This is a genomic window from Cyclobacterium xiamenense, from assembly GCF_042140265.1.
GTDB lineage: Bacteria > Bacteroidota > Bacteroidia > Cytophagales > Cyclobacteriaceae > Cyclobacterium > Cyclobacterium xiamenense_A.
This window is the reverse complement of record NZ_CP159481.1, coordinates 4593055-4990000: the sequence shown is the minus strand read 5'-3', so window position 1 is coordinate 4990000 and position 396946 is coordinate 4593055. Positions and strand designations below refer to the sequence as shown.

Annotated in this window: 312 protein-coding genes, 4 tRNA genes, 4 pseudogenes and 1 riboswitch (1 of these 321 cut by a window edge); of the genes and pseudogenes, 197 read left to right on the top strand and 123 right to left on the bottom strand. The window is 48.4% G+C overall.

The annotated features are described in order from the left end of the window. Positions 1–222 precede the first annotated feature (222 nt). From ABWH99_RS20320 to ABWH99_RS20305, 4 genes are all read right to left on the bottom strand, one after another. Positions 223–870 (bottom strand): hypothetical protein, encoded by a 648-nt coding sequence (locus ABWH99_RS20320; protein ID WP_375583631.1) that lies wholly within the window; start codon positions 868–870, stop codon positions 223–225. A 75-nt stretch (positions 871–945) separates the two neighbouring features. Continuing rightward, positions 946–2091, bottom strand: a complete 1146-nt coding sequence (dprA, locus tag ABWH99_RS20315; protein WP_375583630.1) for a DNA-processing protein DprA — start codon at positions 2089–2091, stop codon at positions 946–948. Further along, positions 2048–2404 carry a MerR family transcriptional regulator gene (locus ABWH99_RS20310; RefSeq protein WP_375583629.1) on the bottom strand — a complete coding sequence of 119 codons (357 nt, stop codon included), beginning with the start codon at positions 2402–2404 and terminating at the stop codon, positions 2048–2050. Before ABWH99_RS20310 ends, dprA begins: the two co-directional genes overlap by 44 nt. Before the next feature lie 155 nt (positions 2405–2559). Further along, positions 2560–3537, bottom strand: a complete 978-nt coding sequence (locus ABWH99_RS20305) for a M23 family metallopeptidase (protein WP_375583628.1) — start codon at positions 3535–3537, stop codon at positions 2560–2562. A gap of 136 nt (positions 3538–3673) precedes the next feature. On the opposite strand from ABWH99_RS20305, the gene alaS reads away from it, so the two are divergent. The 7 genes from alaS to ABWH99_RS20270 all read left to right on the top strand — a co-directional run bounded on the left by alaS (position 3674) and on the right by ABWH99_RS20270 (position 13682). Next, positions 3674–6310, top strand: a complete 2637-nt coding sequence (gene alaS, locus ABWH99_RS20300) for an alanine--tRNA ligase (RefSeq protein ID WP_375583627.1) — start codon at positions 3674–3676, stop codon at positions 6308–6310. A 73-nt stretch (positions 6311–6383) separates the two neighbouring features. Next, positions 6384–7865 carry an Asp-tRNA(Asn)/Glu-tRNA(Gln) amidotransferase subunit GatB gene (gene gatB, locus ABWH99_RS20295; RefSeq protein ID WP_375583626.1) on the top strand — a complete coding sequence of 494 codons (1482 nt, stop codon included), beginning with the start codon at positions 6384–6386 and terminating at the stop codon, positions 7863–7865. 2 nt (positions 7866–7867) lie between these two features. Beyond that, positions 7868–8983 carry a redoxin domain-containing protein gene (locus ABWH99_RS20290; RefSeq protein WP_375583625.1) on the top strand — a complete coding sequence of 372 codons (1116 nt, stop codon included), beginning with the start codon at positions 7868–7870 and terminating at the stop codon, positions 8981–8983. 348 nt (positions 8984–9331) lie between these two features. Beyond that, the gene (locus tag ABWH99_RS20285; RefSeq protein WP_375583624.1) at positions 9332–9802 is read left to right on the top strand and encodes a nucleoid-structuring protein H-NS; all 471 of its coding nucleotides are present in this window, start codon (positions 9332–9334) and stop codon (positions 9800–9802) included. Positions 9803–9830: 28 nt separating this feature from the next. Then, complete coding sequence (locus ABWH99_RS20280; RefSeq protein ID WP_092174978.1) at positions 9831–10409, top strand: hypothetical protein; 579 nt, start codon at positions 9831–9833, stop codon at positions 10407–10409. Further along, positions 10406–11248: a hypothetical protein gene (locus tag ABWH99_RS20275; protein ID WP_375583623.1), complete on the top strand. Its 843-nt coding sequence runs from the start codon at positions 10406–10408 to the stop codon at positions 11246–11248. Before ABWH99_RS20280 ends, ABWH99_RS20275 begins: the two co-directional genes overlap by 4 nt. Next, positions 11235–13682 carry a leucine-rich repeat domain-containing protein gene (locus tag ABWH99_RS20270; protein ID WP_375583622.1) on the top strand — a complete coding sequence of 816 codons (2448 nt, stop codon included), beginning with the start codon at positions 11235–11237 and terminating at the stop codon, positions 13680–13682. The genes ABWH99_RS20275 and ABWH99_RS20270 overlap by 14 nt, the downstream gene beginning before the upstream one ends. Before the next feature lie 306 nt (positions 13683–13988). Here the strand turns inward: ABWH99_RS20270 and ABWH99_RS20265 are convergent, their stop codons facing one another. The 6 genes from ABWH99_RS20265 to ABWH99_RS20240 all read right to left on the bottom strand — a co-directional run bounded on the left by ABWH99_RS20265 (position 13989) and on the right by ABWH99_RS20240 (position 17826). Next, positions 13989–14483 (bottom strand): Dps family protein, encoded by a 495-nt coding sequence (locus tag ABWH99_RS20265; protein WP_375583621.1) that lies wholly within the window; start codon positions 14481–14483, stop codon positions 13989–13991. Between the two features lie 178 nt (positions 14484–14661). Beyond that, the gene (locus ABWH99_RS20260; protein ID WP_375583620.1) at positions 14662–15684 is read right to left on the bottom strand and encodes a hypothetical protein; all 1023 of its coding nucleotides are present in this window, start codon (positions 15682–15684) and stop codon (positions 14662–14664) included. A 12-nt stretch (positions 15685–15696) separates the two neighbouring features. Then, positions 15697–16023: a DUF3817 domain-containing protein gene (locus ABWH99_RS20255; protein ID WP_375583619.1), complete on the bottom strand. Its 327-nt coding sequence runs from the start codon at positions 16021–16023 to the stop codon at positions 15697–15699. Positions 16024–16030: 7 nt separating this feature from the next. Further along, the gene (locus ABWH99_RS20250; RefSeq protein ID WP_375583618.1) at positions 16031–16588 is read right to left on the bottom strand and encodes a hypothetical protein; all 558 of its coding nucleotides are present in this window, start codon (positions 16586–16588) and stop codon (positions 16031–16033) included. Between the two features lie 29 nt (positions 16589–16617). After that, on the bottom strand, positions 16618–17157 hold the full coding sequence (locus ABWH99_RS20245; protein WP_375583617.1) for an acyl-CoA thioesterase: 540 nt from the start codon (positions 17155–17157) through the stop codon (positions 16618–16620). A gap of 12 nt (positions 17158–17169) precedes the next feature. Beyond that, positions 17170–17826: a protein-L-isoaspartate(D-aspartate) O-methyltransferase gene (locus ABWH99_RS20240; protein ID WP_375583616.1), complete on the bottom strand. Its 657-nt coding sequence runs from the start codon at positions 17824–17826 to the stop codon at positions 17170–17172. A gap of 122 nt (positions 17827–17948) precedes the next feature. On the opposite strand from ABWH99_RS20240, the gene ABWH99_RS20235 reads away from it, so the two are divergent. Next, on the top strand, positions 17949–18536 hold the full coding sequence (locus ABWH99_RS20235; protein WP_375583615.1) for a riboflavin synthase: 588 nt from the start codon (positions 17949–17951) through the stop codon (positions 18534–18536). On the opposite strand, the gene ABWH99_RS20230 is transcribed toward ABWH99_RS20235, so the two are convergent. The 3 genes from ABWH99_RS20230 to ABWH99_RS20220 are packed head-to-tail and all read right to left on the bottom strand — an operon-like array spanning position 18523 to position 22348. Then, complete coding sequence (locus ABWH99_RS20230; RefSeq protein ID WP_375583614.1) at positions 18523–19116, bottom strand: phosphatase PAP2 family protein; 594 nt, start codon at positions 19114–19116, stop codon at positions 18523–18525. The two genes, ABWH99_RS20235 and ABWH99_RS20230, sit on opposite strands and share 14 nt — an antisense overlap. Next, positions 19113–20024 (bottom strand): oxygen-dependent coproporphyrinogen oxidase, encoded by a 912-nt coding sequence (gene hemF / locus ABWH99_RS20225; protein ID WP_375583613.1) that lies wholly within the window; start codon positions 20022–20024, stop codon positions 19113–19115. Before hemF ends, ABWH99_RS20230 begins: the two co-directional genes overlap by 4 nt. Positions 20025–20038: 14 nt before the next feature. Continuing rightward, positions 20039–22348 carry a BamA/TamA family outer membrane protein gene (locus ABWH99_RS20220; protein ID WP_375586607.1) on the bottom strand — a complete coding sequence of 770 codons (2310 nt, stop codon included), beginning with the start codon at positions 22346–22348 and terminating at the stop codon, positions 20039–20041. A 125-nt stretch (positions 22349–22473) separates the two neighbouring features. Between ABWH99_RS20220 and ABWH99_RS20215 the strand changes: the two genes are divergently transcribed. The 3 genes from ABWH99_RS20215 to ABWH99_RS20205 all read left to right on the top strand — a co-directional run bounded on the left by ABWH99_RS20215 (position 22474) and on the right by ABWH99_RS20205 (position 25189). Then, entirely contained in the window at positions 22474–23229 is a 756-nt protein-coding gene (locus tag ABWH99_RS20215) for a TrmH family RNA methyltransferase (protein WP_375583612.1), read from the top strand. A 358-nt stretch (positions 23230–23587) separates the two neighbouring features. Continuing rightward, the gene (locus ABWH99_RS20210; RefSeq protein WP_375583611.1) at positions 23588–24031 is read left to right on the top strand and encodes an SRPBCC domain-containing protein; all 444 of its coding nucleotides are present in this window, start codon (positions 23588–23590) and stop codon (positions 24029–24031) included. Positions 24032–24202: 171 nt separating this feature from the next. Next, positions 24203–25189: a bile acid:sodium symporter family protein gene (locus ABWH99_RS20205; RefSeq protein WP_375583610.1), complete on the top strand. Its 987-nt coding sequence runs from the start codon at positions 24203–24205 to the stop codon at positions 25187–25189. Here the strand turns inward: ABWH99_RS20205 and ABWH99_RS20200 are convergent. From ABWH99_RS20200 to ABWH99_RS20180, 5 genes are all read right to left on the bottom strand, one after another. Then, positions 25182–25982 (bottom strand): queuosine precursor transporter, encoded by an 801-nt coding sequence (locus ABWH99_RS20200; protein ID WP_375583609.1) that lies wholly within the window; start codon positions 25980–25982, stop codon positions 25182–25184. The two genes, ABWH99_RS20205 and ABWH99_RS20200, sit on opposite strands and share 8 nt — an antisense overlap. Positions 25983–25984: 2 nt before the next feature. Continuing rightward, positions 25985–26899, bottom strand: coding sequence for a ribonuclease Z (locus tag ABWH99_RS20195; protein ID WP_375583608.1), 915 nt, complete (start codon positions 26897–26899; stop codon positions 25985–25987). Between the two features lie 12 nt (positions 26900–26911). After that, a complete protein-coding gene (locus ABWH99_RS20190) occupies positions 26912–27292 on the bottom strand; it encodes an STAS domain-containing protein (RefSeq protein WP_375583607.1) in 381 nt (126 codons plus the stop codon). A gap of 108 nt (positions 27293–27400) precedes the next feature. Beyond that, the gene (locus ABWH99_RS20185; RefSeq protein WP_375586606.1) at positions 27401–28336 is read right to left on the bottom strand and encodes a phosphoribosylaminoimidazolesuccinocarboxamide synthase; all 936 of its coding nucleotides are present in this window, start codon (positions 28334–28336) and stop codon (positions 27401–27403) included. A 117-nt stretch (positions 28337–28453) separates the two neighbouring features. Continuing rightward, the gene (locus ABWH99_RS20180; RefSeq protein WP_375583606.1) at positions 28454–28639 is read right to left on the bottom strand and encodes a toxin-antitoxin system YwqK family antitoxin; all 186 of its coding nucleotides are present in this window, start codon (positions 28637–28639) and stop codon (positions 28454–28456) included. A gap of 81 nt (positions 28640–28720) precedes the next feature. Between ABWH99_RS20180 and ABWH99_RS20175 the strand changes: the two genes are divergently transcribed. Further along, positions 28721–29791: an IS110 family transposase gene (locus tag ABWH99_RS20175; protein ID WP_375582227.1), complete on the top strand. Its 1071-nt coding sequence runs from the start codon at positions 28721–28723 to the stop codon at positions 29789–29791. 371 nt (positions 29792–30162) lie between these two features. Here ABWH99_RS20175 and ABWH99_RS20170 read toward each other — a convergent pair whose 3' ends face one another. From ABWH99_RS20170 to ABWH99_RS20150, 5 genes are read right to left on the bottom strand one after another with little or no spacing between them, the layout of a single operon-like run. Beyond that, positions 30163–30819, bottom strand: a complete 657-nt coding sequence (locus tag ABWH99_RS20170; RefSeq protein WP_375583605.1) for a toxin-antitoxin system YwqK family antitoxin — start codon at positions 30817–30819, stop codon at positions 30163–30165. Between the two features lie 38 nt (positions 30820–30857). Further along, positions 30858–31487 carry a hypothetical protein gene (locus ABWH99_RS20165; RefSeq protein ID WP_375583604.1) on the bottom strand — a complete coding sequence of 210 codons (630 nt, stop codon included), beginning with the start codon at positions 31485–31487 and terminating at the stop codon, positions 30858–30860. Further along, positions 31465–32124, bottom strand: a complete 660-nt coding sequence (locus ABWH99_RS20160; protein WP_375583603.1) for a hypothetical protein — start codon at positions 32122–32124, stop codon at positions 31465–31467. The genes ABWH99_RS20165 and ABWH99_RS20160 overlap by 23 nt, the downstream gene beginning before the upstream one ends. Before the next feature lie 15 nt (positions 32125–32139). Continuing rightward, positions 32140–33105, bottom strand: coding sequence for a VWA domain-containing protein (locus tag ABWH99_RS20155; protein WP_375583602.1), 966 nt, complete (start codon positions 33103–33105; stop codon positions 32140–32142). Between the two features lie 16 nt (positions 33106–33121). Next, positions 33122–33382: a hypothetical protein gene (locus ABWH99_RS20150; protein WP_375583601.1), complete on the bottom strand. Its 261-nt coding sequence runs from the start codon at positions 33380–33382 to the stop codon at positions 33122–33124. A gap of 34 nt (positions 33383–33416) precedes the next feature. Here ABWH99_RS20150 and ABWH99_RS20145 point away from each other — a divergent pair, with 34 nt between their 5' ends. Both ABWH99_RS20145 and ABWH99_RS20140 read left to right on the top strand, forming a co-directional pair. Further along, entirely contained in the window at positions 33417–35714 is a 2298-nt protein-coding gene (locus ABWH99_RS20145; RefSeq protein ID WP_375583600.1) for a TonB-dependent receptor domain-containing protein, read from the top strand. Between the two features lie 4 nt (positions 35715–35718). Continuing rightward, complete coding sequence (locus ABWH99_RS20140) at positions 35719–36543, top strand: DUF4249 family protein (RefSeq protein WP_375583599.1); 825 nt, start codon at positions 35719–35721, stop codon at positions 36541–36543. Here ABWH99_RS20140 and ABWH99_RS20135 read toward each other — a convergent pair. Continuing rightward, on the bottom strand, positions 36525–37382 hold the full coding sequence (locus tag ABWH99_RS20135; RefSeq protein ID WP_375583598.1) for an SDR family NAD(P)-dependent oxidoreductase: 858 nt from the start codon (positions 37380–37382) through the stop codon (positions 36525–36527). The two genes, ABWH99_RS20140 and ABWH99_RS20135, sit on opposite strands and share 19 nt — an antisense overlap. Before the next feature lie 305 nt (positions 37383–37687). Here ABWH99_RS20135 and ABWH99_RS20130 point away from each other — a divergent pair, with 305 nt between their 5' ends. From ABWH99_RS20130 to fucP, 4 genes are read left to right on the top strand one after another with little or no spacing between them, the layout of a single operon-like run. Then, a complete protein-coding gene (locus tag ABWH99_RS20130; protein ID WP_375583597.1) occupies positions 37688–38509 on the top strand; it encodes a 1-acyl-sn-glycerol-3-phosphate acyltransferase in 822 nt (273 codons plus the stop codon). Between the two features lie 5 nt (positions 38510–38514). Next, entirely contained in the window at positions 38515–39468 is a 954-nt protein-coding gene (locus tag ABWH99_RS20125; RefSeq protein WP_375583596.1) for a GNAT family N-acetyltransferase, read from the top strand. Between the two features lie 29 nt (positions 39469–39497). Then, entirely contained in the window at positions 39498–40541 is a 1044-nt protein-coding gene (locus ABWH99_RS20120) for an aldo/keto reductase (protein WP_375583595.1), read from the top strand. Positions 40542–40557: 16 nt separating this feature from the next. Next, entirely contained in the window at positions 40558–41859 is a 1302-nt protein-coding gene (gene fucP / locus ABWH99_RS20115) for an L-fucose:H+ symporter permease (RefSeq protein WP_375583594.1), read from the top strand. A 78-nt stretch (positions 41860–41937) separates the two neighbouring features. On the opposite strand, the gene uxaC is transcribed toward fucP, so the two are convergent. Then, complete coding sequence (gene uxaC / locus ABWH99_RS20110) at positions 41938–43374, bottom strand: glucuronate isomerase (protein WP_375583593.1); 1437 nt, start codon at positions 43372–43374, stop codon at positions 41938–41940. Positions 43375–43629: 255 nt separating this feature from the next. Here uxaC and ABWH99_RS20105 point away from each other — a divergent pair, with 255 nt between their 5' ends. Further along, the gene (locus ABWH99_RS20105) at positions 43630–44517 is read left to right on the top strand and encodes a sugar phosphate isomerase/epimerase family protein (RefSeq protein WP_375583592.1); all 888 of its coding nucleotides are present in this window, start codon (positions 43630–43632) and stop codon (positions 44515–44517) included. Positions 44518–44590: 73 nt separating this feature from the next. On the opposite strand, the gene ABWH99_RS20100 is transcribed toward ABWH99_RS20105, so the two are convergent. Then, positions 44591–45976: a DUF1080 domain-containing protein gene (locus ABWH99_RS20100; RefSeq protein WP_375583591.1), complete on the bottom strand. Its 1386-nt coding sequence runs from the start codon at positions 45974–45976 to the stop codon at positions 44591–44593. 327 nt (positions 45977–46303) lie between these two features. On the opposite strand from ABWH99_RS20100, the gene ABWH99_RS20095 reads away from it, so the two are divergent. The 7 genes from ABWH99_RS20095 (at position 46304) to ABWH99_RS20065 (ending at position 56007) form a co-directional block, all read left to right on the top strand. Continuing rightward, positions 46304–47950 carry a Na/Pi cotransporter family protein gene (locus ABWH99_RS20095; RefSeq protein WP_375583590.1) on the top strand — a complete coding sequence of 549 codons (1647 nt, stop codon included), beginning with the start codon at positions 46304–46306 and terminating at the stop codon, positions 47948–47950. Positions 47951–48107: 157 nt separating this feature from the next. After that, positions 48108–48593 carry a hypothetical protein gene (locus tag ABWH99_RS20090; protein ID WP_375583589.1) on the top strand — a complete coding sequence of 162 codons (486 nt, stop codon included), beginning with the start codon at positions 48108–48110 and terminating at the stop codon, positions 48591–48593. Positions 48594–49083: 490 nt separating this feature from the next. After that, positions 49084–49653 carry a RidA family protein gene (locus tag ABWH99_RS20085; protein WP_375583588.1) on the top strand — a complete coding sequence of 190 codons (570 nt, stop codon included), beginning with the start codon at positions 49084–49086 and terminating at the stop codon, positions 49651–49653. 25 nt (positions 49654–49678) lie between these two features. After that, the gene (locus ABWH99_RS20080; RefSeq protein WP_375583587.1) at positions 49679–50836 is read left to right on the top strand and encodes a bile acid:sodium symporter family protein; all 1158 of its coding nucleotides are present in this window, start codon (positions 49679–49681) and stop codon (positions 50834–50836) included. 89 nt (positions 50837–50925) lie between these two features. After that, entirely contained in the window at positions 50926–52725 is a 1800-nt protein-coding gene (gene ggt, locus ABWH99_RS20075) for a gamma-glutamyltransferase (RefSeq protein WP_375583586.1), read from the top strand. A gap of 158 nt (positions 52726–52883) precedes the next feature. Continuing rightward, positions 52884–54257: a hypothetical protein gene (locus tag ABWH99_RS20070; RefSeq protein WP_375583585.1), complete on the top strand. Its 1374-nt coding sequence runs from the start codon at positions 52884–52886 to the stop codon at positions 54255–54257. Between the two features lie 298 nt (positions 54258–54555). After that, the gene (locus ABWH99_RS20065; RefSeq protein WP_375583584.1) at positions 54556–56007 is read left to right on the top strand and encodes a sulfatase; all 1452 of its coding nucleotides are present in this window, start codon (positions 54556–54558) and stop codon (positions 56005–56007) included. A 225-nt stretch (positions 56008–56232) separates the two neighbouring features. Here the strand turns inward: ABWH99_RS20065 and ABWH99_RS20060 are convergent, their stop codons facing one another. The 3 genes from ABWH99_RS20060 to ABWH99_RS20050 all read right to left on the bottom strand — a co-directional run bounded on the left by ABWH99_RS20060 (position 56233) and on the right by ABWH99_RS20050 (position 58899). Continuing rightward, positions 56233–57087, bottom strand: coding sequence for a mechanosensitive ion channel family protein (locus tag ABWH99_RS20060; protein WP_375583583.1), 855 nt, complete (start codon positions 57085–57087; stop codon positions 56233–56235). Between the two features lie 31 nt (positions 57088–57118). Continuing rightward, positions 57119–57988: an alpha/beta hydrolase gene (locus ABWH99_RS20055; RefSeq protein WP_375583582.1), complete on the bottom strand. Its 870-nt coding sequence runs from the start codon at positions 57986–57988 to the stop codon at positions 57119–57121. Positions 57989–58485: 497 nt separating this feature from the next. After that, entirely contained in the window at positions 58486–58899 is a 414-nt protein-coding gene (locus ABWH99_RS20050; RefSeq protein WP_375583581.1) for a hypothetical protein, read from the bottom strand. A 209-nt stretch (positions 58900–59108) separates the two neighbouring features. On the opposite strand from ABWH99_RS20050, the gene ABWH99_RS20045 reads away from it, so the two are divergent. The 4 genes from ABWH99_RS20045 to ABWH99_RS20030 all read left to right on the top strand — a co-directional run bounded on the left by ABWH99_RS20045 (position 59109) and on the right by ABWH99_RS20030 (position 62135). Further along, complete coding sequence (locus tag ABWH99_RS20045) at positions 59109–59651, top strand: RNA polymerase sigma factor (RefSeq protein ID WP_375583580.1); 543 nt, start codon at positions 59109–59111, stop codon at positions 59649–59651. Positions 59652–59667: 16 nt separating this feature from the next. Next, positions 59668–60291, top strand: coding sequence for a hypothetical protein (locus ABWH99_RS20040; protein WP_375583579.1), 624 nt, complete (start codon positions 59668–59670; stop codon positions 60289–60291). A 20-nt stretch (positions 60292–60311) separates the two neighbouring features. Next, positions 60312–61289, top strand: a complete 978-nt coding sequence (locus ABWH99_RS20035; RefSeq protein ID WP_375583578.1) for a hypothetical protein — start codon at positions 60312–60314, stop codon at positions 61287–61289. Between the two features lie 651 nt (positions 61290–61940). Then, a complete protein-coding gene (locus tag ABWH99_RS20030) occupies positions 61941–62135 on the top strand; it encodes a hypothetical protein (RefSeq protein ID WP_375583577.1) in 195 nt (64 codons plus the stop codon). Here ABWH99_RS20030 and ABWH99_RS20025 read toward each other — a convergent pair. Continuing rightward, on the bottom strand, positions 62119–63573 hold the full coding sequence (locus ABWH99_RS20025) for a sodium:solute symporter (RefSeq protein ID WP_375583576.1): 1455 nt from the start codon (positions 63571–63573) through the stop codon (positions 62119–62121). The genes ABWH99_RS20030 and ABWH99_RS20025 overlap by 17 nt on opposite strands. A 109-nt stretch (positions 63574–63682) precedes the next feature. Between ABWH99_RS20025 and ABWH99_RS20020 the strand changes: the two genes are divergently transcribed. Then, positions 63683–66688, top strand: coding sequence for a glycoside hydrolase family 3 N-terminal domain-containing protein (locus ABWH99_RS20020; RefSeq protein ID WP_375583575.1), 3006 nt, complete (start codon positions 63683–63685; stop codon positions 66686–66688). A 66-nt stretch (positions 66689–66754) separates the two neighbouring features. Here the strand turns inward: ABWH99_RS20020 and ABWH99_RS20015 are convergent, their stop codons facing one another. Further along, positions 66755–67156: a response regulator gene (locus ABWH99_RS20015; protein ID WP_375583574.1), complete on the bottom strand. Its 402-nt coding sequence runs from the start codon at positions 67154–67156 to the stop codon at positions 66755–66757. A 404-nt stretch (positions 67157–67560) separates the two neighbouring features. On the opposite strand from ABWH99_RS20015, the gene ABWH99_RS20010 reads away from it, so the two are divergent. Next, the gene (locus ABWH99_RS20010) at positions 67561–67887 is read left to right on the top strand and encodes a Dabb family protein (protein ID WP_375586605.1); all 327 of its coding nucleotides are present in this window, start codon (positions 67561–67563) and stop codon (positions 67885–67887) included. 21 nt (positions 67888–67908) lie between these two features. On the opposite strand, the gene ABWH99_RS20005 is transcribed toward ABWH99_RS20010, so the two are convergent. The 7 genes from ABWH99_RS20005 to ABWH99_RS19975 form a co-directional block, all read right to left on the bottom strand. Beyond that, positions 67909–69639 (bottom strand): capsule assembly Wzi family protein, encoded by a 1731-nt coding sequence (locus ABWH99_RS20005; RefSeq protein WP_375583573.1) that lies wholly within the window; start codon positions 69637–69639, stop codon positions 67909–67911. Between the two features lie 9 nt (positions 69640–69648). Further along, entirely contained in the window at positions 69649–69939 is a 291-nt protein-coding gene (locus ABWH99_RS20000; RefSeq protein WP_375583572.1) for an MTH1187 family thiamine-binding protein, read from the bottom strand. A gap of 3 nt (positions 69940–69942) precedes the next feature. Beyond that, positions 69943–70503: an aminoacyl-tRNA hydrolase gene (pth, locus tag ABWH99_RS19995; RefSeq protein ID WP_375583571.1), complete on the bottom strand. Its 561-nt coding sequence runs from the start codon at positions 70501–70503 to the stop codon at positions 69943–69945. Between the two features lie 314 nt (positions 70504–70817). Further along, positions 70818–71405, bottom strand: a complete 588-nt coding sequence (locus ABWH99_RS19990; RefSeq protein ID WP_375583570.1) for a 50S ribosomal protein L25/general stress protein Ctc — start codon at positions 71403–71405, stop codon at positions 70818–70820. A 26-nt stretch (positions 71406–71431) separates the two neighbouring features. Further along, positions 71432–72358 carry a ribose-phosphate pyrophosphokinase gene (locus ABWH99_RS19985; protein WP_375583569.1) on the bottom strand — a complete coding sequence of 309 codons (927 nt, stop codon included), beginning with the start codon at positions 72356–72358 and terminating at the stop codon, positions 71432–71434. Between the two features lie 129 nt (positions 72359–72487). Beyond that, the gene (locus ABWH99_RS19980; RefSeq protein ID WP_375583568.1) at positions 72488–76498 is read right to left on the bottom strand and encodes a response regulator; all 4011 of its coding nucleotides are present in this window, start codon (positions 76496–76498) and stop codon (positions 72488–72490) included. Positions 76499–76680: 182 nt separating this feature from the next. Next, positions 76681–77040 carry a n-acetylglutamate synthase gene (locus ABWH99_RS19975; RefSeq protein ID WP_375583567.1) on the bottom strand — a complete coding sequence of 120 codons (360 nt, stop codon included), beginning with the start codon at positions 77038–77040 and terminating at the stop codon, positions 76681–76683. An 89-nt stretch (positions 77041–77129) separates the two neighbouring features. Here ABWH99_RS19975 and ABWH99_RS19970 point away from each other — a divergent pair, with 89 nt between their 5' ends. From ABWH99_RS19970 to ABWH99_RS19930, 9 genes and pseudogenes are all read left to right on the top strand, one after another. Next, positions 77130–77939, top strand: coding sequence for an endonuclease/exonuclease/phosphatase family protein (locus ABWH99_RS19970; protein WP_375583566.1), 810 nt, complete (start codon positions 77130–77132; stop codon positions 77937–77939). A gap of 185 nt (positions 77940–78124) precedes the next feature. Next, positions 78125–79115: pseudogene (locus ABWH99_RS19965) on the top strand (glycoside hydrolase family 43 protein). A 14-nt stretch (positions 79116–79129) separates the two neighbouring features. Next, positions 79130–80098 carry a glycosyl hydrolase family 18 protein gene (locus tag ABWH99_RS19960; RefSeq protein ID WP_375583565.1) on the top strand — a complete coding sequence of 323 codons (969 nt, stop codon included), beginning with the start codon at positions 79130–79132 and terminating at the stop codon, positions 80096–80098. 43 nt (positions 80099–80141) lie between these two features. After that, positions 80142–81113 (top strand): nitrilase family protein, encoded by a 972-nt coding sequence (locus ABWH99_RS19955; RefSeq protein ID WP_375583564.1) that lies wholly within the window; start codon positions 80142–80144, stop codon positions 81111–81113. Position 81114: 1 nt separating this feature from the next. Then, a complete protein-coding gene (locus tag ABWH99_RS19950; RefSeq protein ID WP_375583563.1) occupies positions 81115–81531 on the top strand; it encodes an NUDIX hydrolase in 417 nt (138 codons plus the stop codon). Positions 81532–82346: 815 nt separating this feature from the next. Then, entirely contained in the window at positions 82347–83681 is a 1335-nt protein-coding gene (locus ABWH99_RS19945; protein ID WP_375583562.1) for an aminotransferase class V-fold PLP-dependent enzyme, read from the top strand. Then, entirely contained in the window at positions 83681–83944 is a 264-nt protein-coding gene (locus ABWH99_RS19940) for an FAD-dependent oxidoreductase (RefSeq protein WP_375583561.1), read from the top strand. The genes ABWH99_RS19945 and ABWH99_RS19940 overlap by 1 nt, the downstream gene beginning before the upstream one ends. Before the next feature lie 36 nt (positions 83945–83980). Beyond that, entirely contained in the window at positions 83981–85102 is a 1122-nt protein-coding gene (locus ABWH99_RS19935) for a phytoene desaturase family protein (RefSeq protein ID WP_375583560.1), read from the top strand. 129 nt (positions 85103–85231) lie between these two features. Next, complete coding sequence (locus ABWH99_RS19930) at positions 85232–87130, top strand: ATP-binding protein (protein WP_375583559.1); 1899 nt, start codon at positions 85232–85234, stop codon at positions 87128–87130. Positions 87131–87168: 38 nt separating this feature from the next. Here the strand turns inward: ABWH99_RS19930 and ABWH99_RS19925 are convergent, their stop codons facing one another. Genes ABWH99_RS19925 through ABWH99_RS19915 form a run of 3 tightly spaced genes read right to left on the bottom strand, consistent with a single transcriptional unit; the run spans position 87169 to position 92193 of the window. Continuing rightward, positions 87169–88470, bottom strand: a complete 1302-nt coding sequence (locus ABWH99_RS19925) for an acetyl-CoA hydrolase/transferase family protein (protein ID WP_375583558.1) — start codon at positions 88468–88470, stop codon at positions 87169–87171. Next, a complete protein-coding gene (locus ABWH99_RS19920) occupies positions 88439–91117 on the bottom strand; it encodes a cation-translocating P-type ATPase (RefSeq protein WP_375583557.1) in 2679 nt (892 codons plus the stop codon). The genes ABWH99_RS19925 and ABWH99_RS19920 overlap by 32 nt, the downstream gene beginning before the upstream one ends. After that, positions 91114–92193, bottom strand: coding sequence for a site-2 protease family protein (locus ABWH99_RS19915; protein ID WP_375583556.1), 1080 nt, complete (start codon positions 92191–92193; stop codon positions 91114–91116). The genes ABWH99_RS19920 and ABWH99_RS19915 overlap by 4 nt, the downstream gene beginning before the upstream one ends. A gap of 241 nt (positions 92194–92434) precedes the next feature. On the opposite strand from ABWH99_RS19915, the gene ABWH99_RS19910 reads away from it, so the two are divergent. The 4 genes from ABWH99_RS19910 to ABWH99_RS19895 are packed head-to-tail and all read left to right on the top strand — an operon-like array spanning position 92435 to position 97014. Continuing rightward, positions 92435–92851 carry an OsmC family protein gene (locus ABWH99_RS19910; protein ID WP_375583555.1) on the top strand — a complete coding sequence of 139 codons (417 nt, stop codon included), beginning with the start codon at positions 92435–92437 and terminating at the stop codon, positions 92849–92851. After that, complete coding sequence (locus tag ABWH99_RS19905) at positions 92848–93087, top strand: hypothetical protein (protein WP_375583554.1); 240 nt, start codon at positions 92848–92850, stop codon at positions 93085–93087. The genes ABWH99_RS19910 and ABWH99_RS19905 overlap by 4 nt, the downstream gene beginning before the upstream one ends. Positions 93088–93113: 26 nt before the next feature. Beyond that, the gene (locus tag ABWH99_RS19900; RefSeq protein WP_375583553.1) at positions 93114–94115 is read left to right on the top strand and encodes a cache domain-containing protein; all 1002 of its coding nucleotides are present in this window, start codon (positions 93114–93116) and stop codon (positions 94113–94115) included. Beyond that, positions 94108–97014: an ATP-binding protein gene (locus tag ABWH99_RS19895; RefSeq protein ID WP_375583552.1), complete on the top strand. Its 2907-nt coding sequence runs from the start codon at positions 94108–94110 to the stop codon at positions 97012–97014. Before ABWH99_RS19900 ends, ABWH99_RS19895 begins: the two co-directional genes overlap by 8 nt. On the opposite strand, the gene ABWH99_RS19890 is transcribed toward ABWH99_RS19895, so the two are convergent. The 7 genes from ABWH99_RS19890 to serA form a co-directional block, all read right to left on the bottom strand. Then, positions 97007–98317, bottom strand: a complete 1311-nt coding sequence (locus ABWH99_RS19890) for a dihydrolipoamide acetyltransferase family protein (RefSeq protein WP_375583551.1) — start codon at positions 98315–98317, stop codon at positions 97007–97009. The genes ABWH99_RS19895 and ABWH99_RS19890 overlap by 8 nt on opposite strands. An 87-nt stretch (positions 98318–98404) precedes the next feature. Beyond that, a complete protein-coding gene (locus tag ABWH99_RS19885) occupies positions 98405–99664 on the bottom strand; it encodes a competence/damage-inducible protein A (RefSeq protein WP_375583550.1) in 1260 nt (419 codons plus the stop codon). Between the two features lie 107 nt (positions 99665–99771). Beyond that, positions 99772–100266 carry a dihydrofolate reductase gene (locus tag ABWH99_RS19880; RefSeq protein WP_375583549.1) on the bottom strand — a complete coding sequence of 165 codons (495 nt, stop codon included), beginning with the start codon at positions 100264–100266 and terminating at the stop codon, positions 99772–99774. A gap of 8 nt (positions 100267–100274) precedes the next feature. Continuing rightward, a complete protein-coding gene (locus ABWH99_RS19875) occupies positions 100275–101225 on the bottom strand; it encodes a DUF4412 domain-containing protein (RefSeq protein ID WP_375583548.1) in 951 nt (316 codons plus the stop codon). Positions 101226–101311: 86 nt separating this feature from the next. Then, complete coding sequence (locus tag ABWH99_RS19870) at positions 101312–102235, bottom strand: universal stress protein (protein WP_375583547.1); 924 nt, start codon at positions 102233–102235, stop codon at positions 101312–101314. A 666-nt stretch (positions 102236–102901) separates the two neighbouring features. Beyond that, entirely contained in the window at positions 102902–104086 is a 1185-nt protein-coding gene (locus ABWH99_RS19865; protein ID WP_375583546.1) for a hypothetical protein, read from the bottom strand. Positions 104087–104271: 185 nt separating this feature from the next. Beyond that, positions 104272–106164 (bottom strand): phosphoglycerate dehydrogenase, encoded by a 1893-nt coding sequence (serA, locus tag ABWH99_RS19860; protein ID WP_375583545.1) that lies wholly within the window; start codon positions 106162–106164, stop codon positions 104272–104274. Positions 106165–106290: 126 nt separating this feature from the next. Here serA and ABWH99_RS19855 point away from each other — a divergent pair, with 126 nt between their 5' ends. The 16 genes from ABWH99_RS19855 (at position 106291) to ABWH99_RS19780 (ending at position 128215) form a co-directional block, all read left to right on the top strand. Further along, complete coding sequence (locus ABWH99_RS19855; protein ID WP_375583544.1) at positions 106291–106797, top strand: DUF4920 domain-containing protein; 507 nt, start codon at positions 106291–106293, stop codon at positions 106795–106797. A 45-nt stretch (positions 106798–106842) separates the two neighbouring features. Beyond that, positions 106843–107046, top strand: coding sequence for a hypothetical protein (locus ABWH99_RS19850; RefSeq protein ID WP_375583543.1), 204 nt, complete (start codon positions 106843–106845; stop codon positions 107044–107046). A gap of 12 nt (positions 107047–107058) precedes the next feature. Then, entirely contained in the window at positions 107059–107439 is a 381-nt protein-coding gene (locus tag ABWH99_RS19845; protein WP_375583542.1) for a DUF983 domain-containing protein, read from the top strand. A gap of 137 nt (positions 107440–107576) precedes the next feature. Continuing rightward, positions 107577–108254 (top strand): TetR/AcrR family transcriptional regulator, encoded by a 678-nt coding sequence (locus tag ABWH99_RS19840; RefSeq protein ID WP_375583541.1) that lies wholly within the window; start codon positions 107577–107579, stop codon positions 108252–108254. Then, positions 108247–109959: a peptidase domain-containing ABC transporter gene (locus tag ABWH99_RS19835; RefSeq protein ID WP_375583540.1), complete on the top strand. Its 1713-nt coding sequence runs from the start codon at positions 108247–108249 to the stop codon at positions 109957–109959. The genes ABWH99_RS19840 and ABWH99_RS19835 overlap by 8 nt, the downstream gene beginning before the upstream one ends. Positions 109960–109964: 5 nt before the next feature. Next, positions 109965–111320 (top strand): HlyD family secretion protein, encoded by a 1356-nt coding sequence (locus ABWH99_RS19830; protein ID WP_375583539.1) that lies wholly within the window; start codon positions 109965–109967, stop codon positions 111318–111320. Further along, the gene (locus ABWH99_RS19825) at positions 111317–112717 is read left to right on the top strand and encodes a TolC family protein (RefSeq protein ID WP_375583538.1); all 1401 of its coding nucleotides are present in this window, start codon (positions 111317–111319) and stop codon (positions 112715–112717) included. The genes ABWH99_RS19830 and ABWH99_RS19825 overlap by 4 nt, the downstream gene beginning before the upstream one ends. Continuing rightward, positions 112714–113754, top strand: a complete 1041-nt coding sequence (locus ABWH99_RS19820; protein WP_375583537.1) for a phosphatase domain-containing protein — start codon at positions 112714–112716, stop codon at positions 113752–113754. Before ABWH99_RS19825 ends, ABWH99_RS19820 begins: the two co-directional genes overlap by 4 nt. Positions 113755–113821: 67 nt before the next feature. Further along, positions 113822–114697 carry a diacylglycerol/lipid kinase family protein gene (locus ABWH99_RS19815; RefSeq protein ID WP_375583536.1) on the top strand — a complete coding sequence of 292 codons (876 nt, stop codon included), beginning with the start codon at positions 113822–113824 and terminating at the stop codon, positions 114695–114697. A 137-nt stretch (positions 114698–114834) separates the two neighbouring features. Next, a complete protein-coding gene (locus ABWH99_RS19810; protein WP_375583535.1) occupies positions 114835–115434 on the top strand; it encodes an RNA polymerase sigma factor in 600 nt (199 codons plus the stop codon). A 128-nt stretch (positions 115435–115562) separates the two neighbouring features. Continuing rightward, positions 115563–116588 carry a FecR family protein gene (locus ABWH99_RS19805; RefSeq protein WP_375583534.1) on the top strand — a complete coding sequence of 342 codons (1026 nt, stop codon included), beginning with the start codon at positions 115563–115565 and terminating at the stop codon, positions 116586–116588. A gap of 143 nt (positions 116589–116731) precedes the next feature. Next, positions 116732–120226, top strand: a complete 3495-nt coding sequence (locus tag ABWH99_RS19800) for a SusC/RagA family TonB-linked outer membrane protein (RefSeq protein ID WP_375583533.1) — start codon at positions 116732–116734, stop codon at positions 120224–120226. A 19-nt stretch (positions 120227–120245) separates the two neighbouring features. Beyond that, positions 120246–121700, top strand: coding sequence for a RagB/SusD family nutrient uptake outer membrane protein (locus tag ABWH99_RS19795; protein WP_375583532.1), 1455 nt, complete (start codon positions 120246–120248; stop codon positions 121698–121700). A 95-nt stretch (positions 121701–121795) separates the two neighbouring features. Continuing rightward, complete coding sequence (locus ABWH99_RS19790) at positions 121796–123952, top strand: hypothetical protein (RefSeq protein WP_375583531.1); 2157 nt, start codon at positions 121796–121798, stop codon at positions 123950–123952. After that, positions 123933–125861: a hypothetical protein gene (locus tag ABWH99_RS19785; protein WP_375583530.1), complete on the top strand. Its 1929-nt coding sequence runs from the start codon at positions 123933–123935 to the stop codon at positions 125859–125861. Before ABWH99_RS19790 ends, ABWH99_RS19785 begins: the two co-directional genes overlap by 20 nt. 140 nt (positions 125862–126001) lie before the next feature. Beyond that, positions 126002–128215, top strand: a complete 2214-nt coding sequence (locus ABWH99_RS19780) for a beta-galactosidase trimerization domain-containing protein (protein ID WP_375583529.1) — start codon at positions 126002–126004, stop codon at positions 128213–128215. Positions 128216–128262: 47 nt separating this feature from the next. On the opposite strand, the gene ABWH99_RS19775 is transcribed toward ABWH99_RS19780, so the two are convergent. The 3 genes from ABWH99_RS19775 to groES all read right to left on the bottom strand — a co-directional run bounded on the left by ABWH99_RS19775 (position 128263) and on the right by groES (position 130804). Beyond that, positions 128263–128637, bottom strand: a complete 375-nt coding sequence (locus ABWH99_RS19775; protein ID WP_375583528.1) for a response regulator — start codon at positions 128635–128637, stop codon at positions 128263–128265. 210 nt (positions 128638–128847) lie between these two features. Continuing rightward, a complete protein-coding gene (gene groL, locus ABWH99_RS19770) occupies positions 128848–130476 on the bottom strand; it encodes a chaperonin GroEL (protein ID WP_375583527.1) in 1629 nt (542 codons plus the stop codon). Between the two features lie 49 nt (positions 130477–130525). Next, positions 130526–130804 (bottom strand): co-chaperone GroES, encoded by a 279-nt coding sequence (gene groES, locus ABWH99_RS19765; protein ID WP_073095107.1) that lies wholly within the window; start codon positions 130802–130804, stop codon positions 130526–130528. 230 nt (positions 130805–131034) lie between these two features. On the opposite strand from groES, the gene ABWH99_RS19760 reads away from it, so the two are divergent. After that, positions 131035–131745, top strand: a complete 711-nt coding sequence (locus tag ABWH99_RS19760) for a hypothetical protein (protein ID WP_375583526.1) — start codon at positions 131035–131037, stop codon at positions 131743–131745. A gap of 143 nt (positions 131746–131888) precedes the next feature. Here ABWH99_RS19760 and ABWH99_RS19755 read toward each other — a convergent pair whose 3' ends face one another. The 7 genes from ABWH99_RS19755 to miaB form a co-directional block, all read right to left on the bottom strand. Beyond that, complete coding sequence (locus tag ABWH99_RS19755) at positions 131889–132860, bottom strand: sterol desaturase family protein (protein WP_375583525.1); 972 nt, start codon at positions 132858–132860, stop codon at positions 131889–131891. A gap of 150 nt (positions 132861–133010) precedes the next feature. Further along, a complete protein-coding gene (secG, locus tag ABWH99_RS19750; RefSeq protein ID WP_375583524.1) occupies positions 133011–133382 on the bottom strand; it encodes a preprotein translocase subunit SecG in 372 nt (123 codons plus the stop codon). A gap of 3 nt (positions 133383–133385) precedes the next feature. After that, positions 133386–133787 (bottom strand): hypothetical protein, encoded by a 402-nt coding sequence (locus tag ABWH99_RS19745; RefSeq protein WP_375583523.1) that lies wholly within the window; start codon positions 133785–133787, stop codon positions 133386–133388. Beyond that, positions 133735–134235: a hypothetical protein gene (locus ABWH99_RS19740; RefSeq protein ID WP_375583522.1), complete on the bottom strand. Its 501-nt coding sequence runs from the start codon at positions 134233–134235 to the stop codon at positions 133735–133737. Before ABWH99_RS19740 ends, ABWH99_RS19745 begins: the two co-directional genes overlap by 53 nt. Before the next feature lie 41 nt (positions 134236–134276). Beyond that, positions 134277–134813: an LptE family protein gene (locus tag ABWH99_RS19735; protein WP_375583521.1), complete on the bottom strand. Its 537-nt coding sequence runs from the start codon at positions 134811–134813 to the stop codon at positions 134277–134279. Further along, positions 134800–136113 (bottom strand): sigma-54 interaction domain-containing protein, encoded by a 1314-nt coding sequence (locus tag ABWH99_RS19730; protein ID WP_375583520.1) that lies wholly within the window; start codon positions 136111–136113, stop codon positions 134800–134802. Before ABWH99_RS19730 ends, ABWH99_RS19735 begins: the two co-directional genes overlap by 14 nt. Before the next feature lie 16 nt (positions 136114–136129). Then, positions 136130–137590, bottom strand: a complete 1461-nt coding sequence (gene miaB, locus ABWH99_RS19725) for a tRNA (N6-isopentenyl adenosine(37)-C2)-methylthiotransferase MiaB (RefSeq protein WP_375583519.1) — start codon at positions 137588–137590, stop codon at positions 136130–136132. Positions 137591–137827: 237 nt separating this feature from the next. Between miaB and ABWH99_RS19720 the strand changes: the two genes are divergently transcribed. From ABWH99_RS19720 to rplT, 26 genes and pseudogenes are all read left to right on the top strand, one after another. Next, positions 137828–142786 (top strand): translocation/assembly module TamB domain-containing protein, encoded by a 4959-nt coding sequence (locus ABWH99_RS19720; protein ID WP_375583518.1) that lies wholly within the window; start codon positions 137828–137830, stop codon positions 142784–142786. 71 nt (positions 142787–142857) lie between these two features. Continuing rightward, on the top strand, positions 142858–145173 hold the full coding sequence (locus ABWH99_RS19715; protein WP_375583517.1) for a BamA/TamA family outer membrane protein: 2316 nt from the start codon (positions 142858–142860) through the stop codon (positions 145171–145173). Between the two features lie 371 nt (positions 145174–145544). Then, complete coding sequence (locus ABWH99_RS19710; protein WP_375583516.1) at positions 145545–146798, top strand: dihydroorotase; 1254 nt, start codon at positions 145545–145547, stop codon at positions 146796–146798. Further along, complete coding sequence (locus tag ABWH99_RS19705) at positions 146791–147309, top strand: DUF4199 domain-containing protein (protein ID WP_375583515.1); 519 nt, start codon at positions 146791–146793, stop codon at positions 147307–147309. Before ABWH99_RS19710 ends, ABWH99_RS19705 begins: the two co-directional genes overlap by 8 nt. 11 nt (positions 147310–147320) lie before the next feature. Further along, positions 147321–147878, top strand: a complete 558-nt coding sequence (locus ABWH99_RS19700) for a DUF4199 domain-containing protein (RefSeq protein WP_375583514.1) — start codon at positions 147321–147323, stop codon at positions 147876–147878. A gap of 6 nt (positions 147879–147884) precedes the next feature. Beyond that, entirely contained in the window at positions 147885–148847 is a 963-nt protein-coding gene (locus ABWH99_RS19695; protein WP_375583513.1) for a glycosyltransferase family 2 protein, read from the top strand. Beyond that, positions 148847–149812 carry a glycosyltransferase gene (locus ABWH99_RS19690; protein ID WP_375583512.1) on the top strand — a complete coding sequence of 322 codons (966 nt, stop codon included), beginning with the start codon at positions 148847–148849 and terminating at the stop codon, positions 149810–149812. The genes ABWH99_RS19695 and ABWH99_RS19690 overlap by 1 nt, the downstream gene beginning before the upstream one ends. Positions 149813–150206: 394 nt before the next feature. Next, positions 150207–151613, top strand: coding sequence for an anthranilate synthase component I family protein (locus ABWH99_RS19685; RefSeq protein ID WP_375583511.1), 1407 nt, complete (start codon positions 150207–150209; stop codon positions 151611–151613). A 23-nt stretch (positions 151614–151636) separates the two neighbouring features. Beyond that, positions 151637–152200, top strand: coding sequence for an anthranilate synthase component II (locus ABWH99_RS19680; RefSeq protein WP_375583510.1), 564 nt, complete (start codon positions 151637–151639; stop codon positions 152198–152200). Between the two features lie 11 nt (positions 152201–152211). Next, entirely contained in the window at positions 152212–153222 is a 1011-nt protein-coding gene (trpD, locus tag ABWH99_RS19675; protein ID WP_375583509.1) for an anthranilate phosphoribosyltransferase, read from the top strand. 1 nt (position 153223) lies between these two features. Next, positions 153224–154046: pseudogene (trpC, locus tag ABWH99_RS19670) on the top strand (indole-3-glycerol phosphate synthase TrpC). Positions 154047–154063: 17 nt separating this feature from the next. Then, a complete protein-coding gene (locus ABWH99_RS19665) occupies positions 154064–154696 on the top strand; it encodes a phosphoribosylanthranilate isomerase (RefSeq protein WP_375583508.1) in 633 nt (210 codons plus the stop codon). A gap of 12 nt (positions 154697–154708) precedes the next feature. Beyond that, a complete protein-coding gene (trpB, locus tag ABWH99_RS19660) occupies positions 154709–155887 on the top strand; it encodes a tryptophan synthase subunit beta (protein ID WP_375586604.1) in 1179 nt (392 codons plus the stop codon). Between the two features lie 5 nt (positions 155888–155892). Then, positions 155893–156666, top strand: coding sequence for a tryptophan synthase subunit alpha (trpA, locus tag ABWH99_RS19655; RefSeq protein ID WP_375583507.1), 774 nt, complete (start codon positions 155893–155895; stop codon positions 156664–156666). Next, positions 156663–157682 (top strand): 3-deoxy-7-phosphoheptulonate synthase, encoded by a 1020-nt coding sequence (aroF, locus tag ABWH99_RS19650; RefSeq protein WP_375583506.1) that lies wholly within the window; start codon positions 156663–156665, stop codon positions 157680–157682. The genes trpA and aroF overlap by 4 nt, the downstream gene beginning before the upstream one ends. Positions 157683–157845: 163 nt before the next feature. Then, positions 157846–158622: a phenylalanine-4-hydroxylase gene (locus ABWH99_RS19645; protein WP_375583505.1), complete on the top strand. Its 777-nt coding sequence runs from the start codon at positions 157846–157848 to the stop codon at positions 158620–158622. A gap of 66 nt (positions 158623–158688) precedes the next feature. Beyond that, entirely contained in the window at positions 158689–160287 is a 1599-nt protein-coding gene (locus tag ABWH99_RS19640; RefSeq protein ID WP_375583504.1) for a sialate O-acetylesterase, read from the top strand. Between the two features lie 96 nt (positions 160288–160383). Then, a complete protein-coding gene (locus ABWH99_RS19635; RefSeq protein ID WP_375583503.1) occupies positions 160384–160887 on the top strand; it encodes a DNA topoisomerase IV in 504 nt (167 codons plus the stop codon). A gap of 13 nt (positions 160888–160900) precedes the next feature. Further along, entirely contained in the window at positions 160901–162799 is a 1899-nt protein-coding gene (locus tag ABWH99_RS19630) for a DNA topoisomerase IV subunit B (RefSeq protein ID WP_375583502.1), read from the top strand. Between the two features lie 113 nt (positions 162800–162912). Next, positions 162913–163536, top strand: coding sequence for a SatD family protein (locus ABWH99_RS19625; RefSeq protein WP_375583501.1), 624 nt, complete (start codon positions 162913–162915; stop codon positions 163534–163536). Positions 163537–163859: 323 nt separating this feature from the next. Next, positions 163860–166475, top strand: coding sequence for a DNA gyrase/topoisomerase IV subunit A (locus ABWH99_RS19620; RefSeq protein WP_375583500.1), 2616 nt, complete (start codon positions 163860–163862; stop codon positions 166473–166475). A gap of 17 nt (positions 166476–166492) precedes the next feature. Then, positions 166493–167170 carry a TrmH family RNA methyltransferase gene (locus tag ABWH99_RS19615; protein ID WP_375583499.1) on the top strand — a complete coding sequence of 226 codons (678 nt, stop codon included), beginning with the start codon at positions 166493–166495 and terminating at the stop codon, positions 167168–167170. Between the two features lie 449 nt (positions 167171–167619). Next, on the top strand, positions 167620–169575 hold the full coding sequence (gene thrS, locus ABWH99_RS19610) for a threonine--tRNA ligase (protein ID WP_375583498.1): 1956 nt from the start codon (positions 167620–167622) through the stop codon (positions 169573–169575). 85 nt (positions 169576–169660) lie between these two features. Next, a complete protein-coding gene (gene infC / locus ABWH99_RS19605) occupies positions 169661–170212 on the top strand; it encodes a translation initiation factor IF-3 (RefSeq protein ID WP_375583497.1) in 552 nt (183 codons plus the stop codon). A 22-nt stretch (positions 170213–170234) separates the two neighbouring features. Continuing rightward, the gene (gene rpmI / locus ABWH99_RS19600; RefSeq protein ID WP_092175295.1) at positions 170235–170429 is read left to right on the top strand and encodes a 50S ribosomal protein L35; all 195 of its coding nucleotides are present in this window, start codon (positions 170235–170237) and stop codon (positions 170427–170429) included. A gap of 99 nt (positions 170430–170528) precedes the next feature. Further along, a complete protein-coding gene (rplT, locus tag ABWH99_RS19595) occupies positions 170529–170873 on the top strand; it encodes a 50S ribosomal protein L20 (RefSeq protein ID WP_375583496.1) in 345 nt (114 codons plus the stop codon). A gap of 313 nt (positions 170874–171186) precedes the next feature. Here rplT and ABWH99_RS19590 read toward each other — a convergent pair. Next, positions 171187–171260: transfer RNA gene (locus ABWH99_RS19590), tRNA-Met, on the bottom strand. Between the two features lie 90 nt (positions 171261–171350). Between ABWH99_RS19590 and ABWH99_RS19585 the strand changes: the two genes are divergently transcribed. The 8 genes from ABWH99_RS19585 to bshB1 all read left to right on the top strand — a co-directional run bounded on the left by ABWH99_RS19585 (position 171351) and on the right by bshB1 (position 180106). Further along, complete coding sequence (locus ABWH99_RS19585) at positions 171351–171752, top strand: START-like domain-containing protein (RefSeq protein WP_375583495.1); 402 nt, start codon at positions 171351–171353, stop codon at positions 171750–171752. A 72-nt stretch (positions 171753–171824) separates the two neighbouring features. Then, complete coding sequence (locus ABWH99_RS19580) at positions 171825–173681, top strand: LptF/LptG family permease (RefSeq protein ID WP_375583494.1); 1857 nt, start codon at positions 171825–171827, stop codon at positions 173679–173681. A gap of 63 nt (positions 173682–173744) precedes the next feature. After that, positions 173745–174020 (top strand): 30S ribosomal protein S15, encoded by a 276-nt coding sequence (gene rpsO, locus ABWH99_RS19575; RefSeq protein ID WP_092175303.1) that lies wholly within the window; start codon positions 173745–173747, stop codon positions 174018–174020. A gap of 101 nt (positions 174021–174121) precedes the next feature. Continuing rightward, on the top strand, positions 174122–176254 hold the full coding sequence (gene pnp, locus ABWH99_RS19570; protein WP_375583493.1) for a polyribonucleotide nucleotidyltransferase: 2133 nt from the start codon (positions 174122–174124) through the stop codon (positions 176252–176254). A gap of 103 nt (positions 176255–176357) precedes the next feature. Beyond that, positions 176358–177221, top strand: a complete 864-nt coding sequence (locus ABWH99_RS19565; RefSeq protein ID WP_010853621.1) for an RNA polymerase sigma factor RpoD/SigA — start codon at positions 176358–176360, stop codon at positions 177219–177221. Positions 177222–177377: 156 nt separating this feature from the next. After that, positions 177378–178316, top strand: a complete 939-nt coding sequence (gene trxB, locus ABWH99_RS19560) for a thioredoxin-disulfide reductase (protein ID WP_375583492.1) — start codon at positions 177378–177380, stop codon at positions 178314–178316. An 87-nt stretch (positions 178317–178403) separates the two neighbouring features. After that, complete coding sequence (locus ABWH99_RS19555) at positions 178404–179360, top strand: peptidoglycan DD-metalloendopeptidase family protein (protein ID WP_375583491.1); 957 nt, start codon at positions 178404–178406, stop codon at positions 179358–179360. 29 nt (positions 179361–179389) lie between these two features. Further along, positions 179390–180106: a bacillithiol biosynthesis deacetylase BshB1 gene (bshB1, locus tag ABWH99_RS19550; protein WP_375583490.1), complete on the top strand. Its 717-nt coding sequence runs from the start codon at positions 179390–179392 to the stop codon at positions 180104–180106. A 156-nt stretch (positions 180107–180262) separates the two neighbouring features. On the opposite strand, the gene pdxH is transcribed toward bshB1, so the two are convergent. Next, positions 180263–180895, bottom strand: coding sequence for a pyridoxamine 5'-phosphate oxidase (gene pdxH / locus ABWH99_RS19545; protein WP_375583489.1), 633 nt, complete (start codon positions 180893–180895; stop codon positions 180263–180265). Between the two features lie 97 nt (positions 180896–180992). On the opposite strand from pdxH, the gene ABWH99_RS19540 reads away from it, so the two are divergent. From ABWH99_RS19540 to ABWH99_RS19530, 3 genes are all read left to right on the top strand, one after another. Beyond that, entirely contained in the window at positions 180993–181562 is a 570-nt protein-coding gene (locus ABWH99_RS19540) for a YqgE/AlgH family protein (protein WP_375583488.1), read from the top strand. A 58-nt stretch (positions 181563–181620) separates the two neighbouring features. Next, positions 181621–183774 carry a DUF349 domain-containing protein gene (locus tag ABWH99_RS19535; protein WP_375583487.1) on the top strand — a complete coding sequence of 718 codons (2154 nt, stop codon included), beginning with the start codon at positions 181621–181623 and terminating at the stop codon, positions 183772–183774. Between the two features lie 147 nt (positions 183775–183921). Next, positions 183922–183994: transfer RNA gene (locus tag ABWH99_RS19530), tRNA-Thr, on the top strand. Positions 183995–184148: 154 nt separating this feature from the next. Here ABWH99_RS19530 and ABWH99_RS19525 read toward each other — a convergent pair. Beyond that, positions 184149–184853 carry a TVP38/TMEM64 family protein gene (locus tag ABWH99_RS19525; RefSeq protein WP_375583486.1) on the bottom strand — a complete coding sequence of 235 codons (705 nt, stop codon included), beginning with the start codon at positions 184851–184853 and terminating at the stop codon, positions 184149–184151. A 368-nt stretch (positions 184854–185221) separates the two neighbouring features. Between ABWH99_RS19525 and ABWH99_RS19520 the strand changes: the two genes are divergently transcribed. The 13 genes and pseudogenes from ABWH99_RS19520 to ABWH99_RS19460 all read left to right on the top strand — a co-directional run bounded on the left by ABWH99_RS19520 (position 185222) and on the right by ABWH99_RS19460 (position 201513). Then, positions 185222–186466, top strand: coding sequence for a hypothetical protein (locus ABWH99_RS19520; RefSeq protein ID WP_375583485.1), 1245 nt, complete (start codon positions 185222–185224; stop codon positions 186464–186466). A gap of 122 nt (positions 186467–186588) precedes the next feature. Further along, positions 186589–187962 carry an amidohydrolase family protein gene (locus tag ABWH99_RS19515; protein WP_375583484.1) on the top strand — a complete coding sequence of 458 codons (1374 nt, stop codon included), beginning with the start codon at positions 186589–186591 and terminating at the stop codon, positions 187960–187962. A gap of 229 nt (positions 187963–188191) precedes the next feature. After that, a complete protein-coding gene (locus ABWH99_RS19510) occupies positions 188192–189175 on the top strand; it encodes an ABC transporter substrate-binding protein (protein WP_375583483.1) in 984 nt (327 codons plus the stop codon). 491 nt (positions 189176–189666) lie between these two features. Beyond that, the gene (gene ggt, locus ABWH99_RS19505; RefSeq protein WP_375586603.1) at positions 189667–191331 is read left to right on the top strand and encodes a gamma-glutamyltransferase; all 1665 of its coding nucleotides are present in this window, start codon (positions 189667–189669) and stop codon (positions 191329–191331) included. Positions 191332–191958: 627 nt separating this feature from the next. Further along, positions 191959–192951 (top strand): hypothetical protein, encoded by a 993-nt coding sequence (locus ABWH99_RS19500; RefSeq protein WP_375583482.1) that lies wholly within the window; start codon positions 191959–191961, stop codon positions 192949–192951. Positions 192952–193210: 259 nt separating this feature from the next. Continuing rightward, positions 193211–193495 (top strand): hypothetical protein, encoded by a 285-nt coding sequence (locus tag ABWH99_RS19495; protein ID WP_375583481.1) that lies wholly within the window; start codon positions 193211–193213, stop codon positions 193493–193495. Positions 193496–193576: 81 nt separating this feature from the next. Beyond that, positions 193577–194218 (top strand): DUF4468 domain-containing protein, encoded by a 642-nt coding sequence (locus tag ABWH99_RS19490; RefSeq protein ID WP_375583480.1) that lies wholly within the window; start codon positions 193577–193579, stop codon positions 194216–194218. Between the two features lie 853 nt (positions 194219–195071). After that, positions 195072–196727, top strand: coding sequence for a tetratricopeptide repeat protein (locus ABWH99_RS19485; RefSeq protein ID WP_375583479.1), 1656 nt, complete (start codon positions 195072–195074; stop codon positions 196725–196727). A gap of 752 nt (positions 196728–197479) precedes the next feature. After that, positions 197480–198304: an SDR family oxidoreductase gene (locus tag ABWH99_RS19480; protein ID WP_375583478.1), complete on the top strand. Its 825-nt coding sequence runs from the start codon at positions 197480–197482 to the stop codon at positions 198302–198304. Between the two features lie 59 nt (positions 198305–198363). After that, on the top strand, positions 198364–199278 hold the full coding sequence (locus ABWH99_RS19475) for a helix-turn-helix domain-containing protein (protein WP_375583477.1): 915 nt from the start codon (positions 198364–198366) through the stop codon (positions 199276–199278). Positions 199279–199708: 430 nt separating this feature from the next. Continuing rightward, on the top strand, positions 199709–199927 hold the full coding sequence (locus ABWH99_RS19470) for a hypothetical protein (protein ID WP_375583476.1): 219 nt from the start codon (positions 199709–199711) through the stop codon (positions 199925–199927). A gap of 261 nt (positions 199928–200188) precedes the next feature. Then, positions 200189–200582: pseudogene (locus ABWH99_RS19465) on the top strand (helix-turn-helix domain-containing protein); the annotation flags it as partial. Between the two features lie 139 nt (positions 200583–200721). Continuing rightward, positions 200722–201513: a hypothetical protein gene (locus ABWH99_RS19460; protein WP_375583475.1), complete on the top strand. Its 792-nt coding sequence runs from the start codon at positions 200722–200724 to the stop codon at positions 201511–201513. Positions 201514–201939: 426 nt separating this feature from the next. On the opposite strand, the gene ABWH99_RS19455 is transcribed toward ABWH99_RS19460, so the two are convergent. Next, positions 201940–202012, bottom strand: a tRNA-Gln gene (locus ABWH99_RS19455). A 360-nt stretch (positions 202013–202372) separates the two neighbouring features. Here ABWH99_RS19455 and ABWH99_RS19450 point away from each other — a divergent pair. Further along, positions 202373–205126: an outer membrane beta-barrel protein gene (locus tag ABWH99_RS19450; protein WP_375583474.1), complete on the top strand. Its 2754-nt coding sequence runs from the start codon at positions 202373–202375 to the stop codon at positions 205124–205126. Between the two features lie 58 nt (positions 205127–205184). On the opposite strand, the gene ABWH99_RS19445 is transcribed toward ABWH99_RS19450, so the two are convergent. After that, positions 205185–206360 (bottom strand): hypothetical protein, encoded by a 1176-nt coding sequence (locus tag ABWH99_RS19445; protein WP_375583473.1) that lies wholly within the window; start codon positions 206358–206360, stop codon positions 205185–205187. Between the two features lie 134 nt (positions 206361–206494). Here ABWH99_RS19445 and ABWH99_RS19440 point away from each other — a divergent pair, with 134 nt between their 5' ends. From ABWH99_RS19440 to ABWH99_RS19430, 3 genes are all read left to right on the top strand, one after another. Beyond that, on the top strand, positions 206495–207082 hold the full coding sequence (locus tag ABWH99_RS19440; RefSeq protein WP_375583472.1) for a uracil-DNA glycosylase family protein: 588 nt from the start codon (positions 206495–206497) through the stop codon (positions 207080–207082). A gap of 151 nt (positions 207083–207233) precedes the next feature. Then, positions 207234–208601 carry a Gfo/Idh/MocA family protein gene (locus ABWH99_RS19435; protein ID WP_375583471.1) on the top strand — a complete coding sequence of 456 codons (1368 nt, stop codon included), beginning with the start codon at positions 207234–207236 and terminating at the stop codon, positions 208599–208601. Positions 208602–208762: 161 nt separating this feature from the next. Then, positions 208763–210532, top strand: coding sequence for a hypothetical protein (locus tag ABWH99_RS19430; RefSeq protein ID WP_375583470.1), 1770 nt, complete (start codon positions 208763–208765; stop codon positions 210530–210532). 156 nt (positions 210533–210688) lie between these two features. Here the strand turns inward: ABWH99_RS19430 and ABWH99_RS19425 are convergent, their stop codons facing one another. Beyond that, the gene (locus ABWH99_RS19425) at positions 210689–211807 is read right to left on the bottom strand and encodes an alkene reductase (protein ID WP_375583469.1); all 1119 of its coding nucleotides are present in this window, start codon (positions 211805–211807) and stop codon (positions 210689–210691) included. A 659-nt stretch (positions 211808–212466) separates the two neighbouring features. Between ABWH99_RS19425 and ABWH99_RS19420 the strand changes: the two genes are divergently transcribed. The 4 genes from ABWH99_RS19420 to ABWH99_RS19405 all read left to right on the top strand — a co-directional run bounded on the left by ABWH99_RS19420 (position 212467) and on the right by ABWH99_RS19405 (position 216176). Continuing rightward, on the top strand, positions 212467–214722 hold the full coding sequence (locus ABWH99_RS19420; RefSeq protein WP_375583468.1) for a TonB-dependent receptor domain-containing protein: 2256 nt from the start codon (positions 212467–212469) through the stop codon (positions 214720–214722). A 90-nt stretch (positions 214723–214812) separates the two neighbouring features. Next, on the top strand, positions 214813–215301 hold the full coding sequence (locus ABWH99_RS19415; protein ID WP_375583467.1) for a hemerythrin domain-containing protein: 489 nt from the start codon (positions 214813–214815) through the stop codon (positions 215299–215301). A gap of 10 nt (positions 215302–215311) precedes the next feature. Further along, positions 215312–215755 carry an RrF2 family transcriptional regulator gene (locus tag ABWH99_RS19410; RefSeq protein WP_375583466.1) on the top strand — a complete coding sequence of 148 codons (444 nt, stop codon included), beginning with the start codon at positions 215312–215314 and terminating at the stop codon, positions 215753–215755. Between the two features lie 31 nt (positions 215756–215786). After that, entirely contained in the window at positions 215787–216176 is a 390-nt protein-coding gene (locus tag ABWH99_RS19405; RefSeq protein ID WP_375583465.1) for a group III truncated hemoglobin, read from the top strand. Here the strand turns inward: ABWH99_RS19405 and ABWH99_RS19400 are convergent. From ABWH99_RS19400 to ABWH99_RS19390, 3 genes are all read right to left on the bottom strand, one after another. Beyond that, complete coding sequence (locus ABWH99_RS19400) at positions 216161–216328, bottom strand: hypothetical protein (protein WP_375583464.1); 168 nt, start codon at positions 216326–216328, stop codon at positions 216161–216163. The genes ABWH99_RS19405 and ABWH99_RS19400 overlap by 16 nt on opposite strands. 989 nt (positions 216329–217317) lie before the next feature. Further along, the gene (gene tnpA / locus ABWH99_RS19395; protein WP_375583463.1) at positions 217318–217770 is read right to left on the bottom strand and encodes an IS200/IS605 family transposase; all 453 of its coding nucleotides are present in this window, start codon (positions 217768–217770) and stop codon (positions 217318–217320) included. A gap of 473 nt (positions 217771–218243) precedes the next feature. Beyond that, a complete protein-coding gene (locus tag ABWH99_RS19390; RefSeq protein WP_375586602.1) occupies positions 218244–218906 on the bottom strand; it encodes a hypothetical protein in 663 nt (220 codons plus the stop codon). Between the two features lie 525 nt (positions 218907–219431). On the opposite strand from ABWH99_RS19390, the gene ABWH99_RS19385 reads away from it, so the two are divergent. The 3 genes from ABWH99_RS19385 (at position 219432) to ABWH99_RS19375 (ending at position 222886) form a co-directional block, all read left to right on the top strand. Further along, the gene (locus tag ABWH99_RS19385) at positions 219432–220598 is read left to right on the top strand and encodes a hypothetical protein (protein ID WP_375583462.1); all 1167 of its coding nucleotides are present in this window, start codon (positions 219432–219434) and stop codon (positions 220596–220598) included. Positions 220599–220632: 34 nt separating this feature from the next. Beyond that, positions 220633–221703 (top strand): IS110 family transposase, encoded by a 1071-nt coding sequence (locus ABWH99_RS19380; protein ID WP_375582227.1) that lies wholly within the window; start codon positions 220633–220635, stop codon positions 221701–221703. Between the two features lie 550 nt (positions 221704–222253). Then, the gene (locus ABWH99_RS19375; RefSeq protein ID WP_375583461.1) at positions 222254–222886 is read left to right on the top strand and encodes a porin family protein; all 633 of its coding nucleotides are present in this window, start codon (positions 222254–222256) and stop codon (positions 222884–222886) included. A gap of 126 nt (positions 222887–223012) precedes the next feature. Here the strand turns inward: ABWH99_RS19375 and ABWH99_RS19370 are convergent, their stop codons facing one another. Then, positions 223013–223576 (bottom strand): hypothetical protein, encoded by a 564-nt coding sequence (locus tag ABWH99_RS19370; RefSeq protein ID WP_375583460.1) that lies wholly within the window; start codon positions 223574–223576, stop codon positions 223013–223015. Between the two features lie 743 nt (positions 223577–224319). On the opposite strand from ABWH99_RS19370, the gene ABWH99_RS19365 reads away from it, so the two are divergent. After that, a complete protein-coding gene (locus ABWH99_RS19365) occupies positions 224320–224952 on the top strand; it encodes a hypothetical protein (protein ID WP_375583459.1) in 633 nt (210 codons plus the stop codon). Between the two features lie 781 nt (positions 224953–225733). Here the strand turns inward: ABWH99_RS19365 and chrA are convergent. Both chrA and ABWH99_RS19355 read right to left on the bottom strand, forming a co-directional pair. Continuing rightward, the gene (chrA, locus tag ABWH99_RS19360; RefSeq protein WP_375586601.1) at positions 225734–226942 is read right to left on the bottom strand and encodes a chromate efflux transporter; all 1209 of its coding nucleotides are present in this window, start codon (positions 226940–226942) and stop codon (positions 225734–225736) included. 9 nt (positions 226943–226951) lie between these two features. Continuing rightward, complete coding sequence (locus ABWH99_RS19355) at positions 226952–227932, bottom strand: isopenicillin N synthase family dioxygenase (RefSeq protein ID WP_375583458.1); 981 nt, start codon at positions 227930–227932, stop codon at positions 226952–226954. 77 nt (positions 227933–228009) lie between these two features. On the opposite strand from ABWH99_RS19355, the gene ABWH99_RS19350 reads away from it, so the two are divergent. Further along, positions 228010–228768: a hypothetical protein gene (locus tag ABWH99_RS19350; protein WP_375583457.1), complete on the top strand. Its 759-nt coding sequence runs from the start codon at positions 228010–228012 to the stop codon at positions 228766–228768. A gap of 10 nt (positions 228769–228778) precedes the next feature. Here ABWH99_RS19350 and recO read toward each other — a convergent pair whose 3' ends face one another. Next, entirely contained in the window at positions 228779–229465 is a 687-nt protein-coding gene (gene recO / locus ABWH99_RS19345; RefSeq protein WP_375583456.1) for a DNA repair protein RecO, read from the bottom strand. Positions 229466–229469: 4 nt separating this feature from the next. Then, entirely contained in the window at positions 229470–230054 is a 585-nt protein-coding gene (locus tag ABWH99_RS19340; protein ID WP_375583455.1) for a thymidine kinase, read from the bottom strand. A 221-nt stretch (positions 230055–230275) separates the two neighbouring features. On the opposite strand from ABWH99_RS19340, the gene ABWH99_RS19335 reads away from it, so the two are divergent. Together ABWH99_RS19335 and ABWH99_RS19330 are read left to right on the top strand one after the other, a co-directional pair. Then, positions 230276–231325, top strand: a complete 1050-nt coding sequence (locus ABWH99_RS19335) for a hypothetical protein (RefSeq protein WP_375583454.1) — start codon at positions 230276–230278, stop codon at positions 231323–231325. Between the two features lie 12 nt (positions 231326–231337). Further along, a complete protein-coding gene (locus ABWH99_RS19330; RefSeq protein WP_375583453.1) occupies positions 231338–232072 on the top strand; it encodes a 2'-5' RNA ligase family protein in 735 nt (244 codons plus the stop codon). Here the strand turns inward: ABWH99_RS19330 and ABWH99_RS19325 are convergent. Together ABWH99_RS19325 and ABWH99_RS19320 are read right to left on the bottom strand one after the other, a co-directional pair. Beyond that, positions 232044–233906, bottom strand: coding sequence for a hypothetical protein (locus ABWH99_RS19325; protein WP_375583452.1), 1863 nt, complete (start codon positions 233904–233906; stop codon positions 232044–232046). The genes ABWH99_RS19330 and ABWH99_RS19325 overlap by 29 nt on opposite strands. Before the next feature lie 4 nt (positions 233907–233910). Continuing rightward, positions 233911–235002 (bottom strand): acyltransferase family protein, encoded by a 1092-nt coding sequence (locus tag ABWH99_RS19320; RefSeq protein ID WP_375583451.1) that lies wholly within the window; start codon positions 235000–235002, stop codon positions 233911–233913. Positions 235003–235080: 78 nt separating this feature from the next. Here ABWH99_RS19320 and ABWH99_RS19315 point away from each other — a divergent pair, with 78 nt between their 5' ends. After that, positions 235081–237738: a family 20 glycosylhydrolase gene (locus ABWH99_RS19315; protein ID WP_375583450.1), complete on the top strand. Its 2658-nt coding sequence runs from the start codon at positions 235081–235083 to the stop codon at positions 237736–237738. Between the two features lie 408 nt (positions 237739–238146). On the opposite strand, the gene ABWH99_RS19310 is transcribed toward ABWH99_RS19315, so the two are convergent. Then, positions 238147–238497, bottom strand: coding sequence for a hypothetical protein (locus ABWH99_RS19310; protein WP_375583449.1), 351 nt, complete (start codon positions 238495–238497; stop codon positions 238147–238149). 594 nt (positions 238498–239091) lie between these two features. Between ABWH99_RS19310 and ABWH99_RS19305 the strand changes: the two genes are divergently transcribed. The 8 genes from ABWH99_RS19305 to ABWH99_RS19270 all read left to right on the top strand — a co-directional run bounded on the left by ABWH99_RS19305 (position 239092) and on the right by ABWH99_RS19270 (position 250974). Beyond that, positions 239092–239619 carry an RNA polymerase sigma factor gene (locus ABWH99_RS19305; RefSeq protein WP_375583448.1) on the top strand — a complete coding sequence of 176 codons (528 nt, stop codon included), beginning with the start codon at positions 239092–239094 and terminating at the stop codon, positions 239617–239619. Between the two features lie 485 nt (positions 239620–240104). Then, positions 240105–241109 (top strand): hypothetical protein, encoded by a 1005-nt coding sequence (locus ABWH99_RS19300; RefSeq protein ID WP_375583447.1) that lies wholly within the window; start codon positions 240105–240107, stop codon positions 241107–241109. A gap of 28 nt (positions 241110–241137) precedes the next feature. Next, positions 241138–242613 carry a hypothetical protein gene (locus tag ABWH99_RS19295; RefSeq protein WP_375583446.1) on the top strand — a complete coding sequence of 492 codons (1476 nt, stop codon included), beginning with the start codon at positions 241138–241140 and terminating at the stop codon, positions 242611–242613. A gap of 43 nt (positions 242614–242656) precedes the next feature. Continuing rightward, positions 242657–243832, top strand: a complete 1176-nt coding sequence (locus tag ABWH99_RS19290; RefSeq protein WP_375583445.1) for a sialidase family protein — start codon at positions 242657–242659, stop codon at positions 243830–243832. A gap of 400 nt (positions 243833–244232) precedes the next feature. After that, positions 244233–244976 (top strand): phytanoyl-CoA dioxygenase family protein, encoded by a 744-nt coding sequence (locus ABWH99_RS19285; protein ID WP_375583444.1) that lies wholly within the window; start codon positions 244233–244235, stop codon positions 244974–244976. Then, entirely contained in the window at positions 244973–247492 is a 2520-nt protein-coding gene (locus tag ABWH99_RS19280) for a sodium/solute symporter (RefSeq protein WP_375583443.1), read from the top strand. The genes ABWH99_RS19285 and ABWH99_RS19280 overlap by 4 nt, the downstream gene beginning before the upstream one ends. A 14-nt stretch (positions 247493–247506) precedes the next feature. Continuing rightward, positions 247507–248634 carry a sialidase family protein gene (locus ABWH99_RS19275; RefSeq protein ID WP_375583442.1) on the top strand — a complete coding sequence of 376 codons (1128 nt, stop codon included), beginning with the start codon at positions 247507–247509 and terminating at the stop codon, positions 248632–248634. 18 nt (positions 248635–248652) lie between these two features. Beyond that, complete coding sequence (locus ABWH99_RS19270; protein ID WP_375583441.1) at positions 248653–250974, top strand: aminotransferase class III-fold pyridoxal phosphate-dependent enzyme; 2322 nt, start codon at positions 248653–248655, stop codon at positions 250972–250974. A 253-nt stretch (positions 250975–251227) separates the two neighbouring features. Here ABWH99_RS19270 and ABWH99_RS19265 read toward each other — a convergent pair whose 3' ends face one another. After that, positions 251228–251368, bottom strand: a complete 141-nt coding sequence (locus tag ABWH99_RS19265) for a LytTR family transcriptional regulator DNA-binding domain-containing protein (protein ID WP_375583440.1) — start codon at positions 251366–251368, stop codon at positions 251228–251230. 181 nt (positions 251369–251549) lie between these two features. Between ABWH99_RS19265 and ABWH99_RS19260 the strand changes: the two genes are divergently transcribed. After that, positions 251550–254210: a histidine kinase N-terminal 7TM domain-containing protein gene (locus tag ABWH99_RS19260; protein ID WP_375583439.1), complete on the top strand. Its 2661-nt coding sequence runs from the start codon at positions 251550–251552 to the stop codon at positions 254208–254210. A 35-nt stretch (positions 254211–254245) separates the two neighbouring features. Here the strand turns inward: ABWH99_RS19260 and ABWH99_RS19255 are convergent, their stop codons facing one another. The 3 genes from ABWH99_RS19255 to ABWH99_RS19245 all read right to left on the bottom strand — a co-directional run bounded on the left by ABWH99_RS19255 (position 254246) and on the right by ABWH99_RS19245 (position 256118). Next, the gene (locus ABWH99_RS19255; RefSeq protein WP_375583438.1) at positions 254246–254566 is read right to left on the bottom strand and encodes a 2Fe-2S iron-sulfur cluster-binding protein; all 321 of its coding nucleotides are present in this window, start codon (positions 254564–254566) and stop codon (positions 254246–254248) included. Positions 254567–254581: 15 nt separating this feature from the next. Further along, the gene (locus ABWH99_RS19250; RefSeq protein WP_375583437.1) at positions 254582–255586 is read right to left on the bottom strand and encodes an NAD(P)/FAD-dependent oxidoreductase; all 1005 of its coding nucleotides are present in this window, start codon (positions 255584–255586) and stop codon (positions 254582–254584) included. A 97-nt stretch (positions 255587–255683) separates the two neighbouring features. Then, positions 255684–256118, bottom strand: coding sequence for a MarR family winged helix-turn-helix transcriptional regulator (locus tag ABWH99_RS19245; RefSeq protein ID WP_375583436.1), 435 nt, complete (start codon positions 256116–256118; stop codon positions 255684–255686). Between the two features lie 172 nt (positions 256119–256290). Between ABWH99_RS19245 and ABWH99_RS19240 the strand changes: the two genes are divergently transcribed. Continuing rightward, positions 256291–257076: an SDR family oxidoreductase gene (locus ABWH99_RS19240; RefSeq protein WP_375583435.1), complete on the top strand. Its 786-nt coding sequence runs from the start codon at positions 256291–256293 to the stop codon at positions 257074–257076. A gap of 585 nt (positions 257077–257661) precedes the next feature. On the opposite strand, the gene ABWH99_RS19235 is transcribed toward ABWH99_RS19240, so the two are convergent. From ABWH99_RS19235 to ABWH99_RS19225, 3 genes are read right to left on the bottom strand one after another with little or no spacing between them, the layout of a single operon-like run. Next, the gene (locus tag ABWH99_RS19235) at positions 257662–258693 is read right to left on the bottom strand and encodes an ABC transporter ATP-binding protein (RefSeq protein ID WP_375583434.1); all 1032 of its coding nucleotides are present in this window, start codon (positions 258691–258693) and stop codon (positions 257662–257664) included. A gap of 10 nt (positions 258694–258703) precedes the next feature. After that, a complete protein-coding gene (locus ABWH99_RS19230) occupies positions 258704–259708 on the bottom strand; it encodes an iron chelate uptake ABC transporter family permease subunit (protein WP_375586600.1) in 1005 nt (334 codons plus the stop codon). 15 nt (positions 259709–259723) lie between these two features. Further along, on the bottom strand, positions 259724–260887 hold the full coding sequence (locus tag ABWH99_RS19225; RefSeq protein WP_375583433.1) for an ABC transporter substrate-binding protein: 1164 nt from the start codon (positions 260885–260887) through the stop codon (positions 259724–259726). 95 nt (positions 260888–260982) lie between these two features. After that, positions 260983–261202, top strand: a riboswitch (cobalamin riboswitch). 168 nt (positions 261203–261370) lie between these two features. Here ABWH99_RS19225 and ABWH99_RS19220 point away from each other — a divergent pair. From ABWH99_RS19220 to ABWH99_RS19200, 5 genes are all read left to right on the top strand, one after another. Further along, complete coding sequence (locus ABWH99_RS19220) at positions 261371–263266, top strand: TonB-dependent receptor plug domain-containing protein (RefSeq protein ID WP_375583432.1); 1896 nt, start codon at positions 261371–261373, stop codon at positions 263264–263266. Then, positions 263263–264309 carry a YncE family protein gene (locus tag ABWH99_RS19215; RefSeq protein ID WP_375583431.1) on the top strand — a complete coding sequence of 349 codons (1047 nt, stop codon included), beginning with the start codon at positions 263263–263265 and terminating at the stop codon, positions 264307–264309. Before ABWH99_RS19220 ends, ABWH99_RS19215 begins: the two co-directional genes overlap by 4 nt. Before the next feature lie 492 nt (positions 264310–264801). Continuing rightward, on the top strand, positions 264802–265662 hold the full coding sequence (locus ABWH99_RS19210) for an NEW3 domain-containing protein (RefSeq protein WP_375583430.1): 861 nt from the start codon (positions 264802–264804) through the stop codon (positions 265660–265662). 7 nt (positions 265663–265669) lie between these two features. Further along, positions 265670–266623: an ABC transporter ATP-binding protein gene (locus tag ABWH99_RS19205; RefSeq protein ID WP_375583429.1), complete on the top strand. Its 954-nt coding sequence runs from the start codon at positions 265670–265672 to the stop codon at positions 266621–266623. A 10-nt stretch (positions 266624–266633) separates the two neighbouring features. Continuing rightward, a complete protein-coding gene (locus tag ABWH99_RS19200) occupies positions 266634–267626 on the top strand; it encodes an ABC transporter permease (RefSeq protein ID WP_375583428.1) in 993 nt (330 codons plus the stop codon). A gap of 514 nt (positions 267627–268140) precedes the next feature. On the opposite strand, the gene ABWH99_RS19195 is transcribed toward ABWH99_RS19200, so the two are convergent. The 4 genes from ABWH99_RS19195 to ruvC form a co-directional block, all read right to left on the bottom strand. Beyond that, a complete protein-coding gene (locus tag ABWH99_RS19195; protein WP_375583427.1) occupies positions 268141–268737 on the bottom strand; it encodes a hypothetical protein in 597 nt (198 codons plus the stop codon). Further along, the gene (locus tag ABWH99_RS19190; RefSeq protein ID WP_375583426.1) at positions 268738–270027 is read right to left on the bottom strand and encodes an LVIVD repeat-containing protein; all 1290 of its coding nucleotides are present in this window, start codon (positions 270025–270027) and stop codon (positions 268738–268740) included. It abuts the gene before it with no gap. Between the two features lie 119 nt (positions 270028–270146). After that, on the bottom strand, positions 270147–270563 hold the full coding sequence (locus ABWH99_RS19185; protein WP_375583425.1) for a nucleotidyltransferase substrate binding protein: 417 nt from the start codon (positions 270561–270563) through the stop codon (positions 270147–270149). A 68-nt stretch (positions 270564–270631) separates the two neighbouring features. Then, positions 270632–271207: a crossover junction endodeoxyribonuclease RuvC gene (gene ruvC, locus ABWH99_RS19180; protein ID WP_375583424.1), complete on the bottom strand. Its 576-nt coding sequence runs from the start codon at positions 271205–271207 to the stop codon at positions 270632–270634. A 35-nt stretch (positions 271208–271242) separates the two neighbouring features. Between ruvC and ABWH99_RS19175 the strand changes: the two genes are divergently transcribed. From ABWH99_RS19175 to ABWH99_RS19100, 16 genes are all read left to right on the top strand, one after another. Beyond that, positions 271243–272364 carry a glycosyltransferase gene (locus ABWH99_RS19175; RefSeq protein WP_375583423.1) on the top strand — a complete coding sequence of 374 codons (1122 nt, stop codon included), beginning with the start codon at positions 271243–271245 and terminating at the stop codon, positions 272362–272364. A 46-nt stretch (positions 272365–272410) separates the two neighbouring features. Further along, positions 272411–272662, top strand: a complete 252-nt coding sequence (locus ABWH99_RS19170) for a hypothetical protein (protein ID WP_375583422.1) — start codon at positions 272411–272413, stop codon at positions 272660–272662. 1 nt (position 272663) lies between these two features. Continuing rightward, complete coding sequence (locus ABWH99_RS19165; protein ID WP_375583421.1) at positions 272664–273896, top strand: SpoIIE family protein phosphatase; 1233 nt, start codon at positions 272664–272666, stop codon at positions 273894–273896. Beyond that, the gene (locus ABWH99_RS19160; RefSeq protein ID WP_375583420.1) at positions 273883–274509 is read left to right on the top strand and encodes a polysaccharide deacetylase family protein; all 627 of its coding nucleotides are present in this window, start codon (positions 273883–273885) and stop codon (positions 274507–274509) included. The genes ABWH99_RS19165 and ABWH99_RS19160 overlap by 14 nt, the downstream gene beginning before the upstream one ends. A 120-nt stretch (positions 274510–274629) precedes the next feature. Further along, complete coding sequence (locus ABWH99_RS19155; RefSeq protein ID WP_375583419.1) at positions 274630–275616, top strand: glycosyltransferase; 987 nt, start codon at positions 274630–274632, stop codon at positions 275614–275616. Beyond that, positions 275613–276395 (top strand): TatD family hydrolase, encoded by a 783-nt coding sequence (locus ABWH99_RS19150; protein ID WP_375583418.1) that lies wholly within the window; start codon positions 275613–275615, stop codon positions 276393–276395. Before ABWH99_RS19155 ends, ABWH99_RS19150 begins: the two co-directional genes overlap by 4 nt. Further along, the gene (locus ABWH99_RS19145) at positions 276385–277461 is read left to right on the top strand and encodes an asparaginase (protein WP_375583417.1); all 1077 of its coding nucleotides are present in this window, start codon (positions 276385–276387) and stop codon (positions 277459–277461) included. Before ABWH99_RS19150 ends, ABWH99_RS19145 begins: the two co-directional genes overlap by 11 nt. A gap of 167 nt (positions 277462–277628) precedes the next feature. Continuing rightward, positions 277629–277716, top strand: a tRNA-Ser gene (locus tag ABWH99_RS19140). 309 nt (positions 277717–278025) lie between these two features. Further along, the gene (locus tag ABWH99_RS19135; protein WP_375583416.1) at positions 278026–278838 is read left to right on the top strand and encodes a MotA/TolQ/ExbB proton channel family protein; all 813 of its coding nucleotides are present in this window, start codon (positions 278026–278028) and stop codon (positions 278836–278838) included. Positions 278839–278894: 56 nt separating this feature from the next. Then, positions 278895–279224 (top strand): hypothetical protein, encoded by a 330-nt coding sequence (locus tag ABWH99_RS19130; RefSeq protein WP_375583415.1) that lies wholly within the window; start codon positions 278895–278897, stop codon positions 279222–279224. A 2-nt stretch (positions 279225–279226) separates the two neighbouring features. After that, positions 279227–279865 carry an ExbD/TolR family protein gene (locus ABWH99_RS19125; protein ID WP_375583414.1) on the top strand — a complete coding sequence of 213 codons (639 nt, stop codon included), beginning with the start codon at positions 279227–279229 and terminating at the stop codon, positions 279863–279865. A 2-nt stretch (positions 279866–279867) separates the two neighbouring features. Then, positions 279868–280332, top strand: coding sequence for a biopolymer transporter ExbD (locus tag ABWH99_RS19120; RefSeq protein WP_092175497.1), 465 nt, complete (start codon positions 279868–279870; stop codon positions 280330–280332). Positions 280333–280469: 137 nt separating this feature from the next. Continuing rightward, the gene (locus ABWH99_RS19115) at positions 280470–280796 is read left to right on the top strand and encodes a rhodanese-like domain-containing protein (protein ID WP_375583413.1); all 327 of its coding nucleotides are present in this window, start codon (positions 280470–280472) and stop codon (positions 280794–280796) included. Between the two features lie 80 nt (positions 280797–280876). Then, positions 280877–282298, top strand: a complete 1422-nt coding sequence (locus ABWH99_RS19110; protein ID WP_375583412.1) for a rhodanese-like domain-containing protein — start codon at positions 280877–280879, stop codon at positions 282296–282298. Positions 282299–282818: 520 nt separating this feature from the next. After that, positions 282819–283400: a YeeE/YedE family protein gene (locus ABWH99_RS19105; RefSeq protein ID WP_375583411.1), complete on the top strand. Its 582-nt coding sequence runs from the start codon at positions 282819–282821 to the stop codon at positions 283398–283400. A 42-nt stretch (positions 283401–283442) separates the two neighbouring features. Continuing rightward, positions 283443–283931, top strand: coding sequence for a DUF6691 family protein (locus ABWH99_RS19100; RefSeq protein WP_375583410.1), 489 nt, complete (start codon positions 283443–283445; stop codon positions 283929–283931). Positions 283932–283991: 60 nt separating this feature from the next. On the opposite strand, the gene smc is transcribed toward ABWH99_RS19100, so the two are convergent. Both smc and ABWH99_RS19090 read right to left on the bottom strand, forming a co-directional pair. Continuing rightward, entirely contained in the window at positions 283992–287555 is a 3564-nt protein-coding gene (gene smc / locus ABWH99_RS19095; RefSeq protein ID WP_375583409.1) for a chromosome segregation protein SMC, read from the bottom strand. 135 nt (positions 287556–287690) lie between these two features. Beyond that, positions 287691–288119: a response regulator gene (locus ABWH99_RS19090; RefSeq protein ID WP_375583408.1), complete on the bottom strand. Its 429-nt coding sequence runs from the start codon at positions 288117–288119 to the stop codon at positions 287691–287693. A 693-nt stretch (positions 288120–288812) separates the two neighbouring features. Between ABWH99_RS19090 and ABWH99_RS19085 the strand changes: the two genes are divergently transcribed. After that, positions 288813–289250, top strand: a complete 438-nt coding sequence (locus ABWH99_RS19085; protein WP_375583407.1) for a polymer-forming cytoskeletal protein — start codon at positions 288813–288815, stop codon at positions 289248–289250. A gap of 34 nt (positions 289251–289284) precedes the next feature. On the opposite strand, the gene ABWH99_RS19080 is transcribed toward ABWH99_RS19085, so the two are convergent. Then, on the bottom strand, positions 289285–289824 hold the full coding sequence (locus tag ABWH99_RS19080; protein WP_375583406.1) for a redoxin domain-containing protein: 540 nt from the start codon (positions 289822–289824) through the stop codon (positions 289285–289287). A gap of 299 nt (positions 289825–290123) precedes the next feature. Here ABWH99_RS19080 and ABWH99_RS19075 point away from each other — a divergent pair, with 299 nt between their 5' ends. The 4 genes and pseudogenes from ABWH99_RS19075 to ABWH99_RS19060 all read left to right on the top strand — a co-directional run bounded on the left by ABWH99_RS19075 (position 290124) and on the right by ABWH99_RS19060 (position 294067). Then, positions 290124–290633, top strand: coding sequence for a hypothetical protein (locus ABWH99_RS19075; RefSeq protein ID WP_375583405.1), 510 nt, complete (start codon positions 290124–290126; stop codon positions 290631–290633). Positions 290634–290687: 54 nt separating this feature from the next. Continuing rightward, positions 290688–291883 (top strand): annotated as a pseudogene (locus ABWH99_RS19070) (Nramp family divalent metal transporter). A 92-nt stretch (positions 291884–291975) separates the two neighbouring features. Then, the gene (locus ABWH99_RS19065; protein ID WP_375583404.1) at positions 291976–292992 is read left to right on the top strand and encodes an NAD-dependent epimerase/dehydratase family protein; all 1017 of its coding nucleotides are present in this window, start codon (positions 291976–291978) and stop codon (positions 292990–292992) included. Positions 292993–293008: 16 nt separating this feature from the next. Then, complete coding sequence (locus ABWH99_RS19060) at positions 293009–294067, top strand: dihydrodipicolinate synthase family protein (protein ID WP_375583403.1); 1059 nt, start codon at positions 293009–293011, stop codon at positions 294065–294067. Here ABWH99_RS19060 and ABWH99_RS19055 read toward each other — a convergent pair. Further along, positions 294064–295872, bottom strand: a complete 1809-nt coding sequence (locus ABWH99_RS19055) for a GDSL-type esterase/lipase family protein (protein WP_375583402.1) — start codon at positions 295870–295872, stop codon at positions 294064–294066. The genes ABWH99_RS19060 and ABWH99_RS19055 overlap by 4 nt on opposite strands. A 212-nt stretch (positions 295873–296084) precedes the next feature. On the opposite strand from ABWH99_RS19055, the gene ABWH99_RS19050 reads away from it, so the two are divergent. After that, a complete protein-coding gene (locus tag ABWH99_RS19050; RefSeq protein WP_375583401.1) occupies positions 296085–298220 on the top strand; it encodes a hypothetical protein in 2136 nt (711 codons plus the stop codon). A 151-nt stretch (positions 298221–298371) separates the two neighbouring features. Here the strand turns inward: ABWH99_RS19050 and ABWH99_RS19045 are convergent, their stop codons facing one another. From ABWH99_RS19045 to mtaB, 4 genes are all read right to left on the bottom strand, one after another. After that, complete coding sequence (locus ABWH99_RS19045; protein ID WP_375583400.1) at positions 298372–299076, bottom strand: DUF1080 domain-containing protein; 705 nt, start codon at positions 299074–299076, stop codon at positions 298372–298374. A gap of 19 nt (positions 299077–299095) precedes the next feature. Then, positions 299096–300496 (bottom strand): neutral/alkaline non-lysosomal ceramidase N-terminal domain-containing protein, encoded by a 1401-nt coding sequence (locus ABWH99_RS19040; RefSeq protein ID WP_375583399.1) that lies wholly within the window; start codon positions 300494–300496, stop codon positions 299096–299098. Positions 300497–300523: 27 nt separating this feature from the next. Further along, positions 300524–302599, bottom strand: coding sequence for a BNR-4 repeat-containing protein (locus ABWH99_RS19035; protein WP_375583398.1), 2076 nt, complete (start codon positions 302597–302599; stop codon positions 300524–300526). Positions 302600–302713: 114 nt separating this feature from the next. Continuing rightward, positions 302714–304036, bottom strand: a complete 1323-nt coding sequence (gene mtaB / locus ABWH99_RS19030) for a tRNA (N(6)-L-threonylcarbamoyladenosine(37)-C(2))-methylthiotransferase MtaB (RefSeq protein WP_375583397.1) — start codon at positions 304034–304036, stop codon at positions 302714–302716. 234 nt (positions 304037–304270) lie between these two features. Here mtaB and ABWH99_RS19025 point away from each other — a divergent pair, with 234 nt between their 5' ends. Continuing rightward, complete coding sequence (locus tag ABWH99_RS19025; protein WP_375583396.1) at positions 304271–306433, top strand: glutamine synthetase III; 2163 nt, start codon at positions 304271–304273, stop codon at positions 306431–306433. 88 nt (positions 306434–306521) lie between these two features. Here the strand turns inward: ABWH99_RS19025 and ABWH99_RS19020 are convergent, their stop codons facing one another. Further along, positions 306522–307019, bottom strand: coding sequence for a hypothetical protein (locus ABWH99_RS19020; protein ID WP_375583395.1), 498 nt, complete (start codon positions 307017–307019; stop codon positions 306522–306524). A gap of 55 nt (positions 307020–307074) precedes the next feature. After that, entirely contained in the window at positions 307075–308169 is a 1095-nt protein-coding gene (locus ABWH99_RS19015; RefSeq protein ID WP_375583394.1) for a zinc-binding alcohol dehydrogenase family protein, read from the bottom strand. Positions 308170–308273: 104 nt separating this feature from the next. Here ABWH99_RS19015 and yiaK point away from each other — a divergent pair, with 104 nt between their 5' ends. Genes yiaK through ABWH99_RS19000 form a run of 3 tightly spaced genes read left to right on the top strand, consistent with a single transcriptional unit; the run spans position 308274 to position 310814 of the window. Further along, positions 308274–309308, top strand: a complete 1035-nt coding sequence (gene yiaK / locus ABWH99_RS19010) for a 3-dehydro-L-gulonate 2-dehydrogenase (protein WP_375583393.1) — start codon at positions 308274–308276, stop codon at positions 309306–309308. Positions 309309–309340: 32 nt separating this feature from the next. Continuing rightward, entirely contained in the window at positions 309341–309844 is a 504-nt protein-coding gene (locus ABWH99_RS19005; protein WP_375583392.1) for an AAA family ATPase, read from the top strand. Next, a complete protein-coding gene (locus tag ABWH99_RS19000; RefSeq protein WP_375583391.1) occupies positions 309834–310814 on the top strand; it encodes a phosphotransferase in 981 nt (326 codons plus the stop codon). The genes ABWH99_RS19005 and ABWH99_RS19000 overlap by 11 nt, the downstream gene beginning before the upstream one ends. A 31-nt stretch (positions 310815–310845) precedes the next feature. Here the strand turns inward: ABWH99_RS19000 and ABWH99_RS18995 are convergent, their stop codons facing one another. From ABWH99_RS18995 to ABWH99_RS18985, 3 genes are all read right to left on the bottom strand, one after another. Continuing rightward, complete coding sequence (locus tag ABWH99_RS18995) at positions 310846–313707, bottom strand: family 78 glycoside hydrolase catalytic domain (RefSeq protein ID WP_375583390.1); 2862 nt, start codon at positions 313705–313707, stop codon at positions 310846–310848. Between the two features lie 144 nt (positions 313708–313851). Beyond that, a complete protein-coding gene (locus ABWH99_RS18990) occupies positions 313852–314724 on the bottom strand; it encodes a pyruvate kinase (protein ID WP_375586599.1) in 873 nt (290 codons plus the stop codon). After that, the gene (locus tag ABWH99_RS18985; RefSeq protein ID WP_375583389.1) at positions 314609–315319 is read right to left on the bottom strand and encodes a pyruvate kinase; all 711 of its coding nucleotides are present in this window, start codon (positions 315317–315319) and stop codon (positions 314609–314611) included. The genes ABWH99_RS18990 and ABWH99_RS18985 overlap by 116 nt, the downstream gene beginning before the upstream one ends. A 487-nt stretch (positions 315320–315806) precedes the next feature. Between ABWH99_RS18985 and ABWH99_RS18980 the strand changes: the two genes are divergently transcribed. The 4 genes from ABWH99_RS18980 to ABWH99_RS18965 all read left to right on the top strand — a co-directional run bounded on the left by ABWH99_RS18980 (position 315807) and on the right by ABWH99_RS18965 (position 317762). Further along, positions 315807–316256 (top strand): hypothetical protein, encoded by a 450-nt coding sequence (locus ABWH99_RS18980; protein WP_375583388.1) that lies wholly within the window; start codon positions 315807–315809, stop codon positions 316254–316256. A 12-nt stretch (positions 316257–316268) separates the two neighbouring features. After that, on the top strand, positions 316269–316760 hold the full coding sequence (locus ABWH99_RS18975) for an RNA polymerase sigma factor (RefSeq protein ID WP_375583387.1): 492 nt from the start codon (positions 316269–316271) through the stop codon (positions 316758–316760). Beyond that, a complete protein-coding gene (locus tag ABWH99_RS18970) occupies positions 316744–317409 on the top strand; it encodes a hypothetical protein (RefSeq protein WP_375583386.1) in 666 nt (221 codons plus the stop codon). Before ABWH99_RS18975 ends, ABWH99_RS18970 begins: the two co-directional genes overlap by 17 nt. A 149-nt stretch (positions 317410–317558) precedes the next feature. Then, complete coding sequence (locus tag ABWH99_RS18965) at positions 317559–317762, top strand: hypothetical protein (protein ID WP_375583385.1); 204 nt, start codon at positions 317559–317561, stop codon at positions 317760–317762. A gap of 662 nt (positions 317763–318424) precedes the next feature. Here the strand turns inward: ABWH99_RS18965 and ABWH99_RS18960 are convergent. After that, the gene (locus ABWH99_RS18960) at positions 318425–318826 is read right to left on the bottom strand and encodes a hypothetical protein (protein WP_375583384.1); all 402 of its coding nucleotides are present in this window, start codon (positions 318824–318826) and stop codon (positions 318425–318427) included. A 53-nt stretch (positions 318827–318879) separates the two neighbouring features. Next, a complete protein-coding gene (locus ABWH99_RS18955) occupies positions 318880–319272 on the bottom strand; it encodes a hypothetical protein (protein WP_375583383.1) in 393 nt (130 codons plus the stop codon). Positions 319273–319784: 512 nt separating this feature from the next. On the opposite strand from ABWH99_RS18955, the gene ABWH99_RS18950 reads away from it, so the two are divergent. Beyond that, on the top strand, positions 319785–321821 hold the full coding sequence (locus ABWH99_RS18950; protein ID WP_375583382.1) for a penicillin acylase family protein: 2037 nt from the start codon (positions 319785–319787) through the stop codon (positions 321819–321821). A 113-nt stretch (positions 321822–321934) separates the two neighbouring features. Here ABWH99_RS18950 and ABWH99_RS18945 read toward each other — a convergent pair whose 3' ends face one another. Then, positions 321935–323335, bottom strand: coding sequence for a rhodanese-like domain-containing protein (locus tag ABWH99_RS18945; protein ID WP_375583381.1), 1401 nt, complete (start codon positions 323333–323335; stop codon positions 321935–321937). Positions 323336–323633: 298 nt separating this feature from the next. Between ABWH99_RS18945 and ABWH99_RS18940 the strand changes: the two genes are divergently transcribed. The 4 genes from ABWH99_RS18940 (at position 323634) to ABWH99_RS18925 (ending at position 326944) form a co-directional block, all read left to right on the top strand. After that, positions 323634–323855 (top strand): ferrous iron transport protein A, encoded by a 222-nt coding sequence (locus ABWH99_RS18940; RefSeq protein ID WP_375583380.1) that lies wholly within the window; start codon positions 323634–323636, stop codon positions 323853–323855. Positions 323856–323858: 3 nt separating this feature from the next. Next, positions 323859–325970: a ferrous iron transport protein B gene (feoB, locus tag ABWH99_RS18935; RefSeq protein ID WP_375583379.1), complete on the top strand. Its 2112-nt coding sequence runs from the start codon at positions 323859–323861 to the stop codon at positions 325968–325970. Positions 325971–325973: 3 nt separating this feature from the next. Next, on the top strand, positions 325974–326096 hold the full coding sequence (locus ABWH99_RS18930) for a FeoB-associated Cys-rich membrane protein (RefSeq protein WP_375583378.1): 123 nt from the start codon (positions 325974–325976) through the stop codon (positions 326094–326096). Positions 326097–326314: 218 nt separating this feature from the next. Then, positions 326315–326944, top strand: coding sequence for a hypothetical protein (locus ABWH99_RS18925; RefSeq protein WP_375583377.1), 630 nt, complete (start codon positions 326315–326317; stop codon positions 326942–326944). A 475-nt stretch (positions 326945–327419) separates the two neighbouring features. Here the strand turns inward: ABWH99_RS18925 and purL are convergent, their stop codons facing one another. After that, positions 327420–331118 carry a phosphoribosylformylglycinamidine synthase gene (gene purL, locus ABWH99_RS18920; protein ID WP_375583376.1) on the bottom strand — a complete coding sequence of 1233 codons (3699 nt, stop codon included), beginning with the start codon at positions 331116–331118 and terminating at the stop codon, positions 327420–327422. 360 nt (positions 331119–331478) lie between these two features. On the opposite strand from purL, the gene ABWH99_RS18915 reads away from it, so the two are divergent. The 4 genes from ABWH99_RS18915 to ABWH99_RS18900 are packed head-to-tail and all read left to right on the top strand — an operon-like array spanning position 331479 to position 338005. Next, on the top strand, positions 331479–332087 hold the full coding sequence (locus ABWH99_RS18915) for a TetR/AcrR family transcriptional regulator (RefSeq protein WP_375583375.1): 609 nt from the start codon (positions 331479–331481) through the stop codon (positions 332085–332087). Between the two features lie 4 nt (positions 332088–332091). Further along, a complete protein-coding gene (locus ABWH99_RS18910; protein WP_375583374.1) occupies positions 332092–333435 on the top strand; it encodes a TolC family protein in 1344 nt (447 codons plus the stop codon). A 21-nt stretch (positions 333436–333456) separates the two neighbouring features. Continuing rightward, positions 333457–334587: an efflux RND transporter periplasmic adaptor subunit gene (locus ABWH99_RS18905; RefSeq protein ID WP_375583373.1), complete on the top strand. Its 1131-nt coding sequence runs from the start codon at positions 333457–333459 to the stop codon at positions 334585–334587. Between the two features lie 7 nt (positions 334588–334594). Next, the gene (locus ABWH99_RS18900; protein ID WP_375583372.1) at positions 334595–338005 is read left to right on the top strand and encodes an efflux RND transporter permease subunit; all 3411 of its coding nucleotides are present in this window, start codon (positions 334595–334597) and stop codon (positions 338003–338005) included. Positions 338006–338088: 83 nt separating this feature from the next. On the opposite strand, the gene ABWH99_RS18895 is transcribed toward ABWH99_RS18900, so the two are convergent. Further along, the gene (locus ABWH99_RS18895) at positions 338089–338796 is read right to left on the bottom strand and encodes an L-ribulose-5-phosphate 4-epimerase (protein WP_375583371.1); all 708 of its coding nucleotides are present in this window, start codon (positions 338794–338796) and stop codon (positions 338089–338091) included. Between the two features lie 219 nt (positions 338797–339015). On the opposite strand from ABWH99_RS18895, the gene araA reads away from it, so the two are divergent. Further along, positions 339016–340494, top strand: a complete 1479-nt coding sequence (gene araA / locus ABWH99_RS18890; protein ID WP_375583370.1) for an L-arabinose isomerase — start codon at positions 339016–339018, stop codon at positions 340492–340494. Positions 340495–340546: 52 nt separating this feature from the next. Here the strand turns inward: araA and ABWH99_RS18885 are convergent, their stop codons facing one another. The 7 genes from ABWH99_RS18885 to ABWH99_RS18855 form a co-directional block, all read right to left on the bottom strand. Then, positions 340547–341368, bottom strand: coding sequence for a hypothetical protein (locus tag ABWH99_RS18885; RefSeq protein WP_375583369.1), 822 nt, complete (start codon positions 341366–341368; stop codon positions 340547–340549). Between the two features lie 94 nt (positions 341369–341462). After that, a complete protein-coding gene (locus tag ABWH99_RS18880) occupies positions 341463–341669 on the bottom strand; it encodes a hypothetical protein (protein WP_375583368.1) in 207 nt (68 codons plus the stop codon). Positions 341670–341751: 82 nt separating this feature from the next. Beyond that, positions 341752–342075 carry a high-potential iron-sulfur protein gene (locus ABWH99_RS18875; RefSeq protein WP_375583367.1) on the bottom strand — a complete coding sequence of 108 codons (324 nt, stop codon included), beginning with the start codon at positions 342073–342075 and terminating at the stop codon, positions 341752–341754. A 12-nt stretch (positions 342076–342087) separates the two neighbouring features. Then, a complete protein-coding gene (locus ABWH99_RS18870) occupies positions 342088–344202 on the bottom strand; it encodes a PVC-type heme-binding CxxCH protein (RefSeq protein WP_375583366.1) in 2115 nt (704 codons plus the stop codon). A 125-nt stretch (positions 344203–344327) separates the two neighbouring features. Continuing rightward, positions 344328–346745 carry an alpha/beta hydrolase family protein gene (locus ABWH99_RS18865; protein ID WP_375583365.1) on the bottom strand — a complete coding sequence of 806 codons (2418 nt, stop codon included), beginning with the start codon at positions 346743–346745 and terminating at the stop codon, positions 344328–344330. A gap of 12 nt (positions 346746–346757) precedes the next feature. After that, on the bottom strand, positions 346758–348539 hold the full coding sequence (locus ABWH99_RS18860) for an alpha/beta fold hydrolase (RefSeq protein ID WP_375583364.1): 1782 nt from the start codon (positions 348537–348539) through the stop codon (positions 346758–346760). Positions 348540–348586: 47 nt separating this feature from the next. Further along, entirely contained in the window at positions 348587–349114 is a 528-nt protein-coding gene (locus tag ABWH99_RS18855; protein ID WP_375583363.1) for a hypothetical protein, read from the bottom strand. A gap of 318 nt (positions 349115–349432) precedes the next feature. Here ABWH99_RS18855 and ABWH99_RS18850 point away from each other — a divergent pair, with 318 nt between their 5' ends. Further along, positions 349433–351655, top strand: coding sequence for a sodium-translocating pyrophosphatase (locus tag ABWH99_RS18850; protein ID WP_375583362.1), 2223 nt, complete (start codon positions 349433–349435; stop codon positions 351653–351655). Between the two features lie 217 nt (positions 351656–351872). Here ABWH99_RS18850 and ABWH99_RS18845 read toward each other — a convergent pair whose 3' ends face one another. Next, the gene (locus ABWH99_RS18845) at positions 351873–352298 is read right to left on the bottom strand and encodes a hypothetical protein (protein WP_375583361.1); all 426 of its coding nucleotides are present in this window, start codon (positions 352296–352298) and stop codon (positions 351873–351875) included. Positions 352299–352406: 108 nt separating this feature from the next. On the opposite strand from ABWH99_RS18845, the gene ABWH99_RS18840 reads away from it, so the two are divergent. The 4 genes from ABWH99_RS18840 to ABWH99_RS18825 all read left to right on the top strand — a co-directional run bounded on the left by ABWH99_RS18840 (position 352407) and on the right by ABWH99_RS18825 (position 375793). Then, a complete protein-coding gene (locus ABWH99_RS18840; protein WP_375583360.1) occupies positions 352407–352979 on the top strand; it encodes a TlpA family protein disulfide reductase in 573 nt (190 codons plus the stop codon). A 632-nt stretch (positions 352980–353611) separates the two neighbouring features. Continuing rightward, entirely contained in the window at positions 353612–356905 is a 3294-nt protein-coding gene (locus ABWH99_RS18835) for a malectin domain-containing carbohydrate-binding protein (protein WP_375583359.1), read from the top strand. Continuing rightward, positions 356814–374066, top strand: a complete 17253-nt coding sequence (locus tag ABWH99_RS18830; protein WP_375583358.1) for a malectin domain-containing carbohydrate-binding protein — start codon at positions 356814–356816, stop codon at positions 374064–374066. The genes ABWH99_RS18835 and ABWH99_RS18830 overlap by 92 nt, the downstream gene beginning before the upstream one ends. A 329-nt stretch (positions 374067–374395) precedes the next feature. Next, positions 374396–375793, top strand: coding sequence for a UDP-glucose 6-dehydrogenase (locus ABWH99_RS18825; RefSeq protein WP_375583357.1), 1398 nt, complete (start codon positions 374396–374398; stop codon positions 375791–375793). Between the two features lie 69 nt (positions 375794–375862). Here the strand turns inward: ABWH99_RS18825 and ABWH99_RS18820 are convergent, their stop codons facing one another. The 6 genes from ABWH99_RS18820 to ABWH99_RS18795 form a co-directional block, all read right to left on the bottom strand. Further along, positions 375863–376231: a BlaI/MecI/CopY family transcriptional regulator gene (locus ABWH99_RS18820; RefSeq protein ID WP_375583356.1), complete on the bottom strand. Its 369-nt coding sequence runs from the start codon at positions 376229–376231 to the stop codon at positions 375863–375865. Positions 376232–376432: 201 nt separating this feature from the next. Further along, positions 376433–377185: an acyl-CoA desaturase gene (locus tag ABWH99_RS18815; protein ID WP_375583355.1), complete on the bottom strand. Its 753-nt coding sequence runs from the start codon at positions 377183–377185 to the stop codon at positions 376433–376435. A gap of 91 nt (positions 377186–377276) precedes the next feature. Continuing rightward, on the bottom strand, positions 377277–378194 hold the full coding sequence (locus ABWH99_RS18810; protein WP_375583354.1) for a serine hydrolase: 918 nt from the start codon (positions 378192–378194) through the stop codon (positions 377277–377279). Between the two features lie 55 nt (positions 378195–378249). After that, entirely contained in the window at positions 378250–378660 is a 411-nt protein-coding gene (locus ABWH99_RS18805) for a hypothetical protein (RefSeq protein ID WP_375583353.1), read from the bottom strand. Further along, positions 378650–379279 carry an alkaline phosphatase D family protein gene (locus tag ABWH99_RS18800; protein WP_375583352.1) on the bottom strand — a complete coding sequence of 210 codons (630 nt, stop codon included), beginning with the start codon at positions 379277–379279 and terminating at the stop codon, positions 378650–378652. Before ABWH99_RS18800 ends, ABWH99_RS18805 begins: the two co-directional genes overlap by 11 nt. 65 nt (positions 379280–379344) lie before the next feature. Next, positions 379345–380673, bottom strand: coding sequence for a S41 family peptidase (locus ABWH99_RS18795; RefSeq protein WP_375583351.1), 1329 nt, complete (start codon positions 380671–380673; stop codon positions 379345–379347). Between the two features lie 192 nt (positions 380674–380865). On the opposite strand from ABWH99_RS18795, the gene ABWH99_RS18790 reads away from it, so the two are divergent. After that, entirely contained in the window at positions 380866–381522 is a 657-nt protein-coding gene (locus ABWH99_RS18790) for a TetR/AcrR family transcriptional regulator (protein ID WP_375583350.1), read from the top strand. 2 nt (positions 381523–381524) lie between these two features. Continuing rightward, positions 381525–382844, top strand: coding sequence for an ABC1 kinase family protein (locus tag ABWH99_RS18785; protein WP_375583349.1), 1320 nt, complete (start codon positions 381525–381527; stop codon positions 382842–382844). A 24-nt stretch (positions 382845–382868) separates the two neighbouring features. Here the strand turns inward: ABWH99_RS18785 and ABWH99_RS18780 are convergent, their stop codons facing one another. Then, positions 382869–383933: a serine hydrolase domain-containing protein gene (locus ABWH99_RS18780; RefSeq protein ID WP_375583348.1), complete on the bottom strand. Its 1065-nt coding sequence runs from the start codon at positions 383931–383933 to the stop codon at positions 382869–382871. A 460-nt stretch (positions 383934–384393) separates the two neighbouring features. Here ABWH99_RS18780 and ABWH99_RS18775 point away from each other — a divergent pair, with 460 nt between their 5' ends. The 3 genes from ABWH99_RS18775 to ABWH99_RS18765 all read left to right on the top strand — a co-directional run bounded on the left by ABWH99_RS18775 (position 384394) and on the right by ABWH99_RS18765 (position 387587). Continuing rightward, positions 384394–385950, top strand: a complete 1557-nt coding sequence (locus ABWH99_RS18775; RefSeq protein WP_375586598.1) for a M81 family metallopeptidase — start codon at positions 384394–384396, stop codon at positions 385948–385950. 354 nt (positions 385951–386304) lie between these two features. Beyond that, positions 386305–386901, top strand: coding sequence for a hypothetical protein (locus tag ABWH99_RS18770; RefSeq protein WP_375583347.1), 597 nt, complete (start codon positions 386305–386307; stop codon positions 386899–386901). Next, positions 386901–387587 (top strand): DUF2490 domain-containing protein, encoded by a 687-nt coding sequence (locus ABWH99_RS18765; RefSeq protein WP_375583346.1) that lies wholly within the window; start codon positions 386901–386903, stop codon positions 387585–387587. The genes ABWH99_RS18770 and ABWH99_RS18765 overlap by 1 nt, the downstream gene beginning before the upstream one ends. 36 nt (positions 387588–387623) lie before the next feature. On the opposite strand, the gene ABWH99_RS18760 is transcribed toward ABWH99_RS18765, so the two are convergent. Further along, positions 387624–388085 carry a hypothetical protein gene (locus ABWH99_RS18760; protein ID WP_375583345.1) on the bottom strand — a complete coding sequence of 154 codons (462 nt, stop codon included), beginning with the start codon at positions 388083–388085 and terminating at the stop codon, positions 387624–387626. Positions 388086–388280: 195 nt separating this feature from the next. Between ABWH99_RS18760 and ABWH99_RS18755 the strand changes: the two genes are divergently transcribed. After that, a complete protein-coding gene (locus ABWH99_RS18755; protein ID WP_375583344.1) occupies positions 388281–388478 on the top strand; it encodes a hypothetical protein in 198 nt (65 codons plus the stop codon). A 143-nt stretch (positions 388479–388621) separates the two neighbouring features. On the opposite strand, the gene ABWH99_RS18750 is transcribed toward ABWH99_RS18755, so the two are convergent. Further along, positions 388622–390022: a transglutaminase family protein gene (locus ABWH99_RS18750; RefSeq protein WP_375583343.1), complete on the bottom strand. Its 1401-nt coding sequence runs from the start codon at positions 390020–390022 to the stop codon at positions 388622–388624. A 265-nt stretch (positions 390023–390287) separates the two neighbouring features. On the opposite strand from ABWH99_RS18750, the gene ABWH99_RS18745 reads away from it, so the two are divergent. From ABWH99_RS18745 to xylA, 3 genes are read left to right on the top strand one after another with little or no spacing between them, the layout of a single operon-like run. After that, entirely contained in the window at positions 390288–391931 is a 1644-nt protein-coding gene (locus ABWH99_RS18745) for a sodium/sugar symporter (RefSeq protein WP_375583342.1), read from the top strand. A gap of 22 nt (positions 391932–391953) precedes the next feature. Next, positions 391954–393447 carry a xylulokinase gene (locus tag ABWH99_RS18740; RefSeq protein WP_375583341.1) on the top strand — a complete coding sequence of 498 codons (1494 nt, stop codon included), beginning with the start codon at positions 391954–391956 and terminating at the stop codon, positions 393445–393447. Between the two features lie 41 nt (positions 393448–393488). Continuing rightward, the gene (xylA, locus tag ABWH99_RS18735) at positions 393489–394802 is read left to right on the top strand and encodes a xylose isomerase (protein WP_375583340.1); all 1314 of its coding nucleotides are present in this window, start codon (positions 393489–393491) and stop codon (positions 394800–394802) included. A 59-nt stretch (positions 394803–394861) separates the two neighbouring features. On the opposite strand, the gene ABWH99_RS18730 is transcribed toward xylA, so the two are convergent. After that, positions 394862–396271, bottom strand: a complete 1410-nt coding sequence (locus tag ABWH99_RS18730) for a tagaturonate reductase (RefSeq protein WP_375583339.1) — start codon at positions 396269–396271, stop codon at positions 394862–394864. 27 nt (positions 396272–396298) lie between these two features. Continuing rightward, positions 396299–396946, bottom strand: partial view of a LacI family DNA-binding transcriptional regulator gene (locus ABWH99_RS18725; RefSeq protein WP_375583338.1) — the 3' portion only. It continues 393 nt past the right edge of the window; the window shows 648 of its 1041 coding nt (coding positions 394–1041); its start codon lies beyond the right edge, outside the window; it ends in the stop codon at positions 396299–396301.

The window sequence follows — 396946 nt, the reverse complement described above, 5'->3', positions numbered from 1 at the left end:
CACTCTTTCTTAGTATAGCCACAGGTACTTCAGTACGAAGCAAAACATTCGCAAGGGGCTAACGCTTCCTTAACAGAAGGAAATGCTAGCTGGCTAAAAAAGCCTCATGACTAACCACCCTACCGTGTCTCTACAATCGTCCGTAGGAACTACCCAATCAAACGCTCAAACTTGGGAAGTTCTGAACTGAGGCGCAGGATTCTTGAAATTTCCGGAAGGAAGTTATTTGTTTTCCACGGCAACGTTCGTAAACCAAATGATCTTTTCTCCGTTTTCCAGTTTATGGTCAAGGGCGATTTTTATACCGTCGAAGTCCTGAACATTCTCCCAGGTAAATGCCCTTCCTTCCGGCCCATCACCCCGACGGAAAACCCATTCTTTGATCATGTAATCCTTATCCACGTAAAGGTCGTACGCGTCCCCAGGTGTGTAGCCGTCGGTATCGTTGTACCGAACGATCACTTTAATGGTATTCTCTCCATGAATGGGAGAAGATGCGTTTTCTATGATTTCGGCATCATAGCCATCATCCCATGCCAGTTGAAATGGAAAGAGCAGCCAGTATTTGTCGTTAATAAATCGCTGATCCACTGCTTCAATTTCGGGTGATTTGTTTGCAAGCTGATACGTAGCAGTGGTATCCGGACCTTTGTAATACACTTCTCCGTTTTCTCTATCCCAGGACCAGTCTCGTACAAGAACCGTTGCGCTGTCCCTGCGGACATTCCAAGTGTAACTAATGGAGCTCACTTTATCCAGGTGGTCGAAGCCGTAGGCCTTGGCGATTTTCATCGGGATACCCTCTTCTTTTGGGGCGCAGGAAGCAATCACCAAAAGGGAGGCATATAGGAAAATAGCAATGTTTTTCATGAATCTATCGGTTGTGGTTACTGATACTAATGTAATCATTTTAAGCCATTTAGCCGGTCAAAATGCGGAAGGATCTTAGCTTTTATTTGTCCACTGGTATTTTTTTCCGGGGATTGCCTTTACAAAACCCAAAAACTCCAGGTTTAACAACTTGATCGCGAGCTCGGAGATGGGAATTCCCATATCCCGGCTCAGCCAATCAATGTCAGCTTCTTGTTTTTCAAGCAGTCGCTCCAAAATCTTTATTTCTGTTGGATCCAAATGGGAGGTGTCCGGCAATTTCGCCGGTGCGTCTACCGGGCTTTCTCGATTCCAGGACAACGATTCTTCGAGTTCATTCACGCCCATGTAGATTCCTGCCTTCATACGCCGAATCAGGTTATTGCAGCCTTCACTGTATTTCGATTGCAGATTTCCAGGTACGGCAAAAACCTCCCTGTTGTAACTGTAGGCTATTTCTGCAGTGATAAGTGCGCCGCCCTTTTTGGCAGCTTCGACCACGATAAGCGCATCCGAAAGTCCCGCAATGATCCGGTTGCGTTGTGGAAAGTTCGTAGGTTTCATCGGGGTGCCTAGTTTGAATTCAGAAAGTAGTCCCCCGTTTTCCATCATCTTTTCTGCGGTGAATTTGTGGGCGGCAGGATAAATGGTTTCAAGATCTGAACCCAAAATGCCTATGGTCGGCAAGCCAAAATTAAGCGCGGCCCGGTGGGCTTCCACGTCAATTCCATAGGCCAATCCACTAACAATGGTCGGATGAAACCGAGCGAGTTCTTCCGTGATTTTTTGGGTGATATTCTTTCCGTAGTTGCTGGCATTTCGGGTCCCAACGATCCCTACTGAACGTTTGGGGTTTAAATTGATATTCCCTTTGGAAAAAAGAATGGGAGGGGCGTCAGGAAGGGTCCTCAGTCGGTTTGGAAAAGAGGAATCCGGATAGCAATGTACCTGAATGTTTTTTTTATAAGCCGCTTCCAACAAGGATTCTGCCTCTTTCAGATAAGTTGCTTTTGATTTTCTGTGGGCCAGGAGTTTCGGCCCGATGCCCGGGATTTTTTCCACTCTTCCCTGTGGAAGCGTAAAAAAACCTTCCGCTGATCCGCAATAACTTACGATGGTTTTAAAAATTGTCGGGCCTAGTTTGGGGATAAAAGCGAGGGCCACGTTATGCAATGCTTCATTGCTCGGTTGGCTGTTCATCCAGATTATTCCTGATTTCAATCAAAAAACGTTTGATTTCGTGTAGCTGGTGAATCATCGCAGCAGTATCCTGAATTTTATGCAGGTCTTTTTTGATGATTTCCTGAGCACCGGTGAGCGTGTATCCCTTTTCTTTTACCAAGTGGTAAATGAGCTGTATTTTTTCAATATCATCCTTGGTAAACCGCCGATTTCCCTTCTTGTCTTTTTTGGGACGGATGATATCAAATTCGCCTTCCCAATACCGAATAAGTGACGTAGCCACTTTGAATTGGTCAGCAACTTCCCCGATGGAGTAGTATTTTTTCTCTATTTCTTTTTCTTTGTAAGGCAATTTGTAATTTTTTTTCAGCAAAAATATACAACATATTCCAAAAATAACATAGCAGTCTTTCGAAGAATTTATGCAAAAAATGGATACATGAAGACCAATAAAAAGCCTTTCCGCGATTTGGCGGAAAGGCTTCGAAATGAATTTGCATGATCGGCTTAGGAAAGCGACTGATTTTCTCTGGATGCGAGTTCCAATATTTTGTCAAATTCCGTAGGCTCCAGATCTTTAAAGAAGTAATTCACCGGATTTACGTATTTATCGTCTTTCATTACCTCGTAATGCACATGAGGTGCCGTGGATGAACCTGTGTTGCCAACGGTACCAATCTTATCCCCACGTTTCACTTTATCCCCTACTCGTACATCGAAATCGTTCATGTGGGCGTACCGCGTCTTAAAACCAAATCCGTGGTCGATCACAATGGACTTTCCGTAACCTCCGAATTCCGTACGTACCTGTTGCACCACTCCGTCTCCCGTAGAGTAAATAGGCGTTCCTTTAGGGGCGGAAAAGTCCACGCCGGTATGCATCTTTCTTACCTTAAGGATCGGATGCAGCCGCACTCCGTAGCCGGAGGCCAGCCGATTCAATTCTTCGTTGTGTATTGGTTGTATGGCAGGAATAGATGCCCAATATTCCTCTTTATTCATGGCTGTTTCTGACAATTCGTCGTAGGATTGCCACTGGATAAACAGCTGGCGTTTGAGGGTCTCTACTTTGTTAGAAACTGAGATAATCATCTTTTCCTGGTTCAACCCTTTCTCCTTGATCTCCCTAAAACGGTCTGACCCGCCAAATCCTGCCTTTCTGATGGATGAAGGGATAGGTTCCGACTCAAAAATTACCCGGTAAAGATTGTCGTCTCTTTCCTGCAAATCGGCCATCATGGTATTTAATTGCCCCACCTCTTGTTCCAGAAGTTCGTAGTACAGTTTTAACTCCCTGTTTTCCTTTTTCAGCATTAACTCTTTCGGGCTGTCGAAATAATAGTGAAACACCAAAAGAATTCCCACCGCCAGAATGGACGATAGGGATAAAAAACCAAGTAGGTTCAAGGTCACATCCCATTTGCTACGAACGTACCGTTCGTACTTGCAGGTTTTGGGATCGTAATAATATTTTATTCTACTCATTTAACAAATAGTACGTTAAAACTGCTAATTTTGTAATCCGAAAAAAACCGGGTGACTTGTTTGCTTGGGTGTCTGGGTACAAAGATACTCCAAAATCCTTATAATATCCAAGTATTTCATTCTAAGCTAACTAAACATGAATTCAAAACAAATAAGAAGCCAATTCATTGAATTTTTTCAATCTAAGAAGCATCAATTTGTTCCTTCCGCACCCATCGTGGTAAAGAATGATCCCAGTTTGATGTTTACGAACGCAGGAATGAATCAATTTAAGGATTTTTTTCTCGGAAACGAAGTTTCGGAACACTCCCGCATTACCAACAGCCAAAAGTGTCTTAGGGTTTCGGGAAAGCACAATGATTTGGAAGAGGTGGGTGTAGACACCTATCACCATACCATGTTTGAGATGCTAGGCAACTGGTCTTTTGGAGATTATTTTAAAAAAGAGGCAATCGGTTGGGCCTGGGAGTTGCTTACAGAGGTGTACAAACTGCCCGAGGAGCGCATGTACGTAACAGTTTTTGGCGGAGATAGTGAAGATGGTCTGGAAGAAGACAAGGAAGCCTTTTCTTATTGGGAGGAATGGGTTCCCGGGGAGCGGATTCTTTTCGGCTCAAAGAAGGACAATTTCTGGGAAATGGGCGAGACAGGACCCTGTGGACCATGCTCTGAAATCCACTTCGATATGCGTAGCCCGGAGGAAATCGCGAAGGTGCCTGGGAAGGAGCTGGTCAACGCTGACCATCCCCAGGTAATCGAAATATGGAACCTGGTTTTTATTCAGTTTAATCGGTTTTCGGACGGACGGCTAAAGGAGCTCCCATCCAGCCACGTGGATACGGGAATGGGACTGGAGCGCCTCGTCCGGGTGATTCAGAACAAATCATCCAACTACGATACGGATTTGTTTGCTCCGTTTATTGAAAAGGTTGCGCAAGTATCGGGGTACCACTACGGGCAATCCGAAAAAACGGACATCGCTTTTCGGGTTATCGTGGACCACATTCGCGCCATTTCTTTTACCATTGCCGACGGACAGTTGCCATCGAACAATAAGGCTGGCTATGTAATCCGTCGTATTTTGCGCCGGGCAGTACGGTATGGCTACACCTTTCTGGATTTAAAATCTCCCTTTCTTTACTTGCTGGTGCCGGTTTTGGCAGAGAAGTTTGGTGAGTTTTTTCCGGAAGTAAAGTCACAGCAGGATTTTATCGCCAAGGTCATTCATGAGGAGGAATTGGCATTTTTGCGCACGCTGGACAAAGGGTTGAAAAATCTGGAAACCATCCAGGAGATGCTGGAAGCTAAAAACGAACAGGTCATTCCAGGAACTGTGGTCTTCGAACTGTACGATACCTATGGGTTTCCTTTGGATCTGACTTCCCTCATCGCCCGGGAAAACGGCCTAATCGTGGATGAAAAGGGCTTTGCAGAGGCCATGCGTGTACAAAAAGAGCGATCCCGCTCGGCTGCCCAGCTGGAAACCGGAGACTGGGTCATCGTGTACGAAGCAGAAAGCGAAGGGTTTGTGGGCTACGATTCGTTAGAGGCACGTGCCAGAATCATAAAATTTCGAAAAATAACAGATAAAAAGCAGGACCGTTTCCAGGTAGTTTTGACGAAGACACCCTTCTATGCGGAAAGTGGGGGACAAGTCGGAGATACAGGGACCTTGAGTACCGCCAATGAAACCCTCCGAGTGTTGGACACCACCAAGGAAAATGACCTGATTATCCATTGGGTGAATGCAGTGCCGCAGGGAATCGAAGATGAGTTTACTTGTCGAGTCGACGCCGAAAAACGGGCAAACATAAAACACAACCATACGGCGACCCATTTGCTCCAAGCTGCCCTGAAGCAAGTCCTCGGTCACCATGTACAACAGAAAGGCTCTCTGGTTAATGAGCAGATGCTGCGGTTTGATTTCTCCCATTTTGCAAAAATGACTCCCGAAGAAATGGAACGGACCGAAGCGATCGTAAATGCCCGAATCCGCGAAAATATTCCTCTGAACGAAAGGCGGGAAGTACCCATAGCGGAGGCCAAAGCGATGGGAGCTACCGCCCTGTTTGGGGAAAAATACGGTGAACTGGTTCGGGTCATTACCTTTGATCCGGAATTTTCTGTAGAGCTATGCGGAGGCACACACGTGCAGGCCACGGGAGAAATTGGTTTCTTCAAATTGGTTTCGGAAAGTTCTACCGCCGCTGGTGTCCGAAGAGTGGAAGCAGTAACAGCCGAAGCAGCGGAAGCGTTCGTAAATCAACGGTTCCAACTCATTCGGGAAGTACAGGAGGTGTTAAAAAACCCGAAGGACATGTTGGGGGCCATTGAGTCATTAATCGAGGAAAGGGCCAGCTTGCGCAAGGAAATTGAAGGATTGCATTTGAAAGCCACCGATGAAATCAAAGAAAGTCTGAAAAACCAGGCAAAATCCTTGAACGGTTACCATTTGGTGTTAGGTTTGATTAAATTGCCTAACGGAGACGCATTGAAAAAACTATCCTTCGAGTTAAAAAACGAGATGGAAAATTTAGTAGCAGTGTTGGCCGCTGACATTGGTGGTAAACCGCAGGTAGCGATTGTGATTAGTGAAAATATCGTCGAAGAAAAAGGACTTCATGCAGGCAGACTTGTGAAAGAACTTGCCAAAGAAATAGGTGGAGGGGGAGGCGGCCAGCCCTTTTTCGCCACCGCAGGAGGAAAGGAGTCCGCGGGATTACCCAAGTTGCTGGCAAAGGCGGAATCCATCCTCACACTCTCCTTGAAATAATTTTGCTGTTTTAAGATTTGGTTTTGGGGGAAATCCCTGCCATTTTTGGAACGATAAATGTAATAATTTAAAGATGATAGAAGAGAAATCCATTTCCTTAACTGAAGATATTCGGAAAAAGTATGAGTTGGTTATTGGTTTGGAAGTTCATGCCCAACTGCTCACCCATAGCAAGATGTACACTTCGGATGCAACCACTTATGGGAACATGCCCAATACGAACATATCTGTCATTACCCTGGGCCACCCAGGCACCTTGCCCAAAGTGAATAAGCGAGCGGTAGAATTTGCCATAAAGATGGGGTTGGCGTGTAACTCTTCCATCACCCGGAAAAACGTATTCGCTCGTAAAAATTATTTTTATCCAGATTTGCCAAAGGGATACCAGCTCACTCAGGATAAAGATCCTATTTGTGTCGGGGGATATGTTCCGATTGTTTTGGCGAGCGGTGAAAAGAAAAATATTGCCCTCACCCGCATACATATGGAAGAAGATGCGGGCAAATCCATTCACCTGGCGGGTGAAGTAGACACATTGGTTGATTTCAACAGAGCGGGCGTGCCGCTGATAGAGATTGTGACCGAGCCAGACATGCGTTCTTCCGAAGAAGCGTACAACCTGCTCGTGGAAATCAAAAAACTGGTAAAATACCTGGAAATTTGCGATGGAAATATGGAAGAAGGTTCGCTGCGCTGCGATGCCAACGTTTCCGTGCGGCTTCGGGGAGAGAAAGCACTCGGTAAGAAAGTAGAAGTTAAAAATATGAACTCCTTCCGGAACGTGGCCCGGGCCATTGAACATGAGTTTGAGCGGCAGGTACAGTTACTCGAAGAGAACAAAGATATTGTTTCGGAAACCAGAACTTTCGACGCCACAACCGGCCTCACGGGGAGTATGCGGACCAAGGAAGACCTGAACGATTACCGGTATTTCCCAGAGCCTGATTTGAGTCCGGTCGTCATTTCCGAAGAGTGGTTACAGTCGGTAAAGGAAGAAATGCCGGTGTTACCCGGGGCGCTTTTCACTAAATTTGTCGATATCTACGGCCTGCCGGAATACGATGCACGGGTTTTGACGGACCAGAAGGAGATCGCCCTGTGGTTTGAAACCCTCTGTAGCCATACGCAAAATTACAAGAGCGCCTCCAATTGGCTCATGGGGCCGGTTAAATCCTATTTGAACGAATTGACACTAGGAATAGAAGATTTTCCTGTGGGTCCGGATAAGTTGGCTTTACTAATTGGATTAATCGACGAGGGGAAAGTCAGTTATACCGTCGCTTCTCAAAAAATCTACCCCGAACTGTTGCAACGTCCGGAACGATCTCCTCTGGAGATTGCCCAGGAATTGAACTTGATTCAGGACAGCGACGAAAGCTCGATCAAACCCCTAATCGAAGCAGTATTGGCTGAAAACGAAATCAAAGTGCGGGAATATCGGTCAGGAAAAAAAGGCCTGATGGGAATGTTCATGGGGCAGGTGATGAAAAAGTCAAAAGGAAAGGCAGACCCAAAACTAGCAAGTAAGATTTTAACCGAATTATTGGACCAGTAATTATGAGAAAATTGATTCAGCATGCGTTCGTGATGGGGTGGGCAGCCCTGCTCATCCTTTCCTGCGGGAATAAAGAAGAAGCGTTTGATGGCTCGGTATCGCTAAGCGGAAAGCTCAGCAATCAGCCCGAAGGACAGGTAGTACTTTCCCGGTACGATAACGACCGGATCCAGGCAGTAGATACCCTTTCCGTCGGTGATAGCGGGGAGTTTTCTTACGTGTTGGAATTGGAAGGCCCAAATTTTTACGAGTTGGATTTGTATGGGGAAAAGACCGTTCGTCTGGCGCTTTTTGAGGAGGATGTTTTTGTAACTTATGATTTTGAAACCGATCAACTGGATGTCGCTGGCTCCAAAGACAGTCAATTGATGCTAGCCATTGACGAACTCACGGCGGCCTACCAGGAAGCGGGAAATGAACTAAATAGCGAGTTTTATGAAGCCATGGCGGACAAAAACCAAGCGAGAATTCAGGAGATTCAGGAGCAAGCCATGGAATTGGAATTGGATCATGCGGAAAAAATAAAAGGCGTCATCGCCGAATCCGGCGGTAGCTTTGCCGCCCTTGCAGGTCTTGGGATGTTGAATCCTCGCACGGACTTCAACTACCTTGATAGTGTAATCGTAGCTCTTGGAGACCGCTATCCTGAGATGAAGCTTATCGCATCCTGGAAGCAGGAGCTGGACGAATTGCGAGCACTCTCTATCGGGCAGCCTGCCCCGGAGATTTCCCTGCCAAATCCAAAGGGAGAGGTGGTCAACCTATCCGATTTACGGGGTAAATACGTACTGATAGACTTTTGGGCTGGCTGGTGCAAGCCCTGCAGGGATGAAAATCCCAACGTGGTTCGGCTGTACAACCAATACAAAGACCAGGGGTTTGAGGTATTTGGTGTATCGCTTGACCGAACCCGGGATATGTGGATCAGGGCCATCGAGGAGGATGGTCTGGAATGGACTCAGGTTTCAGATTTGAAGTATTTTAATTCGGAGGCTGCAGCTACGTACCAGATCAATGCCATTCCGGCCACCTACATGGTCGACCCGGATGGAAACATTTTAGCAAAAGACTTACGCGGGAAGTCGCTGGAGCGAAAGTTGCAGGAGTTGTTCGATTAAACAACGATTCGACCGTTGGTATAAGCTTTTCCAGAAATTGAAGACGAGCGAGACAGTAGTAGATTGGTTTCACAGCGATCAATTCGGTAGGGAACGTGTATTTCAAAAAATTATTCCCTATAATTGGGTACGTTTTCGTGAGGATGCTTTGAATAACGTATCGTTTGTATCGAAAAAATTGTGTCTATTAATTTGTCACCCAACACCAAATTTATGTAATATAGATAATAAAAAAGTAACTAACGCGTAAACAATTTCTCCAATCACCGATGTAAATTCCGAGCAAAGCAGGTAGTACCAACGAGCGTGCACTGGGTTTGCATTAAACTTAAAAACCATTCAATTCTTATGAAAAAAAGAAACCTAACATTTCCCTTGACACGGTCGCTGACCGTTATGCTATTCGTCCTGTTAGCCATGGGAGCCTGTAAAAGTAAAAAGGCGGTCGTTGAGGCTGAGCCTGAGCCAGTGCCGGTAGAAGAACCTGCACCTGAGCCTGCACCAGAACCAGAACAGCCTTCCGCTGAAGAAGTAGCTGTGGGTAAGTTGGAAAACTACTTCAACGCAATCGCTACGGCCAACAGTCTGCAAAGTGCCAACAATACGATTAGAGAAGCCTTAGGTATGTTTTCCAATCCGAATACCCCGGTTTTAATTGTCATTCACGAAGAAAGTGGCGTAAAAGACTATGACGAGCCCACCACGATTGAAAGGTACCTGAACTACTTGAAAGACACCAAAAAGAACCTGAATTTTATCAGCGACATCAGAATGGATGGATCCGGAAAGGTAACCGAATTAGAACTTAGAAGAAGATAATTTTACAAAAAAAAGAAAGTACGAAATTATGAAAAAATATATTCCATCCCTTTTGATCTTTTTCCTGGCAACCTCTATTTCGGTATTTGCACAGGATGAAAGCATTAGTCCGCAGAGAAAGCAGGCCATCGATTCCCTTGCTTTGGAGAAAGTAAAGGACCTGAGTAAGTACATCAGCATTATTGGCAGCAAGGAAACGCAATTTTCTGAGGCTACTCGTGTCATGGATCGAGCGGAAGAGTTATTTGCCCCTGACGCAGAGATGGGCGTTTCCTCCATCAATACCAATGAAATCGCCTATTACAAAATCAGAAGGTATTTTGAGCGGCTGATGGCATTGAATTACGATCGGGTGAATATCAGCTGGTACGATATCCATTACATCAGTGATCTTGAAAGGCAGCCGGATGGCAGGTACGTAGGAGTAATCACTATTTATCAGCGATTCGAAGGTACGTCTCAGGAAGCTGGATTAAACTACAGGGATACCACCAAGAAAGACATTACCATATACGTGGAGAAGAAACAAACCCAGATTTCCGGTCGAACCATTGAGTTTTGGGACGTATTGTTGGGTGACGTGAGAGTGACGGAAACATCAGCATGAGAATAACACCCTTCATTACATTAATTACCATATTTCTATCTATTCATACCGCACCGGGGCAAACGTTCAATAGCTCCGGGCGGGTGATAGATGACGGCAGGTTTGCTGCCGCTACCAAACAGGTCAACCAATTTTTCAGAAGATTTAATGCAGAGGAAAGCAAAGAGGGCGACATTCGTTATCGCCCGGGAGATGAAAATTATCGAGACGTTGATCTAAGAAAATCCTTCATTAATATTCTTTTCGACAACGAAACATCCGGTATCAGCAACGAGCTAAAACGGGAGTTTATCAGCTATGTCGTTTCCGATACCTATCCGCAATACCTAAATTTTCATGGAGGGGAATGGTTTGCTGAGGTAAACACCGTTTTTACTTACAATGGGCAACGGCAAGAAGTGGTACTGTTTTTGAAGCTGCAACCTCAGGGCCTTGGCTACGAGTGGGTCATAGAGAATGTGAACTTCCAGCCGTTTGCAGATGCGTTCGATAAACCTACCGGAGACGATAAAAAATTTCTCCACCCATTAAGCCATGAACTGGGGTTTATGAATTTACGAAAGGCCATCGTTGAAAATTCCAGACCGGAATCCTATACACCGGATGGATTCGAACCGGACTTTCTGACGTTATTTCTCTTCGAAATAAAGAGCGACCGAATGAAATTTGAGACAGTAAAAGACACCAGGTTTCATTTTTTTCAAATTGATAAATGGTATTTCGAGCTGGCTCAGTTCAATCGCCCCGGATTCAATACGGGTTGGCTCATAGCCAATTTGATGAAACTGGAGGAAGGAGATAAGGAAATTATATTGGATTATATATATGACAGGAATTAGATCGATTAGCTTTCTCCTGATGCTTTTTTTTTATACCCAGGTTGCGTTAACGCAGGATTTGGGGGAATATAGTAAACAGGAAATCAAAGATTTTAGCCAACAGGCCGAAGATCAGGTTCGTTTTTTGCAGTACTTTCTCAATACGGTAGGTAGCAGCGAAACCTCCGCCAGGGACAAGGACGTGATTATCCGGGAAAGCTACAAAAAGATTTTTAGGGACGAGCAGGTACAGGTAGAGGACGATTTGCTAACCGATAGAAAAGTTATTACCAATAAGAACATCGTTTCGTATCTCAAAGACATCGAGTTTTTTTTCAAGGATGCCGCATTTGAGTTTAAAGTAAAAGAAATCAAACCCAAACTCAACGATCAGGAGGAATTGTTTTTCGAGGTATCCCTCGACAGAACCTTGACGGCTCTGGGCTTGGATGATGAAAAAATTGAGAATACACAGTCGCGCTACATTGAAATCAATCTTGACCGGGATTCCAATGAATTAAAGATCGCCAGCATGTATACCACCAAACTCTCCCGTGACGAGGAGTTGCTGGAATGGTGGAGTACTCTTTCCTTGGAATGGGAAACCCTTTTACGCGAAAAGTTTGGGTTTCTGGATGATTCGGTCACGGTGGAGCAGCTGTATAAAATTTCTTCGTTGGATACGCTGGACTTATCCGGAAACCGCTTGCTTGTAGACCTTTCTCCCATACAGGTGTTCCGCGATCTCAAATACGTTGATATTAGCCATACCCGTATTGAAGAGTTGGCTCCGATCAGCAACGTTACCTTCCTTTCCTACCTCAATATCGCGCATACACCAACTTCAGACATTCAATTTATCAAGTACTCCGATAAGCTGACCCATCTGGACATATCGGGTACATCGGTAAATAACATCGATGAATTAAGCAGTCTTAAAAGCCTTACTTTTTTTAATGCTGCCCAAACTCCATTGACGGGCTTCGCCGTGCTCGAGAATTTCACAGCCTTGCAACACCTCAATCTGGAGGAAAGTGGATTTAATAACATTGAAAACATTCAGTCGCTTACAGGCCTAAAAACTCTGAACTTAAAAGGAAACTATCTGATTAATTTTGGATTTCTATCCGAATTGAAAAGCCTGGAAGAAATCAACCTGGAGGAAACAAATATTCTGGACTTGTCACCGCTTTCGGATCTGCCCGCTCTTTGGCGCGTGAACATCAACGGTACGGAGGTAAGCCAGCTGACGCCATTAAATGGATCCAGGTCTGTCAAACGAATTTATGCAGACCGGACGAGTATTTCAGAAAGTGCAGCTGAGGAGTTTAGCAGGTCCAATCGGGGTATCTTGTTGATACACAATGTAGAAAACCTGCAAACCTGGTGGGAAACGTTGCCAAACGGCTGGAACCAGGTGTTCATACAGAAGTTTCCACATTTGGGACGGGGCAAGCCGTCCGTTGAAGAATTAACCGTGCTTGTGAATATCGATTCGCTTATCCTGGATGAAAGTTCGATTGTCAACCTGCGACCGGCGCTTAAGTTTAAGAATGCCGCTTTTATTTCCTTCCAACATACTCAGGTAGAAGATTTGTCTCCACTGGCAGAAATGAAAAGCCTTCTGCAAATTCAGGGGAACCATAGTGGCGTCCGTAACCTCCGGGCACTGCAGGAATTGCGTGGGCTCCAAAAGATTTCTTTTGAGTCGACTCAGGTCACATCCATCGAACCATTGAAGCAGCTGCAATCGTTGGAGTTTATCAATCTGGACAATACCGAAGTTGCCGACTGGGAAATCCAGGAACTGGCCCGATTGCTGCCTCAATGCACCATTGTTTTCCGAACGGAAGCCTTGAATCGTTGGTGGAAGGAGCTTGACGAGGAATGGATGGAGTTACTCATTTCTTATTTTGATCTCTCGGCCGATCCCTCTACCAGTGAATTGCACCGCATGACGGCCGCTGCTTCCTTTTCGATAGAGGATGCCAGAATCTCTCAATTGGAGCCTTTATTGGTGTTCTTTAACCTAAAAAGCCTTCGAGTAAAAGGCGTCCCCTTGCAAGATCCGTCAGCCGTTTCCCGTCTGGAGCTTCTCGAGCAGCTAGAATTGGTGGAGACACCGTTTCGCGAGTTGTCCTTTTTGGAACCGCTTGCCTACCTGGAGGAGTTGGATCTTTCCAATACAGCAGTCGAAGACCTGGAGCCCTTGTCCAACTTAAGTAGGCTCAAACGATTGAACCTATCTGGAACCAATATCCGTAGCCTGAAGGGCCTGGAAATGCTTTACGATCTGCGTTACCTGGATATCGCTAGCACGGGAGTAAAGAGCCTTAATCCGATCAGCCACATGATCAATCTTGAAAATCTTGTTTGCTACAATACTCGAATTAGTAGTAGAACTATCGAAAAATTTCAGGAGGAGTTGCCAAACTGCGAAGTGAGGTATTACTAGCCTACCTCCGCCTGGAAAAAGGCGGACTTTCTCCCGGCGGGCTATTTCTCTTTGGTGTCAATTTGTCAGGTAAGCCTGCCTGCAAAAAGCAAAATGGATACGTTTTCGGAAGCCTGTCCGCTAGCTCTTGAGACGGGTTTTTTCCGCACGGGTGCCATTGGAATGACCGATGGAGAAACCGGCGAATTTTCTGGGAGCCACTAAATCCTGTTACGTTTTTTTGAAGGCTCCATGGCTTCGGCTTTGGAGCGGGAATGAAAAAAAGCCGCCGTTGAGGCAGCTTTTTTATTTCAAACGGTGAAGTTTCTATTCTTTGATGAAAGATGTAAGCATCCAATGGTGCAATTCCAAACTTTTAATGAAAGCTATTAACATGTCCTCGGTAGCGGTATCACCCAGGTCGGCGACTTTTACCGCACATTCGTTCATGTTATCAACCAGGATTTGAAAGTCTCTTAAAACTTCCTCCACCATTTCTTTCGAGCTGAGATCAGTGCCTACTTCTTCGATGTCCGCATGTTCCAGGTATTCCCTCATCAGGCTGTAGGGCGTCATACCAAACACCCGAATACGCTCTGCAATCAAGTCAATGTTTGCAAAGGATTCGTCATACAGTTCCTCAAACTTCTCGTGCAGATCGAAGAAATCACTACCGGTGACGTTCCAGTGGAAATTTCTTAGTTTTTGGTAGTGCACGTGGTAATTCGCCAGAAGCTTGTTTAGGGATGCAACGATTTTTTCTGACTCGTTTTTGTTATATCCAAGTTTTTTGAAAACCCTTTTTTCTGCTGTAATGCTCATACTGATCAATTTAAATTTTACGTTTATTCACTGACTTATTCTGATAAGTAGTCAACACAAATGATGCCAATCCTGTATTTATCGAATCATTAAAGCCAATTTTAAATTGGTTTTATTTGGTTTTCTGGTGATTTGGTCTGCAATTCAGTAGAATAATCTGCGGGATAAAGGATGCTCCCTAGCGATGCAAAACCTGGTTTAGACTCATTCGCAGGATTTCACCCATATTGGTGCAGCGTAAAAACGCAGGATTTTTGTAATGCCTGGCCAGTTCGTGTTTGAGGGTGTAGGTGTTTTCTTCCTTTGAAAGCGTATCCTTTTCCATGCTGTTAAGGATGTCTGTAATTTCTTTGGGAGAGCTTTTGAGCCGGGTGGCGATTAGAGCCCGTTCCTCTTTCTGGTATTGGGCCATTGACTCAGGGGTGATGTGCCGGATACCCAACTGTATCAGTGCGTTATTTTGTTTGAAGTATTGTGGGAGGTAAATTGATTTTTTTCCTTCGTACGATTGCTGATCAAAGTCAATGGAGCGAATTCGGTAGTGTGTTTCTTCAAAATCGGGGGTAACGTCAATCACAAAATTGGACGAGTGCATGTCTCCGAGGAGTCGTACAAAACACCTTTCGTTAAATTTCACAAACTCTTTGGAAAGCCGGATGGGATTTAATAGGGGGTCATTTATCTGTTGTTTCATGAACTGCTCACCTGGGATACCGGCAATGTGCTCTTCTATGAGAGAGTCACGGTACACCAGGTAGCCGATTCGGTTGGGAGAAAGTAAATGTTCTAATTCCAGCCCATAAACCCTTGAAGCATCCGCATTTTTGATATAAAAGTAGTCAAAGTTATCGTTAATACGGTTCACGATCCGAACCCGAAAAGGCTGCGTGTTACCGTAGGTACAGAGATCTATGCGATCCACATAGAGGTGTTGCATCACCGACATGTCACCGTCGGCTTTTAGTAGCGCATAAATCTTTTTTACTTTAAAATGGATTTCATTGCGGTCGGATTCGTCATAGAAAACCGTTTCCCATAAGGTATCGCTGCCCTTAAAATCGTAGAGGGCGATGGAATTGCTGTAACGAAGTAGTTCTTTGTAGTGGATGGGGATATCCACTTCCCGACCGTATTTGATCAGGTATTGCCTTAAGTTTTCGCTGATCGGATAGATGATCTTCTTTTTGCTAATGACCGCCATCGCATCAAATGCTTAGGGTTGTTGGTCCTCTAACAATCTTTCCTGTTTCCGTAGTTTCCTGTCAAACAAAAAAGGGCCGAAAGGCAGGACAGCAGCGATAAGTGCGAACATGGCATTTTGGAAGCGCCAACGCAATTTGCGGGATGTGGGGAAGAGAACCAATATATAGAGTATGAATAGAATCCCATGGATCCAGCCCACATAGGTGACCATATCGGGCAAATCGAAGATCCATTTCAAGGGCATCGCTATAAATACGAGCACCACCATGGAAACACCCTCGGTGAGGCTTATCATGCGGAAGCGTTTTACGATGGACAATCTTTCTTCATTCGTCATGTTCGTGTTATTTTACGTTGAAAAATACCTGTAGGGTATCCCATAATTTTCGCTTTAGGGCGACGTTTTTTTCCAATTCTTCCAGCTCGTCCGCAAAGAAATATTCGAGCGGTTCCTGCATGATGCGGTAGTTTTCTTTTCTTAACTTCATCAAGGGATGATGCAGGGTTCCAAAAAGCACCATTTTTGACGGGTTGAGCTGCGAAAGCGGATCTTCGTTGCTTTCTTTCAGGGATTTTTCAGAAACCAGTGCAAGGTCCTTCAGCGAAAGGTGGACTGCCCTGAAAATCTTCAGCAAAAATTCCCGGCTACCAGGCTGTAGCTCCTCACCCTGGTAGACCACCAGAATGGATTTCTGGAATTCACCTTCGAAGGGAATCGGCTCCGGATCGGAAGCGACTGTAGCTGCAGGACTTGATTCCGGTTCTCTGAGTACCTGCGCATCTGGCGCTTCGTCCAATTCCAATCGTGATGCCAACTGCGCCGCAGTTATCTTCTCCCGCTCTTCGTCTTTCAAGACAAAGATATCCTCGGTAATAAACAGACCTAATTCATGGAGTCTCATAGTAGCCTCGTGCTTTTCCCTTTTGCAATTTATTGCTTTTGACTGACGCCATCCAAATCAAACAGGGATTTTAATTCCGTTGCATCCTGTGGATCCATTCGGTTTGCGAGAATTAACCGCAACTGTCGACGACGCAAAGCACCGGCAAACAGTTCTTTTTCCATCTGGGATACGGGTTCCAGCGAAGGGACCTTTACCGGTCGGCCCCGATCGTCCACAGCGACAAAGGTGAAAAATGCTTTGTGGGTGGCGTATTTACGGTTGGCTGGAATGTCTTCTGCAAATACTTCGATAAAGACTTCCATGGAGGTGGAAAACGCCCGGGTCACCTGTGCTTTCAAGGTCACTACATTTCCCAGGGCAATGGGATTTTTGAACGAAATATTATCTACCGAGGCGGTTACTACGATGGAATTGGAATGCCGTTGGGCAGAAATCGCCGCGACTACATCCATCCAATGCATCAACTTGCCCCCCATTAAATTGTTTAGGGTGTTCGTGTCGTTCGGAAGCACCATTTCTGTCTTGATTACCTCTGAGTCCGCTACGTATTTCTTCGAAATTTTCATGATTTTCCTATATTATTCCCAGCCTTCGTCACCAAGTAAGGGGACAAAGGAAAAGTTATCGAAGTTTTCGCGAAGGATTTTCTTGTCCGTTTGCCGGGTGAGTCGTAACATTTGTTGGGTTTTGCGGTCACCCACCGGAATTACCATCCTTCCACCTATACTCAGCTGCGCCAGCAGCGCCTTTGGTACCAGTGGCGCCCCAGCTGTAACGATGATTTTATCAAACGGAGCCTTTTCCGGCAAACCCAAACTCCCGTCTCCCCAATAGTGCTGCACCTGGACCCCGATTTTTGGCAAAAAACGCCGCGTGCGTTCGTAAAGAACCTTGTTGTATTCGATGGTGTGTACTTTTGCTCCCATGCAGTACAAAATTCCTGCCTGATATCCCGATCCGGTGCCGATTTCCAAAACCTGGTCTCCTGGTTGTATCTCCAGCAGGCTGGTTTGAAAAGCTACCGTGTAGGGCTGAGAAATGGTTTGCCCCTCGCCGATCGGAAAGGCTTTGTCTTCATAGGCATGGCTGAGTAAGGCGGAGTCGAAGAAAAAATGCCGTGGAATTTGGTTGATGGCATCCAAAACGACCTCATCGCGAATGCCTTTCTCGCGTAAGGTACGGATCAATCCCCTTCGTTGTCCTTTGTGCAAATAACTGTCTTCGAGTCTCAACATGGCTTGGATGATATCTTATCCCGATTGAAGTGCTAAGTTAATGCTAAAAATGCCTTAATTTGCCACCAAAAGAGAATTATATCCATCCGGTTCACTTCCGGTAGAAATGAAACGCCAATATAATGTTTACAGGAATTATCGAATCCCTTGGGACCGTCAGACGCGTCACACAGGCAGGGAATAACATTCATTTTGATATCGAAAGTAGCCTTGTACCCGAGTTGAAAATCGATCAATCGGTCAGTCATAATGGAGTATGCCTCACGGTAGTGGACCTGGATCGGGATACCTATCGGGTGACAGCCATTAGCGAAACCCTCCAGAAGACCAACCTGGGTGATTTGAAACCCGGGCATTTGGTCAATCTGGAACGCTGTATGCCCGCAAACGGTAGGTTTGATGGGCACATTGTGCAGGGGCATGTAGACCAGACGGGGATTTTAACCGAAATGCATTCCGATCATGGAAGCTGGATCGCCGATTTTGAGTACGATGGCAGCCGGGGAAACCTTACGGTAGAAAAAGGATCGATCTGCATTAACGGAATCAGCCTCACCTGTTTCCGCTCTGGCGAAGGACGCTTCCGGGTGGCCATTATCCCATATACCTATGCACATACCACCTTTCACGTTCTACAGGCTGGAGACCGTGTAAACCTGGAATTTGATGTCATTGGGAAGTACGTTCAACGAATTCTCAAGGGGTATTGATTCGTTCGTTTCGCAATCTGGATTGCCAGGCCTTGACTCCGGATAGGGTAGCCCACCACAGCAGCCATGCCAGTAGTATGCCCAATACCGCTCCAACCAGCACGTCCAGGGGATAGTGGACGCCGAGGTAAATTCGGGTATAGGAAACCAGTGCTGCCCAGCCGAATAGCCAACCCATTCTCCGCATGCCGTTTTTTCCGGCTTTCTGCATGAATGCCGCCAGGGCGAAGGTATTGGCAGCATGGGAAGAGGCAAATCCATACCGCCCCCCGCAACCTGCATAGTTCCGTATCAATTCATCCCATCGGGGATCGTGGCAGGGGCGAAGCCTTTCAAAAAACGGTTTCATGATCCCAGAGGTAAGTTGATCCGCCAGTGTTACGGTAAGTACAAGACCTACCACATATCCGATCCATACCTGTGGATACCGCCGGATGATCAGGTACAGGAGGTACAGATAGAGGGGAATCCAGATGTACTTGCCCGTGAGCGCCAGCATGATGGGGTCCAGCCATGGTGCATGCTGCCCGTTCAGAAACAGAAAAAAAGCTTCGTCCCATTGCTGTATTCGGTGCATCATTCGTCTGCCTTTAGCCAGTTAATATTCTTTTTCAATCCTTCCAGAGTTTGCGCCTCAGGGGAACCAGCGGCCGGTTTTTGATTGTATTCCCAGTGCGCGACTGGCGGCATGCTCATCAAAATGCTTTCGGTGCGACCGTTGGTATCCAGTCCAAACTTGGTGCCCGCATCCCATACCAGATTAAACTCCACATACCGGCCCCTTCGCAAGGCTTGCCAGGCCAATTCCCGATCGCCATAGGGTAAACTTGCGTTTTTGGCCATAAAATACCGGTAAAGTTTCGGAAAGAGGTATCCCACGTCTGTAACGAAGGAAAAAAGCCTGGGGAAGGAGAGCGTTTTATCGGCCACCAGGCGGTCGAAAAAAATACCACCCACGCCCCGCGTTTCTTCCCGGTGGGGCAAATAAAAATAGTCGTCGGCCCATTTTTTAAATCGAGGGTAAAAGTCTGGATCGTAGGAATCGCAAAGACGTTTCAAATTTCGATGGAAATAGCCGGCGTCTCCCAGGTCGAGGTAATGAGGCGTTAAGTCGATGCCTCCTCCGAACCAGTACCTGCCGTTGCTCATTTCAAAATACCGGATATTCATGTGAATGATCGGGACCATGGGGCTGACGGGGTGGATAACAATGGACACGCCGGTAGCGAAAAAATCGGCCTGTTCCAGCTTTAGTTTCTTCAGAATTTTATCCGGTGTGGGTCCGTGCACCGCTGAAAAAGCCACCCCACCCTTTGCGATGATCTTGCCGTTTTTCAGTACGCGGGTGGTGCCGCCGCCCCCTTCTTTCCGGGTCCAGTGGTCACTTTCAAAACTTCCTTCCCCATCTTCTGCCTGAAGCTCCTCACAGATATGGGCCTGAATTTCTTGAAATTTTTCTGCAATTTGTTCTTTACTTATTTTTTCCATGTGATTAGGTGCGATTAAAAGGGATACCCGATTCCAATATTGAATACCTGTTGGCCTCGTTCTCCCAAGGGTTGCTTGAGTGAAAGATTGTCTAAAATAAAGCGCTCCCCCTCCGGACGGGCAGGGTCATAGGCTTTGATACCCATGTCTAGCCGAAGCACCAGAAAATCGAAATCCATTCGAAGGCCTAAACCGGTTCCCACGGCCAATTCTTTATAAAACCGGTCTACACGAAAGTCCGTTCCTTCCCGTGCAGGGTCCACGGCAAAGGTCCAGGTATTTCCTGCATCAATGAAAAACGCGCCATCGAAATACCCGAAAAGTTTTCGTCGGAATTCAAACATGGCTTCAAAGAGGATTTCACCCGGCTGTTCGAACCGGTAGTCAAAGGTGCCGTCTTCCCGGATTTGTGGAGTGAAGCTTCCCGGCCCCAGTCGCCTGGGTTGCCAGGCCCGTATACTGGTACTTCCTCCTGCAAAAAAGTACTTCTCATAGGGCAAAACCCCACCGCTAATGCCGTATGGTTTGGCCAGACCCAGATTCAGCCGGTAGGCAAAGGTACTTTTACTACTTAACGGAATGTAGCGCCGGAAATCGGACTGAAACTTGAGAAACTGAAAATAAGTCAAACTTCGGTCGGCCAGGCTTTCTGGATTAATAAAATTAAAGGTAGTGCCCCCGCTTTCCAAAAATAGGCGCCAGAGGGATGCCTGCTTTTTTTGGTACAGCCCATATTGGTTGAAATTGATGATCACCTGTCCCGAAATGCTACTCACGTAGGAGGGAAGAAAGGAGTTGATCAGGTTGTTGCCCTGCTCCTGCAGCTCCTCCAAACGCGACTGAAAAAGGGAATCCAGTGAGGAACGGATCAAATTGGCATCCAACAGGTTTACCGAAAACTGATGGCGCAGGTTCCGTGTAGCCCAGGTATACGCCAGAATGGTATTCAGTGCGTCCCGTACGTATTCAGGCCGATTTACGTAACTGTATCCCAGGAGTGTCCGCGTGCGGGGGTTGTAACGGCCAAATTTTTCCAGGGTACCGAAATTAAAGGGTACCAGAAATTGCGGAAAAATAATGGATGCGGAAGTGGATAGTTCCCGGCTTCGGTATACTCCGCCCTCAGTGGTAGCCGAGGCCACTCCCTCCAGGCCGGCCCGAAAATTAAATTCAAAAATTTCCAAACCCCGAAAAAGGTTGCGGTTTCGTAGCGAATGGCTGAAAAACGGACCGGGGAGCTGTTCGGTGACACTGGCTCCAAGTTGGTTCGTGATTTGAAACTTCTGATTCGGTCGGGTATATATCTTTGTTCGGATGGTATTCCCGAGCGTATCAAAGGAAATGTTTACAAACCGAAAAACATCCAGGTTTGCCAATTGCCGCTGGGTCTCAATCACGGCATTTTTGCTGTAAACGTCTCCCTTTTTCTGAAAGATGCGGGAACCGATGATTTTCTCAGCGTACCGATCCTGGTACATGATGTACCGGATACCGTTCCATTCCGTAGAAATGGCTTCGTCAGGGATCACATCGTTGGGGCTGGCGATTGTGAAAACGATCGAATCGATGGTATACCGCCGATGACTTTCTCCCTGTTCCGGCGTTCGTATCAACTGCTCAATGACTACGTTTTTCTTCACAGTATCCTTGTAGACATTGTATTCGATAAATGATTTGGAAAAGGTATAATAGCCATTGTCTTTAAGCAAGTCCTCCACGCGCTGCCTTTCGTTGGTAAGATCTGCTTGCCGGTAGGTCTGCCCTGTCGCCAAAGGGCTGTATTTTTGGTTTTTTTCCAAGAGGCGGTACAGCTGCGCATCCTCAGAACGGGTGAAAATACTGTCGATGCGGTAGGGAACGTTTTCTTCAATTCGGTAGCGCAGGCGGGCCTTTTTTCCGGAAGTATCCGTCAGGGTGCGCACCGATGCATCAAAGAATCCGTTGTTTTGCAGGTAGAGAAGCATCTGTTGACGGGAAATCGCCGTTTCTGAGCTATCCAGCAGGACACGGGCATTACCTGTTCGCATGAACCAGTTACCGTATTCCAATTTGCGTTCCAGGGCACTTGCCTGGCTATTTACCTTTCGGTACCGTTTTTCTGTTTTTCGGTACGAATTGCCCTGACTGATCAGCTCGGAAAGTGCATCTGCTTCCTGTTGGCTGTCTCGGAGTTTTTTGGCAACGCGGGCGCTGTCATAGAAGCCCTGTCCTACGGAATGAAGCAGGACCCCCGGAGAGAGATTCAATAGGGGAATACGGGTATTGGGCTTTTGGCGAATCAGGTTTCGCAGATCCTCTGCATTGCTTTCCCGGATCCCTTCCATATCCACTTCGTAGAGCAGAAGCTCGTCGGGGGGCAACCCGCGGGTAAGGCTGCAGCTCCAGAGCGAAAGGATCAAAAAGAGAAAGTTTATATCTTTGGAATTCTTCACCACAACAGTCTCGACAAATGCTAAGCAAAAATACGGTTAAGTTTATTAAATCCTTGCACCAGAAAAAATTCCGTAAGCAAGAAAAGGCCTTTTTCGTAGAAGGGGCTAAAAATGTAACGGAATTGCTACGGTCAGATTATACCTGCACGCATTTGCTGTATACCGATAAATTTGCGGCGACCTGGCCGGACCTGGTAGCGGGATTTTCCGGAGAAAAAGTACAGGTTCTTCCCTCGGTACTCAAATCCCTGGGTACCTTTTCCAGCAACGATCAAGCCCTGGCCCTGGCTACCTGCAAACCCAACCTTCGGGTAGAGGTGGTTCCCGGCGAACTGGTACTTGCCCTGGACGATATCCGGGATCCTGGCAACCTGGGGACCATTATCCGCATCGCCGACTGGTACGGCATTAAAAAAATGTTGCTTTCTCCGGAAACTGCCGACTTTTACAATCCCAAGGTACTACATGCCAGCATGGGTTCATTTACGCGGGTAAATTTTGAATATGTGCCCTTAATCGAAAAACTACAGGAGGTGGGGGTACCGGTATTTGGCGCGTTCCTGCAAGGCTTGTCCATTCATGTGCACCAGGGTAAGGCAGATGGGATTCTACTGATGGGCAACGAATCCCATGGGGTCTCTCCTGACTTGGAAGCCTTGGTAAGTCAAAGGCTGACCATTCCGGCCTTTGGTGGTGCCGAATCCCTGAATGTGGCGGTAGCCACAGCGGTGCTATGCGATCACCTGCGTAGGCTGGGCGGAGCGGATGGATAGTTGGCCCGCCGTATGGACATTGTTGCCTGGGTAGGATAGAGGGGAACACCATCCGGCTTTGGCTGCGTACGAAAGGTCGCACTCGTGTTGACAGACCAGTCGCTAGACTCCGGCGTTTCCCATCCCCCGGTTGGACGACCCAGGTACCATGGCGTATACCGCATATTTAACCATAAAATCCGTAAAAAATGAAATGAAATACTAAATAATGTAAACGTATCGTTATCCTTACAAAGGAAACGGGGACAAAGAATCGGTAGTCCCGGATAGCTCCTTCCGGGTTTTGGAAACGGACTGTAAGGCGATACCGGGAGGGCCATTGCCTCCCTACTGAAGAACCAACGAATACATTTCTATCATGAACGATCAGGTAGCAAACTCCCAAAAAATTACCGTGAATACGGTTCTGGCCGCCGAGCGAAAAAAGGTGTGGGAATACTACACCCAGCCAATCCACATGACCCAGTGGAACGTGCCCTCGCGGCAATGGGAATGCCTCCGGGTTGAAAATGACCCTAGGAAAGGAGGAAAGCTTTTTGTCCGAATGGAGGCCAGGGACCACAGTTTTGGTTTCGACTTTGAGGCGGTGTACGAAACGGTGCAGACGGAGCAATTTCTGAGTTATACGCTGACTGATGGGAGGAATGTACAGGTATGGTTTGAAGATTTGGGACTGCAAACAAAAGTAAGCGTTCGTTTAGATACCGAACCGAAGAATTGTCCGAAAATGCAACAACAGGACCGGCAAGCCATATTGGAGCGGTTCAAGCGATACGTAGAAACCAAGGAATCTACCCAATAGTAAACCCAGGTCCGACCGAATGCCTGTCGTGCCTACACCGGGCCGGCTGGAGCTATTCATCCAAACAGTTGAAGCCTGTGTGGGCCGGAGTCCGGGGATAACGCAGAGGCACCAATTAAAAATTGCCATATTTTCGTTATTTTGCCGGGCACTACGAACAAACTTTTCTCTATGGTATCCCTTCGGAAACACCTGGCAAAAGCCGGGATAAATGGTTTTTTCTTCTTGCTATTGCTGACCATCGCGTTGGCCTACTGGTTTCCGGAATGGGGAGCGGGAGCGGGAGAACGTCTCATCGACGAGTTGACCTATTACGGGGTATCGCTGATCTTCTTTTTTTATGGGGTAAAGATAAGCCCCGCTACCTTAAAGCTGGGTTTGTCGAATTGGCGACTGCACCTCTGGATCCAAAGTACCACCTTTTTGGTTTTTCCGGCCATTATTCTGGGCTGTTATGGCCTTTTTGGGGAAGCGAGCAGCCTTTTTTGGTTGGGCACCTTCTATCTGGCAGCCTTGCCCTCTACGGTATCATCTTCGGTGGTGATGGTCTCCATCGCTGGAGGTAATTTGCCTGCGGCTATTTTCAATGCCAGTATTTCCAGTCTTCTGGGGGTTTTTATTACCCCGTTGTGGATGGATTTTTTTCTGAGTGCTTCGCAGGCGGATTTTGCACTTTGGGAAACGGTAGGCAAACTGGTACTTCAGATTTTCCTTCCAGTGGGTTTGGGTTTTTTAGCGCACCGGTACCTGGGGTCCTGGGTGCAGCGACAAAGTCGGCCGCTGAAATATTTCGACCAGACGGTTATTTTATTGATTGTGTTTTCTGCCTTTTCCCAATCCTTTGGTCAGGACATGTTTGCGGGGCAGAATGTTCTGGGGCTTGGGTTTTGGATGCTGATCTTATTTCTTGTGATGCTGGGTGTCATGTTTGGCGTAGGCAAGTGGCTTGGGTTTAGCCGCGGGGATCGAATTACCGTGGTTTTTTGCGGATCCAAGAAATCCCTGGTTCAGGGAGCGGTAATGGGCAAGGTACTGTTTCCCGATCCGGTGGTATTCGGCGTGGTCCTGCTGCCCATCATGGTCTACCATACCTTGCAGCTCCTGCTTGGCAGCGCGCTGGCCGAGCGACTCGGTGCCCTCCAAACCGATGCTAGATAAACGAAGTGTCCTGAGCTGCTTCTTCGGCCATTTGTTCCGCCAGGGGCTTTCCGAGATACCGGTCAATCAGTCCGTGTCCCAAATACAACAAAGGAGTAAGCAGAATGGCTACCGAAAACTTATAAATATAATTGATGATGCCGACCGCGATGATTTGTTGCAAAGACCAGTTGCCGAAAATATAAAAGGCAATTCCCAATACCACGAAGGAATCGATGAACTGAGACACCAGCGTAGATCCCGTCGCCCGTAGCCAGATCATTTTGGGTCCGGTGAGGGTTCTCAGTTTTTGGAACACAAATACGTCGAGTAGTTGCCCAAGGAGGAAAGCGATCAATGAGCCGATAATGATCCCCAATCCCTGCCGAAAAATAGTATTAAAGGCATAGTCGATATTAAATGGGTTTCCCAATGCGTCGCTTGCGTTGACCTCCAGCCAGAAAGCCGCCGGGGGAAGCTGGGTGACCATGCTGATGACGATAAACGCATACACGATCAGACCGGCGGTAATAAAACTGATCTTACGGACCCCTTTTTTACCAAAATACTCATTGATAATATCGGTGGTAATGAATACCACCGGCCAGATTACGGCTCCTGCGGTCAGGTTAAAATCCAACACATAGGTTCCAAAAAACGTCCAACCGGCGGGTTTCAGCCCCAGGGTTTCTTCTCCGGAAAAGATTTTAACCCCAATGATTTCTGCGAGGATGGCATTGGTAAGAAATATTCCTCCCAGAATGATGAATAAATTGGTTTTTTTTGACTGATATGTTTTTTCTTGATCGACCATGGTCAGGAAATGCGATAGATGGAGCCTTCTTCACTTAAGAAGCTGTTTGGAAAAACTTCGCGTGCCTCTTCCAGCAAGGGTTGTAAGTTGCTGTACCGTACGGAATAGTGACCCAGTAGAAGTCGTTTTACCGCAGCCTCTTTCGCGATTTCCGCGGCTTCTTTACCGGTACTGTGTTTGGTTTGTTTGGCCCGGTCTTTTTCGGCTTCCATGAAGGTGGATTCGTGATAGAGCAGGTCCGCTCCGTGTATATAAGGAATGATTCCGGGATCGTAAACGGTATCTGAGCAGAAGGCATATTTCCTCGGCGGCGTTATCTGGCAGAAATCCGATGCCCTGTAAAGCACTCGACCGGTCCTATCACGGACGTCTTTCGCTTTCAGCAGGGTATGGATGGCTTCCAGATCCGGTTGGTGTTGGCGTATCGGCTCTTTTCGGAGTCGTACCCGGCCATTCTTTTCTTCAAAACTAAACCCCGTGCAGGGTATGCGGTGTTGTAAAGGAAAGGCATGGACTTCCAAGTCATCCAACTCCAGCAAACGGGTTTTTTCACGAACAGAGACCGAATGAAACACCAAAGGAAACTTTAGCAGGGTTCCCGAATATTTTAGCTGAACGGTGATGATATCATCCAGCCCCTTCGGTCCATACACGTGCAGGGCCTCTTTCCGGTTGTTCAGGTGATAGGTGCCAATCAGCCCCATCAAGCCCAGGTAGTGGTCTCCGTGCAGGTGCGAAATAAAGACCTGGTTGATTTTAAAGTATTTGACCTTAAACCTTCTAAGCTGATGCTGAGTGGATTCCCCGCAATCCAACAAGAAACTATGGCTTCCCCAGGTTACTACCTGAGAAGTCTGGTTTCTGCCATGGGCGGGGGCAGCCGAGTTGGAACCTAGAATGGTGATTGAAAAGTCCAAGCGGATAGGAAGCTACTCTTCTTCGTCTTTTTCTGCACCTTGCTCGATTTCATGGATAAACACGGCCTCAGCGGCGGCTTCGTTGTCTTCCACTACCTTGAACACCTTGTCGAGCATGGAAATCCGCATCAATTTCAATACATGTTCCTGCAAAGAGGAAAGTACAAAAACGCCACCTTCTTCTCCAAAGGCCCTGTTGCCCACCAGAAGGGCACTGAGCCCGCTGGAGTCTGCATATTTTACCCGGGCCATGTCCAAAATCAGGTTTTTATACCCTTCGGCATGCACGGTAAGTAATTCCGATTTGAGTTGAGGAGAAAGGGTGGAGTCAAGTTTTTCCTCCAGTAAGGTGAAAAGCACAAATTGTTCTTTTTTATCTACGGCGTATTTCATTTGTTTATGTAGGTTTACCTGTCGGTGCGTTCGGTCAAAATCTACCTGTAGGAAAATTTTGAGTTAAAATTAGTCTAAAATAACGTGGTGCCAAAATGATAGGTTCAATTAAATGTGTTCCAGAATGGCCCGTTCGATTCGTGATTCCATATTCGAACTATCCGCAGGCACAAAGGTTTTGCCCGTGATGTGTTCAAACAATTCGATGTACCGTTCGGAAATGGAAGCAACGATCTCCGGATTCATCTCAGGTACGGTTTGACCGACTTTTCCCTGAAAGCCATTTTCGATCAGCCATTGCCGGACAAATTCCTTGGAAAGTTGCTTTTGTGGCGCGCCCTGGGCTTGTCTTTCTTCGTATCCATCCAAATAAAAATATCGGGAGGAATCCGGCGTGTGAATCTCATCAATCAGCAGAATTTCACCGTCAAAGGTTCCGAATTCGTATTTGGTATCGACCAGTATCAATCCTTTTTCCCGTGCCATTTCGGTGCCCAGACGAAACAAGGTTCGGGTATACGCTTCCAACTGCAGGTAGTCTTTCTCCGAAACGATACCGTTTTTCAGAATGGCATCCCTTGAAATATCTTCATCGTGCCCCTCGGAGGCTTTGGTAGTAGGGGTGATGATGGGTTCAGGCAGTGGATCGTTTTCCTTTAGCCCGTCAGGAAGGGGAACGCCGCACAATTCACGTTTCCCTGCCCGGTATTCTCGCCAGGCATGCCCCGCCAGGTAGCCCCGGATCACCATTTCTACCTTGAAGGGGGAGCAACGCTTACCCATTGTTACATTCGGGTCGGGAGACAGACAGACCCAGTTGGGGACAGTAGCTGCCGTGGCAGACAGAAAATGGTAGGCTATTTGGTTCAACACCTGTCCTTTAAAGGGAATGGGCTCCGGAAGAACTACATCGAATGCCGAGATCCGATCGGTGGCCACCACAGCAATTGTTTTTTCGAAAATATAGACGTCTCTTACTTTTCCTCGATAAAAATCGATCTGACCCGGAAAATGGAAACTGGTACGTTTGATGCCTTGACTCATGTGGATTACTATTACCCTGCAAAAATAGGAATAATTCCGGACTTCCGGATGTTCCATTGCAAGCAAGTGAAGCGACCAAAACATGCGGCATTCCTTTTGCCCGTAAGGATCAGTATATCAGGGGGAAATGCCTTTTTTATACATTGTTTCCCGCACCAGGTTTCCATTTTCGTCGTAGATAGTAAACCGGCCATGAAGCAGTCCTTTTTGGTAATTCCCTTTGCTTGCTACCTGGCCATTTTCGTGATAGGCAATGAATGGTCCATGTCTGACTCCATTTTTGTATTGGACTTCGAAGGCCATATGTTTGCAAGAGCAATAGCATAAGTTTCAGGAAATCATTAGATTAAGTTTTCTAGAACCATGCTATAACCTCCGAAACTTATGCAAACACAAGTTAACAAAAACGATTTTTCCGGCCAAAACATTTATGTGGGTATTGATGCCCACCTCAAAAGCTGGAAAGTTACAGTGATGATGGATAATCTTCATAAACGCACGTTTTCACAGGATCCCTGTGCAGAGACTTTGTACAATTATCTTGTCCGGAACTATCCGGGTGCTACCTACTTCAGTGCCTATGAGGCTGGATTCTCGGGATACTGGACTCATTACAAGCTTTGCGCTCTTGGGTTCAATTCCATTGTGGTCAATCCTGCTGATATTCCGACAACCGGCAAGGAAAAAGTACAGAAAGAGGATGCCAGGGACAGCCAAAAAATTGCCCGGTCCCTAAGAAACGGGGAACTGGTCCCTATCTACATACCCTCTTTGGCCTCTCTTGGTGACAGGGGGCTTATGAGGTTAAGAAAAACTGTCGTCAATGATACCACCAGGATCAAAAACAGGATCAAGGCCAGCCTCCATTTTAACGGCATAAGTATTCCCGGGGAAATAAACAGCCCAAAATGGAACAAAAAGCTTCTTAGATGGCTGGATGGACTTGAACTCGGTATGGTGGAAAAACAAATAATGGACAGTCATCTGTCCATTTTGTACCATATGCGGAAAACCACCCTAAATGTCACCAACCAAATACGAACCCTTTCCAAAACAGAAAAGTATGAGCAGGAAATCAAGTTATTGATGACCATTCCAGGAATCGGGCTCCTGACGGCAATGACCCTATTGACCGAGCTGGAAAGGCTGGACAGGTTCAACTCCCTCGACAAACTATGCTCTTTTATCGGCCTTGTACCGTCAACCAACTCATCCGGGGATACCGAAAGAACGGGTAATATCACCCCCAGGGGGCATAAGGTGCTGAGAGCTGCTCTAATAGAATGTGCCTGGGTCGCTGCAAGGACTGATCCGGCATTGGCAAAAAGCTATAACCAATATTGCAAAAGGATGAAAGCCAATCAAGCCATAACCAGAATAGCAAAGAAACTTTTAAGCAGGATCAGATACGTATTGAAAAACAAACAGCCCTATGTGCTTGGAGTCGTCAAATAAAACCGCACAAACATATTATTCTGTAAAACAATCCCCAACCTTTATTGGGACCGTTAAAAAACCTTGCAGCAACTAAGTTGACTGTTATCTCGAAGGCTACGGCCCAATATCCAATAAATTAAAATGTGGCAATGCAGCTCATTGAGTCTGTTAATAGAAGGTTGTTTTATGGAGTAAGTTGCTGTTTTTGATAGTAGTAAAACGAGTTTTTTAAGCTATCAAAAGACAAAGAATTCAAAGATAAAAAAAGCCCCTAACTAAAGGGGCCTGGGAGTATATTCTCCGTCATGAACCCTATTGCTGGTGGGTTGCTCTCCAGCAGAGCCCACTTCCTCTTCAGATTCATGTTTTAAAGATAAAATGTATCTTTCTCAAGAAAAAATATCCCCGCAAATTAGGAAAGCAACATAGAAGGCTTTCTGTTCGTTTGCGTGAAATTCGATAGCCAAGCCCTCGAGCTGTCCTTCTCGGAAGGTTTTTTCGAGCAATAGTTGGCCATCTTCCGAATACTTTTGGTACAGGCCCTCCGGTACTCCCTGATCAAACGTGGTTCGCTCCTGCACCTGCCCGTTGGAATAAAAGGTTTCCTGGATCCCGTGCGGTTTTCCTTCCCGAAAATCCACGCGGCCCTTTATTTCTCCAGAGGGAAAGAACGACTCCAGCACTCCTTGTAGAAGGCCGTTTTGGAAGAAGGCTCGCTGGGCTATCTGACCGCTCGGGTAAAACGATACCACCTCGCCCTGAACCTGATCGGCCAGGTAGGGAGTAATTTTCAAGGTGTCTCCGGACTGCGGATGCAATTCCACAAACAGGCCGGTTTTTTCGCCGTCCAAAAACTGCCCCACCTGAGTAAGATTGCCAAAAGGATCGTAGCGCTGGTAGCGACCGTGGGGCAGTCCATCCTGTGTTTCGTACCGCTCTTTTACTTGATTGTTCTCGGCATCGTAATAGCTAACCTCTACCTGTGCCAAAGCGGGCATCGGTACCCAACCTACCTGTAGAATGGCCAACCCGAAAAACAATTTCATGACATATTTCTTGGTGAATCCTAAGCGACTGATGCGGCTCAATAGTCAGGCAAGCCCCTTTTAGGTTGCTCTGTAGGCTTCTTCCGGTTTTGTTGAATGTATCGCAATTCATTGCTGTTCATCGCATCCAGGATTTGCTCTGCCTGTTCCGGTGTGATGTTCATTTCTTCAAGTCGCTGACGCAATTCCTCCATGGCCTTTTCCCGATCACTGAGATCGCTTTCCATATCGCTACTATCCTCCGATTCCTGATTTTCTTCGGTTTGCTCTCCTCGAGGCTCCTCCATTTCATCGGACTCATCTGCTCCATCCTCCTGGGTTTCTTCCTCTCCCTCTCCACTTTCCTGATCCTGGCTCTCCTGGTCCTGCTGCTCCTGATCTTCCGATTCTTCCTGCTCTTGTTGCTCCTGGTTATTCTGATCCTTTTTTTCTTGCTCTTCCTGCTGTTTTTGAAGTTTTTCCCAAAGTGCATTAAGTTTCGGATCCTCCGGGTATTTCTCCAACCCTTCGGCCAAAAGCTGGCTGGTAGCACGAATGTCTTCGTTGACATATTGCCTGGCCGCCTGATTAAAATACTCCGTTTCGGACTGGGCCACAAGGCTCAGGGGACCGATCCACGCAAGGACTGCAGCCAGAAGCAGCCGGCTATTGGATTTCATTGATTTCATTGATCTCGTTTAGGTGATCCATAAACTTTTGGTAGTGAGCCACTGTTTCATCAATTTCCAGCGCTCGTTCCATGATTTGTGCAGCCTCTCCAAACTGAAAACGATTGACCATTTCGTCTGCCTGCGCTTTCATGCGCTTGGCGTAATTGGAAGGTTGTATCTGGTCTTCATCTTCTCTGTTCTCTTCGTTTTCCTGATTTTCTTCATTCCCTTCCAGCCAGCGACTTAGAAGTTCGTAATTGTAACGTGCGTGTTCGTTGCCGGGTTCCTTAAGCAATGCCGTTTTGAAGTAGGAAAGTGCTTCCTGGTACTTTTGTTCGTTTCCGAGTAGGACTCCTTGTTGGTTGGCCGCAAACGAAGGTATTGTGTGGCCAGGCGCAGACACCAATGGCTCATAGGTTTTTTTTGCGTCTTCTTCCTGGCCGTTGTTTTGGTAACTTAGTGCCAGATTAAACCGTATCTCCGGCTGTTCGAGTCCGTGTTCCTCTACCAGAGCCAGGTGGTTTCGGACCGCGTTTTCGTAATCGGCCTCTTTAAAGGATCGTTCCGCTTTTGCCAACGCTTCATTGGTCAGGGCAATTTTCTTCCAGTCTGCAGGAATCAGTAGCAAAATCCAAAGTAGGTACCGGTACATCATGGTAGAAATCGTTGGTTAGATGGATAAAGTCCTGACGGGCATTAGCGCATCCAATACCGCCAACACCAATGCCGCAAGCAGAAAATAGAAATATTTATTCGACGAAGCTTCCACCGTACGACTGGCCATTACCGTTCCCTCCAGATTGGCGATGGCGTCAATAAGCTGTGGAATTTCCTGCAGGTCCTCACTCAACTCGAAATAGTCGCCGTCGGTCTGACCCGCAATTTGCTTCAGGTTTTCGGAACTAAGGCGGGAGATGGCCGGTCGGTTGGTGGACTGGTCGATCACCACTCCACTTCCTCTTGGGATTGTACTGCCTGCACGCGTTCCGATTCCCATACTGAATACCTTTATGCCGGAGTCGCGGAGTTTTTCCAGGGTACCCTCCAGCTCCCCACCAAAATCCTCCCCATCGCTGATCAGGATGATGGCTTTTGACTTTGGCTCCTGGCTTTCGTCGTTCATAAACTTATCATAGGCCATCAGTAAAGGCGCGGCAATATCGGTGCCGGAGTTGGGAACCAAACCGGTGTTCAAGCCATCCAGATGCAATTGAATTACGTTCTGATCGAAGGTAAGAGGACACTGGATAAATGCTTCTGAAGAAAAAATAATGATTCCGACCCGATCTGAACTAAAATTTTTAACTAGATTTTTCAACTCAAATTTGATACGCTGCAGGCGACTGGGCTGGATGTCTTCGGCATTCATGGAACGGGACAAGTCGATAGCCAGAAAGAGGTCTTTTCCTTCCTGTTTGATTTCTTTCATGGCATTTCCAATGGAAGGTCCGGCCATAGCAAGCAAAAACAGAGCAAAATACACGCTGCGCAATAGCATCTTCCAGACCAACCGACGTTTTTTGACATTGATCTTTTGATTTATTTTCCAGAAACGGTACAAATAGATCCCGTACAGCAAAACGAAAACGATAGCCAGGATGAGTAATAAGGTGGTATCAGGATATGCCCAAATCATGGCTTGAAATTAATCATTAATACGTAAAACGAAATGGTAAAGTCCGAATTATTACCGAATCGGAAAAATTACCCATTTGCTGCCGGAATAATGGTTGGATTCCATAACCATTTTTACCCGATGCCGTTATCTCTTTTGATGCATCAGAGGCAATCTTTCTTTTACCTTTATCGGTTTCATTCCATCGTTCACTAGTTATGTTTGTTTTTTCAAAAAAACATTTTTGGGTACCGTTATCCATTTGTTTTGCCTTCATTTCGATTTCAATTCCATCCATAGCGCAGGAGCTTTCCGAAATACAGGGGCAGGTAATGGACAAAACCTCCGGCGACCCCTTACCGGGAGCTGCCGTGTATTTCGAGGGAAATGAAGACGAGGGTACCGTGACGGACGGGGAAGGTCGCTTTTCCATCTACCTTCCCGGGACAGAGGGGACGCTGGTGGTTCGTTTTTTGGGCTTTCAATCAATTTCCAGGCCCATAAAGAAGGGTTCGAAAATGGATGGTCTTCAGTTTTTCTTAAGTCCGGAGGAGTGGATGCTTGAGGAAGTGGTGGTTTCCGAAAGAAGCCAGGATCACCACGTGGTAAGCACCGAAATGGGTAAAAATGTGATTTCCGGGCAGGAACTTAAACGGATACCGGCTTTATTTGGGGAAGTGGATTTGCTCCGCGGAATTCAGCTGCTCCCCGGGGTGACCACCGCAGGGGAGGGCACTACCGGATTGTTTGTCAGAGGGGGATCTGCCGATCAGAACTTGATTCAGATCGACGGAGCACCCATATACAATCCTTCGCACTTCTTCGGCTTTTTCTCCGTTTTCAATCCTGATGCGCTAAGCGACGTGGCCTTGTACAAAGGCAATATTCCTGCCGAGTACGGCGGGAGGGTATCCTCATTGGTCGATATTTCTCTCCGAGAGGGGAATACAAAAAAAATTCAGGGCGAAGGCGGGATTGGCAGTATCAGCTCTCGGCTTACCGTAGACGGCCCGCTGTTTTCGGAAAATGCTTCCTTCGTGGTTTCTGGTCGCCGGACCTATGCTGACGTGTTTTTGCCCCTTTCTCCCAACGAAGACATTCACGACAATCAGCTGTATTTTTACGACTTGAGTGGAAAGCTCATGTGGAGGAACGGCCCAAAAAATAAATTCACGTTTTCCACCTATTACGGAAGTGATTTTTTGGGCCTGGACGGCCAGTTTGGCTTGGGTTGGAACAACTGGATCAATTCGTTTAATTGGGACCGGCAGGTCAATGATCGCAACTACCTGGACCTGTCAGCCTACTACAGCCGATACGAATACCTGATCAGCCTTCGAGACGAGGAAAATGGATTCGATTGGTCCAATCATTTTTCGGAAACTGGCCTGAAAGCGTCCTGGACGTTGATCCCAGGTGAGAAGTCAGAAGTAAAAGCGGGGGTACACGGACAGCTGTACCATTTTGCGCCGGTAGACCTGCGGGGAACTCCTGAGAGTGGTATCGAACCCTTGGATTCCAATCCCAGAACAGGCCTTCAGTTCAATTTTTTTCTGTCCGGAACTACCGAAATCAGCCCGCGCCTAAGTGTCGAAGGGGGGCTGCGCTTTGGGAATTACCAGCAGATAGGTAACGGGGTGAATTACCTGTACGACAGCAACGATCCGGGAGGTACAGGATTGGTCACGGACACCCTTGAATACCGTTTGGGCGAAAGGATGCAACAGTATCAGGGTTGGGAACCGCGGTTTGGTGCCCGGTACCGCATTGGGGAAGGTACCTCGATCAAGGGAGGCTTCAACCGAAATTACCAATACATTCAGGTGGCTTCCAATAATTCCGCCGGGTTGCCGATCGACCGCTGGGTGCCGGCTGGAAGGTACATTTTGCCCATACGCGGAGATCAGGTTTCCGCCGGCTTGTTTCAAAACCTAAACGATAATCGATGGGAAGTTTCTCTGGAGGCCTATTACCGGGATTTTCGGAACATAGTGGATTTAAAACAGGGGGCTACTGTTCTCTTTACAGACAATATTGAAACGGAACTTCTTACCGGAAATGGCTGGTCCTACGGTCTGGAGTTTTTGTTGCGAAAAAACGTGGGTAAAACCACCGGCTGGCTCAGTTATACCTGGTCCCGCGTGTTTAGGGAAATTCCAGGTATCAATAATGGGCGGCCCTATCCACCGCGATTCGACAGACCGCATGACCTTAGCCTGGTACTTTCCCACCAGTTAAGTGAGCGCTTGTCGTTCTCCGGTACATTCATCTATACCACGGGCATTGCTGTTACCTTTCCGGCGGGCTCCTACCTGGTGGACAACCAGCGGGTACCGCTATATAGTGAACAGCGAAACAGCGATCGCTTCCCGGATTACCATCGGATGGACCTCTCGGTAACATTAAAAAATAAAGATAAAGGTCGCTGGTGGCAGGGAAGCTGGAATTTCAGTGTTTACAATGCCTATGGGCGCAAAAACCCCTTTTCTTACGATTTTAGGACCATTTACAACGACGACATTACCTTTGAGCCGGGTCCGGGGGAAGCGGCTACCAGCGCCAGACCCGGAGTAGTGATGACGTATTTGTTTGGTATTCTTCCGTCAGTAACATACAATTTTAAGTTTTAAATCCATGCGACTAGTTGCAATAGCCGGCCTGATAATAGTGTTTGCCTCCTGCCAGGAAGAGGTGGAAATGTCATTGGGAGCCGTCGAACGAATTCCCGTCATCGAAGCGGTATGGACGGACGATCCTTCCGAAAATTTCGTATCGGTGGCTTATTCCCGGGATTATTTCGATACCCTGGAAAATGAACGAATAACGGACGCCCTGGTCGAAATCGAGGACCTGAACAGCGGAAGGATGGTTGAATTTCGCTACGTAGAGGAGCTGGGACATTACCTTGCGGTAAATCAACAGGCCGCGGAGATAGGGCACGAGTACCGGTTACGGGTACTACTGGATGCGGGTGAATTTGGGGCTACCGGGACCACCTTGGAGCCGCCCATTTTGGATAGCATCACCTATGCATTCAAAGAAGAGCGTTTTTTTGCGGACGAGGGGTACTACCTTACCTTGTATGGAGACATTCCCTTTCCGAACAATAATTTTTACCGCCTGATTCTTACCCGGAACGACACGCTCCTGAACAGACGGTCTGACTATTTTCTATTTGATGATACGTTTGGAAGTACCATTTTGAACAATGGATTTGAGTTAACGGGATTTACGTTTGAGAAAGACGACAAAGTAAAACTGCAAATGCTGCGCTTGAACCGAAGTGCCTACGATTATCTCAACCAAATGGTTTCTCTTTTATTCAATGATGGGGGATTGTTTAGTCCTCCACCAGCAAATCCCATCAGTAATATCAGCGGTACTTCGGCAGTAATGGGGTATTTTATGACCGCTCCCGTGCTTACCGAAACAATTCTGATTCAGGAAGACGAGGAATGAGCGGGGAGGTATGCATGCACTTGCTCCATGCTGTATTCCCACAGGCGATCCCGTAATTTTTTGGAGCGGGCTTTTGAGGAAACGGAGGCGGTTTTAGACTTTTTGAAGTAGGCACCGTTTTTACCCGGGACCTTTGCTGTCGTCGCTAAAAAAACGCTCGTTTCCGCCCCCTTGGCAGGTCCGATCATCAAGGGCTTAAACAGGGATAATAGGATTTTAAAGATGCCTTTGCTTTCGCTGCCGAATCCGGTATTGACTACTCCTGGATGCACGGCATAGGCTTCCAGATGTTGATCGGCATACTTTTCTGCCAGGGATTTGGTAAATAGGATGTTGTACAATTTGGCATTGGCATAAGCCTTGAACGAGCTGTACGTTTGAGTCAGCTCCAAATCATCCGGATCAATACCAGCACCTTTATGCGCTTCGGAGCTCACGTTGATGACCTGGCCGCCTGTTCCATGCGTAAGCAGTGGAAGTAGCAAGACGGTAAGCAGAAAGTGCCCCAGGTGATTGGCGGAAAACGTGCGTTCGTGACCGTCGCCGGTCAGTTTCTTTTTTGGAAAAATGCCTCCGGCGTTATTGATCAATAGATCAAGCGTATCCGTGGCCTCAGTCAGGGTATTGGCTGCCCGGGCTACTGAATGCAGGTCGGTAAGGTCACAAGGGACGATCGTGAATTTTTTCTGCGTTCCCAGGGGGTCCAGCCGTTGCACCAGCTCGCGTGCTTTTTCTACATTTCTGACGAGTAAGAAAATTTGGCTACATTTTGGTGCCAGCGCTTTTGCTGTTTCCGCGCCAATGCCTGAGGTGGCACCTGTAATTGCTAGTTGCATCATGTTTGGTTTTATTCACCGGTAAAACATGGTAGATAGGATAAATGTTCGTGCGGTGTTCCTGCGATTCTCTCTGTCCGATCATCAGATCAAATGGGGAAGGGGCCGCATAGGCAGACAAAAGATTCAAAACGGATGGCCGGAGGAAGTTAATTCCGTAAAGATATTTTACCTATTTTTGCCTGGAAGAATCTTACTGAAAAGTTAGTTGCATCGGATTGTCCTTACAGGTCTCCCCGGTATTCATCCGGGGTCCTTTCCTTGGTAGCAGTGCAACCAATTCACTCGTCAAACAGATCAGCGTTTTCGTGGAAAAAAAGAAATTCATCGATATCAAACAGGTTATTGCAACCAAAAATCCGGGCCTATTGAAATGGCTTCCCGGTTTTGTCCTTCGATACATCAAACGAATCGTGCACGAAGAGGAAATAAACGGCATCATGGTCCGCCACGGTGACCGAACAGAACTGGACTTTGTGGATGCGCTTATTCAGGAATTCGGAGTGGACGTAGAGGTGCGGGGGGCGGAACACATTCCATTGGATCGAAGCGTTATTTTTGCATCCAATCATCCTCTCGGTGGGTTGGATGGGATCGTATTGATGCACGTGCTTGGAAAATACCGGAGTGACCTGCGTTTTTTAGTCAACGACTTATTGATGAATATTCCTCATTTTGGAAAACTCTTCGTGCCGGTAAACAAGCACGGTAGTAATGGCAAGCGGGGAGCGGAGCTGATTGAAGAGACGTATGCTTCGGACAATGGGATTCTGGTTTTTCCGGCCGGGTTGGTTTCCAGAAAGCAGGAGCAGGGTATTCGGGATTTGGAATGGAAAAAAAGCTTTGTAAACAAAGCTCGTAAATACAAAAAAGACGTTGTTCCCGTATACATAGAAGGACGGAATTCCTCCTTTTTTTATAATTTGGCAAACCTGAGAAAAAAAATAGGAGTTAAGGCCAATATTGAGATGTTTTATTTGGCGGACGAGATGTTTGGGCAAAAAAACAAAAAAATTGTTGTCCATATAGGAAAACCAATTTCTTACAAGTATTTTGACGACTCCAAAATGGATAAATACTGGGCAGAAGAGGTCAAAGAAATAGTATACAACATTGTCCAAGACAAGTAGGATTTATGCAAGACATTATCAACCCGATCGACCGGGAGGTTATACAACGTGAACTGACGCCCGAGCGCTTTTTGAGATATGTAAACAATGGGGAGAATGAAATTTATCTGGTCAATCAGCACAATGCTCCCCAGGTTCTCAAGGAAATTGGCAGGTTGCGTGAGGTCTCGTTTCGTGCTGCGGGTGGAGGTACCGGTTTGCCCCTGGATATTGATGAAAATGATACTTGTGAAAATTGTTACGATCAGCTCATCGCCTGGAATCCGGAGGATAAAGAGATCATTGCCGGTTACCGCCTGATCAAATGCGCCGATGCTGGATTCACATCCAAGGGGGATGTAAATTTGTCCACGGCACACTTGTTTGACTTTTCGGAGGCCTTTGTTAAGGACTACCTGCCCTATACCATTGAACTTGGGCGCTCCTTTGTGCAGCCCAATTATCAGCCGAGCGTGGACAACCGGAAGGGGATTTTTTCCCTGGACAACCTGTGGGACGGACTCGGAGCCGTAGTGATGATCAATCCGGACATAAAATATTTATTTGGAAAGGTGACCATGTATCCGCACTACAATGCCAACGCCCGGGATTTACTGCTCTATTTTATGAATCATTATTTTCCAGATAAAGATAGGTTGATCCGGCCCATTGCGCCCCTGGGTTACAAAACCGATCCGGTACAATACGAAGGGATTTTTGACGGGCTGAGTTACAAAGAGGGGTACAAATTACTCAACTCGAACATAAGGGCGTTGGGAGAAAACATACCCCCCTTGATCAATACGTACATGAACTTGTCGTCCACAATGAAGACCTTTGGCACGGCAATGAACTACGAATTTGGTGCCGTAGAGGAGACGGGTATCCTCATCACTATCGCCGATATCTACGAGTCCAAAAAACACCGGCATCTGGAAACCTTTGAAAGGGACCGGACCTTTGGTAAACGAAAGAAATAAACCATGCAGTTTCGCCAACTTCCCGAACAATGATCGTACGTCCCTTAGGAAAGACCGGTTTGCAGGTACCCCCTCTGGTTTTTGGGAGTAGTTCCCTCGGCAATCTTTTTCAGGAATACCCGAAAGAAGACAAATTTGCCATATTGAGGGAAATAATGGATGCCACGGCACCCCATACCGTTTTCGACACAGCCGGAAAATACGGTGCCGGACTGGCCTTGGAGGTATTGGGAGAGTTTTTATCCAATTCGGGTGCCCCCGAAAATAAGGTAATTATCAGCAACAAATTGGGTTGGGTACGGGTGCCACTAGAAGCAGCAGAGCCTACGTTTGAGCCGGGCATTTGGAAAGGGATTACACACGATGCGGTGCAAAAAATAGGCTATGCCGGCATTTTAGAGTGTTTTGAGAAAGACACCGCTCTTCTGAAGGGGTATGCGCCACAACTTATTTCGGTACACGATCCGGACGAGTACCTGATGACCGCTGCAGATGAGCGGGAAAAATCCCAGCGATGGAAGCAAATCCTGGAAGCTTACCGGGCACTGGCTGAATTGAAGCAGGCCGGAAAGGTCCAGGGCATAGGAGTAGGCGCTAAGGATTGGAAAGTGATTCGAAGGATCTATCAGGAGGTTCCTCTGGACTACGTCATGCTGGCAAACAGTTTGTCTATTTTTTCCCATCCGGAGGACTTGATGGAATTTGTAGCCAGGCTCAAAAAAGCAGACGTAGGAATCATTAATGCGGCGATTTTCCATTCGGGTTTTTTGGTCGGAGAAGATTACTTTGATTATCGTAGATTGGATCCCCAAAGCGAAGAAGGAAAAGAAAAGCTAGCGTGGAGACAGGCGTTTTTTGAAATCTGCAGGCAGCACAGAATTGCTCCTTTTCACGCCTGCATTCAATTTGCACTGTCTGTCCCGGGTATTTCCAGTGTTGCACTGAGTATCAATCGTCCGGAACTGGTGCGAAAAAATATCCAAGCAGCCGAAGACCGATTGCCTGCGGCATTTTGGCAAGAATTAATTGATCGTTCGTTGATTTCAGATTTCTCCTTTCTATTTTCAGATTAATTCAAAAACTATACCCATGAGTTCACAAATAACCTCTGCAAAAACCGAGCTGATTTCCAAAAAAAACTTTTGGCCCTTCCTTTTGCTCACCACCCTTTTTATGCTCTGGGGTGTTGCACATAACATGACCGACACCTTATTGGCTGCATTCAAACGGATCATGAGCATGAGCGATTTTCAGACTTCCTGGATACAATTGGCTTTTTACGGATCCTACTTCTGTCTGGCTTTGCCGGCCGCGGTATTTATACGAAAATATACCTATAAATCAGGTATCTTATTGGGTTTAGGGTTATTCGCTATTGGATCGTTGCTATTTTACCCGGCCGGAATGATGATGTCTTATGGGTTTTTTCTGCTCGCCTTGTACGTGCTTGCAGGGGGGCTGTCCATTTTGGAAACAGCCGCCAATCCCTACATTTTGGTAATCGGTCCCACGGAGACGGCCACCCAGCGGCTGAATCTAGCCCAATCTTTTAATCCTATCGGGTCGGTAATCGGCGTTTTCCTGAGTAAGGTTTTTATATTATCCCAGTTAAACACGGCCGAGGCAGCAGACCGAACTTCCATGGATGCGGCAACCTTGAAGGCCATTCAGGCAGAAGAGCTTGCCGGAGTGGTCAGTACCTACGTAGGGGTAGCAATTTTTTTGGTGTTAGTATGGTTTGTGATCCGGGCCGTGCGCATGCCGGTGGCTTCTGAAACCATCGAAAGAGACGGAATCATCGCTGGGTTTAGGCGCCTTTCCAGAAATAAAAACTATGTTCGGGGGGTGATGGCCCAGTTCTTTTACGTGGGCGCCCAAATTGGCGTGTGGTCTTTCACCATTCGCTACGTCATGGCAGAACTAGACGTGATGGAAAGTGGGGCCTCCGATTATTACCTGGTGTCACTGATTTTATTTGCAGCCAGCCGTTTTTTGTTTACCGCCCTGATGAAATTTTTCAAGCCATCCATCTTGTTGGCGATTTCCTCCTTATTAGCCATCGTGCTGAGTTTGGTGGTGATATACGGGACCGGTATGACTGCCGTTGTGGCGCTGGTGCTGATCTCGGTCTGTATGTCGCTTATGTTTCCTACGATTTATGGACTTTCGGCAGAAGGCCTGGGAAATGATACCAAATTGGGTGGATCGGGATTGATTATGGCTATTTTAGGAGGAGCGTTGATCACCGCTGCGCAGGGACAGGTCTCAGACATTACCGGAAGCATTCACCTTTCGTACTACGTACCGTTGGTTTGCTTTGTAGTAGTGATGTATTTTGGTATCGCTCACTATTTCCACAAGCCTGCGCCCAAACCCGTAGAGTTCATGTAAAAAAAACAATGAGGTCAAAAAAAAACACAAGCACGATTCGATGCTTGTGTTTTTTCTATATTTCAATCGACCCAGGTATCAGTCGGTTTCGTAAAAGCCAAAATACTCCCGGGCGTTATAGTAGCAGATATTTTCTACCATTTGTCCCAGCCATTTTTCGTCCGCGGGGAGTTCTCCATTTACCACATCTTGTCCGATCAGGTTGCAAAGAATCCTACGAAAATACTCGTGGCGAGGAAACGACAAGAAACTTCGGTTATCGGTGAGCATGCCCACAAAACAACTCAGAATCCCCATGTTTGACAGGGTGTTCATTTGTTTTTCCATACCGTCTTTCTGGTCCAGGTACCACCACCCTGAGCCAAATTGAACTTTACCTTTAATGGACCCATCATTAAAATTGCCCACCATGGTGGCCATTACTTCGTTGTCCGCCGGATTGAGGTTGTAGAGAATGGTTTTTGCCAGTTGGTCGGTGCTATCCAGCTTATTCAGGTATCGTGCAAGCGCGACACTTTGCGGGAAGTCTCCAATGGAATCAAATCCTGTGTCGGGTCCCAGGATTCGCGCCATTCGCTCGTTGGTATTTCGTAAAGCACCCAGATGATATTGTTGGGTCCAACCTTTGGCATGGTACATCTTGCTGAGTGCGGAAAGGGTTTTAAATTTAAAAAAGCGGATTTCCTCGGGATGTAGGATTTTACCTTTGCAAACGTCTGCGAAAAGATCGTCTATTCCATGATCGTTTTCATCAAAGAAATAGAGTTGTTCGAGCCCATGATCGGCCAATCGTCCGCCATTTTCGTGAAAATAGGCCACGCGATTTTCGAGGGCAGCCAGCAAGTCTTCGTAGGAGTGAATGGGCAGACCGCTGACCTCGGAAAGCTTGTCCAGGTATTCCAGGTAGGTTTTGGGGTTCTCCACTGCATAGGCTTTATCGGGTCGGAATGCAGGTAAAAGCTTGATACCGATATTCTCGGCTTTTGCCTGCTGATGGTAGCTCAGGCTATCGATGGGATCATCGGTGGTACAGACCACTTCCACGTTCATTTTGGCAAGTAGGCCGCGGGTTTGAAAATCTTTCTGCTGGAGCATATCCGTCGTTTCTTCGTAAATCTGATCGGCAGAATCTTCGTTGAGTAACTGATCGATTCCAAAATAACGGAGGAGTTCGAGATGAGTCCAGTGGTACAGGGGATTTCGCATGGTATGCGGTACCGATTTGGCCCAATTGTAAAACTTTTCTTTGTCGGAAGAGTCCCCGGTAATGAATTTTTCCGATACTCCCAAGGTCCGCATGGCCCGCCATTTGTAATGGTCTCCTTCCAGCCAGATACTACTCATGTTTTTAAACTTCCGGTTGGTCGCAATATCGTGAGGAGAAAGGTGACAATGGTAGTCGATGATCGGCATTTTTTTGGCATGATCGTGGTATAAGGCCTTGGCAAAATCACTCTTTAACAGGAAATCATCCGTTAAAAAGGTGCTTTGGGTGGCGTTTATCGTATGCTCCATTTTTTTGGTTTTTTTTAAATCGCAGTAAGTATAAAAATTATTTCGCTTTTTTTCCAGTGAATGTCCGGATTTAGGCAATCGATTGCACAAATTAAATTAAAATTTTATAAAATCCCATCGGAAACGCGGTTTATTACCGAAATCCGGGGTTTGACTGGGTTATTGTATTTGGAAAATGCCCCTATGGTTTTTTTTTAACTATTTTCACAGTATCTTCCTGCTAACGTCCGAGTTACCAATACAGGTTTGCACACAATGAAACGAAGAAATTTCCTAAAAAAGGGCCTTCAGGTGGCCTCTCTACCAGCTTTGGCCATGCATTACCCCTCCCGCACGTTGGCGGGTAGCAACAGTAATTTAAAACTAAGCTTAAATGCGTTTTCATTTAACGCCGCTTTGAGAGACGGCTCTGTGGGGATCGAAACCCTGTTTGATTTTTGTGCAGGGCAGGGTTTTGCAGCTGTAGATCTGACCGCCTACTACATTCCGGGGTACCCGGAGGTGCCTTCGGACGAGGTTCTGTTTGGCATCAAAAAACTGGCACACCACCGGGGCCTGCACATCAGCGGTACCGGCGTCCGGAATAATTTTACCGAATCAGATCCGGTGATTAGAAAGGGGGAAATTGATTTGGTGAAGCGATGGGTGGTGGCTGCTGCAAAACTGGGAGCCCCGGTCCTAAGGGTATTTGCCGGGCCCCGCCTTCAGGAGGGAATGGTATGGGAGGAAAAGGCAGCGTTGGTTGTGGAGGCTTGCCGGGAATGCGCAGCATTTGCTGCCAACCATGGCGTCATTCTCGCCATGCAAAATCATAATGAATTTATCCAAAGTGCAGCGCAGGTAGAACAGATCATGAGGGAAGTAGATGAGGAATGGTTTGGACTGGTACTGGACATTGGCAGTTATTCCCAGGCCGACCCATACGAGGAGATTCAGAAAAATATCCGCTATGCGGTCAACTGGCAACTTAAGGAGAATGTCAATCATTTCGGCATACAGAAGCCGGTAGATTTGGCGAAGTTGATGCCATTGATTCGCGACAGTGATTACCAGGGCTATTTGCCCATCGAGACCTTGGGACCCGGTGACCCGTTTGAAAAGGTAACCCGGTTTCTGGCCCGGGTCAGGGCTGAAATGGGGTAACCCGGCGTTGGAATCCGAATAAAAAAAAGCAAGCCCTGCGGACTTGCTTTTTATTGAATGCGGGAAATGGGCCTTATTCCAGCTCCCGGATTTTTATGTTTTTGTAGTGAACCTCGTCACCGTGGTCCTGCAAGAGGATATGTCCTTCCTCCGCTTCTCCAAAATTATCCCATTTTTTGTACTTGCTTTCCGCGACCAACTCCCGATACGCATCGGACCCGCGGGTATAGGTCAGCACCTTTAGTCCGTTGATGTAGTGCTCGACGGTATTGTCCGGGTGAACCACCACGCGGCCTTTGTTCCACTCGCCAATAGGTCGCACAAATCGGGACTGCTTGTCTGCTTTAATCAAGTCATAAAGTGAAGCCAGGGTACGATTCCCGTCTTTTCCCTGCTTGGCATCCGGATGTCTTTCGTCGTCCAGTATCTGGTATTCCAGTCCAATGGCCGATCCGGTATTGTTTTCATTTAGGGTTACGAAATATTTTACACCGCTATTGGCTCCCTCGGTCAGTTTGAAGTCGAAGGCCAGATCAAACGCGCTGTATTTGTCTACCGTAACGATGTCCCCGGCATTCGCTGACTCCCGTCCGTCGCTGGCTTCAATGGTAAGGACGCCATCGTTGATGGTCCAACCCCCTTCTGGAAAGCTTTCGCCACGGGCGCTTCTCCATCCTTCGCTCGTTTTTCCATCGAAAAGTAGTTTCCAGCCAATCTCTTCCTCATAAGGAGTAAGTTCATTATTCAATGTACTGACGACAAAGACATCGTTTTCGAAGGGTGTGGGGGTTAGGTTTTCCGTTTTGATGCGGATGTTTCGGAAATAGGTTTTTTTCCCAGCATTTTCGGGGTTATTGCCAATGCCGTGTACTTGAAGGCCGATAAACCCGGAACGATCCATATCGTCTACGAGGTAGGCTACTTCCTGCCCATTGACCCAGGTTTTTAGGGTATTACCGATAAACTCGATACGGTAGGTATTGAATTCCCCCAGCTTAAATGCGCTTCGTGCATCCGGATTGTAGGTGAGGGGGTACAACCAGCCCCGACGTGCTTCGTCGTAAATTCCTCCCGACCAGGCGCGTTCTTTCGGGTCGCACTCCACCTGATAGCCAAAAACCCTTCCTTTGCCATCGTTGGCATCTGGATTGTGCTGGCCCCGGGCCATTACGCCGGAATTGCTCGACTCATCGTCTACGCGAATTTCCAATTCGAGAATAAAATCTTCGTAGGTCTGATCGGTTACCAAAAAGGTATTGGGTGTATTGGCAACGGCGGACCCTACGATTACGCCATCTTCTACGGTGAATTCGGCGGCTCCATCTAATTGATGCCATCCATCCAGTGTTTCCCCGTCAAATAAATTGGTCCAGCCCTCTTTCGTCTCGACCGTGGGCTTTCCACAGGCTGCAAGAAGAATAAACGCCAGGGCAAAAAGGCTTAGGTGTTGTTTGTTCATGATATCGGTTATTTTTTACGAATGTGTTAATGATTCATCCATCTTTGGAGTAGATGCAACCACGTGCAACGGGTAAAGATAAACATTATCTGATGAATTTTTTTAAAAATACGCAATCGATTGCACAGGATCGGTAAAACTTGCTAAGATTTTTCGTCTGGCCAACGACAGAAAATCCGTTCGGTTCGCCCCTACTTGCACGAAAAGTTTGTTAAATTTAGGGGAACTTCACGAACGAGTCCTGAATTCCTCTTTCCTGGTCGCTGGAAAGAAGAAGCCTGCCTGGGATGTTCGGAAGGCACGGATTTTTATTCTAGTTACAAACTCATGCAAGGAGTATTTGATTATTGGGAGTTCCTGGCCGGAATTGGCTTATTCCTCTGGGGAATGAGCCAGGTAGAGCAAGGACTCAAAGGATTGGCAGGGAACTCGTTCAAAAATCTGTTGCATCGGTACACGGACAGAGCCTGGAAGGGAATCCTGGTCGGGACACTTGTAACGGCAATCCTACAGAGTAGTTCTTTGGTCACCCTGATGGTACTGGCCTTTTTAGGAGGGGGAATGATTCACCTCAAAAATGCCCTGGGAGTGGTTCTTGGGGCCAATATGGGAACCACCTTCACAGCTTGGATTGTCGCGACCTTTGGGTTCAAAATAAGCGTTGCCGATTTTGCCTTTCCCTTTCTGGCCATTGGTGTACTGACGTATTTGTTTACGAATAGCCGGCCGTTTTTAAAGAATGCAGGGATTTTTTTATTGGGATTTGGGCTGCTGTTTTTGGGCTTGGACTTTATGAAAGTATCCATCGATACCTACGCTGCAGCCGTGGACCTTAGCACTTTCGATGAACATGGTCGCTGGTGGTTCCTGGTTTTAGGCATCTTAATTACCGCCATGATCCAATCCAGCTCAGCCCTGATCGTTATCGTATTGAGTGCCATCAACGCCGGACTTATCGGTTCGGACCATGCCCTTGCCATGATTATTGGCGCAAATATCGGAACGACCTTCACCCTGATCCTGGGTGCGGCCGGGGGGACCGCCGATAAGAAAAGGTTGGCGCTGGCTAATTTTAGTTTTAATTTTATTGCCGGTATTCTGTGTTTTTTTTGGATCGATGCATTGATTCTGCTGAGTATACAGGTTTTTCACCTAACGGATCCGCTGATGGAGCTGGTGGCCCTAAATTCTCTGATAAATGGGCTGATGATCCTGGGTTTTTATCCTTTTTTATCGCCCCTTGAGCGTTGGTTGAAAGGACGGTTTCGCTCTGATGTTCCCAAGGGAAGGTCTCGTTTTGTCAAAAATATCAGTGTGGAACTTCCTTCCGTGGCCCTGATGGCGTTGGAGAAAGAAATGGACGGCGTTCTTGAAGATACATTGAAATTGGTGTGGAAAATTGTGCACAAACACAAAGGTCCAAAAAAAGAAGCCTCTGTTTGGCGAAAAATAACCTATCAGTCCAAGGATTTACTCCTGGATTACCAGCAACTGAAAAATCTCGAGGAGGAGCTGTTTGCGTTTGCGTTGCGCCTGCAAGCAGAAAACCTGAGTCCAGAGGAAGCAAACCGTTTATCGGATTTGTCCCAGACCCTGCGCTTATTGGTGGTCGGTGCCAAGGAGTTTAAAGACATTGTCCATAACCTGAAGGAAATGGAGGACGCCACCGAGCCCTTCGTTGCCGAGGTATTGGCGGACCTGCAGCAGCAGGTAAAGGATTTTTTGACGGTATTCGAAGAATACCAGGCACTTCATGAATCAGATGCAGCTACTTTGGTCACAGTAGAAGAGAAACTCAAGGCCAGCTATTCCGAAACGATGCATGCTCTTTACAGTCAGCTACGTACCAAAAAGACCGACGTGCCGGTGTCCACGCTGGCCAATGTGCTTCAACAGGTTTTTTCTGGTCTCGGATTGATATGGAAAGGCATTGGCTCCTTGCGGAAGGAATTGCCCGCCAAGATGGATCTATAGAAAATGATTTACCGGCTTCTGCGCATAAAAAAAAACCGGAAGTAGGGAACGACCTTCCTCGGGCTATTGCCAAATTCATCTAAAAAAAAACGCCTGAAAGTCAGCTGTTTTGCTCGATTTTACGTATACTTAGCAATCAACAAAAATCCCCTGACCCATGATTAGATCTGCAATGTTCGTTTTCGTTTTTGTGTTTGCTTCTGTGGCTACATTCGGACAATCGCCCTGGGAGGTCAAATCCCTTCCCTATTCATTGAATGGTGCGAAAAACTGGTCCGCGGGTGCGGATTTCGGATTACCGACAAGCAAGAGTCTTGAGAATGGCTTTTTGAGTACAAACAGCCTTTCAGGGTCTAATGATCAAAATCCTTTTGGATTGAACGATTTCCGCAAAAGCACCAGAGTGGTCTTGCCCGTGAAAGTGGCCCGGGGTCCTTGGAAGATGCCCATTGCCGACTTGTCAACAGGATACACCTCCAATTTACCGATAAAGCGATCTTTAGGCGATTTTTCTTCCCCCATGCCGATGGTTCGCGAGAAACCAACGTTACCGGAATCCGGCTCAAGGTATTCATTTGAAGGTAATCCCCAGTTATTTCCAGGTGGTTCCGAGGGGGCGTCTGTCCTTAGCCCGGGAAAGTGACCGCCCCAGGCGGCATTACTGCCCCCAGGAAGTAGGGTTGAAAAGACGGTTGCGGTAATTTCAAGTCGCTAGCTATCAATACCCGTCAATTAATCCAGCAACCGATCTCCCCGGAAGGATTGCCTTTGCTGGCAAGGGGGACGGATAAGCCGGCCCGCTCCTCAGGGCACTCGCAGCCTTAGGCATTTCCGGGCTGTATTATCGCGTAAACCTTCACACGGTATCGATAATATTGCTTCGCGATTCGTCGTTCCAAAAGAGCGATTATTTTTTGTTTCAGGCTCGCCGGTTAGCCGCATCCCGGAATTCACTCGTTTTCGAGGGTTTTTTCTTTCGGTTAATTCCCAAGTTTATATCTTTTTCACGAACTTACACTCCCGGGATGTTTCAACGATCCCTGATTTACCTGCCGGTCATCCGTAAGTAGTGTATACTCATCGGCAAGAACGCCCAAATTACCAGTATTTTATCCATAAAATCCCTAATCGAAATGAAATGTAATCACCTCACGACAGTAAAATTTCATCATACGTTTGCGTTAACGCTTGCTGTTCTGTTGGCTTCGGCCGGGATCTTGCTGGTGCAAGCCCAGACAAATGACCCGGAAACGCGACTTGCCGAAATGGGTATAACCCTGGCCGAACCGGCGGCACCTACCGCCAATTTCGTTTTGGCTGTGCAGACCGGCAACCTGGTTTTCCTCTCGGGCCATGGTCCCATGCAGGAAAATGGCGAATACATGAGCGGAAAGGTAGGCGACGAACTGAACCTGGCCCAGGCTGCAGATGCAGCAAGGCTTACGGGAATATCCCTGCTCACATCGTTGAAAGCACAGATAGGCTCACTAAATCGGGTGAAGCGGATCGTAAAAGTCCTGGGAATGGTAAACGCGGTGCCTGACTTTACCCAGCAGCCACAGGTGATGAACGGTTTTTCTGACTTTATGGTGGAGGTTTTCGGTGAAAAAGGCAAGCATGCCCGGTCTGCTGTGGGAATGGGTTCCTTGCCCTTTAATATACCGGTGGAAATCGAAATGATTGTCGAACTGTACGAGGAATAACGGCGCGGACCTTTACGGATAGAGAATGAACCTTAAAGGAAAAGGAAGATGCACCTACCTGCTTGCCGGAGCGCTGTTGTTGTTTGTTGTAGCGCTGTTGATGCTGGCTATGCGCAACACCTCGCACCTTGGTCCGGTGTTGATCGCATGCTTTCTTTGTGCTTCCTTGGGTGTTAGAGGATTTCAGGCGACGAAAGGCCTTTCATTCACCCTATTAATTTTGGCGGTGGTGGCTACTGCCTTGAATTACCCGGCGTATTTTCTTGAAATGAATGGCTTTGAATTGGCGGAGCTGATTACACCGTTGATACAATTGATCATGTTTGGGATGGGTACGTCGATGGGCGTAAGGGATTTTATCGCCCTCGCAAAGGCTCCCAAATCCGTACTGGTGGGGGTGGTTGCGCAGTTTTCACTGATGCCAACGATTGCTTTTTTTTTGGCGTCGGTAAATGGTTTTTCTTCCGAGATTTCAGCAGGACTGATTTTGCTAGGCTGCGCACCGGTATCGGTGGCGTCACCGGTAATGGCTTATCTGGCCAAAGCCAATGTGGCGCTTTGCATCACCATCGTATCGGTTACTACCCTTCTGGCTCCTCTGGTGATACCGCTGCTTATGAAGCTATATGCGGGTGGATTTATTCCCATAGCTGTTTTTGACATGATGTGGGGCATCGTCAAAATGGTGCTGTTACCAATCGGCGCCGGGCTGCTATTCAATAAATTTCTGCACGGACGGGCCCGATGGTTAGATGTTTCCATGCCGCTGGTATCCATGGCGGGTATTGCATTCATCGTCGCGATCATCATGGCAGCAGGAAGAGAGAGCCTGTTAAACATGGGCTTGCTACTGGTAGGAGCAGTTTTGCTGTTAAACCTTGCAGGGTACCTGGCGGCCTATTGGATGGCCCGGCTTTTCCGATTGAAGGAGCAAGACTGTCGGACCATCTCGATTACTACGGGAATGCAGAATGCAGGTCTTGTTTCCGGGATTGCCAAGGAAATGGGAAAAATCGCAACGGTGGGACTGGCCTCGGCCGTCTGCGGGCCCCTGATGGGGTTTACCTCCTCGGTATTGGCTTCCTATTGGAGTGGGAAGAAAAACAAACGCCTGCCTGCAGATGCAGCGACGGCAAATAAATCCACCTCTTTATCGATGGAACGGGCGGACCAGCAGGACTGAGGATTTGAAGCAGGTGCGGACTTCGCAAATATACACCGCCTTTAGCGGATAGGGCCTTGCATGGTCGCGATAAAAAAATGATATAACCGATGAAAAATTTTGATGAACTATTAATTCTATTCCGAAAAACACTTTCTGCATTGCTGGTATTGCTTACGCTAGTAAGTTTTCATTCCCAGGCCCAGGTGGCCAAGGAAAACCTTCGCCCGGCAGCAGTAGGGAAAATGGGAATGGTGGCTTCGGCCAACCCATTGGCCAGCCTTGCCGGCCAGAAGATTTTGGCAAAGGGAGGCAACGCAATAGATGCCATCGTGGCTACCGCGGCAGCCCTGAATGCCGTGGAGCCGTACATGTCCGGTACAGCCGGTGTGGGATACATGCTTTTTTATTCCGCTGCCGAAGACCGGGTTCGCTCGCTCGTTTTCGGCGGTTGGGTACCCAAGACCTTCGATGCCGGATCGTTGGCGGCAGCAGCGAAGGCAGCAGACGGGGCAGGTCACGAGGCAATCGAAACCGTCGGGCCGAAAATCGTGGCCATACCCGGTAACCTGGCGGGCTGGAACCGGGCATTGGAAGATTACGGCACCCTGTCTTTGGAAACCGTATTTGAATCCGCTATTAGCTATTTGGAAAATGGAGTGCCCATTACCGAGTTTGACGAAGCGATGTGGAAAGGAACGGTGGAGCGGGTAAAGCCACACAAGGAATCGGTAGCGCTACTTTTTAAAGACGGACAATACCCGTACGAGATCGGCGATTTCTTTACGAACAAACCCCTGGCGGCGACGATGAGACGCATCGCAAAAGAGGGAATTGATGTTTTCTACAAGGGCGAGATTGCCCAACAAATAGCCGAGGCTTTTAAACAAGACGGTGGTTTTATTACCGTGGAAGATCTGGCAATGGTTCCCGACCGGGTCCAATGGACCGAGCCGATTTCGATCGACTACAGAGGATACAAGGTTTACAACAATCCCCCTCCGGGCATGGGCTTGCAGCAACTGCAAACGCTAAAAATTATGGAGGGGTTTGATGTAAAACGCATGGGGCACAATAGTGCCGAATACCTGGCCCACCTGATGGAGGCCATCTATCTGAGCAGGTTAGATACGGATGCCTATATAGGAGATCCGGACTACGTGGATGTTCCAGTGGACCGGCTGCTTTCTGAAACCTATCTGGATGAACAACGAAAAAAGGTAGTCGCACGCGTGAAGAATAGAAAAAAATCAGCGGCCAGCTACCCAGAGGACACCATGCAGGAGATCCCCGATTTGCAAAGGGGAACAGTAGATCCGACCTATCAGTACGCTACCACCAGCCTTTCGGCCATGGACCAGTGGGGCAACGCAGTGGTGATTATCCAGACGCATGGGGGTGGTTTTGGTTCCGGTTATGTAGCTGGCAAAACCGGTCTGATCTTCAACAGTGCCATTGATTGGATGGAAAAGGCGCCTGGGAAAGCGAACAGCGTGGAACCCTGGAAGGGTGTGGGTTGGTGTATCGGAGGGATGATGCAATTTCACAAAGCAGGCAAACCTGAACTAATTGTCGGTTCCCCCGGCAGTTTTGGGATTTTGCAATCCGTTCCCCAGGTTGCCATGAATTATATTGATTTTGGTATGAATATACAGGATGCCATCAGTGCACCGAGGTTTCGCTGGAAAGACGAATTGGGTTCGGTACCTGCCAAAGAAATTATCATAGAGCAACGGATAGCGCCCGAAGTACTCAGCGAATTGCGGCAAATGGGCTACCAGCTGGATACGAGTTTAGGCGATTGGTCCATGACCGTGGGCGGTGCCCAGGGTGTTTCCATTGATCGTGAAAGTGGCTGGATGATGGGTGGGGCAGATCCGAGGCGAAATGGCTATGCGGTAGGCTGGTAACCAACACCGGCTTCTCGGGAATCGGGCTCCCAACCAGGCAACGAAGGTAGCGGTGGTTCCGAATAAACCGGTACAAAGGGCTATTGAAATTCCGGAGGACTTCGATGCCAGACAAGTAAGGATACTGCTAGTATTGAATAAAAAACAAGTACCTACCAATGAAAAGGACTATGGAGACAAACAAGGAAAATCCAAGAAGGGAATTTATAAAAAAATCAATTTTAGCCGGTTCATTCTTCCATCTAGGGGCTGGTTTGGGTGGGGCTCAGGCGGAAGCCATGGCCCGGATAATTGGAGAGAGTAGCAAGAAGTCCCCCGCAGCACAGAAAACGGTGGCCCTTATCGCCAACATTTACCGTAACAGTGCCCATGCAGATGTGATTGGGACGAAGCTTTTCGCGGGTATTCCCACGGACGAAGGGATGGTTGCGCCGCAGGTGAAGATTGTCTCTGTATGGATTGACCAGATTGGAGCCAACGATACCGGGGTTAGAATCGCCAAAATGAACGGGGCAACAGTCTATGGCACGATCGCGGAGGCACTTACGCTGGGCGGGGACAAGCTGGCAGTAGATGCAGTGATATACATTGGCGAACACGGGGAGTATCCTTATAGTCGCTACGGCATAAAAATGTATCCGCGCATGAACTATCTGGAGCAGATTTTCCGTGTGTTTGATGCCTCGAACAAGTCAGTTCCGCTATTTACGGACAAGCACCTGGCTTACAGTTGGTTGGATAGCAAATGGATTTATGACCGATCAAAGGAACTGGAGGTGCCCATGATGGCGGGCTCTTCCCTGCCATTCTGCTGGAGAGACCGGCCTTTGGAGCATCCTATTGGCCTGGGTATTTCAGAAGCAGTGGCGATCGGCTACGCCTCACTGGATGCCTATGGCTTTCACGTGGCGGAGATTTTGCAATGCATGGTAGAGCGAAGGGCAGGAGGTGAAACAGGGGTGGCAAGTGTGCTGGGACTAAAAGGGGAGGACGTTTGGAAAGCCATGGATGATGGACGCATCAACATGGATTTAGTCACCGCCGCCTGTAATTCGATCAAAGGAAGGAAGCAAGGAGACATGCGGAAGTTGGTGGAAGCGCCCCATGCCATTCTGGTTTCGTACAACGATGGCACCAAAGGCGCGATCGTCATGCTTACCGGGTACGTGAACCAGGGTTGGGCCTATGCTGCCAATACCTCGCAGGGGCAAGTAGCCACAGAGTTTGTTCTGGACCACAGCATGAGCTATTCCCATTTTAGCTACCTGACGCTTAACATTCAGGAGTTTATCCGTACCGGTAAACCCACGGCCCCGGTGGAGCGTACGTTGCTTACCAGTGGTATTACCGATATGGGTATCCGCTCGCTGGTGGACGGAGAAACAAAACAAACGCCTTTTTTAAACCTGAGCTACTCTGCGGAGGGATATGCACCCATCCGGCCCACTGCTCCCCGGCCGGAAGGACAGAGTATCGGGCCCTGGCCACCTGAAGGCTACGAATTTATCATTCCCGATAGATTCAAAGAGTAGCTCTTGAATTCTTCCTATCCTGAGGTGTCAGGCGGCTGTAGCTTTGTCCCGTAGGGACTCCGGCCCGGAGTCCCACGCCCCGGGCAGGATTATCAGCCCGGAAGGAATGGGAGGACGGTTACTTGTGCCGAAGCGAGCAAACCCCTTCCCGCATTTATCTTTTTGGTATTCCCCATGCCAATGGAATGGCGGAATCCGAGGGGATTTTTTCAAAAAGTTTGTTAGCTTTAGTCCAGAAAAATCACCTGTTCCATCCAATGTACCGAAAGGGTGCAATGGCTATAAACCCATCCAACCCATGAATAACCGATCGATCACGCTCGTTTTTCTTTCCCTGCTTTTGTGCGCATTTTCCGCGCAGGCCCAGGACCGTCCCAATATCGTTTTGATCATGGCCGATGATCTTGGCGGAAGGGATTTGCCTGCCTATGGCAACCGGTTTAACGAAACACCCCATATAGACAAATTGACCCGTCAGGGAATGCTCTTCCGACACGCGTATGCGGCGCCCGTTTGTTCCCCCACCCGAGCCAGTATTCAAGCCGGACAGTACCCGGCCCGGGTAGGTATTTTTGACTTTATTCCCGGGCATTGGCGCCCCTACGAGGAGGTCGTTGTACCTCATCACCGGGTGCAACACCTACCGGATAAAATTGAAACACTGGGTAATTCCATGCAGGCCGCAGGGTACAAAACCGGGTATTTTGGCAAGTGGCACCTGGGAAATAGTCCGGAACACCTGCCGCAAAGCAGGGGCTATGATCGGGCCTATACGTATGCTGGTGGAGGCTTTTATCAGCCGAGATTCATTCCGGAATACACCGGAGGGAAAAATCGGAGGCTCAGCGAAATCCTCACGGATATGAGTGTGGATTTTATGAAGGAAAATCAAGCGGAACCCTTCTTCCTGTTTCTATCGCATTACGATGTACACGTGCAATTGGATGCAGACCGATCGCTGATCGATAGGTTCCTCAACAAGCCCAAAGACCCGAGTTACGCCAGCAATGCCGTTTATGCAGCCATGATCTCGCATGTGGATGCCAGCGTGGGGGCATTGATGGAAGCACTCGAAGACCTGGGCCTCGCGGACAATACGGTGGTGATTTTCTATTCAGACAATGGGGGTGTAGATAACCGGTTTGACAACATTCCTCTATTGGGAGGGGACAGCAAAGATGTCTACCCGGAAGGGCACCCCCTCCGCTATATCGCTACATCCAATGCGCCGCTGCGGGCGGGCAAAGGGACGGTATACGAAGGGGGAATCCGCGTTCCCCTGATTGTCCGCTGGCCTGGAAGGGTAGAACCGGGCAGTACTTCCGAGGCCATAGTATCCAGCGTGGATTTTTACCCTACCTTTCTGGAACTGGGAAAGGGAGAAGCCCCGATGCAGCAGGTGCTTGACGGGCATTCCATGGTGCCGGGCCTATTGGGAAAGGGCGTGGATCCAGAGCGGGAAGTTTTTACCCACTACCCGGTTTACCACCACGAAGTCCCTATGTCTGCGCTTAGAAAAGGCGACTGGAAGCTGATAGAAAACCTGGTATCGGGCGAGTTTGACTTGTACAACCTCAGGTACGACATCAACGAAATGACCGACCTCAAATTTAGCTTTCCGGAAAAGCTAGCCGAGATGAAGGCAGCCCTGAAAAAATGGCAAACCGACACCGGCGCCCAATACCCGGTACCCAATCCTGATTTCAATCCGGCTCGCCGGTACGAATGGGGAACCAATCCCTTTCGATAGCCCAAAAGGCCTGTGCTGACCCGGATAGATTGACATTTTTCGTTGGATACCGTCGGTAACCGGTGTGTATAAAAAGCAAGAAACGCCGGGTATCCTGTTTTTGGGAACAAGGCTCTTAGCCAATGGATTGCTCGGTCATTAGGCCCCCTGTGTATACCCTTTTGCATGGGCGTACGATGGCACCAATACCTCAAAAGGCTGAAGCGCGAATGATGGTGCTTGGTTTCAGGGCTGATTCTGCTCCCCGGGAATTGTGCCTTTGAGTTCGATGATCCGGCCGGGAAGCGGGTAGTTGGCTCCTTCCAGGGCTTCCAACACGGCCAGTATGGCCGCTGCACGTACAACGTGGTCCGCATGTTTCTTGTCATAGGTATTGACCCAGTAACTTACGCGAATCAAGAGGGCACTATCGCCGATTTCGTTCACCAACGCCATCGGTCCCTTTTTTCCCGATAAGACGCCCGGTACCTGATTTAGTGTCTGCGTAATTAATGCCAGAGCCTTTTGGTAATCGCAGCCGTACCCCAGGCCTAACATAAAGTTGTAACTAAGGTATCCATCGATGGTGAAATTGATTAAGGGACTTTTTATGATGGAGGCGTTTGGAAGGAAAACGTCTTTCCCATCCAGGGTTTTGATTTGGGTGTCGCGAAGGTTTAGCGCCCGTACCTTTCCACTGATACCCTGAATTTCCACCAAATCTCCTATTTTAAAAGGCCTTTTGAAAGCCAGAAGTATTCCGGCCAGGAAATTTTCACCGATATCCTTGAGCGCAAAACCGATGATAAAGGCGGTGATACCAGCTCCGGCCAATATACTGCTGACGACCCCGGTGAGACCTAGAAAACGAAGAATCAGGGTAATACCGAAAAGCAGAACGATAAACCGAATGCTCGTGGCAATAAAATCTGCCAGCAAGGAATCTTCGGTTCGTTTACCAAGTCGGATACGTGCGATTTTTTTTATCCAGCGGGATAGGTAAACAAAAAATACCAAAAGCAGGATGCCGATGAGCAAGGCTACCAACAATTGCCGCAGGTCTGCCAGGTCGTCTGTAACAAGGGATGCTAATTTTTTCAAGGATTCACTCACATTCATCGGAATCGTTTTTTTATGGCATCAAGGGTTCATGGTTGGTCAAAACGAGTTGGCGAAGCCATTTTTCTGCCAGGTCCGGCCAGGTTTCCGCGGCATCGTTGCCGTTGCGCATCCCGTATCCGTGCCCACCTTTCGAAAGGAAATGTAGGGTCACGGGAATTTTCTGGTCCCGAAGCGCCCCTGCCATCACCAGGGCACTGTTCCCATACCGATCATCTGCGGTACCAAAAAGAAACTGCGGAGGAGTGCGGTCACTCAGGCCAAGCTCTGGTGTCAGGCTCCGATTCTCCCCTTCGTCCAGATACGCTGGATAGATCAGCAGGGCAAAATCAGGGCGTGCCGAGAGGCTGTCCGCCGCATCGACAGGCGCATAGGTCCGCTCGTCAAAACGGGTGCTTGCCCGGGCGGCCAGGCTGCCGCCGGCAGAAAAGCCAATTACTCCCAACCGCTTAGCGTCCACATTCCAGTCGCTGGCTCTTGCCCGGACCATTCGAAAGGCCCGCTGCAGGTCGTAAAGTGCAGGTTCCCGCTTGTCCGGAACACGGTATTGGAGCACAAATGCTGTAAAGCCCAATTGACTAAACCATTCTGCTACCTCGTACCCCTCCTTGTCAATGGCGAGGATATTGTACCCCCCTCCCGGACAGACGATGATGCCGGCGCCATTGGAAGGTGCTTTCGGCTCGAATACCACCAGTGCCGGGTCGGTTACATCGGTAAGCCGGATAACATTTCCGCTGGTATTGGGCGTTTGAACCGGAGGGTGTTTGGCCATCGTTTCACCGGGGACCGTACCCGGCCATAGGTAAAGGGTGTCGGTGCCTTGTGCATTGCCAATGGCCGAAAAAATCAATAAAACGAAACAGGTGAAGCAGGTTTTCATTCGGAATGGGTTTTGATACTTGGTAGGACAAGGTTTTTTTCATCGGACGTAAAGAGTATGTCAAGTTAGTAGATTTCCTCGAAAACCTGCGGGTTCTACTTGGAATTTAGCGGCTTTCACTCCTCAAAAGCAACAACAAAAACGCATGTAAAAAAAATATGATGCAGGTACAAGCAATAAATACCCAAATAAGGTCTTTTTTGCCGGTAATCTGCTATGGTTTTAGTTAGGTTGTGTTTGGATTGGTTGGTGCTTAGCTGTCCCAAAAGAAATTTCGAGTAATGGGCAAACCATTGAATTAAACTTTTCGTAGAAACGCATGTGGATTTTGAATAAGCAAGGCTATACCAAACAAGTACGACATTCAATACGATTCTCTTCGATGAAACACTTTCTGCTACCGCTTATTTTTGTTTCCGGATTTTCCAATGCTTTAGCCCCATTTAACCGGGGCAATGGGTTGGGGTCGGGAATTCCGACTTCCCTACAAATTGCACTTACTCCTCAGTAATCCACTCGCTGCTTATTTGCTCAAGTAAAAGAGTGGAGGTCGTTTCGTCAACAATCCTTAGTTCCTGAATCTGTGTTCCCCCCCAAAAGCCTGCTTCCAGTCTGATTGTTTGTCCGTTTCTTTCCCAGTTTCCCTCGTAGTCATCGGTCAGGATGGGAGGGGTGCCGCACCAACTGCTGTTGGCCCGATGTAGTAATTTTCCATTGCTAAAAAAACGATACCCTTCTGTATTTTCCTGCAGTTTGTTTACCTTCTCCATCACAAAGCCATTTTCCTTGTATTCCAGATTGCTCCAATTGCCGATTGGAACGGGTCCGGATTGCAGGGTAGAAAGATTTTCCTCTTCCATACAGGAAAGAAGCAATAAGCCGGATACAAAGACAAAGACGATTTTTTTCATCGAAACGAGTTTTTAATTTCAATGTCAGGACGCAGAATCTCCGCAGTGTGTTGAGGTAATGACGGTTTTAACGTTTTTTCATTTCCCCACGCCACTAGTTGTTTTTTCGCCTTAACATTTTTTCACAAAGTAAAATTTCACTGCAGGCAACGTATGCCTAACTTATCGGGTTCCTACCTTTACATACACAATAAAACATTTTGAAAGAGTTGGAAATCTTATCAGGTTGTCTGAAAAACGACCCCGTTGCGCAAAGAATGCTCTTTGACACCTATTACCGGCAGACGTTTCGAACGGCCATGCGGTACCTGGCCAATCACCACGATGTGGAAGATGTGGTGTCCGTCGCCTATTCCAAGGTGTTCAGCCGTATCCACCAGTTCGAATACAGAGGAGAGGGCAGTCTTGGCAAATGGATCTTCACCATTGTGATTCATGAATCGATTCGCTTTTTGAAAACAAAAAAGGAGATGGTTTTTCATGAGGATGAAGCGTTGATGGCAAAAAGCATCTCCCAACCTCCACCGGCTGGCTACCTGGACATGGAAGAAGTCGCTGAGATTCTGGATGACATGCCGAAAGGATATCGCACGGTTTTCAATCTCTACGCCATCGAGGGCTATTCTCATAAGGAAGTTGCGGAAATGCTTCAGATCAATGAAAACACTTCCAAATCGCAGCTAAGCAAGGCCAGAAATTACATCATACAGCAACTAAGGATAAATAATCATGCCGTACCAAGAAATAGATGAAGGTATCCGGAACGGATTGCTTCATACCCGGAAAAGGGACGAAATCTATGCCAGTGAGGCCAAACAAAGAATATGGGCAACCATTGAAATCAAAAAACGCACCCTTTCCTGGGGCATGCTTTCCGCCATGGCTGCTTGTGTGCTGTTGCTGCTCGTTTGCGGGGTCCTCTTTCTTAAACTTGACCAGCAAGCCGAAAAGCTGGACGAGATGACCGCCCTTATTCATGTTTTGAAACAGAATAAGCCAGCCTACTCACCAGATTCTTTGGGGGCACAAAGACCAAAGCCGGATACGAAAGTGAAGCCGCTAGTCTTAAAGGCGAAGCCCCTTGCTTTCCGGCCCGAAGAAAGTGATAGACATTCGTCTCGGCGAGAATTTCACCAATCAATAGGTGGGTCCAAACCAATTTCGCGCCCGGCCCTGTCGCTGCCAGGTATAGAAATCGCCATTCCCGAAATAACGACGGCAGGGCTGGCTCAAACGAAAGCCATACCCGAAAAATCAACTCCACAAAAACTACCCTACGCGTCTTTGCAGGAGCCGGGATCAAAGAATAACCAAAAATTTAGGATCAGGTGGGGCAGCATTGGGCATTTCCCGGATAAAAACCAGTCGCTGGCACTACAGATTAAATTATAAACTACTAAAACACACCTACCATGAAAACGCGCGATTGTTACTTACTGACTTTTCTTTTTGTACTTCTTTTTCAAGCCGTGTCGGCACAGCATGCGGAAGTGTTGAGAGATACCATACGTTTTGAAGAACACGCCCACCTGGACCTGTTGATTCTTGCGGAAGATTACCACGAACTGAAGAAAAGCGGGGGCCTTAAAGAGGTATTCGAATCGTTTCAAGTCGATCTGAACGAAATTCAGGAGGACCTTCCGGAAGATATTCCTTACCTGGTCGAATACTGGCATCAGGATAACGTGCATATCCAACCAAATCCTATCCTAAAAAGCTATCGGTTTTCAGGGGAGCGGGAACTGCTCGAAAATTTCCGGAATCGGATTATTATATACGATGTAGCAAATAAGATGGAAGCCATTATTACCTTCAATGATGTGGCGGCGCTGTTGGATGTTGATTTTCCATTGCTGGCAGAAGAAATCAGCAACCAATTGCCCGAGCGGCACCGGTTTTTGCGAAGCCTTGAATACCGGCAAGACCCTTCCAATCAGGGGCTAATCCTTAGCCAGGACCGCTTTACAGGGTACATGGACATGCTGAGCATCCGTGCAGGAGTAGGGGCTAATGTGTATCAAAATAGTTTTTTGACAGATATTTCCGGGGAGATTGGTATTCATCTAAATCAAAAAGGGCTGTTAAAAGATCAGTTCTATATTTCCAACAACCTCTTGTTTTCCTTCAGCGAGAACGGTGGAATAATTACCAACAATTTCACCAATCTGGGATACCGTAGAAACTTTTCCGACGACCGGCTAAAACCCAATTGGCTGGGAGTGGAATTTGGTCTGGTAACAAAGCGAAGCGGAGCGCTTTTCAAATCGAACACCATGCGGCTGGGCGTGAACTGGGAAATCGTAAAAAACATCAGCGTAGCCCCTCAACTCTATTTTAACGGTTTTTTCAAACAAGTCAGTCCGGGCTTTCGAATCGGGATTGGATTATAGACGGAAGAAATATGGTGAGGTCTACTAGATAGGCTTCTCCTTTTTTAACGGCCTCAAATCGTAGGAATAGCCACTTATTGATCAACTAATTCCCTCGGGTCGAAACAAGAATCATGCAGGCAGGAAAAGGCCACCAATCTCCAAAAGTGAAAAGTTCAGAAAGGACAAATCGCTCTTCCCGAAGCGTACCCATTGGCAGTGTTGGGTCTACCGGATGGATGATCGACTATTGGCAGACACGATTTTCTTCATGCCTTTTGGCATTTTCTTGTATGTTATATTTGTTGCCCTCGGGTTATTGACGATTCCTTTGATAAGCGCTACCGTTCGCTTTTTACTTTCCAAAAATGTTGCCATGCTTGGGAATAGCTATCGGGGGCCGAGAGGAGTGCTTTTATTCGGTAGTATGATTCATTGGATACGTAGTGCCTTTTACTCTTGCTGACCGGTTAGGGTTTAAAGGAAAGCCTCTTTGGATGCGGGTATAAAAGGAATCCAAATCGTCATTTTTCCGGACAGTTTATTGATCGATAGCGAACAGGTAACGGTGTGGGTAACAAGGTAAATCCCGTTGAAAGTATCGATTCGCGTGTTTTGGAAAATAGGCACGGCATTGGATGTGGAAGGGAAAAACCATTGAATCAAGTCACCATGAGACTATTTACCGGACTGGTCCTTTGGGCCATTCTCTTCGTGCTGTGCTGGCCCATAGCCTTGTTATTGCTGTTACTTTATCCGCTTATCTGGCTGCTACTACTGCCGTTTCGGCTATTGGGTTTCGGGGTGACATTGACCCTAACCATGATTTTTGCCTTGTTTATGCTGCCGTTTAGCCTGATGCGGTAGGTGTTTTCCTGGCAGTGAGTAGCAGGCCTAGATAAGTGATGGCGGCGTTGACCAAAAGGATTTCAAAACCAAACTGAAAACCATCAAACCATTGGGCGGAATTCCAATCCAAAACGAAGGAAAGAGCCGGACTCAGAAGGCAAATAGCCGGGACCAATCGATCCCGCACTGCGAGCGGATTGGTAAGACCAAAGGCAAACAGTCCAAGTAAAGGACCATAGGTAAATCCGGCGGCTTTAAATACCGCGCTTACGACGCTTCGGTCGTTCAATTCGTTGAAAACGACAATGGTCAAAAAAACCAGAAAAGTAAAGCCTATATGGATCCACCGGCGGGTCTGATCCTGGTTGAGCTTCTTTTGGGCCGGTAAATCGATTATGTCGATACAAAAGGAGGTGGTAAGCGCGGTCAGGGCTGAGTCTGCGCTGGAAAATGCTGCCGCCGTGACGCCCAACAAGAACACGACTCCAGCCAATGTGCCGAAATGGTTTAGGGCCAGGCTGGGAAAGAGTTCGTCCGTGGCTCCAGGCAGGGACAGCCCATTGACGGCGGCATACTGGTAGAGCAGTACCCCAAGGGCAAGAAAAAGGAGATTGGAGAAAAAGAAGGTAATGGCAAACCAAAAGATGTTTTTTTGGGCGTCGTTTTGGTTGCGGCAGGTCAGGTTTTTTTGCATAACGTTTTGATCCAATCCGTTCATTGCAATGGTGATGAACACCCCTCCGGCAAACATCTTGAAGAAGTTTTGGCTGGTATTTCCCTCCCAGACAAAGATATTGGAGAGTTCGCTTTCCCGGACAATTGCCAGCATTTCCCCTGCACTTTTACCCATTTGCCCCGCAATCACGACGATGGTGATGATCACGGCCAGCAAAAGAAAACTGGTTTGCAGGGTATCGGTCCAAACGATGGTCTTGATCCCACTTTTGTAGGTATACAACCAAATCAGCACCATGGTAGCAAAGACAGAGGCGTAAAAAGGAACACCAAAAGCATCAAAAAAAGCGATTTGAAGCACCGTGGCGGCCAGGAAGAGGCGGAAAGAAGCGCCTATCGTCTGGGAAATAAGGAAAATGGTGGCCCCGGTGAGGTAGGTGCTTCTACCAAACCGGCTTTTTAGGTATTCGTAGATGGATATTAAATTGAGCCGATAAAACAGGGGGATCAGTACCAGCGCGATGACCGCATAGCCGACGATATTCCCCATTACAAATTGCAGGTAAGCCCATTGCGTATTGCCTACCTCGCCGGGGACCGAGATAAAGGTCACTCCCGACAGCGAAGCACCGACCATACCAAAAGCGACCAGAAACCAGGGGGACTCCCGATTGCCCGTGTAAAAGGTGAGGCTATCGGACTTCAGGGAGGTAAGGTAACTGATCACCAATAACAGCGTAAAATAGCCGGCGATTACGCCAAAAACGAGTAGTGGACTCATGGCTTCTGGATTAAATGGGGAATATTCTTCCCAATGATAGGTATTTTTTTAGATCCGTTTCAAGCAGAAGCCACAAAATTGGTATCTTTCCGGATAAATAGAAGAAAGAATGCAAAAATTCAAAATAGATCGGATGGAAAGCGGACGGGGTTTTCTTAGGGATTGGGTGAAAGGTCCGGTAACGCACCTCCTGCTGGTGTTGGCATGTTTTTTTACCGGGTATTTTCCTCTTTACGGGCAAGTGCAGCGGCCTCCTTTTTTGGACGAGCGCTTTACTCCCTGGGCAGATTCGGTGTTGGCAACCATGAGCCAGGAAGAAAAGATCGCCCAATTGATCATGATCCCCGCGTACTCCAATAAGGATCAAGCCCACGTGGATTCGATTTCAAATTTGGTCAAGAAATATGGAGTAGGAGGGATTATCTTTTTTCAGGGCGGTCCGGTTCGGCAGGCTCACATGATCAATAGGTTTCAAGCCGAATCAAAAATTCCCCTGATGATCAGTCTCGACGGGGAGTGGGGCCTGCGCATGCGTCTGGACAGCACGGTGAGGTATCCCTATCAAATGGCTCTGGGCGGTATTGGAGACGAGCAACTCCTCTATGCCATGGGCGCAGAGGTAGCCCGGCAAGCACGGCGCTCCGGCATTCACGTGAATTTTGCACCGGTGGTGGATGTCAATAACAATCCGGGAAATCCGGTCATCGGCTTTCGCTCCTTTGGAGAAGAGAAGGAAAATGTGGCCCGAAAGTCCCTCGCCTACATGAAAGGCATGCAAGACCAAGGCATCCTGGCTTCTGCAAAGCATTTTCCGGGTCATGGTGACACCGACGTAGACTCTCACTACGGACTCCCGGTGCTGCATTTTTCAAAAAGGCGCCTGGAAGAAATCGAACTCTATCCGTTCCGGGAGCTGATGGATCAGGGTCTGGGTAGCATAATGGTGGCCCACATGCAGATCCCTGTTTTGGACGATACGCCTAATCTGGCTTCCACGCTTTCCAAGCCGATCGTGACGGGACTATTAAAAGAAGAAATGGGGTTTGAAGGCCTGATATTTACCGATGCGCTAAACATGCAGGGCGTGGCCAAGTACTATCCGCCCGGAGTGGTGGATGCCAAAGCGCTGTTGGCGGGCAACGACATGATGCTCAACACCATGAATGTCCCTGCGACGATTCGTGAGGTGAAGAAACTTTTGGAGCAGGGTGAGATCAGCAAAGAAGAAATCGATCAACGGGTGCTGAAAGTATTGAAAGCAAAAGCCTGGCTGGGCCTGGATAATTTTCGACCGGTGGAAACCAACCATCTCATCGCAGACCTGAACAGTCCCGAGGCTGAATTTCTAAGCCGAAAACTAACCGAAAGCTCGCTAACCCTACTGCGGAATTCGGAGGCCATTTTACCGATCAAGGGATTCCAAAATGTAAAAATGGCGTCCCTTTCCTTGGGAACCTCCCGGACCACTGATTTTCAAAAGGGATTGGAGCGCTACGCGCCCATGCCGCATTTTACCTTTCCAAAAGAGGGTAATCTGGGGGATGTGGAGCAGCTCAGACGACAACTAGCCGATTACTCCCTTATTCTAATTGGATTGCATGGCCTGGGAATTCGGGAGGGCACCAACCAATACGGCATCAGTCCGGAAATGGTTGTGTTGATTCGGGCGTTGATGGAGGAGCATGCAGTGGTAGTCAGTGTGTTTGGCAATGTTTACAGTCTGGGAAAAATTCCCGGACTGGAAAACGCAGAGGGACTGATCGCCGCTTATCAGGAAACACCGCTGACTCAGGATCTTGCCAGCCAATTGATTTTCGGAGGGATTGGCGCCAGGGGTACTTTGCCGGTTGCCATCAATTCGCATTTTGGATTGGGCGATGGGATCAAGCTAAGTGGAGGTTTTCGGCTGGCTTATACCCAGCCTGAGGCCTTGGGAATCAATACCGAGCAGTTACAAGGTATCGATTCCCTGATGCACCTTGCTATCCGGGAGAAGGCGATTCCCGGAGCACAAGTGCTGATTGCCAAAGAAGGTAAGGTGTTTTATCACAAAGCATTCGGCCACCATACCTATGATTCCCTGCAACAGGTGCGCATAGACGACCTGTACGATTTGGCCTCCATCACAAAAATCAGCACCTCCCTTGCCGCATTCATGCACCTGAAGGGCTTGGGAAAATTTGACGAGAACCAAACCCTGGGAACCTACCTGCCGGCAGCCCGTGGCACCAACAAAGAGGATTTGCGGTACCGGGACATCCTGACACATCAGGCCCGACTGCGTGCCTGGATCCCTTTTTGGATGAGTACGGTTCGGAAGAACGGCTCGTTTAAATGGTTTACGATGAAAGCAGACTCTTCCAGAAGATTTCCGATACGAGTGGCCGATGATCTGTACATCCACCGCAATTACCATCGGAAGATTTACAAAGAAATTCTTGCGTCTCCCCTAAACGAAAAGCCAGGTTATGTGTACAGCGACCTGTCATTCATATTGGCTCCTCGGGTAATTGAAGCCATTACCGGAGAAAAGTTCTACGACTACCTAAAGCAAAACCTCTACGAGCCATTGGGTGCGGGGACGCTTACCTTCAACCCCTACCAAGCCTATCCACTGGACCGAATTGTGCCCACAGAGGTAGATACGGCTTTCCGTAAGCAATTGCTGCACGGGACGGTGCACGACGAGGGAGCAGCCATGTTGGGCGGAGTCAGCGGCCACGCAGGCCTGTTTGGTACCTCAAATGATTTGGCCAAATTGATGCATTTGTATCTTTACGATGGGAATTATGCCAAACAGCAACTGATTGCCCCCGGGGTCGTCAGCGCTTATTCGAAGTGCGTTTTTTGCGAAGAGGGCAATTACCGGGGCATGGGATTTGATCGCCCAAATCGACCCGGCGATCCCAGCGGTAATGCAGCGGCTAGTGCACCGGCCAGTAGTTTTGGACACTCGGGCTTTACAGGCACGTATACCTGGATTGACCCGGAAAACGAACTGGTGTACGTATTTCTGTCAAATCGGGTCTATCCCAGCCGCGAAAACCGGAACATTTATCGCCTCAATGTACGGACATCCGTGTTGGAACAGGTATATCAGGCACTTAAGAAGTAATGGTATCAAAATCCAGGTACCGCTGACACGTAGACGATTGCAGGAAAACGAAGCAAGCCTGCAGCACTATTCGCCCAGGATTCGGGATTTTAGCGCTTTAACCTTTTCCAGGGTGAGTGGCTTTACAATGTATTCCGCTACCAGCGGATAGCTTTTCGCGCGATCTATTTCGTCCTGATTGATGGAGGAGGAAACCATAAAAATTTTTGTAGGGTGTGAGAAATCCGCTTTGGACACGTTTTCGAGAAATTCCCAGCCGTTCATGATGGGCATGTTAATGTCCAAAAGGATAATATCCGGTAAGGGGTCTCCATCCAGAATGCGCTTGGTAAAGTCTTTCAACGCGTCCTCTCCATTCAGAAAATAGGAAACCTTTTCGGAAAAGGAAGTGAATTCCAGTATTTTTTTGGTTCCGAAATTGTAAAGCGGATCATCGTCCACAATGTAGGTAAATCCTATTCTATCCATAAAAACTGCGATTGGCTTTTACCATTTTCATTTCTCTGCGACCGGACTGCTTTTTCTTTAACAAATAAATGTAAGTCATTTTTATCATTTTTTTGGTAGCATTTTGATAAATTTTAGAAACAGAAACCCAAAGAGGCGAAACTTATTTCTGTCGGTCGGTACTCCCGGAAGCATTCGCGCCCGCAAATCAGGCAATGGGGCCAGTCCCTCCCTAAATAAAACTCACTCGTTTTACGCGATATTGACTTATTTTCCTTTATTTTACCGTTCTATATTGATTCAATGACCAACCCCTAAAACCGAAAAAAATGAAAGTATTGCTTTCCAGCCTGATGATTCTTATAGCGGCTTTTGGCTGTCAGTCCAATGAAACATCTACCCAAAACGAAGAAACACCCGTAAAAATGGAAGAATCTACTGCCTCAAAACCTCTGCTGCGGCACGTGGTTTTATTCTCTTTTAAGGATGAATCCAGTCCAGAGGATATCAAAAAAGTCGAAGATGCCTTCGTTGCCCTTCAAGGTAAAATACCCCAAATCAGAGATTTTGAATGGGGAGTAAACAATAGCCCGGAGGGCCTCAACAAAGGGTTGACACATTGCTTTTTTGTCACTTTTGAAAGCGAGGAAGACCGGGATATGTATCTGCCCCACCCCGATCACCAGGCCTTTGTGGAGGTGTTGGGTCCCCATTTGAAAGACGTGACGGTCGTGGATTATTGGACAAAATAGTTCCTGTCTACTAGCGCAACCTTAAAAAAGATAGGCGAGTTTTAGCCGGGAATGAAAATTGGTTTTTGTATATCCCGTGCTTCCAAGGCTGTTTGTTTGCTTGATGGCATAGTTGTAATTGTGGGAACGTATCAGGCGGGCATTGGCGGCCACCAACAGGCGGCTGTAGCGTTGTTCCCAATGTGCTCCCAAGCTAAGGTCTACCCAGCGTAACAGGTCCAAACCATTGGCGAGGTTGTAGTTATAAAAATTGTTGTCCCTGCTAAGCCGTTCTAGTGATAGCCCGTATTGGGTAAGACCCCGCACCTTACTTAGCGTGATTCGGGCGCTATTGCCGCTATGTCCCAGTCCGGAACCGATGATTTGTCCCCGCTGGGTAAGCCCATGGATTACCTGAAAATTCTCGTACAACCCCAGCCCTCCGTGGTTTAGGTTCAGGTTGCCACCTTCGTATTTTACCAGGTTATTGATGCTGTTTTCCGTTTGGGTCATTTCCAGTTGAAGGTAAAGTTGTTCCCCCTTTTTGATCGGGATCAACTTACTGAACCCGAGGGTGTAGCCACGTGAGTGTTCAGGATTTAATAGTAATTCGCGCCAGTTAAGTGCGTGATCGGTTCGCATGTATTCTCCGTATACTTCCATCCGGGCGGCTGGAATTACCCAGCGCGAAAAAATCGTGAAGTGCTGGTCGGTTTCCCGTGCGCGGGAAGCATCCAATCCAACTTGTTCTTTTTGTAAGCCTTCAAAAATCGGAAACCATGCCTGCCACCCATCTTCTTCCAGTTTTTGGTGATACATCATAAAGGTCCGACCCAGGCCTATCGATAAGCCTTCGATCCAGGTAGGGGAATAGGAAACGGTAATACCGGTAAAATACCGCCAGTCGTCCCGGTAGTTGCGGTACCGGTCAAAACTACCATCGCTGTAATAGGGGAAGTCGGAATTATCGAGCCGGCCAAGAAAATATTGTCCTTCAAAATGGCCAATACGGGTTTTGACAGGTTTTCGACTGTGGATGGTTGCGTGCAAAAAGCCTTCCGCATTGTCACTGATCAACAAGGCCTGCTGTTTTCCTGGTCCCCACCAAAGGTTTTCCGTGGAGATTCCCGCGGCGAATGCGCCGACGTGCACTTTCAGGTGGGAGTTGCCCGGAAGGAGGCGTCGTATCCTATCTTTGCCCGGCCGTACCGGAATGTCCAGTCTGCTTGTGAAGGTGGCGATGCGTTTAAAAAATAGCTCCGGCAGCTCCGGGTTGTATTCCTGGAAAGGAACGTTTTGTGCCGTATGTACCTGTGGGTACACTTGTAAATGAACCGGTCCAAGTCGAGTATGGATACCAAATTCGATTACGTGTTGAAAGCCGCGGGCCGATAGCAGGGGACCATTGCCCCAGCCGTAGGGATGGGTTGCATTGTAGTTTTGGCTCAACTGCACCGGCATAAGATGGAACTGCAGCTTTTTTCCTTCTTCGAGCAACGATTTTCCAAAAAAATCCATTTCCAGACTATCGGTATCAACGTATTCGCCGGCAATGTCGGTCCAGGTGAGAGGATACTGCTGAAAAGAATACGTGAGGGGAAACCTTCCCATGAGCTGCTCCCGTCGGAGTTGATCGGTGAGCAGGGGGAAATTGACCGGTAGGCTTTGGGCGAGTACCGGTGTAGCAATCGAAAGGCAAACGAAAGATAGGAGGCCGGCGAACATCGTCCGGTAATGAGTCATGCTTTTCCTATAGGGTATGCGCTTGCTCATCGGGCGTGGTTACCGGTGGGGACCGGTCTTTTCCTCCATGCGTACATCTTGTCCCGGGCGAATCTGCATGCGGTAGTATACAAGAATCTCTTCCCCTCCGGCATCAATTACTGCTTGCTGCGCCTTTTTTGCGACGGCCATCAGTTGCTCTTCGGGTCCCTCCATGACGGTTTCAAAGGGATTCACTTCGTATTTCACACCCGAAGCAGCGATCACGGCAATGGCCTCATCTACGAGCTTGTAGCTGTCCATTGTCGTACTTTTTGGGACAATTTGTATTCCAAGATTGATGGTTCCCATTTGTTATCGGTTGAATTGATTCATGGTTTGCTCCAAACCAATGGTGCAAAAGGACGTAATCATGTCTATTGCTTTGTCCATTGGGTCCGGTAAGGCCTCTATTTCCTGTCGGGTCCACCTGCCGAGTACGTAGTCTATTTGCCGGCCTTTGGGGAAATTATCCCCTATACCGAAGCGTAAACGGGCATAGTCTTGTCCGCCCGTCAGTTCTTCGATGTTCTTCAAACCGTTATGTCCGGCAGCGGAACCTTTGGCTTTCAGACGTAATTTACCAAAAGGAAGCGCAATATCATCCACCACCACCAATACTTTTTCCTTGGGAACGTTTAAATTTTTCATCCAGTAATTCATTGCTTTCCCACTGAGGTTCATGTAGGTGGTTGGTTTGATCAGGTGGATTTGTCTGCCTTTGTACGAGAAATCTGTCCGGAAGGCTAGCCGATCGCTTTTCCAGGGGAGGTTTTTGTTGTCTGCCAGTCGGTCCAAAATCAAAAAGCCCACATTATGTCGGGTAAGTTCGTATTCCGGGCCTATATTTCCCAAGCCTACTATCAGGTATTTCATGTAATTATACGTGTTTTTGAGTTGCTATAACCTGGCCATTGAAGGGATGGCCGGAATGGCCGCTGCCGAACTTTTTTCGGAAACTTCCGCATGCTTGACCGTCACTTCCTGGTTTGCCTGTGTCACTTGCCCGTACTACCTGACCGCGCCAGACAGGCTCGGTTTAATCTGCTTTTTCACTTCATTTTCATGTGACGCGCTTTGCATTGCCGCCCGGTTGGATGTGTAGACTCTTAAAGGAATAGTAAGAAAAAAAATCCTGCTCCGTAACACCACAGAACAGGATTTTATCCAGCATGAATAGCAGAATGAGCTTAGGCTTCTTCCTCTTCTCCGGCTTTTTTACCTCTCAGTGCTCTTGGAATACCAACTGTGGCGATGGTAACATTTTCACTGTTCAACAGCTCAAAATTGGATACACTCAGATCTCCTACCTTTACGGATTTGCCCAGTTCCAGGGTGGAAATGTCCACTGGGATTTCGTCCGGAAGATCCTTTGCCAACCCTTTTACGAGCAGGGTTCTTGTTTTGATTTCCAATTTACCACCTTTGATGATACCTGGTGAAGAACCGAAAGGTTTGATGGGGATTTCCATCTTAATAGCTTTGTCATCGCTGAAAGCCAAAAAGTCGGCATGGAGCAATACCTCGCTTACCGGGTGAAACTGTGCTTCCCGCAAGATGGCTTTGATTTTGGTGCCTTCGATATTCAAATCGACCATGTGCACTTCAGGCGTATATATCAAATCCCTGAATAGGATTGCCGGTGCATGGAAATGGATTTGCTCTTTGATCCCGGGACCGTATACCACGCAAGGCACATTTCCTTCTTCTCGAAGAAGATCGAGGGATTTTTTGTCGAGATTTGCTCTTTTAAACCCTATAATCTCAATTGATTTCATACGTATAGTTTGTTAAATTAAAATTCTTACACGAAAAGTGAGCTGATGGAGGTGTTTCCCGTTACGGCATGAATGGCCTTGGCAAATAGATCCGCTACTGTCAGCACTTTGATTTTTGAAGAGTCCTGCTTAATGGGGATGGTATCGGTAATAACCAACTCGGAAAGCACGGATTTTTCGATATTTTGGTAGGCTTTGCCGGAAAGTACGCCGTGCGTTGCAATGGCTCTCACCGATTTCGCTCCATTTTCCAATATGATAGTAGCCGCTTTACACAAAGTGCCCGCAGTATCCACCAGGTCATCTACCAAAACCACGTCTTTCCCCTCCACATCACCGATCAATTGCATGGAAGCCACTTCATTGGCTCGTTTTCTGTGCTTATCACAGACCACCATGTCCACTTCGAAATGCTTGGCATAGGACCTGGTTCTTCCCACACCCCCAACGTCCGGGGAGGCGAATATCAGGTTGCCCAAATCCAGGCTTCTCAAATAGGGCACAAAGATAGCTGAACCATTCAAATGATCCAAAGGAATGTCAAAAAATCCTTGTATCTGACCGGCATGCAAGTCGCAGGTCATGATTCTGTCGGCGCCGGCGGAGGTAAGCATGTTGGCAATCAACTTGGAAGCGATGCTGACCCTTGGCCGGTCTTTTCTATCTTGTCGTGCATACCCAAAGTAGGGGATGACTGCGCAGACCTTGTAGGCACTGGCACGCTTGGCAGCGTCTATCATCAGGCATAGTTCCAATAAATTGTCGGCAGATGGATTGGTTGATTGTATAAGAAACACGTTGCAACCTCGGATCGATTCGTTATAGCTCGGGGACATTTCCCCATCGCTGAACTTTGCCAGCGTGAGGTTCCCAAGCGCCTGGCCATAGGATTTTGCAATACTTTCAGCCAATTGAGGAGTATTTGAACCTGAGAAAATTTTTGTCTCGGGCATGGTTGGATGTTTGTTTAGGTGGAATGAATTCAACGGAAAAACAAAGGTAATAAAATTTACCGGTTCTGTTTTTCCCAAAAAATCCCGCATCGGGTAATTTATCTCATTCCTGGGCAGAGGTACGCAACACTATAATTTGAACTGAGAAAAGTTTTTTAGAAGGTAGTCCAATTCTTCCTGAATCTCGGCGCCGATGTCGAAGAGGAGTGACGGTTCGTCAACGTCCGCATGGCGCTCCAACTGGTCTGTGAGGGGAAGCAATACAAAAAATCCCGCGGTGGCAGCTGAACCCTTTAGTTTATGACCCAGTTCCAAAAGGGCGGTTTTGTTTTCTGTTTCCATTGCGGATTGGAGGCGGGTCCGGCTTTCCTCCAGGGTGGTTTTTGCTATTTTTAGCAATTCTTTTCCCAGGGATTTGTCTCCGTCAAAAAGGCTCAGTAGGTGGATTTTGTCGAAATGTTTTTTTGTGAGCTGGGGATTCTCCGGGGCCTTGCTATCCTGACCTTCGGTACGATGGGCGGGCAAAAGCCATTTGACAATGGTTTGCGTAAGGCTCTCCTGCACCAAAGGTTTGCTCATGTAATCGTTCATGCCAGATTCGAGGCAGCGTTCCCGTTCCCCCTTGACCGTTCCGGCAGTTAAGGCAATGATCGGCAAGTCTTTTCCATTTTCAATAGAGCGGATGGCTTTGGATGTTTCGTAGCCATTCATAATGGGCATTTGCACGTCCATCAAGATCAGATCGGGCTTGTTTCTAAGCACGTATTCGTAGGCTTTCAAGCCATTATCCGCCTCCACGATTTGAATGGTAGGGCTAATTTTGGAAAGGATTATTTTTGATAATTTCATGTTGATCGGGTTGTCTTCCGCGATCAAAACCGTGTAGGTACTGTTTGCCAGGATATTTTTTTCTTCAGAAATTGGCGGCTGTATTTCATTCGCTGCCACTTCATCCGGATGTGTGATCTTTTGGATGACCTGTGCCAGTTGATGGACTTTTATCGGTTTCAATATCCGATGGTTTATCTGTAGCTCATGCATTCTTCGCTTATCCAGTACATCGTCATTGGAACTGCTCAATAAGACCACCGGCACCTGGGCGAAGGCAGGTTCGCTCAGATTTCTAATTTTATGGGTAGTTTCAAGACCGTCCAGAAACGGCATGCGAAGATCCATAAACACTAAATCAATCCCTCCCGTTTCTTCCAGCAGCTTCAGGGCTTCCATTCCATTAGACGCTTGAAGGCATTCAATCTTTTTGGCGGTCAGGATTTCCTGCACCAGATTGCGGTTGGTTTCGTTATCGTCTACAACCAGCGCGCGTCGAATACCGTGGTCTTGTGGCCACTGATCTTCCGCGCCTTGTTCCGCCATCAGCTCTATATCAAAATAAAAGGTGCTTCCTTTTCCAGGATCACTCTGCAGTTGCAAGCCACTACCCATGAGTCCCAGCAGTTTGTTAGAAATAGCCAGACCCAGGCCGGTACCGCCAAATTTACGGGTAGTACTGGCGTCTTCTTGAGAGAAGGCATCGAATATTTTCTGCTGCTTTTCTTTGGGAATGCCAATTCCAGTATCCTTAACCGAAAAACGAAACAGTACCGGAGCCCCCTCTTTCATGCCCTCGTCCCGCTTTTCTACCTTTAGCTCCACCTCCCCTTTGTCGGTAAACTTGATTGCATTTGTCAACAAGTTTACCAGAATTTGGCGTAGCCGAACGTCGTCCGCATGGATGAATCGGGGCAGGTTCGGAGAAAGGTTCAAGAGCAGTTCCAGTCCCTTCGAATGGGCTTGGTATTTGGTAATGTCAGCAACTTGGGTGCCTAATTCAAAAATGTCGGACTTTTCAATGGAAAGATCCATCTTGTTGGCTTCGATTTTCGAAAAATCAAGAATATCATTGATCAAGTCCAGCAAGGAGTGAGCAGATTGGTACACCGTTTTCATGTACTGCAACTGGGTTTCCGAGAGCGGTGTTTTCATCAGCAAATCTGAAAACCCGATCACACCGTTCAGGGGGGTGCGGATTTCATGGCTCATGTTTGCCAGAAATTCTGATTTTGCCTGATTGGCGCCCTCCGCCGCTTCTTTTGCTTCTTTCAGTTGGTTTTCGATTCCTTTACGCTCGCTAATATCCTGATGCGTACCGTACATGATTTCGGGCTCTCCGGATGCGGCGTTATAAAATACCTTGCCCCTGTCCTGTATCCAGACATAGTACCCTTCTTTGTGCCTTAGTCGGATTTCACAGGCATAAAAATCAGTTTTTCCCTCAAAGTGCTTTTTTAATAGATGATTGCGGTGCAGCAAGTCTTCCGGATGGCAAAGAGCGTTCCACTGACCCGCGGTGAACTCCGCCATTTCATCTAGCTGGTACCCCAACATTTCGGCAAAACGCTCGTTGGTATGTATTTTTTCGCTTTGGATTTCCCACTCCCAGGTTCCCGCGTTGGTTCCGCGGATGATGGCATCCAGGCGATTGCCTTTTTCCAGCAAGGCAAGTTCGGCTTTTTTCCGATCGCTTATGTCGTTAGTGATTCCCACCATACCAGTAATGTCGCCGGCAGCATCGCTAAGCGGGATCTTGGATATCAAGCAGTACCGCTTGCGTCCATTTTTGTGGGTTTGCACTACCTCCTTGTTGATAATTACCTGCCCCTCCAGAATCACGGATTGATCCTCTTTCCTGGCTTCACGCGCAGTTTCCTCATCAAAGAGCGTCTCGTCGGTTTTACCCAACGCTTCTTCCTCGTTCGGTATTCCCAGGTAATTTAGCTCGGCCTGATTTACCAGCGTCTTTTCGAATCGACTGTTTTTGGCATATACGTTTATAGGAATGTTGTCGATGATTGTTTTCAGTAAGGTCCGTTCTTCGTTGATTGACGCCACTGCAGTTTCCAGCTCATCATGTGCAGTAAGCGACTCGGTCATATCCATTCCATTTCCCAAAATAAAGGATTCACCCAGTTCGGATTCAAAGAGTACGTTGTTAAAATGGAAGGTGACTGTTCTACCGGATCGGGAGACCAACCTTCCGGTACCTTTGAACACACGGTCTCTTAGGATCGTTTTCAGGTACTGTTCGAACATCTTTTCATCGAGCGCAAGGGATCTCAGGTTGATACCGAGGAGTTGTTCTTGCTCGTACTCAAGAATTTTGGCTCCGTCGCGGTTGATATGGATGATGTTTCCCTCCAAATCGTGCCGAATCATGAGCCCGTGAACGTTTTCAAAAAAATCCCTGAATTCCTTTTCCTGTTCTTTAATCTTTAACTCTTTCTTTTTCCGTTGGCTGATTTGATTGATAATGCAAAGAATCTCCGGTGGTTCCGAAGAAATCTTTTCTGCACTCATTTCAAACCATTCTTTTTTGCCGCGTAGGGAAAGGCTGTATTCCGTGTTTTTCTTAACTCCGGATCGGGAAACCTCTGAAATGATCGATTCAAAATGAGCCCGTAGCTCGTCAGAAAAACCAATCTCGGTAATCTTTTTATGTAGAAAATCCTGAGGAGAGACAAAGAGTTGTTGCTCTTTAGTGGTGAAATAATCATGGATCACCAGTTTTTTGTCCACCAGGAAGACCAGATCTCCCAGCTTCTTTAAGGTGTTGTCGATGCGCCGATTGGCCTGGTTCAGCTTTAATTTTTCCGCCTGAAGCTGAATCAGGTTTTCCACTTCTTTCGAAAGGATGTACAATGCCCGTCGTTGCTTGGGATTGAGTTGTTTCGGCGTATGGTCCATTACACAAAATGTGCCGAGCGGATGCCCTTGTTCGGTATGTATCGCATGTCCGGCATAAAACCTGATCCTTTTGGAACCGTCGATAGGAGGTATTTTTTCAAACCGTGGGTCTTTGCTTGCGTCAGGTACCTCCATCAATTCCTCCGAAAGAATGGTGTATTGGCAAAACGAATCTTCTTTGCGGGTTTCTTGAAAATCAATCCCAACTTTTGATTTAAACCACTGCCGATTGCCGTCCAGCACCGTAACCAACGCAATTGGAGTTTGGCAGATTTCCGCAGCAAGTTCGGTGAGGTGATCAAAGGAAGCCTCAGGAGCAGAATCCAAGAGGCTACTGGCAAGGACTGCTTTCAAGCGCTCTTCTTCGTTTTCTGGTAATGCTATTTCCCTCGGTTCCATCGTAAGGTGTTGATTCCTTTTTCGCTGTGATTTTACTTAAAAATCCAAGCATATCCTAAAAATCAACATGCAATTTTCTGAGCAAAAGCTTTAAAAAATCCATTTAAATATGTTAAAAACAAAAACAAAGATGCAATCAGCATTTTTGAGTTAGTAAAACTAATATGCAAAGTCTCTCTAAATTACCATTCCTCCAATACCGATTCCCCCATACTCCGGTCGCCCGAGGTCCACTGCCATTTTTCATAAAGTCTGATTTTTCCATCGGGAAGTATTTCAGGGCTGGATTGGCAGGTACCGGTCATGATTTTCCCGGATAGGTCTACCTGGTGGTAGCTCATGGAAATGGTGCCGTTGCTAGCAACGGTTCCGATCAAATGTCCCAAAAGAATGGATTCGCTACGATACCTGCACCACAGCAGGTGGTCTTTTTGTTGGTAATGAAAAACAATGTCTTCGGATAAGGCACCGTTGCTCGTGGTTTGGACCAATTTAAATTTTTTATCGTGGTAATTGATCATTGTCAAGGCTACCTGTTGCATGAAACCGGCCGGCGAAAAAGCCGGTCGGTAAAAATAAGGGGAATTTTCTATCTTTGAAAAACCTGTTCCAAAAAAGAACCCCTTTCATCATGAATCCATTTTCTTCCCCGCGCCTTTTGTCGGTTTTCCTTTCCGTTTCTTTTTTCGTTTTTGGAGCATTCGCTATTCCGCTGCACGGGCAGCAGCCAACGCAAATCCAGGTACTTTCCTACAATATCCATCATGCCAACCCCCCTTCCAAGCCAGATTCGATTGATCTGCCTGCTATTGCCCGTGTGATTCGTCAAAGTAGTGCCGATCTGGTTGCCTTGCAAGAGGTAGATGTACACACAGAGCGATCGGGAAAAACAGTGCATCAAGCCGAATCCCTGGCCGAGTTGACGGGAATGTATGCGTACTTTTCCTCTTCTATCCCTTTTCAGGGGGGCGAATATGGAAACGCCATTCTATCCCGGTACCCCATCCAAGCCTCGGAGAAAATTTTTCTTTCTACGACAGAAGGTACCGAGCCCCGGGCATTATTGCTTGCCACGATTGGCCTTCCGAACGGAGAAAAAGTCCTGTTTGCAGCTACCCACCTGGATTTTAGTAACCCCGATATTACTGCCCGACAGGCGAGGGATATTATCGAAAAATTAAAAAATCAGCCCATTCCAGTTATCCTTGCAGGCGATTTTAATGCTACTCCCGGGACCGAAGCCATCAATGAGCTGGACCGTCACTTCGAACGGACCTGTTGGGAAGATTGCCCGCCGACCATACCTGTACTTCTTCCGAAAAGGACCATCGATTTTATTTTTTTTAACCGGGAGAAAAACGTCAGGGTGCTCCATCATGAGGTGATTGAGGAGACTTATGCTTCCGATCATTTGCCGGTAAAGGCCGTGCTCGCCTGGTAGGGAACAGACGGAATTTGCTTTTTTTTTCTGTTTTGAGAGGCAAGGCTGCGATTCGTTTGGGGAACTTTTTTTTTACCGGTAAATTCACGCCATCTTTGCAGGTATCGAAAGCGGCAGTTTCGCCGTGCCGTTACGCCAGAGTATCAGTAGATATGCAACGAATATTACAATAGCCACCCCATTTCATGAAAAGCTACTTTGTCCTGCTCGGCTTTTATAGCCTTTCATTCTTATTTTCATGCAGCTCCCGCGGGCCGGTGGAACCCACTTTTTCTGGGAATCCGGTCATCACTGGCTGGTATGCAGACCCTGAAGTAATTGTCTATGGGGATCGCTACTGGATTTATCCAACGTATTCCGACGAGTTTGACCGGCAGGTATTTATGGATGCATTTTCCTCCCCGGATTTGATCGAATGGACCAAGCACGAGCGAATTCTGGATACGGCTGAGGTCAGCTGGGCCAAATATGCCATGTGGGCTCCAGGCGTTATTCAAAAAGGAGATCAATATTTTCTTTTCTTTTCGGCAAATGACGTACACGAAGGGGAGATCGGCGGCATTGGGGTAGCGGTAGCAGACCGCCCGGAGGGCCCATTTAAGGAGATGCTCGGCAAGCCACTGATCAATGAAATCGTAAACGAGGCCCAGCCGATTGATCAATACATCTTCAGGGATACCGATGGGGAGTACTACATGTATTACGGCGGTTGGGGTAGGTGTAACGTAGTCCGTCTCAATGAGGATTTTTCAGGGCTGGTACCTTTCGAGGACGGATCGCTTTTCAAGGAAGTGACCCCGGATGGATACGTTGAGGGTCCCTTCATGTTTATCCGCAATGAAAAATATTATTTTATGTGGTCGGAAGGTAATTGGACGGGTCCTGATTACCGGGTTGCCTATGCGATTTCGGACAGTCCTTTTGGGCCATTTCGAAAAAAAAGGAGTTATTTTACAGCAGGACGAAACCGTGGCCCGGGGAGCGGGGCATCATTCGGTACTTAAAATTCCCGGAGAAGAAACCTATTATATGGTCTATCATCGGCGTCCCCTGGGGGAAACGGACCCCAATCACCGGGTGACCTGCATCGATCGCATGGAATTTGGTCCGGATGGGGAAATAGTACCGGTAACCCTGACCGAAGAGGGAGTCAAACCGCACCCGATAAATCCTTAAATCACCTATCGCTGATGATGCGTTTTCTGTTAGTAGTATTCCCGCTTCTTTTTGCCTGTTCGTTGGGGATAGGCGAAGGAAAAAAAGATCCCGAGCCGGCATTTCGGGTGGTAGGCTACCTCTTTAGCCCCTCAGACTGGAAGGCCGGACTTGAGGCCATTGACTGGAGTTTGTATACGGATGTTTGCCTGGCATTTATCCAACCCGACGAGAACGGGGACTTTGCTCCGAATCCCGTTTACAAAGAAATAGTGAACGCGGCTCATCAACGGGGGGCAAGGGTTTTCGTTTCCATCGGAGGAGGAGAGCCTCCCGAGTACCTGCCAAGCCTGATGCGGGCAGAGAAAAGAGAATACTGGGTGGAGCAACTGGCAGCATTGGTAAGTCGCTATGGGTTTGACGGTGTGGACGTAGACCTTGAAAACGCCCTGATCAACGAAGACTATGCGCCTTTTGTGAAGGTGCTTTCCCATCGGTTGAAGCAAGCCGGAAAACGGATGACAGCGGCCTTGGCCGCATGGAATGGGGATGCCATCCCGGATGAGGTACTTGCCCTCTACGATTGGGTCAATCTCATGTCTTACGACGATACGGGTCCCTGGAACCTCGAGAAGCCGGGCCAACATGCTCCCTTTGAAATGGCTGTTTCGGACATTCGGTATTACCGGGATCAACGGAGAGTACCGGTAGATAAAATAATCCTGGGACTTCCCTTTTACGGATATGGGTTTGGGCCGGGGGCTCCGCCAAACCTTAGGTACCGGCATATTCTGGAGCGGTTTCCCAGCGCATACCTACAAGATAGCCTGGTCATGCCCGAAGGAGGCGTGTTGTATTACAATTCCCCCGCTCTAATCCGTAAAAAGACGCAATTGGCAAAGGAATTGGGTTTAGGGGGCGTGATGGTCTGGCACATACAGGCAGATTCCAACGGAGAAAACTCCCTGAGAAATGCCATCCGTAGCGAACTGGATCAGGAATAGGAAGCAAGCGCTTGCAAACGTTTCTAGAAAACTAGCAGAGAAAATGGAGCGAAAAAGAGATTTAAAAATTGCCGCCGCCCAATTTGAAAACGCGAGCGGGGACAAGGAAAAAAACCTCCAGACCATTGAAAAGCTAAGTCGACAGGCAGCGGCTGCTGGAGCCGATGTGATCGCTTTTCACGAATGTTCAGTCACCGGTTATACCTTTGCCCGAAAACTAGACAAAAAACAGATGTTGGATCTGGCCGAATTTGTCCCGGAGGGTCCCAGTACGAAGAGACTGATCGAAATCGCCGGAAAATATGGCATTACCATCCTGGCAGGGCTATTTGAAAAAGACGGAACGGGGTCGATTTTTAAATGTTACGTTTGTGTGGATGGGGGTGGACTTCGCGCCCGGTATCACAAGCTCCATCCTTTTATCAACCCCCACATCACGCCAGGGTCCTCTTATTGTGTCTTTGAGCTTCATGGCTGGAAATGCGGGATCCTGATTTGCTACGACAACAATATCGTGGAAAATGTGCGGGCAACCAGTCTTTTGGGAGCGGAGGTGATTTTTATGCCGCATGTCACCATGTGCACGCCCTCGACGCGGCCCGGTGCAGGTTTTGTAGACCCCGCTTTGTGGCGCAACCGACACAAAGACCCAACCTCCCTGCGGATAGAGTTTGACGGAATGAAGGGAAGGCAATGGCTGATGAAATGGCTTCCCGCCAGGGCATACGATAACGGTATTTTTGCGGTCTTTTCCAATCCGATCGGGATGGACGACGACCAGCTAAAAAATGGCTGCTCCATGATTCTGGATCCCTTTGGGGACGTCATTGCCGAATGCCGCAAGTTGGACGATGATTTCTGCATTGCCAGCCTTGATCCGGAAAAGCTACATCAGGCAGGTGGCTTTCGGTACAAAAATGCCCGGCGGCCCGATTTGTACCGTGACATCATTGGGAGGGAGCATGCTTCCAAACAAAAAGTGGCCTGGCTTAACGAACACAAAAACGAACAATAAGGTGAAAAATCAGGGTGTACCGGAATGCTTTTACCGGGTGAGTGTAAAGGCATTGGTGCTGGATGCTTCCCAGCGCTTCCTTTTGGTTCAGGAAGACAACGATTGGTGGGAATTACCCGGTGGAGGGCTGGATTTCGGAGAAAGTCCCCAGGAAGGAATACGTAGGGAAATCTGGGAGGAAATGCGCCTGGAAGTGACGCACATCGCTGAGAAGCCCCGGTATTTTTTTACGGTAAAAAACCACAACGAGGTGTTTATCGCCAATGCAGTCTACGAAACAAGGTTGGCTCATCTGGATTTCGTCCCTTCCCCCGAATGCAAAAATGTGCGATTTTTTTCGCCACAGGAGGTGCTGGAGGCGACAAACATGTATCCGAATGTACGTGTTTTCGCTTCCATCTTCGAAAACAATCCTTGAAATGCAAAATCGCGCTCGGCTAAAAATGCGTGATTAGGGAACGGGTGGTGCATGCCAAAACCGCAAACGCCTTTTCTCCCTATGTTCTTTATTTCCCCCCCAAAAGTAACGGTACCCCTAAAAGGATCGTTATTTTTTGGTTCAGATGATCCCTTCCCAGACAGCTAGCCGGGGACATTTCCCGGGTGTTTACGGATGGGGTGGTATAGGAGGAAAGCAAATCGACACGCGCATCCATCCCGATTACTCCAGGCTGCTTTTTCTTAGGGGCAGCCTTTGTACCGACGAGGATACCCCTGGCTGTGGGGGGGCTCTTGCAGGCGAGATTGGAAATTTTCGTTGGGTTCGGAGGGACTTGGTGGTTTCGATGGCTTGTTGAAAGACGTTACAGACGCGATCGATCTAGTTGGCAAAGGGAGGGCGAGAGGTTCGACACCCCTAGCTAGTGGCATCTTCCACATCAACGGGATCAAATCGGGTAAAGACATCGGAATTTTTTATCCAGGCCAACGACCTTGAGTACATCGATGTCCATGCTTGACCTTGGTGTTCACCGGCCAGTTCCGATCGTACGCCCACCAATTAGATGTCTCTCGGTCGGGTCTCGCCAGGTTTTGCCCATCATTAACTTAAATCAAAGAAGGATACCATGTATCGATTTCCCAAGAACGTGCCACCCGCTTATGGAAGGGCAGGTATGAAACCAAAAATTTTTGATTATTTTGCGTACGCTGAAGTACTGGGCACTTCGTCGGCTACCAAAAGGCTTTCAGAAGGGCTGGCATCAAAGAAACCACTAACTAAAATTTATTCAAATGAAATCAACAACCAACAGAAGGAGCTTTTTTAAAAAAGCGGCTGTACTGGCAGGAGCCTTTTCATCCAACAGCCTTTTTGAACAGTTGCATGCCGCCGATATCGAAGCGAAAAACAGGCAATATGCAGGCATGTCTCCGCAAAAAATGGCCGAGAATGAAGATTTTTGGACCACCATTCAGCAGGGATACCCGGCGAGTTCCTCTCCCGTATTGAATCTCAACAACGGGGGCGTTTCACCCAGTCCCCTATTGGTCTTGCAAGCAGTAGATCGCTACAGCCAACTTTCCAATCAGGCTCCTTCTTACTATATGTGGCGTATTTTGGATCAGGGGAGGGAGCCCCTTCGACAAAAGTTGGCGCTTTTAGGGGGCTGTGATCCGGATGAACTCGCGATTAACCGCAATGCTACCGAGGCCTTGAACACCATAATTTACGGACTGGATTTGCAAAAAGGGGACGAGGTGATCGGTTGCAAACAGGATTATCCAAACATGATGCACGCCTGGAAGCAGCGAGAGCAGCGGGAGGGGATTCGATACACCCAGCTGTCCTTTGATTTCCCCATCGAAGACGATGATACCATCGTTGAGGCTTACCGGCGGGCCATCGGCCCTAAAACCAAAATCATACATGTCACGCATGTGATCAACTGGGTGGGGCAAATTATGCCAGTGCGTAAAATATGCCGCATGGCCCACGAAAATGGTCTCGAGGTAATCGTAGACGGGGCACATTCGTTTGGATTACTTAATTTTCGTATTCCGGACTTAGAAGCGGATTATTTTGGCACCAGTTTGCACAAATACCTGTCTGCTCCTATTGGCACGGGTATGATGTGGATCAAGAAAGAGAAGATTTCGAAGGTATGGCCGCTTTTATGCAGTGGAAATCCAAAAAGTGAAGACATCCGAAAATTTGAAAGCCTGGGTACCCGAAGTTTTCCTCTGGAGCAGGGAATAGGGGAGGCAGTTAATTTCCATAATGGTATTGGCGCGGAGCGAAAGGAGGCCCGGGTTCGCTTTCTCAAAAATTACTGGGCGGAACAGGCCTTGGGTATTCCGGGTGTCAACATCCACACGTCTCTTAAACCGGCTTACAGTTGCGCCATCGCAGGGGTCTCCGTCGAGGGGCTTAGCCCGCAGGAACTGGAGCGGCAACTTTTGGGAAAGTACAAGATTCATACCACGCCCATTAGCTACGAAAATATTCAATGTGTTCGGGTATCGCCCCATGTGTATACCCGGCGTCCCGATTTGGATCGGCTGGTAGCGGCGCTTGCCGAACTTGCTGCCGCGCACGGCAGTCAACCATTGGAACAAAAAGGAACCTGATGCCGTCAAAAGAGTACGATGCGATCGTTGTAGGATCTGGCCCCAATGGATTGGCGGCAGCCATCACCCTGCTTGAGCAAGGCCTGCGGGTGCTGCTTATTGAAGGGAAGGAGCAGGTAGGAGGGGGCATGCGGACGCAGGAACTTACCTTACCAGGTTACCGGCACGACGTGTGTTCGGCCATACATCCTTTGGCTGTGTCTGCTCCTTTTTTCCGGCGGCTTCCGTTGGAACAATATGGTCTGCGCCTGGCGCATCCCTAGGTACTTGCGGCCCATCCGCTGGCGGACGGTACGTCGGTGAGCCTGTACCGATCCCTGATTGACACCGCGGCACAGCTGGAAGAAGACGAACAGCAGTACCTGGATTTGATGCAACCCATAGTAGATAATTGGGAGTCTTTGTCACTGGATTTTTTAGGACCGCTGAAATTCCCCAAAAAACCCGTACAATTGGCCTTATTTGGACTCAAGGCCCTGCAACCGGCAACCCGGCTGGCTCGCTCGTTCAAATCCGATCGTACAGCGGCCCTGTTTGCTGGAATGGCCGCGCACGGCATTCAGCCACTTACCAACTGGGCCACATCGGCCATAGCCTTGGTTTTAATGGGCGCCGGCCATGTAGGAGGTTGGCCCGTGATCCAGGGGGGCTCGCAAGGACTGGCGGATGCCTTGTTGGCCTATTTTTTAGACAAAGGAGGCGTTTTTAAAGCCGGTTGGATGGTGGCGGATTTACGGGAACTCCCGGGAGCAAAAGCCGTGCTGTTCGATACCAGCCCTCGGCAGTTGCTGAAAATTGCCGGCAAGGTGTTTTCTCCGCTATATACCTGGCAATTGAACCGGTACCGCTACGGGATGGGCGTGTTTAAGGTTGATTTTGCCCTGGACGGCCCGGTCCCCTGGATTTCAGATTCCGCCAGAATGGCGGGCACCGTGCATTTGGGGGGGACGTTGCCGGAAATCGCCGCGTCCGAAGCGGGCCTTTGGAAGGGCAGGTATTCGGAAAATCCTTACGTTCTGGTGGCCCAACAATCTCTGGCAGACCCGCTCAGGGCTCCCCGGGGAAAGCATACCCTCTGGGCCTACTGCCACGTACCCTCCGGGGGAAATGTGGATATTACTGAGGTCATCATCCGGCAAATTGAAAAGCAGGCGCCCGGATTCAGCAAATTGATCCTCGCAAAAAGATCGATGAACGCCAGCGATTACGAATCCTATAACCCCAATTATATCGGAGGAGATATCAATGTAGGAGTGCAGGATATTTATCAATTGTTCTCGCGACCGGCCCTTCGATTTTCTCCATACCGCAGTTCGGCGAAAGGGATTTACCTCTGTTCCTCGGCTACGCCTCCGGGTGGCGGAGTGCATGGAATGTGTGGCTATCATGCCGCAAACCGGGCGATACGTGATTTATTTTAAATACAAAAAACTGAAATCAAAATACATTTTATTTCCTTAAAAATCATTTTTTAAAATTATATTTGCATAAAATTGTTTTTTTATTACTTTTGGTAAGGAACCATAAGCGCTTTTTGAACGATGCAGGTGATGCATAAAACAATTATCCTGGTATTTTTTGTGTTGCTATTTTCTTCGGCAGCCAGGTCAGGTCATCTTCCTTCCAACGCCTCAATAGAGGTATTGATGGAACAGGTAAAGGCCCTGCAGTACGACAATACAAAAATGGCTTTTTCCCTGCTTTCGGAAGCCAGGGAACGTGCGGGAGTTGATCCCGGCCCACTACTGCTCGCAAAACTGGGCAACCGTGAAGCTACATTGCATTACATTTCTGGTAATTACGATTTGGCGCTGAATCAGTTTATCCTCGCCCGCGAGCACGGAGAGAGAGCGAAGGCACAATCCGAAATTGTCTATGCCTTAAACGGTAGAGCGTTGATCCAAATGGTGGACAAGGAATACCTGGAGGCCCTTCGCTTGCTTCGGGAATGCGTAGAGATCAATTCGGAATTGCAGGATAGTCTGTCACTGGCAAAAAATTTTTTCAATATGGGGATTGCTCATGATGAGATGGGACAATCGGATCAATCATTGGGTCACTTGAAGCAGGCCCAGGCCTATCTGAGCGCCGATAGCCTTACCGTATTACACCTAATGGTCAAAAACAGAATGGCCAAGGTATACCATAAAACCGGCAAAAGGCAACAAGCAGCTGCTCTCTACCGCGAAGTACTGGCGACAAAATCCATACTTACCAACTGGGAGAAGTCATTCGCTCTTGCTGGCCTGGCCGAACTCAAACTGGAACAGGGAGAGGTAGCGGATGCACTGAATTTTGGTAACCAAGCACTGGCCCATGCGGAAATTCACGGAGCTCAGTGGGATTTGCAGCAAATCACCGGGCTACTGAGCCGAATTTACCAGCAACTGGGGAAGCATGAACTGGCTTTTTTTCATTTAAAGGCGCACAAGGCCTACAGCGATAGCCTGTATAACGACGCGAGAAACAGGCAAATGGCCCGCATGGAATTAGCGGTGGCAAAGGCGGACAACGAACGTTTGCGGGTAGAAAAGGAACGGGATCAGGCCTTGATACAGCATCATTATAAATGGATGGGGTTTTTGGTGCTGATTGTCGTTTTTTTAGGCGGAATTCTTTACTTTTTTCATAAAAATTTGCGCTTAAAAAACAAATTCACCCGCTTTTTAGCCAAAAAGAATAAAGCAATCCTGGAGCAGAAAGAGATCATTTCACGTCAAAACCGGGCATTAATGGAGGTCAATGGTACACGCACAAAGATCCTATCGATTATTTCCCATGATCTGAGATCTCCGATCAATGGACTGAAGCAACTACTGGACATTCGTAAGAAAAAACTATTGACAGTAGAGGAAGAAGAAGAGGTGGTGTCCTTGCTATCGCATCAGATCCAGCAGACCGAATCGTTTCTTAACGATTTGTTGCAATGGGCCAATACTCAAATGGATGGCATGGTTGCCCAACCGGGAAACGTGAACGTCGTCGAGGTGGTAAATACGGTGCTGGAACATCTGGACTACCAGCTCAAATCAAAATTTCTGGTCGTCAAACACGTTTGGGGACCGACGAACCAACATTTTGCCTGGGTAGATACTCACCACCTTAAAATCATCCTGCAGAACCTCCTGGGAAACGCCATCAAATTCACGCCTGAATACGGGAAAATACGTGTTTTCTATACGCTGACGCCTACCAATATCGCCTGCCACATTGAAGATTCCGGTACTGGCATCAACGAAGCCCAGCAGGAACTGATCAACGGGCAAGAGGATGCACGGATCCCGTCCATGGTGGGCACAAGCAATGAGAAAGGCACTGGCCTGGGCCTACTTTTGGTGAAGCAATTTCTGGCGTTAAATGGGGCCAAAATGGATGTGGCCAGCATTCCGGGCCTGGGCACCCGGTTTACCCTTCATTTTCAGCGAAAACCGGAGGAAAAGCAAGGCTAAAACCAGCCGGGGGAAGGGCAGTACATCCCGTATGCCTTTTATCGGAGCGGATAAACAAAACTGCCAAAACGCTGGTAAATGGCTTTTTCCAATTCCTCCTGATGCTCTGGAGCAGCAATTTTCTTCAGCTCGTGCGCCCGTTGCCGCAGATTTTTTCCATAGAGGTAAGCAGCGCCGAATTCGGTCACAACGTAATGCACGTGGGCCCGGGTGGTAACTACCCCTGCCCCTTCTTTCAGGAAAGGAACGATTTTGGATTTCCCTTTTTTCGTACTTGCCCGTAAGGCCATGATGGGTTTGCCGTCATTGGATAAAGCGGCTCCTCTCATAAAGTCCATCTGGCCCCCCACGCCCGAATACTGGTAGCTACCGATGGAGTCGGCACAAACTTGCCCCGTCAGGTCGATTTCAACACAGGAGTTGATGGAGACCACCTTGGGGTTTTTTCGTATCACCGAGGTATCGTTAACATACGCCGCCTCGTGAAACGAAAAGGCCGGATTGTCGTGAATGCTGTCGTACAGTTTTTGGGTACCAATCACGAAGGAGGACACGACCTTCCCTGGGTGTTTTTTCTTAAATTTATTCGTGATCACCCCTTTATCAAACAGATCGATGACGCCGTCGGAAAACATTTCGGTGTGGATACCGAGGTCTTTGTGGTTGCCCAGGGACTGCAGTACGGCATCCGGAATACCTCCGATACCTAGCTGCAGGGTAGCGCCGTCGTCAATCATTTCCGCAATGTACTTACCGATTTTATAGTCGGCTTCGTCGAGTTTGGCGGCATAGTTGACCTGTGGTAGGGGCTCATCTACCGCAATGACCCGGTCGATCTTGCTGATGTGAATTTGCCCGTCGCCCAGGGTCCGGGGCATTTGTTGATTGATTTGGGCAATGATGTATCTGGCTGTATCGACTGCCGGGCGGGCGACGTCCACCGAAGTGCCCAGGGAGCAATACCCGTGCCGGTCTGGAGGAGAGACCTGCACCATTGCCACGTCTATCGGAAGGATGTTTTTTCGAAATAGTCTCCCTATTTCGCTCAAAAAAATGGGTACGTAGCCGCCTTGTTCGCTGTTCACGGCCTGTCGTACAGTTTCTGAGACGAAAAGCGAATTGATATAAAAACTCCCTTTGCAGGATGGTTCGGCCAGAGGCATGTCGCCCAGCGTGGTGATGGAAACAATTTCTACGTTTTCCAACTCCTCCTTTCTATTTGCAAGGGCATGAACGAGCACCGAGGGTGTCGCGGCACTGCCGTGGACAAATACACGCTGGTGACTCTTGACTAATTGGACTGCCTCCTCAGGACTTACTACTTGAAAATCCGGTTTCATACGATGTAGCGATTAGTTTATACATTTCAGTCACCCAAAATACCAGGGAAGAAATAGCTGCCCAGCCGAAAAATTCCCACACAGATAGGGGTTGAAATTTAAACAAGCCGGCCAGCGCAGGAACTTCAATGATGAGCACCTGAATGGTGATGGATACAACCAGGGCGTAATTTACCCACTTATTGCTGAACAGACCAACCTTAAAAGCAGAACCTTTTAGGTTTCGCATGTTGAAAACATTAAATAGCTGCGAAAAGCCCATGACGATGAAGACAACGGTACGCGCTTTTTCGATACCAGCGGGCAGGTAGTGGTGGAAAGCCACTAGTGCCATGGATGTCATCAAAATGGTGTTCAATAGCAAAAACGGGACGATTTCCCGGTTGATGATGTTTTCCTTAGCGGATGCAGGGGCGACATGCAACTCGTTACCTCTCCCCCTTTCAGTAGCCAGTGCTTTGTCGCAAAACCCGTCTGTAATCAAGTTAATCCATAGGATTTGCGTCGCTGTTAGTGGCATGGCGTATCCCATACCGATGGCCACAATGAGGGTAATGATTTCCGCAAAATTCGTGGTGACGAGAAAAAAACTGGTTCTTCTGGCATTATTGAACACGATTCTTCCCTGTTCTACTGCCCGTACGATGCTGGCAAAGTTGTCGTCTGCAAGTACCACCAGTGAGGCTTCTCTGGCCACGTCGGTGCCCATCATTCCCATGGAAATGCCCACATTGGCCTGCCGCAAGGCAGGGGCATCGTTCACCCCATCTCCCGTCATGGCCACCAACTCGCCCTTCGCCTGCAGGGATTCAGCGATTCGGACTTTCATCATGGGACTTAATCTGGAAAAGACATCCACTTCCTGAATTGCCCGGTCGAATTCCTCTGCGCTTAATTGCTGCAGCTCAGCGTCTGTGAGCACCCGTTCCCGGCCAGGAAGCACGATTCCGACTTGTTTGCCGATGGCGAGGGCAGTTTGCGAATGGTCTCCAGTGGCCATGATTACCCGAATTCCGGCCTGATGGCAACCTTTTACCGCATGGTACACTTCCGGTCGGGGTGGATCGACCATGGCCGCCAATCCACAAAAGACCCAGTCCTGGTCTGAAAAGTCTTTGGCAGCCTTCGCATCCGTAGTTTGTAAAGCCAGGGCTAATACGCGAAAACTACCTTTTGACCATTGATCCAGTTTTTTTTTCACACGAATCCGTTGATTTTCCGAAAAATCGAAAACACCATCCTTGGCCTGAAAACGGCTGGATTTCTCCAATAGTTTTTCCGGCGCACCGATTATAAACCGGACGTGTTTTCCCGATTTTTCGACCAGGGTAGAGCGGAATTTCTCCACAGTGCTAAACGGTTCTTCCTCTAAAACGGGGAGGTTTTTTTCAAATCCAGCTTTTCCGGCGAGAACAGCAAAGGCCGCCTCGGTAGGATCTCCACTTACTTGTAGCTGGCCTTTTTCGTCCAGCGAAAGTGATGCCTGCTGGCAATGTGCCGCAATCTCCAATAGGGGAGGCAATGCAGCTATGTCGGCCTCATCTCCGGAAAACTCTCCGGTTCTATCCCAACCGTCTCCACTGACTTCTACCTCCGACCCACCTACCTGCCAAAGTTTTTTGATGGTCATGGTATTTTGGGTAAGGGTGCCTGTTTTGTCCGTGACAATCGTGCTGACGGATCCCAGGCTTTCGGTGGCGGCGATTTCCCGAATGATGGCATTTTTTTTCGACATTCGGTAAGAGCCAATCGCCAACACGATGGACAATACCGCAGGTAATCCTTCGGGAATCGCCGAAACAAGGGCAGCCAGGGAGATTAGCAGGAGTTCATCTATCGGGATTTTTTGGAAGAAGTACCCCACCAAGAAGAGTAAAAGCGCACTGCCAATGGATAAGAGTGCCATCTGCCGGGCGAGTTTATTGGATTTATTCTGGAAATTTGATGCCTTCTTTGGGATGGATTTCAAGCTGTTTGCGATCTTTCCAAGCTGGGTCGAAGCGCCGGTAGCTACTACCCAGGCCAATGCGCTCCCCCCCGATACAAAGGTGCCTTTCCATACCATATTGGTTCGGTCTCCAATCGGACTGTTTTCGGGACATGGTTCAGTGGTTTTTTCGATCGGTACCGACTCGCCGGTCAGGGATGCTTCCATGGTTCGGGCATTGTGGTTCTGAAACAGGTAACCGTCTGCAGGGATCAGGTCCCCCTCACTGAGGCGCATGACATCCCCAGGAACCAGATCTTTGGAGGAGATTGTGATAAGTTTGCCTTCCCGAATGACCGTGCATTGGGGTCGCAGCAGTCCTTTCAGGGCGCGAACGGCATTCTCAGCCTTGTATTCCTGAACAAATCCAATGGTGATGTTTAGTACCACGATGGCCAGAATTACATATACATCCACCCGATGTCCGGTCAGAAAAGAGATAAGTGCCGCAAGCAGCAGAATGTACACCATGAGGTTGTGTACCTGTCGTAAGAGGATGTACCAAAAGGATCTTTCTTTTGTATCGGGGATTTCGTTTTTTCCAAAAACCCGTCGTAATTCTTCAACTTGCTTTGGGTTTAAACCGGATTCGGTCGTTTGGAGGATTTCTTTGATTTCCTCGGGCGCAAATTGGTGAGGGCTTTCAGGGATTTGGATCATTGATTCATGGCATTTTTTACCATGATAAACTCTGATATGTTTTCCTGATCCACGATTCCGAGAAAATGCTGTGCTTCGTAAACCAAGGCTACTTTTTTGCCAGAAGAGGCCATTTTTTTGAATGCCTCCTGCAGGGCTAGCGAGGTTTCCAGCTTTAACGGATCGGTGTCAAAAACCGATTCTATGCTGCTGCCTGGACTTCCCTGCTGCAAGCCACGAACAATCCCCTCCCGGCTAAGTGTGCCTATGGGGCTATCCTCCTTTACCACCACAAAATGGGTAGCCTGTCCATCCAGGAGTTTATCGATCGCTTTCTGCAAGGGAGCATCGAAAGCCAGTAGGGGGAACTTTCGCATGAGCACATCAGCCACCGTATAGCCCTCCAGAAATGACTGTTGTTTGGTTTGGTTTACTTCCGCCTGGGCGCCCAGAAAAATAAATATTCCGATCAGCACCAACACCGGATTATTGAAAAGTCCGAAGAAAACAAATGCGATGGCCATTACCTGACCAATGCCTCCGGCAATCTCCGTAGCTTTAATTCGCGGCATCCGGGTGGACAACAAGGCCCGTAATACACGTCCCCCATCCATCGGAAAGGCAGGCAAAAGATTAAATAAGGCCAGAAAAAGGTTGGCAGATGCTAAAAAAAGCCAGATACTGTTTCCATCCAGCCGTGGCTCTTCCAACAGATTTACATCAAAGCCAGTGAAGGAAATCAGAACAGCCAGCAAGAAAAACAATGCGATGTTGACCATTGGTCCGGCAATTGCCACTTTCAATTCTTGCCGCGGCTCCTCGGGTAATTTTTCCAGTCTTGCCAAACCGCCAATCGGAAGCAAGATGATATCCCGGGTTTGAATACCGTATCGTTGCGCGGTAAGCGCGTGCCCAAATTCATGCAAAATCACACAGACAAAAATCAGTACCACGAAAAGAAGGGTCCACCAGGTATCGGCCCAGGGAATTCCGGAGCGCATGTTGGAAAGAATGATCCACACCAAAAGCAGCGAGAACGTCCAATGAATGAATACCTTGATGCCACTGTACTTTCCTAAATAGAGCGAGAATTTCATGGTGCTGCGGGGAATTTGGGAATTGCCAATACTTCGAATTTGCCTGGTGTAAAAATAGGGCTTTGGTGGTACTTTGCAAATGCTCTTGGGTAAAGAAATGGGAAAAGAATCTCCGCAGACCTGAAAAAAGGCAGCAAAAAATGTATCCGGACGCATGCGTATTTTCCGTGCTTCGCCGAACCATTTACCGTAAAGCTAAGTTATTGTCAATTAACCAAATTTTATTATTTTCGGTCCAAACATGAGTAAAAAGCAGATTACCCTTCGAATGATTGCTGATCACGAATACGAATCAGTAAATGCAACCGGAAACAAGCTTCGGATTGATATGTACGATGGAAGTGAAAAAAAGCACCAATCCCCGATGGAGCTGTTGCTTTCCGGATTGGCAGGTTGCTCCGCCGTTGATGCGGTGCAGATGATGAAAAAAAAGCGGAGAGAGGTAAGGGATTTTAAAATAGAAGCAGAGGGTACCCGTAGCGACGGCATTCCTTCGTTTTATACATCCATACACCTGCATTTTGTTTTGACCTCTCCCGACGCTACCCAAAAAGAGTTTGAAAAGGTGGTTAAGCTGGCTGTAGATAAGTATTGCTCGGTAGCGTCGTCCCTCAAATCTGAAATTCACCATACCGCGGAGGTAATCCGTCCGACATGAGAGTTATCAGCAATGCGACAAAAGATGGGATCAATATCACCCTTTTTGATTGGAATAATAAGTATTTGCTAAAATTTGAAGTCGGCGGCATGGAGCAGACGTTCAAGATAGCGGCATTGGATATTACCGAGGAGAGTGATTTGGACGAATTGATGAAAGGGATTTTTTTCGATCAGGTAAAAGAAAGATTCCATGATATGAATCAGGCCCTTCTAAATGCGATGGAAAATTTCTAACTTTGTATATATTTAATTATTCAAAGATGAAATATCTATTTTTTATAGTCTTTTCCATTTTATTGTTTTCAGTTGCCTGTCAATCGGATTCTGGTAGCGAGGAATTGTATCATTTACAGATGTTGGATTCGGTGATTCGAAAGGTTGAGGCAGATTTATTACCCCTGGAGGCCGATATTTTTGCCCTGGCACGTTTTTCTTCTTCTCTTTTTCAGAAATCGGACAGCTTGATTTCCAAGGTAGACAAAAGCAAGTTTTTCACCGATGAGAATGGTTTTTTCTACAACCCGAATGAGTCCGGGATGGAAAGTACGGTTTTTATTTCCTTAACTTCGGAAGACAAAGAACGCGCCAGGAGGGAGGTATTCACGACGGAGCCCATGGACGAGGCTTTTCGGGGAATTGTAGCGCAGCGTGAGATGGTCTGTCAGGTGTATTTTAATGCAGCCAGTAATTTCAGCAGGTTGTATCCCCCCTATGACCTGCTGAATTCCATCGACCCCGCACTGGATGTGACAGCGTTTAATTTTTACTACCAGGCCGATCAGGAGCGCAACCCCAGCAAAGACGCTGTTTGGCTGGAAGAGGTATACATTGACCCGGTAGGCAGGGGCTGGATACTCTCGCTGGTTCATCCGGTATATTTCGGCGACGAGTTGAAGGGGGTTTTAGGGTTTGATATTACTTTGTCGGATTTGATGAACGCGTTTTTGGAAAAATCCAATAAGAAACTGATGCTGGTGGACAGTCAGGGGACCATCGTGGCAGGAAAGGCGGAGGCCATTGAGGCATTGAGTATGCCTCCGTTAAAAAACCATGCTTATTTGCAGACCATCCATTCGGACAACTTCCGAAAGGAGGACTTTAATCTATTTAAGAGTAAAAGCAAGGAGGTGCGTAGGATGGGTTCCAAATTTCTATTGGAAAAGGAAAACTACCATAGTTTCGAGTTGGGAGGTCGGTTGTTTGAAGCCTATTGCAAGCGGATGAATCTAATGGGTTGGTATTTATTGGATATTCATGACTAAGAAGCACGCAAATAAAGTGGGTAAAAACAGAAGGGAAGCGAAGCGGTTTTGGTGGCTTATAGGTTTGAGTATCGGTGCCATTTTATTTACCGTCAGCCTGGCATTTTTGTTTTATCGGTCCTTATCGGAAAACCTTGTTGAAAACCGGAAGGTATTTTTAAACAAACAAGTAGAATTGGCAGCAAACGAGGCGCAACGGAACCTGAACAACCTGTACGAAGATTTGATTTTTTATGCCAATACTCAGGAAAGATCCGGGAATAACCTCGATCTGCCGCCGGAACCCATCCTGGATGAAGCCAGGATACGGCGATTATTGAATAACTATATCAACCTGATCGATACACTGATCGTCGAAAAGGGCGAGTTAAGAAAAGCGTATCGTGTTTCAGAAGCCAACTATTTCTCGATTACAGAGCCCGGCAGGTCGATTGATTCGGATTCCTGCCGGTTTTGCTTTCGGGTAAAATCGGACAAGGGTAACGTAGCGCTGCTGGCCAAACTAAACCTGGGGCGGTATTTTTCCAGGCATTTGGTGAATTATTACCTGGGGCCGAATACGACGAAACTGGTGTATTTTGAAGAGAACTTTTTCCAATTGGTGGACGACGCCATGCAAAAGCCGGTCTCCCTGGAACCCAGGCTGCGCGAAACCGTAGAGCGTGAAGTAAGGGGAGGGTTGCGCGGGCAATACGAAGGCTTATTGGAAGTTTCGGGAGAGCTTGGAAGCCAGGAAAGTCTTCTGATTCAGTACCCGTTCACGCTGTTTCGCCTGGACTTAAAAAGCCCCATCGCTTTTGTATTTACCCAGGATAAATCTACGGTCGTATCGGGTCTGTTTGCGAATTACTTTTATCTATTTCTTTCACTTTTCGCCCTGCTGTTATTGGTGGTTTTTTTCCTGTCAAAGTATTTCAGAGTCACCAGCGAAAACAACCAGTTGTTGGAAAAAAAATCACGGGACCTGGATCAGTTATTAAAGCAGCAGACCATGTTGTTGCAGCAGTCCAGGGGTTTTATCTATTACCAAAACGAACACCTGAGCCTGTATCAGGTTAGCGATAACGTGACAGAAGTATTGGGCTATTCTCCGAAAGAGTTTCTATCCCTATCGGTGGAGGAATGGATGTCTGAGGATACCGGCGCTTTCCTGGCGACAAAAAAAGACGCCATCGCTGCAAAGGAGGATTTCTACTATTACGAATCCAATTCCAACCAAAAGCAAGGGAACCCCATTCGGGTCAAAATATTCGAAAAGCTCATCTACGATGCTGAAGGTGGATTTTCCGGTGCGGTTGGAATTTGTACCGATATCAACGACAAATACATCGCCGATCAGGAATTGATACGAAGCGAGAACCGCTTGCGCTCGGTGCTGAATAGTTTACCGGACACGATTTTTATTTACAATAACAAGGGTGATTTTTTGGACTATTACGTGCATAACGACGAACTCCTACTCGAGCCTCCGCAAAATGCACTGGGAAAAAACCTTAGCGAGATGCTGACGGGGGAGTCCGGAGAGCGGGCAATGCGTGCCTTCAAACGGTCAGTAATGACCGGTAAAATGCAAACCGAAGAATTGGATTTGTTGCTGGAAGTTGGAAGAAGGTATTTTGAGGTACGGTTTTTTAAATTGGATGACAAACGGATGATGTCTGTCGCCCGGGATATCACCGGCCCCAAACTTTGGGAAAAGGGCTTGCGGGAAGCGAAAGAGGCTGCCGAAATCGCCAATAAAGAAAAGTCGAACTTCCTGGCCAATATGAGCCATGAAATCAGAACACCACTAAATGGCCTTCTTGGCATTACCGGGTTGCTAAACAAGACCTCACTGACCGAGGAACAGCACGAATTACTGTCGATTATTGGTGATTCGGGAGAATCACTCCTTCATATCGTGAACGACATTCTGGATTACTCGAAGATTGAAGCAGGCAAGATGGAGCTGAATCCGATGCTATTTAAATTAAAGCCGGAAATGGAGCGCATCATCAATGTTTTTTCGGGGATGGCCCAAGAGAAATCTTTATCCATCCGCCTGCACATCGACGAATCACTGCCGGAGGTAGTCGTTTTGGATAAGGAGAAATTGACGCAGATATTTTTTAATATCATCGGAAATGCTGTCAAATACTCCAAAAAGAACGGCGAGATCTCAGTTTTCCTGAAAGGCGAAAAATTATTCTCGAATAACCTGATTCTCCACTGTGCGGTGGAAGATAACGGGGTAGGCATCGACCAGGACAAACTGCCAGAATTGTTAAAACCCTTTACCCAGGCCGGCGCCGCATCCAACGGAGAATACAAAGGTACGGGTTTGGGTCTGGCAATTGCCAACAAGCTTATCGAATTGATGGGTGGTGTATTGCAGGTCGAAAGCGAACTGGGCGTGGGGTCCACCTTCTCGTTTACCTTGATCTCCTACATCAATGGGAAAGAGATCGAGACGGATTCCGTAGCCCCGGCCGGTGTCAAGGAAACCCTGAGATTTGAAAACATTAGCGCAGATTATCCACTGGATCTCTTGATCGTCGAAGATAACGAAATCAACCTTAAGTTCATGGGGATGCTTTTGGGACAAATGGGCTATGAACCCGATGTGGCCTTGAACGGAATAGAGGCCATTGCTTGCGTGGAGCAGAAGAAATACGACCTGATTTTTATGGACAATCAAATGCCGGGAATGAACGGCATGGATGCGACCAAAGCCATACGAACCATGCCTAACGGCAAGTCAGTAACCATCGTGGGACTATCGGCCAGTGTATTCAAAGAGGATGTGGAGCACGCCCTTTCCATAGGAATGAACGAGTACCTTACAAAGCCCGTCAAAATTCAACAAATCGTCAATACGATTAAATCCTGCGCCTTGATGACCACCAAGGCCACTAGATAGTGGTGTCCATATCAAAGTCCTCCAGGTAATCCGCTACTCGTTTTACAAACATTCCGCCCAAGGCGCCGTCGATAACCCGGTGGTCGTAGGAATGGGACAATATCATTTTGTGCCGGATGGCGATCATGTCTCCGGTGGGAGTTTCCACCACGGCGGGTTTCTTGGTGATCGTGCCTACAGCCAGGATGGCTACCTGGGGTTGTACGATGATCGGGGTACCCATGATGTTTCCAAAAGAACCGATATTGGAAAGGGTATAGGTGCCACCTTTAAGCTCCTCCGCATTCAGTTTGTTTTCCCGCGCCCGCTTTGCCAGGTCATTGATTTTTTTGGATAGTTCAGTCAGCGTGAACCGGTCCGCCTGGCGGATTACCGGCACGATCAGATTCCCGTTCGCAAGGGCTACTGCGATCCCGATGTTGATGTTCTTCTTTTTTATGATCCGATCCCCTTCCACCGATATATTAATCATCGGAAAATCCTTTAACGCTTTCGCTATCGCCATTACGAAGAAAGGGGTATACGTAAGGGATTCGCCTTCCTTTTTTCGAAACCTATCTTTGACATTGTTTCGAAAGAGCACGACTCCGGTGAGGTCAGCTTCTACAAACGAGGTGACGTGTGCCGAAATATTTTTAGAGTCCAGCATGCGTTGAGAAATCATTTTACGCATCCGGTCCATTTCAATGATTTCATCGTCCGCATCGCTAATTGGAATAGGATCGTCGATCGCTGACGTCTTCGGCTCATCCATTTTCCTCTTTGCCACATACGCCAGGATGTCGTCTTTGGTCACTCGCCCATCCTTTCCGGTTCCTGGCAGGCTAGCCAATTCTGCGGAACCGATGTTTTCCGTTTTGGCGATACTTAGCACCAAGGGAGAATAAAACTTTTTCCCTGTGATTTTTTCCCGTTCTTTTTTCGAAACTGCTCCCAGAATAAGGGAAGTGTAGGCAGGAATCTCCGGAATCGTTTCGGTTTTTTCGAGCGCAGATTGGCGGTCACGCGTCGTAGCAGCTGCGGTCGAAGTGGCCTCGGTAGGCTCCTCAGTGAGGTCGCTACTAACAGTTTCGATCAGCGCAATTGGCTTTCCCACCTCCACGACCTCGCCTTCCCGGGCCAGGATGGATTTAAGGATGCCGGCATGGGTGGCAGGGACTTCCGTATCCACTTTGTCCGTGGCTACCTCCAGAACGGACTCGTCCTGTTCGATTAGGTCCCCTTCTTTTTTTAACCAGGAAAGGATTGTGCCCTCCATTATGCTTTCCCCCATCTTGGGCATCACCATTTCTACCGTTGCCATACTGCTTCTCTAAAATCTTTTTTAATTTGCCTTTGAATATAAAACTAAAATTTAGGAACTGCTTTGCAAAAGGAAAGCCTTTAAATTTTATTCGGCTTCCTTTAAAATGGTCTGCCTTAACAGATTTAGCGCAGCGATTGCCGTTAGGTGAATGTTTACCGTTCGGTCCTGGGTGAGTTGCAGTTTTCTCGTAACGTAGCGGCTTCCATCGTGACAGGCAATCCATACCAAACCTACCGGTTTTTCGGCGGTACCGCCTCCCGGACCCGCGATGCCACTAGAGGACAGGCCATAGCTGGCCGAGAATTTCTCTCGGACCTGCCTTGCCATTTCGATAACCGTTGCTTCGCTCACGGCGCCCTCACGGGCCAAAACCTCTCCGGAAACGCCCAAAACCTCCTCTTTGTAGGCATTGTGATAGGGAATCATTCCACCGTTGAAGTAGTTGCTGGAGCCTGCAATCCCTGTTATGAGGTGAGAAATATAGCCTCCGGTACAGCTTTCGGCAAGTGCAAGCGTTTCCTTACGTTGGGTCAACAAATGCCCGATTGCTACGGGCAGTGTTTCCTGATTGTACCCATAAATGTATTGGGGAATAAGCGGTTTCAGCCGCTCAATTTGCTCCTCTACTTCTCTGACAATGCGATCCTGTTCGGTACCAAACCCGGTGAGTCGAAGTTTTACTTCTCCCAGGGAAGGCAGATAGGCCAGTCGGATGTGGTCAGGAAGCTTATCTGCCCAGTCCGAAATCTTATCGGAAAGCCAGCTTTCGCCGATGCCAACAGTTCGGATCAATTTGTGGTAAATCACGGGCAACTGATAGGCTTTTTTCAGCCGGGGGATAACTTCATGCTCCATCAGGTATTTCATCTCATGGGGCACGCCCGGCATGGACATCCAGATTTTACCAGCTTCTTCAAACCACATGCCTGGAGCGGTTCCCACGGCATTGCGGATGTAGGTGCAGTTGGAGGGCAGGTAAGCCTGTCCCCGATTGGTGACAGTTAATTCCCTTCCCCTGCTTTGAAATAGCTTACGGACATCTTCCAGGGCGTCCGGGAATAGGATCAGGTCGCTTTTAAAGTACTTGGCAAGGAGCTGTTTGGTTAAGTCATCCTTGGTCGGGCCCAAGCCGCCAGTCATCAGGATAATGTCTGCCCTGCGAGAGGCGGCATTAAACGCCTCCAGCAAGGATTTTTCCTCGTCACCTACGGTGGTCCTACGGACCACCCGGATGCCTATTTTATCCATTTCTTCACTGAGCCACTTGCTGTTGGTATCCATTATTTGCCCATAAAGTAGTTCGTCACCTATGGAAATAATTTCTGCATTTACAGATTGATGCATAAGGAGGGGGTATCGTTTATGGGCCAAAAATAAAAAGTTTCCGCATAGGGATATGGATTTGTTTTCAAAATTTATTCCCGGCCAGGTTTATCGGGACTGCTAAGGCACTATTTTCGTTTGTAGGTAACGAAGGTATGGGTGTAGGGGTTTTTTTCGCTTTTCTCTACCCTGATTTTATCTACGACCTTCCAGTCTTCCGGATCAAATGTAGGAAAAAAAGTGTCGGCTTCTGGTTGGGTTTCTATTTCTGTAATGATCATTTCGTCTGCCTGGGGGAGGGCTTCCCGGTAAATCTCTGCACCACCCAACACAAATACCCGTTTCACACCCTCCGAGTCGGCTATGGATAATGCCTCGTCCAGGTTGTGGGCAACGAAGTGCCCGTCAGGTACCTCAAACTCAGGGTTTCGGGTCACCACGATGTGCGTTCTTCCGGGAAGGGGTTTTCCCAGGGAAACAAAGGTCTTTCGCCCCATGATGACGTGGTGGCCGGAGGTGGTACGTTTAAAATGACTAAGATCCGAAGGCAGGTGCCAGGGCAAATCTCCGTCAATCCCTATCGCGTTATTGGCAGCCCTGGCTACAATAATTGAAACAACCATTCAAAAAATTAATTTTCGCTTCTCATGACATTGGGATAATCCGCCAATTCAAAACGATTGGGTTGCTTCGTATCAATTTCAATCATTTTCATTTGCGAACTGCTTTTATCTTCCGTGCTGGAAAAATCCATTTCAAGGATATTTCCTTTCGGTAGATTATTAAAATACTCCCGGTTTTCTTCTTTCATTTTTTTGGTGATCAAGGGGCTGTTTTTGCTCCAAAAGGACTCCAATCCCGCAATCGGTTCCTGGCTGATCCAGTAGGTGCCCTCGGAATCTTCACTGGCGACCCGGTATTCTTCACAGGTGTAACCCAGTATGTCCTTCGTGTTTCCGGTTTTCTCAAACGTGATATTCGAAGCATCAAACGATTCCATTTCAGTGCTGGGATCGGATTCCACTGCTTCCATCATGCCTCCCCAGTCGATGGAAAATGCCATGCTGGATTTTTCTTCGTCGTTTTCCATGAGCATGACCGTTGCTTTGTTTTTATGGTCCATGATGATCACGGATTTTTCAGTGGATTTTTTGTTTTCGTTGTCGATGTACTCCATTCCAAAGTAGTCTGGATTTTCAGAAAGAAGCGAATTGAAGACGATGGGTTCGTTGGTTTTTCCATTTTCGTCGGTGCTTTGTATCTCCATGACGGCAACCCCGGAAAATTCGTAAGCACTTTCCGTTTCCACGTTCATGTTGATCGAACGCATGATTTTGCTGTAATCGTACGTTTCTCCCGGAGCACCCCCTTCCACTTCCCCCAGATCGCCGTAAAGATTGCTAAATGCTTTCTCCAATTGCCGCTGAGTGGCTTTCGCTACTTCTTTTTCAACCGTTCGCTCAACCGCGCGGGCTACGCCCTCGGAAGCTGCATTTTTCAACCTTTTCAGAAGCTGAGCCTGGACATTCAGGCCGATTAGTGAAAGGATCAGAAACAATGAAAAAGAGACTAGGAATTTCATAATTGAAAGTGATTTTGATTACGAGATTAAAGTTATGAAATATATTTTTAAAGTCCTAAACAATGTTTTTCTGTATGTGAAAGGGACTATATCTCTAAAATGTACTCAAGGATACCTGCATTTTTTCCTTTGGGACGGGTTACGAGTAGGGGTACTTTGTCGTTCATCTGAATCAGGCGTTCGGCCAGACTGCCGATAAAAAGAGCCGTTGCGGCCGTTCTGCCTTTGGCCCCAATGATGATGATGTCCGCTTTTATTTCCAACGCCTTTTGGATGATGTCCTCTACCGGATCATCGTCCTGATCTTTGGTATAAAGCGGTTTGATTTTTATGGACTTGGTGTCGATTTTCCGGATAAATTTTTTGTAATTTATTTCTGCATTTTCCAACATGATCTGGCTAAACTCCTCGTAGGATTTCCCTGTAAAATGATAACCTGACGGTACCGCATACACGTTTTGACAAACGATCTCTAATTTTCGCTCGCTTTTTTCGGCAATTTCGATTGCTTCTTCCAGCGCGTCTTTTGAGTAATCCGAGAAATCACTGGGTACCAGGATTTTTTTGATTTTAGGCTGGCAATTTTCGGGAACGATCAATAGGGAACAAGAGGCCCGTCTTGCCAGGCGCTGGGATACCACCCCCGATCCGGGGATAGAAGTTTTTCTTCCAACGAGAATCATGTCTGCCGATTTTTCATTGGCAAGCTTTAATATTTTTTTCGACAGCTGCCCTTCCTTGACAATATAGGAGCTGCTCAACGAAAGATCCGGGTCGAAATGTTCCGATACAACCCGTTTCATTTCGTCCTTTCTTTCTTCTACCATGTTGCTAATTAGATTGGGAAACTCGGCGAGGATATCCTTCGGAATTGACAGGTTTCGAATCACATTGGTGAAGTAAATCTTTTTCGATTGGTTGGCCCTAGCGATAAATGCGGCAAATTTCACCAGAGTTTTGTCCATCTCGGTTTGGTCCAGACAAACAATGATTTTTTTGATTTGATACATTCCTTTTGGTTAACTAAATGAATTCCTTCGGATTAAGCCGTTACAGTCACGCTCCTGGTTTTTTAAAAAAACCATAAGGTTTAAATTAGTAAAATAAAATGTCAAAACAATCTAAATTTCGTTGATTTTGATCGCAATTTACATGAAATTTTTCCAAAAGGTTGTTTTCGGGAAGTTCGTTGTTTATGCGAGAGCTGCTATTCCGAGACGAATTTGAGGTTTGTTGGAATAGGTTGTATATTTGTCCCAAGGTTCGGTTCAGCGACATGTTCGAACTTCACAAGTTGATTAAAATGCCGAGTGAAGCACTGCTTCAAAACCAGGCCTCATCTTTCCTTGTGAAAGACCTCGTGTTCCTCTGGAATGCAGGTTAACAGTGGAAGGTTGCGAAGAAGGTGCAGCTCAAATCCTGTCATATCGGAGGTTTGTAACACTCCTGGAACCGGACCGTATTAAAGGGAGACCGCTTTGCGGCCTCCCTTTTGTCATTGTACCGGGATACTTTTGGGAATGAGACGTTTTTTAGCCAGGCGCCCATCGATCGGAACCGAAAGCCAGGTTTCCGGCCTGCAGGCCTATCTGCTTTTTTTCATTCCTCCCGGCTGTTCGTGTTAAAAATGCGCACCTTCCCAATTAGTTCCTTCGTTTTCATAAAACGCGCATCCCTTAAGGAATCCATTGCAAATTTAAACCCGCGGAAAATAAGAAATTGTTTTCGCCGATTGGTGGACGGTGGGAAAAGTCTTTTCTAATTGCATTTAGAATTCGACCGGTAACAAAATTCACTTCGGTATTGAACGGGAACTGTCCCTCACTCCACCGGTACAGCGGTAGCCTCACACCGTATCCCCAGGTAAAGCCGGATTTGTCTGTAGAAACCCAAGCCCCTCCCTCCGGTCGGGTGCCTTTGGGTCGCTTTTCGAAATAATATCCCATCCGTAATCCTATGGTGTTAAAAAACCAGGCCTCTGTGCCCGCTCCAAAAGCACTGGTATACCCCTGGGTATTATAAGGATCTTTTCCCGGTAGTTCGTCCCGGAATTGCAGGTGTAGGCCGAGGTCTAGCTGCTGGGAGCTTTGATCAAAAAATTTCTTTCCCTCTACAAGTCGGCTTGCCAGGGGAAGCGAAAAATGATAAAAAGCACCGGCCGATAAAAAGATGATCATGGAACGGAAATTTAACAAGTCCTCGTATGTCTGCTCGGTTCGGTTATTCATGGCCGCATTGACCAGGCTGCTCGCTACCCTGAATTTTTGATTGGTCAGGTTTCCGACCTTGATCCATTCTACGTTTTTTTCGTAGAGTGCGCCTACATTGACGATAAAGTCATTCGACGTAATGTGTCCCGGTACGCCCTCCTCGTAGAGATAGACGCCGGATGCCCCCAGGTACAGGTCCTCAATGACCTCGTAGGCACCGGTTACCGATACCATGTTTTGTTCCCGCTTGTCCACAGAAATGGAACTCCCACTAATATCGGTAGTCCAGATTGTTTGGTTGTCGATCCATTTGAATCCGCTGAACCCAAGGTTTAACTTCTCATTGATACGGTAGGTAAGGCCAAGGAATGGGAAGTGTGAATTGATGCGGGTTTGTCCCCCGTTTGCATAGTTGAGGTGGCTACTAATTTTGGGGTTGGTAAGCCCAATACTTGCCGGGTTGTTAAAGGCATGATCAATGCCATCCAGGGTAAGGTAAGTGAGCCCCATTCCGGAGGCCCTGGCAGAAGTCGTTTCCAGCGAGAAAAGACCGAGATAATGGGTGGGTGTGTAGTAACTGAGTCGCCCCTGAGAATGTACACCTTGACACAGAAAAAGGAGTAATAGTGATGAAAGTAGCGTTTTTTTCATGACGATAGATCTTGTTTTTGAATACATCGGAAAAAAACCGATACGTCATCAAGAAAAAAAACGATCTACCGGACCGAGCCCTTCCTTCTTCACTACGAGACAGGTGCATGGAAGTCCCTCACTACCCGAAGCAGACGAAAAAAAGAGGCCGCAGCGGCGGCCTCCGGAAAGAATGACTGCTAGGATTAGTACAATACCCGGAACCGGATGGTCCCTTCAAGCGCTTTGAGTTCGTCGATTACTTTGGAGCTGTACGCTTTGTCTATGTCCGTGATCACATAGCCAATTTTTTCGTTGGTTTTCAAATATTGACCAACGATATTGATCGAACAATCCGCAAGAACCCGGTTGATTCGGGCCATGATACCGGGTTCGTTTAAATGAATGTGGATCAATCGATGCGCATCCTGGAGGAAGGGCAACTGGATATTTGGAAAGTTTACGCTATTAAAAGTGTTTCCCGTGTTGATGTATTCGATGATTTTTCCGGGAACAAAGCGTGCGATGTTTTCCTGCGCTTCCAGGGTACTGCCCCCAATATGCGGTGTTAGAAGGGTATTGGGGAGTCCGATAAGTTCCGATACAAAGGGCTCGGAATTGTTTTTGGGCTCGGTTGGAAAAACGTCAATACTTGCTCCTGCGAGATGCTTTTTTTCCAATGCTTCTTTCAACGCAGGCACATCCACCACGTGGCCCCGGCTAAGGTTGATGAGGTAGGAGCCTCTTTTCATCAGCGCCAGTTTCTCCCGATCTATGAGCATGGCGTTTTCTTTCCGACCGTCCACATGCAAGCTAATCACGTCGCAGGTCCGCAGTAATTCTTCCAGCGAGTCAATTTTTGTTGCATTTCCAAGTGCAAGCCGCTCGATCACATCGTAATAATACACATCGAGTCCCATGTTTTCTGCCAATACAGAAAGCTGAGAGCCGATGTTGCCATAGCCAATAATGCCCAGTTTTTTACCCCGGATTTCGAAACTACCCGTGGCGCTCTTGTCCCATTTTCCCTGATGCATGCTGCTGATTTTATCGGTGAGACCCCGCATGAGGAAAATGATCTCGGCAATGGCTAACTCTACTACCGAACGAGTATTGCTAAACGGAGCATTGAATACCGCGATGCCCTTCTCCTGACAAGTTTCCAAATCGATCTGGTTGGTCCCGATGCAAAAGGCTCCGATAGCTATCAGCCGATGGGCATTTTCCAACACTTTGGCAGTAACCTGCGTTTTGGATCGGATACCTAATATGGATACTTTTTTTATCTTCTCTGCCAGCTCTTCTTCGGAAAGGGCAGAACTGATCACTTCTACATTGTACCCCTCTTGCTTCATCAATTCGATGCCGATCGGATGCACGTTTTCCAAAAGCAAAACATTTATCCTGCTCTTTGGGTAAGAGAATTTTTTATTCATTTTGTTAACATATAAAATCTCATCCAAACTCGGCGCAATATGGTCGGCTTTCGAAGAAACTGACGGTCGATGTACGTTTTCTGTAAATGCGTAAAATTTGTTGGCCACACCTGAGGCTTTTATTTCGTAATCGGTGTAGCCGTCTCCAATCACGTAGATGTCGCCCTCCAGTTTCAGGCTGCGAATGGTTTCCGGTTTTCCATTGTTTTTCGAAAGCGGGTTTTCCTCGTTAAAGCCGGAGATCTTTCCCGATTCATCGTAAACAAACTCGTTGGCAAAGACATTTTCCGGCTTGATGCCGTAGTCCGTAACAATCGGAACTACAAAATCTTTGAATCCATTGGAAATGATAAAAATATCATCGGCATTTTCTTTCAGGAATTCCTTATTTCTTTGAAAAGAATCGGAAACTTTTTTCTTTAAAGCGGTGATCAACGCGCTAATTTGCTCTTTATTTGCATCAAGGATGTCCAACCGCTGAACCAGGCTCTCCCGAAACGTAAGCTTTCCCTCCATGCCTTGATCCGTGATATCTTTGATTGCCTGTAATTTCTTGGCTTTATCAGGGTCATCTTTCAGGCTTATTTCTCCCAAAATATCCAGGGCTTCCACCTTTGTAAACGTACTGTCAAAATCAATTATGAATTTTTTTGTGACGGTCATTTTTCAGCAAAATTTTTATGAGTTGCAAAATTAATAGATTATCAGGGAATTTGCAGGTAATCCTCTAAAATAACTTTCGGGATCAGAAACTGGTAAAAAATCGGGAATGCGTATACCTTTGTATCCATGGATCGTGCAATTCTCCAACCGATAAAGTCATTCGTTCGTACTTATGCCTTGGTATTGTCTCTACTTGCGGCTTGTACCAGTACCTCGCAAAATAACCGGGCCGAGACGGCCCCTACAGGTAGCTACGGGGAGGAGTTTTCGGATCGTTTGACCACGTCGCTCAGTGAAATGCAGCAAGAGGTGCGCGAGCAGGGACAGTTTCACGGGCTTGTGACCGGCAGGGTATTGGAAGTATGCGCGAACAAGGGCTGTTGGATGACGATGGAATTGCCCAATAAGGACATCCTGAGGGTGACCTTCAAGGAATATTCGTTTTTTGTTCCGGGCGAATTGGCGGGAAAAGAGGTACTGTTAAAGGGAAATGCGAGGAGTCAGCGCGTAGGAATAGAACAACAACGCCATTATGCCAGGGATGCCGGTCAAAGCGATTCCGATATATCCGCGATTCAAACAGAAAAAGAACAAATTTTCTTCGAAGCTGTTGGAGTAAAGACGGTAAACTAGCAAAAAAAATACCTTTCAAAAACCAACCCACAACACGAACGATCCATGCCACTTGCAATTGATAACATCCGTGTAGGCCGTGTTTATCGGCTGGTCAACTACGGAGAGGTTCGGTTCCTCGAAATCATGGAGCGAACCGGCAGGGAGAATTTTCGGGTAAAAGACCTGGATACCCTGGAATACTACGAGTTGGAAGAGTTGTTGCGATGGGGCAAAGGAAAGGATTATGACCTGGATGAAATCCGATAATACAAGCAACCAATGGAAAAAGAAACGAGTCTCACGAAAGCAATTTTTACCGCAAAATGCCCCAGATGCAGAAAGGGATCCATTTTTCCCGTGTCCCTGTACAGTTTTAGAAAGCTGACCGAAGTAAACCAGAACTGTCCGCATTGTGGGGTGGAGTTAGTTCCCGAGCCGGATTTCTATTACGGGGCCATGTATGTCAGCTACGCGCTATCGGTTGCATTGTTTATTTCCGTGATGGTCGCCCTCAATGTCCTCTTTGATGATCCGGAGCTAATGGCCTATATTTTATCGGTGCTGTTTTTCAACATTCTTTTGCTACCGATCATGCTTCGGATTTCTAAGGTACTGTACCTGTACGGGGTAGGTAAAATCAGCTACGAACCCCAGAAATAGCCTTGTCAACGTTTGTCTACTCGTTGCATCTACCGGCGGTTCAGCAGTCCCGGATTTTTTTAAAATTTTTGCAAGTAAGTAAAACTTACTTTTTGTTGGTTCGTATAAGGTTTCATATAGTAATACTTTACATCTAAATGGAGCAAATTTTAACACAAATTGTTGTTCCGGTCAATCAAGAAATTTACCTTAAAGACCCGTTGAGTTCGGATTTGGGGAAGCGAATCATCCAAGAGGGGACCGAATTGATCGAGACCCTGGGAATGGAAGGATTTAATTTTAAGAAGCTATCGGAAAAGGTAGGTAGCACCGAGGCAGCTATTTACCGGTATTTTGAAAATAAACACAAACTATTGCTGTACCTTACGAATTGGTACTGGGGATGGTTGGAGCACAACCTTGTGTTTGTTACCGCGAACTTACACGACCCCAGGGACAAAATGAGGGTCGCCATTCAGTTGTTGGTCGAAGGGCCGGTATACAAGGAAAATGTGTACATAGACATACAGAAACTCCGGGTACTGGTCACTGAGGAATCGTACAAGGCCTTTTTGACAAAAGAGATTGACGCGGAGAATAGCAACGGCTTGTTTACGCAATTTTACCGGTTGACCGACCGAATCGCACAGATAATCAAAGAGATAAACCCAAGGTATTCCTATCCCAAAACCCTGGTCACCACACTGGTAGAATCGACGCTATTACATGCCTTTTTTCTCAGGCACATGCCTAAAATGACCGAATCCGGGCTCAAGTCCGATCAAAAAATGGGTTTTTACTTCGATCTGGTATTTAAAACATTAAAAGATGAATGAAGATTTAATCAATACCCCCCTTAAACGATTCTTTAGTTTGTTAAGGGAAGAAAAAAAGGAGATATATGCAATCTATTTTTATGCGGTCCTCAACGGGTTGGTTTCCCTTTCCCTACCCCTGGGGATACAGGCCATCCTTAATTTTATCCTGGGGGGCCGGCTGACGACCTCTTGGGTGCTACTTGTGGTGATAGTGGCCTTGGGGGTGATCTTTGGAGGCTACCTTCAAATCAGCCAATTGTACCTTTCGGAGAAATTGCAGCAGCGGGTTTTTGGTAAATCGTCCATGGAATTTGCCTACCGGCTGCCTCGCATTAAGACCGAAGCACTTCGTGGGAAATTTGCCCCCGAATTGGTAAACCGTTTTTTTGATACCATTAACTTACAAAAAGGGCTATCCAAATTGCTGATCGATTTCAGTACGGCATCTCTTCAGGTCTTTTTTGGCCTGATTTTGTTGGCGATTTACCATCCGTTCTTTATCGTTTTTTCAGTCATGTTGGTGCTTATTTTATATCTTATATTCAGGTATACCAGTCCCAAAGGCATGGCTACCAGCCTGAAGGAGTCTTCCGCGAAATACGAAGTGGCCTACTGGCTGGAGGAAATTGCGCGTACCTTGGGCACTTTTAAGCTTTCTGGTTTCTCGCCCCTGCCCTTTAAGCGGGTGGATAAGTTGATCGGGAAATACCTGGAATTCAGAAACTCGCATTTTGCTGTTCTGATTTTCCAATACAAAATCATGATTGGTTTCAAGGTATTGATCATCGTGACCTTGCTGGTGGCCGGTAGTTTATTACTGATGAACAATGAAATTAGTATCGGCCAGTTTGTGGCCGCGGAGATCATCATTGTATTGATCATTAATTCGGTAGAGAAACTTATCCTGAGTCTGGAAACTGTCTACGACACGCTTACCGCCACGGAAAAGCTTGGGTTGGTAATGGATCTGGACCTGGAGCGATCAGAGGGGATAGACAAGGCATTCGGTGAATCGAATCCCGGATTGACCTACGAATTTAAGGACCTGACATTCCACCCTCTGGATAAAAAATTCCCTAACCTCCAGGACATTAATGTGCGCATAAAGGCTGGAGAGAAAGTAGTCGTTACGGGAGAGAGCGGCTCGGGAAAAAGTTCTTTCCTGCAGTTAATGGCTGGCTTGATCGAGGATTACAAGGGCAATATTATCATCAACAAACTCCCCCTCGAGACCCTGGCTTTGGAAAAGCTCCGCTCCATGATTGGGGACAGTCTTTCCCGCCAGTCCATTTTTCATGGCAGCATTCGTGAGAACATCACGGTTGGGAACGAAGCTGTATCGGAAACAAAAATCCGTGAGGTTTTGCAAGTGGTAGGACTCAGCGATTACATTTACGCACTCAAGGACGATTTGGAAACCCAACTTTTGCCGGAAGGAAAGCACCTGAGTAATGCCACCATCAGTAAACTAATTCTAGCCCGAAGTTTGTGTTTCGACCCGAAACTCCTGCTTTTGGAGCAGGAGTTGAATTACCTCAACGATCGAGAGGCAGGTACCGTTCTGGATTATATTTTTTCGGGTCCCTGGACGCTGGTGGCGGTCTCTACGGACGAGGCCCTGCTCCGAAGAGCGGACAAAATTCTGGTGCTGGATGGAGGAAAAATCGTACTTGAGGGCAATTTTGAATCCTTTGAACAGTATAGAAAAAATAAAAAATACTAACAGCCATGCTTAATATTTCAAAAAACTCCGTAAAAGGATACATCAATCCTTTTCTATTCGATAGTTATCGGATGACCATACCCAATGACCACAGTCGCAAACGGGTGCGTGTGCTTTTGTACTTGCTCTTGGCGGGGTTCGTATTTTTGTTTCTTCCCTGGACACAGAATTTTCGGTCGCAAGGAATGGTGACGGCCCTGAAACCGGAACACCGGCCGCAAACCGTACACTCGGTAATCCCGGGTAGGATCGAGCGTTGGTACGTGCAAGAAGGGGATTTTGTGCAAAAAGGAGATACCATCTTGTTTCTTTCAGAGGTGAAGGATAAATACATGGACCCGGAACTCGTAGACAGGACCCGAATGCAGGTGGGGGCCAAAGAGCTTTCCGTGAAGTCCTATGAAGAAAAAATCAAGGCGCAAGAAAATCAGTTGCAGGCATTGGCACAAAACAACCGACTACGGAAGGAACAGGCCCAAAACAAGCTGCAGCAGGCCCAATTAAGTGTGCTCTCGGATAGCATCATGCTCGAAGCGGAAAAGGTAAACCTGATAGTGGCTGAGCGGCAGTACGAGCGTATGGAGAAACTTTACGAAGAAGGCTTGAAATCGCTGACCGACCTTGAAGCCCGAAGGATCAAGCTTCAGGAGTCTCAGGCCAAAAAAATAAGCGCTGAAAACAAGCTACTGAGTAGTAGAAATGGAGTCATTATGGCTACCATCGAGCTCAACGCCATCGACAATGATTTCCGGGACAAACTGGCAAAAGTCAATGCAGAGCGGTATACCGCGTTGTCCAATCAATACGATGCGGAGGCCACGGTGACCAAACTGAGGAATGAATTGTCCAACTATACCGTTCGATCGGGCATGTACTACGTCTTGGCTCCCCAATCGGGCTACATCACCCAAGCCATTCAGGTGGGCTTGGGCGAGACGATCAAAGAGGGGGCGGAAATCGTCAGCATCATGCCGGAGAATTATTCACTGGCCGTCGAAATGTACATCGACCCCATTGATTTGCCACTGATCAAGGTCGGAAACAAGATCCGTTTTATTTTTGATGGTTGGCCCGCGATTGTCTTTTCTGGATGGCCCCAACTTTCCAATGGAACCTTTGGGGGCCGGGTTTATGCCATCGATAATTTCACCAGTGCAAACAATCAATACCGCTTACTGGTAGTGCCTGACCCCGACGAGGAACCCTGGCCAGAGGCATTGCGGATCGGCTCGGGAGCGGACGGGATTGCCTTGCTCAACGACGTTCCCGTCTGGTACGAAATATGGCGACAGATGAATGGATTCCCACCGGATTATTACACATTAAAAGAAGTGAGGGAAATGAAAAGTCAGACGAAATGATGTTTCGATTGCTGTTGTTAGGTAATGTATTGCTGGGGCTCTGTATTCCGGCGAAGGCTCAGGAAATCCTTTCCTATACCGATTTTATGGTTTGGGTCAGAGACTACCACCCGGTGGCCAGACAAGCGGACTTAACGTTGGACCTGGGTCGGCAGGAACTCCGGGCGGCCAGAGGCGCTTTCGATCCCCTGGTCTTTGGAAACATGGACCAAAAGCAGTTCAAGAATACCGAGTATTACAATAACCAGGAAGCGGGGCTTTTACTACCTACACTCGGTGGGGTGGAGCTACAGGGTGTCGTAGAGCGGAATACCGGCGAATACTTAAATTCAGAGAACGTCGTCCCTGAAAGCGGACTTTTCGCGATAGGTGCAGCCGTCAACCTGGGCAAGGGACTTTTTATTGACGAGCGTAGAGCAAGTCTGCAACAAGCAAAGATCTTTGCCTTATCCACGGAGATGGAGCGCATGCAGGTATTGAATGACTTGTACCTGGAGGCGGTCAAGGCTTATTGGAAATGGGCTGGCAGCTATGCCGATCTGGAAGTTCGCAGGGAGGGCTTGAAATTGGCCTCTATCCGCTTCGAAGCCATCAAATCCAGCTTTGAACAGGGGGATCTCCCGGCCATAGATACCGTTGAAGCGTATACGCAGGTATTGAGCCGGACCATCCGGTTACAAAAAGCCGAAAACAGTTTCTTCGCCAGTACACAGGATCTGAACGTATTTCTGTGGGACATGGAACAGAACCCAATTTACCTGGAACCCGGTGTCATTCCGCAGGAACTGGAGGAATATTATCCGGCGGGTATAGACAGGGAGGTGTTTCGGGAGTTGGTTGTGCGTCACCCGGAGTTGCGCCTGTTGGATTACGACCTGGATCACCTGGAGATCGAACGCCGCTACAAGGCTGAGCAATTGAAACCCACGGTCAAGTTAAAATACAATTTCCTGACAGAAAACCTGGGCGGGATGGAAGGCGTAGGATTTATGCAGAACGACTATAAATTTGGGGTTGAAATAGCCACGCCACTTTTTTTGCGAAAAGCAAGAGGGGGCCTGGGACTCACCAAAACCAAAATCTCCATGGTTGGCAACAAGCGGGATTTGAAATCCCAACAGCTTCGTGCAAAACTGGAACAGGGGTTCAACGATTACCAGGTTTTGAATCAGCAAATCGCTACGTTTCGGGATAATATCACCGGCTTGGAAAGGCTTTTGGAAGGAGAACGCGTTAAATTTGAGCTGGGAGAAAGCTCGTTGTTTTTAATCAACGCCCGTGAAACCAGCCTTTTCGATGCCTTGTTGGTCAACAATTCACTCTTTGTGGACAAAAATATCGCTTTTTCCAAGGTTAGAACTGCTGCTGGCCTGGGATTTGAAGGGGTCAACCCATGAAACACGTCTTGGTATTCAGATGGTTGTCGAGTCCTTTTCGCTATGCATTCGCTAAACTCAAAAGAAAACTCGGGAAATTGAACCGGCTGAGACTGGAGATTTTCCTCGTTATCGGGAATAAAACGTCGGTGTTTATAAAAGGCCGGGTAGTAGAGGGCTATCGTCAAAGTCGCCCCTCAGATAAAAAAACAGCCCTGCAAAACCTATTGGCTACGCTGCGACGGTATGCCGGCAGTAGTGTGCCGGACGCGACCGTTTGTCTCGCATACGGAAACCATCAGAGGGAATTGACCACCGATTCGGAAGGCCTGTTCGAAACGATGCTGCGGTTTACCGATGCAGAGAAGCGAGACATCCAATCGGTTCGCTTCTCGCTGCTTCCTGAACGCGGGCTTGTGCCGGAAACGAACTGGGTAGAAAAAAGAATACATTGGATTTGCAAGGTATGCCCCCGGGCGGTAATATCCGATATCGATGATACGGTAATCATTTCAAAGGCGACAAATATCGGCGAAAAGCTGTGGTTGTCGGTGTCCAAAAATGCCTACACACGCCGGCCTTTTCCCGGAGTAAGTGAGTTTTACCGCTTGCTTACGGCAAACGGGGAATATCCTGTATTCTACGTTTCCAGCAGCGATTGGAATCTATTCGACCTCATCCAGGACTTTCTATCTTACCGAGATATTCCCGTCGGCCCAATTTTGCTCAAAGATGGGCACATAAATCTGAAAAACATTTGGAAATCGGGCGGAGGGAACCACGCGCATAAATTGGAAAAAATCCAATTCCTGTTAGAGTTTTTTCCGGAGCAACAAGTCCTACTGATTGGAGATAGCGGGCAGCATGATCCCGAATTGTACGCAGAGATTATTCGCCGCTTTCCGCACAGAGTTGAGGCAGTCTACATTCGAGAGGTCCGAAAGGGGGATGCAGCGCGCGAACAAAAATTGAATCAACTGCTCCCGCCGCATAGAGTTGCCTGGGTGAAAACTACCCGCGAAGCCATGATTCATGCGCGGGAGCATTTGGCTGTCTAATGCATTCAAGCGTTCCGAGTCCACCTGATATGGCCTCCTGTACCCGTCCTATTTACCTAACCGAACCATGAAGCACTCGGCACTATTTGTTGTGAATCCATTTTCCGGGGACCTGCCCCATAAAGATGAGATCGTCCGGTCCATATGCGATCAATTGCCGTCCTACGACATTAGGATCTGGAAGACTACCGGCGAACAGGATAAAGAAAAACTCTCCAAGGTACTGGGCGAGGTAAGCTGGGAGTTGATCCTGGTTGGCGGTGGAGACGGAACTATAAAAATGGTAGCCGAGGCGATGGAAGGAAAAGATTGTTGCCTGGTTCCTGTACCCTTTGGTTCGGCCAATGGCCTGGCGACCTGCCTGGGTATTGAAAGTTGGGAGGACAGTTTGAAGAGTCTGGCGTCCGGAACCCGCAAACCGATGGACCTGCTGGAGGTGAACGGACAGGTTTGCCTGCACCTGTGCGATTTTGGGTTTAACGCGGACCTGATACGTAAATTCGAGGAAGGGCACGAGCGGGGAATGCCGGCCTATTTAAAGAATTCCCTGGCTAGTTTTTTTGAACTCAAACCCTACCGATTTGAGGTAAATACCGGAGCAAAAAAGGAGTGGGTTTCGGCCAAAATGCTGGTAATTGCAAATGGCACCAAATACGGCACCGGGGCGACCATCAATCCGCATGGGCGCATGGACGATGGTTTATTTGAGATCATCGCACTCAATCCCGAAGGCATGCAGGAATGGGTGGAACTGACCTATGGATTGGTAAAAAAAGAACTGGACGGCCTGGATTTCGTACAAACATGGAGTCGCTCTTCGGTACGTCTGCTCAACGCAGACGATGCACCCTTTCACATTGATGGAGAGCCGGTAGCAGGTGCCGAATCGGTAGAGATTCGCATAGGAAAGCGGAAAATATGCCTGTATTATCTGGATTCCTGACGAACCTGAAAAACCGGCTATTGCACGAGTTTGTTCAAATATAGTTAAGGCAGGGAACTTTTCGTACGGATAGCAGGAATTTGCAATTGGCAGATAATCTAGTAGCTTTGAGAGCTATTTTCAAAAAATAAACCCAAATGGATAAGCGGCAAGTGGACGTGAAAGATGAGCGCTTTATTCTGGAGTTGCGTGCCGGAAGCAGCAAGGCATTTGCCCTGCTTTTTGATCGGTATGCTGGCCAAATATACCGGTTTGCCAGCAAATTTGGTCTTGGTCATGAAGATGCTGAAGGGATCATACAGGACGTATTTTTAAAGCTTTGGGAAAAGAAGGAAACGTTGGATTATCAGCGAAACCTAAATGCCTATCTCTACAAGATCGCAAAGTCTTATTGCATCAAACAAAAGAAAAAACTACTGCTGGAAAAAGTATTTGTCCTGCTGGAAACGGAAGGCTCTGCGCTGGCAGATCCCTTGGAGTTGGAAAATGGGTTGATAGTTCAGGATTTCATTGCCCTGATCTACCGATGGTCCGCAAGGCTTCCAAAAGGTCAACGTGAGGTATTTGAACTGAGAAACAAAGAGCAGTTAACCATAGACGAGATTGCAGTGCGGTTAAAAATACCCAAAAGAAAGGTAGAGAATCGCATGTACCAGGCAAATAAGACACTTCGATCCAAACTGGCTACTGATAAACTACTGGTATGGACAGGAATCAGTTTCATTGATTTTTTATAAATTGATTCGTTTTTTTTCGATATCGATTACCATGAGGCGGTCTAATTGAAAAAAATGTAATTTTCACTTTTTTTTAAGCATTTCCTTACGGTCCAGGCTACTATAGAGTAAAGGAATTGCCTGGATTTATGTTCCAATCGTTACTCAAAAAACTTCAAGAAGGCCGACTGTCGCGGCAGGAAGCAAAAAAATTGGCCAAATGGCTGAAAAGCAAACGTTCGGACCGCTATTTCGCTGATCTGTACGATCGGGAGGTGAAGCGCAGTGATTCTGCGGAATTGCCGGCCCTTTCCCCGCAACAGCATGCCGCACTGAAACGTACGGTTATGCAGCGCTTGGAATTTGGGTCCAAAGTCCAACAAAGACCGAAAAAATTGGCTTCTCCAAAAGCGTTTGCGCTGCGGAAGTGGGTAGCTGCGGCATCCTTGCTACTTTTGCTGGGTCTGGGACTTTACCTATATGTGCCCCGGCCGATGCCGATTTCGCCTGTTGTTCAGGTGCCCGCCTTGGAATGGGTGGTCAGAAGCAATCCTGCTGGCAAAAAGACGCTCATTCATCTTCCGGACGGTTCCAGGGTTTACCTGAATTCAGAAAGCACCCTAAAGTATGCAAAAGGGTTCGCTACCAATCGGCAGGTTCATTTGGAGGGGGAGGCCTATTTCGAAGTAGCCGAAGATAGCCTTCATGCCTTTACCGTACATGCCGATTCCCTGCGCACCCGGGTACTGGGCACGGCTTTCAACCTACGTTCTTTCCCCGAGGAAGATCTCGTTTCGGTGGCATTGGTCAGTGGTCGGATAGAAGCCGGTATCAATGGATCGGAAGCAACCGAAATATTGGTACCCGGAGAGGGGCTTGCGCTAACCAGGGGAGCAGAGCCTGGTATATCTAAGTTTGATGCGGACCTCACCGCTGTGCAGTATTGGAAAGAAGGAATCCTACATTTTGAGCAGGTGTCCTTTCTGAAGCTGATCCGTATTTTGGAAAGGTGGTACGGCGTTACCATCGAACTGCGGGGAACGATACCAAAGGACAGTGGTTTTACGGGTACCTTTAAAAATCACGAAAACTTAATCAATGTATTGGATGCAATCCAGTTTTCCGAACCCTTTACCTATCAGTCCAAGGGTAAAGAAGTAATCATCACCTTTTAATTGATTGCCTATGAGAAAAAAATCCGGCGAGGTACTGGCATACCCCACCGGACTGAAGACCAAACAATTTCGAGGCAGCGCAGATGAGCCGCGCACCTGCCTCAAAACTTGAAGAAATTATGTTTAATCTAACGTTCTAAATTATGAAAAATTTATTACGCATACTACTTATGTCAGTCAAATTTGTACTGTATGGATATGCTTGTTTGGTGGTGACCATGACTTCAGTGGTTGCTCATTCCGTGAATGGACAGGTAAAAAGCATCGAGGAGATCCGTGTGGCCCTAACTAACCAAAACCTTACAATAAAGCAAGTATTTGAGACCATCGAAGCGGAAAGTGACCTTCGTTTTTTTTATTTTGAAAAGAATGTTGATTTGAATCAGAAGGTAACCCTGATTCCCGATCGCCGTTGGGTAGCAGATATTCTGGCGGAGCTTTCTTCCAAAACTGACTTGAAATTCAAGCAAATCAACACAACGATAGCCGTGAATAAGCGCCGGACTCGCTCGTCTACCAAGGCGGCAGCGGTGCAGGAATTCAAGACTGTCAGTGGCATTGTGAGGGATTCCGAAGGGGAGCCGTTACCCGGGGTAACCGTTTTTGTAGAAGGGGCATCATCAGGTACCGTGACCGATCTGGATGGACGATTTTCGCTGGAGACCCCGGAAGAGGGCTACCTGATCATATCCTTTATTGGGTTCAAAAGAGCACGTGTGAATCTCTCCAACGGAGGCACTTTTGACATTACCTTGCAGCCAGACAATACCACGCTCGAAGAAGTAGTGGTTACGGGCTACGGTAGCCAACTCAAGCGGGAGGTCACGGGTGCCATTTCCTCCGTCAAGGGAGAAGAGTTGGCACGCGTACAGGTGCCTTCATTTGATGCGGCCCTGCAGGGAAAAGCGGCAGGTGTGCAGGTGAACCAGGGTAGTGGTGTACCAGGCTCGCCGTCCAGGATTCTTATACGGGGTACATCTTCTATCTCAGCAGGATCCGAACCCCTTATTGTAGTAGATGGCTTTCCTTTGACACAAGAACTCACCGGTCAGGGGGGAATCAATTCGTTTATGTCCATCAACCCTTCCGACATCGAGGACATTCAAGTCCTAAAAGATGCAGCTGCTACGGCCATTTACGGTTCCAGGGGAGCCAATGGGGTGATTTTGGTCACCACCAGGTCGGGAAAGAAGGGTCAGAGTAGCATTAACTTCAACTACAGCTACGGCGTGCAAGAGCCGGCCAACATGGTGGAAATGGCAGACGGCGCTCAATGGCTCCGGATGGTAGATAGCTCGTTCGCAAACGATGGGTTTGACCGCCCATGGGACCCGGTTGTAGACGGTGGATTGGTGAGTTCGTTTATCGATGCTCCCAATGAATACCTCACCCGGCAAATGGTGGAGCAGGTGGCAGCCGCAGGGGGAACGGATTGGCTTTCCCCTATTTGGCGACAGGGATCCATTGAGGACGTGAACGTGTCCGCAACGAGGGGTACCGAACGGTCCTCCTACTTCATTTCCTTGCGGTACCAGGACCACAAAGGATTGATGAATGCGCAGCGGTTGCAAACCTATGGATTACGCGCGAATCTGGATTTCACCATTTCGGATAAGCTCAAAACAGGAATCAAAACCAACTTTAATTATTTTGAAAATCAACGGGGTCAGTTGGGCGGAACCAACGAAGCCAACCCCAATGGGGGTAGACCGGACCGTGGAAACCGGGGCGGGTATGGCGCAGCTATCGGCGGAGCGGTACCGGTGTTGCCTGTATTTTTGGAAGGCGGCAGTTATTTCGACCCTTTTGGTGGGCGAAATCCTATCGTGGCAAACCTTCCTTCCAACTTTCTGGATAAAGCAGAAAATTACCGAAACATCAGCAATGTTTTTGTGGAATACACACCCCTGGAGGGGCTGAGTCTACGGGCCGAGGGGGGAATCGATACCTGGTATACCAAATCCACCTATCACGTCAGCGATGCGGTACGTATCTCCCGGTACGGAGAAGTAGGAAATACCTTGCGCAATAACCTCAATATCAACGCCTATGCTACCTATACAAAGAAAATGAATGCACATTCCTTTACCCTGGTGGCAGGTGCGGAACGGCAACGCAGGAATTTCTTCCGAACGGACGCTCGGGCTGAAAATCTGGTCTCTTCTGATTTCAATATTGGAGAGACAGCCGGAGACAATGTCATTTCTCTCGTAACCGGAACCTTCCCGGAATTTCGGATACAGAGTTATTTTGGAAGACTGAATTATACCTATAAGGACAAGTATTATGCCATGGCGAGTTTTAGACGGGACGGGGCTTCCGTATTTGGCAGAGACAACCGATACGGGCAATTTCCAGCCCTGTCTGCGGGCTGGATACTCAGTGAAGAAGATTTTGCCAGTAGCCTGGGCCCGGTGAACTTTTTAAAACTACGTGCGAGCTTTGGGCGAACCGGAAATGCCGATATACCCAATGTATTGGAAAACCAATACGTGACCTGGCCAGCCTACTCCTTCGGATCGGGAATCATTCAAAGCGTTATCGGCGTGCCGGATATCCAATGGGAAGAAATCAACACCTTTGACGCTTCCCTTGACTTCGAGGCCTATGAAGCGCGGGTCAGCGGTTCTGTTGGGTTTTACCAACAGGATGTGAAAAACATGCTATTACTGAATCCCATCCCTCCGTCTCAGGGCATTTTGCTGGGAAGTTCGGCCATTTGGACCAACATTGGCGATTTGAGAAATCGAGGGGTTGAACTATCCCTCAATAGCGTCAACATCGATCGTCCGGGAGGGTTTAGTTGGCGAACGGATTTTAACCTGACGCTGATACGTGACAGGGTCATGCGCCTGGTCCCCCGACTGGATGAAAACAACCTGGGAATCGTTCAGGGAGCCACCATTACCCGATCGGGAGGCCGATTGGGCACCTACTTCATGGCAGAGCATGCCTTTATTGATCCCGCTACCGGCTACGAGTACATTTACGAAATCAACCAAGACCTGTTTGCCGAAACCGGGATCATCGAAAAAACAGGTGAAACAATATTGGCGACTCCTGCCAATGCCCAGCAAAACCGGGTAGAATTGGAAGGAAAGAGCGGCCTGCCCACCTATTTTGGGGGCTTTCAAAATACCTTTGGCTACAAAGGACTTGAACTGACTGTGTTTCTATCTTTCCAGGGCGGGAATTACCTCTACGATGGAAATCGGGTAGAAGTCTCCGGTAGCTCAAACTTCCGGGCAGACCTGGAGGAGCGTGTTTGGACGGAAGACAATCCCAACGCAGAACTGCCCAGACAGAGCAACTTGAAGCGGACGCGGGAAAACGAACCCCTGGCCCGACCGGGATCCACTTCCCTCTACCTGCAGGATGGCTCTTTTGTGCGCCTGCGAAATGTACAACTGAGCTATGACCTACCCCAAACCTGGCTTTCGAAAGCAAATATCAAGAATGGGCGGGTATATGTCAATGCCACCAACCTGCTGACCTTTACCGGATACGATGGCTTTGATCCGGAGGTGGCTAATTTTGATTCCAACCGCCAAAACCGGAACCTGACGCAGGGTTTTGTGGGCGGCAGCCCTTTTCCCCAACTGCGTACCATTACCGGGGGTGTTTCATTTACTTTTTAACAACTAACCTAAAAAGAACATGAAAAAGACAACAACGATCAATACATACGTTTGCCTGCTCCTGTTTTTGGCAGCGGGATTATTCAGTTCCTGCGAAGACCAGTGGCTGGAAGATATCGGTACTGTTTCCAATGGATTTTCGCAACCCAGAAACACCCAGGATTTGGAACAACTGGTCAATGGTGCGCTTTGGGTAGCAGGTGGTAGCGGAGGTTTTCGTGGCATCCATGGCAACCAGGCCATTTATTCCGCCACCATCTCCGATGTGGGAAAACTAATGGATGACCTGGGAGTGGTGGGTCAGGATGCGGTCGATTGGTACAACCGTGATTTTTCCAACAATTCGCATTCCCAACCTACGCGCAACTGGGAGGCTGGGTATGCAGTCCTGCTTGCTGCCAATGCGGTAATCGATTGGGTGGACCAAAACGGTGCCTTTGACGATGCACAGTCGCATTGGACCCCCCGTATTTTGGGGGAGGCTTACTGGTTGCGTGCCTGGGTTAATTTTCACCTGGTGCGCATTTTTGCACCACCCTATGGTTCCGACAATAGTGCTCCAGCGGTAATTATCAAAAACAGGATGCCCAACTCTGCTTTTGACAATCCTGAATTGAGTACCGTTCAGGAAGTGTACGATCAAATTTTGGCAGATTTGGAACAGGCCATTGAATTGCTGCCGGAGCAATACGACGCGGACAGAGATCCTCCCGCCTACGTGGATCGGCAAGACCGTATGGCGGCTCATTTCCTGGCCATGCGCGTCAATTTCCAAATGAGAAATTGGGAGCAAGCCGAGGAACATGCGGATGCGGTCCTGAATTCAGGACGGTATCCGCTTGATCAGGATCCCATTGAAGCCTGGAACAAAGACCAATTTGGTGACAAAGGCAACGAGGTGGTGTTTCAGTACGTAACCTCTGGTTCGCAAACCCGGTGGAAACCACCTGTGATTTCCCGGTGGTTGGGATACTCCGATCCCAATGGGAGATGGAACCTTACGAACCGGTTTAATAACAACCAGATCATGTCGTTGAGCGAACACTTTAAATCAATCACCGGCTGGGACAACCACGAGGAAGCGATGAACGATAAGCGGTACCAGCAATTGTTTATCTCGTTTGGACCGAACGAAGACCCCAGACCAGCCTACCAGGGTTTGGCTAGCCGGGAGGTGTGGGGGCATAAATGGTACCGAGCAGGAGAGGCTGAAGCATCGAATCGCGTTTCCAGCCTCCCGCTGATGCGGGCGGCCGAAGCCCATCTTACCCGGTCCTACCTGCGTTTTTCCCGTGGAAACGAAGACGGTGCCCGATCCGACCTGAATGTCGTTCGGAACAGGGCTGGGCTGGAAGCCTATTCGGGTCCCATGTCTGCCGAAGTCATCGAAATCGAACGGATGAAAGAGTTGGTTTTTGAGAACGATAGGCTGTACTACCCTGCAAGCCCTGCAGCGGGAGATTCCCAATGGTGACCGTGGACCGGGCGGCATCGACTGGACAGCCAGAACCTGGCAGCCTGTTCCGCAAAACGAACTGGATTTAAACCCAAACATTGACCGCTAAACCTATGGAGTGTTTTTTTTCAAAGGAAAAGCCTTTTACCGGGCTTTTCCTTTGTATTCTCCTGGGAGGCTTTGCCCTTGCTTTCCCCACCGAAGTCCATTCCCAGCAATATTGGTCCATTGAGAGCTATCCGGATGAGCAGGGATTTCAGGACAGATCCGCCGGACTGTTGGAAAGACTGGCGGCTCAGGAGATTGCAAAAAGGTCTCAGGGCACGGCCATTTGTCCGGACACCGGACGTTCCTTTAAGACCTGGGCAGTGGAAGGAGAATACGTGTTTTCTCCTTATACCGGAAGAAAAATCCGACAGGGCCCGACAGGATATTTTGGACCCAAAGAAAGGGGAGAAGACGGACAGATCATTCGGTTTGGCGGAGATGCCTTAAAAAAGGACCTCATTCCTGCCACAGCAAAGTTACTACAGAACTCCTCGGATTCATTGACCCGTGCCTTTTTGTCAATACCGGGAAATTTAGCCCAGCAATACCACTTTGCTGCCAAGAACTGGGCCCGGTTTTACCCCCTTCTCGCCGAGGAAATGGGTCCCCGCTGGAGAAAACAATTTCAGCAGGCTGTGGCAGAGTATTCGGCATTGTCCAGACCTTCGGATGGATACCGGACCTATGCGCCCCTTTCTATCCCTCATGATCTGGTGGGAGAGCCGGGGGAATTGCTGGGCGGGAATAAGAAAGACGGAGGCACCGAAAATCACAAAATCATGTGGCGAACGGCAGCCATGGTGTATGCCGGCTACTTTCCGGACAGTGCCCGAATTTCCGGCTGGCCCGTCCATCAGGCAGAGTCCCTGGTGAATGGGTATTTATCTGATTTTTTAGAAAGGCTATTGACCACGGGAAACGGAGAATACGATTCCGAGATTTATTATCCTCATAGCATCGAATCCTTGTTAAACGTTTACGATTTTGCCCGGTCTGCAGGAGTAAGGGATGTAACGAAGGCCATTTTAGACTATTTCCTCATCACCCTGGCCGTAAAATCGTACGATGGCGTCCTGGCTGGTGCACAGAAACGCGGTCCCGCTCAGTTGAATCGGGGAGGCGAGCTAAGTAGCCTGTTTCATACCTGGTTTGGTTCTCCCGTGTTGGACGACAAGCCCGGTTCCTTACATCAGGCGACCAGCGGATACCGACCGAATGCACTGATATGGAAGCTTTTTCACAAAGACTTTGACATGCCGCTGGAGTTAACCGTCGCCAGGCCTACCTACGCTATGGATCAACCAAACGATGCGCAGGAATATTTCTACGGAAGCAGGAATTTCGGAATGGGAAGCGTTTACCTAAACCGATTGGATAATCCCAACCAACAGGTTCAGTGGTCCCTCGTGTTTCGAACGGATCAGGGACCTCAAACCATGGGGGGAGGGCAGCCCTTTCATGGGAGCCCGGGGGGACACAGTCCCTACACCCAGACCTTTCAGTACCGGCAAACCCTCATCGTTGCTGCTGCGGAAACCGATAGCATGGGAAAGAAGAAGGACCCGGCCCAGCCCATGCGAAACAAGCTGGGCAAAGAAGCGTTGGTGAAATTGGACAAACCCCCTGCGGTGGACAGCCCGGGCTTTATTGACTGGTTGAAAAAGGCCAGGTACCAGCAAGCCTGCTGGCTATTTGTCCCGAAAAATGGCGCTGAAATCACGGAAATAAATGGAAAGCTATTTCTCCGATCGGACCGGGTATACATAGGAATTACACCGTTCTCCAAAGACTATTACTGGATCGATTCTCCTGCAAGGGACGGATGGTCCGGAAAGCGGGATCTTTTTCTGGATTATTCTATATTAGTGGTGCCTGGGCCTTTCTCTGGGTATGTGTTGGAAGTACACGAGAGCGAATCTTTTGCAAATTTTGAGGAATTCATGGGGCAGATGCAGGCTGAATCCGCCCTGAGACTTAGCCATGGTTCAAAGATAGCAAGGTACCGATCCAGTACCGGTGATTCCCTGGAAATGGCGTATCGGGGGGATGCATTGCATGCCACCGGTAGGATAAATAAAAAAGAAGTAAACTTCGCCGATTGGAGCCCGGAAGGGGTGTATACATCGGAGGTGTTAACGGTTGGAAAGGGTGTCCTTCGGTTAAAGCTGGACGGTAAGGTTCAAACGATGAAATGGACAAAAAATGGCATTGAAAGACACTAACGGGAATAGAGGACAGGCCTCGCTGTTGGGGATACTGACTCTGGGGTTGCTGCTGCTTGGGCAGGTATCCACTACAATGGCACAAAAAAATGCTTTGGATTGGCTGATAGATATGCCGGATTTGGACAGCACGGTTGCGGTGGGGATGCATCCAAGAGGTCTGCTGTTGCCGGAGGAAGTGCCAGTTCTTCGGAAGAAATTGGCAGAGGAGCGGTACGCCGGTGTCATTCCTGCCTGCAGAGAAAAGGCGGAACAATTGGCAAAGGACCTGCAGGAAGGGAATCCCGATGCCCGGCAACTCGCTGAATCGGCCGAAATGTTCGCCCTTTTGCATTTGTTTTCCGGCGAAACCGGATTTGCCAACCGGGCATTTTCTCAGTTGGAGCGTTTGTTTGAGGACCGGGTAATTGTGAACAATCCCATATCCAGAGGGCTCACACGGGCAGCCGTCCTCCGCTCGCTGGCGATGACATACGATCTGTGTTATACCGGATGGTCTCCCGGGCAAAGAAACCTGGTAAACCGGCAATTGTACAAACTCACCTATACCACTCAGGCAAACATGGGTGCCGAAGCCAACTACAGCCTGGTAAGTAATTGGATGGGAGTACGCTGGGGGGCGGCCCTCTTTGCGGGAATGGTCTGGGACAATCCCTTTCCGGAAGAACCTTCCCTCATGGATCCGCTGGTATGGGACGCCACCAAGCGACTGATGGATCATGTCAGGGAAAACATCTATCCACAAGGCTGGAACGCGGAAAGTATCGGTTACCACTTGTACAATTGGTCGTTTATCGGCCCGGCCCTCATCGCATTCCAAAACAGAGGGGGCCAGGGAAACAGCCGGTCTGCGCTGGAAATGCTCGCTCCTACCGCCAGTGAGGCCGTCGAAGCCATGGCACCAACCATGGTCAATATCTTTGCCAGGGAAGGACTCACGGGAATGAAGCCCGATCTATCCGATGACAACCTAAATCTTGGCACGGGACTTTTCGGACTGGCTTTTCGCCTGTATCCGCGGTCCCAACTTCCCCAAATCAAATGGATGCACGACTATTTGGGCGACAGCTCCCTTTATAGCCTGCTCTATTATCCGGAGGAGGTGCGTAGTAAAAATCCAGCCGAAAGCGGCTGGTTAAACCACGCCGATACCACGCAGGGGGTGGTCGTTTTTAGAAACCGATTCGCCAACGACAAAGACATAGTGGCTGTTTTTAATACCTCCTCCAGACGCATCTCCGGGCACAAAGGGCCGGATGTCAATACATTCCGCATCATCGGTGGGGGTGTTCCCCTGGTTATCGGAGCTGGCAGAACCGGAAAAATCGCTGGTCAAACCAACGTATTTCCCCAGGTCCCGGATACAGACCAAAAGGGGAAAATGGACGCGGGTATACTGCTGGATTTTGGCTTCGACGGCTCCGGTTCCGGTTTTGCAGTAGGACAGGGAAGCAATACGGGGGTGCAGGAGCACCGGCGTAAATTTACCGTTTGTTACGACAAAGCATCCGCCGCAGAAGCTGTATTCCTGGTTGAAGACCGATCCGAAAACGGACGAATCTGGAGAATGGCTACTCCCGAATTCAATGAGGTTTCCCTTTCTGAAAATGGGTTTACAATTCATACACCCACCGGTTATACCCTACGTGTCATTGCGCTGGGCAGCCTCGGGAGGCAGGTTGTAAAGGAAGGTAAGGTTCCTTACGGCGGCAGGCTTTCCCGGGTGAACCCCGGAATCGTCTGGAACGGCCGGTCGTATACCCAAAGCAAGGTAATCGACCTGGAAATGGAGGGAAACCTGAAGGTAGTGATGGTGTTGAAGGCACCGGGTCAGCCGGAACCCGAAGTACGAATCTCTGACGACGCCGAACGTGTATTTGTAGGGAATTTGACGATAGCATTGGAATAAACGCGCCCCTCCGATCAAATGGGGCAAGACCGCGGCTACCTATTTGGGGACGCTCCGTTCGCGGGAAAGAAACCAAGGTCTCCAACATCCCTGCGGGGTAAAAAAGGACCGTAATACCTTTAATATAAATGTAGTATCAGATGAAAAAAGAATCCCTTATCGGCTGCCTGTTGCTTGGATTTCTGCTTCCATCATGCCTGGAAGCCCGGCAGGAGCACGATTTTCTACACGATTTATACGATAGCAGGCATCATTCTGCAGCCCAACAGCGTTACCGGGACCTGGCTCCGGTACCAGCAGGAGTGGTATACATTCAGCGACCGGGAGAGGGTGAAGCAGAGATTCGCTGGCACTTCCGGACGATGAAAGAGTTGGGCTTTACAAATCTCAAACAAATCATGCCATTGCCGGATTGGTCGCTGGAGGACATCCAACGGATTGCGTTGGAGGAAGGGCTCATTCCCTGGTGGTATGCCGAGGGAGGCTGGGATCCGATTGGTCCAGAGTTGCTTCAGAAACTCGGCCTCCCAACCGGCATGGAATTGAGCGAAGTTCGGCGGCATCCAAAAATGATTGCCTACCAAACCGAGTTTTTGAAAAAGCGGGTACAAAGGTATGCCGAGGAGGTGCGTCGTACCGGGCACCGGGAACGCATCCGTGGTTCCAGCAGTGCCTATGACCCAATTGTCGGCAAAAGGGGGTTGGATTTGAGCGATAGGGGCAAGGAATTATTTGTAACATGGGCGAAGGAGCAGTATCAAACCATTGAGCAGCTTAATTTTGCACACAATCAACACCACCACGGTCTGGCAACGGGGGGAAAGCCCTACACTTCCTGGGAGGATTTTGAGAAAAGGTGGCCTACGTACAATCACCGGGAACTGCGTATCGTCCGGGATATCCTCCGCTTCAAAGCGGATTATGGGATTTCGGCTCTGGAAGAAAAAGTAAAGTCTTTCCGGGAAATTGACCCTGACGCACCCTACCGGGCAGGGGGAGAACTCGGTTTGTTTCGTCCACATGCCTATTTTGGCGTGAACTTTCCTGGAATTGCCGAAGCGATGAAAGATGTCGGTTCCTTTTACCCGTCGATTCATTTCACCTGGCATTTTGACCAGGTTCGGGACGAGCTGGGTCCTACGGTGTACATGCAAGCCAGTTACATTCAGGACATGTTCAAAGGAGGCTGGAGTGGTGGCTGGGAAACCACTGGAGGCCCTCAGCAGTTTGGCGGAGAAAAATTCGGGCAAAACAACAAGGGGTTTACGGTAGATGCTCCGGAAATGGAGCAATTTGTACTAAGCATGCTTGCCGCCGGATTCAAGGGCTGGGGCCTTTGGAGTTGGTCGGTGCGGACAGCTGGGGCGGAAGTCGGTGAATATGCCCTCCTGGATCATCAGAATAACGTCACCGAACGGGCCATAGCCGTGGGAAAGATCGCCAAAGCCATGCAAAAATACAGGGAAGAGATCTGGTCCATGCACAAAGAACCGCAGGTCGGTGTTTTCTTCGACTGGGACAACGAAGCCATGTGGACAGCCCTATCGCTGAAGGGGCAGGACAGCCTGAGGTACCGACCCATGGAGGCTCGTGTTGGGCTGACGCGTGCGTTGATCAATTCCGATATTCCATTTGAATTTGTAAATAAACAGGATTTGGAAGCGGGCCTGGCCCAACGCTATCCCGTCATTTACCTACCGGCAATACTGGCCCTGGACGCATCCATCGTTTCGATATTGACCGAATATGTTTCAAGGGGCGGGCGGTTGGTGATGGACATGCCAGGGGCTTGGATGGATACCTATTCGGCCCTTTTTCCCAGGGGTAGCGACAGTGACTTTGCGGACCTGTTTGGTGTAATCTTGAGAGAATACCAGTTCTCAGGTATAAACCGGAATTGGTCCGTGCAGGGAGCAGCACTGAAAGGTTCCATAGGTGATATTCAACCTGTTTCTGCGCAGGTGGTTCAACGATTCGACAACGGGAAGGCGGCGATTACTTCACAGAAAAAAGGAAAGGGAGAGGCCATTCTTATCGGCTACGAGGCTGCCAGAGCTTGTTTTAGGCCCCATCAGGATTTTGCTGAAAAGCGTCTGTTGCACGCAATCCTACCCGATGGAATCAAAGCTCCGGTAAGCAGCGAACAAGCGATTGTATACCGCCTGGCAGGTCCGGAAAGTGACCATTATTTTTTATTGAACGAACAAGCCGAACCGATAGATGCAAGCCTGGCTATCGAAACTCCGACCTATGTCGAGATGGAAGATGCTGTCAGCGGCGAGAAAATCCCGCTTCATGCACCGGTCCGAATTAAGGCGCACGGGGCCAGGTGGTTACGCATGCAAAAAAAATAGCCGGTTTGTAGTGAAATAGGGTAGGGAGGCAGGAGGGAAGCGGTAGGCTAGATGAGTGTTTCGAGCTTTTCGTGAGTTAAGGGTTTTTCTATGAACCCGCTAACAAAAGGAAACTCTTTGGATTTCTGCCGGTCCTGGAAGTCTATCGAACTCGATAGCATGATGATCCGATCATTTCGTTCATTTTCAAGTTCCACATAGTGGCTTAGAAAATCCCAACCGTTCATTACCGGCATGTTGATATCTACCAAAATCAATACCTTTTTATCCAATCCTGGAGTTTTTAAGTAGTCCAGTGCCCGTTCTGCTTCTAAAAATTCGATGGTTTTGGGTGAAAGGTTTAATTTGTTGATTAACCGTTTATTGATTAAGTTATTAATGGGGTCATCATCAATTAAAACAATTAAATCGAATGGATACATTGATTTTTAAAATAACATTTCTCTCGCTCGATCTCTATTTTCTGAAATTTAACACTATAATCTCAGTATTAAAATATTCTTCACATTTTTTGTTGCCTATGCATCGACGGGGTGCCAGTGGGCCAAGGACCGACACTTTGATTGAGATTGGGACAAAAAAAGAGGGGAAGCTGTAGGCTTCCCCTTTTTCTTATTCCCGGACGCGATGCATTACATCATACCGCCCATTCCTCCGCCTCCCATTGGAGGTCCAGCTGGAGCTTCTTCCTTGATGTCCGCTACCACACATTCGGTAGTCAGCAGAAGTGCCGCGATTGAGGCAGCATTTTCCAGCGCCAAACGGGTAACTTTGGTAGGATCGATTACACCCGCTTTGAACAGATCTTCAAACTTATCTGTTCTCGCGTTGTATCCGTAATCGCCCTTGGAATCTCTGATCTTGTTGATGACCACAGAACCTTCTCCACCGGAATTGGAAACAATGGTTCTCAATGGAGACTCCACTGCTTGTTTGATGATGTTGATACCGGTGTCTTCGTCTTCGTTTGCTCCTTTTAGTTTATCCAAGGCGGCAGAAGCGCGAATCAGAGCAACTCCACCCCCAACGACTACACCTTCCTGTACAGCGGCGCGTGTAGCGTGCAGGGCATCGTCGACGCGGTCTTTTTTCTCTTTCATTTCTACTTCAGTGGCTGCACCAATGTACAGGATGGCGACGCCTCCGGAAAGCTTGGCAAGCCTCTCCTGAAGTTTTTCCCGATCGTAGTCCGAAGTGGTTTTTTCGATCTGACTCTTGATCTCGTTGATTCTACCTTCGATCGCTGCTTTTTCACCAGCACCATTTACGATGGTTGTGTTGTCTTTGTCAATATTGATTTTTTCGGCGGTACCCAGGTAGTCGATCGTAACGTTCTCCAGTTTGTACCCTCTTTCTTCAGAAATCACGGTACCTCCGGTAAGTGTTGCGATGTCTTCCAACATGGCTTTTCTACGATCGCCAAAACCTGGTGCTTTCACCGCAGCAACTTTCAATGCGCCTCGGATTTTATTCACTACCAGGGTAGCAAGCGCTTCTCCATCCACGTCTTCGGCAATGATCAAAAGTGGTCGACCAGACTGAGCTACGGGTTCCAATACAGGAAGTAACTCCTTCATGGCGGAGATTTTCTTATCGTAGATCAAGATGTAAGGGTTCTCCAATTCGGCTTCCATTTTCTCCGTATTGGTGGTGAAATAAGGAGAGAGGTATCCTCGGTCGAACTGCATCCCTTCAACGGTCTTCACTTCAGTTTCGGTTCCTTTGGCTTCTTCGACGGTAATCACCCCGTCTTTGCCTACCTTTTCCATCGCATCTGCAATCATTTTACCGATTTCGTCATCGTTGTTTGCAGAAATGGTCCCAACCTGAGCAATTTCTTTCGAAGTGGAAATTTGCTTGGATGCTTTTCTTAATTCTTCTACTACAGAGCTTACCGCTTTGTCGATACCTCGCTTTAGGTCCATGGGATTGGCGCCTGCCGCTACGTTTTTGATACCTACTGAAAAAATCGACTGTGTCAAAACGGTAGCGGTAGTGGTACCGTCTCCGGCATCATCTGCCGTTTTTGAGGCGACTTCTTTCACCAACTGGGCCCCCATGTTTTCGATAGCGTCTTCCAGTTCAATTTCCTTGGCAACGGTTACCCCATCTTTGGTGATGGTTGGGGCACCAAATTTTTTGTCCAAAATCACGTTTCTGCCCTTGGGACCTAACGTTACCTTTACTGCGTCTGCAAGCGCATCTACACCTTTTTTCAGACGATCTCTCGCATCCGTGTTGAAAAATAATTCCTTAGCCATTTTTACTCTTTTTTTTCGTTAGAATTAATTAAACTTGATTAAAGGATCCTTACAGGATAGCGAATATGTCCGCTTCTCTCATGATCAGATAATCTGCACCTTCCACGGAAAGTTCGGTACCGGCGTACTTGCCATAGAGGACGGTGTCTCCGACCTTGACAGTCAACGGCTCGTCTTTCTTGCCGTTTCCTATCGCGACGACGGTGCCTTTTTGTGGTTTTTCTTTGGCAGTGTCAGGAATGTAAAGACCTGAAGCTGTTTTTTCTTCAGCAGCAGCGGGTTCTACCAAAACCCTGTCTGCTAGAGGTTGGATGTTAACTTTAGACATTGTGATTGAGTTATTTTTAAAGTTTAATTTCTACAATACATTTTCCCATTGTACACTTTCTGTGCCAATCCTAAAGGAATACTTTTTCCTGACATAAAGTCTTATTTAATCCGTCACTCCCTGACAGCCGTCTGAAAAGCTATTTTTTGATCTGTCATTTTTTCTGTATGGCATTGCATGGCAGGTCCGATTTTCGTATTTTTTGTGACATGAATTAACAACGTTTACCTATGGACAAATTATCTGAAAACTGGATCTCGGAAGGTTGGATTGATTTCGAGTACAAAAAGTATCTTTTACTGGCTTACCTAAAGGAAGTAAACGAAAAATTTCAGGCGGTAAAGCTGTATCCGGCCCTAAGTGATTTGATTGCGCACCACGAAAAACTTTCGCTTTTGGATCAAAACCGAAATCAGTTGAAACTTGCGTTGCCGAAAGAAATGGAAGGTATCGATCTGCAGAAAATGAAGATCAGGTACAAAAACAAAATGCAGGAGGATGATGTCATGAAAGAGCTAGGCGACATCATTTCCTTCTCCCTGCCCAAAATCAAGCAGCATATCGAAGAAGGAAAATCCATCTACGACTTTATCGAAAGCCACCTGGAAATAGAACCGGTAGGCTTGACACCGATCTATCAACGGGAAGGCTATGCCTTGTTATCTTACCAGCATTCCCGGGATGTTTTTATTTACCGGTACCAGATAAACCTTTTTCAAAATAGCGTGGACCGCTTTAGGGGAATCGCCCTGCGGTTTATCGCCGCAGTTAAAAGGAGTTTGACAGTGACCTACGAACGTATAAAAATGGATCTGGTCAAAAAGTTTACCGACTTGCCCAATCCGTCCACCTGGAAAATCCATTCTGCGCAACAGGTTCCTTTGGAGGAAAGCTTGCTGCCGGTCAGTAAACGTTTGTTGTTAAAAAACGTGACGCCCTAAGCCGGGTACAGCAAGCCAGGGGTAAAATAAGGGACATTGCATCGGCCGTACGGCGGACTGATACCTGCCGTTTCCTTTGCAAAAAAAAGAGGCCGTCTTCCCAGGGAAAGACAGCCTCTTTGTGAACCCGTTCAGTTCATTCGTTATTCTTCTTTTTTCAACAGCGAATTTTCATTGCTTACGAGAATAGGGCGCGGGGCTTCGTGAGCCCTGGCCTTATTTTTTTCCTCGGCTTCTTTTTCCCGCAGTTCCCGGGTTTTGATCACCTCATCACCCGGTTTACCAAAGAGGATACGGAATGCTTCTTTCCCATTTTTTGCCTTCCGAAGGTCCCTAACGATATCTGCCCACTCGTGAAAATTTAAATAAATCGGATTATAGGAAGTGACCGGTTTGGTAATGCCGTAATTGGGTCGTTCCCCTTCCGGCATAAATGTGCCGAATATTCGGTCCCAAATAATAAAGGTCGAACCGTAATTCTTATCAAGGTAATGCGCATCGCTGGCATGATGGACCCGGTGGTGCGACGGCGTGGTAAAGAAAAACTCGATAGGCCGGGGAAGCTTCGTTATGTACTCGGTATGGATCCAGAATTGGTACAAAACGGCTATTTGGTGGCAAATGAAGAACACAAAGGGATCAAATCCCATAAGCATCACCGGTACGAAGAAGATAATTTTTATGTGTTGGGTCCATCCCAATCGAAAGGAGACCGAAAAATTATACTTGGATGAATTGTGATGGGTAATGTGGGTAGCCCACCAAAAGCGCTGCTCGTGAGCCACGCGGTGCGCCCAGTAGCGAGCAAAATCAATGGCAAAAAAGCAAACAATGAACGACCACCAGGTAGCCGGTATTTTCCAAGGTACCAGGTTCCAGCAAAACAATGCGATTCCAAAGGTAAAGACTTTGAGCAGGGCACTGATGCCGACATTTACCAGGCCAATCGTCGTGGCGGCCATGAAATCCTTGCTGTCGTACGTGTCTTTTTTCTGATACAAGCTGATTCCCCACTCGATGAATACCAATAAAAACATCACGGGAGCGGCCCACAGGATGATATTGGGCCACTTATCGGCACCCAAGTCTTCCATTGTTAAATGATTTTCAAACATAAATCGTGTTTTTGGTCGGTTTTGTATGGTTGTTAAAACGTTAAATTAGTCATATTCCCGCTTTTCGTCAATATTTTCGGTGATTTGTTGAAAAATAAAAAAAGGCCTGTTTTTATAAACAGGCCCGGAATATCTCGTATAAACCGATCGTTATTCAATGGAATCAGCCGCGCTTTCCGACTCAAGAGGCTCTATCTCCTGGCCTTGAGTGGGGAGTAAGGACTCCTCATCGAAAGAAGGTGTGAGTATTTGTTTTTGCGCATTTTCTACGTTGGGAGAGCTAAATCCGGAGGGAGCGCTGGTTCGGTGAAAAGCAGAAGATCCAAGTGAAAGCACCAAAATGGCAATGGCCAAAACCCAGGTTGCCCGCTCCAGAATGTTACCGGTTTTGGTTACACCCATAATTTGCGAAGCACTTCCGCCAAACGCGGCTCCCACTCCTCCTTTTGAGTTCTGGCCAAGAATGACCAAAATCAACAACACGGCCAATACAATAATGATACTGATCAGTACTACAAACATGTTTTATGCTTTTAATTTTTCAATTTGATCTGCAAAGTAAGTCTTTTTCTTTGGGAATTTCAATATTAATTTTCTATATATTTCGATGGCTTCTTGCTTTTTGTTTTGCTTCACCAATAGCTTGGCAAAAGACTCGGAAAACATGGAATCGTTCAGATGGGTGCTTTTTTCAGACAGATCCGGTAAGTCCGGCTGTACCTCCATTTGCTCCCGCGGCAGGCGAATGGGCTTTTCCTCAAACGAATCAATCAGGTCCATTTGTTCTTTTTTCCGCTCATCTGTTACCAGCCGCTCTTCCTTTTCGGCAATGCTATCGATCAGGTCACCGGCGGACGCGTCCGGAGCTACCCCCTTAATTTGCTCCTTTTTTTTCTGACTCCTCTTCCGAAGATGGACTGCCACCATTTTTTTTGATTTTTTTTAGGTTTTCTTCCAACCTGCGCAGAATCTCGTCCCGATTAGGTCGGGAAGATGGGGTGTGGGGCGGTTCTGGAGGAGGTGCCGTCGCTTCTGACGCGGAAGATTCAGGAACAGATGCAGGTAGAGAAGCATCGCTTTCTTTTTTTTCTTCCGTTTCCGCTGCGGAAGGCTGATCCGGAAAAAGGGTTTGCCTCAGTGACAGACTCCCCGTGAGCAATCCCTTCAGTCGTTTTCTGTCGGGACTAAGCACCGCCGCGGCATGCAACAACTCGTTGGAAGGGTCCGGCGATTGATCCCATCCGTATTTCGCTCCAAGAATCTTAGGTAACAGGAAGTAGGGAAACTCCTCCTGTAAGGAAAGCGCTTCCTTAAAATCTTCAGGGCTCAAATGCTCTATTTTTTGAAGCAGGGCGAGAAATTCTTGAGAGTTCACAGCTTTTCGGTTTATGTATCTTCCCTTAAGTTACTTAATTTTTACCAATTAGCCACGGTTGATGTAAAAACATCCTGGATGATGTTTTCAAATATTACTTCTACGAGTTCTGTTTCTACTTGCAGGAGGGAGGTAGTCCGGGGATCGTAGTCCTGAAAAAATGAAAAGGTTTTCTTGCCATTTTCTTCTTCGTTGGCAAGATTCACAAAATCCACTTCCACACCGATGGTGATACGCATTTGTCCCGCCCGGTCCGGTTGGTTGCTGTTGGGATTGGCAACGGTTGCCTGCGGGCTGATGGTGTATCGGGTGATGGCTCCGGATAGCTGCAGATCTCCACTGTTTTGTATCAATTCGAGTTGTGTGTTTCGCTGGAAATAGTCCTTTAGCTCCTCTGTAAATAGTTGCCCCATATTGGCCGGTCCCCCGCCGGAGTCGTTAAAGAAGTTTGCCACCGAAAAGGTCTTGGTCACGTTGTAATCCAGGGTAGTTCCGGTAAAGCTGTATTCTACCTTACAGGCCTGTATCCAGCAGGAAGCCAGGCAGATGAGAAGCAATGAACAGTTACTCGATGTCATATTGCTTGATTTTTCGGTACAGGGTTCTCTCCGAAATACCCAGGTCCTGGGCTGCGTATTTGCGTTTGTTGTGGTGCTTTTTTAATGCCCGGGTGATTAATTCCTTTTCTTTCTTTTCCAAGGACAGGGAATGGTCGTCCTCTTCGTGTAAAATATCTTCGATAATGTCCTCTTCGTACGGGTTTCTCGCCACTTCCTTCTCCTCGGTATGTGCCTTTTTGTCGCTCAATGATTCCAAAACCAGCGGGAGATTTTTGGACGGTTGCGGACTATCTTCGTAGGGAGTTTCCGTATCCATGTCGTCAAAAAGGGTCTGGTGTTTTTTCATGATCGTTTGGTCCAAGCCGCCCGAGCGATAGGATTCAAGGATCAGCTTTTTCAACTCGGTCATGTCTTTTTTCATGTCAAACAAGACTTTGTATAAGATTTCTCTTTCAGAAAAGTCCGAGAAGGTGTCTTGTTGTCCCTTATTCCCGGGAAGGGAGGCAGGCAGGGTGCTGCTTTCGTTGGGCAGGTAGCGCGCCAGGGTATCGGCATCTACTTCCCGTTCCTGTTCTAATAGCGAAATTTGCTCTGCCAGATTTTTGAGCTGGCGAATATTACCCGGAAATGGAAACTTGGTCAATAGGATTTTTGCCTCATCGGTCAAAACGATGGGTTTCACCTGGTATTTTTCCGAAAAATCCGTGGTGAATTTCCGAAAGAGTAAGACCATGTCCTCTCCCCGCTGCCGCAAGGGAGGGACAAAGATCGGAACGGTATTCAGGCGGTAGTACAAGTCTTCCCTGAACTTGCCCTTTTCTACCGCCTTAAGCAGGTTTACATTCGTGGCAGCGATTACCCGTACGTCCGTCTTCAGGACTTTGGAGGATCCCACTTTGATAAACTCTCCGTTTTCGAGCACGCGCAAAAGCCGGGCCTGGGTCCCAAGGGGCATCTCACCGATTTCGTCCAGAAAAATAGACCCTCCATCGGTCACTTCAAAGTATCCTTTTCGGGCCTCATGTGCTCCTGTAAACGACCCTTTTTCGTGACCAAAGAGCTCGGAATCAATTGTGCCCTCCGGTATAGCGCCGCAGTTAATGGCAATGAATTTACCGTGCTTCCGCTTGCTGAGCGCATGGATGATCTTCGAAAAAGACTCCTTTCCACTCCCACTTTCTCCGGTAATAAGTACCGTCATCTCTGTGGGAGACGCTTGCATGGCTACCTGAATGGCATGGTTTAGCAAGGGGCTGTTACCTATGATACCAAACCGTTGTTTGACACTGAGAATTTCTGATTCGCTGATTGGGACCATACGCTTTTCCTGATTATCAGTCGGTGACTTCTCCAAATAACGTGGCTGAGGAGCAATCCGTAATCCGTACCTGTACGTAATCGCCAATTTGTAACCCTCCCGCAGCAACAATCACCACCTTATTCGCTGAATTTCTTCCTTTCAATTGTTCGGCGGAGCGTTTGGACTGACCTTCGATTAAAATTTCCTGCACGGTGCCAATGTCTCGTTGGTTACGCATCAAGGAAAGTTGATTTTGTTTTTCAATGATTTCCTGCAGTCGCCGTTTTTTCGTTTCCAGAGGCACATCGTCCGCTAGCTTTTTGGCGGCAAGGGTTCCGGGTCGTTCCGAGTAGTAAAACATGTAGGAGAAATCGTACTGGACCAGGTCCATCATGCTCAACGTATCCTGGTGTTCCGATTCCGTTTCCGAACAAAAACCCGCAATCATGTCCGAGGAGATGCCACAATCTTCTCCCAGAATTTCACGAATTTTCCGTACCCGATCCAGATACCATTCCCGGTCGTAGGTACGGTTCATCAGCGCCAATATACGCGAATTACCACTTTGAACCGGCAAATGAATGTACTTGCAAATATTGTCGTACCGTTTCATCGTCAGCAGTACCTCGTCCGTGATATCCTTGGGGTGAGAGGTGGAAAAACGTACCCGTAGTCGGGGATCAATACGGGCAACCATTTCCAGTAAATCTGAAAAATGAATCACTTCGGACAGTACTGTCTCTTTTTTGTTCAAACGGGCCTTGTTATTTTCTTCTGCCGACCATTTGTAACTGTCGACATTTTGCCCCAAAAGCGTGACCTCCTTGTATCCTCGTTGAAACAGTTCTCGGGCTTCGTTCACGATGGAATGAGGGTCCCGGCTTCTTTCGCGACCCCGGGTAAAGGGAACCACGCAGAAAGAACACATGTTGTCGCAGCCCCTCATGATGGAAATAAAAGCCGAGACTCCGTTGGAATTCAGCCGAACCGGAGAAATATCCGCGTAGGTTTCTTCTCTTGATAAAAAGGTATTTACTCCTTTGCTTCCTTCTTCTGCCTGTCCCACCAGATTGGGCAGGTCCCGGTAGGCATCCGGCCCTACCACAAGGTCGACCAGTTTTTCCTCCTCGAGTAATTTTTCCTTCAGCCGTTCGGCCATACATCCCAATACCCCGATGGTAAGTTCCGGCTTTTCGGACTTTACCTGATTGAATTGGCTGAGGCGCTTTCGTACCGTCTGCTCGGCTTTTTCCCGTATCGAACAGGTATTTAAGAAAATCACATCCGCAGTCCTGAAATCAGATGTGGTATCAAACCCATTGTCCTTCATAATGGAAGCGACGATTTCGCTGTCCGAAAAATTCATCTGACAACCGTAACTTTCTATATACAATTTTTTTGTTCCTCCGGTACTTTCTTCCGCAGTGATTGCTACGTCACAGCTTTTGTCCTCCTCCTCCCGGATGATATCGATGTCTTTAATTATGTTTTCCATGGGATTACTTTCTTTCGGACTGCAAATTTAATAAAATACAGACAGATTGTCAGGATTACCTCTTATTATTATGAGGTAAATCTGCAAATGGGATATTCATTTGGTGCGTGTTGAGATTCCCCTGGATTTTTTGTAAATTTTTGGTGTAGTCTTTGATACGAATGTTCTGAAGAATAAATTTTATGTAACACGAGAGTGGGTCGGTTATCCACTCTTTTTTTACCCATATTTGTAGTCTTGAGTAAGAAAAAAACCATAGTGGGCCAGATTTTAAAAGTAGCCGGCTGGATTTCCCTGATCCTGCTGCTGCTCCTTACCAGTCTGTTGCTGTTTATAAGAAGCCCATTTGGTCAGCGAATAATCGTCGGTAAAGCGACAAGGTACCTTACTGAAAAAGCGAATACCCGATGTTCGATCGACCGCTTGTTTGTGACCTTTCGGGGAGACGTGTTTTTGGAAGGGCTTTACCTTGAAGACCAGCGTGGGGATACCCTGATTTATTCGCAATACCTGGAAACAGGAGTGGCACTACTTCCTTTTTTTAGAGAAAACGAACTTGTTATTTCCCGTTTGCAATGGGAAGGGCTGCGGGCAAACGTTCGCCGGGATAAAGCGGGCACCTTTAATTTTGATTTCCTTGTAGACGCATTTGCGGGATCTGCTTCGGACAGCACGCCCGTTTCGGAAGACGCGGAACAAAGCCAGGCCTTTTCGGACATTTCTTCAGGCCCGATAATCCTTCAACACTGGAAAATCCGCTATGCCGATGATTTTTCGGGTACATCGGCTGCTTTGGACCTTGGCGAACTGAACCTAACACTTGAGATGACTTCTCTCGAAAGCATGGAATTTCATGTCAGCAATCTTCACTGGGAAAACAGCGAACTTCGGTACACACAGCAGGAACCACTTCCCGAAGAAACCGATGGAGCGGATTCGGGCCTTGAGCTGCCGCTGCTTATCCTGGATCGGTTTTCCCTGAGCAATATTCAGGCGCGGTACCAATCTGTACCGGATGGCATGGATCTGAAAGCCAGTATTGGGGCCTTTCTCCTGGAATTGCCGGAGGCCAACTTGCCGGAAAAGCGCATCCGTATCAAAAGGGTGCAGCTCGAAAATAGCCAGATCGCCTACAGCAGTGAATCGGGAGAGTATCGTACAGATCTTCCCCCAGCAGATTCCCCAGTGGAGGATTTATCCTGGCCTGACTGGGATGTAGCGCTAGCTTCGCTGGATTTGACCCAAAACCAATTGCGCTATCGGGTGAATGGAAAGCAGGCAATACGGGGAGCATTCGATCCGGAAAACGTCGAGCTTACGGATCTTACGTTGAAGTCCAACCACCTTTTTCTAAATGCTCGCGGCGCCGGAGCCTCCCTAAAGCAATTGGCGTTTCGAGAACGTTCAGGCTTTGCCCTGAAGGATTTCCGAATGGACCTTCAATTGGATACAACCGCCTTGCGGCTGGAGGAAGTGCGCGTAGCTACGGGTTCAAGTAGTCTGGCCGCTAGCATGCAGGTTGCATTCGAATCCCTTGACGATTTTATCGCTCGCCCGGAGGCCTCCCGTTTTTCTCTACAGCTGCCCCAGATGGGGCTGGGATTAACGGACGCCTACTATTTTTCTCCGGAGTTACGGGACGACCCGTACCTGCAAGTTCTGGAACAGAAATCCATATCCGGCGAAATCATGGCTTCGGGCACCATGCAATCTCTCGTACTGGAGAACGTCGAAGGCCGTTGGGGGAGCCGTACGGCGATGCGTTTACAGGGCCAAATTGGCTCACCAATGGATCCCGATGAATTTTCCTGGCGCTTGGATTCGCTTTCCTTTCGCAGTGTTGGGGAAGATTTAGACCGGCTTTATCCGCAAGATAGCCTGGGTATCGCTTATCCTAACGAACTGGAACTTATGCTTCGCAGCGAAGGCTCCCTGGAAAATTTTTCGCTTTACTCCCAACTGGCTGCCTACGAAAGTCGCATGGATCTGGAGGTTACCGTAGCTGAGGCCGAAGGTGGATACGACTATGTACTCCGGTCTGATCTAACTGGCTTTCCCCTGGGAAACCTGTTGCAGAATCCCCAATTTGGCGACCTGGGTTTTGCCTTGACGGCGAAAGGAAACACCGGGCCTCCCGAAGCCTTAGACTTGCTGCTCGACACGCAAATCCGTCAATTCGAGGTTTTTGGTCACGACTACGCCGGTCTTCGACTTCAGGCAGACATTTCGGAGGGGCGGGGGGATCTGGAAATTGCCCAGAAAGAAGAATTTCTGGACATGCGCTTGACGGCAGGTGTGGACCTGAATCCAGCGGATTATCGACTTCAGTTGGACATCAATCTGGTCGGCGCCGACTTGTATGGCTTACACCTGAGTCCAAGAATGCTTCGTCTGGGCATGGATTTGAGCGCAATTGCGCAGGGCTCCGGCGAAAGCTACGAGTTGCAAACAGAGCTCAGGAATGGTACCGTGGTATTGGACGAGCAGCCGTTGCCGATGGGAGATTGGGACCTTTCGCTTGGTGTCAGTCCGGATACGACGGATTTCAAACTATCGAGCAATTTGCTAGAGGGCACTTTTCACGCAAACGCCGATCCGCTCCGCACCGTTGATGGCTTGGTAAGGCATGTGGGCAGGTATTTTTCGGATAGTGTTTCTCGTCCGCATGCGCAGGATTCTACCGCGGTACTGGCGGATTTGGCCTTAAAAGTTCGCTCGACCCTGTTGCTCAACCAGGTGGTATTGCCCGGGCTGGAACGGTTGGACGAGGGATCGGTTAGAGTCACGTTTGACGAGGCAAATGCCGCCCTGGACGGCACCGTTTTTTTTCCCTACCTTTCCTATTCCGGGTTGGTTATGGATAGCCTGGGCATGCGGATTCAAAGCGATCCAGAGAACGTTGATTTTAATTTTGGTTTAGTGGCATTGGAGTCAGGACCGCTTTCACTGGGCCGAACGTATTTTACCGGTAGGGTTCTGCAAAAGATGCTTTACCTGGATTTCAATGCCTGGGACCAAGATACCTTACTTACCCATCTCGCATTCGATGTGAGTCCCATGCAGGATAGTGTTCGGGTACATGTAAATCCGGACCGTCTGATTTTCAATAGAAAGCAGTGGTTGATTCCCCCTGATAATGAGGTGGTGCTGGGGTCTTCATTGCTTGGTTTTCGCGAATTTGTCTTCAGCCGGGAAGGGCAGGAGCTCTCCGTTTCCAACCGTACAGAGGAAGCCATTTCGGTGAATTTCAAGGATTTCCGCATGTCCACCTTCACCAGTCTGCTAAATGCAGACGAGATGGTCGCTTCGGGATTGGTTAATGGAGAGGTAATCGTCAAAAATCCATTCGGTGCCACCGGTCTACTGGCCGATCTATCGGTTCGCGATTTGCACGTGTTGGAAGTACCGGTTGGTAATCTGAGCCTGAATGCAGCCACCAGGGGCGATAACAACTACGATTTCGATTTGGGGCTTGCAGGCAAGGGTATTGAACTGCAGCTTTCGGGTGGCTACATTGCCGATACGGAAGGCGCTCAATTGGACCTTGCCGTGAATCTGGAGCGTTTGGAGATGGAGGTTCTGGCAGGACTCTCCGCAGGGGCTATCCGTGACGGTTCGGGCTACCTGTCGGGTTCGTTCGAGGTAGCGGGAACCACCAACTCCCCCAGGTACGCAGGCAGACTTCGCTTTCAGGATACCGAGTTTAAAGTGTCCGCGTTAAATACCGTTTTTGCGCTGGACAAGCAAGAGATCGAACTGGACGAGAGCGGGGTTTTCCTGAATCAATTGACCATTCGGGATGCCCAGGAAAACGAATTTAAGATGGATGGGAAAATTTCGACGGAAAGCCTCGGCAATCCGCGGTTTGATTTGACGCTGCAAACCCAAAATTTCCGCGTACTCAACGCTTCGGTAGAGGATAACGATTTATTTTACGGAGACGCAATCATTGGGGCAGCGGTCACCATTCAGGGAGATTTGAATTTACCGATCGTGGACGCCGAATTAACCGTTGAAGACGGTACCAATTTGAGTTTTGTGGTTCCCGAGAGCCAGCTCGATGTGGTCGAACGAGAAGGGGTGGTATTATTTGTGAACCGAGCCGATCCGGAGGATGTACTCACCAAGCGACTCAACGAAAACGTCAATGCAGGTTTTTCCGGGTATCAAATCTCTGCCTTGCTCAAGGTGTCCCGCTCTGCCATTTTTAATCTGGTGATCGATCAGCGGTCGGGAGACAATTTGCTTTTGGAAGGGGCAGCGGATCTGCGCTTAAATATTGATCCCAATGGCCGTATCAATCTGACTGGGATGTATGAGCTCAGCAGAGGACACTACGAGCTCAGCCTGTACAATCTGGTCAACCGGAAATTCGATATTCAGGAAGGAAGTTCCATCACCTGGGCCGGGGACCCCATGGATGCAGACCTGGACATAACGGCCATTTACCGCATTCGAACATCCGCTGCAGGGCTGATGACCGCGGCTGCTGCGGGCGGGAGCCGCGAAAACATGGCACAATACCGGCAAGAACTTCCCTTTCTGGTGTATTTGATAATCAACGGAGAGCTGCTAAGTCCGCTCATTTCCTTTCGCATGGACATGCCCGAAGACCAACGGGGCGCCGCCGGGGGGAGTGTGTATGCACAAGTACAACAATTGAACAACCGGGAGGGAGAACTGAATAGGCAGGTTTTCTCCCTGATGGTACTGAACCGGTTTTTTCCCGATGGCGATAATGCGGGTGGAGGCAGTACAGCGGCAATGGCCCGGTCCAGCGTCAGTCAGTTGCTTTCGGGGCAACTAAAAAGCCTGACAGATAATGTATTGGGAAACAGTGGCGTGGAGCTGGATGTGGATTTGGATAGTTTTCAGGATTACCAACAAGGATCGCTACAAACCCGTACCCAACTCAATCTGAATGCCAGAAAACGGTTTTTGGACGACCGGTTAGTGGTACAGGTAGGTAGCCAGATCGATATAGAGGGTAGCTCCCTAAACCGTGGAAGCGAAAATGCCCTTCTTGGAAACGTCAGCATCGAATACCTGCTTACCGAAAACGGGAGGTACCGGCTGCGAGGATTTCGGAAAAACCAATTTGAAAGCTTTATCGAACGGGCAGTTGGTAGTCACCGGTATTTCGGCCATTTTCAATCGCGAGTTCAACTATTTTCAGGAGTTGTGGAAAGGCATTGATACCCGGAGAAACGGAAGCAATCTCATGACTTCGCCGACGGAAAACGTGGAAAAAAACCCAGAAAACTAAGATGAGTACCAACCGTTTTTTGCATTTCTATCGCATTCCGATGTTTGGGCTTCTCGCGCTCTCGTGGCTAGTCGCTGCCTGCAATGTCAGCAAACACCTGCCGGAAGGCGAATTGCTCTACACGGGAGCCGATTTGGAGATTGTGCAGGAAGAACCCGTGAAAAAAATAAAAGCAGTGCGGGAAGAACTCCAGGGATTGCTTCGTCCGAAGCCCAACAACAAGATTTTGGGGCAGTACCTCGGATTGTGGGCCTATTTTAACATGCAAAAGGATCATCCTGGCTTCATCAACCGCTTCATTTACAAAAAACTGGGAGAAGAGCCGGTATATTTCAGCCAGGTACAGCCAGAAAAAACGAAAGAACTACTGCTAAACAGGTTGGATAATAACGGTTTTTTTTATGCAGAGGTGGTGTCGACAAGTTCAAGGACTAACAAGAAAGCAGACATAAGCTATCGGGTCACCCTTCCCGCTCCGTATATCCTTCGAGATTACCATTACGAGCGGGACAGTTTGCCCATTGATAAACACCTTAAGGAACTGCTGCCTGGTTCGAAGATTGAGAAGGGTGATCGATTTTCATTGGATGAAATGAAAGCGGAACGGGAGCGATTGAATACGGCATTAAAAAACCGGGGCTTTTATAACTTTAATCCCGACTACCTGATTTTTGAAGCGGACACCAATCAGTACCAGGGGCGTGAATTTGATTTGTATTTGCGTCTGAAGGAGACCGTACCGGAAGAAGGGATCCTTCCTTACCAAATTCGCTCCATACGTGTTTTTCCCAATTACTCACTTGACGAATACGGTCCGGGTACGGATACCACACGGGTAGAGGGGGTGGAATTTATTCAGGAACAATTTTCCTTTAAGCCAGAGTTGCTGCGGCAGTATTTATTGATTGAAAAGGGTGGGCTATTTGATTCGCAACAGTCCCGGCTTACCAGTAATCGCCTTTCGGGGATTGGCAATTATCGTTTTGTAAATATCCGGTACACAGAGGTAGCCGGAGAAAAAGAAGGAGAAAACGGTCTTTTGGATGCCAAGGTTTACCTTTCTCCCCTGGATAAGCGTTCGATCAGGGCCGAATTACAAGGAATCTCCAAGTCCAACAACTTTGCAGGCCCGGCCTTGCTTTTGAACTACCGTAACAGAAACCTCTTCTACGGAGGAGAGACGTTTAATCTGACGGGGAAGATTGCCTATGAAAGCCAGATCGCATCCGGAGCACGGGAGGGACTGAATGCATTTGAATTTGGGCTCAAGGGAGACTTGATTTTTCCCCGGGTGGTATTTCCTATTCCAATCAAAGAGCGCTTTGCTTATTCCGTGCCCAAGACAAAGATCAGTCTGGGCTCGGAATACCAGGACCGCAGGGATCTTTATCGTTTGAACAGTATCTCTGCCTCCTACGGTTATTTTTGGAACGCCAATCGGTTTGTGTACCATGAGATCACCCCCATTAGCCTGAATTTTGTGAATCTATCCAACACCTCTGCGGAGTTTGAGGAAATACTGGACAACAACCCGTTTTTGCGGCAAAGTTTCGAGCAACAGTTTATTGCCGGCATTACCTACAATTACGCCTTCAATAAGCTGATGGATAAATACAGAACTCACAGCGTATACGTGGGCGTGAACATGGATCTTGCTGGATTTGGTCTTCGTTTTGCGAACAACGTTTTCAACGGGTCAGACCCCAATACCTTCCTCGGATTTACCTTTGCCCAATACAACAAAGGTGACGTCGATTTCAGGTACTACCTCCGGTTTACAGAAGAAAAGCTCCTGGCCCTTCGTTTGTTTGGAGGTGCCGGGCTTCCTTACGGAAATTCGGTTTCGCTTCCGTTTGTGAAACAGTATTTTTCCGGAGGCCCCAACAGCGTACGGGCATTCCGCATTCGATCGTTGGGACCGGGATCATTTCGGCCCGACAGCGAATCTACGGCCAACTTTTTTGATCAGGCAGGAGATGTGCGCCTGGAAGGGAACCTGGAATTTCGTTTTCCGATTTTTTCCTATTTAAAAGGAGCTGTTTTTGCCGATGCCGGGAACGTTTGGCTAATCAATGAAAACGAAGCACTCCCTGGGGGTAAATTAGGGAAAGACTGGTACCGGGAGTTGGGAATCGGGGCAGGTCTTGGATTGCGGATCGACATTGAGTTTTTTGTCCTACGATTTGACCTGGCCACACCTTTGCGAAGACCCTACCGGGAAGAGGGGCAGCGATGGGAGCGAGATTTTCGGCTTGGAGATAGCGACTGGAGAAAGGAAAATTTCATTTTTAATTTTGCAATTGGCTATCCGTTCTGACCCAGTGTAGCCTCGCTGAAAACGGAGGATCATTGCCCTGATGCTTCCCGGACTGACAATTTTCACGTTTTTTGGATGTTATCGCGGACCTGGCAGGCTGGAACAGTAGCTTCATTGGGTGTGGTGTCAGGCAAGCCTTTGGAAAAGGGGATAACCTTACGGGCGAAACAATCAAAGCCCCTCGCCCTTGTCATTTACCTTTCTGAACAATTACACCACTCCAGCCGACCGACGTATTTCTCCCCTGCAGCCTGGCGGTACCTGACCCGTGCCGTTCCCGGTCTTTTCCTTGCGGCTTATTGGGGCTTTCCTTTTCATATATTTCCATTTTAAGGAATAAAATTGCAGTTTTGCAAAAATACCTACCGCACATGACCGTACGCTTTCAGTCCCTTAGAATCATTACTGAAAAGGAAATTCTTCCTCCAGCTGATTATATTTTTGATGGCAATACATTGACGAAAGCCGGCTGGGCGGCCGCCGGAGACCCGGAAGAGGAAGTCAAGGTCGATTGTACCGGATTACTTGGTTCCAGAGGATGGACAGACCTCAGATGTTTTTCAGGCGAGCCCGGTTTGGAACACCGCGAAACGCTGGAGAGCCTGGCCCGGGCGTTGATGCAGGGAGGCATGACCGAAGCGGTGCTGCTTCCAAATACGCAGCCGCCCCTGCAGTCCAAGAATGAAGTGGCCTATGTACAGAGTAGGACAGCAGGATTGTTCCCCACCTTTCACATACAGGCAGCCGTAACAAAAAACTTTATCGGAGAAGAATTGACCGAAATGCTGGACCTGCACCATCACGGCGTGCGGATATTTGGTGAGGGCCTGGAGCCCTTGTCCCACTCAGACCGCATGATGAAAGCGCTTCAGTACCTGCAAAAGTTTGATGGGATTCTTTTTGACCAGAGTTTGGACCCAATGTTGGCTCTTTTTGGCCACATGCACGAGGGCCTGGCCTCTACCCGATTGGGACTGAAAGGCATCCCGGACCTGGCGGAGGAAGTAGCCGTTCAAAAAAATCTGGAGATTCTCCGGTACACCGGCGGAAGACTTCACTTTCAGACCGTTAGTACGCGAGGGGCATTGGAGCAGATTAGGAAGGCGAAGGGCGAGGGGTTGGCAGTTACCGCAGATGTGTCCATCTACCAGTTACTTTTTTTTGACAAAGACCTGTGGGAGTTTGATACCCGTTTGAAAGTGATGCCGCCCTTCCGGGGAGTCTCCCAACGGGAAGCATTGATAGAAGGACTAAAGGACGGAACCATCGACGCCCTGGTATCCAATCACGTTCCACAGGATGGGGATGCCAAAAACAGGGAATTTGATCTGGCGCCCTTTGGTATGTCCGGCTTGCCAGCTTTTGTGCCCGCACTCGTAACCTTATCGGAAGAATTGGGCTACCCTTTGCTGATCAGCAAACTCACCAGGGGACCACAGCAGGTGTTGGGACAAGCCGGGGAAGATTGGACCAGCCTTACCGTTTTTGATCCGGATGAAGCCTGGGAATTGAACGAGGTGACAAACGCCTCCATGGCGGAGAATAATCCCTATTGGGGTCAGTCAGTAAAAGGCCGGGTGAAATACCTGGTCAATAATGGAAAAATGGAGGGGCTTCATGAATAGGTACTGGAGAGCGGCTTACCCATTTGGCCTGTCGGGGGCTGGCTTGTGCCTGCTGGGAATGCTGGTAATGTACCTGCTACAGGTTGAGCCCGTCAGCATGAACCTTATCCTTGGGTATATTTTTACGCCAATTTTCGTGTTTTTTGGCATCAAAGGCTTTCGGGATGGCTATAATAACGGAGACTTGTTTTTTAGCCAGGGAATGACGGTGGGTTTCCTTGTCTACACACTAATGGCCCTGCTTTCCGGATTGTATGTGTTTGTTTTCCTTCAGGTGGAAGTTCAGGCTTTTGAAACGTTCCGGCAGGTTAATCTGGACCTGATGTCCGACAATCAGGAGGTATTGAAAGAACAGCTGACTGAGCAGGCCTACAACGACACCTACACCAGCGTGTCGGAGATGAGCCGCGCAGATGTCGCTGTCAATGATTTTCTCAGAAAAATCTTCCCGGGTTTGTTCTTTACCATTATAATTTCCATAATTTTAAAAAGGACTAGTCACAACCAATAACCTGCTATATCATGGAAACACAACCTCAACCTTCAAATTCCCCCGCGAGTAGCGCACTGAAATCCGGGCTGATTATCGGCCTTGTCATGCTCAGTATCAATTTTATCGTCTATTTCATCGACTACAGTTACCTGGTAGCAGGCTGGTACGGATTTTTTGTGCTGGTACTTTTTTTCGGGCAGGTGATTTATTTTGGCAAGCAATACCGAAAAGAGATTGGCGGGTTTATGGATTTTGGTACGGCTTTTCAGTTTTCCATTGTTACGCTCATCGTATCGGGTTTGATCAGCACCCTAGGAAACATGCTTCTTTATTTTGTGATTCATCCCGGACTTCCCGAATTGCTTGTTGAGACCCAATTGGAGAATATGGTGGCCATGCTGGATAGCTTTGGGGCAGGAGACAGCCTTTCAGGCGATCAGATCGACGAAATGCGAGAAGAAATGGCTTCTAATTTTACCCCGGCCGGACAATTCAAGGCCTTTGGCATTTCCTTGATCATTTATGCCATCCTTTCCCTGATTTTGGGCGCCATCTTAAAAAAGAAAGACAAATCGAACGACCGGTAAACCTGCATGCCCGAACTATCCATTCTCATACCCGTATTCAACGAAGAAGAGTCCCTTCCCGAACTCCAGGATTGGATCGTCAGGGTAATGGATGATGCCGGGCTGGATGTGGAGTTGTTATACATTGACGATGGGTCAACCGACGGGTCATGGCAGGTAATTCAAGCCCTATCCAAAAAGGATCCCCGCGTAAAAGCGGTTCGATTTATTCGCAATTACGGAAAATCTGCTGCCCTGGATGTGGGCTTTTCTAGAGCTTCCGGCGCAGTGGTGGTGACCATGGATGCGGACCTTCAGGACAGCCCCGAAGAAATTCCTGAGCTCTATCGCATGGTTCGGGAAGAGGGCTACGATTTAGTGAGTGGCTGGAAAAGAAAGCGGTACGATCCCCTTTCCAAAACACTACCTTCCCGCTTTTTTAACGGCGTCACCCGGCTTCTTTCAGGAATCAGGCTGCACGATTTTAATTGCGGCCTGAAAGCCTACCAGCAACGGGTGGTGAAAAACATACACATCTACGGAGAGATGCACCGGTACATTCCTCTGATTGCCAAATGGAATGGGTTTGGCAACATTGGCGAAAAAGAGGTAGCCCACCGGCCCCGAAAATACGGAACGACTAAATTCGGATTGGAGCGGTTTGTTCATGGTTTTCTGGATCTTATTTCGGTATCCTTTGTCAATCGTTACCGTAAAAACCCCATGCATTTTTTTGGTGCTTTCGGCACGCTTTCTTTTTTGTCAGGTTTTGTGATTACCCTTTGGCTGGCCCTGGAAAAGATTCAAGGATTACGTAGGGGGATTTCCGTGCGTGAAATTACAGATCAACCGCTGTTTTTCCTTGCCCTCGTCGCCTTGATAATTGGAGTGCAATTATTCCTTACCGGGTTTCTAGCCGAAATGATGACTTCCAATAATTCCGGAAAGGCCGATTACAACATAGCTGAGGAAATCAAGGAGAAGAGCTGATGCGTTTTTCTGTCATTGTCCCGGTATATAATCGTCCCGAGGAGATCGGAGATTTATTGGAGAGCCTTTGCCGGCAGACCTATACGGACTTTGAAGTGATTATTGTGGAGGACGGATCGTCTCGGACTTGCGAGGCTGTAGTAAGAGACTACAGCGAAAAGCTGGATTTGCGGTACCATTACCAAGCCAATGCCGGACAGGGTTTCGCGCGAAACAAAGGGATGGAATTGGCCGGGGGAGAGTATTTTGTGTTTTTTGACTCGGATTGTATCCTCCCGCCGGAGTACCTGGATGAGCTCTTGCAGGCGATTCAAGCCCGGGGCCTGCAGGCCCATGGGGGACCGGACGATGCCGATGACACCTTCTCTGCCTGGCAAAAGGCGATGAACTTCAGCATGACCTCCCTCTTGACCACCGGAGGGATTCGCGGCAAAATGAAAAATCCCGCGAAGTACCAGGCGAGGGGCTATAACATGGGGTTTTCCCGGCAAATTTATGAGTGTTTGGGGGGATTTGTTCATCCAAACATGGCGGAAGATATCGAAATAAGCTTACGAATAAAAAAGGCCGGTTTTCGCCTCGAGTTGGTCGAAAATGCCCGGGTATATCACCGCCGCAAAAGCACGTTGAGGTCCTTTCTCCGGCAGAGTTATCAGTTCGGCAGAAACAGGGTGTTCATTCGCAGGTTCCATCCGGAGGCAGTGAAGGCTGTTCATTTGTTGCCGGTTTTTTTTCTTTTAGGGATCCTTTCCTTGCCGCTGTTTGCGCTGTTCTTGCCAGCGCTAGCGCTGCTGATGGGGCTGGGATTTCTGGTGTGGACGCTGCTTGTTTTCGTTTTCGCCTTCGAAAACTTCCGGGTAGCTTCCTTTGCCGTGGTTACTTCTTACGGACAGTTGATGGGCTATGGCCTGGGCATTCTTCGTGAATTTTTATTTCCGAAAAAGGAGCATCGGGCGGTTTTTTAGACCTTTGGTACCTTTGAGTTCATTTGCGACGAGGCTGGTTTTTGCACTTCGGAGGCCTGGATGCACTCCGGTGGGACCGCACTTTCCCTGCCAGTCACCGGGCAGATTGCCTGGGGTGGGAGGCCCTGCCAAAATGCCCTTTGCTGTCCGGTGATTTCATGGGGGTAGCGGTATCCTGTGATTTAGTTTTAAAATAAATCCCATTTACTTTTGAAAATGAGCCCCCTTTTCTATATTTGCCCAACCTTATGAAACAAACGAATCAAATTTGGTGGTGGCTTTCTTACTTCTTTTAAAGGGAGAACAGCTATCCATTGCGCAAATTTGTTAGTGTAACGATACCATGGCTTGCTGGACTCCCGGCAAGCCTTTTTTTATTTTAAAAACACAGCAAATGAAACCAATTCGCATCAAAACCCGGTACAAGAAATTGCTGGCAGACACCATCACTCCGGTGAGTATCTACCTTCAAATTCGGGATAGGTACCACAATACCATCCTATTGGAGAGCTCGGATTATCATGGAAACGAAAACAGTTATTCCTACATCTGTTGCGAGCCTATCGCCTCCTTTTCGCTGATTAATACCAAAGTCAGACAGTCCTTTCCCAATGGCCAAAGTACCCTCCGGGAGCTGGCACCCGGAGAAAAGGTGATGGATGTTTTGCGGGCCTTTTCCAACACTTTCCAGGAGGAAAAACTTGATTTCAAATTTATCACCAATGGCTTATTTGGCTACATTCAATACGATTCAGTAAACCACTTCGAAGACATTCACTTACAGAATACAGGGTCTTCTGAGACGCCTCTGATTCACTATGCGGTTTATAAGAACATGATCGTGGTGGATCACTTTAAAAACGAATTGCACATTTTTGAGCATTATCTGGAAGATGAGCCGGGGGAATCGGGTATTGCCAAAATCGAAATGATCCTTAACAATAAGAACATTCCGAGTTATGATTTTAAATTGGAGGGGGAAGAACATTCCAACTACACCGACGCGGAATTTTTGGAAATTCTTGCCAAAGGGAGAGAGCATTGCTTTAGGGGAGATGTTTTCCAAATTGTTTTATCGCGCGCATTTTCCACCGGATTCAAGGGAGATGAATTCAACGTGTACCGGGCTCTTCGTTCCATAAATCCATCTCCTTATTTGTTCTATTTTGATTACGGGTCGTACAAGGTCTTCGGCAGTAGCCCCGAAGCGCAAATCGTGGTAAAGGGCAATAAAGCCACCATTTATCCGATTGCGGGGACGTTCAAGCGTACTGGAAACGATGCGGCCGATGCAAAACTAGCGGTCAAACTATACGACGATCCAAAAGAGAATTCGGAGCACGTCATGCTGGTAGACCTTGCCCGAAATGACCTCAGCCGCTCCTCGGAAAAAGTCAACGTCGACGTATTTAAAGAAATTCAGTACTATTCACATGTGATTCACCTGGTTTCCAAAGTCACCGGCAAGTTGCCTCCAGGAGCCAATCCACTACAATTGGTGGCAGATACGTTTCCTGCAGGCACCCTGTCGGGAGCACCCAAATATCGGGCGATGGAATTGATCGATTCCCTTGAAAACAAAGCCCGGAGGTTTTACGGGGGAGCCATCGGCTTTCTGGGTTTCAACGGCGATTTCAACCATGCCATCCTGATTCGTTCTTTTATCTCGGAAAATAACCAGTTGCGCTTTCAGGCGGGGGCAGGTGTGGTGGCCAAATCCTCTATCGAGAGTGAGCTCCAGGAAGTTAGTAACAAATTGGAAGCCCTGCGGGTGGCGCTGAAGTCTGCCGAGGCCATTTAACTTTTATCACAAAACAATAGAAAATGAAAATACTGGTACTGGATAATTACGATTCCTTCACCTATAATCTGGTCTACATTCTCCGGGAATTGGGATGCACGTTGGACATCTACAGAAACGACAAAATCAGTCTGGAAGCGGTGAATCAGTACGATAAAATCCTTCTATCACCCGGACCGGGCATCCCTTCGGAAGCCGGCATCATGCCCAAACTGATTAAAAAATATGCGCCTACCAAGGACATACTGGGGGTATGCCTCGGTCACCAGGCCATTGGAGAAGCTTTTGGTGGAGGGCTGATTAACCTCAGCGAAGTAGTACATGGTGTAGCCTCTAAAGTACGCATTCAACCGGACTCGTTATTCAAGGGACTCCCTGAATTTTTTACCGTTGGCCGGTACCACAGCTGGGTCATTGACGAAACGGTGCTACCACCGGAACTGGAAGTAATTGCCAAGACGCCTGACGGACAAATCATGGCGGTACGGCATAACCGCTACCGGGTCAAGGGGCTACAGTTTCATCCGGAAAGCATCCTTACCGAACATGGAGTAGAGATAATGAAAAACTGGATCGACGGAAATTAAACCATTGGACAATGAAAGAAATTCTGAATCACCTGATTGAACACAAAACCCTGAACAAGGAACAAGCGAAAGGGGTTCTGAAAGAAATGACCTCAGGAGAGGTCAATCAAAGCCAGATGGCTGCCTTTTTGACCATATTCATGATGCGTAGTGTTCGTGTAGAGGAACTCATGGGGTTTCGAGAGGCCATGCTGGAGCGGTGCATACCGGTAGATATTCCCGAATACAATGCCATTGATCTTTGTGGAACAGGCGGTGACGGCAAGGACACGTTTAATATTTCCACGCTGGCCTCCTTTATCGTTGCCGGTGCGGGGCAGCCGGTCGCGAAACATGGAAACGTGGGGGTGTCTTCGGTTTGTGGTTCTTCCAATCTTCTGGCCCATTTCGGATACGAGTTTACCAATGACCTCGATAAGATAAAAAGCAGTTTGGACCGGGCAGGAATTTGCTTTCTGCATGCGCCTTTGTTCCATCCTGCCATGAAATACGTGGGACCCGTGCGCAAGGAATTGGGCGTAAAGACCTTTTTTAACATGCTCGGACCCATGGTCAACCCCAGCTTTCCAAAAAAGCAACTGGTAGGGGTTTTTAGCTTGGAACTTGCGCGCTTATACGGGTACCTCTACCAAAACAACGAGGTACAGTTTAGCATCTTGCACGCGCTTGACGGCTACGATGAAATATCCCTCACCGGTGACCTGAAATGGATTTCCAACACGGGAGAGCGGGTAGTCAGCCCGGGGGAACTCGGGTTTGAAACCCTCTCTCCAGACTCCATCGTGGGAGGTAATACCGTGGAAGAATCAGCGGCTATCTTCCTCTCCATACTGCAAGGGAAAGGTACCTCAGCCCAGGAAGCCGTGGTGATCGCCAATGCTGCCGCCGCCTTGCTGACTGCCAAACCCGAATGGACCTTCCAAAAAGCAAAGGAAATAGCGACCGAAACGCTTAAAAACGGCACGGCTTTTACCGTGTTCAAGAAACTAATTGATCCCCAAACCTCCATTGCAGCGAGCTGATATGAATATTCTGGATACGATTATTGCCCGAAAGAAAGAAGAAGTAGCAGAGAAAAAAGCACTTTATCCCGAAAAATTGCTTGAAAAAAGCCTGTTCTTTGAAAGCCCGGTGGTCTCTATGAAAAAATACGTGAGAGACCCTGAAAAAACCGGAATCATCGCCGAATTCAAGCGCAAATCTCCCTCTAAAGGATGGATCAATCCCACGGCGTCCATCGAGAAAACCACCATTGGGTACATGCAGGCCGGCGCTTCCGCCCTGTCGGTGTTGACCGATAGCTCCTTTTTCGGAGGGTCGGAAGAGGACCTGAAAACAGGCCAGAAAATTCAACTATTGCCCCATCCTCCGAAAGGATTTTATGGTCGACGAATACCAATTAATTGAATCCAGGTCGCTGGGTGCAGACTGTATTTTATTGATAGCAGCCGCTTTACCGGCCGGGGAGCTTCGGAAACTGGCGTCTTTTGCAAAGGAATTAGGGATGGAAGTGTTGCTCGAAGTCCACAATCGGGAGGAACTGGACGATTCTCTGAACGAACACGTGGATCTGGTGGGGGTAAATAACCGGAACCTAAAAACCTTTGAGGTTAACGTAGAAACTTCTCTGGAGCTGGTTTCGCTTATCCCCGAAACCCATGTACGTATTTCGGAAAGCGGGCTGTCTGAGCCGGCTACCCTGGTACAGTTGAAACAGGCGGGGTTTGACGGATTTCTCATCGGAGAAAACTTCATGAAAACCATCCGACCCCATCAGGCGGCTTATAATTTTATGAATCATTACAGGAAATTAGTAAAATCACTTGCTGAAGAAAATAACCCGTGATCATTAAAGTGTGTGGAATGGCCGAGCCCACTAACATTCAGGGACTGGTGGACCTGCAGCTGGTGGACTGGATGGGCATGATATTCTATCCGCCCTCCCGGCGTTACCTGCCCGGATTCCAGGTAGATCCCGAATTTTACCGGGATATTGTCCTACCGAAAGTGGGGGTGTTTGTCAATGCCGGTGTTGAAGACATTTGTTGGGCGGCGACGACCTATGGCCTGGATCGGATTCAGCTTCACGGCGACGAAAGCCCGGAGCAGGTCCGGGAAGTCAAGCAGCAAACGGGGCTCCCGGTAATCAAAGTATTGCGGATCGGGGAGGATTGGGATTGGAAAGGTTTGGAAGCCTACGAAGCCCAGGTAGACCATTTTCTTTTGGATACCGATGGCCCTTCCTACGGAGGCACCGGGCACCGATTTAATTGGGAAATAGGTAAACAATATCCCTTCCACAAACCGTTTCTACTCAGTGGTGGCATCCAGGCAGATCAGGTGGAGGAACTGCTGGACATGTATCGTTCCTGTCCGCAGATGGTGGGGATAGATATCAATTCAAAATTTGAGCAGCAGCCGGGAGTAAAAAACCTGGACCTTATCCGGATATTTGCCAGCCAAATCAGACAACAACTTGAAAAAACGAACGAATAAATGGAAAGAACGATGATAAAAGTAGACGAAAATGGATTTTATGGGCAATTTGGCGGTGCCTTTATTCCGGAGATGTTGTATCCCAACATCGAGGAGCTACGGGAGAATTACGAAAAAATCATGGCCACGCCTTCGTTTCGCGAGGAATTTGATTCGCTTCTGAAAGACTACGTGGGCCGTCCGACCCCCTTGTTCCTTGCACAACGTTTGTCTGAAAAGTACGGCGCAAAGATCTACCTTAAACGAGAGGACCTTTGCCACACGGGTGCCCACAAGATTAATAATACCGTGGGGCAGATCATTCTGGCCAAAAAACTTAACAAAAAACGTATCATTGCGGAAACTGGAGCCGGGCAGCATGGAGTAGCCACGGCTACGGTCTGCGCCTTGATGGGAATGGAGTGCACCGTCTACATGGGAGCGGTGGACATGGAGCGGCAAAAGCCGAATGTCGAACGCATGCGCATACTGGGAGCCACCGTGGTGCCCGCCAATTCGGGAAGCAAAACCCTGAAAGATGCCACAAACGAGGCGATGCGTCAATGGATCAACAATCCGGTAGATACGCATTACATCATTGGCTCCGTGGTCGGCCCGCACCCTTATCCGGAGATGGTTGCCCGGTTTCAATCCGTGATTTCGGAGGAAATGAAATGGCAACTCAAGGAAAAGGAAGGCCGGGAAAACCCCGATCTGGTGATTGCCTGCGTGGGAGGAGGAAGCAACGCAGCCGGTTCCTTTTATCATTACTACAACGAACCTTCGGTACGCCTGATTGCCGTAGAAGCTGCCGGGCTAGGCATCACCTCGGGCAGGTCGGCAGCTACTACCACACTCGGTAAACCAGGTATTTTGCACGGTAGTAAAACGCTGCTGATGCAAACCGATGATGGCCAGGTAGTCGAACCGCACAGTATTTCGGCAGGATTGGATTATCCCGGTATTGGACCGGTACACGCTCATTTGTTTGCCTCGGGTAGGGGCGAATTTGTGGCGGTAGAAGACGAGCACGCCATGCAGGCAGGAATCGAAGTAAGTCGTTTGGAAGGGATCATTCCGGCTATCGAATCGGCCCACGCTTTTTACGCCCTGAATCAAATCGACTACAAGGCCTCCGATGTGATCGTCATCAACCTCTCGGGCAGGGGGGACAAGGATTTGGAAACCTATATTAAATGGGGAAATTATTAGCAGTTATGAATCGAATAGATAAATTATTTAAGCAAAAAAAGGAGCGCATTTTATCCATCTATTTTACCGCAGGATTTCCGCAACTTGGGGATACAGTGGCGATCATGGAGGCCATAGCGGCAGCTGGTGCCGACATCATTGAGATAGGGGTGCCCTATTCCGATCCCATAGCAGACGGACCCACCATACAGGAGAGTAATAACCAGGCCTTGAAAAATGGCATGACACTCAAGGTTCTATTTGAACAGCTAAAAGGATTCCGGGAAACCGTACACATCCCGGTGATCCTCATGGGATACCTCAACCCCGTCGTGCAATACGGGATGGAGGCCTTTTGCAAAACCTGCAAGGAAGTGGGCATAGACGGGCTAATTTTACCGGATCTGCCCATGCAACAATACCTGACGGAATACAAGCATACATTCGATGCCTACGACTTGCGCAATACTTTTCTGATTTCACCCCAGACCTCGGAAGCCAGAATACGCGAAATAGACCAGCAAACGGATGGTTTTATTTACATGGTTTCCTCGGCCAGCATCACCGGGGCTAAAAAAGAGGTGAGCCCGGAGCAGATTGCCTATTTCGAGCGGGTAAAGGCCATGAACCTGAAAAATCCCCGCTTGATTGGCTTTGGTATCTCGGACAGGTATTCCTTTCAAACGGCTGCGGCCCATTCGCATGGTGCCATCATCGGTAGTGCCTTTATAAACGTGCTGCGGGAGTCAACGAATTTAAAAGAGGATATTCAGGAATACATTCAAGGAATTTTATCATGATCATTCAACTCAAACAAGATATCCCCTCCGGTCAAAAAGAAACCCTGATAGAGAAAGTAAATGGGTTGGGCTACACCGTCACGGAGGTAAAGACGCAGGTGGGGGCTTACCTGATCGGCATCGGAAAGAAAGCATTTGATATCCGGAAGATAGGCGCACTCGATGGCATTCAGGACATTCATATCGTTTCGGACGAATACAAACTGGTTTCGAAAAAATGGAAAGTCAAGCCCACCAGCATTGATCTGGGCGATGGCATTGCGATCAAAGACGGCGACATGGCTATCATTACCGGGCCCTGCTCCATAGAGTCAGAAGAGCAGATCGTTAAGGTGATCGAACACATGAAAGAAAACAATCTTTCCATGATGCGGGGTGGGGTATTCAAGCCCAGAAGCAGTCCCTATGCCTTTAGAGGATTGGGCATGGAAGGGCTCAAACTGTGGCATAGGCTGGCAAAAGAGGCCGGAATCAAGATCGTGACGGAAGTCATGCAGGTTTCCCAAATTGAACAAATGTATGACTACGTGGATGTATTTCAAGTGGGGGCGCGAAACACACAGAATTTCAATTTGCTGGATGAATTGGGTAAGGTGGACAAGGCCGTTCTGATAAAAAGGGGGATTTCCGGTACCATTGAGGAATTGCTGCAATCCGCCGAATACGTTTTTTCCGGGGGAAACGAAAAATTGATCCTCTGTGAACGTGGCATCCGTACCTATGAAAAAGCCAGTAGAAACACCTTGGATTTGAACGCTGTTCCCATCCTTAAGTCAAAATCCCACCTGCCGGTGGTGGTCGACCCCTCTCACGGCATCGGTATCCGTGAGTTTGTGCCGCAAATGGCGCTGGCGGGCGTCATGGCAGGTGCCGATGGGATCATTTACGAGTCGCACGAAAATCCCGACAAGGCCTATTCTGACGGACAGCAGACGCTGAATTTTGCGCAGAGTTCATTATTGGCCGACCAAATACGAAAAATATTTGCGATGAGAAAAACCTTTGACCTGCTGTAGTGGATGCGAACAGCTTTGCGCGGCCCCGAAACCTAAAAAGGAAGGTATAAAGGAAACAGATTGAAGCGATTTGCGTTAGGTTAAGGAGATAGCGTGTGCCTTCCAGCGAGAAAATGTGCAATTAGCCGGAAATTGGCGCTTTTGACTAACCCGGACGACAAATATGACCGATTCACTGAACCCGACCAATTTTTCCGATCCGCGATTGAAACCCCTGTACCAAGATTACTCGGCCTATACATCCGAGGATTTCCAGGTGTGGAAAATTCTTTTTGAACGGCAATACAAAAACCTCCCGGGTGCAGCTTCCCGTAAATTTCTTCAGGGGCTGGAAATCATTGGTTTTTCTTCCGAGCGCATTGCCGATTTTTCGACGGCAAACGAGCGGCTGAGAGCCGCTACGGGATGGAGCATTCAGGTAGTGCCGGGGTTGATCGATGACGATCTGTTTTTTGGGTTGCTCTATCACCGCCGTTTTCCTGCCTCTACCTGGCTACGTTCGATGCAGGAGTTGGATTATTTGCAAGAACCGGACATGTTCCACGATGCCTTTGCCCACCTGCCCCTGTTGACCGACCTGGCGTACACAGGGTTTTTAAAAAATTTAGCCGGGATTGCCCTGAAGCACCTGGATAACCCACTGGCTATCGATTTGCTTTCCCGGATTTATTGGTATACCATTGAGTTTGGACTCATACGGGAAGATGGACAGTTGAAGGTGTATGGCGCGGGCATCCTTAGTTCGGCGGGAGAGACGCAGTTTTCGCTATCGGAAGAGCCACGGCACCTGGCTTACGACGTAGAAAAAATTTTGAATACTCCCTATTGGAAGAATAAATATCAGGAAAGGTATTTTGTCATCAATAGTTTTGAAGACCTCTATGCCTCCATTCCCTTGATTGAAGAAAAATTGGGCGAACTTCTTGAAAAAGCTGAGTAAATTACGAAAGATTTTCAGTATTCTTGGTTTGAAAATTGAAAGTAAGTACACCTGAAAATCCATTGTATGCGCCTGTCGATTAAACTACTATTGCTAATTTTTGCTACCTGTCAGCCAGTGGGGTTGCTCTCCGCGCAGCCAGCCCCGGAGAAGGATCTTGATATTTACCTGGCGATTGGGCAGTCCAATATGGCGGGTAGGGCCGTGGTTCCACCTGACCTTTCGGCACCGCTTGATGGGGTCTTTTTGTTTACCGGTGAGAATTGGGTTGCCGCCAGAAACCCACTCAATATCTACTCCAGCATCCGAAAAGACAGCGGAATGCAACGACTCAGCCCCAGCTACGGGTTTGCCAGAAAGATGGCAACGCTTCAGAAAAGCAAAAATCTGGGACTGGTCGTCAATGCCAAAGGTGGGAGTGCCATTGAGGAATGGATGCCCGGCACCCCTTTTTTCGAAGACATGCTGCTTCGTGTACGGCAGGCAACGAAGGATGGGACACTCCGTGGCGTGATTTGGCACCAGGGCGAGTCCAATGCGGGCAAACCTGAGGTGTACCTGAATCAGCTGGGGCATTTCATCACCGCCTTGCGGGATTCCCTGTCAATGCCTCATTTGCCTTTCGTCGCGGGTCAGCTTTCAGTGGACAAGGAACTGCGAAAGCCCTTTAACGAACAATTGCTTCAACTCCCGGAAAGGGTTCCGCACACTGCGGTGGTTCTTTCCTATGGCACAGCTACCTTTGATAGCACCCATTTTGACAGTCCCAGTCAGGTTTTGCTGGGGGAACGATACGCCGAAAAAATGAACCTACTTCTGCAAGAAAATCAGCACCAGCAAAGCTTCACGTTCGGGCTTATTGCTGACGTACAATACGCCGATGCAGCGACGGCAGGAAAACGCAACTACCGCGGTACGTTGAAGACACTGGAGCGGACCATTCCGTTTCTAAATGCATTCGAACCGGAATTTGTCCTAACACTTGGGGACCTGATCGATCGGGATTTTGAAAGTTTCGACGCCCCACTTGGTATCCTGGAAGGCGTCCATGCTCCCCTGCATCACGTTTGGGGCAATCACGACTTTTCTGTAGCCGATAACCTCAAAGCGAAGGTAGGCGAGAAGCTGGGAAATTCCACCGGTTACTATTCCTTCGAAAGAGGGAATTTGGTTTTTTTGGTAGTCAACGGAATGGACATTAGTCTGGAGGGGCACCCGGAGGGCAGCGAAAATTATCAAAAAGCCAGCGATTGGATGGCCCGGCTGGAATCATCGGGGGCCAACAACGCCAAACCCTGGAACGGAGGCATTGGCGAAGAGCAACTCGCATGGTTGGTTTCGAAAGTGAGTGAAGCCGAGAATTCCGGAAAAAAAGTATTGGTATTTTGCCACTACCCCTTGCTTCCTGAAAATGGACTTCACCTCCTGAACAGCCGGGAGGTATTGAGTAAAATTGGACGGTCACCTGCCTTGGTGGCCTGGTTTTCCGGACATCACCACGAGGGTAATTACGTACAGGATGCACAAGGCCTGCATCACCTCACGCTCCGCGGAATGGTGGAAGCCCAATCGCCGGTCCTCGGGGCCGCGGTTCGGGTCTACCCGGATAAAATGGTAATTCATGGCATAGGCGATGAAATGGACCGTGTGCTGGAATTCAGGTGATTACCCCGTGTAGGTAGCCATTTTCAGAAATGGATCTTGAAGTTTCCAAATTTCGTACTGGATAAATTTTTATATTAGCGATTTAAATAAAAAACCATGTACACCCGTTTTGCCAAAGTGTTTTATTTTCTTTCCCTGGGTTTGTTTCTGTTCCTACTTCTTTATGTCTATGCTTCGCTGCCCGACTTTGCGACCTATGCCGTAAATGACGCAGGCATGCCACTAAAGCAGGTCAGCAGAGACAGTTTCTTCTATGCCTCCATTGGGGTGTTTTTGGTCGTGAACCTGGCGTTGATCGTACCGGCGAAACTGATGGAAATGAAATTGAGCAATTCATTGAATCGCCTGTTTCCCGTCGGAGATGTTTACCGGGACAAGATGCTGGCCTGGCTGTTCTCCTTTATTGCCGTCGCGAACCTTGCCACAGCGGTATTGGTTTTTTATATTCATAGCATCAGCAATCAAAATGTGATCAGTAGTTCGGAGTACAACTTCTTTTTTTACCTGGCGCCGCTCTTGATGCTGGTGTGGGTAGTCTTTCTTTTTTACCTGATTGCCGGGAAAATAAAACAGGTGAAATCAGGAAACATCCTAAGTTGAAAAAAGGTACTTTATGGCAGCAAACGCAAATTACACGGAAGAAAGCATCAAATCCCTGGATTGGAAGGAGCACATTCGCCTGCGACCCGGGATGTATATCGGAAAATTGGGCGATGGCAGCGCGCAGGATGACGGAATATACGTATTGGTAAAGGAAATTCTGGACAATAGCATTGACGAACACATGATGGGGCATGGGCGCTCCATTGAGGTAAAGATCAGCGAACACAAGGTGGAAATCCGAGACTATGGCCGCGGCATTCCACTCGGGAAGGTGATCGATTGCGTATCGAAGATCAATACCGGGGGGAAATACGACTCCGGCGCCTTTCAAAAATCGGTGGGCCTGAACGGGGTGGGTACCAAAGCGGTAAATGCCCTATCGGAAAATTTCATGGTGCAGTCCTACCGGGAAGGGGAGTGCAAAGTGGCGAGGTTTCAAAAGGGGGAATTGATCGAGGATCGGAAAATCGAAAAAACCTCCGAGCGAAATGGTACCCGGATCGTGTTTTCGCCGGACGCAAGCATATTTAAAAATTACCATTTCATCCCCGAGTATCTTGAAAACCAGATTTGGAATTATGCCTTTCTCAACTCTGGGTTGACCATCAACTTCAATGGGGTGAAATATTTTTCCCAAAACGGCTTACTGGACCTACTGGACAGGAAAGTGGACGACGATAGCCGCAGGTACCCCATCATCCACCTGAAAGGAAACGATATCGAAATCGCCATTACTCACTCGAATCAATACGGTGAGGAATATTACTCCTTTGTCAACGGACAGTTTACCACACAGGGGGGCACCCACCTGGCTGCCTTTAGGGAGTCGATCGTAAAGTCGGTTAGGGATTTTTTCAAGAAAGACTACGATGCCGCCGATATCCGGCAGAGCGTGGTGGCAGCCATAGCCGTCCGGGTGCAGGAGCCAGTCTTTGAATCACAGACCAAGACCAAACTGGGTTCTCAGAGCGTGGGGCCGGACGGGCCAACGCTACGGACCTTTGTCAACGATTTTGTGAAGGTAGAACTGGACAATTATTTGCACCAGCATCCCGACACAGCCAATGCCTTGCTGAAGCGCATCCTTCAGTCAGAACGGGAGCGTAAGGAAATATCCGGCATAAAGAAACTGGCCAATGAACGGGCCAAAAAAGCAAACCTGCACAACAAAAAGCTACGGGACTGTCGCGTGCACTACGACGACCCGAAAGCAGATCCCGAGGTAAAAGACGGGACCATGCTCTTTATCACCGAGGGTGATTCCGCTTCGGGATCCATCACCAAATCCCGCAATGTACAGACCCAGGCGGTTTTTTCCCTGCGGGGCAAGCCTTTGAATTGCTACGCGATGACCAAAAAGGTGGTGTACGAAAACGAAGAGTTCAACCTGCTGCAGCATGCCTTGAATATCGAAGACGGCATCGAAAGCCTGCGGTACCGAAAGATCGTAATTGCCACAGACGCCGATGTAGACGGCATGCATATACGGCTATTGATCATGACGTATTTTCTTCAGTTTTTTCCCGATTTGGTTAAAAACGGTCATTTATACATCCTGGACACCCCACTTTTTCGCGTACGAAACAAAAAGGAAACCATTTACTGCTATACCGACGAGGAGCGGCAGCGGGCCATCCACAAGTTGGGGAAAGCCGCCGAAATCACACGTTTCAAAGGCTTGGGCGAAATATCACCCGAAGAATTCGGAACGTTTATCGGGGAGGATATTCGTCTGGAACCCATCATTCTCAACAAGGAAACCAAAATCGCGGACCTGTTAAGTTTTTATATGGGAAAAAACACCCCGAACAGGCAAACCTTTATCATTGATAATCTGAAGATTGAAAAGGACATAGTTTTCGATGACCCTGCGGTAAAGGCTGCTGAAGAAGAGACCGAAACGGTTTGAAGCTTGGGTATTTTTTAATGGGATACCACTTATTTATTTCATATTTTGTGAAATAAATTGATCTATTTCATATTTTGTGAAATAAAGTTTATTTTTGTCAAAAATGAAGTGATATGAACTATGTCCTGATGGCAGATATTATCGGGAGCGGTGAGTCTTCTGACCTATCTAAATTAGCCAGGTCTTTTGCGGATTTAGTGGAAAAATGTAATACAGCTAACCAAAAGGAATTGATCTCTCCACTGACCATTACATTGGGAGACGAATTTCAGGGAATTGCAAGAAGTGAGTGTTCGATTTACAAAATAATCACATGGATAGAAGAAAATAAGTGGAGGGTGGATGTGGAGATACCCTTAAGGTACACGGTTGAACTGGGGGTAATTGAAACAGAGATAAATACGGAAATAGCTTATGGTATGATGGGGCCTGCTTTGACTGAAGCGAGAGAAAGTATGATAACGTTGAAGGATAAGGGTGAATTTCTTGCTCTTGGTGGAGATATTGAGGATAAGGAGTTGAAACAAATTCAATTTAACCTATACCTGTCCTATGTAAGAAATTGGCATTGGAGAGATAAAGTTTTAATTTCCAACTTATTGGAGTTGAAAGATTATAAATTGGTAGCAGAAAGGATAAAAAAGACCAGGTCGTTGGTTTGGAAAAGAAATAAAACGTTGGGGATGGATAATTATTTTAAATTAAAAAGGTCTTTGGAAATCCTGTTATGTCGGTAAAATTTCTTTGTATTCTATTAGCCACCTATTTTTTCCTCGGAATTCGTGGCGTTTTGGATATTTCTGATGCTCAGGAAGAAATTTATACAAAAGGGGTTTTCTCTGAGGCCAATGATATTAGGAGTTTTAGAACGATTATTTCTTTATGTAGGTCTAATCCAGGGTGTTGAACAATCCCTTATTTTATTTGGAGCTTTAAAAATTGGTACAAGGATTAAAAATGAAGAAGATAAGATTTCTAACGATTATTTTCTGGTTGGGAATATTGTCTCGGTTTTATTGGTGTTTACTACCATAGCTATTTGGAATTGTTTGAATAAATTATGAGTGATAACGATACGAACCCCGAAAACGGGGACAAGAGCTTACACGATTCGATTCCGGTTACCGGAATGTACAAGGACTGGTTTTTAGATTACGCTTCCTACGTGATTTTGGAACGAGCCGTCCCAGCCATCGAAGACGGGTTTAAGCCCGTGCAGCGGCGGATTCTTCATGCCATGAAGGAAATGGACGATGGAAGGTTCAACAAAGTAGCCAATATCATCGGCCAATCCATGCAGTACCATCCGCACGGAGATGCCTCCATTGGCGATGCCATCGTCAACCTGGGCCAAAAGGATTTGCTGATCGAAACACAGGGCAACTGGGGAGACGTGCGCACCGGCGATGGAGCTGCTGCGGCACGGTACATTGAGGCCCGGCTATCCAAGTTTGCGCTGGAGGTGGTGTTTAATCCACAAACCACCGAATGGCAACTGTCCTACGACGGTAGGAAAAAAGAGCCGGTCACCTTACCGGTGAAGTTTCCCTTGCTATTGGCGCAGGGAGTGGAGGGGATTGCCGTGGGCTTGAGCACCAAAATACTTCCCCACAATTTTTGCGAGTTGATCGAAGGGTCCATTCAAATCCTGAAAGGGAAGAAAACCAACCTACTTCCCGATTTTAATACCGGGGGGCTGGCGGATTTCTCCGAATACAACGAAGGACTCCGCGGAGGACGCATTAAGGTACGGGCAAGGATCGAAGAGGAGGACAATAAAACCCTCCTGATCAAAGACATCCCATACGGAACCACCACTAACTCCGTGATCGAATCCATCATCAAAGCCAACGATAAAGGGAAGATCAAAATCAAGAAAGTGGTGGACAACACCGCCAAAGACGTGGAAATTCAGGTGCAATTGGCACCTGGGCAGTCTCCCAACATGACCATCGATGCCCTGTATGCCTTCACCGACTGTGAGGTCAGCATTTCTCCCAATGCCTGTGTGATCATTGATGAGAAGCCTGTTTTCCTGACCGTAAACCAGATTTTGGCGTACAATACCCGGCAAACCAAGGCCTTGCTAAACCGCGAGCTGGAAATCCGAAAGGGGGAGTTGATGGAAAAGTTGCTGTTTTCTTCCCTGGAAAAGATATTTATAGAAAATCGAATTTATCGGGATATCGAGGAATGCGAGACCTGGGAAGCGGTTATTGCCACCATCGATCGGGGATTAGACCCCTTCAAACCGGACTTTTACCGGGAAATCACCCGGGACGATATTGTCCGCCTCACGGAAATCAAGATCAAGCGTATTTCAAAATTTGACACCTTCAAGGCGGATGAATTGATGCGAAAGCTTCAAGAGGAGCTGGAGGAAGTAAACCATCACCTCGAAAACCTCACCGATTACGCCATTCAGTATTACAAGAACCTGCTGAGCAAATACGGGAAGGGCAGAGAACGAAAGACCGAAATACGGACCTTTGATACCATTTCCGCGAACGTGGTGGCCGCAAACAACGCCAAATTGTGCATCAATCGGGCCGATGGATTTATAGGATACGGGTTGAAAAAAGATGAGTTCATCTGCGATTGCTCCGACTTGGACGACATCATTGTCTTCCGCAAAGACGGGATTTGCCTGGTCACGAAAATTCAAGACAAAGTGTTTGTCGGTAAGGATATCATCCATGCGGCCGTTTTCCGAAAAGGGGACGAACGGATGGTATATAACCTGGTCTACCTGGAGGGAGCTTCCGGACGGGCCATGATCAAGCGCTTTCAGGTATTGAGCGTGACCCGCGATCGGGAATACGTGCTTACCAAAGGCACGAAAGGCTCCCGCGTATTGTATTTTACGGCCAATGCCAACGGCGAAGCCGAAATCATCACCGTCTATCTGACCGCAGGCAGCAAGGCACGCGTTAAGGTATTTGATTTCGACTTCAAGGACATTGAGATCAAGGGTCGGGGCGCCCAGGGAAACATTCTAACCAAGTATCCTGTCCGGAAGATCCAGCTAAAGATGGAAGGCGTGTCCACCTTGGGGGGCCTGGACATCTACTACGATCCGGCCGTGGGTCGGCTCAATACCGATGAGCGGGGCAAATGGGTAGGCAATTTTCTGGGAGAAGACAAGATCGTTGCTTTTTTCAAGGATGGCAGCTATGAGTTGACCAATTTTGAACTGACCAACCGATACGATCAGGAAAACTTGCAACACATCGAAAAATTTGATCCGGAAAAAGTAGTCTCGGCGATCTATTTCGATGGCGTTAGTAAAAACCATTACGTCAAGCGTTTTTTGATTGAAACGTCCACCTTGAACAAGAAATTTAATTTCATCTCTGACCACAAGAAGTCCCGCCTGACGGTGGTCACCACGGAGGAACAACCGCAAGTCAAGGTGAAACTCCAGAAAGGCAAGGAAGTCGAGGAAAACGTGTACGACATGGACATACTGATCGATGTGAAAGGCTGGCGGGCTGTCGGTAACCGGCTGAGTACCCATACGGTAAAAGCCGTAGAATTGGTGGCATCACCGAAAAAGAAACGGGACAGTCCCGAAAACAACTTGTCCGTAGGATCCACCGTCAAATTTGATCTGAAAAAAAAGGGTGAGGGGGACGATGGCGAGGATGAGGACAAAGAACAATTGGGTTTGTTTTAGGCTGGAATGGCAAATCGATGGACCTGAAAGCAGAGGATTTGGCTTTTTTTCATTACCTGAAGAAATTCATCACCCCTCATAAGCAAGCGGTAATTGAAAGGGTTTTGTGCAAACGAACCCGTTTTTTCTCCCTTGTCCTGGAAAATATCTACAAACCACACAACGCCTCCGCTGTAGTGCGCACGGCGGATTGCTTTGGTATTCAGGACCTGCACGTCATTGAAAAAGAGCCGGGTTATAAAATTAATCCTTACGTCAGCCGGGGGGCGGGGCAGTGGGTGGATATCCACCGGCACCTGGCTACCGACCGTGCGGGTGTGGAAGCATGCTTCGACTTACTCCGAAAAAAAGGCTACACAATCTTTGTTACCAGCCCGCAGCAGGCTGGTAGCATTCCGCTAGCGGATCTGCATCCCAACCAGCCTATTGCCCTGGTTTTCGGAAACGAGCATGAGGGCGTCAGCGAGGCCGCAAAAAAAGCTGCAGATGGATTGGTGCACATTCCCATGAGTGGCTTTACTGAAAGTTTTAATATTTCTGTCAGTGCGGCCATTTGCCTGTATGCGTTGCAGCAGAAATTACCCGGGCAGCAAGCTCCTGAACTTGACGAATCGGAAAAAATGGAAATACGGTACCGCTGGTACCAGCAGCTGGTAAAAAATATCGAAGCCCATCGAAGGGAGTTTTTTCGTTAGTCACCCGCTTGTTCGTTCGGTTGCACAGGCCGAAATACCGGACTTATGACCGGATCGGGTGTACGGGCTGACGCAAAACCTGGGCTCAACCACAGGCATAACCCGTATAGGGGTAGGTTTGGCAAAGGGGGCAGGCACATCTTCATGCCTTCCCGGGCTGGGTTGGCTGGTTGGTTTTCCAGCTACCCTGCGGGAGGAAAGTGCTAGGGAAGTTCCTTTATCCGGTAAACGAAATCAGGCCAGGAGATTTCCTTCGTATCCGCTTTTGTCGTTCGCATCGGGTCTGTCGCGTAGCAGATCTGTTGTAAATCAGACCACCTTTTGCGGCTTTCGTTCCTTTCCGGGGATAAGCCCGGTTTCTCCTTTTTTTTACCCTTACGAATGTGCATATTTGCAGTCCGTTACAAGACACCTGTTTGTAAAGGTGAAAACAAATCGAAAGCGCGCGCATGTCACAAATTGAAAATGAAATCAATGTAACCTTTCCCGATCGCTCGGTCCGGGTTTTTGAAAAAGGGGTCACCAGTCTGGATATTGCCTTGAGCATCAGTGAAGGGCTGGCCCGAAACGTCCTGGCTGCAAAGGTCGACGGGGAAATCTGGGACGCCACCCGCCCCATACACAAGGACGTCAGTATTGCCCTTCTTACCTGGAACGACAAGGAGGGGAAATCTACGTTTTGGCATTCCTCTGCTCACCTGCTGGCCGAGGCTCTGGAGGCACTGTACCCCGGAATCAAGTTTGGTATTGGGCCGCCAATCGAGCAGGGCTTTTATTACGACGTGGATTTTGGAGAGCGAACGCTGGAGGGGGCAGAACTGGAAAAAATTGAAGCCAAAATGGTGGAACTTGCCCGTCAGAAAAATGCCTACATCCGTAGTGAGATTTCCAAGCAGGACGCCGTGGAATATTACCAAAAGAAGGGGGATGAATACAAGTTGGATCTACTTGAGCGACTGGAGGATGGCAGCATCACGTTTTACAAGCAGGGGGAGTTTACCGATCTTTGCCGCGGGCCCCATATCCCGCACACTGGGTTTGTAAAGGCCGTCAAGTTGCTAAACATTGCCGGGGCGTACTGGCGAGGGGACGAGCAAAACAAAATGCTGACCCGTATTTACGGCATTACCTTTCCCAAAGCCAAGGAGCTGAAGGAATACCTGGAAATGCTGGAGGAAGCCAAAAAGAGAGACCACAGAAAGCTGGGAAGGGAATTGGAGTTATTTACTTTTTCGGAAAAGGTAGGGATGGGCCTGCCCCTATGGTTGCCTAAGGGAACGCTGCTTCGGGAACGCCTCGTTAGCTTTTTAAAAAAAGAGCAGGACCATTCGGGCTATCAGCAGGTGATCACCCCGCATATCGGTCACAAAGCCCTGTACGAAACTTCCGGCCATTACGAAAAATACGGCAAAGATTCCTTTCAGCCCATTACTACACCACACGAGGGAGAGGAATTTTTACTCAAGCCGATGAATTGTCCCCACCATTGCGAGATATACAAAAGCAAACCCCGGTCCTACAAGGACTTACCGGTGCGGTATGCCGAATTTGGCACCGTATACCGGTACGAGCAAAGTGGGGAGCTGCATGGATTGACTCGCGTACGCGGATTTACACAGGACGACGCGCATATCTTTTGCAGGCAGGATCAGGTGAAGGAAGAGTTTATCAAAGTCATAGATTTGGTCCTGTACGTATTTAAGGCCTTGGGATTCGAAAACTATACGGCACAGATTTCGCTGCGTGATCCGGAGAATGGCGAAAAGTACATCGGTGAGGAAGCCGCATGGAACAAGGCCGAGGCCGCGATCATAGAAGCTGCCGGGGAGAAAGGGCTACAGACCGTCACCGAGCTGGGAGAGGCCGCTTTTTATGGGCCAAAATTGGACTTTATGGTTCGCGATGCACTGGGAAGAAGCTGGCAATTAGGTACCATTCAGGTGGATTACCAGTTGCCCGAACGTTTTGAGTTGGAGTACACCGGCTCTGACAACCAAAAACATCGCCCGGTGATGATCCACCGGGCACCTTTTGGCTCCCTGGAACGTTTCGTGGCGGTATTGATTGAGCATTGTGCGGGCAACTTTCCCTTGTGGCTAGCCCCCGAGCAGTTGGTCATTCTTCCCATTTCCGAGAAATTTGCTGATTACGCCGAACAGGTGAAACTGTTGTTGGCCGATCAGGGGATTACCGGCGAAGTCGATCACCGGGACGAAAAGATCGGGCGAAAGATCCGGGATGCTGAGGTCAAGAAAATCCCGTTTATGGTGATTGTCGGAGAGAAAGAACAGGAAGAAAACCGGATTTCCCTGCGCAAACACGGGGAGGGAGACAAAGGCAGTTTTAAGCTGGAAGCCTTTGTGGAGTACTTCCAGGGAATCATTCAGGAATCATTGAATAAATAACGGTATAATAATTTGCTGATTTTTAATATTTAAAAAATTATTAGATATTTGCAGATTGAAACTTTAAACGACAACCATAACTATTTTGAGAGGAAAAAGAACGTATACTCCGAGACAAGAGGAGCCATATAGGGTAAATTCAAAAATCAGGGCCCGAGAAGTGAGGGTTGTGGGGGATTTTGTAGAAGGTGGAAACGCCGTCATGCCGACGGACAAAGCCATCGCACTTGCCCAGGATAATGGTCTTGATCTCGTGGAAATTTCTCCTTCCGCTGCTCCACCCGTTTGTAAGGTGATTGATTATGCCAAGTTCAAATACGAACAAAAGAAAAAGCAGAAAGAAATCAAATCCAATGCAGCAAAAACAGTAGTTAAGGAAATACGGTTCGGTCCCAATACGGACGACCATGATTTTGATTTTAAACTAAAACACGCCATTAATTTTCTCAAGGATGGCGCGAAAGTCAAAGCCTACGTACATTTTGTGGGACGAACCATAGTGTTTAAAGAGCGCGGAGAAATGTTGCTGTTGAAATTTGCCCAGGCCCTTGAGGATTACGGGCAGGTGGAGCAGCTCCCCAAGATGGAGGGAAAGCGGATGAATATCTTCGTATCTCCCAAGGCAGGAAAGAAATAAATTAACTAATAGATAGAGGGTAATGCCAAAAGTAAAAACCAAATCAAGTGCAAAGAAAAGGTTCAAGCTTTCTGCCACCGGAAAAATCCGAAGAAAGCATGCATTTAAAAGCCACATTCTGACCAAAAAGTCTACAAAACGGAAACGAAACCTTACCAAGTGGGGGGTCGTTCACGAAACGGACGAGGGACGAGTAAAAGCAATGCTACGAATCTAATCCATTCCATTCAGGTTATTTAATTCAAACCAGGCCTTTGGTTGAGCAAGACTTGCCAGCAAAAGCAGCAAGCGCCAACGGCCAAAATCGAAAACAATCATGCCAAGATCGGTAAATGCAGTGGCTTCCAGAGCCAGAAGAAAAAAAGTTTTAAAAGCGACCAAAGGCTATTTTGGACGAGGAAAAAATGTCTGGACGGTAGCTAAAAACAAGTACGAAAAAGGCCTTCAGTATGCCTACAGGGACAGAAAAGTTAAGAAAAGGGAATTCCGCGCTCTGTGGATTCAACGTATCAATGCGGGTGCCCGACAGTACGGAATCAGCTATTCCCAGTTCATGGGTATGCTTAAAAAATCCAGCATTGACTTAAATCGAAAAGTACTGGCCGATTTGGCCATGAATCACCCGGATGCTTTCAAAGCAGTGGTGGAAAAAGTAAAATAAATCCGATGGTAACCGGATACAAAGAAACCCTCGCACGAGGGTTTTTTTGTATCCGGTAATTGCTTACAAGCTTTACTTTTTTGAAAATTTCAGTATATTACTTTTCGATAGGTCGAACGGATACGGGTATCCGTAGGAAGAGTGGTAGTGGAGTCAAAAATAGCCATGTTCAGTGAAGGAACAGGGAAAGGCCAATTGGCTGAAATTGAAATCCGGGAAATTTTGTAAAAAGGGATAGTAGCAACCATCCTACCGGCCTCTTGCAAATCCGGCGGGCTAAAAAAAAGGTCTCATGTGTGAGACCTCTTGCCTGTAGCGAGGAGGGGAGTTGAACCCCTGACCTCAGGGTTATGAATCCTGCGCTCTAACCATCTGAGCTACCTCGCCGAATGGGAATGCAAATATGTGAGGATAATCCTTGAATTGCAAATTGAATACCTAAAAAAAATACTTTTTACAACCAGAAACAGAATGGCCATGCAGAAAATTAAGTTTGTTTCAGACTACCAGATCAATACATCGAAAAAGATAATTTATCCCTATCTAAGTACTGCCAGCGGGCTGGCCCAGTGGTTTGCAGACGATGTGGTCATCAACGAAGACAAGGTATACAACTTTATTTACGATGGAGAAAACCATTACGCACGTCCGGTGATCATGCGTACCAATCACCATGTAAAATTTGAATTTTTTGATCCTTCGGATGAGGACGAAGCGGATACCGATAACCCCTTTATTGAGTTCAAGCTGGACGAAAACGAACTTACACAGACCTTCTACCTACGGGTCATCGAATACGGAGACGCGTACGACGAACAGGAACAGCGGTCGATCTGGGAAGGTCTGATCAATGGCTTGAAGGAAATAATCGGCGGATAAGCGGGAAAAATATTCCAATTTGTGACATAATATGCTCAATTTTGTTTCGTCTTTAAAGAAGAAAGACGTTTCATGAAAAAATTAGATAAACTCATCCTGGGGTCTTTTCTGGGTCCCTTTCTCCTGACATTCATCGTCGTAGATTTTATTCTGCTGACGGTAAACATGCTCAAGTATTTTGACGAAATATTTGGGAAGGATCTGCCCTTTGCGGTATACATGGAGTTGATTGGGTATTTCGTGATCAGCATTTCTCCCATGGCACTTCCTTTGGCGGTCCTTCTTTCCTCCCTGATGACCTTCGGTAATCTGGGGGAGCATTTTGAATTGACGGCTATCAAAAGCAGTGGCATATCCCTGCTTCGTGCCCTGCTTCCCATTGGCGTTTTTGTGGTATTTTTGTCGGTTTTTGCTTATTTATCGAACAACTACCTGGTACCGCGGGTAAACCTGAAAACCTTTAGCTTACTGTACGACATTCGCAAAAAATCACCCGCATTGGATATCAAGGAGGGGGTCTTTTACAACGGCATCCCCAATTACAGCATCAAGGTAAACCGAAAGTTGGACGAGGTGCGCCTGGAAGACGTATTGATTTACGACCATACCCGGGGGCAGGGAAACCTTCACCTCATCACGGCTGATTCGGGCCGGATGGAACCCTTTTTTAATGAACGCTACATGATGCTTACCCTGTACCATGGCAATAGCTACCAGGAAGGGCAAAGTCAGCGCGGCATCAAGGACAAACCAGTGGCTTTTAGCAGAACCCAGTTTGAGACCAACCAAATGGTCTTCAGCCTGGATGCGTTTGATATGAAAAGGACTCCGGAAAACCTCTGGTCCAATAGTAAATCCATCAAAAATATCGGTGAAATCCGGGTGGATCTGGACTCCATGGACCGGGAGCTGAATCACTGGTACTTTTTTAATTTTGCAAATACGGAAGCCTCGTACAATTACTTTGGCAGGAATCGGGAGTTGGATCCGCCACAGGCAATCGTGGATAAGAAAAACGAATCCGATTCGCTTCGGAATTTAAAATACAAGGAGGAGAATGAAAACGCTGAAAACGGTCTTCCGATCACGGGGACCGGGACTAACGGCGATACCACTTCAAGTTCACCGGCATTGGGCAGGCCCGGAGTAGATTCATCCCTGGTAGAGAGGAGCTCGCAAAGGAATGACAATGCATCGAACGGGCAGCAAGGTAATTCACCGGATACAGCCGCTACCCAAAACCGGGGGCGAGCGGCCCGTTCCGGCGAGGTGGATAGCGTTCGAACCGGTACCTTGGCTGCTGAAAAACCGGGGAGGTCCGGCCCCGATCTGCGGCGCATCAATCAAAACGCTGCTGCAAATATACCGGAAAAGCCTGCACCGGTACTCAGCCTTAGCCCAGCCCAGCAAAAAACCTTGGATTCGCTGCGCAACACGCCTCGTTACCAAACGTCGCAAGCTACGGTAGGGCTGACCGCTGCCCGGAACATCAAAAATAATTTTACCACTAACAAGGCCCGTATTGAAGAGGTGGAGCGAAATTATCGGGTGTTTAAAGTTGCCTGGTACCAGAAGTATACCCAGTCGTTGGCGTGTTTTGTCTTGTTTATGATCGGTGCTCCCTTAGGCGCCATTATTAAGAAAGGTGGTTTGGGCATGCCGGTGCTTCTGTCCATTATCTTCTTCATCATGTATTACATGCTGACCATCACGGGAGAAAAGTGGGCGAAAGAAGGGATGTCGGATACCCTGTTTGGTACGTTCTTCTCTAATTTGGCCTTGATTCCCTTCGGCTTGTTCTTTCTGCGGCAGGCCAGAAAAGACGCCCGGTTGTTTGAACCGGATTTTTATCAGGGGATTTGGGATAAAGTGGTAAAGGTAGCCGGGCGGTTTCGGCCCCAAAAAAAGTTAAAAGAAGATATTTTATAAATTGGAATAAAACAGCTACCTTTGTCTCTGTTTTAAAAAAATTACCATCATATTTGACTAAGCATGTATTTAGCGAAAGAAGAGAAAGTAGAACTATTCAAGAATCATGGTCGGTTGAAGTCAGAGGTGGATACGGGCTCTCCCGAATCACAAATTGCCCTGTTTACCTACAGGATCAAGCACCTGACCGAACATTTGAAGACCAACAAAAAAGATCATTCATCCCGAAAAGGGCTTTTGAAATTGGTAGGTAAGCGAAGGCGTCTGCTGAATTACCTGGTGAAGATCGACATCGAGCGCTACAGGGCTGTGATTGCAGACCTGGGTATCCGTAAATAACAACACGTGGGGTTCCCTGTAGTAGGGAACCTTACTTTTTTACTACCTCCTAGTATTAAGCCTTACTTTTACAACTATACACGTTACAGAATCAAAAATTTATGTTACCAAATGTAATTTCAAAAACCATCACCCTGGAAGACGGCAGGGAGATCATCCTGGAAACGGGTGCCCTGGCCAAGCAGGCCGATGGAGCCGTGGTGGTTCGAATGGGGAAAGCCATTTTATTGGCTACCGTAGTTACCAAAAAAGAAGCCGGAGAGGGTGTGGATTTTCTGCCCATGTCCGTAGATTATCAGGAAAAATTTGCCGCCTCCGGTAAGATTCCGGGCGGATTTCTGAAAAGAGAAGGAAGGCTGTCGGATTATGAAATCCTGATTAGCCGAATGGTAGACCGTGCGATTCGCCCCATTTTTCCGGACGACTACCATGCCGATACCAATATCAGCATCACCCTCATGTCTTCGGATGAAGATATTCTTCCGGATTGCCTTGCAGGATTGGCCGCATCGGCTGCCCTGGCGGTGTCCGATATTCCATTTAATGGTCCCATATCGGAGGTTCGTGTGGCGAAAATTGAGGGCAAGCTCTGCATCAATCCCAAGCCTTCCGATCTGGAAAAAGCCAGCATGGAACTGATCGTAGCCGGTTCGGAGGAGTTTATCCTGATGGTGGAGGGCGAAGGCGACGAAATTTCAGAAGACGAAATGGTGGAAGCGCTTCAATTTGCTCACGAGGAGTTGAAGCGGCATTGCCAGGTGCAGAAGGAGCTTACCAAGGCGGTCGGAAAAGAGCAAAAGCGCGCGTACAGTCACGAAGTAAACGACGAGGCACTTTTCGAAAAAATGAAGGCCGAGTTGTACGACAAATTGTACGAAGTCGTGAGCCGTCAGATTGCCAACAAACAGGAGCGTTCCGACCTGACCAAGGCCATCAAGGAAGCGTTTGTGGAGAGTTTGGGCGAGGAGCACGAATACGACGAATCACTCATTGGACGGTATTTTGGAAAAATCCACAAGGAGGCCGCCAGGAATTTCACCTTGAACGAGAAGAAGCGTCTGGATGGAAGAAATCCGGATGAAGTTCGACCCATCTGGTCGGTGGTGGATTACCTGCCCTCTGCCCACGGATCGGCCATTTTTACCCGGGGTGAAACCCAGTCCATCACTACCTGTACGCTGGGTACCAAACTGGACGAACAAATGGTCGATGGTGCGGTATTGTCTGGCTTCAATAAGTTTTATTTACACTATAATTTCCCTGGATTTTCCACGGGCGAAGTAAAGATCAATCGTGGTCCGGGCAGACGGGAAGTAGGGCACGGAAACCTGGCAATGCGGGCGCTGAAAAAAGTGTTGCCCCCCGAGGCCGAAAACCCCTACACCATCCGTATCGTATCGGATATTCTGGAATCCAACGGATCCTCTTCCATGGCAACGGTTTGCGCCGGTTCGCTGGCGTTGATGGATGCAGGGATTTCCATCAAAGCGCCCGTGACAGGTATTGCCATGGGGATGATTTCCGATGCCAAAACCGGTAATTATACGATTCTTTCCGATATATTGGGAGACGAAGATCACTTGGGCGACATGGACTTCAAAGTGACCGGTACCGCCAAAGGTATCACCGCATGCCAAATGGACCTGAAAGTAGAAGGACTCGATTACGAGGTTTTGAAGGAAGCCCTGTATCAGGCGAGAAAGGGCAGGCTGCACATTCTGGATGAGATCAATAAGACACTGGAGGCGCCAAGGCCGGAATTCAAGCCGCATGCACCGAGATCGTTTAACATGCAGATACCGAAGGAGCTGATAGGAGCGGTCATTGGTCCCGGAGGGAAAGTGATTCAGGAAATTCAAAAAGACACGGGTGCCACCATCATTATCGAAGAAGTTGATAACGTGGGCAAAATCAACGTGTTCTCCAATAATCAGGATTCCATGGATGGAGCCATTGCTCGCATTAAAGCCATTGTAGCTCAGCCTGAAATCGGTGAGGTATACACCGGGAAAGTGAAAAACATCATGCCATTTGGTGCCTTTGTTGAGTTTATGCCAGGCAAAGACGGTCTCTTGCACATCTCCGAAATTAAATGGGAGCGACTGGAATCCATGGATGGCGTATTGGAATCCGGCGAAGAAATCGCTGTAAAACTAATCGATGTCGACAAAAAAACAGGGAAATACAAGCTTTCCCGCAAAGCCTTGTTGCCCAAACCGGAAAGAAAAGGATAAAAGGCTGAAAGTTTCCTGAGAATGTAGAACAATTTCTTATAATTGAACTTATTTTCAGGGAACTTCTGTTATGATTGCAGAAAAAAATAATAGACAAAATTGAATGAGGCAGCTTAAAATCAGTAAACAGATTACCAACCGGGAGAGTCAGTCTCTCGATAAATACCTTCAGGAGATAGGTAAGGTAGATCTATTGACAGCAGACGAAGAGGTGGTTTTGGCCAAAAGAATTCGTGAAGGGGACCAACTGGCCCTGGAAAAATTAACCAAAGCCAATCTCCGTTTTGTTGTCTCTGTTGCCAAACAATACCAAAACCAGGGCTTGTCTTTGGGAGATCTGATCAATGAAGGAAACCTGGGGTTGATCAAAGCTGCGCAGCGTTTCGATGAGACCAGGGGATTTAAATTTATTTCCTATGCGGTTTGGTGGATCCGGCAGTCCATTCTGCAGGCATTGGCCGAGCAATCCCGGATCGTCCGCTTGCCTCTCAACCGGGTAGGCTCGTTGAATAAAATCAGCAAGACCTTTTCGGAGTTGGAGCAAAAATTTGAGCGAGAACCGTCACCGGAAGAACTGGCAGAGGTACTTGAGGTCACCGCCGGAGAGGTGGTAGATACCATGAAAATCTCCGGAAGACACGTGTCCATGGATGCACCTTTCGTGCAGGGAGAGGAAAACAGTCTGCTCGATGTACTGGAAAACGACGGTGAGACCAAGCCGGACGATGGATTGATGAACGATTCTCTTCGTAAAGAAGTACAGCGAGCATTGTCCACGCTAACCCAACGGGAAGCCGATGTGATCACCTTGTATTTTGGCCTGAACGGGGAGCATGCGATGACATTGGAAGAAATCGGCGAGAAATTCAACCTGACCCGCGAACGGGTTCGGCAGATCAAGGAAAAAGCCATTCGAAGATTGAGACATACCAGCAGGAGCAAAACGCTGAAGCCCTACCTGGGATAATCAGGCTCCGCTGTAGAATGAAAGTAAAAAGGGCTATTTGCCCTTTTTTTATGTAATGGTAAAATATTATAAGGAAAATTAAACTTTTTTGTTTTTATATTTTGTTACCAACCCAGAATAGGCAGTGCCTAGGATATAGTTAAAAACCATTGAACCATGAATCAGGAGATTGAACGTGTAAAAGTGCTCATTATCGGATCCGGTCCTGCCGGTTATACAGCGGCGATCTACGCTTCCAGAGCAGGCTTATCACCGGTATTGTACACCGGAGCCCAGCCCGGGGGCCAACTTACTATCACCAATGATGTAGAAAACTATCCCGGTTATCCGGATGGAGTCGTGGGGCCGCAGATGATGGAGGATTTCCGGAAGCAGGCCGAGCGCTTTGGCACACAGGTACGGTACGGGGTGGTGACAGCCGTTGACTTGGGTACGAGACCTTTTAGGGCTACCGTAGACGATAGCAAATCCCTAATTGCCGATACCATCATCATCTCTACCGGTGCCTCTGCCAAATGGCTGGGGATTGAAAGCGAAACACGCCTGAATGGAAAAGGGGTGTCTGCTTGCGCCGTGTGCGACGGGTTCTTTTTTCGCGGAAAGGAAGTAGCCATTGTAGGAGGAGGAGATACCGCCTGTGAGGAGGCCAGCTACCTGGCGAATATCTGTAAAAAGGTATACATGCTCGTGCGCAGAGATGAACTGCGCGCCTCACAGATCATGCAAAAGCGGGTGATGAATAATCCAAAGATCGAGATCTTGTGGAACCACGAAACGGAGGAAATTCTCGGTGAAGAAGAGGTAACCGGGGTGCGCGTAAAAAGTAATCGATCAGGCGAGGAAAAGGTACTGGCAGTCGAGGCATTTTTCGTAGCCATTGGTCACCAGCCCAATACCTCCATTTTTGAAGGCCTGGTGGACATGGATGCGAATGGATACATACAAACGGTTCCGGGCACTACCCGAACCAATATTCCTGGCGTTTTCGCTTGCGGTGATGCGCAAGACCACGAATACCGACAGGCGGTCACTGCAGCGGGAACAGGCTGCATGGCAGCTCTGGATGCGGAAAGGTTTTTATCGGCAGAAGAATAGTCTGGGTTCTCCATGTGGCAACCCGAACGATGGATTCCTTTGGCGGTTTTGTGTTTCTTGTCGTTTTTACAGGCAGCAGCTCAGGAAATGAAACGATCAGACCAGGAGCCGAATCGGGTAGAGCGGAAAATTATTCCCCCGGAGGCATTGCAAATTTTTGATGCCGACCGGTACCGGGAAGCGCTTTCGGACATTACCAATACCCTTATCTTTCCGGCGGAGCTTGACTTAAGAAAGAGGTTTTCCCTGGTTAGTGAAGAGCTTTCCTATCCCCTTTGGGTACCCACAAATCGCCTGGTGGAAGTAGCAGAGGAAGTACTGGTAGACAGCATTTGGATTACTGCCCATGAGTATTACGGGCTTTGGGATAGCAAAAAGGTAGATAGCTACGACTTCGATCCCAGGGAGTTTGACGATACGCTGCAGGTGATCCTGTACGATCCCTATTTTGGATCCAATTGGAGTGTTCCGGTGGAGAATACGGAAATCAATTCCCCATTCGGTAGGAGGTGGTACCGCTGGCATCACGGTGCGGATTTGAAACTTTCCGTCGGTGATCCGGTCAAAGCAGCATTTGACGGCATTGTTCGCGTCCGCTCGTACGAAAGGCAGGGCTATGGTCATTACCTGGTCTTGCGCCATCGAAATGGGCTCGAGACGCTTTACGGTCACCTTTCCAGGGTGCAGGTGGCCGTAGGGCAGGAAATCCGGGCCGGGGATGTGTTGGGCGAGGGTGGAAATACAGGTAGAAGCACCGGGCCGCACCTGCATTTCGAAGTGCGGTATCGAGGGCTTTCCATCGATCCCACCGAGATTTTCGACTTTGAAATTGGTCGGATCCGCTCGCAGGTTTTTCAGCTTACCGCCAACAGTTTTGAGCACGAGATTCGGATGCGCGAGTCCATTTACCACCGGGTGAGGTCCGGGGAAAATCTTTCCCTGATTGCCCGCAGGTATGGCGTTCGAATGAGCCAGATTACCCGACTGAACGGCATTAGCACCCGTGCAGTTTTGCAGATCGGACAGCGGTTACAGATACAATAAAAAACATAACGTTTACGAAACGGATAGCTATGAAACTGGATATCTTGGCCATTGCGGCACACCCCGATGACGTGGAACTTTCCTGTAGCGGTACCTTGGCTGCACAGGTCGCGAAAGGATATAAGGTGGGTATTTTGGATCTTACCCGCGGTGAAATGGGTACCCGGGGCACTCCCGAACTTCGACTCCACGAAGCAAAGAAATCGGGGGAGCTATTAAAGGTTAGCGTGCGGGAGAATTTGGGATTTCAGGACGTGTACTTTGCAGACGATAAAGCCCATCAGGTTGCGATCGCCAGGGTATTGCGTGAATATCGTCCGGAAATTGTGCTGGCCAATGCGGTCAGTGACCGACATCCGGATCACGGCAAAGGAGGCAGTCTCGCTTCCCATGCCTGCTTTGTGAGCGGGTTGCGGAAATTGGAAACCGAAAAAGACGGGAAACTTCAGGAAGCCTGGCGTCCCAAATTCGTGTACCACTACATTCAGAACAACTATATCGAGCCGGACCTGGTCGTAGATATCTCCGATCATTGGGAAACCAAAATAAACAGCATCCTGGCTTTCCAATCACAGTTTTACAATCCGGATTCCAGGGAGCCCGAAAGTTTTATATCGCGACCGGATTTCCTCGATTTTATCGAGGCGAGGAGTCGGGAAATGGGCCACAAAATCAACGTGAAGTACGGAGAGGGATTTACTGCAGAACGCGTCCCGGGGGTTCGTGATTTATTTGACTTGGTGTAAAGCGAAAAGCTTGCGTTTCTTGCCGGATGGATGGCAACTCCCTTTGGACTTGAATACCCGTGTTTTCGATTCGCCACCACAGCCGGTAGGCAATCGGTAATTTGTTTCGGATGCGCCGCAAGAAGGCAAGGCTCCGGATAAGGCCGCTCCGGAAGCTTAGGGTGCCAGCCGATCCATCTTCCACGTTCTTTCGAATAGCTGGTAGCGAATCCGGTCGTGCAGTCGCGCGGGCCGGCCTTGCCAGAATTCCAGGGATTCCGGAACGAGCCGGAAACCGCCCCAATGGTTGGGTCGTTTGAGGGGTTCTTCTTTAAATCGCTTGACGGCTTCCGCTAATTTTTCTTCCAGATACGCCCGGTCCGGAATGACCTGGCTTTGTGGGCTGACCCAGGCTCCCACCTGGCTCTCCCGGGGTCGGCTCAGATAGTATTCGTCGGATTCGGCCCCACCGACCCTTTCCACCCTGCCCGCAATACGTACTTGCCGTTCCAGTTCCGGCCAAAAAAAAGTCAGGGAAGCAACTGGATGCTTTTCGAGCTGTTTGCCTTTGGTACTGCTGTAGTTGGTAAAAAAGACGAATCCTTCCTCTACCCCCTTTAACAACACGATCCTCCCATCGGGCTTCATGTCGGCATCTACCGTACTCAAGTGCATGGCCGTAGGTTCGTTTGCCTGAGCAGTGATGGCTTCTGAAAGCCATAACTTGAATTGTTCCAATGGATCGGTTTTCATCCCTTTAATATCTAAAGTTTTAGAGGAATATTCCTTTCTAATGTCCGCGAGTTTCATCTTTTCAATTTTTGCGAGGAAAATCAATTAAAGATTGCAAATATATTGTAATTAAAAATTTTTACTTTAAATTAAACCCTCGTTGTCATTATTTTTCATGCAACCACTACCTAACATATCGCCTCAATCCGGGAGTCTGTTGATTTCAGAGCCATTTCTTCAGGACGAAAATTTCGTTCGTTCCGTGGTATTGCTATGTGAAAACAACGAATTAGGGTCCTTTGGTTTGGTACTAAACAAGCTTTCCATCTTCAAACTGGACGAACTGCTCGATGGCTGTGAGCTACGGGACAAAGAAGTGTACGTAGGCGGTCCTGTGGAACAAAATACGCTTCACTTTATCTATCAGGGGGAGCAATTGCTGGCTGACAGTATTTCCGTGGGTAAAAACCTGTGGTGGGGCGGCGATTTTGCTGAGTTAATGGAAAAACACCGGTTGGGGATGATCAATACGGCAGACTTTCGGTTTTTTATTGGATATTCCGGCTGGGAACAAGGACAGCTGAAGGAAGAGCTTACCGAGAATACCTGGATCGTCTGTGACAATGCCTATGCCCCAAATATTTTTTTATCGGAACCGGACGATCTTTGGCGGGTAATATTGAAAAACATGGGCGGCGATTTCCAGGTTTTGGCAAATTATCCCATAGACCCGAGACTTAATTAGCCCAAAATTGCTATTTTTGTTTCGTATGGATTGATTTACTCAAGAATACAACACTATTATGGATAAGGATAAAGAAATGTCCGAAGAATCGGATAAGGTTACTGAAAATTTGGCGGATAGCCAAAAATCAGGTTTGGATGCATCGAAAGGGGAAACGGAAGAAACGGCAGAGAAGTCGCAGGCAGAGGCACTACCCGACGCAAGCGCAGAACAGCCAGATACAGCAGAAGTGCCAGGAGAAGCGGAAGAGGTAAACCAGGCGGAAATGAACTCGGAATCCAGCGAGGAAGCCCCTGAAGCCGGGCAAAGCCCGGCACAGCCGGAGGCTTCGGAGCGTTCAGAGCTTCAGGCAGACCTGCCCTCCGCGCAGGAGACGCAGGAAATACCTGAAACGACCGTGGACGGGCCAATTAAGGAAGCCGCTGTAAATGCAGCGGAAAAAGCCGAACCAGAGGCAGTAGAGGAGGACACGGAGGAACAGCAGGAGGAGGAGCACGAAGAACAAGTGGATTTTAGCCAGTATAGCAAAACCCAATTGCTCAAAGCCCTGAAAGATTTTGCCGCGGAGCAGGACTTTATCAAGCGGGATGCCCTTGTCCAGGAAATAAAGAATCATTACGAGGAATATTACGCAAAGGAAAAGGAGCAGGCGCTTGAGGAGTTTATCCGGGATGGAGGAGAGGAAGAGGGTTTTGAGTTTCGCGGAACGGATGAGGATCGGGAGTTTTTTGCTACCTACCAGCAGTTTAAAGATAAAAAACACCAACAAGTAAAAGAGATTGAGCGCTCCAAAGAGAAGAATGCAGAGGAGAAGAATACCATTTTGGATCGGTTGAGGCACCTGGTAGATGGCGAGGAGACCACCCATAGCATCGAGACGATCAAAAAGATACAAGACGAGTGGAAAAAGATTGGCCCCGTCCCTCATAGCCAGAACAAAAACCTTTGGGCATCCTATAATGCGCTAATGGACCGGTTCTATGACAACCGAAGCATTTACTTTGAGTTGAAGGAGTTGGACCGCAAAAAAAACCTCGAGAGCAAGTTGGAGCTTTGCGAAAAGGCAGAGGCATTGGCGGAAATGGAAGATATCAAGGAGGCCATCCGCATATTGAATGACCTGCACGAGGAGTTCAAGCACATCGGCCCCGTACCCAGGGAAGAGCAGGAAGGCCTTTGGACCCGATTTAAAACCGCCTCCGACGGGGTGTATAACAAACGAAAGGCCTACTACGAAAGTCAGAAGGAAGTGTTTAAGGCCAATCAGGAATTGAAAGAAAAGCTGATTGAGAAATTAACCGCTTTTAGCACCTTCAAGGGAGAAAAAATCAGGGATTGGAACAGCAAGACCAAGGAGATTTTGCTCCTTCAGAAGGAATGGGAAAGCATCGGTCCGGTGCCGCGGGAATCCGGAAAAGAAATCAACAAAGGTTTCTGGGGATTATTCAAGCAATTCTTTCATCACAAAAATCAGTTTTTTAAGGAATTGGATGAGATTCGGAACGAAAACAAGGAAAAAGCAGAGGCGCTGATTACCGAAGCCGAATCCCACATGGAAAGTACCGACTGGAAAACTACCTCCAATCACTTGATCCAATTGCAGAAACAATGGAAAGAACTGGGGCCCCTTCCGGAAAAGTTCCGCGATAATTTGTATTCCCGTTTCAAAAAAGCCTGCGATACGTTTTTCAACAATCGGCGGGATTCGAACAAGGAGACCAACAAGGCTTTTGAAGAGAACCTTGCAGCCAAAGAGGAGGTTTGCAAGCGCATTCTGGCAGCGGTATCCACCCCGGGAGAGACCAGTCCCGAAGCGCTGGAGGCCCTGATCCAGGAATTCAACGACATAGGATTTGTTCCCCGAAAGAGCATGAAAGATATTCAGTCCAAATTCAACGAGGCAGTTAACAGCTACCTGGGTACCTTGGAATTGGAAGGGGCGAGCAAGGAGGATTTTATGTTTCGGCTCAACCTCAATAAGTTACAATCCGACCCGAATAGCAACCGGGTATTGAACAAGAAGGAGCACGGAATACGTAAACAGATTTCCGATCTGGAAAATAACATCACGCTGTGGCGAAACAACCTGGAGTTCTTTGCAGCCTCCAAGACTGCCGACAAGTTGAAAGATCAATTTGAGGAAAAAATCGACAAGGCCGAACAGGAAGTGGATAAGTTAAAGAAAAAACTATCCATCATTCGGGAATTTTAACGGGCTCAATTTGAGTGGACTAGGTATTTTTATGTAAAAATACCTTCTGAAATTTTGATTTACCAGGCGTATAAAATTATATTTGCCCTCTCATTTGGCGATTGCCTTTTGGGTCTTTCGTCATCAGCGAGAAATACGTTAACAAAAGCCTCCTTAGCTCAGCTGGTAGAGCAACTGACTTGTAATCAGTAGGTCGCTGGTTCGATCCCGGCAGGGGGCTCAAAAAATGCCACTCATGAAGGCTCCTTCGTGGTGGCTTTTTTCTTTGGTAGGTGTAACGTTTCTTTTTAGCCAACGCAGACGGAGGTTGGTTTGGGATAGCCCGATTCAATTTTAGCCTGCCTTTTCGGTACCAGGCGCTGCTGCGAGGCCTTTTACCTATTGGTTGAGTTGCTGCGTTTTTTCCCCGTTCGATCCCACCAAACATAGCCGATAAAGCCCAGGAGACTGGCGATGCCGATCCAGACCAGGCCGGTTTTTAGGCGCTCGGTATTTTCTCCCAAAAATGCCGTCAACAGGGTTAGCGGAGCGATTCCCAGCAGGGTGCTGCCAATAAATCGCCAGTAGCCCATCCGCAGCATGCCGGCAATGATGCTGATGGCGTCGTTCGATAAAAAGGGAGAAATCCGGGTTACAATGACGGCCCAGAAGCCGTAGTTTTCCAGGAAAACCGATACCTTTTTTTCTGTGTTTTTACCCAGCATTCGGTCCGTAACCGGCGTGCCAAATCTAAAACCAAGCCCATACCCAATGGTAGAGGCCGTAAAAATCGCCAGGAAAATAATACCGGACCCGGCCCAGGGTCCGTAAGCCAGGACCGTAACCACCATCAAAAGAAACGAGGGGATCACCACTAAAAACATCTGCAGGGTCATCGCTGTTACGATGACCAACGGGCCCCAGTAATCAAATTGATCCACCCAATTGGAAATTTTCTTTTCGTCGTTGCTGCGTAAGACCTGCCAGGCTTCAGAAAAAAAGTTTTGAACGGAGTCATTGAGAAAATACAGGGCAACGAGGCTCCCGATAACCATAGCAGATACTACATAAGGCCAGACGGCCCGCTTTTTTTCGGACATAAGGATCGCTGTAAAGTCGGGTAATTGCACCGCATAGATCGTACCGAAAGTACCAATTTTTAGCAAAATAATGAAGATGTCTGTGGGAAAACCCTCATTTCTTAATTCCTTCGTTTTTTTTCCTTCGTTTGGACCCCCTTCGCAGGAATGCGGTTATTCCCGTCCTAAAGTTGTTGATTTTTTTTATCCGCCAAAGTTGGTTAATTTTCCGTTACCCGATAAGGCAGCTGCTTTATGGTCATCCAATGTTGCTCGGTCTTTATTCGCGGTATGCCTGAAGGGATTCAGGCTGATTTTTGTCTAAAAATAACCCTATGTTGAAGCCTAACTGTTTTCTGTGGGTAGTTTGTTGCTACGTCCTTGCGTGCATGACCACTTTCCAGAGCGTTGCTGTGGGTAGGGGAGAATCCTGGAAATATCAACCGGTAAACCCAAATTCTTTCGACGGCACGGATACCGAACGCATTATCCAGGCCATAGAAATTGCCAAAACAAGCAGCCAGGTAGTGCGAATTCCAAAGGAAAATACCAACGGAACCAACATTTGGATGATCGATAGCGCCTTATTGTTGCCAGGAAATATCACGCTGATTCTGGACAATTGCACCTTGCAACTTTCCGATAAAAGCAGAGACAATCTGTTCCGTTCGGACAATGTAGGAGCCGGCATTACCCACCCGAGATGGAACGAAAACATACGAATTTATGGGGTTGGAAATGCGGTGCTCAGAGGGGCAACTAATCCCCGGGCTACTGGTGACGGTGCCAGAAAGCTCAGCCTGAATCCACAGCGGGAGCAGGAAAAGGGGAATTGGCGGGTCAGCTACGGAAGCGATGCCGGAAAGCCTGGGTTGAAACAAACGGGTGACTGGAGGAATATCATGGTATTGATAGGGTATGTCCGGGGCTTTAGCCTTAAAAATGTTCGCTTTGAAAATGCGCATGGCTGGACCATCAGTTTTGAGCGAACCGTGGGAATCGATGTATCCGATGTGACCATTTTCAACCAGGAGTTTGTGACTGTGGGTGGCCAGCAATTGATGACGGCCAATAAGGACGGGATTAACCTGAGACAGGGATGTAAAAACGTTCGGATCGATAACATCTCGGGTATAACGGGCGATGATTTTATAGCGCTTTCTAATCTGGATACCGCTCCTGATATTCCCAAAAAGCATGGTGAGATTGACCGGAGTATGGTCTCGGCCAGTCGCTGGTACGGACCGGAAGATGACATCGAACAAGTGGTGATTACGAATATATCTTGCGAAAACCGGTACCGGGCGGTCGCGATCCGAGCCAGCGATAGGGCAGGAATCCATCATGTCTTCCTTAATGGAGTTATTTTTAGAGCCAGAGAGGATCGGTATGAAGCCCTACTGATTGGAGGCAGGGGATATGGAAAAGAATCGTTACCAGGTAAAATACATAGCATTCAGGCCATGAACATCATGGGAAACGGTCAATCTTTGCTAAGAATTCAGGCGAAAATAGCGAACTGTCACTTTATGAATGGCATGTACACGGGGCCAAATGAACACGCAACCTTATATGAGATTGATCTAGCGGAGACCAGCAATGTGACCGAAAATGCCTGGCTAAAGGTCAGGTGAATGGTGATTATCCCCTTGTTTCGAACCCTTGAAATCACGAAGGAGACCGATGAATACATACCTGAATCGAACCGTCCGGCCCGTCTGAACCCCACGTACCCTCCTTGTATTATTCGAAAAGGATGGATACATTTAGAAGATACATACGAAACGGGTACCGAATGAATGTGCAATCCATGAATAAGGTGAAATTAGTGAACTCCATCGTTTTTTTGCTGGGCCTCGGGTTTTTAAGCCTGACGAATCTGGCTTTTGCCCAAAATTCCTCGCTGCTGGAAGTAAATCCACCGGACGGCCCGTCAAATGATCGGCTCAGCGCGATTGTAAATGTGCGCCTTATCGATGGGCTGGGAGGGCCTCCTCTGGAAAATGCCGTCGTGTTGATCCAGGGTAACCGCATCTTGCAAGCAGGTCCGGCCAATCAGGTAAGCGTACCGGAGGGAACAGAAATCACCGATGGCAGTGGCATGAGCCTGCTTCCGGGGCTGATAGATGCGCATTTGCACAATGTAAACAACAACAAGGCCCTGCATGCCATACTCACCAACGGTGTAACGACCATCAGGGATCCCGGACATCCCTTTCGTTTTTACCAGTCCCTGCATTTTGCGCAGACAAAATTACCTCGGGTATACCTGACCGGGGCGCACCTGGATGGGTATCCGGGGGTCTATTTGGATCAGGCGTCGCTGGTGAGGAGTACCGATCATGTTCGAACACTGATTCGGGACTATGTTACACAGGGTGGCTCAGGGATTAAAATATATTTTCGTCTTCCCTTGAAATATTTCGAGACAGTGATCCAAACGGCCGAGTTTTACCATATCCCGGTAGTGGCCCATTTGGAGCTAGTGGATGCGGACGATGCGATTCTGGCAGGGTTACATGGGGTAGAGCACGTTACTTCTTTTGGCACCGCCCTGGCTCGTCCGGAGGATGCCAGGGAATTTCGGGAGGGGGTTCAGGCAGACAATAACTACCGAAGAGATGGCAGGTACCTGCTTTGGTCAAAAATAGATTTGTCCGCTGACCGGGTGAAAGAGGTGCTCGCCCTCGCCGTGCAAAACAACGTAGTACTGTCACCCACCCTGACCACTTTCGAAAGGCAATTCGGGGACGAAGAGGTGGAGGAGTATCAGGCAAAAGGCTTTAAAAACATGCTCGATTTTGTAGGGATGGCCCATCAAGCCGGAGTTACGGTGGTAACCGGCTCCCACAATTCCGGCAAATATGCCCAACGCGGACTGGCGTACCAACGAGAGATGGAGTTATTGGTAGCAGCCGGAATGAGTCCCCTGGAGGTCATTTCCAGCAGTACCCTTCATAATGCGCGTTATTTCCGGACTCAGGACCGACTGGGCAGTATTGAATCCGGCAAACTGGCTGATCTGATTCTGGTGGAAGGGGATCCATCCGTGGATATCAAAGCCATGTACGCCATCAAAAAAGTCATGCTCAACGGAGAATGGGTAGATGCTGCCGCTATGGTCGAGTAAATGTTCCGACTGCCTGAATGAATTCCCGGTTTCGGCGACCGGGTATCCGTTCAGGTGGTGCAGGCATCGCCCGGGGTCCGCAGTCCGTTACCTGGTTCCGCGGAAAGGAAAAAGGATGGCCACCCGATTGGTAGCGGTCGAGTGCCGATCAACTCCTATTTGTGCGGTACTTTCTAGTTGTCAGCAAAACCTCAACGATTCGTTTTATCAACCCAGCAAAACATAGCTTATGTCTGTAGTTTCCCGCGGTTTTCTCTTGGTTTTGATTTTTCTCAACGCATCCCTTTTTCATGCCTGCCTGTCAAAGAAGGAAAAGAAAGTGATTTCCTATGTCAACTCGTTTCACCGGGGACACCCATCGAGCGACGAGATCATGGATGGCATACTGACACATTTTCCGGCCGACAGTTTTGAAGTAGCTACCTATTTTATGGATACCAAACGGGAGCCCGATTCCCTGAAAATCAAGCAGAAAGCGGCGGAGGTATTCGAATCCATTGTCAGAGATGCTCCCGATATTTTGCTCGTTTCGGACGATAACGCGGTAAAATATCTGGTACAACCTCACCTGGACGAGTTAAACATGCCAATTATTTTCTGTGGGGTAAACTGGACAGATGCGGAATACGAGCTTCCTCCGGACAAGGTAACCGGGATGCTGGAAATACTTCCGGTTGCCAATATGGTAGTCACCATGCAATCCTACTTTCCGTCCATGGAAAAATTACTTTTCCTTTCCGAAAATACCACTACCTCCCGAAAAGAAGAGCTCTTGCTGGATACGCTTTTTACCCGGACAGGGCTGATGGCTACCTACCGGCTGGTCGATGATTATACCGAATGGAAGGCTGCATTTAAAGCGGGGAATCGGGACTACGACATCATTTATTTGCCCACCAATGGAGCGATCAAAGGGTGGGATCGGGACGATGCGATTCAGTTTATCCATCGGCACCTACAGGTTCCGGTCGTAACCACGGAGGACTTTATGATGCCTTATGCTGTTTTTGGATTAACAAAAGTGGCCAGGGAACAGGGGGAATGGGTGGCAATTACCGCGAAAAAAATTCTCAACGGAGCCCGGATTATTGATTTTCCGGTGACAACAAACAAGAAATCAGCGTACTGGATCAACGCCTCGCTTGCCGGGCAGAGTGGCTTTGAACCGGATAGTGCACTACTTGGCAAGTCCACTATTGTTCGGCACAGGTGATTTTTTCCCGGCCCGGTTTCTTAGGGAAAACAGGTTGACCCCGAGGGTTTTTTGTCAAAATTCCAGGCCTGGGCTTTTGGCTCAGAGTGGTTTGTGGACAGGCTTTTTTCCCGGTCGAATCGATTTCAGGCCGGAAAAGAAATCGTATCGGTCTGGAAACCGGGAAAAGCCTGCCGTTTTCCGGTTGCGTTTCTGCTGTTGGGCTTGCTGCAGACTTTTTGTTGGGTTTCGATGACGATATGGTTTTTTTTTCTTAGCTTACTAACGGGAGTCCGGTTGCCTGTTCGGGTCCGCGCTACCTGGCTATGGGAGTGGGTACGGCAAGCCCACTGCTTCGGATGCAGCCGTTTCGGTCCTCAGCAAAAACCTTCTGTCAGGACCTGAACAACAAAGGAATGGGTTTCGGACTTTCAAATCTCTTAGCAGAGACTACCAATGCCGGGTTTATTTTTACCCGGATCGTATACACCTTTCAGTTAAAAAATACAGAAATGAACCTGCGCTGTTTACTACTTATTCTATGCCTTGGAGGCACGCACCTGGGAATTGCCCAGGACCGGCTATCGGGAAAGTCTTTTGCCACCCGGTCCGAAGTACTTGCCGTACATGGCATGGCGGCCACCAACCATCCGCTCGCCACACAAATTGCTATTGACATATTGAAACGTGGAGGAAATGCCGTGGATGCGGCCATTGCGGCGAACGCTTTCTTGGGATTTGCCGATCCGGGAAACAATGGCATTGGGGGTGATTTGTTTGCCATTGTCTGGGACGCGAAAACCCAGGACCTGTATGGAATCAACGCCAGTGGAAAATCCCCCGCCAGCTTATCGCTAGCCGAATTCAAGGCTGAAATAGCTGCCGGTAACACCTACAAGACCGGGCCGCTTTCCGTAACAACGCCGGGCGCGGTGGGCGGCTGGTTTGCCTTACACGAGCGATTTGGAGCAATGGAATTAAGTGATTTATTGGCGCCTACCATTCGGTATGCCAGGGAAGGTGTTCCGGTTTCGTCTGAAGTGTCGGATAATTTTTCAACCGTCAATCTGGGTTCCGGCAATCCATCGTTTGAGGCAACCTATTTTACGGGTGAAGGCAGGCTTCCGCACTTAGGAGAGCTATTTTCAAACCCAGACCTGGCGAATACCCTGGAAATCATCGCCAAAGAAGGTAGAGACGGATTTTATACGGGAAAAGTCGCGCGCGCCATTGTTGATCAGGTGCAGCGCGAAGGGGGCTACCTCAGCATGGATGACCTGGCAAACAATCGGCCCGAATGGGTGGAGCCGGTATCGATCAACTACCGCGGCTACGATGTCTGGGAAATGCCCCCCAATGGACAGGGCATGGCGGCGCTACAGATGTTGAATATCCTCAAAGGATTTGACCTGGCGGCTATGGGCTATGGCAGTGCAGCCCATATTCATACCTTTCTGGAGGCAAAGAAGTTGGCCTATGCGGACATGACTACCTACTATGGCGATCCCAACTTTGGTACCATTCCTATTGATGGGTTGCTGTCCGAAGATTATGCCGTGGAGCGGAGAAAATTGATCGATCCCGATCGGGCGGGAAGTTTTACAAAAGGGCTGACCTCCGGTGATCACACGATATACCTGACAGTAGCGGACGATGCCGGCACGATGGTTTCGTTGATCCAAAGCAATTCTGCACTTTTTGGATCCCGGGTGGTACCGGCTGGCCTGGGCTTCGTGCTGCAAAATCGAGGTGCTGGGTTTGTTCTTGAAGAGGGGCATATCAACCAATACGCACCTGGCAAGCGGCCTTTTCATACCATCATTCCGGCGTTTGTTACAAAAGATGGCGAGCCGTTCATGAGTTTCGGTCTGATGGGTGGGGACATGCAAACCCAGGGACATGTGCAGATCATTACGAATATTATTGATTTTAACATGAACCTGCAGGAAGCCGGGGACGCACCGCGAATCTATCACCGGGATGAGAACCTCGCCAGTGGCGGCACCTATCTGGAATCCGGCTTTGACTACGAAGTAATCCGAAGCCTGATGGACAAAGGGCATACCTTGCGAATGGGAAAGGGTATTTTTGGAGGCTATCAGGCCATTATGCGTAAAAACGGGGTGTATTACGGGGCTTCGGAATCGAGGAAAGACGGACAAGCGGCGGGGTATTAAGCAGGTTGTCGATTACTGGGCTTATAAATGGGCGGAATGGCCTGGACAAGCCATAACTTGGTGTGACGAAAAACGGTCGGTAAAGTGGCGGGTCACTCCGATGAGCTACCTCCCACCGAACAACCCCACACCCCAGCCAAACTGGATGTGCACATCCAAAAAAGTTGACGAGATTGAATGAAGCGGGCTGAGCGTCTTCGCTATCGCTCAGACGGTGATTGAAAGAAAAAGATTGAAGAGTCTGATCGCTGGACATCAATCCCCCTCCATCTATTTCAATCTCCTTTACTACAGCCTTGGGAACACCTGGTCTTAAAAAATAAACGTTTCACCCGGTTTTGTTTTTTCCAATGCTTCCGCATCTTTTGGAAACAGGGATTGCTCATATTGAACCTGCTCTGCAGACTTACTATACATCCGCTTCCCTTAATAGCTCCCATTCCGTCCAAACCACCTAAATTCCCGCATCAATCGCAATCAATCCCCCCAACATCTAATTCTTCCCAAGCGGATAACCCCACAAAACTTTTCCCCAATAAAGGCCAAATTTTACCTACCTTGTCAAAAAGTGTATAGTTGGAGCTTGATCAGGACATTAAGGATTCGATGCGTTGGCTAAAATGGAGGATGAACAGTCTTCTGGCGATCGCTATATTTCTAGACCTGGCTGCTGTTTCGTTTTACCTGTTATCGGTGATCAAACCCATGACGGTGCAGCGTTTTTTCCCCCAAAGTATGCCCGAATATGTCAATGGAGTATCCGTGGTACTGGCTTCTCTTTCCGGCGTATTGTTTGTCTATGTGGCCTTTCTGGGGCAGCGCTGGCAGATGCTTTTTCAGCAGCAAGAGATTCGCGACAATCGGAAAGAAATACGGTTTTCGTCCCGGGAACTGCGAGGCAGGATCGAACTACTTGCCGGTCAAGTGGTCCAGGTGGATGGGGACCTTATCTGCCAGACATTTTTTAAGACGCTGAATGACTGGTGCCTGGCACGGGAGGCCATTCGTTATACTCCTCGCTTCCACAGGCCCGATCGGCAGAACGGCACAAATGCTGGAAAGAACTATGTAGCTACCAGAGAACATGCATTTGCATGCTTTTTGAAAGACCTGATCTACTGGGTCGATGATGAGGAAAGGGGCTGGAAGCGACCGATGGACCTCCCGAAACAAAAGCAGTTTTTCCTTGAAAAGGGCTATGCCTGGCAGGTGCCGCCTTCCGGCCCGGGACCCATCGGGGATGTAGCGAACCTGCGCTTGCAAACCGGCAGGGATTCCCGCAGCCAACTAACCAAAGGCGAGCTGACGTTTCTCATCCAGGCAGTACACGACGGGACGGCGTTTGATACCTACCTGCGATCGGGTTTTCACTTGTTTTTCTTTATTATGGATAAAAACCTTGCTCAATACCTGCCAATGGTTGAGGGAGGTATGGGCAGGCACGAGCGCAGGTTTTGGTTTTATCAGCTTGCCACACAATTTGAGGGAAAGGAACGTATAAAAACCAAGGAGTGGTTGCAACACTACGGGTTTCTTGCCGGGATTTCCAAGAAAGAACTCCTGTCTCCGGAGCACGCAAGCTTCTTCGGTCCACCGGCAGTAGTGGCGGGGGCAAAATAATGGGCGGCTACACGAGTATCCGATAAGGGATAAAAATCAGGCCGCTGTTCGCAGCTCTAAAACTAAAAATCAGGTAGGGTTTCCTGCCTGGCTTTCCTGACAGCAGCTCCATTGACCCTCTATCCCTCCCTCTCGCTGTAATTTCAGGGATTCTACAGGTCTCCTGGTCCTTTCCAGGCACCTAGCCGATACGCGGTGAATTGCTGCAAGTTGGGTTTGGGTTCGGGCTGCTCCCAACCCCTTTTTTTGCAGGTGAATTTTGTTTGAAGACGTTGGTTTTTTCTTCAATTATTCCATTTCAATAGCGAGGTATCAATCTACGGAAACCGTTCGTTTCGGTCAAAGCGGCACCGACAGCAAGCTGGACCGCATGCCCACCCGCCTCAAAGCCTACCTGGTAGACAGCGAATGGCAGGAGTTTCGGGAGCAAAGGGATGCGCTGGAGGAACAGTGTATGGGCTATGAAATACGTGCAGATGCTTTACTATTCGGTGAATACTTTTGTAAGTGCGATGCGATTTTTTCTACTTACAAGAGGGGTTGACTCTGAAGAGGATATAAGATTCCGGCATTGTGTATAGCAAACCTGGGTGCACCAAAAGGAGTTACAGAAAAAAATAGTTTGATGATGTTACGCGGGATTGTTTCCGAGTGGATGATTACACTTAACCGTAGACAAAGCATGATCGCCATGGGGCGAACGTATCTTTTATTTTTGCTTCCGATTATTAGCCTGTCGGCACAGACAGAATACGAGTACCAGTACGAAGACTTGTACCTTCCCAGGGATGCCAGCGGAAACATTGTTTACACTGACGCGGTGGCGGTACCGGGTGTATCCGGAGACGAGATTTTTACCAATGCCCGGCATTGGTTGTACAATAACTTCAAATTTTTTAGGGAAAGGATTCAATATGAAGATCCGGAGTCCGGAGTTATCGGAGGTGGCGGTATAATGATGGTGCGAAATAGGTTTTTATGGTATTTATTCGAGACGCCGGTTTTGTTTTCTTTGAGGATTGAAACAAAAGACGAAGAATTCCGGTACTTTATTTCTGATTTGGTAATCGTTCACGCCGACCCTCGATTTATAGACCAACCTATTGAACAAGCTTTTAGTCAAGAAAACCTGTACAAAACGAGTGGAAAGCCAAGAAAGCGCCTGTTTTATTTTTATTGGATGTTTGACGAAATGATCGTCGGACTCGAGCACCGAATCAAATTTGAACTACCCCCTCCTCCGTTAGGACTTGGGGAAGATTGGTAAAGAGAATAGCTTGAAAAAACGGCAAGAGTTCCGCGAGCAGCGTTGGAGCAGCGGTATTGAACTTGAAAGGTTGACTTACTCTTGTGCTTTTTATTGATTCAGCCGTATTGGATCTGCTACATTTCATTGGACAACAATTTAAGCCCCGTTGACGTGGAGGCAATAAAGAAAAGGAAAATCCTTCGAATAAGTCTTTAAACTGATGGTGATTTAGAACCATAAGTGTGGAAAAATCTTTGGAGAAATTGGGCGAGAGCTTGATATTCCATCAGGTATGGTGCGCGGATAGAGTAGGGAACATTCAGCTACCGGGGAGGCAAGTTTTGCCGGCAATGGAAAAGCGCCTTTGACTCCTGAGTAGAAGGAAATCGACCAATTAAAAAAAAATCGTTGAAAGAGGCTGAGAACGAACCTGGCACCCTAAAAAAGGCCGTCTGCACCTTCTGTTAGGCCGAACTTTATTCGAAGGTTTCATCATGCGCCCCACCCAATGGGTACGTCCAGCTGCAAGGAGTTTCATCGCCCTGCATCAAAGGGTTTTATTTCCGGCTGACCAGCGAATACCTTAGGGAGTAAAGGTTCGCATGTCCTATGTTTTAGAAATAGGAATAAGCGTCTGACGTTTTATTTACAAAAAAACGCACGAAATGTGTCCGACACTGTTTGCTTATTTATTTTTTCGTACTTTATTTTGGCAAAATGTTTGTCAGGTGTATCCCAGTTAGCCCATAACGCCTTCTGATAATATAAATGCGTTTAGCGCTCTACAGTATATATTCCATTGACTAAATACGCGGGCTTCATCGTCTGAAAGCATATTAACTAAGTTTTTAAATTTTTCTTTTTTTATTGTATGTTGGTTCCTAGAGTTGGTCTATCCCAATTGGTAGTATATACCATTATTTTCATGTTGAGTGGTGTGCTTTCCTATGCGGTCGCGAAAAAGCCTGACTCGCATGCTTCGTTAATCGAGGGACCTTATTACGCATTGCTTGACTCTTCCCGTGCCTTTTTAAACAACGATTTAAGGAAATCACTTTATTTTGCCAATCAGGCCAGGGGCTATGCAGATTCTTTGGACCAACCCGACTTATTTGTCAAATTGTACAATCAGTATGGGAGAATTTATTTTACCGGGGGATTGTCGGATGTTTCTTCGGAATATTATCTGAAAAGTTATGAAATTATAAAAACTGCAGGGGATCTTCCTACATCCGATCGTATCAGCACCCTTTTGGGTATGGGTATCAATTACCTTTTCATAAGGAATTACGATAGAGCCGAAGATTATTTTCTTCAGATACAGGAGTTATTCGAAACCCTTCCCGAACCTGACTATAAGATTCTTTCAGCGGTTATCAATAACCTTGGCGTTATCTACAGAGAAAGAAATGACCTGGTACAAGCCTATAATTGTCTGGACCAGGGAATCGAAAAAATCCGAAAATTCGATCCCCAAAATCAAAACCTTGGTTCCCTATACAACAATCTCGGTTTAGTCTATGCTCAAATGAAGAATTATGAAGCTGCCCTGGAAACGTTTGCTTTTGGTGGAGAGGAAGCGCTCCGGAAGGACAATATTCACGTGTTAGCCACTAACTACAGCTACATAGCAGAAACATACAGGGAAATGGGCGATGCAACCCTGGCGATCAGGTACGGAAGACGAGGTAACCAACTAGCAGCAAAGGGCGAAATATTGGCAATACAGCATAACAGTAGTGAGTTATTGGCCGACTTGTACAAGGAAATGCGGATGCCCGATTCTGCCCTGTTTTTTTTTGAGGAGAAACAGCGTTTGTTCAGGAAGATTAACCAAAGCAAGGCTGAACAAAACCTGCTGACCCAAAGCCTCAAGGAAATGCATTCGCTGGAAAGGGAAAAGCTGGTGGCGCAATCAATAAATAGTAATAAGAAGCTCATTTCATTCTTACTGTTTAGCTTTCTGATTTTGGCAGCACTTATTTTATTTTATGTCACTATCCGGAGAAAATACCATCGTGTACGTTTGGAAAGGAAGAAGTTACTGCTTGAATCCCAGCAAAGAGAGCGCGAAAGAGAACTCTTGCAGGCAAAGCTCCAGGAAAGAAGCAAACAGCTTACGACCCAAATGCTCTATGAAACCAAAAGGCAACGTATTATCAAAGATACGGTAGATAAACTGGTCGGAAATAGAAATGAATTCTCAAAACAAGGAAAGAAAATTGTCAGCGGCGTCATTGGCGAACTGAGTCAGTTTGATCAGGATAAAATTCTTTCGGAGTTTGAGGTTTCCTTTTTGGACCTGCACACGGATTTTTATAAAAACCTTTTGGATTCCTTTCCAAACCTTAGCCCTAACGAAAGGCGACTTTGCGCCTTTATCAGACTGAATCTAAACAGCAGTGAAATTTCGGCACTTACCGGGCAGAGTAAAAGCACCCTCAATATGGCGAAAACCAGGCTGAGGAAGAAACTGGGCGTTACCCATGGTAATGTGGATCTGTACGACTTTTTGTCCAGGTTTTGATTTTCAATTAGTGTATTAGTTACTGATAAAATAAACTTTTTTGCGCGCATAAGATGGCATTGCCAACACCCTACATATTGGATTATCGGATAGCTCCCGACTCATTTTGGATCGGTTGAATCTGTCGACGTATTCGTTGATATAGATTTATTACGGAATGGTAGGCGCCTGTAGGACGAGCTTTGAACACCATTACTATAGTACACGATGGATCTCGACCAAGTTTTCATACTTCTTGCCTCAGTTTTCATGGGCCTTGTTGGGAAAATGAGTTTCTATCCCCTTACAACCACTCCAATAATCGGGATTAATTACCTGTGTAAATTTTCTTAAATCCTTCGTCTGAAGTACATTTGGGAGTAGTTAATTTGACCTACGCTCGCTCAAATTAGTTAATATAAATCACTGATATTTAGTTAGTAATGAATTTGTGTTACGAAAATGTTATTGCGTTTTTAACCGTGTAATGCACTTGTATCTACCCCTTTTTGTTTTTTTTGCGGTGAACGCGTTTTATTTGTGACTTAAATAATCAGTCAGGGGGCACCGAAGTAATCGGCCAATCCCGATGAGTTTTCGTTTTCGGTAGATTCTTAGCGATTTCAGCGTAATAGATGCATGAAACGTTAGGCACAAGGCAGAAAACGAATACGCAAAAAGTATTCAATAATCAGTAATTTGAATACATTCACACTTTATAGATGCTCTAATTTTGCTTCAGAATTAATTGTAAATCTTTAAAAAAAGAAAAAATGAGCAAAACAATTTTAATAACAGGAGCATCATCAGGAATTGGAAAAGCAACAGCCAAAAAATTTCAAGCAAAAGGATGGAATGTAATTGCAACAATGCGTAATCCTGAAAAAGAGAATGAGCTAACCTCTCTAGAAAATGTTTTCATTACCAAACTAGATGTTCAAGATTTAACTAGTATCACAAGTGCCATTGAAGAAGGAATTGATAAGTTTGGAAAAATCGATGTCGTCCTTAACAATGCTGGGTACGGTATATTGGGTACTTTTGAATCTGTAGCTAGAGAAAATGTTTCGAGACAGTTTGATGTCAATGTCTTGGGTCTTTTTGATGTAACAAGAGCCGTATTGCCGCATTTTAGAGCAAATAAAAGCGGAATGTTCATCAATATATCATCGGTTGGTGGTAAAACAACCTTTCCAATGATGCAACTTTACCATGCCACAAAATTTGCGGTGGAAGGTTTTTCAGAATCTTTACAATACGAATTAGAACCTATTGGCGCAAAAATAAAAATAGTGGAACCAGGTAGCATAAAAACAGATTTTTCAGGTCGTTCGATGGATTTTCAACACAATGATGAATTAACAGAATACAACGAATTTGCATCAGGGGTTATGAATATTTTTGAACAATTAATGAGTTCTGAAAAAAGGAACAGTCCAAACTTGGTAGCAGATGTGATTTATAATGCCGCAACCGACGGAACCAATACGCTTAGATATGTAGCGGGTCCAGATGCTGAACATTTATTAAAGGCCAGAAAAACGATGAATGATGCTGAGTTCCTTAGTATGATGAAAAATAACCTAAACATTAAATAAGAAATAGAAAAGCATACTTTAGGGATGAAAGTGTGCTTTTCTGTACAAAACTTAGCACATTGAAAGATTTTATAAAAATAGAAACCATATCGGAATTTCATCAGGTTTTAGGTTTAGCAAAGCCAAAACATCCACTCATATCTGTATTACGATTAGGTTATGCTCGAAAAAAATTAGAAGTTGATAACCTAAAGTATTTACTAGGCTTGTACAAGATCAGTTTAAAGGATAATTGTCCTTATAGCATTGTCAATTACGGTAGAAATTCATATGACTTTCAAGAGGGTACAATGATTTTTACAGCACCAAACCAAGTGATGGAATATAAAAAAGCTGAAACAGCCGAAACTGACAAAGGCTGGATTTTAGCTTTTCATCCGGATTTGATTCGGAAAGCAACATTGGGTCAACGCATAGAAGATTATTCATTCTTTTCCTATGATTCAAACGAAGCCTTACATCTATCCGAAGAGGAAAGAAAAACGGTCACAGATACCATTGAGAAAATCGAGAAAGAAATCAGCAACAATATTGACGCACACAGTCAAACTTTGATTATTTCAAATATGGAATTGTTATTGAATTACTGTATTCGTTTTTATGATCGACAATTTTATACTAGAACCAATCTAAATCAAGACATTGCCAGTCAATTCGAGCAACTATTAAAAGACTATTACAAGCAAGAAAAGCAGTTGGAGTTGGGAATCCCCACCGTTCAATATTGCGGAGACGCACTTAATATGTCGCCTAAATATTTAAGCGATTTGCTACGAAAAGAAACCGGACGAAGCACACAAGACCATATTCATCTATACATCATTGAAAAAGCAAAAAACAGACTCCTAAATTCCAACGAAAGTGCAAGCGAAATAGCTTATGCTCTGGGGTTTGAGTATCCACAATATTTTAGTAAAATCTTTAAAAAGAAGACAGCGATGAGCCCAAGCGAATTTAGGAGAAATCTGAATTAAGGAAGCCCAGTGCCTAACACAAGCTATACGTCCATGCTCCTAACGTCGCACGGCGCATAGCCAAACCGTTAGCCGGATTGGATGCAGCTATTGGTAGATCAGTGGATAAATCGACGCAGGTTTCTGTCACCGAATAAGAACGGATTTGTCTAACTAAATTTCAAATGAAGTAGCGTATGTTTGGCTACCCTCAGTGAGTTGACTGGTAAGCCAGGCGGGACTTCGAGGGACCGGCGAATAAATTATTTGTGAAATCAAAAAGATATAAACTACATAGTTAAACTATTTTCATCACAACAGGTGAAACAGCGTCTTTTGGTCATTCTAGCTCGTTTAAGGAGAACTTGAGGTGTTGACATTGAATTCTGTTTTGATTGAGAGTAGCGACTAATTTATCCGTTAAAAATTTAAATTACTAAGTAAATAATTTATGAAAACAGTGAAATTCTACTGGGATCGCTTCGAAGAAAATCTATACAAAGACCTTCCCTTGCAGGTATTCAGTGCAAATGAACCACAAATGGTTAGGAATCTGGTCTGTAGGGATACCCGGAACTACCGGGCGGCGCGGGCGATCTGCAATTTATCGAAAAATGGGCTGGGTCAGCCTAAGGAGTTAGTAAAAGGGGAGGGGGTGTCTGATGGATAATCGTGTGCATCTACGGATCTCAGGTAAAAACCCGGAAGGAAAGAAACGGATATTTGAGATCATCAGGGAAGCCCTTGACTCGAATGGGTACCGTACGATAAACTTGCAAGCATCGCCTTGGGCAACTGACCGCTTGATGGCTTATAATGCAGCACATGATGTAGATTTGGAGTCGATAGATGAAAAACCTACGATGAAATCTGACAGTTAGGGATTAAATTTAGGTGTTGAATCTAATCACGAATTCCTAAAAACTGTTAGATGAATACAGAGACAAAAGTAACAAAAACCAAGGTAGGTTTAGCATAAGTAGCAGAACAATTAGGCAATGTTTCCCAGGCTAGCAAAGTTTTCGGTAACAGCAGAGATAGCTTTTACCGGTTCAAAGAACGCTACGGGCAGTGAGGAGAGCGAGCATTAAGCAAAAGGATACCAAATCTCAAGAACCGCAAAGAGGCAGAGATTGAAGAAGCAGTAGTCAAGTTTGCTTTCGACAATCCTGCGATGGGCCAGTTGCGTGTATCCAACGAACTTAAGAAAAAAGGTCTTTTTTATTTCTCCCGCAGGGGTAAGATGCGTATGGTTGCGTCATGATCTGGAAATCTTTAAAAAACGGTTGAAGGCATTGGAAGCCAAAGTAGCCCAGGATAGCCTACCTGGTAGACAGCGAATGGCAGGAGTTCCGGGAGCAAAGGGATGCGCTGGAGGAACGGTATAGGAGTTGATAATCAACGGCATCGTTTTTTAGTTGATGAATTTTTATACTTTGACTACTTATCAACAGAAACGTCATCATGTCCACTTTTGAACTGATACTAAGCATCCTTGCCTTAGTTGTAATCGGATTTTTGATAAATTCAGTTAGAAAGCGTAAACAGAACGCCACCAAAGTCCCTGGCCCGAAACCGGCCGAAAAATCTAAGACCACAGAACAAATTGTTATTGAAAAAATCGAAGAATCGTTTCCAGAAGCCGAACCTGAAGATGTCCGGCATACGATAGTCGTCGCACTTGCTGTAGATGGCAAGCCAGATGACTACGACGCACCGCCTACGGATACCGACAATTGGCCGGAACTATTATCCTTATCTTATTTCATTTTCGACAAGGAAGGGTACCTTATAAAGGACAAGGATTTGATTTTCAAAAATAGTACGCCACCCCCGGAAAATACACTAGAGGAATACTGCATTTCCATGGACCATTTGCAAGAAATGGCTATCCCACCGAATCAAGCGCTAAGAGAATTTATTAAAGATGCACAGGGGTGCAAAAAATTGGTCGCTCACAACGCCAGTTACGTTAACAATGTACTGCATTCCAATTTTCTCCGAAATAAGGAAAAATACCCTTTTTCAAGAACAAAAAAGGTTTGTACAATGAAAAAGACCAGACAGTTTTTAATGATACCATCTTACTATTCAGATGATTACAAATACCCGAAACTGGAGGAACTGGCTGCTGCTTGTTTTTCATCGGGAAAGGACCCAGAAGGTTTTGAAATAAATATAGCAAAGAGCTCCTATTGGAAAGCCAGGGCCACCGCAAAATGTTTTTGGTTTCTACATGATATCGGAGAATTATGAAATTTGTCAGCAAAACTATATTTTACAATTATATACTGGAAAATCGGTTTTTAGCCACACTACCTCCAAAACACCTCCTTGAACCTACTCATTTCGCATGGTTAGCTCCCAGCTATACCTGATTTTATTCGGTAAACTACGATTCTTTTTTTTCCACTCAATCTCCGTCAATCTCCCATCAATCCCACTGTCCCCTCCATATCCCACTAATCCCGACCTTGTCACTTAGCCCACAGTGAAACCATGAACGGAAAAGAAGACGGGTACGGTATTTTGTGATTTTTTGCGGTGGAATCAGCCTCAGATCGCTTGATCCCTAAGAAAAGTCCCGAACAAAACCCTTCACCGGTTAGTGAAGTGCCGTCGCCTACGCATAAAAAAAAACGGCCCAACGAAGGATTTTTCCTACATTGGGCCGGTAAATCGTTGGCCGACCAGGGCTCGAACCTGGACTCTTCTGAACCAAAATCAGACGTGTTGCCAGTTACACCATCGGCCAAAAAATACAGGGCTTCGAGCGCCCTTTTTTAAGTGTCACAAATGTAGCCGAACTTTCTTTTTAATGCAAATCCCTCTCTTAGGAATTTTTGTTTTTTCCTGGTAATCCACTTACGATCAGAAAGAAAGATTCCCTATCCGGTGGTATGCCCCGGCATTGGCCTCCACGATCGCCAAAATACAACGCAGCTAGCCGCTCCTTTTCCTTCCATTTTCCCCTTTACAATTAAATCGATAATTTACCTTATACATTAGCCCTGCCTGCCTTGACATAATAGAATTTGGCTGGCTGAAGGATTGTGGCGAATTTTCGGTCTAATATTTCGAAGCGATTCCATCTAGTTTGATAATTTACCATTCCATGCCCTTTCGATTGTCCTTTTTCGTTCTGCTTGCCTTTGTCTCCACTTCCCTTTCGCTTTTTGGCCAGCAAAAATATACCGGGACCATTGTTGACAGCGATAGTAAGGAACCGCTTTTCGGAGCTTACGTTTTCTTGAAAGACAGTGACGGGGAAACGCTTAGCTCTTCCTACACTGATTTTGATGGGGTGTTTCAAATCAACAAACCCGGGAAAAATAGCTTTTTGGTGGAGGTGTCGTTTATCGGTTACCAAACCTTGCAAAAAAACGTAAATGCCCCTACAGGGAACGATCTGGGTACCTTCGAGCTGCAGAGCGACGGGCAGGAAATGGAAGCTTTTGAGCTTTCTGCCGATGCACTCACCGGGGAAGTTCGCGGGGACACGGTGGCCTTCAACGCCAATGCCTTCAAAACCCGTCCCCAGGCCGATGCGGACGAATTGGTTCGGAAAATGCCCGGTGTGGTCATTCAAAACGGGGTGATCGAAGTGCAGGGCGAAGAAGTTAAGGAAGTGTTGGTCGATGGAAGGCCATTTTTCGGGGATAATCCGGCGGCGGCACTTAAGAACCTGCCCGCCCAGGTTGTATTGAAAATTGAATTTCTGGACCAACGTAGTGACGAAGCCCGCCTGACTGGCTTTGATGATGGGGAAACCACCAAAACGATCAATATCATCACCAAGCCGGGCATGCGTGCCGGCAGGTTTGGTAAATTTTACGGAGGCTATGGCACGGATAACAACTACATCGCCGGCGGCAACATGAACTTTTTTAATGGCGCCCGCCGGCTTTCTATCCTGGGATTGACGAACAACATCAACCAGCAGAATTTTGGGGAAGACGATCTGGGAAATCTTAATAGCGACGATAGCCGCCGGGGGGGCAACGAACTGGCGGTGGGAGAGTTGCCGGGCATCACCACCACCAATGCGGTTGGTGTCAATTTTTCCGACGAGTACCTGGACGAAAAATTAAAGGTAACGGGTAATTACCTGTTCAACGATCGGGACAACGTACTTACCCGGAGTTCTTCCCGGGAATACATCTTGCCCAACGATAGCTTGCAGCTCTACAACGAAGACCGAAACAACCAAACCCGTACCCAGAGTCACCGGATGAGTGCGCGCATCGATTACGAAATCGACGAACGGCAGGCGCTGATTCTGCGGCCAAGAATTGGTCTGGATTACCGCAAATCCACCACCATTCGGGACGCCTACAATCTCTTTGATGCAGCTACCCCGATCAGCCGCAATCAAAACACCACCCTCTCGGAAAGGCAGTCCATGAATTTCAGGAACTCGCTGATTTACCGGTACAATTTTGCGAAGGAAGGTAGGACCTTGTCTACCTATGTGTATACCAGCACCTACGATAGCGATAGCCAATCGGACCTGGTCGCTGCCAACCAAAATTTCCAAACAACCAACGTCGATTCCCTCATCCAGTTCCGGAACAGCCTGTATTCCAGCCTGTATTACAGCACCGGTGTCAGTTATTTTGAACCGTTGGGGGAGCGTTCCCGATTGCGCCTGGAATACCGGCTTTCCAACAATGCCTCCGACACGGACCAGACAGTAGAAATTCAGGAGCCGGAAACGGACCTCATTCGCCTGGACACCGCGTTGACCAACCGCTTTGAAAACCAATACATGACCCAACGTGGCCGTATCGGTTACAGCTATAACTCGGAAAAATTGTCCCTGTACAGCACGATCAGCTACGAATCTGCTTCCCTGGACAGTGACCGCTTATTCCCTGGTTTTGAAAATACGCAGCGCACTTTTTCGAACGTGCTCCCCAGATTAGTGGTTAATTATCAGATGGGAGAGTTCAGCAGCCTGCGCGTGGACTACAATACCGATACCGATGCCCCTTCCATCCGGCAGCTGCAGGACGTCATCAGCAATTCCAACCCCATGCAGATTTCCAATGGGAATCCGGATCTGAAACAGGAATACAGTCACCGACTTTTTACGCGCTTTCGTAAGATCAATCCGGAGACCAATCGCTCCCTGATGTTTTTTCTTTATGGAAACATCCGGCAGGATTATATCGGAAACGAGACCTTTATCGCACCAAAGGATACCCTGATCCAGAACGAGGTATTGCTGAATCAAGGCGGGCAATACACCCGGCCTGTAAACCTGAATAATTATTACGTGGCGCGCTTGTACGGAAGCTACGGGTTCCCATTGAAATTCATGAAAAGTAATCTTAACATCAACTCGTCCTTCACGGTGCGTAACCGGCCAGGGATCATCAATGGCCAGGAAAATTTCAATACCAATACCACATTCACGCAAGGGATCAACCTGAGCAGCAATATCAACGACCGGGTGGATTTCAATATCTCTTCTCGTGGGAGTTTTAATACCGTCCGAAGTAGCTTGCAAGAAGATTTAGACAATAATTTTTATACCCAACGGACGCGCGCAGACCTATTTTGGAATTTTGTAGGTGGAATCTTTGTAGGCAGCAGTGTCAATCACCAGGTGTACACCGGATTGGGCGAAGGGTTTGATCGAAGCATTTTTCTGGTCAACCTGGATCTGGGTTACCGCATCCCGCCCAGTAACAAAACGGAGATCAAGCTTACGGTTTTTGACCTGATGAATCAAAACGTAAGCATTGACCGAAATGTAACCGACGTGTTCGTCGAGGACGTTCGTACACAAGTTTTGCGTCAATTTTTTATGCTGACGGTAACGTACAACCTGCGGCGATTTGGTGGCTACGACATGGCTCTCTGATCGGTAATATACCGGTCTCCGGTGCGGGCTTTTTTGCCGGCAAATCGGTCAGCCGGTCTCAGTTCGTTCGATCCTTTTCGGCGATTTCCACCTGGTAAATCGTGACAAAATCCTCTTCTACTTCCGAATTGAATCGGGAAAGCCACCAGAGTTCTCCGCCCCGCACCAGAAATTGGCGGTGGTCCAGTGATTTAGGTAGGTCGAGTTGCTGAATGCCCTGGCCCTGATGGTCCATAAGGAAAAGGGCAGATGGATATTTATCTACGATGCTTTCCCTGAAGGCACGGTAATCGTCCGGATTGTCGATGGTCAGGTACCGTTCCCGATCGGCAAAATTGTATCCGGGATTGAAGGAGCTGATCAGGAAGTTTTTATACACTTTAAGCGTATGCGTCCGGCCAGCGGATGCATCGGAGGTAATGGATTTGGGGTCGGCTTTGGCCCGTTCGATTCCCTGGCCAGCGTTGTACTCGGGATAGGCAATGGATTTCCGAAACAGCAGCCGATGCGGTGGCTGGATGGTATAGGCATTGAGGTGGGGATCCGTGCCCGCGACGACCAGAAGTTTATCCTCCAGGATGGTAAAACTCGGGCTCATTTCGGGAATTTCAAAGGCCATCCCACTACTGCGAAAAGGGCTTTCTTCTTCCAGATGGACGATTCGTTCGGCAGACCCGTTTTCGGGGTCAAATCTGACCAATAGTTGGAATTGCTCGTAGTATTCCTCATCCGTTTTGTTGTACTCGCCCCGGGCTACCAGGCCTTTTTGAAAAAAAATCCCTTCGTGTTCCAACAATTCGGAGTCGGCCGCTGCCCTTCCACCGAAAAATGGAACGGCTTCTTCAAAAGGCCTGAACCTGGCCAGATTTCCCTCCGAATCGAAGGTAAAAAAACCTTTGTGGGAGATCAGGAAAATACCCCCGCCGGTTTCTATCCGAGCCGGGCTCCACAAATACTGCCCGTAACTCCCCTTGTCATCCCCCTGCTTGTTTAGGTCTAGTAGCCGATTCCCCTCAAAATCGGTCAGCAAGATGGTTCCACGCTGACGGTCGTAAAGGAGTATCCGCTTCTGGACGGGATCCACATCCATCAGGTCCAGTAGTCCCGGGTAGTCTACCCGAATGCTATCCCGGATTTCCAGTGCAAAGGAGACGCTTGCTTCCTCTTCCTCTGGGCCACAGGCTATAGCTAACAGTGCGCCACAGGCCAGAGCCAGCGATTGTGTTCGTATCATGGGATTTTTTTAACTAAAATAATAAGCAAAAAGATGCAATGCAAGCAAAGCGCTGATTATTGGCGATTTATGGTTCCACTGCGTCAGAGCATTGTTCCGTGGTTGTTAGCGAAGATATCCTTACCTTTGCGCCGATGAAAGACCTTTTGCAGCGCATCAAAGGGTGTACCCACTGTTCGGCCCATCTTCCATTGGGCCCCAATCCGGTACTTGCTGCCAGCGAGCGCAGCAAGATTCTGGTCATTGGTCAGGCTCCCGGAACCAGAGTGCATGCCAGCGGTATTCCCTGGAACGATGCCAGCGGCAAGGAATTGAGACGCTGGCTGGGAGTGTCTCCGGACCTGTTTTACGATCCGACTGTTTTTGGGATCATACCTATGGGTTTTTGCTATCCCGGTAGGGGAAAGGGGGGCGATTTACCACCGCGCCCGGAATGTGCTCCTTTGTGGCACGGAGAATTGCTGCCAAGGATGCCGGACATTCAGCTGACCTTACTGATCGGGCAATATGCCCAGCAGTACTACCTGGGAAAAAGTCGCAAGAAGAACTTAACGGAAACGGTCCGCCATTATGCCGATTACCTTCCAGAATTTTTTCCCCTGGTGCATCCTTCTCCCCGTAACAAATTGTGGCAAAAACGAAACCCCTGGTTTGAAGAAGAAGTGCTCCCTGTCCTTCGCTTTCGTATCCAGACAATTCTACAGGCATCGCAGCGTCGGTAGTTGTCGAAACGGACCCATCTTTTTGATACGAAGGGAAGCAAACGGCAGTTTGTTCGGGGAAGGGCTTACCTATCCGATACAGAAGGCGGAAGGACATGGTTTTTGCCAGGATTTTTTTTGTTTCCACGGCCAAATACCCGTATTTTCCGGAATGAAAAATTCGAGACGCTCTTTTTTAAAAAAGGCGGCCCTTGCTACCGGGACCGTTTTCGGAATTCCCCAGTACATTCCAGCAGCTGCCCTGGGAAGAGACGGGTTTGTGCCTCCTTCGGACCGCATCACCCTCGCATTCATTGGTGCCGGTAATCAGGCAGGGAATGACGTGCGGGGCTTTTTACCGGACAAGCGGGTACAGGTTACCGCCATTTGCGACGTGAACAAAAAAAGCCCCGGGTATTGGAACGGGAAGGTGGCCGGCAGGGAATACATTCAGCAGGTCGTCAACGACTATTATTCCGAAAAGCAAGGAAAATCGTACCGTTCTGCCGCAGGCTATACCGATTTCCGGGAAGTGCTGCAAAACGAATCCATCGATGCGGTGGAGGTGGTTACTCCCGATCATTGGCATGCCATTCCGGTGATGATGGCGGCAGCGGCGGGTAAACACATCTATTGCCAGAAACCGCTGTCCCTGACCGTGGAGGAAGGCCGGGCCATGAGCGATGCCGTCAAAAAGTACGGGGTTACCTTTCAGACAGGCAGTCAGCAGCGTTCCAGCCATCATTTTCGGCGAGTGTGCGAACTGGCAAGAAACGGCAGGTTGGGAGAGCTTCATACCGTTACCTGCGGACTTCCCGGCGGGACACCGGATTTCGGGAAAACCGGCCATTTGACGGAAACGGTTCCCGTACCTTCGGATTTTGATTACGACCTTTGGCTGGGTCCGGCGCCGGAAGCGCCGTACAGTCCCTGCCGTACCCACGTCAATTACCGATGGGTCATGGACTACTCCGGTGGAAACGTGACCGACTGGGGCGGGCATCACCCGGATATCGCCCAATGGGGTATGGGTACGGATCATACGGGACCGGTAAAAATCCAGAATGCCCAGGCCGTATGGTCCGATCATCCCGTATGGAATACCGCGACCCGCTTTTACTTTGAATGCATCTATGCAGATGGAGTCAAACTAATCATCCAAAGTGACAAAGACTTCGGAGTGACCTTTCATGGGACGGAAGGTTCGGCATGGGCCACCCGCGGCGACCACAAAACCACGCCGGAAACATTGATGGATACTGTCATCGGGCCTAACGAGACCTCGCTCTACCGCAGCGATAACCACTATGAAAATTTTATCGACTGCATTCTCTCGGGGGAAGAAACGGTGGCTCCCGCTGAAGTGGGACATCGGTCCATCACCCTTGCGCATTTGGGGAATATCGCCATGATGCTTGGCCAAGACCTGGATTGGGACCCTGTGAAGGAAGAGTTTATTGGGAATTTTGCAGCGAATCAGCTGCTGGCTAGGAAAATGCGAGAGCCCTGGGCTTCGCTTTACCGTAGTTTACAGGTGTAGCACAGCTCCAGGTCGGAAAGGCTTCGGGTACTTTTCCTGACGAAAGTCAGTTCCGAGGCTGAGGGTTTTTAGGTTTTTTGGGAGGTCAGGTCGGTAGCTTTGTGGTGCAACGCTTTCGAATGGTCAAAAAGCGTACCTGTTACCGTAACAAATCACCGTTTATGTCAAAAATGCATAGTTTTCACATCCCAGTCATGGGATTGGGATTTACCGTTGATAGCCCCCTGAAAGTTGCCCGCTTTGGAATTGATTCTGTGGTTTCCATCATGGATGATCAATTGCTGGAAGAGATGCGGCGCATATACTCCGGAAAGTTGGGAATTCCCTATGTACCCATCGAAGAAAAAGCAGCAGACGCCCGAGCCAGAAGGGTCCGGGAGTACCTGAATTTTTTACAAGCTACCGTGACCGGGCAGATCAGGGAACTAAAACAACAGGCCTTTGGCGAAGACAAAGAAATAGATACGTATTTTACCCTATTGCCCGAAACCCATCCCCTTTACCAGGTATATCGTCGCATGCAGCAAGCAACGGGTGCCGAACGAGGAGCCTTGGAGGACGAATTACGAAAGGCAATCGTACCGGGGAGCATTGATGTAAACATCATGACCAAGGTCGATAAAATCAATTACGACAAGGAGGGGCATGCCTTACCCCGAGAGTATTCCGATGCCCTGGCCGCGTTGCGGGGCTTCGCCCAGAGTGAGGTCAAGGGTGGTGTGGTCTTTTCTGCCGGAATGAATCCTGCACTATACAGCTATCTGGGTGAATTTTCTGATTTCTTTCCGGATCGGAAGGGAAGGCTTAAAAAGTCCATAATTCTAAAGGTTTCGGACTATCGGTCGGCTTTGATTCAGGGGAAGTTTTTGGCAAAAAAAGGGCTTTGGGTCTCGGAATTCCGTATTGAGTCGGGAATGAACTGCGGCGGCCATGCCTTTGCGACGGACGGTTTTTTGGCGGGACCGATTTTAGCGTCATTTAAAGAGAATAAAGAAACCCTGCGTCAGGAGTTGCTCACGCTTTGCCAGCAATCCTTGGAGGAAAAAAAGCTGCAACGCTTACCTGAGAGTATCCGTCCGAAAATAACCTACCAGGGAGGAATCGGGACTGCGGAAGAAAACCAACTGCTGCTCCATACTTACGACTTGGACGGAACCGGATGGGGCAGTCCTTTTTTGTTGGTTCCCGAGGCAACGAGTGTGGATCCGGATACGCTGGATCGGCTATTGGCAGCGAAAAAGTCGGACTTTTACCTGAGTCGCGCCTCTCCCTTGGGTATTCCTTTCAACAACCTCCGAACCAGTAGCGGAGAGGAGCAGCGGAAAGCGCGCATCGATCGGGAGCGTCCGGGAAGCCCCTGCTACAAGAAGTTTTTATCCACCAATACGGAATTTACGGAGAAACCTATCTGTACAGCCTCCCGGCAATATCAGCTCTTAAAAATCAAGCAAAAGGCGGCTGGAGAAATTTCCGAGGCAGCTCTGGAAGAAATTCTGGACAAGGATTGTTTGTGCGAAGGCCTGTCCGCACCGGCCATTCTTGCCGGTGGGGAAACACCCCGAAGAAACCTGAAAGCAGTGACCATATGTCCCGGCCCAAACCTGGCGTATTTTAAAGGGACATTTAGCCTAAAGGAAATGGTGGACCACATCTACGGTAAGATGCCGTTCCATCTGAACGCCGATCGGCCTCATGTCTTTCTGAAAGAATTGCAACTGTACGTGGAACACCTGAAGAATGAAATAGAGACAGCCGTACCCGAAAATGCCAGGAAATTCGAAAATTACGTAGAGAAGTTTCGAAAAAACCTGGCAGAGGGAATAAGCTACTACCAGGAATTGACTTCCCTTTGGTCGGCCGAGAACGAAACGCTGCTAGCGAAATTAAAAGAACAGGTTTCCGGATTGACCTGGGAGCTGGAACAGGTTTGACTAACTTTCCTCAATAAAAACGCGTCGTACCGTAAGACATTGGATTTTCCGGCTACCGTCAACTGATTTTTTGGGAATATCGATCGAATATCTAAAAAAAAAGCCAGCCCGAGCTCATTTTTGCCTAGGGCTGGCTTTTCTGGCCTCCTGTCGGATTTAACGGGAAGTTTGTGCTTTTTCCGCCTCTAAGGAGCTGGGATAATCCGTGTACCCCTTGGCTCCAGGTGTATAAAAGGTTGCCTGGTCCCATTCCGTAAGGGGTAGATTTTTTTCGATGCGGCTCACCAGGTCCGGATTGGAAACAAAGGGTTTGCCGAAAGATACGGCGTCTGCCAGCCCTTCTTCCAGAAATCGATTACCCTTATCCCGGTCAAACCCACCGTTGATGATCAGGTTTCCCTGGTATTTTGGTCGGTATCTTTTGGCGATTTGCGTTTCTGCATGGGGCAGCTGGGACACGTCTGTAAACGGCTCGGAAAGGTGCAGGTAAGCCAGATCGTAGTCATTGAGTTTTTCCACGATGTAGTCAAAAGTAGGAATGGTTTCTTCGTCCAGGGTCATGCCAAACAAACCGTGCAGCGAGGGATTCAAGCGCACACCGATGCGGTTTTCGGGGAGAACCTCCTTGATTGCGTCAATGATTTCGAAGAGAATTCTTGCCCGGTTCGCGATACTCCCGCCATAGGCGTCGCTGCGGACGTTTGAGGTTCGACTGAAAAACTGGTGTAGCAAATAGCCGTTGGATGCGTGGATTTCTACTCCGTCAACCCCAGCCTTGAACGCGTTTTCGGCACCGTTGCGAAAATCCAGAACGGTTTGCCGAATCTCCTCCAGGCTCATTGCCTTGGGAGTGACGGTCTCTTTGAATCCCTCCGGTGTAAAGGATTTAGCTTCCGGATTGATTGCAGAAGGAGCCAGTGGCAGCTCGCCTCCGTGAAAATCCGGATGGGAAATCCTTCCCACATGCCAAAGTTGAATAAAAATACGTCCGCCTTCCTCGTGTACCGCCTGGGTGACTTTTCTCCACCCTTCCACCTGAGCCGGTGTATGGATTCCTGGGGTGTTGATGTAGCCGACTGCCCTGGGGGAGATTTGTGAGCCTTCGGTAATGATGAGTCCGGCGGTTGCGCGTTGCCGGTAGTAGGCTGCATGCAGCTCCGTGGGAGCCTTTTCCGGATTATCCGCCCGACTACGGGTCATGGGTGCCATTAAGATCCGGTTCCTTAGATGCAGGTCTGCCATGCTCCATGCGGTCAATAACGAAATGGGTTTCATAGATTCTAGTTGGTTTAGCTACGTTGTTTTCTTTTTCATTGCTACCAATCGCTCGACCGAAGTACCAGAGGGATTGATAGAATGTTTGTACAACATGTGTAGCTACACAAAAAGTTCTCTGTTGCGGAAGCACATTGCCAGGAACCGGAATAAATACATCAGGGCCTCGCGAAACAGCAATCCATTTCGAGTCTAGACCAAGGAGAAAGCGGTTCGTTGGGGGCGCTACCTTCTTTAGCAAGACCCGCCTCAGTCGAGGGTGCTTTTTTCCAGCCAACCCCTAAGGGCTGCTGTCTTTTATTCCATCTCCCGGCGCTATTGGTAGTAGGCAGGCTGCCTGTCTCATTTTCCATCCTTTGCGGTCACCCCTTCCAGGGAGTATTGCTCGTGGATCGTTCGGGGCATAGCGCAGGTTTTGGTGGTCTGCATTTTGTAAACGGTATTTTGGCATCCCATTTTTGCATGAACGGCTGGTCTCGGATTACCCGGATGTGCCCTCCATTCGCTGATTTCAAGAGCGGTGGGGAGTACTACAGTGACAAAAGCTACCGGGGTTGAAAAAATCACTACCTAATTTAGCAAAAAGGGCAAGGTGCCAGGCAATCGGTGCTATGTTTCACGCTTTTCCCCATTTTGGGAAATCCAGAAATTCAAAATTGATGAAAACGATTTTTACCTATTTGTTACAGACCGTCCTACTGATGGCTCCATTTACTATCGTCCATGCCCAGGAAGGCAAACCCCTTCGCTTTTTTGACAGTGAGGATGGGGTGCCCATCTCTGGGATTACTTACCGGTACGGTTCACAGGTGGGGAGCAGCGACTCATCCGGTACGATTTACTTACGTAGGGACCGGGCTAGTCGGCTGCAGTTGCACCACCTTCGGTACGGGAGCAGGGAACTCTCCGAATCGGCGTTTGACCGGCTATGGGAAACCGGAAGCGGTACCCTACAGCCGGAGTGGTTGGAGCTGCTGCCGGTTTCGGTCATTTCCATAGGCAGCCGGCAGGAGAAGGATCAGCAAATTTACTTTTCGGCGCGGGAAAAACTCCACCACGATGCAGGGGCGCTACTAAATGAGAATCCCATGATTTCTTCCATCCGCAAAAGTGGTGCCTTTGGCTTTGATCCGGTGATGCGAGGGTTTAAATACGATCAGATCAACGTGGTGGTAGATGGATTGCAATCGGCCACTGCTGCCTGCCCCAATCGGATGGATCCGCCCACTTCGCAAATAGCACTGGGCCGCATGCAAAAAGTAGAATTACTCAAAGGACCCCATGCACTTCGCTACGGAATAGGTCTGGGAGGAACGGTAAACTTTGTAAGTGAAGCGCCGATTTTTGTCGAAAATCCGGAGACTTACGGGAGGTTTTCCAGCATGTGGGAGCAAAACGGGCAGGTGCTGCGAAACGAAGGGAAACTGGGTTGGCGAACAAAGCAGGCGGATATGGGGCTCATCGGTTCCTGGTCCAGGGGTTCGGATTACCGGGACGGTGAGGGCAATACCGTACCCGCCTCCTTTATGCGCGCTTCCGTCGGCTTTTATGGGGATTTTGCTACGGGCGAGAGGGAAAACCTGTCGGTGAATCTCAACCGGAATTTTGCCCGTGACGTGGCCTTCCCCACCTTGCCAATGGATCTTCGAAAGGACGATACCTGGATGGGTAATGCCAGGTTTACGAAGTCTTTCCTGGGGCGGCAGCTCAAATCCATCACACAGTCGGTATACCTCAGTCAGGTGGACCATTTGATGGATAACGGATTGAGAGAACTGAATCCCCGGATGATGGATGCCCGAACTCCGGCAAAAACAACCAATGCAGGGGGAAGGGTAGAGGCAGAATGGCGGCCGGGCGCCGGTAGGCTGTTTGCAGGCCTGGATTTCCGGAGCGAAAAGGCCCAAGGAATCCGGGAACGCACCTTTCTGATGGGGCCGAACGAAGGCAAAACCATGCTGGACAATGCCTGGCAAGAGGCGTTGATTCAAAAGTTCGGTGTTTTTACTGCATATTCCGTTCCCTTGGCCACAGGTATGCTTAGCATCTCCGGTAGGCTGGACATGAACCGGGCTCAGGCTCTGGACCCTAGCGCCGAATTCAGCCAGCAGTTCGAGGAAATTTCTGCGGTTCAAGCCAACCCCGGCTTATCGCTGGGTTGGCAAAATGACCTGAACGAGACCTGGCAGTTCGGTATCTGGCTTGCCCGGGTAAGCAGAAGTGGCAGCCTTACCGAGCGGTACATCAATTATTTTCCGGTAGGATTGGATCCGTACGAACTTTTGGGAAATCCACAACTGAACCCCGAGACCAACAATCAGGTGGATCTTAACCTGCAGCATCGGACCGAACAGTTTTCGCTGTCGGTTAGCCTGTTTGGGGCCTATTTGAATGATTACATTACGGGAGTACGGACCGAACTTACGCCTCGCTTGCCCCAAAGTCCCGGAGTCAGGCAGTTTGTCAATGTGGAGGAGGCGTTTAAATCCGGGATGGAATGGGCCATTGAGCATCGGATAGGGGCTAACTGGTCCCAATCCTTTATGGCCGCGTATACCTACGGTCAAGATCTGGCAAATCAAGAGCCGCTCCCGGAAATTGCTCCCCTGGACCTCCGCTATACCTTGCAGGCCAGGCATCTGGACGGAAGACTGACCACGTTGCTTCGCTTGCGGGCGGTTGCTGCGCAGCAACGGGTCTCTGCTCGCTTTGGTGAATCCACCACCCCCGGGTTTCGATTGGTGGACCTGGAGGGCGCGTATCGGGTGCTGCCTACTTTAACGCTCCGGGCGGCGGTGCACAATTTGCTGGATCAACGCTATTACGAGCATCTGAACCGACCCATTCGAAGTCAGGAAGGCCCGTTGTTTGCGCCAGGCCGGAATTTTCGGCTAATGCTGAGCGTGGATTTCTAAAAAAAGATAATTAAGTATTTTATTTGCAGGGGAATCTGATTATCTTTGATTTCTTTTAGAAAGAAAGCAAAGCAACTGAAACAACGATCCATGCATAGACCATTGAAGCGGCACAAAGCATTGGTACCCTTGTCCCGGGACCATCATTTCGGTCTGCTTTTGGTATGGAAGATTCGGCAAGGACTTTCTTTTAAGGTAAATCTTTTGCGGATTCGCGATTACCTGGTCTATTACGTTGACCAGCATATTTCCCCTCATTTTCTATTGGAAGAAGCAGCTGTATTTCCCTTTTTAGAGGCGAAGGATCCGCTGCGGCAACAAGCCGAAGCGCAGCACGAGGCGATCCGATCGACTTTTGAAGGGATCAGGGGTGGAGAGCCGGAAGCGATGTCCCAATCTTTGGAGGAATTTGCCGGAAGTCTGGAAGCGCATATTCGGTTTGAGGAACGATCTCTGTTTGAGCACATGCAGGCAGTACTTTCGCCGGAAAAGCTGACAAAGCTGGGCGAAAAAATAGCGGAAAGCCATCGGCTTTCGGACGAAATCTGGGAAGATGAATTTTGGAAAAAAGATAACTAACTATTAGCGCATGTTTTCTAAAGCTTGTGAATACGGGATCAGAGCAGTGATCTACATTTGGTCCCAAAACAAACGGGGGATCAAGCTCGGAGTAAAGGATATTTGCAAGGAAATTGATGCCCCGGAATATTTCACGGCAAAGATTTTACAATCGCTCGCCAGGCAAAACCTGGTGAGCTCAACCAAGGGTCCGAACGGGGGATTTTACATCGATACGGACCAGGAAAAGATGCGTTTATTGGATCTGGTAATTGCCATTGACGGTGATTCCCTGTTCAAAGGGTGTGGCTTGGGGTTGAAGCATTGTTCGGAACAGCATCCTTGTCCCATTCATGATGAATACAAGACCATTCGGGAAGGACTCACACGTCTGCTTTCTGACAAAAGTTTAAAGGAATTGGCAGAGGAGGTGGCCGCTGGAAAAGCGACACTCTCCACGGCAACGAGTACATGATGTAGGAGTTAACCAGGGAAAGGAGAAAGAGATGAAGAAGGAAATTGGCGGGCCTGAAGAGATTCGCGAATTGGTGGATCTGTTTTACGGCAAAGTGAGAAAGGATGACTTATTGGGTCCCCTATTCGACGAGCGCATCGGGGAAGAATGGGACCTGCATCTGGATAAAATGTACCGGTTTTGGCAAACCGTTTTGCTTCAGGAGCACAGCTACCTGGGAAGCCCGTTTACGCCGCATGCAAGCATGCCCATCGGTGAGGCGCATTTTCGTCGCTGGCTGCTGTTATTTGAACAAACCCTGGAGGAAAACTTCACGGGAGAAAAGGCGGAAGAGGCCCGGTGGCGGGCCGCGAAAATGGCGGAAATGTTTCAGCTTAAAATAGCCCATTACCGAGACCACTCCATTCACCCAATCGGGTAATTTTTCGGGGATACCTGTAGAATTTGCGCGATGATTTCGTCGTTTTGCAGACCCAAGCCTTCTTTCTGGTAGGTAAGAACTCCCTCCGTATCGAAAACGCTGAGAATGTTCGAATGGGAAAAATCGATCGGGTCGATTCGCTTGTATTTCATGGAACGTACGTCGGCAAATTCCCCTACCAACAGCAGTGCAGGAATCTATCCCGCCCCTACAGGGCTACCACACCAATCGATGCTTTGCTACGATGGGCTTCACCCATCGCTGGGATCTGCCGCCCCTTCAGGGCTAGTAGCAGGCAATACAAGTTGAGAGCCAGAATCAATCAATAATAGAATACCTGGCCTTTGCTGAATAACGAATACCTGCTTTATAAAAAACCTCAGCGATGAAAGGGCGGCCTACCCAAGCACAGGGTGCAGCCCTGTGAAAAATTAATCGATACGGGAATCTCAAGCTCCGTAGGGGCGAAACAGGTTTGTCAATCCCCATACCGCCGTGCAGGAATCTATCCCGCCCCTACAGGGCTACCAAACCGATCGATGCTTTGCTACGATGGGCTTCACCCATCGCTGGGATCTGCCGCCCTTTCAGGGCTAGTAGCAGGCAATACAAGTTGAGAGCCAGAATCAATCAATAATAGAATACCTGGCCTTTGCCGAGTAACGAATACCTGCTTTATAAAAACCCCCAGCGCTGACGGCGGGAGCTACCCAAGCACAGGGTGCAGCCCTGTGAAAAATTAATCGATACGGGAATCTCAAGCTCCGTAGGGGCGAAACAGGTTTGTAAATCCCCATACCGCCGTGCAGGAATCTATCCCGCCCCTACAGGGCTACCACACCAATCGATGCTTTGGTACGATGGGCTGCTCCCATCGCTGGGAGATGGCGCCCTTTCAGGGCTGGTAGCAGGCAATACAAGTTGAGAGCCAGAATCAATCAATAATAGAATACCTGGCCTTTGCCGAGTAACGAATACCAGCTTTGCAGAAAAACCCAAGCGCTGAAAGTGCGAGCTACCCAAGCACAGGGTGCAGCCCTGTGATAAAATGGATGAACGGGTTCCAAGCCCTGTAGGGGCGAAATATTTCCGTCATTCCACCCGGTTCCGTAAAAACCCGGTCCATGACAAACGATTACTGCTAGTCCCAAACATATCTCTCATCGTACTCAACATTATACTTTTTTAAAAACGCACGGTGCTCTTCCTGGAATGTCCTTTTGTCATGGTGAGCATGTTGGTTGGAAATGTATTGAATTACGGTGTCCACCTCAGTGGGATTTACCGAAAAAGCACCGTAACCGTTTTGCCAATAAAAGTTTTCCAATCCTGCTGCTTGTGTCTTCACCCATTTTGAGGAATGGGATTTTAAGTCCTCCAGTAATTCTACCAATGCCCTCTTTTTTGATAGCAAGCAGAGAATATGAACATGATCGGTGTACCCACCTATTTTTATAACCGGGCATTCCATGTTGTTGCAAATCCCTCCCAGATAACGATGAAGCGCATCTTCTACCGTATTACTAATCAATGGCATTCGGTTTTTTGTACTAAAAATAATATGAATATAATTTCTAACGTGAGACTGTCCCATAATGCGTATATTAGTAGCCCCCATTTGAAGAGGAATGTGTAAATATCTGATTAACTAACCCTTATAAAAATATTTTATTTTCGGTTTATTCGCAAATTTGGTTGTAAAGGAACAATTAATTTTTAACGAGGTTGTGGAAAGCGAAAGGGGTAAAATATCTCGCCCTTTCAGGGCTGGAATATAAACCTGGCTTCTTTTACGATGGGCTTCACCCATCGCTAGGATATCCCGCCCCTTCAGGGCTAGTAGCAGGCAATACAAGTTGAGAGCCAGAATCAATCAATAATAGAATACCTGGCCTTTGCCGAGTAACGAATACCTGCTTTATAAAAACCCCCAGCGCTGACGGCGGGAGCTACCCAAGCACAGGGTGCAGCCCTGTGAAAAATTAATCGACACGGGAATTCCAAGCTCCGTAGGGGCGAAACAGGTTTGTCAATTCCCATACCGCCGTGCAGGAATCTATCCCGCCCCTACAGGGCTACCAAACCGATCGATGCTTTGCTACGATGGGCTTCACCCATCGCTGGGATCTGCCGCCCCTTCAGGGCTAGTAGCAGGCCTTTGTCTTCCGCGAAAAAGATAAACAGAAAGCGGTCCAGCAGCTTTTGGCTTTTTTTATAGAGTTCCAGTTCGTCTGGCCCTGGATTCTTGGCCACCATGTCTTGCCAGAGTTGCTGCTTGAAGGAGGAATAGTCGGCATAGAGTTGTTTCGTGATGTGTTCCTCCACGAGCAGGGATTCCTCCTTGAGATTTTTGGGTAGATCGCTGAGCAGGTTGTCTTTTTGGAGGAGCAGCCAGAAGCGTTTGAAGGCTTCGGGTTGCATGTCAAACAGGTTGAACTCTACGAAATCGATGGCATTGTCGATGTAGAAGCGCAGCTTTTCGAAGTTGCTGGTGACGACGTAGCGGCATTCCGGCTGGTTGTTTTTGTAAGCGAAGGCCTGGTCCCGGATTTTTTCCAGGTCTTTGGTATCGGTTCCCTTGAGTTCGATGACGGCCAGGGCTTTTCCCTCCCTGAGGATGGCGCCATCGGTTTTTTTAGCATCTTTTACATTTTTAAGCTCGGTGGTGAGGTTGTAATCCGGATTGGGATTGATGGTATAGCCCAGGATGTTTACGAAGAGTTCCCGCAGGAAGCCTTCCTGAAACTGCTCTTCCTTTGCTGCGCGGATGTTGGCCTGGATTTGTGGATGGTGAAAATACCTGCGGTAGGCCTAAAAAGCCTCCAGAATGGGCCGCTGGGTCTGGGCGGCCAGGTATTTTTTGATTACGGAATTTTGGAATAGGGCCATTCAAACTAGCGGATAGTCGGATCGCTCCGGGGAAACATTTTTCTAAAAATAAAAAGAATGATGGTTTTAGGTAAACCAATGGCAAAAATTATTGAAATTTTTAACAGGAAAGCGACTGAAATTAACAGAATGGAAGGGAAGGCACCAAAAATATAATTGTTGGTTCAAGAAAATACTGAAACCTTTCAGTATACCCCAAGTTAATCGATTTTGTGATATCGGGATTTATTTATTTAGGTAACGAAATTAAACTAATCTATATTTATTTTGACTAAAAATTTATTAAAATATATATTTTGATTGAGTATTTTATTTAAACTTGCTAATTTTAAATAAAATAGTATTTTTTATTTAATAATTTATCCCGTGGGAAAATCTTTCTACTTCGCAATTATACCTTTGTTTTTGCTTACAAACAGTGTATTTGCCACTAAACCTCCAAGTGTTGACCCGGTTCCTCCGAGGGTTAATGTAGATGGCACCTGGTACAACGATGGTGACACAGCATACATCGAATGCAGTAAAACAAGTACTACAATATTAATAGATCCGGTTTTTACGGGTTCGGGGGTATTGAGAATATCGGTAGAAACTACCGCCAATTTCAGTAGTAGCGATACACCTTCTTCCTTGCAAAAAACACTAAATTTGGATCCTAACAGCCAAAATGGACATGTTGATGTAGGTTATCAATTTGTTGTTGGTGACAAAATGAGAGTGTACATCCAACAAAAGCCTCCTGAACCAATTATTACAGCAGGATCCAATGTTTGTGCGGGAAATTCGGGTAGTTTTACGGCTATCAGTAATTATGATTTTCAAAGCACAAAACCAATAAACCTGGTTTGGCAGACAACTGGTGGGGTCACCGTAAATGGGAGTAATAGCTATACGGAACAGCCTGGAGTATCCAGTACAGTCACTATCGCGAATGGTTCTACGGGATCCTTTTCTGTCAAAGCTGTAATTGCCGGTTGTAGCAGTTTAGAAAGTACCCCGAAAACCGAAAATATCGGTACCCCTGTCGTAACAAATCCTAATTATTGGTTATTTGATTCCTATTCCAATATGTGGCAATTCAGCCAAAGTGTAACCGGGCCTGGAATAACCTATACCTTTTATGTTTCCTCTGGTTCTGCCCAGCTAAATCAACAGCTTCAGGACTGTTACATCACCACGACAGAAGGAGCTACAGTCTGTGTAACCGGAACAAATTCATGTGGAACAGGAACACCTTATTGTTTTTACATTCCTCCGGCCAGTGGACTTCTTCGAACAATATATCCAAACCCTGTTACCAACCTACTGACTTTAGAATTCAACACCAGTAAATCATCCTATTCCATTCCTTTTGAGGTGATTCTTTATTCTGAAAAATCTATGAAAACAGTTAAGCACTTAACTCAAGAAGATGTCAATTCACTAGAATCTTTTAAAGCAAATCACCGTATTGAGATGGATGTAGCAGATTTACCCCGAAGGCCATATGTTTGCAAGAGCAATAGCATAAGTTTCAGGAAATCATTAGATTAAGTTTTCTAGAACCATGCTATAACCTCCGAAACTTATGCAAACACAAGTTAACAAAAACGATTTTTCCGGCCAAAACATTTATGTGGGTATTGATGCCCACCTCAAAAGCTGGAAAGTTACAGTGATGATGGATAATCTTCATAAACGCACGTTTTCACAGGATCCCTGTGCAGAGACTTTGTACAATTATCTTGTCCGGAACTATCCGGGTGCTACCTACTTCAGTGCCTATGAGGCTGGATTCTCGGGATACTGGACTCATTACAAGCTTTGCGCTCTTGGGTTCAATTCCATTGTGGTCAATCCTGCTGATATTCCGACAACCGGCAAGGAAAAAGTACAGAAAGAGGATGCCAGGGACAGCCAAAAAATTGCCCGGTCCCTAAGAAACGGGGAACTGGTCCCTATCTACATACCCTCTTTGGCCTCTCTTGGTGACAGGGGGCTTATGAGGTTAAGAAAAACTGTCGTCAATGATACCACCAGGATCAAAAACAGGATCAAGGCCAGCCTCCATTTTAACGGCATAAGTATTCCCGGGGAAATAAACAGCCCAAAATGGAACAAAAAGCTTCTTAGATGGCTGGATGGACTTGAACTCGGTATGGTGGAAAAACAAATAATGGACAGTCATCTGTCCATTTTGTACCATATGCGGAAAACCACCCTAAATGTCACCAACCAAATACGAACCCTTTCCAAAACAGAAAAGTATGAGCAGGAAATCAAGTTATTGATGACCATTCCAGGAATCGGGCTCTTGACGGCAATGACCCTATTGACCGAGCTGGAAAGGCTGGACAGGTTCAACTCCCTCGACAAACTATGCTCTTTTATCGGCCTTGTACCGTCAACCAACTCATCCGGGGATACCGAAAGAACGGGTAATATCACCCCCAGGGGGCATAAGGTGCTGAGAGCTGCTCTAATAGAATGTGCCTGGGTCGCTGCAAGGACTGATCCGGCATTGGCAAAAAGCTATAACCAATATTGCAAAAGGATGAAAGCCAATCAAGCCATAACCAGAATAGCAAAGAAACTTTTAAGCAGGATCAGATACGTATTGAAAAACAAACAGCCCTATGTGCTTGGAGTCGTCAAATAAAACCGCACAAACATATTATTCTGTAAAACAATCCCCAACCTTTATTGGGACCGTTAAAAAACCTTGCAGCAACTAAGTTGACTGTTATCTCGAAGGCTACGGCCCAATATCCAATAAATTAAAATGTGGCAATGCAGCTCATTGAGTCTGTTAATAGAAGGTTGTTTTATGGAGTAAGTTGCTGTTTTTGATAGTAGTAAAACGAGTTTTTTAAGCTATCAAAAGACAAAGAATTCAAAGATAAAAAAAGCCCCTAACTAAAGGGGCCTGGGAGTATATTCTCCGTCATGAACCCTATTGCTGGTGGGTTGCTCTCCAGCAGAGCCCACTTCCTCTTCAGATTCATGTTTTAAAGATAAAATGTATCTTTCTCAAGAAAAAATATCCCCGCAAATTAGGAAAGCAACATAGAGGGGTTTATTATCTTCATACAATACCTAGTAAAAAATCAAAGCTTGCTAGTCAAAAAGCAAAAATCATTTTAGAATAAAAAATCGTTATTAATACGAGCAAAAAAATAATGACATTTTTATCATAAACTACTCTCATTATGAAATACAGAAACAGGATGGTTGCCCTTTTTGGCCTTGTACTTTTTTCGAGTGCTTTCTGGGACGGGTACGGACAGACCGGTATCCGGATAGGAATTACGGGTGGGGTTAATGCCGGTCAGCTAAAAAACAGTATTAACCTGACAGATAGGTTATGGAAGTACAATGTAGGGCTTGCATTTGCTAAACCGCTTTCAGGGAAGTTTTCCCTGGCAAGCGAACTGGTCTACAGCAAACAGGGTAGCAGCATAGACGGGTCTCAATCGAACAAATTACTTACCCATTTTGACTACATTGCGCTTCCTGTCATGGTTCGTTTCAGACCAGCTGGGAAAAATATTTTCCTTCAGACAGGTGGCAAGTTTGGGTATCTGCTAAAAGGTGAAAGGTTAAATACCAACAGTAGTTCTCCAAATGACATACCGCATCTCCGCCATTGGGATGCAGGAGCTTTAGCAGGTCTGGGATATCGATTGGGAACCCATATGGTGTTAGATGTCCGCTATTATCATGGACTGGCACCTTTGATTAAAGACCATTGGATATTGGATGGGGATTTAAATCCAATTTTTTATGGGGCCGACCGATTGGTTCACCGGGTGTGGTCGATGAATCTGACCTATTATCTCTGAGTACAAAATATCCCGCCCCTACAGGGCTAGCAAACCAATAGTGACTTTTCCACTTAGGTAGTTTTTGCTGCGCAAACGATTGGAGCTGTCAGCTGGGTTTCTGGCCCCATTATCAAATCCAACGATTTAGGAGCTACTTGTTTCACCACTATTCTCAACGTTGGTTTCAGCGTCTTTTAGTTTTCCAGTGGCTTTTGCCGCTGGAGAAGTAGCCGGTATTTCTCCGGGTTGATGGACGGTTATTTTTCGTAAAAGTGCTTTTCTTCTGCTCAAGGTGGCAACCACTACCAGCGCTAAAATTAGTACGAGAAAATACGTATCGGCTACTATCTTGAATAACTCCGGCTGTTTTGCCTTTGCGTAATCCATCACGATCAGCAGCACAGTTAATAGGGCTAAACTAAAAAATCCCACAAATTCCGCGTATGCTTTAGAAACCAGTTTCGCCTTTTTCCTTTTTATCCTGTCCGAGAATAAGTTGATCAAACCACTTGATAACGGTTGTATCAGGTGCCCGAGCAAATACCCGGAAAAAAGTAACACCAACCCGTTCTCCCTAACGCTATTCATGGGTATATCGTTTGTAATCAGGTAAAAGGAAATAGCAAGGCAGCCGGGTAGCAATCGGGCATACCAGTCAAACCAAATATCCGGAATTTTTTCCGTTAATTTCTCGATTGCTTCCTTCATGGGTTATGACTGTATGGTACAAATTTATCTGTGATATCTAGTGGAGTTTACTCAACATCTGCTTCGTATGCGTGGCGCTTCAAGCGTTACTTTAGTCCGTTTGCAGCTTACGCAACTTGTGGTGGAAATATTCCGTCCCAGTACATGCAAGCCATTCCGTTTGCAGCCCTTGTGCTCGTTACGCATATCGGTATACCATTCGAATATACTGAAATATCCAGATATTTAGTATCGGATTATCAATAAGCCGCTGGTTCACAACGCCCCTCACTACCAAATCTCTCGCGGAATGCGTAAACCCCATGATGGTATTAAACCCTTGCCTCCTAAAAACGTATTTCCTCACACATCTCAAAATGCTACGTAGGTCGACAGAGACATCGGTTGCCGGTAAATAGGAAATGGATTCGTAGTTTCACCTTGCCTCGATGGTAGGTCATTCATCCATTTCTACACGGCAAAAACGTATCGTGCTTTTCATCCGGAACGGCCGTTAGGCCCTGGAAGACTGCGTTCAACGCCCAACCTATTTGTGAAATTCGGTTGTTTAATCCCCGTGCGTACAACGGAGATCGGTTTGGATACGCACCGATCCGGTTGCCCCGGTGGCCCGCCGCCCTTTTTTGAAAACGGCGTGCATTGGTTTTTCCGATAGGTTCGTCCGTATTGCGCTTTTTGGTTTCTTTGCGTTGGCATATCCGAAAAGATTGGTGATATTTCGAAAAATAAAAAACGCCATCTCCATGCTACTACATCTGTACTACCTTTTTCTTTATGTGGTGCCGGCCATCACCGGCGCGCTGGTTGAGGAACAAAGCCCAGGGTTGATTTTTCGGGAGGATTGGAAGGAAATTCCCGCCGAAACGCCCGTTACCCCTGCGCACCTGACCCATCCGAATCTGGAACTTCACCTCTACGGGGCGGCAAAGGAGCAGCTGAAGAAAAGTAACCACCCGGAAATCCCCAACGACCCCTTTTACATCTGGTCAGGGACCTGCGAGGGAAACTGGGCAATGGCCCTTGCCTTGAAAAATGGTTCGGCCATGGACCTGACCGAAAACGGCAAGGTAATTTGGAAAAGCCGGCAGTCTGGTTTCCGGCAGTTGCGGGTGTTGGTACAACTCAAAGACGGCTCCTGGCTGGTAAGCGAGGAAGGCAGTGGTGAAAGTGCCGATTGGCGGGTGTCCACCTTCCATCTGGATGAAATTGGCTGGCGAAAATTGAACATGGAGCGGATTACGGAAGGCGCAAAAGTGACCGATCCGGATCTGAGCGCGGTACAAAAAATTGGACTGAGCGACCTGAGGACCGGTGGAGGAAGCCCGGCATCTTCCCGAGTGGATTGGCTGGAGGTGCACGGTGCCATCAGACAATGACTGCATTTTTTTTCCTATCGTTTCTCCCTTTTGCTGGTCTAAAAATACTTGTTTGTTCCAAAACCTTATTTCCTAATCGCGACACCAAGCCAATAGGTAAACCCATCCCTGCATCCGTTTATGTATTTTTTCCAATCCATTCTAGGTAAGGGCAGGATTCAAAGGGGACAAGACCATGTAGGTACCGGGGGGTATACTATTTCGTTTAGGTTCACAAGGTCGCAACTGGTTGCTATGCAATCAGTTAGTGGTATTTTTTGTGGAAAATACAGGGAGTAGTAACATTTAATTAAAAAAAATTTTATCTGTTTTTTTTGCTTTCAGCTGTGTTTTTATTATGTTTAAAAGAATTTGAACGTTTGGAAATCATCAATTCGACCAAATTTCAAAACATTATAGCTGTTAGTCAGTTTAAAATAAACCCAACTTGAAGGATCTTTACACGGTCCTTCTTTTTTTTGGTTAAAATTTAAACCTGATTTTGATAAAAAAATATAAAAAAGAGAAAAATTGGTTTAATTTTTAACCAGCGTACGTCAAAATGGGTAGTTTCGGGGAAAAAAGATTTTATTTGACCGGATCGCTGGCTTTTTACCGGCATTACCAGGAATTGGGTTCATTTGGAGGGGGGGGAAGAAAAAATTCACCGAATAATGGGTTGTATGTGCCTGTCCTGCAAGTGCCGAAATGTCTTTTCGGTCAATTTCGTAGCGGAAAAGGTTTTGGAAGCAAGGGAGGTTTGGTTTTTTTGTGTTTGAAGGGATGTCTTTGACCGGGCATGTCAACCCAAGCCATTTGTGATCCATTGGTACGAAATACCCGCAGCCACTCCAAGTACAACGATTAAAGGGGAGGGGATTTTCGTGAATTGAAGCAAGGCATAGGTGCCGATAATCGCGACAATGTTGAAAAGGTTGCTCTCCAGAGGCTCGAATAACAAGTAGGCTGCGGCAATCAACATGCCGCAACTCACAGCATTGATTCCCTCCAGGGCAGCCCGTACCCGGCGGTATTTTTTGAGGGCATCCCAGAACCGAATGACAAAAAATATCAGGAAGGTGCCTGGTAGAAAGATACCCGCGGCAGCGATCAGCCCACCCGTCACCAAACCGGGCACGCCCCATTCCCGCATGGAAAGGGCACCTATGTAGGAACTGATGCTAAATGTAGGACCGGGGATGCTTTGCGATATGGCATAGCCGGTCAGAAATTCTTCCGAACTTAAGTAGCTTTTGAATTCCACAAACTCGGTATACAGGTAAGGAACAAGGACCTGTCCTCCACCAAAAATCAGGCTGCCGTTTCGATAGAAGTTTTCAAAAAGCCTGACGGGCAACAGCCGGGTATAATGCCCCAAAACGGCAGCAGTCACCAGGACGGCCGCCCACAAGACAAAGTTACTCCAGGAGATGTTGAACGTCGACTCTTCCTCAATGACCGGCTGCTTGTTGTAATTATGTGTGGTAATCAGGCCGCCGATGACGAGCATGATTGGAAAAATAAAAGGTGAATTGTAGAAAAACGCTACAAAGGCTGCCATCATCATGAGGACGGCGGCTTCCACCGAATGAATCATTTTCTTTATCGTGATCTGGGCGGCGTACAGGATATAGCCAATGGCCATGGGCTGGATAAATTTCGCAAAACCCAACGCACCGTCGGTGTTGGCTTGCAAATGATCGATCAGCAGGGCCGTACCGATCATCAGACAAGTGGCTGGAAAAATCCAAACAAGTAGCGATAAATAGGCCAGGGAAGGCCCGCCGACCCGGAATCCAATTGCCGAAATCGTTTGTGTAGACGTCGGACCGGGAAGCACCAGGCAAAGGGCGTTTAATTCCAGCAGGTCTTTTTCCGAGAGGTAGCCTCGTTTGCGGACCATGGTATCAATCACCATGGCCAGGAAAACCTGAGGGCCACCGAACGCCGTTAAGGAAAGCACCAGTACATCCTTTAAAAAAATGTAAAAGCGTACCCTCCGTATGGTCATCATGGCCCGTTATTTTTTTAACCCCAATTCCTTTAAACGTTCTTCCAAAAATTCTCCGGCGGTACAGTCTTCAAATGCTTTCGGATGCGCATCGTCCACGCAATTATCCAGGCAGCTAAGGTTCATGCCGGACCGTGGATGCATGAAAAACGGAATGGAGTACCTGCTGCTATTCATTTTTTCCCGGGGAGGATTCACTACTCTATGAATCGTAGACTTTAGTTTTTTATTCGTTAGCCGTTCCAGCATGTCGCCTACATTGACTACCAACTGGTCCGGCAGGGCAGTGATGGGGATCCATTTCCCATCTCGCCGGAGTACTTGCAATCCATCGGCACTGGCGCCCATAAGCAGCGTTATAAGATTGATATCCCCGTGTTCGGCTGCTCTGACCGCATCGGCAGGTACTTCCTCCGGATTGGGTATGGGGAAGTAATGAATGGACCGAAGAATGGAATTGCCGTGACGTACCTTGTCGTCAAAATAGGATTCTTTCAATCCCAGGCTCAGTGCAATCGCTCGCAGCATCTGCCTGCCAGCTTCCTCGATTGCCTGGAATACCTGCAGCGAAACCTCTTTGAACGCAGGAACCTCTTTTGGCCAAACGTTTGCCGGATAATCCGCCTTTATGGGGTCGTCATTTGAGATCCAGTCCAGTTCCTGACCGACATGGTAAAACTCTTTTAAATCTCCGATATTTCTTCCTTTAGCGTGTTCTTTTCCTTTTCCGGTGTACCCTCGCTGAAATCCAATCTGAGGCCGTTCGTAGGCTGCTTTGACCTCCTCCGGTAAAGCAAAAAAGGCCTGAATGGCCCGGTAAAGTTCCTCCTGAAGAGAAGCATGCAAGCCATGATTTTTAATGGCTACAAAGCCAATGTTTTGGTAGGCCTCACTCAGCTTTTTCACAAACGCCTCCTTTTTTTTCGCATTTCCGGAAGTGAAATCGGCCAAATCCAAAGAAGGCACCTCGTCAAATAATAGTTCGCGCATTCGTCCGTAAGTTTGTTGCAAGGTAATTTTTTTTGGGTTAAAATTAAATACCTTTGTTTCCTTTTAAATCCGTTTCGATGACGCTTGTATCTCGTATTTCTATCGCCTTCTGCTGTCTGCTCCTGACGGTGTCCTGTGATTCTTCCGAAACAAAAAATGAATCCATCGTTCATTCGGAAACAACGGATAGCCTGACGGTTGAAAAACCGAATTGGAAATGGGAAGAAATCACCACCTCCGGTATGCCGGATGCGCTGCTAGACATGTATGCTCCCGCTGGAAACGAGAATTTTGATGAAGGGAAGGTCTCGTTTGCTTTCAACATACGCAATTATCCCCTTGGAAAGGGTCGGCCGCTGATGTTCGCTGTAAATGGCGCAACGGCCACAGCGCACGGTGTCCCCTCCTTTGGTATGCAGTTGGAAAAAGGGGCTTACCAGGTGGTTGCTTTCCTCTTGGATGAACGGGGGTTTGCATTGAAAGAATACGGTAACTTTTCAGAACGGTATTTTACGGTAGGGGGCGTAGAAGCCTTTTCGGAGAACAACCACCCTGCCCTCTACCTGCATTTGCCGGCAGATGAGCAGCGATTTGAAAGCGGAGAGCCGGTATACGTAGACTTTATCTACCTGGGGGGTGACCCGGTACTGGACGGTGTTTCCATTCAGGTAGAAATCGGAGCTTTCCGGCGAACGACCCAACAGGTTGCGGCCTTCGCCATTTCAGGCCTTCCAAAAGGAACCTTTGACTTGCAGGTGAGCCTGGTGGCAACGGATACCGGCAAGGCGATCCCTGGTAGATTTTCTTCCGTTTCCAGAAAAATCCAGGTGGATTGACAGGGGTCTGTTACCCTACCAAGGTCCGAAGGACCGCTAAAGATTTGATGTCGCCAAATCCATCGATATGAATCTTGTAAAAGAGAATCCAGTCGTCGGTCAGCCTTCGCTTGAGATGGCCTGGGAGCGAAGCGGCCACCGATTCGCTGTCTTCTAACAGTCGATTCAGGAACTGGGTTTTCTCCCCTTGCCACCGACTATCCGGGTCGACCGGTAGCTGCAGGTAAAACTCTCCGGCATCTTCGGGTTCAAACCCCAGGTAGCGGGAAGTACGAATGAGAAAGCGGAGGATAAAAAGTCCCGGTTGGAACGTGGGACCGTCAAGTTCCAGAATGCTCTCGAAGAAATAGTCAAAAAGCTGCTCGTTCTGGTAATTATCGACCACCACCTTCCCCAAAATCTCACCCATAAACATGCCGATACCGGAACGGTAAAAGTCAAAGGGGATGCGTTGAAAGGCCCGTGCCAGTTTTGCTTCCGAAATCCGGTTGATCGAGGCGGTTTCTCTATCGTAGACGACCAGATCCAGCAGCGTTAATGGCTGAAAATGCGCCATTTTTGTTTTTGAACGCGCACTTCGGACGCCGTTTACCAAATACGTCTTCAGGCCCATGTCCCGGGTGAAAATCCTTACGATGATGGACGTTTCCCGGTATTTGATATAACTGATGACAATACCGCTTGTTTTTCGGAGCATAGCGCTAGTGTTTGTCTTCGTAAAAGCAGCGACGACAACGGGCTTCGTAGCTTTCTTTCTGTCCCAACATTACCTTTGATGTTTCTCCAGACAGTCGGTAACTGAATGCCGCCAGGTCTCCGCATTTCATGCAGATGGCATGCACCTTGGTGACGTATTCGGCGATGGCCATTAACTGAGGCATGGGTTCGAATGGTTTGCCCTCAAAATCCATATCCAGGCCCGCTACAATCACCCGTATGCCTGAGGCGGCCAGCTTTTCGGCGACGACGACAATTTGGCTGTCAAAAAATTGCACCTCGTCGATGCCTACCACATCGCAGTTTCCCGTCATTAGCAAAATATCATCGGCAAATTGCACCGGGGTGGAGCGAATGACGGTATCGTTGTGTGATACCACGTTTGTTGCATGGTACCGTTGGTCGATGGTTGGTTTAAAAATTTCCACGTTTTGCCGGGCGATCAGGGCGCGGTTTAGTCGGCGGATCAATTCTTCTGTTTTGCCGGAAAACATGGAACCGCAGATCACTTCCACCTGTCCCTTGCGGCCGGTTTGGTGGTGGTTTCCTAAGGAGGTTTCAATAAACATGGTGTAAAAATAGTCGTAAACCGGTTTACTGCCCAAATGAACACTAAAATCCCTTCCGTAATTCTTCGAAATTTTAATTTAGGTAAAATATTATAGGTTTTCTCTGTTTGTTTCCTACAATTTGCGGGGCATTCCAATAGCGCATTAAGCCCTGTGTTCGTTGTATAAAAGAGAAAATGCCTACCTTTACCCGTACTTTTAATCGAATTAAGACAAGTCAAATGCCAAAGCAACACCGTTTACATCATGCGTATGCAACCCATTATTCTGCGGAATTCGCCGGGAAGGTTTGCAGGGAATTTTTTGAAGCCAAGGAAACCATCTGCGGATCGGAAATCGTAGAACTGAGCCCTTGCAAGCAGCTCAACCTGATGATCATCAAAAGTCTTTTTGAAAGTTGGCAAGAGCAGCTTGAACAGCTCTCTGGAGTTCCCTTTTTTGACTATACGGACGAGGCCGTACAAGCAGCCCTTCAGGAATTTATGAACAGCCTCTCACAGGCTATTAAAATCCGAAGGGCAGATTTTGAGCCCTTATTGGCCCATTCCGTGGAAAAGACGCTACAGCTTGCAGTGGAACCCAAACTATTCATGGAGCGCGAGATAGCTGCGTTGATGCAAAAATCGCCCCCGGATTTTTCCTCCCTACGAAAATACATCAAATGGCATGCGGATGCATGGAGGCCTGTTGTGGACCTGCTCTCCGATTCTCCCGAAAGTACTTCCTGGAAGGAACTCCTGTACCAGGGTTTTGCCCATCCGGAAAACCTGCTTTCGGTGGGTGATTTGCTTGCTCCCCTTCACGAAACCCTACGGATTAATCTGGATGAGTTAATGCTCCGACCGGAAATCCAGGATGCCGACAGCTCCGCTGGTTCGGCGGTTCGCTCCGTACCAGAGAAGCCGGGGGAAGAGCAGGCGAGTTCCGGCCGGGGAGCGGAAGAGGAGGCGGATCCTTCCGACGCCTTCATTGACCCGGCGCTGGCCTGGGCACGGTTTGAATCCGAGGAGCATGCGTACATGAAGGGGAGCATAGGCCATTTGAGAGAGGGAATGGGAATCAATCAGCGGATCATGTTTACCAAGCGGCTTTTTCAGGGAAACCAGGACCTGTTGGACCAGGCTCTGGAGGAATTGGATCGGACAGAGAGCTTTTTTGATGCGGTAAGCCTGCTGAATGCCAGTTTTGTCGGTACGCTGAAATGGGACGTACAATCCGATGAAGTGCAGGAATTGCTTCAATTGATCTTTCGGAAATTTGACGGAGACTAAAGGTGGGAGAAGATGGATCTGAAAGCACACTACCGCCGCCTGCACGGGGAAGCACTGAACCGGATCAGGCAGGAAGGATTTTCGTTTGATCCTCTCCTGCTGGATCCGACAGATACAAGAAAAGGGCTCACGCTATTATTGCGGCCGAATACCAACCTGCTGCGGTCTTTCTCAGGGTTCGTGGAGGCGGTACAGCGCCTGGCCCCCGGGCATCATGGCTACCCGCCATCAGACATGCACGTGACCCTCATGCCGCTGGTGTCCTGCTACCCGGAGTTTCGTCTGGGCGCGGTCGATCTTCCGGCCTATATCGAACGGATTGAAGAGTCCCTCCGAGACATCCCCCCCATACAGATCGAATTTAAGGGTGTATTCGCCTCCTCCTCCTGTTTGATGATTCAGGGGTATCCGCTAGACGCCTATCTGGAGGAGAGCAGGGAGCATCTGCGAAGACTGTTCAAACACTCCGGTCTGGAGCAATCTCTGGACCAACGGTACCGTTTGGTGACCGCGCATTGCACCCTGATACGTTTTCAAAAGCCCGTTTCGAGAACACAAACTACAGATGTTTTGGCGCTCCTGGATCACTATCGGGATCATTTTTTCGGTTGCCAGCATTTTGAGCAGGTCGAGTTTGTGTGCAACGATTGGTACCAACGCCAAAAAAACGTAACCCTCATCCAAACGTTTTCCCTGTCGGGGAAAAGGCCCGATCAAATCAGGGGCGAATACCAACCCGGTCGATAAAAAACCGCGCCATCGGTACTTTTTCATCGGCACCGGGCAGGGGAGGGACCGGGTCTTCGTTTGGCGTTTTTCTACCGGGCAGGTTCCGGTAGGGGCCAGTTCGGAAAGACAGCCGTTCAATAGACTTTACGGCCACTGTCAGGGGAATGTGGTCGGCAATGGTCTCCCCATTCCAAGCAAGTGAAAAATGCCCTTCGGGTCTCGCCACCACCTGGAGGCTCAGGTGCTGCCAGGTACCCGCTTCCACCCTTCCCAGTATCTTCCTTTCGTGGCCCGACCAGTAGCTGAGATTCCGTTCTTCGTCCAAAGTGATTCTCACGGGACGGTTGCCATACCGATCGGTGATGTCCATTTCCAGTCGGCCATTTTCACCGCTGGAAGCCATGAATTCCCATTCCAGGGCAACCTCCTGGCCTTCTTTAAAAACTCGGATGGCTCTGGCATAATCGTAGGGATCTTCGTCCGCAAGCTCCAGCACCATTCCCTCGCCAGAAGGGGAAGGGACTACCTGTACCGGTGCCCAAAGGGGTGCATAGATGTTCCAATCCGGAATGGAACCCTTGGCATGCAGGGCATCAAAGTCCTCAAAAATGGGTCCATCGACTGCATACCGTATGGGAGTGGGAACCCGGCTGACCCACATGTCCTCCTTGTTCATGCTGTAGGTTAGCCACATGTCTTTTCCCGGAGGGTTTCCGTTTCCGGCCACGATCCCGCGGACATAACAAGGGCCGAAATCTTTCCATCTCCCGTAAAACCGGCGGGGAGGGACCTCTCCTTGAACCAGTACCATGTCATCGAAAATAACTCCGTCATCGGAACCGATCACGATCAGTGGATACCGGTATTCATCGATGTCAATGGGATTGTACACCAAGGCATAGCGCTCGTCAGCGGTCTGCTGCGCCCAGACCTTGCCTCCGGCCATGGTGAGCGTGGGAACTTTCACGGAAGGACTAAAGGATCGGCCCTTATCTTCGGAAATAGCGACCATCGAACGCTTCCAAAAGCCGATCGTTTTTCCGTCCTTCCGTGTATAATACGAAAAAGCAGAACCGCCACGCTCTCCGGTATAGAACCCGTCCAGTCCATTGTCTTCGTCTCTCCACTGCAGGGTGATCAGGGTGTTTTCCAACAATTCTTCACAGGCACGAATGAATTCGGGATCGGGAGATGTTGTAAAAAAGGGAAAGGCCGTGTTGCTTTCGTTCCAATCGGTGTGGCTGCTGTACCGTATAAAGTAGATGGGGCCAAAGCTTCCGTCTTTTTTTATTTCGCGGACAACCCGACCAATACCACCTGCTTCGAAAGGGTCTTCTGAATGACCATAGAAGGCCAGGCTGAGTAGTTTACCGCCGCTGCTCACATAGAATCCCATCCGCTGGTGCATCATGTATCCCTCGTAGCCTTCGGGTATCTGCACGCCCTCCGGTGCAGGGTAGGGCGGAAAAAGCACGATAGGTTTGGACCAGTGTCGCCCATCATCCGACCGTATCAACAGGGTTTGTCCGGGGGATATGTGCTCGTCCACGGGATTGCTCAAGTACTGTTGGAAAAACGTACCCTCCCAATAGGCCAGGTTGGATGCATGGCTGTAGGTCCAGCCAAAGCCATCGGCCAGTTCCGGTTGGCTGCGGTTTACCCGCAGGGTTTGCCTGCTTTCTACCCCGACGGCGTACCGAAGCCTCCCTTCGTGCACATCTGGATCAATGCTATTCCCGCCAATATAGCGGACCGGTTCATGTACGCTACCCGTTTGGGCCAAAGAAGTCGTCAAAAAACCAAAAAGACCGACGAAAACGAGAAGGCAGCGTACGAGTGGGTAGGAGGTCATGGTGCTATAATTTGATGAATATGTTTCGTTGATACAGCAGGTAGGCAGGGATAAAGTTGATACCTACGAAAAGCAGGGCATAGACCATACTGGAAAATTTCAGAGGTAATCCGATGCTGGAAAAGGCAGTCAGAAAATGGATGTTTAGCGATTCTCCCCCAATCTCCCATCCGTAAAATACCAGGGAGAGGACATCCGCCAGTACATAAACGGTAATGGCATTGGCTCCGAAAATAATGCCGATACGGGTACCTTTTTGTTTCCCCAAAATGTCTACCAGAAAATAACAGGCGCCAAGTGCCAAAAACGCCGCTCCGCCGGTTACCAAGGTAAAGGAACTGGTCCAGAGGTGTTTATTGATTGGGAAGACCTGGGCCCATAGCAATCCCAGCAGGATCAGCGGCAAACCCAGCGCCATCAGGTAATTGGCTTTCAGCTGTTGGGTTTTATCGGAAAGCAGGATACGCCCTGCCAACATTCCCAAAATGCCCGTAACGACTGCGGGAAAGGTGCTGAATAGACCTTCCGGATCCCAGGTGCCCTCCCACATTTTCCCGGGAAGCAGGATACGGTCGATCCATGCGGCCAGGTTTCGTCCGGGTTCCAGCATCACAACTCCCTCATCCGGCGTGGGGATCAGGGTCATGGCAAGCCAGTAGCCGAGGAGAATACTACCGGCCAGGTAGGCTTGCTTTTTCCAGTCGCTGTTTAAAAAAAGAAGGGCACATGCCAGAAAGACGATAGCGATTCGCTGCAGCACGCCAGCGATACGCATGTCTGAAAAGTCAAAGGTAGGAATCAGGTTCAGAAAGATACCCACGAGGAAAATTTTAAGGGAACGGGTCAGTATTTTTTTGTACATTTCCCCCTTGGGAAAGCCAGCCTCGAGTCGTTTGGAATAGGCAAAAGCAATGGAAACCCCGACGATAAACAGGAAAAAGGGATAGATAAAATCAGTCATCGTCAGGCCATTCCAGGATGCGTGCAAGAGGGGAGGGTAGACCTGGTCCCAGGTACCGGGATAGTTGACCAGGATCATGGCTGCGATGGTAAATCCTCTCAACGCATCCAGAGAGATCAATCGGGCTGGCTTCATAAAATTAATTTAGGTTCGTTTAATAGTCAATTTAATACCATTTGCGGTAATAATAAGGCTATTTAAATCTTTTGAATTATGAATAAATCCGCACCTTCCTTTTTGCTACTGGTTCTAAGTCTTTTGTTTGTGGCCTGCGAGTCGTCGCCTTCCTGGCAGCAAACCGTGGATCAGCTTCACCTGGAATGGGAGTTGGTGAGCAATTTTACCGGTGAGGAGGGGCAGTTTAAGGCTCGTTTTCTCTTTGAAAACAAGGGAGACGAGCCGCTGGAAGACGAAGGCTGGGCCTTGTTTTTCAATATGTCTCCGCGAACGATCCTAAACAGTACACAGGCAACCATTACTCATCTCAACGGTGATTGGTACGAACTCCGTCCGGATAAGGGTTTTTTTCTTGGTCCTGGCGAGCAGTTGGAAATTGCCTACACGGGCGTCGAGGGTGTGATAAAGGAAACGGACGCTCCGATGGGGCTATACATGGTCTTTTACGGCCCGGATCAGCAAGAGCTAGCTACCGTTCCGGTGGACCATTGGAAAGTCCGGCCCTTTGTGCGTGAGGAGCAGCTTTTGCGTGGTGGCGCAGACGAGGAGGAACCGTTCAGTCCCGCCCGGCTATATGCCGAGAACGCCCGCCTGCGTCAGGTAGACGAGTCGGATTTGTTGCCCATCATCCCCAGTCCCTATCGTATGGAAAAGCGAAACGGAACATTTTCGATCGATCCATCTATGACCATTGCGTATCAGGAAGGATTGGAAAACGAGGCCGCTTACCTCAAGGAAAAGATCAGAAGTCTGACTGGCCTGGATCTTGGAAGCAATGCCGAAGCGGCAGGGGGGGCGGCTATTCGGCTTTCGCTCTCGAATATACGCGTGGATGGAAAACAGCAGGAAGCGTACCGCCTGGAGGTGGACGAATCGGGTGTTTCCATCAGTGGGGGCGATGCTGCGGGCGTTTTTTACGGTGTGCAGAGTTTGCTCTCCCTGCTGGGACCGGATATTTACCTTGGAGAGGATGCACCCTTGGAAGTACCTTTTGTCTACATAGAAGACGCTCCCCGCTTTCGGTTTAGGAGCTTGCATGTGGACGTGGCCAGAAATTTTCAAACCAAAGAGACCATCAAAAAGGCATTGGACATGATGGCCCACTACAAACTGAATCATTTTCTTTTTTACACCTCCGAAGACGAGGGCTGGCGGGTAGAAATCCCCGGACTACCGGAGTTATCCGAAGTGGGCGGGCAGCGTCAGCACGTGGAAGGAATGGCCGCTCCTGCGCTCCACCCCGGGTACGGTTCGGGTCCCGAGGCTTATGCAGAAGGCAGTCACGGGAGTGGCTTCTATAGCCGGGAGGAATTCATCGACATACTTAGGTATGCGAGGGAACGTCACATCACCATTATTCCGGAGCTCAATTTTCCAGGACATGCCCGGGCGGCCATTAAGTCCATGGAAGCCAGGTACCATAAGTTTATGAAGGCCGGTGATAGGGTGGCTGCCGAAGAGTACCGCCTGATCGACCCGGAGGACCGCTCGAAGTACCTGTCTGCACAAGCCTACAAGGACAACGTGGTCAGTGTCGTAAGGGAATCCACCTACCGTTTCTATGAAAAAGTGGTGGATGAATTGGCCTTGATGTACCGGGAGGCAGGGCTGGAGCTGAAAAAAATGCACGCGGGCGGAGATGAAGTACCGGTCGGCTCCTGGACCGAATCTCCTATGGTTGCCGAACTGCTGGAAGAATCTCCCGGCGATTCCCCCTCGGCAGCCTTGTTGCTGGAAAACCTACCGGATATACAGGACATGAAAAACCTGCAGGCCTTCTTTTTCCGTGAGCTTCTGAAGCGTCTGGAAAAGCGTGGCTTGGAGGTACACGTTTGGGAGGAAATGACCTTGATGAAAGATGAATCAGGCGCCTACCGGCCCAATCCCGAATTCGTAGGTCGAAACGTGATTCCCTACATCTGGAACAACATGTTTGATTATCCGGACCTGGGTTACCAATTGGCCAATCAGGGGTACGAAGTGGTGCTATGCAATGTGTCTAATTTTTACTTCGACCTGGCCTATTCAAACGATCCCACCGAGCCGGGCTTGTATTGGGCGGGATTTGTAGATACCAAAGATGCCTGGACCTTTGCTCCGTTCGATTGGTTTAAAACCACCTATACCAGCGGCATGGGGAGGACGATTGATCGGGAAAAAGAATTTGAAAACATGGTCCGCATCCATCCGGAGGCAAAAGAAAATATCATGGGATTGGAGGCACAACTTTGGTCGGAAACCGTCAAGGGGGAAAAGATGGCCGAGTACTATATTTTTCCCAAACTGCTCGGTTTTGCCGAGAGTTCCTGGGCAAAGGAACGGGATTGGGAAAAGGAAACCGATCTTGGGGAAATGGATGAAGCCATAGCACAAGGATGGAATCGCTTTGCCAATACCCTGGCCCAACGAGAGTATCCCAAACTGGCCCGCTGGAACGGGGGATATAATTACCGGATCGCACCTCCCGGCGTGAGGGTAGAAAATGATAGCCTGTATGCAAACGTAAATTTTCCCGGACTTGAACTTCGCTATACTACCGACGGGACCGAACCAACCCCGGCTTCTCAGCGCTACGAATCTCCCCTACCGCTAAAAGGTGCCGTACGAATCCGGGCTTTTGATGCTACCGGAAGGGGAAGTAATACCGTGACGGCGGATACGCGGTCAGCAGTGGTTTCAAGAGCGGGCCAATAGGAGAACGATTGCCCCTGGGTCAGACAAAAAGGTCCTTTTGGTTGGAGGCTTTGGGGAGAGAAAAATGCTTTTGGTGTAGATATTCGACCCTTTAAGTTGCGATTGACCGGGTCCCGCTGTTCTCGCTTGGGGGCAAAATCACCCCAAGCACAAAAAAATAACCCGGTATTTTTTGGTAGTCTGTACGCACGGCGGGGCGGGTGATTTTCCATTTTTTACACCTTACGCATACGCAGATGGCGCTTTTTTTCGCCCCGGTTGTTGGCAGGAAACCGCTTCCATAGGACCCGTTGCAGTGGCTTTCGCTCGTTTTGGTTCGATTGCTTTCCGATCAGCCTGGAAACTCGATGGGATTGATTGACCGCATCGTCTACGCGATCCTATTTGGTATCGTTTTTCGCGTTCCCCTTATTGGTTTGCTGAACGCAGGCCTTTTTGTTTTGCCACTAAGGTTTGGTACCCCTTCGGATCGTGGCTTTGTATCTGCTCCACCGTTTCTTTTAGCCTCACGCTTAATTCTTCGGAAAACAGATCGTCTTCGTCCGCCGCCTCGTCGAGGATCTCCCGCCAACGCCGCTGCACTTCTGGATCCGATGGATTGGCCTGAAGCTCGTTGATCAGCTCGTGATCTGCGATTCGGGAGAGTTTAGACTGTAACCATCCATAGGTGTTTTCCAGTCGTTCTTTCACGTGCACGTTGCCGGATTCCCAATTCAGGTAGTGCAGGAAAATTGATAAATTTGTTGGAATCGTTTTCATTGTTGACAGTATGTTTTCGCCACCCTTTCTTTTCCTTTTAGCGGAAAGGAAACGGGGAATAATTATTATTACCTAAGGCTGGTCAAAAAGCGATCCAAAAAACATCCGGATCAATAAATTTCTGTAGACGGATTCACCGATTTATAAGTTGTTTGTGGAATAAAGCAGCGGCTCGAAAAGCCCCTCCTGAGTGCCTGACAGGTCGGTGATCCTTGTGGGGCTTGTTCCGGGTGCCTCAAAGCCAGGAAATACTCCCTTCAGGATGGTCCTTCGGTTGACGTTTTTTGTGAAAAAACCGTATTTTTTTGCGAGTGGCCCGATATGCACGAAAAATTAACACTATTTTAATGAGAAGCGGATTTTAACGTGGTATTATCAATCATTCGGCTAATCTTTTGTTATGAATTTGTTAAATACTTCATTTCCAATCCTTAATGAACTTGTTAAATTCGCAAATTGAAGATTTATATACGTGATTTGCGCAGAAAATTTGGGTTTAAAGCTTCATATTCATAAAAAAATAAAGGGAGCCTTTCCATTTCCGAGGTGAAAGGAGGGTTCCGGACGGCGTATACCAACTTAACGAACAAGGATATGGAACAACCTGACAAAAATTTGCTGGATGGTTTTCGAAATGGAGACCGCAAGGCCTTCGAAAAGATTTACCAATATTACCGTATTCCGGTAATCCGTTTCAGTGTTTCCATTATCAAGGATGAGCAAGAGGCGGAAAACATCTACCACGAGGTATTTATGAAAATCCTCAAGCGGAGGACCAAAATTCGACCGGAATTGAATTTCAATTCGTACGTATTCACTTCCGTAAAAAACGAAATCTTCGATTACTTAAAGGCCCTCAACAAGAACAACCACCTGAAGGAACGGTTTTGGGAACGCATTCATCAGGAGACGGATGAGTGCGAACAGGTGAAGGAGGCGCAGTTGACGAAAATGGAACGCATCATCGAAGGTTTATCGCCAAAGCGGCGAAAGATTTTGGAGATGAACTATTTTGAAAAGAAGTCCTACAATGAAATTGCAGATATTTTAATGATTTCAAAAAACACAGTGAAGAACCAATTGGTTAAGGCCAAGTTTATCCTTCGAAAAGAGATGGAGTAAATTCGTGGAGCAAGTGATTTTTTGACTCCGGCAGCTGATTCGTAAGGAAAGATGCTTGTTTTTCTCTGGTAAACGAGCCAATTCTTAGGTAGCGAATGGCCTTCCGTAGGGGCGCAGTCGGATGCATTTGGAGAAATTTGAACCGGGGCTTTTGCAATCAAGCCCTGGACGTACGGACTACCCTTTCGATTTTTTTCACCCCATGTGAGTAAGGGCGGGTCGTTATTCGTATCGGAGCAATCACCGAGAGGCGTACAGGTACCATCGGTGAAGCGGTCAGCTTACGTCCGCTTAATATGCTGCATGCCAGACTGAAATATCGTATTGTTATTTTCTATGAAAAGAGGAGGAAAAGGTAGGTGCTTGGCCTCGCTGGTGTTATCGGGGTATGTTTTAATCAGCCAAAGTAAAAAAAGAAAGCAACTGGAGGGGATTTTTCCAGATTTTTTCAGTAGTAAATAAGAACCGTTTAACAGCAAGCCACCATGAAATACCTTTTACTAACGTCTGTACTCATCTCACTAAGCCTTTTCGCCGGCCTTGCCCAAGAAATCCCTTCGGTGGATGCGGTGAAAATCTGGGATCGTGCTCCTCACAATGCCTTTCCAGATATGATTAGGTACCGTGGGGAATTTTACATCGCTCTCCGCGAGGGAAACGATCACATGCCGGACAATAGCGGCGCAATTAGAATTATAAAATCCAAAGACGGCAAGAACTGGCAACCTGTAGGCCTGCTGGAAAAGCGGGATATGGATGTGCGAGAGGCCCGTTTGTCCATTACTCCGGACGGCCGTATTATGGTTTTGACGGCTGTAGGCGTGTACGAAAAGGGGTATACCACACTGTATCCAATGGTTTCGTTTTCGGATTCCCATGGAGAGAATTTTACAGCCCTGCAAAAGGTAACCGTGGACCTGCCATCCTCATTGGACTGGATATGGAGCCTTACCTGGCATAAGGGTACCGGCTATGGAATCCTCTACCAGATCAAACCCTCGGGTTGGGAAGTACATTTGCTTGAGACCAGTGACGGCATACACTTTGACCATCTTTCCCAATTGCCCATTGACGGCAACCCGAATGAAGCGACAATTCGTTTCGATAACAAGGGGAAAATGTTTGTATTGGTTCGGAGAGAAGCCGGCGATAGAATGGGGGTTCTTGCAAAAAGCGATTATCCCTACGTCGACTGGACGACTTCCAAACTTACCAAGCGACTGGGAGGGCCTAATTTTCTTTTTTTGAATATGTCTACCCTTGTTATCGGAAGTCGGGAATACCGGGACACAGGCTCTAAAACGGCAATCCACATCACGGATGTAGACGGGACGATTAAAAGAACCATCGAATTATCAAGTGGAGGGGATACCAGCTACCCCGGAATGGTTTTCTACAAAAAAAATCTTTGGATTGCCTACTATTCCAGTCACCGGGGCAAAACGAGTATTTACCTCTCCAAAATCCCGATGAACGCACTAAAAAAATAAATTGGTTATATTTCGATTAAAAAAAGCGATGTTTGTTCCCCCGTTGAAGCCTACGTTTCGGCTGCTTGCCGTGTTTTTATGTGTCCTCACCTGCTTTGCCAGTAAAGCCCGGCAGCAGCCTGTCTCTCTCGCTGACCGCCGCGAACTTTTTGTCGACGGGCACCTGATAGACTCCCTCAACGGTGCCAGCTTGCGGATGCATGCGCCGGTGGACGAAGGAGAGGTATTGCCTTTTGACTTACCCTGGGAGGGAGCTTTCTCCGCATACGTCACCATCCTCCAGGATGGGGATACATTCAAGGCTTATTACCGCGGTGTCCCCACGGCAGGCAAGGATGGCAACAGTGCCGAGGTCACCTGCTATGCCGAGTCCACCGATGGTATTCATTGGCAAAAACCACACCTTGGCATCCACGAAGTAGGAGGCGACACGAACAACAACGTAATCCTGGCAAATGAGGCGCCAATTACCCATAATTTCAGTCCCTTCATTGACACCAACCCCGCTGCCAAACCGGATGAACGCTATAAAGCATTGGGAGGTACCCAAAAAAGCGGATTGGTTGCCTTTACTTCTCCCGATGGCATTCACTGGAAGCGCTTACAAAAGGAACCGGTTTTTCGTCAGGGTGTCTTCGACTCGCAAAACGTTAGCTTTTGGTCCGAGAGTGAGAACAGGTACGTATGTTACTTCCGGTCCTGGACCGGTAAAGGATACCAGGGTTTTCGTTCGGTAAGCAGAACCACTTCCGGGGATTTTATCCACTGGACCGAACCGGAGCCGATGGGTTTTGGAAATACGCCCTATGAGCATTTGTACACCCAGCAGACCAGTCCTTATTTTCGCGCACCCCACATTTACCTGGCTATTGGAGCACGCTTCATGCCCAATCGAAAGGTGGTTTCAGACGAAGAAGCCAAGAAATTGGGTGTAAATCCAAAGTATTATAACGACTGCTCCGACGCCATTTTGATGTCCTCAAGGGGAGGAACCCGTTATTACCGGCAATTTATGGAGTCCTTTATCCGGCCCGGTATCGGTCTTCAGAACTGGGTATCCCGTTCCAATTACCCCGCCCTTAACCTGGTGCAAACCGGGCCGGCAGAGATGTCGCTGTATGTCAATCAGGATTATGCCCAGCCTTCCGCCCATTTGCTCCGGTACAGCATGCGTCTGGACGGGTTGGCTTCCCTTTCGGCAGGTTATGCGGGTGGGGAAATGCTTACGCGTCCGCTTACCTTTACCGGTAATAGGCTGGAGTTGAATTTCGCCACGTCTGCGGCAGGAGAAGTCCGGATCGAATTGCTGGATGCATCGGGAAACAAGCTGCCCGGCTACTCTCTGGAGGAATGCCGTCCTCTTATCGGAAATGAAATTTCCAAAGTCGTGTATTGGAACAACAATGCCGATGTTTCGGAATTATCGGGTAAAGAAATCCGGATGCGGGTTTTACTGTCCGATGCCGATCTTTTTTCTTTCCGTTTCTATGCCAGTGCCGACTGATGCCGGGCAATAGACAAAGATTTACACCCAAACGAATTACATAATGAGACAATCTTCCCTTTTTTCCTTAACCCTTTTTGTGGTCATTGTTGCCTTGCAACCTACTGTTGCCCAAACGAAGGGGTCCACCGCGACAAAAATCCGGGACCTGGTGATCTACCAGGATTCCATGTACTACGCCAGTTTTCCTTCCATTGTGCAAAAGGCGGATGGGGAGTTTTTGCTTTCTTTTCGGCGTGCGCCCGATCGAAGGGTGGCATTTGGAGAAAAGGGAAACAATCACGTGGATCCCAATAGCTACCTGGTCCACATGACTTCCAAAGACGGACTCAACTGGAACCATGCGCCGGAATTGCTATATGCGCATGATTTCGGAGGCTCTCAAGATCCATGCCTGTTGCGACTTCGGGATGGCACCTTGCTGTGCGCCAGTTATGGATGGGCGTTTTTGCGGGAAGATGGTGTGGAAAACCTACCTACCCCGAACTTTCAGAATCGTGCCGGTACCGTATTTCTAGGAGGATACGTGCTGCGTTCCATCGATGGCGGAAAACGCTGGTCCAACCCCATCTATCCCCCACACATCGAACCAGAGATCAATTTCACGCCGATGGGGAATCCGGTACCTGCCTACAATCGTGGAGCCATGTACGAAGGGAAAAACGGGCGTATCTATTGGGTGGTCGCGGCAAATGACCGGGAAACACCTCGCCGAACCTCCAATTACTTACTCGTTTCGGACGATGGCGGTATTAATTGGGAACACCTGTCCACCGTCGCCAGAGACGAGGAGGTACTATTCAACGAGGCGTCCATCTATGAAACGCCGAAAGGAGATTTGGTGGCATTTATCCGAACGGCTAATTTCGAAGACCAAGCTGTCATTGCGCGGTCCACCGATGGAGGAAAATCCTTTACCTGGCAAGGAATGGGGTTTCAGGGGCATCCCCTGCAGGCCACACGGTTGCCGGATGACCGGGTACTTTTGGTTTATGGCTACCGACACGAGCCATTTGGGATCAGGGCAAGGATACTAAACCCGGAATGTACCGATTTTGCCACCGCCGAAGAAATTGTCCTCAGGGAAGATGGAGGGAACGGTGACATCGGGTATCCCTGGGCAGTAGTTCTCGACGAAAACCGGGTGTTGGTCACCTACTACTTTAACAAAGAAAACGGTTCCAGGTACATTGCCGGCACATTGCTCGAGATTCCCTGAGCGGATTCTTTGGTTTCCAATGGACTACCAATCAGGCGAACGGAAAGGGTCTGCTGGGCTGAATTCTTTGCAGCCTTCTCCTGAAATACGTACGATAGGGTAGCCAATTCCAAAAAAATGGTAATCCATTATCCTGAGTACCCGCCAAAAATTTGGGAAAAGGTAAATGCCCGGCGATGCAGATTTGGCATACCTCGGGATGCGAACAGATTGCAGATGGGCTACAGCTAGAAAGCAGTAGTCATGTAAACTCAGGGTTGAAAAGGGTTTTTGGCGTGTAGTAATAGCCGGGAAGCTGGAAATCCCGGGCACCACTGCCAGGAAATTGACTGTTTCTGAAAATTTGCAATCAACTGTCAAGGGCCTTCATTGGACCATGGGTAGAAAAAAACACGAAGAAATGACGAAGGAAAACGAACAGATTCAGCAATTCTCACGCGATGGCTACCTGTACTTACCGGGCTTTTTATCCCGCAATCAGGTGGAGGAGATCAACGAACAGTTGGACACCTTTATTCGTGACCAGCTCTCCGATATGGCACCAGAACATAGGAAATACGAAGTTCCGGGAGAGATAGAAACGTTGAAAATGCTTCAGGACCTGCACGTCTATTCGCCGTTTTTCGAACGTTTGCTGTTGGAAAGTTCCTTTTCTCAATTGGCCGAGAGACTCCTGGGAGAACCCGTGACCGGCAAGACGCTTGAGTATTTCAATAAACCTGCAAAAATTGGGAAGGCTACCCCTCCGCATCAAGATGGCTATTACTTTATGCTGAAACCCATGAGCGCCGTGACCATGTGGTTGGCGCTGGAAGATGTGGACGAAGAAAATGGATGGGTAAGCTATGTGAAAGGTTCGCACAAGAAGGGCATGCGTACTCACGCAGCCACGCAGACGGTTGGGTTTTCACAAGGGATTGTAGATTTTGGAAGTCCCGCAGACTTGAAAGACGAGGTGCACGTTCCGGCCAAACCCGGGGACCTGCTGCTACACCATGCCCTGACCATCCACCGGGCAGCCCCCAATACGCATCCGGAGCGAAGCCGAAAAGCGCTGGGTTGGATTTATTTTGGTGAATCCGCCCAAGAGGACGTGGCGGCGAAAAAAGCCTACGTAAAATCCTTGAATCAACGGCAGGCATGAGCAGGAAGCTAATCCGAAACCTAAGCATGGGGGCGTGGGTTCTGTTTTTTGCATTGGCTTGTCAATCCAGACCTTCTGCGGTGAGCCCGGAACTCCGGAAGCGCGCGGTACAGGAGCTGCAGCAGGGGATGGAGAACCAGGAGCAGTGGGTAAAAGTACACGCTGCAGAATATAAATTATGGCTGGACTACACCGATGGCGTGTTGGAAACCTTTCTGCTGGAGGAAGAGAAATGGGATCAGCTTTCGCCCTATCGCATCGGAGTCTGGCGAGTGTTAGCCCAGGCAGATCCGGCCTCACGCGATAGCTATATACAGAAAATCCTTAGGGCCTTCGAAGACCGAAATGGTCCCGACCGGGTACATGCTGCCGAAACCCTGGCCAAGCTGGGGGAATCGCTGGCCGACTTGTCACCGGAAGTTACGCGGGAAGTAGTAGATGGTCCCGTAAACAGCCTGTATGTCTACACCCTGTGGAGTACCTTACAGGGTAGCGATTCGGCCGCGGCCTGGGAGCAATTGCTGGACCTGGCACTGAATCCTGAACGAGATGAAATAATCCGGCTTCAGGCAGCTTTTGTCCTCCGAAGTGAAGGAGTTTTTTCTTCGGCTTCCTGGAAAAAACTAGCCAAGGTCGGTCTACAAGAGCCGAAAGCGTCCCTTCCCAGGGTGTACCTGTTATCGGCCGCCCTCATGCATGCACCGGAGGAAGAACGAAACAGTCCGATTTTAGGGGAGGTAAAAAATGCCCTGCGGGACCTAAAAGAGTCCCCTTCCAAGGGAGTTCGAATGGAAATAGCCCATGCATTGGGTACTGCGGGGAGTCCCGAGGACCTACCGGTGCTTGTGGCGCTGTTCGAAAACGAAAACCCGCTGGTGCCTGAGGCGGAAGTTCCCGGCGAGGATTTGCAGGCGGAGGTGAATGCAGACGTTCGGGCCGCGGCTGCCTATGGAATTCTGATGCTGGACCGACGGCAGGAGTACAGCCTGGCCTGGGCCGATTGGTTCGTAGTGGCGGCTTACCTGGCCGGCATGGTTGGCGTGGGTTATTATTTTTCGCGAAAAAACAAAAGTGAAAGGGATTACTATCTGGGCGGTGGAAAGATGAACCCGGTTGCAGTCGGTTTATCGCTATTTGCTACCCTGCTTAGTTCCCTGAGTTACCTTTCCTATCCGGGAGAAATGGTGAAATACGGTCCGGTAATCTTCTCCGGCGTATTGGTTTTTCCGCTGGTATATTATGTGGTGGGCTGGTTTCTGATTCCCCGGTTTATGAAATTGCGGGTCACCAGCGCCTACGAGATTTTGGAGATAAATCTGGGTGTGAGCATACGGGTACTGGCAACCTTTTTCTTTTTGTCGCTGCGATTTTTGTGGATGGGTACGATCATCTTTATTACGGTGCATACAGCCATCCTGGCAATTTTCGGAGTCGATCCGTCGTATACATTGATCATTAGCATATTGTTGATGGGGATTACCATTTTTTATACCACGCTAGGTGGGCTGAAAGCCGTGGTGTTTACAGATGTGATCCAATCGGGCGTGCTGATGGGTGGGGCCATTTTGACCTTGCTGGTGGTGACCCTCTCTTTTGGGTCGGTAGCTGCATGGTTTCCTACCGAATGGCTGGCGCATTGGGGCGAACTGAAGTTGGGGGTAGATGCCCGGGAGCGCATGACGATCGGCAATGCCCTGCTGACCACCTTTGTATGGTACCTGGCTTCTTCGGGTTCCGACCAGATGTCCATACAGCGTTTTCTCGCTACTGAAAATGCCCGAACCGCCCGCAAGACTTTTGGTGTGTCCCTTTTTACGACGTTTGTAGTACAAACCTTACTGGGTTTGGTGGGGCTGGCGGTGTTGGCCTATTTTACCGCGTTTCCCCATTTTCTGGCTCCGGGTGAGACAGTAACCACTCATGCCGACCAGCTATTTCCGAAATTTATCCGTGTAGGATTGCCGGTTGGAATTTCCGGCCTGGTGGCTGCGGGTATCCTGGCAGCAGCCATGTCCAGCCTATCTTCAGGTTTGAACAGCACATCCTCGGTCATTTCAGAAGATCTCATCAAGCGCTTTACCCGCAAAGCACGGGCGCCTCAGAAACAAATGGCGGCGGTGCGCAACCTTTCCCTGTTCGTGGGGGTTTTTGCCTTGCTGCTCAGTTTGCTAATCAGTAAGGTAGAAGGAAACCTCTACGATGTAATTGTTAAAGTCGTTAATCTCTTCGTTTCCCCCTTATTTGTGCTGTTTTTTCTAGCCCTTTTTGTTCCCTTTGCCACGGGAAGGGCGACCTTTCTTGCCGGGATAGGGAGTGTTGCCATTGCGGTGGCCATCGCCTTTTTTAAATTTTTGGGGATTGAGGTATTGTTTATTCTCCCCGTTTCGCTCGGAGTAGGTGTGTTATTGGGCACGATATTGAGTTTTCTGGATGTGCGATTGCTTGGGAATACCGAAACCATGGAAAAGCGCAGCCGGGAGGCAGCCATTTTCAAGAACTCCGGCGAAATTGACTAATCAACCATGAGCGTATGCGGGTATTGGATAAAGGAATGATACGTGGATTGCCAGCATCGCTGGGATTGGAAAGCCTTACTTTTCCGGCAATGGAGGTCTTGCCCTCGGGCCGCTGGCTGGCTGGGTTTCGCGCCGCGGACCAAAAGAAAGACGGACGCTCCATGAAGGCCATGATGACCTGGTCCGATGATCGGGGGAAGACTTGGGTTCCGCCTTTCGAGCCCTTGCTTCTTCCAGGGATTAATGGTAGATCCGGACACTCTCATAGCCTGTACTTTCTTGCGTTGGGAGCAAACCGCGTGTTAGCAGTTACCAATTGGGTGGATGCCAGCTATCCGGAAGCGCCCTTTTTTGATCCCCATACGGAAAGTCTGAAAGATACTCGAATTTTTTATAGTTTTAGTGACAATGGAGGCGCGGACTGGTGCGAGCCCGTACTGATCGATAGTGCCGCTGCCCAGGGACCCGTGCCGTTAACAGGCCCGCCACTGAGATTGTCGGATGGAAGCCTGATTTGTTCGTTTGAAATAAACAAATTCCGCGAGGATCCGATGCCCTGGAATCATCGCTCGGCCATGCTATTTTCCCGGGATCAGGGAGGGTCCTGGTCGGAGATGCAGGTGGTCACCTGTCATCCTGGTCGGTACTATTGGGATCAGCGCCCGCTGGTGGTGATCGGAGGAGAGCGGGTGGTGAATTTCTTTTGGACCTTTGACGGAATAAAAAACCGTTACCAAAACATTCATCGTTCGGAAAGCATCGATGGAGGAAAAACCTGGAGTGAGCCGGAGGATACCGGGATTTATGGGCAGCCCGGCCGGCCGGTGCAACTGGCAGACGGTCGCCTGGTCCTGGTATCCATTGATCGGCGAAAATTCCCTGAAATTCACCTTCACCTGAGCAGGGACGAAGGAAAGACCTTTTATCGCTCCCGACGACTGATTACTTTTGAGCAGAAGCCACAAGATAGCGAGTACCTGCGCATGGACGAGGCCTGGGAGGAAATGGCCCGGTATTCTGTTGGTCATCCCCAACTCTTGGCCTTGGATGCCTGGGAGATATTGGTCTACTACTACCAGGGGCCGGATACAGACCGTACATCCATACACTTTCTACGAATCTACCTGGGACCTGGGGATTAACTATAACTCATCGAATCCATGAAAACGAATAAACAGGGGGCCTTTGGCTGGGATTTTTCCGAAAAGGACCGGGAATTGGTGGACAGCCTCCGTGAATTTCTTCCGCCACGTATGTGGGACAGTCATGCCCATTGTTACCAAACAGAGGACTTAAAAAAGCCCGCACCCGGATTGTGGGCGGGAGGTCCCGAATCGGTGGGTATTTCGGTTTGGGAGTCGCGGGTGAAACCTATGTTTCCCAATAGCCGATTGGAGGGAGGTCTTTTTTTTCCAGCCCCCTTGCCGGAGGTGGAGGTGCAGGTTGCGAACGCTTTTTTATGCGCAGAGCTGGATCGATATCCGCATTGTCGCGGATTGGCGCTGATACGTCCCGAGATGCATCCGGAAGAGATGGAGGATATCCTGCAGCACCCCCGGATAAAGGGGCTGAAGCCCTATCATGTGTATAGTCCGGAGCGCCCCAGTCTCCAAAGCTCCATTTCCGGATTCTTGCCCGAATACTGGTGGAAATGGGCCCACGACCACCAGGCGGTGATCATGCTTCATTTGGTAAAAGACCGTGGTATTTCCGATCCGGAAAACCAAAAAACGATTCGTCGTATGTGCCTGGATTACCCCGGATTGAAGTTGGTACTTGCCCATGCCGCTCGTTCGTTTCACGCGCCCCATGCGGCGGGTATAGCGGTACTAAAGGACCTGCCCAATATTTGGTTTGACGTGTCTGGAATATGTGAACCTCAGGCGATCATGACGGTATTGCATCATTTTGGGCCTCAAAAGCTCCTGTGGGGTAGTGATTTTCCGATCTCCTCCCTGCGGGGAAAATCAATTACACTGGGGGATGGTTTTTTTTGGCTGGACGGGGAAGCTTGCAAATGGGATAAAGCATTGGGGTCTCCCAGCCTGGTGGGCATTGAATCCCTGCGGGCTTTAAAAGAGGCTTGTGAGTGGATGGCCCTGGACAAAGAAGAGCAACAAGAGATTTTTTGCGCCAATGGCATGCGACTGGCTGGTCTCGGGGACGGACCGGTCCCGGTCAATCAGGCCCTGTACCGGCATGCCAAAACCCGTATCCCCGGGGGCGTGCAATTGCTTAGCAAACGACCCGAAAACATGGCTCCAGCGTATTGGCCTCCTTATTTCAGAGATGCCCGGGGATGTGAGGTGAGGGATCTGGATGGGATCCGTTACTACGATTTTTCTACCAATGCGGTAGGTGCTTGCTTACTGGGCTACGCCCACCCGGCGGTGAATGAAGCGGTGATGCGCCGGGTCCGAAGAGGTTCTACTTGCTCCCTGAATCCACCAGAAGAGGTAACCCTGGCAGACAGGCTTTGTGCATTACATCCATGGGCGGAACAGGCGCGGTTTGCGAGGGGAGGCGGCGAAGCCTGCGCCCTGGCAGTACGCATTGGACGGGCTACCACGGGAAGGTCTCTTGTGGGGATTTGTGGGTACCATGGCTGGCAAGACTGGTATCTGGCAGCAAACCTCGGTACAGAGGATGCATTGAACGGGCACCTGCTCCCCGGTCTGGAACCTGCCGGGGTACCGGAGGATTTGCGCGGTACGGCCTTTACCTTCCGATACAACGATACCCAGGCTTTCCTTGAGCTCATAAAAACCCATGGTAACCGGATGGCTGCTGTCATTATGGAGCCGGGCAGGAGAGAGGAGCCGTTGCCTGGTTTCCTGGAAACCGTGCGAGAAGTGACCCTGAAATACGGCATATTGCTGATTATGGATGAAATTACCGCTGGTTGGCGAATGCATCGGGGAGGACTGCATTTACGGTATGGGGTAAAGCCCGACATGGCGGTTTTTGCCAAAGCCCTCGGTAACGGATTTCCTATCGCGGCAGTCCTTGGCAGCCGGACGGCAATGGAAGGGGCCCATCGTTCATTCCTAAGCAGTACTTCCTGGAGCGAGGGCATCGGCCCAACCGCTGCCCTGGCCACACTAGAGCAGATGAATGAAATCGACCTGCCCGCCTTGGTGAAGGCCAGGGGAGAAAGCGTGCAGCAGTGCTGGAGGGATTTGGGAACCGCCTGGGGGTTGGATTTGGAGGTATATGGCTTTCCGGCACTGGCTGGATTTCGCTTTTGCCATCCGGACGGTGAGCGACTGCGTACGCTGTTTACACGCGAGATGCTTCAGCGAGGTTTTCTCGCCGGGACAGCTTTTTATCCCGGTCTGGCGCATGCGGAAAACATTATCGCTTCCTATCGGGAGGCGGTGGATCAGGTATTTGCGCTGCTCTCGGAAAGCCTCGAAAAAGGAACCCATCGGCTCCTACCCGAAGAGGAAGTGGCGAAAAGTGGTTTTTCGCGATTGGTATAACCGGAGAGATCAATAGGCTCTCCTGCGGACCTGAAGCGGCCAATCTATCCGGCGAACCTACGGCATTAGTCGATTCTTTGGATAGCCATTTTTTTTTCGCTCCGCCGGGTATTCCCAGTTGTAATTAGGAGAGGGTATTGAGGTTATTGAGAAGTTCCTGTTTGTGTTGCCTGCTGATAGGAAGCCTGGTATTGTTGATTTCCAGATAATTATCCGCTACTGCGTCCAGTTTGCATACATTGACCAGAAACGATCAGTGTATCCGGACGAATTGCCTAACGGGGAGCTTTTGGTCCAGAACCTTAAGCGGGTAAACGACCAGCATTGTCTCTCCTTTGACGTGAATTTTCGCATAGTCTCGGTCGGCCTCTACGTAGTAGATGTCATCGAGCACAGCCTGTTTCCTGCCTCCTTCGGCAGTAACAAATATTTAGCTGCGAAATCATTTTTTACGTATGGGTAAAACCCAATGGTGGTAGAAAGACCCTGCGTTTCGAATAAAAAAATATTTCCATTGTACCAAAAGTGGTTTTATTCCTTTATATTACTTTCTAAATTTCGAATCGCTTTTTGTCATGCCTTCCTTTTTACACGTACATCCCTTGTTTTTTTTATTCCTGGCAATAGCTATGGTCCCGTTATCGTTTCTTTTTTTTGCACGCAAAAAGAAGGGAGAACAGGCCTACACTTATTTTTTATGGATCATGCTTGCTTGTTTTGTCTATTCCTTTACCTACTTACTGGAGTTAATGCTATTGCCTTTGAATTGGAAAATCGCAATGATCAAACTGCAGTACCTGGGAGCAGTGGCCTTTGCCCCACTGGTGCTTTTTTTTACCATGGCGTATACGGCAAATGAACGGTGGATTGCCGGGCCGAGGAAACTTGTATTTCTGATTATTCCCCTGATAAGCCTGCTTTTGGTAGCTACCAATGAATGGCATGGCTCGTTTTATGCCTCTTTCTCCGTTAGCAGAGAAGGTCTGTTTCCAGTACTGGTCACAGAAAAAGCTTGGTTTTATTGGGTACACCAAGGGTATACGCTCTTGCTGATTTTTGCTAGTCTGTGGCTGCTCGTGAAACGTATTTTCGAGGTGCCTGCATCGGACACGAAGCAGGTATTTACGGTGATACTGGGGCTTTGCAGCCCCTTATTGGTCTATATTTGGCACCTCACCGGAAATGAAGCATTTCAGCTGGATCCCATCCCTTTGGGCTTTGTGGGGACCGGATTGTTCTTCTTTCTTGGATTAAAAAACTTTAAACTTTTTCGTATTGCTCCTATAGCCTACCGAACGCTATTCGATAATCTTCAGGAGGGTGTTATGGTATTGGATAGCCAGGGAGCATTGGTGACGTTGAACCTTTCCGCAGCAAAGATCCTTGGCATCAAAAAAGTGCATCAATCTGCAGCACTGCAGGAAATCAATACCCATTGGCCGGAAATTTCCGGTATGCTCGACAACTCCGATTATTACCAGGTGAGGGAATTTACCCGTTTCAAGGACGGTCATAGCCTGTGGTACCTTCTTTCCAAATCCAAGGTCAGCGCTCAAGATCAGCACAAGGTTGGGAGCTTGCTGGTATTGCGTGACATCACCCAGGAAAAAAACTTTCGAATAGAAATCGAGCAGGCCAGAAACATTGCAGAAGACGCAAACAAAGCCAAAAGTGAGTTTTTGGCCAATATGAGCCATGAAATACGAACCCCGCTAAATGGAGTCATCGGTTTTACCGAACTCCTGACCCACACCGACTTGAACGAACAACAGCGGAGGTATGCGGATACGGCCCTGAGGTCGGCTTCGTCTTTGCTGGATCTGATCAATGATATTCTGGATTTGGCTAAGATTGAGTCCGGCAAAGCAGAGCTAAACCTGGATTTAGTCGACCTGCACGAACTGGCAGAGACCATTGTGGATGTGTTAAGTTTTCAGGCCCATCAAAAAGGATTGGAGTTGCTGCTGGATATGCATGCGGATGTGCCGCAGAAGATTGAAACAGACGAGCTCAAGCTCAAGCAGGTATTGATTAATTTGCTCAACAATGCACTGAAGTTTACCGAGCAGGGGGAGGTGGTGCTGACCATAGAAACCATCAACGAACAGCCATCTGCCGGGTCCGAGCATCTCAGATTTTCGATTCGCGATAGTGGCATTGGCATCGCTCCGGAAAAACAAGATCAGATTTTCGACGCCTTTTCACAGGCAGATTCGTCCACAACGAAGAAATTTGGCGGCACGGGGCTGGGATTGACCATATCCAATAAGTTACTTTCGTTAATGGATAGCCGCATTCGACTGGAAAGTGAGCCCGGGCAGGGGAGCACCTTTTTCTTCGAACTTTCGGTAGGTGCTCCAACGAGTGCTGCCAAAGAAAATCCCGTGTCAAAAGAGTATTTATCCCGTTTTTCACAGGTAATAATCCTGGATGGAAATGCATCGTCAGGTGCCCTGCTAAAAAGGTATTGGGAAGATTTTGGGCTGCCCGCAAGGCATCTCCAAACGATCAACGAAGCCTTTTCTGCCATGGAACATGGCTCCGACCCTGTCTTGGTCTTTGTCAACAATCGGCTTTTGGGAAACAATAGTCCGCACGCCATTCAGCAGATGATGCGGCTGGCACAAAAAGCAAACCGAAAGGCCTATTTTGTGCCGTTATTGGGTAGCAATGACAGGGAGAATGCCGTTGATGACTTTGCGAAAATCGGCTGTTTGGGGAGCATGGACAAGCCGGTAACCCCTGGCAAAATCAGGGGGTTTCTTGCCAAAACCTACAGTCCTTTGATGCGATCCCCGGCAATAAACCCAAAAGACCCCAGGCAGGATGGATCTTGTGGCAAGGGTTTTACCCTGCTGGTAGCCGAAGACAATCCCATTAACCGCATGCTGGTAAAGGTGTTTTTGGAGCAAATGAGTCCCGGGGCGCAGGTTCTGGAAGCCGAGAATGGAAAAGATGCTTTCGCCATGTTTATCGCTAGCAAACCCGATCTGGTTATCACAGACATTCACATGCCGGAGATGAACGGATACGACTTGCTACAGGCCATTCGGGAATACCCTGGTAGTAAAGAGGTGCCGGTGATTGGCTTTACCGCAAATGCCTACCCGCAGCAGCCCACCGGTACAAATTCCTACGATTTCGACGATTACCTGACCAAGCCCGTTGCACAAAAAACCTTTCAACAAGTCGTAGGAAGGTGGATGAAATTGCTTTCCAAGCAGGAAGAAAAGTGAACGTGACTCGCGCGCTCACCTTTTTTCACGAGGCATTAATTGTCTTCTCCCCGAAGCTTGATTACCGCCCCGTCCAACAGCTCGCTGATCCGAATCTGGCAGGCGAGCCGACTACTGGGAAAATATTCCGGAAGGGCTTCCAATTGATCCAGTTCGATGTCCGTTGCTTCTCCCAGACCGTTTTTTCCTTCCAGTATTTCAACATGGCAGGTGGCACAAAGTGCCATCCCTCCACAGGTGGCCAAAACGGGATACTCGGATGCCTTCAGTACCTCCATCAGGCTTAGTCCCATGTCGTCCGGTGCTTCAATATCCTGACGATTGCCATCGTGATCTTCTACGGTGAATGTTACCATTGGTTAAAAATGCGATTAAAATGAGTTGACTCCGTTTACGGTCGTGTATTTGAAGCTCAATTTCTGGTCCGGGTACACGTACTTGAAAGCCGATTGCATCATGATGGCGGCTTCATGAAATCCACATAGAATAAGCTTTAATTTGCCCGGGTAGGTATTAATATCACCAATGGCGTAAATGCGCTCCACTCCGGTAGAATAATCTCTCGTATCCACTTCAATAGCGTTCCGGTCGACGGTCAGTCCCCAGTCGGCGATGGGCCCCAGTTTTGGACTTAGACCAAATAATGGGATCAGGTAATCCGTATCAATTTTTATTCGGGTCTTGGCCTTGTCCTCCAAAAATACCGAAGCGAGATGGCCGTTGCCCCCAAGCTCTTTCAGATTGGCAGAAAGGATCAGGTCTATTTTTCCTTCATTCGCCAGATCAAACACCTTGGCTGCTGAATCGGGCGCGCCTCTGAAAGTTTCGTTTCTGTGAACCAGCGTTACTCGCTTGGCCACATCGGACAGATAAATGGCCCAATCTAGGGCTGAATCCCCTCCGCCGGCCAAAATCACTTTTTTATCCCGGAATAGCTCCGGATTCTTCACCATGTATGCCACTCCTTTGCCTTCGAAGTTTTCCAGGTTTTCCAAAACCGGTTTTCTGGGTTCGAAACAGCCCAAACCTCCGGCGATCACCACTACCTGCGCATGGATCTGTGTCTTATCGCTGGTTGTCAGAATGTACGAGCCGTCGTCCTGCTTGCTGAGGTGGTCCACTCGTTCTCCCAAAGAAAACGTGGGCTTAAATGGCTTGATCTGCTCCATGAGATTATCTACCAACTCTTGCGCCTTTACCTCCGGATAACCGGGTATGTCATAAATCGGTTTTTGCGGATAGATTTCCGACAACTGCCCACCTACTTGTGGCAAGGCATCCACCAAATGGCAACGCATCTTTAATAATCCGGCTTCAAAAACCGCAAATAAGCCTACCGGGCCTGCTCCAATTATGCAAATGTCAGTAGTAATCATGGTATAAATAGATTGTTTTAATGGTGGAACCCCGTCCGGGTTCGTTTGTTTTTGCAAAGATAATTAGTATACCAACTATTTTAAATTTTCCGGCAGTTTATTCTGCCAGGTTGCCGTAGATCGTATTCAGTATCCGCTTGAATTCCTCAAAATCCTTTTCGGTTAGGTTCTCCCATGCCTTTTGACGAATCAGGGCAATTTGCGGCTTCAATTCCGCCACTTTTTCCTTCCCGCTGCTCGTTAAATGCAGCCGGTAGCTTCTGCGATCCTGAGGGTGAGGAATTCGCTCCACGTACCCTTTTTTGCAGAGGAGGTCCACAATGCGCGTCAGCGTTGGCTGATCCTTGAATACCAAATGGGCCAATTCCGTCTGGCTAAGCCGGTCGTTTTCCTCCAGGTTTTTCATGACCAACCATTGGTCCACCGTGATGTCAAATGCGTTCAACTTAAACTTTTGTTGGGCGTATTGCTTGACCTTTCGCGCCGTCCTGTCCAACAAAAAGGAGTACCTGCTAAATTGCTCGTATGTCATGCCAATAGTTAGTGGGGCAAATATAATCAATATTTCGCTACTTCTCCCAACAAACCCTATAATAATAATAGGTTTTATCAAATAATGGAATGAGCCCTTTTTAAGCTTGCCTATTTCTTTGGAAAGGCCTATTTTCCGGAAGCGAATGTGTTACCTATAAAAAAACCAAGAAATGATCATTGATCTCAGGGGCTACCGGGCGGTAGTAGGAGGAGCCACGCGGGGACTGGGATTGGCCGCCGCACGGCAACTGGCCGCCTCCGGTGCAACGGTTACGCTAATGGCCCGAAACGAACATTCATTGAACGAGGCTTTGGCATCCTTATCTTCCGATGCTGGCCAACAACACGATTATCTGCAGGTTGACTACCTGGATTTTATCGGGTTCAGGCAGCTCACGGAAAGTTTTTTTAGCGGTAAAAAAGTTGATATCCTTGTTAACAATACCAACGGTCCGAAAGCCGGTACAGTCAATGAGAAAACAACCGAGGACTTTCAGGAAGCCTTCGATCTGCTGTTTAAAACCTACCATCACCTGACCCAACTGCTGGTGCCGGGCATGCGTTCCCGGGGATACGGTCGTATCCTGAATGTTTCCTCGGTTTCGGTAAAGGAGCCCCTACCCAATCTGGTTCTGTCCAACAGCATCCGTACGGCTGTGGTCAGTTGGGCGAAGAGCCTGGCAGACGCAGTGGCCTCCGACGGAGTTACGGTAAATTCCATCCTTACCGGCGCATTTGATACCGAACGCATTCGGGAGTTGACTCAAAAGCAGGCCCAGGCTTCCGGCGACACGATCGACGCGCTGTTGGAAGCACGGAAAGCCAGCATCCCCGCAGGTAGATTTGGGGATCCCAAAGAATACGGCTACCTTCTTGCCTTCCTGGCTTCCCCCATGGCGGCCTATATTACCGGAGCCAGTATACCCATCGACGGTGGGGCCATCAAGAGCCTCTAGTACTGCCCCGGGGAGTATTTGCTTAGGGCCTACTTACCGGCCGCGGACTTTGCAAGGAGTCAAAACTGCATCAAGTACCTCCCGGCTCACTCCTGCCTACCCGCCCCTGCCCGGTGGGCTATAGAAATCCCTTGGCTTTCCTAGTCCCTGAATCGTTCGATACCTTGGTTTAGCTTCGGTTTTTTTTATTTTTTTGTGTGTGAAGCAAAGTGGGTAGGAGTTCGCCGTAGAAATTCAAACGCATGTTTAGGATTGAAACAATCAGGACCGGGATTTTCAGTGGTAAAAGCATCGATGGATGGATGTTTGACCGGCAGCAACTGTCAAAAGTGGAAAGAATTTGATCCCGTTTTTACAAGTCAGACGGTAGTTTTCCCAGGAATTCGATAAATTAGAAGGTGATACTAGTGACGCGAAATCGCCCAGAACGCAAGTGACGCAGGAAGGAATGATCATAAAGCATGCGAGAGTCCACCTACGGGAAGGCGCTCAGGTAGGGCTGCCAGAAAACGACGGTAGCAGTACTCACAGACTAGTTTTTTTGCGGGAATGGGTCGAGAAGTTACCTAAGGAAAGAATTTTGTGTTAAAAATGAATATCCTTTTCCGGCCGGTGTTGCAAGAAGCCAATCAGTTCAGAAATACGTCCAAAGAGGTAGTTTTTTTTGGCAAAGGTTGCCCTTATTTCGAAAGGGGAACTGCTGAGATGGATGGAATCCGGAAGCACAAGGTTTGGGTTTTTCCGCAGTGCATTTCTTACCCAGTAAGCCAGGTTTTCGGGCCCTTCGATGGGGCACGCAAGGGGAATCGTGGCCCGAACAATTTTTCCGGAAATGGTGTCTACCTGCCATTTGGCCCCGGGGACGAGTCGCTGTATGCCGCCATTCACCATCAAGTCTTCCGGGCTGCCGGTCAACAGGGGCTGGTTTTCGTTCATCAGCCAAATTCTATCTGCCGTTTCGAGCGCTACTTCCAAATCGTGGGTGACGACCAGAATGGCTTTGGACGCTTTTCTTGCCAGGTCACGCAATAAGTACATGATTTCAAACCGGTTGCTGAGGTCCAGGTGAGCCGTAGGTTCGTCCAGGATCATGACGGGGCTGTCCTGGGCCAGGGCCCGTGCGATCAGGGCGGTTTGCCGCTGTCCGTCACTGAGCGCCGATATCCGTTTTGCTGCGAGGTGGCTGATAGAAGTCCATTCCATCACTTCGGCGATTTTTTCCTGGTCCGGTGGACTTAGCTTGCCCCACCAGCCTGTGTACGGAATCCTGCCCAATGCTACCAAATCCCGGACCGTCATCATACCGGTTGGGATTTTTTCGGTCAGTACCACGGCGATTTTTTTTGCCCGCTCCTTTTCTCCAAGCTGCGCAGTAGCGATGTTCTCCAGCCACACCTCCCCCTGCAAGGGAGGGTGCTGATGCATGATGGCCTTTAGCAGGGTGGATTTACCCACCCCATTCGGCCCCATCAGGCAGGTAAGCTCTCCCCGGTACAGGTCAAAGCTTACCGGATAGGCTACCCGATGTACCTGCGTACCCATGCGGTAGCCCAATTCCAAATCCCTGGCCTTTAATAAGGGTGGATTTTCGGTACTCGTTTTGGTTGCCTGCTCCATTCTCGTAAAGTTAAAACTCCTCACTGAAACTCCGTTTCATGATCAGCCAAATAATCAACGGTGCACCAAAGGCTGTGGTAACGGCATTCAGAGGCAAGCTGCTGGCCATGCCGGGCAGTTGGCTGATGGTATCGCAGGCAAGCAGAATCAAGACTCCCAAGCTTGCTGCAGCCGGAAACAGGATGGCGTGGTTTTGAGTCCGGAATAGAAGCCTGGCCAGGTGCGGTACAGCGATTCCGATGAAGGCTACGGGTCCGCAAAATGCCGTAATGCTCCCGGTAAGTATGCCGGTACTGAGGATCATTACCCAACGCAGTTTTTGGAAGTTGATGCCCATGCTGACCGCATAAGCCTCGCCTAAAAGCATGGCATTGTAGGCTTTGGTCGAACTAATAGCCGGTACCAATCCCAAGAATACGGCTCCTGAAAGAAACGCAAGGTCTTTCCACCCGGTATTACCCAAATTACCCATGGACCAAATGGTAAACTCTTTCAACTCCTCGGCCGCACTGAAAAAGGCCAAAAGGGTGATCGCCGAGGAGGCCGCACTGCCAAACATGAGTCCGACGATTAACAGGGTCATGCTATCTTTTACCTTCCAGGCCGCCAGACCCATAAGTACCAAGACGGCGATTGCGCCCCCACTTGCAGCCAGAATCACCGACCAATACCCCCCGGAATTGCCCAGCAGGTGCCAGCCAAAAGCGGTTCCCGCCATGGTCAGTAAGGCCACGCCCAGTCCGGCTCCCGAGCTAATGCCCAATACGTAAGGTCCGGCCAGCGGATTTCTGAAAAAAGTCTGCATCTGTAAGCCGCTTAGACTCAGACCGACCCCGGCAAGCATTGCCGTGAGGGATTTTGGCAGCCGGTAGTCCACGACGATGATTTCCCAGCTGCTCTTTGTAAACGGGATGCCTCCCAGACGCCGGAGCAGCTCGTTCAATGGAATGTCTACGCTGCCAAGGCTCAGGTTAATCAGCCATAACCCGGCACAGAGAAAGAGCAGGATCGCCAGTCGGGGGGAAACGCGCTATTCATGGAGGCGTTGGAAATAGTGAAAATCACGATCCATGGCCTTCTCCGGATGCAGGATTTTGATCAGGTCCCAAAGTACCCAATCCGGACGGAGGTAGCCCTCCTCAAAATACATCAGTCCACCTGTTTCGCCACGGTTTCGCGTGTAGGTGTATACTTGGCCCTTGGAAAAGGCCCTGAAATCCCGGTATTTTGGGTTGGTGTTTCCCATTTCATCCAAGGACACGAAATCTGCCGCGCCAATCCAATAGCTCGCTTCACGTGCATGATCGAGCACGAATTCGTAATTGAGGGCGAGGCTACCGTGGCCTTTGAGGTGATCGAAGACATAGGCTCCTCCGGCATCCCGAACCAGTTGGGCTACCCAACTGTCCTTTCCCGGAGCATACCAAATGTCTTTGTACAAGGTTCCGGATACTACGGATGGCCGGTTTCCTCCCTTTTTGCTGGCAGCCTGTGTCCGGGCAGCCAGGTATCCGGTCTCTATTCGTGAAAAGATACTGTCCGCAGCCTCCAGTTCGCCCAATAGGGCACCCGTCGCTTTGATCCATTCCGCCCTTCCCAGGGGATGCGGTTCCAAAAATTCCCCGTTCACCACAACAGGAATGCTTGCTGCCTTTAGTTTTTCGGTGAGTTTTTCCACATCTCCAAATCCAGATACCATTACCCAGCCTGGATCGACTGCAATGATTTTTTCCAGGTCCGGAGATGGCCCGGTTCCCAATTCGATGACCTGTCCTGCGGCGATTCGTTTGCGAACCGGTGGGGAAGAAATAAGGTCCAAATTTGGAAATGCCAGCAAGCGGTTTTCGGCACCCAGATAGGTAAGGTGTGGAATTTGGGTGGTTGCCGTGAGCACGAGTTTCTTACTGTCTGCGAAAATGGGTTGGCTACCTTTCGGTAATGGCAGGGAGTCTGAGGTAGCAGAGGTTCGGATTTCATACCATTGATCCAGTCCCGGTTCGAAATGTGTTCTCAATGTATACCCTCTTGCCGTTTTGTACAGGGAAAATCCCTGCGCATAGGTCATGGGTATTTTATTGCTTTCCGAAACGGAGGATGCTTCCGAACGCTTTGCTTTTTCTCCGCAGGAAAAGCCAGCCAACAATAGCAGGTTTATGGCTAGGTACAAGTGAATTCCCGGGTACGATCGCTGCATTTTTGTATTACATTTGATGCCAAAGTAAACCATTGTACCCCCCAATTCCAACAGCTAATTTCTGGTAAAAATTTTTTGAACGCGGATTTTCCCGTAAGTTTGCCTCGATTAATGGTTCCCGAACCTGTACCAGGCTCTCGGGATTAATAGGGAATCCGGTGAAAATCCGGAGCTGTCCCCGCAACTGTAACCCACTTCTGCAGCCAGATTTTGGCGGCAGTGGTTTTCCATCCTCAGCCATTGTCCTTTTACAGGGACGAGAAGGCGGAACAACCAAGGGAAGTCAGGAGACCTGCCATTTTTTGTCGCATTCAACGCTTTCGGGAGAAGGGCCGAGAAGAAGATTTGTATTGGTTGTTATTTCTAGCCGTCGCTGGCGGGCGTGAAGTCATTTTACACGTACGGCTCGCTATTGGTCTGTCCAACGGATACATCTGCTTTTTCTTGTCGTTTCTGTCCGGATGGGAAACAACCGATGGTATCATGGCAGCAGACAAACGAAGTAGTCTTTTTCTGGTAATAGTATGGCTCCTACTGCCTATGGGGGCGTTTGGCCAGGACCTGGCTCAGGATACGGTCGATTTGGATCCTGTGGAGGTAGCTGCGGTACCGATGAGTACCTACGCCTATGGTCAGCGGATTCGGAGCCTGGATCTTTCAGACGCAGCGGGGCCTGCAGGCGGATCGTTGGGAGATCTTCTTCAGGATCGGACCGGACTTTTTATCCGCACCTATGGATCGGGAATGAGTGCTTCCCTAAGCATGCGAGGGACCTCCGCTGGTCATAACGCGTTGTTCTGGAACGGACTCCCGGTCAATAGCCCTTCCCTGGGTCAGGCCGATTATTCCGTTTTTCCGATGGCTGGCCTGGACCAGGTGGACATCCATTACGGAAGTGCCGGTGCGCTTTACGGGACGGATGCCATCGGAGGGGCCGTTCATCTCACCACTTCGCTATCGCCGGACCAGGAGCGGCGTACCCGTGTCAGGAGCCGGCTGGGAAGTTTCGGTAACTGGGGGCAGGAAATCCGTCATCAGCAGCGTATTCAATCCATTTCTTTTCGCACCAGCCTGTATCGAAACGTGCTGTCGAACCACTTTCCCTATAGGGATTGGGCCAGCCCCGATACCCCGGTTCGGTACCAGGACCATGCGGAAGTGCAGCAACAGGGCTGGATCCAGGACATCCGTGCCGACCTGGGAAAAGCCCAGGTATTACAAGCCTCCCTCTGGCTGGGGGAAATCCAGCGGGAGATTCAACCCGTCTTGGGTTCTGTAGGTAGAGATACGCAAAAGGGTGTAAATCTCCGGGCAGTGGTGGATTACATCAGAAAGGGTTCGAAAACGACCTGGAACATCAAGACAGGAGTCGTGCACGACCGCATGGAATTCAATGGAGCGCTCAACCTCACGCGGCAGGCCTTGCTCGCAGTAGAGCTAGACTGGAAACCCTCGAAGCATTGGCAAAGTCGGTCCGGAGTCCGGTATAGTCGTATTCAGGGGGATTTATCCACCTATTCCCATTCCGAACAGCGGATTGAGCTGTATCAGGCAACCAATTACAAGCCTCTGGACAATCTGGGATTTTCCCTGCAATTGAGACAATTGGTGCACGAAGGGCAGTCCGTTCCCTTTACGCCCGGACTAGGGGTTTCCTGGACGTTTCTTTCCGGTCCGGTTCAGCAATGGGAGGTCTCGGCAAATGCATCCAAAGGGTTTAAGGTGCCCACCTTAAACGACCGTTTTTGGATGCCCGGGGGAAATCCAGACCTGGCGTCTGAGCAAAGCTGGAGCAAGGAATTGGGACTGAGCCAGCATTTCGCCGACCATCACTTGGAGTTTAGCAATCGCATTTCCCTTTTTCACATGAGCGTGGATAATTGGATTATCTGGCTTCCTGAGGCGTCGTTCTGGACACCAAAAAATGTCCGGAAGGTAGTAAGCAAGGGCCTGGAGTATTTCATGGAGTGGAAGCTGATGAAAGGAGCATGGGGCCTGGCCTGGGAGGCGGATTATGCCTGGACTCGTACCAGTAACCGGAGCGTAGCAACGGGAAATGAGGAGGACCTGGGCAAACAGCTGCCATACGTTCCCCGCCATAAATTACAGCTGCGCTGGACCCTTACAAAAGGCCGGTTTTCCGGATTTGCGTCGGGACAATACACCGGGCAACGCTTTGTTACCTCCGATAACCGAACCGCGCTTCCGGCCTACACGCTTTGGGGAGCGGGGATTTCCCAAACGTTTTCCTGGAAAGAATCGGTCAGCGGGACAGTTGGGCTAGAGGTTCGTAATCTGTGGAATACCGACTATCAGGTACTACAGCTACGGTCCATGCCCGGAAGAAATTTTCAACTCACGATACAATTAGATTTATGAAAAATGTGAAGGTAGTCTTTGGCAATCTGTTTTTCGCCTTGCTGGCATGTTGCACGACGGATCCGGTAGACCTTCCGCGAGGTGCGTATGGCGAAGGAGTCTTGGTGATCAATGAAGGAGCATTCGGTGCCAATGACGGGGAGATTTACCATTACGATACCGAACGTGCAGCGATGGAATCTTCTATTTTTAAAAGGGCCAATGCGCGGCCCTTTGCCGGGCTGATCCAAAACATGCGCTCCTTCGGGCCTTACTATTACCTGGTAGCCAACACAGGAAAGGTGGAAATCGTACGGGCCGCGGATTTCGTGAGTGTCGGTGCGATAAATGGAGACCTGGTCAATTCCAGGTCCCTAGTGGCTACAGAGGGGAAATTATTTATTAGCGATTGGGGCGAATACGACGAAAACTGGAACAATCCGGATTCATTTATCGCCGTGGTAGACGGCCTGGAGGGCGGACCGGTTCGCATGAAAATCGCTATTTCCTCCAGGCCCGAGGGCATGGCTATCCGTGGGGGGCGTATTTTGGTAGCTTGCCAGCAGCAACAGCTGATTTCGGTCATTAATCCCGAAACAGAAACCCTGGAAAAGTCCGTACCCGTAAGCGGCACGCCTTTTTATTTCTTTGATTACGAAAATCGCACCTATGTATATGCCCGTGATGCAACAAGCGTCTACCTAAATCGGCTGAACCCGGTGACATTTGAGCTGGAAGAAGTACATAGCTTTGGCGTTGAAAATAGCATCTACAATGGGAATTTTGCCCTTTCCGATACGGGCGTATTATTTGTCATTAGCAACCAGGCCAATGAAGATGTGGTAGTGATGTTGTCCCTGAATACGGGAACAGTTTTGGAAGAGCGGTTTTTTTCTGGAAATAATTTCTACGGATTGGGATACCATGAGGCGACGCAAACCCTGTATGTGGGAGAACATGCCGGATGGCAGGGAAACGGATCGGTGTTGCGGGTTAATTCAGCCGGTGAACGGGTAGATCAATTGCCCGCAGGAAGAGGACCCAGTGGCTTTTATTTTCCTTGATTTCGAGAGATGATCCAATGGCAGGGCGATGAAAGGCTGGCTTCTTTCCAACGCGCGCTGAGGGCGAGTTTTTTTGAATACAGATGTTCGCATCATTCCTCTCACCCGCTGTAGTTTGATGGGTCAGGCTGTGCGACCGGTTTGCATTTCGTATTCCAGGGCGGACTTGCGTTCCTGACCCGGATTAGCTTCCTTTCCCGGCAGCTTGCGCCTGTCGAAGCCCTTTTTGCTCGGGATGGCGCCTTTCGATGATGGGTACTTGCGATAATTGGGTATTCGGCTCCACAACCGCATTTGTGCAGGCAGGGAGCATTCGGTAGTCTGGGAGTCGGGCCTTTCGGTATTTGTTAAAAAATGTTAATTTCTCGATTTGGGTCTTGTGTAAATTCTGCTTCTCACATAAACTTGCCAGCGCAATTCTTGAAGTTATCTCAAGGTAAATAGGGTAGATTTTAATGGTATTAGTTTAATCTATAAATTTCACTTATTTATATGAACTTAGAAGGTAATTTTAACACAAAGGGCTCCAGATGGAGCATGGATTGTTTTTCTGCATTAATGGTTATTGCTTTCCTGATCCTGTCTCCCTTCCGGGCGGCGGCACAGGAATTTGAGGACGGGTCCTCGTTTACAGCAAGTTTGCTCAATATCGAAGCACCTGTCAACGAAACTTTCCGCTATCAGGCCACACTTACGAATAACTCCGATGAAGCGCGGGTATACCAACTAAGTGCAGAAATGCCCGAGGGGTGGCGGGTGGTATTCAAGGCCAGGGGTAGTCAGATCACCTCGCTAAACGTGGAAGGAGGGCGTACAGAAAGCCTTACCATCGAAATACGACCCGCCTATGGGGCAGCGCCTGCCAAGTATCCGGTATCCGTGCAGGCCCGCGCAGCCAATAAGACACTCACCCTTGCGCTAGAGGCAGTAGTAGAAGGATCCTATGAATTGGAGCTCACGACTCCCACGGGCCGTCTGAGTGGCGAAATCACGGAGGGAGAAAAGGCAGAAATCCTCCTTCAGGTCAAAAATATGGGTTCATTGGCCTTGAACGACATTACTTTTTCATCTCAGACACCACCCAATTGGCAGGCTACCTTTTCTCCGTCTGAAATTCAACAGCTGAATCCGGGAGAGACCAAGGATGTGATCGCCACATTGTCCGTTCCCGACAAGACGTTGGCCGGGGATTATGTCAGTAAGTTTACTGCCAAAAATACACCGAGCACCAGCACAGCAACTTTTAGAATGACGGTCAAAACCTCTATGCTTTCCGGATGGGTGGGCATATTGGTGATTTTGCTAGCGATCGGTTTTGTATTTTACCTCATCCGAAAGTTTGGAAGGAGATAAATGTGTTATGGAGAACCCAATCATACAATTGAAGCACCTGACAAAAAGTTATGGAGACTTCAAAGCGGTGAATGAATTGGATCTTACGGTAAACAAGGGGGAAATATTTGGATTATTGGGCCCCAACGGTGCCGGAAAGACAACGACCATACTCATGTTGATGGGACTGACGGAACCCAGCTCCGGCACGGCTCGCGTTTGCGGATTTAATGCATCCAAAGACCCGCTATCTGTCAAGCGCCTTGTGGGTTATATGCCGGATAGTGTTGGTTTTTACGATACCATGACGGCCCTTGAAAACCTGATGTACGTGGGAGAACTAAATGGGATTCCACGCACTGAAGTGGAACAACGAGCCCTTGCTACCCTGGAGCTGGTAGGACTGTCCGGAGAGGCCATTCATAAAAAGACGGCTGCGTATTCCAGGGGAATGAAGCAGCGTCTGGGCTTGGCAGAAGTGCTTATCAAAGATCCGGAGGTCATTATCCTGGATGAACCGACACTGGGTATTGACCCCAGTGGCGTGAAGGAATTTCTGGGCCTTATTTTGCGCCTGAGCCGTGAGAAGGGACTAACGGTATTGCTTTCCTCCCATCATCTGCACCAGGTGCAGCAAGTTTGTGATCGGGTAGGGATTTTTGTAAAGGGAGAACTGCTCGCTGAAGGTACCATTGATACACTTTCGAATCGGATTTTTGCTGAAAAATCCTACGAGGTCCATGTCAATTTGGAAAATGCCATCGATCTGCCCTGGAAGGATGAGGAGGAAATGCTTCAACTGGAAGCGGTGCAACAAGTACGGGTACAAGAGCAGCTAATCGAGGTGATAAGCAGCAAGGACCTGACCCCCGACATTGTTCGGTTTTTTGTACACAAAGGTTACGATGTTTCCGGTGTCCAGAAAAAGGAGTATGGATTGGAGGAAATTTACGAAAGGTATTTTGAGAAAAATCTAACGTAAAAGAAGAGCAATGAAAGCAATCAGGGATCTATTTGAAAGTCATTCTTCTACAACGAGAGAAACCCGCCAACATCCCTTTTGGGTGATGGTACGAAAAGAAATTTCGGGTCATATTCGTAGCTGGCGATTTTTGGTGCTGCTCCTACTCATACTTTTGACCTTTTGGGGTAGTATATCGGTGGCCATGAGCAACATACGCGAGGTAGTGAGCAATGCAAAGGACCCGGATCGCCTGTTCCTGTATTTGAAGTTGCTTACCACTACCGAGGGCACGTTACCACCGTTCCATGTCTTTCTGAATTTTCTGGGCCCCATCGTGGGAATCAGTCTCGGCTTTGATGCGATCAATTCTGAACAACAAAATGGGACATTGACCCGCATCATGGCGCAGCCGATCTATCGGGATAATTTGCTTTTGTCAAAATTTGTCAGTGCGCTGACGTTGGTTGGAAGCTTACTGCTGACACTCTCTTTACTGATGATCGGTGGTGGCATTTTGATCACCGGCGTACTCGTCGAAGCAGAGGAGGTGTTTCGAATTGTTGGATTTACCATCCTTTGCACCGTGTACGTGGGATTTTGGTTGGGTCTTTCTATTTTATTGTCGATCGTTTTCAAACAGGCTTCCACCTCCGCGCTGACGGCAATTGGCATTTGGCTGTTTTTTACCGTATTCTACCAAATCATCATTGACCTGATTGTTCCGGCCGCCAATGAATTTTCGGAATCGGATGTGATTCGGTACAACCGACAGGTTTTAAGCCTGTTGCGCCTCTCGCCCATTCAGCTTTTTACCGATGCGACGACTACCTTACTGATGCCTTCGGTTAGGAGCCTGGGACCGATTACGATGGAACAAATGGCCGGTGCCATCCCCTCACCACTTCCCTTGCGAGACAGTCTGATGATCGTGTGGCCGCAGGTCAGTGGCCTGATTGCTGCCACTACGATGTGTTTTGCTGCTTCGTATTATTTATTTATGCGTCGGGAAATAAGGGGATAATCCCGACCGAAGGGAGGAATGCGATTTGCCAAACCCTGGGGAGCGGTTTCTTCGCCGGGATGAAAAAGCTGCCCGGAAGAGTAGGCATAGGGACAGCCATTAATTCAAGCCCTAGTAGTGTCAACGCCCGCAGCCGAAAAGGCCAGGAAAATCCCTGACAAGCAATGCAGATTTGTGGTGAACATAACGATTGATACACCGATCGCATGGATCAATAGGATCGGCACTGGATTGAATACGTTGTATCTTCTTGCTGGTATCGCAGTCATCAGCGGAAAAACCCCGCCAAATATCGATTTGGAATGGCATACCGCTGCTTTTTCAAAAAAAAACTTTTTTCCTACAGTTGTTCAGCCGGACCCGGCAAGAGAAATACCTTATTTGTTTCGGGAATTGATTCGCCGGGAGGCCGCTCAAAAATCAACACTCTACACGAAAAATAAAAAAAAAATAGCATCAACGAATACAAGAAGCCCCGATCATTTGCGGGGCTTCTTGTTGCTTTTGTCAATTTTCAAAACCAATACCCCAACCGGTACACCACGTTATTGAAGGTGATTTTATCCCTTGCATAATAGATCCAGTCTTCCGGGCGACTGGGATTGGGCATCGGGACCATGGGATTGGCCGTGGTGAGGTGGTAGATTTGCCGTTTATAGGACAGGCTGATTGTCCAGAAATTGGACCGTTTCGTTTGTAGGCGTAGCCCAATGCTGCCCTGCCCCATGAATCCTCCGTCCTGCCAGCGGTGTTCGTCCCATTCGGTAACCACCGTTGGCTCCAGGATGGTAGACCCGTAGCCCAAATCAAGGGCCCCGTATACCTGCCAGGTATCTTGTGGATTGACCAGGGTCCGCCAGCTCATGGCCACTGGCACCACAGAAAGGGCGCCGTATTGATCCAGGCCGGTCAAGAATCCAAACGCATGCCTTTCAGAAAGCTTAAAACCATTAAAGGTTTGGAAGGTAAAATTGGTTCGGTTTCCGAAATCGTCTCTCCCGCTCAGAACGCCCACCTCAGAATGATGGGTAAAAGGTAAGGCCTGTCCCCAGCTGTTAAAAGGACAGGCCAAATAGAGGGTTGCTGCAAAAATGATATAAATGACTTTCATTTAACGAAAAGACACATTGATACAGCTTAATTTTTTCAGCTTTTCCGGATCGGAATAGTCAAACTGACAAACACCATCCGGGCCAATCACGATCAGGGATTTGGGTCCGGGGATGATGTCTATGGCGGAAAAATCATCCAGATGCTCCAATTGGTTGTTGGTGATATCCAACACATCCGCTACGTTAAAACTCTTCAGACCGTGTTCACCTTCTGCAAGGTACAAATAATCTCCCAAAAGACCCAGCCCATGTGGATTATCCATCGGGTAGGATTTAATCAACCGCGGTTTGTACAGGTCGGTGATGTCCAGCACATGCAGTTCATCCACACCCATGCGGCACATCGCCCCGCTCCGAAGGGTGACAAAGGCATGGGTATCGTTGACTACCACCGGATCGCAGGAGGTAACGTGTTCGTATACTGCCATTTTCTTCGGGTCGGAGGGATTGCTCGCATCGTAAATATGCATGCCCGTCATGGAACCGATAAAAAGGTTTCCTTTAAATGGAAAGATGGTTTCAATGCCCCAACCCAGGTTGATGTTTTTCAGGTAGTGTGGGTCGGTGGGGTCTTCCACATTGAAGACGCGAAGGTCGTAATCGTCTACCGTGTACAAATGACCCGACAATAAGGTGAAGCGAGCCATGGATCCACCTTGCCCGTAATTTTGTCCGCCAGTTCTGCTCGCATCGCTACTTGCAAACGCCATGGACTCAAAGGCCAGGAAGTCCGTTCGGATAGCTGGCCGCCCCCAGCTGGACCACATCATGTTGGGATCGGTAGAAGTGATCAGGGTATCCTTGAAGGTAATGATCGTACCGGTCTCCTCGTTGGAATACAGGTTGGGAAACACATCCTCCTCCCGTTTTACCAGTTTAATATCTTGCGGATCGGATATATCAAAGGCCAGCAGGTCCACGTAGTTATCGGCATACAATATGTGATCGTTGATAGCCAGATCTCCCGTTCCGGGTATATTGATAAAATTCAAATTACGGGGGCTGGCAGGATCGGTATTGTCCAAGATGTGAATGCCTTTTCCCGGCTCGGATACAAAGAGGTAGTCCCCGAAAATGTAGATTTTACCGGGATTATCCAGTGGCTTGGGTGGTTCGATGATGATGTCTGCTTCACGGAAGGTATTCACCTGAAGGAACACAGGCACCTGCGTTTGATAGGTGTAGCTGGATTCCAATTGGTCTTCGCAAGAAGGGAAGAACACGAGCAGCAGGACCGAGAATAAGACCGGAAGGCTGCGTTTGACTTTTTTTTGTACCTGTGTTTTCATGGCCATTGGGAATTGATTTGAAAAGGTTTTTTGGAGGCATCTCAATCAAATGCTTTTCCCTGAGACGCAATGAATTGTAAAAGTGCGACAGCCGAACCAAAATTTTTTTCTCATTTGGTTTACCGTTCCAGGTCTTTTTCCATGACTCGTTCAAATCCTTCCAGAAAATCGATGTATTTTTTTACAATGTTCTCGCTCAGGGAACCGAGGTAATCCCCGGGATAGAGGGGATTGTATTTGATACGACAGATAATCATGTCCAGCCATCCCTGTCCATCGTCGATCAGATTCGCATGGAAGGCTTCCACTGTGGCATCACGGGACCCGGAAAAGGGAGGTTTCCCTTGTTTTCTAAAATAGGCAGCGATGGTTTCCAGGGCCGCGTCATGGGCTTTTTCAAAGGACCTTACAATGTCAGCCCGAGTTCGGTCGTCCATGCCGCGACGTTTGCCTTCCTGTATCAGGTCCCGTAAGTCATTGAGTTGTTCGACAAACTTGGCATAACAATTTTCACAATCCAATTCCTTTCGTTTCATGAGCATTCCATTTACATCGATAGGAGTCAATGTACCAATTACTGATTGAAATCGGAATAGTTAGGTGATTATTTTTTCACCCGGTCGGGGTTTTCGCTAAGGAAGGATTTCCAGCCGGCGTTTCTTCCCCGTGTTTGGATCCGACCCTCGTGAAAGTGGTGGCAGAGTGCCACGGCCAGAGCATCCGTTGCATCGAGCAATTGGGGAAGTTCCCGAAGGTTGAGAAGGGTTTTAAGCATTTCTGCCACTTGCTCCTTGGAGGCGTTGCCGTTTCCTGTGACCGATTGTTTGACCTTCTTTGGCGAGTACTCGGTTATGGCTATTTCTTTGGCCAGTGCGGCCGCCATCGCCACTCCCTGTGCCCTTCCCAGTTTGAGCATGGACTGGACGTTTTGCCCATAAAAGGGGGCTTCGAGCGCCACGGCGTCCGGAGAAAATTCCTCCAAAATGCCGCTTATTTTATCGAATATTTTCTTCAGCTTCAAGGCATGATCGCTGTACTTTTTCAAATGAATGACGCCAAATTGAAGAACCGAGTAGCTATTGCCTGTTACCAGCAATAGCCCGTAGCCCATCACCGTGGTCCCCGGATCGATGCCTAAAATTATTTTTTCCTTTTGCTGATTTTTCGCTTCTTTACCCATCGGTGCAATTTACGATAATTCTTTCAAAGCAAGACATGGGTTTACTTATCGCTGCCGTAGTAATTTTGATCCTTTCAAGCTACCTGGCAGGCCTGTTTTTTCTTGCTTTTACCTGGAAGCGTCTACCTCCGTCTGAATTAGGACCAGAAAACCAACGACCGGATTGTACGGTACTGGTTCCTTTCCGAAACGAACTCCCAAACCTTCGGCGGTTGCTTCCCCACCTGGCCCGGCAGCTTCCCAATGGCCTGCCGGTCATTTTCATCGATGACCAAAGTGAAGATGGAGGAGAAGCTCTGGTACAGTCCTTTATCAGCAAGCGGGTTATGGGGGATTGGCTGTGTATCCGTAGTGAAGGAGTGGGAAAAAAGGCCGCTTTGCGTACGGGTATCGCACGGAGTACTACCGCCCTGATCCTGACTACCGATGCGGACGTACAGGTCCCGCCAACCTGGGTTCGGTCCATGTCGGCTTTATTTAAGCATTCCGAGGTGCAATTGGTGGCGGGCCCGGTAATCGCCACCGAGGGACCTGGAGTCTTTGGCCGGTTTCAGCCCATCGAATGGGCGAGTATCGGACTGATAACGGCCGTATCGTTTTTCATGGGAAATCCGCTGATGTGCAGTGCTGCCAACCTGGCCTTCCGCCGCGCAGCTTTCCACCGGGTTTCCGGGTACGAAGGAAATGAACACCTCCTGACGGGAGACGACGAGTTTCTAATGAAAAAAATACGTGCCGAATTCGGCGCGTCTGCCTTGCGGTACAGCGCCGCACCGGAATCGCTGGTAACAACCCGACACCTGCCGGGGGTAAATGCCTGGATTGCTCAGCGTAGCCGATGGGCCAGCAAATGGAATGCCCACCGGGATGGGGGGCACGCCGCGTCGGCCGGTTTTTTAGTAGTTGCCAGCCTATGCCAATTGGCGGTACTCCTGCTTTCCTTGCTGCAATGGCCATTTCTCGGCTGGACCGTGCTGTATTGCGCGCTAAAATTCTTCCTGGAAAGGCGGGCCTTGGGTCGGTTTCTTCGGTACTTCGGTAAGCCGGTGCGCAACCTGGACTTGTTTCTGGCCGGTTGGTTGTACCCCTTGCTGGTAGCCCTGACCTTTCCCCGGGCGATTTCAGGAAAATATACCTGGAAAGGAAGGAAAAACTAATCAATCCCTTATTTTTGTCATTCCACCTAACCAATGGGCGCATAAAATGACCGACGACGAATTTGACCTGCTGGACGAATTGTATTTTCTTCAATCGTACGATTACCTGAAAAAGAAGCTGGGTTGGGAGGACGAGCGGCTGTTGGTCACCCTGGACCTGCTGCTGAAAAAAGCATGGATTAAGTGCTACTCGAGCCCGGAGGAAGAGTTATTCACCCCGCCTGCGTTGAATGAGAGCGGCAAAGAGCTGCATTACCTGGCTACCAAACAAGGGCTTTTGAGACACAATACCCTCTGACATGACCACCGAGACGCTAAAGTACCAACGAAAAGAATTGGAATTAAAGGCCCTGTTGGAAATTACACAGGCCATTAACGAAAACAAGACAGAAAATGTATTGCTAAATATTTTTAAGTTCACCTGTCTGGTACACCTCAACATCAAGTCTTTGTTATTGTATGTATTCAACGAGCAGGAGCAGTTTTTTGAACGGAGGATTTCTCACCAGGTGAAGGGGAAGTTACCCGAGCACATCCCAAAAGCAGATGTACAGGAAAACAAACACCTCGGCAAACTTAGTTTGAGCCTTGCACAGGAGTATTCTTTCTCGGAGGTAAATATTTATGTACCCGTTTACCACAAGGAAAAAATGCTGGCCATTCTTTTTTTGAATACCAAGGACAAAGAGAAAGGGCTGGACCTGGATTTTACTCAAGCGCTTACCAACATCCTGGTAGTGGCATTGGAGAACAAACGTTTTTCGCGAAAGCAATTGGAACAGGAGCGCTTGCGGAAGGAAATGGAAATCGCCAGCAACGTGCAGCGCATGCTTTTTCCGGCAAGCCTGCCATCCAATCACCGATTAAAAGCGAAGGTGACCTATTTCCCCCATAGTACGGTCGGGGGGGATTACTATGATTTGATTCAGCCCAGCAAAAATGACGTTTATTTTTGTGTAGCGGATGTATCAGGTAAAGGAATGCCCGCTTCGCTGCTGATGTCTAACTTTCAGGCTGCCTTGCGAACCTTGTTGCGAAGCGGGTCGGATTTGGTGACCATTGTCCAGCAGTTAAACTCTACCATTTTTGAAAATACCAATGGAGAACGATTCATCACTTTTTTTCTCGGACATTACAGCTATTCGGACGGACGACTCCGTTACATCAATGCCGGGCACAACCCGCCGGTGCTTTGTACCGAGCAGGGGCAGCAGATAGAAGTGCTGGAGGCAGGTACCACCATTTTGGGGGCTTTCGAATCCCTGCCTTTTCTGGAACAGGGAGGGCGCAATGGCTTGCACAGCTTTGTTCTGCACCTGTACACGGATGGCCTGACCGAAACCCTTAACCCCAGGGAAGAAGAGTACGGGGAGGAAAACTTTCTGCAGTACATCCGTAACAACCCCTGTGCAACCCCCGAACAATTTCATGCAGGCTTCTTCACCGAACTGGATGCCTTTTCCGAGGGGGTAGGAAGGAGGGATGACCTCACCTTGCTAAGCCTTCAATTCAACGGAGATGCGGCCCTTTAAGATTCCAGACATAGCGCAGCGGGTGTTCAGTGACTTTACCTGGCACCGGGCGAGGGATCAAAGGAACGTGTTTCTTACCTTTGACGATGGTCCGGTGGCGGGGGTTACCGACTTTGTGCTCGAAGCGCTGGACAAGCGCCGGATGAAGGCTACGTTCTTTATGGTCGGAGACAACGTAAGCAGGTCCCACGATCTGGCCCGACAAGTAGGGGAAGCGGGGCACGGCATCGGAAACCATACCTACCACCACCTAAGAGGGGCAAAAACCAGTGCCGCCCGGTACCTGCAGGATGTCGAAAACTGCAGGGAAATCATCCGTGAAAAGACAGGCGCACGTCCCACCCTGTTTCGGCCGCCCTACGGCAGTATCAGTTGCAGACAGAAGAACGTTTTAAAAAAAGATTACGAGATAGTCTTGTGGGACCTGATTTCATGGGATTTTGTGCCCGGCATGTCTCCCAACCGCTCCCTGCGAAAGTTACGGGAAACGACCAGAAATGGCTCCATCGTATTGTTTCACGACCAGGAAAAATCACGCCATTTTCTTAAAAGCATGTTGCCCGGATACCTGGACTATTTAGCCGGCAGCGGCTACACGACCCAATTATTGTAGGAGGTGGGGCAAGTGGCGCTACTCATATTGTCCCTGGTTACGCTCCAATACCTCTTACTTTGGTTACGCCTGAAACGATTTTTTCGAGCATACCCGGCAGATCCGACTGATTCGCTGCCAATGATCTGTATTTTGCTCCCTTGTCGCAACGAGGCAGAGAACCTGCCCGATTGCCTGCATGCGCTGGAAGGCTTAGCGTACCCGACCGACAGGATTCGTTATTTATTGGCCGACGACCACAGCAGTGACGAGACGGGTGCCATCCTCGCCAACTGGGCAGCTAAGGGCACCAACAGGCAAGTGATTCCGCTTGGCCGCCGGCCGGCACCTGGGGAAAATGGTAAAGCCCTTGCATTGGCTGAGATGGCCGCTCAGGTAAGAAAAGGAGAATTCATGCTTTTTACCGATGCGGATTGCCGCGTCCCGCCTGGCTGGGCGGCCTGTATGGCAAAAACCTATCGGAAGGAATTCGGTTTAGTGACGGGGATTACGAGGATCTCTGGAAATTCCTGGTTTGCACGCATGCAGGCGCTGGACTGGTGGCTTACCCTGGGCAAAGTGAAAGTGGTGGCCGATTGGGGATATAACCTGACGGCCATGGGCAATAATATGGCGATGGCGGAGAGCGCTTATCGGAAGGCAGGGGGCTTTTTGCCTCTGACAGGTGCCGTAACGGAAGACCTCGCCCTGGCACGTGCGGTGCAGGGCATCGGATATCGCCCCATTCAACTGGTAAACAAAGCGGTACTGGTTAGTACCTTACCCGAGTTGGGTTTTACTAACCTGATGAAGCAGCGTAAACGGTGGATGCGTGGTGCATTCCTCTTGCCCTGGTATTGGCAATTGCTATTGGGCCTGCAAGTGGGGTTTTATCTGGCACTGATGGTAGCGATGTATTACGTCCCGTTACAGGCAGGAATCGGTTGGTGCATCAAAATTTTGGTCCAGTCGCTTTTTATCGGGACCTTTGCCGCAAAAACGGAAACCAAAACGAGATTTCTCGATCTAATTTGCTTTGAAATTTATAACTGGATTGTAAGCTGGTCCACTGTATTGTATTATTTTTGGCCCGGAGCCATCCAATGGAAAAACCGCAATTACCGATGAAATTTATAGAGACGCACGCTCATCTTTACAGCAAAAAATTCGATTCCGACCGATACGATGTGATCAGGAGGGCCAGGGAAAGTGGTGTGGCGAAGTTTTTTATGCCCAATATTGACCTGGAGTCCATTCCGGGAATGATGCAGATTGCGGATGATTTTGAGGGTATTTGTTTTCCGATGCTCGGTTTGCACCCCTGCGATGTGGGGGAGGACTTTGAAGAGAAGCTGACCAAAATGGAAGAATGGTGGGGCAGGCACCACTTTGTAGCAGTGGGGGAGACGGGCATTGATCTGTACTGGGACAAGACCTATTTTGAGCAACAACAGGAGTCGTTGCGCAGGCACATTCTATGGGCGAAAGAGAAAAGCCTCCCCTTGGTTTTGCATTGTAGAAATTCCCTGGACGAAACCATCGACCTCCTTCGATCTACGCACGAGGAAGGCCTTTCCGGCATATTTCATTGTTTTTCGGGCAATATTGCTCAGGCGAGGCAAATCATCGATATGGGCTTTTATTTGGGGATGGGCGGCACGCTGACCTACAAGAATAGCGGGTTGGGTGAGGTCGTCGCCGCATTGGGATTGGAGCGGCTGGTGCTGGAAACCGATAGCCCTTACCTGGCACCGGTCCCGTTTCGTGGAAAGCGGAATTCACCCGAATACATTCCATATATCGCCGAAAAAATGGCCGGCTTTGCCAATACCTCAGTGGAGGAAGTAGCCGCGGTGACCAGCAAAAATGCATTGACCGTCTTCAAACAGCCATTCGATGAATTATAAAATAGTCCGGTTAAACACTGCCGCCCGCACAGAGATCGAATACGCAGTTTTGATCATATATACGGGAGGAACGCTGGGAATGGCTTATGACGAAAAGGGTGCGCTGGTACCGTTTAATTTCGGGAAAATCCTGGAAAAAATCCCCAACCTGAACAACCTGAATATCAGTATTACGGTCATTTCGTTTCCCGAACCCATTGATTCTTCCAATATCAACCTTCAGCACTGGGTGGATATGGCCTACATCATCTACGAGAACTACGATACGTACGATGGGTTTGTGGTACTGCATGGGACGGATACCATGGCATACAGCGCTTCCATGCTCAGCTACATGCTAGCCGGACTTAACAAACCGGTGATTTTTACAGGAGCACAGTTGCCCATCAGTGCGATGCGGTCGGATGCCCGGGAAAATCTAATGACCTCCCTTGAAATTGCAATCTCGAAAGCCAACGGTAAACCAATTGTACCGGAAGTATGCATTTTTTTCAATCACATGCTCCTGCGGGGAAACCGTGCGAAGAAAGTGCAAAGTGTCCATTTTGATGCGTTTGAATCCGAAAACTATCCGCCGCTGGCGGAATCGGGCATAGTCATCGATTACAACTACGCTTCGATCCGCCCTTACGAAGAAGGGAAAAAGCTCAAATACCTGAACAGGCTTGACAATCAAGTGATGGTACTGAAACTTTTCCCGGGAATCACCAAAAACGTTATCGAACATTGCCTGGGGATCGAAGGGCTGAAAGGTATCGTACTGGAGACCTACGGTTCTGGCAACAGTCCCAGCGAGGATTGGTTTATTCAAACCATGGAACAGGCGGTGGACAGGGGGTTGCTGGTATTCAACGTCTCTCAGTGCAACGGAGGGCGGGTGATACAGGGCCGTTACCAGACCAGTACCGACCTCAAACGTATGGGGGTGTTGAGTGGTGGAGACATTACCACGGAGGCAGCGATCACCAAGATGATGTTTGTACTGGCAAACGAAACGGACGAAACGGAAATTAAGCGAAAGATGATGACCCCCCTAGCCGGAGAGATGTCAGTATTGAGCCATTAATGGAGAAAGAATCAAGGGTTTGATGGTCAATCTTCTAGCATTCGTTGTCAGAAATATTCCGTTTGAGTTTGCTTATTTTTAGACAATAAACAAGGCAATAATTTGCATGGGCTGAATTTTATAATTTTATTTGTCGCTGCAATAAAGCCGAAATTCACCAGAAAAACAGAGAGGTGTCCGAGCGGTCGAAGGAGCACGCCTGGAAAGCGTGTATACCCCTAAAGGGTATCGAGGGTTCGAATCCCTTCCTCTCTACAACTATTCACCCGATCGGGAAACACGCGTTTCCAGTTCTTTGAAACCTGTTAACACGTATTGGTTTTGATCCAAAAAAAGGTATGGGCTCCGTTTAAACGGAAGTATACCCACTGGCATAAATGGGATGAAACAATCCTATTAAATAAAATAACTTCAATTCTGGTACCAATTGCCACCCTTTGGGAAGGTTTTCTTAGAAATTATACGGGAATCATTTGCAAATTGAACCGAAAAAATTATAACTTTAAAAACTTAATTCGAATACAGAAACCGTTCAACCTTTAAAAGTCTATTAAAAACTACATTATGAAAAAGTTAATCGCTTTGTTCATGCTTTTCGGAATTTTATTTTCTCCGATGATCACAAAAGCACAAGAAGAAACAGAAGAAACAGAAGCTGACACCACGGAAGAGGCAGCTGCCCCGGCCCCAACTCCCGCTCCTGCACCGGTGATGACCGATGACGACATCGTAGCCGAAGATTTATCCTTTCACCAGGTGATCAAGGATAAGTTCATTGAAGGAGATCCTACCTACATGACGCCCGTATTGTTGTGTTTGATCTTAGGATTGGCAGTCGCATTGGAACGAATCATCACGCTCAACCTTTCCACGACCAACACTAAAAAATTGCTGGCAAAAGTTGAGAGCGCGTTGGAAGAAGGCGGAATCGAAGCTGCCAAAGACGTTACAAAAGCGACCAGAGGTCCTGTTGCTTCTATCTTCACCCAAGGGTTGATGCGTTATTCTGAGGGCATTGACATGGTAGAAAAGTCCATCATTGCCTATGGATCTGTAGAGATGGGTAGGCTTGAAAAAGGGCTGGTTTGGATCTCGCTTTTTATCTCCCTTGCCCCAATGCTGGGTTTCATGGGTACGGTAATTGGTATGATCGGAGCCTTTGATTCCATCGAGGCGGCCGGTGACATTTCTCCATCTCTTGTGGCCGGTGGTATTAAAATCGCCCTTTTGACAACAGTAGCAGGTTTGATCGTAGCGATTATCCTTCAATTGTTTTACAACTACTGTGTGGCAAAAATTGACTCCATCGTTAACGACATGGAAGATGCTTCTATCAGCTTAGTAGACATTTTGGTGAAACACAAATTGACCAGGTAATACTGGTCTTTTTTGTGTACCTTTAAATGATTTATTCACTCAAGATTTAAGATAAAATGGATACTACTGATATATTTTTATATGCAGGGTACTTGCTGATCATCATAGGAGCGATAGTAGCGATACTGATGCCGCTGATCCAGTCCCTTGGTGACCCAAAGAGTCTGTTGAAGACCGTCGCCGGGGTGGTTATCATTGGCGCCCTATTTGGTATTGCCTATTCCTCCGCGAGCGGAGAGGTGGCAGCCAAGTACATCGCTGACCCATTCAACATTACTCCGGAAGGTGCCAAGATGGTGGGAGGGGTATTAATTACCGTTTATGCCCTATTCATTCTGGCCATTGTAGGCATCGTAATTACCGAACTCAACAAATTAATCAAGTAATTATGGCTAGCAAGAGAGGTAGAATGAGTCAGGAGGTAAATGCAGGGTCGATGGCGGACATCGCCTTCTTGCTTCTTATCTTCTTTCTCGTAACCACAACCATCGCTTCGGATAAGGGTATCCTTAATATCCTTCCCCCAAAGCAAGACCCCAATCAGCCGCCTCCTGAGGTGGAACTAAACGAGCGGAATATTTTCAATATTCTCATCAATGCGAACGATGACTTGTTGATTGAAGGCGAATTTCGAAATAACGCAGACGGTTTGTCCGAGGAAATCAAGAAATTCGTGTTGAATTTTGGTAATCCGGATGAAGATGCAGTCGCCTTGTTTAACGATTTGCCTCCTTCTCTCCGGGGAATGGCAGAGCAAAGCCCCGAGTCATCCGATCATCCCATGTCCGGTGGAGCAGTTATCTCCATCAAGACCAATAGGGGTACCAGTTACGAAACCTATCTCGAGGTATTGGACCTGGTGAAAAAGGCGTATTTTGAAATCTACGGAGAGCGGGTAGGATTGACGGCAGAGCAATACAGGGCACTGTCCGGACAAACTGCGGCCGAAAAGGAACTGATCGATCGTGGCAAAGAAGGGATTCCCATGGCCATCTCCATTGCTGAACCTGATAAAATCGGAAGCTAATTATGTCGAAGTTTAAAAAGAAAACCAAAGCTGACACCAATATTCCTACCTCAGCGCTACCCGATATCATCTTCATGTTGTTGTTTTTCTTCATGGTGACAACGGTACTGAGAGAGCAGGAAATTCTGGTAGAACAAAAAATCCCGCAGGCTACTCAGCTTCAGAAATTGCAGAAAAAGACCCTGATCTCCTATCTGTACATTGGAAAACCAAAGAATACTTCCCTGTACGGATCGGAACCTCGTATTCAGGCCAATGATGTTTTGATCAATACTTCAGACATCATTCTCTGGGTCAATCAGGAAAAGGATAATCTTTCAGAGGCAGAACGGGATCAAATAACGATTTCACTGAAAGCAGATAGGGACGTTAAGATGGGTCCTATCAGCGATATCCAATTTGAATTAAGGGAAGCAGATGCACGTAAGTTGATGTATGCTTCTGTAGGAAAGGTTGAAAACAACTGATCCGGTTATTTTTGCTAACAAAAGAAAGCTGTCCCTTGGGCAGCTTTTTTTTTGTCCACAATGCCAATGTGATAAACATTACTTTTTTTCCTTTTTTGTACCGCTATTTTTGTAAGGTAATTTAAAAAAAGAGGAAGATGTTTAACTTATTTCATAAAAAAGCAAAAGCGTATAGCGATCTCAATGCCGAAGCATTCCACGACGGCATGAAGCAAAAGGACGCCGTAATTATTGATGTTCGGACCGCGGGGGAATTTCACAGCGGCAAACTTTCCGGAGCCAGGAATCTGGACATGATGTCCCCTGATTTTAAGAATCAACTTAAAAATCTACCAAGGGATAAGGCTTACTACCTGTATTGCCGTAGCGGTAATCGAAGCGGGCATGCCTGTGCAACCATGGCAGATATGGGTTTCGAAAAGGTATACAATCTTGCCGGTGGTATCGTTTCCTGGCCTTATTAAATCAGCTATGTGACCAAAGTCCTATTGCATATGGGACGTCGCTTATAGTTTCGTACTATCATCATTAATCAATAAACGCCATGAAAGTAGAACAAATTTATACCGGTTGCCTTGCCCAGGGGGCCTATTACATCGAATCGAATGGAGAAGCAGCCATCGTAGATCCACTGCGGGAAGTGCAGCCCTATATCGAAAAGGCCGAACGAAACGGGGCAACCATAAAATACATATTCGAGACGCATTTTCATGCCGATTTTGTTTCGGGGCATCAGGACCTGTCGGCGAAAACCGGCGCTAAAATTGTCTTCGGGCCTACAGAAATGCCCATGGGTTTTGACGCGATTGTAGCTAAGGATAACCAGGAATTCAAGGTGGGTGGAGCCACGATACGGGTGATCCATACACCCGGTCATACCATGGAAAGTTCGGTTTTCCTGCTGTCCGATGAGTCGGGTAAGGAAGTCGCGCTGTTTACCGGGGATACGCTATTTATAGGGGACGTGGGACGTCCTGATCTTGCGCAAAAGGTGATCAAGGACCTGACGCAGGAGAAATTGGCCGCTCACTTGTACGACTCGCTTCGGGAGAAAATCATGCCTTTGGCGGATCACCTGATCGTGTACCCTGCTCATGGGGCAGGAAGTGCCTGCGGAAAAAATATGAGCAAGGAGACCAGCGATACGCTTGGCAATCAAAAGAAGACCAATTATGCACTTCAGGAGATGAGTAAGGAAGCCTTTATCAAGGAAGTTCTAACCGGATTGACGCCTCCTCCCGCCTATTTCCCTCAGAATGTGTTGATGAACATTCAGGGCTATGACAGTATAGACGAGGTATTGGATAGGGGGCAGCAGGCACTGTCTCCCGAAGGATTTGAGGCAGCCGCCAATGAAACAGGCGCAGTGGTATTGGATACCCGTGCCCCAGAGGTATTTGCACAGGGATTCATTCCCAATTCGATAAACATTGGTATCGACGGTAGCTTTGCGGTTTGGGTAGGTACGCTGATACCGGATGTAAAACAAGAAATTCTCGTGGTGGCGGAGAAAGGAAGAGAGGAAGAGGTGATCACACGCCTGGCGCGTGTAGGCTACGATCATGCGTTGGGATACCTGAAAGGTGGTTTTGCTGCCTGGAAAGAGGCCGGCAAAGAGACCGATCGTATTCCCGTGATATCTGTTGATGAGCTTGCCAGCTTGCGAGCTAAAAATCCCGACCTGAATGTTTTGGATGTTCGAAAAGCCAGCGAGCACCAAAGTGAGCACATGATCGGAGCTGGGAACCTGCCGCTGGACTACATCAATGAAAACATGGCAGAGGTAAAAAAAGATCAAACCTACTACGTACACTGTGCCGGTGGGTATCGATCCATGATATTTAATTCGGTATTGAAAGCCCGAGGCTACGACAATCTGGTAGATATTCAAGGTGGTTTTGACGCAATCAAAGCCTCTGGAAAATTTCCGGTAAGCGATTACGTCTGCCCGACCACTTTGTTGTAAATACATTTTTGGTTGATGTTTTGGTTTTGATGGCAGGGACCCGTTCCCTGCCATTTTTGTAGACAAAAACCTAAGGTGACAAGGGTCACAAATTATATGAGGAAAAATGAATTGATTTGCTGGTAGATTCCGGGCAGGCACCTTCGGTTTGTGGGTGAGTAGGCGAAAGCGGTTTAACGCCGATTTGCTTTGAGATCGATTGGAAGTGTTGGGTCTTACGGTATTGAAATAGGATGGGTTTGCTTTTGACCTGGCCTCAGGCGAAAATTCAGCGCTGGGGGCGTCCGCTGATGAGATAGCGAATGGCGAGTCAATATTAAATGGGGAGATTCCTGCATAGTTTCTCTTCTTGACTTGATTGTCCTCTTATTGGGGATTGGATATAAAAGCGTTACTGGAACACCTGACCACCTGAACCCGGAAAGGAGTAGCCGAATTCAAAATGACAAAGCGGGTGACTCGGGAGCCCTTTGGATCCTTGATTATTGATCATAAACAACAACATAAACGATAGAAAAAAATGGAACAAATGATAGAATGGATCAAGCAGCCCTGGCCCTGGTACGTGGCCGGCCCCTTGATTGGACTTACGGTACCGGTATTATTGATTATTGGAAATAAGTCTTTTGGAATATCCTCATCGCTACGGCATGCATGCGCAGCTTGTATTCCCGCGAAAATTCCTTTTTTCCAATACGATTGGAAAAAGGAAACCTGGAACCTGATGTTTGTATTGGGTGTGTTTTTGGGTGGTGTCATTGCTTCGGTCTTTCTTTCCAATCCGGAAGCAGTAGTCGTAGCAGAAAGCACCCAACAAGATCTGGCTCAACTGGGAATTACCGACTTCAGGAGTCTGCTTCCTGCGGATATTTTCTCCTGGAGTAATCTTTTCACGTTGAAGGGGCTTTTCTTTTTCGTGATAGGGGGCTTTTTGGTTGGGTTCGGTACCCGGTATGCGGGTGGATGTACCTCTGGCCACGCCATCATGGGAATCAGTAACTTGCAATGGCCTTCTATGGTAGCCACCGTATTCTTTATGCTTGGAGGGTTTGCCATGACCCACCTGATTTTGCCCTACATCATGCAATTTGTTGGGTTTTAGAAAGGAAGCCGAAAAAAAATGTCATTTCAAAAAACAAAGACAATGGAAGTTAAAGAGAAAATAGAAAGCAATCCGATTGAATGCGAAGCACCGAATATGCGGAAGGAGCAAGAGTCTGGCTGGAAGCTGGTGAAATACCTGATCGTGGGTTTGTTATTCGGAATCGTGTTCGTAAAAGCGGAAATCATATCCTGGTTTCGAATTCAGGAGATGTTTCGGCTACAATCCTTCTTTATGTATGGGGTGATTGGATCAGCTATTTTAGTGGGGGCCATTTCCATACAACTGATCAAAAGGCTTGGAGTAAAAACACTTTCCGGTGAGCCCATTAAAATAGCGAATAAGGAATTCCGAAAGGGACAGGTTATCGGTGGATTCATTTTTGGGTTGGGATGGGCACTTACAGGCGCCTGCCCGGGACCCCTGTTTGCCCAAATAGGGTTTGGTTACTCTGTGGTTGTCGTGACGCTGCTTAGCGCCATTGCGGGCACCTGGGTGTACGGTAAATTTGCGGACAAGCTACCCAACTAAGAGAAACAATACTGCCACATGGAATTTCGGCCCGGTTATACGCCGGGCCGTCTTTTTATGCTAGCGGCTTTCTTCGCCCTCTTCTTCCACCAGTTCACGCAGATCCACCGGTACTACCCGGGATACACCGGCTTCAATCATCGTGATTCCATAAATGATGTCGGTACTTGCCATGGTTCGCTTATTGTGGGTGACTATAATGAACTGGGATTCGTTGGAAAAGGTCTGAATGATCTGATTAAACTTATCAATATTGGCATCGTCCAGCGGGGCATCTACCTCATCAAATATGCAAAAAGGAGCAGGTTTTAACAGGTAGATGGAAAATAATAGGGAAGTTGCCGTGAGCGTTTTCTCCCCTCCGGATAATTGGTTGATGGATAGGGGACGTTTTCCTTTTGGTTTGGCGATGATTTCAATACTGCTTTCGAGGGGCATTTCCGGATCAGTGAGCCTGAGATCGCAGTCGTCCTCTTCCGTAAACAGCGAACGAAACACCTTGATGAAATTGGCCTTGATTTTTTCGAAGGCATCCAGAAACGTTTCCTTTGCGACCTGATCAATTTCGTCGATGGTGGCAATCAACGACTCTTTTGCCTTAAGTAAATCTTCTTTCTGCTCGGTGATGAATTCATGGCGCTGTTTGATTTCGTCGAAGGCTTCCATTGCCATGGGGTTAATGGGGCCCATTTTCTCCAGCTTGTTTTTTGCTTGCATGACCTCATCCCGAAGACTGTCCTCGTCTTTCGAGGCGAGCTCCTCCGATTCCTCAGGGTTTTCCTGAATCAGTTGGTCCAAATCGAGCTCAAATTCCACACTGAGCCGTTCTTTTAAGCCGTTTAGCTTAAGGTTGATTTCATTGGCCGCTTGCCTGAATTCCATGATCAGCGCGTCTACCTGCTCTTTGTTTTGCTGGATTTCTCGGATGGCTTTTTCGGCCTGGTCGATTTCTCCGCGAAGCGCATAATAGCCCTTCTCGGCCTCACTTACTCCTACCTCAATCTGCTCTTTTTCGGTATAGAGTTCGATTAGCTCATCGTCCTTCACTTCGTTATTGTCAATCAAGGATTTGATTTCCTGATCGGTTTGCATAAGCTCCCGCTGCCCTTTTTCGATGCGTTCCCGGCTGTTCTCGAAGGTGCTTTGCTTAAAGCCAATCTCTTGCTCAATACTCTGTAGCTTATTGAGCTGTTGGTGGTACTGAATGTTTTCCTCGTTGTATTCCGACGAACGCCGGGAAAGCTCTTCGGATGCCTGCTGCAGGGTCTCGTTCACCTGTCGAATTTCTTCCTCAAGGGACGCAAACGCTTCCTTTTCCGCAGCCAATAGTGGACCCAATTCATCCAGCTCGGTCGTCAGGTCTTGAATTTTCTCCTGGATATCTTCTTTTTTATTGGCATTTGATGTCAGCATTTCCGCCAACTGTTCCTTTTTTGTCCGGACAGAGACCAGTTCCTGATTCAGTTCATTGACGATGGACTGTTTTTCTTCCAATTCGGATTTAAAGCTGACGGCCTTAAGTTCTGAAAGGTCGGCCGTTTTTCTGTCCAGGTTGGATTTTATCTCCGTAATGGTTTTTTGATGGATTTTGATCTCCTTTTCTAGTTTTTCGAGATTTTTGGCTCTTCCGATCCGCTTGCCTTCAAACAGCCCTACAGATCCACCAGAAATGGTAAACTTCCGGTCGATAAACTTCCCACTTTCCGTAATGAAAATCGCCTCCTGCGTTTTGGGTACCTGGTGAATATCTCCTTTGAATATGTACACATCGTCCAATAGGTACCCCACCAGTCGGGCGTACTTACCATCGTATTCGATGATTTCGGTGGCCGGTACGGCATCCGAAAAAAGCTTGTTTTGGGTAGGTCGAAATTTTTCGAACCTTTCCAGTATGAAAAAATGAGCTTTACCCTTACCCGCATCGCTCAGCAGCTTGACTGCATCCATGGCCTCTTTCTCGCTTTCTACTACATAGTAATTCATGTAGTTTTCCAGGAAGTTTTCGATCGTTACCCGGTACTTTTCATCGGTAGTCAAAACATCCGATAGCAAGGGGGTGTTTTTCCCCCATTTGCTGTTTTTCTTTAAAAACTTGATGGCTTCAGGAAATCCTTCCAGGTTATCAACCAGCGACTTGGTCAGTTGGAATTCATTGTTCTTGGCATCGAGCTTTCTGTTCACCTGCGTCAACTCCTCCCGGATCAATTCCAGTGTATGGGAGGCTTGCTCCAGTTTTTGTTGGTGGTCAGATTCCGCTGCCTTCAGGCGAAGGAGTTCGCGTTTTTCTACCTCCAGGCGTTCCTGGAGTCCTTCTAGTTTTTCCTTAAATCCGGCCAGGTTTTCCACCTGACTGCTGTCATCCGTTGCAGTTTTTTCCAGTTCTTGCTTAAGGGTGGAAATCTGTATTTGTTTTATTTCCTGGCTTTTGGAGAGCTGGTACACGGCATCTCTTTTTCCGGCATAGGATGCTTGCAGTTGTTTTTGTTTTTCCTGACTGGCGGCGTGTTGTGCTTTCTTGTCCTCGTATACCGCTTTTAATTCCAGTACCAGCTGTTCTTTTTCGGCAATTAGTTTTCCCGCAATCGTTTTTTCTTGTTCGAGCGAGCGAATGCTAAACCCAGCACGTTCGTTGCTTTTTTTATCCTCGTCGATTTGTTCCCGTAATTCCCGCGACTTGTCCTGAAGGAAGCGCAGCCGTTCGTTTTTTATTTTTTTGTCGCTTTCAAATTGGCGAATCTTTAATACGTGTTCATTCAGGGTTTTTTGCCTGCTGGCCAAAAGTTTTTCCCTGCTGACCATATCGGTTTTTAGCCGTTCCAAATCGGCTTCTTTGGCGCCGATTGCCGCATTCAATTGAATTTTATGATCGCTTTCCTGCTCCAGTTGCCGGTTCAATTGGATAAGGCTGTCCCGATGCTTCAGAACGCCTTTCCTTGCCAATGCGATGCTGGAGGCTTTGTAGGACTTTTTGATTTCAAAATATCGAGCCGCCTGTCGGGCTTGTTTTTCCAGTGACTTTAGGTTCTTTTCAATTTCGTACAGGAGATCCTCGACCCGGTCCAGGTCTGCATCGGTATCTTCCAGCTTGCGTAAGGTTTCTCTTTTACGCGTTTTGAACTTTGAAATTCCAGCAGCTTCTTCGAAAAGTTCCCGTCGGGAGTTGTTCTTGTCATTGAGAAGCTCATCAATCATTTTCAACTCAATGATGGCATAACTATTTGAATTGATGCCCGTGTCCATGAATAGATTGGTAATGTCCTTTAACCTACACGTGACGCCATTCAATAAATATTCACTGTCACCGGATCGGTAATACCGTCGGGTGATGGTCACATGGGTGTATTCTGTAGGCAGTAGGTTTTTGGTGTTTTCAAAAGTTAGAGAAACCTCCGCCATATTCAGTGGTTTTCTACTTTTGGTCCCGTTAAAAATGACATTTTCCATCTTGTCTGAGCGGAGCATCCGGGTCTTTTGCTCTCCCAATACCCAGCGAATAGCATCTACTACATTGGATTTTCCACAACCGTTGGGACCAACGACTCCGGTAATGCCCTTGTCGAAATGAATCAGGACCTTGTCACCGAAACTTTTGAATCCCCTAATTTCTAATTTGGAAAGCTGCATGTAGGTAAAGTTTATGCCTAGCAAATTTAACCCAAAGGATTAAAATAGCAAGGGAGACTGGGTTTGTTATGAAGCTAAAAAGCCAGTCAACGTTTCGGCTGACTGGCTTGACCCGTTCGGACTGGCGTAAAAAGGCTAGTCGAGTGCTTTTTTATTTTTTGTCAGGACAATATTTTTGTCGAATAAATCGTAGATTTCGGTGAACACCTGCGGGTACACCGGCTTTTCCAGGTAGCCGATCACCTGGGGGTATTTGTTTGATTTTTCTTTGTCTGCGGGGTCGGTGGAAGAGGTAACCATCACCACCTGTATCTTGTCTTTGTAGGTTTTTTCCTGAAGCATTTCCAAAAAAGACCATCCATCCATTACAGGCATGTTGATATCCAAAAAAACCAGAATACTATCAAAGTCTGCGTTTCTGTTTTCCAGAACATCGAAGGCAAGTTTACCATTTTCTGAGGTATGAACCGGACCTCCAATGGGTGATGTTTTGACTATCTTTTTGATATAATGCAAGGTCAAAATATCATCGTCAACGATTATGGTTTCTAGTTTTTGTTTCATTCTCTACCTGGTTTGGTTGCCCGGGATGATCAAATGGTCCTCATTTAATCTCCTGCCTTTCGAATTTATTACTTAAAACACGATAATCAAAACAGAAGTTAAAAAAATAAGGCGCGGATTCATAAAATTAACCCTATATACTTAAAGTATAAAATTTATAATATTTAGTAATAAAAAACATATGTATGAATCGGGGACTGTTATGCATCCGAACCGAATGTACATTGGTTTTTGTCGTTCAAATGAACATATGCAACATTCATTTTACGGCAAATACAGGATTGCTCTTCCAGCTGTTCCGCTGGTAGCATGCAGTTAATTTCCAATTTATTGTTGTTAAACAGACCGAATTTGTAATTCGATCTCACCGTATTAGTTAGGTAAAAATAAATCATGCTATAATTCTATTAATAAAAAGCGTGTGAAGTCTGTCGGTTTATAATTAAAAAATTAATAAACGTTAATTGTGGCCATATATCAAATGACAGTAATATATACGGAAATATTTACTTTAATTACTCTTAAATGCTTTGTAAAAATTTTTGTTGCGCGGTGTTTTTTTTATCTCTATGTTTATACAATTGAAAGAGATACTTGTAATATTTAAACCCAAATCTCGTCGGATTCCTGATTTACCGTTTACTAATAAAAAATTAAACCATGTGGACCTCAGAAAAAAAATCAGGCCAGTCAATGGCTGAGCCAAGTACAACTTCTTTTTTTGCCCCGGGATTCCGGATGATCGGTGACATTGATTCCAACAACGACGTGCGTGTGGAAGGCATTATCCAGGGAAATCTGACCACCACCAAACGAATCATCATTGGGAAAACAGGTCAGGTTATTGGAAACGTCAAAGGACACCAAATCTCCATTATGGGGGAAGTGGTCGGAGAGGTCATTGCCTCGGATATCACCGTAATTGGTGAAACCGGCGTTGTACACGGAACGGTCCTTACAAACAAGATAAAAATCGAATCCGGTGCAGAAGTAGAGGCCTGCATTAAAAAATACCGGGAAATTTCAGAAACGGATACCGGTTCAAATAACACGAAGATTTTGGGTGTCAACAAACGCAGGGAGTCCGAACTCCTGCAGCCCGAATTTTCTAAAGTCAGTTTGGAAAACTAATTTGGGCAGTTGCCCGTCACGGATCGTTAAGGGCTCAACTATCCCTTGGCGATCTGTTTTGCTGCAAGGGCTGTTCGGACAGTACCAGGCGGGATGCTTGCTCTACGATTGGTTTCAATGGATCGGCCCCCTTTCGGATTCCCTCCAGGACAAGTTGTGTGCATCCATTTTTGTTCAGAAAAAAAACGGGATTCTTTACACGGATTTTCTCTCCATAATTCTTCTCCAGGCAGGAAGTTACTTCGTTGGTTGGTTGGTAGAAAACGGGGAATACCAAGTCATCGCTCAAATACGAATTGATCCAATTGACTGAGCGTAAATGTTCGTCGAAAGAGTTTTTATTGAATCCGATCAAGTGGAAATTCAATTTTTTTAATTTCTTGAGTGACTGAATCAGCCCTTTCCTTTCTTCTTCACGAAGGGGTATCATCTCTGACGGATTGGTAAACACAATGATGCGTTTGTCCCGAATAAGGGATCGTAGGTGCACGTTGCCATGATGCGTTTTAACCAAAACATCCGGAAAAGCAATGTTCATCACGAGGGACGATGATATTTGTTTTTTAGTTTTCATGATAACGAAGGGTTTGTATCCACCTGTAGTAGTATTTTTTTGTTACAGTAATATACGAAAAAATAGAAAAATATCCATATAAATTGGCATCATTCGTGGAAAAGCTGACGAAAATCATTCGATCTCCTGCTTTAATTATCAAATGGCCGTTGCGCCTACGGATCTTGTTTTCCATACCCCTCGATCGGTAGGTGCGGATCAATAGGGGAGGTGATGCTGGATGGCAGGATTCGATCAAATAATTGTTCCAGGAAACGAATAAATTTTGTACATTCAGCCCTCAACGTAAGCGAGACCCTATGGATTCAGGTACGGTATTTTACATCATCGCCATCATTATTTATTTTATTTATACGTCCTTTATTCAGAAAAAGCCGGAAAACAAGGAAGTTGATCCGGAAGAATCGGATCGCCCTCCCCAAAAGAAGACCAGCTTTGAAGACTTACTGAGGGAAATCAGAAACGAACAAGGACAACGTGAACGAGACCTGGAAGGTACTGCCAAACCGACAGCTGTAGAAAGTGTCCCCACCCGTACCGAAGTCGAAGAGCGAAACGAATCTAAACGCCTGGCCGAGCAGCAAGAGGCGGAAGGAGCCTACAAAAATCCCTACAAAGACATCAAACAGCCTTTGGTGAAGTTGGACGACCAGGTAGATATTACAGATTCGAAGAGAATTCTTGGCGAGGTGGTGGATGTAGCCGACGAATTTTCCGGAGCCAGTAAATACACCAGACTACTAAAGAATACCTCTTCCGCTCGCGATGCCATTATCCTTACCGAAATTTTCAACCGAAAACATTTTTGATCAACCCATGGGGATGTATTCTTCTCTTTTGACGAAAAAACCTGCTGTGAAAAGGTGGTAGCGCGTTGGTTTAGATCGCTGGGACCAGGCCTGATAACTGCCGCATTGGTATTTGGACCGGGAAGCCTGACCATCACTTCCAAACTGGGTGCGGTATATGGATTTCAGTTGTTGTGGGTCATCGCGGTAGCGGTGGTATTGATGATCAGCTTTACCGGGATGGGGGCACGGATTGGCCTTGCCTCTTCGGACTCGTTGATCGAATTATTTCGCAAAAAATGGGGCAATCTGGCTGCCTGGGTTGCCGGATTGGGAATCTTCTTCGTGACAGCCTCCTTTCAGGCCGGAAATACCGTCGGCGCAGGTCTGGCACTTTCGGAATCATTGGGAAGGTCGAATGCGGTGTGGATTGTATTTATTTCGCTCCTGGCCATTTCATTGCTTTTTTTTAAATCGTTTTATCGGATTCTTGAAAAGGTAATGATTCTAATGGTAGCCGTTATGGTGGTTTCTTTTTCTTTACCCTCGTTTTGGCACCTCCGTCCCTCGCTGATGTCTATTCCGGATTGGTCCCGGTAATCCCTTCGGGCTCGTTTATTTTGGTGATCGCCCTGGTTGCTTCCAGTTTTTCAATTGCGGGGGCCTTCTACCAGTCGTACCTCGTTCAGGAAAAAGGCTGGAAGAAATCCCAGAAGGAGGATGCCTTGCGGGAGAGTTTTACTGGGATTGTGGTATTGGGCCTTATTTCTTCGCTAATTCTGCTGAGTGCCGCCACCATTTTGTATCCCCAGGGAATTGCTGTGGCTTCAGCCGCAGATATGGGCATGGCCCTGGAGCCGGTGTATGGAAAATTTTCCTTCACGGTATTCATGATTGGGCTTTTTGGTGCTTCATTTTCTTCCCTATTGGGCAATGCCACGATCGGTGGCACCTTGCTGGCGGATTCACTTTCGATGGGTAGGGACCTGAATAGTGTTCCGGTCAAACTCCTGATCACATTAATCGTGGTAATTGGTGCAGCCGTGGCGCTAATATTTGGCAGATTGCCGTTGGAATTGATCGTTTTTGCTCAGGGAATTACCATTTTTGCCGTGCCCTTCATCGGTTTGGGAATCTTTCTGATCGGCAATGACGAAAAAATAATGGGAAGCTTGAAGAATAAGACCTGGTCGTTCATCCTGGGAGGCGTTGGCTTGTTGGTATTAGTTACGCTGGCTATTAGTAACGCCTATGCCTTGTTTTTTCAATAAAAACCCTTTCAAAAGACGAAAACAGACAGTTTTTGCGTGCGCTTTGCAGCCATGGCTTGAGGAAGGGGCTAAAAACAGAAACCAATACATTCATGAATACCATCAAAGAACTTGAAGAAAAGCTGAGCAGTCCTTCCCCTGAGTTGGTGAAGGATATTGCTAAAATTAACGGCGATATCCTGTTGCTGGGGGTGGCAGGGAAGATGGGACCCAGTCTGGCAAGACTGTTGGTTCGTGCCATTCAGGAGGCCGGTATCCAAAAGGAGGTGATCGGCGTGTCTCGGTTTTCGGATCAGCAGATGAAGCACGAATTGGAAAAGGACGGCGTGCGGTGTATTCAGGCAGATTTACTGGATGATGCGGCCTTACAGTCCTTGCCGCTTGCCGAAAACCTGATTTTCATGGCAGGAAAAAAATTCGGCACCTCCACAGACGCTTCTACAACCTGGGCAATGAATGCCTACCTTCCTGGCAGGGTTTCAGAGAAATTCAGGAACTCACGAATAGTGGTTTTTTCCAGCGGCAATGTTTATCCATTTGTGCATTATGCCTCTGGGGGTGCAACGGAAAATACAGCTCCGGATCCGCTGGGAGACTACGCGCAATCCTGCCTGGGCCGCGAACGGATTTTTCAGTATTTCAGCCATCGGTATTCGATCCCCATGCTCATATACCGATTGAATTACGCCATCGACATGCGGTATGGAAACCTTCTGGAAATTGGAAAAATGGTGCAGAATGGAAGCCCTATTGATTTGCGAACCGGACACATGAATGTGATCTGGCAAGGCGATGCCAACGAAATAGCCATCCGATCCCTGCTGCATACCACCTGTCCACCGCGGCTATTAAACGTAACCGGACCGGAGACCGTCAGCATTCGACAGGTCGCCGAAAAATTTGGCGAACTCCTGAATACCCGCCCGCAGTTTGTGAATGAACCGGAGCCTTTTGCCTTGCTCAACAATGCGTCTCTTTGCCACCGAACCTTTGGATACCCTCGTGTTACCCTGCTTGAAATGATTGAAATGACGGCTGATTGGATTCTAAGCGGCGGGGCAACGCTGGATAAACCAACCCATTTTCAGGAACGAGAAGGAAAATTTTAATGATCAATGTAACCAAATGAATGTACTGCTAGAAAAACACCTGCAGGAAGGAACTGTAATTCCTGCACATCCTTTGGCCCTAACGGCTCAACGATCACTGGACGAACGCCACCAGCGGGCCCTGACCCGGTACTACATTGCTTCCGGAGCAGGAGGTATTGCGGTTGGCGTGCATAGCACTCAGTTTGAAATTCGTGATAAAAAATACGGTTTGCTACGGCCGGTTTTGAAGATGGCGATGGAAGAAGTGCAACGGAGCAGATTGGATCGACCTTTCCTTACGGTGGCAGGGATTGTGGGAGGAACCGATCAGGCCTTGCAAGAGGCGTATTTGGCCAGGGAGTTGGGCTACGAGATGGGCCTTTTAAGTGCCGGAGGATTGGGAGATTGGCAGGAGAAAGAACTAATCAAGCGGGCCGAAAAGGTAGCGGAGACGATACCACTTTTCGGATTTTACTTGCAGCCCTCAGCCGGAGGCCGGTTGTTGAGTTATGATTTCTGGAAAGATTTTGCACAAATCCCCAACGTAAAGGCCATCAAAATGGCTCCTTTTAACCGGTACCAGACACTGGACGTGGTTCGGGCGGTATGTGCATCCGGGCGGGCAGAAGAAATCGCATTGTATACTGGAAACGATGATAACATTGTTGCCGATCTGCTGACCACCTTTTCCTTTTTGGTAGACGGTCAAGAGGTGTCGAAACGAGTTGTTGGCGGCTTGCTTGGGCACTGGGCCGTATGGACATCCGCGGCCGTAGGTCTGTTAAAGGCGATTAAGGAATGCCTGAATCGAGAAGGAAAAGGGATGGGAGAGCTGCTCAGACTGGGTGTACAGATCACTGATGCGAATGCTGCCATTTTTGATCCCAGTCATCAGTTTAGGGGCTGCATATCGGGGATTCACGAAGTGTTGCGTAAGCAAGGCTTGTTGCGGGGGATTTGGTGTCTCAATCCCGAAGAAAAGCTTTCTCCGGGACAATTGGAAGAAATCAACCGGGTTTGCGAGGATTACCCCTGGTTAACCGATGATCGCTTCGTGGCCGAACACCTGAATCAATTTTTGAGTGAGTCCTAGGGTATTAGGTAATACTCGAAAAAGGAATAAATGATTTCGTTGGATTCCGGCGTGGGCGCGTGATGGGGACGGTTGCTCATGCCAACCCGGTTCTCGGCTTCGTACATTTCATTTGCCTGCAGGCTGTACTTCAGTGGGATCCATCGCTCCTCCGGGTCTTCCGAACCACCCGACACCAAAAATGGTCGGGGAGCCATCAAAACGTGCAATTCGTGCAGGTTCATGCCGGCCTCCAGCAGTTCGGGATACAAGCCCTTTGCCGGATTTTCCTCCGTGGGAATCCCACGTTCACGCCAGGGCTTGGGGTGGTATCCCAGATACCAAGGTTCCCAGTAGTTGATGTTCGGCTTGTTTTCTTCGAAGACTATTCCCGGATCCGACCAGGCTGCAGCTGCGAAGTTGTCAAAAAGGCAGGAAGCAAACATGGCCCATTTTCCTCCATACGAGTGTCCGGTGATGCCAATTCGCGTTTCGTCCACTTCCGGCATTTTCGATAGCAAATGCCAGGCATTGCCGGCCGCGTACGCCAATAGGGAAAGCGGCTGCACACGTGCGCTATCAATATGTGGGTAGTAAAGGGAATAGGTCTCATTCTGCGTGGTTTCCGAGGTACCCAGCGACAGGGTGACAAACCCTCTTTTTGCCAGCTGTTTGGCGAAATCTCTGTCTGGTTTTCCCTGCCCGATGGCCGTTTCCGGTTCGTAATACACCGTTACTACCGCGGGGTTGTTTTTGGCTCCGTACGGCAGCAGCAAGTACCCTTCGGTCATCTGCCCGGGAACCCATTCGAAGCGAATTTTTCGCTGCACATAGTATTCCGTGTTTTCTGTTTCCAGCACCTCAAAGGATGGATTGGTAATCATTGCCGGCCATTCCCCCATCATGCCGTGCCATTTGTTACGTATTTCTTTCCTCCGTTCCTGCCAATCGGCCAGGTCATCTACCTTGCTGCCGTCGTTGAAAACAAAGGGATCACTATAATCCCCCACCATCTCTTCGTATTCGTACGGAATAGAGAAATACGGAGCCAATTCGTCCCATTGGATCATTTTTTTGAGATAGGCAGGAAAGGTTTCGCCCCGGCTCGTACCGCTGCCCTCGACTCCCTGACCAAAGGTGATGCTGTCGCCAAAGAACACCACTCGTTTTTTGGCGGTTATTTTTCCCTTGGCCACCAAAAAGTTAAAAATCTGCTCAGCAATGATTCGATTGCCTTCGCTGGTGGGATGCACCCCGTCAGGTATTCCGGAATTAGCCACGTTCATGATCAGCGAGCTTTTTCCCGGGTGTGGAGACTTGCGTTCGATGAACTCCTGATACAGATCAATTAGCGCTAATCCATTTTTATCGGCTAATTCCGCGATGATCGCGTTTGCCTTTTGAATTTTTGTAAGGGGTGGGGAGTCAAAAAAAGACAGTTCGTACCGACTGGAAATGGCGTTGGTATCGACCGGTGTGAGGTTGAGCAAAACGGTCTCAATTCCGGCTTTTTTTAACCGGGAGATGAGCTGCTGGTAAGACTTTCGGAACGTACCATAATCCAGAAATTTATGCAGGTTGATCATGTCGTGCATGCCCACCATGATAAAGACCATGTCTGGATTTTCGCTCAGCACGTCCCGATCGAGCCTGGCCAGCAGATCCATGGAGTTGTTGCCTCCGGCGCCTTTGTTGAGAATACTCCAGGATGCTTCCTCCGCGGTTGATTCACGCAATACGGAGTCCTTTTCGAATTCAGCGCGTGCCAAGGCTGCATTCCCGCCTGCAAAAAGAAAAACCCACGCAACGATTAATTTGAAATGCATTTTACATTATTTAAAGAATATTTTTTTAAATCTAAGAATTTTCGTTCTTTTTCACTACACCTGCGCCCACAATTCTGCAAGAAGGCTAAATAATTGTTGGTCAATGCTTTATATTTTGTAATTTTTCCAGGAATAATGCAATTGATTTTTGCCCGTGCTGGTTTCAGAAGTGCAGCTTATCGCATATCTTGTCCAGATAAAATAATCAACGCATGGATAGGTGTAAAATGGGGATATTGGCGTTGCTGCTAACGGCTATGGCTTGCGCAACTGTCACGAAAAAAACCGTTTACGTGGTGGGTTCCGCGGAAAACGACTTGGTGATATGGCTTTCATCCGAGGGGTTTCAGGTTGAATTTTTTCCGGATGCCCAATCGGCAATGGAAGAAATTCCAATCGCTGCTACCTTGTTGGTGCTGGCAGATCACTATCCGGAGGAAAGGGTATCGGTTCCTGACAATTTCTATGAGGAGATGGTTGAAAAGGATATCCGGTACTACGTGGAATTTCCGCAGCGGGCACCTGGCCTCATCCCGGATGGAAAAGTGATGCAAAACCGACTGGAGCGGGCAGTGGTTGCTGGAAACCACTTTGGTCAACAGCTTCCGGCCATGCGCATACTGGGAGTCAATGATTGCCACCTTATTCCTGCGGAGGCTACCGACCCCCTGCTGGTTTTGGCAAAAGTTGCCGGGTTGGATACTGCACCCTATGGCTTGTCTGGCGTACCCGTTCATCCATTATTGGTAAAAAGTGAGGCCGGATACATTGCTCTGACCAAACTCTCCGACTTTGCCAAGGGCAGGTTTGGGCCGCAAGCGCACTGGCAGGAAGTCTGGGCGTATCTGATCGAACAACTAACCGGTACCCGGGATTTAACCTTTGCCAGTTGGCCACGCTACCTGCAACCGACCTTTGAGGAAGAGGCGGAGGTAACGCAAGCAGACAAGCAAAGTAGCGTAGCGAAAGGAGTGACCTGGTTTACGAAAGGGAAATTTTATATTCACAAAGATTGGAAAGAGCGTTGGTTGACGTACCAGGGGGACGGCACCAACCCGGTGGGGCCGCCAGTCCCGCGCGATTTTCCGGTAGGTGATGGCAGTGAAGGGCTTTTAGAGGGGCATTCCTCCACCATCTATTACGATGGTAGCCAACAATACAGGTATTGGATTCGGGCAGACGTACAGGGAGAAGGTGCCTTTGCTCTTGCCGCTGCTGGTAGCCTGCTGAATGAACCGAATCACTTTTCCCGAGCCGAAAACCTGATCGATTTTATTTTTCAGGAAAACTTGCGCAGCGGCCCTAGAAACGAGCCGGACTCGGCGGCCTTTGGGCTCATTGGATGGTCCCATACCCATCCCCACGTGTACTACGGGGACGATAACGCCCGGGCGATCCTGGGAATTTTAGGTGCCATGGCCTTTATGGAACGGGAAACATGGAATCAGGAAATGACCGAAGCCATTCTGGCAAATTTTCGAACCACTGGTAAAAATGGGTTTCGTAAAAACCGCCTTGAAAATCCGGACTTGCAACGGTTTGGCTGGAAACATTTCTGGAACCGCGACATCGTTAATCCTGCGCCCCACTTTGAATCCTGGATGTGGGCCTTGTACCTTTGGTTATACGATAAAACCGGCTACGAACCACTTCTGCAAAAGGCAAAAACTGCCATCAAAATCACCATGGATGCCTATCCGGAGGACTGGCTTTGGACGAATGGCATCCAACAGGAGCGGGCCCGTATGATTTTACCGCTGGCCTGGTTGGTCCGCATCGAGGACCGTCCGGAACATCGGGCCTGGTTGGATCGGGTGGTGAGCAAACTACTCGAAAATCAGGTCGAAAGCGGGGCCATACGGGAAGAATTGGGTGGTAATGACAAAGGAAGGTACGGCCGTACGAAATCAAATGAGGCCTATGGGCTGCACGAGGCGCCGCTGATTTTCGAAAACGGTGACCCCATAGCCGATATGTTATATACCATTAATTTTGCCTTTTTTAGTTTGAACGAGGCTGCCCATGCTACGGGAAATCCGCGGTACCACGAAGCAGTGGAAAAGTTGTCGGACTTCCTTACCCGGGTACAAGTAAAAAGCGAACGGTTTGAGGATCTGGACGGAGCCTGGTTCCGCGCGTTTGATTACGATCGCTGGGAATACTGGGCGTCCAATGCGGATGTGGGTTGGGGTGCCTGGGGTACCCTGACCGGTTGGACTCAAAGTTGGATCGTTGCCACCCAGGTATTGGTACTGAGAGATCAAAGCTACTGGGAATTGACCCGCGGTTCCAAGATTGATCGGTACATGGACGAACGGCTCAACTTGATGTTGGAAGAATATAAATAAACCTCCGAGCAGCACCGCCTTTCCTTCCCGTATCCGTAGGGATTTTTTCCTACGGATACGGCGGAAAATACTTCTGGGGAGTAGCTACTGGAAGCATGTTACTGCACCGGCTTCAATCCTCTTGAAAGGAGTAAAAATCTGCCGGCTCTTATTACAATCTTTTGATTTTTATGTTACGAAAGTACACCTTATCTCCATGGTCTGTTAGGAGTATGTGTCCCTCTTCCAACTCTCCGTAGCGGGCGTCGTCCTTAAATTTGTTTTTGCTCTTTTTATCGAGAAAATCGTTGCTTCCCCGCTTGTAGCTGACCACTTTTTTGCCATTTAGCCAATGCGATACCTTTTTACCTTTTGCCACAATTTTACCCGAATTCCATTCTCCGTGGGGGTGAAGGGTTTTGTTTTTTAGTGGGTAAAACAGGTAAGCCGCAGCAGTAGAGCTAAGTCCATTGGGGTCTTCTTTGATGCCCGGATAATTGAAATCGTCAATGATCTGGTATTCCGGGCCATTTACCATCATTTTTCCCGTGGTTTCCTTAAACAGGGTATCCACAAAATACTTGATCCCACTATTGGCGCCTTCCGTTAGTTTGAATTCAAAAACCAGTTCAAAGTCACCGAATTTTTCTTTGGTCAGGATGTCTCCTCCGCCGGATGATTCCAGAAAAAGCATGCCATCTGCGATTTTCCATCCTTTTTCAGGAAAACCCAGCGATTGCTTTCCTCGCCATTTTTCCATGGATTTTCCATCAAATAAGACCTCGTAACCGTCTGCCTGGGCCATGGTTGGAGGGATTCCCGGGAATATCAGGTAATAGAGGAGGAAAAGCAGGGGGATTTTGGTTCGTTGTAACATAGAGAGGTACCGTTTTTGTTTAAGGATTATTCGGGCTTGCTGCCAGATCAATTTTTTGTGCCAATCGGTCAAATGAGGCCAGAATTTGTTCCTCCAGCCCGGCTTTCCAGGTATTGGGCAGACCGTACACCATTTGGGAAGAATAGCCCTCGTATCCTCCTTCCCGGAGGACGGTTTCTGTGGGAATGTAAGCCATCACATCGTTGCTGTAGGAGAGCACGAAGGCATCGACACCGAAGCGTGCTTTGAGTCGGTTGGTGTACCCGATCGTCGCCTCACCTCCCATGGAGAATAGTAGCTGTCCGCCCAATGCCCAGATTTGAATCGGATAGGGATAGGTAGAAGGGGGGATAATTCCCTGGTCTTGCTCAACGAGCATTCGCTCGGCCCACTGCTTCATGTATCCGGTTTCGGTATGCACCATTTTCTCCAGCCGTTCACGGCTCATGGGATCGTTCAATGGCAGATCAATTTCCTGGTAGGCATGCCGTAACGTCGGCTCCAAAGCATTCATTTCTTCTTCCAATACCCGTTCCACGGCTGCAGCCAGTTCTTTCCCATATTGTTTTGCGAGGGGCAAGGTTCGCCTGGGTAGCGGATTTTGATCCCCAGCAGCCCCTTGAAAAAACAGCGCCAAGGCACCCGGATGGTTTTTTTCCAATTCTTCCTGCGCGTAGCCTGGAAAATCTGCGGACCAAAAATAGCTGCTCAAGACGGTAGGGTGGCAGGCATACCCAAAGGCAATGGCCCTAACCCGGCCCTCCAAATCGGTCACTTTAATCACGGGTACCGAATGATCGATCGGGCCTTTTAACTCGGTCAGCAAGTGGATATCGCTTTCCTTGTTATTCCGACGGTTTACCTGAAATCGGGCCGTACCGTTTCCGGAATAGATGCGGGAGGCTTGCATGTGCTGCAGAGCCCTTCCCACACTTTCGACAATATCCGCCTCCAATTGTTTGCTGTAGGCCTCTACCTGAGCCCGCTGCTGCATGTTTAGCGGATAGATGTCGAACAGGGCAGCTGCCAAAACCGGCCCGGAATGGGTGTGGGAACTATTTAGTATCACTTGAGATTTGCTGAGGCCGTACTTTTGGAGAATGGCGGTTCGAATTGTTTCCGACATTTTTTTTGGAAATCCGAGAAGGTCGGATGTTAGCAGGACGGATCGGTTTCCCTCCGGATCTTCGAAAGCGAGTACTTTAACCCAAAGTTCGCTGTATTTCCCTTGAGCGGGTTTATCGCGGTGGGCATAACCGGCCATCCAAAGGGGGGCTTTCGGGGTAATTTGAAATTTATCCGTTCCGGTTTTCCACACGGAAACGTTTTGTCCGTAGACAGAAATAACGGCTCCGGTAAGGAAAAATACCAGGCCGAGAAGTAGTATTGGCGGAACGGGAAGAAAGGATTGTGGATTCATGTGTCGATGCTTTGGAGCGAAACCGGCTTAATCAAGTGTCCAACGGATGGCGTTTTTCAAAAGGTGTAGGAATTGTGGATGGGTAAAGTCTGTGGGATAGCCGAGCGAGGTGTAGAACACCCGGCTTTTTCCGTATTTTCGTGTGTAGGCAATGGCGTTTGATTGTCCGGAAGAGTTCCCGTTCAGAAGGATGTTTGCTTTTGGGTCCAGGCTATTGCCGATCAGGTACAGGTTACCATCACTCGTCCACGGCTGGGCTTTCAAACCTTCCAGCAGGCGTTTTCCCGGTTTTTTAGCGAAGGCTACGGTGGTTTTGACAGTGGCGGGTCCATAACCCATGTTTTCATGTCCCAATACCTCAGGCACGAACGCCCACCAGTCTTCGTAGCCAGGTGCGGTTTCCTCCCGCACCGAAAAGGCATGGTTTGCTGTTCGGATTCCCAGGACCGGTTTACCGGCCTGCAGGTGGTTTCGTATCAAGCCAAGTTGCTCCGGAGAGAGGGCCACCCTGCGTAGAAAAAAAACCAGCAAATCGCTGTCCTGAATGCGCTCCAAATCGGGCAGGTGAAAAGCCGTTCGCTCCCCTTCTCCCAGAATGACTTCGGTTTGATACCCGTTTTCTTTCGCCAGCTTCATCGAAAAGTAGGGGATGGTTAGATCCGCTTCGTAGTTGTCCGGGTCTTTGCTAATCAGAAAAGTGATTTTCTTCTGCTGGGGAGCAGGAGTAGTTTCGGGGTTGGGAAGGATTTTTCCGTATACCTTCAATTGATAATCCCGGTAGGTCGTGTACCTGCCTGAAAGCCAAAGTACCACTTCCTTTTCTGAGTCAGCAAGGACGATCGGGCGAATATTGTCCTCGGAGGATCCGAAAGTGATGGGGCTGAAATACCAGGGCTCGCCGGCTTCCCTTCGCTCCGCACGAAAGATTTCGTACCGCCGTTCACCGTTTACCAGAAGGGGCTCTCCGCTTACCGGATGTACGTCGGAGGAGAAGTAAAATACCGAAGCATTCCTTGGGTGCAGGGTGATTAGCCCAGTGTATTCGTTTTCACCCGGGTAGAGCCTGCTTCCCGCGTGAGCCACTTCGGCGGCGATCCATTCCCGGCCATTCCATTCTGCATAATGGTAGCGGTGGTCAAATCCTCCCAGTGAGGTGTTTCGGGTTTCTCCTCGGGTGATTGGATCTTTGGTGACGGAAAAGACGAAAAAAGGCATTCCTCGTTCATCCAGCTGAATATCGCTGGTCCAGGCCACATCCGTGCGTGTCTGTAAGTCGCCATCGTATACCAGGGTAAAGTCAGAAGGCTGTAAGGAACTTTTTTCATTCGTGCTCAAGGGTCTCACCAGTGTGCCGTCAGAACGGTAAGCGTTTCCGTTTTCCAGGTATCCGTGGTAAATGTTGTTGTTGAAATGGCGTGGGTGCCCATCGGTGGTAATAAAGTGGATCCGGCTTTTTCCGTCCGACACGTATTTGAGGTAGGATCTTCCGGCAAACTCAAACAGGCGTCCGCCGAATTCCCAACTGTCCCCATAGTCTTTTGATACCAGGTAGTGCGGGTTGTTTTCATTGCCCCGAAAAAAATTGTAGGTTAGGTCTTCGTCCTCCAGGTAATACAGGTTGGAGTAGCAAACCCGACCGTTGGTTGCCACCACGGATTCCTCCTCCCAGGAGCGTATATCGAAGGGACGATTGGTACTTCGGTACCGGACCAGGCTGTCAATGCTATGCCCGGAATAGGTGGTAAGTATTTTTCCATCGGGGCGTAACATGAGTGCAGCCACGTTGTGGTCATCGGGGGGAAGCGTGCCTTCCGTCAATACCTGCGTTGTGGTTTGTTTTGTCGATAAATCCCATTCGGTCACCGTATTGTGTCCCGCCGAGGTGACACCTGTAAAAATGACCTTGTCCTCGATCAGTAAGGCGCGCTCGTCTTGAAACCAGCACCAGCTACCGTCCTCCGATAGTAAAAAGGGACCGTAAGGGTCGCTTTGAGATGCTGTGGGTTGTTGGGCGGAAGAAAGGGAAGCGCCGGTAATTACGAAAGCAAGCGTACAATAAAACCAATATCGGGAAGCTACCATGGCAAATATAGAATCAATCAATCAACGATATAATTGAACCAATTTAAGCGATATTGCTTAATCTCCCAGTAGAAAAGGGATAAAATCTGCAATTATCCTGACCGCCGGTAGAACGGGCAGCAAAAGGGGAGTGGATTAGCCGTGTACCGGAATCTCTTGCTCTGGCTCCCAAACCTCTACCGTTCCTTTATCATTGATCTCGGTCAAGGTGACGGTTTTAATCTCATTGATCAATACGGGATCGTATTTTGCCCGGACGCGAATGTAATTTTCGGTAAACCCATGCATCTTTCCATCCTCAATATCGTCTTCGAAAAGCACCTGGAAGGTTTTTCCCAGATTTTCCTCATAGAACGCACGTTTTTTCTTTTCGGAAAGAATTCGTAGCATTTTGGACCGTTGGTTTCGGACCTTTATAGGGACCACTTCCTCCATTTGGGCTGCCCGGGTATTGGCCCGCTCCGAATAGGCAAACACGTGCAGGTAGGAGACGGGCAGGTCTTTTAGAAAGTCATAGGTCTCCAGGAAATGTTCCTCCGTCTCCCCTGGAAAACCGACGATTACGTCCGCTCCAATGCCACAATGGGGCATGAGGGTTTTGATTTTTTCTACCCGATCCTGGTACAGTTCCCGGAGATACCTACGCCCCATTTTGCGAAGCAGAAAATTGCTTCCCGATTGCAGGGGAATGTGAAAATGGGGTACAAATCGTTCCGATTGGGCAACGAAAGAAATGGCCTCGTTGGTCAGAAGATTGGGCTCTATGGAGGAAATGCGAAATCGATCGATGCCGTTGACTTGGTCGAGTGCCCGGATCAGGTCGATGAATTGCTCTTTTCGTTTTCCGTCTTGTATGCCAAAATCACCGATATTTACTCCGGTAAGTACTACCTCCTTTACCTCCGTGGTTGCAATCTGTCGGGCCGATTCGAGCAGGTTTTCAATTTGCTCGCTCCGGCTTTTTCCACGTGCCAGGGGGATGGTACAAAACGCACAACCATAATTGCATCCGTCTTGTACTTTTAGAAACGTGCGGGTTCGGTCGTGTATGCTGAAAGCCTGGTGGAATGCCTGTGCCTCTTGTATACCGGAGGCAAAGACCCGAGCCTCCTGCTGCACCGAAAAATCATCCAACAATTCCAGCAGGCGGAATTTTTCGGCCGCTCCCAAAACGGCATCCACTCCGGAAATCTCTGAGATTTCCTTCGGTTTTAGCTGTGCATAGCAGCCAATGATCGCTACGAAACCATTGGGAGAGATCTTTTTTGCCTCCCGAACCAGTTTTTTACATTTTTTGTCCGCATTTTCGGTAACCGAACAAGTATTAATGATAAAAATATCCGGACGGTCGTCAAAGGACACCTTTTGGTAACCCTTTTGCTCAAACATTCGGCTGATCGTAGACGTTTCTGCGTAGTTCAGTTTACAGCCGAGAGTATAAAATGCAACTTTTTTCAAACCGATGGTATTTTTTTCGTTCGGTGCAAATTTAGTGAATTGAATTGAGTTTTCCATTTTTGTAAAAAATCTCATTCAATGCATTTTTTTGCACCGATTTGATGGATATTTGCTCGTATCTCGTTGCCAAAAGTGTAAATATTGCGTATCAGTCCTCTAATTTTCACCATTTATAGTAAACATTCATTTATTTTTCTACATTTGTACGTAGTTTTTAAACCATAAACTCTAACAATGGCAACACTAAGACAAAAAGCATTAATGAAGGTTCAGGGCAGGCCAAAGGTGGCTGCGGTTGCCCCTTCCTTAAAGATCTCCGACTACTTCGGTTCGCAGGTGTTTGGCTTAAAAGAAATGCAGGAAACCCTGGCAACCCCTGTGTTTAAAAAAGTCAGCACGGCTATTGAAAAAGGCACCAAAATCGACATGTCTACCGCCGATGAGGTTGCTACCGCTGTCAAAAGTTGGGCACTTTCCAAAGGTGCTACCCATTACACACACTGGTTTCAGCCCTTGACCGGGTCGACCGCAGAAAAGCACGATACCTTCTTCGACGCCCTCTCCGGTATGGAAAAATTCAAGGGAAGTGCACTCGTGCAGCAGGAACCGGATGCTTCTTCATTCCCTAGTGGAGGAATCCGGACAACCTTCGAAGCCCGTGGGTATACCGCATGGGATCCCAGTTCCCCCATCTTTATTTTCGATCAGACACTTTGTATTCCAACTATTTTTGTTTCTTTTACAGGCGAAGCCCTGGATTTTAAGACCCCTCTCATCAGATCAACCGAAGCGATCAATAACGCTGCCGTTGATATTTGCCAATATTTTGATCGGAATGTAAAGAAAGTGAATCCGTCGCTGGGCGTGGAGCAGGAATACTTTGTCATCGACCGGGCCCTGTATGCCACCCGTCCCGACCTGGTAATGGCTGGAAGGACTGTTTTTGGTCACAACCCCGCCAGAGGGCAGCAGTTGGACGATCATTACTTCGGCTCCATTCCCTCTCGAGTGAAGGAGTACATGAAAGATTTTGAAATCGAAGCGCTGAAATTGGGCATTCCGGTTTCTACCCGACACAATGAAGTCGCCCCGGGACAATTTGAAGTAGCTCCTTTGTTCGAAGACATTAACAAGGCCACCGACCATAACCTGCTCCTGATGGACGTGATGGAAAAAGTGGCCGAGAAGCATGGACTGAAGGTTTTGTTCCACGAAAAGCCCTTTGCAGGACTGAACGGAAGCGGTAAGCACAACAACTGGTCGCTCATCACCGATACCGGTGTCAACCTTTTCCAGCCAAGTAATTCCGCCCGCGAAAACTTGCAGTTCCTTTGCTTCCTGGTGGCAACATTAAAGGCCGTTTACAAAAATGCCGACTTGCTGCGCGCAAGTATCGCTTCTGCCGGAAACAACTTCCGATTGGGAGCCAACGAGGCGCCTCCTGCCATTATCTCCGTTTTCCTGGGATCCACCCTTACAGGAATTCTGGATGAATTGGAGAAAAACGGAAACATAAAGATCGAGAAAGGCGATAATATGTACATGAAACTGGGAATTTCCAAAATCCCGGAAATCATATTGGACAATACCGATCGTAACCGAACGTCTCCTTTTGCTTTTACCGGAAACAAATTTGAATTCCGTGCTGTCGGATCGAGCGCCAATCCGGCCGGTCCAATGACCGCGCTGAATGTGATCGTCGCCGATGTTCTGAAAGAAATGAAGAAAGACATCGACAAAGAGATCGACGCCGGTAAGGAAAAGAAAATTGCCATCGTGGATGTACTGAGGAAATACATCAAAGAGAGTAAAAAAGTAAGGTTTGAAGGGGACGGGTACTCTGAGGCCTGGGAAAAAGAAGCCGAAAAGCGAGGGTTGTCCAACCTGAAAAGTACTGCAGAAGCCCTGGACATCTTGCTATCCAAGCAAGTAGCCGATCTCTATAAGCGACACAACGTACTGAATGAGAAGGAGTTGCATGCCCGCCATGAAATCCGACTCGAAAATTACGTGATGAAGGTGCAGATCGAATCCCGCGTAATGGGTGACCTGGCGCTCAACCATATCATACCTACCGCTATCCTTTACCAAAACAAGCTCATTGTCAATGCCAACGGCTTGAAAGGGCTAGGACTGGATCATCGGGCGGCTATTGAGACCATCGAGGAAATTTCAAAACACATTGAATCCTTGAAGTCCAACGTTAGCAACATGATCGAAGCCAGGAAGCGCGTAAACAAGGTGGAAGATATCTCCGAAAAAGCGAAGCTTTACAGTTCCGACGTAAAAGATGCCTTCTTTGATAAGATCCGGTACGCCGTCGATAAGCTCGAACTGCTGGTAGACGACGAGTCGTGGCCTTTGACCAAATACAGGGAAATGTTGTTTTTGAAATAAATTAACGATGTTTCCACACACAGAAAGCCCGGATAATTTATCCGGGCTTTTTTTATTTACTGGCACCATCTTTTTTTGATTGAGGCGCCTAAAACTGGTACAAAGGTATGTACCAGGAAACGTACTGCTCCTCAAACTTTGGCAGGCAGTCTTTGTTCTCTTCTACCTTCATTCTACGTCGGATGGCTTTTTCCAATCTAGCAAAATCCACTCCGTGCTTCTCAGGGTCGTTGTCACAGATAAAGTATAAGTCCCTGATCTCTCCGAAAATGTCGACGTATACCCTAGCTTGGATTTTTATATTTCGAAAGATCGTTTTGGACTCGTCGTCAAAATAAGACGCGATCTTGTCGAAATTCAATTCCTGGCTCAAGGAGGTGGAGGAACAATCCAAACTCAACCGCTCGGTATTGATCCGGGTGTAATCGATGGCGTCGGTCTTAATTACGTACGCATTGTTGGTTTTGAGTATGTTGTATTGACTTCCTGACTGGCCAATTAGCCGGAAGGGTAGGCAGCAAACGCCCAAAATCAGAAAAGAAAGCAAGAAAGCGTGCATAAAGCTGGATTTAATGATTGATTCCATAATGGATACAGTAGTTTACAAAAACCAATCCAAAATTGGTGCCTTATTTATCCCTTCAGCGATCTGCCTTCGGGAAATCAACCATGGCTTTGATCACCTGGTTTGCAGGCCGTGTCAACGTCTCAAATTTTTCAGGTACTTCATCGAAGGAAAGGGTATGCGTGTGGTAGGGGCTCACGGGAAACCGCTTGTTTTCCAAGCTTTCGATGACAAATAGAAAATCATCTTTGGTGGCATTTCTGCTACAAAGCAGCGTCAGTTCCTTTGCATGCATGGCAGGATGTGGAAAACATAAATCGGCTTTGTAAAGCCCAACCAGTACATAGGTGCCGCCGTGGCATACGAAGTCTGGCCCGGATTCCATGGCCTGTTTGTTGCCGGTAGCGTCGAATACTACCTGGTAGGCATTCGTTTCCGGATACCTCGCGGGTTCGTCTTTTTTAACGTGTATCAGGTGGTCGGCAGAAAAGAAAGCCGCGGCCGTGGCTAGCCGTTCCTCGTTTAAATCCATGGCCGTTACCTCTGCTCCGGAAAGTTTGGCATAAACCAGTAAAGCCAGGCCGATTGGACCACATCCCATTACCAGTATCCGGTCACCCGGTTTGATCCGCGCCCGGTTTACTGCGTGTGCGGCCACGGAAAGCGGTTCTACCATGGCCATTTCTGCCCAGGAAAGCCGGGGAGTCGGAATAAGCAGGGAATCCCGAATGGCCAGAAATTCCTGCATGGCGCCATCGGTATGCACACCCAGCACTTGCAAACGCTCGCAACAATTGGTTTTACCCACGCTGCAGGCACCGCATTTGCCGCAGTGTAGGTAGGGTATCACCACCACTGGGCTGCCCTCCTCCAGGTTTGAATCGTTGGACTGGCTAACCCTGGCAGCAATCTCATGCCCCAGGATTCTGGGATAGGAGAAAAACGCTTGATTCCCTGCGAACGCATGCAAATCCGTTCCGCATATCCCGACCTGTTTTACCTGAATCAGTACCTCCTTTTTTCCCGGCTTCGGTACAGCTACTTCGTGTTGTTGAAATAAACCGGGTCGTTCACAGCGGATTGCTTTCATACAGGTGGATCGGCTTTGGTCGGATACAAAAGTAAATAATCCGGAATAAATCTGTACACGAATTGTCGTATTTGTGTACATAGGTCGCGGTAGTTTTCCCTAACGGCCGGATTATTGCCTGGTTAATTTGGTTTTGGAAAGCTGCCTTTAGTACCTTGGAAAGCAAAAATTAACCGGATGTACCCATGGATACAACAAAACGGATCCCCTACAAGCAATTGAAATCGACCCTGGAAGAAGTACTCAGGAAGACAGGTTTTTCTGCCAGAAAAGCAGCCTTATGTGCCGAACTTTTTGCTAAATCCAGTTTAGACGGGGTGGCTTCACATGGGTTGAATCGTTTTCCATCCTTTTTAAATCAGGTGAAAAAAGGGCTGGTAAATCCGGATGCAGAGCCGGTAACGGAGTTTTCCCTGCCCGTCATGGAACGTTGGAATGGCAATCAGGGTCCTGGAATGTACAACGCCCATTTGGCGATGAGCAGGGCCATCGACCTGGCAGCGAAACATGGGATAGGTTGCATCGCCCTTAAGAATACCAACCATTGGATGCGGGCGGGGAATTACGGTTGGCAGGCGGCTAAGTCCGGATGTATCGGCATTTGTTTTACCAATACCATCCCCAACATGCCAGCCTGGGGTGGCAGCGAGCCGAAATTAGGCAACAACCCCTTGGTACTGGCAGTACCTTATGGATCAGAAGCCATCGTATTGGACATGGCGATGACGCAGTATTCCTATGGCAAAATGAGTATATTCGAGCGGGAGAACAAAGAGCTGCCCCATCCGGCTGGGTTTGATGGCAGGGGAGCGCTCACGCGGGATCCCGTGGAGGTAGTGGCCCGGCAACTGGCCCTCCCGGCAGGGCTTTGGAAGGGAGCTGGTCTATCGCTGATGTTGGACTTGCTTGCATCGGGATTATCTCAGGGGAAAGCCAGCCATGAAATCAGTGCACAAAGGGAGGAATACGGGATTTCTCAATTTTTTCTTTGTTTTCATGTAGAAACCTTGGGAATAGTACGGGAGGAACTTGAAGGCAGTATAGCTCGTATCGTGGAGGATTTAAAGCGATCCGCGGTATTTGAGGGCCGGGAAGTTAGCTTCCCGGGAGAAAAATCGCTGGAACGAAGGAAAGAAAACCTGGCACTCGGTGTCCCGGTAGCATCGGATATCTGGCAGCAGGTGCAAGGCCTTGCCGATAACTTGGGGGGGAAAGAGTAGGCATCCTTTGCCTATTTCATTACCTTTGCAAGATGGTGGTATTGGTCATGGGACTACCCGGATCGGGCAAGAGTTTTTTTGCCAGAAGACTGGCAAAAGAAGTCCGAATGGTTTACCTGAGTAGCGACGCGATGCGTATCGAAATGAATCTCAGAGGGAAATATGCCCCAGCGGACCGTCAGCGTGTTTACGCTGCTTTGGAGAAAAGTGTCGAACTGGCCTTGTCTCGTGGAGACGCTGTAGTGGTGGATGCCACCTTTCAGCACCGCGCTAATCGCCTGGCTTTTGCAAGAATTTCAGAAAAGTACCAGCAACTGCTCGCTTGCATTCAGGTGACGGCAACGGAAGCAGTGGTAAAAAGGCGCCTGTCCAAAGGCAGGGAGGAAAGTGAGGCGGATTTTGCCGTTCACCAAAAATTGAAGGCGAATTTTGACCCCATCGATCAGCCCCATCTAACCATTTACTCGGAGGATGGGCAGATTGATGCCATGATCAATAAAGCACGGGAATACCTGAACCAAGCCCATGAAAACTGAGGAAGTCCAACAAGTTGCCAGGGAAGGATTCTACAATGGCCGTCGCATGGAGGGGCAGCTGATAGAGACCCATATTTCCTGGATCATACTCACCGGTAAATGGGTATTTAAGCTGAAAAAGCCCCTCAAATTGTCTTTTTTGGATTATTCCACACTGGCTTCACGGGCCCATTATTGCATGGAGGAGGTCCGTTTGAATAGCCGCTTTTCCGCCATTTACGATCGCTGTTGTCCGATTACTCACCTGGACGGCCAGTGGTACATGGACGGAAAAAGGGGAACGGTGCAGGAATATGCCGTTGTCATGAAACGCCTGCCCGAAGCCCGCCGGATGGATAAGCTGCTGGCGGAAGGAAAGGTGACGGATTTGCAGGTAAAAAAGCTTGCCGAAAAAGTGGCCCTCTTTCACCGCAGGCAACCCGCCGAACGGATTCCCTTCGACCTGGGCGAAGCAAAAGCGCTTTTCGCAGATGTGTTAAACCCTTCCATTCGGTATACCACCGAGCATCGAAAATTTCTCCAGGCGGCTGTGCGCTGGAGCGATGCGTTTTTAGAAGCGCACCAGCAGCGCCTGGCAGAACGAGCGGAATTGGGCTGGGTGCGGGACCTTCATGGAGATTTGCATGCCGGTAACGTTTTTCTGACCGAGCATCCGGTAATATTTGATTGCATAGAGTTCAGCAAACGTATGCGAACCATCGATCTCTTGTACGAGGTGGCTTTTTTATGCATGGATTTGGAACGCTTTGGACAGGATCGCCTCGCTGACTTGTTTTTGGAAAGCTACCTGGCGCGAATCCCCATCCTGGATCCACACCGGGATGCTCCCCTTTTTACGTATTTTAAATGCCTGCGAGCGAATGTACGCGCCAAAGTTCTGGGGTTGAATCCATCACCGAAAAGCCGAAGGGAACAAGCCGGCTATTTGGCCCTGATGGAAAGCTACCTGCGGCAGGAGGAAACGAAGTAGCTTCCACGGGAATTCCGGTTCCAACCGCGAATCAGGGATGCAAGATGCTTTCAAACCGGTACTCACCCGAACCGAGCAGGACCGCCTGCCTTCCTTCCAGAAAATTACCCAGCCGGATATCGGCATGCTGCTCCAGCGGTTTGCCGTCCAGATGTACGGCAGTAGGATCCACGGCGGGGATCCAGACAACGGCTCGGGTATTTACCGGAATGATTACATCCAGCCTCAGGCTGTCCGTACTGCGCGTCCAGGAACTTAGGATTTCTCCGTGAATGGACCGGAGGCTGGCGTGCACCCGGTGGATGTCATTTTCAGGAATTTCCGGCGCTATGGTAAACGATTTGTATCCGGGAAGATCTGCCTGGATACCCGCCATATTCCGAAACATCCATTCGTACACGGAGCCAAAAGCATAGTGGCTGAATGAATTCATGCCAGCGTTTAGGGATTCCATCTTCTCCGGGTCGTCTTTCACATAGCTATCCCAACGCTCCCAGATGGTGGTGGCGCCGTTTTCAATTTCAAAACCCCAGGAGGGGTACTCAGTGGCTAGCAATAACTGGTAGGCCAGGTCGGAACGACCCGTCGCCGACAATGCCGGCAATAGCTGTTTTACTCCCAGAAAGCCGGTCGCCAACTTTCCCCCATTCGCTTCCAGCAAGTCCGCCAGGTGTTTTCCGGCCACTTGTTCCTGGGATTCGGTGAGGAAATCGTGGTAGATGGCATTGGCGTAGGCGGTTTGGGTATGGCCGGAAAAGCCTTGTTGTCCGTCCACGTAGCCGGCCCCATTTCCATAAGCTTCGGGCTTTGCAGTCAATTTGCCGGAGGACGCTTCCAGGTAATGGGAAGCGAAAGCTGCTTTGATTTTACCGGCAAGCTCCTGGAAGTGCAAGGCCCGATTTGACTTGCCAATGGCTGCCGCCATTTCGGCCATCAACTGAGCGGTGTAGCCGTAGTATATCGTGGCCAATAAATCCGGTGGGGTTTTTTTGCCGATGGATAACCAATCTCCATAGCCACCTTTAGGATTTAGGTCTGCAAAGGAGCCTTCGGGATATACGTAGCGGTCACCGCTTCTTTTGGCGTGAAAAGCCATGAATTTTTCCATGTTTGCCCAGGAACGTTCGATGATTCGTGTATCGCCATAGGCACGGTACATTTCGTAGGGATTGATGATGCCGGCTTCCATCCAGCCCGGGGCGAACGTATCGCTGGCCCTAACCGAAGGTGCTGGAGCGTAGTCGGGATAGGCCCCGGATTCCCATTGGGCGTCTTGCAAATCCTGGATCCACTTGGTAAAAAAAGCAGCCACGTCCATATTCAATGCAGAGGTTCCACCGTAGATCTGCGCATCTCCAGTCCAGCCCATGCGTTCGTCGCGTTGCGGACAATCCGTGGGAATGTCGACAAAATTGGCCCGCTGCGTCCAGACGATGTTTTGGTACAATTGGTTGACCAGCGGATGGTCGGTTTCAAAATGGCCCACCTTCGGGGTATTCGATCCCAATACCAATCCCGTAAAATTCTCTTTTCGGGGCGTCCCCGGAAACCCGGACACCTCTACGTATTGAAATCCGTGATAGGTAAACGCGGGCACCCATTCCTCCCCGTCCGGATCACCTTTTACGATGTACGTATCGGTAGCACGGGCCATGCGGAGGTTTTCAACCATCAATCTTCCGTCGCGATGGAGCATTTCACCAAAACGAAGAACGATTTTATCGCCGGCCTTCCCTTTTACACGTAAACGAATCAGCCCTGCGATATTTTGCCCCAGATTTACGATATAGGCCCCATTCGGCCGTTGGGTAATGGATACCGGTGAAAGCGAGTCGGTCACCTGTACCGGCTGCGCCGGATACAGCTGCAGCCGGCGCTCAGATGTGGCGATAGGTTCGGCGGATTCCCAGTGGCTATCGTCGTAGCCGGGGAGATGCCAGTTTTCGGGCTCTTTGCGAGCGTCATAGGTTTCTCCGTGCAGGATATCCGATTCCAGTAGTCCTCCACTGCTGACACGCCAGTCGCTACCAGTAGCCACCGTCTGAGTTTGGCCATTTTCGTACGTAAGCTCCAGTTGAGCTTTTAGGGCAGGAACCTCTCCGTAAAACGCGCGGACCACCGGGTTTCCAACCAGTAATGCATATCCGATATAGCCGCTGTACCAGCCGTAAGACAGGCGAGCCTGCAAGACCTGCATGCCGCTATTTAGGTGATCCGTGACATCGTATGCCTGGTAATGTACGCGTTGATTGTAATCGGTCCAGCCAGGCGCCAGGTAATCCTTGCCAACCCGTTTACCATTTATCTTAAATTCAAACAGTCCAAGTGCCGTGATGTACAGACGGGCTTTGGTTAACTTTTGCCCCACATTCACCTCTTTTCGGAAGATTGGCACGGGTGGGAGTGTCAGCTCCTTTCCTTTAAAAGGTACCGGTGCCGCTTCGGCGACGAAATCCTTTCCGATCCAGTCCGCCTGCCAGTCTTCCGGTTCCAGCAGCCCCATTTCCCAGGTGGAGATCGGGCTCCAGGGGCCAGCTTGTCCTTCCTTGTCCCAACTTTGCACTTTCCAGAAGCATTGCTGCCGTGAACTAAGGGCATTGCCCCCATACACCACTTGGGCGGTTTGGTCACTATCGATCCGGCCACTGTCCCACAGGTCAGCCTTTCCCGTTTTTAGTAGTTCCGGTTTACTGGCCACCAGGATTCGGTAAGCCGATTGGTATTGATTTTTTCGGTCGGATTTCAGTACCCAGCTTAGCCGTGGCTTCCTTTCGTCCGTGAAGGGGTTGGTGAGGTACTCGACGCGGAGCTGCACAGGGGTAAGGTCGCTAGTTGCTAGCACGGCAGGACTTGCCAACAAGAGCAGCAGCCCAAAAATCAGGGGATTTTTCATGGACACAGGTAACTAATCAGGTAATGAAACGAAACTACAGAATTTTCCCGAATAGCCCATCCCGTACTGTCCGGGTCTACAGGGCCGGTCGCAAGAAGCTGCAGTCCTCCCTCTTTTCAGGGAACAGGCAGCCCCAATCGGAAGCTAGTCGCGCTGAAAAAAGTCCCGGGCAATGTGCAGGGGCCCAAGGGTAAATTTCTTTTTGGTACGCCGGCCGCTGGTTCGTTCCATGATTTCTTTCAGACTTCTTAAAACAGGGATGGTGTGTGCCCCCTTGTTGATCATGACGCATTCGGCGAGGGCGGCCTGGCCGGCATCGGTGATTTCAGAACGCGTGGGCATGCCCGATTTTTGAAGGTTTTCGAGTACCTGTGTGGCCCAGACTACGGGTACATGGGCCGCCTCGCAAATCCACAGGATTTCCTCCTGGATTTCCCCCAAGCGCTCGAATCCGATTTCAACAGCCAGGTCACCCCGGGCGATCATGACACCAAACGGCGGGGTCTTCATTCCCTCCAGAATCAACGCAGGTAAATTTGCCACCGAATCCGGTGTTTCGATCTTGTAAACAACCGAAGGTTTGGGGCCTCCCTGCGTTTGCATGGCGTCCCGAAGGCGGCGTATGTCTTGTGGCGTTCTAACGAAGGAATATCCCACGGTATGTGCATGCTTGCAGACGAAAGGAAGGCATCGGAGATCAAAGTCAGTCAACGAGGGGATGGTAAGTCGGCTATCCGGGAAATTGATGCCTTTTCCCTCCTTTAGCCAACCTTTTTTTGAAGAAACCCGCTCAATACTGACGGCTACCTTTCCTTGAAGGGTGGCACTGACCCGCCCCCCGATTTCCCCATCGTCGATAAAGACCCGCTGTCCGAGTTCCAGAGAGGCGATGATGCCCATTTCATTGGGGTGTAAAACGATATCTTCGGAATCGAAAGAACTCGTGGATTCGGATAGCCACACCCGGTCCCCAACTTTCACCTTTACCTTTCCCCGCTTTTGGCCCTTGCCGAGCAGGTGGGTTCGAAATTTTCGGTCCGGCCAGGTCAATATGAATTTTACAGCTTTTTCCTGTAGCCTTCTCCGCGCGCTTGATCTGATTAATCATCGATTCCCAGACTGCTTCATCATCGTGGGCGCAGTTGATCCGTGCCACATTCATGCCGTGTAGCAGCAAAGCTTCCACGGCAGAGGGGTTTTGCGCAAAATCCGTATCGAAAGTCACCATAATGGCCGGCATACCGGGATGATCGGACCTGCCAAAGAGTTCCTGGCTATTGGTCGCCAGTTGGTTTTGGCTGAAAGCATAGGTACATGGATTGTGATCACCCGGCGCATAGCGGTGTCCGAGTCGTTCGCGGATAGTTTGAATCTGTCGGTGGAGGTGATTTTCTGAGTTGGACAGAGCCGAAAGTCCATAAAGATGCAGTTTTTCCTGCAGGGCTTTCCGATCCTCGCTTCGAAAGTAAAGGTATTCTATCAAGTTAGCGGCAGCATGCAGGCAACGGTCCGGCAGTTCCCTTAGCTGCGGTTCGTGGTAGTTTCTTGCGTCCACAATCCCCTGTTCCAGGGAAGCCAGTTCCCGATCAAGTTGTTTCAATGCGTCTTCCATCAAAGGTAAATATAGAATATATTTTAGCTTCGCAACAGTGTATTTTCTGGTGACTATCCAGGAAAGGGTCCCATCAGCCGATTTTATGGAAACGGGCGGATGCCAGGAAGTACATGCGCCGTAGTCGACCAATAATTACCCCTCCCGCACCATCTAGTCTAGCTACCTCATCTTTTAAGTCTGGCACCTTTTTCCAGAATAAAGGTATCAGAAGTTCCATAGTTGTTCGGAATGATTAATTTGAGCAAAGGAAAGGGAAGATGTGGGATTGATACAAGCGATGGGTTCTGGAAAAAGCTGGCCCGGGATTCTGTGGATGTTTTCTCCAAAAAACTTTACTTGTCTTATGGGTTGCCGCTCTTGCGCGACGCGCTGTCCCTGATTACCGAAAAGCATGATGTACCGATTTGCCTGATTTTTTAAAAAAAATAATGGCAAGGGTGTAATAGTATCCAACCCTGTGCCACTAAACAAGAAAAAGAAAACCATGACAAGTAAAAACGCAATCAAGCTTTTCCACCGGTTTGCCGCTAAGGCGACCAAAAGATCAGATATTCGCATCTATCAGGAATTCATACGCATACTTTCTAATCTGGAAAACAGAGAACTGACGCAATCTGAAACCGAATCCATAGAATCGAAATTGGATGCGGTGGAATTAACCGGCCCGGTAAAAAAAATCGTGCATTATAGAACCGCACTCCGGCGATTTGAACGCTATTTGCACGAGAGCTTTTCTTTCGTTACCAAAGGATACTACAAAAAGCGAGGGATTGCATTCGGCGCCGTTTTAGGCGTCGTGGTTGGGACTGTGTGGCTATCGGATTTCGAGCGTTCCATAGGTATTTCCCTGGCCGTTTCCGTAGGAACGTTACTTGGCATTGTTGTCGCGGATTATCTGGAATCTCGTGCGAAATCTTCGGGAAAGTTAATTTAAGCAGGCAGCTACTTGAGTAACGACTTTTACCAAATATCGATAAAGCCCTATGCTGCAATCATCATAAAGATATGCAGGGCCTATACGAATTCTCAGGAAGATTTTGAGGACTACTATCAGGAGGTTTGTTTGCAAATCTGGAGAACCAGAAACAATTTCCGAGGGCAATCGGATTGGTCTACCTGGGTGTATCGACTGGCATTGAATGTGAGTTTGACGTTGCTCAAGAAAAAGAAAAACAATCCGCAGCTATTCACTTCTGAATTCCCGCAAACCGAAGACGTAGAAAGTAGCCCGGTATTCGCAGATGAAGCGCTTAATGACCTGTACGATGCCATCAAACGGCTATCGGATGTAGATCGGGGTGTGGTGTTGCTTTATCTGGAAGAGAAGTCGTATCAACAGATCGCCGATATTACCGGTACGAACCCAAACAATATCGGCGTGCGCATCACACGAATCAAAGAACGATTAAAGAAACTAATGGATGGAAAAGTCAATTGAATCAATATGGAAACAGGGGTTTTTATCCGATGATGCATTGGTCGCGCCAAAGCTGAACAACTTGTACAATCAAAAATCCATACACCTGATCGAGAAGTTCAAGCGCATGTTCAGAATAAACCTGTATGCAATCGCAGTTGGCTCCCTGCTGTTTTTGGTGGCTTCTTTTTTGATCGGCAGTCTGTTTTTGGGAATCGGTTTTTTTCTGACTTTGGGTAGTATCGCCTTGGTCAACAGAAAGCTTTATAAAGGATTGGGTGAGATCGACACCAGTGAAAATACCTATCGGTACATCGGAGCCTTTGACCAATGGGTAAAACAATTGGTACGGGTGAATAAATGGATGGCTCGATGCTACTATCCATTGTTTTTTTTGTTCACGATCGTTGGTTTCTGGCAATATCGGCCAGGCGGAATGCAATGGGGAGAATCCATTACGCATACGTTGGTCAGGTACGATTTGGGGAGTCCCCTTTTTGTTGGCGTGCCCGTCCTCATCATCGGCGCTGTGGCGTTTCTGATGCTTTTACTAGCTTTCCTTGGGGGTAGAATTTACGACTGGGATTTTAAGGTGATTTATGGAGCGGAATGTAGAAAACTGGATGAACTTATTTCCGATATGCGGGAATTGAGCAGTGAGCGTATTTGATTGTATCCCGAGAAGCGTATTTTTTGCCGGTAGGGCGGAATAAAAGGCAGTTTACCGACCATCCCGGGCTACCAGCGAAGGAATGCTGGCCTTGCATAGCTGCCGACACCCGTCAGTGAATCCGGTGGACGTTACGTAAAAGATAACAGATGTCTATACCTTACGATTCCTACAATCTGACAGTAAACTTATTTGGCGATCCGTATCCGGAGTTGATTGAGTTTTTTGCGATCGATCCCAAGAAAGGAAAAGCACTCGACCTCGGATGCGGGCAAGGGAGAGATGCATTAGCACTGGCAAGACTCCGGTATTCCAAGACGGAAACGGATAAGTCGGCAGTCGGAATCGGCTAAATGAGTCAAATCGCGAACGCAGAACGATTGGACTTGATGGGGAAAGTCGGCGATCTGTACGGGTGTAATCAACCCCGGAGAAATCCTGGTCGTTTGTATACAGGACACAGCAGCCACGGTTGCCATTCTTACTCAGTCCATCGATCGTGAAAAGAAATTGAAACGATTGGCGGATAAAAAGTTCAGCTACACCTGCGAAGACAAGGAACGTGGACACAAATCCTGAACCGATTACCGCATGATTGTGGTTCAAGAAGAGAACCGGCCCGGGAAATCACGAAGGCTTTGGGACCCCGAATCAGGGTAAAAGAAATTCATACGCCATTTATTCAGCCAGGCCATTCGCAGCGCTTTGTTTGCTGCCGACCGCTTCAGCCGCATGCGATCGTCTGATGAAACAAAATCAGACAAAGATAGAACGCATCTGCATGAAAGCCCAACCACCGAGTTGGCAGATTTTTTCGGCGATGGAGGCAGCAACTTTTTTCAGAGGAGTGAGAATCCTTTTCATCCACAGTGTGGGCCTTCCATCCCAGTTATCCGTTGATTATGCTAACCCGGGGGTGGTCTCCGGGCGTTTTCGATAAACGAACCGCCGGCTTCTCTCAACATTCCTCTGATTTCCTTGGGCGAAACGGATCGTTGGAATGCGGGCTTGATCCTTACTGGTATTGGGGCCATGCCCGGTAGGCCAGGATACCGCCGGATACCATTAAAAGTACCTGAAGTAACAAGCTGGGTGTTGCTTCCAGGCTTCTTCCAATCATAAAAAGCAAAAAGACCATGGAGAAAAAAGCAAGCAATCCGGTCACTTCCTTTTCCTGCTCCCCTACTTTTCGGTTGTAAAAAATCTTGGCCACCAGCCCACCGTAAAGAAAGGTAAACCAAATCAGTCGGTGCCGAAGATGTTTGACCACGTAGCTAAAGGTGGGAAACTCTTTTCCTTCCAGCGCGACGAGTACTATATCTATCAAAACCATCAATGCCAACAGGGAGGCCACAACAATTTTGACCGTACGGATTTCGGATAAATGACTTTTTAAAAACCGATGTAATTTTTTCATTTGTTCGGATGTGTGTTTTTACGGCCCGATGCCAGCGGTAGGGAGGTGCGATTTCAAGGTGTTTTCAGGTAATTCATGGACCAAAAGAAATGTCCGTACAACAGGCCCGCGATCAATAGTGCGGTCAGGAAGGCTTTCGATTTTTTAGCCGTCCATAAAAACCCTATCCCCGCCATAACGAGTGCCAGCCCGAACAGAATCAGCACTGGAAAAACCCCATTGCTCAGTTGAAATGACGTATTGGTGGTGCCTAGAAACAAATGACCGGCGATAGCACCCAACGCAAAAGGAATAAAGAAGGCGCGACCTCGGGACCATTCCAGTAAGAGCAGGTTGGAAGTGTCGTTATCAATACCGTTTACATTGAGTAGGATTTCAAGGATCACGTAGGCAGCAAACAGCCCAATCATGATGTCTATTACCAGAAAATACTGCGCACTATCCATAACCAGGTTCGATCGTTCCGATTAAATATACTGGATTTTTTTACAAATAGAAATGGATATTCCCGGTATTTTCCATCGGATTCGAGACAGAAGGCAACTGATTCTGAGGGGAATCGGATGCTTTTCGGTGTTTCTTCTGGTAGCAATGGGTGAGTTGTAGGACGCGTTATTTCCCTGGTAAATCACCAGCGCTCCCTATCAATTGCCTCCTCGGTTTCTAAACGAATACAGCCAATAGCGGCCGGTGAGTTAGGGATATTGGCCAGATTTTTTAAGGGATTGGAGATGCATGCACCGGAGCTGGCCAAACAACCGATTCGTTACCAGCTGATCCTTCGCATACGATGGTTTTCATCTCGCTTGCAAGCTTCTGAAGAAAAACGGTTGGCTTGGGGTGCAACGAGCAGTGGGCGGTAGGGTCCGAGTAGGAACGCGTCAGTGTGTGTAAAATAGTCCATTTCGGCAGTCAGAGGTATAATGGTTTTGGTAGCACGATTAAAGTAAAGTCCTCTATGAAAGATTCGCTATTCCTCGTTATTCTGATTTTTCTACTTTCCTGTTCGGGTAAGAAGCCCGGGTATGAAAACGAAATTCTCTGGGATACCTGGGGCATTCCCCATATTTATGCCGATACGGACAGCAGTCTTTACAAAATGATGGGTTGGGCTCAGATGCGAAACCATGGCAACCTTTTGCTCAAACTATACGGAGAGGCGCGTGCCAAATCCGCCGAATACTGGGAAACCGATCCGGAAAAAGACATCCTCCTGCACCAGACCGGGGTGCTGGATGCAGCCGATAAGGTCTATACCCGGATGGCGGACACCGACAAACGAGTGCTTGCCTCCTTTGTCGCCGGAATCAATGCGTACGCCGCAAGGTATCCGGAGCAGTTGGACGCACGGTACCGGAAGGTACTGCCTGTTCGTCCTCTGGATGTTGTGTATCATACGTTTCGGGTGATGTACCTCGAGTTCCTGATCGCCAGAAACCTTAGACCGGCCCGGGAATGGAGTGCCGGGTCAAACGCCTGGGCCATCAACGGTTCTAAAACCGCCTCGGGAAACGCCATGCTGCTGGCCAACCCGCACCTTCCCTGGAATGACTTTTGGTTGTTTTTTGAAGCCCAGCTGATCAAAGAGGGTAACAGCCTTTACGGTACCACTCTGGTGGGACTACCGACCCTGGGAATCGCTTTCAATGAAAACCTGGGATGGACACATACGGTAAACACGCTGGATAATGTGGATTATTTCGAAATTTCTATAAAAGGGGATAGCTACCTGCTCGATGGAAACTACCAGCCCATGGACATCGACAGTGCAACGGTATGGACTGGTTCGGAAAGGCTGCTGGTTCAAAAGAAACGCACGGCGTTTGGAACGATTATCGAAGAACGAGGTGACAAGGCGCTGGCTATCAGTTGGCCAAACAAAGACGGAGTGTTGGATCCCATCTCCCAATGGCGTGCCATGGGGGAAGCGGACAATCTGGAGGAATTTCAGGCGGCTCTGGATCGAAACGCCCTACCGCTTTTCAACGTTCTCTACAGCGATCGGGAGGACAATATTCTGTACCAATTTGGCGGACATGTACCCAAAAAAAATGGGGACTGGGGGAAATGGCAAGAGCTACAGACCACTTCTTCCAGTAAAGAACTCTGGGACGGTTTGTACCCGGCAGCCGCTCTTCCCCGGTATACCAATCCATCCAGCGGATGGATACAAAATGCAAACGATCCACCGTACACCAGTACATTTCCGGCAGCGATTCGCCCTTCGGATTATGCTTCCCATATAGCCCCGAATTCCATGGGGTTTCGGCCCCAGCGCTCGGCAAAGCTAATCATGGAAGCGAGCAATCTGTCTCTGGATGAGTTCATTGCGTTGAAACACGATACGAAGTCCGAGCTTGCCCTGCGCCTGATGGACGATTTTGAACAGTTAAAAACTGCGACCCGGGATAGCCTGACACTAGCCGCTTTGCAGGTATTAACCGACTGGGACGGTTCGTTTGATGCCGGTAGCACCGGAGCGGTGCTCTTCCATCGTCTTATCGGGAAATTGGGGGTTTCGGGATATTTTGCTGAGCCCTGGTCTCCTGAAAAACCACTCAAATCGCCGGATGGCTTAAAGGATCGCCGGATCGTCCTGGAAGCGATTTCGCAGGTCGCTCGGGACCTGGTGAGGCAGCTTGGGAGACTTGATCCGGCCTTTGGTGATTATTTCCGCTTAAAGGCAGGTGCACAGGAATTTCCCGGTAACGGTGGACCCAATCGGCTGGGCTTGTTCCGTACGGTGGAATACGCTGCCGGAGAGGACGGTAGGTATTATTCCAATGCTGGCGAAACCTACGTGTGCGCAATCGAATTTGGGAGTACCGTAACGGCAAAAGCTATACTTGGTTACGGAAATGCAACCCAACCAAACAACCCCCACGTAGGAGACCAGTTAGCGCTGATGGCCTCAAAACAACTCCGGGAGGTGTGGTATACACGGGAGGCACAGGAATCGAATCTGGAACGTATAGAAAAAGAAATTGAGATGTAGACGGAGAGTGGAGCGGCTGATCCAAGAATAACATGTGCTTGGGTTCGCGCTCGATCACCTCCGAAAAAAAAAAACGGGACATCCTGTGTATTGATGCCCCGCTTTTCCTAATCCTAAGCTGTTGCTTTTTCTTTCTTGCTGCTCCAGTCCTCCCATCCACCTGAATAATTGTAGACATTGTCGAAACCCTTGGCTCTCAACAGGGAGTAGGCGATGGCTGCCCGCCCCCCACTTTGGCAATGGACCACGACCGGTTTGTCTTTGGTGACTTTATCCAGGTTTTTATCCAACTTGCCAACAAAGAGGTTGTGAGCACCCTCGATGTGTCCTTTTTTGAATTCAGCGGCTCCTCGTACGTCGACCACCTGTACCTCGCGGTCGCTTAGCAGCGCTTCCACCTTTTCTGCCGTTATCGGCTCGTACGATTCCAATGTCTGTCCTTTGTACTGCCGCAATTGCTCCGGAGTAATAAATCCGTACAGATTATCCAAGCCGATACGCATGAGTTTGCGTGTCAGGTCTTCCACCTCCGATTTGTTGGCGATCAAGACGAAGTAGGCGTCGTAATCCATGTACCATCCCATCCAGGTGGAGAAGGAGTTGTTGTTCGCAATATTGAGGGATCCTTTGAGAAAGCCCTTGGAAAAAACATCGGGTGTACGGGTATCGATGATTGTCATACCTTCCTTTTCAGCTCGCTCAAATGCCTCCTGGGACAGATTTTCGATTTGAGGCACCTCGGTCAGTAGTTTCCGGTCTACCTTGTTTAGTTTTTTCATCATGGCAAAATACCGTGGTGGTTCCGGCTGATCCGCCAGTAGTTCCTTGCTGAAGGCAGCTTTGTCATTCAGTAGCTGCAGCGCCCAATTTCGGATTTTTTCGTAGCCCACCGTGGACATGGGAACGGCACCCAGGGATTTTCCACAGGCAGATCCCGCTCCGTGTCCGGGCCATACCTGTATAAACTCTTGCAGCTTGTTGAATTCGTGCAAGGAATCGAACATCTGGGCGGCACCGATGTCCTGGGTACCTTTTAAGCCAGCCGCTTGTTCGAGCAGGTCGGGCCTTCCCACATCGCCGACAAAAACAAAGTCACCGGTAAACAACATGACGGGTTCCTGTGAGGCCGGGGTATCGGTTAGTAAAAAACTAATGCTCTCCGGTGTATGACCCGGAGTATGCAGTACATCAAAATTTAGATTGCCCAGCTTTATCCGGTCACCGTGCCGAAGTTTTTTGTGGGGGAATTCGTATTTCCAGTTTTCATCCCCCATATCGGACAGGTACATGTCGGCCCCAGTCAATGCAGCAAGTTCTCGCGAACCACTCAGGAAATCCGCGTGAATGTGGGTCTCCAGAATGTGGGTAATTTTCATGTTGTTGGCTTTGGCTATTTGCAGGTAGGTGTCCACATCCCTTTTTGGGTCGATTACGGCAGCAACGCCTCCGGCCTGACATCCCACTACATAACTGGCCTGCGCCAGACTCTTATCGTATACTAGTTCGAAAAACATCTTTTTTTAGTTTTTATTTCCTTTTTGATTTTACCTGAAGGGTTGGCATTATGGCCTGCCCCATTCAGGTACAATGTTAGGCATTCTTTTCCTGCCAAAATGTGATAAATATTACCTAAGGCGGCCTGGGAGGTAAATTTCGGGATTCCAGCCAGAAAGGCCCCGCACGGAAGATAACGCGGGTAAGGATTTATTCAATCTAAATAAAGGGCTGATTCTTTATTATTTTGGGAAAATTGTAGTAAAATTGCCCCGTGGATCGTTGATCCGGAACAAAAAGTAGCCTACAGACACCCTCATGACGGCAGCTAATCTCAGTGCAGATCTATCGTACGAAATTGTGAGCATCGCCAACACGCCCTTACGGGTGCGGATGATGGAGATGGGTATCTTGCCTGGTAAACAGATCCGATTATTCAAAAAAGCTCCATTCAACGGCCCCATGGCGTTTTTGATTGATGGGAACATCATCGCCTTACGGACAGAAGAAGCGGCCCTCATCCAATTAAAAGAAGTCTAACGCATGGAAATTGCCGAAAAACAGGCCTTGAGACGCATCGCCATTATAGGTAACCCCAACGTAGGGAAATCCAGTATTTTCAATCAATTGACGGGGTTGAATCAGAAAATTGGTAATTATCCCGGCATGACGGTTGATAAGATGGTTGGGCAAGTGCGCATCGGTTCTACCACGTTTGAGTTAATTGACCTGCCGGGTACCTATAGTTTGTACCCGAAATCTGAGGACGAAGTTATCGCCCATAAGGTGCTAAACGGGCAGGGGGTGGAAAAGCCCGACGCCGCTCTGGTAGTCCTGGATGCCTGCAACCTGGAGCGAAGCTTGCTTTTGGGAACTCAGGTGATCGATCTGGGGATACCGGTGGCTTTTATCATCAACATGAAAGACCTTGCCGAGAGGAGGGGTTTGACGATACATAGTTTTTCACTCTATCAGGCACTTGGGGTTCCGTTGGTCATGACCGACGCAAGAAATAACGAGGGAATGGAATCGGTTCGGGAGTTATTGGTGAAAGGAGATTTTGAGGTAGGTAAACCCTTTCACCCGATGGGTTTTTCCGATTTGCTGGGCGAGGTGAAAGCAAAATTTGGACTTACTACCGAATACCAGGCCTTTCAGCAGTTGATTTTTTCCAAGTTTGACCCGGTACTGCCAGCGGCACAAAAGGAATGGTTAGCGGAAATTGCTGCAGCCTACCGTTTTGACGGGGAAGAGCAGCAGGCCCTGGAAACCGAACAGCGCCTGGGAAAGATCAAGAGCCTGCTCTCCACGGCACAGACTTCGGTCACGAAGAATCCCGGGAAATGGCAGTCCGGTCTGGACGCGGTTTTTATGCATCCCGTATGGGGTTACCTCACGTTTCTATTGATTATGCTATTGATTTTTCAGGCCATCTTCGCCTGGGCGGAAGCGCCCATGGATCTGATAGATGGTACGTTTGCAGCCCTGAGTGGATGGGTAGCAGAGGTGTTGCCACCGGGTGTTTTGACTGACTTACTGGCAGAAGGCATCATCACCGGTATCGGGGGGGTGGTGATCTTTATTCCCCAGATTGCGCTTCTTTTCGGGTTTCTGGCATTTTTGGAAGATACGGGGTATTTTTCCCGGGTTGTGTTTTTGATGGATCGGCTCATGCGCCCCTTCGGATTGCATGGAAAGAGCGTGGTGCCGTTGATTTCGGGGATGGCCTGTGCCATTCCGGGTATCATGGCTACCCGAAATATCAGTAATACCAAAGAACGACTGATCACCATTCTGGTGACACCCTGGATGAGTTGTTCGGCCCGCCTGCCGGTGTACATCATTTTGATCGGGCTGACCGTGCCCGACAGTACCTGGATGGGCGTCAACCTGCAGGCACTGGCCTTGCTGGCAATGTACCTGTTCGGTACGCTCTTCACCCTATTGGGGGCTTTGGCACTGAAATACGTGCTTCGGACCAGGGAACGAAGTTTTTTAATGACCGATATGCCGATCTATCGCATGCCGCGCTGGCAGACGGTGTTGCTGACCATGTATTCCAAGTCTAAAATATTTGTATTAGAGGCGGGAAAAGTCATCCTTGCCATATCCATCGTATTATGGGTGTTGGCCAGTTATGGGCCCTCCGGGCAGATGGAGGCCCTGGACAAGCAAGAAGAAGAAGCGCTGGCGGTTGCATCGGAGGAACAGAAACAGGAGTTGACGTCTGAATTTGCTTCCAAAAAGCTGGAAGCTTCTTACATCGGTCTGTTGGGCAAAGCAATCGAGCCTGCTTTACGCCCTCTGGGCTACGACTGGAAAATAGGTATTGCATTGCTGACTTCTTTTGCGGCAAGGGAAGTGTTCGTTGCGACGGTCGCTACCATTTATAGTGTGGGAGAAGATGTGGAAGACGAACTCACCATCCGGGAAAAACTGGATAAACAGGTGTACGCCGATACGGGGGAAAAAGTATTTACCCGAGCTACCGGATTTTCGCTGATGGTATTTTATGCCCTGGCCATGCAATGCATGAGCACGGTGGCCGTTGTTTACCGGGAAACCAAAAGTTGGAAATGGCCCTTGATCCAAACGGTTGGTATGACGATTGTGGCCTATTTGGGAGCCTTGATTACGTATCAAATATTTGCTTGAGTGATGTGGCAGGAACTGATTGTAGGAATATTGTTTGTTGGAGTCCTGGGATATTGGGCGTACAAGCTATTCTCGAAAAAAACGAACAAAAATAAAAATAGCTGTGGCTGTGAAAATTGCCACTAGTTTTACCCGTATTATCGCTTTTTTTTAACACTTTTCCCCGTAGCTTTGCTGCACCTAACCGATCTGCCTCAAAGTTTGGGTCTAACCCAGGCAGGTCGCAATGAAATCGACGCTTTCCAGCAAAAGGCAGCCATCTGAGGGGCAACCTTAAGAGGGATGCCACAACCGTTATTGCCGAAGGCAGCGGAGACACTGCCTGTCTGAAAAAAATGAAACAAATGAAATGGACGTACACCGTTAAGCACAAACTTACCGCTGCCTCACTGCTTTTTGGAGTCATCCTGCTGGTAATGGCGACCAATGTCAACCAGCGGAGCCAAATAGCTGAGTTGGAAACTGCATTTGAAGCCATCTACCGGGATAGACTCGTAGCCGAGAGCTATATTCTGAATTTTTCGGAAAAACTGCATCTGCTGCAACTGACGATCAACGAACCAGGTAGTTCGCTGCTGCAAAAGCAACAAGTGGCAAACCAACTGCTATCAGAAATAGATACCCTCAACCGACTGTACCAGGAAACGAGACTGACGGAGGAGGAGGCAAAGTATTTTCTTCATTTCACCGGTTTGACGAAGGAAATGGATCTACGTCTAAAGGAGGGCGACCTTGCAAGTGAGGAAACGATGATCCAGTCCGCCTTTATGGACTTGCACGTGCTCTCTCAGATCCAGTTGGCCGAGGCCGATAAAATAAAATCCAGAACCGATCGGATTTTTCACCGAGGTAGCCTGGTATCCCAGTTGGAGATGGTAATACTGATCGTCATGGGACTCCTTATCCAGGCACTTTTATTCACTTCCAGCGCGACGAGGCCCTCCAAATGGCCGGCTAATCCCCGAATGAATTGACGGAAGCGTCCGAACGGACCGGGGTCCCTTCCCAGCGTAAGGGAGATCCTTCCGGGATAAAGGGTTGCCAGCAGACCAATTTGTACGGCAATTGGGAGCAGGCCCTATTTATTTGGTAGAATACCTCCCAATTCCAGGCGAATGCGTTCGGTTCCCCCTCAGGACCCGGCTCATCGCGGCGGTAAGCGCGTAGCGTCTCATGTAGGAAACGCTTGGCTGTTCTGACAGCCAAAACACCGTGCAACCCCGTTTTTTAGGCATCTTGAGCCAGTGGAAGGCAGCCAGGGTAGGAGTGGGCTGGTTATTCCTTTCTTTCGAAGGGTCAGGTAAAATACTATAAAATGAATTTCGCTGCGCATCGTCCGAGGCATCCCTGGGATTTTTATTTTGGTTGTCTGGGATTGCCCGGATTTTTAGACCGGGCGGTGAAGGACGCGATGTTTTTGTCTTTTATTTGGTAGGCATCCCCCACATTTTAGTCTTCCTGCTTTCTATGGGAATCGACCCATTTCTTTGCGTTAATAAAGGCCTGAATCCAGGGAGTTACTTCTTGCTGTCGTTTTTCCCGGGGAAAATACGGCCAGTTCCAGGGCGCAAGGGCGCGTTCGATATGTGGCATGATGGCCAGGTGCCTCCCGTCCCTGGAGGCCAGACCCGCAGTTGCATGATCCGACCCGTTTGGATTACCGGGATAGCTCGAATAGGAATAATGCATGCAACTGTGGTAATCCGAAAGCGCCATTGGCATATGAAATTTCCCTTCTCCATGAGCCACCCATACGCCCAGACGCAATCCGGAAAGGGACTGCAGCATCACCGAATGGTTTTCGGGTATGGTCACATTGACAAATGCCGATTCAAATTTATGACTGTCGTTGTGCAACATTTTGGTTTTCTGATCGTGTTCCGGGTTGACCAGTCCGAGTTCTATCATGAGTTGACAGCCGTTGCAAACACCCAGGCTCAGGGTATCTTCTCTTGCGTAGAATCGGTCCAGGGCCTGTTTTGCCGTTTCGTTGCAGAGAAAGGCACCCGCCCATCCTTTGGCAGAACCCAATACATCGGAATTGGAAAATCCACCCACAAATACGATCATGTTCACCTCCTCGAGTGTTTCTCTTCCCGAAATCAGGTCGGTCATGTGTACGTCTTTTACGTCAAACCCGGCGAGCCAGAGGGCATAGGCCATCTCCCGGTCGCCGTTGACCCCTTTTTCCCGAATGATTGCCGCTCGGGTACCGGTCGCGTTTTTTCTTTCCGGATTCACATGCAGTGATTCGTACGTACCTTTCCAATCCCTTGGAAAAGTGTAGGTCAACGGTTGATTTTTGTAGTGCTCGTACCGTTCTTTGGCCAATTTCTCTCCAGACTGATTCCGGTCCAGCAGGTAGGAGGAACGGTACCAGGTGTCCCGTAGGTCTGCTACGTTCCAGGCGTATCCCAATGGGGAGAGGTGCAGTGCTCCGTCGTAGGACAGGCTGGCTACGGGAATGGCGTCAATACCTTCCGCTAGCAGTCGGGCAGTGACTTCGTCCGGGTTTTGGACCTGGATGACCAATCCGGGATTTTCCGAAAACAGGGCTTTAATAGGATCTTTTTCTCTAAGGTTTTCCAGATGTACCTGTAGCCCCAGGTCTTCATTTGGAAAGCACATTTCCAACAGGGTAGTGATCAGACCACCCGAAGATATGTCGTGCCCGGCAAGAATCGCATCCTCACGAATCAGTTGCTGCACGGCTGCAAAGGCGCGAACAAAATAGCTCGAATCGACTACGTCGGGTGCCTCGGAACCGATACGTTGACGGATTTGGGCAAAGGAGCTTCCTCCCAGACGTGCTTCGTCTTTGGAAAAATCCAGGTACAGCAGTCCGCTACCGGTATTCGTTTGCAAGGTTGGAGACACGATTCGGTGGATGTCCGCGCATTCTCCGACCGTAGAGATAATGACCGTTCCTGGTGCCAGTACCGTTTGTCCGTCCGGATATTTTTGGGTCATGGAAAGGGAGTCCTTCCCGGTGGGAATATTGATGCCCAGTTCGATGGCAAAGCGACTGCAAGCTTCTACTGCCCGGTACAAGCGGTCATTTTCGCCGGGATTTTTTGCGGGCCACATCCAGTTAGCACTCAGGGACACTCCCTTCAGTCCCTCGGTCAGTGGTGCCCAAATCAGGTTGGTCAGCGCCTCGGCGATTGCCAGCCGCGAGCCTTTCTCCGGGCTGGACAAAGCTGCTACGGGCGCATGCCCGAGAGAGGTCGCTATTCCTTTTTGCCCGCTGTAGTCCATTGCCATCACAGCAACGTTGTTTAGCGGCAATTGCAGGGGTCCGGTAGATTGCTGGCAGGCGACCCGTCCCGTAACCGATCGGTCGACTTTATTGGTCAGCCAGTCCTTGCAGGCCACCGCTTCCAGTTGCAAGACCTGCAGCAGGTATTCTTCGATCTTTTCCGAGTGGTATTCCGGATTCGCGAAAGAAAGCTGGGAGCGACGGTCACTCAGGACTGTTTTTGGAGAAGATCCGAACATGTGCTGCAAGCTCCAGTCGATGGGCTTTTCGCCGGTTTTACTGTTTTCAAACCGGAAGTGAAAATCTCCCGTGGTTTCCCCGATTTCGTAAAAAGGGGCGCGTTCGCGTGCTGCTATTTTTTTGATGGTTTCTAACCGGGACTTTTCTAAAACCAGTCCCATTCGTTCCTGAGACTCGTTGCCTATGATTTCTTTGGCAGAAAGCGTGCGATCGCCCAGGGGTAATTTCTCCAGGTGGATGGTTCCACCCGTTTCTTCCACCAACTCCGAAAGGCAATTGAGGTGTCCACCTGCTCCGTGATCGTGAATGGAAAGGATCGGGTTATCCTCGCTCTCGGCCATGGCGCGGATGACATTTGCCACTCGTTTTTGCATTTCCGGATTGGATCGCTGTACCGCATTCAGTTCCAGCGCATTTGTAAGTTCGCCCGTATTCAGCGAGGAAACTGCGCTTCCCCCCATCCCGATGCGGTAATTGTCTCCCCCCATCAAAACGATACGATTCCCTTTGCCGGGTCGTTTCTTCAAGCTGTAAGGTGCCCGGGTAAAACCCACCCCTCCGGCAAGCATGATGACTTTATCGAAACCCCAGGTCCGATCGTGCTCCTGGTGCTCGAAGGTTACCAAACTTCCGCAAATCAACGGCTGGCCAAATTTGTTCCCGAAATCACTCGCTCCATTCGAAGCTTTAATCAGGATATCGAGGGGGCTTTGGTACAGCCAGTTTCTTTCTTTCAGCCCCGCTTCCCAGACCCGGTCGGGAGCGGTTCGCGGATAGGAGGTCATGTACACCGCGGTACCGGCCAGTGGAATGGAGGCGGTACCTCCTGCCATCCGGTCCCGGATCTCACCACCTGAACCCGTGGCAGCACCGTTAAATGGCTCCACCGTCGTAGGAAAGTTGTGGGTTTCCGCCTTGAGGGAAAGCACAGTTTCAATTTCACGAATGGCAAAAAAGTCGGCCGTTTCCGGATTTGCCGGGGCAAATTGAAGCGCCCTCGGTCCCCTGACAAAGGCAACATTGTCCTTGTAGGCCGAGACAATTCCATTTGGATTGGCCTGTGATGTTTTTTTTATCCACTGAAAGAGTGAGAGTGGTTTTTCTTCTCCGTCAATGACGAAGGTGCCGTTAAATATTTTGTGCCGGCAATGCTCGGAATTTACCTGGCTGAAGCCAAACACTTCGCTATCGGTCAGGGGTCTACCCAGGGATTCGCTCACCCCCTGCAGGTAGGCCACTTCCTCCGCATTAAGGGCTAGTCCCTCTTGCGCATTGTAGCTGTCGATATCGTGGATAGACAGGATCGGGTCGGGAGTTTGTTCTATGGAGTATAGGTCTTGATCCAACTCGGGATAGAGGCGTTGCAGCATGGGGTCCAGCACAAGGTCTTCGGACCAGGGTACGAAGGCTTCGATTCTTCGAACCCCGCTGATTCCCATGTTTTCGCAGATTTCCACGGCATTGGTAGACCAGGGAGTGATCATTTCTTTTCTCGGGCCAAAAAATTTCCCTGGGATCCGATCTTTTTCCAGAAATTCTGCATCGCCGAAGAGCCAGCATAATTTCTGTAATGTAATTGAATCCATGGGCTGGCCGCTTTCCAGGGCGTATACCGTTTTTTCAGAAGATTGAAAAAAGAAAATAGTCATACAGATTGTGATGGTAAATTGAAGCAGCAAAGGTACAAAATTGCTTTTTAAATTTACCGCCTATTCTGCTGACAAACCTCCGTCCCAGAGGGGTACCTGTCCGTAACCGGATATATTTTTTTAAAAGCGTTCGTATTCGGACATTTTATCGGAATGGTCCCCGACCGGCCACTCGACCTTTCCTAAAAAAAATGATCTTTTGGGCAGTTTTTGCGAGGGAATTCAACAGGTGGAAATGGGAATTCGATGCAAAAAATGTAGCTTTTTCTTCTTTATTAAAAAAATTAGTTAATTTCGCGGAAACTTTGAACCTTTTGAAAGTTTCCAGAGTTTCTTGGCAGGAAGTTTATAGAAGAATAGTTGGAAACACGAGAGAAAATAATTCAGGTTGCTCTGGAGCAATTTTTTGTTTTTGGTGTACGCGCCGTTACCATGGACGAAATTGCACGGCAGGCAGGTATGTCGAAGAAGACCATTTACGAGGAATTTGCGAGCAAAGAAGACCTGGTAACCGCTGCTTTTGATGCAGCGCTTGAAGCGGACGAATGTGCTTTTTATGAAATGATGGCATCGAAAGAAGGGGTAATCGATCACCTCCTACAGATGACCCGTTATCTCAGGGAGCGGTTTTCCAAAATGAACCCTTTATTGTTGCACGATGTGCAGCGATTTTACCCCAAGTGTTGGAGAAAGCTGGAGGAGTTTAAACGGGAGCATGCCTGGAAAGGGATTGTGCAGATTTTGGAGAAAGGAAAGCAATCAGGGGATTTCAGAAGTGAAATCAATTCGGAAATTTTGGCCTTCATGCGGTTGAATCAGATTACAAGTTTCATTTCGGGGAACCTGCCTCAGGATAAATACACGCTATTGGATTATCATTTGCAGCTATTGGATCATTTTATACATGGAATACTCACCGATCAGGGAAGGAATACCTATTACAAAAAATTACAAACACAGGAATCTTAGTTTTATGAAGTTCAAACCGGTAATTTTATTCGTTTTTGTTTGGGTGTTTGGAAGCGGCCTGCTCGTGCAGGCCCAACAAGTGCCATTCACGCTGGAAGAAAGCGTCGCCTATGCCTTGGAAAACAATGCAGAAGCCAAAAATGCCCGATTGGAAATCGAGGCAGCAAGGGGTTTGGTAGGAGAACGTACCGCAGAAGGGCTTCCCCAAATCAATGGAAATCTTAACGCTACGAAGAATCTGGTGGTTCCCGTCACGCCGTTTCCTGCGATCATTGCCGATCCGGAAGCTCCGGAGGGCGAATTTATCGGTGTACAGTTTTCTCCTGTGTACTCAGCGGGGCTCACGGCAACGGTTTCACAGATGATCTTCAACGGTTCCTATTTTATTGGATTAAAGGCAGCGAAAACCTATCGGCAGTTGGCGGAGGTCGATCGGAAGTTTACCGAATTGGAGGTGATCGAAAATGTCAAGAAAGCGTATTATTCGGTGTTGGTGAGTCGGGAGCGCGAAGCCTTGGTAAGGGCAAATTTAAGCCGGATCGATACCCTTCTGAAAGAAACGGAAATATTGTACAAAGAAGGGTTTGCGGAAAAGATCGACGTCACCCGAATCCGGGTGCAGCACAACAATATTCAAACGGAACTTGACAAGGCGGAAACGGCAAGCCGTGTCAGTTTGCGCTTGTTGAAATTCCAGATGGGGCTTCCTCAGGATCAGGACATCAGGCTGGTGGACACCATTTCGGCAATGGAAACCCTGCTGGACGCTGAGCGATTGCTATTGGAAGAAGGGGAGCGCCGGATAGAAATCGACCAGGTCAATACCAACTACGAACTGGCCAGCCTGGACCTAAAAAACAACCAGATTCAATACATGCCCCGTTTGGATGCAAATTATACGTTTCAACGAAATTCATTTGGCGGGAGTTTTCCGGGACTGTGGTCCGGCGAATGGTTCACGGGTTCTATTTTGGGGGTAACCTTACAGATTCCCATTTTTGATGGGTTTACCAAGCGGTATAAGATCCAGCAGAATCGCGTACAACTTCGGCAGTTAGAGGTACAGAAAGAGTCCTTGCTTCAGAACATTGTCGTGGAAAAATTTCAGGCCCGGCAGAATCTGGTGAATAGCTTGAAGTCCCTGGAGGTGCAACGTGAAAACCGGGACCTTGCTCTGGAGGTATACGACATGGCCAAGATAAAATACCAGGAGGGCGTGGGGTCAAACCTGGAAGTAGTTGAGGCGGATTCCGCATTAAAGGAGGCCGAAACCAATTATTTCTCGGCCTTATACGATGCTTTCATTGCCAAGGTCGATTTGGAAAAAGCTTTGGGAATTTTAAACTAAAAAAACGAATACCATACCTTTATGAAAAATACAATCAAGTTTTTAAGCATGGCCCTAATCGTAGGGGTCGTCTCCTGTTCGGCACCTACGGATGAACTGGCCGAAAAGAAGGAACAACTAGAAGGGTACAAATCGGAGGCCGCAGCGTTGAAGGTGAAAATTGAGGAGCTGGAAACCGAACTTTCCCAATTGGATCCCGAATTCCGGAAGAATCAACGGAAATCGGTTCTTATCACCACCATTCGACCCGAGCAAGGAAATTTTGAGCATTATGTGGAAGTGACCGGCTCTGTCCTTTCGAAGAAAAATGTCAACATCAGTGCCGAAGTTTCCGGACGTATCGAAGAAGTGGTCACCCGGGAGGGAATGTCCATCCGAAAAGGACAGGTGATTGCGAAAATAAATGCAGAGTCTGTCGAACGAAACCTGGAGGAGATTGAGACCCAATTGGAGTTGGCCAGAACCATGTTTGAAAAGCAGGAGCGCTTGTGGAATCAGCAGATTGGGACAGAAATGCAATACCTGGAGGCAAAAAACCGGAAGGAGACGCTTGAAAAAAACCTTTCTTCCCTGCAGCTGCAAAAGGATCGTACCACCGTACGGGCACCATTTGATGGCACCGTTGAGGAATTGCTGGTTCGTGTGGGCGAATTGGTTCAGCCCGGGACACCGATAGTAAACATGGTGGGAGAGGACGATCTGTTTATTGAAGGGGATATATCCGAACGGTACGTCGGTATCCTGGAAAAAGGAGATTCGGTCAGTATTCGTTTTCCCTCCATTGGGGAATCACTTAAGACAAAGGTAACGGCCATTGGGAGGATCATCGACCCCAATAACCGAACATTTAAAGTGGAAGTCTTTTTGCCGAAATTAGAGAACGTGAAACCGAACATGCTGTCGGTGCTCAATATACAGGATTACCAGAATACGGACGCTGTGACGGTACCTACTTACTTGATTTTGCAAGACAACAAGGGAAGTTATGTGTTCGTGGTAGAAGAGGGTATGGCGCGTAAGCGGTACGTGGAGCGTGGCATGACGTATGATGGAAAAACCGAGATTCTGGAAGGATTGAATGGTTCCGAAACCCTCGTTGACAAAGGCTTCAGGGAAGTTGGAGATAATTTTAGTGTAAACATCGCATCCTAAAGCATTTATGGCTACAGAAGAAAATTCAAAAAAAGGCGTGATCAGAGAGTTTGGAATTTCCTCGCTTTCGGTGGACAATCGGACCAGTGTGGTTATTCTGACCTTAATCATCACATTTCTGGGCGTTTTTGCCTACCGTACCATGCCAAAGGAAAGTTTTCCCGAGATTGTTATTCCTACTGTCTACGTGGGGACGGCCTATCCGGGAAACTCCCCAGTGGATATGGAGAATTTGATTACCCGACCCATTGAGAAAGAACTCAAATCCATCAACAACCTGAAGGACGTGAGCTCTACTTCCATACAGGACTTTTCTTCCATCGTAGTGGAGTTCAATCCCAACGTGGATATTTCTAAAGCCCTTCAGGATGTGAAGGATGCGGTAGACAAAGCCAAAAGCGAGCTTCCGTCCGACCTGGACCGGGACCCGGATGTACTGGAAATCAATACCTCGGAATTTCCTATCATGAATGTCAATATCTCCGGCAACTATACGGAGCAGGAACTCAAGAAATACGGGGAGTTTCTGGAGGACGAGATCGAGAAGCTTTCTGAGATTTCCAGTGCCGACCTGAGCGGAACCATCGAACGGGAAATCCGCATTGATGCCGATTTGTACAAAATGGAATCCCATGGGGTAACGTTTTCGGATATTTCCGGTGCGGTCGCTGACGAAAACGTAACCATTTCCGGAGGCAATATCCTCTCCGGGGATTACCGCAGAACCTTGCGGATAGCGGGAGAGTTTACCGATCCCATGCAGCTTGAAAACGTCATCGTAAAAACGGAAAACGAAAAGATCGTATACCTGCGGGATGTGGCAACCTTTAGTGATACCTACAAAGAACGCGAAAGCTATGCACGCAGCAACAAACTTCCGGTCGTTACCATCAACGTGGTCAAGAGAAGTGGAGAAAACCTCTTGGATGCATCCGATAAAATCAAAGCGCTGATCGAAGAAGTAAAGATCAACCGTTTCCCGGAAGATCTGGAAGTGACGATTACCAATGATCAGTCCAAGGCTACCAGGTCGCAAGTGGATAATTTGGAGAACAGCATCATTTCCGGAGTGATCCTCGTGGTGTTGGTACTCATGTTTTTTCTCGGATTCAGAAATGCGCTGTTTGTGGGGATCGCTATCCCCTTATCCATGTTTATTTCGTTCCTGGTGCTAAACTCCCTGGGGGTGACCCTAAACTTAATGGTGTTGTTTTCCCTGATCCTGGCATTGGGAATGTTGGTCGATAACGGTATCGTAGTGGTGGAGAATATCTATCGCCTCATGCAGGAAGGCAAATCCGCCGTACGTGCGGCCAAAGAAGGGGTGGGAGAAGTAGCCTGGCCCATCATCACTTCCACGGCCACCACGCTGGCCGCTTTCCTTCCCCTGGCTTTCTGGGACGATATCATTGGCGAGTTCATGAAGTACCTGCCGATTACGCTGATTATCGTGTTGTCCTCCTCCCTTTTTGTTGCCCTGGTTATCAATCCGGTGTTGACTGCCTTGTACATGAAGATACAGGACGTAGACCAGAACAAGCCGGTAAGAAAGCCGGTGATCGTGGCCGCGGTGCTTACCCTGGTGGCCATTGTTTGTTTTTTCGCTGGTTGGGTTGCCCTTGGAAACCTGTTATTTTTGGGTGCATTGCTGACTTTGTTTAACGTTTTCGCACTCCGAAAGGCCATACGTTGGTTTCAGAATTCCTTTCTGGTGAAGCTCGAAAACCTGTACGAAAAAACGTTGCATTTTGCGTTGAAGGGCAAAGGGCCCTATTTGTTTTTTGGCGGCACGGTTCTGTTACTGATAATATCGTTGGTATTGCTAGGGGTTCGGGCGCCTAAAATTCTATTCTTCCCGGACAATCAGCCCTCCCTTGTCAGTATTTACATGGAAAAACCCATTGGTACGGATATCGAAGCCACCAATGACTTTGTGAATAAAATGGAAAATGACCTGTTTGAGGTTCTGGAACCGTACGAGGACATCATTGAGTCGGTCATTACGCAAATCGGAGAGGGTACCGGAGATCCCTTGGAAGGCCCGAGTCAGGCCTCTACACCCCATAAGGCAAAAATTACCATCGGCTTTGTCGAATACCAGTTCAGAAACGGGGTAAATACGAATGAGGTCATGGAAAAAATCCGGAAACTCGCGGAAGGCTATCCAGGCGTGTTGCTCACCGTCGATAAACAGCGGAATGGTCCTCCGGTAGGAAAACCAATCAATATTGAAGTTAGCGGCGAAAACTTCGACCAACTGATCGCTTTTGTCAACCAGATGCGGGAGCAGATCAACGAATCGGGAATCGAGGGGATAGAGGAATTGAAGACCGATCTGGAAACGGGAAACCCGGAGTTGATACTGGATATTGACCGGGAAAAGGCCCGTAGGTTTGGCTTGTCCACGTCTACCATTGCCAACGAGCTTCGGACGGCACTCTTTGGCCTGGAGGTGTCCAAATTCAAAGAAGGAGAAGACGATTACCCGATACAGCTGCGCCTTGCGGACGAATACCGGTACGATATTGGGGCGCTGCTTAATAAGAAAATCAGTTTCCGGGATAAGTTTGGTAATCAGAAAGAGATCCCCATTTCTTCCGTTGCGAGTCTGGAGTACAGTTCTACCTACGGTTCGGTCAAGCGGAAAGATCTGGAACGCGTGATTACCTTGTTTTCCAACGTAAACGACGGATACAATGCCACCGAAATCAATAACGAAATCAAGCGGCTCATTCAGGATATTGAAATTCCGGAGAGCATCGATGTGAGTTTTACCGGCGAGCAGGAAGAACAGGCCAAATCGGCCGAATTTCTTACCCGGGCCTTGATCATTTCAATTTCATTGATCTTCCTGATTATCGTTGCACAATTCAATTCGGTGACAACACCTTTCATCATCATGGCTTCGGTGGTTTTCAGTACCATTGGCGTATTTCTCGGATTGGTGGCATTCAATATGAATTTTGTAATCATCATGACTGGCATTGGGATTATCTCACTGGCCGGGGTGGTGGTGAACAATGCCATCGTTCTCATCGATTACACCAACCTGGTACGGGAGAGAAGACGGGAGGAATTGAACGTGCCTGAGAACGGGTACCTATCGAAAGAAGAATTACTTGACAGCATCATTCAGGGAGGAAAAATTCGTTTGCGCCCGGTATTGCTCACTGCCATTACCACGGTGCTGGGACTGATCCCCCTGGCGTTGGGAATGAACATTGATTTCTACGGATTGCTCTCCTCCTTTGATCCCAAGTTTTACATTGGTGGGGATAATGCAGATTTTTGGGGGCCAATGGCATGGACCGTCATATTTGGCCTAACCTTTGCGACCTTTTTAACGTTAGTAATAGTACCTGTCATGTATTTATTGGCAGATAAATTAAATTCAGTTGTTCGCAAGAACAATCAATGAGTTTTAATTAAAGGTTGGTGGTTTTTTTAAGTGTTCAAACCTCCGGAACGTTGTTCCGGAGGTTTTTTAATGAGGGTAATCGGTCAGCAGCCTTCTTGTCCGTAATAGGCGCTTGATCCGTGCTTTCGATCGTAGTGCTTTTTTATCAGCGAGGCCTTTAAAGGGCGTGCCTCCGGATTGATTTGCAACGTCAGGTAGGCCATTCGGGCGATCTCTTCCAACACCCGGCTGTTGTAAACGGCTTTTTTGGCATCTTTCCCCCAGGTAAAAGGTCCGTGGTTTCCAATCAAAACCATTTCGACTTCCTGGTAAGACAATTTTTTTTCTTGAAAGCAATCCAGAATTTGTTGCCCGGTCATGTATTCGTAATCGCCATCGATCAACTTGTCGTCCATGGGTGGGGCACAGGGAATGTCCCGGGTATTGTGATCGGCATGGGTCGTGCCAAAGATAGGGATATCACGCAAGGCTTGGGCCCAGGACACGGCAAAGGTAGAGTGGGTATGGCATATTCCCCCAATTTTCTCCCATTGCTGGTACAAAAACCCATGGGTGCGCGTGTCGGAAGAAGGCCGCAGTTTCCCTTCGACCACCCGATTTTCAAAATCAACCACAACCATGTCCTCGGCTTTGAGTTCTTCGTAAGGGACTCCACTTGGCTTAATGGCAAAAACACCGGCCTTGGGGTCTGCCTGACTGACGTTCCCAAAGGTATACACCACAAGGTTCAGTTTCGGTAAGGCCATGTTTGCCTCAAAACAAGCCCTTTTTAGCTCTTTGTATTTGCTCATAATCTTCTTTCGATCGTTAAACACTGTGTCGTTCTCCCGCCGGAATTTCGGAACTCCAAAAGTAGCCATCGGATACATGGCAGAAAGGCTTTTTTTCGGTGGGCCGATCTTCCGCTAGGTTACTGCTTCCACAAGAAAGTTAGCAATTATTTTTTATTCTCTTTTTTTGTTTTCAAATTTAGGTGTAATTATGACATTTAAGAAATCCCAACCAAAATAATGAAACCGTTCGAATCCCTTAAACTATGGTTGTTTACAGGTAGTCAACATTTGTACGGACCCGAAGTGCTTGCCAAGGTGACCGCTCATGCGAAGACTGTAGCGGGGTATTTGAACGATTCTGCGGGCCTGTCGGTGTCTGTGGAGTATAGAGCGGTGGTCACCCGAACGGAAGAAATTACCAGAGCCTTCCAGGAAGCGAATAACGACGTTTCCTGTATAGGGGTAATTGCCTGGATGCATACATTTTCTCCCGCAAAGATGTGGATCAATGGATTAAAAATTTTCCAAAAACCCCTGCTTCACCTGCATACCCAATACCGGGAGACGATTCCCTGGGACACCATCGATATGGATTACATGAACCTCAACCAAAGTGCTCATGGAGACCGTGAATTTGGACATATCTGTACCCGCCTGAAAATCCGAAGAAAAGTAGTGGTAGGCCACTGGAAAGATGCACAGGTTCATAAGGAGATTGATTGCTGGAGCCGTGCAGCTGCGGGTTGGATGGACTGGCAAGAAGCAAAATTCGTTCGTTTCGGAGACAATATGCGCCAGGTCGCCGTCACCGAAGGAGATAAGGTAAGCGCCGAAATTAAGTTCGGGTTTTCTGTGAATACCCATGCCGTCGGAGATCTTGTGCAGCAGATTGACAGCATTGAGGGACAGGCCGTGTCGGAACTGGTGAGGGAATACGAATCGCGGTACGTACTGGATGAAAAACTGAAGGAAGGCGGAGCGTATCGTTCCTCGCTTTTGGAAGCGGCTCGGATCGAGTTGGGCTTGCTTCGGTTTCTGCAAGAAGGTTCCTACAAGGGCTTTACCAATACCTTCGAAGACCTGCACGGCATGCACCAACTCCCCGGAATAGCGGTGCAGCGGCTCCTGGGGAAAGGCTATGGCTACGCGGGAGAAGGAGATTGGAAAACCATGGCGCTGGTTCGTGCGATGAAGGTAATGGGCAGGGGCTTGCCCGGTGGTAATGCGTTCATGGAGGATTATACCTATGATTTTCAGGAACAGGGGGGGCTGGTCCTTGGAGCCCACATGCTGGAAGTAGACGAGAGTCTGGCGGAAGGCCCGATACGTTGTGAAATTCATCCGCTGGGAATAGGAGGAAAAGCCGATCCGGTCCGGTTGGTGTTTACAGCCGGCGAGGGAAAGGCACTGAATGCATCCCTTATTGATCTTGGCGGTTCCTATCGTTTACTCGTCAACGAGGTGCGGGCAGTACGCCCACCCAAGGGTCTACCGAAGCTTCCCGTAGCGCGAACCATGTGGCAGCCGCTTCCGGATTTTAAAATTGCTTGTGCCGCGTGGATTCTGGCGGGGGGTGCTCACCATACCTGTTTTAGCCAAAATCTGCCGGTGGAAGTCCTGGAGGATTTTGCAGAAATTGCGGGATTAGAGTGCTTGCTCATCGATGCGCAGACGACGCTCAGGGATTTTAAAAGCCTTTTGCGGGCGGACGAATAAAAATACCTGTTTTTGTGCATCCCAGCCACCCTGGTAGGTAAGCGATTTGCTCTTAGGATTCTTCGCTGGGGAGTACCATCAGGGGAGTGTCCCCTTCGTGGACCAGGTCGCTGATAAAAAAATTTCTAAATAGTTGGTCGTTCAGCGTACGTGATCCTTTTTGGAGCACAATGTAATCGTCAGGGAATCCCCGCAGTCGCTCTTTTATCGTTTCAAAGGCATCGACATTTTGATACAACGAGACCGTACAGGAATAGTTGGTGCTTAATTTTTCTTTGAGACCGTTCAGATACCGCTCACTTTCCTGCTGTTCTGAGGTATCTTCCAGGATGCTCAGCAGTTCGATTTCCGAAAGGGTATTTCCAATGCTTTGTAGCAAAAAGAATAAGGCTTGCTCGTTTATAGGGTATTTTACGTGACAGGCCACGACTAATTTTTTTGGAATACTTTGCTCGATTCTTTTTGGTAAGGCAATGATCAGCCGGTCAAGCCGATTGATAATATCGGTTGCCGTACTCCCCACAAGTAGTTTTTTCAGAAACCCGGTACCTTTCAATCCAAGTAGCAGGATGTCCTCAGAAGTTGTGTTATCTTGTAAAAAATGAACCAGGGGTTCGCTGATCGGCAGAAAAGTTGGTTCCTTTCTGGAAATGCCCAATTTTTCAAGTTCCACAAAAAATTTGGCCCGTGCTTCTTTTTTCTCAAAATCAATGATTTGGTCTTTGCCAGGGGCCCTGGAGAGTGTAGGTACCAGACCGGGTACTTTGTAAACAAAGGTCAACGAACAGCCGTACGCTTTCTCCCATTCAAACGCAAGGGATACCAATCCAGGCGTGTAGGGAGAAAAATCGATAAGTACGATAAGTTGCTTCATGATAGAACGAGAAAATGCCAGGTACGAATTTGGAATTAAAGATAGGCATTTACCAGCAGATTACCATTCTCCTACCGTTTTAGAGAACGAGCGCTTACTGGTCTTCGTACCACTTCTCTTCAAAGGTGTGCGCGGGCTCAAAGACCGCTTTCAATACCCGAATGACCATCCAGATCATCAAGATCGGTGAGAGGGAGAACATCAATAAAATGACAGCGGTGTTGAGATTGACTGCGACGGCAACCACATATATCAGCAGAAAGCCAGTCACTATGGCTACGGGAGTTAACGAATTGTCCATGGTTTCGAGTTTTATGTAAAGAACAAGCCTCAAATGCAATTTGTTTGCCAATTCATTAGTTTTCGAAACCAATTCACCGGCCCTATGCCACCCTTGGTGCCCAATAGGTACAGTAGGCACCCGCTTCTACCGGCCCTTTGAAAAGTTGGCAGCCTCCGCATTTTCTTTTTGGCGTAGGGGGTAGGTAAAGTTGGCAATTATCGCATCGATTTTCCGAGATAGGTGTAGCCGATTCATAGCCCAGACTTTTCCTTTTTTCCAGCTCTGCCGGATCAAGCCCCGTCAGGTCGGTGCAGTCGGTGATGTCTTCCAGGCTGTACTCTTTTTTTTTCGGTGCGCATTGGGCTAGTAAATACAGCAGGCCAGTAGATCCGAGTAAGTAGGTAATAGTCTTTCTGCGTGTCATGGGAAGGTATTTTCAAAGAAGTGCTACCAGTTCCTTTAATTGAATAGTTGAGGGGTTTGAGGTGGATTCCAATTGGGTTTTGAGTGAAGACAGGCTGTCGGAATGCCCACTGGCTGATCGTTCGAGCCCTTTTTGCAATCCCTCTAATGCCACGCCTTGCCATTCATCCCGAACCGTAGTCGGCAAGGACGCAAGCAGATCCATATACGATTTGATGGATTCCTCTTCGCCTTTTGCCCCAAGGATATGCGCTACTTCATTGATATAGTCTTTTTTCCAACTTTCGGAATTCTCAAAAAAACCGTGCTCTTTATCCAGAATGGCTAAGATTTCGGGTCCGGAACCGGCGTTTGAACTCAAAATGGCGGTGCGAAACCATTTGTTTCTGCCTTTTTCCACCAAGGATGCTGCGAGGTTTTCGCGAACAAACGCGTCTTCCCAATTCCCCAGACTTAAAATAGCTTGCAAGGCTACCATTTGGGAGGGGTCGGTGGTTTTTGCGGCAATTGCCCCTTGCAGCTCTGGATAGTCCTCGGCCAGGATTAGTGCGTTTTTTACCAGTCCCGGATGGTCGCTTTTCAAAGCACTTTCTACCATATGCTGCTCCAGGGCATTCATGGTTTGTAGTAAATACAGGGCTAGAACCCTGGATTGGGGCTGTTCTCCGGCCGCCAGCTCTTCCAGAAAAGGAATATATTCCTGCTTTGGTTCTTCCAAAATAAGGCGCTGTGCCGTACTTCTCCACCACCCATTTTGATGGGCCAATTGTGCCACCAGCGTTTCGGCGTCCATGGACGAAAAGTCAATGGAATTCGCCGGTGTACTGTCTGCACGCTTTGGCAGTATGCGGTAAATCCTGCCCTTGTCCGCGCCATTCATGAAATCCATTTCTTCTTTCAGGTCATCGGGGATGGACACGGGTGTTTCGATGTGCTGCCGGTAAAAATCCACAAGGTATAAATAGCCGTCCGGGCCCACGGTAAACCCCGCCGGACGGAACCAAGGGTCGGTAGAAGCGATAAATTCCCGATCTGACTCTTCACCTGCTCGCCGGGCGATCTGCGTAGGTGCTTGCGGATCCGCTACGATAACATCCCGGTGGACCAGATTTCCGGCGACGTCTCCGGTAAAAAGATTCCCATAGAATCCTTCAGGAAAGGCGCCTCCATCGTATATGGTGCCTCCGGAAGCACCGGTAAAATAATCCTCGGCATGCTCCACCCGGTCCAACTGCTGCTCCTGATATTGCTTGTTTCGACGGTCGGTTCGTTCGGCCCTCCAGTAAGGAGGAGGTGTCATTTGAAACATTTCGAAATCATGATCGGAGATGTTGTGATTAACGGACATGCTCGATAGGTGCCCGTGTCGCTCCAGGTACCTGCGGGGAATGACGGCCTGTTGCACATGAAGGGTGTTTTGGGTAAAAAACTTATTTCCCCAATCGTCAAAGGTCATCCCAAACTGGGCGGTCCCGCTTTCCTTTTCAAATTTTTCTTTATCCAATCGAAAACGAAAATCAGCTCCCTGAAGGTTTAAGGGCTCTGCATTCGGTTTTTCTGTATAGGTGACTTCACTACGTTGCCCGTTGTTCGCTGCATAGATCCAATTGTCAATTCCCAGGCGCAAGTTGGTTATCTGTGCTTCGGAGTTGTTCTCAAAAAAGCCGGAAAAAATCTGCTCTTTCTGATCTGCTTTTCCGTCTCCATCCAGATCCTTCATGTAATAAATATAGGGAGCTGCCGTCACCAATAAACCACCCTTCCAGGGCATCAGGCTGGTAGCGTCCGCAATCCCCTCTGCAAAAACCGTGGAGGCATCAATACGCCCGTCCCCGTCGGTGTCCATCAGTTTTTTGATCACTCCCTGACCTTTACCCGGTTCGGGTTTGTAAGGGTAATCGGGCATTTCGACGGCATAGGCAATGCCGTTTTCATCGAATACCAGGTCTACCGGGTCCATGATATGCGGCTCCGAAGCGAATACCTGCACGTCAAAATCTTCGTGAATAGCAAAGGTAGCCATGGATGCTTCGGGGCTAAGCGATGCTGCATACTTGCTGTCCTCGCAGGCGCCGATGACAAAGAGTAACAGAAAAAGGGTGAATAGGGATATAGCGGATCGTATCATGGATTAAGTTAGTGTGTTCGTATTGACTACCAATATCTTATATAAATGTAAAAAATAAAATTATTTTAAGGGCAAATACCGGATCTAGGCAACATTTTATGCAAGCGGAAGATAGCGTGGATCGACTACTCAAAAGCCAGCTTTTTTTGTGGGATAAAGCCAAAATAGTCATCCAAAAACGCATAGGCTTCTTTCCTTACACCGGGAGGAAAATCATGTTCGGCATCCGGATAGCGGACCTTGAGATGTTCGGGAAACCCGAGCCAGGAGTACACCGGTTGAACTGCCTCAATGCCCGATTTCACGCCTTCTACGCTGAAGTTGCTGTCTCTCAGTGGTGCATTTGTAAATACCGGCCGGGGGGCGATTGAGGCAATAATATCTGTAAAATCAAAAGGGAGCACTGCATCCGGTAGCTGCGTACGGATGGCGGGCATGTACTTTTCCTGGGCCCAGGGACCCAGGCGACCGCCATAGCGCTTCGTGCCTGCTTCACCAATATCGTAATAGGCAAAAGGGGTCCAGCCACAACTACTCACTACTGCACGGATGCGTTTGTCGTGTACGGCCGCAAAAAGCGCATTGTGACCACCCAGAGAATGCCCAATGACTCCGATACGGTCGGGGTCTACCGCTTCCAATTGAGTCAACACATCCACGCAGCGCATGTGGTTCCACACGCCGAGTAGGGTACCCGAGGGAAAACCATCGGTGCTGAAGTCATGCTCTCCCTGCTCTCCAAATCCTGGGTAGTCCGGCGCCATTACCACATAGCCCCGCTCGGCCAGTTCTCTTGCTATTGCCCGGTTGGCAAGAGGTCCCTGACCGTCCACGATTTTTTTACCCAGTTCCCCGGTACTGTGAAGTGCCAGCATGGCAGGCCGTAGCCTGCTTTCGTGGGGAATGTACAGGTAGGCGGTGACCTCATTTCGTTCGTCGGAAGGGAAGGATACGTGGTACCGCGTAAACCTGTCCTCCGTCAGGGTATCCAGGTAAGTGAGGGCCGGGGGGACACGTTTTTCCCGGGAGGGTAGGGTGCCCATGATTGCGGCCCGGTTGTTTTCCCAGGCGCGTTTTTTTTCTTCCCACTGCTCAAGTGTTTTAATAGGCAGGCTGGTTTCGCTTTCATGCAGGTAGGGACTGTACTGGCCGTAGTCCGTCGGTGGATCCTGTAATAGTTTCCGGATGGCTTTCATCAAAATTGGTTCGGCTGCCGCGGTTACCGGGCTTGCATTGATTTCATACCCTCCCTCTGCATAAGCAGCTGAGGTACCTATATAAAAAGGTCCATAATCTCCATAGGCTGCCATGGCCACAAAAAGATCCGGGCGTTCCGCTTTCGCCGCCAATTGGTATTCTACAAAAAGCTCTCCCGGCAGATGCAGGATTCGGGCATCCCCCAGGGAAAGTCGGCTTACGGAGATTTTTTTACCTCGCTGCTGCCGGTGGTACCAGGCTAGTTTTTGCATGTTATTGGTGAGCCACCGGGCCTGCTGCCGGTACATTTCCCGGGCAATTTCCGGAACCTTTTCGTTAGCAGGAAGTAGTACGTCTTCATGGGCCCAATGGACCGATTGGGGTTCGATCGTTGTCTTGGTGGTATTTCGCCAGGCTTGTTCCATACCGGCCGCCAGTCTTTCGGCCAGTAACTTGCGATTTATTTTTGCACCGTCGTTGTATTTGCCTGCGGTCACATTTGCCCCAGCTCCGTTAAAGTGCACGTGTAAGGCTTCCGGAACGGCAAGCTGCCTCAGGTACCTGGCGATCCCGGGGAAGTCCGGATTGGCAATACGCGTCAGGTAATAACTTTGCGGATGGACGGCGTAATAACTGAGCACCGCTAGCGGCTGTTCTTCGTTCCAAAAGCTGATCAGGGATACTTCCGGATCAATCAGTCCCTCCGGAAAATTCCTGATTTTTGGATCTTTGGTGGACGAGGTTCGGGAGTACTGAATTTTGCCATCCGGTCCTTTGATTCGGCGGTTGGAAGCGACCCTGTCCACTGTGGCCTTGCCGGTACCGATATGTGTCAGGGGTTGGGCTACTCCTACCGCTTTTTCGATGGCCTCCTCCAGCCTATTCAATAAAGCCCGGTCGAAAGTACTTTCAAATGCGTTTGCATCCAGTCCCGCGGAGACCAGTAGCCGTTCGGCACCCCAGTCACTGATGGGGGCATCGTGCTGATGGACCGTATGAATGGCCACGCGTGAGGGGAGGGTGGATGCGGCCTTTGCGAGTCTTGCTTTGAAAGCATCCTGGCTTTCGTTTCCAATACCTATCCAGTCCACCGAGCACAACACAATAGGTAATCCGCTTCCTATCAGAACAATGCCTCTGGCTCTCAAGCCCAGATCGTCCTTCTTGTCCATCGGATCGTAGGCCAGCAGGCTTCCCACCGGAGGTGTAGCGTCTACGTCAAAGACTGCCAGGCTGAGCCTTTCGGTGACGGGGGAGTCGGATTGGCGGCAAATACCCGGTAAGGTAAACAGCAGGCAACAAAGGCCAGCAATCAGTCGGTGAAGGGATACATTGAGCAAGTTCATAGTCGTTATCGGTTATTTGGTCTTTTGGTGAATCCAATCGATCAGGTAGTGTTGGGAACTGGATCCAAAACGATTAAACCCGGGAGGTACGTAATGGTGCGAGTTCTCGGGCAGACCTCGTTTCTTAGCAATTGATTTCAGCATTTCCATGCTTTGGCTGATGTCCCGCAGGCTGGCATGGCGGTCCTGTTCAGGGCTGATGACCAATAGTGGCCGCGGTTGGATGGCCGACAGGATTTCGGGAAAATCTACGGGTATTTCCGAAGGATCATCAGAGAAATATCCCCAATTCGGAACAAGGCCATACAGATGGGAATACCCTTTGATTCCTTCCATTGAAGCATCGGCGCTGCGCAAGGGAGTAAAGGCAGAGGCCACCGCCACACCGGCTATCGTTTCATCCAGAGCGGCCGTAAACAAGGCAATCGTTCCTCCCAGCGCATAGCCCGCGAGAAAGATCCGGTCAGCATCAAGCCCTTCCACTTGCCGGAGCGCCCGTACGGCGTCCCGGGTGTCTTTGACCATTTTGCCCATTTTGGACCAATGCGGATACCGATCGTAAAAGGAGGCTCCTTCCTCGATACGGCTACCGTATCCAAGGAGGTCCATGGTAAATACAGCCATTCCCCGCTCCAGGCATTCCCGGATAAAGGGGTTCATCGATTCATCAAAACCAGTATTGATGTATTTATGCAGGTAAATCACCACTGGAATGGCTTTTTCGGTAGCATCCTGCTTTTTCTCGGGCAGGTACAAGGCACCGTGTTGGTAGTCGCCCAGTGCGTTATAGGGAGCGATATTTAGCCGTCTTCCATTGGAAACCTCCGGCCGGTTCAAAAGCAGGTCCATGTAGTCCGCCTGGGTACTCAAAGACTCAATGGGGGAGGCAGCCAGGCCTTCCGGCTCCCGGCCTAAGGTCCACTGGGTCCATTTTCGCACCTCTTTTTGCCAATCCTCCAAAGGCGTACTCGCCGAGCCGGGACGTTCATGTAGAAGTGATGCAAGTTGAAAAGGGCTTTTGGGGACGGTATCGGCCGGGTTTTTGTTTTGTTTCCATTGATCAAAGTCATAGGCGTAGTACCGCTGGTTTTCCCAGGTCTTATCCGACCTGCCAAACTGGATATCCAGCCAGTCGATGTAGCTTTCAATGTCGCGCGCTGCGACCGCGTGTTTCCCATCCCGAAAACGCAGGCTTACTTTTTCCGGGACGCCAAAAAAGCGATACAGTTCCTTTAGCGAAACATAGGTTTGCTCGATGGCCCAGGGATCGCCACCGCCAGCTTCCCGGATTGAAGAACTCAACAGTAAGGCATTGGGTGCAATCAGGGCCATCAGGGAATTTTGATCGATAGGGAGCTTGTGTTCGCGGCCGTTGTAAAAACGTAGGCGTGGGTGAAACCACTGGGGACGAATGGAGTTCAGATAATCAATCGATTCGTTCGCATGTCGTTCGTCGGTATAGCGGTAGGGGATCTCACCTCCCGTGCCACCGCTGCTGCTAATCACGGCTGTAATTCGTGGGTCAAAAGCTGCTGCGAATAAGGATAGTTTGGCGTTTCGGGAATGCCCGGTGAGTGCAATTTTTCCCCGATCCACCTGGGGCAGCGTGTACAGATAGTCGACCGCACGGTGGGCCGCCCAGGCTCGGGTCATCAGTGCCGACCAATCGTATTCCGGATACACTTCCTGGTAATGGATGGTTTCGTCAAATACATCTGCCCCTGCATAGATTACTCCCAGGTAGCCCCTTCTGACAGCAATCTGTACCCATCCGCGGTGGTTCCACTGGCTCATGAAAACAGGATGTGGCCCCGGTCCCGCAGGGAGGAATACCTCCAACGTCAGCTTCGCTTTCGGGTGCGTTCCAAATCGGAGTACCACCGTTTGTACACGAATAGATCCTTCCATGCGCTCTTCCCTGATTTCTGCAGTAAGGTTTTTGGGAGGATCCGGAAAGGTACCGGAAAGAAGTTCTTTAACTTGTTGGGTGATTTTTTTCCGTTTTCGTTCCCATTGGGGGAGGGAGGTAATCGGGGAGCTATTTCCTCCTTCGTTTTCGACCAAAAGCTCGGGAAGGAAGGGCCTGTCGGGCAGCGTGGAAAAATCCGGGGGAGCTCTCCCGTTCGTTGTTGCCAGGCAGCCCAGGTGCTGTCTTTGAAGCTGAGCCGTTCAAAAGACGCAAAGACATTTCGGGCCCGTTCCGAGGGCAGCGGATGCGGGCGGTTCAGCTCGAGTAGGTTTTCCAAATAGGCTTTCCGTTTCAGGCTGTCTGTGGACTGTGCAATCGCGGCCGGTATACTCATCAGGGAAAGGACTTGCTGGAGCAGGAAGAGCAGAACAAATGTAAATTTTTGATACCGATTTTTCATGGGAAAAACAGAGAAGGTCTTGAATCAAATTAGGCACTATTTTTTCACAAAACCCAAATGATATTGCTTTAGCGGTGTAAATCTCCCCTGAGTAGAGAAGAACACGTACTTTTTACCAAATAGCTTCGCCAAAAAGCCAGAAACCCAAGGTGATTTCGTTGAATTCCGGAAATAAACAAGGAAAATAGCGAAAAAACATGAGAAGCAACAGGTTTGATGCAGTCGTTGGCATCTTTTACCATTTCTTTCTTGAAAGGATTGGGAATAATAATATCTTTGTCGAAATTAAAAAAAATAAAGATTTCTTTAATAGCTGATATGGAACAATTATTTCTCTATTTGGTCCCATTTTTGGGCATTGTTGGGCTAGTGGTAATGGCCATAAAATCTGCCTGGGTTACCAGACAACCTTCCGGTGAAAAGAACATGGTCGAGCTGGCCGGATACATTGCCGACGGCGCAATGTCATTTTTGAAGGCCGAATGGAAGGTAATGATCTATTTTGTTATTATTGCGGCCATCATTTTGGGATGGTCCGGCACCTTGCTGGACAACTCCAGCCCAGTGATCGCGGTCTCTTTTATTATAGGCGCAGTGCTTTCCGCGTTTGCGGGTTATCTGGGAATGAAGATAGCAACAAAGTCCAATGTAAGAACCACGGAAGCAGCCAAGACCAGCCTGGCCAAGGCCTTGAATGTTTCGTTTACCGGTGGAACGGTCATGGGGCTCGGTGTAGCCGGACTTGCTGTCTTGGGCATGGGCGGCTTGTTCATCGTCTTTTACAACATGTTTGTACTTTCGGCCGGCGGAGGCGTCAACGGTCACGAAATGGAAACGGCTCTGGAAGTTCTGGCGGGCTTTTCTTTGGGTGCGGAGTCCATTGCGCTTTTTGCCCGCGTTGGGGGAGGAATTTATACGAAGGCGGCCGATGTAGGCGCTGACCTTGTAGGGAAAGTGGAAGCGGGTATCCCCGAAGACGATGTCCGAAACCCGGCTACCATTGCAGATAATGTGGGGGATAACGTAGGGGATGTAGCGGGAATGGGTGCCGATCTTTTCGGATCCTATGTAGCCACCATTCTTGCTTCCATGGTTTTGGGAAGGGAAATTGTCAGTAACGACGATTTCGGTGGGATTGCGCCGATTTTGTTACCCTTGGTAATCGCCGGATTGGGATTGGTATTTTCCATAGTGGGTACCTTTTTTGTTAAAATCAATTCCGAAACAGGAAACGTGCAGGCCGCATTGAACCGCGGGAACTGGATTTCGATCCTGCTCACCGTAGCCGCTTCCTTTTTTGTCATTCAGTACATGTTGCCTGAAGGCGATCTGGTGATGTCCCGGCTGAATTCTATCCCGTTTACCAAAATGGGCGTATTTGGTGCGGTGTTCATTGGCCTGATCGTGGGAGCGCTCATGAGTATCATCACCGAACATTACACGGCCATGGGCAAAGGTCCCGTTAACTCCATTATTCGGCAGTCTTCCACCGGTCATGCGACAAATATCATCGGGGGTCTGGCAGTGGGGATGCAATCTACGGTTTTGCCCATTTTGGTATTGGCTGGCGGAATTTTCACGTCTTACATGGCGGCAGGACTTTACGGGGTGGCCATTGCCGCAGCCGGTATGATGGCGACTACGGCCATGCAGCTGGCAATTGATGCATTTGGCCCAATCGCTGACAATGCAGGGGGGATTGCCGAAATGTCAGGGCTTCCAAAGGAGGTTCGGGAACGCACCGATATTCTGGATGCCGTAGGCAATACCACGGCTGCTACCGGAAAAGGTTTTGCGATTGCCTCTGCCGCCCTTACCGCCCTGGCTTTATTTGCAGCTTATGTGGGCATATCCGGTATATCCACCATAGACATCTACAAGGCGGACGTATTGTCCGGCCTCTTTGTGGGAGCCATGATTCCGTTTATTTTTTCTTCCCTTGCAATAGCAGCGGTGGGACGGGCCGCCATGGACATGGTCAATGAGGTGAGAAGGCAATTCAAAGAAATGCCTGGAATCATGGAATTCAAAACCAAACCGGATTACGAAAAATGTGTGGAAATCTCTACCAAAGCATCGATTCGGGAAATGGTCGCCCCGGGTGCCATTGCCCTGGTGTCCCCAATCATCGTCGGGTTTCTATTCGGGCACGAAGTATTGGGGGGCATGTTGGCCGGTGTAACGGTGTCGGGTGTCTTGATGGGAATCTTCCAAAATAATGCTGGCGGTGCTTGGGACAACGCGAAAAAATCCTTTGAGAAAGGGGTGGAAATAAATGGAGAAATGTACTATAAGGGTTCCGAACCCCATAAAGCCTCAGTAACTGGAGATACAGTGGGTGATCCATTCAAAGATACCTCCGGTCCGTCCATGAATATCCTGATCAAACTTACCTCTATTGTGTCCATTGTGATCGCTCCATTTATCCCGCTGGATAGCCCCTTGGGTATTTCGGACGCGGCGGGAACGGATGTGATTCCCAAGGTGGTGCAGGTTCCGCAGGATATTCCTGAGGTCATTGAAACCCTGGAGATACATTGACAGCGAATCAGTGAGTAACCTACCTTTTCATTGATTGAAAATCGGCGCGCGTTGCGTCCTGGAAAAACCCCTTTGCTGCCAAAGTGAAGGGGTTTTTTTAGGGCCGATCCCCGCAGTTAGGATTATCGCGATGAGAAGACTTTTTTGTACCGGATTTTTGCAGAAAATGGCCATGATGCTACCGCTTCCGCCCTTTTTGAGGGTTGGACAGCACGGTCTATTCGTCCTTTCTAAAGGTGTAGCGTAGCCCAAACAAAGCCCGAATCGCAAGCGTATTTTCGTAGAATGGGGTCCCCTCCAGTACCAGTACGAATTGCCGGTGAGCTGCAATGGGCTTGAAACTGAGACCCAATGGTAGTCCAATTTTACCATTATCCAACTCGGAATATCCAAGCATCAAGCCGGTATGCAGGTTGTACCAGCTTGTTTTTTGCAGGTTGTAGTGACCAAGGATTTCCACGCCCAGAAAAGGATTCACTTCTCCCCCTGCCAGCAGACGGGCCTCGGCAAAAAAGGACTTCTCTACATCCGTTCCTACGCCAATATGGCTCAGTATCCCTCCCTGATACAATCCCACGTGTACTTGGGAAAATGCAGTGGAAAAAAAACCAAAAATGAGGAGCAGGGCGAGTCCGTGTTTCATGCAATTTTTTTTGCAAAACTAGTAAATAATCTGGTTAGAAAAACTTTGTATGAAAAGTCACCGTAGGAAGGATGAAGTACCCTTACATTTGTGTATATATTCATGCATATGGACTGGAAAAAGGAAATAAAAAGTTGGGCAATCATGTTGGGAGTCTTTGCCATCCTGTATTTTACGGGTTTGATTACTCCGATCGTTGGCGGGCTGCAATCCTTAGTGCTTGCGACCGGGCTGATCCAACCGAAGGTGCTTTTGGAAAACAAAACCAACGAAGCCTTTGATTTTAGCGGTCAGTTTCTTGATACGGATGGCGATCGGGTGGGACTCTCACAATTCCGGGGAAAAACGCTTTTTATCAACCTTTGGGCGACCTGGTGCCCGCCCTGCAGAGCTGAAATGCCGCACATATCTAGTTTGTACGATAAGGTGCAGGATAACGATTCGATCGCTTTTTTGATGATAGCCCTGGACGATGATTTTACTAAGAGTAAGAAGTTTGTTGAAAAAAAAGGTTTCTCCTTCCCGATTATTCATGCGGCCTACGGTCTTAATCCGTCCCTACAAAGCCAGGCGATCCCCACTACCCTGGTGGTGAGCCCTGAGGGAGAGATCGTCTTTTACCAGGAAGGCATGAGTAATTTCGATAACCAGGAATTTCAAGAGTTTCTGGAGGGGTTGTAGGCCAGCGATTGCGTTCATTAGCAACAGGAGGAGCTACGTCTTTTTATTACAAAATACCGGAACAATACACCTTTCATGGCGAGGCCATTTCCTCCAGAGTGACTCGTCATAATCCCGCCATCTTTTTTCGAAATCCGAAGAAAAATTACTCGATTTTTTAGTCAGAAAAAGATTGTAAAATATTGGAATAAGAAAATTTTTAAAAAATAGCTACAAACAGAAACGACCTGTTTTTTTTTATCGGCTATTCAAAATTGCTCAGGTTTCCTTTCCTATTTATTGGAAATATATTCTATTAAAAAAGTAGGTTAAATATTTTTTTATACATTTCATTTAACGGAGGAGTTACCTAAATATAAAGTAGTCCAACTAAAATAATTGCATAATTCAAAGAATATGAAATTTTTTTCCTAGTAAAAAAACCGTGAAAATTGGATACAAAATGTGGTATTTTATCGCCATCATAATTTTTTAAAGTAAATTATTTGTTTTTTAAATACACAGATACGTCTTTTGAATCAGTAGTAGGTTTTAGTTATTGAATAAATTGGATTCTATCATGGACTTGGCAGGATACAATTTTTTCATCGCAGACCAAGGCCAAAAATGATAGACCAATTAGTTCGATTCGTATGAACCACCGTTACCTGACCTCGCTTCTTTTCCTCCTGTTGCTATTTTTTCATGCAACAGCCATCTCTGCAAATCTGACCTCGTTCAGTGCTCCGAAATTTCCCGGCTTCCTTCTTGGGGCGACTGATCACCGGGAAGGTCCACCGATCGCCATGGGAACCGATCGCTTATTCGAGGCACCTTGTCCCGGAATAAGCCCACTGGATTGTAGTGAGATTTTGCAGAGTCTACCGGTAAATTTGGACTTTACGCAAGATCAGGGCAAGCTTTCGGGAACCGGTTTTACCATGGTGCTCGAGCCGAGCACACCGCTGGCAACACCTTCGGATCCTGTTGTACCCGGTTACGAGCCCGGCTTGATTAGCAGGGATGCCGCCGGACTGAGCATTACCAGTACCAAGGGAATTTTTTTTAGTCAGCCAACTGGTTCACCTTCCAGTAACAATACCAATTCTCAGGTAAATGCCCTCGGTGTGGGACTGGAGGTTCCTACCGGAAAATTCAGCGTTTCAACAACGCTAATCAATCCAGACTTTTCGGTGAGTTCTGGAAACAGTTCTCAACAGGCGGGACTCTGGTTTGGAAAGAACGAGGATCAGTACGTGAAGCTGGTGGTGGTAAAAAACGGCACGGCCAATCAACGAAAGATTCAGCTGCAGGTGGAAAACATGGACAACACGACCACTCAGACGGCGTTTTTGGAAATCAATACATCCAACCTGCCGACTGAAACGGGGCCGATAACCTTGCGTCTGGAATTTGACCCTGTGGCCAATACGGTGCAGGGCTTCTATCGGTTAGGGGAAGGGGAAGAGGTGCTGGTAAGTGGACCTGAAGGAGACAGTCGGGCCGTTCCGGCAGCCTATTTCTCGGGACAAACCTATACCGGAATTTTTACATCCCATCGCAATGCAGCAGCTAGCGACCCGATTACTGTTTTATTTACTGATTTTGCGGTTGAGGAAGTGGTAGTTCCCGATCTGGGACTGATCACCATTCCTTACCGGATGAATGTGGGCGGTTTTGAGTACACCAAAGACGGCGATCTGTTTTTGCAGGAGAATACTGATTTTTTGGTAGAGACCAGCGAAACCACTGCATCTATAAGTTCCTTTAGCCCCTATTTGGTCGACGGTGGACATCAGGATCTCTATTTTCCACGAAGGTTTGGCGCCAATTTCGGGTACAGCTTTCCCATTGCGAATGGCCAATACACCGTGCGGGTTCACATGGTGGAAAATTTCCAGGAAGCTGCCGGGCTCCGCACTTTTGACATCTTGATGGAGGCCGAATTGGCCCAGGATGACCTGGATTTATTCGCCCTTTACGGAAAAGGCGTGCTGGGAATCACCCAAAACAACGTGACGGTAAGTGATGGTGAGTTGAATCTACAGTTCCTTGCGTCGGAAAACAACGCACTGATTCAGGCGATAGAAATTTTGCCGTTGACCGCCAGCTCGCAAAAGGAGATGCTTGGCTTCACTGTAGACGGACAGCTCGATTCCCAGACGGATGCGCAAGCGGGCACCATAGCGGTGCAGATGCCTGCAGCAACCGACCTAAGCTCCCTTGCACCTACCTTCACGCTCTCAGACAATGCAACAGCAGAGCCAGCTTCCGGCAGCGTTCAGGATTTTACCAACCCGGTAACCTACATCGTTACTGCCGAAGACGGCAGTGTTAAGGAATGGGTTATCACCATCACCGCGCAATCGTCCGATTTTTCGTTTATCGAAAATTTCGATAGTTACGGGGCGGGTAACCTGCACGAAATTGCTCCGACCCAATGGCTGAAAGAAAAAGCGGCCGATGCATCCATACCGGTAACAAATGAGGGATTAAGTGCCGGTAGCAGTCATTCCCTCGATTTTTCGCTTGGGAGTCATGCACACGACCTTCTTCCCCTAACAAACAATCCCGTAACGCTAACGCCGAATGTACCGTTTTACTTTTCCACCTATTTTCAGGTAAATGGACTGGGCACAGGTTCTGGGGACCGCATCCGCACGGCGATCCGAATTGATGAGAATTCATCCGCTACCCCTTGGGTGCGGCTCCAGATGGCCAAGGGTGGCAGTACAGGCCTGATTGCACGTATCGGATTGGGGGGGCCAGCATCCGACAATGGTATCCAGGAGCTGCCTTTCGGCGAGACTGTTCAGTTTCTGGTGAAGGGCGTATGGGACGGTGCGTCCAGTATTGACTACGAATGGATCCTGGCTCCCAAACTACTGGAGGGCGAAACATCCTGGGTGAACGCCGGCAGTCAAACCGTATCCGGAACGCCACAGATTGGTCGGCTGTTTATGAGTTCAGTCGGCACCAACGATGCCTCGGTCGGTCCGGTGCGCTTAAGTACGGATTACACACAGGTGGTGACGGAAGACCTGACTTTGGTTCCCCTTCTTTCAGGAAATTCAATTGAGTCGTTTTCCCTGACCGAACAGATTGAATCCGCAGCAATTGACCCTGAAACCTTCACGGTAACAGTACAGGTTCCTTTTGGGACGGATCCAGGCAGTCTTTCTCCGACCTTTACCCTATCCCCGGGAGCAACTGCGCTGCCGGTTAGTGGGGAAGCGCAAGACTTCACCAATCCGGTAGCATACACCGTCACGGCAGAGGATGGTAGCGTGCAGGTTTGGACGGTCTCGGTAAGCATAAGCTCTGGATTTACCGTCAATGTGAACTTCCAGGATCGAACCACAACCCCTCCAGACGGCTATCTGGTCGATTATGGGAAGCAATTTGGTCATGCGACCGTTCTTTTCGAAGGGACGGAGTATCCGTATGGCTGGAAATTGAAATCGGACGGAACCCCGATAGATGCATCGGATGAAGCCGCAAATAATTCGAATGGAGTCGGTAGAAACCGCATCGCTGCCAGCTATGCCGGTGCCAGCGAACAGCAAAAACTTGAGGGCACGCTCGTTCACTTTCAGGGAGATAATATACTCAACGCTACCGGCGGCATTCAATCCTGGTCCGGCCAACCCCGAGGGAACGAGTTGATTTGGGAAATTGAAATTCCGAATGGGATTTACGAAGTGACGATTGGATTGGGAGACGCAGGTTCGGATCGGGACAGTCGACACAGTGCAGCTGTGGAGGGCTACACGGTGGTACCGGCATTTGTACCGGAAGAGGGAGAAAACAGAAGCGGAACCATCGTGGTGGAGGTTCTCAGATGGCCTGCTAACCATGAGCGGACTAGGGGGATACAACTCGAAAATAAATTACATCCGGGTAGCGGAAAGCACCGGCACGCCCGTATCGGGTCAGTTGAGTTTTGACCCGACTACGGTTAGTTCCGGTCTGGCACCTGGTGAGACCGGGCAGTTTAGCAGTACGCTTTCCGGAGCAGTATCCGGCCCGATAGGGCTGGTAATCGACGATAATATCAATGCGGTAGATAAAAACATTACAGGCAGCAACGATTGGATGAGTCTGCCGGCAACGGCGGCATTGGGAGCAATTGACTTCAGCATGGACGCGAGTACCCTGGCAGAAGGTACCGAGCGCAGCAACACGATCATCGCCACAGCCCAGGGCTATCGGCCTGCTCTGTTGGAAACGAGCCTGATGGTGGCTACTCCATTGTCCTCGGATAGCTCCATCGATAGTTTTGCGCTAGCGGGCGGATTGGGTACGAGCAGTATCGATGCGGCAAATAATGCGGTGACCCTACAAGTTCCGTTCGGAACTGACATTTCCGCACTGACCCCTGAATTTACGATATCGGGTGCTTCGGTGACACCGACCTCAGGCACGGTACAGGACTTCACCAATCCGGTGGAGTATACCGTAACGGCAGAAGATGGTAGCGTACAGGTATGGACGGTGACGGTGCTTGTAGATGCACCCGAACCTTGTTCGCCCTGGAGCCTATTGGATTGCAATGGTATCCCCAAGGCCCTTCCGATTCGTTTGGAATTTGATGGTACCGAAGGAGGACTGGTCGATGGCAATGGAGTAGGTACCGGCTTTACCATGGCCGATCCGCATTCCGAAGCCCGATTGACCGCTGATTTGCCGGTAACTTATCCGGATGTAATCGGCTACGAACCCGCGAAGATTTTAATTTCCGGAGGGAATCTGAGCCTGACGGCCTCAAAAGGGATTGCGTACCTCAACCCCGGACAGAGTGCTAATACCAATACCCAGGTTAATTCTCTGGGTGTAGGTATCGGTGATCTTACGCAACCATTGGTGATCGAAACCCAGTTGCTTGGAATCACTACCGGAGGAAGTTCCGCACAATCAGGCATTTGGTTTGGGTTGGATGAGGATAATTTTGTAAAACTAAATGTCAATTCGAATAACGTAGAGCTTCGTAAGGAAGTCAATGCCATTTCAGTGAATGGAGCCGGCACGCCCGATCAGATACAGGTAACGAATGTAGGCGTTAATGGTCAAAATGTGACCCTTCGTCTGGTCATAGATCCGCTGGCCATGACGATACGCGGCTATTATGCAATTGGAACCGGCGATTATGTGGAATTGACCAAGGCCGATTTGGCGGTCATGACCTTGCCCCAGGAATACCTGGACGGAATTACGGTAGGATCAGAGACGGGAATGGCGTTTGCCGGTATTTATTCCTCGTATAGAAACGGTAATACTGCTTTCGATACCGATTTTTCCTATTTTTCAGTGGATCAGGAAAGTCCGGAGCTAAGTCTGAATTTCTCGGTATCCCAACTCAACTTTGTAGCCGGGCAAGGGGAATCCATTGCTCCGCAAATGGTGGAATTATCGGCAAGTACTGGCAATCCAACAGTAATACTTTCCGATGATCCGGATGCCGGGGAATGGTTGAATTTGCCGACGGGACCGGTTTTAGGGACCCTGGAATTCAGCATAAAAGAAGACCTACCGGTCGGTACCTATTCCACGATGGTTATTGCCATCGACCAGCCGGATCTTGGCTACGAAAATGCAGAAATGGAAGTATTCCTGGAGATTACGGAAGCACCCGTGGATCCAGGTACACCGGATTTTGAAGCAAATATTAACTTTTCCGATCCCGGGACGGCACCACCTGCCGGTTATGTTGGAGATAGCGGAGATGCTTACGGGGATCGGGGCAACGGATTCAGCTATGGCTGGGTCGATGCTGCCAACAGTAGTCCGGCTGACCTTAGCTTGAACGGAAGAAACCGGGAATTGGCAGGCGTAAGTGTACTGGAAAATACGCTTATTCACATGCAATACGGGGATGTTTCCGAAAACGCGGCCAACGGCTACCTGCCGGATGCCAACTGGGAAATCGAGATCCCCAACGGTTCGTACACGGTAACGGTAGGTGTTGGAGATCCCGCGGTAGATGGTTCAGTAGAGGATACGCCGTCCCATACCATCGATGTGGAGGGCATCAGTGCCATTGCCGCGTTCGTTCCTAGCGGAGACGCAGGAACGGCCGGCCGATTTACTACCGGAACGGTTCAGGTATCCGTTACCGACGGGCGGTTGACATTGTCCCCGGGAACGGGGTTCAATACCAAAATAAATTTTGTGCGCATTCTTCCCGGGGTGGGCGGCGTGCAAACACCGCGTATCCTGGGTGTAAACCCTGCGGACGGAGCAGTGGGAGTATTGGTAACCAGCAGCGTATCTGCAAATAACCTTTTCCTGCCTAATCCGAATGAAGATGGATTGACCAGCGTGGATAACAGCACCATCACCAACAGTACGGTCAGGCTGTTCAAACAAGGAAGTACCACACCCGTTGGGGCAAGCGTAAACGGAACCGGAGGCGGAGATGCCATCAACCTGGTCCCCAGTTTGCCGTTAGAGGCCAACACTACCTATGTATTTGAAATAGATGGGGTAAAAGACCTTGCCGGTGAAACCTTTGAATTCTTCACCGCCTCCTTTACCACTGGGGCCGGAGGAACCACCGGTCCTACGACGGATCTGGATAATGTCGCCTTTACCAAACAGGGAGCCGTAGCAACAGGAGCCAAATATACCACACTCACGATAGGACCGGATAGTAAGTTATACGGGTTGACCATCGGCGGGGACATTCACCGATGGACCATTAATGCAGATGGTACACTTTCCGGGAAGCAGACGCTCTCCGCATGGAAATCCGCGTATGGTGGGCGCACGGCTGTGGGACTGGAATTTGATCCCAATGCTACTGCCAGCAACCTCATCGCCTATATTTCTCACAATTCTGCCGGCTTAAGCAGTGCACCGGACTGGGATGGCAAACTTTCCAGGCTGACCGGAGCGAACCTGGAAAATGAGGAATTGTTGGTTACCCATCTTCCCCGATCGCTCAGAGATCACTTGACTAATAGTATTGCTTTCCGACCCGGAGAGCCCAGCATGCTGTATTTCAACCAGGGAAGCAACAGTGCCGGAGGCGCACCGGATGGTGCCTGGGGTAATCGGGAAGAGAGTTTGCTTTCTGCGGCTACCCTGAAACTGGATTTGACCAAACTTCCATCCACGCTTCCTCTGGACGTGATGACCACCCGTAACCAATCGGCTATCAATGCAGTGGATGTCAACTCGCCCACACTGGATGGAATGTACAACCCGTACTACGTAGAAGCACCGCTTACCTTATTCGCTACCGGGGTTCGAAATGCCTACGATTTGGTGTGGCATTCCAATGGTCAATTGTATGTGCCCACCAACGGAACGGCGGGAGGTAGCAATTCACCTGCTTCTGTCAATGGTACGAGAAGACCTGACGGAACAATTTATGACCATGCCAATGCCGACTATCCACCGATTTCGGCTTCGAATAACAACAACGTACAGCGAGATTGGCTGTTCCGAATAGACCCTGCCGCAGGATTGGGCTACTACGGACATCCCAATCCTTTCCGGGGCGAATACGTGTTGAACCGCGGCGATGTGGACGTGACCAATAGTGCGTACAACGGTGTGGAACCGGATGCAAACTACAGGGGTGCTGCCTTTGATTTTGAATTCAATAAATCGCCCAACGGAGTCATCGAATACCGAAGTAATGCCGAAAATGGCAACCTCACCGGCGCTCTGCTGGTGGCCCGATACAGCGGTGGAAGTGATATCATCGCACTGGTTCCTGACGGAGCCAATGGAGAAATTGCTGCGTTTAAAGAAGGAATTCCAGGTTTTACCGGGTTTGGCGATCCCCTAGATTTGATAGAAGATGCGGCTACAGGCAATATTTACGTATCGGATTATGCCAGAAGTGAGATTGTACTACTCAAACCCAGCAACCAGGCCGCACCTGCGCCTTCCATAGCTGTAAGTACCGAAACGATTTCTGGAGATGCCGTCACTGGACAGGATTCCTACGAAGAGGAGATTTTGTTGTCCAATCTGGGCAATGCACCACTGAATGGCATCACGGCAAGCATTTCCGGAACGCATAGCAACCAATTTGCTGTCATCGGGTTGCCCAGCACTATCAATACGCAGAATTCAGCATCGTTCACGCTCGTATTCACACCAACCAGCAATGGGCCAAAATTTGCCCAATTAACCCTGTCCGGTGCGGGAGCCGACCCGGTTCAAATCAACCTGAGTGGGCTGGGCAAAACCGGAACGGGTGGAAGTGCGGAGCCTTCTTTACAGTGGATTTTGGATACCCAATTGGGTCAGGGACTGATTGATGTGGGAGATTCAGATCCGGCTACCAACCTTATCAATTTACCGGCCGGAAGTTCTTACAACAACCTGCTGGGCGATGAACTGGATATTCAGGCATTCCAACGGGCCAGCGACGCGCCGGTAGAACTTGAAGTATTGGCCGTTTACGGTCCCGAAGCCAACAACCCGATCACAGGTTTTGGCTGGTATGCCAGCGGTGACGGTGGTTCTACTCAGGAATTGTTCACGGTTCAAAATAACGTTGCCGGAAACGGGCAAACACTGAATCCGGTCCTGACAGGGACGACTTCCTTTGATCCGGGAACGGCGAGCTTTGGTTTCTACAACCGATGGCCATTCTTCGGTAATCGTTTTCTGTACAGCGAAGACGCGCTGAATACCTTCTCCGGCGCCATCCCGCATCACATACGTGTATATGCCTTACCTGGAGAGGCGGATGCCTACGTTATCGCTACCGAAGAACATATTAGCGGATTTGATTATCAGGACATTGTGGTCATTGCCCGAAATGTAAGGCCGTTTGAGGGCATTCTGGATGGATGTTCACCGATTAGCTTGCTGGATTGCAGCGAGTTGGAGGCAGCGTTGCCCTTCAACCTGCAATTTAACGGAGACGATGGAGGATTAGCCAATACCGGCTTTACCATGGTAGATAATCCATCTGCCCGGGTGCTGCTAGATGGTCCCGTTTCCTATCCGAATGTACCGGGGTACGAACCATCGAGGCTTGGCTTGACCGGCGGGAATTTGCAGATTAATGCTGCAAACGGAATCGCCTATCGTACCAACGGTACCACGGCTACTACCAGTACCGATGTAAACTCACAGATAAATACCCTTGGCGTAGGTCTGGATGCCAATGGCTATGGCAATTTCAGTATCAGCACCACCGTGGCCAACCCCTACAGCGACGGTAGCAACAATTCGGAGCAAGCAGGTATCTGGTTCGGTTTGAACGAGGATAATTTTGTGAAGCTGGTGGTTGCAAACGGCGGTAAGGTAGAGTTGCTTCGGGAGATCAACGGTTTGGCACCTTCGGACGCTGCCAACAACGTTCAGGTGAACAATGTGGCTGGGCTTCACAGCAGTACTGTTACCCTGCGCTTGTACGTGGATCTTGAAAATAATCTGCTTACGGGCTACTATAGCCTGAATAATGGGGCCGAAATCGAATTGGGTTCCGTTGCTCTCCCCGCGGTATACCTCAACGGAAATCCTGCCCATCAGGATCTTACCTTTGCAGGAATTTTTGCCAGCAAACGGCGGGAGGAAGTATCCGAAGTCGTGTATACCTTCACCGAATTTAAAATCACACCCGATCAATTGCCGATCAGCGATTTTGATCCAATAAAAATCAACTTTTCCAGGCCCATCGACGATGTACCTGCCGGGTACCTGCTGGATGCGGGTGCTCCCTACGGTGATCGTGGAAATGGATACGTTTACGGTTGGTTGACCACCGATGGCCAAACCCCACTTAATCTGGAGGCCAATACCCGAAACAGAACACTGGCAGGAGTGAGCCTGGTGCAAAACACCATCATTCACATGCAATACGGAGACGTCGGTGGAACAAACGGGGTAAACACCGAGGGAATCTGGGAAATCACCGTGCCAAATGGTACCTATGAGGTAACACTGGGTGTGGGCGACCCGGAAGTAGACGGTCAGGAGAATACCACGCCTTCTCACACGGTATCGGTTGAGAATGTCAACGCCGTGAACGGCTTTGTTCCAACTGGAACCGAGGGTGCATCCACGCGCATGACTACTACCAGCGTGACCGTCACCGTATTGGATGGACGGCTTACGGTAGATGCCGCTGGTGGGTTCAATACGAAGATCAATTCCATTGAAATCGTACAGGTATCGGGATCGGATGTGCCGGTATTTACCAATGTAACTCCCGCAAATAACGCGACCAATGTTTCGCTAAATGATCTTCAGGTAAATGTAGAGATACTCACCCCTGATGGTTACGAGTTGGATAACGGTACCCTTGCCGGAAACGTCAATCTCTACGAATTGACGGCAGACGGGGAGGTCCTGGTACCGAGCAACTCCAACGATACCGGAGGAGGGGATGCTATCACCCTGACGCCAATCAACCAATTGAAGGAAAACACGTCGTATCTGTTCCGAATTTCCGGGGTGGAAGCAAACCGTTCTGGCGACCTATCCGATCGGCTGACCTTCGCTACCTTTGAATCCCGCTTTACTACCGGTTCACTGGACGATTTGCCCGTTCCGATCCGAGACCTGGAAGGGGTGGAGTTTACCATCGTTCCTGGAGGAACGGCTTTGGGAGAAGGTACCGACAACGAGCGATTCTCCAGCCTGGTCGTAGGACCCGATGGAAAATTGTACGGAAGTACCATCGGAGATTTTCAATCGGATGGCAAGATCTTCCGTTGGGACATGGAGGCTGATGGTACCTTGAGTAACCTGGAGGTGTTGAGTCCCGAACTCAACGGATCGCCACATCCCGTATCCGGGGTCATGGCAGGTAACAACCGATTGATTATTGGATTGGCATTCGATCCGGCTTCTACTGCTGATAACCTGATTGCCTACGTCACGCACAGTGCTGCATCGCTGACCAATGGTCCCGAATGGGACGGCAAGCTCACCCGTCTTACCGGTGCGGACCTTTCCACCGTGCAAGACTTGGTGATTCATTTGCCGCGGTCTACCAAGGATCACCTGACGAATAGCCTCGCCTTTGACGAAAGTGGCCTGATGTACATTGCTCAGGGAAGTAACTCAGCAGGTGGGGATCCCGATCCCGCCTGGAATAACCGACCGGAACGCCTGTTGGCGGCAGCTGTATTAAAAGTTGACCTGGATAAATTGCCAGCTAATCTACCCTTGAGTGTGTACACCACTGACAATATCTCGGTTATTAACGCTGCACCAGCTACGGGCCTTCTGATGGGAGATGGGACCACCTATAATCCCTATTCGACCGATTCTCCGGTGAGTATATTTGCCACGGGCGTACGGAATGCCTACGACCTGCTTTGGCACTCCAATGGATGGCTGTATGTGCCCACCAACGGGACGGCCGGGAACAACAACAATTCGCCAAACTCTCCAAGTACAGCGGATTATCCCCTTGCCAGGAGGATTGACGGGTTGACCAGCATTCCTTTTGCGCCAAAACTAACGGGTGGAGAAACTCAAAAAGACTGGTTGTTTAAAACTCAGGGTGGAAGCTATCATGGACACCCGAATCCTTACCGGGGTGAGTTTATTCTGAACCATGGTGGATTGCCATACAGTGGCGTACCCGGTCAGGAAACCGAGCCGTACAGAGATGTGGTGAAATATCCGATTACCCTGGGACCTGATCCCAATTACCGTACACCTGCCTACGATTTCGGCAATAATAAGTCGCCGAATGGAGTCATCGAATACAAGAGCGATGCCTTTAACGGAAAACTTCAGGGCTTACTCATGGTCGTACGGTTCAGCGGTCAGAACGATATTTTGGTGATGGAGCCAAACAACAATGGAAATATTGGAGAAGTATACAATCAAATTCCGGGACTGCGTGGCTTTGACGATCCCCTGGACTTGGTGGAAGACCCTAAAACAGGTAATATTTACGTTTCCGAGTATGACCGGGATAACAACGGGACACCGCGACTGACCCTGCTGCGGGCTGCCATACCGGCGGCGCGTAAGGCGGAGTTGGTTGCGGCGCCGAACGAGTTGCTCTTCGAAACCACCAATAATACACAAGGCGATCAGTCTCAGACCAAGGTGGTGGAAATCACCAACGAAGGAAACGAAGGAGTGACCATCACAGGCGCGATGGTAGCCGGTGCGTTTGCTGATCAGTACGATCCGGTCACGCCGGCGGGTCCCGTTACCCTCGCTGCGGGTGAATCCATTTCGTACGCGGTCACGTACGCCCCGGATCTGAATACCAGCAATCTGGGATATCAGGAAGCGGTGCTGGAGATTGCAACAGATAATCCGGATCAGCCCTTGCTGGAAGTGGGACTGCATGCCTTGAAGAAAACCGGCTACGAAGGTGGAAACGAGCCTCCCCTTCAAGACGTGGTGGATGCCTTGGGCATTTCCATCAATGTGGGCTGGACCTCCCTTTCGGATGGTACCCAGGCCGTCTTGAAAGGAGACGAAGTACTGGTGCAGCAATGGGTGAAAGCAGGTACTGAAGCAGTAAAAATCACACCTGTAGGCAGGTACTCGCCAAACGAAGAAATTCCTTTCGGTTGGTATACCCGGGACGAGACCGTTACCCTTAATGAGGTGGGCGTGATGTCTGGTGTATTCGGCCAACACCAAACCCTTTACCCGGAAATTGCATCAGGCACTGACACCTTTGATCCACTGGGTTCTGTATTTGGTGTATACGTTACCTCGCAGGTATTCAATCGCACGAATTACACCGAGGACGACCTGAATACAGGCGGGGTAGCGCGACGTGTGCGGACCTATCCAATCGTCGACAGGGAAGGTAATCCGGTTGAAAACAGCTACCTGATTAATTTCGAGGATGCGACAAACGGTGACTACCAAGACTACATGTTCGTCATGGAGAATGTCATTCCTTTTGAAGACGGTACGCTACGTTTGGAATTCGATCCGGAAATAGTGGTATTGAACGGAAGTATCAATGATCCGGATCCCCTCTTGCAGCAGATCAGCTTAGCTGCAAATGGTGGTTTGACGGCAGGAGAAGTTACGCTTAGCAGCTCGGATCCAAGGATCACCCTTCCATCCAGCTTTGAATTGGGAACCCCATTTGAAATCAGTTTTGACCAGGCAGGATTGGCCATCGGTAATTATACGGCTACACTTACAGCGGATGCGCCCAATTACGAGCCCGCTACGCTGGAGATAAGGGCCAACATCAGCCAGGAGGCCGTCTATGTGTACCAGTTCAATTTCCAAACACCGGAGCAGGTGTCCGTATCTCCCGAAGGATACATTGACGATTTGGGCGCGCCGTACGGCTTGCAAACCACCGATTTGGGACAATTGAACTTTGGTTGGGTACTTCCGAATACAGAGACTCCGGCAGATGCCAGCGCCAACGGTCGAAACCGCAATACCCTGGCAGATGAGGAGCCACTGTTGAATACCTTTACGATTATCGGGCACCGTACTGCGGCTACCTACCCGCAGCGGGACTGGTTGCTGGAGATTCCGAATGGACTATACAATGTAAACATCAGTGTGGGAGATCCGGACTTTACCGATAGCTACCACGCCCTCGATGTCAATGGAACACGCCTGGTTGATTTCAACCAGGAAGCCGGTAATCCGGATAACCTGGTGAATTTTGAGAATACCGAGCTGGTGGAAGTGACCAATGGCAAACTCCGATTGAGTCTGGCGCCAGAAGGTGTAAATGCCAAGCCGAATTATATCCGTATTGCCCCCATCAACACGGCAGCCCTGCCACCCACCCTTCGTGCAGAATTTGAAGGACTGGAGGCTGCGGAAGGGGTCTATCGAGGACCGGTGACCGTCACACTGTTTGCTGAAGATCAAAGTGAAAGTGGTGCGATTGAGCGACTGGAATACAGTATCAATGGTGGAGCATTTGTAAGCTATGACGGACCCTTCGTTTTGGAGGATACCGGTGATCTGCAACTACTGGTTGAAGCGGTGGATGCCAATGGCAATACCAGTTCCAGAAATTATTCGTTCAGCATAGCAACGCCCACGGGTGCCCTGGTGGAAGTGGAAAACATGACCAAAGTTCCGGGCACGGACCGCGGATTCCCTGCAGAGGATTACTTTACCTTCTACCGAATCAACAACACCGGCTCTACCGGAGCACGCTTCCATGATGCCAATATCATGAGATTGAACAACCCGGGAACGGCACCGTTAGTAATCGAAGCCATCAATATCTCGGATGAGAACCGGTTTATATACGCGATCGTACCTCAGGGAATTGAATCCACGGAGCTTCCATTGACCATACCGCCAGGTGGATCACGGGATCTTTCCATCACTTTTATCGGAGCGAACGGTAACACGACTACGATGATGAAAGAAACCATCGAAATTGTCAGCAATGCCGACAATGGGGCCGCCGCAATGGCTACGCTTCACGGTGGTTACGTACCGGTGCCGGAGGGAGGCAAAGAAATTGATGCCCAGCAGGTTTTTGATGCCTTTGGCTTCAAATCCAGTATGCTGAGTATTGTTAATGACGAAGGAACCATTGATCCGCCCAATACCATCACTTTCAGGCCAAGTTCCAACTACCCGGATCCGGCAAATGTCGACGCAGGGTACGAAGGGGACTTGATCCTGTCCGATAACTTTGTGCAGGCTGATCCTACCAAACCGGTGATTGGTATCCAATTGTCTGCCCTGCATGGAGGGCCTTCCAGTAACAGTTCCCGACTGGTGGAGGTCGATGGGACAGGGACGGTCGCCGGCATGAATTTTGGGCATCAGGCGGACTGGTACCAAACCTTACTACCGAAAGGCAGTGACAACGAGACCATCAATTTTGACGTGGCCAATACCATTGCTGTTCCTTTCAGAATTGCCGTTTCCAACTATCTTTCCAGTGGTGGGAACAATATTAATGGCGACCGACCGGATCTGTTGGGTCTACGTGTCTACAAAGCGATTGACAGGGACGGAAACATCATACCAAACGAGTACATCGTATTGCAAGACTTTGTGCAGAACGGATGCGGTGCCGGTTCGGCCAATTGTGACTGGAACGACAATACCTTCTATTACATCAACATACGACCAGAAGCAGTTCCCACGGCCGCTCTCATCGAAGATTTGATTGTTGATCCAGGCCAGGCCTTTACTACGGATCTCTCGGGATTCTTTGACAAGGGATATCCAGGAAACAAACTGCAATACAGCGCAACAATTGCCGACGGATCTATCCTTCCGGCATGGTTGACGATTTCTGGGCAGGGAGTACTTTCCGGAACCGTTCCTGAAAACGAAGAAAACAACTACCAACTATCGGTAACGGCGACGGACCTGAATGGATTAACAGTGGATGCCCAGGTAGATCTGCTGATCAATAAGGCGCCGGTAGTAATTCTGGAGGCGTCTGTCACAGAAGGAAGGGTACCCCTTACTGTGGAATTTAGCAGTGCAAATTCCACCGATGAGGGAGAAATCGTTGCTACCGAATGGGATTTCGGGGATGGAACAACTTCTGAATTACCTAATCCTAGCCACACGTTCACTAGCGTGGGAGCGTACACCGTCGAACTCATTCTTTCGGATGATCGTGGCCTTACAAGTTCGGCCACACAACTTATCAATGTGGTGGATTTGCAAGAGCCGATAGCGGTTGCTACGGCAGATGTGCAAGAGGGAATTGCTCCTTTGACCATTCAGTTTGACGGCAGCGAGTCCGAGGCCAATGGCAGCATCGTGTCCTATTCCTGGGATTTCGGCGACCAGAATGGTTCTACCCTGGTAAGTCCGGTACATACCTTTACCGCGCCGGGAACCTATACGGTTACCCTGGTGGTCACAGACGATGCCGGCGATACTGCGGAAACAACACTGGGTATAACGGTTCAGGAAAACCTGCCTCCAGTGGCAGTGCCAGAAGCCAATGTGACCAGTGGAAATGCGCCATTGACAGTGTCCTTCGCCGGAGATGGAAGTAGCGATGATCTGGATGAGCTGACGTATTTCTGGGATTTTGGAAATGGCGATTCTTCGAGTGAAGAGAATCCGTCGTATACCTTCACCGAGCCAGGTACCTATACCGTCGTCCTTACCGTTACGGATGGAATTGGAAATGAGGACGAAAAACAGCTACAGGTGGTCGTTAACGATCCCGGAGCTCAGCCAGCATTCGCCTTGCGAATCAATGCGGGTGGGCCGCAGGTGTCTTTTGATGGCAACGTGTTTGAAGCAGATAACTATTTTGAGGGAGGTAAAACGTATTCGAATACCAATGCGACCGTTCCGACACTCTACCAGACGGAACGTAGTTCCACACCCCAGGTGTTTGGCTACAATGTTCCAGTACCCAATGGTACCTATCAGGTGATCCTGCACTTTGCCGAGATTTATCACGGCGCTACCGGCGGTGGGGGCTCCGGAACGGCCGGTCAGCGTGTATTTGACGTCAACCTGGAGGGAATCCTGGTTCTGGACGATTTCGATATCAACGAATTGGTAGGCCCACAAACACCGATAACGGAGGTATTCGAAGTGGTAGTGAACGATGGGCAACTAAACATGGATTTTTCTGCTCTGGCTACAGTTGGCGGAACCAATCAACCCAAATTGGCTGCCTTTGAAATTCTTAGTGTGGTTGAAGGACCGGTTAGCCCGGATTTCTCGCTCTACCTCAATACCGGAAGTACAGCGGACGTAACCCTTGAGGGTAAGACGTTCATCGGGGATGTTAATCTTCCGGCATACTATACCACAGACCATACCTATACCAATGCTGCTGCCAGCACAGAGCCTCTCTACCAAACAGAAAGAGGATCCGGGGCCGACCTGACCTCCCTTACCCTAAGTATAGTCGTACCAAATGGGAGTTACACTGTAAGCACCTACCACAACGAGTTGTATTTTGGTAAAGTGGTGGCAGGGGGAGCCGGAAGTAGGGTATTCGACATCCTTATGGAAGGCGAGCTGGTGAAAGATGACCTGGACCTATTCCTGGAATCCGGAAACAGTCCGGTGAAATTGACCTTTACAAATGTAGAAGTCACGGATGGTCTGCTCGAGATCACCATGAATCCGAGTGCAAACCGGCCAAGTATTTCCGGGATTGCTATCGAAGGAGCCACACCAGCGAACGAAGCACCGGTGGCTTTGGCAGAAGCAGACGTAACAACTGGATTTGCTCCGTTGACCGTAAATTTCACCGGCTCCAACAGCACGGATGCAGAGGGAGACCTTACCTACCTTTGGGATTTTGGTACAGGCGTCACAAGTACACAATCAAATCCAGCATACACCTTTACTCAGGCAGGTACCTATGAAGTAGCGCTGACGGTGACGGACGAGCAAGGCGAGAGCAATGCGACCACGATCAGTGTGGAAGTGGTAGCGAACGAACCGCCACTAGCTTTGGCAGAAGCAGACGTGACGACTGGATTTGCGCCGTTGACCGTAAACTTCACCGGCTCGAACAGTACGGATGCAGAGGGAGACCTTACCTACCTTTGGGATTTCGGTACGGGTGTGACGAGTACCTCGATGGACCCCACCTATTCATTCGATTCCCCAGGTAGCTATCAAGTGTCGTTAACAGTCACGGATGAGCTTGGATTAACGGATGAAGCTACTGTCACGATCGAAGTTTCATCGAATCAGCCACCTACCGCAGTTGCGACGGCGAACCTAACCTCCGGTACTTCACCGCTGACCGTAAGTTTTACCGGAGACGGAAGCAGTGATGCAGAAGGAGCGATCAGCTACTTCTGGGATTTCGGAAACGGGTTTAATTCAATCCAACCGAATCCAACCTATACGTTCAATCAGGTTGGCACCTTCAATGTGGTACTAACGGTGACCGACGAGCAGGGAGAAGAGGCCACCGATCAACTGACGATTGTGGTATCTCCGGATGTACTACCGCCAGTGGATCCTACGTTCGAGTTGCGAATCAATGCGGGCGGACCTGCACTCACGCATGAGGGCAACGACTTTGCGGCGGATACCTATTTCAATGGAGGAAGGAGCCATACCTACCTGGCAGCACCGGTTCCCACCCTTTACCAGACGGAAAGGAGTTCTCCGACGAAAGTATTCACCTACGATATACCGGTTCCAAATGGTAATTATGAGGTGGTGCTTCACTTTGCGGAGATCTACTGGGGTGTATTTCCTGGAATTGCCGGTGGCAGTGGCAAGCGCGTGTTCAATGTGAGTATGGAAGGTGCTCCGGTATTGAGTGGATTTGACATCAATGCAGAAGTGGGTCCGGCGACGCCGATGACCAGGACCTTCGAAGTTGAGATAAGCGATGGAGAACTGAATCTGAGCTTTTCTTCTCAGGGTGGCAAGGACCAACCGAAGGTCTCGGCCTTTGAGATCCTGGGAACAACCAATCTTCCAGTAGCCGTAGCGTCAGCAGATAAAACGTCTGGCACCTCGCCGTTGACGGTCAATTTCACAGGAGACGCTAGCAGTGCTTCGGCAGGTTTGGTGAGCTACCTGTGGGACTTTGGAACGGGAGCCACATCTACGGAAGCCAATCCAAGCTATACCTTTACGGAGGCAGGCACGTATGAAGTCACCTTGACGGTAACCGATGGCCAGGGATCAGCGGATACGGATGAGTTGGAGATCACGGTATTGGAAGAGGGAGTGAATCCGGTAGAACCAGCGTTCGAGTTGCGAATCAATGCGGGCGGACCTGCACTCACGCATGAGGGCAACGACTTTGCGGCGGATACCTATTTCAATGGAGGAAGGAGCCATACCTACCTGGCAGCACCGGTTCCCACCCTTTACCAGACGGAAAGGAGTTCTCCGACGAAGGTATTCACCTACGATATACCGGTTCCAAATGGTAATTATGAGGTGGTGCTTCACTTTGCGGAGATCTACTGGGGTGTATTTCCTGGAATTGCCGGCGGCAGTGGCAAGCGCGTGTTCAATGTGAGTATGGAAGGTGCCCCGGTATTGAGTGGATTTGACATCAATGCAGAAGTGGGTCCGGCGACGCCGATGACCAGGACCTTCGAAGTTGAGATAAGTGATGGAGAACTGAATCTGAGCTTTTCCTCTCAGGGTGGCAAGGACCAACCGAAGGTCTCGGCCTTTGAGATCCTGGGAACAACCAATCTTCCAGTAGCCGTAGCGTCAGCAGATAAAACGTCTGGCACCTCGCCGTTGACGGTCAATTTCACAGGAGACGCTAGCAGTGCTTCGGCAGGTTTGGTGAGTTACCTGTGGGACTTTGGAACGGGAGCCACATCTACGGAAGCCAATCCAAGCTATACCTTTACGGAGGCAGGCACGTATGAAGTCACCTTGACGGTAACCGATGGCCTGGGATCAGCGGATACGGATGAGTTGGCGATCACGGTATTGGAAGAGGGAGTGAATCCGGTAGAACCAGCGTTCGAGTTGCGAATCAATGCGGGCGGACCTGCACTCACGCACGAGGGCAACGACTTTGCGGCGGATACCTATTTCAATGGAGGAAGGAGCCATACCTACCTGGCAGCACCGGTTCCCACCCTTTACCAGACGGAAAGGAGTTCTCCGACGAAGGTATTCACCTACGATATACCGGTTCCAAATGGTAATTATGAGGTGGTGCTTCACTTTGCGGAGATCTATTGGGGTGTATTTCCTGGAATTGCCGGTGGCAGTGGCAAGCGCGTGTTCAATGTGAGTATGGAAGGTGCTCCGGTATTGAGTGGATTTGACATCAATGCAGAAGTGGGTCCGGCGACGCCGATGACCAGGACCTTCGAAGTTGAGATAAGTGATGGAGAACTGAATCTGAGCTTTTCCTCTCAGGGTGGCAAGGACCAACCGAAGGTCTCGGCCTTTGAGATCCTGGGAACAACCAATCTTCCAGTAGCCGTAGCGTCAGCAGATAAAACGTCTGGCACCTCGCCGTTGACGGTCAATTTCACAGGAGACGCTAGCAGTGCTTCGGCAGGTTTGGTGAGTTACCTGTGGGACTTTGGAACGGGAGCCACATCTACGGAAGCCAATCCAAGCTATACCTTTACGGAGGCAGGCACGTATGAAGTCACCTTGACGGTAACCGATGGCCTGGGATCAGCGGATACGGATGAGTTGGCGATCACGGTATTGGAAGAGGGAGTGAATCCGGTAGAACCAGCGTTCGAGTTGCGAATCAATGCGGGCGGACCTGCACTCACGCACGAGGGCAACGACTTTGCGGCGGATACCTATTTCAATGGAGGAAGGAGCCATACCTACCTGGCAGCACCGGTTCCCACCCTTTATCAGACCGAAAGGAGTTCTCCGACGAAGGTATTCACCTACGATATACCGGTTCCAAATGGTAATTATGAGGTGGTGCTTCACTTTGCGGAGATCTACTGGGGTGTATTTCCTGGAATTGCCGGTGGCAGTGGCAAGCGCGTGTTCAATGTGAGTATGGAAGGTGCCCCGGTATTGAGTGGATTTGACATCAATGCAGAAGTGGGTCCGGCGACGCCGATGACCAGGACCTTCGAAGTTGAGATAAGTGATGGAGAACTGAATCTGAGCTTTTCCTCTCAGGGTGGCAAGGACCAACCGAAGGTCTCGGCCTTTGAGATCCTGGGAATCGAGGGATCCGGACTTCGTGTAAGTCAGGAGGTAGCTCCTCTATTGGTTGCGACTCCTATGGAAGGTGCTGGTCCACTGATGGTGAAGTTTTCTGGCGACTTGCTGGGAACTGCCGATCCGGAATTGAGCTACTTCTGGGATTTTGGAGATGGAAAAACCTCTAAAGAAAAAAATCCGGTGACCACCTTTGTAGAGCCGGGTGTGTACGAAGTCAAGGCCAGGATCGGTAAATACGGCGTACCGTTGTATACCGAAACGGTCACGATCTCTGTATGGGACGAATCCGAGGTGATGGACAATGAGTCGACCCTTGACAAAACTGTTTCCATGGAAATGTATCCAAATCCCGCATCAACTTACGTAAACGTGAGATTGGCTCATTCCAATGAAAAAATTGCGGAAGTTAGCGTCTTCGATTTGCGTGGCAGGTTGGTGAACACCTTTGTCCCGGCTGAGAGCCAATTCAATACTTCGTACGAATTCTCGGTCAACGATCTCCCGGCAGGACTGTATTTTGTTAGTACAACTACCGATTCGGGCTTACGGTACATGCAGCGGTTGATCATTGTACGATAATGCCGGTAAACAGTAGTTCCTTCAGGAAATCAGCCGATTGATCGATTTGTTCGGTTTACCAGACAGAGGAAAGGGAGTTCGATTAGAGCTCCCTTTTTTTTCGTTTGGCTGGTAAATGCGGTTAGTTCGCTGGAATCGGGCACTGTTTTAATGGTAGGAATGCAAATTAATCAACAAAAACGTGCATTATTTTTGATAATCCGTGGAATGAATTATTTTTGCCAACAACCTTATGACGGTTTCTGCAATAATTTTAGACTAAATTTTTAATAAAAAAGTAGAATTTATTTTATACTATCCGCAATTGTGCTGATTTAAACCAAAAAAAAATGAAAATCCAGAATATTTGTTGTATCGGGGCGGGATATGTGGGAGGCCCGACCATGGCAGTGATTGCAAAAAAATGTCCAGACATTAAGGTGACAGTGGTGGATATTAACCAGGAGCGTATTGCTGCCTGGAACGATGAGAACGTAGAGAATATTCCCGTTTACGAGCCGGGGCTTTCTGCGGTGGTGGCTGAGGCCAGGGGGCGCAATTTGTTTTTTTCTACAGACGTGGACAAAGCCATTGATGAGGCTGAGATGATTTTTATTTCGGTAAACACGCCAACGAAAACGTATGGGGAAGGGAAAGGCCAGGCAGCGGACTTGAAATGGATTGAATTATGTGCCCGCCAGATAGCCCGGGTGGCTAAGGGAGATAAAATCGTTGTGGAAAAATCAACCTTGCCCGTTCGTACGGCCAGTACGCTAAAAGACATATTGACCCATACCGGTGACGGGTTAAGTTTTCAGATTCTTTCCAATCCGGAGTTCCTTGCGGAGGGCACGGCGGTAGAAGACCTAATGGATCCGGACCGGGTGTTAATTGGTGGTGATCAAACCCCGGAGGGCTTGAAAGCCATACAGGCACTTGTGGACGTGTACGGACGTTGGGTTCCGAGGGAAAGAATTCTTACGACCAACGTTTGGTCCTCCGAATTATCAAAACTTACTGCCAATGCCTATTTGGCGCAGCGGGTGTCTTCTATCAATTCTCTTTCCGAACTGTGCGAATTTACGGAGGCGGATATCAATGAGGTAGCCAGGGCGATCGGTACCGACTCGCGCATTGGACCCAAGTTTTTAAAAGCTTCTGTGGGTTTTGGAGGATCCTGTTTTCAAAAGGACATTTTGAACCTAGTATACATTTCCAGAAGCTACGGCTTGAACGAAGTGGCGGATTATTGGGAGCAGGTGATTATTATGAACGATCACCAAAAAAGGCGTTTTGCTAAGAAAATTATCAAGAATTTGTACAACACGGTAAGCGGTAAGAAGATTGCGTTTTTGGGTTGGGCCTTTAAAAAGGACACAAACGATACCCGTGAATCGGCAGCCATCTACGTAGCGGACCACCTGTTGAATGAGCAGTCTATCATAGAGATTTATGACCCCAAGGTTAAAAAACAACAAGTGTATACCGATCTGGACTACCTGGGGAGTAGGTCATCGGAAGAAAATCGTAAAAATGCTTCGGTAGGTACCGACCCCTACAAAGTCTGTGAAGGATCTCATGCGGTGGCAGTGTTAACCGAGTGGGATGAATTCAAAAGTTACGATTGGCAGCGTATATACGATGGGATGCTCAAACCTGCCCATGTATTTGATGGACGAAACATTCTGGATAAAGAGGCACTTCAATCCATTGGTTTTCAAGTGCATGCTATCGGAACAGCCGATTAAAAAAAGCAAATTTCAGGCATAAAAAAAGGGTGAACATTCACCCTTTTTTTATGCTCGATATTCATTCGATTATGCGCTTTTTACATCGTCTTTTACTTCGTTCATGATTTTCTCGAGCGCTTTCACGTCCAACTTTTCATCTTTAGCGAAAAAAGAAGCCAATTTTGCGAAAGATCCACTAAAATATCCTGAAAGAAGATTCTTGATGGTGAAACTTCTGTATTCGTCTTTCGAAACAATGGGGTAGTATTCATGGGATTTGCCATAGGCACGGTGTTTGACAAAACCTTTTCTTTCCAAAATCCGTATTATTGTTGAAACCGTGTTGTATGCCGGTTTTGGTGTTTTCATTTTTTCCAGGACATCTTTGACAAATCCTTTCTCGATGTCCCATAGAATCTGCATAATTTGCTCTTCTGCTCTTGTTAATTCTCTCATAATTTTAATAAAGTAGGTGATTTTGCCTGAACTTAACCATTTAGTTTTTTAATTGCAAAGCTTTTTCGAAAAAAAAAATCAGTAAAAAGAATTGTTCAAAAAATCCTAATAAAAGTTAAATGTTTTATCCAGAGACAGAGCTGTTTGACGAAAAAAGGAGCCGTCCAGGTGAAACTGGGCAGCTCCTTATTCAATAGAGGATTACGCGATGGGTTTTAATTTAATTATTCCCGTTGCATGAAGTAGTTTGACAATGGGGTACGTAGGGTCAAACTCGTACCACTTGACGGCAAAGTTGGCTCGTTTGGGTAAACGGTGATGGTTGTTTTGGAACAATTCTCCCAACATTAAAAAGTCTAAAAACAAGGAGTTTTTTGAGTGGTCGTTGTTATCAAAATTTGCATACCCATACTTGTGGCCGCTCCAGTTCACAATGGCTCCATGGACGGGGCCCATCATGAAATGGATCGGTAGTAGAAAGTACATCCACCAATGCGTTCCGGCCAGCTCGAACACGCTGATGCTCAGTACGTAAATTAATACATAGACCAATCCCCAGCCGATGCGTAAAATCATTGTATCGGCAAACCGATCAAATCGGTTCCAGTCGGGTACGTCTTTTGTAAATCGTTCCTCTGGTTTGACCTTAAATGTAAAATGCTCGTTGTATATTTTTTTTGTTTTCCACATCATGGTAAACAGATTTTCCGTGTGGTGCGGACTGTGCGGGTCCTTTGGTGTATCGCTATACGCATGGTGCATCCGGTGGAGGATGGCGTACGCCCTGGGCGAAAGGTAGGAGCTACCTTGTGCGATCCAGGTGAAAATGTAAAAGAACTTTTCCCAGAATTTGCTCATGACAAACATCTGGTGCGCTGCGTACCGGTGCAGGAAAAAACTCTGGCAGAACAATGAAAAGTACCAATGTAGAAGAAATAGAATTAGTAAAATCACTTGATGGAAATTTGATGATGGATGTAAAAATAAATCCAAATTTTCGGAATCAATTGCTATGGGCGATATTTTTTATGAAAGGTAGGCAAACCTACTCCCGTGGACTCGTTTCTTCACTTTTCCGGGACGGCAGGTTGATGTTCGTTTCTCCTTCAAAGTAATTCCATAACATTCCGGATACGCTGCGCTGAAGCCGGTAGGCTTCGTTGTTATTGTCCCAGGAAGTATCCCGATTGTTTTTGGTGGCGATGTAAAATACGTAGTCACCCGAAGGCGCGTTCACCATTACCAATTCGGAGCGCGAATCGCTAACCATCCCTTGTTTGGACGCGGTTTGCACATAAGGGGGTATGGCGGAAAGTGCGTATTCGTCGTAGATGACCTTGGTCATTAGCCGGTACATTTTTTGTGACAACTCTGGAGAAAACAATTCTTCCCGACGTATCATTATCAATAGGGAAGCCATCTCTCTGGGACTCGTCTGACCCCAGCCATATTTTTTCCAGGCTTCCTGCCTTCCCTCCGTTCGCGAATTTACACGCGTGTGTTCCAATCCAAGGCTGTCCAGTAACTCGTTGATTGCCCCCCCGCCCCCGGCAAGGCTTTGGCACCAGAGGGAGGTGGTGTTGTCGCTGTATCCAATCATTAGAGAAAGAAGGGTGGACAAATCCGTGTCGGTGCTGTCTTTGAAATATTGCATGATCCCCGATCCTCCGTAACGAAGGCTATCCCGGTAAACCAAAGCAGTATCCAGGTCGAGCTTCCCGGTATGAATTTGCTTAAATATACCCAACATGATAGGCACTTTGATAACACTAGCGGTTGGAAAGATCGAATCTGCCCGAATTGCAATTCGTTCTCCTGTTACCAGATGTTCGGCATACAAGCCTGCTTCCCCATTGAAGCCCGACAGTTCCTTTTCCAGCAGTTGCTCGATGGAAAGAGACTGGGCCTGAACGAGTTGAGTGGCCGTAAAGAATGCAAGAAGCAGCACATAGGTATTTTTCATAGTTGTTTTGCGGGAGGATTATAGATTCCCTGTCTTTTGGCCGAAATCACTGTGATTAAAATGCAATTTTTTGTTCCAGTAAAGATCTGCCTTCCTGTCCTTTAATCTGAAAATACATAGATTTCTCCACCCAATCAATCGTTAACAGGCCGTAGTTCAACTCACTAACGACTGCTCCCTGCCGGTATCTGTTTGGCTCTCCCGAATAGGCCGAATATACGTGTGTCAGACCACTGCTGGTGATTTCGTAAAGCGGATACCCGTCCTTCAGGACAACTTTGGATACCTCGGATAGGTGGCGATCACCGCTTATCAAAACCGTACCCCCGGGCTTGGTTTTCTCAATCAGTTTCAGAAGTCGCTCCCGCTCTTTAGGGAAATTTGCCCATTTCTCAAACCGGTGTTCTTCCGGTAAGAACTGTATGCCGCAAGCAAGGATGTGGATGGCTGCATCGCTATTTTCCAAGGACGCTTTCGAGCCATTCCCATTGGGCTTCTCCAAGGAGGGTACCTTCCTCATTCGGTAGGTAGCTGCCCTCCACTTTTAATAGCGTATCCCGATTGTACCGTGCATCAAGCAACAGCAACTTAACTTTTTGATTGCCGGAACCGAAGATATGTTCGGCATAAGCGCCTTTTTGAGATCTTCTTGGACTAGTTTTTGGGACGTCTAAAAAATCAAGCAGCAATTGCTGGCTGGAGTCTTTCTGGCTGTAATTTTTACCACCATCGTTGATCCCGTAATCGTGATCGTCCCAAATCCCCACCACAGGGGTGGTTTGCCGCAATTTCCGATAGTCCGCTTGCTGGTATTGCAAGTCGTAACTCGCGGCCATTTCTTTCATGTCGTGCGTATCCGCGTAGATATTGTCACCCAGCCAAATCCATAGATCCGGTTTTTCCGCGAGGATGGGTTTCCATAAGGGTTGAGGCAGATGCTGCCGGTTGCATGAACCGAAGGCGATGACGCGAGGGCCTTCGGTGGTACTATTCCCCGAATTTGGGCCGGAACAAACGCCGTGGACCAGGCATATCAAGGCCGCGATCGGTACCAAATAGGGCATTCCAACGGGGCGAAACTTCATCTCAGCAAGTGATGGTTGGACGTTCTTATTAAATCAAAGCGGATGATACACACCATATAAACAACTTAATAGACAGGAAATTCTTTTTGAAGGCCGGTAAAGTTATCGATCATTTGCCAGGTGTTGCGCTGGAATTGCTTTCGGGAGGTCGGTGAACGATCGCCGTATTGGATAAAGGTAAGCGCGCTCGCCAGATTATTTTCTTTCGGATCGCCCCAATTAAATGCAGGGTTGTCTGAGGAGGGAATGGTTACCGGAAAGCCTTGGTAATAGGCGGCATTTCCTGCGGCATTCGCAATGGCGAACGTGATGGGTACCAGTTCGACCTGGTTCTGCGAAAGTACTTCGTTAAACTGCGAAAGGGGAAAAGATCCCACCGGCTTACCATAGGTGCTTTCTCCGACCAGAACAACCTCCATGTAGGGGTCCAGACAGTTGATGAGTAATTCACTTGCAGATGCAGAACCCCTGGAAGTAATGACTATCAATCGATCCAATTCCAAATTTCCAGTCTTACTGAACTGAAAGACTTCGTTAAAGTTCGCTTTGTCTTCGTTCAGGGCATTGGTATACATCAGTTTTCCATCTTCAGAGGCCGGAATCAGGGCATTTAATATCTGTTCGGCTACATCCACAGATCCTCCACCGTTATACCGCAAATCCAGAATCAGTTCATCTATCCCTCCATCATCGAAATAGGCCAATGTTTCTTCTACTTCCAGGCTGCGATTGGGGCTAACATCCGGACTTACCTTGAAACTATTGTACACCCAATATCCTACTTTGCTGGCGCCTATTTCCTTGATTTCGCGGTGAAGGACGGAATTCGCCTGATATTCGGCTTTGACGTTTGTGCGCGTGGTGGTGCTGCCGTCTGGCAATTTGAATGTAAATGTGTTGCTTACCCCGGGCACGTTTTCTCCCAAATTAAAGTTGTACCCGTTCGCTGAACGGTAGGACGCTATCGGTCTTCCGTTGATCTCAATAATTTCCCAACCTCGTTCCCAGCCGTCCAATCCGGCCGGTGCGTTTTCGTAAACAAACGAAACATACAATTTACCATCGTCTCCGAGACCGAAACCAAACCCATGACCTGCGTTCTGACCGGTAAAGGCCTTATTGAACGCCTCCTGTGTAGTAAGGTACGACCATCGATCCAATTGTAGGTACATCAAGTCGTAGAGCAAGTCATCATTGCTTCGGTAGCTGCCCGGGTCTATCCCTGCAGGCAAACGGTCGTTCCAGTAGTACCATTCTTTCATGCTATCAAAAATCGCCTCTTTAACCAGCGATTCGTTGGTGGGCATTTCGTCAAATTCCCTGTTACAGGAAAAGGAGACCAATGAGAGCCCAAAAAGTAACCCAAGAAAATTTTTCTTCACAAACAACGCCATAACCTAAATATCATTTTCTTTTTCATCACTAACGAAAAAAAATCCAAATTGGATGCATTTGGATAAACAAATCTGTATGTCCTATCCGTTCCAGCCTGCCGTTAGTCGGTACGATAAAATTATTTACTCATTTTAACAAACCTCTTCCACCCCGAACGTGTTATTTCCACGGAGTACATAAAAGATGAGGAAATGACTGAAAAAACGAAAAACCAAAAATCGGATAAAAATAAGATAATAGACGCGTATATCCATCACGTTTTGGAGACCGGCAAAGAACCCGCTTCGGTATTTAAGTTTACCAAGGAGTTAAAAATGCAGGAAGCGGCGTTTTACGACCATTTCACTAATTTCGATTCCATCAAAAAAGCGGTTTGGTCGCGTATACACGAAGCGACTCTGACAAACCTGGAAAGTCAGGATGTGTACAAATCATACAGTGCCCGAGAAAAGCTGCTCGGGTTCTATTTCACCTGGGTGGAGGAATTGAAAAGCAGGAGATCCTACCTATTGGCGGTCTATGGAGATAGCTCATTCAAGGATAAAAACTTTCCGACCGAGCTAAAGGGATTTAAAAGTAATTTTAAGGATTTTGTTAACGAATTAATCTTGGAAGGTAAGGAAACAGAGGAAATCGCGGAGCGACCGTATGTTTCGGATCGGTACGACGAAGCCCTCTGGTTACAAGTGCTCTTTTTGTTTCGATTCTGGTTGAAAGATGATTCCCCCGCATTTGAAAAGACCGATGCGGCCATTGAAAAATCAGTGAATCTGGCATTTGATCTGATGGGAAAATCCGCTGTGGATAGTTTCGTGGACTTTGCTAAATTTTTATTCCAATCCAGGTAATCATGACTCAGAAGCTGAAAGAACAACAAAGTATTCCCGTTTCAAAAGTTCAACGGGCGGCAAAATTTATTAGTACCGGTGCGCGGGTAGGAGGAAACTACATGAAGCATTATGCAAAAAAAGTAGTAAATCCTTCCATGAACAAAGACGATTTACACCGGGACAATGCTTCCGACATCTATGCTTCATTGAGTGAGCTAAAGGGTAGCGCATTGAAAGTAGCTCAGATGATGGCCATGGATAAAAACATGCTACCTCGGGCGTATCAGGACAAGTTCACCATGGCTCAATACAGTGCTCCTCCTTTGTCCTATCCCTTGGTGGTGAAAACCTTCGTCCAATACTTTCAAACCGGGCCGGAAAGACTTTTCGATACGTTCACACCGGCTGCTGTCAATGCAGCGTCTATTGGACAGGTGCATCAGGCCACAAAAGGAGGGAAAACGTATGCAGTCAAAATCCAGTATCCGGGTGTAGCATCCAGCGTCCGGTCGGACCTTAAGCTGGTAAAACCCTTCGCCCTCCGGCTTCTAAACATGAATGAGCGGGAGTTGGACCACTACATGGAAGAGGTAGAGGAAAAGCTTCTTGAAGAAACCGATTACGAATTGGAAGTCAGGCGAAGCAAGGAGATTTCCAATGCCTGCAGTCATATAGCGGACCTAAACTTTCCGAAGTACTACGAGGAGTTGAGTAGTCCGCGTATCATCACCATGGATTGGATGGAGGGATTGCACCTGAAAGAGTGGTTGGCTACACAGCCCGATCAGAAAGCGAAAAATAAGGTAGGACAGGCCTTGTGGGATTTTTACCACCATCAGGTACACCTGCTAAAACAGGTGCACGCCGATCCACATCCGGGAAATTTCATTATTCAGGAAGGAAACCAATTGGCTGTGATTGATTTTGGATGTGTCAAAGTGATACCGGAAGATTTCTATCGTGGCTACTTTTCGTTGATAAAAAAGGACTTGCTCATACGGGAAGACGAGTTAAATCAGATTTTTTACAACCTGGAGTTTATTAGCGATAAGGATACGGTGGAAGAAAAAAGCTATTTCAAGGCTATCTTCAAGGAAATGATCTCACTCCTCGGTAAGCCCTTTCATGTGGACAGGTTCGATTTCGCGGATGATGCTTATTTTCAACAGATCTTCGCCTTGGGCGATCGGATATCGAATGACAAAATGTTTCGAAAATCCAAACAGGCGCGGGGGTCCCGACATGGTTTGTACATTAATCGAACGTATTTTGGGTTGTACAACCTGCTTAATCAGCTTCAAGCCTCCATCGATACCACCAAGCCAGATTGGCTGAAGTGATCAAGGGAAGGCTTTTGGGCGGAATCAACCGGTTTGGAGAAGAAAACGCACTAGTTTGTAAGGGAGTAAGGGCCGGTCGCATTGGTTGACCGTACCCGTAAAAAATATGTTGCGTTCGGGCAGATACAGGGAAAAAGCGCCCGTAAATCCGATTTGACCAATTATTTCCGGTGATCTCCCCCAAGGGAAGACATACCACGGCTTTCGGTATCGCCGGACACCCAATCCTTGAGAAAAGGAGAGCGATTCCTGCGACCAGTCAAACATGACTTCCAGTTCGGTCATCGGAAAGAACCTCCCATGTATGTAAGATTTGAGAAAGACCATGCAGTCCTGCGCTGTACTGACCATTCCGCCTGTGGGACCGAAACAAGCCATGGCTCGTGGGATGTGTACCGCCTTGCCTCCCTTGTAAAATGGAGCGGGAGTTCTGTCGTAGGGATCGTTGTAAACGTAGGTTTCGCTCATCGACAAGGGGTCCGTCTGAAACTTTATCAAGGCATCTTCCAGGGATAGACCGGTTACCTTTTCAATCACTTCTCCCAAAAGATGAAAATCGGTGTCGGATTCGTGTGGCTTTCCGGAAGTACGCGGCTTGAAAACCGCAGGGGAATTCCGGACCTCCTGCAACAATTCAGAAAATGTCCATTCCCGATCATCACCTGATAGTAACGCCTCTTTAAGGCTCCTGTCTGCTCCAAACGGAAGCTGTAGGTAATCCGGTAATCCAGATTGGTGCCGGAGTAACTGGTCAAGTGTGATCGTCTGGGTGAAATCGGTATTGCGTATCCGGCATAGGCCGGAATATTCCTTTCCGGGTAAATACCGGCGAAAAGGTTCGCTCAGGTCCACCTTTCCCCTGATTTTTAATTTGATCATCAATGCGGCTAGGTGTAGTTTGGCCACACCGCTGATAAAATAGGGTTGTCGCCACGGGAGATTTCCGGAGGCTCCGGTCCAGGCGATTGGTTCTTTACTTTCCTGATAGACGGAGAGCACGACTCCCGGTAGATTTTCCTGTTTGCAAAACCGATCCAGTTGATGTTGCCAATGCCTGGAAGCACTGGGAATAGGCTCATTGAAGATCATGGCTTACACCTTAGGTTACTAGAGAAAAGTAATTTGTAGTTATGAGGTTTAATTTACCCAGAAAATGGCAAAAAAAGCCAGTTACTTTGATTAGATTGCAAAAATAATTTACCGATAACCGCTTTTTAGGTTTGCTATTGTTGAAATCCTGCATTACTAAATCTCGTCGCCCATGGTTTTTATTTCCGTCCTCTATACCCTCCTGCTTATTGCATTTTTTGTGTTGGTTTTCAGGTGGGCCAAAAGGCACAACGATCTCAAGGAAGAACAGAATTTTTTATTGCGGGAAATACTCGAAAAACTATCGAATCAAAAAAACCATCCGGATTAGTCGATCCAGCGGATGTGTCAGCCTCGTGCGCGGAATGACTGAACGTAGGATCAGCCCGCGTAATAAGTTTCCATATATCTAATGCATAGAATAATGACCACAAAGAACCACTACTATTTCGTACTTTCTATGGCCCTGCTTGCTTTCTTGCTGGAGGCATGTGGAAGCAAGGGCCTCCAGCAGGAACAATCTGCAGATTTGCCACGAATTGCCATCGCTGGCCTGGCGATCGAGTCCAGCACCTTTTCTCCGGCGGTGACCGAAGAAGATGCATTTCGCGCCCGCAGAGGCGATGAGGTGTTTGGGTATTACCCCTTCATGCACGAGGATTCGCTGAATCGTTCCCGGGCTGTTTGGTTTCCGACGCTACGGGGACATGCCATTCCGGGAGGTATCGTGACGCGAGCAGCGTACGAATCCTTGGTAGGCGAAACGCTCGATCGGCTCCGGGAAAATCTCCCGTACGATGGACTTTTTTTTGACATTCACGGAGCCATGAGCGTGGTGGGGCTGGATGATCCGGAAGGAGATTTTATCAAACGAATTCGCGAGGTAGTAGGCAAGGAAACCCTTATTTCCACATCCATGGATTTGCACGGCAATGTGTCCTGGCGCTTGGCCGCGCACTCTGATCTGATTACCTGCTACCGCATGGCTCCTCATGAAGACGCGCTGGAATCCAAAAAAAGGGCCGTGGATAACTTGCTGGAAAGGTTAGAATCAGGGCTGGGGAAACCTACCTATAAAGCATGGATCCCCGTTCCTATCCTGTTGCCTGGGGAAAAGACCAGTACTCGGGTAGATCCGGGAAAGGCATTGTATGCCGAGGTGTACCCCGCCGCAGAGCAGGAAGGCGTAACCGATGCGGCGATTTGGGTGGGCTATGCCTGGGCCGATGAACCCAGAAATCACGCGGTGGTCATGGTTACCGGAGATGATCGGTCGACCGTTACCGAAACGGCGGAAAGGCTGGCCGAGAGTTTTTGGGACAAAAGGTTTGCATTCGAATTTATAGCGCCTACGGCAAGCCTTCGCGAGAGCCTGGACATGGCCATAGCCAGCAACAAAAAACCCTTTATGATCAGCGACATGGGTGATAATCCCACAGCAGGAGGGGCAGGCGATGTGACCTGGACCCTGCGGGAAATTCTGGCCCGCCCGGAATTTCAGGCAAAAGATGGGCCTTCGTTGATTTATGCATCCATTCCGGGCCCGGAACTCGTGGAAGCCGCTCTGGAAGTGGGTGTGGGTGGGCAGGTGACTGCAAAGGTCGGAGCGGCAGTAGACGACCGCTTCTCTCCGCCGATCACCTTGAACGGAACGGTTGCCGCCATTGAGCAGGGCGACCAAAATGCAGAAACAGAAGTGGTGGTCACGGTGGGCAGCGTACAGGTAATCGTTACCGCAAAACGCAAACCCTATCACCGGGAAAGTGATTTTACCAACCTGGGGCTCAATCCCCGGGAAACGGATATTGTGGTGGTAAAGATCGGATACCTGGTTCCCGAACTTTACAACATGCGGGCAGATTGGATCATGGCACTTACACCGGGAGGAGTTGATCAGGATTTAGAGCGCCTGGAGTTTAAGCGAATCAACCGGCCCATGTTCCCCTTTGATCCGGAAATGGAAACGCCCGATCTATGCGCCCGTTTGGTACCGCTTTCCCATGAATTTGAGGAATGAAGTCCTGTACAGGCGGAAAAGATCACAGGTTTCAGGAAGCTGGAAAAAATGAGCATCCTAAAGTGGGGATAAGGCTATTGGACCCTGCTTAAAAACGCTCACTGGTTGCTGGAAGATCACCAGAAATTCATTTTCTGGTTGCGGTTTCTCCGCTGCCAATACAGGAAAAAGGGCAAAAAGGGTTTGCCTACCCTTTTTTAGGAAATCCCTTCCTCTTTCTGGATTAACCTTCTAGAGGCAGGTACGTTTACTTTGATGGATTTCATTTCGAGCCGGTCCTCCGGGCAAGTGAACGATTGTTTTCGCCCTCTATGGGGGGGCTGAGGGCCTGTTTTGATACCTAACTCGACGCGAATGCAAGACACAACGACTTGGATCTGTAGCTGGCTGGTAGTAACAGTTTTTGTTGCAATAGTAGTCGCTCCTGTCTGTGGACAGGGGAAAATTGAGCGGGAATTTCGCATCGATCCAGGCGAAGCCCCGGAGACTGCTAAATCTTGGCTGCGCGAGGCGTATGGGGAACCGAGAAAATTAAAATGGTATTTCGAAGAAACTTCAGGGAAAAGCAGCTACGAGGCCAAATATGTGTTTGATGGAGCCGCTCATAGTGTAGAATTTAATCTTTCGGGCGAAATAGAAGACATAGAGATCGAAACCAGCTGGGAAGAATTACCGGAAGTGTGCCGGGAGTCAATCAGCGCATACCTGCATGGGACCTTTAAAAAGTACCGCATTGAAAAAATCCAGATACAGTATACGGGAGCGCCGCGGGACCTGAGCAATTGGGCAAAAAAAAAGAACTCGTGGAAAATTCAGACCCACTACGAAATCGAATATTACGGGGAAACCGATAGCAGTAAACAACTCTGGGAAGGTCTTTTCAGTGAAACGGGAGCCTTAATCAGGCAACGGGAGATACCCATCCCTTCTACCAATCACCTGTTTTTCTGATGCGCCAGATGCTGATGATTTTTTTCGCCCTGGTGTTGGCCCGGGAAGGGATGGCCCAGGAAGGGCTTACCAATTTGGGCTTGTTTCCGGAGCTTCAATTCAGGGTTAAATCCGGTGAAAAACGCCAATTCACGGGGAAAATAGAAAGTCAACACGGCCTGGCTTCAATACCAGAGGGTAGGGACGCTGCCTGGAGGTACAGGCACGTGCTTACCGATTTTCAAGGTTTTGTGGGTACGTCGATCAATCCCTTTATCTCGTTGTCCGCAGGATATCAGTTTCGTTTGGATGGTGGCAATAAGGACAGTCACCGGACGATACAACAGATTTCATTTTTGCAACGCAAGCCTACATTTCGACTGGGGCACCGCATTCGAACCGATCAGACCTTCGCTCCGGAGGAGGCCATAGAATACCGCTTGAGGTACCAGTTTTCAGCCGAAATAGCTCTTGAGGGCCGAACCGTTGATCCGGGGGAACACTACCTGGTATTGGCAGACGAGGTAATCTACAGCTATCAGGGCCAGCAAAGTGGGCTGGAGAATCGTTTCGTAGCAGCCTTAGGGCATCTATCGAAAAGTCGGCAGAAATTTCAGGTAGGCATTGATCATCGAACCGACCGCTTCTTCGATGGGGCAATACGGCAGCGAATCTGGTGTAAATTTGGCTGGTACCTTACGCTGTAACGGTACAGACATTCGCCAAACGGATGTTATCTCTGGCTAAAAGACCTCCAATATGGTGTAGGTATGGCCATTCATTGAAAATGAATCTCCTTTCTTTTTCCCCACCATTTCTTTGTAAATCGGTGCTTTTCTGGAGATACCAAAAAGGTTTTCTCCCTCGACTTCGAAATTCTCAATGCTCACACTAGGAAAAAAAGTCATTTTATCCGTTTTTACGATGGCTCCCAAGGTTACCTCCTCAAATAAATTTGTAGCGGTTTTCATTTGTTTCAGGAAATCCAATTCTTCAATCACAAAATTTAACTCGTCAGCGATCCGGTTGATCACGATGGCACTCTCGTCTTCCTGTCCCTGTTGGTCGTATTCGTACAACTGATCCTGGGTCTGTTGTTCGCCTTCTCTTAGTTCTTGAATGCGGTTTCTGAAATCGGCAACAATAGCTTCCTGGTAACGAATGGCTTGCTCCATTACCTTCTTTTTGTAGGCTAGTTTTTCCATTGTTCGGGTTATGGGTTTGAAACGAATTCTGGCTACCAAGATGAATTCATTCGATAGCTTCTGGTAAAATACGTACAATTTCGCGCCTCTGCAAGTTAGTATTGGCCCAAAAGCCAAGTGATTCCCGCTGAAAATTGAATCTCATGATAAAAGGTGTACCTTTATAGCGTTGTGAAACCATTAACCGTATAGAAGATGAAGTTTGCGTATCGTTTGAAATCTACTGCCCTATTGCTAATGCTTTTGGGTTTTTACTTTTCTGCCACCGTTACTTCTTGTGGAAACAAGAAAAGCGAAAGCACCGAAGAAGCAGCGGAGCATCCTGAAGGAGATGCCGAACACCCAGCAGAAGGTGGGGAGCACCCGGATGGTGGGAGCGAGCATCCGCAATAAGTTCCGGATCGCCTTCCGCGACCATTTCTCCCTTTACCAAAGGGAACGCCTGAGTGACGAAATATCGCAGGATGGTTGTCACCACTAGTGAAATGCTTTCACTAGTGGTGAACGCTGCTTGCTTTGTTTCGTCATTTTTTTGATTAGTGAATGCGTGTAAAAGAGAAGCTAGACTTGGCGGTCGCCGGTTCTCCTCCGATCTCAAGCAATGGATAGGCGAGGAAATTGATAGGACCAGATTCCGGGCCGGGGTTCAGTTCCAGATCCCTTCCCCTGCTGAATTCGATGCGATTGGCAGGGTGTCGGCCGAAGTAGTAGGTGGCCAATGCGGTATATTTATTCCCTTCACTGATATCCAGGGGCCACCACTTGCCTTCTGCATAAAATTCGGCCCAGCAATGGTAGCCATCAATCCCGCCTTCGTTTCGATCCGACGGGATCGCGGCCCCGATTGAAAAGCGGGCCGGAATGCCAACCGATCGGGCGAGGGAAATAAATAGGGAATGAAATTCGGTACAATTGCCGGTTTTGGTGTCGCAGGCATAGACGGCATCCCCCTTACCGTATTCGCCCGATTTTGCGTACCGCATGTTATCGATGATGTAGTCGTAGATTGCGCGGGCTTTCATCAATTGGCTGTCGTTCCTTTTTTCTCCTATCGCTTCCATGGCGATTTCCCGAAACCTTCGATCCACGGGCATGAGCCGATTGGATGCCAGGTACCGGTCGGCTACTTTTTCCCCGTCCTCATAGGGTCCTTTTTCCTTGCGCCATACCCGATAGGTTAATGCAATTTCCTGGCCACTATGTTCCGGTGCCAATTCCATGTACAGGATGGTATTTGCGTTGATTGGGTCTTCTATCAAGCGGTGGGTACCAGGTACCTGCATGGTTTCCAATTCCACGGTTTGAAAGGAATCGCTGACGGCGATGGGGATCCACATCTTAGCTTGCTCTTTAAGCGGTGGCAACGTCGCTTTGTAATGAAAGCGAAATTGATCTTCTCCTTCGATGACACCCATTAATTCGTTGGTTGCTTCTTCAATGGGCAGGCGAAACCATGTTTTGTCCGCTTTTTGCTTCCAGCTGTAGAACGGTTTTCCATTCAGTTTGTGCACCGATGTTTGCGTCACGTCCATGGCACCCGGCTTTCCCTCGAGAAAGAAATCCACATCGTACACGTCCCCGTTGACATCCGCCAAATCCACGCAGGCAAAATGGCTGTTGGGCCCAAGATTCGACAGGTACTCGGTGTGAACCCGAACGAGGCGTAAACGCAAAAGCTTATCCTCGTCTCTAACCAGGAAATAGCCGTCGTTTTCAGCAGTTTTTGCGTCGATATAGGCTTTAATCCCTGCTTCAATATCGTCGATCGCCACTTTCGGAACCGGTTTGCTTGGTGCGACCGAACGGTCGTCAACTCTTTCCCCCGGCTTATTTTGGCAGCCTACCACCAGGGATACTCCCAGCAGAAGCAATAGGGAGGGCAATAGGTACTTACGGTAAGAAACAAACAGGCGAGAGGTAGGTGACTTTGCTGGCATCGTTTACGGAGCTTTGTACATGGTCAATGAAGCAAAGATACGGTTTATACAGCAGGTAGCAAGGTCTGCCTCGTACAAACTGGCGTTTGATCGAAGTTAAACAGGTTCACCAATCCTGGAAGGGCCAGGCGCAGGTTCTTCCACGCCTTCACTTTCTGCATCATTTTAATTTTATAAAAACCTTATTTGACTATATTGCATCTTTAATTTCCCGAATACGACCCAATGAATTGACAAAAGACCGAACCCATTAATCCACTTCTTCATGAATTTCACCGCGTTAGACCTGTTCATCTTCTCGGGTTACTGCCTACTCATTTTATCCATGGGATACCTGGTGTCCCGTGAGAAAAAGGGACACATAAAAAACTCCAACGATTATTTTCTCGCCTCCAAAGCATTGCCCTGGTGGGCGGTAGGCGCATCCTTAATTGCCTCGAATATCTCTGCGGAGCAGTTTATTGGCATGTCCGGATCCGGTTTTGCGCTGGGGCTGGCAATATCGACTTACGAATGGATGGCTGCAGCCACTTTAATTATTGTTGCAATTTTCTTTCTTCCGGTATACCTGAAGGAGGGAATCAGTACCATGCCCCAATTTTTGCTTCGTCGGTACGATTCACGGGTCAGGACCGTGATGGCTGTGTTTTGGCTGTTGGTTTATGTGTTTGTTAATCTTACTTCCGTACTCTATTTGGGAGCTTTGAGTCTGGAAACCATTCTGGGCGTACCCTTGGTCTATGGAATTGCCGGATTGGCGGTTTTTGCCATGCTTTATTCCATCTACGGAGGACTAAAAGCCGTGGCATGGACCGACGTCGTTCAGGTGTTTTTCCTGGTTCTGGGAGGCTTGGCCACAACCTACCTCGCCCTTTCCATTGTCGGTTCGGGAGATGTGTTCGCCGGTTTTGCTTCGCTCCTACGAGAAGCACCGTCTCATTTTCAGATGATCATCCAGGAAGGTGAAATGATGATTCCCGATGGAGCGGGCGGCCAACGCGACGCCTATCTGGACTTGCCCGGGATCAGCGTACTCATAGGAGGTATGTGGGTCATCAATCTCAATTACTGGGGTTTCAACCAATACATTACCCAACGGGCTTTGGCTGCAAAATCACTCAACGAGGCTCAGAAAGGAATGGTATTCGCCGGGTTTTTGAAGTTACTCATGCCGCTGATCGTGGTTATCCCTGGGATCGCTGCTTTTGTTATCGTCAATCAAGGGCTGGATACCAGCTTTATTGCCTCCATGACTGATCCGGAAAGTGGCATCATCAAATCCGACCGGGCATACCCTACCTTACTTCAACTTCTTCCCTCCGGGTTGAAAGGCCTGGCTTTTGCTGCCCTGACTGCAGCCATTGTCTCCTCCTTGGCCTCCATGGCCAATAGTACCTCTACCATCTTTACCTTGGATATTTACAAGAGTTTTATCGACGAAAAAGCCTCTGAAAACAAGCAAGTACGGGTAGGGAGGATAACGGCCATAGTCGCCTTCTTTATTGCGGCGATCGTCGCACCAGCATTGAGCGAATTGGATCAGGCATTCCAATACATTCAGGAATATACAGGGTTTGTTTCCCCGGGCGTTTTCGCGATTTTTATCTTTGGGTTTTTCTGGAAAAAGGCCACCTCCAATGCAGCATTGACAGCGGCCGCACTGACCATCCCCTTGTCAACTGCCTTTAAATTTCTGACACCGGGTATTCCGTTCATTGATCGGATGGGGCTGGTGTTTCTCATTATTTCTGTGTTGATCATTGGCATCAGTTTGTACGAAGGAAAGGGGAAAGATCATCCGAAAGGAATTGAAATCACCAGAGATCTTTTTGTTACCAGCACAAAGTTCAAGATTGGGGCCATTTTGATCTCAGGCATCATCGCGGCACTTTACATTGTATTCTGGTAATTTTTAACCGTTAAAAGGGAACATGAGACGATTATTGATAGGCTATGACCTGGGGAGTTCATCGGTAAAAACCACGCTACTGGATGCGGACAGTGGTAAAGTTGTGGCTTCCGAAGGATTGCCCAAAGAAGAAATGACCATTCATGCGCCAAAACCCGACTGGGCAGAACAGGATCCGGAGCTTTGGTGGAAATACGTGCAAGCCACCACGCGCGAGGTAGTAAAAAAAGGAGCGGTGAAAACCGGAGAAATCAAAGCCATCGGCATCTCGTACCAAATGCATGGTTTGGTGTTGGTTGACAAGCACGGGGAAATCATTCGGCCCGCGATTATCTGGTGTGACAGCCGGGCGGTGGAAATCGGTCGACGGGCATTCCAGGAGATGGGAGAAGCGTACTGCCTCCAACATCTACTAAATTCTCCGGGAAATTTTACCGCATCAAAATTGAAATGGGTCAAAGAAAACGAACCCGCGTCCTACGAACGGATTCATAAAATCATGCTTCCGGGAGACTTCATTGCCATGAAGCTTACCGACGAAATACGAACCTCTGAAACGGGTCTTTCCGAAGGAGTATTTTGGGACTTTACCACAAATGGTCTCTCCCAACGCCTGGTTGATCATTACGGACTGGATGCCTCGCTACTTCCGGAGGCGGTTCCTTCCTTTGGTATACAGGGCACCCTCACTGAAGCGGCTGCTCAGCAGTTGGGACTGCAGGCAGGTATACCGGTTACCTACAGAGCCGGGGATCAACCCAATAATGCGTTTTCGCTAAATGTATTGGAGGAAGGCGAGTTGGCAACCACAGCCGGTACGTCAGGGACCATTTACGGCGTGAGTACAAAGCCCCTCTACGATTCCCAGTCCCGGGTCAACACCTTTGTGCATGTCAACCACAAGAAAAATGATCCCAGATTTGGCGTCTTGCTCTGCGTGAATGGAACCGGGATATTGAACAGTTGGCTCAAAAAACTTTTGGGAAACGATAAGATCAACTACGAGCAAATGAATGAACTCGCCATGCAGGTCCCGATAGGAGCTGAAGGGCTGAGTTTTATTCCCTTTGGCAACGGAGCAGAGCGCATCATGGAAAATAAGCAGGTAGGTGCGCATTTATCCCGGCTTAATCTACTGCAACACGATCACCGTCACGTATTGCGTGCCGGTCAGGAAGGCATCGTTTCGGCCCTCACCTATGGATTTAAAATCATGAAGGACATGGGACTGAATTTACAAACGGTAAAAGCCGGAAAGGCCAATATGTTTTTAAGCCCGCTATTTCGGGAAGCCTTCGTCAACATGAACGAGGTTTCCCTGGAATTGTACCATACCGACGGGGCGCAGGGTGCTGCCAGAGGGGCTGGCATTGGTTTGGGTATCTATGCAAATGCTGCCGAGGCCTTTGAGGGCCTGGAACGGCTGCAGGTGGTGGACCCGGTAGCGGAAAAGAGGGATGCCTACCATGAGGTTTACCAACGCTGGGAAAATACCCTGAATCAGCTGCTCTTCTGATGAGAAATTTGAATGTTAAATACCTTAACCTATAGTTCACTATGTCAAAAACATTTTTCCCCAGTATCGAAAAAATCAAATTTGAAGGCAGGGATTCGAAAAACCCGCTGGCTTTTCGGTTTTACGACGAAAACCGGATCGTTCGCGGTAAAACCATGAAGGATCACTTTCGCTTTGCCATCGCTTACTGGCACAGCTTCTGCGCAACAGGAAACGATCCTTTCGGGCCCGGTACAATGGTCCGGGATTGGGATAAAGCCTCCGACCCGGTGCAGCGGGCCAAGGACAAAATGGATGCTGCTTTTGAATTTATCGGCAAGATAGGTGCTCCTTTTTATTGTTTTCACGATGTGGACCTGATTGACGAAGGCGATGACATCGCTACGTACGAGAAGCGCATGGAAGCCATCGTGGCGTATGCAAAACAGAAACAGCAGGAGACCGGCATCAGACTGCTTTGGGGAACCGCCAACGTGTTCAGTCATCCACGCTACATGAATGGCGCAGCTACCAACCCCGATTTCAATGTGCTAAGCCGTGCTGCTACCCAGATCAAAAATGCCATTGACGCCACCATTGAATTGGGTGGAGAAAACTACGTTTTCTGGGGAGGCCGGGAAGGCTACATGTCCCTGTTGAACACCGATATGAAGCGCGAAACGGAGCACCTTGCACAGTTTCTAGGCATGGCCAGGGATTATGGACGCAAGCAAGGATTCAAGGGCACCTTCCTGATCGAGCCCAAACCCATGGAGCCAACCAAACACCAGTACGACTACGACGCAGCCACTGTCATCGGTTTTTTGAGGCAATATGGATTGGATAAAGATTTCAAACTGAACCTGGAAGTTAACCATGCCACGCTGGCAGGGCACACCTTTCAACACGAATTGCAGGTGGCGCAAGATGCCGGACTGCTTGGCAGCATCGATGCAAACCGGGGCGATTATCAAAATGGATGGGATACCGATCAATTCGCGATCAATCTGCAGGAATTGACTGAAGCCATGCTGGTACTGTTACAAGGTCCCGGTTTCACCACAGGTGGGGTGAACTTTGATGCCAAGATCCGCAGAAATTCTACCGATTTGGACGATTTATTTCACGCACACGTGGGCAGTATGGATGCATTCGCCCGAAGCCTCTTGATTGCCGATGAGATCATGGAGAAATCCGATTACCAATTGCTTCGAAAAAGAAGGTATGCCTCTTACGATGCGGGGAAAGGCAAAGATTTTGAATTGGGGAAACTTAGTCTGGATGACTTGAGAGCCCACGCCTTGGAAGTCGGCGAGCCGGATATGATAAGCGGTAAGCAGGAGATGTACGAAAACATTCTGAATCAATACATTTGACGCATGTAATTCAAGCAATAAAAAAGGCTTCCCGAACCGGGAAGCCTTTTTTATTGCCTTTATTCCGCCGCCAGCAGGGCATTTACTTCTTCGATCAGTAGCTTGCTTAGTCCCTGGACAAGGTTTAAATCCTGGTCCCAGAAGTCGATTCTCGAAAGCACGTCACGTACGAGCTCTTCCGGCTTTTTGATTTTCCAGAGCTGATCGAAATAGTGCAGGGTTTCGTCCGTGTCGCGCAGGGGAATGGGCTCTCCTTTGTAATGTCCCCGGTAGAAAACCAATAGCGCCGCAAAGGATTTGCATAGCTGGGGGGGCAGTTTACCTTCCCTGATAGAAAATTCCAACAAGGAGGGGAGCACCCGGACCTTCCATTTTGCAATAGAGTTTAGAGAAATGTCGATCAACTTGTGTTTGACAAAGGGGTTTTTGAATCGGTCCAACACATCGTGCGCAAAAGGCTCCACCAATTCCTGGGACAAATTCATGGAAGGAATGATTTCGTCAAAAATGGTAGATTCCACAAATCGGGCCGTTTCCGGGTCGTCCAGCACCTCTTTAACCAATCGTTTCCCATGAAGGTAGCCAATCGGTACCATGCTGGTATGCGCACCATTCAAAATACGGACCTTTCGGGTACGGAAAGGGCTTAGGTCCTTTACCAGGATCACGTTTAGCCCTAATTTTTCTGCAGGAAAAACCTCCGGAAGCCATTCAGGCCCTTCGATCGCCCAAAAGTGAAAAGGCTCCGCGACCACCAGTTGCTCGTCGCGAAAGCCAAGTGTTTCCTGGATTTGCGGGGCAGATTCGATGGGGAATCCAGGGACAATGCGGTCCACCAAGGTATTGCAAAAGTGGTTGTGTGTCTCCAGCCAGTCTTCAAACGCCTTCGGAAGCTCCCAAAGCCGGGCATAGCGCAAGACGTTTTCCTTTAGCTTGTCTCCATTATTCTCTACCAGCTCGCAGGGTAAATGCACCAGTCCTTTGTCCGGGTCCCCCTCAAAATGTGAATACCGTTGGTACAACAGGGCGGTTAGTTTTCCAGGAAAAGCCTCTGGCGTTAGCGTGCGGTCTTTGTCTCTTTCGTCAAAATAGATACCGGCTTCTGTAGTGTTGGAGAAGACGAAGGCAAGATCGGGTTCATTGCCCAATGCGAGGAAGGCCGGGTAATCCACGAAGGGATTAACGGCTCCCCGGACGCATTGTATCAACCGGTCTTCTTCAATGGTTTTTCCTTTTTGGAAGCCACGCGTCAGCAGGTGGTACAATCCGTCCTGCGCATTTATACCGGCAGCAGGTTTACGGCTGTGAACCTGCACCATTTGAATGTCGCCATTGAATCCGGCTTTTTCGTTTAGCAGGTCAACCATCCAGTCTGCGAAGCCCCTTAGAAAATTACCTGTACCAAACTGCACGATTTTTAAAGGTCTCGGTGGGCTGGGGGGAATGTTTTTTCTGTGTAAAGGTTTCATAAATGAATCAAAATAAACAAATGTAATTTAAGGTTGGAATTGCTTGATTCTACAAGAAGAGGTGCGGGTGATCAGTTGCGCATCCAGGGTTTTTTTGACCATGGCTTTGGGTTTTCCATCGCCTGCGATCATCTCAAAAAAGAGGGCTGCAGACGTTTGTCCCATGTTGATGGCTTTCTGGTCGACGGTGCTGAGGGCCGGCTCGGTAAATTCAGTAAAAGGTTCGTTACTGAATCCGATCAGACCTACTTCCTGAGGTATTTTTACCTGGATCTTTTTCAGCTCCTGTAAGGCACCGACGATTGCATAATCACTGGCAGAGAAGATGGCATCGAACCCCAGTCCCTGATTCAACAGGAATCGGGTGCTTTCCTGCCCTCCGTCTAGCTGCATGTTGCTTTCTACGACCAATCGTTCATCAAACGGTATACCAAAATCCGCCAAGGCCTGAGAGTACCCCCGAAGTCTTTCGAGATAAATCTTGATTTTCATATGGCTGGTAAAATGAGCGATGTGTCGGTATCCCTGTTCAATCAGATGTCGGGTAGCCTGGTAAGCGGAGGCAAAGTCATCGATTACTACCTGATTTGCCTGAAGCTCATCCGTGGTTCTATCAAAAAATACCAGCGGGATTCCTTTCTGAAGGACGGCATCGAAATGGGCATAGGTGTGCGT

What these genes read in the sequence shown, in the direction of transcription:
- ABWH99_RS20320 (WP_375583631.1), bottom strand. Translation starts at nt 870, where the DNA reads ATGAAAAACATTGCTATTTTCCTATATGCCTCCCTTTTGGTGATTGCT.
- ABWH99_RS20305 (WP_375583628.1), bottom strand. Translation starts at nt 3,537, where the DNA reads ATGAGTAGAATAAAATATTATTACGATCCCAAAACCTGCAAGTACGAA.
- alaS (WP_375583627.1), top strand. Translation starts at nt 3,674, where the DNA reads ATGAATTCAAAACAAATAAGAAGCCAATTCATTGAATTTTTTCAATCT.
- gatB (WP_375583626.1), top strand. Translation starts at nt 6,384, where the DNA reads ATGATAGAAGAGAAATCCATTTCCTTAACTGAAGATATTCGGAAAAAG.
- ABWH99_RS20290 (WP_375583625.1), top strand. Translation starts at nt 7,868, where the DNA reads ATGAGAAAATTGATTCAGCATGCGTTCGTGATGGGGTGGGCAGCCCTG.
- ABWH99_RS20285 (WP_375583624.1), top strand. Translation starts at nt 9,332, where the DNA reads ATGAAAAAAAGAAACCTAACATTTCCCTTGACACGGTCGCTGACCGTT.
- ABWH99_RS20280 (WP_092174978.1), top strand. Translation starts at nt 9,831, where the DNA reads ATGAAAAAATATATTCCATCCCTTTTGATCTTTTTCCTGGCAACCTCT.
- ABWH99_RS20275 (WP_375583623.1), top strand. Translation starts at nt 10,406, where the DNA reads ATGAGAATAACACCCTTCATTACATTAATTACCATATTTCTATCTATT.
- ABWH99_RS20270 (WP_375583622.1), top strand. Translation starts at nt 11,235, where the DNA reads ATGACAGGAATTAGATCGATTAGCTTTCTCCTGATGCTTTTTTTTTAT.
- ABWH99_RS20265 (WP_375583621.1), bottom strand. Translation starts at nt 14,483, where the DNA reads ATGAGCATTACAGCAGAAAAAAGGGTTTTCAAAAAACTTGGATATAAC.
- ABWH99_RS20260 (WP_375583620.1), bottom strand. Translation starts at nt 15,684, where the DNA reads ATGGCGGTCATTAGCAAAAAGAAGATCATCTATCCGATCAGCGAAAAC.
- ABWH99_RS20255 (WP_375583619.1), bottom strand. Translation starts at nt 16,023, where the DNA reads ATGACGAATGAAGAAAGATTGTCCATCGTAAAACGCTTCCGCATGATA.
- ABWH99_RS20250 (WP_375583618.1), bottom strand. Translation starts at nt 16,588, where the DNA reads ATGAGACTCCATGAATTAGGTCTGTTTATTACCGAGGATATCTTTGTC.
- ABWH99_RS20245 (WP_375583617.1), bottom strand. Translation starts at nt 17,157, where the DNA reads ATGAAAATTTCGAAGAAATACGTAGCGGACTCAGAGGTAATCAAGACA.
- ABWH99_RS20240 (WP_375583616.1), bottom strand. Translation starts at nt 17,826, where the DNA reads ATGTTGAGACTCGAAGACAGTTATTTGCACAAAGGACAACGAAGGGGA.
- ABWH99_RS20235 (WP_375583615.1), top strand. Translation starts at nt 17,949, where the DNA reads ATGTTTACAGGAATTATCGAATCCCTTGGGACCGTCAGACGCGTCACA.
- ABWH99_RS20230 (WP_375583614.1), bottom strand. Translation starts at nt 19,116, where the DNA reads ATGATGCACCGAATACAGCAATGGGACGAAGCTTTTTTTCTGTTTCTG.
- hemF (WP_375583613.1), bottom strand. Translation starts at nt 20,024, where the DNA reads ATGGAAAAAATAAGTAAAGAACAAATTGCAGAAAAATTTCAAGAAATT.
- ABWH99_RS20220 (WP_375586607.1), bottom strand. Translation starts at nt 22,348, where the DNA reads ATGGAAGGGATCCGGGAAAGCAATGCAGAGGATCTGCGAAACCTGATT.
- ABWH99_RS20215 (WP_375583612.1), top strand. Translation starts at nt 22,474, where the DNA reads ATGCTAAGCAAAAATACGGTTAAGTTTATTAAATCCTTGCACCAGAAA.
- ABWH99_RS20210 (WP_375583611.1), top strand. Translation starts at nt 23,588, where the DNA reads ATGAACGATCAGGTAGCAAACTCCCAAAAAATTACCGTGAATACGGTT.
- ABWH99_RS20205 (WP_375583610.1), top strand. Translation starts at nt 24,203, where the DNA reads ATGGTATCCCTTCGGAAACACCTGGCAAAAGCCGGGATAAATGGTTTT.
- ABWH99_RS20200 (WP_375583609.1), bottom strand. Translation starts at nt 25,982, where the DNA reads ATGGTCGATCAAGAAAAAACATATCAGTCAAAAAAAACCAATTTATTC.
- ABWH99_RS20190 (WP_375583607.1), bottom strand. Translation starts at nt 27,292, where the DNA reads ATGAAATACGCCGTAGATAAAAAAGAACAATTTGTGCTTTTCACCTTA.
- ABWH99_RS20185 (WP_375586606.1), bottom strand. Translation starts at nt 28,336, where the DNA reads ATGAGTCAAGGCATCAAACGTACCAGTTTCCATTTTCCGGGTCAGATC.
- ABWH99_RS20180 (WP_375583606.1), bottom strand. Translation starts at nt 28,639, where the DNA reads ATGGCCTTCGAAGTCCAATACAAAAATGGAGTCAGACATGGACCATTC.
- ABWH99_RS20175 (WP_375582227.1), top strand. Translation starts at nt 28,721, where the DNA reads ATGCAAACACAAGTTAACAAAAACGATTTTTCCGGCCAAAACATTTAT.
- ABWH99_RS20170 (WP_375583605.1), bottom strand. Translation starts at nt 30,819, where the DNA reads ATGAAATTGTTTTTCGGGTTGGCCATTCTACAGGTAGGTTGGGTACCG.
- ABWH99_RS20165 (WP_375583604.1), bottom strand. Translation starts at nt 31,487, where the DNA reads ATGAAATCAATGAAATCCAATAGCCGGCTGCTTCTGGCTGCAGTCCTT.
- ABWH99_RS20160 (WP_375583603.1), bottom strand. Translation starts at nt 32,124, where the DNA reads ATGATGTACCGGTACCTACTTTGGATTTTGCTACTGATTCCTGCAGAC.
- ABWH99_RS20155 (WP_375583602.1), bottom strand. Translation starts at nt 33,105, where the DNA reads ATGATTTGGGCATATCCTGATACCACCTTATTACTCATCCTGGCTATC.
- ABWH99_RS20150 (WP_375583601.1), bottom strand. Translation starts at nt 33,382, where the DNA reads ATGGATGGAATTGAAATCGAAATGAAGGCAAAACAAATGGATAACGGT.
- ABWH99_RS20145 (WP_375583600.1), top strand. Translation starts at nt 33,417, where the DNA reads ATGGACAAAACCTCCGGCGACCCCTTACCGGGAGCTGCCGTGTATTTC.
- ABWH99_RS20140 (WP_375583599.1), top strand. Translation starts at nt 35,719, where the DNA reads ATGCGACTAGTTGCAATAGCCGGCCTGATAATAGTGTTTGCCTCCTGC.
- ABWH99_RS20135 (WP_375583598.1), bottom strand. Translation starts at nt 37,382, where the DNA reads ATGATGCAACTAGCAATTACAGGTGCCACCTCAGGCATTGGCGCGGAA.
- ABWH99_RS20125 (WP_375583596.1), top strand. Translation starts at nt 38,515, where the DNA reads ATGCAAGACATTATCAACCCGATCGACCGGGAGGTTATACAACGTGAA.
- ABWH99_RS20120 (WP_375583595.1), top strand. Translation starts at nt 39,498, where the DNA reads ATGATCGTACGTCCCTTAGGAAAGACCGGTTTGCAGGTACCCCCTCTG.
- fucP (WP_375583594.1), top strand. Translation starts at nt 40,558, where the DNA reads ATGAGTTCACAAATAACCTCTGCAAAAACCGAGCTGATTTCCAAAAAA.
- uxaC (WP_375583593.1), bottom strand. Translation starts at nt 43,374, where the DNA reads ATGGAGCATACGATAAACGCCACCCAAAGCACCTTTTTAACGGATGAT.
- ABWH99_RS20105 (WP_375583592.1), top strand. Translation starts at nt 43,630, where the DNA reads ATGAAACGAAGAAATTTCCTAAAAAAGGGCCTTCAGGTGGCCTCTCTA.
- ABWH99_RS20100 (WP_375583591.1), bottom strand. Translation starts at nt 45,976, where the DNA reads ATGAACAAACAACACCTAAGCCTTTTTGCCCTGGCGTTTATTCTTCTT.
- ABWH99_RS20095 (WP_375583590.1), top strand. Translation starts at nt 46,304, where the DNA reads ATGCAAGGAGTATTTGATTATTGGGAGTTCCTGGCCGGAATTGGCTTA.
- ABWH99_RS20090 (WP_375583589.1), top strand. Translation starts at nt 48,108, where the DNA reads ATGATTAGATCTGCAATGTTCGTTTTCGTTTTTGTGTTTGCTTCTGTG.
- ABWH99_RS20085 (WP_375583588.1), top strand. Translation starts at nt 49,084, where the DNA reads ATGAAATGTAATCACCTCACGACAGTAAAATTTCATCATACGTTTGCG.
- ABWH99_RS20080 (WP_375583587.1), top strand. Translation starts at nt 49,679, where the DNA reads ATGAACCTTAAAGGAAAAGGAAGATGCACCTACCTGCTTGCCGGAGCG.
- ggt (WP_375583586.1), top strand. Translation starts at nt 50,926, where the DNA reads ATGAAAAATTTTGATGAACTATTAATTCTATTCCGAAAAACACTTTCT.
- ABWH99_RS20070 (WP_375583585.1), top strand. Translation starts at nt 52,884, where the DNA reads ATGAAAAGGACTATGGAGACAAACAAGGAAAATCCAAGAAGGGAATTT.
- ABWH99_RS20065 (WP_375583584.1), top strand. Translation starts at nt 54,556, where the DNA reads ATGAATAACCGATCGATCACGCTCGTTTTTCTTTCCCTGCTTTTGTGC.
- ABWH99_RS20055 (WP_375583582.1), bottom strand. Translation starts at nt 57,988, where the DNA reads ATGAAAACCTGCTTCACCTGTTTCGTTTTATTGATTTTTTCGGCCATT.
- ABWH99_RS20050 (WP_375583581.1), bottom strand. Translation starts at nt 58,899, where the DNA reads ATGAAAAAAATCGTCTTTGTCTTTGTATCCGGCTTATTGCTTCTTTCC.
- ABWH99_RS20035 (WP_375583578.1), top strand. Translation starts at nt 60,312, where the DNA reads ATGAAAACGCGCGATTGTTACTTACTGACTTTTCTTTTTGTACTTCTT.
- ABWH99_RS20030 (WP_375583577.1), top strand. Translation starts at nt 61,941, where the DNA reads ATGAGACTATTTACCGGACTGGTCCTTTGGGCCATTCTCTTCGTGCTG.
- ABWH99_RS20025 (WP_375583576.1), bottom strand. Translation starts at nt 63,573, where the DNA reads ATGAGTCCACTACTCGTTTTTGGCGTAATCGCCGGCTATTTTACGCTG.
- ABWH99_RS20020 (WP_375583575.1), top strand. Translation starts at nt 63,683, where the DNA reads ATGCAAAAATTCAAAATAGATCGGATGGAAAGCGGACGGGGTTTTCTT.
- ABWH99_RS20015 (WP_375583574.1), bottom strand. Translation starts at nt 67,156, where the DNA reads ATGGATAGAATAGGATTTACCTACATTGTGGACGATGATCCGCTTTAC.
- ABWH99_RS20010 (WP_375586605.1), top strand. Translation starts at nt 67,561, where the DNA reads ATGGAAGAATCTACTGCCTCAAAACCTCTGCTGCGGCACGTGGTTTTA.
- ABWH99_RS20005 (WP_375583573.1), bottom strand. Translation starts at nt 69,639, where the DNA reads ATGAGCAAGCGCATACCCTATAGGAAAAGCATGACTCATTACCGGACG.
- ABWH99_RS20000 (WP_375583572.1), bottom strand. Translation starts at nt 69,939, where the DNA reads ATGGGAACCATCAATCTTGGAATACAAATTGTCCCAAAAAGTACGACA.
- pth (WP_375583571.1), bottom strand. Translation starts at nt 70,503, where the DNA reads ATGAAATACCTGATAGTAGGCTTGGGAAATATAGGCCCGGAATACGAA.
- ABWH99_RS19990 (WP_375583570.1), bottom strand. Translation starts at nt 71,405, where the DNA reads ATGAAATCAATTGAGATTATAGGGTTTAAAAGAGCAAATCTCGACAAA.
- ABWH99_RS19985 (WP_375583569.1), bottom strand. Translation starts at nt 72,358, where the DNA reads ATGCCCGAGACAAAAATTTTCTCAGGTTCAAATACTCCTCAATTGGCT.
- ABWH99_RS19980 (WP_375583568.1), bottom strand. Translation starts at nt 76,498, where the DNA reads ATGGAACCGAGGGAAATAGCATTACCAGAAAACGAAGAAGAGCGCTTG.
- ABWH99_RS19975 (WP_375583567.1), bottom strand. Translation starts at nt 77,040, where the DNA reads ATGCAACAGGTAGCCTTGACAATGATCAATTACCACGATAAAAAATTT.
- ABWH99_RS19970 (WP_375583566.1), top strand. Translation starts at nt 77,130, where the DNA reads ATGAATCCATTTTCTTCCCCGCGCCTTTTGTCGGTTTTCCTTTCCGTT.
- ABWH99_RS19960 (WP_375583565.1), top strand. Translation starts at nt 79,130, where the DNA reads ATGATGCGTTTTCTGTTAGTAGTATTCCCGCTTCTTTTTGCCTGTTCG.
- ABWH99_RS19955 (WP_375583564.1), top strand. Translation starts at nt 80,142, where the DNA reads ATGGAGCGAAAAAGAGATTTAAAAATTGCCGCCGCCCAATTTGAAAAC.
- ABWH99_RS19945 (WP_375583562.1), top strand. Translation starts at nt 82,347, where the DNA reads ATGAAATCAACAACCAACAGAAGGAGCTTTTTTAAAAAAGCGGCTGTA.
- ABWH99_RS19940 (WP_375583561.1), top strand. Translation starts at nt 83,681, where the DNA reads ATGCCGTCAAAAGAGTACGATGCGATCGTTGTAGGATCTGGCCCCAAT.
- ABWH99_RS19930 (WP_375583559.1), top strand. Translation starts at nt 85,232, where the DNA reads ATGCATAAAACAATTATCCTGGTATTTTTTGTGTTGCTATTTTCTTCG.
- ABWH99_RS19925 (WP_375583558.1), bottom strand. Translation starts at nt 88,470, where the DNA reads ATGAAACCGGATTTTCAAGTAGTAAGTCCTGAGGAGGCAGTCCAATTA.
- ABWH99_RS19920 (WP_375583557.1), bottom strand. Translation starts at nt 91,117, where the DNA reads ATGATCCAAATCCCTGAAAGCCCTCACCAATTTGCGCCCGAGGAAATC.
- ABWH99_RS19915 (WP_375583556.1), bottom strand. Translation starts at nt 92,193, where the DNA reads ATGAAATTCTCGCTCTATTTAGGAAAGTACAGTGGCATCAAGGTATTC.
- ABWH99_RS19910 (WP_375583555.1), top strand. Translation starts at nt 92,435, where the DNA reads ATGAGTAAAAAGCAGATTACCCTTCGAATGATTGCTGATCACGAATAC.
- ABWH99_RS19905 (WP_375583554.1), top strand. Translation starts at nt 92,848, where the DNA reads ATGAGAGTTATCAGCAATGCGACAAAAGATGGGATCAATATCACCCTT.
- ABWH99_RS19900 (WP_375583553.1), top strand. Translation starts at nt 93,114, where the DNA reads ATGAAATATCTATTTTTTATAGTCTTTTCCATTTTATTGTTTTCAGTT.
- ABWH99_RS19895 (WP_375583552.1), top strand. Translation starts at nt 94,108, where the DNA reads ATGACTAAGAAGCACGCAAATAAAGTGGGTAAAAACAGAAGGGAAGCG.
- ABWH99_RS19890 (WP_375583551.1), bottom strand. Translation starts at nt 98,317, where the DNA reads ATGGCAACGGTAGAAATGGTGATGCCCAAGATGGGGGAAAGCATAATG.
- ABWH99_RS19885 (WP_375583550.1), bottom strand. Translation starts at nt 99,664, where the DNA reads ATGCATCAATCTGTAAATGCAGAAATTATTTCCATAGGTGACGAACTA.
- ABWH99_RS19880 (WP_375583549.1), bottom strand. Translation starts at nt 100,266, where the DNA reads ATGGTTGTTTCAATTATTGTAGCCAGGGCTGCCAATAACGCGATAGGG.
- ABWH99_RS19875 (WP_375583548.1), bottom strand. Translation starts at nt 101,225, where the DNA reads ATGAAATTCCTAGTCTCTTTTTCATTGTTTCTGATCCTTTCACTAATC.
- ABWH99_RS19870 (WP_375583547.1), bottom strand. Translation starts at nt 102,235, where the DNA reads ATGTATCAAATCAAAAAAATCATTGTTTGTCTGGACCAAACCGAGATG.
- ABWH99_RS19865 (WP_375583546.1), bottom strand. Translation starts at nt 104,086, where the DNA reads ATGAAAAAAACGCTACTTTCATCACTATTACTCCTTTTTCTGTGTCAA.
- serA (WP_375583545.1), bottom strand. Translation starts at nt 106,164, where the DNA reads ATGACCGTCACAAAAAAATTCATAATTGATTTTGACAGTACGTTTACA.
- ABWH99_RS19855 (WP_375583544.1), top strand. Translation starts at nt 106,291, where the DNA reads ATGGATCGTGCAATTCTCCAACCGATAAAGTCATTCGTTCGTACTTAT.
- ABWH99_RS19850 (WP_375583543.1), top strand. Translation starts at nt 106,843, where the DNA reads ATGCCACTTGCAATTGATAACATCCGTGTAGGCCGTGTTTATCGGCTG.
- ABWH99_RS19845 (WP_375583542.1), top strand. Translation starts at nt 107,059, where the DNA reads ATGGAAAAAGAAACGAGTCTCACGAAAGCAATTTTTACCGCAAAATGC.
- ABWH99_RS19840 (WP_375583541.1), top strand. Translation starts at nt 107,577, where the DNA reads ATGGAGCAAATTTTAACACAAATTGTTGTTCCGGTCAATCAAGAAATT.
- ABWH99_RS19835 (WP_375583540.1), top strand. Translation starts at nt 108,247, where the DNA reads ATGAATGAAGATTTAATCAATACCCCCCTTAAACGATTCTTTAGTTTG.
- ABWH99_RS19830 (WP_375583539.1), top strand. Translation starts at nt 109,965, where the DNA reads ATGCTTAATATTTCAAAAAACTCCGTAAAAGGATACATCAATCCTTTT.
- ABWH99_RS19825 (WP_375583538.1), top strand. Translation starts at nt 111,317, where the DNA reads ATGATGTTTCGATTGCTGTTGTTAGGTAATGTATTGCTGGGGCTCTGT.
- ABWH99_RS19820 (WP_375583537.1), top strand. Translation starts at nt 112,714, where the DNA reads ATGAAACACGTCTTGGTATTCAGATGGTTGTCGAGTCCTTTTCGCTAT.
- ABWH99_RS19815 (WP_375583536.1), top strand. Translation starts at nt 113,822, where the DNA reads ATGAAGCACTCGGCACTATTTGTTGTGAATCCATTTTCCGGGGACCTG.
- ABWH99_RS19810 (WP_375583535.1), top strand. Translation starts at nt 114,835, where the DNA reads ATGGATAAGCGGCAAGTGGACGTGAAAGATGAGCGCTTTATTCTGGAG.
- ABWH99_RS19805 (WP_375583534.1), top strand. Translation starts at nt 115,563, where the DNA reads ATGTTCCAATCGTTACTCAAAAAACTTCAAGAAGGCCGACTGTCGCGG.
- ABWH99_RS19800 (WP_375583533.1), top strand. Translation starts at nt 116,732, where the DNA reads ATGAAAAATTTATTACGCATACTACTTATGTCAGTCAAATTTGTACTG.
- ABWH99_RS19795 (WP_375583532.1), top strand. Translation starts at nt 120,246, where the DNA reads ATGAAAAAGACAACAACGATCAATACATACGTTTGCCTGCTCCTGTTT.
- ABWH99_RS19790 (WP_375583531.1), top strand. Translation starts at nt 121,796, where the DNA reads ATGGAGTGTTTTTTTTCAAAGGAAAAGCCTTTTACCGGGCTTTTCCTT.
- ABWH99_RS19785 (WP_375583530.1), top strand. Translation starts at nt 123,933, where the DNA reads ATGGCATTGAAAGACACTAACGGGAATAGAGGACAGGCCTCGCTGTTG.
- ABWH99_RS19780 (WP_375583529.1), top strand. Translation starts at nt 126,002, where the DNA reads ATGAAAAAAGAATCCCTTATCGGCTGCCTGTTGCTTGGATTTCTGCTT.
- ABWH99_RS19775 (WP_375583528.1), bottom strand. Translation starts at nt 128,637, where the DNA reads ATGTATCCATTCGATTTAATTGTTTTAATTGATGATGACCCCATTAAT.
- groL (WP_375583527.1), bottom strand. Translation starts at nt 130,476, where the DNA reads ATGGCTAAGGAATTATTTTTCAACACGGATGCGAGAGATCGTCTGAAA.
- groES (WP_073095107.1), bottom strand. Translation starts at nt 130,804, where the DNA reads ATGTCTAAAGTTAACATCCAACCTCTAGCAGACAGGGTTTTGGTAGAA.
- ABWH99_RS19760 (WP_375583526.1), top strand. Translation starts at nt 131,035, where the DNA reads ATGGACAAATTATCTGAAAACTGGATCTCGGAAGGTTGGATTGATTTC.
- ABWH99_RS19755 (WP_375583525.1), bottom strand. Translation starts at nt 132,860, where the DNA reads ATGTTTGAAAATCATTTAACAATGGAAGACTTGGGTGCCGATAAGTGG.
- secG (WP_375583524.1), bottom strand. Translation starts at nt 133,382, where the DNA reads ATGTTTGTAGTACTGATCAGTATCATTATTGTATTGGCCGTGTTGTTG.
- ABWH99_RS19745 (WP_375583523.1), bottom strand. Translation starts at nt 133,787, where the DNA reads ATGGTGGCAGTCCATCTTCGGAAGAGGAGTCAGAAAAAAAAGGAGCAA.
- ABWH99_RS19735 (WP_375583521.1), bottom strand. Translation starts at nt 134,813, where the DNA reads ATGACATCGAGTAACTGTTCATTGCTTCTCATCTGCCTGGCTTCCTGC.
- ABWH99_RS19730 (WP_375583520.1), bottom strand. Translation starts at nt 136,113, where the DNA reads ATGGTCCCAATCAGCGAATCAGAAATTCTCAGTGTCAAACAACGGTTT.
- miaB (WP_375583519.1), bottom strand. Translation starts at nt 137,590, where the DNA reads ATGGAAAACATAATTAAAGACATCGATATCATCCGGGAGGAGGAGGAC.
- ABWH99_RS19715 (WP_375583517.1), top strand. Translation starts at nt 142,858, where the DNA reads ATGAGTACCAACCGTTTTTTGCATTTCTATCGCATTCCGATGTTTGGG.
- ABWH99_RS19710 (WP_375583516.1), top strand. Translation starts at nt 145,545, where the DNA reads ATGACCGTACGCTTTCAGTCCCTTAGAATCATTACTGAAAAGGAAATT.
- ABWH99_RS19705 (WP_375583515.1), top strand. Translation starts at nt 146,791, where the DNA reads ATGAATAGGTACTGGAGAGCGGCTTACCCATTTGGCCTGTCGGGGGCT.
- ABWH99_RS19700 (WP_375583514.1), top strand. Translation starts at nt 147,321, where the DNA reads ATGGAAACACAACCTCAACCTTCAAATTCCCCCGCGAGTAGCGCACTG.
- ABWH99_RS19695 (WP_375583513.1), top strand. Translation starts at nt 147,885, where the DNA reads ATGCCCGAACTATCCATTCTCATACCCGTATTCAACGAAGAAGAGTCC.
- ABWH99_RS19690 (WP_375583512.1), top strand. Translation starts at nt 148,847, where the DNA reads ATGCGTTTTTCTGTCATTGTCCCGGTATATAATCGTCCCGAGGAGATC.
- ABWH99_RS19685 (WP_375583511.1), top strand. Translation starts at nt 150,207, where the DNA reads ATGAAACCAATTCGCATCAAAACCCGGTACAAGAAATTGCTGGCAGAC.
- ABWH99_RS19680 (WP_375583510.1), top strand. Translation starts at nt 151,637, where the DNA reads ATGAAAATACTGGTACTGGATAATTACGATTCCTTCACCTATAATCTG.
- trpD (WP_375583509.1), top strand. Translation starts at nt 152,212, where the DNA reads ATGAAAGAAATTCTGAATCACCTGATTGAACACAAAACCCTGAACAAG.
- ABWH99_RS19665 (WP_375583508.1), top strand. Translation starts at nt 154,064, where the DNA reads ATGGCCGAGCCCACTAACATTCAGGGACTGGTGGACCTGCAGCTGGTG.
- trpB (WP_375586604.1), top strand. Translation starts at nt 154,709, where the DNA reads ATGATAAAAGTAGACGAAAATGGATTTTATGGGCAATTTGGCGGTGCC.
- trpA (WP_375583507.1), top strand. Translation starts at nt 155,893, where the DNA reads ATGAATCGAATAGATAAATTATTTAAGCAAAAAAAGGAGCGCATTTTA.
- aroF (WP_375583506.1), top strand. Translation starts at nt 156,663, where the DNA reads ATGATCATTCAACTCAAACAAGATATCCCCTCCGGTCAAAAAGAAACC.
- ABWH99_RS19645 (WP_375583505.1), top strand. Translation starts at nt 157,846, where the DNA reads ATGACCGATTCACTGAACCCGACCAATTTTTCCGATCCGCGATTGAAA.
- ABWH99_RS19640 (WP_375583504.1), top strand. Translation starts at nt 158,689, where the DNA reads ATGCGCCTGTCGATTAAACTACTATTGCTAATTTTTGCTACCTGTCAG.
- ABWH99_RS19635 (WP_375583503.1), top strand. Translation starts at nt 160,384, where the DNA reads ATGTACACCCGTTTTGCCAAAGTGTTTTATTTTCTTTCCCTGGGTTTG.
- ABWH99_RS19630 (WP_375583502.1), top strand. Translation starts at nt 160,901, where the DNA reads ATGGCAGCAAACGCAAATTACACGGAAGAAAGCATCAAATCCCTGGAT.
- ABWH99_RS19625 (WP_375583501.1), top strand. Translation starts at nt 162,913, where the DNA reads ATGAACTATGTCCTGATGGCAGATATTATCGGGAGCGGTGAGTCTTCT.
- ABWH99_RS19620 (WP_375583500.1), top strand. Translation starts at nt 163,860, where the DNA reads ATGAGTGATAACGATACGAACCCCGAAAACGGGGACAAGAGCTTACAC.
- ABWH99_RS19615 (WP_375583499.1), top strand. Translation starts at nt 166,493, where the DNA reads ATGGACCTGAAAGCAGAGGATTTGGCTTTTTTTCATTACCTGAAGAAA.
- thrS (WP_375583498.1), top strand. Translation starts at nt 167,620, where the DNA reads ATGTCACAAATTGAAAATGAAATCAATGTAACCTTTCCCGATCGCTCG.
- rpmI (WP_092175295.1), top strand. Translation starts at nt 170,235, where the DNA reads ATGCCAAAAGTAAAAACCAAATCAAGTGCAAAGAAAAGGTTCAAGCTT.
- rplT (WP_375583496.1), top strand. Translation starts at nt 170,529, where the DNA reads ATGCCAAGATCGGTAAATGCAGTGGCTTCCAGAGCCAGAAGAAAAAAA.
- ABWH99_RS19585 (WP_375583495.1), top strand. Translation starts at nt 171,351, where the DNA reads ATGCAGAAAATTAAGTTTGTTTCAGACTACCAGATCAATACATCGAAA.
- ABWH99_RS19580 (WP_375583494.1), top strand. Translation starts at nt 171,825, where the DNA reads ATGAAAAAATTAGATAAACTCATCCTGGGGTCTTTTCTGGGTCCCTTT.
- rpsO (WP_092175303.1), top strand. Translation starts at nt 173,745, where the DNA reads ATGTATTTAGCGAAAGAAGAGAAAGTAGAACTATTCAAGAATCATGGT.
- pnp (WP_375583493.1), top strand. Translation starts at nt 174,122, where the DNA reads ATGTTACCAAATGTAATTTCAAAAACCATCACCCTGGAAGACGGCAGG.
- ABWH99_RS19565 (WP_010853621.1), top strand. Translation starts at nt 176,358, where the DNA reads ATGAGGCAGCTTAAAATCAGTAAACAGATTACCAACCGGGAGAGTCAG.
- trxB (WP_375583492.1), top strand. Translation starts at nt 177,378, where the DNA reads ATGAATCAGGAGATTGAACGTGTAAAAGTGCTCATTATCGGATCCGGT.
- ABWH99_RS19555 (WP_375583491.1), top strand. Translation starts at nt 178,404, where the DNA reads ATGAAACGATCAGACCAGGAGCCGAATCGGGTAGAGCGGAAAATTATT.
- bshB1 (WP_375583490.1), top strand. Translation starts at nt 179,390, where the DNA reads ATGAAACTGGATATCTTGGCCATTGCGGCACACCCCGATGACGTGGAA.
- pdxH (WP_375583489.1), bottom strand. Translation starts at nt 180,895, where the DNA reads ATGAAACTCGCGGACATTAGAAAGGAATATTCCTCTAAAACTTTAGAT.
- ABWH99_RS19540 (WP_375583488.1), top strand. Translation starts at nt 180,993, where the DNA reads ATGCAACCACTACCTAACATATCGCCTCAATCCGGGAGTCTGTTGATT.
- ABWH99_RS19535 (WP_375583487.1), top strand. Translation starts at nt 181,621, where the DNA reads ATGGATAAGGATAAAGAAATGTCCGAAGAATCGGATAAGGTTACTGAA.
- ABWH99_RS19525 (WP_375583486.1), bottom strand. Translation starts at nt 184,853, where the DNA reads ATGTCCGAAAAAAAGCGGGCCGTCTGGCCTTATGTAGTATCTGCTATG.
- ABWH99_RS19520 (WP_375583485.1), top strand. Translation starts at nt 185,222, where the DNA reads ATGACCACTTTCCAGAGCGTTGCTGTGGGTAGGGGAGAATCCTGGAAA.
- ABWH99_RS19515 (WP_375583484.1), top strand. Translation starts at nt 186,589, where the DNA reads ATGGATACATTTAGAAGATACATACGAAACGGGTACCGAATGAATGTG.
- ABWH99_RS19510 (WP_375583483.1), top strand. Translation starts at nt 188,192, where the DNA reads ATGTCTGTAGTTTCCCGCGGTTTTCTCTTGGTTTTGATTTTTCTCAAC.
- ggt (WP_375586603.1), top strand. Translation starts at nt 189,667, where the DNA reads ATGAACCTGCGCTGTTTACTACTTATTCTATGCCTTGGAGGCACGCAC.
- ABWH99_RS19500 (WP_375583482.1), top strand. Translation starts at nt 191,959, where the DNA reads ATGAACAGTCTTCTGGCGATCGCTATATTTCTAGACCTGGCTGCTGTT.
- ABWH99_RS19490 (WP_375583480.1), top strand. Translation starts at nt 193,577, where the DNA reads ATGATGTTACGCGGGATTGTTTCCGAGTGGATGATTACACTTAACCGT.
- ABWH99_RS19485 (WP_375583479.1), top strand. Translation starts at nt 195,072, where the DNA reads ATGTTGGTTCCTAGAGTTGGTCTATCCCAATTGGTAGTATATACCATT.
- ABWH99_RS19480 (WP_375583478.1), top strand. Translation starts at nt 197,480, where the DNA reads ATGAGCAAAACAATTTTAATAACAGGAGCATCATCAGGAATTGGAAAA.
- ABWH99_RS19470 (WP_375583476.1), top strand. Translation starts at nt 199,709, where the DNA reads ATGAAAACAGTGAAATTCTACTGGGATCGCTTCGAAGAAAATCTATAC.
- ABWH99_RS19460 (WP_375583475.1), top strand. Translation starts at nt 200,722, where the DNA reads ATGTCCACTTTTGAACTGATACTAAGCATCCTTGCCTTAGTTGTAATC.
- ABWH99_RS19450 (WP_375583474.1), top strand. Translation starts at nt 202,373, where the DNA reads ATGCCCTTTCGATTGTCCTTTTTCGTTCTGCTTGCCTTTGTCTCCACT.
- ABWH99_RS19445 (WP_375583473.1), bottom strand. Translation starts at nt 206,360, where the DNA reads ATGATACGAACACAATCGCTGGCTCTGGCCTGTGGCGCACTGTTAGCT.
- ABWH99_RS19440 (WP_375583472.1), top strand. Translation starts at nt 206,495, where the DNA reads ATGAAAGACCTTTTGCAGCGCATCAAAGGGTGTACCCACTGTTCGGCC.
- ABWH99_RS19435 (WP_375583471.1), top strand. Translation starts at nt 207,234, where the DNA reads ATGAAAAATTCGAGACGCTCTTTTTTAAAAAAGGCGGCCCTTGCTACC.
- ABWH99_RS19430 (WP_375583470.1), top strand. Translation starts at nt 208,763, where the DNA reads ATGTCAAAAATGCATAGTTTTCACATCCCAGTCATGGGATTGGGATTT.
- ABWH99_RS19425 (WP_375583469.1), bottom strand. Translation starts at nt 211,807, where the DNA reads ATGAAACCCATTTCGTTATTGACCGCATGGAGCATGGCAGACCTGCAT.
- ABWH99_RS19420 (WP_375583468.1), top strand. Translation starts at nt 212,467, where the DNA reads ATGAAAACGATTTTTACCTATTTGTTACAGACCGTCCTACTGATGGCT.
- ABWH99_RS19415 (WP_375583467.1), top strand. Translation starts at nt 214,813, where the DNA reads ATGCATAGACCATTGAAGCGGCACAAAGCATTGGTACCCTTGTCCCGG.
- ABWH99_RS19410 (WP_375583466.1), top strand. Translation starts at nt 215,312, where the DNA reads ATGTTTTCTAAAGCTTGTGAATACGGGATCAGAGCAGTGATCTACATT.
- ABWH99_RS19405 (WP_375583465.1), top strand. Translation starts at nt 215,787, where the DNA reads ATGAAGAAGGAAATTGGCGGGCCTGAAGAGATTCGCGAATTGGTGGAT.
- ABWH99_RS19400 (WP_375583464.1), bottom strand. Translation starts at nt 216,328, where the DNA reads ATGAAATACAAGCGAATCGACCCGATCGATTTTTCCCATTCGAACATT.
- tnpA (WP_375583463.1), bottom strand. Translation starts at nt 217,770, where the DNA reads ATGGGACAGTCTCACGTTAGAAATTATATTCATATTATTTTTAGTACA.
- ABWH99_RS19380 (WP_375582227.1), top strand. Translation starts at nt 220,633, where the DNA reads ATGCAAACACAAGTTAACAAAAACGATTTTTCCGGCCAAAACATTTAT.
- ABWH99_RS19375 (WP_375583461.1), top strand. Translation starts at nt 222,254, where the DNA reads ATGAAATACAGAAACAGGATGGTTGCCCTTTTTGGCCTTGTACTTTTT.
- ABWH99_RS19370 (WP_375583460.1), bottom strand. Translation starts at nt 223,576, where the DNA reads ATGAAGGAAGCAATCGAGAAATTAACGGAAAAAATTCCGGATATTTGG.
- ABWH99_RS19365 (WP_375583459.1), top strand. Translation starts at nt 224,320, where the DNA reads ATGCTACTACATCTGTACTACCTTTTTCTTTATGTGGTGCCGGCCATC.
- chrA (WP_375586601.1), bottom strand. Translation starts at nt 226,942, where the DNA reads ATGACCATACGGAGGGTACGCTTTTACATTTTTTTAAAGGATGTACTG.
- ABWH99_RS19355 (WP_375583458.1), bottom strand. Translation starts at nt 227,932, where the DNA reads ATGCGCGAACTATTATTTGACGAGGTGCCTTCTTTGGATTTGGCCGAT.
- ABWH99_RS19350 (WP_375583457.1), top strand. Translation starts at nt 228,010, where the DNA reads ATGACGCTTGTATCTCGTATTTCTATCGCCTTCTGCTGTCTGCTCCTG.
- recO (WP_375583456.1), bottom strand. Translation starts at nt 229,465, where the DNA reads ATGCTCCGAAAAACAAGCGGTATTGTCATCAGTTATATCAAATACCGG.
- ABWH99_RS19340 (WP_375583455.1), bottom strand. Translation starts at nt 230,054, where the DNA reads ATGTTTATTGAAACCTCCTTAGGAAACCACCACCAAACCGGCCGCAAG.
- ABWH99_RS19335 (WP_375583454.1), top strand. Translation starts at nt 230,276, where the DNA reads ATGCCAAAGCAACACCGTTTACATCATGCGTATGCAACCCATTATTCT.
- ABWH99_RS19330 (WP_375583453.1), top strand. Translation starts at nt 231,338, where the DNA reads ATGGATCTGAAAGCACACTACCGCCGCCTGCACGGGGAAGCACTGAAC.
- ABWH99_RS19325 (WP_375583452.1), bottom strand. Translation starts at nt 233,906, where the DNA reads ATGACCTCCTACCCACTCGTACGCTGCCTTCTCGTTTTCGTCGGTCTT.
- ABWH99_RS19320 (WP_375583451.1), bottom strand. Translation starts at nt 235,002, where the DNA reads ATGAAGCCAGCCCGATTGATCTCTCTGGATGCGTTGAGAGGATTTACC.
- ABWH99_RS19315 (WP_375583450.1), top strand. Translation starts at nt 235,081, where the DNA reads ATGAATAAATCCGCACCTTCCTTTTTGCTACTGGTTCTAAGTCTTTTG.
- ABWH99_RS19310 (WP_375583449.1), bottom strand. Translation starts at nt 238,497, where the DNA reads ATGAAAACGATTCCAACAAATTTATCAATTTTCCTGCACTACCTGAAT.
- ABWH99_RS19305 (WP_375583448.1), top strand. Translation starts at nt 239,092, where the DNA reads ATGGAACAACCTGACAAAAATTTGCTGGATGGTTTTCGAAATGGAGAC.
- ABWH99_RS19300 (WP_375583447.1), top strand. Translation starts at nt 240,105, where the DNA reads ATGAAATACCTTTTACTAACGTCTGTACTCATCTCACTAAGCCTTTTC.
- ABWH99_RS19295 (WP_375583446.1), top strand. Translation starts at nt 241,138, where the DNA reads ATGTTTGTTCCCCCGTTGAAGCCTACGTTTCGGCTGCTTGCCGTGTTT.
- ABWH99_RS19290 (WP_375583445.1), top strand. Translation starts at nt 242,657, where the DNA reads ATGAGACAATCTTCCCTTTTTTCCTTAACCCTTTTTGTGGTCATTGTT.
- ABWH99_RS19285 (WP_375583444.1), top strand. Translation starts at nt 244,233, where the DNA reads ATGACGAAGGAAAACGAACAGATTCAGCAATTCTCACGCGATGGCTAC.
- ABWH99_RS19280 (WP_375583443.1), top strand. Translation starts at nt 244,973, where the DNA reads ATGAGCAGGAAGCTAATCCGAAACCTAAGCATGGGGGCGTGGGTTCTG.
- ABWH99_RS19275 (WP_375583442.1), top strand. Translation starts at nt 247,507, where the DNA reads ATGCGGGTATTGGATAAAGGAATGATACGTGGATTGCCAGCATCGCTG.
- ABWH99_RS19270 (WP_375583441.1), top strand. Translation starts at nt 248,653, where the DNA reads ATGAAAACGAATAAACAGGGGGCCTTTGGCTGGGATTTTTCCGAAAAG.
- ABWH99_RS19260 (WP_375583439.1), top strand. Translation starts at nt 251,550, where the DNA reads ATGCCTTCCTTTTTACACGTACATCCCTTGTTTTTTTTATTCCTGGCA.
- ABWH99_RS19255 (WP_375583438.1), bottom strand. Translation starts at nt 254,566, where the DNA reads ATGGTAACATTCACCGTAGAAGATCACGATGGCAATCGTCAGGATATT.
- ABWH99_RS19250 (WP_375583437.1), bottom strand. Translation starts at nt 255,586, where the DNA reads ATGATTACTACTGACATTTGCATAATTGGAGCAGGCCCGGTAGGCTTA.
- ABWH99_RS19245 (WP_375583436.1), bottom strand. Translation starts at nt 256,118, where the DNA reads ATGACATACGAGCAATTTAGCAGGTACTCCTTTTTGTTGGACAGGACG.
- ABWH99_RS19240 (WP_375583435.1), top strand. Translation starts at nt 256,291, where the DNA reads ATGATCATTGATCTCAGGGGCTACCGGGCGGTAGTAGGAGGAGCCACG.
- ABWH99_RS19235 (WP_375583434.1), bottom strand. Translation starts at nt 258,693, where the DNA reads ATGGAGCAGGCAACCAAAACGAGTACCGAAAATCCACCCTTATTAAAG.
- ABWH99_RS19225 (WP_375583433.1), bottom strand. Translation starts at nt 260,887, where the DNA reads ATGCAGCGATCGTACCCGGGAATTCACTTGTACCTAGCCATAAACCTG.
- ABWH99_RS19220 (WP_375583432.1), top strand. Translation starts at nt 261,371, where the DNA reads ATGGCAGCAGACAAACGAAGTAGTCTTTTTCTGGTAATAGTATGGCTC.
- ABWH99_RS19215 (WP_375583431.1), top strand. Translation starts at nt 263,263, where the DNA reads ATGAAAAATGTGAAGGTAGTCTTTGGCAATCTGTTTTTCGCCTTGCTG.
- ABWH99_RS19210 (WP_375583430.1), top strand. Translation starts at nt 264,802, where the DNA reads ATGAACTTAGAAGGTAATTTTAACACAAAGGGCTCCAGATGGAGCATG.
- ABWH99_RS19205 (WP_375583429.1), top strand. Translation starts at nt 265,670, where the DNA reads ATGGAGAACCCAATCATACAATTGAAGCACCTGACAAAAAGTTATGGA.
- ABWH99_RS19200 (WP_375583428.1), top strand. Translation starts at nt 266,634, where the DNA reads ATGAAAGCAATCAGGGATCTATTTGAAAGTCATTCTTCTACAACGAGA.
- ABWH99_RS19195 (WP_375583427.1), bottom strand. Translation starts at nt 268,737, where the DNA reads ATGAAAGTCATTTATATCATTTTTGCAGCAACCCTCTATTTGGCCTGT.
- ABWH99_RS19190 (WP_375583426.1), bottom strand. Translation starts at nt 270,027, where the DNA reads ATGAAAACACAGGTACAAAAAAAAGTCAAACGCAGCCTTCCGGTCTTA.
- ABWH99_RS19185 (WP_375583425.1), bottom strand. Translation starts at nt 270,563, where the DNA reads ATGAAACGAAAGGAATTGGATTGTGAAAATTGTTATGCCAAGTTTGTC.
- ruvC (WP_375583424.1), bottom strand. Translation starts at nt 271,207, where the DNA reads ATGGGTAAAGAAGCGAAAAATCAGCAAAAGGAAAAAATAATTTTAGGC.
- ABWH99_RS19175 (WP_375583423.1), top strand. Translation starts at nt 271,243, where the DNA reads ATGGGTTTACTTATCGCTGCCGTAGTAATTTTGATCCTTTCAAGCTAC.
- ABWH99_RS19170 (WP_375583422.1), top strand. Translation starts at nt 272,411, where the DNA reads ATGACCGACGACGAATTTGACCTGCTGGACGAATTGTATTTTCTTCAA.
- ABWH99_RS19165 (WP_375583421.1), top strand. Translation starts at nt 272,664, where the DNA reads ATGACCACCGAGACGCTAAAGTACCAACGAAAAGAATTGGAATTAAAG.
- ABWH99_RS19160 (WP_375583420.1), top strand. Translation starts at nt 273,883, where the DNA reads ATGCGGCCCTTTAAGATTCCAGACATAGCGCAGCGGGTGTTCAGTGAC.
- ABWH99_RS19155 (WP_375583419.1), top strand. Translation starts at nt 274,630, where the DNA reads ATGATCTGTATTTTGCTCCCTTGTCGCAACGAGGCAGAGAACCTGCCC.
- ABWH99_RS19150 (WP_375583418.1), top strand. Translation starts at nt 275,613, where the DNA reads ATGAAATTTATAGAGACGCACGCTCATCTTTACAGCAAAAAATTCGAT.
- ABWH99_RS19145 (WP_375583417.1), top strand. Translation starts at nt 276,385, where the DNA reads ATGAATTATAAAATAGTCCGGTTAAACACTGCCGCCCGCACAGAGATC.
- ABWH99_RS19135 (WP_375583416.1), top strand. Translation starts at nt 278,026, where the DNA reads ATGAAAAAGTTAATCGCTTTGTTCATGCTTTTCGGAATTTTATTTTCT.
- ABWH99_RS19130 (WP_375583415.1), top strand. Translation starts at nt 278,895, where the DNA reads ATGGATACTACTGATATATTTTTATATGCAGGGTACTTGCTGATCATC.
- ABWH99_RS19125 (WP_375583414.1), top strand. Translation starts at nt 279,227, where the DNA reads ATGGCTAGCAAGAGAGGTAGAATGAGTCAGGAGGTAAATGCAGGGTCG.
- ABWH99_RS19120 (WP_092175497.1), top strand. Translation starts at nt 279,868, where the DNA reads ATGTCGAAGTTTAAAAAGAAAACCAAAGCTGACACCAATATTCCTACC.
- ABWH99_RS19115 (WP_375583413.1), top strand. Translation starts at nt 280,470, where the DNA reads ATGTTTAACTTATTTCATAAAAAAGCAAAAGCGTATAGCGATCTCAAT.
- ABWH99_RS19110 (WP_375583412.1), top strand. Translation starts at nt 280,877, where the DNA reads ATGAAAGTAGAACAAATTTATACCGGTTGCCTTGCCCAGGGGGCCTAT.
- ABWH99_RS19105 (WP_375583411.1), top strand. Translation starts at nt 282,819, where the DNA reads ATGGAACAAATGATAGAATGGATCAAGCAGCCCTGGCCCTGGTACGTG.
- ABWH99_RS19100 (WP_375583410.1), top strand. Translation starts at nt 283,443, where the DNA reads ATGGAAGTTAAAGAGAAAATAGAAAGCAATCCGATTGAATGCGAAGCA.
- smc (WP_375583409.1), bottom strand. Translation starts at nt 287,555, where the DNA reads ATGCAGCTTTCCAAATTAGAAATTAGGGGATTCAAAAGTTTCGGTGAC.
- ABWH99_RS19090 (WP_375583408.1), bottom strand. Translation starts at nt 288,119, where the DNA reads ATGAAACAAAAACTAGAAACCATAATCGTTGACGATGATATTTTGACC.
- ABWH99_RS19085 (WP_375583407.1), top strand. Translation starts at nt 288,813, where the DNA reads ATGGCTGAGCCAAGTACAACTTCTTTTTTTGCCCCGGGATTCCGGATG.
- ABWH99_RS19080 (WP_375583406.1), bottom strand. Translation starts at nt 289,824, where the DNA reads ATGAAAACTAAAAAACAAATATCATCGTCCCTCGTGATGAACATTGCT.
- ABWH99_RS19075 (WP_375583405.1), top strand. Translation starts at nt 290,124, where the DNA reads ATGGATTCAGGTACGGTATTTTACATCATCGCCATCATTATTTATTTT.
- ABWH99_RS19065 (WP_375583404.1), top strand. Translation starts at nt 291,976, where the DNA reads ATGAATACCATCAAAGAACTTGAAGAAAAGCTGAGCAGTCCTTCCCCT.
- ABWH99_RS19060 (WP_375583403.1), top strand. Translation starts at nt 293,009, where the DNA reads ATGAATGTACTGCTAGAAAAACACCTGCAGGAAGGAACTGTAATTCCT.
- ABWH99_RS19055 (WP_375583402.1), bottom strand. Translation starts at nt 295,872, where the DNA reads ATGCATTTCAAATTAATCGTTGCGTGGGTTTTTCTTTTTGCAGGCGGG.
- ABWH99_RS19050 (WP_375583401.1), top strand. Translation starts at nt 296,085, where the DNA reads ATGGATAGGTGTAAAATGGGGATATTGGCGTTGCTGCTAACGGCTATG.
- ABWH99_RS19045 (WP_375583400.1), bottom strand. Translation starts at nt 299,076, where the DNA reads ATGTTACAACGAACCAAAATCCCCCTGCTTTTCCTCCTCTATTACCTG.
- ABWH99_RS19040 (WP_375583399.1), bottom strand. Translation starts at nt 300,496, where the DNA reads ATGAATCCACAATCCTTTCTTCCCGTTCCGCCAATACTACTTCTCGGC.
- ABWH99_RS19025 (WP_375583396.1), top strand. Translation starts at nt 304,271, where the DNA reads ATGGCAACACTAAGACAAAAAGCATTAATGAAGGTTCAGGGCAGGCCA.
- ABWH99_RS19020 (WP_375583395.1), bottom strand. Translation starts at nt 307,019, where the DNA reads ATGGAATCAATCATTAAATCCAGCTTTATGCACGCTTTCTTGCTTTCT.
- ABWH99_RS19015 (WP_375583394.1), bottom strand. Translation starts at nt 308,169, where the DNA reads ATGTACACAAATACGACAATTCGTGTACAGATTTATTCCGGATTATTT.
- yiaK (WP_375583393.1), top strand. Translation starts at nt 308,274, where the DNA reads ATGGATACAACAAAACGGATCCCCTACAAGCAATTGAAATCGACCCTG.
- ABWH99_RS19005 (WP_375583392.1), top strand. Translation starts at nt 309,341, where the DNA reads ATGGTGGTATTGGTCATGGGACTACCCGGATCGGGCAAGAGTTTTTTT.
- ABWH99_RS19000 (WP_375583391.1), top strand. Translation starts at nt 309,834, where the DNA reads ATGAAAACTGAGGAAGTCCAACAAGTTGCCAGGGAAGGATTCTACAAT.
- ABWH99_RS18995 (WP_375583390.1), bottom strand. Translation starts at nt 313,707, where the DNA reads ATGAAAAATCCCCTGATTTTTGGGCTGCTGCTCTTGTTGGCAAGTCCT.
- ABWH99_RS18985 (WP_375583389.1), bottom strand. Translation starts at nt 315,319, where the DNA reads ATGGAAGACGCATTGAAACAACTTGATCGGGAACTGGCTTCCCTGGAA.
- ABWH99_RS18980 (WP_375583388.1), top strand. Translation starts at nt 315,807, where the DNA reads ATGACAAGTAAAAACGCAATCAAGCTTTTCCACCGGTTTGCCGCTAAG.
- ABWH99_RS18970 (WP_375583386.1), top strand. Translation starts at nt 316,744, where the DNA reads ATGGAAAAGTCAATTGAATCAATATGGAAACAGGGGTTTTTATCCGAT.
- ABWH99_RS18965 (WP_375583385.1), top strand. Translation starts at nt 317,559, where the DNA reads ATGTCTATACCTTACGATTCCTACAATCTGACAGTAAACTTATTTGGC.
- ABWH99_RS18960 (WP_375583384.1), bottom strand. Translation starts at nt 318,826, where the DNA reads ATGAAAAAATTACATCGGTTTTTAAAAAGTCATTTATCCGAAATCCGT.
- ABWH99_RS18955 (WP_375583383.1), bottom strand. Translation starts at nt 319,272, where the DNA reads ATGGATAGTGCGCAGTATTTTCTGGTAATAGACATCATGATTGGGCTG.
- ABWH99_RS18950 (WP_375583382.1), top strand. Translation starts at nt 319,785, where the DNA reads ATGAAAGATTCGCTATTCCTCGTTATTCTGATTTTTCTACTTTCCTGT.
- ABWH99_RS18945 (WP_375583381.1), bottom strand. Translation starts at nt 323,335, where the DNA reads ATGTTTTTCGAACTAGTATACGATAAGAGTCTGGCGCAGGCCAGTTAT.
- ABWH99_RS18940 (WP_375583380.1), top strand. Translation starts at nt 323,634, where the DNA reads ATGACGGCAGCTAATCTCAGTGCAGATCTATCGTACGAAATTGTGAGC.
- feoB (WP_375583379.1), top strand. Translation starts at nt 323,859, where the DNA reads ATGGAAATTGCCGAAAAACAGGCCTTGAGACGCATCGCCATTATAGGT.
- ABWH99_RS18930 (WP_375583378.1), top strand. Translation starts at nt 325,974, where the DNA reads ATGTGGCAGGAACTGATTGTAGGAATATTGTTTGTTGGAGTCCTGGGA.
- ABWH99_RS18925 (WP_375583377.1), top strand. Translation starts at nt 326,315, where the DNA reads ATGAAATGGACGTACACCGTTAAGCACAAACTTACCGCTGCCTCACTG.
- purL (WP_375583376.1), bottom strand. Translation starts at nt 331,118, where the DNA reads ATGACTATTTTCTTTTTTCAATCTTCTGAAAAAACGGTATACGCCCTG.
- ABWH99_RS18910 (WP_375583374.1), top strand. Translation starts at nt 332,092, where the DNA reads ATGAAGTTCAAACCGGTAATTTTATTCGTTTTTGTTTGGGTGTTTGGA.
- ABWH99_RS18905 (WP_375583373.1), top strand. Translation starts at nt 333,457, where the DNA reads ATGAAAAATACAATCAAGTTTTTAAGCATGGCCCTAATCGTAGGGGTC.
- ABWH99_RS18900 (WP_375583372.1), top strand. Translation starts at nt 334,595, where the DNA reads ATGGCTACAGAAGAAAATTCAAAAAAAGGCGTGATCAGAGAGTTTGGA.
- ABWH99_RS18895 (WP_375583371.1), bottom strand. Translation starts at nt 338,796, where the DNA reads ATGAGCAAATACAAAGAGCTAAAAAGGGCTTGTTTTGAGGCAAACATG.
- araA (WP_375583370.1), top strand. Translation starts at nt 339,016, where the DNA reads ATGAAACCGTTCGAATCCCTTAAACTATGGTTGTTTACAGGTAGTCAA.
- ABWH99_RS18885 (WP_375583369.1), bottom strand. Translation starts at nt 341,368, where the DNA reads ATGAAGCAACTTATCGTACTTATCGATTTTTCTCCCTACACGCCTGGA.
- ABWH99_RS18880 (WP_375583368.1), bottom strand. Translation starts at nt 341,669, where the DNA reads ATGGACAATTCGTTAACTCCCGTAGCCATAGTGACTGGCTTTCTGCTG.
- ABWH99_RS18875 (WP_375583367.1), bottom strand. Translation starts at nt 342,075, where the DNA reads ATGACACGCAGAAAGACTATTACCTACTTACTCGGATCTACTGGCCTG.
- ABWH99_RS18870 (WP_375583366.1), bottom strand. Translation starts at nt 344,202, where the DNA reads ATGATACGATCCGCTATATCCCTATTCACCCTTTTTCTGTTACTCTTT.
- ABWH99_RS18865 (WP_375583365.1), bottom strand. Translation starts at nt 346,745, where the DNA reads ATGAACTTGCTCAATGTATCCCTTCACCGACTGATTGCTGGCCTTTGT.
- ABWH99_RS18860 (WP_375583364.1), bottom strand. Translation starts at nt 348,539, where the DNA reads ATGAGCCAGTGGAACCACCGCGGATGGGTACAGATTGCTGTCAGAAGG.
- ABWH99_RS18855 (WP_375583363.1), bottom strand. Translation starts at nt 349,114, where the DNA reads ATGAAAAATCGGTATCAAAAATTTACATTTGTTCTGCTCTTCCTGCTC.
- ABWH99_RS18850 (WP_375583362.1), top strand. Translation starts at nt 349,433, where the DNA reads ATGGAACAATTATTTCTCTATTTGGTCCCATTTTTGGGCATTGTTGGG.
- ABWH99_RS18845 (WP_375583361.1), bottom strand. Translation starts at nt 352,298, where the DNA reads ATGAAACACGGACTCGCCCTGCTCCTCATTTTTGGTTTTTTTTCCACT.
- ABWH99_RS18840 (WP_375583360.1), top strand. Translation starts at nt 352,407, where the DNA reads ATGGACTGGAAAAAGGAAATAAAAAGTTGGGCAATCATGTTGGGAGTC.
- ABWH99_RS18835 (WP_375583359.1), top strand. Translation starts at nt 353,612, where the DNA reads ATGAACCACCGTTACCTGACCTCGCTTCTTTTCCTCCTGTTGCTATTT.
- ABWH99_RS18830 (WP_375583358.1), top strand. Translation starts at nt 356,814, where the DNA reads ATGAGCGGACTAGGGGGATACAACTCGAAAATAAATTACATCCGGGTA.
- ABWH99_RS18825 (WP_375583357.1), top strand. Translation starts at nt 374,396, where the DNA reads ATGAAAATCCAGAATATTTGTTGTATCGGGGCGGGATATGTGGGAGGC.
- ABWH99_RS18820 (WP_375583356.1), bottom strand. Translation starts at nt 376,231, where the DNA reads ATGAGAGAATTAACAAGAGCAGAAGAGCAAATTATGCAGATTCTATGG.
- ABWH99_RS18810 (WP_375583354.1), bottom strand. Translation starts at nt 378,194, where the DNA reads ATGAAAAATACCTATGTGCTGCTTCTTGCATTCTTTACGGCCACTCAA.
- ABWH99_RS18800 (WP_375583352.1), bottom strand. Translation starts at nt 379,279, where the DNA reads ATGAAGTTTCGCCCCGTTGGAATGCCCTATTTGGTACCGATCGCGGCC.
- ABWH99_RS18795 (WP_375583351.1), bottom strand. Translation starts at nt 380,673, where the DNA reads ATGGCGTTGTTTGTGAAGAAAAATTTTCTTGGGTTACTTTTTGGGCTC.
- ABWH99_RS18790 (WP_375583350.1), top strand. Translation starts at nt 380,866, where the DNA reads ATGACTGAAAAAACGAAAAACCAAAAATCGGATAAAAATAAGATAATA.
- ABWH99_RS18785 (WP_375583349.1), top strand. Translation starts at nt 381,525, where the DNA reads ATGACTCAGAAGCTGAAAGAACAACAAAGTATTCCCGTTTCAAAAGTT.
- ABWH99_RS18780 (WP_375583348.1), bottom strand. Translation starts at nt 383,933, where the DNA reads ATGATCTTCAATGAGCCTATTCCCAGTGCTTCCAGGCATTGGCAACAT.
- ABWH99_RS18775 (WP_375586598.1), top strand. Translation starts at nt 384,394, where the DNA reads ATGGCCCTGCTTGCTTTCTTGCTGGAGGCATGTGGAAGCAAGGGCCTC.
- ABWH99_RS18770 (WP_375583347.1), top strand. Translation starts at nt 386,305, where the DNA reads ATGCAAGACACAACGACTTGGATCTGTAGCTGGCTGGTAGTAACAGTT.
- ABWH99_RS18765 (WP_375583346.1), top strand. Translation starts at nt 386,901, where the DNA reads ATGCGCCAGATGCTGATGATTTTTTTCGCCCTGGTGTTGGCCCGGGAA.
- ABWH99_RS18760 (WP_375583345.1), bottom strand. Translation starts at nt 388,085, where the DNA reads ATGGAAAAACTAGCCTACAAAAAGAAGGTAATGGAGCAAGCCATTCGT.
- ABWH99_RS18755 (WP_375583344.1), top strand. Translation starts at nt 388,281, where the DNA reads ATGAAGTTTGCGTATCGTTTGAAATCTACTGCCCTATTGCTAATGCTT.
- ABWH99_RS18750 (WP_375583343.1), bottom strand. Translation starts at nt 390,022, where the DNA reads ATGCCAGCAAAGTCACCTACCTCTCGCCTGTTTGTTTCTTACCGTAAG.
- ABWH99_RS18745 (WP_375583342.1), top strand. Translation starts at nt 390,288, where the DNA reads ATGAATTTCACCGCGTTAGACCTGTTCATCTTCTCGGGTTACTGCCTA.
- ABWH99_RS18740 (WP_375583341.1), top strand. Translation starts at nt 391,954, where the DNA reads ATGAGACGATTATTGATAGGCTATGACCTGGGGAGTTCATCGGTAAAA.
- xylA (WP_375583340.1), top strand. Translation starts at nt 393,489, where the DNA reads ATGTCAAAAACATTTTTCCCCAGTATCGAAAAAATCAAATTTGAAGGC.
- ABWH99_RS18730 (WP_375583339.1), bottom strand. Translation starts at nt 396,271, where the DNA reads ATGAAACCTTTACACAGAAAAAACATTCCCCCCAGCCCACCGAGACCT.